Annotated in this window: 418 protein-coding genes, 11 tRNA genes, 1 other RNA gene, 14 pseudogenes and 1 riboswitch (2 of these 445 running past the window's edge); of the genes and pseudogenes, 232 read left to right on the plus strand and 212 right to left on the minus strand. The window is 32.9% G+C overall.

What is annotated here, in order from left to right; genetic code table 11:
• The 6 genes from AAGD39_RS00290 to AAGD39_RS00315 all read left to right on the plus strand — a co-directional run.
• Positions 1 to 1613 carry the 3' portion of a WH2 domain-containing protein gene (locus tag AAGD39_RS00290; RefSeq protein WP_341756677.1) on the plus strand. 748 nt of this gene lie to the left of the window's left edge, so only the last 1613 of its 2361 coding nucleotides appear in the window; its start codon lies off the left edge, out of view; its stop codon occupies positions 1611 to 1613.
• A 377-nt stretch (positions 1614 to 1990) separates the two neighbouring features.
• Positions 1991 to 2161 carry a 50S ribosomal protein L33 gene (gene rpmG, locus AAGD39_RS00295; protein WP_094649033.1) on the plus strand — a complete coding sequence of 57 codons (171 nt, stop codon included), beginning with the start codon at positions 1991 to 1993 and terminating at the stop codon, positions 2159 to 2161.
• Between the two features lie 16 nt (positions 2162 to 2177).
• Entirely contained in the window at positions 2178 to 2513 is a 336-nt protein-coding gene (gene rpsP / locus AAGD39_RS00300) for a 30S ribosomal protein S16 (protein WP_341756678.1), read from the plus strand.
• 104 nt (positions 2514 to 2617) lie between these two features.
• A tRNA-Thr gene (locus AAGD39_RS00305) sits at positions 2618 to 2692 on the plus strand.
• A gap of 15 nt (positions 2693 to 2707) precedes the next feature.
• Positions 2708 to 4462, plus strand: coding sequence for an ABC transporter ATP-binding protein (locus AAGD39_RS00310; RefSeq protein ID WP_341756679.1), 1755 nt, complete (start codon positions 2708 to 2710; stop codon positions 4460 to 4462).
• Positions 4463 to 4711: 249 nt separating this feature from the next.
• Entirely contained in the window at positions 4712 to 5218 is a 507-nt protein-coding gene (locus AAGD39_RS00315) for a DNA-3-methyladenine glycosylase (protein ID WP_341756680.1), read from the plus strand.
• On the opposite strand, the gene AAGD39_RS00320 is transcribed toward AAGD39_RS00315, so the two are convergent.
• From AAGD39_RS00320 to AAGD39_RS00365, 10 genes are all read right to left on the minus strand, one after another.
• Positions 5207 to 6670, minus strand: coding sequence for a hypothetical protein (locus AAGD39_RS00320; RefSeq protein WP_341756681.1), 1464 nt, complete (start codon positions 6668 to 6670; stop codon positions 5207 to 5209). The two genes, AAGD39_RS00315 and AAGD39_RS00320, sit on opposite strands and share 12 nt — an antisense overlap.
• Positions 6671 to 6758: 88 nt before the next feature.
• Positions 6759 to 8312, minus strand: coding sequence for a protein translocase subunit SecD (gene secD / locus AAGD39_RS00325; RefSeq protein ID WP_341756682.1), 1554 nt, complete (start codon positions 8310 to 8312; stop codon positions 6759 to 6761).
• Between the two features lie 2 nt (positions 8313 to 8314).
• Positions 8315 to 8722: a preprotein translocase subunit YajC gene (gene yajC, locus AAGD39_RS00330; protein ID WP_341756683.1), complete on the minus strand. Its 408-nt coding sequence runs from the start codon at positions 8720 to 8722 to the stop codon at positions 8315 to 8317.
• A 275-nt stretch (positions 8723 to 8997) separates the two neighbouring features.
• Positions 8998 to 9393: an ATP synthase F1 subunit epsilon gene (atpC, locus tag AAGD39_RS00335; RefSeq protein WP_341756684.1), complete on the minus strand. Its 396-nt coding sequence runs from the start codon at positions 9391 to 9393 to the stop codon at positions 8998 to 9000.
• 13 nt (positions 9394 to 9406) lie between these two features.
• Entirely contained in the window at positions 9407 to 10840 is a 1434-nt protein-coding gene (gene atpD / locus AAGD39_RS00340; RefSeq protein WP_341757270.1) for a F0F1 ATP synthase subunit beta, read from the minus strand.
• Positions 10841 to 11190: 350 nt separating this feature from the next.
• Positions 11191 to 12072, minus strand: coding sequence for an ATP synthase F1 subunit gamma (atpG, locus tag AAGD39_RS00345; protein ID WP_341756685.1), 882 nt, complete (start codon positions 12070 to 12072; stop codon positions 11191 to 11193).
• A 2-nt stretch (positions 12073 to 12074) separates the two neighbouring features.
• Positions 12075 to 13634: a F0F1 ATP synthase subunit alpha gene (gene atpA / locus AAGD39_RS00350; RefSeq protein ID WP_341757271.1), complete on the minus strand. Its 1560-nt coding sequence runs from the start codon at positions 13632 to 13634 to the stop codon at positions 12075 to 12077.
• A gap of 137 nt (positions 13635 to 13771) precedes the next feature.
• Positions 13772 to 14416, minus strand: coding sequence for an ATP synthase F1 subunit delta (gene atpH / locus AAGD39_RS00355; protein WP_341756686.1), 645 nt, complete (start codon positions 14414 to 14416; stop codon positions 13772 to 13774).
• Positions 14417 to 14821: 405 nt separating this feature from the next.
• Entirely contained in the window at positions 14822 to 16222 is a 1401-nt protein-coding gene (gene lpdA / locus AAGD39_RS00360; RefSeq protein WP_341757272.1) for a dihydrolipoyl dehydrogenase, read from the minus strand.
• A gap of 181 nt (positions 16223 to 16403) precedes the next feature.
• Positions 16404 to 16832 (minus strand): helix-turn-helix domain-containing protein, encoded by a 429-nt coding sequence (locus AAGD39_RS00365; protein ID WP_341756687.1) that lies wholly within the window; start codon positions 16830 to 16832, stop codon positions 16404 to 16406.
• Positions 16833 to 17317: 485 nt separating this feature from the next.
• Between AAGD39_RS00365 and AAGD39_RS00370 the strand changes: the two genes are divergently transcribed.
• The 6 genes and pseudogenes from AAGD39_RS00370 (at position 17318) to AAGD39_RS00395 (ending at position 22647) form a co-directional block, all read left to right on the plus strand.
• Positions 17318 to 17599, plus strand: coding sequence for a hypothetical protein (locus AAGD39_RS00370; protein WP_341756688.1), 282 nt, complete (start codon positions 17318 to 17320; stop codon positions 17597 to 17599).
• An 811-nt stretch (positions 17600 to 18410) separates the two neighbouring features.
• A complete protein-coding gene (locus AAGD39_RS00375) occupies positions 18411 to 18686 on the plus strand; it encodes a hypothetical protein (protein ID WP_341756689.1) in 276 nt (91 codons plus the stop codon).
• A gap of 553 nt (positions 18687 to 19239) precedes the next feature.
• Positions 19240 to 19869, plus strand: a complete 630-nt coding sequence (locus AAGD39_RS00380; RefSeq protein ID WP_341756690.1) for a BON domain-containing protein — start codon at positions 19240 to 19242, stop codon at positions 19867 to 19869.
• A gap of 4 nt (positions 19870 to 19873) precedes the next feature.
• Positions 19874 to 20494 (plus strand): annotated as a pseudogene (locus AAGD39_RS00385) (septal ring lytic transglycosylase RlpA family protein); the annotation flags it as partial.
• Positions 20495 to 20677: 183 nt separating this feature from the next.
• The gene (pdhA, locus tag AAGD39_RS00390; protein ID WP_341756691.1) at positions 20678 to 21655 is read left to right on the plus strand and encodes a pyruvate dehydrogenase (acetyl-transferring) E1 component subunit alpha; all 978 of its coding nucleotides are present in this window, start codon (positions 20678 to 20680) and stop codon (positions 21653 to 21655) included.
• Positions 21656 to 21666: 11 nt separating this feature from the next.
• Complete coding sequence (locus tag AAGD39_RS00395) at positions 21667 to 22647, plus strand: pyruvate dehydrogenase complex E1 component subunit beta (RefSeq protein WP_341756692.1); 981 nt, start codon at positions 21667 to 21669, stop codon at positions 22645 to 22647.
• A gap of 274 nt (positions 22648 to 22921) precedes the next feature.
• Here AAGD39_RS00395 and AAGD39_RS00400 read toward each other — a convergent pair whose 3' ends face one another.
• Positions 22922 to 23497 (minus strand): ankyrin repeat domain-containing protein, encoded by a 576-nt coding sequence (locus tag AAGD39_RS00400; RefSeq protein ID WP_341756693.1) that lies wholly within the window; start codon positions 23495 to 23497, stop codon positions 22922 to 22924.
• A 664-nt stretch (positions 23498 to 24161) separates the two neighbouring features.
• Here AAGD39_RS00400 and AAGD39_RS00405 point away from each other — a divergent pair.
• The 15 genes and pseudogenes from AAGD39_RS00405 to AAGD39_RS00475 all read left to right on the plus strand — a co-directional run bounded on the left by AAGD39_RS00405 (position 24162) and on the right by AAGD39_RS00475 (position 34531).
• A complete protein-coding gene (locus AAGD39_RS00405; RefSeq protein ID WP_341756694.1) occupies positions 24162 to 25688 on the plus strand; it encodes a phage major capsid protein in 1527 nt (508 codons plus the stop codon).
• Between the two features lie 45 nt (positions 25689 to 25733).
• Positions 25734 to 26270: a head-tail connector protein gene (locus AAGD39_RS00410; RefSeq protein WP_341756695.1), complete on the plus strand. Its 537-nt coding sequence runs from the start codon at positions 25734 to 25736 to the stop codon at positions 26268 to 26270.
• Positions 26271 to 26457: 187 nt separating this feature from the next.
• Positions 26458 to 26796, plus strand: a complete 339-nt coding sequence (locus AAGD39_RS00415; RefSeq protein ID WP_341756696.1) for a phage head closure protein — start codon at positions 26458 to 26460, stop codon at positions 26794 to 26796.
• A complete protein-coding gene (locus AAGD39_RS00420; protein ID WP_341756697.1) occupies positions 26786 to 27235 on the plus strand; it encodes a hypothetical protein in 450 nt (149 codons plus the stop codon). Before AAGD39_RS00415 ends, AAGD39_RS00420 begins: the two co-directional genes overlap by 11 nt.
• A gap of 47 nt (positions 27236 to 27282) precedes the next feature.
• Positions 27283 to 27525: a type II toxin-antitoxin system Phd/YefM family antitoxin gene (locus AAGD39_RS00425; RefSeq protein WP_341756698.1), complete on the plus strand. Its 243-nt coding sequence runs from the start codon at positions 27283 to 27285 to the stop codon at positions 27523 to 27525.
• Between the two features lie 5 nt (positions 27526 to 27530).
• Positions 27531 to 27797: a Txe/YoeB family addiction module toxin gene (locus AAGD39_RS00430; protein ID WP_341756699.1), complete on the plus strand. Its 267-nt coding sequence runs from the start codon at positions 27531 to 27533 to the stop codon at positions 27795 to 27797.
• 128 nt (positions 27798 to 27925) lie between these two features.
• Positions 27926 to 28321 carry an HI0074 family nucleotidyltransferase substrate-binding subunit gene (locus tag AAGD39_RS00435; protein ID WP_341756700.1) on the plus strand — a complete coding sequence of 132 codons (396 nt, stop codon included), beginning with the start codon at positions 27926 to 27928 and terminating at the stop codon, positions 28319 to 28321.
• Positions 28308 to 28478, plus strand: a complete 171-nt coding sequence (locus AAGD39_RS00440) for a nucleotidyltransferase domain-containing protein (protein WP_341756701.1) — start codon at positions 28308 to 28310, stop codon at positions 28476 to 28478. The genes AAGD39_RS00435 and AAGD39_RS00440 overlap by 14 nt, the downstream gene beginning before the upstream one ends.
• A gap of 370 nt (positions 28479 to 28848) precedes the next feature.
• Positions 28849 to 29439: a TIGR02217 family protein gene (locus AAGD39_RS00445; RefSeq protein WP_341756702.1), complete on the plus strand. Its 591-nt coding sequence runs from the start codon at positions 28849 to 28851 to the stop codon at positions 29437 to 29439.
• The gene (locus tag AAGD39_RS00450) at positions 29436 to 30215 is read left to right on the plus strand and encodes a DUF2163 domain-containing protein (RefSeq protein WP_341756703.1); all 780 of its coding nucleotides are present in this window, start codon (positions 29436 to 29438) and stop codon (positions 30213 to 30215) included. Before AAGD39_RS00445 ends, AAGD39_RS00450 begins: the two co-directional genes overlap by 4 nt.
• A 189-nt stretch (positions 30216 to 30404) precedes the next feature.
• Positions 30405 to 30578 (plus strand): hypothetical protein, encoded by a 174-nt coding sequence (locus tag AAGD39_RS00455; protein ID WP_341756704.1) that lies wholly within the window; start codon positions 30405 to 30407, stop codon positions 30576 to 30578.
• Positions 30565 to 30876 (plus strand): annotated as a pseudogene (locus AAGD39_RS00460) (DUF2335 domain-containing protein); the annotation flags it as partial. The gene AAGD39_RS00455 and the pseudogene AAGD39_RS00460, both read left to right, overlap by 14 nt.
• Before the next feature lie 277 nt (positions 30877 to 31153).
• Positions 31154 to 33037, plus strand: a complete 1884-nt coding sequence (locus tag AAGD39_RS00465; RefSeq protein WP_341756705.1) for a patatin-like phospholipase family protein — start codon at positions 31154 to 31156, stop codon at positions 33035 to 33037.
• Positions 33038 to 33566: 529 nt separating this feature from the next.
• Complete coding sequence (locus tag AAGD39_RS00470) at positions 33567 to 34124, plus strand: MepB family protein (RefSeq protein WP_341756706.1); 558 nt, start codon at positions 33567 to 33569, stop codon at positions 34122 to 34124.
• A gap of 83 nt (positions 34125 to 34207) precedes the next feature.
• The gene (locus AAGD39_RS00475) at positions 34208 to 34531 is read left to right on the plus strand and encodes a hypothetical protein (protein WP_341756707.1); all 324 of its coding nucleotides are present in this window, start codon (positions 34208 to 34210) and stop codon (positions 34529 to 34531) included.
• On the opposite strand, the gene AAGD39_RS00480 is transcribed toward AAGD39_RS00475, so the two are convergent.
• Entirely contained in the window at positions 34515 to 35267 is a 753-nt protein-coding gene (locus tag AAGD39_RS00480) for an IS5 family transposase (protein ID WP_341756107.1), read from the minus strand. The genes AAGD39_RS00475 and AAGD39_RS00480 overlap by 17 nt on opposite strands.
• 17 nt (positions 35268 to 35284) lie before the next feature.
• Between AAGD39_RS00480 and AAGD39_RS00485 the strand changes: the two genes are divergently transcribed.
• Complete coding sequence (locus AAGD39_RS00485) at positions 35285 to 35959, plus strand: hypothetical protein (protein WP_341756708.1); 675 nt, start codon at positions 35285 to 35287, stop codon at positions 35957 to 35959.
• A 41-nt stretch (positions 35960 to 36000) separates the two neighbouring features.
• On the plus strand, positions 36001 to 37308 hold the full coding sequence (locus tag AAGD39_RS00490) for a tetratricopeptide repeat protein (RefSeq protein WP_341756709.1): 1308 nt from the start codon (positions 36001 to 36003) through the stop codon (positions 37306 to 37308).
• Positions 37309 to 37347: 39 nt separating this feature from the next.
• Here the strand turns inward: AAGD39_RS00490 and AAGD39_RS00495 are convergent, their stop codons facing one another.
• From AAGD39_RS00495 to uvrA, 10 genes are all read right to left on the minus strand, one after another.
• The gene (locus tag AAGD39_RS00495; protein WP_341756710.1) at positions 37348 to 38625 is read right to left on the minus strand and encodes a ComEC/Rec2 family competence protein; all 1278 of its coding nucleotides are present in this window, start codon (positions 38623 to 38625) and stop codon (positions 37348 to 37350) included.
• Between the two features lie 203 nt (positions 38626 to 38828).
• Complete coding sequence (locus tag AAGD39_RS00500) at positions 38829 to 39080, minus strand: hypothetical protein (protein ID WP_341756711.1); 252 nt, start codon at positions 39078 to 39080, stop codon at positions 38829 to 38831.
• Positions 39081 to 39409: 329 nt separating this feature from the next.
• A complete protein-coding gene (locus AAGD39_RS00505) occupies positions 39410 to 41560 on the minus strand; it encodes an LTA synthase family protein (protein ID WP_341756712.1) in 2151 nt (716 codons plus the stop codon).
• A gap of 118 nt (positions 41561 to 41678) precedes the next feature.
• Complete coding sequence (locus tag AAGD39_RS00510) at positions 41679 to 42359, minus strand: thiamine diphosphokinase (RefSeq protein ID WP_341756713.1); 681 nt, start codon at positions 42357 to 42359, stop codon at positions 41679 to 41681.
• Complete coding sequence (locus AAGD39_RS00515; RefSeq protein WP_341756714.1) at positions 42346 to 42609, minus strand: SemiSWEET family sugar transporter; 264 nt, start codon at positions 42607 to 42609, stop codon at positions 42346 to 42348. Before AAGD39_RS00515 ends, AAGD39_RS00510 begins: the two co-directional genes overlap by 14 nt.
• A riboswitch (TPP riboswitch) is annotated at positions 42596 to 42690 on the minus strand. Its footprint overlaps the gene before it by 14 nt.
• Before the next feature lie 17 nt (positions 42691 to 42707).
• A complete protein-coding gene (locus AAGD39_RS00520) occupies positions 42708 to 43658 on the minus strand; it encodes an IS481 family transposase (RefSeq protein WP_341756715.1) in 951 nt (316 codons plus the stop codon).
• 263 nt (positions 43659 to 43921) lie between these two features.
• On the minus strand, positions 43922 to 44872 hold the full coding sequence (locus AAGD39_RS00525; protein WP_341756716.1) for a transposase: 951 nt from the start codon (positions 44870 to 44872) through the stop codon (positions 43922 to 43924).
• 500 nt (positions 44873 to 45372) lie between these two features.
• A complete protein-coding gene (locus tag AAGD39_RS00530; protein WP_341756717.1) occupies positions 45373 to 45921 on the minus strand; it encodes a GNAT family N-acetyltransferase in 549 nt (182 codons plus the stop codon).
• On the minus strand, positions 45914 to 46615 hold the full coding sequence (gene queC / locus AAGD39_RS00535) for a 7-cyano-7-deazaguanine synthase QueC (protein WP_341756718.1): 702 nt from the start codon (positions 46613 to 46615) through the stop codon (positions 45914 to 45916). Before queC ends, AAGD39_RS00530 begins: the two co-directional genes overlap by 8 nt.
• A gap of 197 nt (positions 46616 to 46812) precedes the next feature.
• Positions 46813 to 49671, minus strand: a complete 2859-nt coding sequence (uvrA, locus tag AAGD39_RS00540) for an excinuclease ABC subunit UvrA (protein WP_341757189.1) — start codon at positions 49669 to 49671, stop codon at positions 46813 to 46815.
• A gap of 117 nt (positions 49672 to 49788) precedes the next feature.
• Between uvrA and ssb the strand changes: the two genes are divergently transcribed.
• The gene (gene ssb / locus AAGD39_RS00545; protein ID WP_341756719.1) at positions 49789 to 50232 is read left to right on the plus strand and encodes a single-stranded DNA-binding protein; all 444 of its coding nucleotides are present in this window, start codon (positions 49789 to 49791) and stop codon (positions 50230 to 50232) included.
• A complete protein-coding gene (locus AAGD39_RS00550) occupies positions 50216 to 51112 on the plus strand; it encodes an alpha/beta hydrolase (protein ID WP_375359846.1) in 897 nt (298 codons plus the stop codon). The genes ssb and AAGD39_RS00550 overlap by 17 nt, the downstream gene beginning before the upstream one ends.
• A gap of 412 nt (positions 51113 to 51524) precedes the next feature.
• On the opposite strand, the pseudogene AAGD39_RS00555 reads toward AAGD39_RS00550, so the two are convergent.
• Together AAGD39_RS00555 and AAGD39_RS00560 are read right to left on the minus strand one after the other, a co-directional pair.
• Positions 51525 to 51812: pseudogene (locus AAGD39_RS00555) on the minus strand (DNA polymerase III subunit chi); the annotation flags it as partial.
• 63 nt (positions 51813 to 51875) lie between these two features.
• On the minus strand, positions 51876 to 52391 hold the full coding sequence (locus AAGD39_RS00560; protein ID WP_341756721.1) for a hypothetical protein: 516 nt from the start codon (positions 52389 to 52391) through the stop codon (positions 51876 to 51878).
• A gap of 405 nt (positions 52392 to 52796) precedes the next feature.
• On the opposite strand from AAGD39_RS00560, the gene AAGD39_RS00565 reads away from it, so the two are divergent.
• From AAGD39_RS00565 to AAGD39_RS00600, 8 genes are all read left to right on the plus strand, one after another.
• A complete protein-coding gene (locus tag AAGD39_RS00565; RefSeq protein ID WP_341757190.1) occupies positions 52797 to 53072 on the plus strand; it encodes an HU family DNA-binding protein in 276 nt (91 codons plus the stop codon).
• 235 nt (positions 53073 to 53307) lie between these two features.
• Complete coding sequence (locus tag AAGD39_RS00570) at positions 53308 to 54300, plus strand: aminoglycoside phosphotransferase family protein (RefSeq protein WP_341756722.1); 993 nt, start codon at positions 53308 to 53310, stop codon at positions 54298 to 54300.
• Positions 54301 to 54328: 28 nt separating this feature from the next.
• Positions 54329 to 55129 carry a DNA polymerase III subunit delta' gene (locus AAGD39_RS00575; RefSeq protein ID WP_341757191.1) on the plus strand — a complete coding sequence of 267 codons (801 nt, stop codon included), beginning with the start codon at positions 54329 to 54331 and terminating at the stop codon, positions 55127 to 55129.
• 436 nt (positions 55130 to 55565) lie between these two features.
• Positions 55566 to 56066: a Fe-S protein assembly co-chaperone HscB gene (gene hscB / locus AAGD39_RS00580; protein WP_341756723.1), complete on the plus strand. Its 501-nt coding sequence runs from the start codon at positions 55566 to 55568 to the stop codon at positions 56064 to 56066.
• Positions 56057 to 57985 (plus strand): Fe-S protein assembly chaperone HscA, encoded by a 1929-nt coding sequence (hscA, locus tag AAGD39_RS00585; protein ID WP_341756724.1) that lies wholly within the window; start codon positions 56057 to 56059, stop codon positions 57983 to 57985. The genes hscB and hscA overlap by 10 nt, the downstream gene beginning before the upstream one ends.
• A gap of 194 nt (positions 57986 to 58179) precedes the next feature.
• Positions 58180 to 58512, plus strand: coding sequence for a ferredoxin family 2Fe-2S iron-sulfur cluster binding protein (locus tag AAGD39_RS00590; RefSeq protein WP_341756725.1), 333 nt, complete (start codon positions 58180 to 58182; stop codon positions 58510 to 58512).
• A 14-nt stretch (positions 58513 to 58526) separates the two neighbouring features.
• Entirely contained in the window at positions 58527 to 59585 is a 1059-nt protein-coding gene (locus AAGD39_RS00595) for a hypothetical protein (protein WP_341756726.1), read from the plus strand.
• Positions 59586 to 59597: 12 nt separating this feature from the next.
• A complete protein-coding gene (locus tag AAGD39_RS00600) occupies positions 59598 to 59726 on the plus strand; it encodes a hypothetical protein (RefSeq protein WP_341756727.1) in 129 nt (42 codons plus the stop codon).
• 362 nt (positions 59727 to 60088) lie between these two features.
• Here AAGD39_RS00600 and AAGD39_RS00605 read toward each other — a convergent pair whose 3' ends face one another.
• From AAGD39_RS00605 to AAGD39_RS00635, 7 genes are all read right to left on the minus strand, one after another.
• The gene (locus tag AAGD39_RS00605) at positions 60089 to 60343 is read right to left on the minus strand and encodes a Txe/YoeB family addiction module toxin (RefSeq protein ID WP_341756728.1); all 255 of its coding nucleotides are present in this window, start codon (positions 60341 to 60343) and stop codon (positions 60089 to 60091) included.
• On the minus strand, positions 60343 to 60615 hold the full coding sequence (locus AAGD39_RS00610) for a type II toxin-antitoxin system Phd/YefM family antitoxin (RefSeq protein WP_341756729.1): 273 nt from the start codon (positions 60613 to 60615) through the stop codon (positions 60343 to 60345). The genes AAGD39_RS00605 and AAGD39_RS00610 overlap by 1 nt, the downstream gene beginning before the upstream one ends.
• Positions 60616 to 60839: 224 nt before the next feature.
• The gene (locus AAGD39_RS00615; RefSeq protein WP_341756730.1) at positions 60840 to 61130 is read right to left on the minus strand and encodes a hypothetical protein; all 291 of its coding nucleotides are present in this window, start codon (positions 61128 to 61130) and stop codon (positions 60840 to 60842) included.
• A gap of 308 nt (positions 61131 to 61438) precedes the next feature.
• The gene (locus tag AAGD39_RS00620; RefSeq protein ID WP_341756731.1) at positions 61439 to 62269 is read right to left on the minus strand and encodes an SDR family oxidoreductase; all 831 of its coding nucleotides are present in this window, start codon (positions 62267 to 62269) and stop codon (positions 61439 to 61441) included.
• Positions 62270 to 62469: 200 nt separating this feature from the next.
• Positions 62470 to 63735: an ATP-dependent Clp protease ATP-binding subunit ClpX gene (clpX, locus tag AAGD39_RS00625; protein ID WP_341756732.1), complete on the minus strand. Its 1266-nt coding sequence runs from the start codon at positions 63733 to 63735 to the stop codon at positions 62470 to 62472.
• A 359-nt stretch (positions 63736 to 64094) separates the two neighbouring features.
• Positions 64095 to 65486, minus strand: coding sequence for a chromosomal replication initiator protein DnaA (gene dnaA, locus AAGD39_RS00630; protein ID WP_375319508.1), 1392 nt, complete (start codon positions 65484 to 65486; stop codon positions 64095 to 64097).
• Positions 65487 to 65497: 11 nt separating this feature from the next.
• The gene (locus AAGD39_RS00635) at positions 65498 to 65881 is read right to left on the minus strand and encodes a rhodanese-like domain-containing protein (RefSeq protein ID WP_341756734.1); all 384 of its coding nucleotides are present in this window, start codon (positions 65879 to 65881) and stop codon (positions 65498 to 65500) included.
• Positions 65882 to 66042: 161 nt separating this feature from the next.
• On the opposite strand from AAGD39_RS00635, the gene AAGD39_RS00640 reads away from it, so the two are divergent.
• Genes AAGD39_RS00640 through radA form a run of 3 tightly spaced genes read left to right on the plus strand, consistent with a single transcriptional unit; the run spans position 66043 to position 71073 of the window.
• Positions 66043 to 66318 carry a succinate dehydrogenase assembly factor 2 gene (locus tag AAGD39_RS00640; RefSeq protein ID WP_341756735.1) on the plus strand — a complete coding sequence of 92 codons (276 nt, stop codon included), beginning with the start codon at positions 66043 to 66045 and terminating at the stop codon, positions 66316 to 66318.
• A gap of 3 nt (positions 66319 to 66321) precedes the next feature.
• Complete coding sequence (mfd, locus tag AAGD39_RS00645) at positions 66322 to 69711, plus strand: transcription-repair coupling factor (RefSeq protein WP_341756736.1); 3390 nt, start codon at positions 66322 to 66324, stop codon at positions 69709 to 69711.
• 27 nt (positions 69712 to 69738) lie between these two features.
• Positions 69739 to 71073 carry a DNA repair protein RadA gene (gene radA, locus AAGD39_RS00650; RefSeq protein WP_341756737.1) on the plus strand — a complete coding sequence of 445 codons (1335 nt, stop codon included), beginning with the start codon at positions 69739 to 69741 and terminating at the stop codon, positions 71071 to 71073.
• Between the two features lie 252 nt (positions 71074 to 71325).
• Here the strand turns inward: radA and AAGD39_RS00655 are convergent, their stop codons facing one another.
• The 12 genes from AAGD39_RS00655 to recA all read right to left on the minus strand — a co-directional run bounded on the left by AAGD39_RS00655 (position 71326) and on the right by recA (position 81245).
• Positions 71326 to 72078, minus strand: a complete 753-nt coding sequence (locus tag AAGD39_RS00655; RefSeq protein ID WP_341756107.1) for an IS5 family transposase — start codon at positions 72076 to 72078, stop codon at positions 71326 to 71328.
• Positions 72079 to 72145: 67 nt separating this feature from the next.
• Positions 72146 to 72664: a hypothetical protein gene (locus AAGD39_RS00660; protein ID WP_341756738.1), complete on the minus strand. Its 519-nt coding sequence runs from the start codon at positions 72662 to 72664 to the stop codon at positions 72146 to 72148.
• Positions 72665 to 72674: 10 nt separating this feature from the next.
• Positions 72675 to 73142, minus strand: coding sequence for an NfeD family protein (locus AAGD39_RS00665; RefSeq protein ID WP_341756739.1), 468 nt, complete (start codon positions 73140 to 73142; stop codon positions 72675 to 72677).
• A 62-nt stretch (positions 73143 to 73204) separates the two neighbouring features.
• Positions 73205 to 74695 (minus strand): replicative DNA helicase, encoded by a 1491-nt coding sequence (locus AAGD39_RS00670; RefSeq protein WP_341756740.1) that lies wholly within the window; start codon positions 74693 to 74695, stop codon positions 73205 to 73207.
• Between the two features lie 25 nt (positions 74696 to 74720).
• Positions 74721 to 75653: a thioredoxin-disulfide reductase gene (gene trxB / locus AAGD39_RS00675; RefSeq protein WP_341756741.1), complete on the minus strand. Its 933-nt coding sequence runs from the start codon at positions 75651 to 75653 to the stop codon at positions 74721 to 74723.
• A gap of 21 nt (positions 75654 to 75674) precedes the next feature.
• Entirely contained in the window at positions 75675 to 76553 is an 879-nt protein-coding gene (locus tag AAGD39_RS00680) for an alpha/beta fold hydrolase (RefSeq protein WP_341756742.1), read from the minus strand.
• Positions 76554 to 76566: 13 nt separating this feature from the next.
• Positions 76567 to 77496, minus strand: coding sequence for an AEC family transporter (locus AAGD39_RS00685; RefSeq protein WP_341756743.1), 930 nt, complete (start codon positions 77494 to 77496; stop codon positions 76567 to 76569).
• 91 nt (positions 77497 to 77587) lie between these two features.
• On the minus strand, positions 77588 to 78448 hold the full coding sequence (locus tag AAGD39_RS00690) for a ribonuclease D (RefSeq protein WP_341757192.1): 861 nt from the start codon (positions 78446 to 78448) through the stop codon (positions 77588 to 77590).
• Positions 78449 to 78568: 120 nt separating this feature from the next.
• Entirely contained in the window at positions 78569 to 78973 is a 405-nt protein-coding gene (locus tag AAGD39_RS00695; RefSeq protein WP_341756744.1) for an HI0074 family nucleotidyltransferase substrate-binding subunit, read from the minus strand.
• A complete protein-coding gene (locus AAGD39_RS00700; protein ID WP_341756745.1) occupies positions 78960 to 79253 on the minus strand; it encodes a nucleotidyltransferase domain-containing protein in 294 nt (97 codons plus the stop codon). Before AAGD39_RS00700 ends, AAGD39_RS00695 begins: the two co-directional genes overlap by 14 nt.
• Before the next feature lie 187 nt (positions 79254 to 79440).
• Complete coding sequence (gene fabG / locus AAGD39_RS00705) at positions 79441 to 80166, minus strand: 3-oxoacyl-ACP reductase FabG (RefSeq protein WP_341756746.1); 726 nt, start codon at positions 80164 to 80166, stop codon at positions 79441 to 79443.
• 38 nt (positions 80167 to 80204) lie between these two features.
• Positions 80205 to 81245, minus strand: coding sequence for a recombinase RecA (gene recA / locus AAGD39_RS00710; protein ID WP_341756747.1), 1041 nt, complete (start codon positions 81243 to 81245; stop codon positions 80205 to 80207).
• 232 nt (positions 81246 to 81477) lie between these two features.
• Between recA and AAGD39_RS00715 the strand changes: the two genes are divergently transcribed.
• The 4 genes and pseudogenes from AAGD39_RS00715 to AAGD39_RS00730 all read left to right on the plus strand — a co-directional run bounded on the left by AAGD39_RS00715 (position 81478) and on the right by AAGD39_RS00730 (position 83570).
• Positions 81478 to 82269 (plus strand): pseudouridine synthase, encoded by a 792-nt coding sequence (locus AAGD39_RS00715; protein WP_341756748.1) that lies wholly within the window; start codon positions 81478 to 81480, stop codon positions 82267 to 82269.
• Positions 82266 to 82800 (plus strand): annotated as a pseudogene (locus AAGD39_RS00720) (RsmD family RNA methyltransferase). The gene AAGD39_RS00715 and the pseudogene AAGD39_RS00720 overlap by 4 nt, the downstream one beginning before the upstream one ends.
• Positions 82801 to 82931: 131 nt before the next feature.
• The gene (locus AAGD39_RS00725) at positions 82932 to 83219 is read left to right on the plus strand and encodes a hypothetical protein (RefSeq protein WP_341756749.1); all 288 of its coding nucleotides are present in this window, start codon (positions 82932 to 82934) and stop codon (positions 83217 to 83219) included.
• 105 nt (positions 83220 to 83324) lie between these two features.
• Positions 83325 to 83570: a hypothetical protein gene (locus AAGD39_RS00730; protein ID WP_341756750.1), complete on the plus strand. Its 246-nt coding sequence runs from the start codon at positions 83325 to 83327 to the stop codon at positions 83568 to 83570.
• Here the strand turns inward: AAGD39_RS00730 and AAGD39_RS00735 are convergent.
• From AAGD39_RS00735 to AAGD39_RS00745, 3 genes are all read right to left on the minus strand, one after another.
• Positions 83556 to 84902: a class I SAM-dependent methyltransferase gene (locus AAGD39_RS00735; RefSeq protein WP_341756751.1), complete on the minus strand. Its 1347-nt coding sequence runs from the start codon at positions 84900 to 84902 to the stop codon at positions 83556 to 83558. The genes AAGD39_RS00730 and AAGD39_RS00735 overlap by 15 nt on opposite strands.
• Before the next feature lie 116 nt (positions 84903 to 85018).
• Positions 85019 to 86851, minus strand: a complete 1833-nt coding sequence (gene recJ / locus AAGD39_RS00740) for a single-stranded-DNA-specific exonuclease RecJ (RefSeq protein ID WP_341756752.1) — start codon at positions 86849 to 86851, stop codon at positions 85019 to 85021.
• Positions 86852 to 86861: 10 nt separating this feature from the next.
• Entirely contained in the window at positions 86862 to 87815 is a 954-nt protein-coding gene (locus AAGD39_RS00745; protein ID WP_341756753.1) for an Rpn family recombination-promoting nuclease/putative transposase, read from the minus strand.
• Between the two features lie 124 nt (positions 87816 to 87939).
• Here AAGD39_RS00745 and AAGD39_RS00750 point away from each other — a divergent pair, with 124 nt between their 5' ends.
• Positions 87940 to 88125, plus strand: a complete 186-nt coding sequence (locus AAGD39_RS00750; protein WP_341756754.1) for a hypothetical protein — start codon at positions 87940 to 87942, stop codon at positions 88123 to 88125.
• Between the two features lie 148 nt (positions 88126 to 88273).
• On the opposite strand, the gene AAGD39_RS00755 is transcribed toward AAGD39_RS00750, so the two are convergent.
• The 10 genes from AAGD39_RS00755 to AAGD39_RS00800 all read right to left on the minus strand — a co-directional run bounded on the left by AAGD39_RS00755 (position 88274) and on the right by AAGD39_RS00800 (position 97471).
• A complete protein-coding gene (locus tag AAGD39_RS00755) occupies positions 88274 to 89206 on the minus strand; it encodes an Rpn family recombination-promoting nuclease/putative transposase (protein ID WP_341756755.1) in 933 nt (310 codons plus the stop codon).
• Between the two features lie 172 nt (positions 89207 to 89378).
• Positions 89379 to 89510, minus strand: coding sequence for a type II toxin-antitoxin system RelE family toxin (locus AAGD39_RS00760; protein WP_341756756.1), 132 nt, complete (start codon positions 89508 to 89510; stop codon positions 89379 to 89381).
• A 49-nt stretch (positions 89511 to 89559) separates the two neighbouring features.
• Positions 89560 to 92229, minus strand: coding sequence for a DNA mismatch repair protein MutS (gene mutS / locus AAGD39_RS00765; RefSeq protein WP_341756757.1), 2670 nt, complete (start codon positions 92227 to 92229; stop codon positions 89560 to 89562).
• 95 nt (positions 92230 to 92324) lie between these two features.
• A complete protein-coding gene (locus AAGD39_RS00770) occupies positions 92325 to 93227 on the minus strand; it encodes an Rpn family recombination-promoting nuclease/putative transposase (protein ID WP_341756758.1) in 903 nt (300 codons plus the stop codon).
• Positions 93228 to 93315: 88 nt separating this feature from the next.
• Positions 93316 to 93570, minus strand: a complete 255-nt coding sequence (locus tag AAGD39_RS00775; protein ID WP_341756759.1) for an HU family DNA-binding protein — start codon at positions 93568 to 93570, stop codon at positions 93316 to 93318.
• A gap of 3 nt (positions 93571 to 93573) precedes the next feature.
• Entirely contained in the window at positions 93574 to 94488 is a 915-nt protein-coding gene (gene sppA, locus AAGD39_RS00780) for a signal peptide peptidase SppA (RefSeq protein ID WP_341756760.1), read from the minus strand.
• Positions 94489 to 94495: 7 nt separating this feature from the next.
• A complete protein-coding gene (locus AAGD39_RS00785; RefSeq protein WP_341756761.1) occupies positions 94496 to 94978 on the minus strand; it encodes a hypothetical protein in 483 nt (160 codons plus the stop codon).
• A gap of 114 nt (positions 94979 to 95092) precedes the next feature.
• Complete coding sequence (gene smpB / locus AAGD39_RS00790) at positions 95093 to 95554, minus strand: SsrA-binding protein SmpB (RefSeq protein ID WP_250311469.1); 462 nt, start codon at positions 95552 to 95554, stop codon at positions 95093 to 95095.
• A complete protein-coding gene (dapA, locus tag AAGD39_RS00795; protein WP_341756762.1) occupies positions 95541 to 96419 on the minus strand; it encodes a 4-hydroxy-tetrahydrodipicolinate synthase in 879 nt (292 codons plus the stop codon). Before dapA ends, smpB begins: the two co-directional genes overlap by 14 nt.
• A gap of 149 nt (positions 96420 to 96568) precedes the next feature.
• Positions 96569 to 97471, minus strand: coding sequence for a branched-chain amino acid transaminase (locus AAGD39_RS00800; protein WP_341756763.1), 903 nt, complete (start codon positions 97469 to 97471; stop codon positions 96569 to 96571).
• A 52-nt stretch (positions 97472 to 97523) separates the two neighbouring features.
• Between AAGD39_RS00800 and AAGD39_RS00805 the strand changes: the two genes are divergently transcribed.
• From AAGD39_RS00805 to AAGD39_RS00835, 7 genes are all read left to right on the plus strand, one after another.
• Positions 97524 to 98204, plus strand: coding sequence for a response regulator transcription factor (locus AAGD39_RS00805; RefSeq protein ID WP_341756764.1), 681 nt, complete (start codon positions 97524 to 97526; stop codon positions 98202 to 98204).
• A complete protein-coding gene (locus AAGD39_RS00810) occupies positions 98188 to 99486 on the plus strand; it encodes a sensor histidine kinase (RefSeq protein WP_341756765.1) in 1299 nt (432 codons plus the stop codon). Before AAGD39_RS00805 ends, AAGD39_RS00810 begins: the two co-directional genes overlap by 17 nt.
• 485 nt (positions 99487 to 99971) lie before the next feature.
• Positions 99972 to 100661, plus strand: a complete 690-nt coding sequence (gene uppS, locus AAGD39_RS00815; RefSeq protein WP_341756766.1) for a polyprenyl diphosphate synthase — start codon at positions 99972 to 99974, stop codon at positions 100659 to 100661.
• A complete protein-coding gene (locus AAGD39_RS00820) occupies positions 100621 to 101331 on the plus strand; it encodes a phosphatidate cytidylyltransferase (RefSeq protein ID WP_341756767.1) in 711 nt (236 codons plus the stop codon). Before uppS ends, AAGD39_RS00820 begins: the two co-directional genes overlap by 41 nt.
• Positions 101309 to 101626: an FtsB family cell division protein gene (locus AAGD39_RS00825; RefSeq protein ID WP_341756768.1), complete on the plus strand. Its 318-nt coding sequence runs from the start codon at positions 101309 to 101311 to the stop codon at positions 101624 to 101626. Before AAGD39_RS00820 ends, AAGD39_RS00825 begins: the two co-directional genes overlap by 23 nt.
• Positions 101627 to 101743: 117 nt before the next feature.
• Positions 101744 to 102277, plus strand: coding sequence for a ribonuclease D (locus AAGD39_RS00830; protein WP_375359847.1), 534 nt, complete (start codon positions 101744 to 101746; stop codon positions 102275 to 102277).
• A 320-nt stretch (positions 102278 to 102597) separates the two neighbouring features.
• The gene (locus AAGD39_RS00835; RefSeq protein WP_341756769.1) at positions 102598 to 104673 is read left to right on the plus strand and encodes an ATP-dependent DNA helicase RecG; all 2076 of its coding nucleotides are present in this window, start codon (positions 102598 to 102600) and stop codon (positions 104671 to 104673) included.
• 419 nt (positions 104674 to 105092) lie between these two features.
• Here AAGD39_RS00835 and AAGD39_RS00840 read toward each other — a convergent pair whose 3' ends face one another.
• The 4 genes from AAGD39_RS00840 to AAGD39_RS00855 all read right to left on the minus strand — a co-directional run bounded on the left by AAGD39_RS00840 (position 105093) and on the right by AAGD39_RS00855 (position 109914).
• Positions 105093 to 106622, minus strand: a complete 1530-nt coding sequence (locus tag AAGD39_RS00840; protein ID WP_341756770.1) for an HlyD family type I secretion periplasmic adaptor subunit — start codon at positions 106620 to 106622, stop codon at positions 105093 to 105095.
• Between the two features lie 11 nt (positions 106623 to 106633).
• A complete protein-coding gene (locus AAGD39_RS00845; protein WP_341756771.1) occupies positions 106634 to 108391 on the minus strand; it encodes a type I secretion system permease/ATPase in 1758 nt (585 codons plus the stop codon).
• A gap of 320 nt (positions 108392 to 108711) precedes the next feature.
• Positions 108712 to 109182 carry a thioredoxin-dependent thiol peroxidase gene (gene bcp, locus AAGD39_RS00850; protein ID WP_341756772.1) on the minus strand — a complete coding sequence of 157 codons (471 nt, stop codon included), beginning with the start codon at positions 109180 to 109182 and terminating at the stop codon, positions 108712 to 108714.
• 21 nt (positions 109183 to 109203) lie between these two features.
• The gene (locus AAGD39_RS00855) at positions 109204 to 109914 is read right to left on the minus strand and encodes an SURF1 family protein (protein ID WP_341756773.1); all 711 of its coding nucleotides are present in this window, start codon (positions 109912 to 109914) and stop codon (positions 109204 to 109206) included.
• 782 nt (positions 109915 to 110696) lie between these two features.
• Between AAGD39_RS00855 and ctrA the strand changes: the two genes are divergently transcribed.
• The 4 genes from ctrA to recF all read left to right on the plus strand — a co-directional run bounded on the left by ctrA (position 110697) and on the right by recF (position 113958).
• On the plus strand, positions 110697 to 111401 hold the full coding sequence (gene ctrA, locus AAGD39_RS00860; RefSeq protein ID WP_341756774.1) for a response regulator transcription factor CtrA: 705 nt from the start codon (positions 110697 to 110699) through the stop codon (positions 111399 to 111401).
• 238 nt (positions 111402 to 111639) lie between these two features.
• Positions 111640 to 111990, plus strand: a complete 351-nt coding sequence (locus AAGD39_RS00865; RefSeq protein ID WP_341756775.1) for a hypothetical protein — start codon at positions 111640 to 111642, stop codon at positions 111988 to 111990.
• A 217-nt stretch (positions 111991 to 112207) separates the two neighbouring features.
• Positions 112208 to 112876, plus strand: coding sequence for a DUF5394 family protein (locus tag AAGD39_RS00870; protein WP_341756776.1), 669 nt, complete (start codon positions 112208 to 112210; stop codon positions 112874 to 112876).
• Positions 112876 to 113958 carry a DNA replication/repair protein RecF gene (gene recF, locus AAGD39_RS00875; protein ID WP_341757194.1) on the plus strand — a complete coding sequence of 361 codons (1083 nt, stop codon included), beginning with the start codon at positions 112876 to 112878 and terminating at the stop codon, positions 113956 to 113958. The genes AAGD39_RS00870 and recF overlap by 1 nt, the downstream gene beginning before the upstream one ends.
• Before the next feature lie 18 nt (positions 113959 to 113976).
• Here recF and AAGD39_RS00880 read toward each other — a convergent pair whose 3' ends face one another.
• The 12 genes from AAGD39_RS00880 to tsaB all read right to left on the minus strand — a co-directional run bounded on the left by AAGD39_RS00880 (position 113977) and on the right by tsaB (position 123692).
• Positions 113977 to 115014: a hypothetical protein gene (locus tag AAGD39_RS00880; protein WP_341756777.1), complete on the minus strand. Its 1038-nt coding sequence runs from the start codon at positions 115012 to 115014 to the stop codon at positions 113977 to 113979.
• Positions 115015 to 115447: 433 nt separating this feature from the next.
• A complete protein-coding gene (dut, locus tag AAGD39_RS00885) occupies positions 115448 to 115888 on the minus strand; it encodes a dUTP diphosphatase (protein WP_341756778.1) in 441 nt (146 codons plus the stop codon).
• Between the two features lie 223 nt (positions 115889 to 116111).
• A complete protein-coding gene (yidD, locus tag AAGD39_RS00890; RefSeq protein WP_341756779.1) occupies positions 116112 to 116351 on the minus strand; it encodes a membrane protein insertion efficiency factor YidD in 240 nt (79 codons plus the stop codon).
• A gap of 107 nt (positions 116352 to 116458) precedes the next feature.
• Positions 116459 to 117070 (minus strand): NADH-quinone oxidoreductase subunit C, encoded by a 612-nt coding sequence (locus tag AAGD39_RS00895; protein ID WP_375359790.1) that lies wholly within the window; start codon positions 117068 to 117070, stop codon positions 116459 to 116461.
• 1 nt (position 117071) lies between these two features.
• Positions 117072 to 117593, minus strand: coding sequence for a NuoB/complex I 20 kDa subunit family protein (locus tag AAGD39_RS00900; RefSeq protein ID WP_341756780.1), 522 nt, complete (start codon positions 117591 to 117593; stop codon positions 117072 to 117074).
• Positions 117594 to 117597: 4 nt separating this feature from the next.
• Positions 117598 to 117972: an NADH-quinone oxidoreductase subunit A gene (locus AAGD39_RS00905; protein WP_341756781.1), complete on the minus strand. Its 375-nt coding sequence runs from the start codon at positions 117970 to 117972 to the stop codon at positions 117598 to 117600.
• A 28-nt stretch (positions 117973 to 118000) separates the two neighbouring features.
• Entirely contained in the window at positions 118001 to 119290 is a 1290-nt protein-coding gene (locus tag AAGD39_RS00910; protein ID WP_341756782.1) for an O-antigen ligase family protein, read from the minus strand.
• 12 nt (positions 119291 to 119302) lie between these two features.
• Positions 119303 to 119755, minus strand: a complete 453-nt coding sequence (locus AAGD39_RS00915; RefSeq protein ID WP_375359848.1) for a DUF2155 domain-containing protein — start codon at positions 119753 to 119755, stop codon at positions 119303 to 119305.
• A 198-nt stretch (positions 119756 to 119953) separates the two neighbouring features.
• The gene (locus AAGD39_RS00920; protein WP_341756716.1) at positions 119954 to 120904 is read right to left on the minus strand and encodes a transposase; all 951 of its coding nucleotides are present in this window, start codon (positions 120902 to 120904) and stop codon (positions 119954 to 119956) included.
• A 792-nt stretch (positions 120905 to 121696) separates the two neighbouring features.
• Positions 121697 to 122572 (minus strand): MFS transporter, encoded by an 876-nt coding sequence (locus AAGD39_RS00925; RefSeq protein ID WP_341756784.1) that lies wholly within the window; start codon positions 122570 to 122572, stop codon positions 121697 to 121699.
• Between the two features lie 42 nt (positions 122573 to 122614).
• Positions 122615 to 123004, minus strand: a complete 390-nt coding sequence (locus AAGD39_RS00930) for an MFS transporter (protein ID WP_341756785.1) — start codon at positions 123002 to 123004, stop codon at positions 122615 to 122617.
• Between the two features lies 1 nt (position 123005).
• A complete protein-coding gene (gene tsaB, locus AAGD39_RS00935) occupies positions 123006 to 123692 on the minus strand; it encodes a tRNA (adenosine(37)-N6)-threonylcarbamoyltransferase complex dimerization subunit type 1 TsaB (protein ID WP_341756786.1) in 687 nt (228 codons plus the stop codon).
• Positions 123693 to 123742: 50 nt separating this feature from the next.
• Between tsaB and AAGD39_RS00940 the strand changes: the two genes are divergently transcribed.
• The 3 genes from AAGD39_RS00940 (at position 123743) to cydB (ending at position 127721) form a co-directional block, all read left to right on the plus strand.
• Positions 123743 to 125155 carry a phosphomannomutase/phosphoglucomutase gene (locus AAGD39_RS00940; protein ID WP_341757195.1) on the plus strand — a complete coding sequence of 471 codons (1413 nt, stop codon included), beginning with the start codon at positions 123743 to 123745 and terminating at the stop codon, positions 125153 to 125155.
• A 171-nt stretch (positions 125156 to 125326) separates the two neighbouring features.
• Positions 125327 to 126709 carry a cytochrome ubiquinol oxidase subunit I gene (locus tag AAGD39_RS00945; RefSeq protein WP_341756787.1) on the plus strand — a complete coding sequence of 461 codons (1383 nt, stop codon included), beginning with the start codon at positions 125327 to 125329 and terminating at the stop codon, positions 126707 to 126709.
• Positions 126702 to 127721, plus strand: a complete 1020-nt coding sequence (gene cydB / locus AAGD39_RS00950; protein WP_341756788.1) for a cytochrome d ubiquinol oxidase subunit II — start codon at positions 126702 to 126704, stop codon at positions 127719 to 127721. The genes AAGD39_RS00945 and cydB overlap by 8 nt, the downstream gene beginning before the upstream one ends.
• Positions 127722 to 127865: 144 nt before the next feature.
• Here cydB and nuoL read toward each other — a convergent pair whose 3' ends face one another.
• On the minus strand, positions 127866 to 129785 hold the full coding sequence (gene nuoL, locus AAGD39_RS00955) for an NADH-quinone oxidoreductase subunit L (protein WP_341756789.1): 1920 nt from the start codon (positions 129783 to 129785) through the stop codon (positions 127866 to 127868).
• Positions 129786 to 130286: 501 nt separating this feature from the next.
• Between nuoL and AAGD39_RS00960 the strand changes: the two are divergent.
• The 4 genes and pseudogenes from AAGD39_RS00960 (at position 130287) to AAGD39_RS00975 (ending at position 134228) form a co-directional block, all read left to right on the plus strand.
• Positions 130287 to 131453: pseudogene (locus AAGD39_RS00960) on the plus strand (phage portal protein).
• A complete protein-coding gene (locus tag AAGD39_RS00965; protein ID WP_341756790.1) occupies positions 131450 to 131713 on the plus strand; it encodes a hypothetical protein in 264 nt (87 codons plus the stop codon). Before AAGD39_RS00960 ends, AAGD39_RS00965 begins: the two are co-directional and overlap by 4 nt.
• On the plus strand, positions 131710 to 133113 hold the full coding sequence (gene terL, locus AAGD39_RS00970; RefSeq protein WP_341756791.1) for a phage terminase large subunit: 1404 nt from the start codon (positions 131710 to 131712) through the stop codon (positions 133111 to 133113). The genes AAGD39_RS00965 and terL overlap by 4 nt, the downstream gene beginning before the upstream one ends.
• Before the next feature lie 107 nt (positions 133114 to 133220).
• A complete protein-coding gene (locus AAGD39_RS00975) occupies positions 133221 to 134228 on the plus strand; it encodes an N-acetylmuramoyl-L-alanine amidase (RefSeq protein WP_341756792.1) in 1008 nt (335 codons plus the stop codon).
• Here the strand turns inward: AAGD39_RS00975 and cysS are convergent, their stop codons facing one another.
• Positions 134229 to 135620, minus strand: a complete 1392-nt coding sequence (cysS, locus tag AAGD39_RS00980) for a cysteine--tRNA ligase (protein WP_341756793.1) — start codon at positions 135618 to 135620, stop codon at positions 134229 to 134231.
• Positions 135621 to 135673: 53 nt separating this feature from the next.
• Here cysS and rodA point away from each other — a divergent pair, with 53 nt between their 5' ends.
• The 6 genes from rodA (at position 135674) to AAGD39_RS01010 (ending at position 139456) form a co-directional block, all read left to right on the plus strand.
• Positions 135674 to 136771, plus strand: coding sequence for a rod shape-determining protein RodA (gene rodA, locus AAGD39_RS00985; RefSeq protein WP_341757196.1), 1098 nt, complete (start codon positions 135674 to 135676; stop codon positions 136769 to 136771).
• A 246-nt stretch (positions 136772 to 137017) separates the two neighbouring features.
• A tRNA-Asn gene (locus AAGD39_RS00990) sits at positions 137018 to 137092 on the plus strand.
• A gap of 27 nt (positions 137093 to 137119) precedes the next feature.
• A complete protein-coding gene (gene infA, locus AAGD39_RS00995; RefSeq protein ID WP_341756794.1) occupies positions 137120 to 137335 on the plus strand; it encodes a translation initiation factor IF-1 in 216 nt (71 codons plus the stop codon).
• A gap of 15 nt (positions 137336 to 137350) precedes the next feature.
• Positions 137351 to 137971 carry a Maf family protein gene (locus AAGD39_RS01000; RefSeq protein WP_341756795.1) on the plus strand — a complete coding sequence of 207 codons (621 nt, stop codon included), beginning with the start codon at positions 137351 to 137353 and terminating at the stop codon, positions 137969 to 137971.
• A gap of 254 nt (positions 137972 to 138225) precedes the next feature.
• Complete coding sequence (locus tag AAGD39_RS01005) at positions 138226 to 139059, plus strand: glycoside hydrolase family 3 N-terminal domain-containing protein (protein WP_341756796.1); 834 nt, start codon at positions 138226 to 138228, stop codon at positions 139057 to 139059.
• Positions 139060 to 139066: 7 nt separating this feature from the next.
• Complete coding sequence (locus tag AAGD39_RS01010) at positions 139067 to 139456, plus strand: hypothetical protein (protein ID WP_341756797.1); 390 nt, start codon at positions 139067 to 139069, stop codon at positions 139454 to 139456.
• An 80-nt stretch (positions 139457 to 139536) separates the two neighbouring features.
• On the opposite strand, the gene AAGD39_RS01015 is transcribed toward AAGD39_RS01010, so the two are convergent.
• Positions 139537 to 139818: a hypothetical protein gene (locus AAGD39_RS01015; protein WP_375319403.1), complete on the minus strand. Its 282-nt coding sequence runs from the start codon at positions 139816 to 139818 to the stop codon at positions 139537 to 139539.
• Between the two features lie 129 nt (positions 139819 to 139947).
• On the opposite strand from AAGD39_RS01015, the gene AAGD39_RS01020 reads away from it, so the two are divergent.
• A complete protein-coding gene (locus AAGD39_RS01020; protein ID WP_341756799.1) occupies positions 139948 to 140343 on the plus strand; it encodes a hypothetical protein in 396 nt (131 codons plus the stop codon).
• Positions 140344 to 140355: 12 nt separating this feature from the next.
• Here the strand turns inward: AAGD39_RS01020 and queA are convergent, their stop codons facing one another.
• The 6 genes from queA to rnpB all read right to left on the minus strand — a co-directional run bounded on the left by queA (position 140356) and on the right by rnpB (position 148206).
• Positions 140356 to 141396: a tRNA preQ1(34) S-adenosylmethionine ribosyltransferase-isomerase QueA gene (queA, locus tag AAGD39_RS01025; protein WP_341756800.1), complete on the minus strand. Its 1041-nt coding sequence runs from the start codon at positions 141394 to 141396 to the stop codon at positions 140356 to 140358.
• 10 nt (positions 141397 to 141406) lie between these two features.
• Entirely contained in the window at positions 141407 to 141562 is a 156-nt protein-coding gene (locus tag AAGD39_RS01030) for a palindromic element RPE1 domain-containing protein (RefSeq protein WP_341756801.1), read from the minus strand.
• Entirely contained in the window at positions 141540 to 144206 is a 2667-nt protein-coding gene (gene gyrA / locus AAGD39_RS01035; protein WP_375359849.1) for a DNA topoisomerase (ATP-hydrolyzing) subunit A, read from the minus strand. Before gyrA ends, AAGD39_RS01030 begins: the two co-directional genes overlap by 23 nt.
• A gap of 327 nt (positions 144207 to 144533) precedes the next feature.
• On the minus strand, positions 144534 to 146027 hold the full coding sequence (locus AAGD39_RS01040) for a hypothetical protein (RefSeq protein ID WP_341756803.1): 1494 nt from the start codon (positions 146025 to 146027) through the stop codon (positions 144534 to 144536).
• A 181-nt stretch (positions 146028 to 146208) separates the two neighbouring features.
• Entirely contained in the window at positions 146209 to 147561 is a 1353-nt protein-coding gene (locus AAGD39_RS01045; RefSeq protein ID WP_341756804.1) for a hypothetical protein, read from the minus strand.
• A 246-nt stretch (positions 147562 to 147807) separates the two neighbouring features.
• Positions 147808 to 148206, minus strand: an RNA gene (rnpB, locus tag AAGD39_RS01050) — RNase P RNA component class A.
• Between the two features lie 113 nt (positions 148207 to 148319).
• Between rnpB and AAGD39_RS01055 the strand changes: the two genes are divergently transcribed.
• The 3 genes from AAGD39_RS01055 (at position 148320) to dnaJ (ending at position 152340) form a co-directional block, all read left to right on the plus strand.
• Positions 148320 to 148979, plus strand: coding sequence for a hypothetical protein (locus tag AAGD39_RS01055; protein WP_341756805.1), 660 nt, complete (start codon positions 148320 to 148322; stop codon positions 148977 to 148979).
• Between the two features lie 67 nt (positions 148980 to 149046).
• On the plus strand, positions 149047 to 150936 hold the full coding sequence (gene dnaK, locus AAGD39_RS01060) for a molecular chaperone DnaK (protein ID WP_341756806.1): 1890 nt from the start codon (positions 149047 to 149049) through the stop codon (positions 150934 to 150936).
• Positions 150937 to 151203: 267 nt separating this feature from the next.
• Positions 151204 to 152340: a molecular chaperone DnaJ gene (gene dnaJ / locus AAGD39_RS01065; RefSeq protein WP_341756807.1), complete on the plus strand. Its 1137-nt coding sequence runs from the start codon at positions 151204 to 151206 to the stop codon at positions 152338 to 152340.
• A 404-nt stretch (positions 152341 to 152744) separates the two neighbouring features.
• Here the strand turns inward: dnaJ and AAGD39_RS07015 are convergent, their stop codons facing one another.
• The 4 genes from AAGD39_RS07015 to nuoG form a co-directional block, all read right to left on the minus strand.
• Positions 152745 to 152993 carry an IS3 family transposase gene (locus AAGD39_RS07015; protein ID WP_375319515.1) on the minus strand — a complete coding sequence of 83 codons (249 nt, stop codon included), beginning with the start codon at positions 152991 to 152993 and terminating at the stop codon, positions 152745 to 152747.
• A gap of 42 nt (positions 152994 to 153035) precedes the next feature.
• Positions 153036 to 154376, minus strand: a complete 1341-nt coding sequence (locus tag AAGD39_RS01075; RefSeq protein WP_341756808.1) for an MFS transporter — start codon at positions 154374 to 154376, stop codon at positions 153036 to 153038.
• Between the two features lie 561 nt (positions 154377 to 154937).
• Entirely contained in the window at positions 154938 to 155954 is a 1017-nt protein-coding gene (gene nuoH / locus AAGD39_RS01080) for an NADH-quinone oxidoreductase subunit NuoH (protein WP_341756809.1), read from the minus strand.
• Positions 155951 to 158125, minus strand: a complete 2175-nt coding sequence (gene nuoG / locus AAGD39_RS01085) for an NADH-quinone oxidoreductase subunit NuoG (RefSeq protein WP_375359792.1) — start codon at positions 158123 to 158125, stop codon at positions 155951 to 155953. Before nuoG ends, nuoH begins: the two co-directional genes overlap by 4 nt.
• An 885-nt stretch (positions 158126 to 159010) precedes the next feature.
• Between nuoG and AAGD39_RS01090 the strand changes: the two genes are divergently transcribed.
• The 3 genes from AAGD39_RS01090 to tsaD all read left to right on the plus strand — a co-directional run bounded on the left by AAGD39_RS01090 (position 159011) and on the right by tsaD (position 164532).
• On the plus strand, positions 159011 to 161221 hold the full coding sequence (locus tag AAGD39_RS01090; protein WP_341756810.1) for a hypothetical protein: 2211 nt from the start codon (positions 159011 to 159013) through the stop codon (positions 161219 to 161221).
• Positions 161222 to 162052: 831 nt separating this feature from the next.
• Positions 162053 to 163501, plus strand: a complete 1449-nt coding sequence (gatB, locus tag AAGD39_RS01095) for an Asp-tRNA(Asn)/Glu-tRNA(Gln) amidotransferase subunit GatB (RefSeq protein ID WP_341756811.1) — start codon at positions 162053 to 162055, stop codon at positions 163499 to 163501.
• A complete protein-coding gene (gene tsaD / locus AAGD39_RS01100) occupies positions 163498 to 164532 on the plus strand; it encodes a tRNA (adenosine(37)-N6)-threonylcarbamoyltransferase complex transferase subunit TsaD (RefSeq protein WP_341757197.1) in 1035 nt (344 codons plus the stop codon). The genes gatB and tsaD overlap by 4 nt, the downstream gene beginning before the upstream one ends.
• Before the next feature lie 283 nt (positions 164533 to 164815).
• Here the strand turns inward: tsaD and AAGD39_RS01105 are convergent, their stop codons facing one another.
• From AAGD39_RS01105 to AAGD39_RS01115, 3 genes are all read right to left on the minus strand, one after another.
• Positions 164816 to 165367: a hypothetical protein gene (locus AAGD39_RS01105; RefSeq protein ID WP_341756812.1), complete on the minus strand. Its 552-nt coding sequence runs from the start codon at positions 165365 to 165367 to the stop codon at positions 164816 to 164818.
• Between the two features lie 359 nt (positions 165368 to 165726).
• Positions 165727 to 165802 (minus strand) — tRNA-Val (locus AAGD39_RS01110).
• Between the two features lie 274 nt (positions 165803 to 166076).
• Complete coding sequence (locus AAGD39_RS01115) at positions 166077 to 166259, minus strand: isocitrate lyase/phosphoenolpyruvate mutase family protein (protein ID WP_341756813.1); 183 nt, start codon at positions 166257 to 166259, stop codon at positions 166077 to 166079.
• An 11-nt stretch (positions 166260 to 166270) separates the two neighbouring features.
• Between AAGD39_RS01115 and AAGD39_RS07020 the strand changes: the two genes are divergently transcribed.
• Positions 166271 to 166471, plus strand: a complete 201-nt coding sequence (locus tag AAGD39_RS07020) for an RNA methyltransferase PUA domain-containing protein (RefSeq protein ID WP_410520858.1) — start codon at positions 166271 to 166273, stop codon at positions 166469 to 166471.
• Positions 166472 to 166481: 10 nt separating this feature from the next.
• Here AAGD39_RS07020 and AAGD39_RS01120 read toward each other — a convergent pair whose 3' ends face one another.
• The gene (locus AAGD39_RS01120; RefSeq protein WP_341757198.1) at positions 166482 to 167249 is read right to left on the minus strand and encodes an NAD kinase; all 768 of its coding nucleotides are present in this window, start codon (positions 167247 to 167249) and stop codon (positions 166482 to 166484) included.
• Positions 167240 to 167908, minus strand: a complete 669-nt coding sequence (locus AAGD39_RS01125; RefSeq protein ID WP_341756814.1) for a phosphatase PAP2 family protein — start codon at positions 167906 to 167908, stop codon at positions 167240 to 167242. The genes AAGD39_RS01120 and AAGD39_RS01125 overlap by 10 nt, the downstream gene beginning before the upstream one ends.
• A 63-nt stretch (positions 167909 to 167971) precedes the next feature.
• On the opposite strand from AAGD39_RS01125, the gene AAGD39_RS01130 reads away from it, so the two are divergent.
• The 3 genes from AAGD39_RS01130 to AAGD39_RS01140 all read left to right on the plus strand — a co-directional run bounded on the left by AAGD39_RS01130 (position 167972) and on the right by AAGD39_RS01140 (position 172184).
• A complete protein-coding gene (locus tag AAGD39_RS01130; protein WP_341756815.1) occupies positions 167972 to 169645 on the plus strand; it encodes a ribonuclease J in 1674 nt (557 codons plus the stop codon).
• Positions 169646 to 170162: 517 nt separating this feature from the next.
• Positions 170163 to 171371 (plus strand): ankyrin repeat domain-containing protein, encoded by a 1209-nt coding sequence (locus tag AAGD39_RS01135; protein WP_341756816.1) that lies wholly within the window; start codon positions 170163 to 170165, stop codon positions 171369 to 171371.
• Between the two features lie 96 nt (positions 171372 to 171467).
• Positions 171468 to 172184, plus strand: a complete 717-nt coding sequence (locus AAGD39_RS01140; RefSeq protein WP_341756817.1) for a hypothetical protein — start codon at positions 171468 to 171470, stop codon at positions 172182 to 172184.
• Here AAGD39_RS01140 and AAGD39_RS01145 read toward each other — a convergent pair.
• Positions 172168 to 172920, minus strand: coding sequence for an IS5 family transposase (locus AAGD39_RS01145; RefSeq protein WP_341756107.1), 753 nt, complete (start codon positions 172918 to 172920; stop codon positions 172168 to 172170). The two genes, AAGD39_RS01140 and AAGD39_RS01145, sit on opposite strands and share 17 nt — an antisense overlap.
• 17 nt (positions 172921 to 172937) lie before the next feature.
• Between AAGD39_RS01145 and AAGD39_RS01150 the strand changes: the two genes are divergently transcribed.
• From AAGD39_RS01150 to AAGD39_RS01165, 4 genes are all read left to right on the plus strand, one after another.
• A complete protein-coding gene (locus AAGD39_RS01150; RefSeq protein WP_341756818.1) occupies positions 172938 to 173738 on the plus strand; it encodes a hypothetical protein in 801 nt (266 codons plus the stop codon).
• A 14-nt stretch (positions 173739 to 173752) separates the two neighbouring features.
• The gene (locus tag AAGD39_RS01155; protein ID WP_341756819.1) at positions 173753 to 174904 is read left to right on the plus strand and encodes an ankyrin repeat domain-containing protein; all 1152 of its coding nucleotides are present in this window, start codon (positions 173753 to 173755) and stop codon (positions 174902 to 174904) included.
• A gap of 127 nt (positions 174905 to 175031) precedes the next feature.
• A complete protein-coding gene (gene pgsA / locus AAGD39_RS01160) occupies positions 175032 to 175580 on the plus strand; it encodes a CDP-diacylglycerol--glycerol-3-phosphate 3-phosphatidyltransferase (protein WP_341756820.1) in 549 nt (182 codons plus the stop codon).
• Between the two features lie 247 nt (positions 175581 to 175827).
• Positions 175828 to 177234, plus strand: coding sequence for a hypothetical protein (locus AAGD39_RS01165; protein ID WP_341756821.1), 1407 nt, complete (start codon positions 175828 to 175830; stop codon positions 177232 to 177234).
• An 11-nt stretch (positions 177235 to 177245) separates the two neighbouring features.
• Here the strand turns inward: AAGD39_RS01165 and AAGD39_RS01170 are convergent, their stop codons facing one another.
• Positions 177246 to 178196, minus strand: coding sequence for an IS481 family transposase (locus AAGD39_RS01170; RefSeq protein ID WP_341756822.1), 951 nt, complete (start codon positions 178194 to 178196; stop codon positions 177246 to 177248).
• Between the two features lie 79 nt (positions 178197 to 178275).
• Positions 178276 to 179028 carry an IS5 family transposase gene (locus AAGD39_RS01175; RefSeq protein WP_341756107.1) on the minus strand — a complete coding sequence of 251 codons (753 nt, stop codon included), beginning with the start codon at positions 179026 to 179028 and terminating at the stop codon, positions 178276 to 178278.
• A 318-nt stretch (positions 179029 to 179346) separates the two neighbouring features.
• Here AAGD39_RS01175 and AAGD39_RS01180 point away from each other — a divergent pair, with 318 nt between their 5' ends.
• On the plus strand, positions 179347 to 179832 hold the full coding sequence (locus AAGD39_RS01180) for a transposase (protein WP_341756823.1): 486 nt from the start codon (positions 179347 to 179349) through the stop codon (positions 179830 to 179832).
• Between the two features lie 47 nt (positions 179833 to 179879).
• Here the strand turns inward: AAGD39_RS01180 and AAGD39_RS01185 are convergent, their stop codons facing one another.
• The 13 genes from AAGD39_RS01185 to AAGD39_RS07025 form a co-directional block, all read right to left on the minus strand.
• The gene (locus AAGD39_RS01185) at positions 179880 to 180830 is read right to left on the minus strand and encodes a transposase (protein WP_341756716.1); all 951 of its coding nucleotides are present in this window, start codon (positions 180828 to 180830) and stop codon (positions 179880 to 179882) included.
• A gap of 405 nt (positions 180831 to 181235) precedes the next feature.
• Positions 181236 to 182093, minus strand: a complete 858-nt coding sequence (locus AAGD39_RS01190) for an RsmE family RNA methyltransferase (protein ID WP_341756824.1) — start codon at positions 182091 to 182093, stop codon at positions 181236 to 181238.
• Positions 182094 to 182668: 575 nt separating this feature from the next.
• Positions 182669 to 182745 (minus strand) — tRNA-Met (locus tag AAGD39_RS01195).
• A 66-nt stretch (positions 182746 to 182811) separates the two neighbouring features.
• Positions 182812 to 183288: a 30S ribosomal protein S9 gene (gene rpsI / locus AAGD39_RS01200; protein ID WP_341756825.1), complete on the minus strand. Its 477-nt coding sequence runs from the start codon at positions 183286 to 183288 to the stop codon at positions 182812 to 182814.
• A gap of 6 nt (positions 183289 to 183294) precedes the next feature.
• Positions 183295 to 183762 carry a 50S ribosomal protein L13 gene (gene rplM, locus AAGD39_RS01205; protein ID WP_341756826.1) on the minus strand — a complete coding sequence of 156 codons (468 nt, stop codon included), beginning with the start codon at positions 183760 to 183762 and terminating at the stop codon, positions 183295 to 183297.
• 155 nt (positions 183763 to 183917) lie between these two features.
• On the minus strand, positions 183918 to 184220 hold the full coding sequence (locus tag AAGD39_RS01210) for a hypothetical protein (protein WP_341756827.1): 303 nt from the start codon (positions 184218 to 184220) through the stop codon (positions 183918 to 183920).
• A 392-nt stretch (positions 184221 to 184612) separates the two neighbouring features.
• A complete protein-coding gene (gene hemF, locus AAGD39_RS01215; RefSeq protein ID WP_341756828.1) occupies positions 184613 to 185446 on the minus strand; it encodes an oxygen-dependent coproporphyrinogen oxidase in 834 nt (277 codons plus the stop codon).
• Positions 185447 to 185514: 68 nt separating this feature from the next.
• Complete coding sequence (locus AAGD39_RS01220) at positions 185515 to 186849, minus strand: hypothetical protein (protein ID WP_341756829.1); 1335 nt, start codon at positions 186847 to 186849, stop codon at positions 185515 to 185517.
• 65 nt (positions 186850 to 186914) lie between these two features.
• Positions 186915 to 188195, minus strand: coding sequence for an MFS transporter (locus AAGD39_RS01225; RefSeq protein ID WP_341756830.1), 1281 nt, complete (start codon positions 188193 to 188195; stop codon positions 186915 to 186917).
• A 227-nt stretch (positions 188196 to 188422) separates the two neighbouring features.
• Positions 188423 to 189199: an ABC transporter permease gene (locus AAGD39_RS01230; protein WP_341756831.1), complete on the minus strand. Its 777-nt coding sequence runs from the start codon at positions 189197 to 189199 to the stop codon at positions 188423 to 188425.
• Complete coding sequence (locus tag AAGD39_RS01235) at positions 189199 to 189936, minus strand: ABC transporter ATP-binding protein (RefSeq protein WP_341756832.1); 738 nt, start codon at positions 189934 to 189936, stop codon at positions 189199 to 189201. Before AAGD39_RS01235 ends, AAGD39_RS01230 begins: the two co-directional genes overlap by 1 nt.
• A gap of 302 nt (positions 189937 to 190238) precedes the next feature.
• Positions 190239 to 190580 (minus strand): thioredoxin, encoded by a 342-nt coding sequence (gene trxA, locus AAGD39_RS01240; RefSeq protein WP_341756833.1) that lies wholly within the window; start codon positions 190578 to 190580, stop codon positions 190239 to 190241.
• A gap of 567 nt (positions 190581 to 191147) precedes the next feature.
• Entirely contained in the window at positions 191148 to 191534 is a 387-nt protein-coding gene (locus tag AAGD39_RS07025) for an RDD family protein (protein ID WP_375359794.1), read from the minus strand.
• A gap of 65 nt (positions 191535 to 191599) precedes the next feature.
• Here AAGD39_RS07025 and AAGD39_RS01245 point away from each other — a divergent pair, with 65 nt between their 5' ends.
• On the plus strand, positions 191600 to 192550 hold the full coding sequence (locus AAGD39_RS01245) for an IS481 family transposase (RefSeq protein ID WP_341756834.1): 951 nt from the start codon (positions 191600 to 191602) through the stop codon (positions 192548 to 192550).
• Between the two features lie 95 nt (positions 192551 to 192645).
• Here AAGD39_RS01245 and ctaD read toward each other — a convergent pair whose 3' ends face one another.
• The 5 genes from ctaD to lepA form a co-directional block, all read right to left on the minus strand.
• Complete coding sequence (gene ctaD, locus AAGD39_RS01250; protein ID WP_341756835.1) at positions 192646 to 194223, minus strand: cytochrome c oxidase subunit I; 1578 nt, start codon at positions 194221 to 194223, stop codon at positions 192646 to 192648.
• Between the two features lie 60 nt (positions 194224 to 194283).
• Positions 194284 to 195156: an Rpn family recombination-promoting nuclease/putative transposase gene (locus AAGD39_RS01255; protein WP_341756836.1), complete on the minus strand. Its 873-nt coding sequence runs from the start codon at positions 195154 to 195156 to the stop codon at positions 194284 to 194286.
• Positions 195157 to 195347: 191 nt separating this feature from the next.
• The gene (locus AAGD39_RS01260; RefSeq protein ID WP_341756837.1) at positions 195348 to 196079 is read right to left on the minus strand and encodes a lysophospholipid acyltransferase family protein; all 732 of its coding nucleotides are present in this window, start codon (positions 196077 to 196079) and stop codon (positions 195348 to 195350) included.
• 467 nt (positions 196080 to 196546) lie between these two features.
• Positions 196547 to 198523, minus strand: coding sequence for a UvrD-helicase domain-containing protein (locus AAGD39_RS01265; RefSeq protein WP_341756838.1), 1977 nt, complete (start codon positions 198521 to 198523; stop codon positions 196547 to 196549).
• A gap of 233 nt (positions 198524 to 198756) precedes the next feature.
• Positions 198757 to 200565 (minus strand): translation elongation factor 4, encoded by a 1809-nt coding sequence (gene lepA, locus AAGD39_RS01270; protein WP_341756839.1) that lies wholly within the window; start codon positions 200563 to 200565, stop codon positions 198757 to 198759.
• A gap of 310 nt (positions 200566 to 200875) precedes the next feature.
• Between lepA and prfB the strand changes: the two genes are divergently transcribed.
• Positions 200876 to 201989, plus strand: a protein-coding gene (gene prfB / locus AAGD39_RS01275; RefSeq protein WP_375359795.1) for a peptide chain release factor 2 whose coding sequence is annotated in 2 segments (ribosomal slippage) — positions 200876 to 200938 and positions 200940 to 201989 — 1113 coding nt in all. Because the reading frame shifts where the segments join, the coding sequence is not laid out codon by codon here.
• A gap of 31 nt (positions 201990 to 202020) precedes the next feature.
• Positions 202021 to 202446: a nucleoside triphosphate pyrophosphohydrolase gene (locus AAGD39_RS01280; RefSeq protein ID WP_341756841.1), complete on the plus strand. Its 426-nt coding sequence runs from the start codon at positions 202021 to 202023 to the stop codon at positions 202444 to 202446.
• Between the two features lie 602 nt (positions 202447 to 203048).
• Here the strand turns inward: AAGD39_RS01280 and AAGD39_RS01285 are convergent.
• Positions 203049 to 203306, minus strand: a complete 258-nt coding sequence (locus AAGD39_RS01285; RefSeq protein WP_341756842.1) for a hypothetical protein — start codon at positions 203304 to 203306, stop codon at positions 203049 to 203051.
• 593 nt (positions 203307 to 203899) lie between these two features.
• Here AAGD39_RS01285 and AAGD39_RS01290 point away from each other — a divergent pair.
• From AAGD39_RS01290 to AAGD39_RS01315, 6 genes are all read left to right on the plus strand, one after another.
• Positions 203900 to 205066, plus strand: coding sequence for a mechanosensitive ion channel family protein (locus tag AAGD39_RS01290; protein WP_341756843.1), 1167 nt, complete (start codon positions 203900 to 203902; stop codon positions 205064 to 205066).
• A gap of 16 nt (positions 205067 to 205082) precedes the next feature.
• Positions 205083 to 205793, plus strand: coding sequence for a class II aldolase/adducin family protein (locus tag AAGD39_RS01295; RefSeq protein WP_341756844.1), 711 nt, complete (start codon positions 205083 to 205085; stop codon positions 205791 to 205793).
• Complete coding sequence (locus AAGD39_RS01300) at positions 205790 to 206611, plus strand: DUF2608 domain-containing protein (RefSeq protein ID WP_341756845.1); 822 nt, start codon at positions 205790 to 205792, stop codon at positions 206609 to 206611. Before AAGD39_RS01295 ends, AAGD39_RS01300 begins: the two co-directional genes overlap by 4 nt.
• Positions 206612 to 206790: 179 nt before the next feature.
• The gene (locus AAGD39_RS01305; RefSeq protein WP_341756846.1) at positions 206791 to 207585 is read left to right on the plus strand and encodes a GNAT family N-acetyltransferase; all 795 of its coding nucleotides are present in this window, start codon (positions 206791 to 206793) and stop codon (positions 207583 to 207585) included.
• Positions 207586 to 207689: 104 nt separating this feature from the next.
• Positions 207690 to 207815, plus strand: a complete 126-nt coding sequence (locus tag AAGD39_RS01310; RefSeq protein WP_341756847.1) for a hypothetical protein — start codon at positions 207690 to 207692, stop codon at positions 207813 to 207815.
• A 233-nt stretch (positions 207816 to 208048) separates the two neighbouring features.
• Complete coding sequence (locus AAGD39_RS01315; RefSeq protein WP_341756848.1) at positions 208049 to 209581, plus strand: hypothetical protein; 1533 nt, start codon at positions 208049 to 208051, stop codon at positions 209579 to 209581.
• Here AAGD39_RS01315 and AAGD39_RS01320 read toward each other — a convergent pair.
• The 6 genes from AAGD39_RS01320 to nuoF form a co-directional block, all read right to left on the minus strand.
• Entirely contained in the window at positions 209533 to 210225 is a 693-nt protein-coding gene (locus tag AAGD39_RS01320; protein ID WP_341756849.1) for a TraX family protein, read from the minus strand. The two genes, AAGD39_RS01315 and AAGD39_RS01320, sit on opposite strands and share 49 nt — an antisense overlap.
• Positions 210212 to 211756, minus strand: coding sequence for a murein biosynthesis integral membrane protein MurJ (murJ, locus tag AAGD39_RS01325; RefSeq protein ID WP_341756850.1), 1545 nt, complete (start codon positions 211754 to 211756; stop codon positions 210212 to 210214). The genes AAGD39_RS01320 and murJ overlap by 14 nt, the downstream gene beginning before the upstream one ends.
• Positions 211757 to 211804: 48 nt before the next feature.
• Positions 211805 to 212329, minus strand: coding sequence for an inorganic diphosphatase (ppa, locus tag AAGD39_RS01330; protein ID WP_341756851.1), 525 nt, complete (start codon positions 212327 to 212329; stop codon positions 211805 to 211807).
• A 4-nt stretch (positions 212330 to 212333) separates the two neighbouring features.
• Positions 212334 to 213956: a class I SAM-dependent methyltransferase gene (locus AAGD39_RS01335; RefSeq protein WP_341756852.1), complete on the minus strand. Its 1623-nt coding sequence runs from the start codon at positions 213954 to 213956 to the stop codon at positions 212334 to 212336.
• A 263-nt stretch (positions 213957 to 214219) separates the two neighbouring features.
• Positions 214220 to 214570: a DNA methyltransferase gene (locus tag AAGD39_RS01340; RefSeq protein ID WP_341756853.1), complete on the minus strand. Its 351-nt coding sequence runs from the start codon at positions 214568 to 214570 to the stop codon at positions 214220 to 214222.
• Positions 214571 to 215223: 653 nt separating this feature from the next.
• Positions 215224 to 216486 carry an NADH-quinone oxidoreductase subunit NuoF gene (nuoF, locus tag AAGD39_RS01345; protein ID WP_341756854.1) on the minus strand — a complete coding sequence of 421 codons (1263 nt, stop codon included), beginning with the start codon at positions 216484 to 216486 and terminating at the stop codon, positions 215224 to 215226.
• Between the two features lie 147 nt (positions 216487 to 216633).
• On the opposite strand from nuoF, the gene AAGD39_RS01350 reads away from it, so the two are divergent.
• The 4 genes and pseudogenes from AAGD39_RS01350 to AAGD39_RS01365 all read left to right on the plus strand — a co-directional run bounded on the left by AAGD39_RS01350 (position 216634) and on the right by AAGD39_RS01365 (position 222155).
• Positions 216634 to 217173, plus strand: a complete 540-nt coding sequence (locus AAGD39_RS01350; protein WP_341756855.1) for a demethoxyubiquinone hydroxylase family protein — start codon at positions 216634 to 216636, stop codon at positions 217171 to 217173.
• 144 nt (positions 217174 to 217317) lie between these two features.
• Entirely contained in the window at positions 217318 to 219324 is a 2007-nt protein-coding gene (locus AAGD39_RS01355) for a tetratricopeptide repeat protein (RefSeq protein WP_341756856.1), read from the plus strand.
• A 559-nt stretch (positions 219325 to 219883) separates the two neighbouring features.
• Positions 219884 to 221239, plus strand: a pseudogene (gene nuoN, locus AAGD39_RS01360) (NADH-quinone oxidoreductase subunit NuoN); the annotation flags it as partial.
• A gap of 181 nt (positions 221240 to 221420) precedes the next feature.
• Entirely contained in the window at positions 221421 to 222155 is a 735-nt protein-coding gene (locus tag AAGD39_RS01365; protein WP_341756857.1) for a biotin--[acetyl-CoA-carboxylase] ligase, read from the plus strand.
• Positions 222156 to 222466: 311 nt separating this feature from the next.
• On the opposite strand, the gene AAGD39_RS01370 is transcribed toward AAGD39_RS01365, so the two are convergent.
• Complete coding sequence (locus AAGD39_RS01370) at positions 222467 to 223201, minus strand: 3-deoxy-manno-octulosonate cytidylyltransferase (protein WP_341756858.1); 735 nt, start codon at positions 223199 to 223201, stop codon at positions 222467 to 222469.
• Between the two features lie 122 nt (positions 223202 to 223323).
• Between AAGD39_RS01370 and AAGD39_RS01375 the strand changes: the two genes are divergently transcribed.
• From AAGD39_RS01375 to AAGD39_RS01400, 6 genes are all read left to right on the plus strand, one after another.
• Positions 223324 to 223399, plus strand: a tRNA-Lys gene (locus tag AAGD39_RS01375).
• Positions 223400 to 223456: 57 nt separating this feature from the next.
• Positions 223457 to 223533, plus strand: a tRNA-Ile gene (locus tag AAGD39_RS01380).
• Positions 223534 to 223674: 141 nt separating this feature from the next.
• Complete coding sequence (locus AAGD39_RS01385) at positions 223675 to 225084, plus strand: hypothetical protein (protein ID WP_341756859.1); 1410 nt, start codon at positions 223675 to 223677, stop codon at positions 225082 to 225084.
• A gap of 17 nt (positions 225085 to 225101) precedes the next feature.
• Entirely contained in the window at positions 225102 to 225680 is a 579-nt protein-coding gene (folE, locus tag AAGD39_RS01390) for a GTP cyclohydrolase I FolE (protein WP_341756860.1), read from the plus strand.
• 503 nt (positions 225681 to 226183) lie between these two features.
• Complete coding sequence (proS, locus tag AAGD39_RS01395; protein WP_341757199.1) at positions 226184 to 227494, plus strand: proline--tRNA ligase; 1311 nt, start codon at positions 226184 to 226186, stop codon at positions 227492 to 227494.
• Between the two features lie 760 nt (positions 227495 to 228254).
• The gene (locus AAGD39_RS01400) at positions 228255 to 236282 is read left to right on the plus strand and encodes an autotransporter outer membrane beta-barrel domain-containing protein (RefSeq protein ID WP_341756861.1); all 8028 of its coding nucleotides are present in this window, start codon (positions 228255 to 228257) and stop codon (positions 236280 to 236282) included.
• 159 nt (positions 236283 to 236441) lie between these two features.
• Here the strand turns inward: AAGD39_RS01400 and AAGD39_RS01405 are convergent, their stop codons facing one another.
• Positions 236442 to 237173, minus strand: a complete 732-nt coding sequence (locus AAGD39_RS01405; protein WP_341756862.1) for a ComF family protein — start codon at positions 237171 to 237173, stop codon at positions 236442 to 236444.
• Between the two features lie 15 nt (positions 237174 to 237188).
• Positions 237189 to 237356: a DUF2706 domain-containing protein gene (locus AAGD39_RS01410; protein WP_341756863.1), complete on the minus strand. Its 168-nt coding sequence runs from the start codon at positions 237354 to 237356 to the stop codon at positions 237189 to 237191.
• A 287-nt stretch (positions 237357 to 237643) separates the two neighbouring features.
• Here AAGD39_RS01410 and AAGD39_RS01415 point away from each other — a divergent pair, with 287 nt between their 5' ends.
• From AAGD39_RS01415 to AAGD39_RS01495, 17 genes and pseudogenes are all read left to right on the plus strand, one after another.
• Positions 237644 to 238933, plus strand: coding sequence for an MFS transporter (locus AAGD39_RS01415; protein ID WP_375319552.1), 1290 nt, complete (start codon positions 237644 to 237646; stop codon positions 238931 to 238933).
• An 89-nt stretch (positions 238934 to 239022) separates the two neighbouring features.
• On the plus strand, positions 239023 to 239445 hold the full coding sequence (gene ndk / locus AAGD39_RS01420; protein ID WP_341756865.1) for a nucleoside-diphosphate kinase: 423 nt from the start codon (positions 239023 to 239025) through the stop codon (positions 239443 to 239445).
• Between the two features lie 11 nt (positions 239446 to 239456).
• On the plus strand, positions 239457 to 241304 hold the full coding sequence (gene mnmG, locus AAGD39_RS01425; protein ID WP_341756866.1) for a tRNA uridine-5-carboxymethylaminomethyl(34) synthesis enzyme MnmG: 1848 nt from the start codon (positions 239457 to 239459) through the stop codon (positions 241302 to 241304).
• The gene (gene rsmG, locus AAGD39_RS01430) at positions 241304 to 241903 is read left to right on the plus strand and encodes a 16S rRNA (guanine(527)-N(7))-methyltransferase RsmG (RefSeq protein ID WP_341756867.1); all 600 of its coding nucleotides are present in this window, start codon (positions 241304 to 241306) and stop codon (positions 241901 to 241903) included. The genes mnmG and rsmG overlap by 1 nt, the downstream gene beginning before the upstream one ends.
• Positions 241878 to 242642: an AAA family ATPase gene (locus tag AAGD39_RS01435; protein WP_341748380.1), complete on the plus strand. Its 765-nt coding sequence runs from the start codon at positions 241878 to 241880 to the stop codon at positions 242640 to 242642. The genes rsmG and AAGD39_RS01435 overlap by 26 nt, the downstream gene beginning before the upstream one ends.
• Complete coding sequence (locus tag AAGD39_RS01440; protein ID WP_341756868.1) at positions 242639 to 243511, plus strand: ParB/RepB/Spo0J family partition protein; 873 nt, start codon at positions 242639 to 242641, stop codon at positions 243509 to 243511. The genes AAGD39_RS01435 and AAGD39_RS01440 overlap by 4 nt, the downstream gene beginning before the upstream one ends.
• Complete coding sequence (gene fsa, locus AAGD39_RS01445; protein ID WP_341756869.1) at positions 243512 to 244162, plus strand: fructose-6-phosphate aldolase; 651 nt, start codon at positions 243512 to 243514, stop codon at positions 244160 to 244162.
• A gap of 135 nt (positions 244163 to 244297) precedes the next feature.
• Positions 244298 to 245200 carry a DNA adenine methylase gene (locus AAGD39_RS01450; RefSeq protein ID WP_341756870.1) on the plus strand — a complete coding sequence of 301 codons (903 nt, stop codon included), beginning with the start codon at positions 244298 to 244300 and terminating at the stop codon, positions 245198 to 245200.
• Entirely contained in the window at positions 245193 to 245660 is a 468-nt protein-coding gene (locus AAGD39_RS01455; protein ID WP_341756871.1) for a PD-(D/E)XK nuclease superfamily protein, read from the plus strand. The genes AAGD39_RS01450 and AAGD39_RS01455 overlap by 8 nt, the downstream gene beginning before the upstream one ends.
• 99 nt (positions 245661 to 245759) lie before the next feature.
• The gene (gene ettA, locus AAGD39_RS01460) at positions 245760 to 247427 is read left to right on the plus strand and encodes an energy-dependent translational throttle protein EttA (RefSeq protein WP_341756872.1); all 1668 of its coding nucleotides are present in this window, start codon (positions 245760 to 245762) and stop codon (positions 247425 to 247427) included.
• 3 nt (positions 247428 to 247430) lie between these two features.
• Positions 247431 to 247775: a DUF2672 domain-containing protein gene (locus AAGD39_RS01465; protein WP_341756873.1), complete on the plus strand. Its 345-nt coding sequence runs from the start codon at positions 247431 to 247433 to the stop codon at positions 247773 to 247775.
• A gap of 49 nt (positions 247776 to 247824) precedes the next feature.
• A complete protein-coding gene (locus AAGD39_RS01470) occupies positions 247825 to 247923 on the plus strand; it encodes a type II toxin-antitoxin system YoeB family toxin (protein WP_341757200.1) in 99 nt (32 codons plus the stop codon).
• Between the two features lie 48 nt (positions 247924 to 247971).
• Positions 247972 to 248736, plus strand: a complete 765-nt coding sequence (gene ubiE / locus AAGD39_RS01475) for a bifunctional demethylmenaquinone methyltransferase/2-methoxy-6-polyprenyl-1,4-benzoquinol methylase UbiE (protein WP_341756874.1) — start codon at positions 247972 to 247974, stop codon at positions 248734 to 248736.
• On the plus strand, positions 248733 to 250118 hold the full coding sequence (gene ubiB, locus AAGD39_RS01480; RefSeq protein WP_341756875.1) for a 2-polyprenylphenol 6-hydroxylase: 1386 nt from the start codon (positions 248733 to 248735) through the stop codon (positions 250116 to 250118). The genes ubiE and ubiB overlap by 4 nt, the downstream gene beginning before the upstream one ends.
• Positions 250119 to 250432: 314 nt before the next feature.
• Positions 250433 to 250528: pseudogene (locus AAGD39_RS01485) on the plus strand (IS481 family transposase); the annotation flags it as partial.
• 74 nt (positions 250529 to 250602) lie between these two features.
• Complete coding sequence (locus AAGD39_RS01490; protein WP_341756876.1) at positions 250603 to 250860, plus strand: hypothetical protein; 258 nt, start codon at positions 250603 to 250605, stop codon at positions 250858 to 250860.
• Positions 250861 to 251058: 198 nt separating this feature from the next.
• Entirely contained in the window at positions 251059 to 251187 is a 129-nt protein-coding gene (locus AAGD39_RS01495) for a hypothetical protein (protein WP_341756877.1), read from the plus strand.
• A gap of 4 nt (positions 251188 to 251191) precedes the next feature.
• On the opposite strand, the gene AAGD39_RS01500 is transcribed toward AAGD39_RS01495, so the two are convergent.
• The 10 genes from AAGD39_RS01500 to map all read right to left on the minus strand — a co-directional run bounded on the left by AAGD39_RS01500 (position 251192) and on the right by map (position 259880).
• The gene (locus tag AAGD39_RS01500; RefSeq protein ID WP_341756878.1) at positions 251192 to 252691 is read right to left on the minus strand and encodes an Npt1/Npt2 family nucleotide transporter; all 1500 of its coding nucleotides are present in this window, start codon (positions 252689 to 252691) and stop codon (positions 251192 to 251194) included.
• Between the two features lie 246 nt (positions 252692 to 252937).
• A complete protein-coding gene (tmk, locus tag AAGD39_RS01505; protein WP_341756879.1) occupies positions 252938 to 253573 on the minus strand; it encodes a dTMP kinase in 636 nt (211 codons plus the stop codon).
• Positions 253563 to 254594 carry a cell division protein ZapE gene (zapE, locus tag AAGD39_RS01510; protein WP_341756880.1) on the minus strand — a complete coding sequence of 344 codons (1032 nt, stop codon included), beginning with the start codon at positions 254592 to 254594 and terminating at the stop codon, positions 253563 to 253565. Before zapE ends, tmk begins: the two co-directional genes overlap by 11 nt.
• A 287-nt stretch (positions 254595 to 254881) precedes the next feature.
• Complete coding sequence (locus tag AAGD39_RS01515) at positions 254882 to 255832, minus strand: transposase (RefSeq protein WP_341756716.1); 951 nt, start codon at positions 255830 to 255832, stop codon at positions 254882 to 254884.
• Between the two features lie 413 nt (positions 255833 to 256245).
• Positions 256246 to 256557 (minus strand): DUF721 domain-containing protein, encoded by a 312-nt coding sequence (locus tag AAGD39_RS01520; protein WP_341756881.1) that lies wholly within the window; start codon positions 256555 to 256557, stop codon positions 256246 to 256248.
• Positions 256538 to 257557, minus strand: a complete 1020-nt coding sequence (locus AAGD39_RS01525; RefSeq protein WP_341756882.1) for an MraY family glycosyltransferase — start codon at positions 257555 to 257557, stop codon at positions 256538 to 256540. The genes AAGD39_RS01520 and AAGD39_RS01525 overlap by 20 nt, the downstream gene beginning before the upstream one ends.
• The gene (locus tag AAGD39_RS01530; RefSeq protein ID WP_341756883.1) at positions 257554 to 257991 is read right to left on the minus strand and encodes a RadC family protein; all 438 of its coding nucleotides are present in this window, start codon (positions 257989 to 257991) and stop codon (positions 257554 to 257556) included. The genes AAGD39_RS01525 and AAGD39_RS01530 overlap by 4 nt, the downstream gene beginning before the upstream one ends.
• Positions 257979 to 258731, minus strand: coding sequence for an IS5 family transposase (locus AAGD39_RS01535; protein ID WP_341756107.1), 753 nt, complete (start codon positions 258729 to 258731; stop codon positions 257979 to 257981). Before AAGD39_RS01535 ends, AAGD39_RS01530 begins: the two co-directional genes overlap by 13 nt.
• 67 nt (positions 258732 to 258798) lie before the next feature.
• Positions 258799 to 259092: a UPF0758 domain-containing protein gene (locus tag AAGD39_RS01540; RefSeq protein WP_341756884.1), complete on the minus strand. Its 294-nt coding sequence runs from the start codon at positions 259090 to 259092 to the stop codon at positions 258799 to 258801.
• Entirely contained in the window at positions 259089 to 259880 is a 792-nt protein-coding gene (gene map / locus AAGD39_RS01545; protein WP_341756885.1) for a type I methionyl aminopeptidase, read from the minus strand. The genes AAGD39_RS01540 and map overlap by 4 nt, the downstream gene beginning before the upstream one ends.
• Positions 259881 to 259954: 74 nt before the next feature.
• Between map and AAGD39_RS01550 the strand changes: the two genes are divergently transcribed.
• Positions 259955 to 260101 (plus strand): hypothetical protein, encoded by a 147-nt coding sequence (locus tag AAGD39_RS01550; protein ID WP_341756886.1) that lies wholly within the window; start codon positions 259955 to 259957, stop codon positions 260099 to 260101.
• A 56-nt stretch (positions 260102 to 260157) separates the two neighbouring features.
• Here AAGD39_RS01550 and AAGD39_RS01555 read toward each other — a convergent pair whose 3' ends face one another.
• Together AAGD39_RS01555 and AAGD39_RS01560 are read right to left on the minus strand one after the other, a co-directional pair.
• A complete protein-coding gene (locus AAGD39_RS01555) occupies positions 260158 to 260364 on the minus strand; it encodes a hypothetical protein (RefSeq protein WP_341756887.1) in 207 nt (68 codons plus the stop codon).
• Positions 260365 to 260462: 98 nt separating this feature from the next.
• Complete coding sequence (locus AAGD39_RS01560) at positions 260463 to 261023, minus strand: cytochrome c oxidase assembly protein (protein WP_341756888.1); 561 nt, start codon at positions 261021 to 261023, stop codon at positions 260463 to 260465.
• 518 nt (positions 261024 to 261541) lie between these two features.
• On the opposite strand from AAGD39_RS01560, the gene rpoH reads away from it, so the two are divergent.
• Positions 261542 to 262423 carry an RNA polymerase sigma factor RpoH gene (gene rpoH, locus AAGD39_RS01565; RefSeq protein ID WP_341756889.1) on the plus strand — a complete coding sequence of 294 codons (882 nt, stop codon included), beginning with the start codon at positions 261542 to 261544 and terminating at the stop codon, positions 262421 to 262423.
• A 94-nt stretch (positions 262424 to 262517) separates the two neighbouring features.
• Here the strand turns inward: rpoH and lpxB are convergent, their stop codons facing one another.
• Together lpxB and AAGD39_RS01575 are read right to left on the minus strand one after the other, a co-directional pair.
• Entirely contained in the window at positions 262518 to 263690 is a 1173-nt protein-coding gene (lpxB, locus tag AAGD39_RS01570; protein ID WP_341756890.1) for a lipid-A-disaccharide synthase, read from the minus strand.
• Positions 263683 to 265260, minus strand: a complete 1578-nt coding sequence (locus tag AAGD39_RS01575) for a phosphoethanolamine transferase (RefSeq protein ID WP_341756891.1) — start codon at positions 265258 to 265260, stop codon at positions 263683 to 263685. Before AAGD39_RS01575 ends, lpxB begins: the two co-directional genes overlap by 8 nt.
• 46 nt (positions 265261 to 265306) lie before the next feature.
• Here AAGD39_RS01575 and ruvX point away from each other — a divergent pair, with 46 nt between their 5' ends.
• Both ruvX and AAGD39_RS01585 read left to right on the plus strand, forming a co-directional pair.
• The gene (gene ruvX, locus AAGD39_RS01580) at positions 265307 to 265774 is read left to right on the plus strand and encodes a Holliday junction resolvase RuvX (protein WP_341756892.1); all 468 of its coding nucleotides are present in this window, start codon (positions 265307 to 265309) and stop codon (positions 265772 to 265774) included.
• 315 nt (positions 265775 to 266089) lie between these two features.
• Complete coding sequence (locus AAGD39_RS01585) at positions 266090 to 266386, plus strand: helix-turn-helix domain-containing protein (RefSeq protein ID WP_341756893.1); 297 nt, start codon at positions 266090 to 266092, stop codon at positions 266384 to 266386.
• A gap of 469 nt (positions 266387 to 266855) precedes the next feature.
• Here the strand turns inward: AAGD39_RS01585 and AAGD39_RS01590 are convergent, their stop codons facing one another.
• The 6 genes and pseudogenes from AAGD39_RS01590 to hemE form a co-directional block, all read right to left on the minus strand.
• Positions 266856 to 267806, minus strand: coding sequence for an IS481 family transposase (locus tag AAGD39_RS01590; RefSeq protein WP_341756043.1), 951 nt, complete (start codon positions 267804 to 267806; stop codon positions 266856 to 266858).
• A gap of 93 nt (positions 267807 to 267899) precedes the next feature.
• Positions 267900 to 268001: pseudogene (locus tag AAGD39_RS01595) on the minus strand (IS110 family transposase); the annotation flags it as partial.
• A gap of 217 nt (positions 268002 to 268218) precedes the next feature.
• Entirely contained in the window at positions 268219 to 270171 is a 1953-nt protein-coding gene (locus AAGD39_RS01600; RefSeq protein WP_341756894.1) for a primosomal protein N', read from the minus strand.
• A 79-nt stretch (positions 270172 to 270250) separates the two neighbouring features.
• Positions 270251 to 270688 carry a protoporphyrinogen oxidase HemJ gene (gene hemJ / locus AAGD39_RS01605; RefSeq protein ID WP_341756895.1) on the minus strand — a complete coding sequence of 146 codons (438 nt, stop codon included), beginning with the start codon at positions 270686 to 270688 and terminating at the stop codon, positions 270251 to 270253.
• 20 nt (positions 270689 to 270708) lie between these two features.
• Positions 270709 to 271800 carry a ferrochelatase gene (hemH, locus tag AAGD39_RS01610; RefSeq protein WP_341756896.1) on the minus strand — a complete coding sequence of 364 codons (1092 nt, stop codon included), beginning with the start codon at positions 271798 to 271800 and terminating at the stop codon, positions 270709 to 270711.
• A complete protein-coding gene (hemE, locus tag AAGD39_RS01615; RefSeq protein WP_341756897.1) occupies positions 271778 to 272797 on the minus strand; it encodes a uroporphyrinogen decarboxylase in 1020 nt (339 codons plus the stop codon). The genes hemH and hemE overlap by 23 nt, the downstream gene beginning before the upstream one ends.
• Before the next feature lie 393 nt (positions 272798 to 273190).
• Between hemE and AAGD39_RS01620 the strand changes: the two genes are divergently transcribed.
• Complete coding sequence (locus AAGD39_RS01620) at positions 273191 to 274009, plus strand: pyruvate, water dikinase regulatory protein (protein ID WP_341756898.1); 819 nt, start codon at positions 273191 to 273193, stop codon at positions 274007 to 274009.
• Between the two features lie 159 nt (positions 274010 to 274168).
• Entirely contained in the window at positions 274169 to 275197 is a 1029-nt protein-coding gene (locus AAGD39_RS01625; RefSeq protein ID WP_341756899.1) for a zinc-dependent alcohol dehydrogenase family protein, read from the plus strand.
• A 95-nt stretch (positions 275198 to 275292) separates the two neighbouring features.
• Here the strand turns inward: AAGD39_RS01625 and AAGD39_RS01630 are convergent, their stop codons facing one another.
• The 3 genes from AAGD39_RS01630 to rsfS all read right to left on the minus strand — a co-directional run bounded on the left by AAGD39_RS01630 (position 275293) and on the right by rsfS (position 277948).
• On the minus strand, positions 275293 to 275772 hold the full coding sequence (locus AAGD39_RS01630) for an SH3 domain-containing protein (RefSeq protein WP_341756900.1): 480 nt from the start codon (positions 275770 to 275772) through the stop codon (positions 275293 to 275295).
• An 11-nt stretch (positions 275773 to 275783) separates the two neighbouring features.
• A complete protein-coding gene (locus AAGD39_RS01635; protein ID WP_341756901.1) occupies positions 275784 to 277523 on the minus strand; it encodes a cation:proton antiporter in 1740 nt (579 codons plus the stop codon).
• 83 nt (positions 277524 to 277606) lie between these two features.
• Complete coding sequence (rsfS, locus tag AAGD39_RS01640; protein WP_375318865.1) at positions 277607 to 277948, minus strand: ribosome silencing factor; 342 nt, start codon at positions 277946 to 277948, stop codon at positions 277607 to 277609.
• A gap of 109 nt (positions 277949 to 278057) precedes the next feature.
• Here rsfS and AAGD39_RS01645 point away from each other — a divergent pair, with 109 nt between their 5' ends.
• Complete coding sequence (locus AAGD39_RS01645) at positions 278058 to 278303, plus strand: BolA/IbaG family iron-sulfur metabolism protein (protein ID WP_341756902.1); 246 nt, start codon at positions 278058 to 278060, stop codon at positions 278301 to 278303.
• A 185-nt stretch (positions 278304 to 278488) separates the two neighbouring features.
• Here the strand turns inward: AAGD39_RS01645 and AAGD39_RS01650 are convergent, their stop codons facing one another.
• The gene (locus tag AAGD39_RS01650; RefSeq protein ID WP_341756903.1) at positions 278489 to 279358 is read right to left on the minus strand and encodes a TIGR01459 family HAD-type hydrolase; all 870 of its coding nucleotides are present in this window, start codon (positions 279356 to 279358) and stop codon (positions 278489 to 278491) included.
• 348 nt (positions 279359 to 279706) lie between these two features.
• Here AAGD39_RS01650 and gyrB point away from each other — a divergent pair, with 348 nt between their 5' ends.
• Positions 279707 to 282136, plus strand: coding sequence for a DNA topoisomerase (ATP-hydrolyzing) subunit B (gyrB, locus tag AAGD39_RS01655; RefSeq protein WP_341756904.1), 2430 nt, complete (start codon positions 279707 to 279709; stop codon positions 282134 to 282136).
• Between the two features lie 134 nt (positions 282137 to 282270).
• On the opposite strand, the gene AAGD39_RS01660 is transcribed toward gyrB, so the two are convergent.
• Genes AAGD39_RS01660 through AAGD39_RS01680 form a run of 5 tightly spaced genes read right to left on the minus strand, consistent with a single transcriptional unit; the run spans position 282271 to position 287386 of the window.
• Positions 282271 to 282945, minus strand: coding sequence for a GNAT family N-acetyltransferase (locus AAGD39_RS01660; RefSeq protein ID WP_341756905.1), 675 nt, complete (start codon positions 282943 to 282945; stop codon positions 282271 to 282273).
• Positions 282946 to 282970: 25 nt separating this feature from the next.
• A complete protein-coding gene (locus AAGD39_RS01665) occupies positions 282971 to 283756 on the minus strand; it encodes a succinate dehydrogenase iron-sulfur subunit (RefSeq protein ID WP_341756906.1) in 786 nt (261 codons plus the stop codon).
• Between the two features lie 14 nt (positions 283757 to 283770).
• On the minus strand, positions 283771 to 285657 hold the full coding sequence (ftsH, locus tag AAGD39_RS01670; protein ID WP_341756907.1) for an ATP-dependent zinc metalloprotease FtsH: 1887 nt from the start codon (positions 285655 to 285657) through the stop codon (positions 283771 to 283773).
• Between the two features lie 11 nt (positions 285658 to 285668).
• Complete coding sequence (tilS, locus tag AAGD39_RS01675) at positions 285669 to 286982, minus strand: tRNA lysidine(34) synthetase TilS (RefSeq protein WP_341756908.1); 1314 nt, start codon at positions 286980 to 286982, stop codon at positions 285669 to 285671.
• Positions 286982 to 287386, minus strand: a complete 405-nt coding sequence (locus AAGD39_RS01680) for a hypothetical protein (RefSeq protein ID WP_341756909.1) — start codon at positions 287384 to 287386, stop codon at positions 286982 to 286984. The genes tilS and AAGD39_RS01680 overlap by 1 nt, the downstream gene beginning before the upstream one ends.
• 390 nt (positions 287387 to 287776) lie before the next feature.
• Here AAGD39_RS01680 and AAGD39_RS01685 point away from each other — a divergent pair, with 390 nt between their 5' ends.
• A complete protein-coding gene (locus AAGD39_RS01685) occupies positions 287777 to 289279 on the plus strand; it encodes an Npt1/Npt2 family nucleotide transporter (protein WP_341756910.1) in 1503 nt (500 codons plus the stop codon).
• Positions 289280 to 289296: 17 nt separating this feature from the next.
• Here AAGD39_RS01685 and AAGD39_RS01690 read toward each other — a convergent pair.
• Positions 289297 to 290151 (minus strand): annotated as a pseudogene (locus tag AAGD39_RS01690) (IS481 family transposase); the annotation flags it as partial.
• A gap of 621 nt (positions 290152 to 290772) precedes the next feature.
• Between AAGD39_RS01690 and AAGD39_RS01695 the strand changes: the two are divergent.
• The 5 genes and pseudogenes from AAGD39_RS01695 (at position 290773) to AAGD39_RS01715 (ending at position 294009) form a co-directional block, all read left to right on the plus strand.
• Positions 290773 to 290849, plus strand: a tRNA-Asp gene (locus AAGD39_RS01695).
• 585 nt (positions 290850 to 291434) lie between these two features.
• Entirely contained in the window at positions 291435 to 291836 is a 402-nt protein-coding gene (locus AAGD39_RS01700) for a hypothetical protein (protein WP_341756911.1), read from the plus strand.
• Positions 291758 to 292642 (plus strand): annotated as a pseudogene (locus AAGD39_RS01705) (IS481 family transposase); the annotation flags it as partial. The gene AAGD39_RS01700 and the pseudogene AAGD39_RS01705, both read left to right, overlap by 79 nt.
• 185 nt (positions 292643 to 292827) lie before the next feature.
• Complete coding sequence (locus AAGD39_RS01710) at positions 292828 to 293187, plus strand: hypothetical protein (RefSeq protein WP_341756912.1); 360 nt, start codon at positions 292828 to 292830, stop codon at positions 293185 to 293187.
• A gap of 99 nt (positions 293188 to 293286) precedes the next feature.
• Positions 293287 to 294009, plus strand: coding sequence for an HD domain-containing protein (locus tag AAGD39_RS01715; protein WP_341756913.1), 723 nt, complete (start codon positions 293287 to 293289; stop codon positions 294007 to 294009).
• Here AAGD39_RS01715 and AAGD39_RS01720 read toward each other — a convergent pair.
• Positions 293900 to 295246 carry an MFS transporter gene (locus tag AAGD39_RS01720; RefSeq protein ID WP_341756142.1) on the minus strand — a complete coding sequence of 449 codons (1347 nt, stop codon included), beginning with the start codon at positions 295244 to 295246 and terminating at the stop codon, positions 293900 to 293902. The genes AAGD39_RS01715 and AAGD39_RS01720 overlap by 110 nt on opposite strands.
• Positions 295247 to 295583: 337 nt before the next feature.
• Positions 295584 to 295850 (minus strand): BolA family protein, encoded by a 267-nt coding sequence (locus tag AAGD39_RS01725; protein ID WP_341757203.1) that lies wholly within the window; start codon positions 295848 to 295850, stop codon positions 295584 to 295586.
• Positions 295851 to 295927: 77 nt separating this feature from the next.
• Here AAGD39_RS01725 and AAGD39_RS01730 point away from each other — a divergent pair, with 77 nt between their 5' ends.
• Both AAGD39_RS01730 and AAGD39_RS01735 read left to right on the plus strand, forming a co-directional pair.
• Positions 295928 to 297160, plus strand: a complete 1233-nt coding sequence (locus AAGD39_RS01730) for an EAL domain-containing protein (RefSeq protein WP_341756914.1) — start codon at positions 295928 to 295930, stop codon at positions 297158 to 297160.
• 356 nt (positions 297161 to 297516) lie between these two features.
• Positions 297517 to 297837 (plus strand): annotated as a pseudogene (locus AAGD39_RS01735) (transposase).
• A gap of 171 nt (positions 297838 to 298008) precedes the next feature.
• Here the strand turns inward: AAGD39_RS01735 and AAGD39_RS01740 are convergent.
• Positions 298009 to 298134 carry a hypothetical protein gene (locus tag AAGD39_RS01740; protein ID WP_341756915.1) on the minus strand — a complete coding sequence of 42 codons (126 nt, stop codon included), beginning with the start codon at positions 298132 to 298134 and terminating at the stop codon, positions 298009 to 298011.
• A gap of 90 nt (positions 298135 to 298224) precedes the next feature.
• Here AAGD39_RS01740 and AAGD39_RS01745 point away from each other — a divergent pair, with 90 nt between their 5' ends.
• The gene (locus AAGD39_RS01745; RefSeq protein WP_341756916.1) at positions 298225 to 299175 is read left to right on the plus strand and encodes an IS481 family transposase; all 951 of its coding nucleotides are present in this window, start codon (positions 298225 to 298227) and stop codon (positions 299173 to 299175) included.
• Here the strand turns inward: AAGD39_RS01745 and AAGD39_RS01750 are convergent.
• From AAGD39_RS01750 to AAGD39_RS01765, 4 genes are all read right to left on the minus strand, one after another.
• Positions 299172 to 299693 carry a transposase gene (locus tag AAGD39_RS01750; RefSeq protein WP_341756917.1) on the minus strand — a complete coding sequence of 174 codons (522 nt, stop codon included), beginning with the start codon at positions 299691 to 299693 and terminating at the stop codon, positions 299172 to 299174. The genes AAGD39_RS01745 and AAGD39_RS01750 overlap by 4 nt on opposite strands.
• A gap of 345 nt (positions 299694 to 300038) precedes the next feature.
• Complete coding sequence (locus AAGD39_RS01755; RefSeq protein ID WP_341756918.1) at positions 300039 to 301472, minus strand: tetratricopeptide repeat protein; 1434 nt, start codon at positions 301470 to 301472, stop codon at positions 300039 to 300041.
• A gap of 44 nt (positions 301473 to 301516) precedes the next feature.
• The gene (locus AAGD39_RS01760; protein WP_341756919.1) at positions 301517 to 302302 is read right to left on the minus strand and encodes a hypothetical protein; all 786 of its coding nucleotides are present in this window, start codon (positions 302300 to 302302) and stop codon (positions 301517 to 301519) included.
• Between the two features lie 444 nt (positions 302303 to 302746).
• On the minus strand, positions 302747 to 303697 hold the full coding sequence (locus tag AAGD39_RS01765) for a transposase (protein WP_341756716.1): 951 nt from the start codon (positions 303695 to 303697) through the stop codon (positions 302747 to 302749).
• Between the two features lie 402 nt (positions 303698 to 304099).
• On the opposite strand from AAGD39_RS01765, the gene AAGD39_RS01770 reads away from it, so the two are divergent.
• From AAGD39_RS01770 to AAGD39_RS01810, 9 genes are all read left to right on the plus strand, one after another.
• Entirely contained in the window at positions 304100 to 304546 is a 447-nt protein-coding gene (locus AAGD39_RS01770) for a hypothetical protein (protein ID WP_341756920.1), read from the plus strand.
• A gap of 229 nt (positions 304547 to 304775) precedes the next feature.
• Positions 304776 to 306128 carry a M23 family metallopeptidase gene (locus tag AAGD39_RS01775; RefSeq protein ID WP_341756921.1) on the plus strand — a complete coding sequence of 451 codons (1353 nt, stop codon included), beginning with the start codon at positions 304776 to 304778 and terminating at the stop codon, positions 306126 to 306128.
• Positions 306129 to 306699: 571 nt separating this feature from the next.
• Positions 306700 to 307167, plus strand: a complete 468-nt coding sequence (locus tag AAGD39_RS01780) for a hypothetical protein (protein ID WP_341756922.1) — start codon at positions 306700 to 306702, stop codon at positions 307165 to 307167.
• 20 nt (positions 307168 to 307187) lie between these two features.
• Positions 307188 to 307793 carry a signal peptidase II gene (gene lspA, locus AAGD39_RS01785; RefSeq protein WP_341756923.1) on the plus strand — a complete coding sequence of 202 codons (606 nt, stop codon included), beginning with the start codon at positions 307188 to 307190 and terminating at the stop codon, positions 307791 to 307793.
• On the plus strand, positions 307794 to 308045 hold the full coding sequence (locus AAGD39_RS01790; protein ID WP_341756924.1) for a DUF3035 domain-containing protein: 252 nt from the start codon (positions 307794 to 307796) through the stop codon (positions 308043 to 308045).
• 341 nt (positions 308046 to 308386) lie between these two features.
• A complete protein-coding gene (gene nuoD, locus AAGD39_RS01795; RefSeq protein WP_341756925.1) occupies positions 308387 to 309562 on the plus strand; it encodes an NADH dehydrogenase (quinone) subunit D in 1176 nt (391 codons plus the stop codon).
• Positions 309559 to 310056 (plus strand): NADH-quinone oxidoreductase subunit NuoE, encoded by a 498-nt coding sequence (gene nuoE, locus AAGD39_RS01800; protein WP_341756926.1) that lies wholly within the window; start codon positions 309559 to 309561, stop codon positions 310054 to 310056. Before nuoD ends, nuoE begins: the two co-directional genes overlap by 4 nt.
• A 26-nt stretch (positions 310057 to 310082) precedes the next feature.
• Complete coding sequence (locus tag AAGD39_RS01805; RefSeq protein ID WP_341756927.1) at positions 310083 to 311147, plus strand: beta-N-acetylglucosaminidase domain-containing protein; 1065 nt, start codon at positions 310083 to 310085, stop codon at positions 311145 to 311147.
• Between the two features lie 347 nt (positions 311148 to 311494).
• Positions 311495 to 312421: an Rpn family recombination-promoting nuclease/putative transposase gene (locus tag AAGD39_RS01810; RefSeq protein WP_341756928.1), complete on the plus strand. Its 927-nt coding sequence runs from the start codon at positions 311495 to 311497 to the stop codon at positions 312419 to 312421.
• Between the two features lie 244 nt (positions 312422 to 312665).
• On the opposite strand, the gene AAGD39_RS01815 is transcribed toward AAGD39_RS01810, so the two are convergent.
• Positions 312666 to 313271, minus strand: coding sequence for a carbonic anhydrase (locus AAGD39_RS01815; RefSeq protein WP_341756929.1), 606 nt, complete (start codon positions 313269 to 313271; stop codon positions 312666 to 312668).
• 381 nt (positions 313272 to 313652) lie between these two features.
• Positions 313653 to 314066: a helix-turn-helix transcriptional regulator gene (locus AAGD39_RS01820; RefSeq protein WP_341756930.1), complete on the minus strand. Its 414-nt coding sequence runs from the start codon at positions 314064 to 314066 to the stop codon at positions 313653 to 313655.
• Between the two features lie 281 nt (positions 314067 to 314347).
• Between AAGD39_RS01820 and AAGD39_RS01825 the strand changes: the two are divergent.
• From AAGD39_RS01825 to AAGD39_RS01850, 6 genes and pseudogenes are all read left to right on the plus strand, one after another.
• Positions 314348 to 315289, plus strand: a pseudogene (locus AAGD39_RS01825) (TAXI family TRAP transporter solute-binding subunit).
• A 332-nt stretch (positions 315290 to 315621) separates the two neighbouring features.
• On the plus strand, positions 315622 to 316050 hold the full coding sequence (locus tag AAGD39_RS01830) for a universal stress protein (RefSeq protein WP_341756931.1): 429 nt from the start codon (positions 315622 to 315624) through the stop codon (positions 316048 to 316050).
• A gap of 21 nt (positions 316051 to 316071) precedes the next feature.
• Positions 316072 to 317226 carry a succinyl-diaminopimelate desuccinylase gene (gene dapE, locus AAGD39_RS01835; RefSeq protein ID WP_341756932.1) on the plus strand — a complete coding sequence of 385 codons (1155 nt, stop codon included), beginning with the start codon at positions 316072 to 316074 and terminating at the stop codon, positions 317224 to 317226.
• A 192-nt stretch (positions 317227 to 317418) separates the two neighbouring features.
• A tRNA-Leu gene (locus AAGD39_RS01840) sits at positions 317419 to 317503 on the plus strand.
• A gap of 89 nt (positions 317504 to 317592) precedes the next feature.
• Entirely contained in the window at positions 317593 to 318924 is a 1332-nt protein-coding gene (gene tig / locus AAGD39_RS01845; protein ID WP_341756933.1) for a trigger factor, read from the plus strand.
• Positions 318925 to 319091: 167 nt separating this feature from the next.
• Positions 319092 to 319859 (plus strand): N-acetylmuramoyl-L-alanine amidase, encoded by a 768-nt coding sequence (locus AAGD39_RS01850; protein WP_341756934.1) that lies wholly within the window; start codon positions 319092 to 319094, stop codon positions 319857 to 319859.
• Positions 319860 to 320184: 325 nt separating this feature from the next.
• Here AAGD39_RS01850 and AAGD39_RS01855 read toward each other — a convergent pair whose 3' ends face one another.
• Complete coding sequence (locus AAGD39_RS01855) at positions 320185 to 322869, minus strand: glycoside hydrolase TIM-barrel-like domain-containing protein (protein WP_341756935.1); 2685 nt, start codon at positions 322867 to 322869, stop codon at positions 320185 to 320187.
• Between the two features lie 251 nt (positions 322870 to 323120).
• Here AAGD39_RS01855 and AAGD39_RS01860 point away from each other — a divergent pair, with 251 nt between their 5' ends.
• A complete protein-coding gene (locus AAGD39_RS01860) occupies positions 323121 to 325436 on the plus strand; it encodes a hypothetical protein (protein ID WP_341756936.1) in 2316 nt (771 codons plus the stop codon).
• Between the two features lie 285 nt (positions 325437 to 325721).
• Here AAGD39_RS01860 and grxC read toward each other — a convergent pair whose 3' ends face one another.
• Positions 325722 to 325994, minus strand: a complete 273-nt coding sequence (gene grxC / locus AAGD39_RS01870) for a glutaredoxin 3 (protein ID WP_341756937.1) — start codon at positions 325992 to 325994, stop codon at positions 325722 to 325724.
• Positions 325995 to 326069: 75 nt separating this feature from the next.
• Between grxC and uvrB the strand changes: the two genes are divergently transcribed.
• The 5 genes from uvrB (at position 326070) to recO (ending at position 331645) form a co-directional block, all read left to right on the plus strand.
• Entirely contained in the window at positions 326070 to 328058 is a 1989-nt protein-coding gene (uvrB, locus tag AAGD39_RS01875; RefSeq protein WP_341757205.1) for an excinuclease ABC subunit UvrB, read from the plus strand.
• A 348-nt stretch (positions 328059 to 328406) separates the two neighbouring features.
• A complete protein-coding gene (gene lepB, locus AAGD39_RS01880) occupies positions 328407 to 329210 on the plus strand; it encodes a signal peptidase I (protein WP_341756938.1) in 804 nt (267 codons plus the stop codon).
• Positions 329197 to 329928, plus strand: coding sequence for a ribonuclease III (gene rnc / locus AAGD39_RS01885; RefSeq protein ID WP_341756939.1), 732 nt, complete (start codon positions 329197 to 329199; stop codon positions 329926 to 329928). Before lepB ends, rnc begins: the two co-directional genes overlap by 14 nt.
• Before the next feature lie 26 nt (positions 329929 to 329954).
• The gene (gene era / locus AAGD39_RS01890) at positions 329955 to 330845 is read left to right on the plus strand and encodes a GTPase Era (protein ID WP_341756940.1); all 891 of its coding nucleotides are present in this window, start codon (positions 329955 to 329957) and stop codon (positions 330843 to 330845) included.
• A gap of 74 nt (positions 330846 to 330919) precedes the next feature.
• Positions 330920 to 331645 carry a DNA repair protein RecO gene (recO, locus tag AAGD39_RS01895; protein WP_341756941.1) on the plus strand — a complete coding sequence of 242 codons (726 nt, stop codon included), beginning with the start codon at positions 330920 to 330922 and terminating at the stop codon, positions 331643 to 331645.
• Between the two features lie 75 nt (positions 331646 to 331720).
• Here the strand turns inward: recO and AAGD39_RS01900 are convergent.
• The 4 genes and pseudogenes from AAGD39_RS01900 to lpxK all read right to left on the minus strand — a co-directional run.
• Positions 331721 to 331881: pseudogene (locus tag AAGD39_RS01900) on the minus strand (IS66 family transposase); the annotation flags it as partial.
• A 21-nt stretch (positions 331882 to 331902) separates the two neighbouring features.
• On the minus strand, positions 331903 to 332127 hold the full coding sequence (locus tag AAGD39_RS01905) for a DUF2674 domain-containing protein (RefSeq protein WP_341756942.1): 225 nt from the start codon (positions 332125 to 332127) through the stop codon (positions 331903 to 331905).
• 143 nt (positions 332128 to 332270) lie between these two features.
• The gene (locus tag AAGD39_RS01910) at positions 332271 to 333218 is read right to left on the minus strand and encodes a lipid A biosynthesis lauroyl acyltransferase (protein WP_341756943.1); all 948 of its coding nucleotides are present in this window, start codon (positions 333216 to 333218) and stop codon (positions 332271 to 332273) included.
• Complete coding sequence (gene lpxK / locus AAGD39_RS01915; protein ID WP_341756944.1) at positions 333202 to 334164, minus strand: tetraacyldisaccharide 4'-kinase; 963 nt, start codon at positions 334162 to 334164, stop codon at positions 333202 to 333204. The genes AAGD39_RS01910 and lpxK overlap by 17 nt, the downstream gene beginning before the upstream one ends.
• Positions 334165 to 334213: 49 nt before the next feature.
• Here lpxK and AAGD39_RS01920 point away from each other — a divergent pair, with 49 nt between their 5' ends.
• Complete coding sequence (locus AAGD39_RS01920) at positions 334214 to 334336, plus strand: hypothetical protein (RefSeq protein ID WP_341756945.1); 123 nt, start codon at positions 334214 to 334216, stop codon at positions 334334 to 334336.
• A gap of 360 nt (positions 334337 to 334696) precedes the next feature.
• On the opposite strand, the gene AAGD39_RS01925 is transcribed toward AAGD39_RS01920, so the two are convergent.
• From AAGD39_RS01925 to AAGD39_RS01940, 4 genes are all read right to left on the minus strand, one after another.
• Positions 334697 to 335053: a DMT family transporter gene (locus AAGD39_RS01925; protein ID WP_341756946.1), complete on the minus strand. Its 357-nt coding sequence runs from the start codon at positions 335051 to 335053 to the stop codon at positions 334697 to 334699.
• The gene (locus AAGD39_RS01930; RefSeq protein ID WP_341756947.1) at positions 335019 to 336038 is read right to left on the minus strand and encodes an RP853 family protein; all 1020 of its coding nucleotides are present in this window, start codon (positions 336036 to 336038) and stop codon (positions 335019 to 335021) included. The genes AAGD39_RS01925 and AAGD39_RS01930 overlap by 35 nt, the downstream gene beginning before the upstream one ends.
• 4 nt (positions 336039 to 336042) lie before the next feature.
• Complete coding sequence (locus AAGD39_RS01935; RefSeq protein ID WP_341756948.1) at positions 336043 to 336684, minus strand: hypothetical protein; 642 nt, start codon at positions 336682 to 336684, stop codon at positions 336043 to 336045.
• 108 nt (positions 336685 to 336792) lie between these two features.
• Positions 336793 to 337011 carry a hypothetical protein gene (locus AAGD39_RS01940; RefSeq protein WP_341756949.1) on the minus strand — a complete coding sequence of 73 codons (219 nt, stop codon included), beginning with the start codon at positions 337009 to 337011 and terminating at the stop codon, positions 336793 to 336795.
• Here AAGD39_RS01940 and AAGD39_RS01945 point away from each other — a divergent pair.
• The 7 genes from AAGD39_RS01945 to acpS all read left to right on the plus strand — a co-directional run bounded on the left by AAGD39_RS01945 (position 336920) and on the right by acpS (position 344300).
• The gene (locus tag AAGD39_RS01945; RefSeq protein WP_375359800.1) at positions 336920 to 338461 is read left to right on the plus strand and encodes an Npt1/Npt2 family nucleotide transporter; all 1542 of its coding nucleotides are present in this window, start codon (positions 336920 to 336922) and stop codon (positions 338459 to 338461) included. The two genes, AAGD39_RS01940 and AAGD39_RS01945, sit on opposite strands and share 92 nt — an antisense overlap.
• A gap of 27 nt (positions 338462 to 338488) precedes the next feature.
• Complete coding sequence (blaOXA, locus tag AAGD39_RS01950; RefSeq protein ID WP_341756951.1) at positions 338489 to 339286, plus strand: class D beta-lactamase; 798 nt, start codon at positions 338489 to 338491, stop codon at positions 339284 to 339286.
• A gap of 623 nt (positions 339287 to 339909) precedes the next feature.
• On the plus strand, positions 339910 to 341298 hold the full coding sequence (locus tag AAGD39_RS01955; RefSeq protein ID WP_341756952.1) for an amino acid permease: 1389 nt from the start codon (positions 339910 to 339912) through the stop codon (positions 341296 to 341298).
• Between the two features lie 11 nt (positions 341299 to 341309).
• A complete protein-coding gene (gene hisS, locus AAGD39_RS01960) occupies positions 341310 to 342557 on the plus strand; it encodes a histidine--tRNA ligase (RefSeq protein ID WP_341756953.1) in 1248 nt (415 codons plus the stop codon).
• A 163-nt stretch (positions 342558 to 342720) separates the two neighbouring features.
• Complete coding sequence (locus tag AAGD39_RS01965; protein ID WP_341756954.1) at positions 342721 to 342987, plus strand: transposase; 267 nt, start codon at positions 342721 to 342723, stop codon at positions 342985 to 342987.
• A 531-nt stretch (positions 342988 to 343518) separates the two neighbouring features.
• Positions 343519 to 343911 carry a DNA-directed RNA polymerase subunit omega gene (gene rpoZ, locus AAGD39_RS01970; protein ID WP_341756955.1) on the plus strand — a complete coding sequence of 131 codons (393 nt, stop codon included), beginning with the start codon at positions 343519 to 343521 and terminating at the stop codon, positions 343909 to 343911.
• Positions 343908 to 344300 (plus strand): holo-ACP synthase, encoded by a 393-nt coding sequence (gene acpS / locus AAGD39_RS01975; protein ID WP_341756956.1) that lies wholly within the window; start codon positions 343908 to 343910, stop codon positions 344298 to 344300. Before rpoZ ends, acpS begins: the two co-directional genes overlap by 4 nt.
• Positions 344301 to 344427: 127 nt before the next feature.
• Here the strand turns inward: acpS and AAGD39_RS01980 are convergent, their stop codons facing one another.
• From AAGD39_RS01980 to pal, 11 genes are all read right to left on the minus strand, one after another.
• Positions 344428 to 345696: an MFS transporter gene (locus AAGD39_RS01980; protein ID WP_341756957.1), complete on the minus strand. Its 1269-nt coding sequence runs from the start codon at positions 345694 to 345696 to the stop codon at positions 344428 to 344430.
• Positions 345697 to 345708: 12 nt separating this feature from the next.
• A complete protein-coding gene (aspS, locus tag AAGD39_RS01985) occupies positions 345709 to 347523 on the minus strand; it encodes an aspartate--tRNA ligase (protein WP_341757206.1) in 1815 nt (604 codons plus the stop codon).
• A 153-nt stretch (positions 347524 to 347676) separates the two neighbouring features.
• Positions 347677 to 348948, minus strand: coding sequence for a hypothetical protein (locus tag AAGD39_RS01990; RefSeq protein WP_341756958.1), 1272 nt, complete (start codon positions 348946 to 348948; stop codon positions 347677 to 347679).
• Between the two features lie 99 nt (positions 348949 to 349047).
• The gene (locus AAGD39_RS01995; RefSeq protein WP_341756959.1) at positions 349048 to 349437 is read right to left on the minus strand and encodes a hypothetical protein; all 390 of its coding nucleotides are present in this window, start codon (positions 349435 to 349437) and stop codon (positions 349048 to 349050) included.
• Between the two features lie 66 nt (positions 349438 to 349503).
• On the minus strand, positions 349504 to 350142 hold the full coding sequence (locus AAGD39_RS02000; protein ID WP_341756960.1) for a bifunctional (p)ppGpp synthetase/guanosine-3',5'-bis(diphosphate) 3'-pyrophosphohydrolase: 639 nt from the start codon (positions 350140 to 350142) through the stop codon (positions 349504 to 349506).
• Between the two features lie 206 nt (positions 350143 to 350348).
• On the minus strand, positions 350349 to 352142 hold the full coding sequence (locus AAGD39_RS02005) for a glycosyltransferase family 2 protein (RefSeq protein ID WP_341756961.1): 1794 nt from the start codon (positions 352140 to 352142) through the stop codon (positions 350349 to 350351).
• A gap of 66 nt (positions 352143 to 352208) precedes the next feature.
• Positions 352209 to 353120, minus strand: coding sequence for a glycosyltransferase family 2 protein (locus AAGD39_RS02010; RefSeq protein WP_341756962.1), 912 nt, complete (start codon positions 353118 to 353120; stop codon positions 352209 to 352211).
• Between the two features lie 80 nt (positions 353121 to 353200).
• On the minus strand, positions 353201 to 354328 hold the full coding sequence (gene wecB / locus AAGD39_RS02015; protein ID WP_341756963.1) for a non-hydrolyzing UDP-N-acetylglucosamine 2-epimerase: 1128 nt from the start codon (positions 354326 to 354328) through the stop codon (positions 353201 to 353203).
• Positions 354321 to 355331: a polysaccharide biosynthesis protein gene (locus AAGD39_RS02020; protein ID WP_341756964.1), complete on the minus strand. Its 1011-nt coding sequence runs from the start codon at positions 355329 to 355331 to the stop codon at positions 354321 to 354323. Before AAGD39_RS02020 ends, wecB begins: the two co-directional genes overlap by 8 nt.
• Positions 355332 to 355342: 11 nt before the next feature.
• The gene (locus tag AAGD39_RS02025; RefSeq protein WP_341756965.1) at positions 355343 to 356197 is read right to left on the minus strand and encodes a dTDP-4-dehydrorhamnose reductase family protein; all 855 of its coding nucleotides are present in this window, start codon (positions 356195 to 356197) and stop codon (positions 355343 to 355345) included.
• Between the two features lie 729 nt (positions 356198 to 356926).
• Complete coding sequence (pal, locus tag AAGD39_RS02030) at positions 356927 to 357394, minus strand: peptidoglycan-associated lipoprotein Pal (protein WP_341757207.1); 468 nt, start codon at positions 357392 to 357394, stop codon at positions 356927 to 356929.
• 538 nt (positions 357395 to 357932) lie between these two features.
• Between pal and thrS the strand changes: the two genes are divergently transcribed.
• From thrS to prfA, 4 genes are all read left to right on the plus strand, one after another.
• Complete coding sequence (gene thrS / locus AAGD39_RS02035; protein WP_341756966.1) at positions 357933 to 359843, plus strand: threonine--tRNA ligase; 1911 nt, start codon at positions 357933 to 357935, stop codon at positions 359841 to 359843.
• Positions 359844 to 360206: 363 nt separating this feature from the next.
• Complete coding sequence (gene infC, locus AAGD39_RS02040) at positions 360207 to 360710, plus strand: translation initiation factor IF-3 (RefSeq protein WP_341756967.1); 504 nt, start codon at positions 360207 to 360209, stop codon at positions 360708 to 360710.
• Positions 360711 to 360724: 14 nt separating this feature from the next.
• Positions 360725 to 361966: a pyruvate dehydrogenase complex dihydrolipoamide acetyltransferase gene (locus AAGD39_RS02045; RefSeq protein ID WP_341756968.1), complete on the plus strand. Its 1242-nt coding sequence runs from the start codon at positions 360725 to 360727 to the stop codon at positions 361964 to 361966.
• 57 nt (positions 361967 to 362023) lie between these two features.
• The gene (gene prfA, locus AAGD39_RS02050; protein ID WP_341756969.1) at positions 362024 to 363091 is read left to right on the plus strand and encodes a peptide chain release factor 1; all 1068 of its coding nucleotides are present in this window, start codon (positions 362024 to 362026) and stop codon (positions 363089 to 363091) included.
• Between the two features lie 117 nt (positions 363092 to 363208).
• On the opposite strand, the gene AAGD39_RS02055 is transcribed toward prfA, so the two are convergent.
• Together AAGD39_RS02055 and AAGD39_RS02060 are read right to left on the minus strand one after the other, a co-directional pair.
• Positions 363209 to 363796, minus strand: a complete 588-nt coding sequence (locus tag AAGD39_RS02055; RefSeq protein ID WP_341756970.1) for an NgoBV family restriction endonuclease — start codon at positions 363794 to 363796, stop codon at positions 363209 to 363211.
• Entirely contained in the window at positions 363793 to 363960 is a 168-nt protein-coding gene (locus AAGD39_RS02060) for a DNA cytosine methyltransferase (RefSeq protein WP_341756971.1), read from the minus strand. Before AAGD39_RS02060 ends, AAGD39_RS02055 begins: the two co-directional genes overlap by 4 nt.
• 246 nt (positions 363961 to 364206) lie before the next feature.
• On the opposite strand from AAGD39_RS02060, the gene AAGD39_RS02065 reads away from it, so the two are divergent.
• Entirely contained in the window at positions 364207 to 365157 is a 951-nt protein-coding gene (locus AAGD39_RS02065) for an IS481 family transposase (RefSeq protein ID WP_341756043.1), read from the plus strand.
• Here the strand turns inward: AAGD39_RS02065 and AAGD39_RS02070 are convergent.
• Positions 365154 to 365672, minus strand: coding sequence for a transposase (locus tag AAGD39_RS02070; protein WP_341756972.1), 519 nt, complete (start codon positions 365670 to 365672; stop codon positions 365154 to 365156). The genes AAGD39_RS02065 and AAGD39_RS02070 overlap by 4 nt on opposite strands.
• A gap of 1129 nt (positions 365673 to 366801) precedes the next feature.
• Here AAGD39_RS02070 and AAGD39_RS02075 point away from each other — a divergent pair.
• Positions 366802 to 367620 carry an SPOR domain-containing protein gene (locus AAGD39_RS02075; RefSeq protein WP_341756973.1) on the plus strand — a complete coding sequence of 273 codons (819 nt, stop codon included), beginning with the start codon at positions 366802 to 366804 and terminating at the stop codon, positions 367618 to 367620.
• Between the two features lie 21 nt (positions 367621 to 367641).
• On the opposite strand, the gene AAGD39_RS02080 is transcribed toward AAGD39_RS02075, so the two are convergent.
• Positions 367642 to 368055: a helix-turn-helix domain-containing protein gene (locus AAGD39_RS02080; protein ID WP_341756974.1), complete on the minus strand. Its 414-nt coding sequence runs from the start codon at positions 368053 to 368055 to the stop codon at positions 367642 to 367644.
• 122 nt (positions 368056 to 368177) lie between these two features.
• Positions 368178 to 368966, minus strand: a complete 789-nt coding sequence (locus tag AAGD39_RS02085) for a metal ABC transporter permease (RefSeq protein WP_341756975.1) — start codon at positions 368964 to 368966, stop codon at positions 368178 to 368180.
• Positions 368967 to 369220: 254 nt separating this feature from the next.
• Between AAGD39_RS02085 and AAGD39_RS02090 the strand changes: the two genes are divergently transcribed.
• From AAGD39_RS02090 to AAGD39_RS02105, 4 genes are read left to right on the plus strand one after another with little or no spacing between them, the layout of a single operon-like run.
• Entirely contained in the window at positions 369221 to 369388 is a 168-nt protein-coding gene (locus AAGD39_RS02090; RefSeq protein WP_341756976.1) for a hypothetical protein, read from the plus strand.
• Positions 369389 to 369416: 28 nt separating this feature from the next.
• Positions 369417 to 370157 carry a bifunctional 2-polyprenyl-6-hydroxyphenol methylase/3-demethylubiquinol 3-O-methyltransferase UbiG gene (ubiG, locus tag AAGD39_RS02095; RefSeq protein WP_341756977.1) on the plus strand — a complete coding sequence of 247 codons (741 nt, stop codon included), beginning with the start codon at positions 369417 to 369419 and terminating at the stop codon, positions 370155 to 370157.
• A 12-nt stretch (positions 370158 to 370169) separates the two neighbouring features.
• Positions 370170 to 371570, plus strand: coding sequence for a glutamate--tRNA ligase (gene gltX / locus AAGD39_RS02100; RefSeq protein WP_341756978.1), 1401 nt, complete (start codon positions 370170 to 370172; stop codon positions 371568 to 371570).
• Positions 371552 to 372085, plus strand: coding sequence for a DUF6314 family protein (locus tag AAGD39_RS02105; protein WP_341756979.1), 534 nt, complete (start codon positions 371552 to 371554; stop codon positions 372083 to 372085). Before gltX ends, AAGD39_RS02105 begins: the two co-directional genes overlap by 19 nt.
• 30 nt (positions 372086 to 372115) lie before the next feature.
• On the opposite strand, the gene AAGD39_RS02110 is transcribed toward AAGD39_RS02105, so the two are convergent.
• Positions 372116 to 372850, minus strand: a complete 735-nt coding sequence (locus AAGD39_RS02110; RefSeq protein WP_341756980.1) for a Bax inhibitor-1/YccA family protein — start codon at positions 372848 to 372850, stop codon at positions 372116 to 372118.
• Positions 372851 to 373085: 235 nt separating this feature from the next.
• Here AAGD39_RS02110 and AAGD39_RS02115 point away from each other — a divergent pair.
• A tRNA-Arg gene (locus AAGD39_RS02115) sits at positions 373086 to 373162 on the plus strand.
• Here the strand turns inward: AAGD39_RS02115 and AAGD39_RS02120 are convergent.
• The 3 genes from AAGD39_RS02120 to AAGD39_RS02130 form a co-directional block, all read right to left on the minus strand.
• Complete coding sequence (locus AAGD39_RS02120; RefSeq protein ID WP_341757208.1) at positions 373118 to 374677, minus strand: recombinase family protein; 1560 nt, start codon at positions 374675 to 374677, stop codon at positions 373118 to 373120. The two genes, AAGD39_RS02115 and AAGD39_RS02120, sit on opposite strands and share 45 nt — an antisense overlap.
• Positions 374678 to 374692: 15 nt before the next feature.
• On the minus strand, positions 374693 to 375157 hold the full coding sequence (locus AAGD39_RS02125) for a hypothetical protein (RefSeq protein ID WP_341756981.1): 465 nt from the start codon (positions 375155 to 375157) through the stop codon (positions 374693 to 374695).
• 318 nt (positions 375158 to 375475) lie between these two features.
• A complete protein-coding gene (locus AAGD39_RS02130) occupies positions 375476 to 375676 on the minus strand; it encodes a hypothetical protein (RefSeq protein WP_341756982.1) in 201 nt (66 codons plus the stop codon).
• Positions 375677 to 375948: 272 nt separating this feature from the next.
• On the opposite strand from AAGD39_RS02130, the gene AAGD39_RS02135 reads away from it, so the two are divergent.
• The 19 genes from AAGD39_RS02135 to AAGD39_RS02220 all read left to right on the plus strand — a co-directional run bounded on the left by AAGD39_RS02135 (position 375949) and on the right by AAGD39_RS02220 (position 393942).
• Entirely contained in the window at positions 375949 to 376191 is a 243-nt protein-coding gene (locus AAGD39_RS02135; protein WP_341756983.1) for a hypothetical protein, read from the plus strand.
• A gap of 521 nt (positions 376192 to 376712) precedes the next feature.
• Positions 376713 to 377465 carry a DUF1376 domain-containing protein gene (locus AAGD39_RS02140; RefSeq protein WP_341756984.1) on the plus strand — a complete coding sequence of 251 codons (753 nt, stop codon included), beginning with the start codon at positions 376713 to 376715 and terminating at the stop codon, positions 377463 to 377465.
• A gap of 285 nt (positions 377466 to 377750) precedes the next feature.
• Entirely contained in the window at positions 377751 to 378059 is a 309-nt protein-coding gene (locus AAGD39_RS02145; RefSeq protein WP_341756985.1) for a hypothetical protein, read from the plus strand.
• The gene (locus AAGD39_RS02150) at positions 378056 to 378604 is read left to right on the plus strand and encodes a TraE/TraK family type IV conjugative transfer system protein (protein ID WP_341756986.1); all 549 of its coding nucleotides are present in this window, start codon (positions 378056 to 378058) and stop codon (positions 378602 to 378604) included. The genes AAGD39_RS02145 and AAGD39_RS02150 overlap by 4 nt, the downstream gene beginning before the upstream one ends.
• Positions 378601 to 379023 carry a hypothetical protein gene (locus tag AAGD39_RS02155; RefSeq protein ID WP_341756987.1) on the plus strand — a complete coding sequence of 141 codons (423 nt, stop codon included), beginning with the start codon at positions 378601 to 378603 and terminating at the stop codon, positions 379021 to 379023. The genes AAGD39_RS02150 and AAGD39_RS02155 overlap by 4 nt, the downstream gene beginning before the upstream one ends.
• Positions 378995 to 379348 carry a hypothetical protein gene (locus tag AAGD39_RS02160; RefSeq protein WP_341756988.1) on the plus strand — a complete coding sequence of 118 codons (354 nt, stop codon included), beginning with the start codon at positions 378995 to 378997 and terminating at the stop codon, positions 379346 to 379348. Before AAGD39_RS02155 ends, AAGD39_RS02160 begins: the two co-directional genes overlap by 29 nt.
• A gap of 30 nt (positions 379349 to 379378) precedes the next feature.
• Complete coding sequence (locus AAGD39_RS02165; protein ID WP_341756989.1) at positions 379379 to 380851, plus strand: TraB/VirB10 family protein; 1473 nt, start codon at positions 379379 to 379381, stop codon at positions 380849 to 380851.
• Complete coding sequence (locus AAGD39_RS02170; protein WP_341756990.1) at positions 380851 to 381087, plus strand: conjugal transfer protein TraV; 237 nt, start codon at positions 380851 to 380853, stop codon at positions 381085 to 381087. The genes AAGD39_RS02165 and AAGD39_RS02170 overlap by 1 nt, the downstream gene beginning before the upstream one ends.
• On the plus strand, positions 381081 to 383573 hold the full coding sequence (locus tag AAGD39_RS02175; RefSeq protein ID WP_341756991.1) for a TraC family protein: 2493 nt from the start codon (positions 381081 to 381083) through the stop codon (positions 383571 to 383573). The genes AAGD39_RS02170 and AAGD39_RS02175 overlap by 7 nt, the downstream gene beginning before the upstream one ends.
• Positions 383573 to 384271 carry a type-F conjugative transfer system protein TraW gene (gene traW, locus AAGD39_RS02180; protein WP_341756992.1) on the plus strand — a complete coding sequence of 233 codons (699 nt, stop codon included), beginning with the start codon at positions 383573 to 383575 and terminating at the stop codon, positions 384269 to 384271. Before AAGD39_RS02175 ends, traW begins: the two co-directional genes overlap by 1 nt.
• Before the next feature lie 30 nt (positions 384272 to 384301).
• Positions 384302 to 385288, plus strand: a complete 987-nt coding sequence (gene traU / locus AAGD39_RS02185) for a conjugal transfer pilus assembly protein TraU (protein ID WP_341756993.1) — start codon at positions 384302 to 384304, stop codon at positions 385286 to 385288.
• A gap of 326 nt (positions 385289 to 385614) precedes the next feature.
• Positions 385615 to 385713 (plus strand): HNH endonuclease, encoded by a 99-nt coding sequence (locus AAGD39_RS07030; protein ID WP_375359834.1) that lies wholly within the window; start codon positions 385615 to 385617, stop codon positions 385711 to 385713.
• A 143-nt stretch (positions 385714 to 385856) separates the two neighbouring features.
• Entirely contained in the window at positions 385857 to 386249 is a 393-nt protein-coding gene (trbC, locus tag AAGD39_RS02190; protein ID WP_341756994.1) for a type-F conjugative transfer system pilin assembly protein TrbC, read from the plus strand.
• 106 nt (positions 386250 to 386355) lie between these two features.
• Positions 386356 to 388146, plus strand: a complete 1791-nt coding sequence (locus AAGD39_RS02195; RefSeq protein WP_341756995.1) for a conjugal transfer protein TraN — start codon at positions 386356 to 386358, stop codon at positions 388144 to 388146.
• 10 nt (positions 388147 to 388156) lie between these two features.
• On the plus strand, positions 388157 to 388996 hold the full coding sequence (locus AAGD39_RS02200) for a conjugal transfer protein TraF (protein WP_341756996.1): 840 nt from the start codon (positions 388157 to 388159) through the stop codon (positions 388994 to 388996).
• Positions 388989 to 390302, plus strand: coding sequence for a conjugal transfer protein TraH (locus AAGD39_RS02205; RefSeq protein ID WP_341756997.1), 1314 nt, complete (start codon positions 388989 to 388991; stop codon positions 390300 to 390302). The genes AAGD39_RS02200 and AAGD39_RS02205 overlap by 8 nt, the downstream gene beginning before the upstream one ends.
• Positions 390303 to 390423: 121 nt before the next feature.
• Complete coding sequence (locus tag AAGD39_RS02210) at positions 390424 to 393105, plus strand: conjugal transfer protein TraG N-terminal domain-containing protein (protein WP_341756998.1); 2682 nt, start codon at positions 390424 to 390426, stop codon at positions 393103 to 393105.
• A 48-nt stretch (positions 393106 to 393153) separates the two neighbouring features.
• The gene (locus AAGD39_RS02215; protein ID WP_341756999.1) at positions 393154 to 393594 is read left to right on the plus strand and encodes a hypothetical protein; all 441 of its coding nucleotides are present in this window, start codon (positions 393154 to 393156) and stop codon (positions 393592 to 393594) included.
• A 123-nt stretch (positions 393595 to 393717) separates the two neighbouring features.
• Positions 393718 to 393942, plus strand: a complete 225-nt coding sequence (locus AAGD39_RS02220) for a DUF1016 N-terminal domain-containing protein (RefSeq protein WP_341757000.1) — start codon at positions 393718 to 393720, stop codon at positions 393940 to 393942.
• On the opposite strand, the gene AAGD39_RS02225 is transcribed toward AAGD39_RS02220, so the two are convergent.
• A complete protein-coding gene (locus AAGD39_RS02225; protein ID WP_341756623.1) occupies positions 393931 to 394881 on the minus strand; it encodes an IS481 family transposase in 951 nt (316 codons plus the stop codon). The two genes, AAGD39_RS02220 and AAGD39_RS02225, sit on opposite strands and share 12 nt — an antisense overlap.
• A 102-nt stretch (positions 394882 to 394983) precedes the next feature.
• Here AAGD39_RS02225 and AAGD39_RS02230 point away from each other — a divergent pair, with 102 nt between their 5' ends.
• The gene (locus AAGD39_RS02230) at positions 394984 to 395532 is read left to right on the plus strand and encodes a YhcG family protein (RefSeq protein ID WP_341757001.1); all 549 of its coding nucleotides are present in this window, start codon (positions 394984 to 394986) and stop codon (positions 395530 to 395532) included.
• 109 nt (positions 395533 to 395641) lie between these two features.
• On the opposite strand, the gene AAGD39_RS02235 is transcribed toward AAGD39_RS02230, so the two are convergent.
• The 3 genes from AAGD39_RS02235 to AAGD39_RS02245 are packed head-to-tail and all read right to left on the minus strand — an operon-like array spanning position 395642 to position 399209.
• Positions 395642 to 396652 (minus strand): tyrosine-type recombinase/integrase, encoded by a 1011-nt coding sequence (locus AAGD39_RS02235; RefSeq protein ID WP_341757002.1) that lies wholly within the window; start codon positions 396650 to 396652, stop codon positions 395642 to 395644.
• Positions 396649 to 397593 (minus strand): tyrosine-type recombinase/integrase, encoded by a 945-nt coding sequence (locus AAGD39_RS02240; protein WP_341757003.1) that lies wholly within the window; start codon positions 397591 to 397593, stop codon positions 396649 to 396651. Before AAGD39_RS02240 ends, AAGD39_RS02235 begins: the two co-directional genes overlap by 4 nt.
• The gene (locus AAGD39_RS02245) at positions 397590 to 399209 is read right to left on the minus strand and encodes a tyrosine-type recombinase/integrase (protein WP_341757004.1); all 1620 of its coding nucleotides are present in this window, start codon (positions 399207 to 399209) and stop codon (positions 397590 to 397592) included. Before AAGD39_RS02245 ends, AAGD39_RS02240 begins: the two co-directional genes overlap by 4 nt.
• Before the next feature lie 121 nt (positions 399210 to 399330).
• Between AAGD39_RS02245 and AAGD39_RS02250 the strand changes: the two genes are divergently transcribed.
• From AAGD39_RS02250 to AAGD39_RS02305, 12 genes are all read left to right on the plus strand, one after another.
• Entirely contained in the window at positions 399331 to 399666 is a 336-nt protein-coding gene (locus AAGD39_RS02250) for a PDDEXK nuclease domain-containing protein (RefSeq protein ID WP_341757005.1), read from the plus strand.
• A 44-nt stretch (positions 399667 to 399710) separates the two neighbouring features.
• The gene (locus tag AAGD39_RS02255; RefSeq protein ID WP_341757006.1) at positions 399711 to 401402 is read left to right on the plus strand and encodes a type IV secretion system DNA-binding domain-containing protein; all 1692 of its coding nucleotides are present in this window, start codon (positions 399711 to 399713) and stop codon (positions 401400 to 401402) included.
• A 39-nt stretch (positions 401403 to 401441) separates the two neighbouring features.
• Positions 401442 to 402143 (plus strand): hypothetical protein, encoded by a 702-nt coding sequence (locus AAGD39_RS02260; RefSeq protein WP_341757007.1) that lies wholly within the window; start codon positions 401442 to 401444, stop codon positions 402141 to 402143.
• Between the two features lie 476 nt (positions 402144 to 402619).
• Positions 402620 to 405100, plus strand: a complete 2481-nt coding sequence (locus AAGD39_RS02265) for a hypothetical protein (RefSeq protein WP_341757008.1) — start codon at positions 402620 to 402622, stop codon at positions 405098 to 405100.
• A complete protein-coding gene (locus AAGD39_RS02270) occupies positions 405088 to 407637 on the plus strand; it encodes a S16 family serine protease (protein WP_341757209.1) in 2550 nt (849 codons plus the stop codon). The genes AAGD39_RS02265 and AAGD39_RS02270 overlap by 13 nt, the downstream gene beginning before the upstream one ends.
• Positions 407638 to 407740: 103 nt before the next feature.
• Complete coding sequence (locus AAGD39_RS02275) at positions 407741 to 408919, plus strand: hypothetical protein (protein WP_341757009.1); 1179 nt, start codon at positions 407741 to 407743, stop codon at positions 408917 to 408919.
• Between the two features lie 7 nt (positions 408920 to 408926).
• Positions 408927 to 409577 carry a hypothetical protein gene (locus tag AAGD39_RS02280; protein ID WP_341757010.1) on the plus strand — a complete coding sequence of 217 codons (651 nt, stop codon included), beginning with the start codon at positions 408927 to 408929 and terminating at the stop codon, positions 409575 to 409577.
• Between the two features lie 16 nt (positions 409578 to 409593).
• Positions 409594 to 410232: a hypothetical protein gene (locus tag AAGD39_RS02285; protein WP_341757011.1), complete on the plus strand. Its 639-nt coding sequence runs from the start codon at positions 409594 to 409596 to the stop codon at positions 410230 to 410232.
• Positions 410233 to 411221: 989 nt separating this feature from the next.
• A complete protein-coding gene (locus tag AAGD39_RS02290; RefSeq protein WP_341757012.1) occupies positions 411222 to 412595 on the plus strand; it encodes an MFS transporter in 1374 nt (457 codons plus the stop codon).
• Between the two features lie 2 nt (positions 412596 to 412597).
• Positions 412598 to 413068, plus strand: coding sequence for an MFS transporter (locus AAGD39_RS02295; protein ID WP_341757013.1), 471 nt, complete (start codon positions 412598 to 412600; stop codon positions 413066 to 413068).
• 68 nt (positions 413069 to 413136) lie between these two features.
• Positions 413137 to 413991 (plus strand): MFS transporter, encoded by an 855-nt coding sequence (locus tag AAGD39_RS02300; RefSeq protein WP_341757014.1) that lies wholly within the window; start codon positions 413137 to 413139, stop codon positions 413989 to 413991.
• Between the two features lie 29 nt (positions 413992 to 414020).
• Positions 414021 to 415325, plus strand: coding sequence for an MFS transporter (locus AAGD39_RS02305; RefSeq protein ID WP_341757015.1), 1305 nt, complete (start codon positions 414021 to 414023; stop codon positions 415323 to 415325).
• Here AAGD39_RS02305 and AAGD39_RS02310 read toward each other — a convergent pair.
• Positions 415286 to 415993 carry an HD domain-containing protein gene (locus AAGD39_RS02310; RefSeq protein WP_341757016.1) on the minus strand — a complete coding sequence of 236 codons (708 nt, stop codon included), beginning with the start codon at positions 415991 to 415993 and terminating at the stop codon, positions 415286 to 415288. The genes AAGD39_RS02305 and AAGD39_RS02310 overlap by 40 nt on opposite strands.
• A 623-nt stretch (positions 415994 to 416616) precedes the next feature.
• Between AAGD39_RS02310 and AAGD39_RS02315 the strand changes: the two genes are divergently transcribed.
• The 4 genes from AAGD39_RS02315 (at position 416617) to AAGD39_RS02330 (ending at position 421346) form a co-directional block, all read left to right on the plus strand.
• On the plus strand, positions 416617 to 417243 hold the full coding sequence (locus AAGD39_RS02315) for a hypothetical protein (RefSeq protein WP_341757017.1): 627 nt from the start codon (positions 416617 to 416619) through the stop codon (positions 417241 to 417243).
• Between the two features lie 159 nt (positions 417244 to 417402).
• The gene (locus AAGD39_RS02320) at positions 417403 to 419496 is read left to right on the plus strand and encodes a UvrD-helicase domain-containing protein (RefSeq protein ID WP_341757018.1); all 2094 of its coding nucleotides are present in this window, start codon (positions 417403 to 417405) and stop codon (positions 419494 to 419496) included.
• Between the two features lie 67 nt (positions 419497 to 419563).
• Positions 419564 to 420316 (plus strand): IS5 family transposase, encoded by a 753-nt coding sequence (locus AAGD39_RS02325; protein ID WP_341756107.1) that lies wholly within the window; start codon positions 419564 to 419566, stop codon positions 420314 to 420316.
• Positions 420317 to 420395: 79 nt separating this feature from the next.
• On the plus strand, positions 420396 to 421346 hold the full coding sequence (locus AAGD39_RS02330; RefSeq protein ID WP_341757019.1) for an IS481 family transposase: 951 nt from the start codon (positions 420396 to 420398) through the stop codon (positions 421344 to 421346).
• 291 nt (positions 421347 to 421637) lie between these two features.
• Here AAGD39_RS02330 and AAGD39_RS02335 read toward each other — a convergent pair whose 3' ends face one another.
• The 4 genes from AAGD39_RS02335 to AAGD39_RS02355 form a co-directional block, all read right to left on the minus strand.
• Positions 421638 to 422009 carry a transposase gene (locus AAGD39_RS02335; protein ID WP_341757020.1) on the minus strand — a complete coding sequence of 124 codons (372 nt, stop codon included), beginning with the start codon at positions 422007 to 422009 and terminating at the stop codon, positions 421638 to 421640.
• 263 nt (positions 422010 to 422272) lie between these two features.
• Entirely contained in the window at positions 422273 to 423805 is a 1533-nt protein-coding gene (locus AAGD39_RS02340) for an N-acetylmuramoyl-L-alanine amidase (RefSeq protein WP_341757021.1), read from the minus strand.
• Positions 423806 to 424574: 769 nt separating this feature from the next.
• On the minus strand, positions 424575 to 425903 hold the full coding sequence (locus AAGD39_RS02350) for a reverse transcriptase domain-containing protein (RefSeq protein WP_341756048.1): 1329 nt from the start codon (positions 425901 to 425903) through the stop codon (positions 424575 to 424577).
• Positions 425904 to 426717: 814 nt separating this feature from the next.
• Complete coding sequence (locus tag AAGD39_RS02355) at positions 426718 to 427668, minus strand: IS481 family transposase (protein ID WP_341756087.1); 951 nt, start codon at positions 427666 to 427668, stop codon at positions 426718 to 426720.
• Between the two features lie 13 nt (positions 427669 to 427681).
• Here AAGD39_RS02355 and AAGD39_RS02360 point away from each other — a divergent pair.
• The 5 genes from AAGD39_RS02360 to AAGD39_RS02380 all read left to right on the plus strand — a co-directional run bounded on the left by AAGD39_RS02360 (position 427682) and on the right by AAGD39_RS02380 (position 431651).
• Positions 427682 to 428457, plus strand: a protein-coding gene (locus AAGD39_RS02360) for an IS5 family transposase (RefSeq protein WP_341757022.1) whose coding sequence is annotated in 2 segments (ribosomal slippage) — positions 427682 to 428026 and positions 428029 to 428457 — 774 coding nt in all. Because the reading frame shifts where the segments join, the coding sequence is not laid out codon by codon here.
• Positions 428457 to 428975 (plus strand): IS3 family transposase, encoded by a 519-nt coding sequence (locus tag AAGD39_RS02365; protein WP_341757023.1) that lies wholly within the window; start codon positions 428457 to 428459, stop codon positions 428973 to 428975. The genes AAGD39_RS02360 and AAGD39_RS02365 overlap by 1 nt, the downstream gene beginning before the upstream one ends.
• 498 nt (positions 428976 to 429473) lie before the next feature.
• A complete protein-coding gene (gene ltrA, locus AAGD39_RS02370) occupies positions 429474 to 430736 on the plus strand; it encodes a group II intron reverse transcriptase/maturase (RefSeq protein WP_341756533.1) in 1263 nt (420 codons plus the stop codon).
• A 44-nt stretch (positions 430737 to 430780) separates the two neighbouring features.
• On the plus strand, positions 430781 to 431257 hold the full coding sequence (locus tag AAGD39_RS02375) for a DDE-type integrase/transposase/recombinase (RefSeq protein ID WP_341756534.1): 477 nt from the start codon (positions 430781 to 430783) through the stop codon (positions 431255 to 431257).
• Between the two features lie 52 nt (positions 431258 to 431309).
• On the plus strand, positions 431310 to 431651 hold the full coding sequence (locus AAGD39_RS02380) for a recombinase RecB (RefSeq protein WP_341757024.1): 342 nt from the start codon (positions 431310 to 431312) through the stop codon (positions 431649 to 431651).
• Here AAGD39_RS02380 and AAGD39_RS02385 read toward each other — a convergent pair.
• A tRNA-Arg gene (locus AAGD39_RS02385) sits at positions 431622 to 431698 on the minus strand. The two genes, AAGD39_RS02380 and AAGD39_RS02385, sit on opposite strands and share 30 nt — an antisense overlap.
• 697 nt (positions 431699 to 432395) lie before the next feature.
• Between AAGD39_RS02385 and AAGD39_RS02390 the strand changes: the two genes are divergently transcribed.
• The 9 genes and pseudogenes from AAGD39_RS02390 (at position 432396) to AAGD39_RS02430 (ending at position 445322) form a co-directional block, all read left to right on the plus strand.
• Entirely contained in the window at positions 432396 to 433346 is a 951-nt protein-coding gene (locus AAGD39_RS02390) for an IS481 family transposase (RefSeq protein ID WP_341757025.1), read from the plus strand.
• Between the two features lie 328 nt (positions 433347 to 433674).
• Entirely contained in the window at positions 433675 to 434595 is a 921-nt protein-coding gene (locus AAGD39_RS02395; protein ID WP_341757026.1) for an Rpn family recombination-promoting nuclease/putative transposase, read from the plus strand.
• 180 nt (positions 434596 to 434775) lie between these two features.
• A pseudogene (locus AAGD39_RS02400) lies at positions 434776 to 435012 on the plus strand (helix-turn-helix domain-containing protein); the annotation flags it as partial.
• Between the two features lie 315 nt (positions 435013 to 435327).
• Positions 435328 to 436680: a signal recognition particle protein gene (ffh, locus tag AAGD39_RS02405; RefSeq protein WP_341757027.1), complete on the plus strand. Its 1353-nt coding sequence runs from the start codon at positions 435328 to 435330 to the stop codon at positions 436678 to 436680.
• 596 nt (positions 436681 to 437276) lie between these two features.
• Complete coding sequence (locus AAGD39_RS02410; protein ID WP_341757028.1) at positions 437277 to 442115, plus strand: autotransporter outer membrane beta-barrel domain-containing protein; 4839 nt, start codon at positions 437277 to 437279, stop codon at positions 442113 to 442115.
• 441 nt (positions 442116 to 442556) lie between these two features.
• Positions 442557 to 443183: a dioxygenase gene (locus AAGD39_RS02415; RefSeq protein WP_341757029.1), complete on the plus strand. Its 627-nt coding sequence runs from the start codon at positions 442557 to 442559 to the stop codon at positions 443181 to 443183.
• 138 nt (positions 443184 to 443321) lie between these two features.
• Entirely contained in the window at positions 443322 to 444056 is a 735-nt protein-coding gene (locus tag AAGD39_RS02420) for a TlpA disulfide reductase family protein (RefSeq protein WP_341757210.1), read from the plus strand.
• 3 nt (positions 444057 to 444059) lie between these two features.
• Positions 444060 to 444986, plus strand: coding sequence for a S49 family peptidase (locus tag AAGD39_RS02425; RefSeq protein WP_341757030.1), 927 nt, complete (start codon positions 444060 to 444062; stop codon positions 444984 to 444986).
• A gap of 246 nt (positions 444987 to 445232) precedes the next feature.
• Positions 445233 to 445322, plus strand: a tRNA-Ser gene (locus AAGD39_RS02430).
• Between the two features lie 183 nt (positions 445323 to 445505).
• Here AAGD39_RS02430 and istB read toward each other — a convergent pair.
• The 4 genes from istB to AAGD39_RS02450 all read right to left on the minus strand — a co-directional run bounded on the left by istB (position 445506) and on the right by AAGD39_RS02450 (position 448711).
• Entirely contained in the window at positions 445506 to 446207 is a 702-nt protein-coding gene (gene istB / locus AAGD39_RS02435; protein WP_341757031.1) for an IS21-like element helper ATPase IstB, read from the minus strand.
• 610 nt (positions 446208 to 446817) lie between these two features.
• Entirely contained in the window at positions 446818 to 447645 is an 828-nt protein-coding gene (gene kdsA, locus AAGD39_RS02440; RefSeq protein WP_341757032.1) for a 3-deoxy-8-phosphooctulonate synthase, read from the minus strand.
• A gap of 23 nt (positions 447646 to 447668) precedes the next feature.
• Positions 447669 to 447974 carry a preprotein translocase subunit SecG gene (gene secG / locus AAGD39_RS02445; protein ID WP_341757033.1) on the minus strand — a complete coding sequence of 102 codons (306 nt, stop codon included), beginning with the start codon at positions 447972 to 447974 and terminating at the stop codon, positions 447669 to 447671.
• A complete protein-coding gene (locus tag AAGD39_RS02450; protein ID WP_341757034.1) occupies positions 447971 to 448711 on the minus strand; it encodes a triose-phosphate isomerase in 741 nt (246 codons plus the stop codon). Before AAGD39_RS02450 ends, secG begins: the two co-directional genes overlap by 4 nt.
• Before the next feature lie 77 nt (positions 448712 to 448788).
• Here AAGD39_RS02450 and AAGD39_RS02455 point away from each other — a divergent pair, with 77 nt between their 5' ends.
• Positions 448789 to 450354 (plus strand): peptidylprolyl isomerase, encoded by a 1566-nt coding sequence (locus AAGD39_RS02455; protein WP_341757035.1) that lies wholly within the window; start codon positions 448789 to 448791, stop codon positions 450352 to 450354.
• A 37-nt stretch (positions 450355 to 450391) separates the two neighbouring features.
• Here the strand turns inward: AAGD39_RS02455 and AAGD39_RS02460 are convergent, their stop codons facing one another.
• The 5 genes from AAGD39_RS02460 to AAGD39_RS02480 all read right to left on the minus strand — a co-directional run bounded on the left by AAGD39_RS02460 (position 450392) and on the right by AAGD39_RS02480 (position 454353).
• On the minus strand, positions 450392 to 450619 hold the full coding sequence (locus AAGD39_RS02460; RefSeq protein WP_341757036.1) for a DUF6356 family protein: 228 nt from the start codon (positions 450617 to 450619) through the stop codon (positions 450392 to 450394).
• Positions 450616 to 450786, minus strand: coding sequence for a hypothetical protein (locus AAGD39_RS02465; protein WP_341757037.1), 171 nt, complete (start codon positions 450784 to 450786; stop codon positions 450616 to 450618). Before AAGD39_RS02465 ends, AAGD39_RS02460 begins: the two co-directional genes overlap by 4 nt.
• A 30-nt stretch (positions 450787 to 450816) precedes the next feature.
• Positions 450817 to 452418, minus strand: coding sequence for an ankyrin repeat domain-containing protein (locus tag AAGD39_RS02470; protein ID WP_341757038.1), 1602 nt, complete (start codon positions 452416 to 452418; stop codon positions 450817 to 450819).
• A gap of 118 nt (positions 452419 to 452536) precedes the next feature.
• Positions 452537 to 452995, minus strand: a complete 459-nt coding sequence (locus tag AAGD39_RS02475) for a DUF2497 domain-containing protein (protein ID WP_341757039.1) — start codon at positions 452993 to 452995, stop codon at positions 452537 to 452539.
• 2 nt (positions 452996 to 452997) lie between these two features.
• Complete coding sequence (locus tag AAGD39_RS02480; RefSeq protein WP_341757040.1) at positions 452998 to 454353, minus strand: TolC family protein; 1356 nt, start codon at positions 454351 to 454353, stop codon at positions 452998 to 453000.
• Positions 454354 to 454592: 239 nt separating this feature from the next.
• Between AAGD39_RS02480 and AAGD39_RS02485 the strand changes: the two genes are divergently transcribed.
• Complete coding sequence (locus AAGD39_RS02485; RefSeq protein WP_341757041.1) at positions 454593 to 455852, plus strand: hypothetical protein; 1260 nt, start codon at positions 454593 to 454595, stop codon at positions 455850 to 455852.
• A gap of 321 nt (positions 455853 to 456173) precedes the next feature.
• On the opposite strand, the gene AAGD39_RS02490 is transcribed toward AAGD39_RS02485, so the two are convergent.
• From AAGD39_RS02490 to AAGD39_RS02500, 3 genes are all read right to left on the minus strand, one after another.
• Entirely contained in the window at positions 456174 to 458228 is a 2055-nt protein-coding gene (locus AAGD39_RS02490; RefSeq protein WP_341757042.1) for a S9 family peptidase, read from the minus strand.
• 7 nt (positions 458229 to 458235) lie between these two features.
• Entirely contained in the window at positions 458236 to 459897 is a 1662-nt protein-coding gene (locus tag AAGD39_RS02495; RefSeq protein WP_341757043.1) for a proton-conducting transporter membrane subunit, read from the minus strand.
• A 173-nt stretch (positions 459898 to 460070) separates the two neighbouring features.
• Positions 460071 to 461373, minus strand: partial view of a type IV secretion system protein gene (locus tag AAGD39_RS02500; RefSeq protein ID WP_341757044.1) — the 3' end only. Its footprint extends 1928 nt past the window's final position; the window shows 1303 of its 3231 coding nt (coding positions 1929–3231); the start codon falls outside the window, past its right edge — the gene reads right to left on this strand; the stop codon is at positions 460071 to 460073.

The following is a 461373-nucleotide window of genomic DNA, read 5'->3' on the forward strand; positions in this document are numbered from 1 at the left end:
TAAAAAATGTTGATAGTGCTTTAAAATTCACTGGTAAGAACATAGAAGAGTCAACATTAGCTAGAAAAAATAAGTTACATAAAGAATTAGAGAATTTAAAAGGAAGGAAGCTATCAGAAGAGCAATTAGACGCAGCAAACGCTTTAAGCAGTAAAATTGATTTGACTTTTTCCAAAGCAATTTCTGCTTCAGAACCATTACTTACTATGATTGGTCAAGAACCGGTTCAGTCTCAAGCCATCCACTCATCAATGCCTAATCCACGTCCAGTACCTCCACCACCTCCTTTAGCTAATGCGTCGTTACCGAACCAAGCTGCTCAGCAGCAACAAGAGGTTACAACGTCAATACCTCCAGCACCACCGCTTCCTTCCGGTGGTCTACACGGTACTCAGCAAGCAGAGGCGGGTTCTATACAACCACGACCAACACGTGAAGCACCTCCCCCCCCACCAACACGTACTACGTCGTTGCCGGATATAAACGTTCTGCAACCAGAGGAAAATACTAGACGAGCATCTATGTCGTCACCGGTAAAACGTAAGGCTCCAGCAACACCTGCTGCAGCAATGCAGAATCCAAACACCCCGCAACCAGAGGTTGTAGCAGCAGTAGCACCTCCACTACCACCTATACAGGCACCGGGTTTACAACAAGGGGTTCATCAAATAGAGGGATTTTCTTCTGTAGTAGCACCTCCACCATTACAACCTGCAGCAGATATTAATATACCAGCAGTTCCAGCGGCTCCACCACCACCTCCTCCGCCACCACCGCCATCATCACACACACCTGGCGAGAAGCAAGCTGAAGTCGCTCCACCGCCTCCTCCTCCGCCACTACCACCTGGTCAAGCTCAGAACCAAACAGAAGAGCAAGGGAATCGTCAGGCATTAGATTTAGAGGCAATTGCTGCAGGAGTGACGCTAAAGAAAGTAGCACCTGAAGAAAAACAACCAGTAACATCTGAGAATACAAAAACAGTAGATAAAAGTGATCTATTTGCTGAAATTAGGGGGGGTGGATTCAAACTAAAGTCAGCACAGGATAGAACACTAAAGCAACAAGTAAAGGACGAAGGAGATAAAGGAGCAGGGTCAACGGCTGAAGTACTGAAGAAAGCAATGGCTAATATATATCGAGCAACACACGGAGAAGATGATGATGACGATGAACAACAGCAAGATAATATGAGGCTTATTAAAGAGGATATTGTGAAGTTTATTGGCAATGCAAAGGTCGATGGAGATAGTCTTATTAATGAACTTCATAATAAATTTCCGGATGCTAAGAATATTAATAGCAAAGAAGAGCTAGTTGCATTTGTTAATAAAGATATTGATGAATGGGACGATGAGGTTGAGTTTAACAAACAAGGAAAAATCATCGAAAAGTTAGAGAAAATTAAAGAGAAGCATGACGCAGGTACCCTTGACTTATCAACCAAACCTGCTGTCGATGCACTAAAGGGAGAAATCCATACAGATGTGGTAGAAAAAGCAAAAGTTATTGGACAAAATATCCAGAAGACTGAGACTGTTGCAGGACAAACCAAACCACCGCTTCCTCCAGCTCCTCCCCCTAAAACTCGACCTGCAGGAAGTCAGCGTTAAGGGGTTACAACCACAACTGTCGAAAGTTATAAGAGGAAACGGTTTTAAGTAGGGTAACGTCATTGCGAGAAGACCGAAGGTCGACGAAGCAATCCATAAAAGTAACCATAAGTGGATTGCTTCGTCGGCTTACGCCTTCTCGCAATGATGGCATGGATTCCGTCCAAACCTATCAATGGACTTCGTCCATATATGACGCCTGGGGCTTGTGTACTATTCACAATAATGAGCTTGTACTTGTCTACAATTTTTAAATTGCTAAGGGTTAAGTGTAAGGTAATAATATAACCAAGAGGGCTATTTTGCTCTTGACTATTTGTTGACTTACTTTTATTATAATCGACAATTTGTAAATAATACAAAAAGGTTTGATAGTCGTGGCTAAAAAAAATAAGAATGTTTTGGTAAGGCTTGTTAGTACAGCTGGTACAGGGTATTTTCTAGTAAAGAAACGTAACCCTAAAACCCAAACTGAGAAGTTAGCATTTAAGAAATATGATCCGGTAGTTAGGAAACATGTTCCTTTTAAAGAAGAAAAGATTAAGTAGTGAAATAGTAGGGTATATGGCAACAAAAATTCGTTTGGCAAGAGGTGGAGCAAAGAAACGTCCTCATTATAGAGTGGTTGTAGCAAATGCAACGGCTCCTAGAGATGGTGACTTTTTGGAAAAGGTAGGTACTTATAATCCTATGCTTGTCAAAGGTGATGTAAATCGTGTAATTCTAAAATCTGATCGTATAGAGTATTGGTTAAGTACTGGTGCTCAACCTACAGATCGTGTTGCTAGATTTATTGAAGAAGCTGGTATAGCACTCCCAGCATCGATCAAAAAGAAAATGGAAATAAAAATTAAGAATCGTAAAATAAAACCTCCTAAGAAAGAGTCAAAAAAAGCTTAAGTAACATGCCGTCATTGCGAGAAGCCACTTTAGTGGCTACGAAGCAATCCACGAAAATTAATATAAGTAATGACATTAAAAGTCACACGAGTTTTTTCTTATTTGCCGGATTAGCTCAGTGGTAGAGCAACCGCCTTGTAAGCGGTAGGTCGTCAGTTCAAATCCGACATCCGGCACCAGCAAATAACAAAATTATGTTTGTAATACATAAGACAGTTCCTTGTAGATTTATCAACTACTTAAAGTTCTATAAATTAGATCTGGCAATTGTCATGTTGGCATTATTATGTGTGTCAATTTCATTGCTAGCAATAGGTGGGGCTTTCAGGCAGTTAATCGATAGCGGTTTAAAAGAAGATTATCTGCAATCAATCGATCAATCAATATCATATATTAGTGTTTTAATATTAGTTTTTAGTTTAGGCAGTTTTTTTCGTTCCTATTTCATCAATAATATTGCTGAAAAAATCGTGAGTACAATTAGGCAAGAAGCTTACAGTAATATAATTAATTTTGATATTGCTTGTTTTGAGGAACTTAAAATTGGTGATATTATCTCTCGCCTGAATGTAGATATAGAGCTTATCTCTAAGTTGATTGTCAATTTTCTCTCGTTTTTTGTTCGTAACTCAATAATGTTAATTGGTGGAATTATCTTAATGTTCTATCAGAGTCCTAAACTCGCTGCGATTGTCATTATTATTATACCATTATTATTGCTACCACTAATAAGATTTGGCAAATATGTACGAAATTTATCAAAAAATGTTCTCAAATCACAAGCCAATATTACCGCTAATTTAGAAGAGAGTGTATCAAATATTCGTGCAATACAAGCTTTTAATCAGCAGACAAATAAAATAGCAGCTTTCAATCAGCAAATTTCTGATTATTCACAACATGCGGCAAATCGATTAAAAATCCGTTCGGCATTTTTTGCTTTGGCTATTTCAGTTATATTATTCTCTATCACTATAGTTATATGGATAGGTAGCAGAGATATAGTGCAGGGTCATTTATCATCAGGTCAGATGATATCATTTATTTATTATGCTATCATTGCTGGTGTAAGTAGTGGAGGTATTTTTGAGCTTCTAAGTGAAGTACACTCATCTCTTGTAGCCTCGGAAAGGGTTTTTGCTCTTATAGATTATAGTGGCAAAAATCAACGTACAAATATTCCAATGAATGGTTATAAACTTCTTCCAGATCATTTGAGTATAGAGTTTGAGAATGTGAGCTTTGCCTACCCATCAAGGTTAAATAATTTAGTTATAGATGATCTTTTATTTAAGATAGAGCAAGGTAAGTTTATTGGTATAGTTGGCAGATCGGGTGCTGGAAAAAGTACCATTATGCAATTAATGTTAAAATTTTATTTTCCTGAGAAAGGAATAATTAGAATTGCTGGTCAAGATATATCAAAGACTCAAGATCATCAGATAAGACGTAAGATTGCCCATGTTCCACAAGATTCAAGTATTTTTTCTGGTACGATTAGGTCAAATATCACCTTTGCTAAACCTGATGCAAGTATAGAAGAAATAATAGAAGCAGCGAATAACGTTGGAATAATGGATTTTGTCCAAAATCTTAAAGAAGGACTAGATACTGAAATTGGTGAGAAGGGGATCAGATTATCTGGAGGACAAAAACAACGAATAGCTATCAGTAGGGCAATTCTATATAACCCAGAAATTTTACTCTTAGATGAAGCAATGAGTGCTTTAGATAGCGAGAATGAACAAAAATTACTGAATAAATTGCAAGAAATAATGAAAGGTAAAACTATATTATCGATTGCCCATCGTATTTCAAGTATAGAACAGGCTGATGAAATTCTGCTAATTGACCATGGAAAACTAATTGCCCGCGATACTCATGCTAGATTGCTAGAAAAATGTGAAATTTATAAAATAATTTGCCAAGAACAATCAATAAATTTGTAGAGATATAGATAACCCTTAGGGTATCCTGAGTCAATTAGAAAGGTAATTTATACAACTAATTCAGTTAAAAATTAACTATGTGACCAAAAAATGGACTATGCCCATTCCAAACTGGAATAAAGCTATGGTTCATTTGATGATTAAATTTGAGGATAGGCTTATCATAATTTAAAGATATAAGTGTCTAGTTAATCTCAATAAAAAATGTTATAATAGCCAATCTCTTATATCTTTTTACAATAGGCTAAGATGTCTACAATACTTCCAAAAACATTTTATGAAAGAAATACGCTTATTGTATCACAGGAACTACTTGGAAAGGTTCTGTGTTTTGGTAATATAGAAGCACGAATTATTGAAACAGAAGCTTATGTTGGAGAAGATGATCCCGCTTGTCATGCAGCCAAGGGGATAACGCCTCGTACAAGGCTTATGTATGGTCCTGCTGGTAATGCCTATATATATTTAATTTATGGTATGTATTATTGTTTAAATATAGTAACAGAAAAACTAGGGTTTCCAGCTGCTGTATTAATTAGAGGAGTGCATCAATATAAACCTTCACAAGTTTTACTTGATGGACCAGGTAAATTATGTCGTACCCTTGGAATTAATAAAACCCAAAATGGTCAAGATATGACTAGTAACAAATCCTTTTGTATTATTGACGTAGGTAAAACTCCTCAATTTATTACTACCCCTAGAATCGGCATTAGCAAAGGTACCGACAAACTTTGGCGTTATTTAGTAATCTAATTGATCAAACATATCCTGAACCCATTGCACTATTCCTCCAATTATCCCTATATCCTCTTCTTTTTTGATTTCTGGCATTGGAGGTATTAGTTCGGGGTATTTGCGAGTTTGAAACAATAATTGTTCAATAGAATACCCAGCTTCATTAGAACCTAGTAGATTTTGACTTTTCCATAATTCTGCTAGCAAGCACGCCATTTCAGAATGAATAGTTGGGACATCCTGTTTGGAACTAAAACCTACTCCTTCGATTTTAATATGATAACCTTGTTTATCTAATCCATATTCTTGTAATATGTTATTAACTTCTCTTTGAGTAGCAATTGTTTGGCGTTGAATATAAGGATTATTGCTGACAAATAAAATAACAAAATCTTTTTCTTCACCAAGCTCCCCGTTTAAAATCTTATTGACAAGAATCACTGCAGCGTCATAAGCAGTCGTAGCAGTATTAGGTCTTTCGTTATTCTTGCCCATTTCGGTATTTATTACTTTAGCAGAGCTTCTCTGATCCTTATTAAGGAAGTTATTTAATAAATCCTCACTCATCATGCTTTCTGTAAGTATCTTTTGGCCTGTATTCGCATAATTAGGATAGATTCTTCCAGGGAAGAGACCTTTGGGACATTTTTCTTTTGTTGTATATTGAATGAAGGGATTTGTTATATCTAAGGCAATATTATAACTTTTAGCAAGTGATTCAAGATATGTTTTTCCTTCCTCTGTGCGAGCTGAATCTTCTCCAACTAATAAAGAAGCATCTAATTTATGGATATCTCCTTTATCTTGCCATATTTTTAGCAATTTAGCATATGTATCAGGGTTAATGCCATCAATATTAGCCCATAATGGTCTTGCTCCGGCTAATACTAACACTGGTCCATTAACTTTAATTTGTTCTATTATTTTATTGTAATAAATTATCCGTGCCAATAAACCAATTCTAGATGCTCCAGCAATCCAGCTTTCAGCATATTCCTGATGCTGAGGCGATATTTCATCAATAAGCCCTAATTGTCTAGCCGCTTCAATATATTCGGATGCATATTTAGTCATCCAATCTTCACTGGTTAGTTCATTACGTTCCTGACCAACCTTACGATTAAATGCATTCTGTGCAACATATAGTAACCAATCTTCAACATATCGTATGTTTAGCTCATTAGTAGCTTTAAATAAATTCTTACGCAATAATTTAGCATCGAATTTGTCAGGATTAGTTTGATCAGCCCCAGATTTAATCAAATTTTTATAAATTGAAACAAATATTTTTTCTGGATGCCCAGTTCTGTCAAAACATACTAGATCATGCCATAATTTTTCTGGTTTTAAATATCCGGCTAGATGAAAAATCTTTAATAGAGCTCTTTGCTGAGCTGGGGCAGTAAAACCTAACTCCCTTAGCAGCCACTTCGAATTTAGAAGGTTCCGACGAACGTTTATAACCTTCATATGTAACACCAGTAATCATACCTGTTGCTATAACAGGCAGTACTATTCTGTTAAATAGTTTAGACATATCGTAAATCCCTTAGTTTAATTATAATCCTAGACTTTTTGGATTTTGGTACTTAATCCAAAGATCAATCAATAATTTAGTAATAATAATCGCAGAAAACATCGATGATATTATACCAATAGTTAGTGTTACTGCAAAGCCTTTTATAGCACCAACACCAAATATGAAAAGTAAAAATGCTGCTATCAAAGTTGTAACATTTGAATCAAGGATTGTCGCAAAAGCTGATTCAAACCCTGTCCTTATAGCATACAGGTTAGATGCACCTTTTTTAAGCTCTTCTCTTATTCTTTCATAAATGAGTACATTGGCATCAACTGCCATGCCAATCGTCAATATTATACCAGCAATTCCTGGTAAAGTCAATGTAGCTTGGAAAAGTGACAATAAAGCTAGAATATAGAGTAACGCTAGACTTAATGCTATATTAGCAAAAATTCCAAGAATTCCGTATGACCAAACCATGAATATCACCACACTAGCAAAACCAATCAAACCGGCTTTCTTCCCAGCCTCTATCGAGTCTGCTCCAAGATTTGGTCCGATGGTTCGTTCCTCTATTATTTTTAAAGGAGCTGGTAACGAACCGGCTCTAAGTAATAAGGCTAATTCATTAGCTGATTCAACAGTAAAATTACCTGAAATTATACCACTGCCTCCAAGAATTGGTTCATTAATTACTGGAGCACTCAATAATTTGTTATCAAGCACGATAGCAAGCCTCTTGCCAGAATTATTTTTGGTTATTTCTGCAAATAATTTGCTACCAAGATTATTAAAGGAAAAAGCAACAGCCGGTTGGGTATTTTGATTAAAAGAAGCTTGGGCAGTTATCAGTTGCTCACCACTAACAATAATTTTTTTCTTAACAACTACGTAATATTCTTTTTTATCTGAATTTTCTCCTTTAACCAAGATTGAGCCAGAAGGTAACCGTCCATTTACTGCTTCTTGTATGTTGGCAGTTTCATCAACTAAATGGAAGGTTAGTTTTGCCGTTTTACCAAGAATATTTTTCAGTTGTTGTGGATTTTCCTCACCTGGTACTTGGAGTAATATATGTTTATCACCTTGCCTTTGGATGTTAGGTTCTTTGGTACCTGTACTATCCACTCTCATTCTAATTATTTCAATTGATTGGGCAATTACCTTCTGTCTTAATTCGGCAAGTTTAAAATCACTATAACTAAGCTTAATATTAGCATTGTCGTTTTCTACAGTAATTTCTCGGTCGATTTTGCTTAAGATATTTTTTACTGTTTTGTAATCTTCTATATTTCTCAATTCAAACTGTACTTTGTGATCTTTAGCAATGAGGTTTCTATAGCCTACTTTATCTTCCCGTAAATATTTCCGTAAATGGTCGGTCAAATTTTCCATTGAATCATTTAAATAGGTATCAAAATCTACATCTAGTAATAGATGAGCCCCACCTCTTAAATCAAGACCAAGATTTACCTTATAGTTTGGCAATATTTTAGAATCTATAGTTGCAAAATTAGGTAAAGCACAAATGAATGCCCCCAACGTACACAAAATAGACAGGAATATTTTCCATTTAGCAATATTCTGCACCGTTACTTTCCTTTGTCTTTTTTACTTTTGTTAGCAGCCACAACTTCTTTTTTATGACGACTCGTAATATCAAGTATCGCAGATTTCAAAACTTTGATTCGTATATTTTCAGATATTTCAAGATCTATTGTGTTATCAGCATCGTTAATCTTGCTGACTATCCCAAAAATTCCGCTATTAGTTACTACTTCTTCTCCTTTTTTTACGCTACTCACCACACTTTCTTTCTTCCGACGACGCTTTTCTTGTGGTCTAATTAGAAAAAAGTAAAATACAATGAAAATTAATACCATCGGCACCATGCTAGTTAATACTGATTGCATAGATGATTCAGGGGCTGCTGGAACTACTTCTTCAGTTTCTTTGATTGATATTGTATCATCATCTGCATAAGCATTTTCTATAAACATAATTTATCTCCTGATATTTTTCTTATTATAATAAAAACAGTTATATTAACTGAATAGTGTGGTTAGTATCTTGGCATCATTGCGAGGAAAACTATAGGTTAACGAAGCAATTCAAAGAGTGATCAGAAATGGATTGCCACGACCACTCACGTGGTCTCGCAATGACAAGTTATAAAAGCCCATGTCATTGCGAGCTACGTAGTAGTCGTGGCAATCCATTTGTTCACTCTTTGAATTGCTTCGTAGCTGCCAAAGTAGCTCCTCGCAATGACGAGTTATAAACAAGTTAGCAAAGACTCGTACCTAGCTATATCTAATTTAATAATATCCTTTTTTGTATGGTCATTTTCTCCATTTATTTCTTTTTTTAACAATGTTATCTTTTCAACTATTTCATGAACTTGCAAGTTACTAGTATCAACAGCAAATTCAGTTACTATATTTACATTTGTTCCAGTAACTTCAGCTAACCCAGAATAGACGAAATACTTGAATACAGAATTACCTACTGTTATTTTTATCAAGCCAGCTTTTAGAGTGGCAATCAATAACTCATGACCAGGCAAGATACCAAACTCTCCTAGCTCTCCGGGCATTATCACCATATGAGATTCTTGGTCAAATACAATATTTGCCGGTGTTACAATTTTAACCCTAATTATTTTATCCACTCATGCCACCTAATTATGCTACTTTGGCTTTAAGTATTTCTGCTTTCTCTACTGCTTCGTCAATACTACCTATCATATAAAAAGCTGCTTCTGGTAAATGATCATATTTGCCAGAAACCAAATCATGAAATCCTTCAATAGTATCAGCTAAACTGACAAGTTTCCCAGCCATGCCTGTAAAGACTTCGGCAACATGGAAAGGTTGGGATAAAAATCGTTGAATTTTCCTCGCCCTGCTAACAGTTAATTTATCTGCTTCCGACAACTCATCCATTCCTAAAATAGCAATTATGTCTTGTAACGACTTATAGGTTTGTAAAACTTTTTGTACCTCACGAGCAACGGAGTAGTGCCTTTCTCCAACAATCGCTGGACTTAGCAATTGTGAACCGCTATCGAGCGGATCTACTGCCGGATAAATACCAAGCTCAGCAATTTGCCGACTAAGTACAGTTGTTGCATCCAAATGAGTAAAAGAAGCAGCTGGAGCGGGGTCAGTCAGATCATCTGCTGGCACATAAATAGCCTGTACTGAGGTAATTGATCCAAATTTTGTTGAAGTAATACGCTCTTGTAACTCCCCCATGTCAGTTGCGAGTGTTGGTTGATAGCCAACTGCCGAAGGTATTCTGCCTAAAAGAGCTGATACTTCGGAACCGGCTTGGGTAAATCGAAAAATATTATCAACAAAAAACAAGACATCATGTCCTTCATCTAAATCCCTAAAACTTTCGGCTATAGTCAGCCCAGTTAAAGCAACTCTAGCTCTCGCCCCAGGTGGTTCGTTCATTTGTCCATAAACCAGAGCTACCTTAGACTTTTTTGGATTCTTTAGATCAATTACATTGGAAGCAATCATTTCGTGATATAAATCATTACCTTCTCTCGTCCTTTCTCCAACCCCAGCGAAAACAGTATATCCTCCATGAGCTTTGGCGATATTATTAATAAGTTCCATAATTAATACTGTTTTTCCTACCCCAGCACCACCAAATAACCCAATTTTTCCTCCCTTTGAATAAGGAGCTAACAGATCAATGACCTTAATTCCTGTAACCAAAATATTTTTTTCAGTTGATTGGTCAACAAAATCAGGGGCTACCCGGTAAATTGAATCGTATTTAGTCGAATTAATTTTACCTCTTCCATCAATTGGCGTACCAATTACGTTCATTATACGCCCAAGGGTCTCCGTCCCAACAGGTACCTTAATGGTATCTCCGGTATCTACCACCTCTTGCCCTCTTACCAATCCTTCTGTTGGATTCATAGATATGCATCGAACAATATCATCTCCTATATGCTGTGATACTTCTAATACCACCTTTTCTCCATTATTATAGCACTCAAGTGCATTGAGAATCTTTGGCAATTTACCATCACTACTAAACTGCACATCGACTACAGCTGAGATAATCTGCACAATCTTGCCGATAGTCTTAGCAATAATTTCCGTCATATTTTACCTTATATATATTGTCTATCCTAAGTATTATAGTTCGTCTTTTTTAGATTGCCACGCTCACATACGTTCGCTCGCAATGACGTATATGTCTGCGATTCGTCATTGCGAGAAAGACCGTAGGTCGACGAAGCAATCCAATCCATATTTTTATTATTTTTTAGATTGCCACGCTCACATATGTTCGCTCGCAATGACGTATATGTCTGCGATTCGTCATTGCGAGAAAGACCGTAGGTCGACGAAGCAATCCAATCCATATTTTTATTGTTTTTAGATTGCCACGCTCACATATGTTCGCTCGCAATGACTAGCTATTCACCAACCTAATTAATTTATATAGCTTCTGCCCCTGCAATAATTTCAATCAAATCCCTAGTAATTAAATCTTGCCTAGATCTATTAAGTGTTAATGTTAACTTATTAATAAGCTCATTGGCATTTTTTGTTGCATTATCCATCGCTGTCATTCTAGCCCCCTCTTCACTAACTCTACTTTGTAGTAAAGCATAATTAATTTGTGCCGTTACATAAAGATTAATCATATTCAAGATAAGCCCTTCACCTTCGTATTGATAGCTTAAATATTGCTCATTTGCAGATAGCTGTTTTTCAATTGGTAATATTTGTTGTTTGGTTGCAATCTGGGTCATAGCATTTTTACATTTATTAAAATATATCTGACAACTGCTAATTTTAGAGCTATCTACCATCTCCATTATTTTATCTTTAATCTGAAATGCCAAATTATTATTATGATATTTGGGAAAATCAAAATAATTTTCAATATAATGGGAATATTGCCATTTGAACAGATCATAGCCCTTTTTGCCAATAATAATAAGCCTCACTTGTTTACCAGCATTTTCCAAATTTGCAATATCAAATTTCACCTGTTTGGATACTGAAAAATTAAAAGAACCACACAAACCGCGTTCCGAGGTAATTACCACCAGCAAATGTGGTCTATTCACCTCACTTGAATATAATTCTTCAGAAAAGAATTTTCTCTCTTCTTCAGTCATATTCTGCAAATTATTCCTAGAGGCTACATTAGACATTGTATTCCGTAAAATCTCAATATAATCTTCTGAATCCTTAATTTGGTTTTTAGCTTTAGTAAATTTGGTAGCCGAGACTATTTGCATAGCCTTAGTAATTTTTTGCGTTGATTTAACACTCTTAATACGAGACCTTAATTGTTTTAAACCTGACATAGCTACCTAACTTTACTGTCAGCAAGAAAACTCTGCACAAATTGTTCTAAGAAAGATTTTAATTTTTCTTCGGTTTCTTTAGTGATTTGTCCCTGATTTTTAATAGATAGTAAAATATCGTTTTCTTTAAGTTTCATTTCTTGGAGCAATTTATGCTCAAATTCTTTTACTAATTCAACAGGAATATTATTGAGATAATTTTTTACCCCAGCATAAAGACTAACTACCTGTTCTTCAACAGAGAAGGGGGCATATTGATCCTGCTTCAATATCTCGCTTAATCTTGTACCATGTGCGATAAGTTGTTTAGTTGAACTGTCTAAATCTGAACTAAACTGAGCAAAAGATGCTAGTTCCCTAAATTGTGCTAGCTCAAGTTTGACACTTCCTGCTACTTGTTTCATGGATTTTACTTGAGCGGCTGATCCTACCCTACTTACTGATATACCAATGTTCACTGCCGGTCTGACGCCCTTATAAAATAGTTCATTCTCTAAAAAGATTTGCCCATCAGTAATCGATATAACATTGGTTGGGATATATGCAGACACATCACCTGCCTGGGTCTCAATAATTGGCAAAGCCGTAAGAGAACCCCCACCATCTTTATCCGACATATTTGCTGCTCGTTCCAGTAACCTAGAATGTAGATAAAATATATCTCCCGGGTAAGCTTCACGCCCCGGTGGTCTTCTAAGTAATAGTGAGATTTGTCTATAAGCAACAGCATGCTTACTTAAATCATCGTAAATGACTAATGCATGCATACCATTATCACGGAAATACTCACCAATACTACAGCCAGTATAAGGTGCTACATATTGTAAAGCAACGGGATCAGAGGCAGTGGCTGCAACAACTACCGTATATTCCATGGCTCCTGAATCTTCTAATTTTTTTACTACTTGGGCGATAGTCGACCTTTTTTGACCAATAGCAACATAGATACAATAAATCTTATTTTTCTCGTCACCGTTGAGATGAGCTTGCCTTTGGTTAATAATCGTATCAATAGCAATAGCCGTTTTTCCTACTTGCCTGTCACCAATAATTAACTCCCTCTGACCTCTACCAATAGGAATTAGGGAATCAATCACTTTAATGCCCGTTTGCACCGGATCTGCAACACTTTTTCGAGCAATGATCCCCGGAGCATTTTCCTCTATATTTCTATAGCTATCGGTTATAATCTCACCTTTACCATCAATAGGATTTGCCATACCATCAACGACTCTACCAAGCAATGCTTTACCGACTGGTACTTGTATAATCTTGCCAGTTCTTTTTACCGAATCCCCTTGTTTTACTTCTCGATCATCGCCAATCAATATGACACTTACAGAGTCTGTTTCAAGGTTAAGAGCAAGGCCCTTCACCCCTGAGGCAAATTCAACTACCTCACCAGCTTCTACATTATCAATGCCATATACTTTAGCTATACCATCTCCAACGGTTATAACCTGTCCTACTTCCCGTAAATCACTAAATTGTTCAATATTAGCAATTTCTTTTTTTAGTACTTCAGCAAGTTCAACAGCCTTTAATTTTTGGGTAGAACCCATAAACATTTCCCTCGTAAAATTTATTTTATAACTTATCTACAGCTAACCCGATTACTATTTGTTCGTCATTGCGAGACCACGTAAGTGTAGTGGCAATCCAAATAACCACTTTCCTAGATTGGATTGCTTCGTCACCACTAAAGTGGTTTCTCGCAATGACGTTTTGTAGCCTTTAAGGTTTTTGTTACCTTTTCTAACATTCCATCAATAGAGTAATCCCTAACCATACTGTCATATTGTATAATAATTCCACCAATAACTGACTGATTTTGATTAAATTTTATCGCAACTTTTTGCTGAAAATCATCTTCTAAATATTTTGTTAACCATTGCTTTTCTTTACTATGCAGAATTTTAGCAGAAGTTATTGTTACCATCTTAATATTTTTGCTTTTATTAAGTAATTGTTGGTATAACACCACTATGCTTGATAAAATAGGCATACGTGAATGCTTTAGCAATATTAACAAAAACTGCTTAACTATAGACTCAACATTAAAATTTCTGATAATTAATTCAATTACTTTCCATTTATCAACATCCTTTACTATAGGAGAAAATATCGCAGACTTGATTTGTGGATTATCATTGATCATTTGATCAATAATCGTAATCTGCTCAAATATCTTATCTTCCAAAGCATTAGCTAGTGCATTATCAAATAATGCAGAAGTATAATTTTGTATTAATTTATTGTTGCTCATATATCCAAAAATTCTAACTAAACCAAACAATAATAAACCACGTAAAGCCAAGACAGCAAACCATGTAAGATTGCCCATAACACAGAGTGGTTGACGTTAAATGAAATAACCATAGCCAGTGCCGAACCAAATGACACACCATGTCGCATAACAATATTTATTCGCCGCTTTCGTGGAAAAGTTTCGTAATCCTCAGTATTCATCTTACTCATTGCCTTTACCTTATATCTATATTTTTGTCACTTTTTTGGATTGCTTCGTTGCCGCAAAGTAACTCCTAGCTATACTTATAACACAATCTATCCTTACCACTAAGTATATTTAGAAAAAATTATTTAATATATTTAGGCTAGCATTACACCCAATTCACAGACGTCATTGCAAGAAACCACTTTAGTGGCTACGAAGCAATCCAAAAAGTGATTAGAAATGGATTGCTTCGACCACTCCCCGTGGTCTCGCAATGACGAAAGTTTACTATGGCTAAATCTGGTTAGCTATATGAATAGCTCTACCATAAGCATGCAATACTGACTCACTCATCATTTCAGATAAAGTTGGATGAGGGAAAATAGTATTGATTAAATCAAGCTCTGTACCTTCCATAGTTTTAGCAATTACATAACCTTGAATTAGTTCGGTAACCTCTTTACCTATCAGATGGGCTCCTAGCAATTCACCAGTCTTTACATCAAAAATTGTTTTAATCATCCCTTCAGTACAACCATCAACCAGGGCTTTACCATTAGCAATAGATGGGAATCTACCAATTTTTACTTGGTAACCAGCTTTTTTCGCTTGTTCTTCGGTGAGTCCTACGCTAGCAATCTGTGGTGAAGAATAAGTGCAGCCTGGAATATTGCGTTTCTCTATAGGATGAGCTTTAAGCCCGGAAATAGTTTCTACAGCAATAATACCTTCATGACTTGCTTTGTGTGCAAGCCATGGGGCTGATGTGACATCGCCTATTGCATAAATTCCTTGTTCATCAGTCTGCATAAACTGATTGGTCACAATATGACCTCTATCTATTTTGATATTAGTTTTTTCTAGATTAAGGTTTTCAGTATTGCCAACTATACCAACTGCCATAAGTAAAGTTTCAGCTTGTATCTTGTGGTTCTTGCCTTCTATCTCAACTTCAATCGTGACATGATCTTGTGTTTTGCTATGATTTAACAATTTGCTATTAGTATGAATTTTTATACCCTTTTTTTCAAAAGTTTTTCGTGCCATTAAAGAAATTTCTTCATCTTCAGCCTGTAAAATCCTATTTTGTACTTCAAGTATGGTGACGTTTGTTCCTAAGGAGTTATAAAATGAGGCAAATTCTATACCAATCGCTCCTGAGCCAACTATAATCATAGATTTTGGTAATTTATCCAAAATCATCGCTTCCTTAGAGGTAATAATTTGCTTACCATCTGGTTTAAATCCATCTAAGATTCTAGACCTTGCTCCCGTGGCAATTATGATATCTTTTGCTTTAATCGAAATTTTTTGACCGTTACTATCGATATTTATCACTTTGCCGGTTCCAAGTACAGCAGTACCATCAATACTAGTAACCTTATTCTTCTTTAGTAAGGACTTAATGCCAGATGTTAACTGGGCAGATATATCTCTAGAACGTTGTACTATTTTTTTTAAATCAAAGCTTGGTTCACTGACTATAATGCCATAATCCTGAGCATGCCTAATTTCCTGAAATAATTCAGCTGATTTAAGCAGTGCTTTCGTTGGTATGCATCCCCAATTTAAACAAACCCCTCCTAGATGCTCTTTCTCAATCAACACAACTTTTTTATTTAGTTGTGCTGCCCTAATTGCAGCGACGTAACCACCAGGTCCACCCCCAATAATTGCTATATCATAATTTTCCATTAAGCTATTCATTGCTTTGTTAATATATATACTCAGCCTACTATAACTATACTAATAAAAATGGCTACTGAAATTTTAAATAAGTTGATTTTTATAGCTTCTATAGCTAACCCGAATAGCGTTTGTCCTAAAATCTTTGAGGATTTTTTTGACTTATGCAGGAAGTCTAATATTTCTAATTTTAGTTAGGTGGAGTTTTATACATTTTTTGTATAGTGAATTTAATATAATTTTCATCTGCTTGTTCAAGCCCTAACTGCACTGAATATTCGTACATTTTTTTGATAAGAGAAAAAATATTACTATATTTTACTTTGATAGGGTGTTCTATTAATTCAAGTTCTTTTATAATTTTATTACATGTATCATGAAGTAATAGTATATTAAGCACAGAATCATCGCTATTGTGTTCTAATAGTAGCTCTTGAATTTCTACATCAAAGGCTTTTGCTATAGATTGTAGCACTTCAATTGTAGGATTTTTTGAACTTCCTCTTAATATATTGGTTACAGATCTTGTATCACCCAATTTTTTTTCTAGATTCGCAACTTTCCAGTCTTTTTCTTTGAGTAATCTGCTAATATTTTGTTTTATTATTAAATATGACATTATAAAATATATAGTTCTTTATAAATATGAGTTGACAGACTCGGTAATTGTGTTTTAATATACAAACTTAATGAAGTAATCATTTGAAATGGATTTGTATGGATTATACACTACCGTAATAATATAATTAACAAGGAAGCAGATATAGTATTTATCCTTTCGGAAAAGGATAAATACTAATATCTGCTAGATCAATTAAGCAACCTAAAAGTTAGCTTTAGGGATGCCATATTAAGTGAGTTATAACTATGTTTATAACACAAAACCGTTGTGGCTGCAACAGTACAAGGAAGGTAATTGTTAATATTTCTCAATTAACTGGTAATATAGTACCAAGTAACGGGCAACATCGATTATTACATTCGTGCAAAAAGCCTGATACTACAGGTGTTTTTATTCTATCGGCACTAGTTTTTCTGTATCGACATAATGGTAACAGTGAGTTTCAGTTAAATTGAAGTTATTTCAAAGATAAAGTCAATTTTGTGAGCTTGCAAATAAAGGATGCCATTATTCGTCTAGAACAAACAAAGCTAGTCTTAAGTAGCTTTAGAGCTGTTGTGGCATATGGTAGAAAATTCACTAATGAGCTGTTTCTAATCTTGCATGTTGGTAATGTCTTAAAATTAACCAATAGACTTCTTTCGAAACTCGTTTGTGTTGATGGATTTGAAGTAGGCGCTTCGCTTCGAACTGCAGTGTCTAATGTATGTGAGGAGCAGAGCGATCAGTATCACGTACAAATCATCAGTAGAAGTAGAATTTAAAAAGAGGTCTAGGAGACTGCCTTAAAATAACTAACCCGGATATTGCATGAAGGTATCAATATTTATCTCTGAGCCCCTTGTAATATAAGGAGTTTGGAAGAATTGCACAAAAATACAAATTGTATATTTAAAATTTTATATATTTTAGCCTGTAGCCCTCATGAGACAAGGGCTAGCACAATTGGTTCATTTCTATCATGCAATATCCGGGCTAAAGTAATTCTATATTTGGCTCTTTTTGGCTACTAATAAACAGGATTTTCTTGAAATAGGTACATATCCTATCAAAAATCCTGTTTTATTCTCGCCTAAAAATAGTTCAAAATATAATTAATTAGTTATCTCCGACAGTCTCTTAAACACTTAACAAAGCTTACTTTGGAATAATAACTTGCCTTACGCATGGCATTTAAAAGTTACAGCGAAAACAGCCTAGCGTCATTGCGAGGAGCTACTTTAGTAGCGACGAAGCAATGAATGTGGATTGCCACAACCACTATGTGGTTTCGCTAATAGCGTCTTGTACTTTTTTGCAATTTTTAAATTGTCATGGGGGTATGCGTAAGATATAATAATATATTAAAAGTTTAAAGGCTTTAACCAGTCTATTTCAGATGAAATGGTTGATGGTAAGGCTTTACAGAGTTTTATCCATTAAGCTAAGCTGATACTGAGATTTTGCAAGCAAGAACAGAGAAATCATTCTGATTGCTCCAACAAACTTTATTAAAGTGTATATTTAGCAAAATTATTAACATTCCATCATACAATGTTGTGTTGATGGAAATTATCAATTAGAGGAGATAATATTATGACAGCAACTAAACTTTGCCACAATAATAACAACAATGGTAGTAGTAATGACTCATATACATGTACTAAATTGTTACAAGAGATAAAAGGCAAATTATTGGCATTATCAGGAAGAATAGTAATTTTTACTCATGAAACATTTCATACTAATAAGAGGGTGGAGAGTAGTTTAAGGGCATTAACCAAACAGCTCTACGATATGCAGCAGAATGTAGATTTCATTCGCTCTTATATTGAAGTAGGTAGAGAGAGGGATGAGGAAGATGACTTTTAGTTACTAAACAGTTTATATTTTGTTGAGGTAATGTACGTATCTAAACATAGAATAATCTTGTTATTATTTGTTCAATTAATTGTATGCTTGTAAACCTCTCGAAAAAGTAATTTCCTATTACTCGATTATCAAGTTTTACATTTCAATTCTTCAAATCATTTGAGTTGTACTTCTTGCAAAGACACTCATTAGAATTTAGAGCAATTTAGAAATCGTAGCTAACAATAGAAAACCCTACTTTTCTTAAGTGCATATTCGTCTATTAGTGAGGAGCTGCTTCACTACGACATGGCAAGAAAATTACAACGATAAAAATAAAACAACAAGCTGTTTTTTGGATCACCACGCCACTATCGTTGTTTGCGATATGGCTATTTGTTTCTATAATCTAGTATTTTATATCATTAATTGTGACTTTTAAATTACCCTGAGAATTTTTGGGCAAAAATTAGTTGTGTTTACTATAAGATTTACTATAATAAACTATTTAAAAAGGCTTTATCTTAAAGGGTTAATATTGCCGACTTTATGTTAGTAATATTTGAGGAGGGTTATGTATAGAATTAACTTTGTTATTATAATCTTATCTTTCATGCTTACAGGTTGTTGTCTTCCAGCTATTTTTACTGTAGCAAGTACTTCTACTATTGCAGCGGCAAAAGATCAATCAATTTCCGAAACAATTGATGACGTAAAAATATCGACAAAGATCAAAGCTTCTTTTATAAAAAATAATTTCAGAGAATTATATACTAAGATTAAGGTTGAGGTAGAACAGGGGAGGGTACTACTGACTGGGAGCATAGACAAAAAAGAAGATGCATTAAAAGCTGTAGAACTTGTCTGGGATATAACAGGAGTCCGTGAAGTTATTAATGAACTGATAATAGATAAAAAAAGTGATCATTTTGACTTAGTGCAATATACTAAAGATGCTATGATTACTAGTCAGATTAAAGCTAAGACTTTTGTTAAGCGAGATATAAAGTGGATAAATTACACCATTGTTACAGTTAATAATATAGTATATATATTTGGTTTAGCAAGGTCTGAAGAAGAATTAGAAATGGTCACTTCTATTGCTTCCCAAATCAATGGTGTAGAAAGAGTTATCTGTCACGTTAAAATAAAGGAAACTGAAAAGATTGATAATAAACATGATATAAATGAAAGTGAAGTTTAGACCTATTCTTTTGTTGCTAGTTTATTGTATGGGACTTAGCTCTTGTTCTAATTCACCAAAGGCTACCCTATATAGCAAATTATCGCGGGAAGATTCTAAAAATGTTCATTATAAGGGACATTATAAGATAGGCAAAAAATATACTATCAAAGGCAAAACTTATAAGCCTAAGGAAGATATTAATTATGAGCAAGTAGGTGTGGCATCTTGGTATGGTTTCAAGGATAATTGCCATGGGAAGAAAACAGCAAATGGTGATACCTACAATAAACATATGTTAAGTGCAGCTCATCGTAGTTTACCGTTGCCTAGTTTGGTTAAAGTTACTAACTTAAGTAATAATAAGTCCTTGATTCTCATGGTTAATGATCGTGGACCTTTTAAAAAAAACCGTATCATAGATGTTTCAGAAAAATCTGCTGAAATTTTAGGTTTTAAAAGACGTGGTATAGCAAAGGTTAGAGTACGATATATGCGGGAGGAAACTGAAAAATTTTTGAAGAATATTGCCTTAAGACCTAAGCAAAATTGTATTGCACAAAAAAAAGTAGCCAATCCTAAATGTAGTATTAATTGTCATATAAAATTAGTAAATTTAAAACATAAATTGGCAGTTAATCCCTGATAATTTAGGGATGGTATAGCTAACTAGATTAGTATTTAGCCATATTAAACGGATGTCATTGCGAGACCACGTAGTGGTTGAGGCAATCCATTTTTAATCACTTTTATGGATTGCTTCGTCGCTACTAAAGTAGTTCCTCGCAATGACGTTTGATAAATAGTTGAGAGTATATAGGAGTTATAGATGATTGTTCCTGGGAAATATAAGCTAAATAGTACTCAATATCTCGAGTCTTATAGAAAGATATTGTTACTTAGAAGATTTGAAGAAAAATGTGGACAATTGTACGGTATGGGTCTAATAGGTGGGTTCTGTCACTTATATATTGGACAGGAAGCGATAATTACTGCTATAGATTTAGTGAAACAGGCTGGCGATAATACTATTACCAGTTATAGGGATCATGCTCATATTATTTCAGCAGGGACTGAAGCCAAATATGTATTGGCAGAATTGATGGGTAAAGAAACTGGTTGTTCGAAGGGCAAGGGTGGCTCAATGCATATGTTCGACGTAGAAAACAAATTTTATGGTGGGCATGGTGTTGTAGGAGCTCAGGTGCCAATAGGCACTGGTCTTGCTTTTGCTGAAAAATATCGAAATACTGATAATGTGTGTTTTACTTTTTTAGGAGATGGAGCAGTTAATCAGGGGCAAGTATATGAAGCTTTTAATATGGCGGCATTATGGCATTTACCGGTAGTTTACATTATTGAAAATAATCAATATTCTATGGGTACTTCAGTAGCTCGTTCTACCTTTATGACTGACCTTTACAAGAAAGGAGAGTCATGTGGTATTACCGGATTTAGAGTAAATGCTATGTCGTTAGAATCAGTTTATGATTATGCTCGGCAGGCTACAGAATTTACAAGAAATGGTGGTGGACCAATAATATTAGAAATGGATTGTTATCGTTATAGAGGGCATTCAATGTCTGATCCAGCCAAATATCGTAGTAAGGAAGAAGTGGAGAACTATAAAGAACAAGATCCTTTATCGCAAATAAAGGAAATAATCCTAGAGCATAAATATGCTAGTGAAGAGAAGTTGAAGGAGATTGACAAAGAGGTCAAAGATATTATTGCAGAAGCAGTTGAATTTTCAGAGAACTCAAGCCTACCGGACGAGAGAGAGCTATATACTAATATTTACGTTTAATGAGTAGGAAGATGTCACAAATAACGGTACGGGAAGCTTTGCGTCAGGCAATGCAAGAAGAAATGTTGAAGGATGATAGCATCTTTATTATGGGAGAGGAAGTTGCTGAGTACCAAGGAGCATATAAGGTAACCCAAGGATTGTTAGATCAGTTTGGGGCAAAAAGAGTAATTGATACGCCAATAACAGAACATGGCTTTACTGGGGTGGCTATTGGGGCAGCTTTTGCGGGATTACGTCCGATTGTTGAATTTATGACATTTAATTTTGCCATGCAAGCAATGGATCAAATAGTTAACTCTGCAGCTAAGACCCATTATATGTCTGGTGGAACCATTAAATGTCCGATAGTATTTCGTGGACCAAATGGGGCAGCGAGTCGAGTTGCCGCTCAACATAGCCAAAATTATGCAGCTTGTTATGGTCACATTCCGGGGTTAAAGGTAGTAGCTCCCTATAGTGCAGAAGATCACAAAGGGCTGTTAATGACGGCTATTCGTGATGACAACCCCGTTATTTTTTTAGAGAATGAAATTCTCTATGGTCATAGTTTTGAGATTCCAGAAATAATTGAGCCTATTCCTTTTGGGCAAGCTAAGAAACTTACTGAGGGTGATGATGTTACCATAGTAGCATTTTCCTTACAAGTTAAGTTGGCTTTAGATGCGGCAAATAGTTTACAGGATAATGGCATTAACTGCGAGGTAATTGACCTTAGAACGATCAAGCCTTTGGATATAGAAACTATATTACAGTCAGTCAAAAAGACTAATCGGTTAGTTGTGATAGAAGAAGGTTGGTTTTTTGCCGGGATTGGAGCAACTATAGCTAGTATGATAATGAGTCAAGCATTTGATTATCTAGATGCTCCCATAGAAATTATCTCGGGTAAGGATGTTCCTCTACCATATGCAGTTAATTTAGAGAAATTAGCCTTACCGACTATTGAAGATGTTATTAGTGCCGTGAAGAAAGTGTGTTATGTTCTATAGACTACCTATGGTCTGTGAACAAAGTTTAAATTACTATATTTTGTTCACAGACTTTAGTGTAAATCAATCTAACTAATCAGATTCATGGCAGTTTAAAAGTCGTAATTAGTAGACTTACTGCATAAGTCAATTTAGTTGGTGATTTTGTTGTCGAAACTCGCCTCCGCTCCTCACGTACGTCTTTGTACGCTGCGGTGCTCGGCTTCGTTTCTCCTAAAAATCCCTCAACTATTTTGATTTATGCAGCAAGTCTAGTGGTAGGAAAATCTATTAATTATTCCTCGGTTACTCCTAATAACGGAGCGACATTATTATCCATATCAGCCACATTACAGTATAAAGGGCTATCTATATCATGTTTAAACAAGTGATCTTTTATTACTTGACGAAAGAAATTTACATTGCTATCTAATTTCTTTAGATTGCTACTCATATTAGGGGATAAATGTACTTGTTGGTTAGTTAATAGAGTATGTAGATTATATATATTATTACCCCGCATTGCATAATATAAATCTGCATTTGTTATCTTGGCATTATTCTCTAATAATAACTTCATACAATCAGAATCGTTTTGTATAGTAGAAATAGTTAATGGTGCCATACCGTTATTATTAGCTATATTTGTATCTGCTCCCCATTCTAATAATATTTTAGCAATAGAAAGGCGATTATATTTTACTGCATAGTGTAAAGCAGTATTGCCATTTTCATCTTGATTATTTACATTAGCTTTAGTAAGTAAATGATCTGTTGAATGCATATTACCTGTTTTTACAGCTTTAAATAAGGCATTTTTATTAAATAAACCCCCATAGCGAACTTTGGAAATAAGTTGTCTAAATAGCATTAGTTACTCCTTGAATAATTGTTCTATATCCAAATAAACCGTATTAAACGGTTTATTTGGATATAGGCACTATATACTAAATTTTTACCTTATACAAGCAGTTATTTTAGAATTTATTATCAGGGCGATTTAAAAATCTCAATTAATGATAGAAAAATTTGTTTTAGAAAATGCATAAACGTCATTGTGAGGAGTCGCAAAGCGACGACGTGGCAATCCAGAAGTTGCAGCGGCAAAAAATAAAGCTAGCCAGCTGTTTATTTGGATCGCCACGCCACTTCGTGGCTCGCGATGACAATCATTCGTTTCTGTAATTTAGCACCTTCTATCGTTAGTTGCGACTTTTAAATCGTCCTGTTTATTATCTCCTAGGAGACTGTCGGAGATAACTAATAATTATATTTTGCGCTATTTTTAGGCGATAATAAATAGGAGTTTTAAAGGAATAGTGTACCTATTTCAAGAAAATCTTATAATTTGCAGCAAAAAAGACTTTATTCACCAATTAAATAAGCTTTGTTAAGTGTCTAATATATGGAGGTATTGCTAATCGGATTAGCTATACTAAAAATTTTTGATAAAAATCAATAATTTTTTTCCAAAATACTTAGTGCTAAAGATTTTTAGTATATATTACCTATAGTAATTGCAATTATGGGGTAATATGTATACTGCAAACTTACATCAAAATCAAACGATTCAAAATTTAGTCATAAAATCTGTTACAGATAATAGCGTAGTTATTTCAGGTTATGCTAGTGTTTATAATATTTCTGATCAGCAGAATGATCTAATTGCTAAAGGGGCCTTTGCCTCAGCCGATCATTCGTCCATCAAATTTCTTTGGCAGCATGATTGGCAACAGCCAATAGGGGTAATTAAGTCTTTAACAGAGGATGATTATGGTCTAAAAGTCGAAGCTATAATTAATAATAAAATCGAGAAAGGTAAAGAGGCTATAGAACTTGTCCGCCAAGGGGCAGTTGATAGTCTTTCTGTTGGTTTTAATATAAAGCAAGCAAATTACAATAACTTAAATCAAAGAATTATCACAGAAGCTGAGTTAATTGAGGTTAGTATAGTGACTTTCCCAGCCAATTACCATGCTAAGATTTCGCATATCACCAAACAAATAGATTCAATTTTAATGGAGAATACCATGGATACAGAATTAATGACAAAACAAAATAGTAATGAAATGAAACTCAATGAGTTACAGAAGAAAGTTTATAATCTAGAAAATTTTCTATCTCGTCCAGAAATAGGGGGGATGCAAGATATTGAGCATAAAGCTGCTTTTAATAATTATATTCGCAAAGGTAGCCAAAGTGAGTTAATTGAAAAATCTCTAAATAGTGGGGCTGAGGAAGGTGGGGTATTATTAGTCCCAGCTTTATATAATAGTATCATCACTGAGATTAACGCTAGATCACCTATGCGGCAATTAGCATCAATTGAGACAATTTCTAGTAATGCTCTTGATATAGTAATTGAAGAGGGGAGTTTTGCTAGTGGTTGGGTTGGAGATTTGCAGGCAAGAGAAGAAACGGCTGCTTCTAAGCTAAAGCAACAGAGAATTTTTGTACATGAGCTTTATGCTCAGCCAAAAGCTAGCCAGACTTTGATAGATGACTCAGCTATTAGAATAGAGAACTGGTTAACAGAGCGTTTAAGAGATAGTTTTGTCAAAGCAGAAAATGATGCGTTTATTAATGGTGACGGTAAGAAGAGACCAAAGGGTATTTTACCAAAAGATCATGATAAAATACAACAATTTGATATGGGCAACCGAGTTACTGCAGAAAAATTATTAGATTTCATTAATTTGCTTGATGAAGAATATTTGGCAAATGCTACTTTTTTAATGAATCGTACTACTTTATCAGAAATCCAAAAACTGCAAGATAATAATGGTCGTTTTATTTGGCAACAATCGCTGTCTGACTCTTTAAAGCAAACAATTTTTGGTATATCTGTGCTTTGCTGTTCTGAGATGCCGCCTATAAAGGAAGGTAATATGGCAATTGCTATAGGTGATTTTAAATCGGCCTATAAGATCATAGATCGTGGTGGTATTAATATAATGAGAGATCCTTATACCGACAAGCCGTTTGTTAAATTTTACGCAGTTAAAAGGGTAGGGGGTGATGTAGTGAATCAGAGTGCGATTAAGCTTGCTATGTTTAGTTGATTCAAACAAGTTCAGGTTATTTTGTAACATTTGTGAAGTAGATATATGCATAAAAAAAATACCTTTAGGATTATTGAGTTAATCCCTCAGACTATTTGGAGTTTAGCAGAAGTTAAAAATTATATGAGAATAGAAGGAAATTATGATGATGAGTTAATTAGTGGCTTAATAGATGCAGCAATTACGGCTGCTGAGAATTTTACCAAACTTACGATAATAACAAGGCGGGTAGAGTTTGTTTGTAATATTAAAAATCAACAAAATTTTCAATTAAAATATCAACCAATAAAGAAGTTAGTAAAAATTACTTTAACAAATAGTAGTGAATTGATTGAACTGCAATCTGATCAATATTATCTAGATCAGGATCGATCATTATTATGTTTGAATAAAAAGTTAGAAAACTATCGATTAATAGTTGAATATATTATTGGATATGATAAAATTAATATTCCAGCTTCAATAAAGTATGGCATATTAATGCATATAGCAGAAATGTATGATAGGGAAAGGCAAAATGCTACTTCTTTGTCAACAGAAATTAAGAATCTGTATCTGGCATACAGACAATTTAAAATATAGTAAGTTATGTAGCTAACACGTTTAACATTACTCCGTCATTGCGAGGAGTTACTATAGTAGCGACGAAGCAATCCAAAAGGTGACTAAAAATGGATTCTTCATCGGCTTACGCCTTCTCGCAATGACGTAATTTTACTAAAAAAACTAATCGGGTTAGCTATACTCAAATTATTTTGGAAAGGTAAGAATGAAAAAATCAGTAGCACGTACTCTACAACATCAGGTGAGAATTCTGGAGAATTTTTCTACAAGTGAGATAGAACTAGAGAAATGGCAAGAGAAATTTTCTACTTATGCTGAAATAAAACCTATTTCTGATAATCGATTTGCTTCGATAGAACACTTGAATTTTGGTCATATTATGACCGAAGGGTTTTATGTGTTTAAAATGAGATTTATTACAGGTATTACCACCAAGATGCGTATATCATTTAGAGATAGGCAATTTGAAATTAAGCGGGTTATTAACGTTGAAGAAAAAAGTAAATTCTTGAATATCATAGGGCTAGAAATATATGTCTGTTAATTTTATTCATGATTTTCACATGACTCTATATAACTTATTATCAGGTGACCCAGATATTAGGCTTAGTGTTGATCGGATTTATATATCGGTAGTCCAAGATGCAAAATATCCGTTCTTACTAATAAATATTTTGAAAGTTGAAAATATTTCAAGATTAGGTCAGGATATTTACCAGGTAGAATTTGAGATAAGTGTTTTTGCTAGGGATAAAAACCAGGGGCTTTTGACTTTATTGGCTGAGAAAATTACTAATAAATTAACAGCTAATTCGTGTATTCTTCAAGATTACATTGTTGCTGGTATGAAAGCTTGTAATATAAATTTTCAACGTAGTTCTGACCTTATTACTACTAAGCTTACCATAGATTACAAAGCCTTATTAAAAGGAAGCAAAATTGGCAAGAAGTCTATAGTAAAAGAGATAAAAGATATTGATTAACAGTACCATATATAGTACTATTAATTAACATTTTAAAAGGAGCAATTATGACATATTTAATAGCTAGTGAAGCTAGAAAGAACTTATATAAATTGATAGATTTGGTAGCAGAGAATCATGAGCCAACAATAATAAAAGGTAAAAGAAATGCAGCAGTTTTAATTTCAGAGCAGGACTGGGAAGATATTCAAGAGACATTATTTGTAGCAACAAATAATGAATTAAGCCAATCCATAATTAAAGGTCTTGCTACTGATTTTAAAGATTGTAAGACAAAACTGGTAGATTAGCTTAGATGTATAGTTTGTATTTTACTAGCGATGCTTGTAAAGATTTTAAAAAGATTAAAAAATCACCTTTGCAGAAGCAAATATACAAGTTATTAGAAATTATAGGTAATGATCCATTTCAAAATCCGCCGCCCTTTAAAAAGTTAAGAGGTATGTATTTGGGGGCTTATTCAAGAAGGATTAATTTGCAACATAGATTATTTTATGAAGTAGATATGCTAGATAAGAGGATAAAGATACTAAGTATGTGGAGTCATTATGGGGATAATTAAGAACTATAGCTAACCAGTTAAAGTTCTAGACACCTTATATCTTTAAATTATGATATAAGTGTCTAGATAGCCTCTACGTCATTGCGAGGAGTCACTTCAATTAGAACTAAATAATTTTAAGGTAAAAAATGGTGTATTTGATTGACAATATTGATATTAGTAATTTACTAAAGGCGCATAATAAGTTTGAGGAGTTTCGTCTTAATTTAGATACTGAACAAAATAAAGCCGGGGCAATTCAAGCATTTGAATATTGCTATGAGTTAACTTGGAAAACAATGAAGCGATTGTTAGAGGTCCAAGGGAAAAATGCTTATACCCCACGTGAAGTGTTTCGTGAGGCTGCTGCTGCCGGGTTAATTTCAGATCCTGCTGCTTGGTTTGATTTTATTAAGATTAGAAATCTCACAGTACATACTTATGATATCAAGAATGTAGAGCAAGTTATTGCAACTTTTGATAGTTTCTCTGGCATGTTACGCGAGTTTTTAAAAAATTTGGAGAGATTAGATGATCAATCTTGAGCAAAAAGACTTTTTGTTATTAAAATCTATCTTAAAGAAATATCCGTATACATTTCAAGCATACGGTTCTCGTGTAAAAGGTAGTCACAGGAAGTTTTCTGATCTTGATCTTTGTATTATGGAAGTAGTAGATGATCAACAATTGTTTGAGTTATAAGAAGAATTGGAAGAATCTGATTTGCCAATTAAAGTGGATGTAAAAAGATGGCTTGTTGATATGGATGAGGATTTTAGGTCGCTAATAGAGAATGACCTTATAGCATTGGAATGATAAGAAAATCGAACATAAACAACAAGGGGGTATACATAACAAAGAGGTATAGCTGTCGAAAGTTAGAAGAGGAAGGGGTTTTAGATAACTCGTCATTGCGAGAAAGACCATAGGTCGACGAAGCAATCCAAAAAAGTGACCAGGAATGGATTGCCACGACCACTCGCGTGGTCTCGCAATGACACTGTGCTATTTTCCGTATGTCTTTCAAACTCTATGTGTAAGGTAAGTGAATTATTAAATATTAGGAGAAATTATGAATTTTCATGATATACGTATGCCGGAATTTATTGAAACTTTTGCTGTTGGTAAACCGGAATTTGCTACTTCTTGTGCTGCGACATTGTCAGGTAGAGAAGTAAGAAGTTTAGATAGAGAATATGCTAGACAAAAATATTTGATTAAAAATTGTCGTCTGAGTAGTCTTGAATTTGAGCAATTTAGTGCTTTTTTTCGAGCAAGAAGGGGCGGAAATTTTGCCTTTCGCTTCAGGGATAATGTCGATTATCAAGTATCGGGGCAATTTATTGCTGAAGGGGATGGGAAATTAACTCAATGTCAATTGGTTAAATTATATGAGGATTCAATTTTGCCATATGCTAGAACAATTAATAAACCGGTATCTGGTAGCGAAGAATTCTATGTTAATGGTGTCAATTTGAAAGTTGAAGTTGATTATAATAGTGGATTAGTAACCCTACCAAGCCCTTTAGATAAAGGTCAAATTTTGACAGGTAACTTTATTTTTGATGTAGCTGTGCGATTTACTAATTATAGCTTTGAATATTCTTATTCTTCTGATGGATCAATAGAATTATCACAAATAGAGTTAATGGAGGTTATATGACCGAATATATTGATAATTCCATAACAGAATTACAAAATTTTACTTATTGTTTTCATATCACGTTACAAGATGGTTTTGAATTGTACCTTACTGAATCTGATAAATCTTTATCGATTTATGACATGACATTTATTCCAAATTCTGGAATGAGTTTAAAAGAAGGAAAATTTAATGATTCTGCTAAGAATTACATTATCTTAGAAGGGGTTTTTGAGATTAATGGAGTAGAACAGCATTACGATTTGACACAAGCTATGGTCAAAATATATGTTTGTTGTGATAACTATTGTAAGCATTTTGTTACTTATCACTGTACTAGTTATACTAAAAGGGATTTAGATTTTACTTTGCATTTAGAACCCAATATAGAACTATATAACCAGTCGTTACTGCAATCTTTTAGTAAGAAATGTCGTGCTAATTTTGGTGATTTGAAATGCAAAATAGATAAAACAGTTTATAGTCATATCTATAATATTAAGGAAATGTTTGGTAGAACTATGGTTATCTCAAATCTTGATAAAGAAAATGGTTATTTTAATTACGGAGATGCTATTTTGGCTAATGGTCAATTTTGCAGTAAGATCATTAGTCATTCTGGAAATGTAGTCACATTGGATCAATTAATTCCTGATAGTGTGAAACATAATCAGACTGTACAGCTCATTGCTGGTTGTGATAAAAATTTTATGACTTGTTGCAATAAATTCAACAATGCAGTAAATTTCAGAGGAGAACCATTTATTCCTGATGATAACTTTATAAAAGTGATCTAGAGGGATTTAAGAATGATGACATTCTGAACTTGTTTCAGTTATGAGGAGTCATCCTGAATTTATACGAATGTCATCCTGAACTTGTTTCAGGATCTAAAATATACAAAAAATGATCCTGAAATAAATTCAGGATGACATCCCATAAATTCAAGATGACATTTTAGGAAAGGTATTAAAGAGTAAGAAAAAATGAATAAAGACTTTATAAGGCATTTCCTAACAGGTTTTTTTAGTATATTTAGAATATCTAAAACGACGATAAGAAAAAAGCCAGAGATAAATCTGCTTGAGTATTTTATTAAAATAGAAAAAGATATTAATTTAACATTTCGAGAAATAAAAAAAGAATATGAAAGAGAGTAAAAGTTTTTTTGCTAATAATAATAGGTTGAATAAAGGATATTCAAAAGTTAATAATAATCCTAGAGAAACAGATAATAGCTTTTATCGTAAGAAGTTAGAGCATGTTCTGCCGCCTATAGATTTAATGGAAGAATATGAAAATCTTTATCCAGGAACTTTGGCAAAATTAATGGTCATGGCAGAAAAAGAACAAACACATAGACACCAAATGGATATTAAAAGTATTGAGGTTTATGAAAGCATAACAAAAAAAGGTAGAATTAGTGCTGTTATATTTATGATAATGGTCTGTATTACTACTTTAGTTTTATCGGTGCTTGGACATTTTATGATTGCTAGTATTTTTCCCGTTTCAGTATTTTTAGTTATCGGGACAGGATTCTTCTTATCTTCTACCAAATTTACTAGGCAGAAAGATTATAATAGAAGATGAAAAATTGTTATCATTAGAGTGAGGTTATGGTTCTTTTTTTTGGGATTGTTTTGTCGCTACTGAAGTAGATTTTCGTAATGATACTAGAGATTTCAAGAACCTTGTCAGGTTAGCTATATAAATTAAATGTTGAGTGAAATTTATGAGTAAGTTACAAAAAGAAATGCAGGAAAGGCAGGAAACTCCTGTTGAATATTTGGTTTTTAGTGGCGGTGGAGCTAAGGGAGCAATATATTCTGGTGTTTATGCAGCTTTGGCAGAATCTAGGGTAGTTGGAGCGATCAAAGCGGTTGCCGGCTCATCTGCTGGTGCGATAAGTGCTGCAATGGTTGCATGCGGTATAGCTCCTGAAGAATTTGAAAAAATTTCAAAAGAGACCCACCTAAAAGGTTTACTTGGCACACAAGGATTCTCAGCTGGTCCGGTGCAGATTGGCAAGGATGGTATGCCCTTATATGATCTTTTAGATAAGACTATAAGGAAAGGTGTATCTAATTTTTTAAAGGGCAAGAACTTTGTAGAGCTCTGTCAAGTGGGGCATGATAGGATATCACATTCGTTAGAAAAATTAGAGAAAAAAAAGCAAGATTTTTTAAACTCAATTGAACAATTAAAACAACAAGATGGTGATAATAGTAAGCAGATTACTGATATAAATGAAAATATTCAAGGGTTGGAGTTTCAAAAACAAGAGCTAAATAAGCAATTTGATAAAATTCAAACTATAATAGATTCCAATGGTAAAGATTTCAGTGAATTAATGGAAAAATGTCAAAGTGGTGGGAAAATTCTTTTTAAGGATTTAGCTCTTTTAAGGCTTGTCGATTCAGATCAATTTAAAGATTTATTAATTACTGCAGTAAGGCGAGATAATGGTACGTTGCAAATTTTTAGTGCGGAAAATAGCCCTGATGTTGAAATTGCTTTAGCCTGTCGTGCCTCAGCTTCAATTCCCATAGTTTTTCAACCTGTAACAATTGATGGAGCTGAATATGTTGATGGGGGATATAGAGACAATGTACCTATGGGGTACTTTCCTGAAAATGAGAGTAAAGTGAATGCTGAAGAATTAGATGGTTTTGAAGATGTCACTTTAGCAAAAAAGCGAGGTAGGATTTTGGCTCTTGCTTTTGGTAGTGGTATGGATGATCCAATAAATGTAGCTATCTATAGTGCCAAGCCTTTTGACAGTCCAAGTGCTTTAGTAAAATTTTTAATGGATGTAGTATACAAAGCTTTGGCTCGGGTCGGTGGGTATTTTCAATATACAAAAACTAATGAAGACACTCTTGATGAGGTACGTGAAAATGCGTTATACATGGTGCCATTAAATACTAAAGGTATAGGCACTCTTGATTTTGACGATGCTCAAAGATGTGCAGATTATTTGCATATTAAAGGTCGTTTTCAGACTTTGGAATATTTAGATAATTATGAACTAGGTAAAGGGGTAGATAATTATGAACTAGGCGAAGGGGTAGATAAAACATTTGAACATCAGAAATTTCTTCTAAACGTCTATGAGGTTTATGATAATGAAAATTTGAATAAAACATTCTTTCAGAAAATGTTAGGCTATGTAATCCCGCCGCCTAAAACTGAGAAAAGTTGGCAGGATCGTGATGCTACTCGGAGTCATGACGTAAAAGCTGATGCACTTTTATCTTTTTGTACTTCAAAACGTTGGGAAGGTAAAGATAATAAGAGAGTCTTAAAGGATTATGTAATACTTGCAGCAACTAACCGCAGTAAAGAAGTCAGAAATGATACTAAGGCATTAGAATCACTAATCAAGACCTTAAATGCTCCAACAACATCAAGTAAAATTAAAGAAGATTTTATAGAATTATTAGCTATTGATAAAAAACAAGATAAAAGATTGGATACGGGAAAAAGTCCAGCAAAGAATATTGCGGAGTTTAAATTCACAAAAGAAGATTTTAATGGTTTTTTAAGCAAAAATAAAAGTGAAGCTTTTCGTATTAGTAGCCAAGGGAAGGGAGTCGGAGCAGCTAAGGGTGGATGACCATAAATAGTTGAGTTGTCAGATATCTAGAAATACCAACTACCAATAGAAACCTTCACATCCTAGTTGCTTATGTAACTATAAGGATGTTAATGTAGCAGCACGTATTTTTACAACAAACTTACCTAGTACTACAGTGGTAGATTATAAAAACTGGGAATTATCTAGACTAAAACTATGATACAGTTGTACATTTATATCTAATCCGTTAGAGTTTTAGATAGTCTCCGTCTATTAGCGAGACCACGAGAGTGATCGTGGCAATCCATTTCTAATAACTTTTGGATTGCTTTGTAGCTACTAAAGTAGCTCCTCGCAATGACAAAGGAATTATATAGAACTTATTCTAGTTAGCTATAGCGGCAATTGTAAGTAAAATACTCAAATTTATTCAATCTACAACTGTAGTACTAGCATAAGTTGTAAATTTTGTTCATGATACCCTTTTGTTGAATAACTGGATATTTATAAGAAAAGGTGACTCATTCAAGTGTTAGTCCGAATTTTTAACAAATCTATAGAGTATTGTGTGAATAATCTTATTTGTAATTCTACCAGCAAACCTTGGAGTACTAATGGTTCAATCCACTCAGAGCTTATTGCATCTAGAGAGCTAATATATAATCCATGTCAGTTTAGATGCTCTGAACCAGTAATGGAAAAGGAAAGTATTGAATATGGAGCCTACATATTCAAATTAAATTCCATGAATGTTAGATTTCGTGTTGCTAAGATTACTCCTACAAAGATTGGTCAGTTTGTAACACTATGGAAGAGAATTGGAGATGGACCAATTCAGCCATATGACATTGCAGATTCAATTGATCTTTTTATTGTGACAACAAGTAAAGGAGATAAGTTTGGTCAATTTATATTTCCACAATCTGCTTTGTATAAACATGATATAATCTCTCATAATAACCAAGGTGGTAAGCGAGCGATAAGGGTATACCCACCTTGGGACATTGTTGTAAACAAGCAAGCTAAAAGAACTCAAGCATGGCAATTAGAATATTTTTTAGAAATTCCAAGAAATAAACCAATTAACTACGCAAGAACACAAATGCTTTATAATCAAGTTAACTAGTTAGTACTAATTTTGGTTCAAGGCAATAGATCAGGTTAGGTATAATAATGTAATTTTTTGAAACCAATTAACTAGCAAAAGAAATGAATAAACATTTAATATTATTAATAATATTAATAATGCCTCCTAATTCATTCGCTCAACAACAAATATCTAATTTTGTTACACCAGTTACTTATTTTGTCAATCATGTCAAACAACTAAATCTACTCAAGAACAACTTAATTAAGTATCGGCAAGCAAGTATTATAGGTATCAGTGGTATGGGGAAAACCCAACTTGCTAGAATGTATTGTTATGAGAATAAAAATGATTATAAACTTATTTGGTTTATTGATTGTAATTTAGATATTAATGCAGAATTTCTAAAACTAGGTTCTGTGAAGTTTTCTAACGAAGCCATATAAAAGCTCCAACAAATTGCAAAAAAGACAAGAAAGCAGTAGCAGTTTTATCAAATCTCGAAAAAATTCGTCTAAAATGTTTAATTTTACCAAAAAAACATTCGATCGAATGACGTTCTTTATAGATATGTTTATCGTACTCCCTTTGCTGTTTTCGGTTCTTTTTTGATGGAATAACAGCTATACAATTTTGCTCTTCAAGCTGCTCAATAAAAGCATTGCTATCATATGCCTTATCGGCAAGGAGCATAGTATTTTTAATATCTTTAACCAATGAGTTGGCTTGTGTAATGTCATGTCTTTGACCTGCAGTTAAAATAAACTTTAAAGGATTACCAAGAGCGTCAACTAAGGCATGGATTTTAGTAGTAAAACCTCCTTTACTACGCCCTAAAGCTTCTTGATCTTGGCTATCTTTTTTATAACCTGCTGAGCATGCATGGGCACGAACTATAGTAGCGTCAATCATTGTTGATTCCATGTCAGGATTAGCTTGTACTTGCTCAAACAAATCGGTCCATATTCCTTTATTAGACCAAGTTTTAAACCTCATATGCACTGCTCGCCATGAACCATAAACACTCGGTAACAACCGCCATTGGCATCCTGAACGTGTTATGTACCATATTGCTTCAATAAATCGTCTAAGCTTATCCTCATTTCTTGTTTTTATATCTTTTCTTTTTCTTAATATTTCAATAATTTGTTGCCATTCTCTGATTTTTATATGATAATTCATTCCGGTAGTGTTTTTGATTGTCTAAAATAGAAAATACACTACCTCTCCTTCTTTTTAATTTATTTTTTTACAAAACTTCACAGAACCTAGCAAAAGCTATTAATGCTACTTCTAAATCTGATCTAATATCAGAAGATATAAAATTAATACGAAAAGAAGTAATGAGTTATTTATCGAATCAAGATAAATGGCTAATAATATTTGATAATCTAAAGATAGGTGGAAATAAAAAAGTTCAAGAATTCGTTGATTGGGAACATAACGGGCATGTTATATTCTGCTCCCAAGATAGTGAAATATTACCAACCATAGTTAAAATGACTGTCTTTGGAAAAAGTGATGTCAATATCCTTGCTAGCAATATTCTAGAAAATAACGATCCAAAATTAGCAGAATTCTTGGGCGAAGAATTTGCTGGTTATCCTATCCTGATAGTACAAGGTGTGCAATTGCTAAATAATGTACAAGGTCTAGATAGAGAAGGATATAAGAACAAAATCCAACAATCATCAGATCAAATTAAATTGAACATTATAGTAGCTATCAATGAATTAGAGCCAAGTGCTAAAAATTTACTAAATAAGATAGCCCTGATAAATAATCAAAGCTTCTCGAAAGAATTACTAAGTTGTATTACTGACGATAAAAGTACATTGAAGACGATATTTACCAACTCTCTAAATTTTCCTTAATATCTAATATTGATTCTAACGACACTAATCCTATCTTTGAAATGCACGATGTTATCGCCCAGAAAATAGCTGAGATTAATGGTAGCTGTGATAATAAAGCTTATTTAGAGGATATTATTAGCAAATTAATGAATTATATACCACATAACATAGTAAAAGCTCGTATTTTTATAAAAACTAAAACTATGCAAGAAAATTTTGAAATAATTTTAAGAAATTCAGAAAGATATAATGCAAATATCTATAAGATTATGGAACTTAATTATCACATAATGATCCAACATAGCAATTCTTTGAATGTTTCTATTGCAGAAAAGAAGATTAACTGGTTTAATAAAGTTGATCAGGAAGGAAAATTTAAGTTATGGTTAATGAATAATAAGGAAAAATATGTATATTTAAAGTATATGCAAACAATAGGTAATTATTATAGGAGTTATTCTAATTATAGAATGGCAATGAAGTATTTTATAAGATCACAAGAAATGTTTGAGGATGTCAAAGGTTATGAATCTGACAAATGGACTCTATTTTATAGTTTAGCAAGGTGTAATATTGTATTTGGAGAGGTGCAAGAAGCTGAGAAAAACATTCTAATGATAGAACAAATGCTCAATGACGGTTTAATAGATCAAAGTGACCTAGCCCATATACATTTTATTAAAGCACAGTTATTATTTATACAAGGGAAAACTGAATCATTAGAGGAAATTAATAAAACTATAGAAATATGTATTAAAAATGGGCTAAGTCCTGATGATCTATTTCTCATATCTCCTTATATATTTAAAATAGAAATATTAAATTATCTTGAAGAATACCAAAAAGCATATGAGCAAGCTAAGAAATTATATAATTTATGTGAACATTGCAAAACTCCTGAAATACTTGGTGAAATCTATCGTATAATGGCAAGAAGTGAGTTAGGATTAGGTATGCTAGACCAAGCTTTAGAACATATTAAGCAGACTATCTCTATATTTTTAGCCTGTAAGCGTATGGCTTCCAAAGAAACGGATTCTTTGGAAATTCCAGAGCTAGCAATAAGCTACGTAGTGCAAGGTGATATTCTATTTGCCCAAGATAATATGAAAGCAGCAATAGAATCCTATAATAAAGCTTATAGCATATATTATTATTTATATAGAGGTAATCGTAAGAATGTAGCTCAAGTTAGCTACTTATATAGTCAGGGAGCAAAAGCTGCATGTAAAGCAAAAAACTTATTTAGTTATAAGTTTTTTGGTAAACCGCAAGTCAAGGAATTTGGGATAAAGCATCCTAATACTGTATCTATGTTTGAATATTGTAAACAATATAATATGGACTTATGGGTGAAAGAAAACTAGATTAGGTCAGTATTATGGGTTAGTACAGTAGAAAATTTACTAAAAACTAAATCTTTTGTTATTATTGGTTTTAATAGTACATTGATGTTGATTACAAAATATCATTATTACTTCAAATTCTTTTAAAAATTCTCTAGTAATAGTAATTTTGTTGCCTTTACATTGGTTCTCACTGGATGCATTAATATATATATCGACATTTTCACATATTTCATTCGAAGCAAATTGGTTGTAATTTATCAAAATTGTGTAACCATTGGAAGTAAAAATATTTTTTTCTAGGGGAAATATTTTAGCATCTTTTTGACCAAACCAGTTAGCCCAATATAAACGCTTAAACTCTGGCATCTCATTGATACTCTTCTGCTTTGAGTAAACATAAATTTCAAGTTCATCCTTGTTATTTTTGATACCAACAGCATTTAAATTTATATCAAATATGACGTTAGGTTTAGGAGAATTCAGCATTAAAATTACTGATATAATAATTACAAGCAAACCAAGAAAATGCCATTTTGTTCTCCATAAACAAATCCATAAAAAGCCAAATAAGAAAGTAATTAAGCTAATTTTGCTTATATAACCAAAATACCATACTGATAATGGTAACGTGTTAGTAAATTTCACTGCTTCAATAATTATGTTAATGAAAAAGCCTATTAATTTTAGGCAATATTGGTCTATACCAAAGATCATTAGAAATACGGAGATAATAGATAATGGCATCAAGAAAAAAGACATTATCGGTATAGCAATAAGGTTCATCGGAATAGAGTAGGTAGGAAATGTATAAAATTGGTTTATTACAACAGGAGCCGTGACTATAGCGGCAAGGAAGCTTGAATAAATATTAGAGGCAATATAAAATTTTATTGCAGAAAAGATTCCTTTGCTTTCTCCTAATATCCATTGATTTTTTATATAAAATTCATAGCCAGCAGTTAGTGACAATACTGCAACAAAAGATAATTGGAAGCTTGGATGAAATATATATTCCGGATTCATTGATAATATTATAAATGCTGCAATCGCTAATGATCTTAGAGGGTAAGGCTTGCGTCCTATCATAATTGCATAAATAAAGATTGCTGTCATAATGAAGGCTCTGGTGGCAGCAATTTGCATGCCACTTAGTTGCAAATAACCATAACTCCCGATTAAAGAACAAATTGCTGCTATTGATTTTATATCATAATTATAAGCAATATAATTTGATAGGTTTAATAAGAATCTGGTGGATATGAAAAACAGCATTGCTACCAATGATAAATGTAGACCGGAAACGCAAAGTATATGAGATATACCGCTCTGTCTCATTTCCTTCATTAATTTTCGATCGATGGCTTTGCTTTCACCGAGTAATATTGCTGCGGCGAAATTGCCTTTAATAGGACCAAGTATTTGGAGCAGGCGGTTGTAAATATTTTTTTTAATTTTATAGACAAAACTATTAGTGTAGAGATCGCTATGTGCTATAATTTGAGGGGGGGACAGTGCATAGCCAGTAGCATTAATATCCGCTAAATATGCATAAAAGTTTGCGGTTTATAAAGCCTCGCCACTAGGCTAATATTATCGTTAATATTAACTTCTTGAGCATATTTTGCCGGCATACTTATCCTGACTTTTTGCAAAATTTGCTCAAGCTTTTGAATTTTCACCTGATATAATACAACTTGCATACCATGAGTAGTCGGTTTCATAGATTCCACGATGCCGCTTATTCTAGAAATTACTGGTTTTTTAATAGTAGCAATATGTAAATTTGACACACGATATTTGCCAACTATCATACCACACGAAAAAGCGATAATTATCCCCGCAATAAATAGCCCGAATATGTTATTTTTGAAAATTAGTAGCGATAAGGAAATTACGAAAATGACCAGTATAGATATAAAGGAAGGTTCGCTACTTAAAGTAAAATAAGTACCAATACCGCAAATGAAACTAACAAAATACCAAAGGCTAAGATGGTGATATTCTTGTTCTAGAACGCTTGTGAAAAGATTAAAAATTAATTTATAATTTCTCAGGATCATTGCATATAATAGCAGATTTACTGCTAAGATATTCTATTATTAGATGCAAATCAAGCAATCTATTCTCTCATCTCACCGCGAATATATAAATCATAAGCTACCTGATAAAAACTAATAGCTTCTTCCACTAAACTAGGAATATTCTCAACCTCTATTTTATCTTCAGCAATTAATTTATAAGTTTTTGCTTGCTCCTGTGGTCGTAAGACAACTAAGTGATTATCCTTCATGAAGCCAAGCAATTGATAAGTGCTGATAAAAGCTCTGTTTGCTGGCATGTTTAATATATCTTGACCAAAAAACTTACTATTATACGAAAAATTTAATAATCCCAAAATAGTAGGCGCAATATCAATTTGACTGGCTAAATTATCAACTATCTGTGGTTTTAATATATTGGGAGCATATATTAATAGAGGTATGTGATATTTATTAACCGGTAAATCAGTTTTACCAGCACTTGATGCACAATGATCAGCCGTAATAACAAAGATAGTATTATCAAACCAAGGGTGAGTTTTAGCTAATGCAAGAAACTTACCAATAGCATAGTCAGTGTATTTAACAGCTGCACTACGTCCACTACCAGGTGGCAGATCAATTCTACCTTCGGTGAAAGTATAAGGACGATGGTTAGAGACAGTCATAATTAATGAGAAAAAGGCTTTGCCTTGCTTATAATTTTGATCAGCTAACTCCAGTGATTTTATTAGTATATCCTCATCAGCTACTCCCCAAATGTTAGAAAAACTTATTTCGTGGGATTTTAGATTGCCTTGATCAACTATATTATAGCCATTACCATGAAAATAATTTTGCAAATTATCAAAGTAGCTATAGCCACCGAATAGGAAGTTAATAGCATAGCCTTGATTCTTAAAAATAGTAGCTATATTAAATAGTGACTGATTATCAGGACGACGGATAATGGAAGAACCAGGAGTTGGCGGCACTGATAAAGTAATAGCCTCTAAACCTCTTACTGTCCTAGTTCCTACTGCATATAGATTGGTAAAAAATATGCTTTGCTCAGCTAATCTATCTAAATTTGGCGTAATATTTTGTTGATTGCCAAATTTACCCATAAATTCGCTACTCAGACTCTCGACGGTAATAAAAATAACATTATATTTCTTACTATTATGGCTAACCTGATTAGTATTTGTCCATAGCAAATTGTTGTCATTGCGAGGAGGCGTGAGCTGACGAAGCAATCCATTTTTAGTCACTTGTGACGTTTGCGAATTGAGAGTAATGTTAGTTGGGTTAGCTATAGAAGGATTCGCTCTGATATTGCGCTCTATAGTACTATCATTCGAGTATATTGATTCATCTTGTGATAAATTGCTGCGAACGATATTTAAAGCTTGGTTTTTATCAATTACTGGATAAAAATTATTATAATCCAAGCTATTATTAAAATAGGCAGAGAAAAACTGATAATAACCGTTTCTAGCAAGCTCAATGGCATATTTATTAGAACTTACATCGATTTTATTTGGGTTATAAAAATTAAAAGCAACTAGGCTAAACAAAAATAGCGTTAGTGCATAAAGAAAACATTTCTTGCCATATGGCAAACTAACGTCATTGCGAGAAGGCATAAGCCGACGAAGCAATCCAGATATAATCACTTTCTTGGATTGCTTCGTCGCTACTAAAGTATCTCCTCGCAATGACGCTTGTAAATTGGAGGTAATGTTAGTCAGGTTAGCTATATTAGCTTGATTAATTATATATTTTCTCAAGAAAAAACTAATCAACAGTGCAACAATTATAATAGCTAGTAATATTTCTCTATAGGGCATAGATTCCTTTACAGTACCAATAATTTCATGGGTATAAATTAAATAATCTACCGCAATAAAATTGAATCTAACACCGAATTCATCCCAAAAAGTAATCTCGGCAATTGTAATAAATGTTAATAGAGCAACGGTACAGAAATAACCAACAAAGCAACAACTTAAATATAAAAATTTATACCGAGCCAATAATTTGTAAAAGCCAATAATTAGCAACAAAATTACTGGTAAAAAATAACAAAGAGATATTAGATCATTGAAGATGCCAATAACAAAAATTGATGCTAGATCAGAGATGGTTATTTGTTGTTGCCATAAAGCGTATGAGCTTAATATGATGCGGGTAATAAACTGAAATATTAGATAAATTCTAATAATAGGAAAATTGAACAATGTTTTTATCATCTAGCAAGTTTTTTTATTATCAAAGATAATATCTTAACAGCAATTGCTAGGCAATTAGTAATTATAGTTAGGAGTAATAAATAATATAGCTAATCTGCTCCGATAGACTCCTATAATATTAACTGGTTAGTTTAATACCACTTCCGTGATCCTTCATTCTTTCTAAATAAATCATTACCAATGATAGACCACTATGTACCTCTATAGAAACAGTTTGGCAAACAGTTCTATTAAAAGAAGAATTAGTACCCGGAAATGACATCTGATAACACTCTAATTCCCACTTCAAGCCTTTAGTAGAAATTTGTGCCGATGGAAATCCAAGTAATGAGATTTTTGTATCTACAGACAATGTAAAAACCCTAGTCTCACCAGCTTTAATTACGTACCCTACAATAGACGTGGCATAAAAAATGCTGCCATTCTTAAGAAAAATACTCATATTATTTAATATATGATCAATATATCCCCCACTTATTCCTACAATTATAGTCGGTAACAGATTCTTGCTTTTAAGATATTCTAGAGACTTTTCAAAATCACAGCTATTTTGATCTGATACACGAATTACTTTAGTACTGTACAATAAATCAACTTTTGCAGAATCTAGATCACCAATCACAACTTTTGGTACTATACCAATCTCATACAAAGAATTTATTGCTCCATCAGCAGCTATAATAGGCAAGCCAATGTCAAAAAATGACTTATCAGGCAATTCACCATTTAAAGCTAATATAGAATGGTATAGACTGATATCTATATGCTCATAAAAAGCTCTATATCTACCTTGCATCATAGTAACATTTTTGAATAATAGATATCATGCTTATCACCAACCCAGCAATATTGCTAAGAACGACAAATATTGAACCTTGGTAATAGCCATGAGCAATCCATGCAACTGAGCAAATAAGGTAATTTATTAGCATCAGCATAGATATATCATGTGTGGATTTTGTTATATATGCTTTATATACCTGCGGCAATAGACCTATCAGAGACGTAATTAAGGCGATATAGCCAAAAAATTCTTCAATATTGTACACATTTCCCTCCGTTTGTATTAACAATATCAGGTTCAAAGGGTTGTACTTACGTACTCTCAGCTTTAGACACTTATATCTTTAAATTATGATATAAGTGTCTAGATGTTTAGTCCCAGGATGTGGTGGTTAGGGTTAATAATAAATTTATTTGGATCAGATGTCCATGTTTTTATGATAAATTCATAAGGAGTTAAACCTTTAAGAGCTTTAAGTCTTTTTGCGAAATTGTAGGCATTGATAAAATCATATAAATGTTGTTTAAGTTGCTGATGATTGTCATAATAAAAACGTTTAACAGTTGCCTCTTTAATAGTACGATTCATACGTTCTACCTGTCCATTAGTCCATGGATGATTAACTTTTGTTAGCCTGTGTTCAATATTGTATTCATAGCAAATACGATCAAAAATATGCATCCAAGCATGCTTATCTACTGTTCTGTTAGTAAATTGAATACCATTATCTGTCAAAATAGTATGAATTTTATAAGGTATAGCTTTAATTAAATTACGAAGAAATTGTGCTGTTTCTGTCTTGGTACATCTTGGTAAAAGTTCTACATACACAAACTTTGAAGTGCGATCAATAGCAACAAATAGATAGAGTTTACCTTCTTCTGTTTTGACTTCAGCAATATCTATATGGAAATAACCAATTGGATAAAGTTTAAACTTCTTCTTGGTTTTGTTATTTCCTTTTACTTCCGGTAACCTACTAACATTATGGCGTTGAAGAAGTCTATGTAAAGAAGATCTAGTAAGCTTGGGAATACTGACTTGTAAAGCATATAAGCAATCATCTAAAGATAATAAAGTGTGTTTACGAAATGCTATACACATAGCTTCTTCTTCAGAAGTTAATACTGTAGAAGATGGTTCTTTGGGACCCATACAAGTATCTTGTAATGTAGTTCGTTTCTTCCACTTAGCAACTGTTTTAGGATTAATAGAATATTTTCTTGCTAAAGTCTTTAAGCTCTCTTGACTATTTTGGATTGCGAAACGTATTGCCTCTGTCGTTTTGGCACAGCCGTGTAATATTTGTCCCATAATTCCTCTCTTGATGGTAATTCTTTATAATATACAACATTACACCCTGGGACTAAACATCTAGACACTGTTAACAAAGCTTATTTAATTGGTAAATAAAGTCTTTTTTGCTGCAAATTATAAGATTTTTTTGAAATAGCTATACTATTCCGGCAAAAATCTTATTAATTTTCGCTAAAAAATCCATTAATTCATCAATCAAATAAGCTTTGTTAACAGCAATTATCTTTTATCTAAATTTTCAAAAAAATAAAAATATTTATCTAAATAACAAAACAACGTTTTTGTTGAATAAGTTTATGGCATACTTCAAGTAGTTTACGCATGCATGCAACTATAGCAACCTTTTTAGGTTTAAAATTGTTAACAAGCCTATCATATAAAGCTTTCAAATATTGAAAACCATTTTTGACACCGTTTTTACCAGCCAATACCGCCATATATAAAGCATATCGTGGTATTTTTCTGCCACCTCTAATAAATCTTCGTCCTTGCTTATTACCACTATCACGGGCATAAGGAGCTATCCCTACAATTGCTGACAATTCATTACTACTATAATTTTTATTCCCTAATTCAGGTAAAAAACTAATTAGTTTTTTAGCTACGCATTTACCAATACCAGGCACACTCTCTAATATTTTTACCTTCTCTTTCAACTCTTCTGACTCATCTATTACTTCACTTAATTTTTTATCAAGCTCAGCTATTTCATTCTGTAAAAATTTAATGAGCTTTTCTATACTCTTTTTATCAATACCATCAATACTATGATGTAGCCTCTTCTTTTCATTGCTAAGCATTAATACTAAATCTTCTCGCCTTTGCTGATATCTCTTCAAAGTATCGGATTCAACTTGATATAAATAATTAGCTGAAAGCTGCATCTTATCGCCATAATATGCTAATTTAAATGCGTCCTTCTTATCAGTTTTACACAAATTCACCGATTTACTAAATGAATTAAAGCTATATGTATTGACTTTATGTACCTGTTGTTTATTATTATACAATTTTTGGCAAATATCCGCTTCATAACCTCCAGTAGGTTCACATACTATTAGCTTAATTTCTTGTTCTTTTGTTAATTTTATCAGTTCTTCATGCCCTAACTTATCGTTGGAAAAACGATTATATATCGGTTTATTGTTAGACTCATATAAACATATATCTAACCATTTTTTACTTACATCTAGACCTATTATTTTACTCATGATATAATCTCCTTCATCTTATTGTGCAAGGCTGCTGTTTCCAGCACCTTCTGCAATTTGTTCAAAGCAAACTTTGTAAGAGGGTACTTATTCTGTTTACGACTATTTCAGTCCAGTGTCTATCAAGTCACCCTCTTACAATTACTTATATCATAATTTAAAGATATAAGTGTCTAGCACCCCTAATGTGAGCAGGATTGTATATTTAAGGCGATTAGTTGTCAAGATGTTTACAACAGGGGCATTTGCAGGGCAATTTAAAAATTACAACTAATGATAAAAAACACTAAGTTACAGAGATAAATAGTTGTCATCGCGAACCACAAAGTGGCGTGGCGATCCAAATAAACAGCTGGCTAGTTTTATTTTTTGTCGCTGCAACTTCTGGATTGCCACGTCGTCGCTTTGCGACTTCTCGCAATGACATTTATGCATTTTCTAAAACAAATTTTTCTACCATTAATTGCGACTTTTAAATCGCCCTGTTAGCTATAAAGAACCTATAGCACTCTAGCGTAAATATAATAGTCTCTATGTACTCCTTGTACAATCTCATATTTCTTGAGTACCCCCTCTTTAACAAAATTACACCGTTCTAAAACATTAATTGAGCGAATATTGTCAGTTATGACAGTTGCTTGAGTTCTCACAATTCCAGCATATTCTATAAATTTTAAGATAGCTTTAATAGATTTTAGCATAATGCCTTTACCCCAAAATGCAGGATCTAGATCGTAGCTTATTTCCGCTTTGAGGTGCATTGCCGAGACGCTATTAAACCCAGCTGTCCCTATAAGTTTATTAGTATCTTTGAGGGAAATAGCCCAGTAAAATCCCCGATGGTTACGAAATAAGCTGGACCAATATCTTACCTCATCAGTAGCTTGTGCAATATCCGATGGACAATTTTGGTCTGTCAGGAATGGTAGCATTTCTGGCTTACTCATATAGGCAAAATAGTCCTCTGAATCATCATTAGTTAATTCTCTAAGCACTATATCACCTAGGTCTAATACAGGGAATTGATGATATATAGATTGGTTAAGCATATTTGTGATAATTTATATAATTAATAGGGTCGGTTACATTATTTTCTTCAAAAGCTTTAAGTCTGATTAAGCACGAAAGGCATGTTCCACAAGATAGCCCATCATCTGATGGATCATAACAAGAAATCGTTTTGGAATAATCTACCCCTAGTTCTAGACCAGCCTTGATAATCTGTCCTTTTGACATATTTATTAAGGGGGCGTGAATGGTAATTTGTTTGCCCGATACTCCTGCAGCAGTTGCAAGATTCGCCAGATTGTTAAAAGCTGCTAAATATTCTAAGCGACAATCTGGATAATTAGCAGAATCAGTTGCGTGTATTCCCATAAAAATATCAAATGCTCCTATTATTTCACTAAATCCTAAAGCATAACTTAAAAATATGGTATTACGTGCTGGCACGTAAGTAATCGGTATATTATCTTGTAACTCACCATAATCTTTATATTTAGGAACTTCTATACCATTTTCAGTGAGAGCCGATCCACCAAAGTTACGTAAATCGATATTTACAATTTTATGCTGTTTGATGTTATAGTTTTTAACTAGCTGCTTAACCTTCTCTAGCTCAACATTATTACGTTGTGAATAGTTAAAGCTCATGGCATGAATTTCGTAATTCATCTTTTCCACCATTGCCAGTACTGTAGCTGAGTCTGCCCCACCACTCACTAAAGCTACTGCCTTTTTCATAATAACCCTATACTTATTATATCATTTTTTATTTAATTGAGGTAAACAGGTCATCCTGAACTTGTTCAGTTAGAGGTCATCCTGAACTTGTTTCAGGATCTATATACATTCAACAAGATCCTGAAATAAATTCAGGATGACTATTTTTTATCCAATTGAGGTTAGTATATACCAAAATTTCTGCCCACTAAGTATAATTATAGATAATTTTTTAAATATCTTCCAGTGTGGCTTTCACTACAACGAGCAATATCCTTTGGAGTTCCAATAGCTACTATACTACCACCTTTATCTCCTCCCTCAGGCCCAACATCTATAACGTAATCTGCTGTTTTGATAACATCTAGATTATGCTCAATAACTACCACAGTATTACCCATATCAACTAATTTATGCAATACTTTAAGCAATTTATTAATATCATCTATGTGTAAACCTGTTGTTGGTTCATCAAGTATGTATAAAGTTTTACCAGTTGAGCGTTTTGATAATTCTTTAGCTAATTTGACCCTTTGGGCTTCACCCCCAGACAAAGTAGTAGCAGATTGTCCAATCTTTATATAACCAAGTCCTACTTCATTTAAAGTAACAAGTTTTTCATAAATTAGTGGTACTTTCTCAAAGAAACTCATTGCATCATCAACTGTCATTCTAAGAACGTCAGATATAGATTTATCCTTATATTTAATTTCAAGAGTCTCTCTGTTATATCTGTCTCCATTACAAACATCACATTTTACATAGATATCAGGTAAAAAATGCATTTCTATTTTAATCAGACCATCGCCTTGACATGATTCACACCTTCCACCTTTAACATTGAATGAAAACCTACCAACTTTATAACCTCGTGTTTTTGCAGCTGGTAGCTCAGCAAACCAATCTCTAATATGGGTAAATGCCCCTGTATAAGTTGCTGGGTTTGACCTTGGTGTGCGACCTATTGGTGATTGGTTGATATCAATAACCTTATCAATATATTCAAGACCGGTAATTGATTTGTACTCTCCTGGGAAGATTTTTGAGGATGGTTCTAAAAACTTTAAAGCTGCTTTATATAAAGTGTGAATTATTAAACTTGATTTTCCGCTACCGGACACTCCGGTTATTGCTGCAAAACTACTCAGAGGGATTATAATATTAACATCTCGTAAATTATTAGACACAGCTCCAGTTAAGGCTATTACCTTACCGGAAGATGATACTCGGGTATTGGTTGGTACTTTAATAAATTGTTTACCACTTAAATAACTACCAGTTATACTATCTGCACATTGTTTAATCTCTTCAATCGTTCCTTGGGCTACTATATGTCCACCATGAATACCGGCACCTGGCCCGACATCAATAATGTGATCCGCTTCATACATTGTTTCTTCATCATGCTCAACAACCAGCACTGTATTACCAAGGTCTCGAAGATTTTTAAGAGTTTCTATTAATCGTGCATTATCACGCTGATGTAAACCAATTGACGGCTCATCAAGTACATATAACACCCCACTGAGTCCCGAACCAATTTGTGATGCCAAGCGAATACGTTGGCTTTCTCCACCAGATAAAGTGCCTGACTCTCTAGATAAAGCAAGATATTCAAGACCAACATTCATAAGAAATTGTAATCTTTCTTTAATTTCCTTTAATATACGTTCGGCAATAGCCATTTGTCTTTTATTGAGCTGTTTATTTAATTGATTAAACCATTGTTGTAGTTGCAAAATACTCATAGCAGATACTTGCCCAATATGCATGTCAGCAATTTTAACGCAAAGAGACTCCGTTTTTAGTCTATAACCTGTACAAGATGTACATTTATGTTCTGCTTTGTATTTTAATAATTCTTCCTTTACTAAAGAAGAATCAGCCTTACGCTCCTTTTCTTGTAAGCTAGGTATTATTCCGGCAAAAGGCTGCAGGATAGTTTGAGATTTAGAACCATCATGATATTGGAAATTTATAATTTCCTCACCCGAACCATGGAGCAATACTTGCTGGATATCCTTTGGTAGTTCTACAAAAGGAGTGTCTAATGAAAAGTTATAATGAGTTGCTAAGGCTTTTAATGTTTCTAAAAAGAACTTGGAGGATATTTTACCCCAAGGAGCTATAGCCCCATCTTTAATACTAATTCTGCCATCTGGAATAATTAATTCTTTATCAAGAAATAATTCTTTGCCAAGCCCCTCACATTTAGGACAAGCACCAAATGGACTATTAAAGGAAAATATCCTTGGTTCTATCTCCGTAATCTGAAAACCAGAAACTGGACAAGAATATTTTTCTGAGAAAATGATTTTCGAACCTTTAGTAATGTCAGTCTCTACTCCGTTTGGCAAGTCAACAATTTCAACATATACTATGCCATCTGCTAGTTTAAGAGCCGCTTCTAAACTATCTGCTAACCTATTGCCTAAATCCCCTTCTAGAGAAATCCTATCAACAACCACTTCAATATTATGTTTTTTATTTTTATCAAATTTTGGCAGATTATCAATCTCATAAATTTCATTGTTAATTACCAATCTGCCAAAACCCTGTTTTCTAAGATCAAGGATTTCACGTCTGAACTCACCTTTCTGCCCTCTTATAATAGGGGCTAAAATGTATAATTTACTTCCCTTAGGAAGATCATGAATAGCATCTATCATCTCCGATATAGTCTGATTCTTTATAGGTAGACCTGTTGCTGGAGAATATGGCACTCCTACCCTTGCATATAGTAATCTCAAATAATCATAAATCTCAGTTATAGTACCCACTGTAGAACGTGGATTTTTAGATGTAGTTTTTTGATCAATAGCTATTGCCGGCGACAACCCGGAGACTGACTCAACATCAGGCTTATCCTGAAGATGCAAGAACTGCCTAGCATAGGAAGATAGACTTTCAACATATCTGCGTTGTCCTTCAGCATAAATAGTATCAAAAGCTAGTGAAGATTTACCAGAACCACTAAGCCCTGTAATGACAACAAACTTATTTCTGGGAATATCAACATTTACATTTTTTAAATTATGCTCCTTAGCACCACGAACTTTAATATATTCTTGCATAATAATTTATTATAAATTTTTAAGGAACTTTCAAGAAATTTTAAAAAAACTTGTAGCATTATAGGTGGTTTTGGATTACTATTGCAATAATAAATTTTTAAATAAATTAGGTAATGATTTGTGGCTGGTAGTTTAAATAAAGCAATATTAATAGGTAATTTAGGGCGTGATCCAGAAATCAGGCACACGGCTGATGGTAAAGAGATAGCAAGTTTCAGTGTTGCTACTTCTGAGACGTGGAAAGATCGGGCTACTGGGGAGAAGAAAGAAAAAACTGAATGGCATAGAGTAGTAATATTTAATGAGGGGTTGGTATCTGTTGTAAAAAATTATGCCAAAAAAGGAACTAAAGTTTACTTGGAAGGTAATTTGCAAACTAGAAAGTGGGTAGATAATCTTGGTCATGAAAAATATACGACAGAAATAGTGCTACAGAATTTTAACTCACAATTTATATTGTTGGATTCTAAAGGGGGTGGTACTCAAGCACTAGATTCTGTTTCACCAAAAAATATTGTTACTAATTTTGACCATAGTGATCTAGATGATGAAATACCTTTCTAGAATCGCTCTATTTTTTATCCTTTTTCTGCTTTCTTCTTGTGTTTCATCTATAGAAACAAGGGTTGAGGAGGCAGAAAAGGTAGCCTCAATAAACAAGTTCGAGAAGAAACTTGTTAAGGCGGGGGATTTTGTCATTACAACTTACCAACGTGTTTCAGATAAAGATAGTCCTTATGTGTTTTATATTGAAGGTGATGGGAGTATTAGTATAGGACACTATGCCATTGCAGACAATCCAACTCCTTCTAAGGTTATGTTATTTAAGCTTGCTACCCTTGATACTAGACCTAATATAGTTTATATAGCTCGTCCATGCCAATATACACCAGTGGAGCTTAATCCCAACTGTAATCAAGCTTATTGGACAGACAAAAGAATGGCTGAAGAGGTGATAGAATCAACAAATATAGTAATAAACAATATAAATAATGGTAAACCAGCTAGTTTGGTTGGTTTTTCTGGTGGTGGTGGAGTTGCTATCTTGGTGGCAGCAAGAAATAAGCATATTAAGGATATAATAACTGTAGCGGGTAATCTTGATATTGAGAATTTCAGTAAACATCATGGAATATATGCATTAAAGAAGTCGTTAAATCCCATAGATTATGCCATAAAAATCAATAATATTCCGCAATTGCATATTTCGGGAAGCAAGGATAAAATAGTGCCGAGTAAAATTATGCATGGCTATGTAAAAGCTAGTTCTTCAAATTGTGTACAGCAAAAAATTTTCTCTGATATTACTCATACCAAAGGCTGGGATAAGGTGTGGCAGGAGGTGCTAAAAATTAATCTTACCTGTGAAGCATTTCAGTTAAATAAAGGTCTGTCCCTACTATTTCACCCAAATAAGATATACCTTGAACAACCAGACAGGTAATAGCTACCAAGGTGCTACACCTCCTATTTGTTCGTAAGTAGGCAGAATAGTACCAATTGTGTTCCTTACTTCTCACAAATGACAGAGTAATACTATCCCTAGTTAGCCATATTTAAATCTTACTCCACGTTCCAATTGGATTCTGTTTATAACAATCAATTACCGGTGTTGCAATATTTAGTTCATTTATTGTTTTAATTATTAAACTTAAATTATCTAAAACATCGTATATTATAATTATTCTCTGAAAATGTGCGATATAATGTTTGTTAGTAAGAACTCCTTGTATACTCAAATGCTTTGAAGAATTGGTGTCGCAAAACTGTGAGGTATTCACATGTTCACGTGCGTTTTGTACGCTCTGCTTGCTCGCCCCTTGTTTTACGTTCCAATTCTTCAGATCATTTGAGTATATATCAAATGGCGCAATAACCATTAGGATTGTAGATTGATTAGGATTCTCTAACTGATGAGTAATATAGACTGGTTGTTTTTCTGGTAATGGATCAAGTTTACTACCATGCGGAATAAACTGTTTTCTAGAATAAGTCCATATCATCTTGTTTAGTGATTCTTGTACCTCAATATCTGGAACTAAAACCACAATTCTCAAATTACTATGATAAGATTTTTCTATTAAAAGACAGGTTGTTTTATATAGCAATCCCTCTGCAGTGTGATAAAGACTAAATTGTTGCATAATTATTCTATTTATAAATTAAAATATCAAGTTTTAAATCAGTATTTTAGTTCTTAATTGGTATTATAGCAATTCTTTATCTCTTATCTTTTTCAACATTTCTTCTTCTTTTTGTTTACCTTTAAATTTTGTTAGAAATTCATCTGTTATGTATATAATGCTCATACTGAAGCTGAGGTGGGGGGCATCTAACATTATAGTACAATCACTATCTGCAAATCTAATCTCCTTATTACCTATCCTAGGATTCTGATTATATACAAGTTTATATTTCTCAGAAAGCAATTGATAAAACTCTGTAAAATTATCCTTATTTATTGTTAGTATTACTGCTTGGATAATATTACCATCATTACATATTATTAATAGTTCCATAAGCCCCTCTAATTTAACATCTCTAACATTTACATAATAATTATATCCTTCCCAATGATTCTTTTCTTTTTTGGTGATATGATATACTTTCTCTACGTCTGAGATAGTTGCTTTATTTAATTCAAAACCCAAGGGAGTTGGATTAGCATTAACATTTAAGTTGAAAATTAAAATAAATAATATGTAGAATAGCCTAGTGATCATAAAAGTTACCTGTATTATATAAATAAGAACATTATAATATACAATCTATTTAGATTTTCAACTATTCATTTCATTTGAGTAAACATATAAATGTACTAGGTTCACAGCCTAGCAACTAACCTCAGAAATTATTTTTGACTAGTTTTGCAGTTTATTTGCTATATAGACTAACTAAACTGCCTGCTGAATTACAAGATAAGACACTAATTTGATGTAAAATAGATACAATTTTTTGCAATTAGACTATAAAATAATTATATTCAAAAATTCTAAAGAAGTCTCAGTTGCAGTCAGTTTAGTGTTTGATATAATCTACGCAACGAGATTAATAAATCTTGCTGGCATCTTGGTATAATAAATACATTAATGTCTGAAATATTAACAATCTATTTGGAGAGCTATAATATGAATAAAGGAGAATTAGTCGCATTAATGGCTGAAGCAGGTCATTCAAAAACTGATGCAGAAAAAGCCCTAACTTGGGTTGTAGATAGTGTACTTAAAGCTCTTAGTCGTGGTGAGGACGTTAACCTAGTGGGTTTTGGTTCTTTTCATATACAAAGTAGAGCTGCACGTGAAGGTCGCAATCCAAAAACTGGTGAAAAAATGCATATTTCTGCTTATAAACAACCAGTATTTAGAGCCGGTAAGAAAATGAAGGAAGCTTGTAATAATTCTTAAGTTGCTCTTTCTTGAAGCTTTTCCTGTAAAATTGTAATGTTTTATAATTTTTATTTTGAAATCATGCATATAGCTAACCCAATTAGTATTTAGCCACAGTAAATTGGTGTTATTACTAGACACTTATATCTTAAAAATGTGATATAAGTGTCTAGTGGACAGAGTAATGTTAGTTGGGTCAGCTATACTTATATAATACAGTATATATGAGATAGACTTTATTAGAAGAATATGTATGGAGAAATTGTTAAAATGGGAACGCCGGAATAAATTTTTTGAACTTAAATTCGAAGAAATTAAAAATTTGTGTAAGAAATTTTTAATTAGAGAAGATAAATTTATTGTTACTAAAGCAGAACATGGTCTTGCGAATACAAATTATATCATTGAATTCGAGAATGGAGATAAATTTATATTACGCATTAATGTTCGGGATATAGAGTTAGGTGAAAAAGAATTTAAACTTTCATATTTGCTCAATAATGAACCTTTAGTTCCTAAATTTCTAAGTTTTAATCCTATAAATGAAATAACAAACTATTCTTGTAGTTTTGTAGAATATCATGAAGGTAATTTATTATCAGATTTTTTAACTGAATATTCGTTTTTAGATTCAATACTAGTAATATATAGCAAACTTGGTGAATTTCTAGGACGTTTGAGTTCCTATAAGTTCCAAGAAAGTGGTTTACTCACTGCAAATTTATCAATCAGCAAAATTACTACCGAACATAATGAATATAATTTATTTATAAATTATATTTTAGATAACATAACTAAACCCAGAGTAAAAGTTAAGTTAGGCGAACAACTTTTTCATAGTTTAAAAAATAAAATTATTTCATATGAAAAATATTTTCCTAAGGAAGACAATAATCAATTGGTGCATGGTGATTTTAAACCTTCTAATATTTTAGTAAAAAATATGGACGGAACATTAATTTTATCAGGAATATTAGATTGGGAGTTTGCTTATTCCGGTTCAGTATATGGTGATATTGCAACTTTATTTAGGTTTAAACATTTATTCGATAAGCAGTTAAAAGATAGTTTTGTTTCTGGATACTCAAAAATGTCAAAGTTGCTAGACTCAAACTGGGAAAAAAAAGCAAAATTATTTGATTTAGTAAATTTATGTAATTTGTTAGATTCTGAAGGTGAAAGACCTAATATGTATAGTAACATAATAGAGTTAATCACTGATACTTTAGATTTTATTGATTCTTAGAGACAATTAATAAGTGAAGTTAAATAGAATGATCAAAGAATATCTTGAAGATAGATTTAAACAAGGCAGACTTTATAATAGTTGGCTGATTGACGTTGATGATACGGCAAAAGCTTTAGAGAATTTACTAATATTTATAGAAAGCAGTTTGTTTGTAGGTAAAGTTCCATTAAAAAATCATCCAGATTATCGGTTAGTAGTAAGGGATAATTCTGGTATCACTAATGTCAAAGACATATCTATTGATCAAATTAGAGATTTACAGCAATTTTTTTATAAAACACCTTCGATATCTAAATATAGGGTAGCTGTTATTTATCAAGCTGATCTAATGAATCTTAATGCAGCAAATTCCTGCCTTAAACTTTTAGAAGATACTCCAAAGGATAGTTTTATTTTCTTAATTACCTCAAGAGCTGCTGGCATAATCAGCACTATAAGATCTAGATGTGCAAAAATTAATATAAAATCACAAAATCGCTTAGTGGGAAGTGAAATATATGTTAAATTTATTACATATATTGCTAATTGTTCAGACCCTAAAGTGAGGCTAAATATTATTGAAGAATTTACCAGTAAAAATAAAGAATTATGGGGAGATTTTGCTTGTAGCATGCTATATCTAGTGAATAGAATCACTAAGAAATCACTCAATATCAATATTGAGTTCAATGAATTAGAGGATAAAATATTTAATCAATTACCTTCCAATTCACCTGATTGCTTGGTAACAAAATTTGCCAATATTAAGCGAATAATAAATAATACTATAGATTATGACTTAGACTTAAGAACTAGTACTATAGAATTAATAGAAGAATTGACTTAAATAAGCATGAGTTATCAATTTGCAAATTGCCTGATATTTTTTCTCTAACATTTCAGTATTTTCTAGTATATAATATAGCTAATCCGTATAAGTTCTTGATATCCTAGGTGTCATTGTGGAGGAGGCGTAATCCAACGAAGCAATCCAAAAAGTGGGTAAAAATGGATTGCCACGACCACTGTGTGGTCTCGCAATGACGGAGAAGTTATCTAAAACTTTAACGGACTAGCTGTATTAGACACTGTTAACAAAGCTTATTTGATTGATGAATTAATGGATTTTTTAGCAAAAATTAATAAGATTTTTGCCGGAATAGTATACCTATTTCAAAAAAATCTTATAATTTGTAGCAAAAAAGACTTTATTCACCAATTAAATAAGCTTTGTTAACAGTGTCTAGTCACGTGGTTTGACAATTAATCCACTAACAGTGATTATGAACAATTATTTTGAGTTATTAGGCATAGAGAAAAAATATGATATTGACTTGCCCATCTTGGATCGTCAATATTTTGCTATGCAGCTAAAATATCATCCAGATAGAATTAATTCTAACAGCGAAAAGCAAAAAAATTTATCGCTCTCTATTGATATCAATAAGGCTTACGCAACGCTTAAAGACGATTTGGCCCGAGCTGAGTATCTTCTCTCGTTAAACAATATAGTCTTGGATGACATAACAATTAGGCATAGTATCTCAAAGGAGAAACTAAGTGTTATATGGAATGAATTAGAGCTTGTTGAAACTACTCAACAATTAACTAAGTTACAATCCATGCTAAATAACAAAATTATTGAAAAACAACAACTTATTAAATCTCTAACTACTGCGTTCCAAAATCGCAATATGCAAGATGCTATTGATAGTACTATAAGATTTAAATATCTTGAAAACTTAATTAATAATATTCAGCTAAAAATCAAATCATGCAAATAATAGAAATTAGTGAGGCTGGTGCTTCCCAGCATAAAAAAAATGATAATGATATAGCAGTTGGCATAGATTTTGGTACAACAAACTCATTAATTGCTTGGTCAAATCAACAAATGGTACAAATTATTACAGATACTCAAAACCTAGAACTTATCCCCTCAGTTATAGCTTTTCAGGATAAAAACTTTATTGTCGGTGATAATGATGTAGCCAATAATTTGCGTTCTATTAAAAGGCTTTTCGGTAAAAAACTATCTGATATACAAAATAACCCGACACTTTTTGCTTTAGTGCAAGATTATATTGACTTAAATAGCGAAACCTTACGGTTACGATTTGCTGAAAAAATGATGACCGTTCCAGAAGTTGCCGCACAAATATTCCTATATTTAAAGCAACAAGCTACTGAAAAATTAAATTCAGAAGTTAAAAAAGCAGTAATAACTGTGCCAGCACATTTTAACGATGCCGCTAGAGGAGAAGTAATGCTGGCAGCAAAAATTGCTGGCTTTGAGGTGCTAAGGTTAATTGCCGAGCCAACAGCAGCAGCTTATGCATATGGTCTAAATAAAAATATACCCGATATATTTCAAGAGTTGGCTAGGAGAGCAAGTGGCGAGCAAGCGGAGTGTAGTCAAACCTACATGAGCATGCGTAGTCCCGAAGCTCGACAACGCCAACACTTGAAAGATAAAGGGTATAGAGGGTGTTATTTAGTGTATGACTTAGGTGGTGGGACTTTTGATGTATCAATTCTTAATATGCAAACCGGTGTGCTTCAGGTTATTGCTACTGGCGGAGATAATATTTTAGGTGGAGATGATATTGATCACTTAGTGATGAAGTATTTTTGTGATAAGTATAAGTTAGTAGAATCCAATGAATTAATAAAATTAGCAAAAAAAACTAAAGAAACACTTAGTGTACAAAATAAATGTAGTATTATATATGAAGAGAAGATATCAGAACTGAATATGGAGGATTTTGAAAGCTTAATATCACCATTGGTAGAACGTACCATAGCTATTACTAAAGATACTCTAGAACAGGCAAATAACCCTGATATTTCAGGTATTATCTTGGTTGGTGGCTCAACTCGCATACCGTTAATTAGTAAAAGCTTAAGGCAAACGTTTAATACTACTATCTTTTCAGATATTAATCCGGATAAGGCAGTAGTATGGGGGGCAGCTCTGCAAGCAGAGAACCTAACTTCGGCAAATATTAATTCCTTATTAATTGATGTAGTGCCTTTGTCACTTGGTATCGAACTAAATGGTGGAATTACTGAAAAAATTATTCTGCGTAATAGTCCTATACCGATATCGGTTACTAAGGAGTTTACCAATTATGTAGATAACCAAACTTCTATGAAGTTGTATGTGGTACAAGGAGAAAGGGAAATGGTAGAAGATTGTCGGTCGCTTGCAAAATTTGAACTAAAATTGCCACTAATGAAAGCAGGTGGAGTGAGAATAGAAGTAACATTTTCTATTGATGCAGATGGTATTTTGTCAGTATCAGCTCTAGAAAAAAATAGTAATATATCACATAATATTGAAATAAAACCAAGTTATGGTTTAAATGAAAGTGAAATTACCGAGATTCTAGAAAATGCTTATCAAAATGCGGCTAGTGATCATAATAAGAAATTGTTGCAGGAAACAATTATTGATACAAAATCTTTGATTTATAATATAAAAAATGCTATTAGGGAGATGCCAAATCTTCTTGCAAATAATGAAATGGAAAAAATTGATATGGCAATTAAAACTTTAGAAGAAGCAATAGACTCAAATGATCGTGATTACATTATAGAATGTAGCAAGAATTTTGAGAATATAACAGAGCATTTTCTTGCTGAAAGATTAAATAAGGCCACTCTGAGCTTACTTAAAGGTAAGCATATTGATAAAATATAGCTAACTCGATTAGTATTTAGCCATAGTAAACTTTTGTCATTGCGAGACCACGTGAGTGGTCGTGGCAATCCATTTTTAATCACTTTTATGGATTGCTTCGTCGCGACTAAAGTAGCTCCTCGCAATGACGTTTGTGAATTTAGCGTAATGCTAATATGCTATAAGATAACAGTTCTAAAAAGGAATGATAATTAATGCCTAAAGTAATTTTTATCATAGATAAAGATGGTACGGAAAAAATAGTGGATGCCCCTATAGGGCTGTCTATTTTGGAAATTGCCCATCAAAACGACATTGATCTTGAAGGTGCATGCGAAGGATCGCTAGCATGTGCCACTTGCCATGTTATTGTGGATGAGGAATTTTATCACAAATTAAAAAATCCTTCCGAGGCAGAAGAAGATATGCTTGACTTAGCATTTGGTCTTACTCATACTTCAAGACTTGGTTGTCAGATTATTGTTAGTGAAAACCTTGACGGTATAAGGGTTCGCTTACCATCTGCTACCCGTAATATTAATTTATAATTGAGTATAATAAAGTGATACGTAAAATTTTACTTTTTATTTGTTTAACTTACACCATAATATGGTTTGCCATTGCTTATACTATCAAAAGCAATGTGGTAAGTACTATAAATAATTCAGAAACAGATAATATTAAGATATCTTATAGCCAAATCAAAATTTTTGGTTTTCCTTCTCGCTTACAGATTAGTTTAATCGAGCCAAAAATAAAATTTATCGATCATGTTAATTTTAAAGAACTATCTGCTGAGAAAATGACGTTTTTATTCGATTTTAGTTTTAAAAAAGCTAACTTGATTTTAGGGCAAAAAATAAAACAGCAAGAAAATTTTGCTGGTAAGTTGACTGAATATAGTGTTCAGTCGAAGGAAGATATTGCCGTACTAGTTAAATTTAATAAACCTATATATAAATTGTCTAGTGGAGATAATTTAAAATCTATCGTGAAGTTTCTGCAAGTTAACAATAAATCATTCTCTGTTATTCGTGAAGATAAGGAATTCTTTAATATTAGTGAGTTGGTTTTCTTAATCAATAAAGCAAAATCCCAAGATGTCGAAGATATAGCTTTACAATTACGTTTGTCATACGCTGCTGCGGAGGAAGATTTCTTGAATTTCAAAACAGCCCAGCTTGATTTAGCCACACTGATAAATATCACTACTGATCAAGGTAAAGATACTAATTATATCAAAAATTTAAATATTGATCGGTTAGTTTTTTCTTGTGATGATAATACTCAAATAGCTTTGATAGGGGGCTTACAATTCTTCGATAGTAACTTACCGAAAGGCAAATTATCTTTTGAATTAACTAATTATAATGATATCATCGATAAATTGATTCCTAATAATTTGTTATTACCTAAAAAAATGCTCAGAGCTATCATTGAGAGAGCTGCTAATTCTTCTGTATCTGAGGTTAAGACCGATGATAATGAAGTAGCAACTTGTGAAAAGGTAAAGTTTGATATTGAGTTTTCTGACAATGGTATACATATCGGTTCGATTGATTTGCTTGAGTTTAAACTAGATGATACTGATGCTATGCGAGAAGAAATACCGGGAAATTAAGGAGTACCAACTATGAGAAATGTTAAAGAAGTGTTTTTAGATAGAACATGCTATAAGTTTTTGGATAAGCCGGTTGATAAAATTTTATTGGAGGAAATTTATAATATAGCAAAGTTTGGTCCTACCTCAGCTAATTGCTGACCTTTAAGAATTGTTTTTGTTCAGAGTCCAACTGAAAAAGATAAGTTGTATAAGTGCTTGGCTTCCAGTAATGTTGAAAAAGTTAAGTCAGCACCTATTACAGCCATTTTTGCCTTTGATATAAAGATTATTTTTCTTCTTCTTAGCAGATTGCTTTAGGTATTGCATTTCACAACTCATCATTGCAAGCTGCTTATTTCATGATTGCGGCGAGGAGTAAAGGGCTGGCTTGTGGTCCTATGTCAGGGTTTAATAAAGAGGCTGTTAATAGTACATTCTTTAAATAGAATTACACGTTCATTACAAAATAAAAATTGTAGGGTATGACTACTGATACACATTTATTATTTTGTGAAAGTGCATTAATAATGGTATTTGCATTGTAGTATATAGATAGTATTATCTTTAATTGTATATACTAATCTATGTTCTTGATTTATTCTCCGTGACCAAAAACCAGATAAGCTATGTTTTAAAGGCTCTGGTTTAACAATTCCTGAAAAAGATGAACGAGATATATCTCGAATTATCTTATTTATTTTCTCTGAAGTTTTTATATCATTTTCTTGAAAATACTGATAATCATTCCAAGCATCAGTATGAAATAATACGTACATTATAATGACATTTTTTTAAAATTCTTACCTTCTTTAAAGTCATTAATTGCCCGGTTTAATCTTTCAACATTTTTAGGGCTTTTTAACAGGTATACTGTTTCTTCCAAAGAATTGTAATCATCAAGAGAAATAACAACTACAGACTGTTGTTTTTGTCTAGTGATTATTATGGGGGAATGATCATCACACACTTTATTCATAAGGCTAGAAAACTCACTACGAGCTTTAGTATAAGAGATTGCTTCCATGATATGAGCATATTTTAAGTACATGTATTAATATTAGTACATGTACTATAATAAGTCAATAAAATTATATTTAGGTAATTGCTAATAAATTTTATAAACTCAATTTAACAAATATACAAACATCCAAGATGCATTATTATGCCCTTCGGTATTCCCAGTTATTTCAATCAGATCATTTATTTGGCTACCTGGTAGTTGTAACTTCAGAAGCTGTAGAAACAGCTTCTGAAATAGTGTGTGGGTGGTTTCTACTCTGTAAGTTGTTGTTCTTCGTTGCCTAGCATAGGGGTGTGTTCATCATGCTTCGCTACATTATTGTCGTCCGCAGATAGCTTAAAAAGTTCACTAAATGGATAGAGGTTATTATCCTTCTGTATTTGAGTTTCTACTATTTTAGCTTCTGCCATTTTAGTTTTTATTATTCTTATAGTTTCTTCTACTTTAACTTCTAATTCAGCTTTTGCCATTTTAGCTTCTAATTCAGCTTTTGCCATTTCAACTTCTGCCACTGTAGAAGTGATCTTTTTGTTTGATAGCATATAAATCTCCTGTTAATTATTAATCGGCAGATACCATTATACCCAAAATTAGTTAATAAATCTATAAATAGTTTAACCAAAGAACAATGTTTGTCATCCCTGCGAACGCAGGGATATAAAACAACGCTTAAAAACCCTAAGGTATTATAGATTCCCGTCTACGCGGGAATGACATTTTTTGTATTTAAATATAGTAGATGTTATATTCTAGACTTTTGACGGAGCGACTATTTCTTTGACAAACAACAATCACTATCTGCCCAAAGTAGTTAGGCACGAGATAGTTTTATAGAATGTATGCTAAGAACCTAATAAGAATTAGATTCACCGCCATCTAGTAGAATATTTGAGCCATTTATATGACTAGACTTATTTGAGAGCAAAAATACTACTAAATTTCCGAGATCTTCAGTTTCACCATAAGATTTCAAAGGTATAGAAGAGGTATCTTTTAATAATTGCTCCTCATATGAAATGTTATTTAAACTAGCCTTTTCTGTTATCATATTCTTATGATGTTGCGTTAAAATTGGTCCTGGAGAAATAGCGTTAACACGAATTTTACGTGTAGCAAACAAATGCATCAGATTTTTTATTTCTCCACTCCAAGCAAGTCGTACAACATTGGTATTAGGGTAGGCTGGTAGAAAATTCTTAGAACTACTACCTGAAATTACAACAATGCTACCATTATTATGAATTTTAGGGGCAAAAAAACGTACCACCTCAAGTGGAGCAATAAAAGTTTCTGCAAATACTTTAGTCCATTCGTCTTTACTAGGAATGTCATTTTTATTCAAGGATGGTCTTGGACCAATAAGCACAATTCCTTCGATAGAGGAAAGAGTAATTTTACTTGCCGCATTTTCTATAGTTTTAGTATCTGAAAAATCAATTATCAAGTTTCTAACTGTAATATTAGGGTATTTTTTTTGTAAATCCTTTTGCAAATTAGTCAGTTTATTATTGTTCCTACCAGATACTAGTAGATTATACCCTTCTGATGCTAGCACATCGCATATAGTTGAACCTAATGCACCGGTTGCTGCAGTAACAAGTATAGTACCATTTTGTTTGTGATCACTAGCATTACTGGAGAAATAAAATAGTAGGGTGAAAATAGTAATTAGAAGTTTCATATCAACAATCCTTTAATTTTGATAATAGATTATTTTTTAGTCCAGTTCTAGATGAATTATAACTCTTCTCTTCTAAACCATATTTATAGAACATTTTTACAATAACAAATATATTAATGTTATTAATAATAAGAAATCCTAACATGAACTTCAATATCTATATTAATGATCAGCTATATCAGAAATTAGAATACCTAGTACTAAACCGCCATACGCTTTTTAGTAGGTTTTACATAGTTTTTTGGAGTAACTACTGGCTGAGCCGTACCATCTATCACATCTTTGGAAATATGCACCTGCATTTTCTTCAGAGTGGTAACATTATACATACTGTCAAGTAGAAGTGTTTCGATTATGGAACGGAGTCCCCTAGCTCCTGTTTTCCGTGCCAATGCTTTTTCGGCTATTGCTTCTAAAGCGTCGTTATCAATTGATAATTCAACATCATCTAACTCAAATAATTTATGATATTGTTTGATAACAGCATTCTTTGGTTTAGTTAAAATTGCCACTAAAGATGCCTTATCTAAGTCATCTAAAGTTGCTATTACTGGAAGTCTACCAATGAATTCAGGAATTAACCCAAACTTTACTAAATCTTCAATTTCTAATGATTTGAGTGTTTCGCTATGGTTTCTTTCTTGTTTTGACTGAACATTTGCTGCAAAACCAATTGAACTTTGAGCAGTACGAGCATTAATGATAGTATCTATCCCCATGAAAGCCCCACCACATATGAACAAAATATTGGAAGTATCCACTTGCACAAAATCTTGTTGCGGGTGTTTTCTTCCCCCTTGTGGCGGTACAGATGCAACAGTTCCTTCCATGATTTTAAGTAACGCTTGTTGTACCCCTTCTCCTGACACATCTCTTGTTATGGAGGGGTTTTCGGATTTTCTAGCGATTTTATCTACTTCATCTATATAAACAATACCTCGTTGGGCTTTAGCTATATTAAAGTCTGCTGCTTGTAATAATCTTAGCAAGATATTTTCAACATCTTCACCAACATAGCCGGCTTCAGTTAAGGAAGTGGCATCTGCCATAGTAAAAGGTACATCAAGAATTTTTGCTAAGGTTTGTGCCAAAAGAGTTTTCCCTGAACCAGTAGAGCCAATAATTAGGATATTTGATTTATTTAATTCAACATCATTATTACCTGACTCGATATATTCTAATCGTTTATAGTGATTATATACCGCAACTGATAAGATTTTTTTTGCTTGATCTTGACCAATTACGTAATCATTAAGAGTAGAAAAAATCTTTTGTGGCGTTGGGATTGAAGAGGAAATTTGCTTAAGTGATACCTTAGTTTCTTCTTTTATAATATCAAGGCAAAGTTCAATACATTCATTACAAATGAATACCGTTGGTCCAGCGATTAATTTTATTACTTCATATTGATTTTTACCACAAAAAGAACAATTTAACTCTTTTCTTTCGACTTCACCACTTGCCATAATTTTGCTTTTTTAATTTGTGATTTTAATATTGTCCATATATAGCTAACCTGACTAGTATTACTTTGTCGTTGCGAGGCGGCGTAAGCCAACGAAACAATCCATTTCTAATTGTTTTTTTGGATTGCTTCATAGCTACTAAAGTAGCTTTTCGCAATGACGTTGGAATAACAAGTACTTCTGTCTATTAGCAAGACCACGTGAATGTAGAGGGATTGGTAGCATTCTACTCCTCGTTAATAGACGTCTGTAAACTTGGTTTCAGTTTAATGTTAGTTGTATTATTATATCTCTAAATATAGATAAGTTATTTGGGTAAGTCTAATATATTTTTAATGTTATCTGATATTATAAAAAATCTAATTTTGCAGTATCTTCATTAACAAACTAAGCTCCTCTCGGAATTCTGTATCAATCTCACATAATTCTTCTACCTTTTTGATAGCATGCATTATTGTAGTATGATCTTTTTTACCAAATTTTTTACCGATATCAGTAAGGCTTTTTGGCGTTAATGTTTTGCTTAAATACATAGCTACTTGTCTTGGCCTAGCTATTGAGCGAATACGTCTAGGAGAAGACATATCGGAGAATTTAATATTATAACGATCAGCTACTTTTCTTTGAATATCTTCAATTGTGATAATTTTCTCATTGGAACGTAGTAGGTCACGCAAGATATTTTGGGTATTTTCTAAAGTTATTTCCCTACCAACTAAGGTAGAATGAGCGATAACTTTATTAAGAGCTCCTTCTAACTCTCTGACATTTGATGTTATTTTAGCTGCTAAAAATTCTACAACATTCTTAGGTATATGGATATTCATTTGCTCAAGTTTAGATTCTAAAATTCCCAATCTTAGTTCATAAGTAGTACTGTGAACATCTGCAACCAATCCCCAACCAAGCCGGGATTTAATTCGATCTTCGATATTATCTAAATCTGATGGTGAGCGGTCACACGATATAACCATCTGACGATTATTATCAATCAAAGCATTGAAAGTATGAAAAAACTCCTCTTGGGTGCTGTCTTTACCTGATATGAATTGAATATCATCGATCATTAATACGTCAACCGAACGAAACTCTTCTTTAAAAGACATAACATCTTTATTACGTAAGGCCTTGATAAATTGGTACATAAACTTTTCTGCCGACATGTAAATTACCTTACGAGTCGGATTATTATGTTTTATATACCAAGCAATGGCATGCATTAAGTGGGTTTTACCAAGACCGACCCCTCCATATAAAAATAAGGGGTTAGATTCAGCTACTGCCCCTTCCGATTCAGCTACTGCCCTAGATGCTGCGTAGGCTAATTCATTTGGTCCACCCACCACAAAATTTTCAAAAGTAAATCGTAAGTCTAATGCTGAAAAAATACCTTCGGAATTGATATCCATTCCTTCTTTTATTGATGGAGCTTTTGCCAAATACTCAGGTATATTTGATTCAACTATATTTGGGTTTTGTTCTGATAATTCTTTAGTAATGATCTCAATTGACTTGATGTCTTTGTCATAGGACTGCCAAGATTGCAATATAGCACGTGTATATCTAGATCTTATCCAATCTCGAATAAAATTTGTTGGCGTAGAAAGTATAATAGTGCTAGTAGTCGCTTCTAGAAAGTTAATCTTACTAAACCAACTTTTATATAAGGCATTGCCGTAATGTTTATTTAGGTCAGAACAAACTTGTTGCCAAATATCTCTATGATAAGTCACTTCCTTTGCTATAGCCATATGGTTAGTATTCACAGAATTTGCCATGGTAAATTATTTTGTTTCCAACCAGCTCCATTAGTTCCTCCTTCAAAACCATCAATTATATTGTAACAGTCTTTATAACCTAAAGTACTAGCAAATTGTGCTGCTTCACGAGATCTACCACCTGAACGACAGAGGAATAATAGCTTATGGTTATTACTGACTTTTGACATTAGCTGGTTCTTAAATTCGTTATTTAATGACATATTAGGCAATAAGCACCAACTAACAAAAACTATCTTATCTTTATCAACTTTTGGAATGCCTATTTTCTGCCATTCTTCAGTAGTTCTAACATCAATTATCATGCTGTTATTATCTATTTCTAGCAACTTATAAGTGTTTAAGGAAGATATATTTTTGATGCTCATAAAGTTTTAGCGTTTCTTTGATATATTAAATATTATTGAATAAGGAAGATTTGGAGCAATTAATTCTAGCACTATTTTATACAGCTTACATTTTATTTTATATTTGTTAATTGTCAAACTATCTGAATTATATTATGATGTTTTTTTATAAGATTGTAAATATGGATTATTTTAACACAACATCTTTAACCAAAAAATTGTTATACCAAAGCAAAAATCGCGGTTGCAAAGAAATTGGGTTAATATTAGGTAATTTTGCTGAAAAATTTCTTGCTAACATGGATGGAGCTAGTTTAGTAGATTTTGCTTTAATACTTAACCAAAATGATCTAGACATTTATGATTGGATTACCAATAGAACTGTTCCTCCCTCTCACTTAAATTCAAAAGTGATGCTACAGATACTTAGTTTTGATATTAACCACCTAGAAGCTTAGTAAATGATACAACAACCACTGCCACTCAGTGCAAAAAGTTTTTTTGCTAGTGAGTATTTTTTAAATAAATCCACCAAGAATATTTTACTTATTTTTGCTAGTGAAGAAGATGCAATAAATAGCCATAAACAATTATTGTTTATGGCACAAAATGTCAAAACTAGCAATATATTATATTTTCCTAGTCTTGATACTATCCCATACGATCGTATTTCACCGCAGTCTAACATTTTATCAGAAAGAGCTAATACACTAAGTTATTTAGCAACTAATAATGAAAAAAAATTGGTAGTTACTAATGCTGTGAATTTACTGAGCAAATTACCTCCTCCAGAGTTACTAGTTAAGTCTTTTTTAAGATTACATAATAAAATGAACTTCTCCGCCAATAAACTAGCGGAATTCTTAGTACATAATAGTTTTACTAGGAGTAGTAGTAGCATTGATAGTGGTGAATTTTCTATAAGAGGAGAGATAGTAGATATAGTTTTACCTGGTTCTAAAGCTTATCGTATTAATTTTAGTTGGGATCACATAGAATCAATCAAGGAATTTGATATTGACAGCCAGATTTCTACCAATAATTGTACAGAGCTAATACTTAATTCTGCTAGTGAGGTGATATTAAACCCGGAAACAATAAAGAATTTTAGAGATAATTACCTAAAAGCTTTTGGTGTTAATTACGTGAATAGCCCTTTATATGAATCAGTGATTGAAGGGAAAAATTTCCAAGGATATGAGCATTTATCTCCTTTATTCTATAATTCTTTCAGTAGCCTAATTAATTACTTAGATAATCCTATTATTATTTATGATAATTTGTCGTTACAATCAATTATTGAGCAGGAGAATAATTATACAGATCTTTACAGATCGCGGATTGAGTCTAACAAAATAAAATTAAATACCTTTTATCCTGCCTTGCCTCCTGAACAAGCGTACTTTACCAGCCAGGAAATACAAAAATTCCTAGAACATGATAATAATATTTTAATTAGTCCAGAAGATTCGCCTTATGCACATTCATTAGAAAAAATTACGGTAACTAGTTTTATAGAGGATAAGACAGTTTTTAATAAGCTGTTTGAGATTATAGAAAATAATAAGAGTAAAATACCAATTATTTTTTGTCACTCTAAAAGTAATTTGGAAAGATTTAAAAGCCTAATAGATAGCTATTCCCGCAAATATATCGAAATAGACAATTTACAACAGGCAAAAACTGGAATTATAAATCTTGCCTATGTTCAGCTTAGCCAAGGGTTTTATAGTGATAAATATTTGTTTATTGCTGCTCATGATATTCTCGGAAAAAGTGCGGTGAATTTTCGTCAGCAAGGTGCTAAACGTAAGCTTAAAAATCTTTTAATGGAATTGGATAATTTAAGTGAAGGAGAGTTAGTTGTTCATAAGGATCATGGTATTGGGCAATTTCTTAATGTTGAAACACTAGATGTTAAAGGTAAAGCTCATGATTTCCTAAAAATTCTGTATGAGAATAATGATAAATTATATATTCCCGTTGAAAATATAGAGCTAATTAAAAAATATGGTAGTAGTGAAGCACAGCTTGCCAAATTGGTTAGCAGTAGCTGGCAAAGAAGTAAAGCCAAACTTAAAAACCGTATTACAGAAATTGCTGAACAATTATTAGAAATAGCTGCTAAGAGAAAATTAGCTGTAACAAGTCCAATAGAATTTGATCATGCAGAGTATGAGCAATTTTGTCATAGATTTAAATATACCGAAACTGAAGATCAATTAAATGCCATAAACGATATTAGAAAAGATTTCGACTCAGGTCTTTTAATGGATAGATTAGTTTGTGGAGATGTTGGTTTTGGCAAGACTGAAGTAGCTATACGAGCAACTTTTATGGTAGCAAAATCAAGTTGTGGTGATATTGATAAAACTCCTCAAGTAGCTATTATAGTACCAACTACTATTCTGGGTAAGCAGCATTATTTAAGATTTCTTAAAAGATTTAAGGATTTTGGCTTGAATATAGTACAACTATCCAGTTTAGTTACTAATAGCGATGCTAGAATTATTAAAGAACAAATCAAAAATGGTACAGCTAATATAATAATTGGCACGCATGCTTTATTGAGTAAAAATATAGAATTTAGTAATCTCAGATTATTAGTAATTGATGAAGAACAACATTTTGGTGTTGCTCAAAAAGAATATTTAAAGAAACTCAAAACTACAATGCATGTTCTGTCTCTTTCAGCAACACCAATTCCTCGTACAATGCAAATGTCAATGGTTGGGCTTAAAGACCTTAGTATCATTGCCACACCGCCAATGGATAGGTTAGAAGTTCGGACAACAGTGATGCCATTTGATCAAGTAATTATCAGAGATGCTTTACTTAGAGAACGTTTTCGTGGTGGTAGAAGTTTTTATGTAGTGCCTAGAATTAAGGATATACCAGATATAGAGAGATACTTGCAAACAATTGTGCCAGAATTGAAATATAAAGTGGCTCATGGTCAGATGCCAGCTGCCAAAGTGGATGAGATTATGGGTGAATTTTGTGATGGTAAATTTGATATACTCGTTTCCACCACAATAATTGAGTCTGGTATAGATATTGCAGAAGCTAATACGATGATTATTCATAAATCTGATACTCTTGGTCTGAGTCAGTTATATCAGCTCAGGGGTAGAATAGGGCGGAGTAAGTTCAGAGGCTATGCCTACCTAACCTTAGCAAATTATAAGAAAATGACTGCCCATTCAATAAAACGTCTAGAAATAATGCAGAGTAGCTGCTCTCTTGGTTCTGGTTTTACTATTGCTAGCCATGATATGGATTTACGTGGTTTTGGTAATTTAGTAGGAGAAGAGCAGTCAGGTCAGATTAAAGAAGTAGGGGTAGAGCTTTATCAGGAGATGTTAGATGAGCAAATAGCAATTTTTAAGGGTGAAGTCATTGAAAATCCAAAATCTTTTGTTCCGATAATTAATTTGGGATTACCTGTTTTCATTTCCGATAATTATATTGCAGATTCTTCTCTTAAACTAAGTCTGTATAGGAGAATTGGTAATTTAACTGACGATACAGATATTGAAAATTTCAAAGATGAAATGGTTGATCGTTTTGGTCCTATCCCATTAGAGTTTAATAATCTACTTGATATAGTAAAAATAAAGCATAAATGCAGTCAGCTTAATATTGAAAATTTAGACTCTGGTGAACGAGGGTTTGTTTTAAAGTTCTATAAAGAAGAGGATATAGCTGATAAGGTTAGGAATTTTGTTATAAAATATCCTCAGCAAACTAAAATAAAACCAGATACTAAATTAGTATTTAGCAAAATATTGGTAGGGAAAGATATTATAAAAGAGACTAATAGTTTACTAGAACAATTATTAGCATCCTAACTAACTCTATAGTAAAAAATTAAGAAAGTGAGCAAAGTAAAAAAACAATATATATGTACAAATTGTGGTAATAGTACAGCAAAGTGGGCTGGGCAATGTTTTGATTGTGGCTTGTGGGGAGGGATTGAAGAAGAGATAATTAGTCAAGGGCAAGTTAAATTAGGCAATAAACAAGAAATACAAAAGCTGGATGGTGTTGTCGTAGATTCATTACGTATTCCTACGCCTATAGAGGAATTAAATAGGGTGCTGGGAGGTGGGTTGGTTTGCTCTTCCGCAATTTTAATTGGTGGTGATCCTGGAATTGGAAAATCAACTTTATTATTACACTTAGTGGCAAGCTCGTCTTGTGTTACAATGAAGTGCTGCCTGTATGTAACTGGAGAGGAATCTATTGACCAAATAAAACTAAGAGCCTTAAGATTAGGACTTAGCAATAAAACAGCATCCATCTTAGCCGCAACAAATATTGAAGATATTATCTCAACTATTGATGCTGATAAGAGCAATATTGATTTGGTAGTTATCGATTCAATTCAAACAATGGTAACTCGCACATTATCATCTCCACCTGGTACTATTTCCCAGATTCGTGCCTGTGCTAATGAATTAATTAGCTACGCTAAGCAGAATAATATTATTATTTTGCTTAGTTGTCACGTAACAAAAGATGGGCAATTAGCTGGCCCTAAGTTGCTTGAACATCTCGTTGATACCGTACTATATTTTGAGGGCGATCATAATAGCCACTTCCGTATTTTACGGTCTATTAAAAATAGGTTTGGTGGAGTAGGGGAAATTGGTGTTTTTGAGATGACTGCTAGCGGTCTTATAGAAGTTTCTAGCCCTTCTGAACTATTTCTGATGAAAAGAGATAAAAATGTTAGCGGGACAACAGTATTTGCTGGAATCGAAGGATCAAGACCTTTGTTAATCGAAATTCAAGCATTAATTGCCCCGTCAAATATGCCAATGCCAAGACGTTCAGTTGTAGGTTGGGATTTGAATAGGTTATCAATGATCATAGCCGTATTGAACGTACGATTTGGTCTTAATTTATCTTCTCATGAAGTATATTTGAGCGTTGCTGGCGGACTTAAAATCTCGGAACCAGCTTCAGACTTAGCTGTTGCAGCTGCTTTAATTTCTGCCGCAAGCAATAAAGCTGTACCAGAACATAGTATTTTCTTCGGAGAAATTGGTTTATCTGGTGAAATAAGGAAAGTAACGGCCGCAGAAGTGAGAATAAAAGAAGCAACAAAGTTAGGATTCAATAAATTAATTTGCTCTAAACTTGAAAAGCCTAATAGTAAACTAATTTGTCCTATTAGTAATCTAAAGGAATTAAGAGAGTTAATATAATTAACCTCAATTCGATATAAGAATTAATAATTCTTATATCGAATTGGCTTTGTTATAAGGAAAAATGCATTCTTGAAGCGATTCTTCGAATGCATTTTAACTGATTTACAATCAGGCGTCAAACCGCTTTAAGCCTGATTGTTTCTATATACAGCCCTGAATTCTATGTAACTTGTTACATAGAATTCAGGGTATAAAACTGAACATGCTGTAAAATTTTTCTTGCAGCTTCACTAGGTTCTGTGAAGTTTTCTAACGAAGCCATATAAAAGCTCCAACAAATTGCAAAAAAGACAAGAAAGCAGTAGCAGTTTTATCAAATCTCGAAAAAATTCGTCTAAAATGTTTAATTTTACCAAAAAAACATTCGATCGAATGACGTTCTTTATAGATATGTTTATCGTACTCCCTTTGCTGTTTTCGGTTCTTTTTTGATGGAATAACAGCTATACAATTTTGCTCTTCAAGCTGCTCAATAAAAGCATTGCTATCATATGCCTTATCGGCAAGGAGCATAGTATTTTTAATATCTTTAACCAATGAGTTGGCTTGTGTAATGTCATGTCTTTGACCTGCAGTTAAAATAAACTTTAAAGGATTACCAAGAGCGTCAACTAAGGCATGGATTTTAGTAGTAAAACCTCCTTTACTACGCCCTAAAGCTTCTTGATCTTGGCTATCTTTTTTATAACCTGCTGAGCATGCATGGGCACGAACTATAGTAGCGTCAATCATTGTTGATTCCATGTCAGGATTAGCTTGTACTTGCTCAAACAAATCGGTCCATATTCCTTTATTAGACCAAGTTTTAAACCTCATATGCACTGCTCGCCATGAACCATAAACACTCGGTAACAACCGCCATTGGCATCCTGAACGTGTTATGTACCATATTGCTTCAATAAATCGTCTAAGCTTATCCTCATTTCTTGTTTTTATATCTTTTCTTTTTCTTAATATTTCAATAATTTGTTGCCATTCTCTGATTTTTATATGATAATTCATTCCGGTAGTGTTTTTGATTGTCTAAAATAGAAAATACACTACCTCTCCTTCTTTTTAATTTATTTTTTTACAAAACTTCACAGAACCTAGCAAAGAGATTTGTAACATCAAGCTCAAATAAATTAGGATGAGAGATTTGAATTAAAGGATATTCTGGATAAACATCTTGTACATCGATTGATTTATAACGAGGCAGCCTGTCTAAATGTTGAATTCGCTTAATATTTTCTTCTGCTGAAATCAGTAGTTTTATAGGAATAAACACTGATTTACGATTTGCTGCTAGCTGTTGTACTTGGTTAAAAAGCTTACGATCACCATCAACTTCATAGAGACAGTTGGTAAGAACATAATTATTACTAATTTCTTGGCTTAAAAAATTAAAGATACCCTCTCGTATAAGCCCAATTGCATCCCAAGCAAATTCTGGAATAGGAGTCAATCCATCATAATTTAGCAGTGCGAAAATAGGATTATTGATATGTTGGTTGTCACATATGCTATAGCCAGCCTTTGCTATTTCTTTTGCTATAGTATACTTTCCGGTGCCTGGTTTTCCTATTAGGTAAATAATAGTAGTAGTCACTTCGTTAATCTCACTTCTTCAAATTTCCTGCAGTGCATATAAGAACATTACCATCAATCTGTACTATGCGGAGCGTGTCTCCTTTATATGCTGATTTTACAGAATCCTTGCTGAGTTTAGCATTCATAATCGTTCCTGACCACAATACCTGCCCCTTTTCTCCTACTAGGAGTTCATTACTATATAGCTGCACTTCCTGACCTAACATGTCGGAATACTCGTGCTTGCCATACTTCTTGCCAACGTAGAATTTTAGTGGATACCACAAAATAACCAACCATATAAAAGAAGCAAAACCAAAAATTATATACTGGTATTTTAAAAGGTTTAGATAATTATTTAATATTATTGCGTTAGATATTCCCCCTAAACCCAAAAATAAAAAGCCAACATTTGGAATGTTAGAAAATTCTATAATTAGACAAATAATGCTAGCGATCAGCCACAATTCTACTATTGAAATATTAAAGATGCTCATATGATGCCTTTTGCGTTTAAACATAGTTGTTGTTTTTTAACTTTTAACAGGGAAACTTCTTATTAAACACTTTGATAATTTTTCTGTAAATTACCAAATTTTGAATATTGATTATCATAATGAAGCTGAACATTGCCAACGGGACCATTACGATGTTTCGCTACTATAATATCTGCAACATTATATACTTGATTTATCTTATTTACCCACTCTGAGTGTTTTTCACTACCCGCTGAAGGTTCTTTACGGGTTAAGTAATATTCTTCTCGATAGATAAACATCACTATATCAGAATCTTGTTCAATAGACCCAGATTCCCGTAAGTCTGATAACATCGGCTTTTTGTCTTCTCTAAGCTCGACAGCCCTAGATAATTGTGATAAAGCAATTACTGGGATATTTAATTCTTTGGCTATAGCTTTTAATCCTTGAGTAATTTCTGAAATTTCATTTACCCTATTATCTGACTTGTTTATTCCTCTAATTAACTGAAGATAATCTATAAATAATATACCAAGATTATGCTTACGCTTCATTTTTCTAGCCCTAGTACGAATGGCAGCAATGGATAAAGCTGGTGTATCATCAATAAAAAATGGTAGTTCAGAAAGAGCGATAACCTCTTTACGCAATCGATTATAATTCTCTTCCGTCACATGACCTGACTGAAGGGATGATGAATCAATTTCAGTATGCATTGAAAGAATACGAGTAGCGAGCTGCTCAGATGACATTTCAAGAGAGAAAAACCCCACTGATTGGCTTTCTTTCTCTTGTCCATTATTTTTCAGTTGCATAGCTTTACAACTATTCACTGCAAGATTTATAGCAAAAGCTGTTTTCCCCATTGATGGACGCCCAGCAATGATAATTAAGTCTGAGTTCTGAAAACCGGATAATTTTTTATCCAAATCAATTAAGCCGGTAGAAATACCTATTACATGACTGGAATTTTTCATCGCCCTGTTAATACTGGCTAGAGACTCTGAAAGAGACACAGCAACTTTAACAAAACTCTTCTCATTAACTCCTTCACTAGCAAGGTGATAAAGCTTACCTTCTGCATGTTCTATTTGTTGACTTGAATCATACTCTAAAGAAGAATTATAAGCATTGTTAACTACCTCTTCCCCTATCTGAATTAAATTGCGCCTTATTGCCAAATCATAGATTATTTTTCCATAATCTAGAGGGTTAATCACCATCATTGACAAAGTGACCAGCTTATTTAGATAGTCACCACCACCTAATTCCTGAAATAATTCATCTCGTTCTAACATGCTTCTAAGCGTTACTGGAGTAGCAATTAGGCCTTTTTCTGTAATAACTTCAATAGCATTATAGATCTTTTGATGTAGTGGCTCAAAAAAATGGTTTGGTCTTAGGAATTCTGAAACAGTATTATAGTAATCATGGTTAACTAAAATTGCTCCTATTAACATTTGTTCAGCTTGAACATTTTCCGGTAAAGTTCGAGCGACAGGCATGACCACACCTGACTCATTTGAGCCAGTTAATTTATCTGTTTTATCAATCGCTTTACTACGAGCCATAATTACTACAAGCTATATTTTAAATTTAATGGTTTAAAAACTTCTCTGCTTCTAAAGCTGCCATACATCCAGTACCAGCAGCAGTAACTGCTTGTCTAAAAATCTTATCTTGTACATCTCCAGCGGCAAAAACACCTTTAACACTGGTTTCCGTTGAATTTGGTTTAGTAATAATATAATTATCACTATCTATATCTAATTGTCCCTTGAACAAAGCAGTATTCGGCATATGACCAATTGCTACGAATATACCAGTACAATTAATTAAACTAAGCTCACCTGTTTGAGTGTTTTCCAGCTTAGCTGAGGTAACTGATTTAGGATTATCAGTACCAACAACTTCTATCAGCTTATGATTCCAAATAACAGATATTTTAGGATTTTTAAATAGTCTCTCTTGCAAAATTTTCTCAGCTCTAAAACTATCCCGACGATGTACAATAGTCACCTGACTTGCATGGTTAGTTAAATATAATGCCTCTTCAACAGCACTATTTCCTCCGCCCACGACCAATACGTGCTGATTCTTGAAAAAGAAACCATCACAAGTAGCACAAGCTGAGATACCATATCCTTTGAATTGTGCTTCGGAAGTAATATTAAGCCATTTTGCTTCTGCCCCAGTACATATTATAAGACTGTCCGCCCAGTAAATTATACCAGATCCAGTGGTCACCACTAAGGGTTTTTTTGACAAATCTACTTTTTCTACATAATCATAAATAATTTCTGCCCCAACATTTTTTGCCTGCTGAGTCATCTGTTCCATTAGCCAAGGTCCTTGAACAGGATCAGCAAAACCTGGATAATTCTCAACATCTGTCGTAATGGTCAGCTGCCCACCCGGCTGCATACCATGTAATAATATCGGATTTAGTGCTGCCCTAGCTGTATAGATTGCTGCACTTAGACCAGCAGGACCTGAACCTATAATAAGTACTTTAGTAGAAATAGTCATAATTAATATCCTTGTCAAAAATCATCTAGTCAAACCATTTATCCAATATTTTATATAGTTAATTTGATCACTGGTCATTAACGAAGGTACATGACCAGCATAATCGACGACGAAAAGATCAAATTCTTTGTTCTTTTTCATTTCTTCGATAGTAGATTGTTGTAAAATGTCAGACTTAGCTCCATGAATAACCAGTAATTTGCAAATAATTTTATTCCATATAGCCCACATATCAACATTTTTTTGCTTACTGGCATTAGTACTCATACCATGTACTATACCAGGATCATAATTCATTTTATATCTTCCGTCTTGAGTCTTTATAAAACTATATTTGGTAAGATGATCCCAATCTTCTTCACTACTAATACCAAATTGACTATATATTAGCTTTAAATGTTGTTTGGCACTAGCTAAATCAACAAAATAGAGAGTTTGACCTGCATATTGACCAATTTTAACTACAGGGGATGAAGGAATAAAAGGACCTATATCATTTATAATCATTGCTTTGATAAGTTTGTTATACTTGCTAGCTAGAACCATACCAATTATCCCGCCCATGGAACTACCAAGCCAAATACAGTTCTTAATAGCTAACTTCCTTAAAAAAAGGACTGTATCTTTTATATATACTGGATAATTATAATGTTCTTTCTTTTTAAAAATATCGCTACTTCCACGTCCTGGATAATCTATAGCAATTACTCGAAAATTATCACTTAATGCCATAGCTATTTTATCAAAATCATGATCATTCCTAGTTAAGCCATGGGCACAGACTATTACATTTTTATTATTAGGATCACCAAACTCAAGATAAGCTAGCTTATGAGCTGGGATATATTGTGAGCCAAACCAATTAATGTAAGGTCCAACTTGGATAAATTTTTGTATCATCTATTCTGAATAATTAATTCAAATCACTTAAGAATATACTTACCATAATTGGTATATATATTACACTAAAAATTAGGGAAAGAAATACCGTAGTAGCAACTTTTTCTGGATAGAATTTTTGTAAACTGGCTATAACAATCACATTTGCTGCCATAGGAGCAGTTGCAAGAAGCCTGAAAGCATTGTAATAATTTTCATCATACCATCCTAAAACAAATTTATCTAAAAGGATAAATATGTTAACTCCTACTGGGTAAAATAGGAACTTTGCCAGAAAAGTGGCAAGAGTGAACTTTATATCTATTTCAAATTTTTGCAAGGCTGAAAGAGCCAAACCAACCATAACCATACCAAGTATAGAAAATGCCCCTCGCATATTATATATAAAATCATCCAGAAAATCAGGTAAAGTGAAACCAGCGAAACTAAATAAACAACCAAGTAAAAAAGCATTTAAAATTGGTAACTTCACAACTTTCAAGATACTTTCACTACTATTGGCAAAACTCCTAGCACAAATATAAAAACCTACGGAGGATTCAAAAATATTTACACCTATGACTGCCATCATATAGATACTTAAAACATAATCATCAAAGAGAGCGGCGGCTATTGGCAGCATAAAATAACCACCATTAGCGGTGCCGGCAGATAATGCTATAATGTTTCGTGTATGATCAAACCAATATCGTCCAAAAAAATAGTAAGAAAATATTGATAACAAGCTGGCAATGAAAAAAACAACTACAGTAACACTTAAAGATGATAAAGTTAAAGTAGTGCTAGCGGGAATAGCAAAAAAAACAATAGGAGAGATAAAATAGAATAACAACGAAGCTATGCTATCTCTCTCAACTTTGGAGTATCTTCCTGCTAAAAAACCAATTACTACGCTCAGTAATACAGAAATGGTTTTAAAAAAAACTAAACTAAACATTGCCATGCAATAAAGCCAGAGGATATAAGATTCCTGTTTTAGTCAACCTTTGAGAAAATAGCAATTTTATTTTACAACTAACATAAATAAAGTGCAATTATTCACCTAATTCTTGTATTGCAAGACACAGATTTGCTAATTGAGTTCTATATTTTTGCTTACTAAGATATCGACCATTTAATTTAAGACTTTCAAAATCTTGGTTACTGGTAGGTAAATATTGACAAATCTTTACTAACTCTTCATCGCTAATAAAATGTCTCCTTGGTAGATCTATAGTACTTGCTTGTTCTTCCCGATAAGCTGCCATAATTTTCATCTTATTAATAAAAAACTCTGAATGATTATGGAATTTGACTTTTTGCCAAGCCTTCTGGGCATTAACAATATAATTTTCAATATTAAGCAAAGATTTTATTTGCTCGTCATATTCATTTTGCAGGTTATTATCTTGGATTATTGGTTGCAATATGCTATAAATCGGTTCTAAATATTCAACATCTTTAATAGCATACTCTAACATATTAGCACTAATAGGACGTTTTAACCAATCAGACCTTTGATAAGTTTTATCAATATGAACAAAGCAAATTTTGCTACATATATCCGAATAACTTAAATGTTTACCAAAATCACAAATACCAGCAGCGATTTGTATGTCAAAAACGTTTCTTGGCAATTTCTTAAATAAATGATAGAATATCTCAAAATCCTCTCTAGGGGCGTGAAATATTTTAAGAACCTTCTCATTCAAAAATATTTCGTTAAGAGGAAAAAGATCCAAATCGCACAAAGTGTCAATTATCACTTTATGACTACTGGTCATAATTTGAATTATGCTAAGCTGAGCGAAGTAGGTATTCTTACGCAAAAACTCAGTATCAACACTTATAGTCTTACAATCTAACAATTGTTGGCAGAATTCATTTAATATTTTTTGATTATCAATAATCAGTATTTTTGAAGTATTAGTAATTAAAATTGCTCCTAGTCTAACGAATTTACCTATTCACGTAATTTGGTGCTGTTCCATACTTGCTCGTGCTTTATAATAACTTAACAGTTTTATAGCACTTTGTCAAATGATGGAATCCTTAATAAAATTCAGCCTATCAAATGTACTTCTTAATATAGGAATGTAGGATTTAATATTATTATAAATTCTATCTGCTAGCTGCTCATCATAAGTGTGCGAAGTAACATTTCTATCTAGAAGCATTTTTAGCCATTCTTGTTCATGATCAATAAGATGTCCTTTAAACGCCTCTCTCAAAACATCTTTGGGGTATTGTACTGCTACTCCTTTGCTCTCAAGAATCACCCTTAATAATTTCCAAAATAGTTCTATAGTAAACTCAAATCTTTGAATGCTAGCGTCTATATTACTCCGATCTTCTTGCTGAGGCTTAAATGCAATATCTTCTAAAGAGATTAAAGCTCTACTTAATTTTAAGAACCCTAACTCTATTTTAGGATCTTTCATATAATTTCACTCCTTCTCGTATTATAGATAATTTTAAGTTTGATGAATCATCTAATTCGTCAAGTCTTATACAATCTATCTTTAAAAGTGTGTCAGCATTATCAATAATCTCTTGCAATTTTAACCAATCATTAATGGTAGCATTAGGACATACTATAGCTAAATCAATATCTGCTCTATCCTGATTATCATTCCTTGCTCTAGAACCAAATAGCCAAATTTCTTCAACCACAGCCTGTGATATTAAATCATTATAAAATTTATAGCATTGTAGTTTCATGGTAGTTTAAAAGTTGCAGGAAAATAACCGGCGTCATTGCGAAGAGGCATGAGCCGACGAAGCAATTCATTTTTCGTCGACCTACGTCTTTCTTGTAATGACGTTGACCACATACGACTTTTAAAATGCCTTGCCTAAACCCGATTCCTCTTCTAACTTTCGACAGCTGTGATAGCAAGCTATCATATTATACCAGTACCAATCCACCATTAACATGGATAGTTTGACCAGTAATATAGGAAGCTTTGTCACTTGCTAGGAAAGCTACCACATTTGCAACATCCTCTGGTGTTCCAAGAGTTCTCAGAGGAATTTTTTGCAGTATCGCTTCTTTTTGAGTTTCGTTTAATTTATCAGTCATGTTTGATTTAATAAAACCAGGAGCAACAGCATTAATTGTGATCCCCCTACTTGCCACCTCAAGTGCTAGAGATTTTGTCATACCTATCATCCCAGCTTTGGAAGCACAATAATTCGCTTGTCCCGGATTACCAGAAACTGCCACCACAGATGATATGTTAATTATTCTACCATAACGAGCTTTCATCATTTTTTTTATCGCTTCACGATTGAGAATAAAACTAGCTTTTAAGTTGATGTTTATAACTTGCTCAAATATTTCATCAGACATTTTTATTGCTAGCATATCGTTAGTGATTCCAGCGTTACAAACTAAAATATCTATATGCTCAAGATTAGCCACTAAGTTAGTGCATTCATCGATATTGGTAAGATCACATGGAGCTATGGTATAATTATTTTTTAAGTTATTGCCAAGTTCTTGCAGTTTTTCTTGGTTACTACCACTAATTACTACATGGCTACCAAGAGAATGTAATAGCTTAGCAATACTACCACCAATTGATCCAGATGCTCCAGTAATTAGAGCTTTTTTATCAGTCAAATCTATCATTTTAACTCCAACTTCTAATTATATAATACTATTATTTGTCATTCATCATCTTCCATAATTATCGCTTCACTATCAAAGGTAATATTAGCATTATGAGAAGATTTTTGACGAATTAATTGTTCTATCTCACAGCAGATATCCGGATGTTCCTTTAGGTAATGTTTAACATTCTCTCTGCCTTGCCCTATACGAGTATCCTTATAGGAAAACCAAGAACCAGACTTTTCTACTATTTCAAGCTTAACGCCAAGGTCAATTATCTCACTTTCTTTAGAAATACCGCTGCCATACATTATGTCAAATTCTGCAGTTTTGAATGGTGGCGAGACTTTATTCTTAACAACTTTGACCTTAGTTTGACTACCTACTACTTCCTCTTTATCCTTGATTGATGAAATTCTTCTGATATCTAGCCTTACTGAGGCATAAAATTTCAAAGCATTACCACCTGTAGTAGTCTCTGGGCTGCCAAACATGACGCCTATTTTCATTCTAATTTGATTAATGAAAATAATTATGCAATTAGTTCTGGAAATGGATGCGGTAAGTTTCCTAAGCGCTTGACTCATTAATCTAGCCTGTAACCCCATATGGGAGTCACCCATTTCTCCTTCAATCTCGGCTTTAGGTACAAGAGCAGCAACACTATCAATAACGACCATATCAATAGCCCCAGAACGTACTAGAGTATCAGTTATTTCAAGAGCCTGTTCACCAGTATCTGGTTGGGAAATAATAAGCTCATCAATATTTACTCCAAGTTTTTTGGCATATGCTGGATCTAAGGCATGTTCTGCGTCAATAAAAGCACAAGTACCACCCTTCTTCTGTGCCTCAGCAATTACATGTAGAGTTAAAGTGGTCTTTCCTGAACTCTCCGGTCCAAAAATTTCAATAATCCTTCCTTTAGGCAACCCGCCTATACCAAGTGCTATATCAAGCCCTAGCGATCCTGTTGGTATTGCCTCAACATCTACAGCTCGACGTTGACCAAGTTTCATGACCGACCCTTTACCGTAACTTTTTTCGATTTGGCTAAGTGCGGCAAGTAGTACTCTTTCTTTGTCTATAACATTCATTTTTAGAATCTGCTAAATAAAATCTAGTTAAATTTATAAAGTAACATATGTGAGAAATCTAGTAAAATAATTATATTATGTGATGATTCTAACATATACATAGCTGCATTACAAGGATTCCTATGGAAATATTTGCAAAACGTAGGATTATTGTATACACTTGTTTATCACTTACCATCTAATAATGGTTTTAAGGCTTTAAAAGCGATTATTAAAAAATCTAATTAAAACAATGGATAGTACACAAAGGCTGGCAAAAGCGATTAGTAACGCAGGGATATGTTCAAGGCGTGATGCAGAACTACTTATCAAGAATAGTGAAGTAAAGGTAAATGGCGTGGTTATCGATTCACCTGCCACCCTAGTTGATAATACTAGCCTTATTGAGGTATCAGGAAAAGTAATAAATCAACAGCAAACCCCACGTTTATGGACATATTATAAGCCTGTCGGCTTAATTACTTCGCATAAAGATAATTATGGTAGAAAAACTGTATTTGAAAGTCTTGCGTCAAATCAGAACGGTTCTCAAGCTGATATGTACTCAAATGAGCTTGCAAAAGGGAAGGGCGGGTCGGCCGTACAAAAAGCCCGCACACAGGGTATTCCTAGGGTAATCTCAATCGGACGACTAGATATCAATAGTGAAGGATTGCTATTACTTACCAATAATGGTGACTTAGCAAGGAAGTTTGAGTTACCATCAAGTAAGCTTGAACGTGTATATAAAGTCAGAGCGCATGGTAACCCAAACCTGTTGCTTAAAAATTATCAAAATATAGAGATTGATCAAATACGTTATGACCCTAAATCAATTAAATTAACAAAATCAGGCAAAACTAATTGTTGGTTTGAAGTAATTTTGACTGAAGGCAAGAATCGTGAAATTAGGAAGATATTTGAACATTTTGGTCTAAGTGTTAATCGGTTAATTAGAATTAGTTATGGAGGGTTTTTATTAGATGATTTGCAACCAAATCAATATAAAGAACTGCCACTTGAAAAATTTAAGAAATTTTTATGATACGAATTATTGCCGGTAAACATAGGAATCGGATCGTACCTACCTTAAAGAACGCTAATTATCGTCCTTCCACAGGCAAAATCCGAGAGGCGATTTTTAGCATACTAACTTCAGGAGAATTTAGTGATGGCAGGTTATTTACCCAAGAGTCTAAAATCCTCGATTTATTTGCCGGTACTGGTAGCTTAGCTTACGCTAATCGATATAAATAGTGATTATTTGCGGGTAGCAAAAGAATTTGCCAGTAAAATAGGCGAAGCGGATAAAATGACTTTCCTAAATATCAATGCTACAGCTTTGCCAAAATGTAAAAACAGCTTTGATTTAATTTTCATCGATCCGCCATACGGTCATAATCTTGTCCCAAAAGCAGTAAATACTTTGAAAAAAGGTCAATGGTTAAAAGAGGAAGAAACCATTATTGTAATTGAATCTGCCAAAAATGAAGATTTTGCTGATGATTGTTTAGAGATAATTAAAGAAAAAATATATGGTGATAGTAGGTTGCTTATTGCTCGAAGTGTTCTATAATATATATTATGGAAAATAAGAGCAAAATCAATTTTCTTGAATTATAAAGTTCACTAATTAATTAGAATTAATTTTGTATTTTTTGATAAATAGTATATGATTTCTCTTTAACAATTAATGGAGATTTATATATGAGAAATAACCACAACAATTTTCCCTTTCCAAATCATGTTAATCAAGCAACGTTTCTGGCACTATGTATTAGGGCTAATAATATTAATGGCTTGCGTCCCATACCTACTGTTAATAATAATTTGGATATTCCAAATCCTAATACATCTGTTGTTAATAATCCTAATACATCTGTTGTTAATAACGATTTGAACGTTCTAACCACTGATACGTCCGTTGTTATCTTGGATAATAGCTCTGATGTTCACCCTGCACTATTAGGAGTAGAACAACCACCTACAGAGTAATCCAATCTCATAACTTTAAGAGCTTGTTTTTACAGCTTTTGAAGTTATAGCTAACCCGATTTTTTGTAATACCTACTTATTTTAACAATTAATAGGAGATTATGTATGAGTAAAGAGAAAGATTCACCCTTTCAAGAGAAAGATTTACCATCTGCTAACGCTGGTAATACTATGGTAACTTCAAATACTACATTCACACCATCATTACTACTGCACAGCACTGCAGATATGCTCGCTAATAGTAATGCTATTACTATTATTAGTGAGAACAATACCCAGACCATGAAAGGGTTGGAGACCATAAAAGTGCTGGGTGAAGAAGCCCCTCCTCATAATCTAGAGAGTTACTGATTTGTTATGAAGCAACATAATTCCTACAGTAAAAAATGGGGTGAATATAGTCTTTACTTCATGCAACAATGCTTCGTTACTAATTTCTTGTTGCAATTCTTCTCTAATTAAATCAAAGATTTCCTGCAGACTTTTACCACCATCTATCATTTGTTTAAAAACATATTTGGTATAATTAGAAACTGGTATAGTAATATTGATATTTTTTAACAACGAATTATTTAACGTAAAATTAATGACATTGCCAGCTATCAAAGCACTAGCTTCTATATGATCATAAATTTGTTTGGCGATCCCTGCAATACCGTAAAAATATGGTACATTATCCAAATTATCAAGAGTAGCAATGGTATCTTTGGCATTAGAGGCAAAAAAACTATGTTTAATGATATTGCCAACCATTAATTCACAAATTGCTTGCTGAGTTATTATATCCATCCTCTTAATTTTCTGCAAAAGAGAAAAATCCTTAATATAATTCTCTATTCTTAGAGCTAATTTTTCGCTAACATCAGAAAATTCGACAAAATTTAAACCTGCATTATCAATAAATTCGTATAATTCGGGAATAGAATAAGCCCTATCTTGTTTATGCAAGAACATATCATATAAACCTACATCACCAAAAGTAATATGGTCTGCTAATAGTTCTTGCCCACGTATATACCAATTAGTTGTAGGAAAGCCAGCTATAACAGCCTTGGCATTCATTATTTCCTCTACCCTATTGCTAACACCTTGGTTTACCATTTTCATAATATCTTGCACCTGATATACTCCAGTACGACCATATTTGGCATAAACCATTACCCCAATTGCTCCATTGGTAGTTAGAGAATCTTTTAAAATCTTTAAACCATCAGGAGGGCTTTGTAAATGGTGCAATACTCCTGAACAATTAATATAATCAAACTTACCTAAATTAATCTTTGGAATATTTAAGATAGAATCATATACCCATTTAATATTGGTAAGACCGCGTTTCTCGGCACGTTTTTGAGCGATCTCCATGCTTGGCTTACTAAAATCTAAATATACCACTTCGGCATTTTTATTTTTTAGCTGTTCTGCCATGTATATAGCAGAATCACCAGTACCACCACCGGCAATTAATACTCGAAAACCCGAATTAAAGTCCTTTTTACCTTGATATAAATAATGATTTAATTCACCCAAGGATTCACCGCTAATTGCCAATAATCTTTTTGTTTCTTCCTCAGGATCTCTATAAGGATAGGGATAATCTTGATAATGTTCTTGAACTATGGCAAGATCGTTTGTTGTGCCAATAGAAACATTAGTCTGTGCTTTTAGTTGTTTAGGTGTTGACATAAAAAACTTATATATAACGGTTAAGTACAGTGCCATCCCTGTAAACGCAGGGATATAGATTCCCGTCTACGCGGGAATGACAACGATATCGAATAAACTCATACTAATAGAAAAATTTATATTATCAAGTCCTTTATTTGTAGTTGGATAGTATGACGTTCTTGCCAACTATTTATTTTTAATGAACCAATTACAGAAATATTATGTGACTTAATATTAAGTAAAATATTCTCTATAGGACCAGATACAGCATTAAAAGCAACAGCAGGAAGTGTTTTAGAGCCAAAAACTTCTTTAGAAGGAGCAAGCAAACATTTTATATGTTTTCCTCCAACTATGTCGGCTCTCAAGACAAAAAGATTAGAGAATTTAAATATTGGCTCGGGATTCCCTTGACCAAACGGTTCAAGTCTACTTAGCTCATCCATTAGCGGCAAGTTTACACTATTTGTAGTAAGTTCTGCATCATATTTTTCACAAATATGGTCACTCTGATTACTCATATCACTCTTAAATGAATGATTTAAGAATTCTTGCAATTCTGATAATTTTTCTTCTAGTACTGTAAATCCAGCAGCCATTGCATGTCCACCACCAACTACAATTAACCCTTTAGTCTTGGCATTGATGATTTTACTACCAAAATCAACATTTTTGATGGAACGACAAGAAGCCTTACCTATCCCATCATTTAAAGCTATAACTGACACCGGTTTATTAAACTTTTCTTTTAATCTTCCAGCAACAATACCGATCACACCTGGATGCCAGCCTTTACCAACGATAAATAATGAGCTATCATTTTCTTGGGTTAAAGCTATTTGGGTGGCTTCTTCTATCATTATTAGTTCTATTACTTTTCGCTCATTATTGTGTTTTTCCAATTCCTGTGCTAATTTATTTGCTTCTATGCTACACTCGGTAGATAAAAGACTAGCCCCCAAGGATGATTTACCAACTCTTCCACCAGCATTAATCCTAGGTCCTAAGACAAATCCCAAATGATAACAGTTTGGTTTTTCCTTTAAACCAGCAATATCGCATAAGGTTGTCATCCCCAAATTCTTTCTTTGTTGGAGAACTTTTAATCCTTGAGCAACAAAAGCTCTATTTAAGCCGATAAGCTGCATTACATCACATACTGTACCAAGTGCAACTAAATCTAAATATTGCATTAAGTTGGGTATAGTACGTTCATTTTTCTGGATTGCTTCATCGCAGCTAACCTGCTTCTCGCAGTGACTATTGGCAAAGAAATTTTGTTTTTTTAAATCAGATAATAAGGCAGTAGCAAATAAAAATGATACTCCTACAGCAGCCAAGTATTTATAGCTGCTCGTTTCATCAATACGATTCGGATTAACAACAGCCACGGCCTCAGGTAATATATCGCTACTAATATGATGATCGATTACTATCACCTCAAGTCCCACTGATGATGCATATTTTAGAGCATCATGTGCCATTGCTCCACAATCTACGGTAATAAGCAACTTAGTTGCATTATCCTTAATTTTCTGCATAGCAGCTGGGGTTGGTCCATATCCTTCAGCAATTCGGTCTGGAACGTAAATATCAACCTCTTGCCCCAAATTCCTAAATAGATTTTTAAGCAATGATGAAGAAGTAGCACCATCAACGTCATAATCAGCAAATATGCAGATTTTTTGTTTATTTACAATAGCTTCTATAGTCCTATCTACTGCCTTTTGCATATCAAGTAAATGAAAAGGATCTGGTAATAAGTTCTTAAGTTTAGGTGAAAAAAAATCAGAAGCTTGCACCAGATTTTTCAGACGAGGAGATAGAACCCTAGCTAGAAAATCACTAATTCCTATAGAACGACAAAGCTCTAAAACATTATCCTCGTTGGCTAATCGCTGCTGCCAAATTTTGCCATTTACTGAAAATTTTGGTTCTAAATTCTTAGATTCTAGTGCTATTGACATGTAGAGCCACCTATTTAAGAGTTGAAGTCATTGGAGTTTTGCAAAAGTCTACGTCTATTTTTAACTTTTTTACTTCTTTAATAGTTAATTTTGTATATTTAACTATTTTTTCTACTGGCTCATTATTAATTAACATTTCTTTTGCTAATGATATTTTTTCTTCAGCTTTACCTTTAGCTTCACCTTCAGCTTTACCTCTAGCTTCAGCATCTTCAATTTTTTGCTGTTCTACCGCTAAATTATCAAGACGAGCTTTGGTCATTTGTTCATAGGTGTTAAGCTCTGACTCTGACCAGCTAGCTTGGTCTACCGCTTCAAAGGCTCTTCTAATAATTTCATCTTTACCTATTAACTGCTCTATTTCTGTTAATGTTAATGTACTATCTCCAGCATGCTTAAAAAAGTACATCCACTTCTCTTCAATACTCTTTAGCTCATCTATAGTTTTTTTAAATTTCTCGAGTTCTAAAAATACAAAGTAAAAATCTTTTAAATCATGGGCATAGCTCTCCGTATCTAAAAGACGATGTTCTGATTTCCAATGTTTTTTATCTTCAAACATCACAAAATCTGCTATTGCTAAAAATATTACTCCTTTTAATTTGGCGTATACTGCCAATTTCTTATGCTTCTCATCTTCCTCAACTCTTTGCTGAGAATATGCTTTAGCAGCATAAAATTGAGCTCTTTTTTCAAACCCTGGGTGTTTGCTTACCTGCATCTCCACTATGAATTGATTACCGTGTTGATCTTTACATAACACATCAACAATAGACTTTCTATAAATAGCAATATCAGGGTCTTGGATAGTGGGTAAAAACGTCACCTCAATTATTTTCTCATTTCCTTTACACTTAAGAACATCATTTAAAAAATGTACAAGTATATCCTTGTTCTTTTCAGTACCAAAGATTTTACGAAAACAAAAATCATTTTTAGGATCAAGAAACTTTGATAAAAACATATAATTTATTAATTATTGGCTACATCTACAATATAGCAGATTTTTATGAGCCACTAATAGCAATTATCATTATTTTTGTATTTTTTTATCATGCATCTATACAGAAGAGTATAAAGACTGTTTGATGCTGGGGTTACGTAAAGCACTAATTGGAGTAGAAATTACCAATGTAGCACATATTCATGATAAAAGAATATTTGCCATTCCATCCTTAATATCAGATGACGCAAAAATTATTTATAAAACAATGAATTTACCCATTAGCTCTGTGCCTTATTTAATATCATCAGGATCACAGAAGACTGGATAAAATTAATAATTATTATTAGGTATTTTTTTAATTTTTATTATTTAAATAAATAACTTGTTGTGCCTGGAAATTTTATCACTTCCTTATCCGGCAGCCATTTCTAGACACAACAACACTGAAGTCGGGTGCTATTGACATGTAGAGCCGCCTATTTAAGAGTTGAAGTCATTGGAGTTTTGCAAAAGTCTACGTCTATTTTTAACTTTTCTACTTCTTTAATAGTTAATTTTGTATATTTAACTATTTTTTCTACTGGCTCATTATTAATTAACATTTCTTTTGCTAATGATATTTTTTCTTCAGCTTTACCTCTAGCTTCAGCATCTTCAATCTTCTGCTGCTCTACCGCTAAATTATCAAGACGAGCTTTGGTCATTTGTTCATAGGTGTTAAGCTCTGCCTCTGACCAGCTAGCTTGGTCTACCGCTTCAAAGGCTCTTCTAATAATTTCATCTTTACCTATTAAATGCTCTATTTCTGTTAATGTTAATTTACTATCTCCGGCATGCTTAAAAAAGTACATCCACTTTTCTTCTATAGTCTTCAACTCATCTACAGCTTTGTTGAACTTTGCTAACTCTAAAAATACAAAGTAAAAATCTTTTAAATCATGGGCATAGCTCTCCTCCGTATCTAAAAGACGATGTTCTGATTTCCAATGTTTTTTATCTTCAAACATCACAAAATCTGCTATTGCTAAAAATATTACTCCTTTTAATTTGGCGTATACTGCCAATTTCTTATGCTTCTCATCTTCCTCAACTCTTTGCTGAGAATATGCTTTAGCAGCATAAAACTGCGCTCTTTTCTCAAATCCTGGATGCTTACTTATCTGCATCTCTACTATAAATTGATTACCATGTTGATCTTTACATAACACATCAACAATAGACTTTCTGTAAGCAGCAATATCAGGGTCTTGGATAGTTGGTAAAAATGTTACCTCAATTATTTGCTCATTTCCTTCACACCTAAGAACATCATTTAAAAAATGCACAAGTATATCTTTGTTCTTTTCAGTACCAAAGATTTTACGAAAACAAAAATCATTTTTAGGATCAAGAAACTTTGATAAAAACATATAATTTATTAATTATTGGCTACATCTACAATATAGCAGATTTTTATGAGTCACTAATAGCAATTATCATTATTTTTGTATTTTTTTATCATGCATCTATACAGAAGAGTATAAAGACTATTTGATGCTGGTTGTAGTACTTAAGCAAGCAGAGGAATTGCATAACCAAATTTCATTGAGTATAAACCTCATCCCTTATCGCTATTCTTAAAACAAGTACTATTAACAGCTCTTCTTCTATGCTACAAATTATTCTATACTTCCCTACCCTATATCTCCATAATCCAACGTAATCATATTTCATTGGCTTACCTAAATCTTTAGGATGCGTATTTATTACAAAAGATTAAAAATTATTTAACCACAATCAGCTCCTTTAACTTATAGACCAACTCTAAGGCTTGTTTAGGGGAGAGTTGATCGGGATCGATTTTATTAATTTCTGCTTCTAACTTATTGAATTTTATCTCTTTTTTGCTTTCTATTGGTAAGTTAAATAAACTTAAATTGTTTGATTCGGTATTTAAGATATTCTTATTTTTGTACGTTGCGGTTTTTTCTAATTTTGTTAAAATGTCGTTCGCCCTAATTATAACAGATTTTGGTAGCCCCGCTAAGTAGGCTACGTGAATTCCATAAGATTTATCAGCCGCCCCTTCGATTATATTATGCAAAAATAATATTTCTTTTCCTAATTCCTCAATCGCAACTGTATAATTTTGCAAGGCTGGCAAAAAATTACTCATGCTAGTTAATTCATGATAATGCGTGGCAAATAAACATCGGCATTTGAGATTATCATGAATATGCTCAAGCACTGACCAAGCAATTGACACACCATCATATGTTGAAGTTCCCCGACCAACCTCATCTAGTATCACTAAGGAATTCTTAGTAGATTGAGCTAAAATAGCTGAGGTCTCTAACATTTCCACCATAAAAGTTGACTGCCCTGCTTGCAAATCGTCCCCCGCCCCTATTCTACTAAATATCTTATCTACCACCCCTACCCTAGCAGTTGTGGCTGGTACAAAACTACCAATTTGAGCTAATATGGCTATTAGGGCATTTTGCCGCAAAAAAGTACTTTTACCAGACATATTAGGGCCAGTAATTAACCAAATTCTATTAGCTTCTGATAAAGTACAGTTATTGTCAATAAAGCTTTTTTTATCATTTAACAAACTTTGCTCGACAACCGGATGACGCCCCTTGATAATTTCAAAAGTTAAATCATTAGTTAAAACTGGTCTGACATAATTATATTCATCGGCAATATAGGCAAAATTACAGAATACGTCAAGCTGGCTCAAAGAACAGCTAAGCGATCGTAGAAATAGAGCATTATCCATAACTTGCTTACATATTTTATTATATAATTCCAGTTCAAGACTAACCGCTAAACTTCTGCTATTCACCATATCGCTTTCTAATTGCTGCAATTCAATAGTAGTATATCGACTAGCGTTAGAGGTTGTTTGTCGGTGAATAAATTTGGGGTCTACCATCTTATCACTGTGTCTTAGAGTAATTTCAATAAACAACCCAAGTACATTATTATGCGATATTTTGAGAGTTTCAATGCCAGTATCAAGGCGATATAGATTTTTTAGTTTCTCAATATGTGATTTGCCATTATTAATTAAATCATATAATTCTTGTAGTTTAGGATGATAATGATGATTTATTATACCACCTTCATTGGTATTATTTGGGGCATCTTCCCTAATTGCTTGGTCTATTAAGGAATATAGCTGTTCATTGCCAGATAATGGTTTGATTAAATCTTCTATATAGTCTGGCAGATTTAGTCCGTAATGAGCGACAAATTCGCCTTTTATTTCTAGGGCAGCATTTAACGTATATTTAATATTTAGCAAATCTCGTCCGCAGCCGCGATTCATCATAATTCTAGACAAGCAACGTTCTAAATCTCCAGTTTTTTTGAGTAACTTTTTAATATTTCCTACTATTGCAATATTTGTATAAAAAAACTCTGTTATATTTTGTCGTGAATTTATTTCATCAATATCTATTAGTGGGGTTGATAAAAAGTGGTATAATAGACGGCTGGCAGCTTTAGTAACGGTATGATCAATAGTAGCAAGGACGCTCCCCTTGGTTTTCCCTAATAAATTACTAGTAATTTCCAAATTCCGCCGAGTCGCCGAATCAATAATCATAAAATTATGGTAATTAATCAACCGAGGCAAAGGCAAAGAAGGTATATTTTGCTTTTGGGTCAAAGATAAATATTCTAAGACACTACCAATACTACTTATTTGACATTCAGATACTTCGCCTATAGCTTTTAAATCGTTAATTTTATAAAAATCTAAAATAATTTTATGGCATTTCTTACTAGCAAAAAAACTATCAACTTGATACGAGATACGAAAATGTAATTGATTCTGAATATTGTTAGCTAATTGCTGACCTCTCAAATTTTCACTAAGTAAAATCTCTTTGGGTTTAATACGTGACAGTTCGTTGATAATCTCGTTCTGCGGAATCTCGATAACCGAAATCTCCGAAGTAGAGATATCTACATAACAAATTGATGCTCTGTTTTTTAGTAAAACTAAACTTACCAAATAATTAGGTTCACAAACATCAATTAAAGATTCCTCAATAATCGTACCTGGGGTGATGATACGCGTTACATCTCTATTTACTACAGCTTTATAGCCACCACGTTTTTTTGCTTCTTCTGGGGTCTCTAATTGATCGCAAATAGCAACTTTGTAATTTTCTTCAATTAATTTATTTAAATAGGTTTCAAGAGCATGATGAGGGACACCACACATAGCGATCTCACCATCACCATTAGAGCCTCTTTTGGTGAGAGCAATACCTAAAACTTGACTAGCAAGAACTGCATCATCAAAGAACATTTCATAAAAATCACCCATCCTAAATAATAAAAGACAATCAAGATTAGCAAATTTGATGTCTAAATATTGTTGCATCATCTTGGTTGATAGGTCATAATTATATTTTTGGCGAAATTCTTCTAAAGTCATAATTCACTAAAATAATAAAGGCGGATAGGGTATCATTAGTCATTGAGGTAGGGCTAGTTTCATAGTCATGGGCAATTAACTTTTTGCTTAGTCGTTTATTTTTCTTTCAGCTTGCCTATTTCTTCAATGATTAGTCCGGTTAATTTACTTATAGTTTCTATAGGATAGTCTTCTTTTAGCATTCTCTTTGCTATGACCATAGCGTTTTCTTTAATACCTCTAGCTTCACCTCTAGCCTCAGCATCTTCAATCTTCTGCTGCTCTACCGGTAAATTATCAAGACGAGCTTTGGTCATTTGCTCATAGGTGTTAAGTTCTGCTTCTGACCAACTAGCTTGGTCTACCGCTTCAAAGGCTCTTCTAATAATTTCATCTTTACCTATTAACTGCTCTATTTCTGTTAATGTTAATGTACTATCTCCAGCATGCTTAAAAAAGTACATCCACTTCTCTTCAATACTCTTTAGCTCATCTATAGTTTTTTTAAATTTCTCGAGTTCTAAAAATACAAAGTAAAAATCTTTTAAATCATGGGCATAGCTCTCCGTATCTAAAAGATGATGTTCTGATTTCCAATGTTTTTTATCTTCAAACATCACAAAATCTGCTATTGCTAAAAATATTACTCCTTTTAATTTGGCGTATACTGCCAATTTCTTATGCTTCTCATCTTCCTCAACTCTTTGCTGAGAATATGCTTTAGCAGCATAAAATTGAGCTCTTTTTTCAAACCCTGGGTGTTTGCTTACCTGCATCTCCACTATGAATTGATTACCGTGTTGATCTTTACATAACACATCAACAATAGACTTTCTATAAATAGCAATATCAGGGTCTTGGATAGTGGGTAAAAACGTCACCTCAATTATTTTCTCATTTCCTTTACACTTAAGAACATCATTTAAAAAATGTACAAGTATATCCTTGTTCTTTTCAGTACCAAAGATTTTACGAAAACAAAAATCATTTTTAGGATCAAGAAATTTTGATAAAAACATGTAATACAACCTTAATTGCTATTATTTATAGCTAACACTATTTTACCATCTTCTCCACCAAAAATCAATGAGGAGTGAATTTAAGACCCTATATTTTCTTCACGAGATTGCCACAATTTTTGGGCATACGATAATAGACGGTCTTATATGATTGCTTACTATTTGGAAATTTCCGTTCCCTAATAGAAAAACTACCAAAACCTCTAATTTCAATACGATGCTGCTGTACTAAACTAGATTGCAAATAATCCAAAACCAAATCTACAGAATCTTTTATATCCGCCTTAGAAAGATATTTAAGATTCTCCGATATTTTATTTACTAGATCAGACTTTTTTGCCATAAATCAAAAAATTGCCCCCAATCCTTGAAATTTATTTTTGAAGAAGCTTGGTAAAATACCATCAAAATCCTCCATAATAATTTCAAGGAATTTTGGTTTCGGTTTTATTCTAAATTCCTTTACCTTCAAATCCTTATCAATCTTTTTTACGTCTTGTAACCATTTAACCGCATCATCCTGCGAACCCACAGCATCAACAAGTTTTAGTTTTAAAGCTTGCCGACCAGAATATATCCGACCATCTGCTATTTCTCTAACTTTTTCAATTGGTATATTCCTTCTTAAAGCAACTAATTCAATAAAATAATCATAAGTATCCAATATATTGGACATTATAGCTTGGCGAACAGCTTCTGTGACTTTTTCAGTAGGATTAGGAGCTGCCTTTAATTCTCCAGATTTAAAATTATTAAAGGTAATACCTAAAGTTCTTGCTAAATCTGTGACTTCTAGAGTTTGAAAAATCACACCAATTGACCCGGTAATCGTCCCATTATGACTAATTATGTAATCACTTCCTAGGGAAATCAAGTATCCTCCACTGGCTGCTAGTGTACCCATAACAACTACCACCGGTTTTTTTGCTGATATTTTTCTGAGTATATTATAGATTTTCTCTGAGCCAACAACAGTTCCGCCAGGAGAATTGACGTTAACCACTAGAGCACTAATTTGATCATCATCAATGATTTTCTCTAATCTTGTATCACGTTTTGCATCTTCAAGAATGATACCTTCTATTGAAACCTCAGCTATATATTTACTATTAGTAGGTACATATTCATAACCAGTCAAATCAAATCGCTTAATTATACCTACAATTAATACTATAAACATAAAAATTGCTGCTAGCTTCCAAAGCATTAATTTTGATTTATTTTGCTTTCTTTCAATTAGGTAATCAGGAGTTATTGTCATTGTAAGATTATATTTTATACACTATTATGGATGGATCATCTCCAGTTAGGGTAACATCAGAACTTCCTTCTTCTGCCGTTACATCGGGAACAAGAGGTAAGGAATTTGATATAACAGCACTATTTGTTGGTTCATTAATACCACGTGAGATAATTGCTTCTTTAATTGCATTAATAGTTTCTGGGTTTTGTACTGGCTTCAAAGAAACGGCGGTACTTTTATCACCCCCCCGAAACATTTTCCAGCAATCAAATGATTGTAATGCACTAAATAATTCTTCCAAACCTGTTTTTGGTGGTTTCATATCAACCATCCGTTCAACAAGAACACCTGCATCAATTATTCCATCATCTAATTGTTGAAATAGAACACTGTATTTTGTAAGAGCCTCTTCAGCTTTCTTTTTTTTAGCAATATCTTTAGACCATACAGCTGAAATTTTTACATCTTCATCACCTACAACTGCTATTACTGGATCAAAAACTCTCATAATTTACCTACCTTAATATATTTAGTTACTACAAAATTTTACTTTATCATAGGTAAATGATTCTATAAATAATAATTTACCTTACGCACTTCTCGCAATAACGGATTATGCGGGTTAACACTTCACTCGCATAATCCGACCTTGATCCCTTTTCCAATCTTGTTCTTTAATTGTCTGCCTCTTATCATGTAATTTCTTACCTTTTGCTATGCCTAACTCAACTTTTACTTTATTTTTCTTATTAAAATATAAAGAAAGAGCAACAAGAGTATAACCTTTCAGGCGAATCTTACCAATTATTTTTTTTATCTCACTCGAATTAAGAAGCAACTTACGAGTTCTTCTGGTCGAATGATTAAACCTGTTAGCTTTTTCATATTCCGCAATATGACAATTATACAAAAACACTTCATTTGCCGAATTTTCGGCATGACTATCTTCTATACTGGCTTTTCCTTGACGCAACGATTTAACTTCACTACCAGTCAATATTATGCCAGCTTCAATTTTTTCTTCAATAAAGTAATTGAAATATGCCTTCTTATTTTGAGCTATTACTTTTTTATATTCCGACATAGTCCATAGCTTTATTTATTTTTTCCTCAGTGACTTTGCCAGCTGAAGTTAAAGGAAGTCGTAACTCATTAGAACATAACCCTAATCTTGCCACAGCATATTTTACCGGTATTGGATTGGATTCTGCAAATAATGCCTTATATATAGGCAATAATTGCTGTTGAATTTGCAGAGCTTCTTGGTAATTACCATCACGACAATTATCCTGTAACTTCTTGCACAAGCTAGGCGTAACATTAGATGCAACAGAAACGCACCCTACTCCCGAATGAACATTATAAGATAACGCTAATTCATCATTACCACACAATAAATTAAAATCTTTAACCATAGCCCTAATTCGTAAAGGACGCTCTAAATCGTTACCAGCATCTTTAAGAGCTATAATACGCGGTAGTTTACTGAGTCTAACTATCGTGTCATCAGAGAAATCTGCTACAGCTCTACTAGGTACTGAATATAGCATTATTGGTAAATTACTTGCATTATGAATAGTTTCAAAATGCAAATAGATTCCCTCTTGAGTTGGCTTTACGTAAGAAGGAATACTACACATAAACCCATCAACTGAAATTTTTGTGCATATTTGTATCATATCTACAGCAGTGCTGGTAGTCATAGCTGAACAACCAGCTATGACTGGCATACGCTTATTAGTAATTTCTATAACCGCTTGTAATAAAGACTGATATTCCTGTAAAGTTAAGCTAGGCCCTTCACCAGTAGAGCCAGCAACCACTATCCCATCAACTTTATTAGCAATTTGATAGTTAACTATCTTCTCCACAGCAGTAAAATCTAACTTATTATCCTTAAAAGGAGTGATCATTGCTGTAATAAGCCCTTTGAATATATTATTTTTCATAAATCATTTCTTTAAAATATGTCATCCTGAACTTGTTTCAGGAACTTGCAACATCCTATGTCTAGATCCTGAAACAAGTTCAGGATGACCTCGCGTCCTTCAGGATGACTCTAATGCCTAAGTTCTGTAAACCTAGATTATATCATTATTTATTTGTACACTAAGTCTTTATATTCTTTTTTTAGCAAATTAGTAATTTTATTATCTTCAAAGATAATATTTTGATCACCAAGGTTAATCGATTTAATCCCCTTAACTTCAGCAGCTGTACCAGTCATAAAACATTCATTGAACTCCCCTACCCTTTCTAAAGTTATATGCTCTTCTGTAACTTTAAGATTTAACTCCTTAGCAAGTTTAATAATTGTTTGACGTGTTATGCCATTTAAGAAACTATCAGCTATCGGTGTAAATAATTGCTCACCTTTAACAAAAAAGATATTTGTCGTAGTACATTCAGCAATATACCCCCGCCAATCTAATAAAACTGCATCATCGTAACCCAAAAACTTGGCTTCTTTCTGACATACTATCATCATATTATAATGTCCTGATGATTTACATTGTGGTGGCAACGAGTTTGGATGACATTTCCGCCAACGAGCAATATGGACATTTAAATCACTAGAATATCTAGGAGTTGATGGAACAGCAGCAATTAATAAATTAACCGATAAATTTGTATTAGTCAGATTAAGAGATTCACTACCAAACCAAATTAATGGACGAATATAAGCATCTTTAATATTATTCTTTGTTATAAGTAGCTGGTGAGCTTTTATAATATCTTCAAAACTATATGGTACTTCTATACTTAAAGCTCTTGCCGACTCTATCAAACGTTGGGTATGTTCTTCTAATTTGAAAATTTTGCCATCATAGGCTTTTTCTCCTTCAAAAACTCCACCAGAATAATGTAAACTATGAGTAAGAGCGTGTATTTTAGATTCCTGCCAATCAATAAATCGACCATTAATCCAAATATAACCTGATAGTTGATTAAGATTTTTAAACGGCTTTTCAGTTAATATATTTTCTTGTATTATTGTCATTGTCAATGGTCCGTTATTAAACTATAGTAATTTTATCACCGAAATTTTATTTATGCAAAGCTCGAAACCTCACATTCTTGTAGTTGATGATGATACTAGAATACAAAAACTTTTAAAACAGTTTTTGCATAAAAATGGCTTTTTAGTATCAACAACGCATTCTGTCGAGGGAGCTGAGGAATTATTAAAATCTTCTATTTATGACTTAATTATTTTAGATGTCATGTTACCCAATGTTACAGGACTTGATTTTGCTAAAACTATCAGAGCTACTAAAGACCTTGTACCAATTGTTATGCTAACTGCCTTGTCAGAACCAAATGATCGCATCAAGGGCTTAGAAGCTGGAGCCTCAGATTATCTAACTAAACCTTTCGAACCAAAAGAATTATTACTAAGAATCAATAATTTATTAAATAGCTACAACAATTATAAAAAACAAGATAAAATCAAACGATTAGGTAATAATTATTATAATTTCGAGTCAAAGGAATTTATAAAAAATAATCAACTTGTACCATTAAGCTCTACAGAACAAAAATTGCTAGAAGTATTATTAAAAAACATTGGGCAAGAAATGAAACGTGATGAGTTATCAAAAATAATGGGGGGTCTTAGCCCTCGTTCCATCGACGTACAAATTGTCAGAATAAGAAGTAAGATTGAAGATGATCCTAAAGAACCCAAATATCTAAAAACCATTAGGAATAGCGGATATGCTATCTATACATAAATTGATACCACAAACATTACTGGCTAGATTTGTACTCATTATCATCGTTCCGACATTAATAGGACAAATTCTAGCAGTATTTTTGTTCTATGATCGTCACTGGTATAATGTTTCTTACTATACTAGTAATATTATTGCTAATGAGATTATTTCCCTTCTTGAAAAAGACGATAATAATCTATTAGAAAAAAATACTGTAGCAACAAATTATTTAAATTTATCATATCAGTTTTATCAAGAATTAAGCTTACCACCCACACAACCTAGGATTAGTGAAGAATTAGAGATTTTTAAAAATATTATTAACGTAAAAATTAATAAAAATAATATAGTAAAACTTAATGATACAGGAAAAATTGAAGTACTATTCCAATTAACCGATGGTTTAATAAAAATAACTTTCCCAGCAAAATTGTTGATGAATCCAACGGCTTATATTTTTGTCTTATGGTTAATTTTTTTAACTATTTTGCTACTATCTGTTTCCTTAATCTTCTCTAAAAACCAAATTAAATCTATTTTAATTCTGGCAGATGCTGCCGATCAATTTGGGCAAGGGATCACCAAATTACAAACATTCAAACCTTCTGGGGCAAAAGAAATAAAAAAGGCTGGCATTGCTTTTCTTAAAATGAAAGAACGAATTGAAAAACAAATTAGCAAAAGAACTAGAATGCTTGCTATGATTTCGCATGATTTATGTACTCCCTTGACTAGAATGAAGTTACAGTTAGAGTTAATGAAAGAATCTGAGGAAACAGAAGGGCTTAGAGAGGATATAGTTGCTATACAACAAATGATAAAATCATATCTCGACTTTGCTAGAGGGGAAAATGGAGAAGAAGCTCAAATAATCGAATTATCTTCTTGGATATCAAATATCATAAATAAATGGTCTATGACCAATATTGAACTTATTGCAACAGAGCTAGTAGAAGCAGAAATTAAACCTATCAACTTTGAACGTGCAATATCTAACATAATAAATAATGCGATAAAATATTCCACAAAAACAAAAATTACTATATGTTCCAGCTCTACTAATGTCATAATAAAGATTGAAGATAATGGTATTGGCATAAAGGATGAAGAGAAGTTATTAGTATTTAAAGCATTTTATCGTTCAGATAAGTCACGTTCGCTTAATAATTCAGGGAATGTTGGACTTGGTCTTGCTATTACTAAAGAAATAATTATTGATCATGGTGGTACAATATCTTTGCAGGATAGTAAAACTTTAGGCGGTTTATTGGTTAGAATTTCACTACCTATAGCTAACTAGAAAGGATTTTAGCTAGATAATGTTTGTTGTTAAGTCGGCACTGTCATCCTGAATTTATTTCAGGATCTAGAAAACCAAGGTCATCTTGAACTGGTTTCAGTATCTGTATACACTTAACAAGATCCTGAAATAAATTCAGGATGACTTCTGACTGAAGCGAGTTCAGGATGACTTAAATAACTCACCTTACGCACGGTATTTAAAAGTCATAGGAAAAACAGTCCGGCGTCATTGCGAGGAGCTACTTTAGTAGCGACGAAGCAATCTAAATGAAGTGGATTGCCACGACCACTCCCGTGGTTTCGCAATGACGAAAAGGTTGTTACCCAAACGTCATTGCGAGGAGGCGTGAGCCGACGAAGTAATAAAAGCAACCAAAAATGGATTGATTCGTTGCCACTAAAGTGACTCCTCGCAATGACATTTAGGAACTTATAACAATATTAAAAACTTATTCGGACTAGCTATATAATACAAAAGTAAATATGAGTACAATCAACAAAGTAAATCATTTAGCTATCATCATGGACGGTAATGCTAGGTGGAGATTAGAGAAAGGCTTACCTAGATTTGAAGGACATAGAGTAGGTGCTGATAGAGTAAAAAAATTATTACCAGATTTTATAGAACTTAATATACCTTACGTTACACTTTATACTTTTTCATCAGAGAATTGGCGTAGATCAAAGACTGAAATCACATTTTTACTAAAATTACTACGTTATTACCTAAAAAATGAAACTGCATCACTACACAAGAACGGAGTCAAAATAAAAATTATTGGTAGATTGGATATGTTAGACACTACGTTACAAAAACAAATTCATGATGCTGTGGAATTAACAAAACATAATAATAAAATAACTCTTTGTTTTGCTTTTAGCTATGGCGGACGGGCGGAGATTGTTGATGCATGCCAAAAAATCATCAATTCTGGTAAAACAGAAATTAGCGAGCATGAGTTTACTAACTATCTGTACGATCCGGAAATGCCTGATGTAGATTTGTTAATTCGTACTGGGAAGACATATAGGATTAGTAATTTTTTACTATGGCAAGCTGCATATGCTGAACTATATTTTTTACCTAAATATTGGCCTGACTTTGACAAACAAGATCTATTGGACGTATTAGATGATTACTCTAAAAGGAAGAGGAATTTTGGTGGTAGGTAAAAAAAAGTCTAATATAGCGATTAGGATATTATCAGCCTTAGTAATAGGACCAGTATTTATTATAGCGATAATGTTTATTAAGTCGTTATTTTACATACTGATGATATTAATTGCCATAGGTATGTCATATGAATGGTATCAAATGACCAAATCGTCTTTTTTTTATGGATTACTTGGCTTTATTATTATTCCCATTCCTATTATATCTTTAGTAATAATTGCTACTGAGGATAAAAATCGGTGGCTATTATTACTCTATTTTACTATAATATGGTCAGTTGATGTATTTGCGATGATTGGCGGGAAAAATATAGGAGGAACTAAACTTGCTCCTAAGATTAGTCCTAACAAAACTTGCAGCGGCTTGATCACAGGAGTATTAGCTAGCGGGATTACGGCATTTTTATTAAGTTTGATGCCAGGGTTTGACTTGCCAACTTACTATTTGTTAAACAAACGGTACTTAATTATAGCAGCTTTTTGTTTTTCACTAATAGCACAAATGAGCGATTTATTTATTTCATATTTCAAACGCAAATTTGCTATAAAAGATACTGGCACTATAATACCAGGCCATGGTGGCGTTTTAGACCGATTCGACAGCCTAATTCTCACCGCCCCAATATTATTTTTATTATTAAAATATTATGAATTATCAATATTTTGTTGATGTAGTTAAAAGATTCAAAATTATAATATTTAATGTATTGCTTTCTTTATTATTAGCTTATTTTATTTTCCACTCTATTTATGGTAATAGGGGAATTATTGCTTATTTTACATTAAATCAACGACTAGAGAAAACTTACAGTGAACTAGAAACCTTAAGGGCAGAACGTGTTGAACTTGAACATAAAGTAAAACTACTTAGACCAGAATCTCTAGATAAAGATATGCTTGACCAAGAGGCAAGAAGAGTTTTAGGGGTAGCTTCCTCAACAGAACAAGTTTTTACCATAAAATAGTACGGTAAACAAACCTATACAAGAAATTAGGAGGTTATTATTAGCATTATAGTTTTTCACAATGATCTTCCAGAAAATTTTAATATTGTGGGAGACCTAGCAATTGATACAGAAACGATGGGATTAAAAGTACACAGGGATAGGTTATGCCTTCTGCAAATGAGCAATGGTGATGGTAATGCTTACTTAGTAAACTTTATTGACAAGAACTACGCAGCCCCTAATTTAAAGAAATTGTTACTTGATAAAAATCGCTGTAAAATATTTCACTATGCTCGATTTGATTTAGCAGCAATAAAGAAATATCTTGAAATTGATTTAGAGAATATCTTCTGCACCAAAATATCTTCTAAACTGGTCAGAACCTATACTGATTCCCACGGTTTAAAAGATTTATGCCGTGAACTACTCTCAGTACAGATTTCTAAACAACAACAATCTTCCTATTGGGGAAGAAATGAGCTGACAGAAGAACAAAAAGAATATGCCGCCAAAGATGTTCTTTATTTACATCAACTTCGTGCTATCTTACAAGAGAGATTAGTCGTCGAGAATAGATTAGACATTGCAGAGCAAATTTTTAAATTCTTACCTACTAGGGCTAATTTGGATATGATCGGTTGGAACGATATCGATATTTTTATGCACTAATCTCTAGGTTGTTGTGTACGGAAGGTATAACTAACCTAATTAGCATTTAGCCAAATTCACAGATGTCATGCGAGGAGCTACTTTAGTAGCGACGAAGCAATCTAGGAAAGTGATGATATTTGAATTGCTTTGTTTGGGCTTCTCGTACCTCCTTGCAATGACCAATTGTATGCACATACATCATTGCAAAACCACGTGAGTGTAGTGGCAATCCATTACTCATTAGATTGGATTGCTTCGTAGTTCTTATGCACTACTCGCAATGACATTAGTTTGCTGTGAATAAATACTAATCGGATTAGCTATATAGTAATACTAATATGTTAACTATCAGTAAGTTTTTGTTCTTACCAATTAAATCACATATCAACGTTAGTGATAATATAATTAATGGACTTAAAAGATTGGGGATAGTCAATTTAAGAGATTTGCTATTTTACCGCCCTACTTCTTACCAAGTTAAAACAATTTCACCTAATTTATCTTTACTGAAAAATGGACAATTAATTCAAACTGAAATAACAATTGAAGAAGTTCTTGTTCCTAAGAGTAGAAGGCAACCTTTGAAAATCCTAGGATATAATGAAACTGGTTCTATTTTGCTGGTATTTTTTAATAAACCACCTTATTTTCTGCTAAATAAACTTACAATAGGCAGTAAGCATATAGTTGAAGGCAAGGTACAAGTATTTTCTAGCTTAGCTCAAATAGCCCACCCAATATTTATTTTTGATAAAAAACTTACCAACTCCATAGAACCAATTTATCCTTTGACTTATGGAATAATTAATAAGCAGCTTTATTCCTATATAATAAAGGGGCTTGATTTGTTTGAGAAAGAGTGTGACAACATCCCTGAAAATTTTCAAGAAGTAAAGGAGTATACTAAATCATTATTAAAAGATTTAAAAACCATCCATTTATATCAGGGGGACTCAAGAGATTTAGAAGAATTACAAACTCAAGCCTTAAGACGATTAGCAGAAAAAGAGCTGTTTGCTAATCAGCTCTCATTGCAACATCTCCGCCAACAAACAAAATTAAAACAAGGTAATTCATTTACGGGGTCCAGTCATCTACAACAATCAATAGTTAAGACATTAGGATTTGAGCTGACATATGACCAAAAAAAAGTAATAGAAGAAATTGAAAAGGATCAATTATCCCCTACAGAAATGATGCGTTTACTGCAAGGTGATGTGGGGTCTGGTAAAACCTTGGTCGCTTTATTAACAATGGTCAATGTAGTATACCATAAATTTCAAGCCGCACTAATGGCCCCTACCGATTTATTAGCAAACCAGCATTACCAATTCTTCGTTAAAGCCTTAAGTGAAACCGGAATAAGACTTGGTTTACTTACCGGAAAAATATCTAGCAAAGAACGTAACAAACTGTTATCAGAGCTAGAAAACGGAGATATTGATATATTAATTGGCACTCATGCCTTATTTCAAGAAAAAGTAAATTTTAAAAATTTAGGTTATGTCGTCATTGATGAGCAACATAAATTTGGTGTACAACAACGACTAGATTTAATTAACAAAGCCTCGCATCCAGATGTTTTAGTAATGACAGCCACCCCTATTCCTAGAAGCCTTACTTTGACCATGTTTGGAGATATGGATATTTCTAAACTTGCCAATAAGCCAAAAAATCGACTACCCATTATTACTAGCATCTTACCAAAGACAAAACTAAATAATGTAATATCAGTTCTGGATAAAAAGCTGACATCTGAAGAAAAAATTTACTGGATATGCCCCCTTATCGATCAAAATGATGAAGAGCTAATAACACAAACAAAAAATACTGAGCTAACCGACATCAATACCAGACTTATTACCATTGAAAATGCCTATCCTAACATGGCAGGCATTATACATGGTAAAATGAAAAATGAACAAAAAGATATGATTATGCAACAATTTAAGAATGGTAATATTAAAATCTTGGTTGCTACAACTGTAATCGAAGTGGGTATCGATGTACCAGATGCAACCTTAATAGTAATTGAAAATGCCGAACAGTTTGGTTTAGCTCAGTTGCATCAGATAAGAGGTAGAGTTGGACGTGGAATGTTGCAATCTCATTGTATCCTTCTATATGATCCTCAAAAATTAAGTATATTTGCAAAATCTAGATTTGAAGTAATGAGAAATAGTAATGATGGTTTTTATATAGCTGAGCAAGACCTACTGTTAAGAGGTAGTGGAGAAATATTAGGCACAAAGCAAAGTGGTGAAATAAGATTCTTTTTTGCCGATTTATCTAGAGACTTAGACCTTTTGACTAAAGCTAATAAATTAGCAGAAGAAAGTTCAAACAATCATTCAGAATTTTCTCCACTTCAAATAAAATTATTTACTAAAGTAGAATTTAATGAATTAAACTAAAGAATCAAAAAGTGTGTATAAAGAACCATATATTTTTTATTTTGTAGTGAAAGTGTAATTCGACATAATATACCAATTTAAGGAAAAAAAACTGATTTTTAAGTGTCATTACGAGGAATCGCTTTAGGCGAAGAAGCAAACCAAAAGACCAGAAGTTGATTGCTTCGTCATGCTTACACATTTCTCGCAATGACCCTTGTGTAGCATAATACCTTATAATTTTTTGCTATTTTTGCGATAGAGTAAAAAACGTAGGGTATTATGCAACTTATGTTCCGTGGTTATGCTACAAAAACTTTGGAAAACCATAAGGTTTTTGACAAAATAAGGTAAAAATCTTATGGATTTTGATGTAATTTTTGATCACGAACATGTATCATCTCTTATGTCTATAGCCTTTTTGACGGAGCGACTAATTATCATTTTTCTTTAAACGCTCTGAACATACTATCAGTAATAGGATCAAGTAAATATCTTAGAAGAGTTCTTGTGCCAGTGACAATTTGAACTTCCACCTGCATACCAGGATGTAGTTCTAATTTTCTAGCTTTTGCAATCTTATTAAATTCATCCATATCAATCTCAATTATAGCAATGTAAAAAGTCTCTGGACCTTGTTGCATTTGGTTTCTGTCTTGTACAGTATCAGGAGATATTCTAACTACTTTACCGGTAAATAATGGCGTTGTTCTAGACTTAAAAGCACTAAAACGAATTTTTGCTAACAAACCTTCATGCACAGAATCTATGTTCTTCTGTGGAACTCTTGCCTCTATTATCAAAGTATCATTAGTTGGAGAAATTTCTACAATCGGAACACCTGGAGCAATTACTCCGCCTATTGTATGAAAGTTCAATACATTTATAATACCATCAACTGGGGATTTAACAACTGTACGACTCAAGGAGTCTTTATAAGCGGTAAACTGCTCTTTTAGATGAGATACTTGCCCCTGTGCTTCTTTTAGTTCAGTCAGTGTTTTCTCTGTATATTTATTCTGTAAGTTAATAATACTAATTTCACTTTCTGTGATTGCATGCTTAGTACCAGCAATTTCAGTGTCTGTCATAGCTATTTCACTTTTAAAATTTGCTTCCCTAGATTCAAGTTCCAATAGAGCAGCTTTTTGAGCAAAGCCCTTCTCATGCAAAGTATGCATTGCTTTTAAACGATCCTTAGCAACTTCTAAACTTTTCATATAAGCAATTTTTTTAGCTTGCAGTCCTTCTATTTTTTTATTTAATTGTTCGATCCTTTGATGCAAAGCATTTTTCTCACTTTTATACACTTCTTTTTTGGAGTAAAATAAACTTTCTTGAGTATGTATAACCCTTGCTACTTCAGGTAGATTTATGGCTTCTGTTAATAATTTTGGAAACTCAATCTTATCTTGATTATCTCTCTCAGCAATCAAACGACTTTCTGTTGCCAAAGCGTGCCTATATTGGCTTAAAGTAATTTCGTACTGCGATTTGATCTTTGTATCTTCTAACTCTATTAATTTATCGCCTATCTTAACTTTATCGCCTTGTTTAATAAAAATATTAGCTATAATTCCACCCTCTTGGTGGTTAATTATCTTCTTATTACTATATGTTACCAATACACCTGATGCTCCAGCCGCACTATCAAGAGGGGCACAACTCCCCCATATTCCTCCAACTAAAACAAAGAAGATTATTATATATATCCCAAAAAGAATTGGAGTTCTAGCAGTCTGTACTACATCATTGCGATCAACATCATTATTTTTGGTAACAAAATTGATAAAACGATCAAGATAATACAATGTATTTTGAATTGTCTTAGAAAGACTTACTATTATCTTTTGTGATAAAATACCTCCTTTTGTTTTTTTCGTGGATACCAAATCATTTTGTAACGACAACAGTTGTTTAAGTTGCTCCGCGGTAAATGTTGGTTTATTATTATTTGGCTTTTCTTCCATATGTTTAAAACTTATTCGTTAATGTGAATTACACCGCTTTGTAACAATTTAATTCGATTTTGCATTTCTTCTTGAGTACCATAAAGAGCTACTGCCCCATCTTGTAATACCAAAATCTTATCTACCACTGATAGTACAGAAGGTCTATGAGATATAACAACTACAGCAATCCCCCTAGATTTTGCTTGCTTTAAAGAGTTTGATAGAGCTATTTCACCTGCCTCATCAAGATTAGCATTAGGTTCATCTAAAATAATTAGTTTAGGGTTACCGTAAAATGCTCTAGCAAGACCAACACGTTGCCTTTGTCCACCAGAGAGATTAGAGCCAGCTGTTCCAATATCTGAATCGTAACCATCTGGTAGTCTTAATACCATTTCATGAGCTCCAGCAATTTTAGCAGCCTCAATTACTTTTTCTGGATCAGCATTTTCAGCCATCCTAGCTATATTCTGCTTTATACTACCACTAAATAATTCTATCCCTTGTGGCAAATATCCTACATGATTACCAAAATTTTCTCTATTCCAAGAATAAACTTCACCACTGTCAAGTCTAACAGTTCCTGACGATGCTTTCCATACACCGACTAGTATTTTAGCTAAGGTTGACTTGCCTGCAGCAGAAGGCCCTATAATTGCTAATATTTCACTAGGCTGAACGGCAAAGGACACTCCCTTTAAAATATATCTTGGTACAGGTGGTTGTGGCATATATGGAGGGACTGGAAGTAAATAATAAATATTTTCTACAGTTAAATGTCCTTCAACATTTGGAATTGGCATCGCTTCTTCTCTTGATTTATATGAAGCAAATAACTGATTGATATTTTTATAAGATTTTATAGAACTACTCATACTCTTCCATAGCTCAATAGCATTATCGAAAGGAGCTAAAGCTCTGCCAACTATAATAGAACTCATAATCATACCACCAGTAGTCATCTCTCTTCCTGAAGTACTAACAACAACATATGCACCAATGCCAGTTACAAGCATTTGCATAATATTACGAATAAATCTAGAAAAATTAGAGATAGCACCATTGCGATAGCTGGCAACTGATTGCTTTTCCAAAGCAGCAATATTAAATTGGTGCCAATTCGCCGTAACGTTTTTCATCATGCCCATAGCTTCTACAACTTCTGAATTCCTATTGGCAATGTCAGCTTGAGTCATACCCTTTATGGAGAATTCAGTAGCTTCACCAAGAGTTCTATTAGTTGCAGCAGCATTAAAAAAAGCAGTAGATACGATAATAATAGCACCAGCTAATGTTAAAATTCCAATATATGGGTGAATTAAGAAAATCACTATTATATAGATAACACTCCAAGGAGCATCAAATAAAGTATTAATACCGGTACTAGTTACAAAAGTTTTTATTGTTTGGAAATCACGAAGTAATTGACTAGCACCAGTATTAGTACGGGTTGCAGCAGCTGAAATAGAGTGACCAAAAATTACAGGAGCAACTGTTTTATCCAACCACTCACCAACTTTAATTAAGGTGAACGATCTTGCAATTTGTAATAACCCATAAATAAAATAGATTGTACCGATAATAATGGATAACCACATTAATGTCCATGTGTTACCACTTCCTATAACTCGATCAAGAACTTGTAAGGAATAAAGAGGCGTTATCAACATTAACAAGTTAATAACAAACGCAAAACCAAAAACTATCCAAAAAGCAATTTTACACTTTTCAAGAGCATTATTTAGAGGGTTTGCTACTTGAGTTGCTAATGCACTATTATTTTTCATATTACCATTATTATATTAATATTATTTTACTACATGAGTTAGTAAAAATTATATTATTTGCAATATTTTCTAAATTCGGAATTATATATGCAATAAATATATATATCAACTTCTTTATTAGATTTAAAGTACGGAAGTAATAATAAATAAATTATTCCTATCTAAAAATTTGTTGTTTTAGTAGCAATAAAACAGCCAAACACTTTCACCAGAAGACAGTAGGAGATAACTGATTAATTAGTTATCTCCTACTGTCTCCTAAGTTCTGTGAACAAAATTTTAATTGTTTATTGATAAACTCGTATTCAGCATGCAAAAAATCATGGTTGGTGAGCCTTCACCTGATTTAATACATCTTCAGCATGTCTAGCCACCTGCACTTTTGACCAAATATGAACTATCTTACCTTTTTTGTCTATTAAAAAAGTAGTTCGCTCAACCCCCATATATTTCTTACCAAACATCGATTTTTCCACCCAAACTCCATATTTCTCGCAAGTATCAGAATTAGAGTCTGATGCAAGATCAAAATCCAAACAATATTTCTTCTTAAATTTATCATGAGAGTCTAAGTTGTCTTTTGATACACCAACAATGATAGCATTCATCTTTTCAAATTCTGCCTTTAATTTATTAAAATCACCTGCTTCAATAGTACAGCCTGGTGTATCATCTTTCGGATAAAAATATAACACAACAAACTTGCCTGATAAATCTGACAAATTCATTTTAATATCTTCACCTATTGACATGGTGAAATTTGGTGCAATATCGCCTACTTTTAATATCATAACAACCCCTTTATTTAATTTTTAATTTCTTTTAGGCAAATGATAAATCACAAACATTACTGCTAATGAAATTGCTAATGTAAACCAAGTAATAGCATATTCTAAATGATTATTTCTAACATTCAACAGATTGTTAATTGACAAGCTTTGAAGAATATCAGATCGGTTATTGTTACCTTCCATAATTAAATAAAAATTCTCTAATGTCAAACCAAGAATATCAGACGCTTGAATTAAATCCAAGGTAAACCAAACATTATTTTTAACATCATTACCTAAGACAAACAGCTTGGTTTTCTCACTAGGGAGAATTACACCAGTAATTTCTGTAGAATCATTCACTACATTATCAATATTTTTCTTATACTTCCCAGCAAACCATCCTTGTGCCACTAAGATTATCTTATTACCATCGGTTTGAAAAGGGCTAATTAAATAATAGCCATCTTTTTCAGTAGACATTGATTTGCGTCCATAAAGATGCAAATTCTTACCAGCCAAAAAATGCCCTTTCATTTTCACTTTAGCATATAATTTATCTACACTAAGTGTTTTTATATCAATAGGAGGATTATTAAGGTTATTTTTTATTGAATTTAAAAATAATTCTTTTTCCTGCAATCTAACAATTTGCCAAAACCCCAGTGATAAGAGGATTATAAACGCTAATATAATAAGCAATAAAGGTAATAACTGCACTTGGCACTTAGAAATTTTTAGAGTTTTGGACACTATAACTTCTTCATTATTTCTAGTAGTGATTCTATAGTAGCCGGTTATCCCTGTCTATTGCCAAATAGCGACATATTTTGGATTGCCTCGTCACTACTATAAGTAGTTTATAGTTAATAGACGCCAAGCTGTTTTCTCTATAACTTTTAAATTTCATGCGTAAATAGTAAATAATTTATATAAAATCCTTACGTCATTATTTATGATTATAACAATAATCTACAATTGTCTATACTAAATTTTAATAAAATTACAACTAACGTGATTGCAAAAATCATAACAAACGTCTACAATGAAATGATCGTTTAAACTTACTATTTATAATGTAATACTTTATTATTTTTAGTTTATCTACTTTAGGTTATATGGAGGTTTCTAATTAAAATTATAGTTTGTTTAAGAAAAACTATAATTCATGATAAATTTAATGATAAACTTTGCTTATTTAACAATCTCTACTGATTTGTGAGATATTCAAGAACAAAAATTTATTATAATGGAAAAAGTTAGTAATAACGATCTTATTGTAGTATCTAATATTTTAACTGCTTTCTAGGTCAGTTCTATGGCTAAAACCTTCTTGGAAGAAGTGTAAGTAATATTTTATTTAATTAGGTGCTATGAACATTTATCTTTGAATATATGCAAATTTAGGATAATTTAAGTTATCCTAAATTCTGTTATTCTAATAAAATTACTTGCTCTTATAAAGATAAAATGAGAACATAGCGTGTAATAAAAAGTAAGTTAATAAAGAAAAATTTATTAAGGAGAAAGATGTAATGAGGGTGCTGTTAGTAGAAGATAATAGTGACATAGCTAGCTCTATTGAATTAACGTTAGCTTCAGAAGGAATTATTTGTGAAGTGGTAGAGTTTGGTGCAGAGGGGATAGAAATAGCTAAAGTTTACAATTATGATTTAATTATTTTAGACCTTATGCTGCCAGATATTAGCGGATTTGAGGTCCTGCTGAGATTACGTTCCGCTAAAGTAAAAACACCTATATTGATTTTATCGGGTCTTACTACAGTTGATCAAAAAATTAAAGGTCTTACATGTGGGGCAGATGATTATATCACAAAACCATTTAACCGCGAAGAGTTAATTGCTCGTATTTATGCAATTGTTCGTCGTTCTAAAGGACACTCTGAGTCAGTGGTTAGGTTTGACAAGGTAAGTATTCATCTTGATACCAGAATTGTAGAAGTTGATGGCAAAAAGGTCCATTTAACAAACAAGGAATATGCTATTTTAGAATTGTTGGTATTGCGTAGGGGAACGGTATTGAATAAGGAGATGTTCTTAGATCATCTGTATAGTAGTGTTGATGAACCAGAGATTAAAATTATAGACGTATTTGTCTGCAAATTACGCAAGAAGTTGGCTGATGCTGCTGGTGGTACAAACTACATTGATACAGTATGGGGACGTGGTTACATGTTAAAAGAATATGATGAACAAGAACCAATATTGCATCATTTTTAAGGAGAAGTTATAGCTACCTGAATAACATTAAGCCAAATTTACGGTCATTGCGAGGAGCTACTTTAGTAGCGACGAAGCAATCTAATGAATATGGGTTGCCACAACCACTACGTGGTTTCGCTAATAGCGTCTTGTACTTTTCTGCAGTTTTTAAATTGTTATGGGGGTTATGCGTAAGGTGAGATACTAATCTGGTTAGCTGTATTAGACTTCCTGTATAAGTCAAAGATAGAATATTATGATACCTAGCACTATAGAATTAACCGGTAAAGTTTATATTAAATATGTTGATTCGATAACGAAGTTAAAAGTCGGGGATATTAAGCTTTTGTTGAATGATGACGCATTAAGTGTTAATAAAGGAGATTATGGGAATTTAAAGTCAAGTGGTTATATTAAAGCCAAAATTTTTGATGGACTTGTTTGGCAGAACATTAGTATAAGTGAATTATGTACAGAAAAAGAATATAAATTCACCAAAAGACAAAAAGCTATTGATACAGCCTTATTATGCAAAACTATAATTGAAGAGCGTCAAGGAGTCATGTTGTATAGAACTTATAGAGGACACTTTACTACTCAAGAATAGGCGTGGTATAGGCTAGATGATGCACACAAAATTCTTCAACGTTATTAAGAGGAAACCGTAAGGCGACGAAGCAGTCCACAAAAAGTATAGTTATAATTAAGTAATTTGGATTGCCGTGTCACCACTAAAGTAGCTCCTCGCAATGATGTTTAACTAAAAGATGTATGCATCTCACTAATTACTATGTGCATCGTCTAGGTAAATAGGAGGCTAATAAATGGAAGAAGACAACAAAAAACCAAAGGACTCTAGAAAGTTAGCAGACCAAATTAAGGATGCGTTAGTAGGTATCACTAATGAGGATGAACTTAGCTCCGATGAGGCGATGGAAATTTTCAATGAGTTAAGTGCAAACGATGCTTTCGAACAAGAGATAGAACAAATATTAGCTTGTCTTAATGAGCAAACAATGGATCTGACAAAATTACAGACACAGATTATCATATTAATACAAAAATATTTGGGCAAACTCAATAATAAGAAATTAAATCTTAAAATTGATGAAAAACTTATCAGTAAGAATATTGCTGAAGTAAGTAGTTACTTGATGCAACAACATTCGCTATTGGTAAAAGAAGCTAACCGAGGGTTGATAAAATCAAAAGATAATTTACAAGGTATAAGCAAGCAATCTAGATTGGAAGCAAGACGTTTAGTTAAAAATTTTGCTTTATATCAAGTTTATAAGTTTATGAATCCTAAAAGAATAGCTGGAGAAACAAAAAAAGAAAATTTTGCTTATAATATGATTAAAGGCGGGATAGATTTAGCCAAACAATATGAAGGCGGATCAAAAAGTGATGTCAAATCATATTCTCCAGAATTTATCAAAAAATTAAACCAGGCTCATCAGAAATTTAAGAGTGGTGGGAAGACAATTTATTGATTAATAACATTTACTTACAAAAATTAAAACTACTAAATTACCGTAATTTTCAGGATTTAGAGATTAACACTGGTAATAACCCTATTATATTAATAGGAGAAAATGGTAGTGGCAAAACTAACATTCTAGAATCAATATCACTATTTTCACCTGGTAGAGGTTTAAGATCAGCCAAATTAGATGATATTTGTCAAAGAGGGGTAGATCATTGTTCGGTTTATGGGCTATTGCATAGTAAACTTGGCTTAGCTGAAATTTTAACAAATGTAAAACGTCAATCTAATAGGCGATTTACAGAGTTTAACGGTGTTAAAATACAAAATAATGAACTGAGCAAGTTTTCTGCTATGGTTTGGCTTACTCCCCAAATGGATGGTATTTTTTCTTCCGGTATTAGTGATAGACGTAAATTCTTTGACAGGATTGTTTATAATTTTAACCCATCTCATGCAGAAATAGTTACTAAATATGAATATTATATGCATGAACGCAGTAAAATCCTATTACAAGAGCAAGTTGATACAAATTGGCTTGGAGTAATTGAGGAAAAAATGGCAGAATTATCGGTTGAGATCGCTATTAACAGGTTGAAAATTTTAGAACATATTCAAAAAACTATTGATGATTTGGATAATGAGTTCCCTAAAGCTATTTTATCAATTAATGGAGTTGTAGAAGAAAAAATATCAAAAAATTATGCTATAGATATTGATTTTATAAAAAAAGAATTAGTGGGATGTCGTATTCGTGATAGAATGTCTAATCGTACTAATTTTGGAGTTCATAAAAGTGATTTTATAGTTATTCATAAAGAAAAAAATGCCCTAACTAAACACTGTTCTACCGGTGAACAGAAGGCTGTGCTCATTGCAATAATACTTGCCCAAGTTAATTATGCTATTAAAGAAAATATCGCTATGCCTATTTTACTGTTAGATGAGGTTTTTGTCCATCTTGATAAAAAAAGGAGAGAATATTTGATTGATCTTTTTCTAGAATTAGGATTACAACTATGGGTAACTGCCACTGACTTAAATGGTATAGAGTCTTTAACAAAAAAAGCAGAGTTAATAAAATTATAGAGTATAATTAAATTTTTCTTATTTAATTTTTAGGCAATGCTTTAAAATTTGATCGCGGCGTTCTAATATAGCATTGAGATAAGAATTATTTAAAAAATCAGAACCTTTCGCTGCTATAAAAATTTTCCTAAGAGTAGGTAAGTCTAAATTTTTTATAGCTTTTATAGTGTCGTTATAACATTGCTTTGGATAAGATATTATAAAACTTTTATCAAATGCATGATACTGACGCCATATGCTATTTTGATAAATAACAAATCTAAGAGGTTGGTTATAAGACTTAAAGCTTTTATAAAACGTATAAGGTACTTGATTTTTTAATCTTTGTTTTAGATTTTCTTCATTAGGTATATCAATGGTCTCGGCTTTATCAAAAGGAAATGGTTTATCATAATCATTGGTATTTAGCTTGTCACTATATAACACTCTAACAAAAGGTAGCTCTCCAAGTTTAACGTGTTGGCGATTACGAATACCAGAATTATCTATTGCAATAAAATATGTTTTCTTAGGATCCTTAAATATCAACAAATTATGTGGTCCAGAATCCCATTGTCCGAAAATGAAGTAAAAAGTTTGTAGGTTATTTTGATCGAGTATGGAAACCTCTTGCAGAGCTTTTTCATACTCTCCAGGTGCTAAAGGATCAATTTCAGTATCAATGTATAGTTGCAAGGAGCCTGTCATACCATTGATTTTACGCATCACTGTTGGAGGAACATAAGGAAAGCCTAAAACTAGAGAAGCTTGATAGGCTGCTACTTCAGATTGGGCATCTCCCAAATCATCTGCTGGTAAATTTTTAAAGACAGCTTTTACCTGATTGTCTAAAGTAACTAAATAAACTTCTCCACCAAATTCTATTTTCTTGCCTTCTTCCATGAGAAATTCTTGCATAGGTTTGATATGGTGTACTTTAGATGTTTTAAGCAATTTTGAAATTTCGACTTTTCTCCATGTTTCCGGATGGTTAAATGGGCTGGCATATACAAAATGTGTAGTTAACAATGATAGAATTAAATAATAGCTGAGCAAGAATATTCTAAAAACTTTCATAATTTTATTATTTTAAACCTCAATTCGATATAAGAATTAATAATTTTTATATCGAATTGGCTTTGTTATAAGGAAAAATGCATTTTTGAAACGATTCTTCGAATGTATTTTAACTGATTTACGGTAATAATCTTATTTTTATATAGTATAAAAATAAGATTATTATCAAACTAATATTTAACAATGAGGGGGCAAACCGCTTTAATCCTGATTGTTTCTATTGTGGCTCGCGATGACAGTTGTTCGTTCTTATAACCTAGACACTTATATCTTTAAATTATGATATAAGTGTCTAGCACTACAGTTATAGACTGAATAAATTATAGAAAATTTGAGGGTTTTCTTTACAATATGGTTTCTAGTTTTTGAAATCTACAACTGTAGTGTTAGGTTCATTGCTACAGCATAATTTCCTATACTGAAAAAGCATAACTTAAAATTTTCCAGTCGAACCAAATCCACCAAACCCTCTAGGTGTTTCATCTAACACATCCACCTCATCCCATAATATCTGTTCATATCTAGCAACAACCATCTGAGCAATTTTCATGCCACGTTCAATTACAAAATCTTTCTTAGCATGATTAATTAAAATTACCTTTATCTCTCCACGATAGTCAGCATCAATTGTACCAGGCGAGTTTAGTACGGTAATATAATGCTTTAGTGCTAAACCTGATCTTGGTCTGATTTGAGCTTCTAAATGACTAGGCAATGCTATACAAATTCCCGTGGGTACCAAATTTGCTTCTTGTGGTTTTATAGTTATTGGAGCAATATTTGCTGCTATTAGATCCATACCAGAACTATGCTGGGTAGCATAACTAGGCAACATATCTACAGAATGTTCTAATCTTTTAACTTTAATGTTCATAAATATGATATTTTTTTAATTATATTGATCAGGTTGATTAATTAAACTTCAGCTTTACTTAACTATAACACTTTAGAAACATTAACAGAACCTACCATTGGTGTTATAAATTTTGATATTTGATAGTATAGAAGATTGTATTATTTGTCAATTTACAAAATAAATATATACTAACCATGGCGATTAGAGAGTAGACGTAATAGTTACCACTTAGGTCTACTCTCTAATCGTCCTGTTCTATCTGATTAGGCACATGGTCACATCCCCCATGACAAAAAGGATTACACCTTATTATTCTCTTAATAAACAACCATAATCCTTTAATATTGCCATGTATCATTATTGCCGACTTAGCATATTCTGAACATGATGGATAAAAACGGCAATTGACACCAAGTAGGGGAGAGATAAAAAATTGATAAAACCAAATAAATATAAGTAATAAATTAAAGCGATGTTTCATTTTGATTATGTTTACCTAAAAATATGTTATAGCTAAAAACTCCTTGGCAATTATTTGATTATCCATAGATTTACGAAATATTTTATCATGTTTTGGTCTGTCTGAAATCATATATGTTTATTTGCTTTCTCATCCCCAGGTAATACATAATTCGGCCCTTTCCAACCTGATGAAAAATCAAATTCTCTATATGGCTGATCAAGTTTAACTGGCTCATATACTACTTTTGCCAGAGTATCATCATATTTAACTTGCACGTAACCAGTTAATGGAAAATCTTTTCTAAGAGGGTGTCCAACAAAATCATAATCTGTTAGAATACGACGAATATCATGACTCCCAGCAAAATTCACTCCAAACATATCATATGCTTCACGTTCATACCAGCAAGCAGCACTAAAGATTTTGGTAACTGAAGGAATTATATCATTTTCTCCAACCTCAACTTTAACTAATATACGTTTATTTAATTTAAGACTTAGTAAATTATATACCACTTCAAACCGTCTAGAACGGTTCAAGAAATCGGCAGCAAACAAATCTGTCAACACAGTAAAACGTAAATCCTCAGATTGCTTAATTAACGATAAAAATGATACCAGACTTTCTATAGTAGATTTATATGCAGAAAAATGTATATTTGAACCATTTAACTGTACAGGTAATACAGTTATCTCAAGTCCTTGATTTTTTATTAAATTATCAATAATCGCTTCCATATTATACACTAATATTCTTAAATCTAGTAGTCCTTCTAATTTTCCTTTGTAGCTGCATTAAACCATAAATCAAAGCTTCAGCGGTCGGAGGGCAACCTGGTACATATACGTCTACCGGAACAATCTGATCACAGCCACGCACTACCGAGTAGGAATAGTGGTAATAACCACCACCATTGGCACAACTTCCCATTGACAGAACCCATTTAGGCTCAGTCATTTGGTCATAAACTTTTCTAAGAGCCGGAGCCATCTTATTGGTTAAGGTTCCTGCAACTATCATTAGATCAGATTGACGTGGACTAGGTCTAAATAACATACCAAAACGATCCATATCGTAACGGCTAGAAGCAGCTTGCATCATTTCTACTGCACAGCAAGCAAGACCAAAACTCATAGGCCAAAGCGAATTAGATCTAGCCCAGCCTAGCAAATCATCAAGTTTAGTTATCAAGAAGCCCCGATTTGAGATTTCTTCTGCAAGTAGCTTATCTTGATCATATAAATCTATTTCTGCTTTCATGTCATTATTCCCAATCTAAGGCTCCTTTTTTCCATTCATATATAAAACCAACAGTAAGTACGAATAAGAAAAACATCATTGAAAAAAAACCAAATTTACCAATTTTTCCAAGAGTAATAGCCCATGGCATCAAAAAGGCTACTTCTAAGTCAAAAATAATAAATAAAATAGCTACTAGATAAAAACGTACGTCAAATTTACTTCTAGCATCGCTAAAAGGTTCAAACCCGCATTCGTAACTATCCAACTTAGCTTTATTATATTTTCGAGGACTCAATAGTCTCGGTAATGTAACTATTATCAACGACAAAACTACTGCTATAGCAAAAAATACCGCTATAGGCAAATATTCCTGTAATATATGTGATGTTTCCAACATTAGTAATTACCTTATAATATAGGTGCTGTTATCTATTTGTCGTTGCTCGACGTAATAGTAATTTAAGCAAAATAACTGCCCCAAAAGCACTGCAAACCCACCATATTTGCCAAATATTAAATGAAATCATACCTATTATATAATAATTTATAAAGCAAGCATAGGCAACAGACTTGTAATTTAACGTATCTATATCCATCTCCTCACCAGTTAAATTCATCTTAGCACTTTTATGAGACTGCACTAAGCTTATATTACTAATTTTTTGAATATATTTATAAATTAAAGATAAAAATAGTATAAAACCTATTAAGCCCGTCTCAAATAAAATTTGCATTATATTATTATGTGGATGTAGAGGAAAGGGTGACCAAGTCCATTGGTGATAGCTAACCATTTGTTCTTTATCAACTTTAAAATTTCTTGAAGAAGCAAATCCATGACCTAAAATTGGTTTTTTGATAATTTGCTTGGCAACAAAATGCCAAATAAACACACGATGCTTGGCAGAATCTGGTAAAAACTTAGCATAATGCTCTGATGCATAATATGGTTGTATTTTATAGGAAATTATCGGCATCATTATTGAACCGGTAAGCATAGCCAAGGTAAATAATTTCAAAAAAATAGATTGTAGAGATTTGGATGCTAACAATCTATTTGTTAAAAATACTAACCCACCTATGGCAAATGCTAAAAAGCTTGCCAAACTATCAGAGATAGATAATAAATAAAAAATTAATAGATAATATATTAGTGCTAATAGATATTTATGATATAGTATCAATATAGCAATAAGTAGCCAGGAAAGAACCGATAATAAAGAACAGCCACGATCAAGAAGGAATAAAAAGAACTTACCGGAAGATTTTGGCTGGAAAGTAGTGCGGAAAGCTTCTGTTATAATACCATGAGAAGAGTATTCTACAAAGAATAGAGCAATTGCCAGCATTATTCCTATAATAAAATATATTTTTATTTTGGTTACATTGATAGGTAATTTGTCAATATGGCTATTTACGATAAATCCTATTAAAGCAATCAAAAAAACTTGTAGATAATTAAGTAAAGAAGAGGGATAGTTGAGTGAATAAAAATTTGTTATAAGACACCAAAGACAAAATAGTAATTCCAATTTCCAATTGGATAGCAAAGTTTTTTTAATAGTGGCATATTGCAAATTAATAAATATTTTATCTGATAAAGCAATTAATATAGTTAATAACCAAATAGGAACTATCACTGCCGCAGAAAAACCAGCAATTAATCCAACTGCTGGAAATAGCGTTACTAAAATATAAAACAGAGATTGTATCATTCTTAAATATCCTTATAAACAATCTTTAGCAAAAATTTCATAAATTGGGTGTTCAAAGGTGGAGACTGAAATGCTTGATAAGATAAGCCATCCTTGAAAAATTAACATAGGGTCTTCATCAATCTTATGCTCTATAATGGTTAATAGCATATAATTATCGCCATTGTAAGGATCAAGGTTTTTTATGCATTTATGAAGTTTAATTTGAATATTACCAAAATATTGTGGTTCATTAGGCTTTAATAACATCTCCTTTGATGTTGCGGTAATTTTATTTAAAGCAATAATCTTAGCTAAAGTGCAAGTTTTTAATTCTGAATTTTCAGCATTATTTGGTATACTGGATAAGTTGTTGTCTTTAATTTCTAACTTGTTACTATCTTCATCGGTAGTATCAAAAAATTCTATATTTTGGACAGTATCTTCGGCTTGTCCATAAGGAGAAAGAACGCATAAAAACCCCATTATACTGGAAAATATGAGGTGTTTCATCAATTTCTGTAGCATTCGAAAATAATAATTCTTTAAGTTATAACTTGGAACATACAGCTAACTAGATTAGACACTGTTAACAAAGCTTATTTGATTGATGAATTAATCAAATAAGCTTTGTTAACAGCAATTATCTTTTATCTAAATTTTCAAAAAAATAAAAATATTTATCTAAATAACAAAACAACGTTTTTGTTGAATAAGTTTATGGCATACTTCAAGTAGTTTACGCATGCATGCAACTATAGCAACCTTTTTAGGTTTAAAATTGTTAACAAGCCTATCATATAAAGCTTTCAAATATTGAAAACCATTTTTGACACCGTTTTTACCAGCCAATACCGCCATATATAAAGCATATCGTGGTATTTTTCTGCCACCTCTAATAAATCTTCGTCCTTGCTTATTACCACTATCACGGGCATAAGGAGCTATCCCTACAATTGCTGACAATTCATTACTACTATAATTTTTATTCCCTAATTCAGGTAAAAAACTAATTAGTTTTTTAGCTACGCATTTACCAATACCAGGCACACTCTCTAATATTTTTACCTTCTCTTTCAACTCTTCTGACTCATCTATTACTTCACTTAATTTTTTATCAAGCTCAGCTATTTCATTCTGTAAAAATTTAATGAGCTTTTCTATACTCTTTTTATCAATACCATCAATACTATGATGTAGCCTCTTCTTTTCATTGCTAAGCATTAATACTAAATCTTCTCGCCTTTGCTGATATCTCTTCAAAGTATCGGATTCAACTTGATATAAATAATTAGCTGAAAGCTGCATCTTATCGCCATAATATGCTAATTTAAATGCGTCCTTCTTATCAGTTTTACACAAATTCACCGATTTACTAAATGAATTAAAGCTATATGTATTGACTTTATGTACCTGTTGTTTATTATTATACAATTTTTGGCAAATATCCGCTTCATAACCTCCAGTAGGTTCACATACTATTAGCTTAATTTCTTGTTCTTTTGTTAATTTTATCAGTTCTTCATGCCCTAACTTATCGTTGGAAAAACGATTATATATCGGTTTATTGTTAGACTCATATAAACATATATCTAACCATTTTTTACTTACATCTAGACCTATTATTTTACTCATGATATAATCTCCTTCATCTTATTGTGCAAGGCTGCTGTTTCCAGCACCTTCTGCAATTTGTTCAAAGCAAACTTTGTAAGAGGGTACTTATTCTGTTTACGACTATTTCAGTCCAGTGTCTATCAAGTCACCCTCTTACAATTACTTATATCATAATTTAAAGATATAAGTGTCTAGGCTCTTGATATTGTTATAAGTTCCTAAATGTCATGTCATGTATTGATCTACCCAAAAATGCATTTATCTACGGCATGAAGATAAAAAATATTTTTTGCTAAATCTATTCCTATTATGTTATATTCTATTTTGGGCCTCCCTATTGTTGTTTTAATACATTAAATATTAAATCTAGAAGAATAACAACTGCTGTTCATTCTTTATATAGGGTATCTCCAAACATAATCATTTCCATGGATTACTTTGTTGCCACTAAAGTGCCTCTTCACTAATAGCGGAGAAGATATCTAGAACATATAACGGGTTAGTTATATTAATTATACTGGCATATAGCAAGATTGCATATATAAAACTTCGTGATATAATCAGGGCAGTTTAAAAGTCGTAAGTAATGATATAAAATACTAAATTACTCATCTTACGCATAACCCCCATGACAATTTTAAAATTGCAGAAAAGTACAAGACGCTATTAGGCACTGTTAACAAAGCTTATTTAGTTGGTGAATAAAGTCTTTTTTGCTGCAAATTATAAGATTTTTTTGAAATAGGTACACATCCTATCAAAAATCCTATTTATTCTCGCCTAAAAATAGCACAAAATATAATTAATTAGTTATCTCCGACAGCCTCCTAGCATTTCAAAATGACGTAAACCAAGTCCATATAACACTATGAATGGAACAAATAGCATTACTATTCCCCAATTACCAAAACAATCTATTAAATAAACTAATCCGAAAGACGTAACAACATACATTATTGCCCGCCCCACAGCGAATGAGATACTCACAGTTCTAAAACGTTTAAATACAGGGAATTGCTTATAAAATATTGGAGCCGCTGGCAGTGCTCCTGTTTTAAATAACAATATAAAAAACTGCAATAATAATAAATAAAAAGGCGATGGGGTATTAGTTAATAAATATGGTAAAAATACAATGGTACTAGCAAAAATTACTAATCTTATTTTTAAAATTTTCATAGGATATATTTTATAACTCAAATAAGTATATAAAATACCGCTAAATAGCTCTTCTATTGCAACAAACAAGTTATGTCCAATAATTTGTTCATAACTATAATTAAAGGTGGTTTTAAGTACAGTACCACAATGTATATATACCAAATAAAACCAAATTGGTCCAGTCGCTTCAATTGCTAAATAAGCTAATATAGTTTTTATATTAACTTTCTCATTTAACTTCTCATTTAACATTTTCTGATTAGTAATATCATTTTTCTCTATACCAAAATTTTTAAGTTTATTGAGTAGTCTTGTGGTTGCATCAGCAAATTCTGGAGTCTCTCTAAGGCGTGTTCTTGCCACAACTCCCACCATGGCAATCACTGCACCAAATAAAAACGCATATCGCCAACTAAAAGCATATGAAGTAACCAATGTCGCAACACCTAAAGCAAATACTCCACCTAGATTAGCAAATATAGTGATAAAACCAACAACAGGATATTGAATTGGTGGTTTTGTCATTTCCGTTAAATATAGTTCTGCCCCTATTGCTTCTCCTAAGGATTATATGCCTTGTACTATCCGACAAATAGTGATTAATACCGTAGCAGTAACACCAATTTGAACATAAGTAGGCAAAATAAACATCAGCAAACAAGAACATGACATCATGAAAGTTGTGACAACTACCGTAGCCTTGCGGCCTACTTTATCACCTATCCAACCAAATAGCGCAGCACCAACTGGTCTAAAAATAAAAGTAGAACAGATGGCAAAAGATGACATAATACTAGCATTATGCAGATCAGTTTGTGGAAAAAATAACTCATTAAGAAATACTGCCATATGTATATAGAGCATCAAATCAAAATACTCCAAAAATGTTCCCATAGACAGCAACCCAATCGCTTCTTTCTGTTCCTTGGTTAGATTATTTTGTTTTCCTTGATACACTCTATTTAACCTTCACATCAGCTAGTCTAATATATAACGGTTCTATAGAGTTAGAAAACTTATACTGTATAGCTATTTTATCAGCTATATATTGACATATATACAACGCCTTAACTCTAGTAAAACGCGGTAAAATTATTACGTTTTTTTTATCCCTAATTTTATCGTATATCATCCCTACCCCATTACCGGCACAGACCTTAATAGTATTATCTTCTATATTTAATAGTTGCACAGCTTGGTCATAACTTATCAGTAAAGGAATAGATACTTGTCCATCTTGGTCAAAAACTTGGCTATATAATTGCTCTCTATATGCATTAAAAAAAATAAAAAATTTAAGAACAACATTTTTATTATAGTTTTTTACTTGCCTAGTAGCTCTCCACCAAGAAAGCTCAAAATTAGATATAGTGCTACCTATTATATTTGTACTGAGCAAAATTCCTTTTGCCACTGATAATCCTATTCTAATACCAGTAAAACTACCGGGGCCGTTTGTAACGGCTAGATAATTTAAGTCATGGTAAGAAAGCTTTGCTATTCTCAAAGCTTCTTCAATCATTGGCACAATCTTTTCAGCCTGCATAGATGGTCTTAAATCCTCAATATATGCTAGAATAATTTTATCTTCAGAAATCGCAACAGATGCACTATTATTTACTGTATCAAATGCTAAAATTTTCATTTATAGTAATCAATTCTTTAAATCATTGAGTATAGTAAATTATAATGACAATGGAAATAAATAGAACAATTTTTAGGTTATACGACATTCGTGGAAGCAGTTTGCTGGATATTAATACAACTATTGCTTATAAAATTGGATTTTGTTTTACTAAAATGAATATATCTAAACAAGGGAACAAAATATTTGTAGGACGGGATGGTAGATTAAGCTCCCCTGCCCTTTACCATGCTTTGGTTAATGGCATTATCTCAGCTGGCGGACAGGTTATCTCCATAGGAGTCACTCCCTCCCCTATGCTATATTTTGCTGACAAAATATTTACGCCACAAGCTAGTATAATGATCACAGGATCACATAATCCTAAAGACGATAATGGTTTTAAGATGTTATCACAAGGTAAGTCCTTTTTCGACCAACAAATACAACATTTACTAAATAACATTCTAAGCACTGATTGGTCTAGTACCTATCACTTTAGTATGGTTGATAACTCTATGGCACTAGCTAATGTACAAGAATTGAATATCACGAGTGAATACATAGATAGTATCTTGCAAGAACTAACTATAGATCACAAAATAAAAGTAGCATGGGATCCTGCTAACGGTGCAGCTGGAAATATTACTGATTTATTAGCATTAAGGTTACCCAACAAAAATATCGTCATAAATTCAAAAATTGATGGTAATTTTCCTAATCATCATCCAGATCCTACTATTGCAAAAAATCTAGAACAATTAATAGAAGTAGTTAGAACTCAGGATTGTGATATTGGTATTGCATTTGATGGAGATGCAGATCGTATAGCTATTATAAGTAAGAAAGGACGAATAATTCTAGGTGACCAGATACTTTGTATATTGGCAAAAGATGTAATTGAGCAAAACCCACATGCAACTATTATCATGGATATTAAATCAAGTAGTGCCATATTTAATCAGATTAAATCATATGGAGGAAGACCAATAATGTGGAAAACAGGTCATTCCTTTATTAAAGATAAGATGCAAACAACTAAGGCATTACTTGGCGGTGAGACTAGTGGACATATATTTTTTGCTGATAAATATTATGGGTATGATGATGCCATTTATGCTGCTCTACGATTTCTTGATTTACTATCAAGATCAGAAAAAACCTTGGACGATATGATAGATGAGCTACCTAAATGTTATAGCTCCCCTGAAATTAGCATTCCAGTACCAGATGACCTCAAATTTGATATTATTCAGCAAATAAAAGAGGGGTTAATCAGCAAAAATATTGCTTTCAACGATATTGATGGGATAAGGATTGACTCAACAATAGACTATAATAGATGGTGGTTACTCCGAGCTTCTAACACCGAAGCCAAAATTATTGCTAGATATGAATCAGATAGCTTGGAAGGACTGAATAATATAAAATCCGAACTTTCCTCTTTACTAGCTAAATATGGGTTAACATTAGGTTATAGCTAACCCGACTAACATTATGCCAAATTTACAAAAATCATTGCAAGACCACATAAAGGTCATGACAATCTACTATTCATTGAATTGCTTAGTTTGGACTTAAGCTGTCGAAAGTTAGAACGTGACAATATCATACAAGTAGTATATGCTATCCTTACATACCTAGTCAGAAATAATATGGAATTCGATCCTAATCTACTATCTCGTATACAATTTGCTTTTACTGTAAGCTTTCATATAGTTTTCCCGTCCTTTACCATTGGCCTTGCTAGCTGGCTGGCTGTAGTAGAAGGGCTATGGCTCAAGACTGGCAATAATATTTACCAAGAACTATATAAATTTTGGATTAAGATTTTTGCTATTACCTTTGGTATGGGGGTAGTGTCCGGTGTTGTTCTGTCTTATCAATTTGGTACTAATTGGTCAGGTTTCTCGGATAAGGTAGGTAATGTCCTTGGACCAATTCTAGCTTTTGAAGTGCTTACTGCCTTTTTCTTGGAATCATCTTTTCTAGGAATTATGCTATTTGGCTGGGATAGAGTTAGTAAAAAGATGCATTTTGCCGCCACTTTAATCGTGGCAATTGGTACGATTATCTCTGCTTTTTGGATTCTGGCTGCTAATAGCTGGATGCAAACCCCTACTGGTTATGAAGTACGAGCCGATAATGTTTTATACCCAGTAAGTTGGTTGGAAATTACTTTTAATCCTTCATTTCCATATCGTTTTTGCCATATGATTGTTGCAGCGTACTTAACCACATCTTTTGTAATTGGCGGTGTTGCTGCTTGGTATCTTATACGTAACAAATTTGTTGCCCATGCTAAAATTATGTTTGGTATGGCAATGTTGATGGCAGTATTTGTTGCCCCAATACAGCTTTTTATTGGCGACCAACACGGGTTAAATACTTTAGAACATCAACCCGCAAAAGTTGCTGCTATGGAAGGTATTTGGGATACGGAGAAAGGAGCAGCTCTCAGACTCCTTGGCTGGCCCTCAGCACAAGAAGAGACAACAAAATATGCTATAGAAATACCCAAAATGGCTAGCTTAATACTGACCCATAGTTTAGATGGAGAAGTAAAAGGCTTAAAAGAATGGTCAAAAGAAGAGCGTCCTCCTGTATTAATAGTATTTTTATGTTTCCGAGTAATGGTGGGAATCGGTGTATTAATGATAATTACTGGGGCAATTGCTGTAGTCTTATATTTACGTAAAAGATTGTTTGATACTAAATGGTTTCAATATTGGTGTATGTTGATGACCCCAACTGGCTTTATAGCCGTGTTATCCGGATGGTTTGTTACAGAAGTTGGTAGACAGCCTTATATAGTATATAATCTAATTAGAACATCTGAAGCATCTTCACCAGTGCTAGGGCAACACATCTTTGCTTCATTAATAGCCTTTGTGATAGTTTATGTTTTTATATTTGGCAGTGCCACTTATTATATTATAAATTTAATAAAGAAAGGGCCTAATATAATAACAAAAGAAGAAACATACGGTTTCCACAGTTTAGGAAATCCAATAGAGGAGGACAACAACCATGCTTAATTTTGCTCCCTATATAGATTTACCTTTAGTTTGGGGTGGGTTAATTGTCATCGCAATCTTTCTTTATGTATTACTAGATGGTTTTGATCTAGGAGTTGGTATATTATTTCCATTTGCTCCTACTCAAGATTGCCGCAATAAAATGATGAACTCTGTAGCACCATTTTGGGATGGTAATGAAACCTGGCTAGTTTTAGGTGGCGGTGGATTATTTGCTGCATTCCCACTGGCTTACTCAATTTTGATGTCAGCCTTCTATATACCAATTATCGTAATGCTTTTGGGCTTAATTTTCCGCGGGGTGGCCTTTGAATTTAGATTCAAAGCCTCTCTAAAGGAACGTTATATATGGGATTATTCTTTCCATTTTGGCTCTGTCATTGCTACCTTATTTCAGGGGATTATGCTAGGAGCTTTCATCCAAGGTGTCAAGGTTGATGGCAGGGTATTTGCTGGTGATGCTTTTGATTGGCTGACCCCTTTTTCTCTGATGACGGGTGTTGCTTTAGTATTTGGCTATGCTTTGCTTGGTGCTACTTGGCTGATCATGAAAACTGACCAAGATACACAAATATGGGCTCGTAAATCTGCGGCATATGTATTAATTTATGTTATGTTATTTATGGGATTGGTAAGTTTATGGATACCATTTTTAAACGAGAGAATTCGTATATTCTGGTTTACTATGCCTAATTTTGCATATCTTTCACTCATTCCTATTTTAACTATTTGTACATTATTTATGTTATTCGCCTCTCTTTATAAAAATAAAGAATTCCAGCCTTTTTGTTACTCAATGTTGCTTTTTGCTTTAGGCTATTTAGGGCTAATCCTAAGTATTTGGCCTTTTACAGTACCATATCAAATTTCTTTATGGCAATCTGCAGCAATAGCCGAATCACAATCTCTAATGTTGGTAGGAGCTGTGTTACTTTTACCGGTAATATTAGGTTATACAATTTATTGTTATTATATATTCCGTGGAAAATCAACTCATCACCCAATGTATTAGTAAGTTGAGGAAAATTTTTATTTCTCAGAAATGCAAACAATGGCTTTGGTTTGTAATTTTATACTTAGTGGGGCTAATATTTGTGCTATCATTATCCTGTATAATTAAAGCTATCTTTTTTATATTTGGCTAAGAAGTTCTATTTTAATGAATTTGCTGTGAAACTATAAAAAAAGTAATATAAACAACTATAAATAAAACGATATACAGGGTGTAATTAAATATATAGCCTGTTTGCGATCTACTTACCAAAACCCCAAAGTAATTTACTGTTTTGGCAAAATTATTTGGACCAAATCTATCAATAATTTTCTGATCGATCAAGTTCAATAACCTACTTAAGCTAGAGACTAATTTTACTACCAGCAAGTCATATATTTCATCAAAATAATATTTATTTATCAACAATTTTTTGATAAATGTTATTTTTACTTTATCAAGAATGTTTCTATAAAAATAAATGCCTAAAATAATACCTACCAATCCCACAACCATTGGTAATAATTTTATGTAAAGAGGAGGATGATCTGCCAGTACTCGGTAAATGTGAATATTGAATATACTATCACGGAAATAACCATTTGGTTTGTCAAGAGCGAGAATATAATGACCTATCATCCCCGCAACAAGACTACCTATCGCTAAGAGATTAAGTGGCAGGTTCATAATATTAGGTGATTCGTGAACATGATTAAATTGATCAGTAGTTAATCTGGTTTTTCCATGAAATACTAATAAGATAATTTTCATAGAATAAATGGCAGTCAAAATTGCTGCAACAATTCCAAGAATAAACACTATACTACCTATTACACCACCACTACTATATGCTAGCTCTAAAATAGCATCTTTTGAATAAAATCCTGCTAAAGGATAAATACCTATCAGTGCCAGTGAACCAATTAAGAAATTACAGTAAGTAATTGGCATCTTATCTTTCAAACCACCCATCTTAAAAATATCTTGCTCATGACAAGCGTGAATCACACTACCAGCTGATAAAAATAATAAAGCTTTAAAAAATGCATGAGTAACTAAATGGAAAATACCAGCATTATAAGCTGACACACCGCAAGCAAGAAACATATAACCAAGCTGGCTACAAGTGGAATAGGCAATAATCTTTTTTATATCATTCTGAACTATGGCAATAGTTGCGGCAAATATACAGGTAATCCCACCAATAATGGCAATAAAGCTCAATACCCCTACGCTATATTCAAATAAATAAGAACACCTAGCTACTAAAAAGACCCCAGCTGTTACCATGGTTGCAGCGTGAATAAGAGCGGAAACTGGCGTTGGTCCTTCCATGGCATCTGGTAGCCATATATGCAAGCCAATTTGTGCCGACTTGCCCATACATCCTAAGAACAATAACAAACACACTACGTCAATTATTGATACTGTAAAACCCAATATACTTAATTGCATATTAGACAATAATTGTGCTTTATCAAATACACTAGCAAAATCAACTACCCCAAAATAAACAATAATGGTAATAATCCCCACTATAAAAGCAAAATCCCCTACCCTATTGACAATAAAGGCTTTAATTGCTGCTTTATTTGCCGTTTCTTTTTGATACCAAAAGCCAATTAATAAGTACGAACATAAACCAACTCCTTCCCAACCAAAAAATAATTGGACAAAATTATCTGCTGACACCAAAGCTAGCATAAAGAAGGTAAATAATGATAGAAATGATAGAAATTTAGGTAATCCATCATCATCTGCCATATAGCCAAGAGAATAAATATGTACTATAGCTGAAATCCAAGTAACCACTATGAACATAACAGCAGTCAGCTGATCGACATAAATTGCCCAATTTATGTTCATTTCACCAACTACTAGCCATTTTGCTAAAATTAGATGAATAATGACTTTGTTTATTGCCACATTATAAAATATAAAGCTAGCTAATATTGCCGATAAACTTATTGCAATAGTTGCAATAAAAGCTGCTTGCTTCTTGCTAAAACACTGACAAAACAAACCATTGATCATACCAGAGATCAACGGTAATATTACCGTTAATATTGCAGTCAAAGCTATCATACCAATTCCTAAAATTAAGTTAACCCGATTAACATTACTCCATCATTGCAAGAAAGACCGTAGGTAGACAAAGCAATTTAATGAATGTGGATTGCCACTACACTCACGTAGCCTTGCAATAACACCTTGTACTTATTTGGCAAATTTTAAATTGCCATGTGGATTATGTGTAAGGTAATTTAATTAATTAGTTATACTCATGTGAGGTATGTGATTCAATTAAAAATTTTGAATATTTGATAAAAATTTATGTATCAACACTTAGTGCAGCTATAAAATAATGTTATAAGTAAATATAGCTAACTTGAATAAGTTTTAGATAACTCCTTTGTCATTGCGAGGAGCTACTTTAGTAGTGACGAGGCAATCCAAGATATTGGCTTACCTATAGCTAATTTCTGGATTGCTTCGTCGATCTTATGATCTCCTCGCAATGACAAAGGAATTATCTAAAACTTATTCAAGTTAGCTATATTTACAAGAAATTTATTTTAGGTGAGTATGATAACAAAATATCTTAAAAAAGTCTTTAAAGCTAAGAGCTGTAAAGCACATACATTTATTGATTTTACTAATCTAGGGAATTCGGAATTTAGAGATGTAAGAGTTGGGATAGAAGCATATCGTCGAAATGTCATAGTTTATCGATGTGTGAATTTAATAGCCCAGTCGGCAAGTCATGTACCTTGGATAGTTAATAAAAATAATCGAGGAGCTTTGGAGAAAATACCAAATCATCCGGTTTATAATCTATTAAGAAAACCTAATCCAGAAAAAGCAGGGGCAGATTTCTTTGGTGAGGTGATAGCAAGCAAGCTGTTATATGGTAATGCTTATATTTTAGCAACATTAATACATAATCGTCCCCGAGAGATGTATTTATTACCTGCCAATTCAACTGAGTTAGTGCTAGAGAGGAATTCTCCAATAGCTTATAGATATATGAGTAGCAGTGGAGAACGAATTTATCCCATTTCGCCAATTGATCGAATGAGTAAGGTGTTACATTTAAAAAATTATCATCCTAGCAACTGTTATTATGGGCTATCTTGTCTTGATGCAGCTTCCTTGTCAATTGATTTGCATTCGCAAGCTACTAGTTGGAATAGTTCTTTACTGAGGAATGGGGCTCGTCCAAGTGGAGCGTTGATAGTCAAAGAAACGAATGGTTATCTTAGTGATGAACAGTTTGATAGGTTACATGAACAGCTTACCGAAAAATTTACCAGTAGTAACAATTCTGGTAAACCTCTTCTTTTGGAAGGTGGGCTTGATTGGCAGGAAATGAGTATTAATCCAAAAGATATGGATTTTATTGAAGCAAAAAATTCTGCTGCCAGGGAAATAGCTTTAGCTTTCGGCATTCCACCTCAATTGCTAGGTATTAATGGTGATAACACTTATAGTAATATGCAAGAAGCTAGGTTAGCTCTGTGGGAAGAGACGTTAATTCCGTTGCTTGATAAATTATCAGATGCTTTAGGTAATTGGTTATCACATTGGTATCAGTAGGAGATTATTATTGATTTTGATCGTGATAGTATTTCAGCATTGACCGAAAAACGTGAGAATTTATGGGCTAAAATATCCAATGCTAGTTTTATGACTTTGAACGAGAAAAGGTCTCTTGTTGGGCTTAAGCCTATAGATGGTGGAGATAGATTATGACAAACGACACAATTACCATATTACATAGTTTTGTTGCTAAGATAGTTTCTCTACTTGAAAATGAACTAGACGAGCTAGAATCAAGAAAATCCAAGGGGGAGATAATAATTAAAAAGAATATTACTGAAACATTGAATAAATTAGTTAATTTAATTATCCAGCTAAATAAGCTCAGTAAAGATGAGTATTTAAATGAAAATACCATAATGAAAGAAGAGGATAAAGAAATCATAGCTGAATTTTTGAGTAAATATCAATGACTTATCCAAAGAAGTTATTACATGCAATATTGAGACAAGATTTTAATAGTTTCATCAATAAAGTATTTAATACCATTAATCCTGGAATAGAATATCAAGCCAATTGGCATATTGAGCTAATTGCTGAATATTTACAGGCCGTACAAAATGGGGATATTAAGAGACTAATCATCAATATGCCGCCTAGATCTCTAAAATCGGTGTGTATTGGAGTAGCATGGCCAGCCTGGATATTAGGACATGATCCGTCAAAAAGGATTATGTCTGCCAGCTATTCCCAAGTATTGAGTGTAAAACATTCTTTGGATTGTCGTTTGATACTTACTTCTGACTGGTATCAGCAAATTTTTCCGAAGACTATTTTAAGTAAAAAACATAATCAGAAAAGTAAATTTTTGACAAATAATAATGGTTTTAGGTTTGCTACATCAGTTGGTGGTTCAGCAACAGGTGAAGGGGGCGATATACTTATTATTGATGACCCACATAACCCTACTCAAATTAACTCCCCCAAAATGCGAAAGAGGGTAGTTGAATGGTTTGAACAAACTTTCGTCACCAGACTTAACAACAAAAATACCGGAGCGATAGTATTAGTTATGCAAAGATTACATGAAGAAGATTTAAGCGGATATTTGTTGGCAAATTCCAATTGCTGGCATCATTTAAAAATTCCAGCTATGGCGAAACGAGATCAAATATTCTCAATTAACAACTATAAATATCAATATGTTATAGGTGATATTTTACATGGATTTCGTGATAATCCTGATTATCTTATTAAATTAGAACAAGAAATTGGTGTGCATAATTATGCTGCTCAATATTTGCAAGAACCAATATCTAATAATTGTATATTGTTAAATATCGAGGATCTTAGTTTTTATGAAACTATACCGAAAAAATTTGATTATTTTGTGCAAAGCTGGGATACTGCAATTAAAATTTCAGAAAATGCTGATTATAGTGTTTGTACATCGTGGGGCATTTTAGATAAGAAATATTATCTTGTATCGATGTTCAGGCAAAAAGTTACTTATCCAGAGTTAAAGGGGCAAGTAGAGAAATTAGCCAAGAAATATTGTCCTAGATATATATTAATCGAAGATAAAGCTAGCGGTCAGCAGGTTATACAAGATTTAAGATTAGATGGGGTCATTAATATAGTTGCCATAAAGCCTAAACTTGATAAAATTACTAGATTTTCTTCAGTTTTAGCTTTATTCCAATCTGCAGCCGTAGTTTTACCAAAACAATCGGCTTTTAATACTATATTACTTAGCGAGTTGTTAAGTTTTCCACATTGCAAAAATGATGACATAGTTGATTCAGTTAGTCAATTTTTGAATTTTATAAAGGAGCGATCGAATAAATCACTAGCAAGAATAAGGGGGTTTTAGTTGACAAGATAGATATATATAATTACAATGAATGGTGTTGTTAAACTATATAGCTTATGGGTCTTTGCAGCCGCTTTTCTAAGTCTATTTAATAGGAATATTAACGTATGAGAGATAACAATATTAATAATACTTATTTACGTACAAATTTTGAAATCCCACCTGATCCTCAAGAGAAACCTGAGGCAGGGAAATGTAATAATTATAATTTGAGAAAGAATAATGGTGTTGCTAAATGGATAGTGATGCATTATACAGCATGCGATCTTAATGAAACTATCAAAGTATTTACCAATAATACATCAAATGTTTCATCCCATTATGTGATAAATACTGATGGTATCGTTTATAGATTTGTGCCAGATCAGTATAGAGCATGGCATGCTGGTAGAGGGAAATTAGAACCAGATAGTGATCTTGATCCAGTTGATCCAACATTTATAAATTCAAGATTTTTTGGATCAGATGATAGAGCAAATAATTTAAAAGAAAATAGTATCCTTAACCCTCATATTGCAACTTCAATACTTGATAATGATATGAATAGCTGGTCTATTGGTATTGAACACGTTGCATTCGGCACAGAGCCTTTCACTGATCAGCAAATAAATGCCAGTATTGAACTAGTTAAAACATTAGTGTCTAAATATGCAATAAACCCAAAACTAATGATAGCTCATAGTGACTGGGCATCAAGTAGAAAAATAGATCCTGGTATATATTTTCCTTGGGATAAGTTTGCTAAGGCATCTTTTGGTTTTTATTCTTTTGTTTCAAGAAAAGAGAATCCTAAAATTATAATATCTTATAATGATAAAACAAAGCAGGATAAGAATAAGATTGAAGAAGTACAGAAACTACTTGAGAAATTTGGTTATCCGATTATAAAAGCAGATAACTCAAATCTAGGATTATTAGATGATGATACTATATCAGCTATGTTGGCTTTTAATATTCATTATACAGGAGACATTTTAAATAATAGTACTCTCAAAAAACAATGGGATATATTATGGAACAATTCTAGCAACAAGGACGCCCGAGGAATATTAGCTACTTGGAGCGAAAATAGTGAGAATGTACTAAATGATCTACTAGGAGGCTGTCGGAGATAACTAGCTTCTAGGAATACTTCTCCAATTAGTTGTTCCATTTGGTTGATCTTCTATAATAATGCCATCTTTTAATAAATCTTGACGAATTTGATCAGCTAATGACCAATCTTTTTGTAACTTTGCTTGTTGTCGTTTGGCAATTAGTTGGATAATTAGTTCATCATTCATTTCACAGTGAAACCACTCGCTAGCTGGTTTAGTCATTAGACCTATAAAATTGCTGCAAGAAAGTAAGTAAGATGCGTATGTGTATTTATCTTCTTCTTTGGTGCTGGCAAAAACCAGTTTGGCATAATCATTGATTATTTTAATGGCAAGAGGTGTATTCAGATCATCGAATAGGCTAGATAAGAATTCTTCTGAAACATTTTGAACATTAAGTTTATTAATATCTAAATTTTCTACTGCTCTATACCAATAATTCATGGTTTTTTTAGCATCTTCCAAAGCCTTATCGTTGTAATCTAATGGCTTCCGGTAATGGCTACTCATTAGCAATAATCTAACTACATCACCTGGAACTTTTTTATCCTTCAAGTCTTTTACCGTAATAAAATTATTGAGTGACTTACTCATTTTCTCACCATTACAGGTTAGGAATCCATTATGCACCCAATATTTAGCGAAGTGAGAATTCGGGAAAGCACATGTACTTTGTGCTATTTCATTAGTATGATGAGGAAAAATTAAATCTGCTCCACCGCCGTGAATATCAAAATTCTCTCCTAAATATTTATAGCTCATCGCTGAACATTCTATATGCCATCCTGGTCTACCTCTTCCCCAAGGGCTATCAAAATTTGTCAATATTTCTTCATCTTTATCGGCTGGTTTCCATAATACAAAATCATGTGGATGTTTTTTTGATGAATTATTTTCAATACGCACTCCTTCTAGCATTTCCTCAAGATTACGATTTGATAATTTGGTATAATCTGGGACAGTAGAAATATCAAAATAAACATGGTTATCTGCAATATAGGCATGATTTAGATCAAGTAATTTTTGAATAATCGCAATCATATCATCAAGATGCAGGGTGGCTTTTGGCTCAATATTTGGCGTCTGGCAACCTAGATATTGCATGTTACAGTGAAATTCTTCTGTAATTTTAACGGTTAAGTCAGAAATAGTTATTTTTAGTTCTTTGGCTCTATTTATTATCTTATCATCAATGTCGGTAATATTACGAACATATTTTATATGATTTTTTCCAAATATTTTACTTAGTATACGATATAAAATATCGTATACTACCACGGACCTAGCGTTACCAATATGGGGGTGATCGTAGACAGTTGGACCGCAAACATACATTCTTACTAGATTACTATTTAGCGGTACAAAAGCTTCTTTATTACGAGTTAGTGTGTTATGTAATAATAATTTCATGTTCTTTATCTTGTTTTATAGTTAATTTTTATGGATATCTACCTAAAATGTCAATTCAAAAAAATTATTTTGAAAAACTAAAAAAACTGCCGATTACTTTAATTATTCTTATTAGCGTAATTTGTAGCATTGGTTTTGTTGTACTATATTCCGCCTCTGATAGTAATATTCAACCTTGGGCGTATAAGCAAATGATGATTTTTTTCTTGTTCATACCAATTGTGATGATTATTACGATTATTGACATTAAATATATATTTAAATTTTCCTATATATTTTATATCGCGGTTATTATCTTATTAGTTAGTGTTGAGCTTTTTGGCTCTATCGCTATGGGAGCAAAGCGTTGGATAGATTTAGGAGTCATCCGCTTACAACCTTCTGAACCAACAAAATTAGCCATAATATTAATGTTAGCTAGGTATTTTCATCAACTAAAAACTGAGGATTTTACTAGGTTTCATAAGATTTTATTGCCTATAATAACTGTGATATTACCGGTTCTACTAATAATAAAAGAACCGGATTTAGGTACTGGAGTGATTACTATCATTATTGCTAGTATTATGTTTTTTGCTGTTGGTTTTAGAGTAAGAAATTTTATGATAATTGGTATTATCGTTGTTACTTGCGTACCAGCTATTTGGCAAGTGATGCATGATTATCAAAGAAAAAGAGTTATGGTTTTTGTGAATCCTGAGAAAGATCCACTTGGAGCTGGCTATAATATTATCCAATCAAAAATTGCTATTGGCTCTGGTGGATTATGGGGTAAGGGACTCACCAAAGGTAGTCAAAGCCATTTAAACTTTTTACCAGAACATCAGACTGATTTTATCTTTGCTACTTTTGCTGAAGAATTTGGTTTTGCTGGCAGTTTGTTTCTATTAATTATTTATTCAGCAATTATAGTGATTTCATTGATGATTGCTACTAATTGTCGAACAATATTTAGTAAGCTGATGGTAATAGGCATAACATCGATCCTATTTAGTCATGTATTTATCAATATAGCTATGGTGATGGGATTATTACCAGTAGTAGGCGTACCTTTACCATTTATATCTTATGGTGGTACAATGATGGCATCAATGCTTATTGGCTTTGGATTAGTAATGAATGCTCAGATACACCAGCATAGTAGTTTTTAATTTATTTTTTATAGAAAAAATAAGAAAACACTAGACCCTAGACAAAAGATTTGTTATAAGGAGTTTAGTCTATATATAGCTAACCCAATTAGCATTTATCCATAGTAAACTTACGTCATTGCGAGAAGCCACTTTAGTGGCGATGAAGCAATCTAGAAAAGTGATTAGATTTGGATTGCTTCATCGTAGCAATGCCACTTCCTCGCAATGACGGAGTAATGATTTGGTAGCTATAAAGGCGAATGTTCCTCGGTAGCTCAGCGGTAGAGCAAACGGCTGTTAACCGTTAGGTCGCTGGTTCGAATCCGGCCCGGGGAGCCATTTTAAATATAATTTAATTAAGTTGTAATGACCAAAGAAGAGCTAATTAATTTTGAAGGAATTGTCCTTGAGCTTTTACCTAACGCAACTTTTAGAGTAAAACTAGAAAATGGTCATTTTATTATCGCCCATACTTCTGGTAGGATGCGTAAAAATCGTATTAGGATACTTGTTGGGGATAAGATAACAGTGGAAATGACCCCTTACGACTTAACAAAAGGTCGTGTTATTCATCGTCATTAAAATTTTTTCATATTTATGTCAAATGTATACTCAAGTAATTTAGAACAACAGAGTATAAATATAATCCTAGCTTCACAATCGCCGGCAAGGCTTGAATTGCTAAAAAGAATCAAAGTATTGCCTACACAAATTATTCCTGCTGATATTAATGAAACAGAATATTTACGAGAGTTACCAAATCAATTGGCAACAAGATTGGCACAGGAAAAAGCAAAAGTTGTTGCCGAAAAAATAATTGGTGAAGCTATAATTATAGCCGCTGATACTGTTGTAGCTCGTGGTAGGAAAATATTACCCAAAGCTTTAACAAGTGAAGATATTAGATATTGTCTTAATATTTTATCTGGGAGACGTCATAGGGTTTATACAGGTGTTTGTATAATAAAAAAGACTTCCGAACAATTCCTAATACGACAAAAATTAGTGCAAACTATAGTCAAGTTTAAAAAACTAAGTCATCAAGAGATAGAATTCTATTGTAGCCTAGATGATGGGATCAATAAAGCAGGTGGCTGCATGATTCATGGCTATGCTGAAGCTTTTATTCCTAGCATATACGGCTCTTACTCAAATATTATGGGGTTACCACTAATGGAAACCATGCATATGCTTACTTCTTTGGGTTTTAAAAAATAGATCTATGAACCTCCTAATACCAATTTACGTTAGACACTTATATCTTTAAATTATGATATAAGTGTCTAATACATAAAGTTATATAATGGAAAATTAATATAGATTTAACTTGTATAACTTTATGCATTAACGTAAACTGGTATTATATTCAAAATTTAGCAATTTATAAGGAAAACTACATGAGAGCAAAATGGCTGAAATACAACCTTTTACATCTAGTATTGCTTGTACTATTGTTCCCAGGAGAAAAAGCGTTGTCTGAAATAAAATCTTCTGGTACTAGCTTGGCTTCGGAAGAAAAAACGTTATCTAAAATAAAACCTTTTATATTTGGTGTTGCTGGTACTAGTCTAACTCCAGAAGAAAAAGCGTTATTCTCAAAGAATCTAGTACATGGTTTTATTCTCTTTGGCAGAAATATTGACAATCCAGAGCAGTTAAAACAGTTAGTAAAAGGGTTAAGAAACTTATATGAGCATGATATATTGATTTTTATAGACCAAGAAGGGGGGCGAGTTGCAAGATTGAAGCCTCCTATGGTAGATCAAGAATACCCAGCTGCTGCTGAGTTTGGTAAAATATATGAAAAGAATGCGAAGGAAGCTAAGGAAAAAGTTTTTGAAAATTATTCAAACATAATGAAGGGATTAAACCGATATGGAATAAACTCACCATGTAGTCCTGATGCTGACTTGACTCACCCCTATACTAATGGAATTATTGGAAATCGTAGCTTTGGTAGCTCTGTTAACCAAGTAGTTGAATTGTGTACAAAAGCAATAGAAGCAATAAACTCTCAAAATGGCATTGCCATTATGAAACATATGCCAGGACATGGCAGTGCTGCTCTTGATAGCCATAATCAGTTGCCACGTGTTACCGCTTCACTTGCTGAATTAAATGACACAGATTTCGCTGTATTTAGACAATTATCTAAAATTTTTGAAAATAATAAAGCGGTGTGGGGAATGGTAGCTCACATTGTGTTTGATTCTATAGACCCTAAGTTACCAACTAGTGTATCATCTACTGCCATAAAGTTCATTAGAGAGAAGATTGGTTTCAAAGGTACCGCTAGTTTCAGATGATATTTGTATGGGTGCTTTGCATGCTAAAATTAGTGATGAATACTCTAAATGTTTGAAAATTGACTTAATACTTCGCAAATATCCAGTAACGGATGCGAAAGAGATGTTAAATACTATGAGTGATGAAGATTTAAAAGTGCTTATTGATGGTGGAATCGTTAAAGATAGGTATGATTATGTAGGGCTACAACGCTTTTTAACGCATTTTGCAAAAATAAGGGCAGAATGGATTAGAAGTTTAGTTGAAGTTGCTAAACAAATTATTACAGTTGATAATAATTATATAGTGTTACATTGTAGTGGTGATATAGAAGAAATGTCAGCTCTTTGTGATGTTGATATACCTACTGATATGGTTAGTTGTGTTGAGGAGATGTCGGAAACTAGAAAAAAATGAAATTTAAAATTTGTTCATAGGACTTAGTATTTTATATCATTAGTTGCAATTTTTAAATTACCCTAGTAGTATATATACTACTAATCCAAGATTTCTGATGATTCACTAGTGTAAACTATATTTTGGTAATTAAGTTTGATCGCGGTAAATAAAGCTGCATGATCATTTTCTACATTAACGATAACTTTTATGATTTGAGGAAATTCTTCGGTTAATTTTCTAAACATATAATCAAGTACTAACATACCGTAATATCTCGTACTACCAATTTCATTAGTTAAAATAATAGGATTACAAAATTTAGATAAAAACTTTCGTGTATCACTTAAATTTTCCATTGTGTAAGTTATTGGCTCTGGCATTTTATAAATCTATCTAAATTTATAGGGGTTAATCACTTTTTGGATGACGGCTGGAGAACAGCTTTTTCCTTAAATTGCTACATTATGTCGTATTATACTTTCACTACAAAATAAAAATTGTATGGTATTATGATTAAAAAATATATAGCAATAATATTTACGGTTTGTATAGGTGAGCTTATTTTGCTTCACTATGGTGCTAAATCTTCCCCTATTTTTCAGGGGCTTAGTATATTACTAACTATTTGTTCGTTTATATTATTGGTTTTGGCTAATGAATATTATCTTAAAAGTAAGAGTGGCAAAATCTATATTATTTTAGATTTCCTGATTATAAGCACTTTCGCATTATGTAGCTGGCTAGGAATAACAATTATATTTATTGTCGTAGATATTTATGATAACAAACCTTTAATCAGTTGGTCTGAATATTGCTATATGAATAGAAAAGCGGCATATTTTGTATTTTTACCATGGATATTTCTTAATGCTTTTAAACTTTGTAAGAAAGATAAGAATTATTAATTCTTATCTTTCTTATAGCTTTTCATAAAGCAGAGTCGCATCACCATAACTAAAGAACCGCATTTTTTTATCTATAGCGTATTTGTAGATATCCTTTATTTCCTGATAACCAGCAAACGCACAAACTAGCATAAATAATGTTGATTTTGGTAAATGGAAGTTGGTAATTAGCATATCAACCATTTGAAACTTAAATCCTGGCCTAATGAAAATGTCTGTTTCAAATTCACCACTTGTTATTTGCCCATTAAGAGAATTGGCAATGGCGTTACCTTCTAATGCTCGTAAGCTGGTAGTTCCGACGGCTATTATTCGTCTATTTTCTTTTTTCGCTTTATTAATCACATCCTCAGTTTTTTTATCTATATGATAATATTCTGAATGCATTTGATGTTGATTAATATCGTCCGTTTTAACCGGCAAAAATGTCCCTGCCCCAACATGCAAAGTAATAAATGCGATTTCAATATTTCTTGCTTTAATTAATGCCAATAATTCATCAGAAAAATGTAGCCCAGCAGTTGGAGCTGCTACTGCCCCAAGGTTCTTACTATAAATTGTTTGATATCTATTATTATCCTCTACTAAACTCCTATCCCTTTTGATGTAAGGCGGTAGCGGGATTTCGCCATATTTCTCTAAAAATTCAAAAACTGAAATATTATCTAGAACAAATGTTACCTCAACTTGTCCCATCCCGAGTTTTTTACTTATAATAATCTTATTACCAGCAAAATCAAACTGATCTTCAATATCAAGCCTTTTTGACGGCTTGGCAAAGCCGTGCCAATAATTATCACTTATTGCCTTGTTTAGGTATAATTCGATTTTTTTGCCGGCTTTGTCTAGTAGCAATTTGGCTTTAATAACTTTAGTATCATTAAACACCATTAAATCACCAGGGCATAGATAGTCAATTATATCACGAAACTTGGTCTGCACTAAGTGATTATTTGGTGCAACTACCAACAAATTAGACTCATCTCGTTTTTTTTCTGGTTTTTGGGCTATTAATTCACTCGGTAAGGTGAAATCAAAATCAGATAATTTCATTAGACCTCTTTCAAAACTCTACTTCTGCTGGTAATTTGTACGTCGATGCGGTACTCGAATCCTCACGTACACTAGAGTACGCTGTGGTTCGAGGTGAAGCGTCTCCTTCAAATTCCCCAGCATAAGCGAGTTTTGCAAGAGGTCTATTCAGGCGATACTTCCCCATCACTACTATCATCTTGCATATTTTCTTCATCTGTTTCAGGACTCTCAGCAATTAATGCAGCAGAAACTACTTTTTCTTCTTGCTCAGTTTTAAATAATATTACACCACTAGTATTACGACCAGTGATACGTACCGATTCAAGTTTACACCTAATTAGTTTGCCGTTATTAGTAATTAGCATCAACTCATCAGACATATTAACCGGCATTACGCCAACAACCAAGCCAGTTTTGTTAGACACATCCATGTTAACGACACCGCTACCACCACGATTAGTAATCCTATACTCATATGCTGAACTTCTCTTACCAAAACCATTCTCCGTAACAGTAAGGATAAATTCCTCAGAAAGTGCCATTTCTAGAATCTGTTCTTTAGTTAAATTTACGCCATATTCTTCTGGAGTAAATTCTTTACCATCGGCTATTAACAACCTTTCCTCTATAGGAATTGATCGATATGTTTCTCTTTCATCCATAGTGCATGATATGCCTTTTAATATGGTCATAGAGATAACGTAATCGCCTGAGGCAAGTCTCATCCCTCTTACCCCGTCAGAAGTACGGCTTTTAAATACCCTAACTGAACTAGCTGGGAATCTTATAGCCTTCCCAGCTTTTGTTGCCAGTAATACATGGTCTTCATCTTTACAAACTTTTACATCTATTAAATGGTCATTATCATCAAGCCTGATAGCAATTTTACCATTTGATTGAATACGTTTAAAGTCTGATAAATCATTTCTTCTAATGTTACCTTGACTGGTAGCAAAAATAATATTTAAATTATCCCACTCATCCTGATTTTCAGGTAGTGGCATAATATTACTGATACGCTCTCCTTCTTTTAAAGGTAGAATATTGACTATTGGTCTGCCCTTACTCTGAGGATTGCCAAGCGGTAATTTATATAATTTTAAGCTATATACCTGACCTGTATCAGAGAAGAACAACATTGGCGTGTGAGTACTACCAACAAATATTTGAGTAGTAATATCCTCGTCTCTCATTGACAGACCTGACCTGCCCTTCCCTCCCCGGTTCTGGGCTCTGTAGGTAGCAAGAGGTACACGTTTGATATACCCGCCTAATGTTACGGTCACCACCATTTCTTCTCTTTGGATAAGATCCTCTATATCCTGATCGAAATCACCAAATTCAATGCTAGTAAGGCGAGGTGTAGCGAATTCGTCTTTAATTCTAATTAGCTCGCTTTTTAAAATCTCTAAAAGTTTCTCACGTGATGATAAAATAGCAGTATAACCTGTAATTTCCTGTGCAAGTTCTGCCAAATCGCTTTCTAACTTATTTTTCTCCATAGCAGTTAGACGCTGTAACCGCATTTCAAGAATAGCTTTTGTCTGTGTTTCAGTAAAATAACAGTTACCGTCATCTGTTATCACAGCTCTATCATCAACAAGTTTTACTAAATCTATTATAGTTGATGCATTCCAAGTTTTCTGCATTAGTTGCTCTTTAGCACTTGCAGGATCGTTTGAAGATTTAATAATTCTAATAACTTCATCAATATTACCAACCGCAATAATTAGCCCTAATATAATATGAGCTTTATCCCGAGCTTTATTTAATAAATATATAGTCCTACGAGTAATTACTATCTCCCTAAAATTAACAAAAGCCGCTATCACTTCTTTTAGGTTCATAACTTCTGGCATTCCATCTTTTAAAGCTAACATAATCACTCCAAAACTGGTTTGTAACTGAGTATAAGAATATATTTGGTTCAGCACCACTTCTGTTACCACATCTTTCTTTATTTCAATTACTACTCGAATACCATCCTTATTTGATTCATCTCTAAGATCACTGATACCCTCAATACGTTTTTCCTTAACTAATTCAGCAATTTTCTCAACCAATTTGGCTTTATTAACCATATATGGTATTTCTGTAATAATAATAGCCTGTCTATTATTAGCAATCTCTTCAATTTCTGTGCGTCCTCTAGTTAGAATACTCCCCCTGCCCGTTAAATAAGCTGACCTAATGCCGCTTGTACCAAGTACAATACCAGCAGTCGGAAAGTCAGGGCCTTTAACCACTGACATAAGTTCTAATATTTCTATATCATTATTATCAACATATAGGCAGCAAGCATCAATAATTTCTCCAAGATTATGAGGAGGAATATTGGTAGCCATACCCACAGCAATACCATTAGTACCATTCACTAAGAGGTTTGGAATCATTGACGGCAATACCTTAGGCTCTCTCTCAGAACCATCATAATTTGGTGCAAAATCAACGGTTTCTTTGTCAATATCTTCAAGCAATGTATGAGTAACTTTTGCCATCCTTGACTCTGTATACCTCATAGCAGCGGCTGCATCGCCATCTCTCGAGCCAAAATTACCCTGCCCATCAACGAGCGGTAATCTTAAAGAGAAATCCTGTGCCATTCTCACTAATGAGTCATAAATTGCGTCATTACCATGTGGATGATATTTACCCATTACATCACCGACAGTTCTTGCTGACTTACGATAAGGTTTATTAAAGTAATTAGAAGCTTCATACATTGCATAAAGGATTCTGCGATGTACTGGCTTTAAACCATCGCATACATCTGGAATTGCCCTACTGACGATTACACTCATTGCATAATCTAAGTATGAGCCTTTCATCTCATCTTCAATGTTAACAGATATTAAGTTTTGATGATCTATGTTAGTCACAGTTAGAACCTACATTTATTAAAGTAATATTCGAATAGTTTAAGTATATTACATATTCGGAAGAAAATCTATTGCTGAATGAGTATAGATTAGCTGGAAAAGCTATTTTTTCACTTTATAACCCGACTAATATGCTCCGTCATTGCTACTTATAGTAGCGACGAAGCAATCCAAAAAAGTAAACAGAAATACATTGCTTCGTCGGCTTACGCCTCCTCGCAATGACATATCAAGCTTTTAAACCATTTTTTCCACGGCTTTGAAACTGTCATGTTTTCATGAATATCTAAACTTCAGATAAACTGGCAAGCTAAATAATGTTAAAACTCTTATGACGTAGTAGTAACGATAATCACATGCCATAGTAGCGAAAAATAGTACCACCGAGAATACAAAACCTATCACAACGATATAAGTTAGAATAATTTTCTCGGGATTATTGGATTGTTTATTTTTTAAAATAGCTGTTAAATAAACAAGTATTAGTATAAAGCTAATAAGGTTTATTGTTAAAATTCGAGGGTATGTTTTTAAATATTTTACTATCACCTTTTTAAAACGATTATTCTTAATATCTATATTATGCTTTTGATCTTCGTTAGGATCAATAAATAAATCGTCACTACAGTACCCAGAACTTTTCATTAACAAAATGAAATTCCTCATGCGATGTTTAAGAAAAGCTAGTGGATAATGGGTTACAGCTTTTATATAGCTAGACTCCAGTTCTTGTAGTTTTACGGGGTCTGATGTAGAATTATAAATCCTATTATCACCAAAAACTAAATAATTAACTAGCGTAGGAGTATAGAGAGTTTTAAGTTTTTCAAAACTATATAAATTTTTATCTTCCTTAACATAGTTTGGTAGTAAATCATCATTATCTATTGCAACACTCACCCCTGCTATGTCAAATAATTGGCGTAATTGGTTTGCATGACTATCCGTAGAAAAATGCTTAGCAAGCTGATTATTACCATATATTATTGCTAAAGAAAGAACAGCACTAACTAGTATCCTAATAAACCAGTTATAGCTAACCAGAGAAGATTTTAACCATAGCATATTGACATTCATCATTGCGAGGAGGAGCGGAGTACGACGAAGCAATCTCTTTCTGGCCATTTTTGTGGATTGCTTCGTCGCTACTAAAGTAGCTTCTTGCAATGACACCTGTGAACTTGACGTAATGTTAGTCGGATTATCTATAGCTTTAAGAGAAACTGATACTACAAACAAAACTAAAATTGGTACGATAAATTGTGCTTGAAATTTAACACCGACAACATAGAAAAGAATTAATAATAGTCCCATAACTACCAAACAAGATGGTCGTTTTTGACGATAGCTATAAAAAACACAACTAGATACTACAAAAAAACTACCCAAGCCAAATCCTATATCTTTCCAAATTATGCTAGATTGAGCCAATATATTTGGCAAAAATGGTATTACAAAATAAAGATATCTATATTTGTTTTGTGGATCAGCATAAAAAAGCAATAATACCCCACCCCATAAAAACGCTAAATGCAATAATAGCATTATCTGTGGACCTTGATAGATATAATTAAGTAGTGACCATACCATTGACATTAAAGGTGGATGATGAGAAAAATAATTTCCACTAATACTTTGTTCATATTGAGAAAAGCTATCAATCGTCATTCCACCAGGATAGGCTGATAAGAAATGTAAAAACATTAAGACAAAACACAAAATTACGGGATAATATTTACGGTAAAATTCTGTGCAAAAAATATTTTTCATAATTTAAAAAATTCTCGATATATTATGGATTTTCATCTATAGCTAACCCGAATAAGTTCTAGATAATTCCTTTGTCATTGCGAGGAGCTGCTTTAGTAGCGACGAAGCAATCCAAAAAAGTAAACAGAAATAGATTGCTTCGTTCGGGCTTTGCGCCTCCTCGCAATGACGTATCAAGCTTTTAAACCATTTTTTCCACGGCTTTGAAACTGTCATGTTTTTCAGAATATCTAAACTTCAGATAAATTGGCAAGCTAAATAACGTTAAAACTCTTATGACATAGTAGTAACGATAGTCAGATGCCATGGTAGCAAAAAATAATACTACCGAAAACACAAAACCCACTGCGACGATGTAAGTTAAAATAACTTTCTCAGTACTATTAGATTGTTTATTTTTTAGAATAGCTGTTAAATAAACAAATATTAGTATAAAGCTAATAAAGTTCATTGCTAGAACCACTGGATATGCTTTTAAGTATTTTACTACCACCTTTTTTAAACAATTATTCTTAATATCTATATTATGCTTTTGAGCTTCGTTAGAATCAATAAAGGCATAGTGATAGAACCCTGTGTTTGTCATTAAAAAAGTAAAATTAACTATACGATGTTTTAAAAAAGCTAGGGGGTGATGCATTATGGCTTTTATATAAGCAGACTCCATGTTCTGCAATTTTATTGAGTCTGATGTCGAATTATAAATCCTATTATCACCAAATATTAATGTATCAACCCATCTTGCAGTATATTGGGTTCTTAGCTTTTCAAAACTATATAAATTTTTATCTTCTTTAACATAGTCTGGTAATAAATCATCATTATCTATTGCAACACTCACTCCAGCAACGTCAAAAAATTGGCGTAATTGCTCTGAATGAGTCTCGGCAGAAAAATATTTAGCAAGTGTAATATTGCCATATATGATTATTACGGAAATAAAACTAGTAGCTATTATTCTTATCAAGAGGTTGGTTTTAAGATAAACTGACAGTATAAATAAAATCAAAATTGGTGCTATAAATTTAGCTTGAAATTTAACACCGACAATACAAAAACAAATCAATAATAATCCAACAATTACCCATAAAGGAGCTGTTTTTTGCCGATAAGTAAAAAAAATACAAGTAGCTACACATAAGAAAGTACCTAAGGCAAAAACTACATCTTTCCAAATTGTTGTGGATTGAGACAATATATTAGGCAGAAATGCAATTAATAAATATAGATATCTATATTTATTTTGTGGGTCTGCATACAGAAGTAGTAATATTCCACCCCATAAAAATGCTAAATTTAGTAATAGCATCAATTGTGGACCTTGATGGATATGATTGAGTAACGACCATACCATTGACATTAAAGATGGGTGATGAGAATTATAATTTCCACTAATACTTTGCTGATATTGATCAAAACTGTCAGATGACATCCCACCAGGATAGGCTGACAAGAAATGTAAAACCATTAATACAAAACACAAAATTACAGGATAATATTTACGGTAAAATTCTATATAAAAAATATTCTTCATAATTAAAAAAAGTAAGTGGTGGGCTTATAATTACTGTCGTTGAGAGAAGGCGTAAGCCGACGAAGCAATCCGCTTATGATTACTTTTATGGATTGCTTAGTCGACCTATGGTCTTTTTTGCAATGACGTTACCCTACTTAAAATAGCTTCCTCTTCTAACTTTCAACAGCCGTGGCTTCACACTTCTTCGCAATGATGAAGTAACACTAGTCAAATTAGCCATAAAAAGCATGGCTTTAACTATATAAACAATGATGGTCTGTAAGCCGGATTTTGTATAGATAATATTTCTATTATCTATTGCAGTTATTTATCTAGGATAAATGTTACCATTTACCTCAAGCGATCTACCCGCACTACTACTAGCCAGAGATGCCTAGGAACATGTAAGTTCTGTAGTGCCTATTTGATCTTGCTCTTGGTGGGGTTTACCATGCGTAGCTTGTTACCAACCTACCGGTACGCTCTTACCGCACCATTTCACCCTTACCAAACTATGTTGTAATTTGGCGGTATATTTTCTGTGGCACTTTCCCTAAAAGATTACTCTCCCGCTGGATGTTAACCAGCACCATATCTCTGTAGAGTCCGGACTTTCCTCGTAAATTCCAGTATAGATTTTTACGCAACTGCACGACCATCGAGGTGATTATGTTTTAATATATTTGCCTAGTCAATGACTTTTTTTCACTAGAACACTTAGTGCTAGCTAAAAACATGCTATTATCAATTTTTTCAAGATAATAATAGTTATAATTATGGTAGTAAGTATAAAATTTGCCGCTGAGTTACGGGATAAATTACATGGCTTAAATCTTTTAAATCCGCAACATCTACAATTTTACCAAGAAATGGCATTTACTTTTATTAAAGGTAATGAAAATGAAATATTACAGATATATAAAGATATTAAGGGCAATAAGACTATAGGGATAGGCTTTAATATGGATAATCCAAAAGCAAAAATTGTTTGGCAGAAAATATTTCAGGGGGAACTGTCGTTTGACAAAGTTTATAATGGTCAGCAAACTATTACAACAAAACAATCTCGAATAATATACGACTATAAGAGTGCTGTTAATCGCATCGAATTAAAAGATATTTATGGCAAGTCTTGGGATAAGCTAAAACCTAACGAGATGCTGATGATTGAGGATTTATATTGGAATGGTGGTAATAAGCTAGTGGGTAGATTTACAAAGTTTTTTAAGCATATGGTTCTTTATGCTGAAAGTTCTAAGTTAAAATATCTAGCACAAGGATTAATCGAAGTAAGAGAAGGTTATAATAAAGAAAAAGTTAGGGGAATTCAAAATCGTAGAAATGTACAAAGTGAAATAGGTGACTCGTCCAAATGCCCTACCCTATTCTCATATAGTGGATATTTTCATGATTTTTTTCACAGCCACCTCTTGTAAAATAGACTATAAGTCACTATATCAGAACTTATTAAGTTGATTTGTTTAATTGGAATTAGGAGTGTATATGACAAAGATTGTAGGTATAGATTTAGGAACAACAAATTCCTGCGTTGCAGTAATGGAAGGCAAAGAACCGAAAGTTATAGCAAATGCCGAAGGGATTAGAACAACCCCCTCAATGGTAGGATTTGCCAGCGGTGGCGAGAAATTAATTGGCGAACCAGCAAAAAGGCAAGCTGTAACCAATCCAAAGAATACTTTATATGGTATTAAAAGATTGATAGGTAGAAATTTCTCTGATCCTATGGTCAGGAAAGATCAAGACCTTGTACCATACCAAATAGTAAAAGCTGCTAATGGTGATGCTTGGGTTGAAGTTAACGGAGAGAAATATTCACCTAGTCAAATTAGTGCTTATATTCTCCAGAAAATGAAAGAAACAGCTGAAAATTATCTTGGTGAAAAGGTAACTCAAGCAGTTATTACTGTCCCAGCATATTTTAACGATGCACAGCGTCAAGCAACCAAAGATGCTGGAAAAATTGCTGGTTTGGACGTATTACGAATTATCAACGAACCAACAGCAGCCGCCTTAGCATATGGTTTTGATAAAGCTGAAAGCAAAATAATTGCCGTTTATGATCTTGGGGGTGGTACATTCGACGTATCAATTTTAGAAATAGGTAATGGAGTATTTGAGGTTAAGTCTACCAATGGTAATACTTTCCTTGGTGGGGAAGATTTTGATTCGAGAATTCTAGATTATTTAATTGACGAGTTTAAGAAAGAAAGTGGTATGGATTTACGCAAAGATCCTTTAGCTTTACAACGTCTGAAGGAAGCTGCGGAAAAAGCTAAAAAAGAATTATCATCTGTAGCACAAACTGATGTTAATTTACCATATATTACGGCTGATAGTTCAGGTCCTAAACATTTAAATATAAAATTTACTAGGGCAAAATTAGAATCCTTAGTGGCAACATTAATTGATGATACAATAGAACCATGTAGGAAAGCATTAAAAGATGCTGGGCTAAAAGCTTCAGATATTCAGGAAGTAGTGCTTGTTGGCGGTATGACTAGAATGCCAAAAGTTATTGACAAGGTAAAAGAATTTTTTGGTCGCGAACCACATAGAGGGGTTAATCCTGATGAGGTTGTAGCTTTAGGCGCGGCTATTCAAGGTGGGGTATTAAACAAAGAAGTTACGGATATATTATTACTAGATGTTACCCCTTTATCTTTAGGTATTGAAACTCTTGGCGGGGTATTCACTAGGCTGATCGATCGTAATACGACCATTCCTACCAAGAAAAGTCAAACATTCTCTACAGCTGAGGATAACCAACATGCTGTAACGATTAGAGTTTTCCAAGGTGAGCGGGAAATGGCATCTGCTAATAAACTGCTTGGGCAATTTAATCTTGATGGTATACCACCTGCAGCACGAGGAACGCCTCAAATTGAAGTAACATTTGATATAGACGTTAATGGTATAGTTCATGTTTCTGCCAAGGATAAAGCTAGTGGTAAGGAACAAAAAGTGACTATCCAGGCTTCTGGTGGTCTTAGTGATGCAGAAATTGAACAAATGGTAAAAGATGCTGAGAAAAATGCTGAGGATGATAAAAAGCGTCGTGAATTAATTGAAGCTAAAAATAGTGCTGACAGCTTAATTTATTCAACAGAAAAAACTCTGAAAGAATATGACAGTAAAATATCAGCTGATGATAAACAACAAGCAGAAAATGCTATAACAGAGTTAAAGGCAGCTTTAGAGTCAGATAATCCTGAAGAAATTAAAGCAAAGACCGACACTCTGATGACAGCAAGTATGAAGCTTGGAGAAGCTATGTATAAATCTCCGTCAGGTGATGATAGTAATGCAGGGTCTGAGGCGGGTAATGACGATAAAGTGGTTGATGCTAACTATGAAGATGTAAGTAACAAGTAGGACTTTTTGGATGTCATCCCACAACTGTTGAAAGTTAAAAGATCGTCATTGCAAAGGCCTATTGCAAGGCTTAAACCGTCATTGCGAGCGAGCATACGTGAGCGTGGCAATCCCCATAAAGCTTGTCATATAGATTGCTTCGTCGCCGCTAAAGTGGCTTCTCGCAATGACGATCTTTTAACTTTCAACAGTTGTGGACATCATCACTTATGGTGATGATGTTAAAAAGGATAATTTAAACTAAATTTAAAATAAGATATACTTATTATGTCGACAAAAGATTATTACCAAATACTTGGAGTTAATAAATCTGCTAGCCAAGCAGAAATAAAAAAGGCTTACCATAAATTGGCCATGCAGTATCATCCTGATCGCAACTCACAGGATCAGCAAGCAGAAAAAAAGTTCAAGGAAATAAGTAGTGCTTATGATGTACTAAAAGATGAACAGAAAAGAGCTGCCTATGATCGTTTTGGACATGAAGCTTTTCATAATTCAGGAGGAGCATCGTCAGCCGGAAGACATTCTGGTGGAAGAGCAAATCCTGATTTAAATGACATATTTGGTGATTTTTTTAATGATTTTATGGGCGGTGGGGCAAGGAGGCAACGCCAATCAACTAGTGTTAGGGGTTCCGATCTAAAATATGATATTACAGTTACTTTGCCAGAAGCATTTCGTGGTATCGACAAAAATATTAGTTTTACTAGCGAAGTGAAATGTTCACCATGTAATGGTAGCGGATCAGAAAATAATAATACTGGTATGAGCAAATGTGATGCTTGTGGAGGACAAGGGGCTACGAGAATACAGCAGGGCTTCTTTACTTTAGAACAAACTTGTGTAAAATGCCAAGGGGCAGGACAAATAATTAAAAATCCATGCAAAAAATGTCATGGTCAAGGACGTTATTCACAACATAGGAATTTATTGGTAAATATTCCAGCCGGTATTGAAGAAGGCACAAGGATAAGACTGACTGGTGAAGGAGATGCCGGAATGCGAGGAGGCAGTAGCGGAGATTTGTATATTTTTGTTACTATTAAACCGCATGACTTGTATAAAGTCGATGGAATTAATTTGCATTGTAGACTGCCTATTAGTTTCATTAAAGCTATTTTAGGCGGAGAAGTAGAAGTACCAGATATAGAAGGTGGTAAGGTAAAGTTAAAGATACCAGCCGGCACACAAAATGGTGAACAACTTAGGTTAAAAGGCAAAGGTATGTCTAAGGTTAGGTCAACCATTAGGGGAGATATGTTTGCTCACATACATATTGAAATACCAAAGAACCTTACTAAAAAACAAAAAGAATTACTAGAGATGCTAGATAAAGAATTGACAAGCGACAAAGATGAGGATGATGCTAGTTTTTTTAATAAAATGAAAAATTTATGGTCATAAAATTTGATTTATAGCTGGCCTGATTAACATTTAGCAACAGTTGATCTAAGCTAGTGTTTGTCACCCCTACAAAAGCATGGATATAAAGTGGTAAGCAGAAAGCCATGAGATACTATAGATTCCCGACTACGCAGGAATAATGGTATGGAGCTACCTTATATACAGAATGAATATCAGATGTTATTCTTCTAGTACTACAGTTGTAGTTTAGTATTAGTTTGGTAGTGACATAAACGAGCTAGATATTGGTGTTTGCGTCGCCAAAAGGAGGAAGCCAGTATAAATTCTTTCGTTAGTGTATGCTACAATGTAACGGCTATATAAATCAATTATGGCAATGAAATACATAAATCTATCTGGTAATTTTATGTAGGTGATATCAGTAGTACAAACTTGATTAATTCTTACAACCTCCATTCCTTCCAGTAAATATGGATAGATTTTATGTTCTTGCCTATCGTTGTTATACATTTCTTTTTTGGATAAAGCCCAGATAAGCCAAGCTCTTTCATTATTCTTTGTACTTTCTTTTTATTAATCTTAAACCCAATATCTATAAGCTCTGCGTATATTTTCCGATAACCATAACGACAATCAGATTTGCTATAAATCTCAACTATTATATTAGCAAATTCACTATCATCATTAATTATAGATTGATAGTAAAACTTTGATCTATGAACCTCTAATAACCTCTAGACTATACATTTTTTTGAGTAGGTAATTTTAGCTAGTTTTACCAGATTTTCAAAATGAGATAACCCATAAGAAAAACCAATAATTATAGGAATCATAATAAACCACATTCCCCAATTGCCAAAATATTCAGTCAGGTAAACAAAACCAAAAGAGCTAATAACATACATTAAAGCACGAGATACAGCAAATGTCATACTAGCACAGGTAAAACGTTTTAAGACAGGAAAGCTTTTTAAAAAAATGGGAGTAGCAGGGCTTATGCATTTCTTCCACAAAACTATAAAGAATTGAATCAAAAATAACTGATAAGGAGAATCAAGATTATTCAACAAATATGGACAAAATATCATAAAAATAGAAAATATTAGCAGTATAATTTTCATAATTAACAATGGATATATTTTTAAACTTAAATAACATAATATTAATGTGGTTAATAGCTCCATTAAACAGACAAGAAAATTATGCTGAATAACTTCGGATAGTGTGTAACCAAAACTAGTTTTTAAAATATTACCACAATATATATAAATAAAATAAACGCATACCGGTAAGGCACATTGTAATAAAAAAAAAGATATTAAAGTTTTTTTATTAACTTTTTCTTGCCAAATTGGATCGTGTTGTAAAATATTTATATCTGTATTAGTTATTTTAAAAACTCTTTTTAATCGACGTTTGGCATCGGCAAATTCTGGGGCTTCTCTAAGTTTTGTTCTTGCAACATAACCAACAAATGCAACTGCTGCACCCATCCAAAATGCTATACGCCAATTAATAGCATAGGAAATAACAAGTGAGACAATTCCCAAAGCCCCTAACGTTCCTAGGACAGCAAAACTTCCTATCAATCCAACACTTGCATATTGTATTGGGGGATGAAGCATTTCAGTTAAATAAAGTTCTGCCCCTACTATTTCGCCCATAGAAGACATACCTTGAACAGCCCGGCAAATAATCGCTACCCAAGTTGCTATGCTTCCTATTTGCTCGTAAGTAGGCAGATTAGCCATAACAATGCAAGCAGATGACATCATGAAAGTTGTAATGATAACTGTTGGCTTACGCCCTATATTATCACCTATCCATCCAAATATTAAAGCCCCTAATGGTCTAAGTATATAAGTTGCACAAAAAGCACCTGCAGAATACAAAGCAGTAGTGTGCGGATCAGTTGTGGGAAAAAATAATGCATTAAGAAATACCGCCATGTGAATATATATCATCAAATCAAAATATTCAAGGAAGGTTCCTATTGACAGTAATCCTATAGTTTCTTTTTGTTCCTTGTTTAAACTTTTTTGTTCTTGAGGGTATCCTATCACTTTTCTTATCATCAATAGCTTGGTTATTAATGATAACAAGAAAAAATAATATTAAAAGTGAAATAATAAATTTTAGTTAACAATATTACAGCAATCTTAATAAAGCCTAGACACTTATATCTTTAAATTATGATATAAGTGTCTAAATAATCTGGGAGAAATATCTTTGACATATTCACTATATATTTCAGGATAATCACCTTTAATCCTAAACTTCTGAGAATATTACGTAACAGAGATATTGAGGCAAGAAAAGAGTTTGCTAGATTTAGAATTAATTTCTGAAGTATGCCAATGATTTTTAATTTTTACTTTGAAAATACTAGCTTATCCTAATCAGCTTAATCAGTAATTTGAATTTCGATATTAAATCTTTTGCTGCCTTATCCTTGTGCTTTAATATCTAAAATTGACAATTTATCATCTTTGAATTATATGGATTAAGAAGTGTTACTTCTGTTACTTGTTCTTCCTGGGACACAATCGAATTGATTAGGGAAATAAGCAAATCCTTATTCTCTTAACACCGAAGATTTTTTTGAAGGCTATATCGACTCTAGGACTGATAGATGATCAGTTTGGTAAATTACCGGTAAACATTAAAACACTTGATATTAACACCACCCAAAATAAAGTAAAAGGTAAAAATACTTTCCAACCTAACCGCATTAACTGGTCGTAACGATATCTAGGTAATGTCGCTCTTATCCATAAGAAACAAAATAATAAAAAACCGACTTTTACTATAAACCAAATAAAACCCGGCACAAAATTTAGGAACTTAATACCAAAAGGCGGCAAATAGCCACCTAAGAAAAATGTTGTGGTCATACCGCTGGCTAAAATCATATTAGCATATTCGCCAAGAAAAAATAAGGCAAAACCCATAGAAGAATATTCAACATTATAACCAGCAACTAGCTCAGACTCAGCCTCCGATAAATCAAAAGGTAATCTATTAGTTTCGACAAGTACTGATATGAAGAATATTACTGCCATAGGTAACAACATCAAATCAACCCACCAAGGCAATAATTGTTGCTTTTCTATGATTTCTGAAAGATTAAGTGTCCCAGTTGTTAAAAGTACAGTAACAATCACCAACCCTATGGATACTTCATATGAAATCATCTGAGCTGACGAACGAATAGCTCCAAGGAAAGCATATTTCGAATTACTTGCCCAACCAGCTATGATTATACCATAAACTCCCAATGATGAGATTGCCATAATATATAAAACACCCACATTGATGTCAGCTAATACCAGCTTTTTATCAAAAGGTATCACTGCCCAACCAATTAAACTAAGCACAAAGGTAACCATAGGTGCTAAGGTGAATAATATTTTATCAGCTTGATTTGGTATAATTGTTTCTTTAAATAATAGTTTAACCGCATCAGCAATTGGTTGCAACAAGCCAAAATATCCAACTACATTTGGACCTTTTCTTAGTTGCATTAATCCTATTACTCTTCGCTCAGCATAGGTAAGATAGGCCACACACAGCAGAAGAGGAATAGTGATAGATAGGACTTTCAATGCCACAATAATTAATGGTAGTAGATATTGTTGGAATAACGATATCATGCAACTTTTTCCCTTTCTTTCTTCGATTCCAAGCACTTTGCCATAGTAATAGATGCCCTACTAATTGAATCTGTCATATAATAATTTATCGATTTAGTCATTATATCATCGTTAAGTAATTTATCTGTAGAGGTAAATTTTATAAACTCACCGCCCATTATCTTAGAAATATTGGCAAATATACCCTTCTGCTTTGAAGAATTGGCTTCGCAAAACTGCGGGGCATTCGCGTACTCACGTACTTCATGTACGCTCCGTTCGCTTACCCCTTGTTTTACGTTCCAATTCTCCAAATCATTTGAGTATGCCGGAAATTCAGCTGCCAACTTATTTCTTATTTCCATTAAATTGCTCATGCCAAGATTTAGTCCTAAATTATTGGCAAGATTATTTATAATAAGCCAAGCTTCTTTTGCCTGTCCTACCGGACTAGTTGCTGCCCTAGCATATTGTGGTCTTCCTTCAAAATTTACGTAAATAGCATCTTTTTCTGTATAGCTACTAGCAGAAAAAATGACATCTGCTGCATTTGCTCCATTATCACCGTGATGCCCTTGATATACTACAAAAGACGATCTGATTTTGCTCATATCAATTTCATCGCTACCTAGTAAATATACAAACTTAATTTCACCTATTTCTGCCTTCTGTAAAATTTCATAAACTCCATTACCGCCATTTTTAGGGCTAAAACCTATGTCCAAACTACCGACCATTGATGCATGATTATGTAATATATTAAAACCATTCCAATCATCTCTAACTATTTTATATTTATCCACCATCTGATGAATGAGTGCTAAAATAGCATAACCATCATCTCGAGAATATACCCCATCACCAATAATTATAACCGGATTTCTTGCAGCTGCCAACTCCTTAGAAAATTGATGTTCTCCTGATATTATTGCCTTAATTACCTTAGGGCTTGCCCCTAATTCATTGATCAAATAAGTTTGATCAATAATATTACCAATTCTAGCTACTTTTAGCTTTCCTTCTCTCTGCAACACGCCAATACGTGCATTAAGGACTGGGGCTATTTGTCTAATATTTGCACCAATTAACAAAGCTAGGTCAGCTTTTTTAAGTCCAGAAATTGTTGTGTTAAATAGATAGTTGCCCCTACTACTTCTGTCTATTTTGTAATTAAACTGGTTGCTGTCAAAATTATTACATCCTAGCTTCTGTAACAATGTTTTTAATAAAAACATTGATTCGGTGCATGCTAGCGTTCCAGCTATTGCCGCCATTTGATTACCGGCAAGAGACTTTAATTTTTGTGCTACTAGTGCCATAGCATCACTCCAAGAAGCTTCAACTAATTTACCATTTTGTCTTATATACGGAGAATCTAACCTTTGGTATTTCAAGCCATCATAAGCAAATCGTGCTTTATCTGATATCCATTCATCATTAATATCATCATTAACCCTAGGTAATATCCTCATTACTTCATTCCCCCTACTATCAATCCTTATATTACAACCTTGGGCATCCAATACATCTATTGACTCAGTTTTTTTTAGTTCCCAACTACGAGCTTTAAAAGAGTAAGGCTTTGAATTTAATGCACCAACTGGACAAACATCTATAATATTACCTGATAACTCTGATGCAAGACTACGTTCAAGATACGAGGTAACTTCCATATGTTCTCCTCTGTAGAGAGCTCCTATTTCTTCAATTCCAGCAATATCAGTGGCAAACCTTATACATCTTGTACATTGTATACATCTAGTCATCTGGGTCTTAATCAGAGGACCCATATATTTATCTTTGACTGTCCTTTTATTTTCCAAAAATCTAGAACGTGCTCCACCATATTTAAAGGCTTGATCTTGTAGATCGCATTCGCCTCCCTGGTCACAGATAGGACAATCTAGGGGATGATTGATCAATAAAAATTCCATTACCCCTTCACGAGCCTTTTTAACACCCGCAGTATTAGTGTGGATCACCATACCTGGAGTAACAGGCGTAGCACAAGAAGCAATAGGTTTTGGAGATTTTTCCATCTCTACCAAGCACATACGACAATTACCGGCAATTTTCAAACGTTCATGAAAACAGAAATGTGGGATTTCTATACCAAGTTTGCTGCAGGCACGAAATACGGTTGTACCTTCCTCTACTTCAACTTCAATACCATCTATAGTAAGTTTTATCATTGATATTTATATTATAGTTTTATATTAACCTCAGTTCGATATAAGAATTAATAATTCTTATATCGAACTGGCTTTGTTATATTTTAACAATCAGGTGTAGAATCGCTTCAAACCTGATTGTTTCTACTTTGAAGAATTGACACCTGCAAATACTTGCGAGGTTTCCACGTACTCACATACTCTTTGTACGCTGCACCTCTCAACCCTTGTTTATCGCCCCTATCCTTCGAGTCATTTGTGAGTATATCATATTATATCCTACCCACTAATCTAAATTTTTCAATTTTGCAAGAATAATTTCTTCTATAGCTAACTCACCTTACGCATGGCATTTAAAAGTCACAGGAAAAACAGCCCAGCGTCATTGCAAGGAGCTACTTTAGTAGTGACGAAGCAATCTAATGAATGTGATTGCCACAACCACTACGTGGTTTAGCTAATAGCGTCTTGTGTTTTTCTGCAATTTATTAAATTGTCATGGGGGTATGCGTAAGGTAAGAATTTAATTACTTGCTCCTCTTAGTAGCAAAAATTTTTGATATATACTGTAGAAAATTGAAAATTTATCCCGAAGAATTTTAGAGTTTGTAAAAATATCATAAATTACAAAAAAGTTACTATTTATTGTAAATATTAAAAATAATTAGTTGATATTTCTTGATTATTAACTGTAAATCTGTCTTAATTATAAGTAATAGGTTTCTTGTATAGCTTTATTGTATAGAGAAATTTGAAGAAAAGAATTAAGCAAAGAACTCAACTAATAAAATATTTAATACGATTTCCTGCTTAATTTTGACAACAAAATTAACCTTACAATTAATATTAAGTTATGCGTAGAGTCTGTTACTAATAATTAATTAAATGAATATATGAGAGGGTATTATGGCAAAATTAAAAGGTGTGTTTGGAATTAGAAAACCATCACCTGAAAAACTCGAAGCACAGAACAAACTGTTAGAGATACAGATAGATGCATTATTCCAAGAGCAGTGTGATATAACTAAAATTACTGATGCATTAGGTATAATAGATTATCAAGCAATTAAGGAGAGAGGTGAGAGTCTCAGTAAACAAACAGCAGATATTCAATTATCTTTTAAGTTAAACCAGTATCAAGCTATTATTGCTTTCCGTGCAGGTAAGGACTCATCTCAATACTTAAAAGCGTGTGCAGCACCTGTTGATAGTAGAAATGAGTTTATGATAAAACTGGAAAAGAAAATAGCAGAACTAGGAAGAGAGACAGGAGAAGAGACAGTAAGAAACAATATTAATAAAAACCTATACAAACCTTTGCTTCAGGTGGTTCAGCAGAAGGTAGAAAATCTTATTAAAGCTAAAAAATATGATGAAGCTATTGCTCAGACAAATGGTTTAATTAATGATACCACCGTTCCCGCTGTAATAGAGCTCTACGTTGATTGTGTTATAAAGAAATTTGATTCTTCGAATGATCCAAAATTACTTGCGAAAGCTGCGAAAGCTGCGAAAGTTGGGGATAATTCAAAAGTACTCGAGGAAGCTTCGAATGATAAAAAAGCACTCGTGACAGCTCTTAACCTTTGTAAAAGCAAATTCGAAAAAACAGACACCAAAATGTTAACTATTTATCAAACCTTTCAATCCTTAAAAGATGCATTTGACAGAGCTAAGGATAGCCCCCATGCTGCAGAAGCTGCTAACTTGGCTCTACGTTATAATCCTGAACCTTCAACGGAAGACAAACAGAGACTAGAACTAGAACAGGAGATTCAACAAAAAAAGAAGGAACTTGCTGAAAGCATAAAAAAGCAAAATATGTATGAGGCTAAGATTAAAGCAGATAAAAGGGCAGGAGAAATTGACGCTGACTCTGTTCTGAAAAAGATGCAGGTAGTAGAAAAGGCTAATAATGATCTTGTTGCTAAAAATACTATGTTAATGCAACAGTTAACAGCTCTAGCATCAGCAAATCAAGCCAGCAATTCTACCCCTTCAGCCCCACCTCCGTATTCTACGGCTGTCGTTACTGATTCACTCTATCCGGATATTTCTAAAGAGCGTGCTGAAATGCTTGTTACTTCACCACTTTCAACAAGTACTAAAGCTCAAGCCTCTTCTGAACTTAAGTCTGAGGAGCCTACAACGACTATCAATGATATTGCTCAACAAGCGCTAACTGAAATAACTACGATACTTAATTCAGACAAACCAAACATGGTACGAGTTAAAGTACTTTGGCAGAAGGCTATTGAAAAACAGGATAATCTATATAATTTCGTTGATGAACCTAAATTATTGGTGAGTTTAGCTTCTCACTATTTATTGTTAGGTAAGGATACAGAAGCAAAAGCAACCTGTGATAAAATTTATAATCAGCTTCCGAATGCGTATGAACATATTGATGATCCGAAAGTTTTGGATTTGTTAAATAAGGTATATGAGGTAGAAGGATTGGTTCAAGAGTATGTTAACTCTTGTAAAAAATTATTTCAGCTAACCAAGACACCTTGTAGAGAAAAATATACCACCTTAAAACAATTCGGAGAAGAAACAAAGGATACAGATCATGAACTTGCTATGGACGCCTTTAAAGCTGCTAAAGATCAAACAACCAACGATGTAGAGAAAGCTAAACTATGTATGAGTATAGCTAATATTTACCAAGATTTAAGCAAGAAAACGAAAGATGCTACTAAAAAACAAGAATATGATGTATCTACTAAAAAACAGTATAAAGAAGCTGTTACGCTTTATAAAGATGTACAAAAACTTACTAATGATCTTGAAGAGCTACAATCCTTAAGTGAAATAAGTGTTCGATCAGAATATAAATTCTTATCTAAGAAATACGAATCTAATCTCTGTGCAGGTCTTAATGAATTCAAAAAATTTGGTCTAAAACACTTAAGAGATGAGCCAGAAGTAGCGACGACAAGTTTGATGAAAATCTTTCGTTTTGTTTCTACAGATATTGATGTATTTGGAGGTATTTGTGATACTTTATCCAACTCTAATCCGGAGTATTATTTACGTCTACCATCAGGTGATCCGGCCGGAATAGAGGCGTGCTTTGCCAAACTTGTTGGGGAAATTGATGCTAATATTCTATAGAAAAAAATAGTTCACTATATTTAAGATCATTTCCGCTTAAGCGGAAATGATCTTCCTCTTTTTAGGATTGAGCAATATAGCTAATCTGTTAAAAGTTATGGATAATCTCTTTGCTATTGTGACTCACCTCAGGGCGATTTAAAAGTCGCAACTAATGATAGAAAAATTTGTTTTAGAAAATGCATAAACGTCATTGCGAGCAGTCGCAAAGCGACGACGTGGCAATCCAAAAGTTGTAGCGGCAAAAAATAAAACTAGACACTGTTAACAAAGCTTATTTGATTGATGAATTAATGGATTTTTTAGCGAAAATTAATAAGATTTTTGCTGGAATAGTGTACCTATTTCAAAAAAATCTTATAATTTGCAGCAAAAAAGACTTTATTCACCAACTAAATAAGCTTTGTTAACAGTGTCTAGCCAGCTGTTTATTTGGATCACCACGCCACTTCGTGGCTCGCGATGATAACCATTCGTTTCTACAATCTATCGTTTTCTACCATTAATTGTGACTTCTAAATCGCCCTGCGTTAACCTCCAGAAAATAAAAAACTTCAATTTTTATTGAAAATATGATAAGTACTTAATGTATAGCTAACCCGTTAATGTTTTAAATAGCCTCTCCGTCATTGCGAGGAGGCATAAGCCGACGAAGCAATCCATAAAAGTGATTAAAATGGATTGCTTCGTCGCTACTAGAGCAGCTCCTCGCAATGACAAAGGAATTATCCAGAACCTATTCTGGTTGGCTATATTTACTTTAAATCCAAAAACGTGAGAATTGTTCGATCAGTTCTTGATATTTTAATAGTAAACTTAAAGAGATTTTAAATGGCTTATATTATTGGTAATACAGGTAAATGGCAATATACGATAGGTGTAGAGATACATGCCCAAATTTCTTCAAAATCTAAACTTTTCTCTGGTAGTTCTACCGAATTTGCTGCTCCTCCTAACTCACAAGTATCTTTGATTGATGCAGCAATGCCTGGAATGTTACCAATGTTAAATGAGTATTGTGTTCATCAGGCAATTAAAACTGGTCTTGGACTTAATGCGAAAATTAATCTTAATTCAAGATTTGATCGTAAAAATTACTTTTATCCTGATCTACCTCAGGGCTATCAAATTTCACAATTCTATCATCCTATTGTTCAAGATGGCTATTTGGATATAGTAACTGAACAAAGAACAACCAAAAGAATCAGGATTAATCGTTTGCATTTAGAGCAAGATGCAGGCAAGTCCATCCATGATCAGTCTCCTCATTATAGCTTCATTGATTTAAACCGCTCTGGTATAGGATTAATGGAAATTGTTACTGAACCAGACCTTGATTCGCCAGAAGATACGGCTGAATTCGTTCGTAAACTCAGGACTTTGCTCCGATATATAGAAAGTTGTGATGGTGACATGGAAAAAGGATCATTACGTTGCGATGCTAATATTTCAGTTAGACTTCCTGGAGAGCCACTTGGTGTAAGGTGCGAGATCAAAAATATCAATTCGATTCGTAATATCATGCGGGCAATAGAGTTTGAAGCAAATAGGCAAGTAAACTTAATTGAGGATGGTCAGACAATAATCCAAGAGACTAGGTTATTTGATGCTGATACTGGTGAAACTAGAACGATGCGTTTAAAAGAAGAAGCTCATGATTATCGATATTTCCCCGATCCAGATTTATTGCCAATAGTTATATCTGAAGAGCTAATAGACCAATTAGCTCGAGAATTGCCAGAATTACCGGATGCAAAAATTCAAAGATATATAGCCGAATATAGCTTAAATGTGTATGATGCTGAGGTTTTGGTAGTTGATGAACAGGTGGCAGGTTATTTCGAGGCAGCAGTTAGTTTATGTAATCCCAAAATACTTGCTAATTGGATTATTAGCGAGTTATTTGGTCAGCTTAATAAAAATTCTATTAGCTTAAGTGACTGTAAAATTACCCCGACAATGCTTGCTCAAATGGTAAAATTAATAGAAGATGGGGTGATTTCAGGAAAGATTGCCAAAGTAGTTTTTGAAACTATGTTTGAAACGGGGCAAGAACCGGAAAAAATTATTAAAGAAAAAGACTTAGTGCAAGTGTCAGATAGTGATATACTAACTGCTATAATTGACGAAGTGTTGTCAGAAAACCCTGACTCTGTTGACGCCTATAGAAGCGGTAAGGATAAATTATTTGGTTTCTTCGTTGGGCAGGTAATGAAAAAAACTGAAGGAAAAGCCAACCCTAACTTAGTGAATGATTTATTAAAGGAGAAATTACAATAATTAGAGTATTAGGTATTGAATCAAGTTGCGATGATACTGGCGTAGCAATAGTTACCTCAGATAAAGAGGTTTTATCAAATATTGTTATTTCCCAGCACCAAGAACATAAGGTTTTTCAAGGGGTAGTGCCGGAAATTGCCGCTAGATCGCATTTGCAAAATTTAGAAAAAGCAGTTAGATATGTTTTAGATGAAACTCGTCTTGAATTATCCAATATAGATGGAATCGCAGCTACTTCTGGTCCTGGCTTGATAGGTGGGGTGATAGTTGGCTCAATGTTTGGTAGAGTAGTTGCTAGCGTCTTAAAAAAGCCCTTTATTGCAGTTAACCATTTAGAAGGCCATTTACTTACTGCTAGATTAACCAACAAGGCTGAATACCCTTATTTATTTCTATTAGTTTCAGGGGGACACTGTCAATTTGTTGCTGTCCAAGCATTGGGTAAATATAAAATTCTAGGACGAACTATCGATGACTCGGTGGGAGAATGTTTTGATAAAGTAGCTAAAATGCTGAATTTGCCTTTTCCTGGGGGCGTAGAAATTGAGAGAAGAGCAAAATTTGGCAATCCATCTAAGTATATTTTACCAAAACCGATTATTCATCAAACTGGTTGTGATATGTCCTTTTCAGGTTTGAAGACAGCAGTACGCATATTAATATCCAAATTACAGCCTATAGGTGAGCAGGAAATTAATGATATAGCTGCCAGCTTTCAATATGTAGTTGGAGAAATCTTGTCAATAAAAATGTTTAATAGTTTTGCAATGTATGAGGAATTTATTGGTAAATCGGCACTACCACAAAAAACCTGCGTGCTTGCCGGTGGAGTTGCTGCTAATACTTATTTGAAAACTATACTTAAGCATCAAGCAGAAAAACAAGGCTATGTACTTTTAGTGCCGCCAGCACATTTATGTACTGATAATGCTGCTATGATCGCTTATGCTGGACTAGAACGCTTGCAAAATAATCTTACTAACTCATTCAATTTCTGCCCTAGAGCAAAATGGAGCTTAGAGGATTTATAGCCACAAATTATAGTACTCCCTATTGTCAAACCAAAAAAAATAAGTTAATCCGTTTTTAACTATTTACCCTGGATATTGCATGATAGAAATGAACCAATTGTGCTAGCCCTTGTCTCATGAGGGCTACAGGCTAAAATATATAAAATTTTAAATATACAATTTGTATTTTCCTGACTTCAGTGTTGTTGTGTCTAGAAATGGTTGCCTGATAAGGAAGTGATAAAATTTCCAGGCACAACAAATTATTGGTTTAAATAATAAAAATACCTAATAATTATTAATTTTATCCAGTCTTCTGTGATCCTGATGATATTAAATACGGCACAGAGCTAATGGGTAAATTCATTGTTTTATAAATAATTTTTGCGTCATCTGATATTAAGGATGGAATGGCAAATATTCTTTTATCATGAATGTGTGCTACATTGGTAATTTCTACTCCAATTAGCGCTTTACGTAACCTTTCAGGTGATAGTTTAGTTGATTGTAAATTTACCCGGTATTCTAAATGTCTGATACAGACTAGCGCCATAAAACATAACGCAATATGTGCCTTGATTCTATCGGGACTCCAATGATAGATTGGGCGAATCTTGATATCGTGTTTACTAATCCTGAAAGTCTCTTCAATCTGCCATAATCCCTTATAACGCCCTAATATATAAGGTATATCAACATTTTCTAAATTACTGATAACTCCGTGAAGACCATCCCACTTACTATCTTCCGCTATTTTCTGCTGATTTACCTCAAACTTATCATTACCATTAATTACTAAATATTTCTTATAGCCACTTGCGTTAATTAACGATTTAACCCCTTTGCTTTTATTCATTTTCTTAGTTAATTTTTTTAACGCCAATTCTCTATCTTGAGCATCTTTATAAGCTCCTGACTTCGGAAATAAAATAGCAAAGATAGAAGTTGACGAGAAGTCTTACTTAATTGTTTGCCACAATTATTGGTAAGGTTTCGCCACTCAGGCGGGACAAAATTACCGACTATGTTATAAAAGATAATATCCTAATTTTCAACTAGAGGGTTGGAAAAAGTTAATGATTCTGTCATATTTTTCTCCCTTGTAACAGGGTTAAAAATAGATTTTTTTGTAGGTCAAATTTTAAGATTTTCACATATGAATCACATACGAAATTCTTAGAAAAAGTTAGAAAATCCTGGAAGCCTTGATGTAAATGGTGGGCGATGAGAGACTTGAACTCCCGACATTCTCGGTGTAAACGAGATGCTCTACCAACTGAGCTAATCGCCCATTCCCTTAATTTAAAGCGGATAATGCCCTATCTTTCCAAAAAAATCAAGTTATTTCTGAAATTATTTAATTTCTTCTAAGCCTGAGGCAAAAAAAACATCCGCTCCAACTTCTGCATAAACTTTGCTTCATTCGATAGCTTCTTTTAAGCCTTGCTCATTATGCCCAGATATATCTTTTTGAATGAAGATGTCCATTCTAGCATTAATAGACATATTAGGCAATGATTCCTTTACAGTTTCTTTAATTGTTTTAATTCGTTTACATTGTTCTTTTATAGAGTATCTTGCTTTTTCTTTCCCATAATTTGATCTTTAAAATTTATACCCATTGCCCCTGTTTTAATTACTTGACCAACATTTTCTATTAAACCATTTTGCTTCAATGCAAAGCCTGATTCAAAATCAAAACTTACAGGCAGTTTGACTTTTTCAATAATATTCTTTAAATTCTGCAAGGATAATTTAAGTGGAAATTTCTCACCGTCTTCATAGAAGATACAGCAATATCAAACTAATTGAAAATTATTTGTTAAACCTTACAGAAGATTACAATTACTATCTCAAAACATTATTAAGACTAAAAATTGGCAATCATTTTAGAATTTTTAACGGTATAGATGGTGAGTTTATAGCACTAATTAACGATATAACAAAAAATAATTTATAAACTAACCCTGTTACTCATTAAATTGCTCCTTGATAATACGATTCTCAAGGGTATTTCTTTTATCAAATAGTAATTTGATCATCTTGTTTTTTGCTGACTTAATTAATACTGATTTAACATCATAAAACTCTTGGAAATCTGCAGCTGCATTTACTGGTCTTTTATTACTTTCTAAAATTTCAAATTTTATAGTAGTGGAAAATGGTAATAATGCACCGTGCCAACGTCTTGGGCGAAAAGGACAAATTGGTGTTAGGCATAATACATTTGATTCAAGTGGCAAAATAGGCCCCCCGGCAGATAGGTTATAAGCACTACTACCAGCTGGGGTTGCAACCATTGCCCCATCAGCCACTAATTCGCTCATACGTTCAATTCGATCAATTTCAATCCTAAATTTAGCAGCTTGGTTGGTTTTACGAAATATTGAGACTTCATTAATAGCTAAAGCAGTGTAGGTGTTACTATCTACAGTTTCTACTTGCATTTCTAAAGGATATAAATGAGAAACTATCGATTCTTGTAAATTATCTATTAATTTTTCAACAATAATTGGATTCATTAAAAATCCAATATTGCCAGAATTAATACCATAAAAAGGAATGTTCAGGTGCATATAACGATGTATTGCATGTAATAATTCTCCATCTCCGCCAACTACAATAATTATTTCTGCTTCTTCCACTTTACAAAACTTATAAAATAGTTCAAGCTGATTAACTAATTCTAACGATTTCGTGGAATTGTTATAACTAATTGCAATTTTATTTACATCAATTTTAGCTTTTGCCAACATAAATACAATATATGGTTAATTATTAATACAACAAAACAAGAAGCTAATACATCACTTAAAAAATGTCCTCCCATTAATATACGACTTAACCCAATTAATGAACCAAAAATCAAGGCAATACTGTAGATTCTTGAAAAATATATAAAAGGAGCAATATAAGCAAGACTGGTTAAACTATAGCCCATAGCCGCATGTCCTGATGAAAATGAGCAATTATGTACACATTCATTAGAGATTGAAAAAGCCCGAGTAAAATTCTTTGTACCATTAAAATTTTTAATTTGTACAGGACGAGCCCTGCCAAAATGTTCTTTAAATATATGATTTACCAATAATCCAGGGCCTATTGCTGTAGATAAGATTATATAAAATCCTCCAGAAATAATAAGCCTATTAAAAGTTTTGTGCTTAACAATTAAGTAAAGTAGATATAATAATGTTACTATAAATAGTAATTTAGTTAATATCGGAATAACTTCAAACAACAATAAGACAATATTATTGTTACGGTAAATAAATCCATCCTTACTATCGTAGAATAAATTTGAGAAATCTATATCAAAATTAGGAAATAATATGATCAATAGTAAGACTATACCAAAGACAAATATGTTAGTATAAACTAAATTAGTATTAATCATAGACTAAAAGCCAAAAATAAGTTATAAATGCATACTCAAACCATACATAATATAGAAGTTAACATGTCATTCAACATTAAAAATCATAAAAATGATTTACTATTCTTACCACTTGGCGGAGCAAATGAAATAGGCATAAATGTCAATCTATATCATTATAAGGGAAAGTGGTTGATGGTTGACTGCGGCAGCGGTTTTGCCGATAACTATTTACCAGGTGTTGATATGATAATTGCTGATATTAGCTTTATCGAACAATATAAAAAAGATTTATTGGCTTTAGTCCTAACTCACGCACATGAAGACCATTTGGGAGCAGTCCAATATTTGTGGAGCAGTCTAAAATGCCCAATATATGCCACTACCTTTACAGCAAATTTTCTAAAACTTAGATTAGCAGAATATGATTTTGCTAAAACTATAAAAATTCATGAAGTAAAACCTTCGGCAAAAATAAATCTTGATCCATTCCAATTAGAAATGGTACCTCTCACCCATTCAGCTCCAGAAATGCAGGCAATTATGATACGCACAGAAGCTGGCAATATTTTTCATACTGGAGATTGGAAATTTGATCCTGATCCTTTACTCGGTAAGAAAGCTGATGAAGCTCTACTAAAATCCTATGGAGATGAAGGGGTTTTAGCTTTAGTTTGTGATTCAACTAATGTATTTAATTCAGGAAATTCTGGTTCGGAGGGAGAAGTACGTAAAAGTTTAATAGATATTATAGCAGGTTGTCCCCAGATGATTGTGGTCACAACTTTTGCTTCAAATTTGGCACGTCTTGAAACTATAATTCATGCAGGTCAGATGGCAGGAAGAAAAGTAGTGCTATCGGGAAGAAGTTTGCATAGAATTCTACTTGCAGCCCAGGAAAGTGGTTATATGAAAGATATTGCCCCTTTAATTGATGAGCGGGATGTAGCAAGATTTAAAAGGCAAGAACTTTTAATTATTGCTACTGGCTGTCAAGGTGAACCTCTAGCAGCTACTGCCAAAATGGCAAATAATAGTCACCCTAGTATCAAGTTAGCTCCTAAAGATACAGTTATATTTTCTTCAAAAATTATTCCTGGTAATGAAAAGAAAATTTTCCGTATGTTTAATATTTTTGTAAGAGCAGGAATTGAAGTAGTAACTGAACGAGATCATTTTGTCCATGTTTCTGGACATCCATCAATTGACGAACTCAAGCAAATGTATGCCTTAATTAGACCGCAAATTTGCGTACCAGTACATGGTGAGCCGGTACATATACATGAGCAAGCAAAATTAGCTCGTAAAAATGGTATAAAGCATGCTGTTGAAGTTGAAAATGGTAGCTTAGTATTACTTGATCCTCATAATCCTCGTATTTTAACTAAGGTAACAGCAGGTTATTTAGCTGTTGACGGCAATTATCTTTTGCCAGCTGAATCATCAATTTTTAGAACTCGCAGACGTATGCGTGATGATGGTATAGTAGTTGCTTCTCTGATAATAAATAAGAAAGGTGAACTTACTTGTCGACCTATTTTATCTATGCCAGGACTTCTTGACTCTGATGATGATGCACAGTTAATTAATGTAATCAAAGATGATATCGCTGAAACAATAGAAATTCAGAGAAAATCAAAAGGCAACCTCCTCAATGACCAAATCGAAAATGCTGTAAGGTCGGCTATTCGCAAAATATTAAAACATGAAATGAATAAATCGCCTCTTATCATAGTTAATGTGGAGAAAGCTATTTGAAAATTAAACTAGCGTTTCAGGGCGATTTAAAAGTTGCAATTAATGATAGAAAATTTATTTTAGAAAATGCATAAACATCATTGCGAGGAGCGGCAAAGCTGCGACGTGGCAATCCAGAAGTTGCATCGGCAAAAAATAAAACTAGCCAGCTGTTTTTTTGGATCGCCACGCCACTTAGTGGCTCGCGATGGCAACCATTCGTTTCTGTAATTTAGTGCTTTCTATCATTATTGCAACTTTTAAATCGCCCTGATATATGTACACTTAAACAAGTTCTTGAAATAAATTCAGGATGACTCTTAACTGAAACAAGTTCATGACATAACCAACCATACTAACATTACATCAAATTCACAAATGTCATTGCAAGGAGCTACTTTAGTAGCGACAAAGCAACCTATCTAGGAGTAATGCTGGGTTAATATACTCAAATAATTTTCTAAAAAAATATCTTTTGTTATTAGTGGCACTAAATTTTAGTGATATATTACTTATGTAATTAATGTAAAGGGTTTTTATGGGAAGAGTTGTAATAACAAAAGAAGAATTGGATTTTTGTAAATCGAATAAAGTTTTTCTACATGATGCTTTTTTAGCATCCGTTAGAACTCAGGACGTTACGACACTTGAATTATTATTTAAGTCAACTGACTTAAAGTCTTGTCTTGATATAAAACGGGAGAACTTATTTCAAGAAGGTTTATTTGGTGAATTGTTACTTGAATTAGTTATAGATGATAAAAATGCAGATATATTAAAATTAATAGTTGGTGAATTGCAAGTTAAGTTACAACAACAAAAAATTTCAGTAACTCAAGAGACTTTGCTTGATATAGCTGCCCGGTATGGAGCCCAAGACATTGTGGCTTTTCTCCTTACAGTAGGACTTGATCCTAATAATAAAGACAATAACGGACAAACTTCCTTACATAAGGCAGTAATGGCTGAGAATGAAGGTGTTATTTCTCTACTCCTTAATAAGGGAGCAGAAGTAAATGTTAGAGACGAGACAGGTGGCAATACTCCACTTCACTTAGCAACTGTATTAAAGCTACCCAAAATAGTACAGCAATTAAAATTCCATGGAGCACAAGAACACATAAAGAATAAAGCAGGGTACAATTATTCCACTCTTCATAAATTAGTGGTAACAGGAAAGGCAAAACTTGATATAAAAGCACCACCACCATCTGAGATAGACGAAGATTTAGAATTTTATAAAGGAATAACAAGTTTTTATAGAGCTGTTTTATCAGAGGGAAATAAAGAAGAATATTTTGCGAGTGCTATCGATGATATAAAAAGCTTCATTAACCAATTACCCAACTCTCCTAAAAAAATAGAACCTATCAATAGAAGCTTAGAGTTGTTAGTTAAATTATATCAGTATTATAAATATGAAGGTAGTGTTGAATTGCAAAAATATATAATAGATAAAGCTGCGGTCTGCGAGTTACCTACTATCTCAATAGTATTATATAATATAATGTGTGTAGAGTATTTAGAAGTAGCAGATTACCCTAATGCTATTAAATATGCGGAATATGCCCATAATTCTTTGCTTAATAGTTCCGAAAAATTACAAACTGAGACCTATAAGGGATCGTTATATGAAATCTTATTTAATTTAGGATTAGCATGGAAACATCTTGATACAACAAAGTCTTTAGATTATTTTGCCCAAGCAGAGGAAACAAAGCCAAGTGATCAGGACGCAATAATATAGCAATTAAAACATTATCTTACTCTTGTTGATATTGACAATGCTTCAAAGCAAATAGAGAAAATTAAAGATGATGATCTTAGAGATTTATATGAAATAATGCTTAATATTGTTAAATTTACTCCAGATGCCCTCAGTGTAGCATCATTAACAAATCATGCACAAAATATAACAGGTCCAATACTTAAAGAGTTTTCTAATATAATGCTTGAATTTGCATCTAAACCAGATGCTTCCCTCTCGCAATTATTAAGTACGTTCTTCCAGCACAATACGCCTAAAGGTCTTAAATCTTATCTAGAGATTTATAAAGAAATATGGGTAAGATTCTTTCTACAAAAGAAGGAATTTGATAAAGCCATTGAGTGTTGCGATGAAATCAATATTTGTATGGAGGAACATAATGTACCAACTCAGCTATTTAAAATATTGGAAATTTGTAAAAAAGCTGGATTTTGGGATAGAGGGTTAAAATTTATTGAAGAGAAGTACCAGAAACATAACGAAATTTTACAACATCATGGTTTCCTTCCTCTTAAATATCTAGAATTTGTATTTTATAAACAACATGGGATGGAAGAAGAATCTGAAACCTGCTTAAATTTTCTAAAAACTAATGCTCATTTAGGCGACAAGCCAGCTCTATTACTGTCTTATGCTAATGAGTTTGCTTTTTATATAGATGTAGAAAAAGGCAATTTTGACAAAGCGCTTTCTTATTTACAGAATTCAACTAGTTTAGATCCGTCAACTATAGAGATATCAAAGATACTTATTTTACTAGGTTCTGTGAAGTTTTCTAACGAAGCCATATAAAAGCTCCAACAAATTGCAAAAAAGACAAGAAAGCAGTAGCAGTTTTATCAAATCTCGAAAAAATTCGTCTAAAATGTTTAATTTTACCAAAAAAACATTCGATCGAATGACGTTCTTTATAGATATGTTTATCGTACTCCCTTTGCTGTTTTCGGTTCTTTTTTGATGGAATAACAGCTATACAATTTTGCTCTTCAAGCTGCTCAATAAAAGCATTGCTATCATATGCCTTATCGGCAAGGAGCATAGTATTTTTAATATCTTTAACCAATGAGTTGGCTTGTGTAATGTCATGTCTTTGACCTGCAGTTAAAATAAACTTTAAAGGATTACCAAGAGCGTCAACTAAGGCATGGATTTTAGTAGTAAAACCTCCTTTACTACGCCCTAAAGCTTCTTGATCTTGGCTATCTTTTTTATAACCTGCTGAGCATGCATGGGCACGAACTATAGTAGCGTCAATCATTGTTGATTCCATGTCAGGATTAGCTTGTACTTGCTCAAACAAATCGGTCCATATTCCTTTATTAGACCAAGTTTTAAACCTCATATGCACTGCTCGCCATGAACCATAAACACTCGGTAACAACCGCCATTGGCATCCTGAACGTGTTATGTACCATATTGCTTCAATAAATCGTCTAAGCTTATCCTCATTTCTTGTTTTTATATCTTTTCTTTTTCTTAATATTTCAATAATTTGTTGCCATTCTCTGATTTTTATATGATAATTCATTCCGGTAGTGTTTTTGATTGTCTAAAATAGAAAATACACTACCTCTCCTTCTTTTTAATTTATTTTTTTACAAAACTTCACAGAACCTAATAGAAAGGCTTCAAGCGAAGCAAAAAGAAATACTCCTAGTCCAGTCTGCTATCGCAGACACTACAGAAGAAGGTAATATTGTTTCAATCGATTTGATAAAAGAGCCTGCAGAGTTAAATGATTTTATTGCTAATCTCGATCCAAAGGCGATTCATGCCTATTTCCAACAACAGAAACAAGCTTTACTTAAAAAGTCAGTAGATACTGCTGTTAAAGAGCAACCATCTATTTGGTGTATAGGTAAAGATATTTATACCTCTAATCAACAAGATGTTTATTCTATAGAAGGTAAACCAAATTTTTATGCAAAGATCGATCAAAATTTGCTGAATAAGTTGGACCATCAACTGCTCAAACAATTTGAAAATGCATTATCAAAAGGGTTAATTGATAAAGATCATAAGAGTAATGGGATAAAAATTATACCTAACAAATTGATAGAACTTAAAACTCCTGAAGATTATAGGTTATATACATATCAGATATATAAAAATTCTCAAGGTAAATACTTAATTTATTTTAACAAACAAGGTGATCATAATGATATAAAGAAAGCGGTAAGATCAAGCAAAGGTTTAGAAATTATTGAAATAGATGAAACATCTTATGTAGCTTCTCTTCCTAAAGAGCCTGAGTGTAGTGCTAGTCAAGAGTTAGATTTTTCAGCATTGAGCTTACAAGAAGAGAAGGTGCAGCCATTAGGAGATAATGATGATATAAGCTGTTAATTAATAGGGGTTTTATGGCAAAAGTTGAAATAACGGAAAAAGAGAGAAATAGCTACATATCAAATAAATCATTTTTGGAACATGTTTTTATACATGCTATTAGAGCTGGAGATAGCAAAACGCTTGAATTGTTAACTAGTAGGTGTCCTAATTATTCTATTAAAATTAGACCAGAAGATTTATTTAAAGAATTAATCCCCTTAGTCACAAATGATAAACATGAAAAGATAGTAAAATTAATAATTAACCAATGCGATGTTGATTTAAGCCAACAAAGAGATTCAGAAGATGCAACTTTACTTGATCAGGCTGCTTGCTATGGAGCTACAAAAATTGTAAGAATCTTACTTGCAAAAGGATTTGATCCTAATAATCAAAATTCTTATGGACAAACTTCGTTACATAGGGCTGTAACTGTCAATAGTCTAGAAATTGTTAATCTACTTATAAAACATTATAAAATAAACTCAAATAAACACCCTGAAACAGACTTATTAAATATTCCAGATCAGGATGGCAATACTCCGCTTCACTTAGCAATTTTTCATAAGGATTATTCAATATTGACAGCATTACAAAATGCAGGGGCAAAGCAAAATATAGCGAATAAAAGAGGATATAATTGTTTAGAACTCTATAAGGCATTGACGAAGGGAAGCGCAAAAGTTACGATGCCAAACTTACAACCACCTGAGGAACAAGAAAACTCAAAATTCTATGCAGGGATGACAAGTTTTTATAAGGGTATTTTATCGGATATAAATCAAGTAGAGTTCTTTGCGAGAGCTATCAATAGTATAAAAACCTTCCTTGATGAATTATCAATATTTTCTGGCACAAAAGATTTTGCTTATGAAGGTTTATGGGCATTAGCTAAATTATATGAGTATTATAAATACAAAGATAGTAAAGATAATAATAAATTACAAAAATATATAATAGATAAAGCAAAAGCTTGGGGGGACATACTTCAATTTGAATCTGATCTCCCTTATCCTCTTGCAGAATTATTAAAAAATTGGGATTCTGCTCACTTAGCTTCTCTTCATAAAGATCCTGAGTGTAGGGCTAGTACACAAGAGTTAGATTTGATTTTAGCAATGAGTTTACAAAAAGGTGCGATGAAAGCATTGGGCGTTTCTGATAATGATGAACCTGATGTTTAAGTTTTGGCAAGCTAGAATAGTTTTTTTGAGTTATTTTATAAAAAATAGTTCCTATTTTCTTATATTTAGATCATAATCCGTCGCTGTTGTTTGTAGAAAAAGATCAAGAAGTAAAAATTTATAATAAATGACTATTGACAAAAATATACCAAATTATCTGACGGTAGCTCGTATAGTGGTTATTCCAGTTATTGTAATGACCTTTTATTTAGATAGTTCTAAACTCGCTCATAGAATTGCAGCGATATTATTTATTTTGGCTAGTATTACTGATTTTTTTGACGGTTATCTTGCTAGGAAGTTTGATTTAGTATCAGGATTTGGTAAAATGTTTGATCCAATAGCTGATAAATTGTTGGTAGGTTGTGTAATTATAATGTTGGTAAAAAAAGGGGTTGCAGGGGAGATACCATGCTTATTAATTTTGGCTCGTGAATTTTTAGTGGCTGGGTTACGTGAATTTTTAGCTTTAATTCAAGTAAGTATTCCTGTATCTAGATTAGCTAAGATTAAAACATTTACCCAAATGTTTGCTTTGTCAGTATTAATTCTTGGTTCTAAAGGTTCTGGTATAATTTACATGGATTTAATAGGGCAAATAGCTTTATGGATTGCTGCATTTCTGACTATCATAACAGGATACTCGTATTTGCAGGCTTGTAGTAAATATTTTTAGACAAGTATAGGTTGCTGTGAACAAATTAACTCCTAGAAAATGGTGCTGTGAGTTTGTTTTTTTCCTTCTTGGAACAATTATTTACTATAATGGAAAAAATTAAATTTATTGACATAAAAGTAACTTAGCATAGCATAAAAAGTATGATATATAACTAAGCATAGGTGTTAATGAACCTAGATGTTTTAGACATTATACAGAACCTAGGGAGGTTTTGTGTAATTTTCAACTATTAGTTTATTAGTTTATGAAAGGGCAAGATTCACCATATCTAGATAAGTTAAGAAAAAATTTATTCAAGATATTTACCTTAATTTTTGGAGTTTATAGCACAATTATAATTTTATTATATCAATATTATAATAATAAAGTTGAGATGGAAAAAACACAAATTCTACAAACCTACTATGATAAAATAGTGGGGCTAAGTATGAATAAATTTTCTTCTTTAGCACATTACTTATCTAGCAATATTCAGGAAAAAAACATTTCAATCAACAATAATAGTAGTGAGATTGAGATATGTAATGAAGCACTAAACTGTAAATATTATAATATTTTTCATTTTGGAGAGTTATTAAATCGTGATATTCCGGAATTTATTCATTATAAGATAGAACTCAATAAAAATTTTCTTTATTCAAATATTGAAATGGAAAATTATCAAGTAGATAAAATATATCATATTAACGATTCTCACCAACTTAACGTTAGTTTGGCAATTAATAGTGTATTTTGGCATAAAGTAGAAACAGATATCAAAAAATCTTTTTGGATATTAACTGCATTTATTACAACTAATATGGCATTGTTATATGTTCTATTAAAAATATCATTTAACAACTTCAATAAATCCTATGCATTACATTATCAAGACCAACATACTGCAGAATTAGAACAACTCAAGTTTGATCATCAGCTAGAATTAAAAAATTGTGAAACCTGCCTAATGAAAAAGATTTGGAATAATGATTTTAATAAACAAAAAGATTTGGAAATTAATTGTCTATTTGCTCAGGAAGCTAATCAAATATCGTTGTTTGATAATAATTCCAATAATCAAGAAGATATGATCAAGGATTATAGGTTAAAAAACTTTGGTGATAAAGTACCTTGCTCTATAGTGTTGTATCAAGAAAATAAAATAGAAGAAATTGATACCTCTAAATTAGTTACTCTATTTATTGATAGATTTAATCAGGAAGACGAGAATATATCGTTTGAAATTTCTAGTAAAGCAAAAATATTATATTTTTCTTCTAACGCAGCATTGTATCAAATCATTTATAGTGTTATTAGCTATATATTCTTTTTGTTAAAAAAACAGCCTTTTGTTATCAAACATAATATTAGGTTAACTATTAATAGTATAAAACAAAAGATAGTACTACATTTTGAATATGATGGTTATCCCATAATGACAGCACAAGAATTGCTAAAAACGTCAAATAATTTTTTCAAAACCCATGCTAACCCTTTTTTACTCAATCTAAGTCAAGTATTTAATATATTACAAGCGAATGGTTATAACTATCAAGTAAGTCATAACCAAAACAATGTTATAGAAATTTACTCAAATGAGTTGAAGAATTGGGATAACAAACAAGAAGAAAACGTCATTCTACTAAACTCTTTAATTAAAAGAAAAAAATAAATATTCTTTAACTAGGTGTTTAGTCCCAGGATGTGGTGGTTAGGGTTAATAATAAATTTATTTGGATCAGATGTCCATGTTTTTATGATAAATTCATAAGGAGTTAAACCTTTAAGAGCTTTAAGTCTTTTTGCGAAATTGTAGGCATTGATAAAATCATATAAATGTTGTTTAAGTTGCTGATGATTGTCATAATAAAAACGTTTAACAGTTGCCTCTTTAATAGTACGATTCATACGTTCTACCTGTCCATTAGTCCATGGATGATTAACTTTTGTTAGCCTGTGTTCAATATTGTATTCATAGCAAATACGATCAAAAATATGCATCCAAGCATTCTTATCTACTGTTCTGTTAGTAAATTGAATACCATTATCTGTCAAAATAGTATGAATTTTATAAGGTATAGCTTTAATTAAATTACGAAGAAATTGTGCTGTTTCTGTCTTGGTACATCTTGGTAAAAGTTCTACATACACAAACTTTGAAGTGCGATCAATAGCAACAAATAGATAGAGTTTACCTTCTTCTGTTTTGACTTCAGCAATATCTATATGGAAATAACCAATTGGATAAAGTTTAAACTTCTTCTTGGTTTTGTTATTTCCTTTTACTTCCGGTAACCTACTAACATTATGGCGTTGAAGAAGTCTATGTAAAGAAGATCTAGTAAGCTTGGGAATACTAACTTGTAAAGCATATAAGCAATCATCTAAAGATAATAAAGTGTGTTTACGAAATGCTATACACATAGCTTCTTCTTCAGAAGTTAATACTGTAGAAGATGGTTCTTTGGGACCCATACAAGTATCTTGTAATGTAGTTCGTTTCTTCCACTTAGCAACTGTTTTAGGATTAATAGAATATTTTCTTGCTAAAGTCTTTAAGCTCTCTTGACTATTTTGGATTGCGAAACGTATTGCCTCTGTCGTTTTGGCACAGCCGTGTAATATTTGTCCCATAATTCCTCTCTTGATGGTAATTCTTTATAATATACAACATTACACCCTGGGACTAAACATCTAGGTTCTGTGAAGTTTTCTAACGAAGCCATATAAAAGCTCCAACAAATTGCAAAAAAGACAAGAAAGCAGTAGCAGTTTTATCAAATCTCGAAAAAATTCGTCTAAAATGTTTAATTTTACCAAAAAAACATTCGATCGAATGACGTTCTTTATAGATATGTTTATCGTACTCCCTTTGCTGTTTTCGGTTCTTTTTTGATGGAATAACAGCTATACAATTTTGCTCTTCAAGCTGCTCAATAAAAGCATTGCTATCATATGCCTTATCGGCAAGGAGCATAGTATTTTTAATATCTTTAACCAATGAGTTGGCTTGTGTAATGTCATGTCTTTGACCTGCAGTTAAAATAAACTTTAAAGGATTACCAAGAGCGTCAACTAAGGCATGGATTTTAGTAGTAAAACCTCCTTTACTACGCCCTAAAGCTTCTTGATCTTGGCTATCTTTTTTATAACCTGCTGAGCATGCATGGGCACGAACTATAGTAGCGTCAATCATTGTTGATTCCATGTCAGGATTAGCTTGTACTTGCTCAAACAAATCGGTCCATATTCCTTTATTAGACCAAGTTTTAAACCTCATATGCACTGCTCGCCATGAACCATAAACACTCGGTAACAACCGCCATTGGCATCCTGAACGTGTTATGTACCATATTGCTTCAATAAATCGTCTAAGCTTATCCTCATTTCTTGTTTTTATATCTTTTCTTTTTCTTAATATTTCAATAATTTGTTGCCATTCTCTGATTTTTATATGATAATTCATTCCGGTAGTGTTTTTGATTGTCTAAAATAGAAAATACACTACCTCTCCTTCTTTTTAATTTATTTTTTTACAAAACTTCACAGAACCTAGCTTCGATTTGTGATACCCTGCATTGTCGCATATTAGGCTCTGTGCAAAAAACTGTGTAAATTTCTAGACACTATTAACAAAGCTTATTTGATTGATGAATTAATGGATTTTTTAGCGAAAATTAATAAGATTTTTGCTGGAATAGTGTACCTATTTCAAAAAAATCTTGTAATTTGCAGCAAAAAAGACTTTATTCACCAACTAAATAAGCTTTGTTAACAATGTCTAATGAATATAGTAATTACTGATAGCACAACCTTTAAGCTACACCGACATAGTGGTGGTTTAAAAGGGGGATGCCAAAGCAAAGGAAAAAGTAAAGGGGGAATGAGTACAAAGCTACATCTCGCCATAACTACAGCAGGGCATATAGTAGAAGGTTTTTTAACTGGTGGTAACAGGAATGATATTGCTGTAGCAGAGGAATTAACTGCAGATATTGTTGGATGTTATGTTCTACAAGTTCGAGGTTGTGATAGTAATAAGAATAGACAGAGCCTTGAATCTCAGAATAATATTGCTGTTATCCCTGGTAGAAGAAATAGAAAAATAGAAATTGTTTATGATAAAGAAAAATACAAGCTTAGAGGAGCTATTGAAAGATTTTTTGGGAAAATAAAAGAAAATCGCAGGCTTGCTGTTCGATATAAAAAAGATGATCTTTCTTTCCTCTCTTTTATTGCTCTGGCTGCTATTAAATTACACCTTTGTTAACAGTAATTATCTTTTATCTAAATTTTCAAAAAAATAAAAATATTTATCTAAATAACAAAACAACGTTTTTGTTGAATAAGTTTATGGCATACTTCAAGTAGTTTACGCATGCATGCAACTATAGCAACCTTTTTAGGTTTAAAATTGTTAACAAGCCTATCATATAAAGCTTTCAAATATTGAAAACCATTTTTGACACCGTTTTTACCAGCCAATACCGCCATATATAAAGCATATCGTGGTATTTTTCTGCCACCTCTAATAAATCTTCGTCCTTGCTTATTACCACTATCACGGGCATAAGGAGCTATCCCTACAATTGCTGACAATTCATTACTACTATAATTTTTATTCCCTAATTCAGGTAAAAAACTAATTAGTTTTTTAGCTACGCATTTACCAATACCAGGCACACTCTCTAATATTTTTACCTTCTCTTTCAACTCTTCTGACTCATCTATTACTTCACTTAATTTTTTATCAAGCTCAGCTATTTCATTCTGTAAAAATTTAATGAGCTTTTCTATACTCTTTTTATCAATACCATCAATACTATGATGTAGCCTCTTCTTTTCATTGCTAAGCATTAATACTAAATCTTCTCGCCTTTGCTGATATCTCTTCAAAGTATCGGATTCAACTTGATATAAATAATTAGCTGAAAGCTGCATCTTATCGCCATAATATGCTAATTTAAATGCGTCCTTCTTATCAGTTTTACACAAATTCACCGATTTACTAAATGAATTAAAGCTATATGTATTGACTTTATGTACCTGTTGTTTATTATTATACAATTTTTGGCAAATATCCGCTTCATAACCTCCAGTAGGTTCACATACTATTAGCTTAATTTCTTGTTCTTTTGTTAATTTTATCAGTTCTTCATGCCCTAACTTATCGTTGGAAAAACGATTATATATCGGTTTATTGTTAGACTCATATAAACATATATCTAACCATTTTTTACTTACATCTAGACCTATTATTTTACTCATGATATAATCTCCTTCATCTTATTGTGCAAGGCTGCTGTTTCCAGCACCTTCTGCAATTTGTTCAAAGCAAACTTTGTAAGAGGGTACTTATTCTGTTTACGACTATTTCAGTCCAGTGTCTATCAAGTCACCCTCTTACAATTACTTATATCATAATTTAAAGATATAAGTGTCTAGTTAGTTCCTTATGCATTTTATCTTGATTTAAATATGTTCTTTGTAAATAATCAAGTCCATATCTGAAAATTGACATTGCTTTTCTACCGTAGGCTTTCAATTTTATAGGTTTAATGGAATGTCTTCATTTGATGCTAATGAAATTGACATGTTTATTAAACCATTAATTCCCAGATTGCCCATTATTATATCATGTTAATCTTTTTGTCATGTACTGAGAACACACCATTAACTATTAGTTGTAAGTAACTTAATTTGAGCTAGACACGTTGCCACGGCAGTCTCAGTTCGTAGAACATTCGCTCCTAGACTTATTGATAAACTATTAGGTCTCAATGAAAGCATCTTAAGCTCATTTGGTGAAAAACCGCCTTCTGGCCCTACAATAACTGAAATATTTGAGTGTATACTCTTCTGCTTTGAAGAATTGGCTTCTGTAAATACTTGCGGGGCATATGTGTGCTCACGTATTAGCTGTACGCCTAGCATGCTCGCCCCTTGTTTATTGTCCTCATTCTTCAAGTCATTTGAGTATAATATAGGCATGATTTTTAATAATGTATTATTTTCATCTTCATTTTCATTAGCATATATTATGGAATTATCTATGTTCTGCTTGAGGAAAAGACTAAGTGATGTTAATGGCATAAGAATGGGTGGTATTAAACGTTCGGATTGTTCTGTAGATTCGATAATACATTTTATCAATCTTTGATTATTAAAATTATGGAATTGAGATCTTTCTGTGACTAATGGAATAATTTTTGTCACCCCAAGTTGTACAGCCATATCTATGGCATATAACATTCTATCACTTTTAATAATCGATATCCCTAAAGTAAGGTCAGGTTCGATTATTACTTTTCTTAAAATGTTAGTAAGGTCAACACGTAAATTATTTTTTGTTATATCGGTAATTTGTGCTATAAATTCACCATCTATACCGTTAAAAATTCTAAAATGATCGCCAATTTTTAGTCTTAATACTGTTTTAAGGTAGTGACTATGATCTTCTGCAAGATTTAACGAATAATTTTCAATTAGTTTGATATTACTATATATTCTATGCAGACGAGAAATTTTCATAATTTTAACTTTTTCATTTACTTCAAAATATTATTGTAATAATTAAAACTATGTTTTGAGTAAAAATATATTATTAAAGAAAAAACAACAATAAAAAAAACTGACTCAAACAGAAGACTTACAAAAATAGAAGATAGTTTGTTTAAAACACTTCACAAAAAAGGTAATCCTTTAGGTTGCTGTGAACAAATTGCAGAAGGGGCTGGAAGCAGCAGCCTTGCAAAATAAAACGGAGGAGATTATATCATGAGTAAAATAATAGGTCTAATGTAAGTAAAAAATGGTTAGATATATGTTTATATGAGTCCAACAATAAACCGATATATAATCGTTTTTCCAACGATAAGTTAGGGCATGAAGAATTAATTTTTTTACAACCTCTACAGTCTGCGATAATGTATGACCATCATACGGATTGCCATGAAAAGACTTTGACGCTAATATTATGCGTAAGGTGAATTAGTAATTAACGTTGTATTTTAATCTTAAACTACTATTTCTGAATTTATAATTGCTGCTAATATATTTATTAGACAGAGAACTTTGAACTACAGTTTGTAATCCTTAAAGTTAGTTGGTAGCGAGGGAGGGATTTGAACCCCCGACACGCGGATTATGATTCCGCTGCTCTAACCAACTGAGCTACCCCGCCATGATGGAAAGAGCCTCAGGAAGATAAGCTCTATTAAAATTTTGTTAATAGAGCTATAGAAAAACTTTAACGTTTAGAGAACTGAGTACTTTTTCTAGCCTTATGCTTACCATATTTTTTCCGTTCCACAACTCTTGAGTCTCTAGTTAAGAAACCAGATTTACGTAAAATACTGTGAAATTCTGGAGCAATTTTATCAAGGGCTCTAGCAACACCATGTAATACAGCCCCCATTTGCCCTGACATTCCGCCACCTTTAACAGTACATATTATATCATATTGTCCAGAAGTTTTCGTTACAACAAATGGCTGTAAGAGAGATTTGGTATGAGCTTCACGAGTGAAATATTGCTCAACATTTTTGTTGTTAACAATTACCCTACCACTACCACTTTTTAACCAAACTCGGGCAATTGCGTTTTTTCTTCTACCAGTACCATAAACTTTATTATCACTGTTTTCTACAGACGTTTTTTGCTTAACTAACTTACTATGAACTGTAGCGTTTTTGGTGTTTTCGCTTTGAAGCTTTAATGTTGTCATAATTCACTATTTTTTATTCTTTGTATTTTTGCTTGCAAAATCATAAAACTCTGGTTGTTGGGCTTCATGTGGGTGTTCATTTTCTGCATAGATATATAGGTTACTCATCTGCTTTGATCCCAGAACATTTCTTGTAATCATTCTTTTTACAGAGAGTTTAACGACACGCTCAGGATACTTACCAGCCAAAATTTTTCCAGCAGTTGTATCTTTTATTCCACCCGGGAAACCAGTATGACGATAATAAATTTTACCATCTTTAAGAGATGATTTTTTACCTGTTAAACAAATATGTTTGGCATTAGTTATTATTACATAATCCCCACAATCTAAATGAGGGGTAAAGGAAGGCTTATGTTTACCACGTAAGATTTTGGCTACTTCACTAGCAAGCCTACCTAATACAAGACCTTTAGCATCTATAACCCACCACTTCTTTTGAATTTGCGATGGTTTTGCAGAATAAGTTTTCACGTTATATATCTTTATTAATTACAATTATACTTGGAAATAGCACAAGAATTACTGTTGCCATTTCCCAATCTGAGCTATATTAAATAGCATTATAACTAGTGTTTTGTCAAGATAAATGTACAATATATTAAATTAGGGCGATTTAAAAGTCACGATTAATGGTAGAATAAGCAGTTCAATGTAATAATGCCATTTATAGTGCAGATGAAGCTTTTAAAACGTAAACTATCCTTTAAATCTTTTTTGTTAAGTTTTCCTGCAAAATACTGATTTAACTTGTTCTTTTGTACTTCATCTAATAATTTTGTATCTTTTGTTGTATATTGCTTTAAATAGCTATGATTAACAAATAATTTTATAACTTGACTTCTTATCTCCTCTTCTATTTCTTGGTAACTACTACCTTTTACATCTTTAAGATTTAGCAAAATCACAGGAAATTGACCTTGACGCTTCATTGCACTTGCATTACTTGCAATTTTTAAGGATTTTAGCTCTTTAGTTTCGTCAAAACCTAAATCTACTTCACCCCCGATAAATAACTTGTTATTTACTCTACCCTCTTCGGGTAAAGGTATACCTCTTTCATCTACTTCTATCTTAAAGAATTTCTAGAGCATACTCATATTCAAACCCTTACCCCACCGTCCTGGTCTAGTGATAAGGATTACTTCTCCACTATCTTCTAATAATTCTTTAATCAATTGTCATGTTAATTTCATTATGTTAGAAACATATTATAAACTTTATTAAGGAATAATAGCACAAACAAACTGGCCTAGCGAGTATATTTATATAAAATAAATTTCTTAAATCACAATGATACCATACAAGACTAAAGGATTATAAGCTACCAGCGTACTTCTGGGGGCAGAGACATTAATATTGCTTCAACATTACCGTCTGTCATTAAGCCAAATAATGTCCCACGGTCGTATAATAAGTTAAACTCAACATATCTGCCACGACGCACTAATTGATAATCTTTTTGCTCTTTGCTCCAAGGTAGAAACATTTTTGTTCTAACAATTTCAGGATATATTGTTAAAAATGCTTGTCCTACATCTTTAGTAAAAGAAAAATCATTATTAAAATTTCCAGTATTTAAATAATCATAAAATATACCTCCTACTCCTCTTGGTTCATTTCTATGTTTTAAGTAAAAATATTCATCGCATTGTTTTGCAAATTTAGGATAATAATTCGGATCATGTTTATTACAAGCTTGTTTAAAAGCAGTATGAAATTTTGCCGTCTCATTTTCATCCGGATAAAATGGCGTCAGGTCACCACCACCGCCAAACCAACGATTAGCAGTTTCAATATAGCGAGTGTTGAAATGGGCTGCCGGCACTAGTGGAGAAGTAAGGTGAGCTACGATAGAAATACCAGTAGCAAAAAATTTCCTACTATTCTCCGTACCAGGTATATTTTTACTAAATTCTGGAGATAATTCTCCAAAAACTGTAGAAATATTCACCCCAACTTTCTCAAATAAGTTACCACGCATTACAGACATCACTCCACCACCACCGCTTTTTCTATCCCAGGGTGTTCGTATGAATTTTGCAGGTACTAAACCTTTCATCTCACTATATTCAAGCTCTATTTTCTCTAATTCGCTACATACTTGATCGCGTAAATTACTGAACCATGTTATCGCCCTTTCTTTATTAGTTATCATATTTTTTTAGCCATTTATAGTATACTCCAAAATTTTCTTCCACTAAGACTTTTTAAAAAATAATTTTTTTATATTGAATGTCTATATTCTGTCTTATGTTTTGCTTGTTGAACTCTAGGTAGAGAAGCGTCCTTATTGTTACCGTTATTATGTTGCTGACGACATATAATATTTCCTATATCTTTTACGGTATCTTTCTGCTTCATTAGCTGTAATGCTTGCGTATAAATGTCCTTCTCCGGTGATTTTGCTATAATTTTCTCTAATTTTGCTTCAACTCTTTCTCTTATTTGTTGTTTATCTTGATCAGTTGCCTGTTTGCCAATTTTATCAACGGTCAATTGATCAATGAATTTATCCATCTCATTATTAAACGATATTATATCTTTATTGTTAGTTAAAATATCTTTTGTCGATTGCATTATTTTATATTTATCAGCTTTTGTCAGTTCCTGAGCAGGCTTTGGGTCAAAAATAATACCACCCATTCTCTCGGCAATTACTTTTCGAACCATTTGCTCCCTGCCTTTTTTATATATTTCATCAAGCTCATCCCTAGCTGATTTAAGATATTTTAGAGTCTTGTAATCAATAGCACGGTTTTGTTTTTTTCTTGTAATTGCCCCTGTATCTTGTTCTGCAACTTCAACCGTTATTGAATAATCTTCTACATGCTGTTCAAGGGTTTTGTTTTTACTAACTATGATTGTTTTATTCTCTTCGTTAGTAAGATTATCTCTTATTGCTTTGCTACTCTGAGCATTTTTAACAAAACGTGGGTGGAGGTTTGGTATTTTCCCTTTATTAGATGCTGGTAACAAATGTTGTTCCAAATTCTTAGGATCAAGATTTGACATAGTATTTAAATCCTGAATACTAAAAGTAGCACAGCCAAATTTAGATGTTTGTATACCACCATCAAAGTATATATTAGTATCAATCTTAACTGATTCAGCGATATCTAATATACCCCAAAAATGATACAGATGATTTTTCAGACCAGCAGCATCGGTACAAAATAATTTTATAGTATCACCATCAGAATCTATCTGAAGAGGTGTGCTATGATGTCCTTTTGTTTGCAGAATAAGGTCATAGTGACATGGTTGTTTAGAGTCGTATTTTTGTTGCACTACGGCTTTAAGCTTGTTTAGACTATCTTGATTCGTAATTAATACAGGTTGGTAATTTATGCCATGTTCTGCCCGGGCATTGGATTTTGCTTGAAGTGCTAAAGCAATTTCTTCTGGATGCATTTGATCTCCAGGCTTTAACAGTTCCATTTGCTCTGTAGTAGCGTGTTTATCCTTGTTGATTCTCAAATCGTCTATAATAGCAATTTTTTTTTCTACCAATGCTATCTTTGCATCTAAACTCTCCTTTAATTCTCTATAACTTGGCATATATAATTCCCCCATAGTGTTGTTAAACGTAGAAAATGACGGGCAGATCACTAAAATCTTAACGGTTAGTTTACTTCTCTCATATAGCTATTATTTTTAATTAATCGCCTTATTTCATTTCTCATAAAATAAATGATAACTAAAAATATACTAGAAGTGGTCATAATATAAAAAGCGGGAGCATAAAACAAGGCTGTTTCTTCAACAAGCCAACGTGAAATAACAGCAGAAGTACCGCCAAACATGGCAATACCCAGATTGTAACTAAAAGCTACCCCAGAAAATTTCTGTTCAGGAGAAAATAGCACTATAATGACACTATAGGCTGTTCCAGCTATTGCTCCACCAAGAATACCCAAGATAGTTAGAGCTAAAATTTGTTGCCATATTAACGGTGCTGACATAGAGAATAGGGTAGGTAGAACTAATATTAAGATCACTATACTTACCAAAACCAGCACTTTAAATTTTCCAATAATATCAGTTAATCCACCAAATAATGGCATAGATATCATCATTATGAAATTGGCATATAATGAATAAACAAGGGCAGTTGTATTATCAAAATGCATAACATCACAGTAATATACATAGGTATAAGTTTTTATTAAATATACTACACTACTGGCAAATGCCCCAATACAAAATGTTAAAAACATTGCTTTCCAAGCTGTTTTAACTACGTTGATAAAAGGAGCTTTTAAAGTTTTTTTCTGTTCGGTTAACATTTTAAAAATGGGGGTCTCTGATACACGAAGACGTAAATAAAAGCCAACCAACCCCAGAACCCCACCTAATAAAAATGCAAAACGCCAAGCAAAATCAAGATGATGAAAATATTGCTCAATAATAATTCCTACAAGAATAGCAATTAACGTACCAGCAATATTTGAACCATTCACTAAACCAGCCGTAAAACCTGGACGTAAATTTTGATGATGCTCTAGAATGAAAATAGCCGCTCCAGCTCCTTCTCCACTAATGCACAAGCCTTGTAACAGACGCATTATGAGCAATATTACTGGTGCACAAATTCCTATACTAGAATAAGAAGGGATTAACCCCATAGTGAATGTTGGTATAGTCATACCAAGCATAGAAATAATCAAGGAGATACGCCGACCATATTTATCTGCAACATAACCAAAAAATATACCGCCTATTGGTCTAGTAACAAACCCTACCGCGAATACACAAAGACTTAACATTATTTGTATAAATTCTGACTTTCCAGGAAAAAATGTGCGACCAATAACTGATGAAAATACAGAGTATACTGTAAAATCGTAATATTCTAGTATATTTCCTGAGATTGCTGATAAAAAAACGGACTTAGGTTTACTCATCTATATCTTATCAAATAAATTTAATTAAATCGGATTATAGACAACTTAACCAACTTATAAAGCGTAAAATAATTTTATTTTCTGTAATCATTTCTTTTAAAAAAATCAACACAACCAATTATAGATAACCCGAATAAGTTCTTGACATTATTATAGAGGCCTCTATGTAATTGCGAGGAGTGTGTAAGCACTACTAAGCAATCCACTTCTAGTCTTTTGGATTGCTGTCATATATAATAGATAACATTTTTAGCAAAAAACCTATAGCCAAGATAACTGAAAAATGCACAAATGACAGCTACAATAACAGACTTGATAATCATAAATGTATCAGGTAGTACTCCCTCTGTTATTAAGAATTGAACTGGTCTTATGACCAGAAAAACAGGGTTAATTTCAAAAAATATTCTTTTTGATTCTGGCACCATAGAATATGGATACACTATTGGTATAGTCCAATATACAACACTCAAAATTAGATTCAACATTTGCGGAACATCACGTATATATGGGGTTAAAAATGCAAAGGCAATAGAACTACTACATACAGAAATAATCAGCGGGAAGACAAGAATTGGTACAAACAATATATTTATACTAAATCTTTCAGGATATAAGATGATAAAAGCTACATACATAGCTCCAAACGAGTAAATTAGGTTATAAACTTGTACTAAACTATCCGATATAGGAAAAATAGTTCTAGAAATTATTATCTTTTTTATAATTCCACTACGGCTAGTTAATGAATTTGATGATATATTTAAGCTAGTAACAATAAATGTCCATAGTGGTATAGCTCCAACTAAATTCACAACCATTGTTTCTCTTGGTAGTTTAAGTAAAAATCCAAAAAAAAATGAAATGATTATTATATGGACAAAAGGTTGAATTAGCCCCCATAACGAACCCAAAAAAGAATCTTTATTTTGACGAGATATAGAAGCCTGGGTTAATAACATTATTGACAACCAGTATTTTTTGGAAAAAAAATACTTTATCATTAGTAATCCCCACTATTATAAAGTTTTATTATTTCATCTGGATGACCATCTGCAACAATACTACCTTCTTTTAATAATACACATCTATTACAATTCTCCTTAATAATAGTTTCTTGATGACTTACTAATATTAAAATTGGTATATTTTGTAACTTGTTTTTCATAAAATTGGTCGACTTTTCAACAAAATGACTATCACCAGCAGCAAATACTTCATCTAGCAAGAGAATATCTGCATCTTGAAAAGCAGATACAGAAAAAGCTAACCTTGATAACATACCAGAACTATAATTTTTTACTGGTAAATCTATTTTACTCCCTAGCTCAGAAAAAATTATAATCTCTTGCTCTAATTCTTTGCTATAACGACTTAACATATTATTATAAAGCATAAGCATTTTGATATTTTCTCTACCAGTTTGCTCTAACTCAAATCCTACTCCCGTCTCAATAATAGCAGCAAAATTGCCATGAACTTTAATTTTTCCAAACTTTAATGGATAAATTCCAGCAATTACCTTAAGTAAAGAGCTTTTACCTGAACCATTGCTACCAATAAAGGCAATTTTTTCACCCATTTGACAAGAAAAATTTATATTATTCAAGATAGGAATTGATGAAGGGAAAAGCTTGCCTCCTTTAATAAAAAAACGCCTTAAGCTTTCTACTCGTTGTTGATTATTAACTCCTTCAACAAAACCATCAAATATCTCTATAGATACTAGTTTAGACGTCATATATAGCTAATCCGAGAAGGTTTTGTCCATAGTAAACACATCATTGCTAGAAGGTATGAGCCGACGAAGCAATTGTAAATTAAGATTCCTGCGTAGGCGGAAAGCTTTAGTAAAAAAACATGATTTATGTTTTTATCTTACCTTACGCATAACCCCCATGACAATTTAAAAATTGCAGGAAAGTACAAGACGCTATTAGCGAGACCACATGAGTGTAGTGGCAATCCACATTCATTGGATTGCTTCGTCGTCACACCAAGGTGGCTTCTCGCAATGACGCCGGACTGTTTTCCCTGTGATTTTTAAATGCCATGCGTAAGGTGAGTATTTATTGAAGAATTAATCCATTCTTCAATAGTACTTTTGGGGAATAATCCAGTCTTAGTAGCTAGTTGTTTACCATCTTTGAATAAAATCATCGTAGGTATAGCACGAATACCTAAACTTGAAGGTATATTAGGATTTTGTTCTATGTTCATTTTAACAATTTTTACCTTGCCTACCAATGTCTTGCTCAATTCTTCAAGAATAGGTGTCAACATTTTACATGGTCCGCACCATTCAGCCCAAAAATCAACTAATACAGGTGTAGTAGATTCTAAAACTTCTTGGTCAAAAGAATCATCTGTTATATTACTTGCCATAATTTCTTAATTTTTAGTTATTAAACTACTATAGATAACCCGATTATTATTTATCCATTTGTCCTATTTAGACAAAAAAGATGTCATCTCCGCGTAGGAACACTAGTACTCTAGTTAAGCTGGTTACCAAACTACGCCATTGCGAGGAGACATAAGGTCGTCGAAGTAACCCTATTTTGTGCCATTCCTGCGAACACATGGTTCTATAAATTCCTATCTTCACAGGAATAACAACTTACAATTACTTCGTCGCCACTAAAGTGGATTCTCGCAATGACGTTGAAGAATTCTGTATATATAACCAGCCCTGACGTAGCTAGGGATGACAAAATTATCCGGATAAAGACTAATCGGGTTATCTAACATACCATAATTCTTATGATACAATAGTTCCTCTACATTAGCAATAACTTCTCTAAGAGAAAATTATTACTTTGTCATAAAAGAGTCGATATCACTAACGAAAGAATTTATACTGGCTTCCTCCTTTTGGCGACGCAAACACCAATATCTAGATCGTTTATGTCACTACCAAACTAATACTAAACTACAACTGTAGTACTAACTTTATCGCCGTATCATTCTAGTTCCAAAAACCCAATCATGTATAAACATTTTCTCATCAGTAAGCATTATACACAAAATATTTCCAATTCCAAATAAGATGAACGTAAAGATAGATAGACACGCTAAATTTGTTGATATTACTCTAGAAAAAGATTTAAAATAGCCTATTCGCCTACCATTTTTATTTATGATTTTCATACCAAAGAGATAGCAGCCGGGAGTTGCTTGCATTGAAGATGACTCGAATATTGGAGTATAGAAGACGATTGGTAAGAAGATAACCAACATGTTAAGATCATTAAATATATTATCAATCAAGGAATTATCACCAAATACAGATGTATCAAATAATAATATTGCTATTATTATCACCGCTAAAGAGAGCATGATAGCTGTTTAGTCCCAGGGTGTAATGGTGTATATTATAAAGAATTACCATCAAGAGAGGAATTATGGGACAAATATTACACGGCTGTGCCAAAACGACAGAGGCAATACGTTTCGCAATCCAAAATAGTCAAGAGAGCTTAAAGACTTTAGCAAGAAAATATTCTATTAATCCTAAAACAGTTGCTAAGTGGAAGAAACGAACTACATTACAAGATACTTGTATGGGTCCCAAAGAACCATCTTCTACAGTATTAACTTCTGAAGAAGAAGCTATGTGTATAGCATTTCGTAAACACACTTTATTATCTTTAGATGATTGCTTATATGCTTTACAAGTCAGTATTCCCAAGCTTACTAGATCTTCTTTACATAGACTTCTTCAACGCCATAATGTTAGTAGGTTACCGGAAGTAAAAGGAAATAACAAAACCAAGAAGAAGTTTAAACTTTATCCAATTGGTTATTTCCATATAGATATTGCTGAAGTCAAAACAGAAGAAGGTAAACTCTATCTATTTGTTGCTATTGATCGCACTTCAAAGTTTGTGTATGTAGAACTTTTACCAAGATGTACCAAGACAGAAACAGCACAATTTCTTCGTAATTTAATTAAAGCTATACCTTATAAAATTCATACTATTTTGACAGATAATGGTATTCAATTTACTAACAGAACAGTAGATAAGCATGCTTGGATGCATATTTTTGATCGTATTTGCTATGAATACAATATTGAACACAGGCTAACAAAAGTTAATCATCCATGGACTAATGGACAGGTAGAACGTATGAATCGTACTATTAAAGAGGCAACTGTTAAACGTTTTTATTATGACAATCATCAGCAACTTAAACAACATTTATATGATTTTATCAATGCCTACAATTTCGCAAAAAGACTTAAAGCTCTTAAAGGTTTAACTCCTTATGAATTTATCATAAAAACATGGACATCTGATCCAAATAAATTTATTATTAACCCTAACCACCACATCCTGGGACTAAACAGATAGCAAGTAATATCAAGATAATCCCATCAACCAAATAAGCTAAGATTCTTCGCCAGAAGCCACAATATATATGTTCACTCATAAAATTACTTCCTATATTAAATTTTAGAAGGCTCTTCAAAAGTATGGAATGGTGGGGGAGAGGAAACTGTCCATTCAAGAGTATCCGCTCCATCACCCCAAGGATTATTCGGGCATTTTTTGCCATATTTCATAGTATAAATAACCATGAATACAAAATAAAGAGCTGCGATAAAGGAAATCACTGCTCCGATAGATGATACCATATTCCAGCCAGCAAAAGCATCCGGATAATCCGGTATCCTCCTTGGCATTCCAGCCAATCCTAGAAAATGTTGAGGAAAGAAGGTCATATTAACGCCAATAAAAGTAATCCAAAAATGAATTTTACCCATCATTTCAGGATATTGTCGTCCTGACATTTTACCAAACCAATAATAGAACCCAGCAAATGCGGTAAACAAAGCCCCCAGCGACATGGTATAATGAAAATGCGCTACCACATAGTATGTATCGTGTAGAATTCTATCGATTGCCGAATTTGATAATATTATACCGGTAACTCCACCAATAGTAAATAGCAAGATAAACCCTATGGAAAATAACATAGGAGTTTCAAAAGTAATTGATCCTCCCCACATTGTAGCAATCCAGCTAAATATTTTAATGCCAGTAGGCACAGCAATAATCATCGTACCAGCAGTAAAATAGATTAATGCATTATATGAAAGACCAACAGTAAACATATGATGAGCCCAAACTATAAAACCGACAAACCCTATAATTACCATAGCTATCACCATACCTAAATAACCGAATATCGGTTTACGGGAGAAAGTAGAAATGATCTGACTGACTATACCAAACCCCGGTAATATTACGATATATACTTCTGGATGACCAAAGAACCAAAATAAATGCTGAAATAATACTGGATCTCCGCCCCCCTCAGGTTTAAAGAAAGTAGTACCAAAATTCCGGTCAGTTAATAACATGGTTATTGCACCGCCTAGTACTGGGATTGCCAGTATCAGCAAGAAAGCAGTGACCAGAATTGACCAAATGAATAGAGGCATTTCAAACAACCCCATACCATCAGTTCTCATATTAAAGATAGTGACAATCATATTAATTGAGCCAAGAATAGAAGATAGTCCCGTAATATGTAAACTTAAAATAGCCATATCGACAGCCGCTCCAGGATGCCCTACTAAATTGCTCAAAGGCGGGTAAAGTGTCCAGCCAGTACCTGCACCACCATCAACAAAAGCTGAAAGCATTAACAACATAAAAGCAGGGATAAGTAGCCAAAAACTTATATTATTTAGCCTTGGAAAAGCCATGTCTGGTGCACCTATTAAAATTGGCACGAAGTAATTACCAAACCCACCAAATAAAGCTGGCATAATCATGAAAAATACCATAATTATTGCATGAGCAGTAATTAATACATTATATAATTGATAGTTAGCTCCCAGTATATGTCCGCCGGGCATTGCTAATTCTAGCCGAAAAATAACAGAAAATAATCCCCCAACGATCCCAGCAAATATGGCGAATATAATATACATCAAACCAATATCTTTATGATTGGTAGAGAAAATCCATCTTTGTATACCTTTAGGCGTGTTGTGATGATTTGTTGTTTGGTTCATAAATTATCCTTTTATATCATGTCGGTTAGTTGTTTTTAGATAGCTAACCTCATTAGCATCTTACTGTACTTTCAGTAATTCATTAATCTTAGCAGTAGATAATCCCGTCATTCTAGCCACTTCTTCAATAGAGTTACCATTATTTATCATTATTTTTATTAATTTAGCTTCCCCTCTAGCTTCTCCTATTGCTTCAGCAGTTCTTAGTTCATCTCTATCAGTATAAATCTGTTTCTGGTAATAGAAATAGCTTGCCCTTTCCTCAGAGGTCATTCTTAGAATACTAAGCTTTTCTGCTACTTGCGTCATATAAGGCGAATGATAATTTTTTGGCACTTCATCATATTTCATGACATGCAGCCAATCATCGATCTCTTTTTCTAGACGATCATTAAACAGTGGCACTGATATATAGAAATATTCCGGTAAAATATTGGTAGCATCAAAAATCTCATCAGTTTCTTTATTTTTAATATGAACAGTTAAACGTTCATTAGTCTCTATTTCGTGAATGATAGTTTTACCATGGTAAATAGTGCCAGTGCCGTTACCTATAGGAAAATAAAGCAGAGAAATATGAAATATTTTGATAATTTGTGTATAGTCCGCTCCTTGTGCAAGGTTATCCACGATAAGTCTTGAAGTATTAAAACAAGCTTTATGGATAAATGATTCCTGAACATTACGCTCGATTTCAATAATATATTTATGGCGTTCGTCATCTTCAACGATTAAATCAGCTAGGCTTCTTTTGCTTTTACTATCTTCTTTGTTACTTTCACTTTCAAGAAGAGATATTATTTTAACATCTTTATACCCCTTAGTTTTAAGAAGAGCAGAGATAAAGCCTTCTACTATACTATAACCCCCTTTATCTTTTAGAAGATATTTGATAGCATAATCAAAACTAACTAATGGTTTACCATTATTCATATGATTACTGTTTATAATGAGCTTATTATAGCAGAAAAGTAAAATAAAGTACCATAATTTATGAAATAATCGCTTCGTCACTAATAAACGTTCGTAAATTAGGGGAATATAGCTAACCTGAGAAGTCTTCCAAATTGGAATGAAACTATGGCTCATTTGATGATTAAATTTGAAGGCATGATTAACAAAATTTAAGTTTGTTCAAATAATATTCGCTTTTCTGTATTAATCACCTGTTCTATCTTTTCAGTAAGGTTTCGAACATCAGATTGTTCTATTTCCTCTACAGAGATAACATCAATTATATTTACTTGAATTACACCTGGCTTTTCAATCCAAAAACCCTTTGGCCAATATACACCTGCATTGTGAGCCATCATCACTATTGGCACTTTTGCCAATGAGGCTAATTTCACTGCACTAGGTTTAAATTTAGCATTTTGTTCTGGTTTGAATCTAGTAGATTCAGGGAAAATAACCAACCATAAACCACTTTTTATCTTTTCTTGCCCTTCTCTTAAAATTTGACCAACTGAGATATTGGCATTACGGTCTACGGCAATTGGTTTAACCATTTCCAATCCCCAACCAAATAATGGGATATTAAATAACTCTTTTTTTAATACCCAAGAATGTTCAGGTATAATTAATTGTACAAATATTTGTTCCCAGCATGATTGGTGATTAGACAATACTATAGAAGGGGATGTAGGCAATTTGTCTAGACCAAAAACTTGGTATTTTAAACCACAAAAGATTCTAGCCAGCCAAATAAATACATGGGAAAAAATAAACCCTATCTTGTATCTTATATAATAGTTGACATTAAAAAATGTTACGGGTATGTAACATATAAGGAAGAATGTAATGGTAAATATAGCAAGTAATGCATAAAATATTAATACTCTTAAACGCCAAAACATAGTTGGTTAACTCACTTGTTAATAATGAATGGATATAATAGCATAATATTACTGCTATCCATAGATATAATTGTCATTGCTATAATAGCTCCCTTCTGTTAAAAAAACCATAGACATTATCTTTATGTGGCAACACTTGTATTGATTGCCTTGGACTGTTTGGTTTTTTTACAACGTATGTACATAATAGGTAATAATATTATTTATAGCATAACAAAAATCAACAATAAAATACTTACTAGGCACAACAAACTTCTTTGAAAAATTATCCCTCAGCTCCATGACTTATTCATATCTTCTTTTTCCATCTTTCTACACTTTCTTGTGAAAGTCGGAAAGAACCGATTTAGCGACAACAAAACATCTAGATTTATACTAATTTTATGCTTCTTTAACCTACAGTCTTTCTTGCTAATAGACATCTATTTACTATGGTTCAAATACTAATCAAGTTAGCTATGTAAAGGTTAAAAAGAAAACTTGTGTTTTGTACCTAGATAATTAAGCTGTTTGGTTGAAGAAGTTCTAACACAAACATCATTGGGTATTTCCCTAAGAAATCTAGAAGGGGAAGATCTTATTACTTCATGAAACATAAAACGACTTTCTGCATAAGTAATATACAGATCTCTCTTGGCTCTAGTAATACCAACATAAGCAATTCTTCTCTCTTCTTCTAAACCTTTCTCTCCCTCTTCATTTAGTGATCTTTGATGTGGGAAAACTCCCTCTTCCCAACCTGGCAGAAAAACTAAATCAAATTCAAGACCTTTAGCAGAATGCAGAGTCATAATACTAATAGAACCGCCAAAATTTGATTCTAATGCCTCATTTTCCATTACCAAACTAGAATGTTCGATAAAGTCTTGAATATTATCAAATTCTGCGATTGCTCTCAGCATTTCATTAATATTTTCAATTCTACCAAGTGCCTCATCTGTCTTTTCTTCTTGTAACATTGGCAGATACCCTGATTCTTCTAATAAAGCTTTTGTCACACTAAGTGCTGGCTCGTCTTGATATCGTAAATTCCAATTATCTATGTTAGTGATTAACTGATTTAAACTATCTTTAACTTTATTTTTAACAACCCCTTCTTGTAACATTTGACGAATAGCAACAATAATGGGAATGTTATGTTCGGTTGCATAATCCTTTATTTGTTTTAATGTAGTATTGCCAATAGCCCTCTTTGGAACATTTATTATACGCTCAAGAGCAAGATTGTCACTATGATTTAAAGTGATACGTATGTAGGCAAGTAAGTCACGTATTTCCATTCTTTCATAAAACTTAAGACCACCGATTATTTTATATGGTAATGCATTACTAATAAGAACCTCTTCAAACGCTCTGGTTTGAAAACCAGCTCTAACTAATATCGCAACCAACCCAGCATTATACTTACCTTCTGTAACTAATTTGTCAATTTCAGATACAACAAATCTTGCCTCTTCTTTATCATTCCAACAAGATATAATTTTAATTTTCTGTCCGTCATTTTTATCGGTCCACAAGGTTTTACCGTGACGATTCTTATTATTGTCAATTACACTGGATGCAGCTGATAAAATTTCTGAACTAGACCTATAATTTTGTTCTAATTTTATTACTGTAGCATTTGGGAAATCCTTTTCAAAACGTAATATATTACCAATTTCTGCACCACGCCAACCATATATAGATTGATCATCATCGCCAACGCAACAGATATTTTTGGTATTACTCGCAAGCATCCTAGCCCAAAGATATTGGACAGCATTGGTATCTTGATATTCATCAATTAGAATATATTGATATCGTTCCTGATAATACTTTAATATTGTAGGATTTTTTATAAACAACTCATTATTGTATAGTAGCAAATCTCCAAAATCCACTACGTTCGATGCTAATAAATTTTGCTGATACTCGTCATAGACAAATTTTGTCACTTTATGAATTGGTAGTTTAATGTCAGATTCCGAAAGTTTATGCGGCAATAATCCTTGATCCTTCCAACGCGAGATAATAATATGCAACACTTTAGGGGCATATTTCTTGGGATCTATATTTCTTTGCTTAATTATGTCTTTAACCAATTTAAGCTGATCATCATGGCTAATAATAGTAAATCTACTGTTTAAGCTAAAATTCAAATGCTCTGCTTGCTGGCGTAGAATCTTGGCTGCTATAGAATGAAAGGTACCTATGTTTAGCCCATAACAATCAATCATTTTACTGATTCGATCTTGCATTTCTCTAGCAGCTTTATTGGTAAAAGTAACTGCTAAAATATTGTTAGGTGAAGCTAAACCCTGATTAATTATGTTGGCTATTCTCGTTGTTAATACTTTAGTTTTACCAGTTCCTGCTCCAGCCAGCACAAGAAGAGGTCCATGCACGTGTAAAGCCGCTGCTAATTGTTGATGATTTAATGAATCTAGAAAGCTTTGTTGCGTCATTATCTAATGCCAATGAAAAATGGAAATGTTAATATCAGCAGGTAATGGACAGGTTAATCCACAGGAATACTCTAGCACATTAATCGTATAACATCAAATATTAACATTTTTTATACCTTATAACTAACCCGACTAACATTTATTCATAGCAAACTGATGCCTATCAGCAAGGAAACACTTGTTGACTCACGCCTCCTCGATAATAGACGAGAAAGCCATCACGGTAGCTATATCTACTCATCTCCTATTCTAAGAGCAGCTATAAAGGCTGATTGTGGAATCTCAACATTACCAATATTACGCATACGTTTTTTGCCAGCTTTTTGTTTTTCCAATAATTTACGCTTACGAGTTATATCCCCACCATAGCATTTAGATAAAACATCTTTACGCATTGCTTTGACGGTTTCTCTAGCAATTATTCTGCCGCCAATAGCAGCTTGAATAGCGATCTGAAATAATTGCCTTGGAATTAAATCGCTAAGACGTTTACACAACTCCCGCCCCCGATATTCTGATCTTGAGCGATGTACTATAGTAGATAAAGCATCAACTGGCTCACTATTAACCAAAATAGATAATTTTACTAAATCACTTTCCTCATAACCATCTATTTCCCAATCAAAGCTAGCATAACCTTTTGTGTAACTTTTTAACTTATCGTAAAAATCGAATACTATCTCATTTAACGGTAATCGGTAAATTACCATAGCCCGACCACCTACATAAGTTAATTCAATTTGTACTCCTCTTTTGTCAGTACACAAAGATAAAACACTACCTAAAAACTCATCTGGTACTAATATTGTTGCCTTAACCCAAGGTTCTAACATTGATTCTATATTTTGAGTAACAGGCAAATCAGCCGGATTATGTATTTCTAACTGTTGTCCATCACGCATATTAATCTTATAAACCACACTAGGAGCAGTAGTTATCATATCAAGATCAAATTCACGCTCTAATCTTTCTTGCACTATTTCAATATGCAACAACCCCAAGAAACCACAACGAAATCCCAAGCCTAAGGCAGTTGAACTTTCTGCTTCAAATTCAAAACTAGCATCATTAAGCCTTAATTTAGCTAAAGAATCTTTTAAATGCTCAAATTGCGAAGCATCTGAAGGATATAACCCACAAAATACTACCGGTAAATGCGGCTTAAAACCAGGTAAAGGTTCCTTGCAAGGTCTTTTCTCCTCAGTTATTGTATCACCAACTTTACAGTCAACAACTTGCTTGATTGAAGCGGTAAAAAAACCTATTTCTCCTGGATATAAAATATCTGATATATGCTTCTTAGGAGTAAAATACCCAACATTCTCAACATTATAATTAGAATTGCTAGCCATCATCTTAATACGCATATTTTTGCGTAAAGTTCCATCGATAACTCTAACCAAAATTACCACTCCTAGGTAAGAATCATACCAACTATCAACCAATAATGCCTTTAAAATATCTGTTTGATTTTGATTAATTGTAGGGCAGGGTAGCCTATTAACAATTGCTTCAAGTACTTCCTCTATCCCTATACCACTTTTTGCTGAAATTAGTAATGCGTCGCTTGCATCTATGCCAATTACGTCTTCTATCTGTTGCTTAACTTTATCACGATCGGCAGCTGGTAGGTCTATTTTATTAAGTATTGGAATAATTTCATGCTTATTATCAATTGCTTGATAAACATTTGCTAGAGTTTGTGCCTCAACACCTTGGCTACTATCTACCACTAACAAAGAGCCTTCACAAGCAGCGAGTGACCTGCTCACTTCATAAGAAAAATCCACATGACCGGGAGTATCCATTAGGTTTAGATAATAGGTATTGCCATCTTTGGCTTGGTAAATTAATCTAACAGTCTGTGCTTTGATAGTAATTCCCCGTTCTTTTTCTATGTCCATTGAGTCAAGTACCTGATGGCTCATTTCCCGAGCTACCAATCCTCCACAATATTCAATTAACCTATCTGCTAAAGTAGACTTACCATGATCAATATGAGCGATGATTGAAAAATTTCTGATAAACTTTTGATTATTCATTGTATATGCGATATAATGTTAAAATTAGAAAAGTTAACCCGACTCATCGTTGCAAGGAATGCGTAAGTACAATGAGGCAATCCAAAAAAGTGATTATATTTGGATTGCTTCGTCGACCTATGGTCTCCTCGCAATGACGCTTGGGTAAAAAAGTACCTTAGTCATTGCGAGACCACATAGTGGCCTTGGCAATCCACTAATTCATTAGATTGGACTGCTTTATTACCACTAAAATGGCTCCTCGCTAACAGATGTCGGTTTATCTTATCTTTATATAATAAAATTCCATTTTATAGTAGGAAATTTAATAGTGCGTGCTGAAATTGAACATTATGTAAAAAAAATTGAACAGTCTTTAGAACTGCTCAGGAGGTCACTTTGATTTTGATAATGCAACCAAAAGGCTTGTAGAGCTAGAAAATATATCAGAAGATCCAGCTTTGTGGAATAATCAGGAGAAGGCTCAAAATATTCTGAGAGAAAAAAGACTTCTAGAAACTAGGCTTAACTCGTTTAAACAACTTCAATCTCATCTCACGGAATGTTTAGAACTTGAGGAGTTGGCATTTAGCGAGAATGACCAACAAGTTTTGCAGCAGGTTCAAGAAGATTTAGGGAAGCTTTCTATTATTGCCGGAAAATTTGAGACTGAATGCTTATTTTCTGGAGATTTTGACAGTAATAATTGTTTTCTAGAAATCAATGCTGGAGCTGGGGGGACAGAGAGCCACGACTGGGCATCAATTATGATGCGTATGTATTTACGCTTCGCGGAAAGACAGGGATTTAAAAGCGAGATTATTCATCTTATTAATGGTGAAGAAGCAGGAATCAAATCATGTACTATTAAAATTAATGGCTACCAAGCATATGGTTGGTTTAGAACAGAATCTGGTGTGCATAGATTAGTTAGGATATCACCTTTTAATGCTGCGGGCAAAAGGATGACTAGTTTTGCTAGTAGTTGGGTATACCCAGAAATTGATGATAGTATTGCAATTGTAATAGACGAAAAGGATCTTAGAATAGATACTTACCGCTCTTCTGGTGCTGGGGGACAACACGTAAATACTACTGATTCTGCAGTAAGGATTACCCACTTACCTACCAATATCGTAACACAATGTCAAAATGATAGGTCACAGCATAAGAACAAAGCACAGGCTATGAAGATGCTTAAAGCAAGGCTTTATGAAGTAGAGTTAAAGAAACGTACTGATGATATTAATGAACAGAATGCATCCAAAACTGAAAATGGCTGGGGAAATCAAATAAGATCTTATGTATTGCAACCTTATCAGATGGTTAAGGATTTACGTACCAACCACGAAACTTCTGATACTAAGGGTGTACTTGACGGAGATTTAGAAAAATTTGTTTCAGCTAGTCTATCAATGAGTGTTGGTAATATTATCAGTTATTAGCCATAGAAGATAGGTATAATTATAGGAAATTATGATGAGAAAATATTGTTTCAAAATTGATAAACTGATTCGTGATTTAGTCCCGGGAATTATGCGGTCGCGTGGCATTTCGGTATTTGAACGCAGTATGAAAAAAGATGAATATATCCAGCGTCTTAAAGATAAATTGTTTGAAGAAGCGCAGGAAGTGATTGATGCAAAAACATCAGATGAAATTTCTGAAGAACTAGCTGATTTGCTTGAAGTGATTTATGCATTAGGCAAAGAATGCAACTTATCAATGGAACAAATTGAAGCAAAGCGTCTTGTGAAGAAACAGAAAGATGGTAGCTTTGATAACCGTATTTATGGCTCTTATATAGAAATGCACTCTGATAACAAAGATATTGGTTATTTTTTAGCTAAACCAGAAAAATACCCTGAAATAAAACTGGACTCTGTAAACATTTCTCTTTAATGATTATTTTGATGGAGTGCTTCGTTGACCTACTGCCTTTCTAGCAATGACATTGACCACATACGACTTTTAAAGTGTCATGCCTAAAATCGCTTCCTCTTTTAACTCTCAACATCTGCGGTAAAAGCCCTTCCACATGGCGATTTAAAAGTCGCAATTAATGGTAGAAATTTGTTTTAGAAAATGCATAAACGTCATTGCGAGGAGTCGCAAAGCAACGACGTGGCAATCCAGAAGTTGCAGCGGCAAAAAATAAAACTAGCCAACTGTTTATTGGGATCACCACGCCACTTCGTGGCTCGCGATGACAATCATTCGTTTCTGCAATTTAGCGCTTTCTATCATTAGTTGCGACTTTTAAATCGCCCTAGCCCTTTCATCGTTGCGATACCACGTAGTGGTCGTGGCAATTCACATTCAAAATGCTAGCTGGGTTAACTATATAACTACAACATAGTCTTAATTTTGATAATATAACATTTATTAAGTATTTTGTCTAATGTAACATAGTACCCTTTTACAAAACTATTTGTGGGTAATAATAGGCTAATAGACAGCATAATGCTGATCGGATTAGCCTATAGTATTATAAAACAGTTCAATTATTTTCTTTCTTTAGTCTCTTGACTATTATTGATAATTGATTGTTGTTGATTCCTCAGTTTGTTCTTTTCTTCTATTGAGTTAAGGAAAAAATAAGTAAATGTTAGGAATCCAATTAGCATAGGAATAAAAACAAATATAATGGCATTGCGTTTTCTGACAGATTCTTCACGATCTAAACGACTCTCCTGTTCTTCATATGTTTCTCCTAATTCATTACGCCATATATCTTCTTGATCTGAATTATTTTCTAGCATTTGATACCTTCCATTTTCTAGCTTATAATAATACGTTTACAATGATTTAGTAGTTAAACTACTAAACAAATTATATACAAATTTAATTTAAATTAATATTTAATATTTAATCATATTAATTTAAATTGAATCTATTGTAAAGATTATAAAATTCAATATATAGATATTAACGGATTAGCTATATTATTTGCTATAAATAACATTAGATATAAAATATGAATAATCAGCAACAATTAGCACCAAATTTTATTATTTTAGATAAGCTAGGTCATGATATTGACGGTCCAATAAGATGTAGCTGTTAACAAATAATACTTTCATTTATCTAAAGTGACCCATTGCAATGACGCCAAGTTTTATGTTCTTTAACTTTAAATATAATATTTTTTATAAAATATTCATAATAATGCTTAGTGTACATTATAATTATTATATACTACATGAATTGGGTAGGAGAAATAATTATTCTCTTCTCGAATTAATGTTATAGCTAACCCGTTAATGTTTTAGATAGCCTCCTCGCAATGACTAAGGAATTAACTAGAACCTATTTGGGTTAGCTATATCTATCTTTAACAAAAAGGTTGGTTTATATGACAGTACAACATTTATTAGCTCTTTATCATAAATATGATCAAGAAATTTTAATGTTAATCATTATGATAGCTTCGATCATTCCATTTATTATTTTTATTAAAAAAATAATAAATGGAATGATCAAAAAATATATTGACCAGTGGCATCATGATTATGAAAAAACATTTAAAAAATATTCTATATACACCCATTTATTACATACATTACTAGCTTTATACATTATATTCTGGGGCAATATCTTACAGCCATTTCCTACTTTATCTTGGATAATTAGCATCAAGAATATTGCGATAATCCTCTATACAGGCGGTTTCGTTACAATGCTAATCTTGTCTCTTATCGATGCTTTTGCAGATATTTATCGCAACAGATTGACCATTTCTATCCAATCTTATTTAAGTTTATACACTCAAATATTGAAGATATTTATTATCTCTATTGCTACCATTATAATTATTTCCAGTATTCTAAATGTTTCCCTTAGTGCATTTTTTACTAGCTTGGGAGCAGCAGCAGCGTTGTTAACCTTTCTATTTAAGGATACTGTTGTGGCGTTGCTAGCAAGCTTACAACTAATTTCGCAGGATGTAATACGAATTGGCGATTTTGTTAGTATTAGCCAGTATAATGTTGAAGGTACTGTAGAGAAAATTACTATTACATCCGTTAAAATTAAAAATGCTGATCAAACCATTTCAACGATACCTACATCTAGTCTTTTAACAACTAATGTAGTAAACTCGCGCGGTATAACTGACTCAATGGCAAAAAAAATTCAGGGACCAATCTGTATTGACATAAATACTATTCTATTGGTTTCGACTGTATCTTTTATACAAGAATTGAAAAAATCACCATATTTGACAAAAGAAGCAATGGATAAAGTGAGTTTGGAACAGCTAGGTGATTATGTAACAAATATCAAAATATTTAGACTGTATGTAAAAGAATATTTGAGAAATCACCCGATGATATATCAACAAGATTTTACATTTCTAGTACGTCAGCTGCCTGCAACTCCTAATGGTTTACCAATAGAGTTATATGTCTTTACTCATGAAATAAGGAAGGGTATATATGAAGATATTCAATCAGATATTTTTGATCATTTGTTTGCAGTGCTACCTGAATTCAAATTAAAAATATTTCAAAATAGTAATTAACTAAAATGATATAATAATGACTTTAGAGACCAAACTTAATTTAGCTTCTGCCTACCAAATTCTTGCAATTTTAGGCTTAGACGATCATACATATACTCATCTATCGGCAAGGCCTAAAGGAGCTGATTTTTACTATATTTATCCTTTTGGCTTAAGGTTTGAGGAAGTAACTAGCGATAATTTACTGCAAGTTAGTTTGGATGGAACAGTTTTAGAGGGTAGCGAATATAGTTACAATGAAACCGGTTACGTCACTCACGGTAACATCTATAAAGCAAGAGAGGATATTTCATCTATCTTTCATTTGCATACTCCTGCAACTGTTGCTGTATCATCTATGCGAGTAGGATTGATGCCAATAAGTCAGTGGGCACTGCATTTTTATGAAAGACTATCTTATCATGAATATAACTCTCTTATAGTTACGTCTAATCATGCTAATAAAATACTTGATGATCTTGGGTCAAATTATGTTATGTTTCTACGTAATCACGGAATATTAGCATGTGGTAGGACAATACATGAAGCTATGTTTTATACTTATCATTTAGAGCAAGCATGTAAAACCCAATGTTTAGCATGTTCCACAAATCAGGAGTTAATCATACCATTTCAAGAAACTTGTAGAAAATCGGTGCAAGATTTATTATCATTTGAAGAAGATTTAGGTAAACGTGACTGGATAGCTTGGCTTAATTTACTCAAGACGGTTTATGGTGAGCAATGAAAAAATTTTTAGTAATAGTAATTTTACAATGTATAGCAATGGAAGCACTATCGAACATTGAGAGAATAAAGTTACACTCTTTCGATGACTTAACTAAGAAAATTAGAGGTAAAGATACACTAGTTGTATTTGATATTGATGGGGTTATTCTTGCCGCTAAAGACTCTTATTTAAGCCATGATAATCGGGAAATGCGTCATAAATTTCTTGATGACATTGAAAAATCACATGGTTTAGTTCAGAAAAAGAATATATATGGACTCATTATTGCTCAGATGGAGTATAAGTTAATTGAACCAGTATTAGTAAAGCATTTTTGGTTTTTAAAATTTAATGGTGCTGATATTATTGCTTTAACATCAATGGGACCAAATAATCCATATTTCGATCAAGAGCAAGATCGTGTTGATGTGTTGAAAGATAAAGGATTAATTTTTGATGGAAGATATCAAGGTTTAATAAAAATTGACGAACAAAACCGACCTCAACCAGAAGTCATTGAAGGAGTTATTTTTGCTAGAGGTTATGAAAAAGGATTAGTGCTTAAAGCATATCTCGATCAACAACGAGCTAATTATAGCAAGATAGTGATGATAGACGATATGTCTCAAAATTTGGATTCTGTTGAAAGATACCTTAAAAATCAGGTTGATAGTATAGTTCTAATAGAATATAGCTACGATAAGTTAGCAGAGCAAAAATCTATAAAAACTCTCTCCACTTTGCAGCAAGATTTTGTTAAAACTCAATCTATTTGGTTAAGCGATAAACAAGCCTCTGTTTTGTTACAAATAATAAATAAAGATAAAATTGAATGATAAAAAGTAAAAGAGACAAAATAGTAAATCATTGTTTCGCACACGACTCACCGAAGTTTTGTGAAACCAATTTTTCAAAGGAGAAGAATATATTCATCACAGCAGGTGATAATCTCTTGTGTTCCTATTGATAGAATTAACGGTAAAGATATACTAATTATATTTGATATTGGTTGAAAATGATTCAAGAAATTAAGACTATCAACAATCTTAACTTAATATCAGAGTTAAAGAAGTTCCCGAATCAAGCTGTACTTTGGGAAATTATAGAGAAAAACCAATCTGGAAAAATATTTGAGCTACTAGGTGGAGCTATATTAATTATAGAAAATGGTCACGATTCATCTGTTTTCATTGCAGGGTCATTAACAGATGAGGAGGTTAAGGATACAATCTCCCTTGTTGGTGATTTAGAATTTCCAATGATTTACTGCCATCCCAAATATTGCCCTTTGTTTTTACGGCTTGGATGGAATTTCCACTTACGTATTGAACTTTCGCTCAAAAATCTAAAAGATACTGGAGTGCCAAAACAACATGTAGATATTGAACCAATTAAAACACTGGATATCTTTAAAAAATGCCTACGATACAAAAAACAATCTCAACTATATGGTTCAGATGAGAATTTTTTAATGTATGGTACTGGATATGCATTACTCCTTGGTTCACAAGTTGTGAGTGAAGTCTATGCTAGTATTGGTGGCGGGTACGCTGACATAGGTATTATCACCCATCCTGATTATCGTGGTAAAGGATACGGTACACAAATTGCCTCTCATTTAATTAAGCAATGTCTCCATACAAAAATAACCCCTAAATGGAGTTGCAACGTTGATAATAGAGCTTCATTACATACAGCTCTGAAACTAGGCTTTGAGATAAGCCGTTATTATACATTACTTGTCCCTAATTACGGTAACGTTCTTTGCCCTAACTTGGCAAATTGGCTGAGAAACAATCCTTATCCGTGAGAGTATAGCTAGACACTTATATCATAATTTAAAGATATAAGTGTCTAGAAACCATATTGTAAAGAAAACCCTCAAATTTTCTATGATTTCAGTCTATAACTGTAGTGCTAGGTTATAAGAACGAACAACCGTCATCGCGAGCCACGAAGTGGCGTGGCGATCCAAATAAACAGTGTGCTGTTGCAACTTTTGCTTCGTCGCCTAAAGTGACTCCTCGCAATAATGGTTAGAGATCAGCTTTTTTCCTTAAATTGGTACATTATGTCGAATTACCCTTTCACTACAAAATAAAAATTGTATATTAAAAAAATGCTAAATACACTTAGTGGAAGGATTACCACATGCTATAATACACTTTTCACCTAACTAAATATAAGTTAAGTACTAATTTATGGTTAATATATTCAATCGACTAAAAATGCAAGTTTTTATAAAAATGTTGCACAAACTTATAGCATATTTTTTGTACAAAAAAAATATTATTATCCTAATAGGAGATAAAGGTACATTTCTTTGTGCTTTGGTTCACGATAAAATTGTAGGTAGTTTGTTTATATCTGCTGAAAAGCAAAATGAATTGGACTCCTATAAAGAATTTTTTGCTAAATTCAAGAAACATTATATTTTCTTCTTATTAAGTGGTTCTGAATGTCAGTTACGCCATGAACTAGTACCTGTACTACATTCAATAGTAAAAACCAATCCTGTGAAGAAGTTTATTGAAGAGTATTTTTCCGCAAATTATGTGGTTGGTTACACTGTCTATAATATCAATACTAGCCCTAGTGAAACGTGGAATACTCTGATTGTATCTAATCCTTATACACCTCCTTTAAGTAAAATACTTGAAAATCTGCTGATAAATAATAGCCAAAAGTTTGGAGGGATTTATTTTTTATCTTTAGAGTTGCAAACAATTATCGATAAAATTGTAAGAAATGTTGAGAATAATAAATATAGTGAATATTTACAAATTTTTGTATGTATTTTAAATAGCAGTGGTATTAAACTTGTTGTTAAACACCAAGGTAATATAATCTCAAAACAAACGTTTGACTACCCATCTGATAAGTCAGACTTATATATTCAGGGTGTAATCGAACAAGAAGTGGAAGATTGTTTGATATCTTGTAAAAATTATATTGATAGTATAACCCTTAAAGTTTGTATAATTCTTATAGTAGACCAAAATTTAAAGTTGCTGTTAGAACAATCCAGTTTTGGTGGACATCCAGTAATATTTAAGTCTAATGACATATTAGGTAGGAATAATAAATTTTCAGATGGGATGATCGTCAAATTATTTAATGAACAAAAAAGCTTTCTAGCCTCTAACCAATATTTAGAATCCATAGCTAAACTCAATATTATCAGTTCTTTAGTTTTTAAACCACTTATCACTATCATAATAATATTGATATTTGCTGCATCTATTATCAAAGTTAAAACCGTAGCAAATTATAAAAAATTGGATATTTTAAATTCACATTATTTTAGTACTGAACAAGATTATTATAACGTTAAGCAGACCTATCCATATCTTCAAAACGCCACTAATTTAGCTGATTTATATGTCTTTGAATCATTATTGCAAATTCTTACACCAACACCTTTTGATCCGTTAGAGAAGTTGTTAACAACTTTACCACCCAATCTATACCTAGAAGAGATTAAATGGCAAAGACTTGATCTAGATAATACATTATTATCATCATCTAATCAGTATATACAAATCGAGATGTCATTAAAATTTATTGCTAATGATATGCTAGTTGAAGAGGCTACTAAGCTTTTGGAACAAAAAATTGCAAATTTTAGTGAAATATTTAGTAATATGGACATTAGGATTAGCATATTTACTGATCAAATATTAGAACTACCTAATAGAGTGATAATACCAGCATCTGTTATTATTGGGAGTAATTCTAATAGGGCTAGCTATAGAACTTATAAAAACAAAAATAATAAATATAAAATTGCTGGATGTATAGCATAGATATATAAAGTATTACGGCTTATGAACCGCAAATTTATAGCAACTTTTTGTTCAAAATTTCTTGCAACCATGAATATATATTCTAAAACTCCGAATATAATTACTATAAACACATAGATATACGAGAATTGGAAAACAGCTATACTATGCATTACAGACAAAATCATAGATATTGCAATGGTAAGCCTAAAATTATTTAGATCATGCTTAGCTATATAACCAAGTAGCATGATAGCTATAGATATGGTGCCGTAATCAATAAGAAACCAACTACAGGACCAAAAAGTTCCAAGGAAAACAACATGACAATAGCCCTTATAGAAGAAATTATTTAGGCTATTATGAAAATAATAAATATAGCACTGCCCTAAAAAAATCGAGATAAGTATATTAGTTTCAATAAATTCCTTAAAAAATATGATAGTAACTACATATAGTAGAACTCCGACTACAAGAATTTTAACACTTGGTTTCTTATGAAAATTATAGCCAGCAAAAAAGCAAAAAATTGGCATAGCAGTGCGACCAATAACTCGCATTATTTCGTATTCAGGAAAAAGCACTAACCCCGCATGATCTATCACCATGGTTATTACAGCTATAGTCTTTAAAAAATCTTGATAATTAGATTCAGTTTTTGTCATTGATAAATTTCTTCGGATAAAGCTTAAAATAAAAAACCATTAGAAAAAACGTTGCAGCCCCAACTAAAATAGTTGTTGCTAGCATAAAAGTTTTTACTAACAAAAATTCGGTATAATAATATTCAACATAATAATGTTTAATTAACCAGATTACTAGTATCATTATTACGCAGCTTAATAAAATTTTGCCACAAAAAGAATATAATTTTGAATCAATAAAAGAAAGACCATATTTCTTTGTATGTGCATATAACAACCAAACATTATACCAAGCAGTAATAGAACAGGCAAGAGCAATACCAAAATGACCAAATTGCCTCATCATAACAATATTTAATATAGTATTTACAGCAAGGGAATATAATGTTATTTTTAAAGGAGTTTTCGTATCATGATTAGCATAAAAAATCGGTGTCAAAATTTTGGCAAGTATAAAGGCTGGTAAACCAATGGCAAAAGCAGAAATAGCCTCAGCAGTTTTAATTGTATCATCATAAGTAAATGCTCCACGCTGATATATTATATGAATGATTGGTTCTGATAACATAATAATACCAAAGGCAGCTGGCAAAGATAATAACAGCCCCACTTTAATAGCATTATTTTGGATATTTGCTGCTTTCTCTAAATCATTCATTTGGTAGGTTTTTGATAATTCTGGTAATAATATAGTACCAAAAGTTACCCCTATTATCGATAAAGGAAATTGATATATTCTATCTGCATAAGATAATATTGAAATCGTCCCTTCGATAAAGCTAGCTATTGATTGCGAGATGAATATGTTAAGTTGCTGAAATCCCGAACTAACAACTGCTGGTCCCATATTAAACAAAAACTTTTTTACATCTTTATTAGATGGATCAAAAACTATTGGAAATGATAAACCAACTCTAACTACACAATAAAACATAAAGATGATTTGTAATAAGCCAGCAATCACCAGAGATAAACTAATCGATATAGGAGCAGATATACGCTCTTGTAATATTATCGTTGTAATGATTACAATAATATTTAAAATAATTGGAGAAAAGGCAAAAGCTGCGAACTTCTTTACTGAATTTAGAATTCCCCCAAGCATTGCCGCTATCGAGATAAAAACCAAATATGGCATAGTGATGCGACACAGAGCAATTGTTAAATTAAATTTCTCCGCATCTTCATGAAACCCAGGAGCAATAATAAACATTAAGGCAGGCATCATAAGCTGCATTAGTACTACTATCACTATTAAAGTAATTAGTAAAATAGTAAATATAACGCCGGTAAAATGGCGTGCTGCCTTACGAGATTCTATGATTTTTGTATTAAAAATAGGAACAAAAACGACTGATAAAGCCCCTTCACCAAAAATACGCCTAAATAGGTTGGGTAATTTAAAAGCAACATTAACGCTATCAGCAATACTACTAGCTCCAAATAGTGAAGCAACGAATAATTCTCTAGCAAGACCAGATATACGGGAAATTAAGGTAAAGAAAGCTATTATAATTCCAGAACGAAATAATGTATGTCCTTCGCCTTTCATTTGTTGTTCCAATTATTCACACCATTTAAGTATACCACTATATTAAAATTAACTCTTTGCCCTTGATATGCCTTCATCAATCAACTCTTTGGCTTTTTGAGCGTTTTTCCAGCCAACTATCTTTACCCATTTACCTTTCTCTAGATCTTTGTAATGTTCAAAGAAATGTACTATTCGTTGTCTTAGCATTGGGCAAAGGCCGTCTAAATCTTTTATTGAATCAAAAGTAATATCTAGCTTAGAAACTGGAACAGCAATAATTTTTTCATCCAATCCAGATTCATCTTCCATCATTAAAACACCAATGGGGCGTGACCTAATCACACAACCAGGTGCGACAGGATAATGTGATATGACCAATACATCTACTGGATCACCATCTTTTGACAGAGTATGTGGAATAAACCCATAATTACCAGGGTAAAACATAGCAGTCTGCATGAATCTATCAACAAATATCGCTCCTGACTCCTTATCCATCTCGTATTTCACGGGATTACTTTCCATTGGAATTTCAATAATTACATTTATCTCCTCATGCCCAGCTTGGGTTTTAATTTTTTCAACTAACATTATTTTATCCAATTAATAAATAATTCCTTTTGAGTTTTTGTAAGCAACTATCCACACAGTGAGTAATATATGACTTCAAAAGCTGTTCGTCACTTACTATACCATTTTCATTAGACGCCACTAATAGTCCAGAAGTAAATTTTTCAAATATTTTTTCTTCAATCTGTTCAATAGAATTTGTCCCATCTAATAGTTCAATAATATATTTTTCATGTAATTGCAATGAAATCGCAGCATTAACTCGATTCATTACAAACAAATTAGTTTTTTCTAATTTTTGAGCCTGATATCTTACTAACTCACTCACTTCTGGTTTTGATGATATTTTATATACTGAGTTCGGTTTTGTTGCAAATATTTGTACGTACCCTTGTAACACTAGTTTGGCAATTACAGAATCTACTTCTTCTCTAAAATCTTTAAGCTGCAATTTTTCTAACTTTTTCATAGCCAATTTAGTAATTTGCTCTAAAGTCAAAGGATTACCAATATTATCGGCATAAACATAGAAGACTGCTTTCATTACAGGGGAAGATGTTGAAATATCAGGAGTTCCTGAATTTCTATAGTAAAATCCCAAACTGTCTACTGCATTACTGATATCCACCTCACTTTCTGGCGTAACTGGTCTGATATTAAGAGTAGTATAGAAGCCAGCTAATTTACTTGGTTCAATTGTCCTATTGATCATGACATTATCGTGACATAACAAAGTAGTTCTAAATTTACGATTAGTAATAAAGTCCATATATTGTTCAGTTCTTACAATATCATTTATTGATTGTAACTTTTTTGCAGCTTTTACAGGCAAATTATCGACAAACATAGCGGAAAGTGAAATGTCTCCAAGATAATTTAAATTATGTTTTCTAGCGTTACTTATAAATTCTTGGAAGTAAAAAGCTGTATTTTCTTCTCCAAGATATTCGTGTAACAAATATGAGTTCTGTAAACCCTTAAGAATATTAGCTTCGTATTGTAAGAACTTAGAATAAGGGGAGTCCGATCCCTCTAGAGACTCATTAACAAAATCTAATAATAATTTAGCTTGTTGTAGTTTATCATGGTTATCAGTAAAAATAGCACTATGAAACATCATCATATCTCTAATAGTTTTTTGCATATTCCAGCCTGGCAGAGTATTGTAGCTGATAAAGGCAACGCCGTTAGGACTTAATAATTTACTAGATATGGCAAAAATCTTTTCACGAACCTCATCTAATACCCAAGAGATTACCCCATGACAGATTATATAATCAAATTTACCAAATGATTCATCAATATCCAATATCGATAAATGTTTTAGGTCTATATTTTTTAGACCTAAACTTTTTATTATTTCCATTCCATTAGTAATTTGTACTTTTGACAAATCAATTCCTAAAGAATAAGAACTTGGGTAACTTTCAGCAAAATTGACCATATTACCACCTTCACCGCAACCAATATCAAGTATCCTAGCATTCTCTACCATAGGAGGTTGTATGCCAAATACCATAGCTATAGTTCTTAAATGCTCCGGTCTTGTATAAGTAAAAGGAAAACTTTCATAAGGAAAATCATCATAACTAATATTATTTGTTTGTTTCTTTGACAAACCATCATTAGGATTGTTTTTTTGACCCATAAATTGTTCCAAATAATTAATATTAAAGTAATGATTTTTAGTTGATTTAGCGCTTTTAAGCAAGATATTTTTATATTATTTTTAGGTAATTATATATTTATTTCCCCTATATCAACCAAAATTACATAGACAGGAACAGAAGGAAAATGTCTTTTTAATCGTTCAATATCGTAACAAATTGCTCTCCATAAGAGACACCTGTTGACATTTGTTGTTGTAAATTATGATATGGTACTATTTCTATTCCTACATCAGCCTTATTTTCATTGAAAAAATACCGCTCCATTTTCTACATAATGACCGACCTGCCAACAAATGTGTCCATCATCTTTTAATACTCTATAACACTCATTGATGACTTCTTTCTGCCAATTATAATATTTATTAATATCTGATTTTTTTTCGTATTCCTTACCTATATTATATGGTGGTGATGTTATTATTAAGTTTATACTATTATCTGGAATTTGTTTTAATAATTTCATGCAATCACCTTCAAATAGAGTCGCTTGATTATTCAAATCAAAACTATTTTTTAAGATATTATGTTCTTGTTTTTGACAAGACAATTTATTCACAAGTATTTCAGGTATTCTAATTGCTTCTTGTGCCATATTCTAGAAAATCAAAGTTTTATAATGTAGTGACTCATGTATGTATAATCCTATATGCAGAATGAATAGCAGTTGTTATTCTTCTAGATTTAATAATTTAATGTATACTCAAATGATTTAAAGAATTGTTTTTTGAAAATATCATGGATTCGCATGCGTAACTATACTATATGTACGCTCCGCTTGCTCACCATTCATTTTCAAATCCAATTCTTCAAATCATTTGAGTATATTAAAAAAACAATAGGGAGACCCAAAATGAAATATAACATAATAGGAGTAGATTTAGCAAAAAATATTTTTAAGAAAAAATTAACAAGAGAAAAGTTTTTAGATTTTATGTCTAACTAACTCACCTTACGCATAACCCCATGAAAATTTTAAAATTGCAGAAAAGTACAAGACGCTATTAGCGAAACCACGTAGTGGTTGTGGCAATCCACATTCATTAGATTGCTTCGTCGCTACTAACCCGGATATTGCATGAAGGTATCAATATTTATCTCTGAACCCCTTGTAATATAAGGAGTTTGGAAGAATTGCACAAAAGTAGTTGTTGTGCTATAATAGTCTAATTTGAATAACAATAAGGGATATTATATCGTTGTAAAAAAATGGAACTTACACAAAATAAAGGCTTGGCTCAAAAATCTTCACATTTCTTTGGATAGCCTATCTTCAATCTCATGGCGAAAATGACGAACTAAACCTTGAATAGGCCAAGCAGCAGCATCCCCAAGAGCACAAATAGTACGCCCCTCGATCATTTTGGTAACGTCCAGCAATTGATCTATTTCCTCTATTTTTGCCTGACCGCGTACTAATCGCATCATAATTCGCCACATCCAACCTGTACCTTCTCGGCATGGACTACACTGACCACAAGACTCATGCATGTAGAATTTACTAAGTCTTGCAATAGCATAAATAATATCCGTAGAATTATCCATAACAATAATTCCACCAGTCCCAAGAGCTGATCCAACTGACTTTAAACTATCAAAGTCCATTGCCAAATCTTCACATAGTGACTTTGGTAATAATGGTACTGATGAACCACCTGGAATAATAGCTTTCAGATTGTCCCAGCCACCACGTACCCCTCCAGCATATTTTTCAATCAACTCCTTTAAAGATACCCCCATAGCTTCTTCAACATTACATGGTTTATTTACGTGACCAGAAATACAGAAAATCTTCGTGCCGGTATTGTTGGGCTTACCGATTGAAGCAAACCAATCACCCCCACGTCTAAGTATAGTAGGTACAACGGCAATTGACTCAACATTATTAATAGTTGTTGGACAACCATATAAGCCAAAATTAGCTGGGAATGGTGGTTTTAGTCTAGGAAATCCCTTGTTACCTTCTAAACTTTCGAGTAGAGCTGTTTCTTCACCGCAAATATACGCCCCAGCTCCTCTATGTAAATGAATATCAAGATTGTAGCCAGTACCACAAGCGTTATTGCCTATAAAACCAGCATCATAAGCCTCATCTATAGCACGCTGTACATTGGACGATTCGTTATAAAATTCACCACGAATATATATATAACAAGTATGTGCGTTGATAGCAAAGCTGGCAAGCAAACAGCCTTCAATTAGCTTATGCGGCTCATACCTTAAAATATCACGATCCTTGCATGTACCAGGCTCTGATTCATCAGCATTAACCACTAGATAGCTAGGCTTTGGATGATCTTTAGGCATGAACGACCATTTGATGCCAGTTGGAAATCCAGCACCACCTAGTCCCCGCAAACCTGATTTTTTTATTTCCTCAATTATCCATTCTCTACCTTTAATAATAAAATCTTTTGTATTATCCCAATCTCCACGTTGCTTACTGCCTATTATATCATATTTTTTCTGCCCACTAAGATTAGAAAAAATTTTATCGCTAATTTGTAACATAATTTACTCTTAGAATATCTGCAAATAGGAGTATAGATGAAGGTAAATAATTGTGAAGAATAAATTTTAGGTATAAACTTGCTAAATAACAGGAATTCACGTAACTTGTTATATCGAAGTAAAAATATTATTTAAATCATTATGCATATGGCAAGACCCGATTTTACCAATTCAGAAAATAGCATAAAAGAAATTATTAGAGTGAACTACGCCGGGGAATACGGTGCTAAACGAATTTATGAAGGACAATTAAATTATTGCAAAAACCGTGAAGCCTACTCTACAATAAAGCATATGATGCAGCAAGAAGAAGTACATTTAAATTACTTTACTAACTCGTTATTACAACGTAATGTTAGGCCAACTTTTTTAATACCATTTTGGCATATTATTGGCTATATAGTTGGTAGTGGGTCGATATTGGTAGGAACAAAAACTGCCATGCTACTAACGCAAAGTGTAGAAGAGGTGATTGAACAACATTATCAGAAGCAAATAGATTATCTTGAAGGATATAATGTAGAAAAAGAATTGTTAGACAATATCAAGCAATTTCAGTTTGATGAAACGGAACACAAAGATACTGCTTTAGTGTTAGGTAGTAGTGAAGTAGCATTTGCTTCCTTAATCAATAAAATTGTTAAGTTAATGTGTAATATCGCTATTAATATAAGTAAAAAAGTTTAGTTAAAAGGCAGAGATTTAGAATCTACGGTATAAGAATGTAATTCTGATTGTATATATATCGTAGTCAATTAATCATATTAGCAGAAAGACTAAAATCAATATCAATTAATACACCTTCTTGAAACCTTTCATTAGGAGCAAAAAATGAATAAATATTTTATGTTATTAATAATATTAATTATGCCCTATAATTCATTCGCTCAACAACAAATATCTATATCTAATTTTGTTGCACCAGTTACTTATTTTGTCAAAAATGTCAAACAACTAAATTTACTCAAGAATAATTTAATTAAACATAGACAAGTAAGTATCATAGGAACCAGTGGAATGGGGAAAACCCAACTTGCTAGAATGTATTCTTATGAGAATCAAAATAATTATAAACTTATTTGGTTTATTGACTGTAATTTAGATATTAATCAAGAATTATTAAAACTAGCAAAAGTGATTAATAGTACTGCTAAATCTAATTTAATATCAGAAGATATAAAATTAATACGAAAAGAAGTAATGGACTATTTATCGAATCAAGAAAAATGGTTGCTGATATTTGACAATCTGAAGGTAGGTGAAAATAAAAAAGTTCAAGAATTCGTTGATTGGGAACATAACGGGCATATTATATTTTGCTCCCAAGATAGTGAAATATTACCTAATATAATCAAAATGACTGTTTTTAGGAAAACTGATGTTATTACTCTTGCTAATAATATTCTAGAAAATAGTAATCCTCTATTAGCAGAATTTTTGCACGAAGAATTTGCTGGTTACCCAATCATGATAGTACAAGGCACACAATTGTTAAATAATGCACAAGATTTAGATAGAGAAAAATATAAGAAAGAAATCCAAGTATCAACAGATAAAATTAAATTGAATATTGTATTAGCTATCAATGAATTAAAGCCAAGTGCTAAAAATTTACTAAATAAAATAGCCTTAATAAATAATCAAAGTTTCTCGAGAGAACTACTCAGTTATATTACTGACGATAAAAGTACCTTGAATGATGATATTTACCAACTCTCTAAATTTTCCTTAATATCTAACATTGATCCCAATGATACTAACCCTGTCTTTGAAATGCATGATGTCATTGCTGAAAAAATAGCTGAGATTAATTGTGGTGAGGATAATAAAGCTTATTTAGAGGATATTATTACTAAATTAGTTGGATGTGTGCCAAAGAGTTTGATAAAAGCCCAGCTTTTTAGGAAAGCGAAAACTATGCATGAAAATTTTGAGATACTTAGTAGAAATGCTGAGAAATATAATGCTAATATATATAAAATTATGCAACTGAACAGACAACTAATATCAGCATATCTTATCTCTTACGATTACCATAATACGGAAAGACTCATTAATTGGTTTAATAAAAATGATCAACAGGGGGATGGTAAGTTTAAATTATGGTTAATGAATAATGATGAGAAATATACATATGCAAGTTACCTACGAGCAATAGGCGTGTATTATAGAATTTGTTCTAATCATAGAACAGCAATAAATTATTGTATAAGAACGAAAGAAATACTAGATAATGTACAAGGTTATGAATCTTTTAAATGGGTTGTACTGTTTACCTTAGCAACATCGAATATTGCATTAGGGCAGGTTCAAGAAGCAGAAGAAAACATTAAAATTATAGAACAAATTGTTAATAAAGGTTTAATGGATGAAAGTGACATATTTTATATACATGATGCTAAAGCGCTTCTATTCTTCATACAAGGGAAATATACTGAATCATTAGAACAAGTTAATAAAAGCATAGAAATAGCCATTAAAAATGGGACAAGTCCTGATGACCCATGGCTTATAAATTCCTATAATATTAAAGTAGAAGTATTAAATTATCTTAAAAAGCACCAGGAAGCGTATGCCATAGCCAAGCAAGTATATGACATGTGTAAATCCTTTAAGAAAGAAGATGATGAAGTATTTGGTTGCACTTTTGTCGAAATGGCAAGAAGTGAGTTAGGACTGGGGAAGCTAGACCAAGCCTCAGAGCATGTTAATAATGCTATTTCCATATTCTTAACCAATGAACTTAGAAACCCTAAAAATACAGATTATTCAGAAGATACAGATCTAGCAGCGAGCTATGTAGTGCAAGGTGATATTCTATTGCCCAAGATCATATAAAAGAAGCTATAAAATCCTATAATAAAGCTTATAGCATATATTATTATTTATATAGAGGTAATCGTAAGAATGTAGCTCAAGTTAGTTACTTATATACTCAAGGAGCCAAAGCTGCATGTAAAGCAAAAAACTTATTTAGTTATAAATTTTTTGGTAAACCGCAAGTCAAGGAGTTTGGAATAAACCACCCTAATACTGTATCTATGTTCGAGTATTGTAAACAATATAACATGGACTTATGGGCAAAGGGAAAATAGGTTATGGTGTGTATACAAGTGATTTGCAGAATTGGCATCGCAAAACTTCGGATCATTCGCATCACAGATATCGGAAGTTAGAAATTATATAATTCATGCAATAATTAAAATATTTTTTACTATTCTACTTAGTGCTAGCAATCTTATAGTATATATTATGTATAACTAACCCGACTAAAATTACTCCATTATTGTGAGGAAACGTAAGCCGACGAAGTAATACGTTTCTAATTACTTTTTGGATTGCTTAGTCGGGTTAGCTAAACACATTAAATTATATACTTATTTAAGAACTTAAAATTATGATAAACCCAATTTTAGAACAATTTATAGTTATTTTGCCTGAAATAATGCTGACCTTATTGGCATTACTTACTCAGCTATCTGCTGTATTATTTAGTAAAAAAACTAGAATCATCACTAATATTACAATATTACTGTCGGTTGTACTTTTTATTGTTTGTGGTCAGAGTGAGGCAATAGTTTTTAATAATTCCTTTGCCACTAATAATTTTACTGGTGCTTGTAAGTCTCTTGTTTTACTTTTTTCAATGATGACTATGATAATGTATAACGATTATTGTAAAATCACTAATGAAAAATTTAAGACAGAGTTTATAACTTTAGTGCTACTTTCGACTGTTGGTATTTTTGTTACTATATCAGCTCGTAATTTTTTATTGTTATTTGTGGCTATGGAATTGCAAGCACTAGGAGCGTATGTACTAGCTGGCTTTAGTTTGCATAATATTAAATCATCAGAAGGGGCATTAAAATATTTTATTTTAGGTAGTTTGATCAGTTGTCTGGCATTGTTCGGGATATCCTTTATTTACGGATTTGGTGGTAGTTTAGATTATAGTAATATTCTGCAAAAATTAAATCAATCACCACAGCCAAATATTGGCTTAATAATTGGTTTAGTACTTTTTTTAAGTGGTATTTTCTTTAAATTATCTAGCGTTCCTTTGCATGTTTGGACGCCAGATGTATATGAGGGGTCACCAATTCCTTCAGTTAGCTATTTTGCTGCTGCCACAAAATTTGGCAATGTAGTGGTGTTATTAAATATAATGACGATGGTAGTTGGTGATTATAAGCAAATTTCAGTTGATTTAATCAAAATAACAGCAATTTTGTCGATGTTGGTTGGGGTCGGTGGGGCTATTAGACAAACCTCCCTCAAAAGGTTAATGGGATATAGTACTATTCTAAATATAGGATATGTCTTGATGGGAGTTGCTTTGCATAGTGATCAAGGTAGTATTGCTGCATTAGTATATATGTTTATTTATGCCGCTTCTGTCATCGGCTTTTTTGCTTGCCTAATTGCTCTGTTGGGGAAAAAAGCCGATACGGCAAATTTTGATGATATTAAAGGTCTTGCTTCTAGTCGGAAGGCTTTAGCTGGTGGGATTACGATTATCATGTTCTCAATGATTGGTATTCCTCCGTTGGCAGGATTTTTTGGTAAATATTTCGTTTTTTATCAGGCTATTATAGAGGGACAATTTACTTTAGCATTCATAGCTATTGGTACTAATATTATAGCAGCTTATTATTACTTAAAAATAGTTAGGTCTATGTACTTTTTTGAGGCAAGTAAAAGTTTGCAGCCAGACTTGACATACTCAAATGATTTGGAGAATTGGAACGTAAAACAAGGGGTGAGTGAGCGGAGCGTACAGCTAGTACGTGAGCACGCGAATACCCCGAAGTTTTGCGAAGCCAATTCTTCAAAGCAGCAGAGTATACCAACATATCAAGGTTTAAGGTTTGTCAGCTGCCTTGTTATAGGATTTCTTTTGTTTTATTCTCTATTGATTCGATGAGGTAGTTATGTCTTGGCAGGAAAAATATAATCTACTAATTTTTGATGAGATAGATAGTACTAGTTCTGAAGCTATTAGAATGGCTAAGACTTGTCCTGATAAAAATTATGTAATATTGGCAAAAAATCAGACAAAATCGCGTGGAAGAAATAGTAGAATTTGGCATTCTAGTTTAGGGAATTTGCATGTTAGTATATTATTAAATCATCAGATTAATCTTGCTTATGTTCCGCAATTATCTTTTGTTATGGCTATTGTTGTCTATAAAACCATTAATTCTTTGACTACTAGCTCAAGAAATTCTATCAAATTAAAATGGCCTAATGATATTTTAATAAACGATAAGAAAGTATCGGGTATATTGCTTGAATCTATTAGTATCAATAACAATAATTATCTTATTATAGGTATTGGTATTAATATCAAGAAGAGTCCTGTAAATATTGATCAATTGGCAACTAATTTATCTTATGAAAATATAGAAGTAAAAGATACAGAATATTTATTAGATATATTGATGATTAATTTTGAAAAATATTTTAGTAGATGGAAGGAACAAGGATTTAGCAAAATAAGACAATATTGGCTTAAACATGCCTACAAATTGGGTAAAATGGTTAGCGTAAATGATGGAAACGCAAAAATCTCAGGAATTTTTAAAGATATAGATGAATATGGTGGTATAAGAATTCAACTTGAAGATGGCAAGGTAGTTACCTTACTTAGTCCTGAGATATCGTAGATTCTTGCTTATGTACTCATCTTACGCGGGACGTTTAAAAGCCATAGGGGAAACAGCCGAGTGTCATTGCGAGGAGTCGCTTTAGTGACGACGTGGCAATCTAAATAAATGTGGATTGCTACGACCACTATGTGGTCTCGCAATGACGGAAGTACTTTTACCTAAATGTCATTGCGAGAAGCTACTTTAGTAGCGACGAAGCAATCCAAAAAAAGTGATTAAAAATGGATTGCTTCGTCGGCTTATGCCTCCTCGCAATGACAAAGGAATTATCTAAAACTTATTCGGGTTAGCTATATGCGTAAGATGAGTTATGTAGTAACATTATGTTGTTGATAAAATTTGATAGCTTTGTTTAAATCTTCTACTGTATCAACAGAAATAGGGATATTGTTAACATAACATACCCCTATGGACATATTATTTTGTAATGCTCTTAATTGTTCGAGTTTCTCGTTTAATTCTAAAATTGAGGCTGGTAAGTTTATGAATTTAGTTAATGCTTCTTTGCGAAACCCATACATTCCTACATGATATAGAAATTCTTCCGCACCGTGTGGTATAAGACTACGAGAAAAATACAAAGCCCTATCGTTATGGTCAGCAATAACCTTGACATTACTATGACCATTTACGGCGTCTATACCGACTTTTACTACTGGGGTCATAATATCATGGCTACTGGACTTTAGGTTTTCAATAACTTTAATAATTGATTCTGGTTCAATAAAAGGCATATCACCCTGTACATTCAGGATATAATTAATATGCTGATTATTTGGTATGGCTTGAAACGCTTGGTATACACGTTCGGTACCAGTTTGGCATTCTGGGCTTGTCATAATGAATTGTCCACCACAATCAGTAACTTTTTTAGCTATAATTTCTGAATCAGTTGCCACATAAATATTTTTTAGTTTGGTTGAATATACTTGCCTAAGAACACGCTCAATTATTGAGATTCCTCCTACAAGTTGTAGAGGTTTCTTAGGAAGTCTTACCGAATCAAGTCTTGAAGGGATAATAATTGCAACATCAGAATGCATAAGCTACCATATTAAAGATATTTATTAAAATAACTGTTGACATAATAGGCTTTTTAAACGATAAAGTAAAGCTTATTAGACATGGTTCTTAAGACACAATCTGTCTTTAAGTAGTGTTTTTAGGGCTCGTAGCTCAGCAGGTAGAGCACTTGACTTTTAATCAGGTTGTCCCGGGTTCGAATCCCGGCGAGCCCACCATTTCAGGGTACTTAGCCCCCCTTAATCGTACCTGAACAGCCAATATAAAGGTATTAAGGGTTTGTAGCTCAGCTGGTTAGAGCACACGCCTGATAAGCGTGAGGTCGGAAGTTCAAGTCTTCTCAAACCCACCATTCGTAAGTATACGCAAATGATTTGAAGAATTGGATTTGAAAATGAGGGGTGAGTACACGCAGCGTACATAAGGTACGTGAGTATGCGAGTCCCTGATATTTTCAAAAAACAATTCTTCAAATCAGAAGAGTATATTCTTTATGAATCTTGAGAATAGTATAATTGATCAATTAAGCCATAATAAGTTAGCTATGTACTGGCTTAGAAATGGTGTAATCTCGCTTGCTCTTGCTGGGGTATATTCAATAATATTGGTAATGCTTCGCACTCCGATGTTAGTTAACCTGTTTCCCAATACAGAAATTTTTAAATCAGCTTTGGTTGTTCATGTTAATTTATCAATCCTAGTTTGGTTGATATCTGTTACAGCCTGTATTTGGAGTTATAATTTACAGCCGACTACTTCCATTATAACATATGTAATATTAGCATTTTTTGGCACTGCACTAATAGCTTTGTCACCACTTTGTGGACAAAATTTTCCTGTAATGAATAATTACATACCAATGCTGGAGAATATAATGTTTATTCTCGGAATTAGTTTATTTGGTGTGTCGGTATTATTATTTTCATCGAATGTCATCCTAATCGGGATAAAAAACCTAAAAAATCATAAATTGATTAATTTTACTATCTTCTCTACCGCAATAATATGGGTGTTAGTATGGATATGTTTTATTTGCTCTTATTGTCAACTACAGCAAGTTATTAAACTTGTGCCAGTCGATATAGACTTTTACTATGAATTGCTTTTTTGGAGTGGGGGGCATTTATTGCAATTTCTTTACACACAAATTCTGATATTAGTGATGATACTATTATGCCAGGCTTGGATAGGAAAAGAATTAAGATTTAACAAGCTGTATCTAGGGCTATTATATTTAAATTTTGTGATAAGTATTGCCGCTATTTGGGGGCATTTATCCTATGATATTATAGATGCTGAATTCAAAGAATATTACACTAAACAAATGAAATATGGTGGGGGGATAGTACCAACTTTGTCTTTGGTAATAATGTTTTATGAGCTAGCTACAGCTAATTTGAATAACATTACTCCGTCATTGCTTCGTTGGCTTACGCTTCCTCGCAATGACACTAGTTTGCTACGAGTAAATAGTAATCAGGTTAGCTATATAAAGACAAGCATAATTTGTTCTAGCATGTTATTTTTGTCTGGGGGATTTATTGGCGTGTTAATTACCGGTATGAATGTTACTATTCCTGCCCACTACCATGGTTCAATTGTTGGAATAAGTGTGGCATTTATGGGTTTTAGCTTTCTTTTGTGTGACAATGTATGTGACAATAAACAAAGGAAAAATTCATATTTTTCTGCAGCAATTATTACTTTAACTACCGGGCAAATGTTACATATTATAGCTCTTCTTTTGGCTGGTGGGTACGGAGTGCTGAGAAAAACACCAGGGGCAGAAATGACTATTGGCAGTAAATTATTAATGGGTATAATGGGAGGAGGGGGGCTTATTGCTATTGTTGGTGGCTTGATGTTTGTTGTTATTTGTGGTAGAAAGATATTTTTAAAATAATTAGCATAATAAAAGTAATGACCCTGAAAAAACCTACTACAGAAGAAGCCAAAGAGGCAGTTAAAACTTTATTACGATTTATTGGTGAAGATCCAAATAGAGAAGGGTTACTAAAAACCCCTGATAGAGTAATAAAAACTTACCAAGAAATGTTTTGTGGGTATGATAAAAATATAGAAGAAATATTATCTACTAAGTTTTATGAGACTGGTAACTTTCAGGACTTTATTTTATTAAAAGACATAAAGTTTAACTCTTTTTGCGAACATCATTTATTGCCAATAAATGGTACGGTTGATATAGCTTATATACCAGATAATTGTATAATAGGTATCAGTAAATTTGCCAGAATAGTTGATGTTTTTGCAAAAAGACTGCAGATTCAAGAGAAAATGACAGTACAAATTGCTGAAACATTACAGGAATATATTAAGCCTATGGGTGTTGCGGTCAGGATTTCTGCACTACATAGTTGTATGACTCTTAGAGGCGTTATGCAAAATGATAGTATTATGAATACTATGCATTATACTGGTATATATTTAGAGCAGCAGAAATATCGCCACGAGTTTTTAAATATTATTGCTAAGAAATAATCACCTGAATGGGTTCTTGATATTGATAAGTTCCTAAATGTCATTGCAAGGAGTCACTTCAGTGGCGACGAGGCAATCCATAAAAGCGATTAGAAGTGGATTGCCACAACCACTAAGTGGTTTCGCAATGACATATGTACCTATAACTCGTCATTGCGAGGAGGCGTAAGCCTACGAAGCAATCCACTTCTGATCACTTTTTTGGATTGCTTCGTTGCCACTAAAGTGGCTCTTCGCAATGACGAAGAAATTATTCAGAACTCATTCGGGTTAGTTATATAGCTAGCATTTTTTCAAATAATTTGCATATATCTATTAGTGTAGTTAATTTTTATGATATATTGCTTATATACTCAAATGATTTGAAGAATTAGATTTGAAAATGAGGGGCGAGCACACGCAGCGTACTATAGTACGTGAGTATGCGAGTCCCTGATATTTTCAAAAAACAATTCTTTAAAGCATTTGAGTATACTAATTCTTTAATTCATTTGAGTCTATTCATGTTATTATCAAAATATTTTTTACCAGTGCTAAAGGAAGAGCCAGTAGAGGCACAAGTAGTTTCTCACAAGCTGATGCTTAGAAGCGGTATGATAAGACAGCAATCTGCTGGGATTTATAGCTGGTTACCTATGGGGTTAAAAGCCTTGAAAAATGTTGAGAATATTGTTCGTCTTAATATGAATAAAGTAGATGCCATTGAGATATTAATGCCTTGTATTCAACCAGCATCTTTGTGGATGGAATCTGGAAGATTTGAAAATTATGGTAAGGAAATGTTAAAGTTTCAGGATCGCCATGATAATACTTTATTATTTGGACCTACTAATGAGGATATGGTTACTGATATTTTTAGGAATAATATTCAGTCCTATAAAGATTTGCCAAAGAACTTATATCATATCCAGTGGAAGTTTAGGGATGAAATTAGACCTCGCTTTGGAGTAATGCGTGGTAGAGAGTTTTTAATGAAAGATGCATATTCTTTTGATATAGATCAAATAAGTGCAATAAGGACTTATAATCAAATGTATTTGGCATATATACAAACTTTCCGTGACATGGGACTCCGGGTGATTCCAGTACTTGCTGATAATGGTCAAATAGGTGGGGATTTAAGCCATGAGTTCCATATTCTTGCTGATAATGGTGAGAGTACTATTTTTTATGACAAAAAGTTTTTATCTTTAACAGATCAGGAAAGTTTAGATATTGAAAAATTACAATCCTTATATGCGGCAGCAGAAGAAAAACATGAACATGATAAATGTTTGTTAACAGAAGAGAATCTTGCTAGTAGTAAAGCCATAGAGGTTGGTCATATTTTTTATCTTGGTACAAAATATTCTAAGACAATGAAGGCTCTAGTAAATACTAGTGATGGTAGTCTTGTGCCAGTAGAAATGAGCTCTTATGGTATAGGTATTTCAAGACTTCTAGCTGCCATAATCGAATCAAGTCATGATGAAAAAGGGATTATATGGCCGCCAAATATTGCTCCTTTTATGGTATCAATATTAAATTTGAACGTACTTGATGGTAAATGCAATGAACTCTCGCAAAATCTATATGACAAACTCGTAGCCAATAAAATAGCAACATTATACGATGATACAAATGAGAGAGCTGGTAAAAAATTTGCCACTCATGATCTTATCGGTTCGCCATATCAAATAATTATTGGTTCGAAGAACTCTGCCAATGACGTGGTTGAATTAAAAGATCGTAGGACAGGCAAAATAGAAGAATTAGCTGTGAGTAATGTGGTTGATAGTATCCTAGACCATAGCAATTGTAAGAGGGTGACTTGATAGACACTGGACTGAAATAGTCGTGAACAGAATAAGTACCCTCTTAGTTGGTTTACCTTGAACAAATTGCAGAAGGGGTTGAAAGCAGCAGCCTTGCACAATAAGACGAAGGAGATTATATCATGAGTAAAATAATAGGTCTAGATGTAAGTAAAAATGGTTAGATATATGTTTATATGAGTCTAACAATAAACCGATATATAATCGTTTTTCTAATGATAAGTTAGGACATGAAGAGTTTATAAAATTAACAAAAGAGCAAGAAATTAAGCTAATAGTATGTGAGCCTACTGGAGGTTATGAAGCGGATATTTGCCAAAAATTGCGATTTTTAAATCGCCCTGAAAATAAATCTATGTACCTATTTGACACAACCTAATAACTATGATACATTATTATACAATTAAAAATATTGCATTAAATATTGATGCATAATAGATTAGATTTTATAGTATTTTGTTTGATACAATGGTTATTCCTAAGGTATGATACCCACAACTGTCGAAAGTTAGAAAAGGAAGATGATTTAGAGGTTATTAGGGTAACTTAAAAATTGTGAAAAAATAACCGAGGTCATTGCGAGGAGGCATGAGCCGGCGAAATAATCCATTTTTAGTTGCTTTTGTGAATTGCTTCATCGACCTAAGGCCTTCCTCGCAATGACATTGCCATGCCTAAAACTGCTTCCTTTTACAACTTTCAACAACTATGAGATGGCCCTTTGGGAATAACGAATTATTTTTTATAAGAGTGGAAATATATGGCTAAAAAACAAAAATTCTTTAAAAATTTGCTGACTAGCGTGTCAGTTGCCTCTATTGTCGCAAGCATAGGGGGAAGTGGCTCGGCTTTTGGTGCTACAGTTGATACTAGTGCTGGTGGTCCTGGTGGTGCTGTTGATCTTAGTACTATTATTCCTGCTATTCCTCCTATTGCTGTTGATAATTGGGTACGATTTAGTGCTGCTGATACACTTACAATTGATGCAGGAGCCGTTGGTCAAATAGCTGGAATTGATGTAGCAAATACTCCAGGCGGGCCTACCATAGTAAATAGAGATTTTATTACAGGACCTATCGTAGGTGTTGCTGGCCCTATGCATGTTACCATTAACGACAAAGAACTAACATTAAACGGAGCTGCTGATCCTAAGGATGTAAATAAATATGATAAATTAGGGAATATAGAGTTCACTAATGCAGCCTCAACTCTTGTAGTTCATCCTGATGGTGTTGCTGGAAACATAGTACTCCCTGGTAATATCACTACGACTGCTCCTAATCAAGGCATATTAACCTTCGAAGGAGCTGGTACAGTAGAGGGGACAATCGGTACTAAAGTTGATAATTTAGCCGAGATTAATATTGGCGATGGAAACGTTGAGCTTAAAAAAGATGTTTTTACTCAAATACTTAAATTTGGTGGTGCTAATAACAAAATTGTAACAATTGGTAGTGATTTTACAGGTGAAGTTGATTTTGGTGCAGCTAATGGAGGAACGCTAACTTTCAATAACGCTGCTAATACAACATTCGAGTCAACAATAGTTAATGGTGCAAATGGTACTTTAAATGTTCAGACTAACATCACAGCTACCAATGCAGACATTGGCAATATTAATACTATAAATATTGGTACTGATGATGGTGCTGGTACGACTACAGCTGGTATCTTAGCAATACAAGCTCCAGCTGGTGGGGTTAATCTCCTTGATGTAACAGCTGCAGGTGCAGGTGCAAATGCAAAAATTAACTTCTTGGATAAAAAATCGACATTGAAATTGTATATAGATGCAGCTGCAGGTGCTGATAGTACCATAACCTTTCATCAGGATTTACTAGGAATGCTTGGTAATGGTGGAATCGTGTTGCTAGAGGGGACAAATGCTAATACTTTAACTGTACAATCTAATGATGGTACAAGAGCTCTTGGAACAAATGCTGCAAAGCTAGATAAGTTGCAAGTTCGTGGTAAGGTGACTGTTGCAGGAGATAATACTGCTAATAGACTTGATGTCAGTAATGTCAATATATTGAACATTACTAAGGATGCAGTATTTACTGACGAGAGTGCCACCTCATCCCAGATTGCTGAGATACACATTGGAGCAGATGGTGGTGCTGGTGCTGGCAAAGCAAACTATATACTGGATGCAGACTATGGTGATTTTAATATTCTGAAGGATAGTGCAATTGCTTTTAATGCTGCAGATGCTCAGTTAACATTACGGAATAGTAGTGCTTTACATGACAGAATTATAACCTTTCATGAGAGCTTACCAGGAATGGCTGGTGGTGGTGGTATCGTATCGTTGGAGGCTAATAAGGGTGGGAGTTTATCTGTACAATCTTCAGATGGGATAAAAACTCTTGGGGCAGTTGGTGCAAGGCTAGATGAATTGCAGGTGCGTGGTAAGGTGAATATCTTAGGAAAGTCCGATAAGCCGCAAATTGATTTCAGTAATGTAGATAAGTTGAGTGTTATTAATGGGGCAACATTTATTGATAGAATTGCCTCCTCAGCCCAAGTTGCTGAGATTCATATTGGTGCTGCTGATGCTGCTGTTCCTGTTGTTGCTGGTCCAGCAACCTACATAATTGATGCAAAATATGGTAGTTTTAGTATTTTAAAGACTAAGACTGTTGGGGGCGGTAATAAAAGAATTATTTTTGATGCTGCAAATGCTCAGTTAACATTACGGAATAGTAGTACTTTACATGACAGAACTATAACCTTTCATGAGAGCTTACCAGGATTTAATGATCCTGCTCATCCTGGCGGTGCTATTGATCATGGTGGAATCGTATCGTTGGAGGGTACAGATGCTCATAGTTTAATTTTAAAATCTGATGATGGTGCAAGAACTCTTGGAACTGATGCTAACAAGCTAAATGAATTGCAGGTGCGTGGTAATGTAACTATCAGAGGAAAGGATAATAGACTTGATGTCAGTAATGCCAAGGTGCTGAACGTTATTAAGGGGGCAGTATTTACTGACGAGAGTACCACCTCATCCCAAGTTGCTGAGATTCATATTGGTGCAGATGGTGGTGGTCTTCCTGCTGTTGCTGGTGTAGGTCGAGCAACCTACATAATTGATGCAAGATATAATGATATTGACATTTTAGCGCCTAAGGCTGGTGGGGGCGGTAATAACAGAATTATTTTTGATGATGCAGATGCTCAGTTAACATTACGAAATACGAGTGCTAAAAGAGATGGAACTGTAACCTTTCATGAGAGCTTACCAGGATTTCTTGGTGCCGTTAATGGTGGTATCGTATCGTTGGAGGGTACAGATGCTTATAGTTTAATTTTAAAATCTGATAATGGTGCAAGAACTCTTGGAACTAATGCTAACACGTTAAATGAATTGCAGGTGCGTGGTAATGTAACTATCAGAGGAGATAACACTGATCCTGTTGCTGTTAACCGTAATAGACTTGATGTCAGTAATGCCAAGGTGCTGAACGTTATTAAGGGGGCAGTATTTACTGACGAGAGTACCACCTCATCCCAGATTGCTGAGATACATATTGGAGCAGATGGTGGTGGTCTTCCTGCTGTTGCTGGTGTAGGTCCAGCAACCTACATAATTGATGCAAAATATAATGATTTTAATATTTTGAATGGTAATACAATTACTTTTAAGGCTGCAGGTGCTCAGTTAACATTACGAAATAGTGGAACTGCTGACAAAGAGATAATTTTTCATGAGAGCTTACCAGGATTTAATGATCTTGCTCATCCTGGTGGTGCTATTGATCATGGTGGAATCGTATCGTTGGAGGGTGGGAATACAAATACTCATCGTTTAATTTTAAAATCTGATGATGGTACAAGAACTCTTGGAACAGGTGCTGGTGGTCACAAGATAGAACAATTGCAAGTGCATGGTCACGTGACTATCAGAGGAATGGATGTTGCTACAGCGGGGGCACTTGGCGGTGGGGCTGTTCCCGATAGACTTGATGTCAGTAATGCCTTGACATTGAACCTTGCTAAGGATGCATTATTTACTGACGAGAGTGCCACCTCATCTCAGATTCCTAAGATTCATATTGGTGGTGATGCTCATAGTCAAGCAACTTACGTACTAGATGCCAAATATGGTGATTTTAATATTTTAACTGCTGCTGATCAATTTCATTTCGCGCATGAAGATTCTAGTTTAACATTACAGAATAGTGGTACAACGGATAGAGTGATAACTTTAGACAATAGTTTAGACCCAGGTGTAGCTGATCAAGGTAGAGTTATACTCAACTCTACTACAAATAAATTAAAGATTGATGGAGGAGCAGGTAAAAGTTTAGGTACTGCTCATTTATTAGCAATACTAGAGTTTAGAGGCAATGGAAATCTTGAGGTAGTTCCAGACATATATGCTAAAGGGATATTTTTAGGGGCAGCTGAAGTAACAACCAACAATATTACTGCTGATACTATTGAATTTGTGAAAGGTATTAAGTTTAATGCTAATGGTAACATAGGTAATGTGGATTTCCATAATAAAGCAGGTGAAATTATTCTAGCAAATAATAAGAGTATTGGTACTGTAACAGGAGCTAATGCTGGTACATTAACCTTTGCAGGAAATGGTGAAGCTGGTGCTATTAATGGTATAGCAACAGTAAACTTCAATGGAGCTGGTATTGTAGAGTTAGATGAAGCTAGTGCTACGAATTTTAATATTAAAAATGTTGGTGCTAATATTAGCACTACTGGTCCATTGAATGGTAATGTGAAGTTTGAGGCTGCTGGTAAACTAACTGCTGGTGCAGATGTTGCAGGTAATGTTAATTTTGATAGCACAGCTGGTGAATTAACATTTAACCGTGCTGCAACATTCTCCTCAACAATAGCTAATGCTGCAAATGCTATTTTAAATGTTCAGACTAACCTTATAGCTAACAATGCACAGATTGGAACGATTAAGATCATAAATATTGGTGTTCCTGGTGTTGCTCCTATTGATAAGGTTCTAAAAATAAATGCCTCAGCCGCTAATGTTAATCTTCTTAGTGCTGCTAATGCAGAAATCAATTTCTTACATGCAGATTCAAGATTGGAATTGTATAGTAACGTTGCTGGTAAATCCATAACTTTTGATAATAACTTACTAGGAGGAGTAGCAGGAGCTGGTAATGGTGGAGTCGTATCGATACATGGTGATGGTCGTATTTTAACTCTAAAATCTGCAGGTGGAAATAAAACCCTTGGAGGACCTGTTAACAAGCTAAGTACATTATATGTTAATGGTCAAGTTACCGTCGCAGGGGGAAATGATGCACTTAATGTCGCTAATACGCTGGTATTAAATATTACTAATGGAGCAGAATTTATCGATGAGAGCGGTACTTCAGCCCAGATTGCTCAGATCAATATTGGTGAGGTTGCTGGCCCAGCAACTTACGTACTGGATGCCAAACATGGTGATTTTCATATTTTAGCTACTAACAACATTACTTTTTCGCATGCAGATGCTCAGTTAACATTACGTAATAGTAATACTGTACAGCTTGAAAGGATTATAACTTTGGACAATGCTCTAGACCCCGGTACTGATAATAAAGGTATAGTTAAGTTCGATTCTGTTGTTGCTGACAAAACATTAAAGATTGCCGGGAAAACTCAAAGTTTAGGTACTAATGACCATAGACTAAATGGAATAATATTTTCTGGTGCGGGTAAATTTACCATTGAACCTCGTATTTATACTACAGATATAGAATTAGATGTACCTGAGATAGAGCTGAATGATGTTAATAGTAATATTAAATTTCTCCGAGATACTAAATTCAAAGCTAGTGGTACTATCACAGGTAATGTGGATTTCAATAATCAGAGCGGTACGCTTGCACTAGAAAATAATCAAAACATCACTGGCTATGTAACTAGCAGCAATGGTGTCAATGGAACTTTAAAGTTCGTGGGTAGTGGTTCCGTAGGTGGTGTAATTACTAATTTAAAAACGTTAGAAGCAGGTGCCGGTGATGTGACATTAGCTACTGGTGATCATACCATAGAGGAAATCCAGGGTAATGGTACGCAAAACTTAACTTTTGCTAGTGGTTTTAATTTAACAGGTGATATTAACCCAAATGGCGGAGATAAAGTTGGTTTAATATTCCAAGGTAGTGGCAGTATTACTGGGGTTGTCGGGACTAACAATAATCCGGTTGGTAATATCCAAGTTCAAGCTTATACTGTGGCATTTGGTGATCTAATTCATGCTCAAGAGATAACTATATCAGGTACTGCTGAGATTGCTGCCAATGTCACCGCCACTAATATTACTGGCGCTCAAGGTACGGTTAGATTTAATAACCAACAAGATATTGAGGTTAATAGCGCGATAGGCATCGGGAATGTAGAAATAGCCGGAAGTAATGTGAAAGCCAACAAGGTAGTTTCAGCGAGTAGTGTTAATTTCACTAGTTCTCAAGAGGCAACTTTGACCTTAAACGAACAGAGTACTATAAGTAACATTACAACAACTGGTAATCAGGTGCATAGTTTAGCATTACATGAGGATCTTACTATTGCAGGTAATGTTGGAACAGGAAGTAACAGATTCAAAGAGATTGAATTACAAGGTGATCATACAGTTAGCATTACTAACAGTAATCTCTATGCTGCTGTGTTAACCACAACTAATAATAGCGGTAAAGTAATATTTAACTCGAGTGGTAGCATCGCTTATGGTAATTTAGGAGCGGATAAGCTTAGATTATCTGATGTAACTTTTGATAGTAACTCTACGGTGAAAGGTGATGTTTACTCCAAGAAAATAACCATTAATGCTGATAAAACGGCAATTTTTGCTGGTATCGAGAAAAGAACTATGGCTATCCCAGGGGTAAATGTAGACAGGGCTATTTTACCAAGACTAATTGAGCAATTTACCTATTACACACAAATTGATTCGGACAATATATACGCTAATCAATCGTCTAAGATGAAGTTTGATAATGCAGCATTAGTTAAGGCTTCAATTAATGGTGGACAGGTAATATTAGCAGGTGATGTATGGTTTAAAGACAAAGTAGAATCAACCGCTCATGTAACCTTTGAACCAAATAAATATGTAATATTAGAAAACGATATTACATTTGCTAGCATTGAAGCCAATCAAGCCAAGATAATTATGTTACCTGAAAAGGGAACTATAGCTATGACTGGTGATTTAACGGCTGAAAATTTAATCATGGATCTTGGAACTGGGCAATTAAAATATGCTGGTAATGCAAAGCTAAAAACTCTAGAACTGCATACTTTCTATGACACCTCAAAAATGGCAGGTGGTAATATAGAGATTCAGAAGGATAGTAAACTGGATATATCACAACTAGACAAACTGAAAATAAAAGTAATAGCACGATCTGATATTAACAAAATTTCTGAAGATACTACATATACTCTGATTTCATCAGTTAATAAAGATGGTATTATTGGAAAAGATAAAATTGATATTGACCTTAATACAGATGCTGAACAAAACCGCTTTGTCAAATGGAGCATTGATCATGATACTCTGACCCTACGTGCAAAGGATGTTTCGAAGGAAGAGTTAGGGAAATTCAAGGAAAAGTTAGAGGAGAAATTAAAGGAAAATTCAGATGGTAAATCAGATGATGGTTCTGATAGCTTATCAGAACAACTGAAACTTGTTGAAATGTTTATGCATGCTGAACAAGGTAGTGATGCTGCTAATTGTAACAACCATATTGGTAACATGAATGAAGATAAGGTTGGAGAGTTATTTAAGAGATTATTACCTGGTAAAAAAGCTTCAATAGAACAAAGTCCAATGAATGTAATATCTGAAGTAATGACATTAACGAGTTTAGCTGTTAATAATCAAATTGCTGTAAGAATAGATGGACAGAAACCTATAGCAGCTATAGGAGCTGGTGATGATGATAAAAAAATGTATGGAGTATGGGCTAGCCCGTTCTATGGTACTGCTAACCAAAAAATACAACAAGGAGTTAGTGGTTATAACATGAAATCGGCGGGCTTAATTGTCGGTTTTGATGGATTAGTACATGATAACTTGTTACTTGGTGCAGCTTATAGCTTAATTGATACAAAAATGTCTCATAAGAATCAAAAAAATGGTGATAAAACTAATGGTACAACTAATATCTTCTCTTTATATGGTTTATATCAATTTGCCGGTAATTGGTTTGCTGAAGCGATAGCATCATATGGTATAACTAAGGTTAAAAACTTAGAAGGGCGTGTAATTTCAACTAATTTGAGAAGTGTCACTGCTCTAGATACAGCTGTTGCTAAATATAAATCTATTTCTTACGGCGGGCAACTACTTGCTGGATATAATTATCAACCTTCTGAAAAGTTAACGATCACGCCAACTATTGGGGTCAGATATACACAATTTAAGGATTCTGGTTATACGGAAACTGGTAGATCATACCAAAATCTAGCTGTTAAAAAGAGAACGTACAATAAAGTTGAAGGTATTTTAGGTTTAAGCACTGCGACAAACATACAGTTAGACCAATTGCTGTTAACACCAGAAGTGCATGGTTATGTTAATTATGACTTCAAAGGAAAAGCACCAGTAATTGATGCAAGATTAGATGGAATAGATAAGCCATTACCAACCAAGTTAGTTAAACCTTCTAGGCTATTCTTTACTGTTGGTACTAGCTTGACTGCAAAACACAATATGATGGAATATGGTGTTGCCTATAATGCCCACATTGCTAAAAAATATATTGGCCACCAAGGTAGTTTAAAGCTTAAAGTAAATTTCTAGATACCTTTACGTCTTACGTCTTCTTGCAGTGACAGTTTTAACTTTACACAACGTCATTGCGAGGAGATACTTTTAAGTAGCGACGAAGTAATCCAAGGAAGTGACTAAAAATGCGTTGCTTCGTTGGCTCACGCCTTCTTGCAATAACAATGAGAGTGTTTAGGTCATGGCAATTGTCATAACATAAACATTCTCAGCTCCGGACTCTTTCAAGATTTTCGTGCATTTGTTAATCGTAGTTCCGGTGGTCAGCAAGTCATCTACTAATAATATTCTTTGACCTGTAATTTGATATTTTTTATTCAATATAAGGCTATTTGATAAGTTTTTTTCTCGTTCTTTTTTGGATAAAAATGTTTGGGATTTGGTCCATCTTGACTTAATTAATACGTCCGGACTTAGTGGTCTTTTGAGTAACTTGCTGATTTCTATAGCCAAAACCAAAGCAGGGTTATACATCCTAAACAGTCTTTTGAACCTATTCATCGGAACTGGAATTATTAAGTCAACCTCTTGAATCTCATTATAATATTGTCTATAGAATAATTTACTAAAAGTTTTGGCAAGAATGGTTTTGTCTTGATATTTAAAAGTATGAATTATTTTCTTGCTATTCTCGTTAAATTTTATTAAACTACGGGATATGTTATAATGTGGTTTGTGTTGAAAGCATTTTGTACAACACATATCATCTAGAATTGATATATCTAATCTACAGCCACAAACAATACAGTAGGGTTTTGTAATAAAATCAAGTTTCTTCCAACAATCTTGGCAAAAATCCTCCTTAGTATCAGTCACTTCAGCACAAGACAAACATCTTGCTGGTAAAATATAATCTATGAGATAATTATAAAATCTACTGACATAAGATTTATTGACTTTGTACACTATTAAAGCAAACCTTTAAGCGATATCGATGGTTAAATTTACCGGCCTACGAACACATGGATTTCTAATACTAGACTCAATGGATACACAAGGGCTTTTAATTTCATAAGGAGGACCAGAAGTGCATGATAATAATTGCAAAAGCATAACAAAAGGTAGAAAAAATCTTAATAACTTTGTCATAATTGTCATTTAAAACTAATAATTTGTTACCTTGACCTTAGGTTAGGTTAACATAATTCACGATATAACTCAAACACTTTTAATAAAAAAATAAGTTTTAGATGTAAAATACATAATAGTTTGTGGTATTTTCTTAACAACCAATATATAATGTATACTCAAAAATTGATTTACTTCTAAGCTTTGTGAACAAAATTTTAATTGCTTATATTGTGTCAACAAAACCTAGCATCGGAACAAGAATTATAATTTTTAAATATTTGCAAGTAATATAAACCAAGAAAATGATGCTAAACACACCCTTTAAAGAAAGACCTCCTTATGCTAAAAAGTATAATAGTTGGCGTATTAGAATTTTATATTCGATAATTATTGGATATTCAACATTCATACTTTGTCGTCAGAATTTTAATATTGTAATGCCTGCTTTAATGGATCATTTTGATGTAACCAAAACTCAACTTGGCTGGATTTTAACAACCGCTTCTATATTTTATGGTGTAGGAAAGTTGTATAATGGATTCCTCAGCGATAGATCAAATGCTCGTATATTTATGGTGGTTGGTCTTGTCTGTGTGGGTATTATAACATTATTATCAGGGTTTGTTTCCAGTATAACATCGCTTGGTCTTTTGTGGATTCTGAATAATTGGTTTCAATCTATGGGCTGGCCACCTGCAACACGTATGCTAACTTATTGGTATGCTTCTAAGGAATTAGGAACAAAATGGTCTTTGGGAGCTACTTCTAATCAAATTGGTGGAGCAATTACTATGATAGTATGTGGTTATTTAATAGATGTTTATGGTTGGGAGTCAGCATTTATAATTCCTGGAATAGCGGCATTATTAATATCATTATTTTTATTTAATAGATTACGTAATTCTCCTAATGAGGTTAATTTACCTATAGTGGAAAAGTATAAAGAATGTGATATTACTTCCAGTAATGAGAGTGATAATTTATTAACAAGTCGTCAATTAATAAAAATTGTATTTTGTAATAGATTAATGTGGTATGTGTGTTTTGCCAACATGTTTGTTTATATTGTACGTTCAGGTATAATTTTCTGGGCGCCTGTATTTTTGTGCGAACTAAAAAACATTACTATTGCTCAAGCTGGTTGGCAAGTTGCTTCTTATGATATTTTAAGTTTAGTTGGTGGTATTGTTGCTGGGTGGATGTCAGATAAAATATTTCAGGGACGACGTGGTCCAGTTGGTTCAGTATTTATGTTTACTTTAGCTTTTACTATCATTTTATTTTGGCAAATGCCAAATGAATATGAAATATTTAGTGTTAGTATTCTTGCTTTGGTTGGTTTTTTTGTATCTGGACCACAAGTCTTAATAGGTATTGCTACAGCAGATTTTACTAATAAACAAGCTGTTGGTACGGCTAATGGTCTTTCAGGTTTATTTGGTTACCTTGGTGCTGCACTTGCTGGTGTATGTGTTGGTTGGATTTCTGATAATTTAGGTTGGAATGGTGTTTTTTTATTTTTTAGCCTTTCTGCTTTCTTGGGGGCAATACTTTTTTCTTTAACTTGGAACTATAGTTCTAGAAAAATTGCATAACATGTTACTTTACCTGTGCTGTTATAATTTACTTGCCAAAAATATATAAATTTATATAAATATTAATAATAAATTAATAAAGGTTTACTGTGACTCAAGAATATACATTTTCAATGATTAAACCAGATGCTACGAGAAGAAATCTAATTGGTAAAATCAATTCTTACTTAGAAAATAATGGGCTAAAAATAGTAGCTCAAAAAATGGCTATTTTAACTAAAGATCAAGCAGAGTACTTTTATGCAGAACATAGATCAAGAGCATTTTTTAATAGTTTAATAGAGGGTATTATTTCTGGTCCTGTTGTTTTGCAGGTGCTTAAAGGGGAAAACGCTATCTTACAAAATCGTAAAATAATGGGAGCCACTAACCCAGAAAATGCTGAACTAGGTACAATTCGGAGAGATTTTGCAGAAAATATTGAGGCTAATAGCATCCACGGTTCTGATACTTTAGAAAGTGCTGAAAGAGAAATAAAAATTTTCTTTACTGAAAAAGAAATTGTGGAATAATTATAGTCTATATGGGATACGGTGTTGTAGTTATTGGTGGTGGTCATGCTGGTTGCGAGGCAGCTTCGGCTTCTGCACGTTTAGGTATAGATACTCTTTTAATTACTCTAAAGCTAGATAACCTTGGTGAAATGTCATGTAATCCTGCAATAGGTGGGGTAGCAAAAGGTACTTTAGTAAAAGAGATAGATGCACTTGATGGACTCATGGGTAAAATTATAGATCAAGCCGGTATTCATTATAAGATGCTCAATGAAAGTAAAGGTCCAGCCGTTTGGGGACCAAGAGCTCAAGCTGATAGAAAGCTTTATAAGAAAGCTATGCATAATGTCTTAATAAATCACCCAAATTTGACAATTTTATGTGCGTCGGTAGAAGATATTGATATCCACGACTCTAAAGTAAAGGCATTGACCTTAGATAATGGTACACGTATTGAGTGTCAAAAAATTGTGTTAACCACAGGTACTTTTTTATCCGGACTCATTCACATAGGAACTAAAAAAATCCCATCGGGTAGAATAGGTGAAAAACCGTCATACGGTTTATCTAACACTTTAAAATCTTTTGGTTTTTCTCTTGGTAGATTAAAAACTGGTACTCCTCCAAGAATAGATGGAAGAACAATTGATTATAACGAAGTAGAAGTGCAGGCTGGAGATACCGTGCCACGTCCTTTTTCCGAACTTACAAATTCTGTTAAGATAAAGCAAATAAATTGTTTCGTTACTAGAACAACTGAACAAACCCACGAAATTATTAGGAATAATTTAGATAAATCAGCTATGTATTCTGGACAAATCAAGGGTATAGGACCAAGATATTGTCCATCTATTGAAGATAAGGTTACTAGATTCTCTAAAGCAAGTCATCAAATATTTTTAGAACCTGAAGGCTTGGACGACCATACTATATACCCAAATGGTATATCTACATCGTTGCCTGAAGATATACAATTAGCATTGCTAAAAACAATTCCTGGTCTTAAAAATGCCACTATGTTAAAACCAGGATATGCAATAGAATATGATTATGTCGATCCGAGAGAATTAAAAGTAACGTTAGAAACAAAAAAAATTAAAGGTTTGTATTTTGCTGGTCAAATTAATGGCACCACTGGCTATGAAGAAGCTGCAGGGCAAGGAATTATGGCTGGCATTAATGCAGCCTTATCGATAAAAAATCAATCAGATTTTATTTTGACTAGAGCAGATGCTTATATTGGTGTTATGATTGATGATTTAATTACCTTTGGTACAGTGGAACCTTATAGAATGTTCACTTCCAGATCTGAATATAGACTTTCTGTTAGGGCTGATAATGCAGATTTAAGGCTAACTCAAATGGCCATAGATATTGGTGTTATATCCAATTTACGCAAAGAGATTTTTAGTAAGAAATGTGACGATATTCATAAGGTAGAAAATATTGTAAAAACTATTTCTTTAACAACTACTAAGTTAGCTAACTTGGGTGTGTCTATCGCACAAGATGGTTCATATAAAACAGCCTTTGATTTACTAGGACTACCAAATTTTGGTGTTGATAAAACAATAGAGATATTTCCAGAACTTATTTCATTAAATAAAAAAATTCTTCATTATCTTTGTATTGAATCAAGATATTCTTCTTATTTGATTAGACAAAATGCAGATATTCAATTATTTAAAGAAGAAGAGTTGGAATTATTAGATGAGAATATTGATTACTTTAAAATACCAAGCTTGTCTACAGAAGTAAGAGAAAAACTCCACTATCATAAACCAGCTACTATTGGAGCGGCTAGAAGAATATCTGGAGTTACTCCAGCTGCTTTAATAGCAATTATAATTTATATAAAAACAAGATATAAACATTAATGTATGACTGTCGTAATGTTCCACGTGAAATATTAGATGCTCTTAAAAAGTATCAATCATTGACATTAAAATGGAATAAAACTATTAATCTCGTTTCTTGTAATACCGAGCGTGAGTTTTGGGTAAGACATATTTTAGATTCTTTACAGCTAATGAAGTATATAAATAACCAAAATATTCATTTAATAGATGTTGGTTCGGGTGGTGGATTTCCAGGGATAGTTTTGTCTATTGCTGGAATAAAAAATGTTACTTTAGTAGAATCTGATGTAAGAAAATCTATTTTTTTATTGCAAGCTTCTAAAATTTCTACTAATAAAGTCAATGTGGTTAATCAACGAATAGAAAATGTTAAATTAGATTGTGATATATTAACTTCTAGAGCCTGTGCTCAGTTAGAGAAAATATTTGTTTATACCCAACATATTAATGTAAGAAATAAGTATTTATTATTTAAAGGTGAGCAATATCAAAAAGAAATTGAAATTGCTAAAAAGAGATGGTCTTTTTGTCATTCTATGTATGATAGTGAGACTTCTAATAATAGTAAGATTCTAGAAATTAGTAACATATATGACAAAAATAGTTGCGATAGTTAATCAAAAAGGTGGAGTTGCTAAAACTACAACTACTGTAAATTTATCGACAGCTTTATCTGTAATGGATAAAAAAATCTTGGTTATAGATTTAGATCCTCAAGGAAATAGTAGTACTGGTTTTGGTATAAACCAACAAGATAGAAAAGTTACTATTTATCAGGTATTAATTGGTTTAAGAACGATTGAAGAAGCCATAATACAAACGAATATTCCAAATTTACAATTAATTACAGCTAACACTAATTTATCCGGTGCTGAATCGGATTTATTAAGTATAAAAAAGCGTGAATATTTATTATCAGATTTGTTAAATAAGTTGGTCAGTAAATATGATTATATTATTATAGATTGTCCTCCTGCTCTTAACCTACTAACAGTTAATGCGTTAGTAGCTTGTGATTATGTATTAATCCCTATGCAGTGTGATTTTTATTCATTAGAAGGATTAAGTCATTTACTAAAAACAATTGAAATTGTAGAAAAGAATTTAAATCCAAAAATAAAAATTGCCGGTATTTTATTTACTATGTATGATAAGCGCAATCGATTAACTGAGCAAGTAGAGGATGATGTTAGAAAATGCTTAGGAAGATTGGTATTTAAGACAGTTATTCCACGGAATGTAAAATTATCTGAGGCACCATCTTACGGTCAGCCAGCAATTATTTATGATCATAAATGTACTGGCTCTATTGCTTATATAGAACTTACAAAAGAGATTTTAGGTAGAAATATATGAAAAACAAAGGTTTAGGCAAAGGGTTATCGGCTTTGCTTGGAGAAGAGGTTTTTACTGTAGGAAAAGATGAGTTAGTAAAAATTATAGATATTGATAAAATTGAAGCTAGGAATAATCAACCAAGGAAAAAATTTGAATATGATAAAATAAAAGAATTAGCTGACTCCATAAGTAATAATGGTTTATTGCAACCAATCATTGTTAATTCAACCAGTGATGGAAAATATAAAATTATAGCTGGTGAGAGACGTTGGCGTGCTTGTAAGATAGCTAAGCTTAGCGATATTCCTGCTATTGTAAAAGATGTAGGGGATAAAGAAATTATAGAGATAGCACTAATTGAAAATATTCAAAGAGAGGAATTATCTGTTATAGAAGAATCAGAAGGATTTGAGCGGTTAATAAAAGAGTTTGGTTATACACAAGAGAAATTAGCAGAAAAACTTAGCAAGAGTCGTAGTCATGTAGCTAATTTATTAAGATTAAATCAATTACCACAATCTATCAAAGATAAAATAAATGAAGGGCTTTTAACTATGGGACATGCAAGATGCCTAATTAATCATCAGCAGGCCGAGGTAATAGCTAACCATATTATTGAAAATGATTTAAGCGTTCGACAAACTGAAGATATAGTAAAAAATTGGTCTAAAAATGAATATACAAAAATCCCAGAACATGATAGACATGTAGGGAAAAGATTTCTAAAAGAAAATAGTAAAGAGAATGATCTACAATTATTAGCTAAATCATTGTCAGAAAGATTTAATATAAAAGTAACTATTGAAGACTACCCAATTGGTGGAAAATTAATATTTCACTATAGCAATTTAGAAGAACTTGATTCAATTTTGTCGAGGTTAAATTAAATGCAAATTTTTTTAGATAGTGCTGATGTTAAAGAAATTGATGAGATTAATCAATTAGGTATAATTGATGGTATAACTACTAATCCCTCCTTAATGTCTAAGACAAAAGATGATTTTGTCTCAACTATTGCAGAAATATGTAAGATAATAACTTTCGATGTTAGTGTGGAAGTAGCTGCCAATGATGTTGATACTATGATTAGTCAAGGAAATAGAATTTTAGAAATATCCAGCAATATTGTTATTAAATTACCTATGACATGGAATGGTATTAAGGCGTGCCAATATTTTGCAAATAAAGAAAAAAAAGTGAACATGACCTTATGCTTTTCTGTGAATCAGGCTCTTATCGCTGCAAAAGCCGGAGCATATTATATATCGCCTTTTATCGGTAGACTTGATGATATAGGTCAAAATGGTATTAGTTTAATAAGTGATATAAGACAAGTATATGATAATTATCAGTATCAAACAAAAATCCTTGCTGCATCTATAAGAAACCCTAACCATGTTTATCAAGCTAGTATGTATGGGGCTGATGTTGCTACAATGTCTAGTAAAATTATCAAGCAATTATTAGATCATCCACTAACAGACTTCGGTTTAGAGATTTTTAATAAAGATTGGGATAAATCTGGATTAAAAATTTAATTATTAAAAAAGAATTAGATACTGCTTATTTCAGATAACAACAGGTGAAAGAGGAATCAGAAAATAGGTGGTATGTTTAATAACATTCTTGTAATGTCGAAAGATATTTGGCATATGAAATTTTGGTAAATTCTTATGCAAATTGAATCAGTAAACAATTTAAGAATATCGTTTAATGAAGCTTTATCAAGGATAGGAAGAAGTGTGCTAAAAAATGATGACATAATAATTGAAAATGACGATAAAGCAAAACCATTTGTAAAATGGGTAGGTGGAAAAAGAAGTTTAATAAAAGAATTATCCTCAAGAACACCGCAAACTTATAAAAGCTATTATGAACCATTTATAGGAGGAGGAGCACTTTTGTTTGCTCTTGCCCCATTTGGTGCGACTATATCAGACGTAAACCTAGATTTAGTTATTACATATGCCGTGATTAAAAATAAACCTCAAGAATTGATAAAGCTATTGGCAAAACATAAAGCCAATCATTGTGAAGAATATTACTATAAAATCCGGAAACAATTTATTAATGATAATGACATAGAAGTTGCTGGACGTTTTATATATCTTAATAAAACCTGTTATAATGGTTTGTATAGAGTTAATAACAAAGGTGAGTTTAATGTGCCTATGGGGAAATACAAAAATCCAGCAATAGTTGATAAGACAAATATACTAGCTTGTAATAAATTATTACAAAATGTTGATATAAAATATCAGGATTTCAGTAAGATTTCTCCAAATACAGGTGATTTTGTTTATATTGATCCCCCTTATCATCCTATAAATAATACATCGTTTACTAAATATACAAAACTTGATTTTACAGAAACAGATCAGATAAAACTTTATCAAAAATGTAAAGAATTAAACGATAAAGGTATATATTTTATGCTTTCAAATTCTAATATTCAGTTTATAAAGCATCTGTATAAAGATTTTTATATAGAGATTATCGAAGCACCACGTGCTATCAATTGTAAAGCTAATGAAAGAAAAAATACAGAAGAAGTTTTGATTAGAAATTATGGATAAAATACAAGGTGGATCAATTGCAAATAAAACAGGGAATGAACTTGAGGTATTTATAAATAATCGTCTTGTTAGGGAAGGTTACATTTTTGTTCCCAAGACTAGATTTATTGCTTCACAAGTATTAGCACAACCAATCTATACTAGACAATTTAATTTAAGAGAAACTATCTATAATACCGCTTGGCAATGCGATTTTATTCTATATCATCCTATAAAACATTCTAATTGTCTTGTTATTGAATCTAAGTGGCAACAATCAGGCGGTTCTGCAGATGAAAAATACCCTTATACAATATTAAATGTTAGAAAACAAAGTGTTTATAATGTTATTATCATTATAGATGGAGATGGTTACAAAAAAGGTGCTTTACAATGGTTAAAAGATCAAGTTTATGGAAACTTAAAAGGTATTTTTAGTATGTCTGAATTTACAACTTGGGCAAATAAACAAAATATTTAGGTTGTATATATATAGCTTCCTTAAAGAGTTAAGGTTAATCTGTTCTATTAACTATTTAAAAACTACAAATATAATTACAAAAATAAAGGATTAAGGATTATGTCGTATCAATATGTTTATGTTATGAATGGTCTAAGTAAGACCATCAACGGTAAACAAATTTTAAAGGAAACGTATTTGTCTTTCTTACCAGGGGCAAAAATTGGTATTATTGGTCCAAATGGTGCTGGTAAATCTACTCTTCTAAAAATTATGGCAGCTATTGACAAAGAATATGATGGGGAAGCTTTTGTGGCTAATGGGATTAGAGTTGGCTATTTAGCTCAGGAACCCCATCTTGATCATGCTCTGAATGTTTTTGATAATATTATGGAAAGTTTAAATGATAAGAAAGCCTTAATTGACGAATTTAATGAAATAAGCAATAAATTTGCTGAAGAAATGTCAGATGATAAAATGAATGAACTTCTGGAAAAACAAGCTGATCTACAGGAAAAAATAGATAGTTGTGATGCTTGGAGCTTAGAGCGAGAAATAGAGATTGCTATGTCTGCATTAAGGTGTCCAGATAAAGATGCTGATGTTACAAAAATTTCGGGTGGTGAGAAAAGGCGAGTTGCATTGTGTAAGCTTTTGCTAGAAAAGCCTGATATGTTATTACTTGATGAACCAACAAACCATTTAGATGCTGAATCAGTCTCTTGGCTAGAAAATTATTTAAAGAATTATAAAGGTACGGTAGTAGTTATCACCCATGATCGGTATTTTCTTGATAATGTAACGGATTGGATATTAGAAGTAGATCGAGGTAGATGTGTTCCATGGCATTCTAATTACACTACTTGGCTTGAACAAAAGCAAGCAAAATTAGAAAATGAAGATAAAGAAGAAGATGATAGGAGTAAACAATTAAAACGAGAACTTGAATGGATACGTCAATCACCAAAGGCAAGACAATCAAAAAGCAAGGCTAGAATTACTGCCTACCAAGATCTGTTGATCAAACAAAAAGAACAAAGAGCAAGCGTAGCGCAAATTATTATACCAAATGGTCCACGTCTAGGGGATTTAGTTATAGAAGCAGAACATATAGCAAAGAGATACGATGATAAGGTACTGTTATCAGATTTTAGTTTTAAGGTGGTTCCAGGGGCAATTGTTGGTATTATAGGTCCAAATGGTGCTGGTAAATCCACCTTATTTAATATTATCACTGGTAAAACTAAACCAGACCACGGCTCTATTAAATTAGGACAAACTGTTAAACTTGGTTATGTTGATCAATCAAGGGATACTCTAGATGATAATAACACTGTATGGAGTGAAATTTCTTCAGGTCTTGAAGATTTACAACTTGGTTCTAGATCAATGAAAAGTCGAGCTTATTGTGCAGCTTTTAATTTTAGGGGTGGCGACCAACAAAAGAAAGTAGGACAACTTTCTGGGGGTGAACGCAACAGGGTACATATAGCCAAATTACTAAAAGAGGGAGCTAACGTTATATTACTTGATGAACCATCTAATGATCTTGATGTTGACACATTACGAGCCTTAGAAGATGCTATTTTAGATTTTGCTGGATGTGTATTAGTAATAAGCCATGATCGTTGGTTTTTAGACAGAATAGCAACACATATTATTGCTTTTGATAAAGATGGAAATGCTACGTGGTTTGAAGGAAATTACCAAGATTATCATGATTATATGATTAATTTAACAGGTGAAAATATTATTAATCCTAAATATCGTCATAAAAAATTAGTATAAAATATGTCTCTAGGAGAAATATTAGTGGTTATGTTAGTAGCAATGATAGTAACAAAACCAGAAGATATTCCTATTATTATAAAGAAAATCCAAGAATTTAAATTATACTGTTCAGCTGTTAAAAATCAGCTCCTAGCCTATATTACAAAAGACTTAAAAATCGATAATGATATTGACATTTTAGAAAATGAGGCTGAGCAATTGAATTTTTATTTAGAAAAAATCATTAATATCCAAGGATATTATGATGGTAATTATTCCTTAGACGAACTTAAAACAAAATATGACAAACTTATAAAAATAAAAAGTACTGAGTACAAAAATATGATGGAAGAGCATAAAAAGTAATAAATTTCCCTATATGTTATCATTCCTACAAAACATTAGCACACTAGGTATGGATTTTTGGTCGCAGAGAATAAATCAAAAACATAGATTAGTATATACAATTAAAAATAATACTATCTACATACTACAATGCAGGTATCATTATTAACTTTACTAAATAAATCTAATTATTTACAATATAAACTCGTAGAAATATATGGACAATAATGACAGCTCCCTTGGTCAAGTAAATTTCGGCTTCTCAAAAGTATCGTTCGAACAGAAAAGAAATTTGGTTAGAAACATTTTTTCTAGCGTTGCTAATGAATATGATATAATGAATGACCTAATGAGCTTAGGAATACATCGTTTATGGAAAAATGAATTTGTTAGACAGATACCCAATTTAAAATCAAATATATTGGATATGGCAAGTGGCACGGGTGACATAGCTTTTAGAATAATAAAGCGAGCCAAAGAACAAAATATATTAGCCCAAGTTACTTTGTGTGATATAAATTTAGATATGCTAACAGTGGCACGTAATAAAGCTATTGATAATAATATATTACAAGGATTAGAGTATGTCGTTGCCGATGCAGAAAAATTACCTTTTCCTGATAATAGTTTCGATTATTATACTATAGCATTTGGTATTAGAAATGTATCAAAAATTGATAATGTCCTAAAAGAAGCTTATCGTGTATTAAAGCCCAAGGGTAAATTTCTGTGTTTAGAATTCTCTAAAATGGAATATGAATGCCTAAAGCAATTATACCAGTTTTATTCGTTTAATATTATTCCTAAGATTGGTAAAATGGTGGCAAATAACGAACCAGCCTATCAATATTTGGTGGAAAGTATCAGTTTATTCCCAGATCAGGAGAATTTTGCAATTATGTTAAAGGATGCTGGATTTAATGATGTTAGTTATAAGAATCTTAACCTAGGTATTGCCGCTATTCATAGTGGTTATAGATGATTAGCTTATTATTGAATTTTTTGTACATATTAAGAGTGGTAAGCAAGCAGCAAATTCTGACTTATCCAGATACCGTAAAATTACCATATAGGTTAAAATTTCTTGGCTGGATGATAACTATAGTATTTTATCCGATTGGTTTATTTAAACCACCAAAAGATGATTTTGGTATGAGATTAACTGATTGTTTTAAGAAGCTAGGTCCTGTTTATATAAAATTTGGACAAAATCTTTCCACCAGACCAGATCTTATAGGAGTCAAGATTACTAACTATTTGCAATCTTTACAGGATAAGCTGCCACCTTTTAGTAGTAATATAGCACGACAGATTATTGAAGAGTCTTTTGGACAAAGTGCCGATGAGCTATTTTCCACCTTTGAGGATATACCAGTTGCAGCGGCTTCAATTTCCCAAGTACACAGAGCTAGGCTGAAATCGGGGGAATTGGTTGCAGTAAAAATATTGCGTCCCAAAATTCATCATACATATAATAAGGACATTAAACTTTTATATATTCTGGCTAGGCTAATAGCGAGAATATTTACAAAATTAAAAAGATTGCGACTAGTAGCAGTAATGGACGTATTTAACGCTAGTATGAAGTTTGAGCTTGATCTACGTTTAGAAGCAGCTGCCGCCTCAGAACAGTTCGACAATTTTCAAAATGATGTTAATATATATATTCCTAAAGTTTATTGGCAACTGACACACGAACATATAATAACCACAGAATGGGTGGATGGAATATCAATTTATGCTCAAGATAAACTTATAGAACAGGGATTAGAACCAGCTAAAATAGCTCAAAAACTTGCTATAGTGTTTTTTAATCAAGTATATAGAGATGGTTTTTTCCATGCAGATTTGCACCCTGGCAATATTCTAGTTAGGTCAGATGGTAGTATAGTATTACTAGATTTTGGTATTATGGGTAGATTGTCTGATAAAGATAGAATGGCAATTGCTGAGAGCTTATTTGGTTTTATAAGTAAAAACTATAAGTTAGTAGCACTTGTCCATCTTAGAGCTGGTTATATACATCAAAATACCGATCTTGACCTTTTTGCCCAAGCATGTAGAGCAGTAAGCGAACCGATTATAGGATATACTATTAAAAATATTTCTATAGGCAAGTTGCTTGCCCAATTATTTAAAATTACCGAAGATTTTGGTATGGAGGTACAACCACAATTGTTACTATTACAAAAAACTATAGTAGTAGTTGAGGGGGTAGGACGGCAGCTCGATCCAGAAATTAACATGTGGCAACTTATAGAACCATGGATCAAGAAGTGGGCAGCAAAAAATCTTAGCCTAGAGGCAAAACTTCTTAGGGTTTTAAAACATTTAGTAACAGAGTCCCTGCAAAAGATCATTTAATAGGCAAATGCTTTCATGTATACTGAGTTACCGCGAAGAGTTGGTAAAATGGTCAAGAATAATGGGTATCTGTTCAAGGGGTTGGCTAATATTTAGCAACAACTCTCTTTTTAGATGACCGTTCACGGTTTTTCAGTTTATCATGATTTTAGTATAAATTCTTCATAGTAAAATCTACTATTGCTTGAAAATTTTGCAATTAAAAGATATAAAAACTATAAAAATAGTACCTAGTCGCTCCGTCAAAAGTCTAGTTGTTTAGTCCCAGGGTGTAATGTTGTATATTATAAAGAATTACCATCAAGAGAGGAATTATGGGACAAATATTACACGGCTGTGCCAAAACGACAGAGGCAATACGTTTCGCAATCCAAAATAGTCAAGAGAGCTTAAAGACTTTAGCAAGAAAGAAGATTAATCTAAACTAAATTTGTATATAATTTTTTTTACAGTTTAACTACAGCTAAAAAATTGAAGGTATTAAATGCTAGAAAATAATTCAGAACAAGAAGATATATGGCGTAATGAATTAGGAGAAACATATGAAGAGCAAGAGAGTCGTTTAGATCGTGAAGAATCTGTTAGAAAACGCAATGCAATTATATTCGTTTTTCTTCCTATGATAATTGGATTTTTAACATTTACTTATTTTTTTCTTAATTCAATAGAAGAAAAGAACAAACTGATGAATCAACAACAATCAACCATCAATAATAGTCAAAAGACTAAAGAAAATAATTGAATTGTTTTATAATACTATAGGCTAATCCGATCAGCATTATACTGTCTATTAGCGAACAGTAGCATTGTTACGACGAAGCAACCCACTAGATTGTCTCCCCGTCAGAAGTCTAGAGATATAATATCTAATATGTTTAGCGAGTAAAAAAAGATAGAAAATGCTATAATATTAGCATAAACCTTATGGATTAGTTGATTTATGCCGATAGAAAATATAGAAAAATCACAAAGACAAGGACAACTTTTTGGTTATAAATTGAGTACGCCACGAAGCGTAAATAAACTAGCTGTTGGAAGAACTAAGGTGGTGGTTTATCATTTGGGATAGGTAATTAGACTATTTTCTTATATTCAAAGTATATTTTTCTTACTGAGTAAATCCATGCAACGCAAACAACGATAAATACACCCATTAAAAATGGTGAAATAGAGCTAAAAGTTGCTGTTGGTACCAAGGTAAAAATAACTGACTGTATTAATCCACTCGAAGATTTACCAACTTTCGAGCTAATGACGTCAACAGCGGCTTTACCTTTGGTTTTTAATTCCCTATCAAGAGGGATATACAACATCTCTTTAGAGGTATCCCAAAGTGAATATTTAGTACCTTTTGCTAGAATATTTTGTAAAGCCCCAATTGATACTGCTAGAGCCAATGGAGTCATAAGAATAGCACTGTCAAATAGAGATAATATTTGATGGTCAAATACGATTAAGATAAAGAACAATGTCCCCGTAACCATAACGATAACTGGTGAAATTACGGCAGCAACAAACCAGCTATGACTACGCATTATATTATTGCCTATTATAGTCATTACCATAATAGTCACTCCAGTCCAAAGAATATAAAGGCTGTTGAATTCTGCATAACTATTAACAGTGGGGTATAATTCTTTAATTTTTGCTTTCCATACTGCTTCTACCAAATTTATTGATAAACCAAAGGCAGCAGAGCAAATTAGCATTAACCATAAATATTTTGATCTTATGATATATCTAAAACTTTCCACTAAGCCAATACCATCTTTAGTCGATCTACCGGCTTTAGCCTTTGCATAAAATGTTGGATTGGTAAAAACATTTTTGCTAATAAATCTTACAAGTAAATATGATATAATAGCTGCAACTATCACGAAACTTGTTGATACTTTTACCAATATAGTTTTATTGTCCGGTACGGTAAAAAAATATTTAGCAATGGTGTTAGCAGATGATAAGTTTAACATCAAAAAGCCAACGAAGATTAAAGCAGAATTACCAAATAATGAAAAAAGAGTATAAAATCTTTTTGCTTCTTCTGTTGTAGTAAGTTCATTAGCAAACTGCCAAAACAGTAAAACATAAAAGACATTCGGCCAAAGCTCAGATAATGTATAAAATACCACATAACTCCAGTTACCAATTAAAGCTATATACCATTTTAAATGAGGATAATTCCCCATAATTTGTTCTAGCGAATTTGGGTTAATATGAAAAATATGGACATTTGGATAAATGATAAAAGCAAAAAGAATAAAGAACCCAATAAAAAAAGTAATTAAATAGCCGTAAATCTTTTCAAAACTACAATGATTAAGCATCTTAGCATAGATTATAACGAATAGAGCTGCTGCAGGTGTTACACAATAAACTTTAGTGAAACTTACTACTTCAGCACTAATCTCTGAAATTAAAATGCTATCTTTTAAAATTCTTAATATATTTTGGTTAAATAAGACACAGAACATCAAACCACACATCGGTATGAATTTTCCAAGTTCATGATTATGGATAGGCCAAAAGATAGTTCTGAATTTGCTTCTAAATGAATTTGACTTTATAATAGTCATAACAAGGATTCCCTAAGACAAAAAAAAAACTCAATATATGTATCAACTTAAAAGAATGATCTTTTAATGAGTTGAAACTATTCAAGAGCTTTTCCTTAATTGCTTAAGGTTATCGTATAATATATAAGGTTAGAAACTTATATATTATTAAGCTTACCCTGTCAAGCTATTTAGATTTATATCGTATAAAAAATCAAAAATTTTCTTCTGTCTTCTTCACTCCTCTCCTTATATTTTGGAGCTTTTTTATTTTTTATTATCTAATTTACCAAGCTTTCGTATGAGCATCACAACAATTATATCATGAATTTCGTTTGCACTAAGATCTAAGGCGTTTATTTTTACTATTCTTTCTGGAAATTTATCTGATATATACTGAAACCTATTATAAACTTTTTGATGAAATTCAATATTTTTATTTTCAAATTTATTATTATTACCTCTTGCCCACGCCCTTTCTAAAGCAATATTTGGCTCTATATCAATAAAAAAGGTAATATCAGGCATCACAGGTGATATTAGAGACTTATGAAGGTCATACACTAAATCACTGCCTACATCTTGCCCCTGATAACAAGCCGTAGAATCTATAAACCTATCACAAATAACTGAAACCCCAGAGTTTAGTTTAGGAATAATCCTTTTATGCATATGTTCATAACGTGCTGCCATGACTTGCAGTAATTCTGACATAGGTAATAAATCCTGATAAACTAAAATGTCACGCATCTTTTCAGCCGCAATAGTTCCACCCACTTCACGTGTTAAATCAGCTAGAATATTTTGTGACAGTAAATACTTATATAACATATCGCTTTGGGTGGATTTACCGCACCCTTCTCCGCCTTCAAAGGTAATGAATTTACCACTTTTAATTGACATAACTACCACTATTCATTTCATGTAACCTTGAAATAGTTCTCTTAAATTCATTACTACGCAAACCATTCTGATATATTTTTATCGGCTCATCTTGTAAGGTCATAAATAATACCACTTTATAAAAATAAGCATTATCAACAAAATTGATAAACCTAACAGCTAAGTCTGTATTATCAGAGCTTATTATACGAATATTTTCTACCATTATAACAGAAAATTTTTGACAAATATGTACATAATCAACATAACCTAATTCTCTTACAAATAACTCTTCAAAATCTGTCACTAATATTTTCTCACCAGCCATTTTAAAAGATATTTTCCGTCCGAAAACAGTAATATCTTTAGGAATAAATTGGTTATTATGATTTAACTTGCTAATAAGCTCTTGCGTCTCCAATTTATTACTTTCATTAATTGGATAGATTATGCGTCTGCTAGCCGCTTGTATAACTTTATCTAATCGATAATCATGCTCACTATCTAAGTACATGACTTCAAACCTTTGATAAATCTCTTTAATTATTGGTAGAAAATAATTTCTTTGTAAACCATCTTTATACAAATCTTCTGGTTTGGTATTACTGGTAATAAAGATAAATACCTTACATTTTATCAGTTCAAGTAGTAGCTGTCCTATGATCATCGCATCAGTTATATCTTTAATCTCAAACTCATCAATACATATTACTTCTGCTTGTTTTGCATAATTTTCTGCAATGATTTTTATAATATTACTCTTAGATTTTAATTTGCCTTGTAACCGATAAATATCTTTATGTACTGATTGCATAAAGTTCTGGTAATGCATCATTAACTTCTTAATTTGCAATATTTGAAAAAAATGTTGCATTAATATAGTTTTGCCATTACCTACATTACCATATAAATAGATACCTTGTTTTGCTAATAAACTGCTATTAAAGAATCTAAAAAAGGATTTATTCTCAATTTGTTTAGCAAAATTCTTGATTCTACTAAGCAGAAACAACTGCTTTTCATCAAATTTTAATTCAGACAATCGATTATATTCCCATTAGTTTTATTGTTATATTATGTATTTCTACCCAAATAATTTCAAGAATTACCTATGTTATGAAGGTTTCTAGACACTGTTAACAAAGCTTATTTGATTGATGAATTAATGGATTTTTTAGCGAAAATTAATAAGATTTTTGCCGGAATAGTATACCTATTTCAAAAAAATCTTATAATTTGCAGCAAAAAAGACTTTATTCACCAATTAAATAAGCTTTGTTAACAGCAATTATCTTTTATCTAAATTTTCAAAAAAATAAAAATATTTATCTAAATAACAAAACAACGTTTTTGTTGAATAAGTTTATGGCATACTTCAAGTAGTTTACGCATGCATGCAACTATAGCAACCTTTTTAGGTTTAAAATTGTTAACAAGCCTATCATATAAAGCTTTCAAATATTGAAAACCATTTTTGACACCGTTTTTACCAGCCAATACCGCCATATATAAAGCATATCGTGGTATTTTTCTGCCACCTCTAATAAATCTTCGTCCTTGCTTATTACCACTATCACGGGCATAAGGAGCTATCCCTACAATTGCTGACAATTCATTACTACTATAATTTTTATTCCCTAATTCAGGTAAAAAACTAATTAGTTTTTTAGCTACGCATTTACCAATACCAGGCACACTCTCTAATATTTTTACCTTCTCTTTCAACTCTTCTGACTCATCTATTACTTCACTTAATTTTTTATCAAGCTCAGCTATTTCATTCTGTAAAAATTTAATGAGCTTTTCTATACTCTTTTTATCAATACCATCAATACTATGATGTAGCCTCTTCTTTTCATTGCTAAGCATTAATACTAAATCTTCTCGCCTTTGCTGATATCTCTTCAAAGTATCGGATTCAACTTGATATAAATAATTAGCTGAAAGCTGCATCTTATCGCCATAATATGCTAATTTAAATGCGTCCTTCTTATCAGTTTTACACAAATTCACCGATTTACTAAATGAATTAAAGCTATATGTATTGACTTTATGTACCTGTTGTTTATTATTATACAATTTTTGGCAAATATCCGCTTCATAACCTCCAGTAGGTTCACATACTATTAGCTTAATTTCTTGTTCTTTTGTTAATTTTATCAGTTCTTCATGCCCTAACTTATCGTTGGAAAAACGATTATATATCGGTTTATTGTTAGACTCATATAAACATATATCTAACCATTTTTTACTTACATCTAGACCTATTATTTTACTCATGATATAATCTCCTTCATCTTATTGTGCAAGGCTGCTGTTTCCAGCACCTTCTGCAATTTGTTCAAAGCAAACTTTGTAAGAGGGTACTTATTCTGTTTACGACTATTTCAGTCCAGTGTCTATCAAGTCACCCTCTTACAATTACTTATATCATAATTTAAAGATATAAGTGTCTAATTGATCTATTTTTTACTGAGCATAAATATATACTATTAAAATGGTTATGTGTATATTTTAACTTTTTTATATGTTAAAATTAAAGTTTGTAAAAACTTATTTTTTACGTTAATACTACAGTTGTAAGTGTCTAGGATTACCAACCAAGAGCAAGATGCAAAAATAGTCGATTTCACAGGGCTTAAAAGTCGTTTGGAGCAAAATTCTTTGCAGGAAAAATGATGATTAATTTTTTGTCACGGTATATAAATTGTAGTTTTTATGCTATGTATAGCCTTAAAACCCAGATAAACCGAAATACGCTCAATGATTATCTGTTGATAGTATGATATTTCTAAAGCAATACTCGAATTTTCTGCTTGTACATGTAAAATATTTATTAACTGTCCTTTCTCTTTAATTTTAGCTATTTTTAGAGGAATAGTTTTGCTACTAAATTTTGATCCAACAATCTTGCTCCAATTAATCATAATTTCTGCAAGCAATGGGTGCTGCTTGCAAAAGATTCGTCTAATAATTATGTTGATGTCATGGCTGAGTGGTTTCATGGGCAAAATTAATGATTGTAACCATTACTACTAATACAGCAAGAATAGTCGATACTAAAGGAAAATACAAAGAACTGATTGATAATACCATCAGTAATATATTGCATATTATAATTCTACACACTACTTCCCTATGAGTTTTACCATTTCTAACTGCTTTTTGAAAAAAATGCTTTAAATGAGGTTGCCAAATCTTTTCCTTATTAAGTAGTCTAATTAATATGGTTAATCCTCCATCGGTCATGTAATATAAACTAGCAATAGATGAAGCAATAAATAAATCAATACTAGAAGCTGAAATAAGTATTAAACATAAACCTAGTAAAAATCCTAAACTTATACTACCTACGTCTCCTATAAATATTTTAGCGGGATGCCAGTTAAATATCAAAAAACCTATAGAACACGCCAATATGATGACGTTAAGTACAATTATAAAATTTATGTTTATTATTATATCATGCTTTAAATAACAAATTATTAATATGGTAATAGATAAATGAATAGATTCAGCTCCACTAATACCATCTATCCCATCAAGAAAATTATAAATATTTAAAAAGGTAGTCAAGTATATTATAGATAACACAAAATCAACATATAATGGTAATTCATGATGAAACAATAATGCCGGAGATAAAAATATTATAATGCCTATTGTAGAACAAATTATGTGAATAATTAGTCTTATAAATACAGGAACAGAGATAAGATCATCTAAAAATGAAATTGTAGAAATGATCAATAATAAGGGTACAATCTTAATTGAGTTTATCAGCGTTTTTGTCGTAAAATATTCATAGGTGATAAGACCAATTATTAGCACTATTACTATAGCAAGCCCTCCTCCTCTTGGTGTAATTCTATTATGTGTTCTACGTGGATTCGGTATATCTACCATTCCAAAAGATGGAAGATTGAAAATCAATAGCCAAGTAAGAAAGCTTGTTGCTATAAAAGATAACAAAAATAAAAAACTATAATTAGTAAAATCACTCATAACAACATATTAGATTTAAAACTGAAATATTCATTAGCTGCAATAATCACGTGGTCGTGAACAGATATATTCACATTAGCACAAGTTTCTACTATTTTGTGTGTTAATTTAATATCAGTATTTGAAGGTTTACTAACACCACTTGGATGATTATGTACTAATATAATTGCCCCAGCTTCATTAAATAAAGCTCTTTTAATTATTTCTCTTGGATATATTGTTGCCTGATCTATAGTGCCTTGACTTAAAACTTCATCAGCAATCAGGACATTCTTTTTATTTAAAAATAAGATACGAAACTGTTCTGTCTTCATATTACCCATCGTTGCTTTTAGATAGTCTATTAGAATACTCCAAGAACTAATGACATTCTGATTTATTACTTTTTGTTTTAGTATCCTATTAGGTTCTGTGAAGTTTTCTAACGAAGCCATATAAAAGCTCCAACAAATTGCAAAAAAGACAAGAAAGCAGTAGCAGTTTTATCAAATCTCGAAAAAATTCGTCTAAAATGTTTAATTTTACCAAAAAAACATTCGATCGAATGACGTTCTTTATAGATATGTTTATCGTACTCCCTTTGCTGTTTTCGGTTCTTTTTTGATGGAATAACAGCTATACAATTTTGCTCTTCAAGCTGCTCAATAAAAGCATTGCTATCATATGCCTTATCGGCAAGGAGCATAGTATTTTTAATATCTTTAACCAATGAGTTGGCTTGTGTAATGTCATGTCTTTGACCTGCAGTTAAAATAAACTTTAAAGGATTACCAAGAGCGTCAACTAAGGCATGGATTTTAGTAGTAAAACCTCCTTTACTACGCCCTAAAGCTTCTTGATCTTGGCTATCTTTTTTATAACCTGCTGAGCATGCATGGGCACGAACTATAGTAGCGTCAATCATTGTTGATTCCATGTCAGGATTAGCTTGTACTTGCTCAAACAAATCGGTCCATATTCCTTTATTAGACCAAGTTTTAAACCTCATATGCACTGCTCGCCATGAACCATAAACACTCGGTAACAACCGCCATTGGCATCCTGAACGTGTTATGTACCATATTGCTTCAATAAATCGTCTAAGCTTATCCTCATTTCTTGTTTTTATATCTTTTCTTTTTCTTAATATTTCAATAATTTGTTGCCATTCTCTGATTTTTATATGATAATTCATTCCGGTAGTGTTTTTGATTGTCTAAAATAGAAAATACACTACCTCTCCTTCTTTTTAATTTATTTTTTTACAAAACTTCACAGAACCTAGTCAATTCACGCATAATAACAAAATTTATGTATAAATTATCATTAGTTCCTTTAATGTTAAGCAGTTTTTCTTTATCTGTATTTACTAAATCAGCGAGACTACCAAATCGTGTTAGTAATTCCTTCGCTAATGGTTTTACATCTTTTCTAGGTATTACAGAAAATAATATCATTTCAAGTAATTCATAATCTGCAAGATTCTCTGCAGAAACAATAATACGTTGCCTTAGACGTTGTCTATGCCCAATATAATGAGGAGTATTATCTTTCATAAATCTATTTTATAAGGTGGATATGTCAAGTGTTTTGGTGACAAAGTAAAAATGTCAAAACCATCTTTAGTTACACCTAAACTATGCTCAAACTGTGCTGATAATGATTTATCACTTGTGGTGACGGTCCAATCGTCTAATTTACTAAGATGGGTGGAGTGATGTCCAGCATTTACCATTGGTTCAATAGTAAAAAACATACCTTCCTCCAATACCAAGCCAGTGCCAGCTTTACCGTAATGTAGAATATTTGGCTCTGTATGAAATATACGCCCTATTCCGTGACCAGTATAATTTCTAACAACGGAATAATTATGCTTCTCAACATAATTTTGTATAGCATTTCCAATAGTTCCTAAATGTACTCCCGGTTTCACTAGTTCAATTCCTATCATCATAGCATCATAAGTAACTTGCACTAAGCGTTTTGCTTTAATTCCAACGTCACCAACGTAATACATTCTACTAGTATCTCCATGCCATCCATCAACAATTACGGTAACATCAATGTTTATTATATCACCATTTTTAATAGGTTTGTTATTTGGAATACCATGGCATACTACATGATTAACAGAAGTACAAATTGACTTCGGGAAGCCATTATAGTTTAAAGGGGCAGGAATTGCATTATTGGATACAATAAAGTCATGACAGAGATCATTTAAATAAATGGTACTCACTCCTGGTTTTACATAATTAGTAATGAAATCTAAGGTTTTTGCAGCCAGTTTGCCTGCAATATGCATTTTCTTAAACTCTTCTAGTGTATGGATGGTTATGGTCATAAAATAATTAACTTTTTTATTAAAATTATCTATAGCTAACCCGATTAGTATTTAGCCATAGTAAATTGTTGTCATTGCGAGAAGCCACTTTGGTGGCGACGAAGCAATCCAAGAAGACGATTGGATTTGGATTGCTTCGTCGTAGCAATGCTACTCCTCGCAATGATGGCATGGACTCCGTCCCACAACTGTCGAAAGTTAGAAGAGGAAGCTGTTTTTAGGCAAGGAAATGTCATTGCGAGGAGTGCGTAAGCACGACGAAGTAATCCATATTTAATCATTTTATGGATTGCTTCGTCGACCTTCGGTCTTCTCGCAATGACGTTACCCTATTTAAAACCCCCTCTTCTAACTTTCGACAGTTGTGAACTCCATCCAAACCCATCAATGGACTTCGTCCATATATGACGTTGGGTAAAAATATTCCAGTCATTGCGAGATCACGTGAGTGTAGTGGCAATCCACATTTATTAGATTGCTTCACCGTATTCGACTCCTCGTTAATAAACGTCAATTTACTGTAACTAAATGCTAATCGGGTTAGCTATACAAATATATACTAATTTTCTACTTTTTAAATTATTATTTGAATTTCATTAAATCTTTTTCAACAACTCTTACCTTATAAAAACTATAAGATAGGGTTATTGTATCAACATCATTCATTTCTTTATCTTCCTCAAAATCAGAATCTATAAAAAATGTTACGGGCATTAACATTTTGTCTCTTGCTTTTAATAGCTGTTCTTCAAAACAAAAACAATGTACTTTAACAAAATACTTACCGGCTTTATTAGGAGTAACATTATAAACGGAAGTTCCTATTATATCATCATTACTTAAATTTTCAGACTCATAAAAAATTAGCGTATTTTGTCCTGGGATAACTGTAGCCCTTCTTTGTTTAGGAATAAATCGCCAAGGTAAATTACTATCAACATTAGAGTCAAATTCTATAGTTATCACTCTAGTTCCCTTTTTAGGAGAATATATATTAAGCTCCTGTCTTGCCGTGGTACCGCCATAACCAGTGACTTTACAAAATAAATTGTAAATTGGTATCGATGCAAAGCTTAAAAAAACCATACTAAGTGCTAAGCTAACCAAGGCTAAGGCAAATTTCCTATTAGATTTTTGTAACACTATTCTGTTCTCTTAATTAATAGCTAGACACTGTTAACAAAGCTTATTTAATTGATGAATTAATGGATTTTTCAGCGAAAATTAATAAGATTTTTGCTGGAATAGTGTACCTATTTCAAAAAAATCTTATAATTTGCAGCAAAAAAGACTTTATTCACCAACTAAATAAGCTTTGTTAACAGTGTCTAACCCGATTAGCGTTACTTCGTTATTGCGAGACCACGTGAGTGTAGTGGCAATCCACTTCTGATTACTTTCTGGATTGCTTCGTCGCTACTAAAGCAGCTCCTCGCAATGACATTGTCCTATCTAAAAACTCTTCCTATTCTAACTTTCGACAGCTGTGACTAAAGTGGCTTCTCGCAATGACACCAGTTTACTATAGCTAAATGCGAATCAAGTTAGCTATACAAATTTCAATTTTTTATAAGAAGTCTATTTAAAACATCTTAAACTTATGATATTATAAACCGATTTAATTATATTGTAAGTAAAGCAATCTATTTTAAAGGTATTATATGACTAACAAAATCAGTGTGCCAGTAATTTCTGCAGAATCAGGGTTTTATCAATATTTGCAAAAAATTAATAAAATCCCATCACTTTCACAAGAAGAGGAGTTTTTACTTGCCAAAGCCTATCTTGAACAAAATGATCTAGAAGCTGCTCATAAGTTAGTAACTAGCCACTTGAAATTAGTAGCAAAAATTGCTATTAGATATAGAAACTATGGGTTACCTCTAAATGAACTTGTATCAGAAGGAAATTTAGGTCTGATGCAAGCAGTAAAGAAATATAATCCTGATTTAGGTTTTCGCTTGTCTACTTACGCCTTGTGGTGGGTTAAAGCTTCAATCCATGAATATGTCTTAAGGTCTTGGTCTTTGGTTAAAATGGGTACTACAGCAGCACAAAAAAAGCTATTCTTTAGTCTTGGTAAAATTAAGCATAAAATTGCTAATCTATATTCTAGGGCTGTCACAGATCAGGATTTTGTTCAAATTGCTCAAGAACTTGGAGTGACAAGCAATGAAGTTAGTGAAATGAATGCTAGGTTATCTGGTCCGGATTTATCATTGAACAATTTAGTAAATAGTGATGATGATGGTGGTAGCGAATTAATTGAATTTTTACCAGAAACTCGTCCAAGTCAAGAACTAAAATTAATTAGCCAAGAGGATTCTGCTAATAAACATAGTTTGTTAACTCAAGCGATGAAGATATTGAATGATCGAGAATTACATATTCTTACTGAGCGTAAATTAACAGATTCTCCGAAAACTCTGGATATTCTTAGTATGGAATATAAAATTTCTAAGGAAAGAATTAGACAGATTGAAAACACCGCATTTGAGAAAGTGAAAAACTTTATACTTCAACAAATGCCAAAACCTGTTTAAAAGTCTATATAGCGTTCGTTGAAATTCTAGACACTTATATCTTTAAATTATGATATGAGAGCATAGGACACTGTCGGGAATAACTAAAATAATTCTATGACAGTATCCTTAAACATTCTGACTTTATAATATGGGCTGCAACAGTTGATGGAGAACCATGCCCTTTTAAACCTAATTCTATTAAGATTTTTTGGCTTTCTCTTACTTGTTCAGCTGCTTTTTTTTTATCAACTAATAGTGATGTAAGCCTTGCTGCTATATTTGATTTAGTACAGTTAAATTGAATCAATTCTGGTAATATCTCCTTATTAGCGATAATGTTAATCAAAGAAATGTAAGGTATTTTTATTAATAATTTTATTATAAAAAAACTTACGATATTTAATTTATAAGCAACAACCATTGGAATATTACAAGCAGCAATTTCTAAAGTATTAGTACCAGATTTTGCTAAAGCAAGATCAGCTGTAGCAAAAATCTTAAGTCGATCAGTTGAGAATTGGTAGTTAAATACTGCATCTGATAAAAATAATTTAATTAAAGATTGATGACTAGGATCAGCCAAGACAAATATCACTTGAAGATTAGGGAATTGACTTGTTATCAGATTAATTGCCTCTATAAAGATAGGTGCATGCCTTATTATCTCACCTTTGCGGCTACCACAAGTAACACATAGTAATTTTGCAAGAATAGGTATCTTCAATTCCCACCTTAACCGATCTTTATTTTGATTGTCATAGAAATACTGTTCTAACATTGGATGACCAATATATCGACAATCTAGTCCCACTTTTTGGAAATATGGTGGTTCAAATGGCAGTAACGCTAACAAATAATCGTAAACTTGAGCGTATTTTATAGCCCGGGAAGGCTTATACGCCCAGACTGATGGAGCGACAATATGCATGATCTTTAAGTTAGGTCGTGCTTCTCGAACCTTCTTTACCACTCTATAAGTAAAGCCTGGTGAGTCTATGGTAATTAACAAATCTGGATTATGTTGAATAATATTGTCAATAGTTTGTTTAATTAACTTAGTGAGCCTAAAAATATGTGGTATAATTTCGACGAAGCCCATAAGATTTATTTGACTAATAGGGAAAAGGCTATGCTGCAATCCAGCCTCTTGCATCTTACTGCCACCAATACCGACAAACTCTAATTTCATTTCTTCCAATTCACAGATATCTTTTAGGCTTTGCATCAAACGACTTCCTATAAAATCTCCTGATATTTCACCAGCAATTAGATAAATCTTAGTCATTTGACTTCTTACCACATAGACTTAAATTTTTGTCAATCACTGTCGAACGAATGCCAACACAATCAAGAATTGAATGAAATACATAATCATGACTAATTTCAGTACCTAAATGATTGGCTATAGAACTCACCAAGTCAGGATGTTTTTTTTTAAATTCATCCGATACCCAAACTAAGAAAGGTACTGTAGTTTGTTCTGGGATCATTGGTCCACCATGACCGTAATAACCATGTTCTCCTAAAGATTCAGCGTGATCAGAAACATACATTAGAATGGCGTTACTATTTTTTAATAAATCTATCACGTTATATAAAAAAAAATCAGTATATAAAATAGTGTTATCGTAATCATTAATTAACTCTGCAAGATCACAAGTACTTTGATCTACCATAACAGTTGAATTACACTTAGGAGTAAATTTTTGGAATTCTTGAGGATATCTAGCAGAATATTTCCAATGACTACCGCTTGTATGAATAACTAAAACATCTTTAGTAGCAGAATCTACAATATTTTTAATATAAGGTAACATTTTCTCATCATGGTCAAGCCTTTTTAACAGAACAGAACCACCAGGGAGCATGCTAAACTTAACATGATCATAAATTGTATATGGGTTTTTACTCTTTAAATATTGTACCAAACTCTGAGTGCCAATCCAGTTAGTATTAAAGTCCAGCATGGTAAAAATTGATAAAAAACTTGTATCTTCTGTGATTTTGTCTAAATCCCTAGCAGAATGGCAAGACAGAAGAGATGGAACTGAGATACATGTATGATTAGACGAAGATTGTGCTTTAAATGAAAAAAGATTGTCAACAGTACCCAAATATGGTGTAGTATCCCTAGAATAACCGTTAATACCAAAATGATCAAACCGTGCTGATTCTCCTATAACAAGTACAGCTATAATATTTTGATCAGATTGATCGGTAAAAGAAAATTTCTTACTTATATCTTCACGTATGCTGTTTTTGTTGCTACTACTATTAGAGAAATATAAATATGTATTATGTAGATATTGCATAGGAAAATAACTGTTTAGCAATTTGAATTGCGGCGTAATAATATTATTAACAGCAATTAAAAGACAAACTGCTGATAGTAATTTTGTGACAAATAGTTTACTATCTAACATTGAGAAATGTTTTATTGTATAAAGACAGCTAAACAAACTAAAAGCCAACCATATAATTAGCCTGATGCTGACTATTTCGTATACTTCATTAAAGTCAGTGGAGAAAAAACTACTTATCATTTCTTTTGTAGGAGAAATTTTAAAGAAATATAGATAATAACTAGCAATTGCCCCCGTTATAAATAAAAATATTGCCCCAATTATAAAAACAAGCCGATGGATAGTTAAACCAAAAAAAATGATAAAACAAGTAAAATAAATATACAGAAAGTCTTTACTCAACTCCAATATAGCTTTCAAAAAAGTTATCTTGTAGTAATTGAATTTATAACAAGAAACTACTGAATTAAAAAATATGAAATAAATAAGGGCAAAAACTAAAGATAGTTTTATTAGTCTACTATCTAGGTGTTTTTGAATCAGATCTGACATAATTAAACGCATACTTTGTATAAATATAAATTATAATTTAGGTATCATGATAATAACAGCATTGCAAGAATTTTTTCAGCTTCTACAAGCTAATAGACCAATTATTGCCATAGATTATGGAACGCGGAAAACAGGCATCGCTATTTCAAATCAGGAACAAACTATCGCTATGCCAATAAAAACTATTTATGAAAAAATAGAAGAAAATAAGATTAAGTCAATATTAGATTTGGTCACAACTTATTCCATTTGTGGTATAGTCATAGGTTTGCCTGTTAGTATGAATGGTCAATCTAGTGAACAAACTACAATTGTATTAGAATTCAGCACAAAACTAAGTTGTGCAACAAATCTTCCTATATATCTACAAGACGAGAGAGTTACTTCCCTTGCTGCCAATAACTTATTAAAAGCTTTAGGGGTCAAAAGACGAGAACGTAACCAAAAAGATGATTCAATTGCAGCAAGTATGATTTTAGAAACTACTTTAGACTCTATCAAGAAGCTTCAATAGGATAGTAGATGGTCAGTTACAATAATCATACCCTTTTATTTTGTAGTGAAAGTGTAATTCGACATAATGTATCAATTTAAGGAAAAAAGCTGGTTTCTAAGTGTCATTACGAGAAATTACTTTTACAAAAAATTAGAATATGCTAATTCAGAAAATTTAAATCAATGGTATAAAAAATGTAATCTAAGTTCAGTTTTTCAATATTTTATAGCAAATAATAAATTTATTAATATCAATAAAAAATTACTTGATTAAGCTAAAATGCTATATTATTATTAGTTGCAATAGATATATAAATATTAAATTATTATTACCATGAATAAATCTACTAAGTCAAAAGAAAGAATAAACCTAATTATCGGTATGCGTTTAAGAAAACGTCGTGTAATGCTGGGTATAAGCCAACAAGAATTGAGTGAAGCTATTAATCTTAGTGTAAAACAGATACAAAAATATGAGGATGCTATCACCCCAATAGCTGGAAGTATATTGTATTTTTTTGCAAAATTGTTAAATTATGAGTCTCTATTGAGTATTTTATTAATACAACTGAAACTACTGATTCATCAGATGATTACCTATTTGATACACAAGATAATAATAGGTTTATAAATAACATTATTGCTGAGGATAAGGCAGAATATTTAGTACCTTTAAAATATGATACAGATGAAGTATCATATCTTGTTAAAGTATTTACCAAAATTCAAAATCCACAGATTAGGCAAAAAATAGTTGAACTTATTAGGTCAATAATAGCATCTCAAGGTGATCAGATTTGAAGCTAACTCGACTAATATTACTCATAAGAAACCAGGGCGATTTAAAAGTCGCAATTAATGATAGAAAATTTGTTTTAGAAAATACATAAACGTCATTGCGAGGAGTCGCAAAACGGCGACGTGGCAATCCAAAAGTTGCAGCGGTAAAAAATAAAATTAGCTAACTGTTTATTTGGATCGCCACGCCACTTCATGGCTCGCGATGATAACCATTCGTTTCTGTAATTTAGCATTTTCTATCACTAGTTGTGACTTTTAAATCGCCCTCATAAGAAATAACTACATAACATGTTGATTTTCTAGGTGTTTAGTCCCAGGGAGTGGAGATTAGGGTTAATAATAAATTTATTTGGATCAGATGTCCATGTTTTTATGATAAATTCATAAGGAGTTAAACCTTTAAGAGCTTTAAGTCTTTTTGCGAAATTGTAGGCATTGATAAAATCATATAAATGTTGTTTAAGTTGCTGATGATTGTCATAATAAAAACGTTTAACAGTTGCCTCTTTAATAGTACGATTCATACGTTCTACCTGTCCATTAGTCCATGGATGATTAACTTTTGTTAGCCTGTGTTCAATATTGTATTCATAGCAAATACGATCAAAAATATGCATCCAAGCATGCTTATCTACTGTTCTGTTAGTAAATTGAATACCATTATCTGTCAAAATAGTATGAATTTTATAAGGTATAGCTTTAATTAAATTACGAAGAAATTGTGCTGTTTCTGTCTTGGTACATCTTGGTAAAAGTTCTACATACACAAACTTTGAAGTGCGATCAATAGCAACAAATAGATAGAGTTTACCTTCTTCTGTTTTGACTTCAGCAATATCTATATGGAAATAACCAATTGGATAAAGTTTAAACTTCTTCTTGGTTTTGTTATTTCCTTTTACTTCCGGTAACCTACTAACATTATGGCGTTGAAGAAGTCTATGTAAAGAAGATCTAGTAAGCTTGGGAATACTAACTTGTAAAGCATATAAGCAATCATCTAAAGATAATAAAGTGTGTTTACGAAATGCTATACACATAGCTTCTTCTTCAGAAGTTAATACTGTAGAAGATGGTTCTTTGGGACCCATACAAGTATCTTGTAATGTAGTTCGTTTCTTCCACTTAGCAACTGTTTTAGGATTAATAGAATATTTTCTTGCTAAGGTCTTTAAGCTCTCTTGACTATTTTGGATTGCGAAACGTATTGCCTCTGTCGTTTTGGCACAGCCGTGTAATATTTGTCCCATAATTCCTCTCTTGATGGTAATTCTTTATAATATACAACATTACACCCTGGGACTAAACAACTAGCACCAAACTATATAATGTACCTACCGATTTATTGGTACAAATCTTATCGTAGGACGACCCACCGATTCACACATTGCTTCTACATCTTTAAAATCATTTTTATTGCTCTTAATATACAGTTTAACAAATTGTATAAACTTAGCCCGGATATTGCATGATAGAAATGAACCAATTGTGATAGCCCTTGTCTCATGAGGGCTACAGGCTAAAATATATAAAATTTTAAATATACAATTTGTATTTTTGTGCAATTCTTCTAAACTCTTTATATTACAATGGGTTCAGAGATAAATATTGATACCTTCATGCAATATCCGGGTTAGTAATATCAATATGGTTAGCTATATATTAATAAAAACTCTTAGGATCTATATCTATTTTCAAATGACAAAAAGAAGGAATTTTGATTAAACTTAACCATATTTGTAAAAATTTTTGTAGATTAAACTTCCTGTCTACTATGATCAGAATACGATAGCGAAATTTTCCTGCTAATTTAGACATTAATGAACTAGATGGTCCAAGTATTCGTGCCGAACTTTTTGGGGCAATTGCAACTAGATTTTTTGATATTTCAAATATTTTATGCTCATTTTTTCCAGACAAAATTATCGATGCCATTTTGGTAAAAGGTGGCATATTCTCTGCTTGTCTTGTTTTAAGCTCATATTGTAAAAATTGATCTCCTCCATTTTTTATATAACCAAATATAGCATTATCTGGATAATAAGTTTGCATTAATACTATACCTTTTTTATCTTCCCTTCCTGCCCTACCTCCAACTTGATGAAGTAATTGATAATTACGTTCACTTGATCGTAAATCTCCACTACCAACAGTTCCAAGATCAGCATCAATAACACATACCAAGGTAAGATAGGGAAAGTGATAACCTTTAGTAATCATCTGAGTACCAATCAAAATATCAATCTCTAAATGTTCCATCTTATGTAGTAATTCATGAATTATTTTAGGTTTCTGAGCATAGTCTTTGCTAATTACGGCAATTTTACTATCAGGAAACAAATATCTTGTTTCTTCTTCTATTCTTTCAATCCCTGGACCACAGATAGTTAAAGAATCTTTTTCCAAACAATCTGGACAAACAATATGAATCCTACTCTGATAGCCACAATGGTGACATTCAAGTTTTTTACTAGATTTGTGTACCACTAACCAAGCAGAACAAGAATTGCAAGTAAAACGATAACCACAAAGCTTGCATAGCATTAATGGAGCATATCCCCTACGATTTAGAAATAATAACACTTGCTCTTTGCTTGCCAGCTTTTCGCCAATTGACGCTATTAACTTTGTAGATAAGTAAGAATTCTTTGGTAATTTTTCCTTCTTCATATCTATTATTTGAATTTCTGGTAAAGTTGCTTCCTGATGACGGCTTGACAATTCAACTAATTGATATTTATCTGTATTTACATTATAAATTGTTTCAATAGAGGGGGTAGCTGAACATAATACTATTTTTATTTTAGATAAACTTCCTCGTAATATTGCCACGTCACGAGCATTATATAATATACCTTCATCTTGTTTATAAGAACTATCGTGTTCTTCATCAATAATAATTAATCCAAGACTATGATATGGTAGAAATAAACTACTTCTAGCACCAATTATAACTTTAATTTCATTGCTCAGCAAACCTCTTAAAATCATCTTTTTTCGAGCTTTAGTAACCGTAGAGTTCCATATTACTGGATTAAAACCGAATCGTTCTGCAAAACGATTTATAATTTGCTGACTTAAGGCAATTTCTGGTAACATTATCAATATTTGATTACCTTGCCTTAAATATTCAGCTAATAAATGAAAATATATTTCTGTTTTACCTGATCCAGTTACTCCTTTAACAATTGATGGTTTGTCAGATTGAATTAATAGAGAAAGTGCCTTTTGTTGTTCTATTGAGAGGGGTGGTAGAATAAAATCTTTATTTAACTCTTGATGTTTTATTTTTATAGGCTGTTCAGCAACGTCAATTGGCAAAACCAACTTGGCAACTGAACCAAGCTCCACCATGTAATAATTAGTAGCCCATTTAATTAGTGATAATATTTCATGATTAAGTCTAAATTCAAGTGGTACTTTCTGTTTAATATACTTGATTCTGTTATATTTCTCTGAACCCCCAACATCTAATTGCCAAACTATACCTGTCAATTCCTTATTTCTAAAAGGAACTATTACTAAGTCTCCTGTAGCTAATTCTAGTCCATTTGGAATTAAATAATCCAGTGGAAAAAGATTAGCTAGTGGCAGTAATATTTTAGCAACTTGCATTAAAATTCACTTTCATACCATTTTATCATACTAACTATACACTAATTTTTTGATGCACTAATAGGTAATTACATTAAAATTAATCAAATGGTTTAACAATAACCATAATAACAGCTATGATCATGAATAATGCCGGGACTTCATTAATAATACGATAAAATTTCTCAGAGTGATTATTTTTTCCATCAACAAAATCCTTTCTCCATCTAGCTAATAAGCCATGAAAAATAGTTATACCCAAAACTGCTGTCATTTTTATATAAAACCATGTTCCTAAAGCTACTAACCCATATATATAACTATTGATTATGCCTAAAGTATAAGTACTTATCATAGCAGGATTCATAATTATTCTGATTAACCTACTTTCCATTAACTGAAATGTCTTATCAGTTTCACTACCTACTATAACTCTAGAATGATAAACATATAATCTTGGTAAGTATAATATACCTATCATCCAAGAAATTGCTGATATAAGATGAAATGCTTTAAACCATAAATAATAACTAGCCATTAATATTACCTCATATTGACTTAACTTTTTAAATTACAAGGACACATAGTAAAATTATCAGGACATATTTTTTTGTTAATTGAACTACATATCAAATTTTTTGTTTCTTCACCGTAATCAACTAAATTTGATATCATTTTAGTTAGACTATTAATGAACAATTTATTTATTCCAAGAGCAGGAGTCCTAATATATTCTATTTTATATTTATCAGCGATTTTTCTATATTCAATATCTAATTCTACTAATGTTTCAACATGTTCTGACACAAACGCTATTGGAACAACTATAAGAGATTTATTTTCTTTACCAGCTACTTCAATCTCACCCTCTGTGTTAGGTTTTAGCCATTCTACCGGACCAACACGACTTTGATAAGTTACCTTATAATCTAAATTATCTATATTAAGATTAGACACTAATTTTTCTACAGTTCTTTCAACCTGCCACTGATAAGGATCTCCTGCTTTTATTATTTTTGTAGGCAACCCGTGAGCTGAAAATAATATACGAAAAATATTTTTGTTTTTCAACTTTTCTAATGATTCTTTTATTAATGATAAGTGAGCATTAATAAATTGATCATCAATAGGATAGCAACAAATAGTCTTAATTGGTATATTTGAATTTGAGTATGTATTTTGAAAAGAAGATAGGAAATCTTTAATTGAAGATCCAGTAGTAGTACTAGAAAAATGTGGGTATAATGGTAACAATATTATTTCTGAAGGGTTATACTCATTTATTCTTTTTATAGCTTCTTTGGAATTAGGGTAAAAGTGACGCATTGCTATGAAAATTTTAAAGTTATCATTTATAGTGCTTTTTAATTTTTCTGTAATAGCAAATCTTTGAGATTCCGTTTCTTGTAAAATAGGTGACTTATCACCTATTAGAGAGTATATTTTTTGAGATTTTTTATTTCTAGCAATTGATATTATTTTAGAAATAATAAATCTTAGGGGATTTGGTAGGTTAATGATTGCTCTATCATAGAATAAATTAAATAAAAAACGCTTGACGGAGCTTAAGCTATCCGGTCCACCAAGATTAAAAAGTACAATGGCTATATTTTTTTTTTGAGATATTTTAATATCTAAATTTTCTAACATAATTAACTAAAAATTCAACATTTTCAACTGGTGTATTTTGTAAAATACCATGTCCAAGATTAAATATAAAATTTCCTTCTTTAAAATTTGAAATTATTTTATTTACTTTTTCTGCGATAATTTCTTTATTAGTAAGCAATATAAAAGGGTCTAAATTACCTTGCACAACAACTTTTTCATTCCATAATTTCATAGTACTAACAGGTACGAATTGATCTACTCCAATAACATCCACTCCAGTATTACTAATGTATTTTTCATATAAAAGCCCTGATCCCCTTGGAAAACCTATAATAGGCAAATACGGAAATTGTTCTTTTAAAGTTACTACTATTTTTTTTGTCGGTTGTATAACAAACTGGTCATATTCCGTTTCTTCTAATATTCCCGCCCATGAATCGAATAATTGTACTAAATCCGCTCCAGCCTTTACTTGTCCTATTAAATGGATAATAGTCTTCTCGGTAATAAAGTCTAGTAGTTCTTGTGCTAAATTATTATTTTCATAAATAAATTTTTTACTTGTCTCAAAATTTTGTTTACCTCTTCCTTCCAACATATAAGTCATTACCGTCCACGGACCACCTGCAAAACCTATTAGTGCAGTATTAACTGGTAAATTTGCTTTGACTTTATTTATTATCTCATAAACTACATTTAACTTTCTACTATAATTTCCTTTAAGATATTTAAAATCCTCTTTTGATTGAAACTTACGTAATATTGGTCCTATATTTTCTTCAAATTTAACACCCCATCCCAATGCATCAGGCAAAACCAAAATATCAGAAAAAATTATAGCAGCATCAAAATTATATCTTCTTATTGGTTGCAAAGTAACTTCTACAGCCTTGTTAATATCATAACATAAATCTAGGAAACCACTAACAGTTTTTCTTATTTTTTGATATTCAGGTAAATATCTACCAGCCTGACGCATTAGCCAAATTGGTACAAAATTATTACTTTTCTTAAAAGTTTGTAAAATTTGGTTCATAAAATAATCCATATTAATCTATATATTTATATATTATTTTTTTAGTTGTTGTAGAGATTGTTTATATGTAGATATATTATATATACACGTAGTTATACTCATTTTTTATTGTTAAATCACTTAGTATAATATATTAGTTGTAATGATTACTCACATTATTTATATAATTATTTTTTTAGTGGATAATTATATTAATTTATGTGTTTAAAGTGAGAAAACGTGAGAGATATTGGATGTTTATCATTTTACACACAAAATTATCCACAAAATTATTATTTAAATTTTATAGGTTATTTATCTCTGTATAAACGATATATATGACTAATTTATGGTTATTTTTAATATAGACTATTGAAGTATGAAAAAAAATTATCCACAAAGACTAATAAATATATGAATAAGCTAATTGTTCACTTAGTTTCAGACTCTTCAATACAAACTGTTAAACATGCAGCTAATACTTCTTTGTTACAATTTAGTAAAATTGAGTCAAAATTATATCACTGGCCAATGTTGAGAAATGCGGAATTACTAAATGAGGTTTTGAGAAAAATAAAAATAAAGCCAGGCATAGTATTATACACTATTTCAGATTACCAACTAAGAAGAAATTTAACCAAATTTTGTTATGATTTGAAGTTTCCTTGTATTTCTGTTGTAGGTAGAATTGTAAAGGAGATTTCAGATTTTTTAGGTGTAGAAACAGAAGAAAGTTTAGTTTATGACTATAAATTTGATGAAAGTTATTTTGATAAGATTCACGCTATTGATTATACTTTTAGACATGATGATGGTCAGATGACTAGTGAATTAGATGAAGCTGATATTATTTTGGTTGGTCCTTCTAGAACATCAAAAACTCCAACTTCTGTATATTTAGCATATAATGGATTTAAGACAGCAAATGTACCTTATATACACGGTTATCCATTTTTAGACCTTTTAGGTAATGTAAAAGGGAAACTTATAATTGGTTTAGTTATTGATCCAGCTAGACTGATTGAAATAAGAGAAACTAGAATGCATTCTTTACAGATAAGTGATAATACTAGTTATACTAATTTTAAAGTAGTTCAGGAAGAATGTATGCAAGTAAAACAAATTTGTGAACAACAAGGATGGTCAGTAATTGATGTTTCAAGACGATCTATAGAAGAAACTGCTTCTGTAGTTATGAAGCTTTATTATGACCGTAACAAGTCAGTTTTATAGTTAACCAGATTGGCTTTAGTCGTAGTAAAATGATTTCATTGTGAGGATGTATAATCTAAAGAATCAATCCATTTATGTGGTCACTTATATAAAATGTAATAATTAGGTTGTACTAAGGAATTTTAAAAATGAATAAGTTTATTTAGGTGACTTGCAATTATGAAAAAATTCAACCTACCACAAACTTATAAAGCAGTTATGTATAATTTGTTTGGTAATCCGTCTGAGGTATTAAAAATTGTTAGATTAGAAATGCCAACACCTTTGGATAACGAGTTATTAGTTCAAATGCATGCATGTGCTATTAATCCTTCGGACTTACTAACTATTAGAGGAATATATCCTGACAGAGTAGAATTCCCTAAAATAGCTGGTTTTGAAGGAGTTGGAACTGTTCGTGTTGCTGGTGACTCCAATAATAATCACCTAGTTGGTAAAAGGGTACTGGCATTAAAAGGAAAAGGTACTTGGCAAGAATATAACATTATTCCAGCTCAAGAAGCTGTTTTAATACCTGATGAAATTGATAATAGAACAGCAGCACAATTATATATTAACCCTCTCACTTGCTGGTTAATGTTAGTTGATAAATTAAAAATTGATAAAAGTGGCATTCTTGTAATAAATGCTGGAAATTCAATTTGTGGACATATTATTGCTGGTTTTTCTAAAAGCTTGGGTTTTGATTTGATTTCAATTGTAAGGAGTGTTGAGAATAAAGTTAAACTGGAACAACTTGGTTTGAAGAAAGTGATTAACTCAAATGAAGAAGACCTCTCTAATGCTATTTTAAAATTTACAAATAACAGAGGGGTTGATTATGCTTTAGATGCAATTGGTGGTGATGCAGGAGCAACACTGCTAAAAGCAGTTAATCTTGGTGGTAAATTTTTGCAATATGGTCTAATGTCTAGACAACAGCTTCCAGCTTCTTTCTTTACTGATGCAACAGAAAAAAATGTACAATTTGAATTTTATCATTTGCGAGATTGGGTATATAGTAAACCAGTAGACTATAGACAGGAAATATTTAAACAAATGATAGAACATTTTGTTAGAGCAGATATAAAACTGCCTATAGATACTGAGTACAATATAGATCAAATTGCAGAAGCTGTTACTATGGCAGAATTCGAGGGAAGAAATGGTAAAATATTATTGAATTTTGTCAACAGAATAAGGTACTAATAAGTGCGTCCTTAAATAGAATATCTTTATAATTATGAAACAAAATACATAAATTGTAAATTTAATCTATTTTTTGGTCCTATTTTATGGGATTATTATACTCCCCATAATAGTTTCTTAGGCAGCCATCCAGTATAATTTTTACAACGTACTTGGCAATGATCTTTTCTGCATTTATTAAGTAAACAACGTACATGATTACTTACTTTTGCAACAACTTTATTTGGATCATCAGCTACTCTAGTAAGTGCTACCAAATCTGGGCTTACCACAATTACCGATCTTTTGCCGGATAATACGCTCGAATGTACCCAACCCCCTTCTCCTTTTATGTCACGAATTTGCCTCCATTGCTCATATTCTGCAATAATTTCTATTGGTTCTCCCTTTTTAATAAACACCCATTCTATAGGGGCTTTTATCGTAGGACCAACTCTAGCATTTACTTCATTAGCCTTTATTGAGGCAAATCTGGGTATAGGCAGTTTCTGATTATCAGCTTTCGTTAGCAATGGTACAGATGTCAAGATAAGTACAATCCAAATATACACCTTTTGCTGTAATTTGATTGGCATGAGTAACAAACCTAATATTTATCTGAATCGTTTTCTTCCAATTCATGCAATGCGTCGTCTCGTTTAGCTATTACATAATTACCTGATCTAAATTGTCCTTTGATACGATTTATTTCATATTCACTCAAACCAATAAATTTTAAAATTGTTCCACCAAGCTGCAATCCAGTCTCATAATTTTCCGGAATGATTGTGGTTGCTCCAGCATCATAAAACTCTCTAGCGTTTTGCAAATTTTTTAATCTTACAATAACTTCAAGATCCGGGAAATTACTTGAAATCGTTCGAAGAGATTTTTTGATAGTAACCTTATTATTCATTGTAAGTACTAGGGTTAAAATCCTTTCTGCTCCGACAGCTTTTAGCGTATCAATCTGTGATATATCTCCTCTAAACACTGGGAATCCATTAGCTGTTTCTTCTTTGACAATTTCGTCATTAACATCTAGTGCTATATAATTGATCCCTTCAGCTTCTAATACTAATGCTACCATCTTACCAACACTACCAAAACCAGCAATTATTATATGGTTTGTTAAATCTCTTGCCCCAAGTTCTATAATTTGTATAGGAGTTTTCCCGAGCTGCTTATCAAGTTTTTCAGCAAGTTTTCTGCCTAAAATTGCCAGTAATGGAGTTAGGGCCATAGTGCATGTTACCACTAATAAAAGCACATTGGCGGTATTCTCTTCAATGACCCCACTTTCTTTACCAAGACCGAATAAGATAAAAGCAAATTCTCCGCCTTGTGATAATAATAAACCAGCATGCAATGCTACCCCCCGATTAAAACCAAATAAGATACAAAAGGCAGTAATAATTAATGTTTTCACCATGATCAAGGCAACAGTGCAAGTTAGGATAGTTGATATTTGAGCATATATTTCTTGTGCATCAATATTCATACCAACGCTCATAAAAAATAGTCCTAACAATAAGCTTTTGAAAGGATATATACTTTCCTCAGCTTGCAATCGAAAATCTGTTTCTGCAACCAAAACACCCGCAACAAAAGCTCCTAAAGCAAGTGATAGACCAAAATAATCTGTTGCCCAAGCAGCAGATAGAACTACCAATAAAGTCATGGAAATTGGTAGCTCGTTTATATCACCATTTTCTGATGAAATGAACCCAAATAAAGGTCTTAGTAATACCCTGCCTACAATAAATATGGCAAGTAGAGCAATAATAGCCTTAAGCAGAGCTACCCCTAGAGCCGATACTAAAGAAGCTTTACTATCGCCAGCAAATAGCGGCACAATAACTAATAGTGGTACAACGGCTAAGTCCTGTAATAACAAAATAGCTAGGGATATGCGACCCAATTGGGTCGCTTGGCTGCGACTCTCCTCAATAACTTGCATGACAAGTGCAGTTGAAGATAAAGCAAGCCCCCCTCCAATAATAATTGCAGCCCCACTATTACCGCTAATTAGAGCAACAGCGGCAGCAATTATTATAGTAGTTGTTAATACTTGTAGTGAGCCAAGACCAAATACATATCGCCTCATTACCTTTAATCTTTCAAAAGATAATTCTAAGCCTATAGCAAAAAGCAAGAAAACTACTCCTAATTCTCCTAGTAATTTTGTTTGATCATAGGTTACAATCCTAAATCCATGATCACCAATTACTGCTCCGGCAATTAAATATCCCAAAACAGGACTTAGGTTAAGACGTTTCAGTATTGCTACAACAAATACAGCAGTTCCTATTAAAATTATAATATTGACAAGAATATGCTCTCCCATTTACACCTTTTCTTCAGAAGTATTTATACATTATTTTTTAACTACACTAAGTAGTTTTCAGTAAAAAATCTAAATTTTTTAATTTATTTTTTTCTCCACATATCTTCCAACTTAAAATGTTCTCTAACCTCTGGATAGAAAATATTAACTAATATATTTCCAACATCTATTAACACCCATTCAGATTGTTCAAGTCCTTCAATATTACTATTAACATTAGCTTGATGTTTTAACTCTAAAGATAAATGTTCAGCAATTGCCCCGACATTTTTAGTTGAACGTCCGCTTGCAAGAATAATATATTCAGCTAATGTGGTTTTTTGTCTTATATCTATTACCAGTATATCTTCTGCTTTTTTTTCTTCTAAACATTTAACCACAAACTCTTTTAATAGGTCAGTAGTTAGTTCAATATTTCCTATCATAATTATCCTTTTGTTTTGTTCAAATCTAAGATGATGACATTTTTGCAAAGAATTAATTGATTGCAGGCTATAAATTTTTACTGTATTTTGCATAAAAAATTTAAAAAAAATGGCAATATCTATTATAGAACTTGAAAAGATTATACTTTATAGTTTTCCAAATGCCAAAATAAAAATTGTTGATCTAGCTGGGGATCAGGATCATTATTCCTTAGAGATACAAGATGATGCTTTTCTTGGAATCAGTCTCGTTAATCAGCACAAGATGGTAAAAAAAGCTTTAGCAGAAATATTGGATAATAATAAATTACATGCTATCACTATCAAAACTATTAGCCCTCCGTCTAATAATTAACATATAGCTAACCTACGTGGGATCTTGCAATAACGGGTACTTTTACCACAGCTATCGAAAGTTAGAAAAATAAGTTGCTTTATATGTCATCATGGTAATTTAAAAGTTGCGGCGTGAAGCCCGAACGAAGCAATTGGCTCTTATATCTTTAAATTATGATATAAGAGCCTAATGAATTATTATAATCAATTTGTAGTCAATTGAATAACAAGACTTGGCATTACTCCCTGCTCAGTCGCAGCGATTTTCAAATGCTTTAATTTTTCTTCGATAGTATGATATTGGCTATGAAATATTGTCGCATTACCCGTTAATACTAAAGCCGAGTCAATTCCCATGTTATTTGCTCCTAAAATATCAGTAAAGAAAGTATCGCCTATCATCAGAACACGTTTCAATGAAATATTTGGTAACTGGTTTAATACTGCATGATATATTTCTAGACATGGTTTGCCGCTATAAATTATCTCACCACCAAATTGCTTTATTTTTGCCGCAAAATATCCAGAACAATATCTCCGTATACCTTGTTGCACAATTCCAAGATCTGGGTTGGCACATATAGTAATTATGTTTCTTTTTACTACATCTTTAAATAAATCATCAAATTCATCTAAATTTAAGTTTTCTCCTTCATCACGATGGATTGTTAACAGAAAAATATTAGCTTCCTCTATGTTTGTAGTAATAGGTGTTTGTAATTCATTCAGAAGGTCATTATCTTTTTGACCAAGATGATAAACCACCGGATTTTTTATACCAAATCTTTTACCACTGTCTAGTATCATGTCAATTGCTACTTCACCAGAACTAAAAACCATTTCTTCCGTTGCGTTAATACCCCAACTTTTAATTTTGTTAAATAAGAAAAATCTGCTACGTGGAGCGTTAGTAACAAAAAAAACCTTCTTTTGCTGTTTAATTATTTGGTTAATATTATCAACTACTCCGGGATAAACTTGATTGCCTTCTACTACAACCCCCCAAAGATCAAATAAAAAAACATCATAATCATCCATTACAGATGGAACATCTCTAAAAGTTAATTTTGTCATTGTTATGTACACTATATAAGTTTTTTATAAGAATATAGCTAACCAGATTAGCATTTGGTCATAGTTGATCTAGGGCAATGTTTGTCATTCCCGCGTAGGCGGGAATCTGTGATTGTTAAGGGATTTCTGAGCGTTATTTTAGATCCCCACCTACGCGGGAATGACAAACATTGCCCTAGATCAACTATGACCAAATGCTAATCTGGTTAGCTATAACTCAATGTTAGACTGATAATAAACAATAAATATCTTTAGTAAAAGATATTTGTTAATAAACTACTTGAAAACTATACACTTGCTGTAATTTTGCTGTATAGTTATCTTTTATCTTTTATTTAATGTTAGGATATGTCAAATAATCAACAAGAGTCAATAACAGAATTAGAATACGGTGCTGACTCCATCAAAGTTTTAAAAGGTCTTGAGGCAGTTAAGAAAAGACCAGGTATGTATATTGGTGATACTGACGATGGTTCAGGATTACATCATATGATTTACGAGGTAGTTGATAATGCCATCGATGAATCTTTGGCTGGTTATTGTAACTTAATTAAAGTAATACTGAATGCCAACGGATCTGTGACAGTGCGTGATAACGGGCGTGGGATACCTGTTGATATTCATGAAGGAGAAGGTATATCAGCAGCTGAGGTTATTATGACCCAATTACATGCTGGCGGTAAGTTTGATCAAAATTCTTATAAAATATCTGGTGGATTGCATGGTGTTGGTGTATCTGTGGTAAATGCTCTGTCAGAATGGTTAGAACTTAGAATTTGGCGGGATAATAAGGAATATTTTATAAAATTTAGAGATGGAGCGGCTGAAACGCAACTTGTACTAAAAGGAGACTCCGTAGAGAAAAAAGGCACGGAGATTACTTTCCTTCCATCCATTACCACTTTTAGCACAATTGAATTTAATTTTGCTACTGTAGAACATAGACTTAGAGAACTAGCCTTTTTGAATTCCGGTGTTAGGATATTACTAAAGGATCATCGTTTTGCTGAACAACAAGAAGTAGAGTTTTGTTTTACTGGTGGTGTAGAAGCTTATGTCAAATATATAGATAAAGCTAAAACTTCATTACATAAATGTATATCACTTAATACTAATAATCAGGCAACAGGGATTACTTTTGAATTGGCAATGAATTGGAATGATTCATATCATGAGAATATTTTATGTTTTACTAATAATATAAGACAACGTGATGGCGGTACGCACCTTATTGCCTTTAAGGCTGCTCTTACTAGAGTTATTACCACTTATACCGAGAATATTGGGCTTAATAAAAAAAGCAAAGTAAATTTTACTGGCGATGACACTAGAGAAGGGCTGTCATGTATTTTATCAGTGAAAGTACCAGACCCCAAATTCTCATCACAGACTAAAGATAAATTAGTCAGTTCTGAGGTTCGCCCTATCGTAGAAAATGCTGTATATACTAAGATTTTAGAATGGTTTGAAGAACATCCCAGTGATGCAAAAATAATTATTAATAAAATTATTGAAGCGGCAACTGCTAGAGAAGCAGCTAAAAGAGCAAGAGAGTTAACTCGTAGAAAGTCAGCTCTTGAAATTTCAAACTTACCTGGAAAACTTGCTGATTGTCAGGAAAAAGATCCGGCTCTTTCAGAGTTATTTATTGTCGAAGGAGATTCGGCTGGCGGTACAGCGAAGCAGGGAAGGGATAGAAAGTTTCAAGCAATTTTGCCACTACGAGGTAAAATATTAAATATTGAAAGAGCTAGATTCGATAAAATGTTAAATTCTGAGCAAGTAGGGACGCTAATAACTGCTCTTGGAACGGCTATTGGTAATGAAGATTTTTCATTGGATAAGCTAAGATATCATAAAATAATTATTATGACCGATGCTGATGTTGATGGTTCGCACATCAGAACCTTGTTACTTACCTTCTTTTACCGGCATATGCGGCAATTGATTGATAAAGGATATTTATATATCGCTCAGCCGCCTTTATATAAGGTGAAAAAAGGTAATAATGATTTTTATTTGAAAAATGATCAAGCTTTGCAAGATTATTTGGTAAAAAACACTATTAGTGATGCAACAATTATGTTGTATAATGGACGAGAGATCAGTGGTCATGATCTTGAGGATACGATCAAAAAGACTATCCGGTTTGTTGCATTACTTGATCAAGTTAGCAAAAAGTTTAACCGGCAAATTGCAGAATGTTTAGCTATCAAAGGTTTATTAGGTAATCAAATATTTGATGAAAATAAAACGAATGAAATAAATCAGGCTTTGAATATTTTAAATCTTGGAGATATATCACCTGATAAAACAGATTGGCAATTTGTAGTGAGTACAAATAAAATAGAATTTTTCCGTTTTGTTCGTGGGCAAAAAGAAAGTAAAGTTTTATCAACAGAACAACTTGAATCTTTTGAATTTACTCAACTTGCTAAATCATTTACTCCTCTTGTAGATTTATTTATTGAGCCAACAAAGTTACTAATTAAAAACCAAGAATATATTATTACACTGCCTAGTATGTTGCTAAATTATATATTAGAAAGCGGCAAGAAAGGTATAGCTATTCAACGTTTCAAAGGTCTTGGAGAAATGAATTCTGAGCAGTTAGGAGAGACAACATTAGATCCTAAAAGAAGGACTTTACTACAAGTTAAAGTACATGAACAAGATAGTGCCGAGATGATTTTTTCAACATTAATGGGAGATTTTGTTGAACCTAGAAGACAATTTATTCAAGCAAATGCCTTGAATGTAATTAATCTAGATGTTTAATCTAGATTGCGGATATGGAATAATAACACATGGCAGTTTAAAAGTAGCAGGAAAAATACCATCGTCATTGTGAGAAGCCACTTTGGTGGCGACCATGCCCTACATTTTTTATTCGTATCAAAAAAGAGCCGAAATTAGGTCACTTTAGAAATCTTTACAGAGTACATGCAATCAGAGCAATCATAAAAGTTTTGTAACCGTAATTTTGTATCCCACTCATCTTTAAGTATACTATAGTATACTGTATCTCGACGTCTGTCATCAGGCATGAGCGTGTGGCTTCGTAACACTCCTTCTTCAGTTGCACCAATTTTAACAAGCCCACCTTTAGCTCTTACATTAAGTGCATCTGTTTTAAACTCCACCCTTTCCATATTCAGGTAATCAAAAGCAAAATGCAATAAAAGAAACTTTGCATTTTTATTAATACCACTCCCTTGAAACAATGTTTCTATCCAACTCCAACCTATTTCTATCCTGCGGTCTTTTGGGGAATAATTGCCAAAAGCTGTTGATCCAACAATTTTTCCTGTTTTCTGCTCTTCAATAACAAAATGATATCGCAAACCCAACTTTCTTTGTTGTATGGCGTCATCAACGTAGTCGCTTATATCTTGTACTTGACTCATTTTGACAGCGAAATATTTCCAGACTGCGTAATCAGAAGTGAACTTAGCAAATGTAGACATATCATCTGCGTTTAATGGCCTTAATCTTACTAACTCATTATTGCAAATAATGTCATGGGCAAAAAAGCTACCATTATTCTTAGCTAACGCTAACTTAAAATTAGTAAGTATATTGTCCATATCTACCTAATAGAAAAGTTCTATTTTACACTCCATGGCGTTGTATTATTTGATTTTTTATCTCTGCAATAGCTTTAGCTGGATTTAAACCTTTCGGGCAAGTTTTGGTACAGTTCATAATTGTATGACAACGATATAGTTTAAACGGATCTTCCAAATCATCCAAACGCTCTCCAGTATATTCATCCCTAGAATCAGCAATCCACCGATAAGCTTGTAGTAAAATCGCAGGTCCTAAATATTTATCACCATTCCACCAATAGCTAGGACAAGAGGTGGAACAACACGCACATAATATGCATTCATACAGCCCATCTAATTTCTCTCTATCCTTAAGGGACTGCAATCTTTCACTATTGGAAGGAGGAGGAGTATCAGTTTTTAGCCAAGGTTCTATCGATTCATATTGAGCATAAAAATGCGACATATCAGGTACTAAATCTTTTACTACCTTCATATGTGGTAGGGGATATATCTTAATATCACCACAAATTTCTTCAATAGGCTTAATGCAGGCAAGTGTATTAGTTCCATCTATATTCATTGCACAACTACCACAAATCCCCTCACGACAAGAACGTCTGAAAGTCAAAGTAGCATCTATTTCATTTTTTATTTTAATTAAGGCATCTAGAACCATTGGGCCTGTCTTGCCTATATCCAACTCATAAATATCAATTCTAGGATTTTCATCAGAATCTGGGTTATATCTATAAATTCTAATGTTACGTAATTTATCGGCTTCCCCAGAATATTTATGTACTATCCCTTTATGGACTTTAGAATTAGGTGGTAATCTGAGTTCTGCCATATCTATTCCCTATCCTATAAGTCTTTTTTCCGAATTGGCTTCTTAATTTTTATAGTACCATTATCATCATTTTTTACTGGAAATGAATTTACCTCTTCTGAATTTATCGCTCTACCACTAAGCAAGTTTTTAATCTGCTGACCTGAAAGTGTTTCATGTTCAATTAATATTTTAGCTAATAGATGGAGTTCGTTAATATGCTCAGTTAGTATATTTTTTGCAAAATTATAGCCTTGTTCAATAATTTTTTTAACCTCTGCATCAATTAATTCTGCTGTATGTACAGAAGTATGACCTGCTCCTCTACCATTAGCATACAGATCCTCATTGCTCGAACCGTGATATACTGGTCCTATTGCATCACTTAGTCCCCAATCGGTTACCATAGCTTTAGCCATTTGGGTTGCCATTTTAATATCGGAAGAAGCACCAGAGGTAACTTTATCTTTACCAAAAATAAGTTCTTCAGCTACTCTGCCTGCCATTGCTACCGCTATGTCAGCTTCCATTTTATCACGTTGTATAGAAAAACGATCATTTTCCGGTAATCGCATTACCATACCAAGTGCTTTACCTCTTGGAATAATAGTTGCTTTATGAATTGGATCAGAAGCGGGACAGTAAAGCCCAACTAATGCATGCCCACCTTCATGATAGGCAGTCAGTTTTTTCTGCTCATCTGACATAATCATAGAACGTCTTTCCACGCCCATTAACACTTTATCTTTTGCCTCTTCCAACTCCAGCATATTAATTTCTTTCTTTCCTTTACGGGCAGCAATTAATGCTGATTCATTAACAAGATTAGCAAGTTCTGCTCCTGAAAATCCAGGAGTTCCTCTAGCTATGATTCTAGGTACTATATTCTTAGCACATTTTATCTTCTTCAAATGTACTTGTAAAATTTGTTCCCTACCGTCAATATCTGGATTAGGCACAGTTATTTGACGATCAAATCTTCCTGGTCTTAATAAGGCAGTATCAAGTACATCAGGTCTGTTGGTTGCGGCAATAATCACTACTCCTTCATTATCTTCAAACCCATCCATTTCAACTAACATCTGATTTAATGTTTGTTCACGCTCATCATTGCCCCCCCCCATACCAATACCTCTGTGGCGACCTACCGCATCTATTTCATCAATAAAGATTATACAAGGTGCATTACGCTTCCCTTGTTCAAACATGTCACGTACACGGCTTGCACCGACACCAACAAACATTTCAACAAAATCAGAGCCAGAAATACTAAAGAATGGAACGTTTGCTTCGCCTGCTATAGCTCTTGCTAATAGGGTTTTACCTGTTCCAGGTGAACCTATTAATAAACAGCCTTTGGGAATTTTACCACCAAGTTTTTGGAATTTGCTTGGGTCTCTAAGAAAGTCAACAATCTCAGTCAATTCTTCTTTAGCTTCGTCAATACCAGCTACGTCTTTAAAAGTAACTTTTGGACCTTTATCTGAAATTAGCTTGGCTTTAGATTTGCCAAAACCCATAGCTTTTCCGCCACCTTGCATTTGTCGCATGAAAAACACCCAGCCACCTATCAATAGAATCATTGGGAACCATGAAATGAATATGCTAAACAACAAGTTCATCTTGGTATCAGGGGGGACTACCTCAATATGTACGCCATTACTACTTAAGCGGTTTATTAAATCTGGATAGTCAGGAGCATAAGTTGAAAAAGGTGTGCCATCACTTAGGGTTCCATCAATTATTCTGCCCTGAATTTTAACAGAACTAACTGCTTTTTCATCAATTTTGGTTAAAAAATCTGAGAAAGAGATACTACTCTTTCCTCCCATAAAACCATCATTTTGAAATGCATGAAAGACAAGCACTATTAAAACAAAAATCGATACCCAAATTAGAACATTCTTACCTTGATTATTCATCTACGACTCACCTAACAGAAATGCGTAAAACGCGATATAAAATTGGGAGAGAAAGAAACATCAAGCCCTTCTCTCAAACCATTGCCATTATAGTATGATATATGGGGTATGGCTATAACTTTTTCAAGTATCTTGACTACTGGTAGAGTGAATAAAATAGCAACATGATTATTGAAACTGGTATTTTTCAGTATTGTTAAATCTAAATCTTGCTTTATTTTACTATAATTCTCGATCGTTAGGTTACTTATCAAATAGTCTGAATTATTTGTAAAACTTCCTGCAAAACGGAATCTACCATCCCACACATCTACATTATTAAGTTTAATATCCATCGGCAAACTCCTACCAAATTCCCGGTAAATTATCAGATTATTACTAGTTCTTTTTATTACACAGCCATGTAGTGTTTTAGTAAAATCCATTTGTTGTTGCAATAATACCATTATCCTGCTTACCCCGCTCGTTCTGCTACTACGATTCCTACCGCTAATAATGATAAGGACAAAACTGATTAACTGTAATATTATTTCGTTAGAGAATTCTATAACCTTTAATAAATTTATAGTAGCAAAACCGAATTGATAAATTTTTACTGATTCTGCGATACAGGCAATCAATTCAGGTTGCAATTTTTCTTCTACTAATTGGTTAATTGTAGATTGCTCAGAAATTATTTGATTTTTTACATATTCTCCTTGTTGAGATAATTTTTTTCTAATAATATTTCGTTGGTATTTGTCGGATTTATTCGATTCATCTTCAAACCATTTTATATTATTGGTAATTAAATATGTTACTAATTGTTGTTTTGGTATGTTAAACAATGGTCTCACTATTCTAACATTATTATACCAGTTAATATTGCTACCACTAAGTCCAAATATACTACTTTTTTTTTCTGATCTTAGACAATAATTCTCTATATAATCATCTAAGTGATGGGCCGTTAAAATTGTCAATATATCTAATTTTCTACATAAATCAGTCATTAATTGATAACGCCCTTCCCTTGCCCTTGCTTGTAAATTAGAAAAATTATTTTGGTGATCGAAATGCAGTAGGTGATAGGTATGTCCTAATTTATGGCTTAAATCTCGGACATACTCATGTTCCAGCTTAGATTGTTCCCGCAAATGATGATCAACTAACATCACAACTACGTTAATATTTTTATTAATACTATTAGTGCAGACCCATTTATGTGTTAACATTAAAAGGGCTATGGAATCAGAGCCACCTGAAACAGCTAAGGCAATAGACCTCACCCGAGGTCTATTGCCAATTAGTTTCTCAATATTCTGCTGAAATTGTTGATAAAGCATTATTTAGCTGAATCTTTTTTGACAGATTTATTTTCCGTAGATTTAGGATTTTCTTGATTTTTTCTTAGAGATGAAATCCTTTTTTTATATTCCCGCTCCTTACGAAAATACTCTTGAGCTTCTTGTGAGATTTTGTTATATAAGTCACGTTTTTGACCATTAAGTTTAGCAACTGCTATACGATATTCTTTTATTTCTTCTCTCAATTTTGCAGAAACTCCTGCAGCATAAGAAATGAACTCATCAATAATTTTTTGTAATTCATTATCGCTATTGACAGTAGCACTATTAATATTAGTTTGGTTGGCATTTGACTTTGTGGGTGGCGTAGTAGTTGCTATACTATTTGAGCTTAGTAATAATAATCCTAGCATAGTAATAATTAATCTCTTTTTTTTTATCATTTATACACTCCTAAAATATTTTTATATAACTTTTAATTGCTAAATGTGAAAACTAGCAGAAATAAATATACACTATAATAATTCTATATAGCTATTATCTTTTTTAATCCCAATCATATTTATATTGATTATAACTAACCCCTGTCATTGCGAGGAGGCATAAATCGGCGAAGCAATCCAAAAAGTGACCAAATTTGATTGCTTCGTCGACCTTAGGTCTCCTCGCAATGATGGCATGGACTCCGTCCAAACCCATCAATGGACTCCGTCCATGTATGACGGAGTGATGCTAATCGGGTTAACTATACGAAGAGAATTAATCATTTTATTTGACTTTTCTTGTATATATCTATATAAAGTGCACTGACTATATAATGATAATAAAACGGTATGGATAAGGTGAAAGATAATAGTTATTTCTCAGAAATAAGAAGAGTGGTTTGGCCAATTGAAGGGCATGAAAATAAAAAATTCTTGCCTATGGCGGCTATGATGTTTTGCATTTTGCTTAACTATTCTACTCTTAGATCAATAAAAGACGGGTTTGTAGTAACATCTATTGGTCCTGAATCAATAAGTTTTGTAAAAACTTATGTAGTTTTACCAATGGCAATACTACTTATGGTTGCTTATGTAAAGCTTTGTGATCTTTTAAAAGCAGAAAATGTTTTTTACACTGTGACCGGTTTTTTTCTAGCATATTTTGTGCTGTTTACTTTTGTATTATATCCATATCCAGAGTTGGTACATCCTAATCCTGAAACAATTGATGCATTAAGTATTGCATATCCAAATTTTAAGTGGTTTATTAGGGTGGTTGGTAAGTGGAGTTTTGCAATTTTTTATGCTATATCCGAACTTTGGGGAAGTATGATGCTTAGCTTATTATTCTGGCAATTTGCTAACCAAATTACTAAAACTGAAGAGGCGAAACGCTTTTATTCTATGTTTGGTATGTTAGCAAATTTATCTTTACCAGTTACTGCATTAATACTTGGTTATTTTTTAAGCAAAGAAACTCAAATAGTTTCAGAACATTTAAAATTTACCCCACTGCTTCTTATTATGATGTGTAGTGCTGTAGTTATCATGTTATTGTATAGATGGATGAATCGACATGTTTTAACCGATCCCACTTTATATGACCCAACAAGTAAAGCTAGTAATAAGAAAAGCAAGGTTAAGCTATCTCTTATGGAAAGCTTTAAAATGATTTTTAGCTCAAAATATTTAGGGCTTATTGCCTTACTAATTATATCTTATAGTGTGTCAGTAAATCTTGTAGAAGGTGTATGGAAGTCAAAAATTCAGCAACTATATCCAACTAAAGAAGAATATACTATGTATATGGGGCAGTTCCAGGCTTGGCAAGGTGTGACAGCTATATTGTTTATGATTGTTGGTTCTAACATTTTAAGAAGGGTTTCTTGGTTTACCGCCGCTATGATTACTCCTTTGATGATGTTAATTACTGGGGTTGCTTTTTTTGCTTTTATTTTCTTTGATAGCACTATTGCGATGTATGTTACTGGTCTATTTGCTTCTGGACCTTTGGCAGTAGCAGTGATGATTGGGATGATTCAAAATATTTTAAGCAAGGCAACAAAATACTCACTATTTGATGCTACCAAGAATATGGCATATATTCCTCTTGATAAGGATCTTAGAACAAAAGGGCAAGCGGCAGTAGAAGTTATAGGTGGTAGATTCGGTAAATCTGGAGGGGGTATCATCCAGTCAACATTCTTTATTTTGCTTCCTACTTTTACCTTTGTTGAGGCTACTCCTTATTTTGCTAGTATATTTTTTGTTATCGTAATATTGTGGCTATATGCAATTAAAGGACTTAATAAGGAATATCAAATTCAGATTCATAGCAAGTCTGGAAATTAATTAGTAGCTGTTATATTCTACGTGTTTAGTCCCAGGGAGTGGAGGTTAGGGTTAATAATAAATTTATTTGGATCAGATGTCCATGTTTTTATGATAAATTCATAAGGAGTTAAAGCTTTAAGAGCTTTAAGTCTTTTTGCGAAATTGTAGGCATTGATAAAATCATATAAATGTTGTTTAAGTTGCTGATGATTGTCATAATAAAAACGTTTAACAGTTGCCTCTTTAATAGTACGATTCATACGTTCTACCTGTCCATTAGTCCATGGATGATTAACTTTTGTTAGCCTGTGTTCAATATTGTATTCATAGCAAATACGATCAAAAATATGCATCCAAGCATGCTTATCTACTGTTCTGTTAGTAAATTGAATACCATTATCTGTCAAAATAGTATGAATTTTATAAGGTATAGCTTTAATTAAATTACGAAGAAATTGTGCTGTTTCTGTCTTGGTACATCTTGGTAAAAGTTCTACATACACAAACTTTGAAGTGCGATCAATAGCAACAAATAGATAGAGTTTACCTTCTTCTGTTTTGACTTCAGCAATATCTATATGGAAATAACCAATTGGATAAAGTTTAAACTTCTTCTTGGTTTTGTTATTTCCTTTTACTTCCGGTAACCTACTAACATTATGGCGTTGAAGAAGTCTATGTAAAGAAGATCTAGTAAGCTTGGGAATACTAACTTGTAAAGCATATAAGCAATCATCTAAAGATAATAAAGTGTGTTTACGAAATGCTATACACATAGCTTCTTCTTCAGAAGTTAATACTGTAGAAGATGGTTCTTTGGGACCCATACAAGTATCTTGTAATGTAGTTCGTTTCTTCCACTTAGCAACTGTTTTAGGATTAATAGAATATGATTATATTAATTTAAATTGAATCTGTTGTAAAGGTTATTGGATTTCTAATTGTTATAAAACTTATATATATCCATGATTTAACCGACTTATACCAAATTGCGTTAATAAATAGAGTTATATAATGCGAAATTACCCATAGATTTAATTTTGTTTTTATAGTTAAAAAGTGAAATTAGTGCTGCAGATAATTTGTTAATTACAGAATCAATTGAATTAAAAAGTTTATTCATACAATTCTTTATCTTTTACTTCATCCCAAATATGTTCTACCAGATTTAAATCTTACTTTTACCCACAAATATTTTATCAAAAAAACCTTAGGCATTAGTTTAGAGAAATAAAAGGAAAAATGCATTCTTGAAGCGATTCTTCGAATGCATTTTAACTGATTTACGATAATAATCTTATTTTTATATAGTATAAAAATAAGATTATTGTCAAACTAATGTTTAACAATTAGGTGTCAAATCGCTTTAAGCCTGATTGTTTCTATATACACCCCTGAGTTCGATGTAACAAGTTACATCGAACTCAGGCTATGTAGGAAGTCTACTACAAGTTCTTGACAGAAGAATTAACTTTATATATATTACGACTTGCCTATAAGGTATTGATAAAGGGGGTGTAGCTCAGTTGGTTAGAGCGTCTGCCTGTCACGCAGAAGGTCGTGGGTTCAAGTCCCATCACTCCCGCCAGTCCTTATCAGCCTTCCAGCGTTTTCTTATTTTACTAAAAATTTCATATGTGATTCATATGTAACTTCTCAGACAAAATTCCCCAATTTTGACCTACAAAATAGTTTGTTTTTAACCCTATTTTAGGGGGCATTATACTTCTTTTTTGAAGAATTGGAAGGTAACACAAGGGTGAACGAGCGGAATGTATAAAATTTGGTTTCGCAAATGCCCTGAAGTTTTACGAAACCAATTTTTTAAAGCAGAAGAAAGGTATACGATTCGTAGCAACGGAATTTTTACAACAACTGGTTACAATCTACAACTAATTATATAATCATTGCATAATTGTCACTAAAATAAACATCTCTCTAATTTGTTATAAAAAATACTTTACATACCAAAATATATTATATACCTTATAAAGCATATTGTTTTTTATGAACAAAGAAATTTAAACTTTGTATATTACAAAGTTTGTTCAGTTGCATTAATTATAGCTAACAAGACTAACATTATGCCAAGTTCACAAACGTCATTGCGAAAAGCTACTTTAGTAGCGACGAAGCAATCTAATAATTTAAGTAAAAAAACTAAAGAGGCTTTATGGCTAAAGAAAGATTACAAACATTAAAGAATAAATTCTCTAGTTTAAGTAATAATCCACTGATGGATATTGACGGAAATTTGAGTACCCTGCAGAGCAAATTGAGTAGCGAAACATCTTCTTACAATAGTTATGTATCGCAGAATAGTAGTTTATCTTCACAATTATCGCAAGCTCAAAATGATCTTGCTAATAAGCAAAGTACCCTTAGTAGTACTCAATATAGTCTTAGTAATATTCAATATACTCTCACTAGGTGTTTAGTCCCAGGGTCAGGGTGTAATGTTGTATATTATAAAGAATTACCATCAAGAGAGGAATTATGGGACAAATATTACACGGCTGTGCCAAAACGACAGAGGCAATACGTTTCGCAATCCAAAATAGTCAAGAGAGCTTAAAGACTTTAGCAAGAAAATATTCTATTAATCCTAAAACAGTTGCTAAGTGGAAGAAACGAACTACATTACAAGATACTTGTATGGGTCCCAAAGAACCATCTTCTACAGTATTAACTTCTGAAGAAGAAGCTATGTGTATAGCATTTCGTAAACACACTTTATTATCTTTAGATGATTGCTTATATGCTTTACAAGTCAGTATTCCCAAGCTTACTAGATCTTCTTTACATAGACTTCTTCAACGCCATAATGTTAGTAGGTTACCGGAAGTAAAAGGAAATAACAAAACCAAGAAGAAGTTTAAACTTTATCCAATTGGTTATTTCCATATAGATATTGCTGAAGTCAAAACAGAAGAAGGTAAACTCTATCTATTTGTTGCTATTGATCGCACTTCAAAGTTTGTGTATGTAGAACTTTTACCAAGATGTACCAAGACAGAAACAGCACAATTTCTTCGTAATTTAATTAAAGCTATACCTTATAAAATTCATACTATTTTGACAGATAATGGTATTCAATTTACTAACAGAACAGTAGATAAGCATGCTTGGATGCATATTTTTGATCGTATTTGCTATGAATACAATATTGAACACAGGCTAACAAAAGTTAATCATCCATGGACTAATGGACAGGTAGAACGTATGAATCGTACTATTAAAGAGGCAACTGTTAAACGTTTTTATTATGACAATCATCAGCAACTTAAACAACATTTATATGATTTTATCAATGCCTACAATTTCGCAAAAAGACTTAAAGCTCTTAAAGGTTTAACTCCTTATGAATTTATCATAAAAACATGAACATCTGATCCAAATAAATTTATTATTAACCCTAACCACCACACCTTGGGACTAAACACCTAGATGAATTTCTAGAAAATAATAAAACCATAAAGCAAATAGGTCTTAGAGGCAATGATATTGGTGATGAGGGAGCGGATATACTGGCAGACCTTCTAACAAATAATGAAATTATAAAGCAAGTGGATATTAGTAGCAATAATATTACTGACAATGGAGCAATCATACTAGCAAGACTTCTAAAGAAGAATAATACTATAAAGACAATATGTCTCAATAATAATATTATTAGTGATGTTGGGATTGTCCAGCTTGTTAAAGCTTTGGAAACTAATAGAACCATAAGCCAAATAAACCTTAGCTATAACAATATTACTGACAATGGAGCAATAACACTGATAGGACTTCTAGAGTTTAATAATAAAATTACAAGCAAAATAGTAATAGATTTCACAGATTTTGACAATGAAAATATTAGTTATCAAGTAGAAGAGCTGTTAATTGAAACTCTAGAAAGCCACAATAAAAAACTGTGGGTATAATTTTAAAAATATTTATCTTTTTTAAAAAAGTAAATGCTTGAAAGTAGTAGGATTTTAGTTTAATATAACTTATGATTAAAACAATGTGTTAGGTATTTTATGGAAGATCTTCATAATTGGCAGTCAAAATTTGAATCTTGTGAATATGTTGAGAGGTTACTCAATAAACTAACTCAGCTTAACCAGCAAGTAAAGCAACCAGTAGATATTGATGAAGTTAAAAAGGGTATCTATTACGCCAAAAAATATCATGGTGTGCAGAGGCGACAATCCGGAGAGCCGTATTACTCTCACCCGATAGAAGTAGCGTACATGGTGGCACAGCACACAGCATTAGAAATACCCCCATATTTCAGGACTGATATGATCGTTACCAGTTTACTGCATGATACTATTGAAGATACAGCTCTGACTAAAACTATGATTGATAATATCTTTGGTAGTCAGATTGCTAATCAGGTAGAAGACTTAACCAGAGTGAAGGTAGACAGAAAAATTAGTGCAGCAGAAACGGTAGAATTATTATGGGTACAAAAAAAATATGATGTCTTAATCATTAAGCTATTCGATAGAATTCATAATGTAGAAACTATTGGGGTAAAATCGCCAAAAAAAATTAAGAAGATAATAGAAGAAACTCTTAGCAGATTTATGAGTCTTAGTATCTACCTTGGAAGCCCAAAAATTGAGCAAATATTAGTAAGGTTATGTTTTAAGAATATGCAGATACAGAATGATCACCAAACTTTACATGATAATTTCCTGCTTCCTTCTCTAGTTTCACAAAGTAAAATACTCCAAATCCATAACCTATTGCCATAGATACTATAATCAAGGACACTCCCCATTGCCCAAAATATTTCTCACAATAGATAATTCCAAATGATGTAGTGATATGCATGATAGCACGAGATATAGCGTATATAAAGCCACCATAAGTAAAGCGTTTAAAAATGGGAATATGAGTATAAAAGACAGGGGTCGCTGGATTAGTGCTAAGTACAAATAACATAAAAAATGATTGAAGTGCAAATAGATGTAATGGACTGTTTATATGGCTTAGCAAGTAAGGACAAAGCAAAGCAACCGGACAGAATATAAACAGTTTTGCTTTCAATATCTTTAATGGATGTATTTTATAACTTAAATACATTAATAATATATAGCCAACTAAATTCACCATTGATACGATAAAATTTTGATTAATTACTTCTTCTGGTTTATAACCAAACTGATTTTTAAGAATATTTCCACAATAAATATATGTAAAATAAAAACATAGTGGCCATCCACACTGTATTAAAAATAAAGCTATAGTTGTTTTTTTACTTACTTTCTCATGCAATATAGGGTCACCTTGTAATTTAACCATACTTACACCTGATTTAGCTAAGATATTTTTTAACCGACGTGTTGCATCTGCAAAGTCCGTTGTTTCTTTTAGTGCTGTTCTTGCAATACCACCAACCATTGCAATTAGTGCTCCGAGCAAAAATGCAATACGCCAATTAAATTGATATTTAGTTGTAATGGATGCAACACCTAAAGCTACTGTTCCTCCTAAAATAGAAAAAATTGCAATTAACATTACAGCCGGATATTGTATAGGTGGTTTTACGAATTCAGTTAAATAAATCTCTGCACCTACTATTTCTCCCATAGATGACATACCCTGTAACATGCGGCACATGGTAACTAACCATGCGGCGACTATACCTATTTGTTCATATGTTGGAAGAGTAGCAATTATAATGCATGAAATAGACATAATAAAGGTTGTGATAATCACTATTGGTTTGCGACCAATTTTATCACCGATCCTACCGAAAATAAGTGCCCCTACAGGTCTTAAAACAAAAACTGAGCAAAATGCAAAAGCAGACTGCAATGAAGAGGTAAAAGGATCGCTTTTTGGGAAAAAAAGCTCATTTAGAAGAACCGCCATATGTACATATAGCATCAGATCAAAATACTCTAAAAACGTTCCAACTGAAAGTAACCCAACAGCTTCTTTCTGTTCCTTGGTTAAGCTCCTTTGTTCTTGCTGATGTCCTATCATTTTTCTACCTTACATTTTTATTCTAGTACTAATAAACATAGTGATGGTTTGGCTAATGATAGCAAGAAAAAATAGATGTAGGAAATTGAAATAATAAATTTTTGCTTGCAACAATATCACGGTACTCAAATAAAAGCCTAGACACTTATATCATAATTTAAAGATATAAGTGTCTAGCACTACAGTTGTAGACTGAATAAATTATAGAAAATTTGAGGGTTTTCTTTACAATATAGTTTCTAGTTTTTGAAATCTACAACTGTAGTGTTAGCTATAGCGGCAATTGTAAGTAAAATACTCAAATTTCTTATAATTTATTCAATCTACAACTGTAGTACTAATCTGTAGGATAGTTAGGTTTTTTCGTATCAATTGATAATGCATGTAACCCACTAGCTAGCTCATCTGATAAAAGATTGTTAATCATTTTATGTTGTTCTATCAAGCTTTTTCCTATAAAAGCTGTTGAAAAAATTTTAATTGTAAAATGACTCTCTGTAGCTCCACCAGTATGGCTAGAATGTTTGGAGCTTTCATCAATTATTTCACAATAATGTGGTTTTAACACATCTAATTTGCTTTTTATTCTATTTATTTTGCTCATAATTTTATAATATAAAACTTTTACTTGTATCATTCTACTAGGATTTTAGTATTTAGTAAATTTACATTAGTTGAGTTATGATAAAATTAGATACGGAAATTAAAAAATCGGTTAGAAATTTACAATTTGAGCTTGATAAAGTAGAGCATGGATATTGTATCTCTTTTAAGCTATTAAATTATGACGAATTGAATGCTATGATGGTAGGAAACATTAGCATAATTGACAAGCTTAATAAAATTATTTCTAAAGTTTGCACTGAATTAATTAGCACTTCTATCACATCAATTTATAAACACATTGAACATGATAAAATATTATTAGTTTTACCTATATCAGACCCAAATCTAGTCAAGCAAATCGTATTAAAAATACATTTATTATCCCAACTTTATGTTGACGAGCTGCTACCTACAATTTATATGAATTGCAGTATTGCTAGCATAGAATTTCCCAAATTTAGCAATAAAGCCGAAGAAATTTATAATTTATTAAACTGGCTAATTTCTTATCAAGGTGACCAGAATTATTATCGTGAGTACGACTATAAATATTATAATATAGAATGTATTAAAGAGTCTAATAAACAGCTTAATCTTTTAAGAAAAGCTCTCTCAAACAAAACAATAGTTTTTGCTTATCAGCCAGTTGTTGATCGTAAAACAATGAAAGCTCATTACTATGAATGTTTACTAAGGATTCCTGACACAGAAAACCATCTGTGTTCTGTAGGAGCAATAATCCCAGAAGCTGAAAAGAAAGGTTTAATTTTTATAGTAGATCAAGTAGTGCTAGAAATGGCAATCAAAGAATTAGATGCTAACCCAGACTTAATGTTGGCAGTTAATATCTCAAATATTGGTACATTAGATGCTCCTCTGTTGGTAATAGCAGAGAAATTATTACAAACATATGATGTCTCAGGAAGGTTAATTATCGAAATCACTGAAACTAGCCTTAATCAGCATTATCAACAAATAACATACTTTATGCACAGATTAAGAAAATATGGTTGTAAATTTGCTTTAGATGATTTTGGATCTGGGTTTACTTCATTTAAACAATTACAAAATCTGCCAATAGATATTATTAAAATTGATGGTAGCTATGTACGTAACATCACTAGCAATCTGCAAAGCCAAGACTTTATTAAAAGATTAATTAGTCTCTCTGAGGATTTGGGTATTCAAACTGTAGCAGAATTTGTTGAGAATGGCAAAATTGCCAAATTCTTAATCAATCTAAAAATTGATGCGATGCAAGGTGATTTCTTCTCATCTGCATTGGTTAATCAATTAATTAAAAAATGAATAATAAACTATAGTGACCCGAATTGTCAAACCAAAAAAAATAAGTTAATCCGTTTTTAACTATTTAGAAATTAACTATTTTTTATAATTAAAAAATACAGAAGCACCTACCTTTATGATCCATACTGATTTTAATATTATGCTCAATTAGACACTGTTAACAAAGCTTATTTAGTTGGTGAATAAAGTCTTTTTTGCTGCAAATTATAAGATTTTTTTGAAATAGGTACACTATTCCAGCAGAAATCTTATTAATTTTCGCTAAAAAATCCATTAATTCATCAATTAAATAAGCTTTGTTAACAGTGTCTAATCTATCAGGTAAGCTAGAAGATTTATATGATAAAATTTACTGTATGCGTGGAGATATGGAAAATCGTATAAAAGAGCAACAGTTAGAGCTGTTTGCCGATCGCACTTCATGCCATAAATAGTGGGCTAATCAACTCAGACTAATTTTATCGAGTCTTGCCTATACATTAGTAGAATATATACGTGACAAGTTTTTGCAGGGTACTGAATTAGCTAAAGCACAGGTAGGAACGATACGTTTGAAATTGTTCAAAATCGGAGCAGTAATTATTCGCAATAGCAGACGTATCAAGTTTCTGCTATCTTCTTCATATCCTTATCAACATATATGGAATGATATATTGCAGGTTTTAGCTCTAACCTGAATATTGCATGAGAAGAGGTTTATGGTATGGTTGTATGAATTTTGAAAATTAAAAATTAGCAAAGTAGAGAAAAGGGGGTAAAAATGCTCTAAAATCGATAATTTTCTGATTTTAGATAAAATCCCCCCTTACCCCATTTTATCTAAGCACCGGGAACAGTGCTAATTTAGCTCATTCTAGAGCTAAAACCTGCAATATATTATTCCATATATGCTGATAAGGATATGAAGAAGATAGCAGAAACTTGATACGTCTGCTATTGCGAATAATTACTGTTCCGATTTTGAACAATTTCAAACGTATCGTTCCTACCTGTGCTTTAGCTAGGTGTTTAGTCCCAGGGTGTAATGTTGTATATTATAAAGAATTACCATCAAGAGAGGAATTATGGGACAAATATTACACGGCTGTGCCAAAACGACAGAGGCAATACGTTTCGCAATCCAAAATAGTCAAGAGAGCTTAAAGACTTTAGCAAGAAAATATTCTATTAATCCTAAAACAGTTGCTAAGTGGAAGAAACGAACTACATTACAAGATACTTGTATGGGTCCCAAAGAACCATCTTCTACAGTATTAACTTCTGAAGAAGAAGCTATGTGTATAGCATTTCGTAAACACACTTTATTATCTTTAGATGATTGCTTATATGCTTTACAAGTTAGTATTCCCAAGCTTACTAGATCTTCTTTACATAGACTTCTTCAACGCCATAATGTTAGTAGGTTACCGGAAGTAAAAGGAAATAACAAAACCAAGAAGAAGTTTAAACTTTATCCAATTGGTTATTTCCATATAGATATTGCTGAAGTCAAAACAGAAGAAGGTAAACTCTATCTATTTGTTGCTATTGATCGCACTTCAAAGTTTGTGTATGTAGAACTTTTACTAAGATGTACCAAGACAGAAACAGCACAATTTCTTCGTAATTTAATTAAAGCTATACCTTATAAAATTCATACTATTTTGACAGATAATGGTATTCAATTTACTAACAGAACAGTAGATAAGCATGCTTGGATGCATATTTTTGATCGTATTTGCTATGAATACAATATTGAACACAGGCTAACAAAAGTTAATCATCCATGGACTAATGGACAGGTAGAACGTATGAATCGTACTATTAAAGAGGCAACTGTTAAACGTTTTTATTATGACAATCATCAGCAACTTAAACAACATTTATATGATTTTATCAATGCCTACAATTTCGCAAAAAGACTTAAAGCTCTTAAAGGTTTAACTCCTTATGAATTTATCATAAAAACATGGACATCTGATCCAAATAAATTTATTATTAACCCTAACCTCCACTCCCTGGGACTAAACACCTAGGTTTTGAGCTGGTTACAATAGAACCTTGCTAAAATACTTTTTAGCAGTTTCTTAGAAGAAGTAGCGTCAAAATCAAGTATCAACTGTTTTGGTGCAATTCTATGAGATTCGATAAACTTGTCAATCATCAGCTTGTGAGCTTTAAAAGCAAATTGACGCTCTGCTTTGTTTTCTAAACGACACAAAGTAGAGCTACTAGCCATATCATCAACTGTGTCTATACTTGTTTGCAAAGCTGGACACTTCCTTAAATTATCGTGATCATTTAAATCTTCATAACCAAGAGCAATCGAGTAAATACGCTGTTTTAGCATTGTGAGAATAGTATGAGTAATTTTATCAGAATCTCGCTTATCAGGAAAATTTTTAGCCAGTTCATTGGTTAGACCAAGCCTCTTATCTACTTCTCTTAGCAATAATACACCTCCATCACTGCTAATATTACCTCCTGTAAAATTTATTTCCATTTGACGATTTTTTACTTTCGATTGGTAATTTAATCCTGTACAATTTGTCATGACAAAACCTTCTGTATAATGTTCTTTTAACACCGATATTATACCATATTACGAGGGTTTTGTCTCCTGACTTTCATGCATTATTCAGGTTAACCTCAATTCGATATAAGAATTATTAATTCTTATATCGAATTGGCTTTGTTATAGGGCAAAATGCATTCTTGAAGCGATTCTTCGAATGCATTTTAACTGATTTACGATAATAATCTTATTTTTATATAGTATAAAAATAAGATTATTAGCAAACTAATGTTTAACAATTAGGTGTCAAACCGCTTTAAGCCTGATTGTTTCTATATACACCCCTGAGTCTTACTTCCATTTACCGTGAATTGCTGACCTAATCTAGTTTCCTTTCGCCCATAAGTCCATATTATATTGTTTACAATACTCAAACATAGATACAGTATTAGGGTGCTTTATCCCAAACTCCTTAACCTGCGGTTTACCAAAAAATTTATAACTAAATAAGTTTTTTGCTTTACATGCTGCTTTAGCTCCTTGACTATACAAATCACTAACTTGTGATACATTTTTACGATTATCTCTATATAAATAATAGTATATGTTATAAGCCTTATTATAGGATTTTATAGCTTCTTTTATATTATCTTGGGCAAATAGAATATCACCTTGCACTACATAACTAGCAGCTAAGTTGGGGTTTTCCGAATAATCTGCTCCTTTGTGATTCCTATGCTCATTGGCTAGAAATATGGAGATAGCCTGATTAACATGTTCTGAGGCTTGGTCTAGCTTACCCAACCCTAACGCACTTTTTGCCATTTGACTATAAATACGACCAAATATTTCGTGATCCTCTTTTTTAGAAGATTTATACAAATTATATAATTGTTCAAGTTGAACATATGATTCTTGGTATTCGTTAAGATAATTCAATATTTCTGCCTTACGAAGGTAAGGATTTATAAGAAATATATCATTGGGACTTCTTCCATTTTTTATGGATATTTCTATATTTTTATTAGTTTGCTCTAATGATTCACTATATTTACCTTGTATAAATAATAAGCTTGCCCTAGCACTATATATATAAGATATGTCACTTTTGTCCATTAAACCTTCATTAAGCATTTGCTCCATAACTTGAATGTTTTCTTCTGCTGCTTGTCCCCATCCTAATATAATATTATATGTTGCTAAACTAAAAAATACAGTCCATTTGAAAGATTCATAACCTTTAACATTATCTAATATTTCCTTCGCTCTTGTATAATAATCTATTACTATCCTATTATTAGAACAAATTCTATGATACCAACCTATAAGCTGTATATAACGTGCATATGCATATTTTTCATCATTATTCATCAACCATAATTTAAACTTGCCAGTACCATTTTGATCATTTCTATTGAACCAATTAACTAACTTTTCTGCATTAGGATAATCGAAATAATTGATAGATCGTACCATTAGTTGCATATTCAGTTGCATAAGTTTATATATATTAACATCATATTTCTTAGCATTTCTACTAAGTATCTCAAAATTTTCATGCATAGTTTTCGCTTTCCTAAAAAGCTGGGCTTTTATCAAACTATTTGGCACACATCCAACTAATTTAGTAATAATATCCTCTAAATAAGCTTTATTATACTTACCACAATTAATCTCGGCTATTTTCTCAGCAATAACATCATGCATTTCAAAAACAGGATTAGTATCATTGGGATCAATGTTAGATATTAAGGAAAATTTAGAAAGTTGGTAAATATCATCGTTTATGGTACTTTGATCATCAGTAATAAAACTCAATAATTCTTTTGAAAAGCCTTGATTATTTAATAATGCTATTTTATTTAATAATCTTTAGCATTTGGCTTTAATTGATCGATAGCTAATGTAATATTTGATTTAATTCTATCTGTTGATTGGTAAATTTTCTTCCTATACCCTTCTCTATCTAAACCTTGCACATTATTTAATAATTGTATACCTTGTACTATCAGGATAGGATAACCAGCAAATTCTTTGCTCAAGAATTCTGCTGATTTTGGGTCGTTATGTTCTAAAATATTGTTAACAAGAGTAATGACGTCACCTTTTTCAAATGCAGTCATTTTAACTATGTTTGGTAATATTTCACTATCTTGGGAGCAAAATATAACATGTCCGTTATGTTCCCAATCAACAAATTCTTGAACTTTTTCATTCCTCCCTATCTTTAGATTATCAAATACTATTAACCATTTATCTTGGCTCGATAAATAGTTCATTACTTCTTTTCGTATTGATTTTATATCTTCTGATACTAGATTAGATTTAGCAGTACTATTGATAGTTTTTGCTAGTTTTAACAATTCTTGATTAATATCTAAATTACAATCAATAAACCAAATAAGTTTATAATTATTTTGATTCTCATAAGAATACATTCTAGCAAGTTGGGTTTTCCCCATTCCACTGGTTCCTATGATACTTACTTGTCTATGTTTAATTAAATTATTCTTGAGTAAATTTAGTTGTCTGACATGATTAACAAAATAAGTAACCGGTGGAACAAAATTAGATATAGATATTTGTTGTTGAGCAAATGAATTAAAGGGCATTATAAATATCAGTAATAATATTAAGTATTTATTCATTTTTTGCTCCTAATGAACGGTTTCAAGAAAGTGTATTAATTCATATTAATTTTACCTACTAAATAAGATTAACATGACTAAGACATGCTTAGAAATCAAAATTATATTTTCACATCTAAAAGTTATAATTTTTAAATTACCATAATTATATAATTTATCGCTAGTAGTTCAAAATAACTCAGTACCTTACGCATAATTTACATGGCAATTTAAAAATTGCAGGATAAGTACAAGGCACTATTAGACACTGTTAACAAAGCTTATTTAGTTGGTGAATAAAGTCTTTTTTTGCTGCAAATTATAAGATTTTTTTGAAATAGGTACACTATTCCAGCAAAAATCTTATTAATTTTCGCTAAAAAATCCATTAATTCATCAATCAAATAAGCTTTGTTAACAGCAATTATCTTTTATCTAAATTTTCAAAAAAATAAAAATATTTATCTAAATAACAAAACAACGTTTTTGTTGAATAAGTTTATGGCATACTTCAAGTAGTTTACGCATGCATGCAACTATAGCAACCTTTTTAGGTTTAAAATTGTTAACAAGCCTATCATATAAAGCTTTCAAATATTGAAAACCATTTTTGACACCGTTTTTACCAGCCAATACCGCCATATATAAAGCATATCGTGGTATTTTTCTGCCACCTCTAATAAATCTTCGTCCTTGCTTATTACCACTATCACGGGCATAAGGAGCTATCCCTACAATTGCTGACAATTCATTACTACTATAATTTTTATTCCCTAATTCAGGTAAAAAACTAATTAGTTTTTTAGCTACGCATTTACCAATACCAGGCACACTCTCTAATATTTTTACCTTCTCTTTCAACTCTTCTGACTCATCTATTACTTCACTTAATTTTTTATCAAGCTCAGCTATTTCATTCTGTAAAAATTTAATGAGCTTTTCTATACTCTTTTTATCAATACCATCAATACTATGATGTAGCCTCTTCTTTTCATTGCTAAGCATTAATACTAAATCTTCTCGCCTTTGCTGATATCTCTTCAAAGTATCGGATTCAACTTGATATAAATAATTAGCTGAAAGCTGCATCTTATCGCCATAATATGCTAATTTAAATGCGTCCTTCTTATCAGTTTTACACAAATTCACCGATTTACTAAATGAATTAAAGCTATATGTATTGACTTTATGTACCTGTTGTTTATTATTATACAATTTTTGGCAAATATCCGCTTCATAACCTCCAGTAGGTTCACATACTATTAGCTTAATTTCTTGTTCTTTTGTTAATTTTATCAGTTCTTCATGCCCTAACTTATCGTTGGAAAAACGATTATATATCGGTTTATTGTTAGACTCATATAAACATATATCTAACCATTTTTTACTTACATCTAGACCTATTATTTTACTCATGATATAATCTCCTTCATCTTATTGTGCAAGGCTGCTGTTTCCAGCACCTTCTGCAATTTGTTCAAAGCAAACTTTGTAAGAGGGTACTTATTCTGTTTACGACTATTTCAGTCCAGTGTCTATCAAGTCACCCTCTTACAATTACTTATATCATAATTTAAAGATATAAGTGTCTAGCGAGACCACGTGGTGTAGGAGGGGCAATCCACATTCATTGCTTCGTCACCACACCAAGGTGACTTCTCGCTAATAGCGCTGTGCTTTTTTCCCTATGATTTTCAAACTCCATGCATGAGAAAATAAGTAAAAATTAGCAATTTTTTTATTGTAATTTATTTTTCTATGCTCCATATTGGTAGAGCGGCAAATAATAATTCGAATAAACCTTTTAAAGGTGACTTTATGCAAATTTTATTTTTTCTTATACTAATGCTTTTTGCTGAAAACTGTTACGCGGATTTCTCTCTTAATTCTTCTATACAATATGAAGTTGACAGTAATACAGGACATAAATACCTTAAAGGGTCTATACCTAAGGAGGCTGTAGAACCATACTTAAAGCATTTGAAAACCATTCTCTCACCAGAGGATTACAAAAAATACACGCAAAATCAACAAAAACGTGATGCGGGAAAATATCATATTACTATAATTAGACCTGATGAGTATAAAACCTTGAATACAGATTTTTCGAATTTTATAGGATATCCTATAAGTATTAGGTGTTTTGGTATCGGGAATATTCGAGAAGGAGATAACGAAACATATTTTCTAGTGTGTCAAAGTCAAAATGCTGCTAATTTAAGACAGTATTTTAAGTTACCTACACAGACTTGCATGTTACACTAGGATATAAAGAAACAGATATTTTTGATTGTCCAAAAGATAAATCTTCTTTAATTTCTCCTTATTCTCTTTTAGAGTAATAGGCGACAAGTTGTTGACTGTTTAAAACTCATCAGCCACTTGCTATTTTTAACTTAACAACTAACTAGATTGACTTTAGACGCTTATATCTTAAAAATGTGATATAAGTGTCTAGATAACTATACTGCAACTAATTACACGAGTAAGCCTAATGCAAGCTGTTATCCACCTTATATTAACAAATCCACAAATCAAATCTAAATTTAGAACTGGTTTTTCGTACTTTTCTATATTCATTTTTATGGGCTTTGCTACTTTTGTATCTTCATCGATCAATAAATTCATTAATGACACTATGTCAATTAGTATAGCCGAACTAGAAACAGTTGAGTCCTTAAAAGAACTATCGGATGAAATATCCCAAATTGTCACGGTCAAAAAAGGTGATACATTAAAGGCAATACTTTTGCATCAACAAATTCCAAGTAAAGAAATAACCCAAATTGTAAAAATAGCAAGAGACAAAAATATTGAATCTTCTCTGAAGATAGGACAGCAACTAGTTTTTGATTATGAAATAAAAATTATTGAACAAGATGATGAAGATCTTGCTTCTGAATCACGAACATTGAATAGAATAACTATAGCGTATGATAAAGTCAAATCTTTAGAAATTATTAGAGAAGGTGAAGATTTTATTGCAAGAGACGTAACCAAAGTTTTCAATAAGCTATTAACCAAATCGTCGGTAGTTATTAATTCAAACTTTATGTCAGCTTTAAAAGCGTTAGGGTTATCGAGTAATAGTATAATTGAAATGATCAACTCGTATAGTTATCAAATTGATTTTCAACGTCAAATTAAAAATGGTGACACTGTAACTGTTATAAACGAGAAATTTGTTACCAAGGATGGTAAATTTTCCCATCATGGTAAGGTTTTATATGTGTCACTTAATTTATCCGGCAAAGAATATAATATTTTTCGATATTCTCCAAATAATGCACAAAATAATCATGATTTCTTTTCTGAAGATGGTAAAAGTGTTAAAAGAAGTTTGCTTAGAACGCCTGTCAAATTAGTTAGAATTTCCTCACATTATGGTAATAGACATCATCCCACTTTAGGTTATACCAAAATGCATAAAGGGGTTGATTTTGCTGCTCCAACTGGTACGCCGATTTATGCAGCAGGCAATGGGGTGATAACCGAAATAGGATGGAAATCTGGTTACGGGAAATTTATACAGATCAAACATAGCCAAAATTTATCAACTGCTTATGCCCATGCTTCTAATTTTGCTAAAAATCTTAAACCAGGCAGTATAGTGAAACAAGGGCAAGTTATTGCGTATGTTGGTAGTACTGGTAGGACTACCGGAGCTCACTTACATTATGAAGTTAAAAGAAGTGGTAAGAACGTAAACCCTATGCATGTTAAATCTACTCCTGGCGTAGAACTTGCTGGCAAGCAATTGGCACAATTTAAACAATTTAAAAGTAAGATAAGATCTTTAAGTAGTGAACTTGATAATAAGTCAGAAATTGCTGAGACTGCCCTGTGAAAGCTTACAGGGCGACTTAAAAGTCGCAGTTAATGATAGAAAGCGCTAAATTACAGAAACAAATGGTTGTCATCGCGAGCCACGAAGTGGCGTGGCGATCCAAATAAACAGCGGGCTAGTTTTATTTTTTGTCGCTGCAACTTTTGGATTGCCACGTCGCCGCTTTGCGACTCCTCGTAATGACGTTTATGCATTTTCTAAAACAAATTTTTCTACCATTAATTGCGACTTTTAAATTGCCTGGAAAGCTTAGCCCGGATATTGCATGAAGGTATCAATATTTATCTCTGAACCCCTTGTAATATAAGGAGTTTGGAAGAATTGCACAAAAATACAAATTGTATATTTAAAATTTTATATATTTTAGCCTGTAACCCTCATGAGAGAAGGGCTAGCACAATTGATTCATTTCTATCATGCAATATTCGGGTTAGAAGTAAAACTTCTTTAAAGCCCAAGGAAAAGTCATATAATATACTTTTCGGCTTTGAAGAATTATTTTCTAAAAGCAAAAGATATACTTGAATAATTTACAAAATATTACAAACAAAAGGCTTTGGGTATCAACATTATGTTTAAGAAATTAACTAACTCAATTATAGTAGTTTTATGGATTGGTCTAGCATCAGTATATGCAAAAGATGCTCCAATTGTTAATGCAGATGAAGTAGATATATCAATAGAAATTCCCATGAGTCCTGTTAAATTTCCTTTATTTAAGGAAGATAAAAAAGATATAGACGCACTTATAAAAAAGCTTGATAGTAAGAGAAAACGAGAAATTGTTTTCTCAATATCTAGTGACAAATCTCAGTTAAAGAGATGGCAACCCTATTTGACTGAAACTAACCATTCGGATGTTCATACTCCTAGTGTTCCATATACTCCTAGTGTTCCATATATTCCTAAGCTCCCGTGCATTAACCCAATTGATAATTACAACCAGAACAGCATTGTAATTCTTGAAGATAATGAATATTTCTATATAAAAAAACATGCAACTGGTTCAGTAAGACGCTATAAGAAACCCTTGCGGTAAAAAATGGAATAGAAAACTAAATGCGTATACCATTAACATTAAAAAAGATATTATTAATTATTCGTCAGAATAGTCGTATAGTTATTAAACTGGTGATTATAGATCAATTAGTAAAATGGTGGTTTATAAATCATTTAAGGGGCAAGGTCGGCCTTACGCTAGAAGTGACAAGCTTTTTAGATATAGTTTATAGCTGGAATCATGGTATTAGTTTTGGACTGCTGAGAAACTATTATCAGTATAGTAACATGTTTTTTACAGTTGTTGCCTCTGCTCTTATAATATATTTATGGTATCTCTTATTAAAATGTAAGACAATGACAGGCTTTGTCGGTTATAGCTTTGTCATTGGTGGTGCTATCGGTAATTTGATCGATCGTTTTGTTAATGGGGCGGTATTTGATTTTATTTATTTTCATTATAAAGATTTTGGTTTTCCAGTATTTAATCTAGCAGATAGTTTCATTTCATTAGGTGCAATATTCTTGTTACATGATTATTATAAAACCAAGAAAATTATTGAACAACAACAAGATATTAAATATAATCACACTATGATACAAGCTGAAGCAGATAGGATTCGTGAGCTTGATTTTAAGGAAAATATAAATTTAAAAGGAGATTGAGTGCGTATAATTTTTTGGTTATTTGCTATTTTAATAGCATTGTCTGCCTGTAATAAAAAGGTAAAAGAAACAATAGGTATAGTGACGCCTGGTCCTGATGAATACAAGGTAGAACGTAATAAAACTTTAGAAATGCCACCCCACTATGACTTACCGACTATTGAAAAAAAAGATAAAGAAAGCCCTAAAGCCCACACTCCAAAAACTCTTAATGATGGTGAACAAGCTCTGATAGAGGAAATAGAGAAGTAAGACTAAATTATATAATTTTTTTACTTTTTCACTTAGTGGACAAAAATTTTGGTATATACTCAAAGATATAGAGCTAACTTATCATAGTAAATTGGCGTCTATTAGCGAGGAGACACTTTAGTGGCAACGAAGCAAAGTATCAACGTCATTGCGAGACGCTACTTCAGTGGGCGACGAAGTAATCCAAAAGACCAGAAGTGGATTGCTTCGTCGTGCTGACACACTCCTCGCAATGACGTTTGGGGAACTTTGCTTCGTAGCGCTTCATCGCTACATGGACCAAGTAATACTATTCTGGTTAGCTATATAGAGAAATAACAATTGCCGGAGTCTAAAACAAGGTGAGTGATAATAATAAAAGTGTTGTGTTAAATTTTGGTCCACAACATCCAGCTACCCATGGGGTTTTAAGATTGATCTTAGAAATGGACGGTGAGGTGATAAATAAGGCAGACCCACATATTGGTTTACTGCATCGTGGTACTGAAAAATTAATTGAGCATAAAACATATCTGCAAGCTATACCATACTTCGATCGATTAGATTATGTATCGCCAATGTGCCAAGAGCATGCCTTTGCCTTAGCCGTTGAAGGGTTGCTTGGCTGCCAAGTTCCAAGACGAGCGAAATTTATTCGAGTGCTATTCTCTGAACTTACCCGTATCCTTAATCACATAATGAATATAACAACCCAAGCCCTAGATGTTGGAGCTACTACTCCTCTATTATGGTTATTTGAGGAACGTGAAAAAATTATGGAATTTTATGAGCGTGTATCTGGTTCTAGAGTGCATGCAAATTATTTCAGACCTGGCGGCGTTGCCCAAGATTTACCAGATGGTATATTAGAAGATATCGATATTTTTATTCAACAATTCTCTAAAAAATTACAAGATGTTGAAACCTTATTAAATGATAATAGGATTTGGAAACAACGTCTAGTAGATATCGGAGTAGTAAGCCAAAAAGAAGCTATGGATTGGGGATTTTCTGGTCCAATGCTGCGAGGCTCAGGTATTGCCTGGGATCTCAGAAAAACCAATCCTTATGATGTATATGATGAACTAGATTTTGATATACCCATTGGCAAAAATGGTGATTGTTATGATCGATATTTGGTTCGTATTGAAGAAATGTACCAATCGCTTAAGATTATACAACAATGTCTTGAAAAAATGCCAAATGGTGCTATTAAAACCGATGATCCTAGAATTGCACCACCCTCAAGAGAAAAAATGAAAGAATCAATGGAAGCCATGATTAATCATTTTAAACTTTACACTGAAGGATATGATGTGCCAAAAGGCGAAATATATAAATTTGTTGAAGCACCAAAAGGCGAGTTTGGTGTGTATTTATACTCTGATGGAACAAACAGACCTTATAGATGCCGGATTAAAGCCCCTGGGTTTGCCCATCTCCAAGGTCTAGATTTCATGTCAAAAGGACATTTGATGGCAGATGTGGTAACCATTATTGCCAGTCTTGATATTGTTTTTGGAGAAATTGACCGATGAATGATGAACCACTAAATTTTAGTTTTAATGATGAAAATTTAAAAAAAGCTCAGAATCTTATTAAGAAATATCCTGAAAATAAACAAAAAAGTGCGATCCTACCACTGCTTGATCTTGCCCAGAGGCAAATGAATGGTTGGTTACCTAAAGCATCGATAGAATATGTAGCAAATTTTCTAAATATACCTTTCATCAGAGCATATGAAGTTGCAACATTCTATACCATGTTTAATCTACAACCAGTAGGGAGATATCATATACAAATTTGTGGTACTACCCCTTGTTGGCTAAGGGGTAGCGATAAAATTGCTACTATCTGTAAGAAGAAACTTGCTATTAATTTTGGTGAGCTAACCAGTGATAAAAAATTTAGTCTTACAGAAGTTGAATGTTTAGGAGCTTGTGTTAATGCCCCGGTTATCCAAATCAACGATGATTTTTTTGAGGACTTAGATGAAGAAGGCATGGCTAAGTTAATTGATAGCCTTACTTAATATTTATTTAATATAAAGGAGTTTATATGACGAATAATTTTTTAACAGACCGGTTTTCATACGGAATTATCATGGGTTATTATGGACCAATCTGGTCCAATGAAGCACTTAACGATTATGCTGATTTTTGTGTTCAGTATGGACATAAATATTTTATCTATGCCCCCAAAAAAGACCTATTATTACGAGACAATTGGGCTACGTCCTTTACTGACCAACAAATCCAACAGTTGAAACAACTTCGTGATAATTTTGAAAATCGTGGAGTTAAGTTTGGTATTGGCTTAAGTCCCTTTGGTCTTAATAGCTTGGACGGTGCAGGAAAAGCAAAATTAAAAGTAAAAATTGACCAAATTAATAGCATTAATCCGACTATCTTAGGAGTTTTCTTTGATGACATCGATAAATCATCAGTTTATCCAGCGATGGCAATTGTACAAGTAAAAATTGCTGAATATATCGCAACAATCAGTACCGCTAAATCCTTTATATCTGTACCGACTTACTACAGTAATGACCAAATTTTACAACGTGCTTTAGGTCCAACCCCTCCAACCTATTTTAGTGACTTTAGTAAAATAGATCAGAAATTTTCTATATTTTGGACTGGTGAGCATATTATCAGTAGCGGATATACGGAGAATGAACTTAATGCTATTTCTAATATATTCAAGCGTAAAGTAATATTGTGGGATAATTATCCGGTCAATGATCCATCATATCTAACGGATTATTTACGTATTTTTGCTCTAACAGCAAGACCTGCAAAGCTCTCTTCTTGGGTCTCTGGAATTGCCTTTAATCCTATGTTGCAAGCGTATATGTCTATGATTCCAATGGCAACAGCAAAAAGTTTATTTTCTTCACCAGAATATAATCCGCGTCAAGCATATTTACAAGTACTTAATGAATTGTGTGGAGCGAAGCTTGCTCGAGTAATAGACCAAAATCTGCCATATTTTTTATGGCGTGGAATAAAGAGAACGGAGCCAGTGAATATTGAACGCATGCTTGATTTATTTGAATTATTCACTGAGCAGCGAGAGCAGAAATTTACCTCTGAAATTATTCAGTTGCTGAAACATCCTTGATCGTTAACGGTTGTTGATGAATCAGGAATAAGGTAATTACCCCAACTTTATTACCTTTTCCCGACTTCCGCAATTTTTGAGAAAGAGCGAGGTTGGAAGGATTATGGATTATTAGGCACAACAAACCGCAATGCTGCAAATGTAAAAGGTATAAGGGTAAGAAGCAAATGAAACTATCATTAACTCATCCCCACCAAATTTACTAACAAAAGAGCAATTAAAATCAATTTATTGCAAGCTTTTTAGTGGAGAAGATGGTAAGATAGTATTAGAGGATTTAGCTCAAATGGGCTAATGAACTAGATAAATAAAGGCAACATTTAGTAATAATTAAGAGGTTGTATTATATGTTTTTATCAAAGTTTCTTGATCCTAAAAATGATTTTTGTTTTCATAAAATCTTTGGTACGGAAAAGAACAAAGATATACTTGTGCATTTTTTAAATGATGTTCTTAGGTGTGAAGGAAATGAGCAAATAATTGAGGTAACATTTTTACCAACTATCCAAGACCCTGATATTGCTGCTTACAGAAAGTCTATTGTTGATGTGTTATGTAAAGATCAACATGGTAATCAATTCATAGTAGAGATGCAGGTAAGCAAGCATCCAGGATTTGAGAAAAGAGCACAGTTTTATGCTGCCAAAGCATATTCTCAGCAAAGAATTGAGGAAGATGAAAAACATAAGAAACTGGCAGTATACGCTAAATTAAAGGGGGTGATATTTTTAGCAATAGCGGATTTTGTGATGTTTGAAGATAAAAAACATTGGAAATCAGAACATCGTCTTTTAGATACGGAGAGCTATGCCCATGATTTAAAAGATTTTTACTTTGTATTTTTAGAGTTAGCAAAGTTCAACAAAGCTGTAGATGAGTTGAAGACTATAGAAGAAAAGTGGATGTACTTTTTTAAGCATGCCGGAGATAGTAAATTAACATTAACAGAAATAGAGCATTTAATAGGTAAAGATGAAATTATTAGAAGAGCCTTTGAAGCGGTAGACCAAGCTAGCTGGTCAGAAGCAGAACTTAACACCTATGAGCAAATGACCAAAGCTCGTCTTGATAATTTAGCGGTAGAGCAGCAGAAGATTGAAGATGCTGAAGCTAGAGGTGAAGCTAGAGGCAAAGCTGAAGGTAAAGCTGAAGGTATTAAAGAAAATGCTATAGTTGTGGCAAAGAAAATGTTGGATAAAAGAAAGCCAATGGATGAAATCATTGAATTTACCGGGTTAACTATTGAAGAAATAGAACAGTTGAAAGAAGAATAAGCAGATAAGTAAATAATGTTGTGCCTAAAAATCTGTAACCATTATATCCATGCCCCTTCCAACCTTTGACCTTATCAAAAACTGCGGAAGTCGGGATAAGGTAATTACCCCGACTTTATTACCTTTTGAGGCATGTGGCATGCACTTCTAACGTCATGTGAAGAGCAGCGAGCAATGACGCTTGTGAATTTGATGTAATGTTGTTGGTTGGATTAGCAGATTCTTGTATCACGTGGGAATAACTTTAAGCAAAGGGTATATATGCCTGTTGTTTATCAGAATAAGTAAAAATTTGCCCTGTTTTTATATCAAAAAACCATAAGTGAATAATTAGTTCTTTTTTGCTCACTTGTTCATTAATCCATGGAAACATCATACAATTTTGATATGATTGTTTAAGTGCTAATTTTGTATAATCATCAGCATTATGTTGCCTAAAATTAGGTGTTTTTATTAGAGAAACCCAGTTGGTTATAAAATCATTTTGCTGTGAATCCTCACTATTTAATAATTTCTGAATTCCACCACATTGACTATGCCCTAATATAATTAAGTGTTCAACTCTCAAAAAACAAACTCCAAATTCTAAGGCAGCACTCGTACCATGATGATATACATCTTTTTCATAAGGGGGAACAATATTTGCTACATTACGAACAACAAATAAATCTCCTGGATCACACTGTAATATTAACGCTGGATCTACTCGTGAATCACAACAGGCAACTACCATAATCTTTGGTTGTTGACCATCACGGGATAGACTATGCATGATCGATTTATTACTATCAGCATATTTCTTTCTAAAGACTTGATAACCTTTTAGTATTTTGTCAAAACTTTGTTGCATATGTTAGTCCTCAAAACGTCACTAGGCTCTTCGTGGCTCGTAATGACGGCTATTTATTTCTATAACCTAGGAGACTGCCTGCAATAACTAAAGTAATTCTATATTTGGCTCTTTTTGGTTGCTAATAAACAGAATTTTCTTGAAATAGGTACACTATCCCTTCAAAAATCCTATTTATTCTCGCCGAAAAATAGTTCAAAATATAATTAATTAGTCATCTCCGACAGTCTCCTAGTATCTCACCCTACGCATAATCCACACGGCAATTTAAAAATTGTAGGAAAATACAAGGCGCTATTAGAGATAAGTGTCTAGCATTTATAAGCTCTGTAAAAGAGTAGTATACGTTAATTTACTATAGCTAAAACCTTTTCTAGGTAATTAAGGTTTGTGATACTTATCAATTATCCAATCTATAAATGTATGATCAACAAACTGCTTTTTTAGAGCATATTCGTACACTTCTTTTATTAGAGATATAAGATTAGCGGATGAAAAGCTTAAGTTTTTTTCAATTAATATATTAATTGTTAAACTAGTGGCTTTACTAAAGATCTTCATCTGATCAATAGTTAGTATCTCAGGGGTTGTTTCGTTATTAACAACAAGTTCCTCCAAACTAATATTTAAGGCTTTAGCAATTAATTGCAAATTACTAGCACTAGGGTTTTTTGAACTACCATACAAAATACTATAAACAGTATTTCTACTTAAGCCAGTTTTTTTCTCTATTTTTATAGCATTTATATTCTTTTGAAGCATTAATAAGCTAAGCTTGGTTCGTAAATTTACCATAAACAAGACTTTATATATAAAATTAGAGTCTCTAAATATTAAACTATCTTTATTAAAAAGTAAATAGCTAATAATTAATTGCTTTGTTTTGCAATAATTTCTATGAATTTGGTATAATGTTAGTCGGGTTGCTATAGAATAGGAATTTTTTACAGACAAACTGTAACAATTATCTTGATTATCGACAGTAGTAAGGGTACTTTGGTATAGAGAAGGTTATTTATTAATTATTTCTTTGAATAAGTATTAGTGGTCAATTAGTTATAGTGTATATTATATTTATGAACAATTTTAGAGTTTTATTGATAGTTTTTTGTCTGTTTTTTACTAATAATTGTGTTTTCGCTTCACAAAAAACAGTAAGAATTGGTTCTGGTTCCATTTTGAAAGGCTATTACTCTATCGGACTGGATTTGTGTAGAACCATGACCCTAGCTGATAAAAGTATAAATTGTGAAGTAGTTCCTACCAATGGAGGTGTTGAAAATTTAACTTTGCTAAGAGAAGGTAAGATAGATTTAGCTTTAGTGCAATCCAATATAGCATTGGAAGCGTTTGAAGCTGTTGGGCATTATGCCAATACAGAAAAAATGCATGAAATGCGTCAGGTGCTTAATTTATATGACGAGTTTTTTACTGTTTTGGTAAAAGACCAGGACAAGGATAAAATAAAGGGATTTTCAGATATTGATGGTAAGAGAATATCAAATGGTTTGTCATTATCTAGTAATACTATTACTTACAATGCTATCAGGAAGTTATATAATTTTACCAAAGAGCCAATAGATGCTGATTAGGTTAGCTATGAAGAATCAATAAAACAATTTTGTAATGGTAAAATTGATGTGATGATCATGACAGTAGGTCATCCTAATGCTCTAGTGGGCTTTACTGCTAATAGTTGTGGGATTGATTTTGTACCTATGGAAAATGATAAAATTGAACAATTAGTAGCCACTAATAAAGCTTTTCACAAAGGATTGCTGGATAAAAGATTATATCCTGGAGTCATTGCAGATCAGAATACAGTGGCAGTAACGGCAATTCTAGTTACTAATAGTAGCATGGATGCTAAATTATTGGATAAATTTATTGGAATGTTTCACAAAAATGTAAAACATTTTAAACATTCTAATTATATGTTATATAATATTGATATTAATCATTTTGCTGATACTAATAATTTTATTTTACCAAAACATTCAGCAGTGAGAAATAGATAATAAATCATCTTACGCATGGCGTTTAAAAGTCATATGGGAAACAGCCTATCGTCATTGCGAGGAGTGTATAAGCACAATGAAGCAAATCTAAATAAAGTGGATTGCCACGACCACTCACGTGGTCTCGCAATGACGCCTGAGTTTATAACTCGTCATTGCGAGAAGGCGTAGCCTACGAAGCAATCCAAATTCAACCGTTTCTTGGATTGCTTCGTCGCCACTAAAGTGCCTTCTCGCAATGACGTATTGTGCTTTTCTACAATTTTTAAATTGCCATGGGAGCTATGCGTAAGGTAAGTAATAAATATAATGCATTGGAGTAGTTGTTAGTTGTGTTTAAAAATATAATAATACCATTAGATTTGTCGGATAAACAATCAGTTAAGGTGATATTACCGAAGGCTTTAAGTTTTGCCACTATCTTTAGTGCCAAATTACATTTTCTTTATATCATCTCGGATTTTGGTATAAAAATGGTCGAGGATTATTTACCTAAAAGTTGGGCAAAAGAGCAAAAAGAAAAATATCGGGTGCAAGTAACAGAACTAATTAGACAATATGTACCGGAAGAAATAGAAGTTGAATTACATATTGGTCGAGGGGCAGTTTATGATGAAATAATACAATATGCCAATGAGGTGAAAGCTGATTTAATTATTATTTCAGCGGTACGACCACAGCTTAGAGATTATATGTTAGGTCCTAATGCGTCGAAGATTGTACGACATTCTGGGGTATCTGTTTTGGTTGTTCGAGAATAGAAGAGCAAGAAGAGTTGAAATATGTATATAAATATTCTTGAAAAATTAATTAGTTTTCAATCAGTGACTCCAAAAAGCAGTGGTTGTATTGAATATATTAGTAATTTATTAGAAGAAAATGGTTTTAAGACTGAAACCAAAATATTTGGCGAAGATGATTATAAAGTAACCAATCTTTATGCTGTTTATGGTACTGCCCGTCCCAATATTTGTTTTGCTGGGCATGTTGATGTCGTGCCAGCAGGTGATAGGGCATTATGGTCTAACGATCCTTTTATAGCAAATACCGTAGGTGACAAGATTTATGGTAGGGGAGCTGTGGATATGAAGGGGGCGATAGCATGCTTTCTGGCTGCTAGCTTACAGTTCATTAAGTATATTCAAGCCCCTAATGGTTCAATTAGTTTTCTAATTACTAGTGATGAGGAAGGAAGCGGTAAATATGGTACTGTAGAAATGCTAAAGCATTTGCATCGAGGTGGTAATAATTTGATTGATCTTGCCATTATAGGTGAGCCAACAAATGAGCATCAAGTAGGGGATACCGTAAAAATTGGTCGACGTGGGAGTATTAACTTTAATTTAGCTCTATATGGTACGGCTGGACATGTAGCATATCCATTACAAGCCAATAATCCAATCCCCTGTTTGATTCAAGTGCTTAATGAGTTGGTTAATTATCGACTGGATGAAGGGAGTGAATTTTTCCAACAGTCAAATTTAGAAATTACGTCTATTGATGTAGGTAATGATATCACTAATGTAATCCCTGGGAGAGTTACAACAAAATTTAATGTTCGTTTTAATGATCTGCATTCGTCATCTAGCATAACAGATTTGATAGATCAGATAGTTAACAAATATTGTACTAAATATCAATTTAAATATGAATTAAGTAGTGTAGCTTCAGCCGATTGTTTTATTCAGAAACCAACAGGGTTAATTGCTGATTTTGTGCAAGTAGTATCTGATACAACTCAAATATCTACAAAATTATCTACTAGTGGTGGTACTTCTGATGCGAGGTTTATTAAAAATTATTGTCCTGTTGTAGAATTTGGTTTATTGTTTGACACAGCACATAAAATTAATGAATATACAAAAATTAGCGATTTACAAAGCTTGTATCATGTGTATTATGATTGTCTGACAAAATTTTTAGCTGAGACTAGTTGATATAGCTAATCCGATTAGTATTTGTCCATAATAAGCTGACGTCATTGCGAGGAAGACCGTAGGTCAACAAGCAATCCATTTCTAATCAGTTTCCTGGATTGCTTTGTTGCTACTTAGAAGTAGCTCCTCGCAGTGACCTTGTGAATTGGGTGTAATGTTAGTTGGGTTAGCTATAAATAGTCAAATCACTATGCGGGTGTGACGGAATTGGCAGACGTACTAGATTTAGGTTCTAGCGCCGCAAGGCGTGGGGGTTCAAGTCCCTCCATCCGCACCACAAATAAATAACGCAAAAATTGGAGAAATTGTTTAGCAGTTCTTCAAATTTTCGCATAATGTTTTAATATTGCTAGTGAGTTTTTTAGTATGCAAGTCACAGAACTTAAAAATGAAGGTCTAGATTTTGAGGTGAAAGTAGTCCTTCCTTCTTCTAAAATTGCCAATAAGGTGCAGAAAGAGTTAGATAGTTTATCGAAAAAAGTTAAACTTAATGGATTCCGTACTGGTAAAGTGCCAATCAGCATTGTTAATCAAAAATATGGACAATCTGTTCGGTCTGATGTGGTAAATCATGAAATTAATCATGCAGCACAGCATATTATTAAAGATCATAAACTAAAAACAGTAGGAAATCCACAGTTAGAAAATATATGCGATCAAGAGAATAAGGATCTAGAATTTATCCTAAAATTTGAGCTACTGCCTAATATTGAATTACCAGATTTCAAAAAAATTAAAATCACTCATCCAAAATTAGTAATTCAAGAAGAGGAGATTAATAAGCAAATAGATAAGCTTGCATCTATGTCAAAAAATTATACTAAAGAAAATAAATGGCAAGTAGAAAAAGGACAGGAAGTTACTATTGATGCAATTGGTTATGTTAACAATGAGCCTTTTGAAGGTGGTAAGGTTACGGATTACAAGTTAGTAATTGGTAGCGGGGCTTTTATTGATGGGTTTGAGGATCAACTTATTGGTAGTAAAACTGGAGATGAGGTAGAGGTTAATGTTACATTTCCGAAAGAATATCATATGGAACAAGTTGCAGGTCAACCAGCTAAATTTATTGTTCAGGTGAAGGCGGTACATTCTGCTGATGAAGTAGTTGTTGATGATGAGTTTGCTAAGAAATTTAATTGCAAGACAGTTGAAGAGTTACGTAATAATATTTCCAAAAGTATGGCAAATGAATATAGTGATCCTATACGCACTGTAATGAAAATGAGCTTATTTGATCAATTAGAAAAGTTGTTAACGTTTAATGTTCCTAAATCTTTAACAACCCAGGAAATAAGTATTTTGAAATCTCAAACGGAGAAAAGTAGTGACTCAGATTCGATATTTAAAGATAAGTCAGAATCAGAAATTAATGAGTACTATAATAAGATAGCCTTGCGTCGTGTTAGAATAGGGTTGATGTTATCCGAATACATGCAAATTAAGAATTTACATATCGAGCAGAGTGATATTAAAAACGCTATTATGACTCAAGCAAGAAAATTTCCAGGTCAAGAAACATCAATATTAAAATTTTACCAAGAAAACCTTGGAGCTATTGAGCACTTAAAAGGTCCGTTATTAGAAGAAAAAACAGTACAACATATCTTTGACAATGAGGTAATATTAGAGGAGAAAAATTATACAAGAGAAGAACTTGAAGAATTCTTAACACAAGAAGAAGATCGTGTAGTATAGTAAAAGCGATTAAACTGGAGTATAATCAATACCTATCTTTATAATATAGCTAACCCGAATAGATTCTTGATATTGTTACAAGTTCCTAAATGTTATTGAACAAGGGTTAGTTATAGTACATACTTAACACATTTTAAGCAAACTAAAATTATTAAGAGGAGGATTAAATGAGTAAGCAAAATAATGGTATTAGCAATACTAATGATAGTAAGTTTTCTGCCCCTAGAGCAGAAGGGGTAAAACCAAGTTGTGTTGTGTTAACCTATTCCGTTAGTGAAACATTAAACCAAGCACTAGCTGCTTTACAAGAAAGAGGAGCAAGTGTACATTACATAATAGATAAAGACGGTAAACAATATCAATATCATAACGATTTAGAGTCAAAAACATTTTTTGCCGGTAACAGTAGTTGGAAAGGACAAGAGAAAGTTAATGACTTTGGCATATCTATTATGCTTATCAATGATTCAAAAGATAACTTTACACCTTCTCAAATAGGTAAATTAAAAGAATGTCTTGCAGATATTAAAGAGAGATATCAGGATTTAAATATTATGGATGATCTTGTAGGTCTTGGTGAAGTAGCTGAAAGGCATGTAGCACCTGGAAAATTATTTCCTTGGAAAGACCTTGCAGAAGCTGGTTTTGGTAAATTTATAGAGACTACGAAAGGCCAGCAAGAAAATATACTAATACACAGAGGTGATCAAGGAGAAAAAGTTTCTAATGTTCAATCGCAGTTAAAAACCCATGGTTATAATATTTCAGTTGACGGAAAATGTGGCAATAAAACTGTAAATTGGTTTGAGAAATTTAATGCACGTTATGTTCCAGAACACGAGTTATCAGATAGTTGGTCTGAGGCAGATCAATATGTTTTAGATAATCTTGGTGTTAATTTAGCAGGTAACTCTCCTGACATTGCAGGTATATAGTAAAGACAATAAACAAGGAAAGGCTTTGGTCATATACTAGGAGACTGCCGGAAATAACTAAAGTAACTCACCTTACGCATGACATTTAAAAGTCATAGGAAAAACAAGCCCGGCGTCATTGCGAGGAAGGCCGTGGGCCGACGAAGCAATCCATAAAAACAGCTAAGAATGGATTGCTTCGTCGGCTTATGCCTCCTCGCAATGACATTGGTTATTTTCTCGCAATTTTTAAGTTGTCCTAATAACTTCTAAACCAGCTCCTCTTATAATTTTCAACAGCTGTGCTGTTTGCCCTGTGACTTTTAAACGCTATGCGTAAGATGAGTTAATTATAGAAATTGCCATAACTTTCAACTTCATCAATAATTCCATGTATTTCAACTGTCAAACGAGATAATCTCATGGAGATAATCCTAATTTGATATTGATAATTTCGATAATATAATACGATAAAATCCCCGGGTCGGTATTTGATAAAACTTGCTGGCATGATAAATCTTAAAATTTTAGTTTCAGTAGCAGCGTTTTTTAGGATTAACTGCCCTAATCTTTCAGCTTCCAGATAAGATAATATAATAGGTAGCTTTAATACTGGAATAGCTCTGTGTGATAAATTTTCACTATTTATTTGACAGAAGCCATTATTATAATCATCATACCGATCAATAAAGTTTAGTTCTATTTTACCAATAATACTAGTTTTAGAAATCTCCATCTGTTCTAAATAACTATTGCTTGATAATTTAACCAATATTTTTGAGCTAATATTACAGATAGGAGAGTATCCACGCTTGATGAACTTAATTTGTTGCTGATCAGCTATGATATCAAAGAAATATATAATCCGCAGAAGGTTAATAATATCAATACAAGATAAAGCTTTATTTAATACCAAACCTTCTACAGCTTCATCAATAGTCGATATATCAATATTGTTTAATGGAATACCGCATTTATAAGACAATTCGAGAATTATTGCCGCTAAATTACAAGCCCCAAACTTATGATTAACCCAGTGTCCTTTTGCCCATAAGTTACCATCTCGCCAAATATTACTATGTGGCCAAGCTGGATAAGGTCTGGCATCCCAAGTCCATAAAAACATTTGTTCGATATATTCTTGTGTTTGCCAATATTCAATAAAACTTCGAATAGCTTTACGCTGAATAGAAAAATCAACTTCACCAGTAGAATATTTTGGTACTCCACCATCACTACATAAAGGATCAAAGAATATATTAGGCTGATTAGTCGCTTTATCAATGGAAGGAAAACCAAATTCCGTAAACCAAATTTTCTTCATTTTTGGCTGCCATTCTGTCGTTACGCCATCAGGATTACGATGATAATTCTCCCACCAATATCTTAAATTTTTCCAAGCATAATCTGCGGATAACTGATGTTGATTATCCTTCTCATCTACAAAGTAATCATACCCTTCGCCTGATTGCCAACCTTTAATAATTTCCTTCGACGAAATTCCGGAACTTACGGTTCTTGTTACGGGAAAATAAGCATCAATACCGACAAAATCTATATATTTTGAGGCAAATAGCTTATCTAAATTGTACCACCCATCTTTTGTATGGTGATATTCTGACCAATCAGCCGCATAAGTGACAAATACATTATTACCAACGATCTTTTTAACTAATTTTGCCAATTTTATCAATTCAATAACCGCTGGGAAATTATTATGTTGATCTCTGATACTAGTTAAACCTATTAACTCAGAACCGATTACAAAACTATCAATATGATCCTTAACTAGCTCAGCATAGTGCAGAATAAAATCATTATAACCTTCATCTTTATTAAAAAAGTCTATTACCGAATTTGCCGAACCTGTTAAATGGCCACGCCATGGTTTTTGCCATACATCCAAAAAAAACATTGGATAAAACATAATTTTAAAGTTTCTACGTTTTAATTCCTGTAAGTAGCGTATGATACTCACATCATTGACAGTACCGCCATATTTAGGGAAATTATCTGCATCTCGTGATACTAACCTTGCCGTATTACGTAAATATTTACCAACTTGCCATTGTTCTGAGTATTGGGTATTTGAGTCATTAAATTCTACAGCAGGTTTAATAGTACAATTTTTAATATCCAAACTATCGCCAAACCAGCATACAACTGGTGCTGCCCATTTGACGTTAGGACATATAATTTTCATTTGATCCAAACTATAAATACTATCAGCAATATTGTGATAATTATGGGAATTTATTGGTTTTTTACTAATTATAGCACCCAAGGAATTTGTAATAATTTTGTGATGCACTATAGTGTCATAGATAAATTCTCCTGATCCTGGGATGATATTAATCGCCTCAACCAAATCCTCCACGCTTTTGCTTTCTACGTAACTAGGAATATTAGCCTTTCTGGTTACTTCAAAGGAGAAATTTGGTATAGAATTATTAAAATCAGCTAATGGTAGTTCTTCAAATACTGCATAGCTTAATCCACGAAAGGCTGGTGCTTGACCTTGAGGCTCAGCCGCAGCAATTAAAGGATCGACCATTTGTTCCTCTGACCCTAAATAAAGCCTGTATTTATATTGTTCAAGATTGAGCAACTGATCATTAGCCCATACTCTAGCAATTTCAGCAATTTCACCCTCACATATGATAACTGCAAAGGATAAATAATATTCACATTCTGTTACATTATGTATGGTTGCAGCTTCTTGAGTATCTGATACACCACGTTGTGAAACGGTGGTAATTTGTACTTCCTTAATTTGACTTGCCCAAATTATTTTACCATTTACTCTTGCTGTACCAAAAACTAAGGCTATTGGATGCCCATAAACGGCTTTCGATAGGACAAAACTTTCCCTGATATTTTTAAAATGATAATATTCCTCGGGTTCATAATTTAAATGTTCTAAATAATCACCTAATGCCTTCCCTGCAAATCGTCCAATAGTGGATAATATACCGCCACCAAAAACACCGCCTATACTACTTCCTATGTTACCTAAAATCTGACCAAACATATTAATATCTTATATTTTCTAGTTAAGATAGCTAATCCTAATAAGTTATTGATATTCCAAACGTCATTGCAAGACCACGTGAGTATAATGGCAATCCGTTCTAATCACTTTTGGGATTGTCTAGTTGTGACTTTTAAACTACCCATGATCTGATAAAGGAGAGAATTTTATTGACAGTGATAATGATGATAAATAAGATAATTAGTCACCTCCGACAGGTTTCTAGAACCTAATTATTAGAGATTAAATTTATGTCTAAAGAGCAAGTTACCGAGGATTCCTTAGAAAAGCGATTATTTGAAGTCTTGCAAACTAATGATCAAGATAAGAATAATAAAATACTTGATGTATGCGGAATTATTGCAATATTTACAGTGAATCTTCCTCAGAATCCACCACTAGATAAGCTAAATTCATATAACGCTATCTATAAATATCAATTAAAGCAATTAGACCTAGATATTAAGGATTTACAAAAACTATCAGTGGTAATAAATGACTCATTTCCTAGCGATGAATATCAAGGATTAAGAAATGTTATAGATACCCATCTTGCAGAAGAACTAGCCAAAGAAGAAAATAGAATGCGGCAAGCCGAGTTAAAAGCCGAGTTAGCTGGTAAAAGAAAAGTTTTCAATGACAATCCAAAGTTCCAACTTGTCAAAGATTTGTTGCGTGATAAAGGGATGGCGGAACAGAAGGATTTTTTACAAAAAGGGGCTAAGCAAGCAGGTGTATCGGCTGGTTACATTGCTCAAGAAGAAGTTACCGGTAAGAGTTTCATTTTAAAGCAATTTTATAAAAGTCATACTGATTGTTTGGCTATAGACGATAAAAAGAAACGAATGCAAGCCTTGAATGATAGAAGAGACGGGGTACAAGAATTGATTGGTTCAAGTTTATATCAATTACTATTATATAATCGAGCTCCTAAAGAAGAGTTAGTAAAACCTGACGAGAACAATCCAAACTCACTTTTTGTTCGCTCCAAATTCTTTGACAATGTCGTGCAACTTACTGAATTTTCTAGCTCTTTACCTAATATAACGGAAGCAGATAGTAGAAAGTTACAAAAACTAGAAGGGTTTGAAAAAGTAATTGCTGCTTGTCATATGTTAGGGGAGCTAGATTATCATGCTGGTAATTTGATGGTACAAGATGGTAAAACTGTAACTAAAATTGATCACGGTCGATCTTTTATAGAGTTCCATCAAGATTTTCCTGCTATGATTCAGGCAACAGATAGACATTTTGCAAACTTTGGTTATGCTAAAGCTATTAGGCAAGATAACTTATCATTTAGTATAGAAAAATATAGTGAATCATTGAAGCAAATGATCACGCAACTTGATGAGAGGCAAATAGAAGATGTGGTGGATCAACGAATTGCTGAATTACAAAAAACTGACTTTAACCCCGAAGGTATTACTGCATTGGCTAGATTTCAGGGTGGTAATGCTAAAGCTACGCCTATTAATAATTTTGCTGATTTAAAGCAATTTTATAAGGAAAATATAAAAGAAAACCTAACTAACATGAAAGAGGTGGCAAAATCAGCAGAGATAGTGAGCAAATTTAGTAACGTCTCTCCTGCATTTAAACAAGGTCGGTGGGTAGAGGCTCTTGCTCTCTCAGGAACTCAAGATCCAGTAGCCTATGCTGCTAATTATGATATTAAGATTGAGGGGAAAAATGCTTTGCAATGGGCTCATGACAATGATTATCAAATAAAAGTTCCAGCTGCCCCAATTACGAAAATCGTTCAGGAGCAGCAATGGCAGAAAAACACAGCAGATGGTAAATGGCAAGAAACAGAAGTTTCGGTTGCTAAAATTCACAAAACTACAACAAGTCTAGATCCAGTAGAGTATATTATATCTGAAAAAGATAAGCGAAATAGACAACTATCAGGTTCTGAAAAAGAGTTTCTTAGTTCAGCGGTTGCTTTTGAATTAACAAATGCTTCAGGCAAAACTTATCAATCTATGGTGGAAAAATCAGTGATAGCACAATCCTCCTTAGATACAGAATTCGTGGAAAAAATGCACAATCAAGATCAAGCTGTTGGTGATAAATTAGTTCCTGTGATTGATAATTTTATTGGTAAAACACTAAATAAAGAAGTAACAGCAGAACGAGTAGAACAGTTTTATGATAAGTTACTTACCCATCTTAAAGTAGAAAATTATCTTACTGATAAGGATATTGCTGACATAAAGAAAGATCAGGATTATCAAAAAAATATTCAAGAGACAACCAAATTAATAAAAACAACGACACCTAATTTAACTGGTAGCGATAAGGTCTGTTATAAAGTGGCAAATTTTTGTCAAAGAATAGGATTATCTGATTTATCAAATTATTTTATGAAGAAAATCACTCCTGAAAAATTAGATAAGATTCATCAGATAGAGAGTGCGTTAACTGAAAGCATAAAAATTAATGAAATATTATTAAAACCTAGCGGTGGTAAAGAAGGGATACAAACAAAAAGACTTGAAGCAGTTAAAAAAGTTACTCAATCTGATTTAGAATCCAGAAAGTTAAAACAAAGAGGTCGAGAGTAATTTTCCATATCCTATATTTTTTATTTTGTAACAAAAGTGTAATACCAATTCCCGAAATTAATTTCTTCTGGTAATTTGTACGTCGATCCGGTACTCAAATCCTCACGTACGTCTTTGTACGCTGCGGTTTTGCGCTCCGTGTCTCCTTCAAATTCCTCAAAATAAATTAATTTCGGGAATTGGTATAATTCAACATATGTGCCAATTTAAGGAAAAAAGACGATCTCTAACTATCATTGTGAGGAAGATCATAGCGTAGGTCAACGAAGCAATAAAGATTTAGTATTATTTTACTAATTCATCTAGCTTACCTTCTTCGTCAAGTTCATAAAGAGCGTCACATCCACCAATATGCTTACCATTAATAAATATTTGTGGTAATGTACGTTGTCCATTAGCTTTGGTCTGTAGTTCTGATCTTTGCTCGTCATTATAATTGTCTACGATTATTTCTTGATAAGATATATTTTTTTGATCAAGTAGCTTTTTGGCCTTAGTGCAATAGGGACAATATGTTAATGTATAAATGATGACCGTATGTATAAGAATGCTTTTCATAAGAGTTATACTATTTAATTGGTTATAAAACTATTATCTACATATAATAACAAACTAGCAAGTTACAAATTAATGATAAATAATTTTTCGATAGTATCTAAATATAGTCCAGCTGGCGATCAGCCAAGAGCAATCAATGAGATCATTAAAGGGCTTGAGTCGGGATTACCTTCACAAATACTTTTTGGCATTACTGGTTCCGGTAAAACCTTTACTATGGCGAATATTATTGAGAGAACTGGTCGACCTTCACTTATTATGGCTCATAATAAAACGCTAGCTGCTCAAATTTATTCGGAAATGAAGGCAATTTTTCCAAATAATGCCGTTGAGTATTTTGTATCATATTATGATTATTTCCAACCTGAAGCATATATTGCAAGAACCGATACTTATATAGAAAAAGATTCTTCGATAAATGAGCAGATAGATTTATTAAGACATTCTGCCACTAGGTCTCTTTTAGAACGTCGGGATGTAATTGTTGTATCCTCCGTTTCTTGTATTTATGGTCTTGGTTCACCGAATCTTTATTATCAGATGACAATAACTGCTAAGTCTGGGGAAGTTTATGCTAGAGAAAAATTGCTTAATGACTTGGTAAGCTTACAATATAAGCGTAATGATGTGGGGTTTGAGCGTGGTACGTTTAGGGTAAAAGGTGATAATATTGATATATTCCCAGTACATTATAACGACAAAGCCTGGCGATTATCATTTTTTGACAATAAACTAGAATATATAAGCGAGTTCGATCCGCTTACAGGTGAAAAATTAGCTAAATTGGATCAAGCTGTGATTTATGCTAAATCTCACTTTGTAACACCTAAAGAAGTAGTACAAAATGCTATATCACAAATTGAAGAGGAATTACAACGACGTTTAGAATTTCTTAATACACATGGTAAATTAGTAGAGGCTCAAAGATTAAATCAACGTACCCAATATGATATGGAAATGATGATGGAAACTGGTAGCTGTAAAGGTATTGAAAACTACTCTAGGTTTCTGACTGGTAAAGCAAACGGACAGCCCCCACCAACTTTGTTTGAATATTTACCTAAGGATGCTTTATTATTTGTTGATGAAAGTCACGTATCTGTTCCACAAATTAGAGCAATGTATAATGGTGATAGAGCTAGAAAAGAAGTATTAGTGGAACACGGATTTCGTCTTCCATCAGCCTTAGATAATAGACCATTAAAATTTGAGGAATGGCAAGATTTTAGACCTCAAACGGTTTTTGTTTCGGCTACACCGGGGTCTTTCGAATTGGAAGAAACAGCAGGAGTTACGGTTGAGCAAATTATTAGACCAACAGGGCTACTTGACCCAGAATGTATTATAAAACCAGCAACCAACCAAGTTGAAGATTTGCTAAACGAAATTCAATCTACGATAAATGCAGGATTCCGTGTTTTAGTGACAACATTAACTAAAAAAATGTCAGAAGATTTAACAAATTATCTGCAAGAACTAGGCTATAAAGTATCATATTTGCATTCTAATGTGCATACTCTTGAGCGTATTGAAATCATCAGAGATTTACGCCAAGGTATTATAGATATTATTGTTGGTATTAATTTATTACGAGAAGGTTTAGATATTCCAGAATGTGGGCTTGTTGCCATACTCGATGCTGATAAAGAAGGTTTCTTGCGTTCTGAAGTTTCGTTAATTCAAACTATTGGCAGGGCTGCAAGGAATAGTCAGGGAAGGGTGATACTTTATGCAGATCGTATCACCAACTCTATTGATAAGGCAGTAAGCGAGACATATAGGAGAAGAAAAATTCAAGAGGAATATAATAGACAACATTCTATCATACCCCAGACAATTAATAATCATATCCATGCACTAACCAAATTGGAAAAATTGGATGATAAATTAGACAATAAAAAACAAGCTCATATATTATTGGACAATCCGGTAAAATTAAAATCTCATATCAATAAATTAAAAAAAGAAATGTACTCAAAAGCTAGTAATTTAGAATTTGAACAGGCAGCAAAAATACGAGATCAAATTAATGTACTAGAAGAAGCCGCATTAGAGCTAACTTAATTTATACCCTTTCTGTTTCCAATGGTTTATTTAATTAGATTATACTTATGTTTGACGTAAGCAATTAATATATTAACGAATTCAAGATAAGGGTATTGTAAACATTTAGATTAAATGACATTAGACACTTATATCATAATTTAAAGATATAAGTGTCTAAGGTTGGATTTATGGATTATATGATAAAGAACATAAAAGAAGATTTTGTACTAACACTTTTTACAGAAGCTAAAAATTTAAGATTTAGGTTTACTCTTTTAATAGAACGATGCAAAAAATTGCTGGATTTAAACTTAGTGATGGGCTATTATCAGCTGAATTTCAATCATCATCAAATAATTATTATACATGCAAACGACAGGTAAGGTTACTAACAAAAAAACACCAATTCAGGAATTTTCATCTTTTATCTTTGTAATATTTTTGGCACTGATGATAAGATTTTTTGTAATGGAGAATTTTACTGTACCAACAGGTTCGATGAAAGCAACAATACTAGAGAATGACTATATTTTTTCAACAAAATATTCTTACGGATATAGTAATTATTCTTTTCCTTTCAGCCCTAATATTTTAAATAATAGAATATTTGCATCACAACCACAAAGAGGGGATATAATAGTTTTTCGTCCACCAAATAATATGGATATTCGATATGTAAAAAGATTAATTGGGCTACCTGGAGATAAAATACAATTAATCAATGACGTAGTATATATAAATGACAAAGCTATAGAACGTATTGAAATTGGGATATATACAAGTGAACAAGGAAAAAATTATATAAGATATAAGGAAATATTACCTAATGGCGTAAAATATTTTTCTTATAAATTAAAACAAAATGATCACTTGTTAGTAAATAAATATGGTAATACAGAAATATTTTATGTACCAGAAGGAAAATATTTCTTTCTTGGCGATAACAGAGATGAATCAAATGATAGTAGGATAGATTTAGGATTTGTACCCTTTAAAAACTTTATTGCCAAAGGACAATTTATTTATTTTTCTACAAAAGAACAATTATGGCAAAGCGATATCGGAATAATTAATCAAATATTCCGTGTTGGTACTTGGCTGGCGTCTATTAGATTTAACAGACTATTTACCTCTCTTTATACAGATAAAATACAAGATGAACACAAGTAAAGAATCATCACTCTCTGCTCCAGAAAAACTTGAGCAAGATATAGGATATAGTTTTAAAAATAAAGATTTCTTACTTGAATCGTTAAGCCATCCTTCCCTTAAGCAGAATGTCATTAAGCAAGATGTTCTTAAGCATGGAGTTCCAAAAAACTATGAACGTTTAGAATTATTTGGTGATGCAATAATTAATTTTGTCATTACTGAAATTCTGTTTAAAAATTTCTCTACTTATGATGAGGGAAAATTAGCAAAAATTAGAGCTTATCTAGTCTGTAAAGAATTACTTTGTAAAGTAGCTGCCAAAATCAATCTGTCAGACTATATTATTATGACTTACGGTGAGGAATTATTAGGAGGAAGACATAATCCTAATAATATCGAGAATACTATGGAGGCATTAATTGCTGCCATTTATCTTGATAGTAATATTGATACCACAAAAAAAATAATATATGATTTGTGGTATGAGTTTATAGATATTATTGATTTAGCTGATTATGATCCTAAAAGTACTCTTCAAGAATTAGCGCAGAAAAAAGGAACTGCAAAACCTGTATATCAAGTTATTAAAAGAGAAGGAGTACCACATGCATACACCTTCACTGTATTAGTCCAAATGGATGAATATCAACAAACTGGTACTGGTCATTCAGTTAAGGAAGCAGAAAAAGTCGCTGCCCGTAAATTAATGAACTATCTCAACAATTTAAAGTTGTAAAGTTTAGTCCGTGGAAATATACTCAAATGCAAAAGACAATTTCTCTATGTATCATTGGTAAACCAAATGCTGGTAAATCATCATTATTAAACAAACTTATAGGACAAAAAATATCGATAGTCACCCCTAAAGTGCAAACTACTCGCTCTATTATAACCGGAATAGTTACTATAAAAGATACCCAGCTGATAATATTAGATACGCCAGGTATATTCGAGCCAAATAAGCAGCTGGAGAAAGCAATGGTAAGGTGTGCATGGTCAAGTTTACATGGCATAGACTTAGTATTATTGATAATAGATAGTACGAAATCTATTGATCAATTTACTTTACAAATACTTAAAAAGTTGCAAACTCTTAAAATAAATTTGATATTCTTGTTAAACAAGATTGATAGCTCTTCTAAATATCTAGAAGAAATAGAAAATACTCTAAGAACTCAGTTTATAGATAATTATATATTAAGAATATCCGTTTTATCCGGCAAAAATATCAATAAATTACTCAATTATATCCAAAGCCAAGCTAAAGAATCACCTTGGCTGTATGAAGAGGATGATGTTACTAATTTGCCTATGCGGTTTCTGGCAGCTGAGATAACTAGGGAACAATTATTCTTGAATCTTCACCAAGAATTGCCTTATAATTTGACTGTCCAAACTGAAATGTGGCAGGAGAATAACGATAAATCTATTAAAATTCATCAGGTAATAGTTGTTTCAAGAGATTCTTATAAGACTATTATTTTAGGAAAAAATGGTTGTAAAATTAAAGAAATAGGCTCTAAAACAAGAATGGAAATGCAGATAGCCTTTGATTGTAAAATTCATCTTTTTCTTTTTGTAAAAGTACGTGAACTTTGGCAAGATGATCCTAACTCATACAGCCATATGCGGTTGCAACAATCTCAAATATAGAGCTAACCAGTTCATTATTGTGTCATTGTGAGGTTCAGGAACTTATAACAATATCAAAAACCTATTTAGGTCATATGAATTTTAAAGATATAGGAATAATAATTGCCAAAAAACCATTAAAAGAAAACTCGTCTATTATTACAGTTTTTACTGAGAATTATGGCTTATACTCTGGGGTGATACGAGAAACATCTAGAAAATCTGGCTCTATAAATCAGCAAGGTAATATAGTTGATTTTTTTTGGCAAGCTAGATTACATGAGCATATAGGAATGGCTAAATGCGAGTTAATAAAATCTTACGCTGGTCTTTTAATAACTAATAAAATTAAGCTATATGCCTTTAATTCAATTATTAGCCTTATTAAAATAGCATTTCATGAGAGAGAAAATCACAATAATTTCTTCCCAATTTTTGTAAAATATTTGAGTAGCTTAGCAAATAATTTTACTTTTGAAGAATATGTTAGATTGGAATTAGCCATACTCCAAGAATCGGGATATGGTCTTGAGCTGGATAAATGTGCATTAACAGGTAGCCAAGAAAATCTAAAATATGTCTCACCAAAATCTGGGAAAGCTGTCTGTTTATCAGCAGGGCTGGCATATCAAGACAGGCTTCTAATCTTACCACAATTCCTAACCGCCACTAAGTGTGAAATTACTAATAATGATAAAAAACACGCATTTGAGTTGACTAGCTATTTTTTTAATCGATATTTTTTTGACAAACAACAACCACTATATGCCCAAAATAGTCAGGCCCGAGATAGTTTTATAGAATGTATGCTAAGAATCTAGTAGGTTAATAAGAATTAGATTGTATCTGTTCAAGTGGTTGGCTTGAATTAAGCCGTTATAAGAGTGTGGAGAAGTTTGTAAAGGATTTTCATTTTTCTGTTTACAGGTAGATATAAAGAAATTATTCTTTCCAAAAGCCTATTCCCACGCTCTGATTGGCTAAAATATGAATTTTTACAATAGGTCACATAGTGCCTTATTTGCCGTTCTGCATGATTATTGGTTAGATAATAGTTTAAAATAAAGTGGGAAAAAGCTCAAGTAAAAATGATTTTTTTTCTTGGGGGGATGTAAACAGTTCGATCTTGATCATTTATAGTGGTGTTATAATTCATTTTTTCCATGACCCCAATAAAATAATTACCATAAGGCATTAACTTTACTATTGCCCAACCGTCCATAATAAATTGAGTAATTTTATCTACATCAGATTTATTCTCAGCGAAAGATATAATTTTTTGTGGAGGTGTTACCCTTGTCATAGATTATTCTTTTATTAATTTATTTTATAAAAATGCATATTTAATTGTAAAACAAGAATGCGTAGGCGAATATCCTCACAGGTATATTTGCAAAATCAATTCTTCAAAGCAGGAGAGTATACATATTTATTAAGCAATTGCAATTACTTAATCGTTGAATATTTATCTTTAGAATATTTATTATTATTCTTCTTCCATCTATTATGAAACCAGAACCATTGGCCTGGGTTTTCTTTAACCCAATTACCTAAAATTTGGTTAATGGTAACCATTATGTTATAACAATCTGTTTTATTATTATTAGTTTTTTGTAATTCTATTGGGGGATGAATAATAGCTTTAAAATAACTGGTTTTACTATTAGTGCGAACCACTTGTAATGGTATAATTGGGTAGCTGAACTGTAATGCAATTTTAGCAATTGCATGAGCAGTCATGGCGGGCTGCCCTAAAAATGGCACTTCAATACCATTATTCATTTTTTGATCTACCAGCATGCCAATGGCATATCCTGATTTGATAGCAGATATTAGCTCTCTTGCCCCCTTTGCTCCTTTGGGAATTAGTTTTATATCACCACTTGTACGCATATCGTTAATTAGTTTGTCAACATAAGGGTTATTTAATCTACGGTAAATAATAGCAAATTTAGGATAAAATTTATTGATAATTTTAAGTGCAAAATCCCAATTAGCAAAATGTCCGGTAAATAATAAGAATGGTTGATGTAGTTTCTGGAATTCTATTATATTCTCAAGCCCACTTATCTCTATCCGCCTAGATAATTCTTCCTCTGACATCCTACTAACATATGGAAATTCTCCTATAAAACTGCCAAAATTATCCCATACTTGATTAATGATTGCTTCGGAATTTATACACCCTGCATTTGTGTATATGGTCTTACCTAAAATATTTTGGATATTTTCTTTTGCAACTTTATTGACTGGTAATAAGGGTCCTATCTTCCTTGCTAAATATCGACAAATATTTACAGACTTGTCGATACCCAATGCTCTTAGTATCTTCACTATTATTAAAACAAGAAAATACTCTAATAGGTATTTAATATTATTAAATAATTTTTTCATATATTAAATCTACTAATAATTGTTGATTATTTAATAATAAATGTACATCGCAACATATTACAGACAAGTCAGTATCACATATTCTTACGTAATCTTTTCTAGTGGTTATTAGCAGAGAGTTAGATTTTTTTGATTGCTCTTTTAAATATTCTAAATCTTCTGCAGAATATTGATGATGATCCGGGAAAACTTTATGACCAACTAATTGTAGTCCATAATTTTCTAATGTAGAGAGAAACCTTTCAGGATTTCCTATACCACTAAATGCAAAATAGTTCTTTGTCTTGTCTATGTTTATAGATGGCACTATTTGAGCTTGAAAAGATAGGCATTCCTTAAATAAGGGGAAAGAATCAATATTAGTGGAATCCACTGAAATAACTATATCAGCTTTGTCAATAGCTTGTTTGGGATATTGACGTAGAGGACCAGCTGGAATTAAAAATTCATTGCCAAATAACCTATTAGCATCAATTGACAGAATAATAATATCCTTATGAAAGTTAGGATTCTGCATTGAATCGTCTACTATAATCACCTTTGGCTTAATCCGTTCTATAAAAGGCTTTATATCTTGAATTTTCTTTGCGGCAATAACTTTACCATATTTTAATAACATTACTGATTCATCCCCAACATCTGCTACTGTATGGTGTTCTTCAACTAGCAATGCCGTTTTAAGTTTACTGCCATAACCTTTACTGATAATTATAAAATCAATGTTAATAGCTTTTAATAGCTGAGCAAGGAAGAGCACTATTTGAGTTTTACCAGTACCCCCAATGGTTATATTACCGACGCAAATTACTTTGCAAGGAAATATTATTGGACGAGCTGTAATCCTTCTTAAATAACTAGCAAAGAAATATAGCCAGCTTAACGGTAATAATAAATAGGCAATAATATTTTTGGTCTGCCAAAATTTAGGGTAAATAAGCCTGATCATAGTTATTTATAAGTAATGTTATTAGACACTGTTATAGCGCTTAACATATATGTTCATATTAGTGCTAGGTTATAAGAACGAACAACCGTCATCGCGAGCCACGAAGTGGTGTGGCGATCCAAATGAACAGCGTGCTGTTGCAACTTTTGGATTGCTTCGTCGCCTAAAGTGACTCCTCGCAATGACGGCATGGACTCCGTCCAAACCCATCAATGGACTTCGTCCACATATGACGGTTGTTCGTTCTTATAACCTAGCACTAATATGAACATATATGTTAAGTGCTATAACAAAGTTTATTCAATTGGTGAATAAAGTCTTTTTAGCTGCAAATTATAAGATTTTTTTGAAATAGGTATACTATTCCGGCAAAAATCTTATTAATTTTCGCTAAAAAATCCATTAATTCATCAATCAAATAAGCTTTGTTAACAGTGTCTAGTCATCTTGAACGAGGTGAAGGATTCAGATTACACACGCTTAACAGATACTGAAATAAATTCAGGATGACGTACTTCACATATATTTAAAGTCATGATAACTTCAAACCTATCATGGAAATTATCATAGTGGTAATAAAGAAAACTCGCATGGCAGAGTATGGCTCATTAAAATACATTATTCCTACTATTACTGTTCCTACAGCTCCGATACCAGTCCACAGAAGATAAGCAGTACCAAGAGGTATCTTATCTAGAGTTTTACTGAGACAAACAAAACTTAATATTGAAAAAACAACAAAAGCTATAATAGGTTTTATTTTGGTAAAACCATCTGACAATTTCAACGATATAGAAAACCCTATTTCAAATAATCCGGCAAATATAAGGAGAATCCAAGTTGCTAGCATATTGTTACCTTTGTTTAACTTGTCCTGAGGATTTACCATTTTGCGGAGATCTTTTACTAGGTAAGTTAGATTGTACCTGAGTCTTTATTATATCTAATTTGTTATATTTTTGATTAATTACAGACTTTACCTCGCTATTTAATAGATGTTCTTTAGCGGCATTATACTCTACTGATTGCTGTTTAGTCAAAAATTCCTTATTATTTTTTGACAAATTAGTTTTTAGAGTAGTAATTTTCTGTTCTTGCTCGCTCATGGAGTTATCAGCGCTGAGAATCATTCCACCAATCTTCTCGCCTATTTTGGGAGCATATTCTATTGCTAGAATAGAAGCCGGTACTACCATAAAAGCAAATGTGGCTCCAGCTGTTGCAACACTAATAGCCCCAACTGCTAAAACACTAATAGCAGTGATAATTTTGCTGGTTGCTTGTTTAAATATTTCCATTTTCTTATTATGTTTTGCTGCAACAGTTACTATTCTATTCATTTCCAATCGAACATTATCACTTACCTCTTTGGGGTTTTGATATTTTTTTACCGCATGCATTACCGTTGTACGAAATATTTCTGGTTCAACTTGGATAAAATTTGTTAATTCATAACTATTTTTTGCTGCAAACAAATCTTTTACCACTTGTTTTATTACTCCCCTCTCTTCAGACTTTACCTCACCAAAATTTGTATTTATTATTGTATCAATTACTATATCTTCTGATTTGTTTAGAATATTATCTCTATCCTGATAGTCGACTGTACTCGGAGAGATTGCTACCGAAAACAACATTAGAACTGTTGAAAAACTATCATCTGTAATAACTTTCTGACCCAAAAAAGTTCGTAATTTACCAATACAATTACCTATATGAACCTTAATTTCAGGTATTGATTTAAGTCTAATTTCGTAATCAATAGCTATTATATTAGCAAGTGTTAAACATGCTTGTTTTGTTATATTGTTAATTAACTCTTCACATATGCTTTTTTTGCATATAGAAATATTTGTACTGTTGAAGATATCCATAATCTTATTTATTTACCGTTATTTCTCTTATACGCATGTTAAGTTTTGTAAAGATCATATCAGGGATTCTTTCGGTTGATAGTTTATAAATAACCTTGGGTTCTAATACAGATTCTTTTTTGACGTCTATAGATAGTACAATAGTATTTTCCGGCATACAAGAGTATATTTCTTTTATAATCGTCAAAAAGGTTGTAAAATCTTTAGTAGCGAATCTTATGTAAACATCATAGTTTTTTATTCTTATAGTATTTTGACTTGTTCCTATCTCTGCTCTGATACCACTTAAGAATTCTTGTTTAATTGATATAGTAATTGGCTCATTTAGGTTATATTTCTTTGATAAACTATCAATTTTTGTTATTAACCTTGCTCGCTCTAAACAACTTTGTCTAGTAGAAATAGATAATAATTTCGAATATCTTGCGTATGTTTCTAGTATTTTATGTTTTGAATTGATTATAGAGTATAATTTTAACGTTTCTTGAGCTAGAGATTCTTCAATATTACGATTCTTGATAATCGACTCTATATAATCTGTATTCAGACTTTGCAGTAACCATAAAATGATAAAAATACACAGGCAACATATAACAAACTTAAAAAATATAACATTTTTTAAATGAATAACAAAACTTTTAAGCATCTATTTATCCTTTTTCTTACAGAGTATGCAGTTCTTTTAAAGAAGAGATAATTAAATCTACCTAGCACATATTAAGTCGGGGAGTGAATTATGACAAGTAAAGAATTATTATATAAGCAAAATTAATAAGGAGAGAAAATCTATTCTGACGATTACTACATATTTTTCTTGACTATCAAGACAGAAAGCTTTAATATGTGGTTCTAGCCAAGTAATAAGTAGGTTAGAGCCATATATGGCAGTCATTTCTAGAATCGTTTCGTATCTTTCTATAACTAGCAACACATCCCCCACCTCAAAACTAACAAATAGATTATCAGAATACATGTTTCCTATCGGAAGGAGTGAATTATCTAAGTTTCTAAGTGTAACATTGTTGATGTTTTGTATTTTATTTATACAAAACATTATCAGAGCCTTAAAAGACAGTCTTATTAATACTATGATTGGTACTGAAACTGTATCGTTTCTTAAATTTTGGGGGGTTCTACCTTCGGCATTTCTGATGTCGATAATTTATGTAAAATTAGTAAACAAGATGAAGGGTGAATATATATTCTACCTTATATTGTCAGTTTTTTTACTATTTTTTGCCTTATTTGCCTTTTATATTTTTCCCAATCATCTCGCATTCCATTTGAGTAAAGAGCATGCTGGGATTTTAATAAAGTCTTATCCCAATTTGAAATGGTTTATATTGCTTTTATCTAATTGGAGTTTTTCCATGTTTTATATTATAGCAGAATTATGGCCGAGCGTGATATTTGCGTTACTTTTTTGGCAATTTGTTAATAATATAACCTCGGTGGAACAATCGAAAAGATTCTATCCTTTATTTGGACTTTTTGCTCAAACAGGACTTTATATATCAGGGAAATTTCTAGAAAATTTAGCTTATTTAAATCAATCTTTAATTAAAACGTTTGACCTACAACATACAGAAACTGAACTTTCAGTACAAATTATATTAGGCTGTGTACTGGTATTAGGCGTAATAGCGTTAGCAACTTTCTGGACGTTGAACCATAAAATATTGGATAAAGCTCAGGTAGAAAAACTACAATTTTCTGTCAAGAAACAGTCGCTAACTCTTATAGAAAGTTTTAAAATGGTTGTTTCTTCAAGATATATTAGATTAATTGCTACATTACTTGTTTGTTATGGTATAGCTATAAATTTAGTCGAAGGACCTTGGAAAGCGTCAGCTTCAAAGATTTATAAAACACCAACGGAATTTGCTGCTTTTGTTGGCAGTTATCTAAGTATTACTGGCATATTTACTATTTTATTTGTTATTCTCGGCTCTAACATTGTAAGAAGGTTGGGCTGGTTTACAGCAGCAAGTATAACACCAATAATGGTATTTATAACAGGCATGTTATTTTTCTTAGCATCTAATTTTGATGGGTTTTCTGCAATAATTGTGGTTAGCTTTATGCTAACTGATACTTCTTTGATTGCTATTACCATGGGACTAGTAAACAATGTTCTAAGTAAATCGAGTAAATATACTTTATTTGACTCTACAAAAGAAATGTCATATGTTCCTTTAGATACCGAACTTAAGACAAAAGGTAAAGCAGCTGCTGACGTAATTGGGACTAAGCTTGGAAAGTCAGCCAGTGCCCTTCTCCAGTCTTTAATATTTATTATTTTGCCTTGTGCAACTTATCAATCTATTTCTATATACTTAATGATAATATTTGGTATAATCTGTATTATATGGATGTGGGTAATTAGAGAATTGAATAAGGAATATACTGGTATAATATCCTGAACTGTACATAAAAGATTTTGAGGTCTAATGAAAAAGTTAACTTTATTGTTAAATATGGTGTTATTGTTTAGTACGTCAGCATTGGCAGATACAAGATGCTTTTTGGTTAAAGAAAATAATAAAGTCATCAAGCAACAAGGTGATTGCAAATCACGTTACGCTCCTTGTTCTACATTCAAAATTGCCATTAGTCTGATGGGATACAATGAAGGGCTGCTTGTGGATGAAACTCATCCCGAGTTGCCATTTAAAGAAGGTTATGTAGATTGGCTTGATAGATGGAAACAATCTCATAATCCAAGTCTTTGGATGAAGAATAGTTGTGTATGGTACTCGCAAGTTTTAACGCAAAAGCTTGGGATGAGTAAATTCCAAGAATATGTTACAAAATTTAACTATGGAAACCAGGATGTTTCAGGGGATAAAGGTAAAAATAATGGATTAATAAACTCGTGGCTATCCAGTTCATTGGAGATTTCACCTGAAGAGCAGATCGTATTTTTACAAAATCTTCTTGATAACAAGCTACCAGTAAATCTAAAATCTCATGAAATGACAAAAAATATCCTTTTTGTGGAAGAGCTACCAAGTGGCTGGAAGCTCTATGGCAAAACCGGCAATGGTTTCCAGCTTAGCAAAGACAGAATGCAGAAATTAGACCTCCAACAAGGGTGGTTTGTTGGCTGGATACAGAAAGGTAGTCGTGTTATTGCATTTGTCAATCATATTACAGATGACAGTAAGCAAGATGTTTATGCCAGCCTACGTGCTAAAGAAGAGACAAAAGAAAAATTGATGGAAATAGTTCAAGATGCCATTAAGTGAGTATAAATCATACCCTACATTTTTATTAGAATTCCTGCATAAGTCAAAATAGTAGTTGAGAGATTCTTAGGAAAAACGAAGCTTAGTACCGCAGTATACATATAGTCACACTACTGGACAATAAGCCCACTGCTGCACCGTTGCTAGGTAATGTTACACCGAATGCAGTAAAAACACGGTCTATCTTGCAGTATAGCAAATTAATATCTTTGTCCTTTTAGGAATTATTGTGTAATAATTTAATACACTTTGTTAGACATTATTTTTCCAGTTTCTGACAAATTCTTAGTTCTTTCTAGGTTTTGTTGACAAAATCTAGAAAAAGAATAGCTTTTTTGCAATTCTTGTGTATAATTTTATCTATCAGTTTTCATACAAGAGGCTATCAGAGATAGAGGTTGACGGAAAGTTTTACTTAGCTCACCTTACTCGTAGCATTTACAAGTCGCATGGGAAACAGCAAAACGCTATAGCTATGGTCACTTCGGTAGCGACAAAGCAATCCAAAAAGTGGGTAGAAATGATTGCCAATACACTCACGTGGTCTCGCTAATAATACCTGAGATATAAGTAACTTATCCGGTAGCTATAGTTATTTTCTATTATTAAAATTGGAGAGATAAATGAGTTTTCTAACAAAAAAAAGTTTTGAATCAATAAAAGAACTAGGTAAGACCAGTGGTCTTAGCAAAACCCTAGGAGCATTTGACCTAATATTATTAGGGCTTGGTGCTATAATAGGTACGGGTGTATTTGTGGTAACAGGTATGGTCGCTGCTAAATATTCTGGTCCTGCAGTTATGCTATCCTATGCTATTGCTGGTGGAACATGTATTTTTGTTGCCTTTGCTTATACAGAATTGGCTACAATGCTACCTACTTCTGGTAGTGTATATACTTACTCTTATGTAGCTTTTGGCGAAGTATTTGCTTGGTTAATTGGTAGCGTTATTATACTAGAACTCGGTTTTGCTGCTGGTGCAGTTGCGGCTGGTTGGTCAGGATATGCTCAGGGTATATTGTCAGCAGGTGGGGTACATTTACCTACAGCTTTAACTACAGTACCTAGCAATGGTGGAATAATAAATTTACCAGCTTTTCTTATTGTAGTATTTGTCTCTTTTATTTTATATTTAGGAACAAAAGATAGTAAAAAGCTAAATGCTCTGTTAGTATTTTTAAAAATGGCAGCTATATTTGCTTTTATCGTATCTGCTACCCCACATTTTGATGTTACAAATTGGCAGAATTTTCTACCTTTTGGCTTTAATAATATGGTAGTTGGGGCATCTATCCTATTTTTTGCTATGACAGGCTTTGGCACTATAGCTTCTACGGCTGAAGAATGCAAAAATCCAAACCGTGATTTAATGATCGGTATTATTGGCTCACTAGTAATTTCAACTATAGTATACGTTATAGTAGCTGGACTAGCCACTGGTATAGCCCCTTTTGGTCAACTTAATAACGATCAACCACTTGCTTACGCTCTTAGCTTAAATAATAGTAACATTGGTTCTGCCATTGTTGCTACTGGAGCAGTATGTGGTATGGCTACGGTACTGATGATGAATATTTATGGTACGTCTCGTATCTTTTACGTAATTGCCCGAGATGGGTTATTGCCAAAAAGTTTTGCAAAACTGCATGCAAAATATGATAGTCCTTATATCACTATCTTAATATTTTCTGTACTTGCTGCATTATTAGGTGGATTCTGCCCATCTGAAATTCTTTTTCAGTTATCATCTATGGGAGCCCTAATCGATTACTCAGTAGTTGCTATAATAGTCATGTTGTTCAGGATAAAGATGCCAAATGCTACACGACCCTTTAAATGTCCTGCCGCATTTATCATTACACCATTTGTTTTAGTAGCCTGCCTATATCTACTATCTATACAAATGTTTGATAGTAATTTTAATCTGATGGTTGCAGGTCAATTGCTAATATACTGGTTTGCACTCATGTTTGTTCTATATATTATTAGATTGTTCTTTATGAAACGGTAAGTTTAATTTGTATGAATAATGCACTACAACCATTACGTGGTACTAAAGATCTGCTACCTGAGGATTATATAATTCACGATTATATAATTAACATAGCAAAACATATAGGTGTACTTTATGGTTATCAAGCCATGAGTACGCCGATAATTGAATATAGTAAAGTATTCGATCGTACACTTGGAGAAACTTCTGATGTAATAAGTAAGGAAATGTATAGTTTTCTTGATAAGAGTGACAATAATATTTCTCTTAGACCTGAGTTTACAGCTGGCATTATTAGGGCTTTTATATCTAATAACCTGCAACAAACACTACCTGTTAAGTTCTTTTCAAGTGGTCCAGTATTTCGTTATGACCGACCACAAGCTGGTAGACAAAGGCAATTCCATCAAATAAACTTTGAATATATTGGTGGAGAAGAAGGAGCTAGTAACGATGCTGAAACAATTAAGCTTGCATTAGATATTCTTCAAGCTTTAGAAATAGATAAAGATACAACTTTAGAAATAAACTCCATTGGTTGCACCGCAACTCGTACTCTCTACCAACAGAAATTGGTAGAGTATTTCAATGATTATAAGTTAGAACTATCAGAAGATAGCCAAAAGCGACTGATCAAAAATCCGATGCGTATCTTAGATTCAAAAGATGAAAATGATAAAAAAATAGTTGCAAATAGTCCTCTAATGTCTCAATATTATAACAGCGAGACTGCAAGATATTTTGATGATGTGCTAAAATATTTAGATTTACTTAATGTAAAATATATCATTAATCCAAGGTTGGTAAGGGGGCTTGATTATTACTGCCATACAACTTTTGAGTTTACTACTACCAAACTTGGTAGTCAATCAACAATTCTTGCTGGTGGGAGATATGATGGGTTGAGCAAAATTATGGGGGGCTCGGAAACGAGAGCCATTGGCTTTGCTGCTGGAATTGAAAGACTTGCCTTAATGAGAGAATACAACATACCTAAAGCAAGGCCAGTATTTATCTTCCCTATTAGCGACAATAATTTAGAATATTGTTTAATTTTAGCGAATCAATTACGCCAAAAAAATATTTCTGTTACCTTAGATGCTAAAGGAAAAATAGCCAAAAGAATGACCCGAGCTAATCTACAAAAAGCTAAATATGCCATTTTTGTTGGCGATGATGAACAAATGAGCAATAGTCTCAAATTAAAAGATCTTGATAAAGAACAAGAATATTTATTGCAATTTGAACAAGTTGTAGAGTTATTAGTTAATGTATAGCTACCACAGTTGTCGAAAGTTAGAAGAGGAAGAAGTATTTAGTATACCCTACATATTATACAATACCATGGTTAGGTTTAATAACTGCAACGGCATTAACAGCCTTAATTAGCAGTGCAACAAATTTTGAAAATGGTAGAAATTACCAGCATGGCTTGATTTAGTGCCAAAACAGCACTCAACTGGTGGGAAAGAAAGGTTGCTAGGAATTAGTAAAAGAGGCGATGTATATTTACGTAATTTATTAATCCATGGAGTCCGGTCTGTTTTTATAACTAGAGTATTAAGAACTAAAAAATTGGATAAAGTAACAGATGATAAGAGCCAATTCACTAATTGGCTGCTCAAACTACAGGAGAGACGAAGTTATAATACCAGTGTAGTGGCGGTGGTAAATAAATTAGCAAGAGTAGTATTTTTGCGGTACTGAGAAATGATGAGACATATAGTGAAACAAAAGTATGTTATTAAAAGTTTAAATAAATAAGGTTTAAATTTTAAAAAATCAGCGTTTTATAACAAAAAATTTACTCCAAAAATTAAATCCCCAATTTTATGCAAAAATTTTTTGTTAAGGTTTTAATTTTTTGATTTATTCTTAATTCTTAGCATTCCTGACGGAAAGACTAATTACTATATTATTTTTTGAGCTAGCACATTTTCCTTATAATTCAGCTAAGATAGTATTAGCACTACAGTTGTAGATTCTAAAAACTAGAAATTATCATGACTAAAACTATGATACAGTTGTATATTTATACCTAAATTTTAGCAACAAATTGTAAATAAAACACTCAAATTTCCTATAATTTATTCAATCTACCACTGTAGTATTAGGATCAGATTATATTTTTATCCCGATATAGCAGCAGGTATGAAGTAAAAATTCTATTCTTGAAATCTACTAATTATACTCTATACTAGCTCATTGTTGAATTTTGTAAATAATAAAGGGAGTGTTATGGCTAGGATAACGATTGAAGATTGCGTTGGAAAAATTCACGATAGGTTTGAGTTGGTAGCTCTAGCCGCTCAAAGAGCAAATGATATAAACTCTGGTAGTACAATGACTATTAGTAACGTTAAAGATGATAAGGCGACTGTGCTGGCGTTACGCGAAATAGCTGCTGGTCATGTGACAATTTCGACCATAAAGACCCAGTTATTAAAACGCCTTCGAACAAAAAATAGAATCGATCCTATTGATGAAGAAAATACAGGTTCTTCTACTGATACTACTACAGAAGACTTTGATTATTTACCAAGTGGTTCAGATATCTGTGTTACAGAAGACTATTCTGATTTAGATGATCAAATATTTGATGATAACATTAGTGGTAACGAGCAAAAATGATTATTAGTATTGGTACAGATATAGTACAAATTCCAAGAATAGAGAGGATATTAAACCTATATGGTCAATGTTTTATAGACAGAATTCTTTCTAAAAAGGAAGTACAAAAGCTAACTTCTATAAGCAAAGACCAACATGGTTGTTTTTTGGCAAAAAGGTTTGCTGCGAAAGAAGCAGTTAGCAAAGCCCTTGGTGTTGGAATTGGCAGAAATTTACAATTTAAAGACATCTCTATATTAAATGATGATCTAGGAAAGCCATTTGTTTTGGGTTGTTATCCTGAAAACCTAAACAAATTTGGACGAAACCTTGAGCAAGTTAAAGTCCACTTGTCTATTTCAGACGATTACCCAATTGCTATAGCTTTTGTAATCGTTACCTCATTATAGCTAACCTGACTAACATTATTATAGTGTGCCCAATAATAAGACAGAACGAGACGGACGGATACTTGAATATCCTACGAATTGGATTAAAAATTAAATAGCGAGCAGAAGAAGCCTGTATAAGGCATTATTACAAGATATCAGGCTGCAACTTGGTTTTTCTTTTATAATCTTTCTCAAAATGCCTTACCATCAAATATGCTAATATTACAAAGAAAACAAGATATATGATGGGGAATAATTTAAAGTTTAGATATTTCATTAATACTAGACATACATAATTTGCAGTACCAGACATCAACATTCCTCCAATAGTATGACCAAAACTTATTGCCCGGTAGCGATCACTGATAGCAAAAGATCTTACCACAACACCATGGGCAAGAGCATTGAAAGGTGCGACAAAACATGCAAGCATTAAACAAGAACACAAAGCCAGATTAACCATTTGGTAATTAATCGAAATAATAAATAATAGACTAGCTACAAGCGTGCCAAATAAACTAATCTTAAACACTTTCATTTGATTAAATCGATCGGCAAGTAAGCCAGAAATAGGCATAGCAATTGCAAAACACATAATTATCATAACCGAAAAAGCACTCATAATGAAGCTGGTTTGCGGCAGGATCATAGGTAAATATTGCCTCATAAAGATAATGGATATTTGATAAGTTGCACCAAATCCACCAGCAAGAAATACTACCATCAAAATGGTTTGCCATTGTTTGTGAACCAAAACAACCAAACTTTTTATTTTTATATTATTTTCTTGATTTTTCTTAAATTCTGGTGTTTCATCAAGTTTCCGACGGAAATATAGCGTAATTAAAGCTAAAGGTAAACTAACTAAAAAAGGAATACGCCAGCCCCAGTCTGGAAAAATATGAGCACTAAAAAAATTAGTTGCCCCTATTCCTAGTAACAAACCTAAAACTCCAGTACAACGAGTTATCGCTGAAGCTGTATATCGATATTTCTCCCCTAAATGTTCAATAACGTAAATAGCTGCTCCGTCATATTCCCCAGCTACAAAAATACCCTGCATAATGCGACATAAAACCAAAATTACTGTACTCCAAACACCAATAGACGAATATTCTGGCAGCAAACCTATAATCATAGTAGGTATAACAATACCTATTATTGTTATACTTAATGCCGTCTTACGCCCATAAATATCCCCGATACGTCCAAAAATCAGTGACCCCATAGGCTTCGATAAATATGCTAACGCATAAACAGCAAAAACATTTATTAGACTAGTTATATAATCAGCATTTGGGAAGAATTTAATAGCAATAATTCCGGCAGAAAAACCGTATAAACTATAGTCGTAATACTCAACGATTGTCCCTAAAAATGCTCCTATAATTTTATTTTTTGTCTTTTCTTTCATTTGTCATCTTATTTAAGCCCCTTCAGTTAGTAATCTATTTCTGACTGAAGGTGATAAGTTAAGATTAAGCTCTTTTAAAGCTTTTTCCTCAATATAATCGGGAGCATTCATCAATAAATCTTCCGCCTGTTGATTTAATGGGAAAGCTATTACCTCTCTAATATTTGTTGAATCAGTTAATAACATAACAATCCTATCTATGCCGGGGGCTATCCCTCCATGTGGCGGAGCACCAAATTTAAATGCTCTGATCATTCCACCAAATCTTTTATCAACAATTTCCGGGGGGTATCCAGCAATCTCAAAAGCTTTATACATTATTTCCGGTTTATGATTTCTAATTGCTCCACTAGATAACTCAATACCATTACAAACAATATCATATTGATATGCTTTGATGGCTAGTAAATCATCTACTGTTTTGGCTGATTCTAGCACTCCCATGCCACCTTGTGGCATAGAAAACGGATTATGACTAAAATCTATTTTGTTAGTTTGCTCATTTAATTCATAAAATGGGAAATCTGTTATCCAACAAAACTCAAAACAATCTTTTTTAAGTAAAGCTAAATCTTCAGCTAATTTAGTTCGGAGTTTACCAGCAAGTTTAGAGGCTTTATCCACTTTATCACTAGTAAAAAAGACAGTATCGCCATTTTGTAAATTTGCTAAAGACTTTAAATTCAATAATTGTTCCTCTGTTAGAAATTTAACAATAGGTCCTTTAACTTGCCCATTTTCTAGAAACTGGATATAACCAAGCCCACTTGCTCCCTCGGAAGTTGCAAATTCTGCCATTTTATCAAAGAAGCTTCTTGGTAAAGTAGAAGTTTTAGGAGCTGGCACTGCTCTTACAATAGAACCATTCTTTATATTCTCTTTAAAAATAGCAAAATTAGATTCTCTAAATAATTCAGTAACGTCAGCAATTATTAGCGGATTTCTAAGGTCTGGCTTGTCAGTGCCATATTTTAGCATTGCTTCTTCATATGGAATTTGAACAAAAGGAATACTCGATACTTTCTTATCAGAAAATTTGCTAAATATTTCATACATCACCGGTTCAATAGTATTAAATATATCTTCTTGCGTAACAAAAGACATCTCTATATCCAATTGATAGAATTCACCTGGCGACCTATCAGCTCTTGCATCCTCATCTCTAAAACAAGGAGCTATCTGAAAATAACGATCAAATCCTGATACCATAAGCAATTGTTTGAATTGCTGCGGAGCTTGCGGTAAAGCATAAAATTTTCCAGGATGCAATCGGCTGGGTACTAAGAAATCCCTAGCCCCTTCTGGAGAACTGGCAGTTAGGATTGGCGTTTGAAACTCAGTAAAGCCGCCCTGCATCATAAGATGACGTAAATGAGCAATAACTTGCGATCTTAGCATAATGTTATTATGCAGCTTTTCACGCCTAAGATCTAAGAAACGATATTTTAACCTAGTTTCTTCGGGAGAAATTTGTTCAGAATTAACCATTAATGGTAAAGATTCTGCATTAGACTCAATTATAAACTCACTTACCAATATTTCAATTTTACCAGTCATTAACGAGTCATTTATTGTGTCATCGAGCCTTGCTACCACTTCGCCAACAATAGTTATAACCGATTCGTACCTTAACCGACTAGCAGCATCCATCAAACTTGGATTTTGATCAGTAAACACCAATTGGCTGACACCAAAATGATCCCTAAGATCAATAAAGACCAAATTACCGTGATCCCTTCTTCTATGTACCCAGCCAGATAATTTTACCTTTTTCCCAACATCACTTAATCGCAATTCATTACAATTATGCGTTCTATATTTATGCATCTTACTCAACATATTTATTTTGTTTGTATAGATATATAAAAAATATCCATATTAGGCAATAGACTTCTTGTTAAATTCTATACCTTCCTAATAGACAATATATCATAAAAATTAACTACACTAATAGATATATGCAAATTATTTGACATAAATTTAACGAACAATATTAGAACCTTTCTTTTTAACAGGTAAGGCGGGGGTTGCAGAAGGTTTTATGCCTTTATTATATGCTGGAAGTCTCTTTATGATAGGCTTAGGTTCTGTAGTTGGAAATAGTGTTTTATCAAATGATTCTGGGTTTATTTTTCTAAGCTCTACTAGTTGTTGGTTTGTAATACTCTTTATATCATCAGGTTTTAGTTTTATTTCAGCATTATTCTCAGCTAGAAACTCGGATAATTTTGTTGTCAGAACACTGTTAGGCATTACGTGAGAAGAAATGGATAGTTTAATTTTTTCTTCAACAAATTTATTGCTTTTCCTTTCTTCAACTCTTTTTACTTCCATAGAAAGTTTTTCTAGTTTGCTACTGTCAATAGTAAAATTCTTATTCCACAAACTAGTATTACCCTTGTTCGCAAGATGGTTTGTAAGCTCTTTTGTTAAACTATTTTTATGGCTTTTTAGATATTCAGGATCAAGATCAGACAAAGCAGGCAATAACTTATTTTTAATTTCCGCCAACTGTTCAGGTTTTATTTTAGCATTTTTTTCTTTTAAAACCGCATCAATTGCCTTGGAAATTATCGGCAAGCTTATTTCTGTGTTAATTTTTTTTTCTGGTCGTCCTTCTGATATTTTTTCTGAAGAAATAATTGATGCCGCCTTTGTTAACGGCTCACTTTTTTTGCCATGTTTCTCAATTAGCTGATTGGAAATATTCTGTAGTGACTCAGTAGAAATAGTCAATTCTTTGGTAAGACTTGAACCAAGAGTCTTACGCTTTACAATATCTTTTGTAACCTCTGATATTATGTCTCCCTTGTTATTTCGTAGATCATCAGGGTCAAGTTTGGTCAATGCCTGGGATATTTGGTAAGTAATTTTTTCTTTCTGCTTATCTGGAATATCTATTTCTTTTTTAATGTTTTGGAGAACTTCTTGTACGGTTTGTTCTACTTGTAATACCGCCACTTTGCTATTCACCTCTTCGAGAATGCTGTTAATAGAGTTAGCAAATTGCTTGACATTTTCTGGTGTAATTTTCTTATCATCTAACACACCCCATTGCTTTGTATCACCATCTATTGCAAAAATTTTAAGAGTTTCTTTATTAATCAAACTCATTAATTGTGAAAGATTTTGCTCTGACAACATGGCTTTCTCCAATTCAGACGGAATATCCTTGATGTAAGGAGTAATCTGAGAAAAAAAAGCTTTTCTCTTTTCAGGATCAATAGCCTTAGGATTTCCATTGCTGTCCATTCCCATAATCTTAACGTCTGTAAACAGTTGACCAACCAACCTCTTGTTTACAAGAGCTCTAATTCCATCATTGGTTGACAATGCTTCGGCTATTTTGCTTCAGTAATCATCTACTTCATGCTTAAAATCAGCAAAATATTTCGAACCAATACCTTCTTTCTCCATTTTTGCAATTTTTTTATCTATTGCTTTTAGAGATGCTAGCAAACTCTTAACATCTCTAGCTTTATTTTTTGCATCATCTGGATCTTCTTCTAAGAAGGTTTTGCGTGCTGTAAGAAAATCCTGATGCGTAATATCAATAATTCCTTTATTAGACTTTGCTATACTTACAAGTGTACCAGCAAAAAAACTTTCGCTACTTTTTAATTCATTCCGCAAGTCTGTAATAGTATCATTAACTCTTTTTAATATGGTACTTTCTTTGCCTGTAACAATGTCTTCACCTTCACTTTCGTAACCAGAATCATTACCACCATTATCTTGCATAAATATCTCCTATCGTTTGTTAAAGATACGTTGTTATTTTATCAAATAAGATAAGTAAACTTAATCTTATTCCTCTACTGATTGTTCACGTATTACCTGCAAGTTATTTTGACAATTATGCCAAAGGTTCTTGATTTCTTGTTCGTAAGCAATCAACTCAAGCATAGTCCAATTAAATTGTTCAAAAAGTTTATATGCACTATTTATTCCTCTATGAATAGCATCTATATCAAACAATTTTGCAGAAAATAATTCTTCTATCCTTGCTTCTTGTGCTTTTTTATATTCATTATGATTAGCAACACCAAATTCTGCTACATCATGCATCTGACTGGTCCGCACCTGTATTTCTACATTACGTTTAGGAGTACCAATGGCAGCTACGATATGTAGAGAACTATAACCATTTGCCTTAGGATTAACAATATAATCTTTATATTTCTCAAGGTTATTATGGTATAAATCATTAATAATGTCCAATACTGTGTAACAGTCTTCTTGCTTGTCAACTATGATTCTAAAAGCAATTAGGTCAGTTAATTGATGAAAATCAATGTTTTTTCTTAGCAGTTTCTTTAAGATAGAATAAGGATCTTTTAATCTATAGGATATCTTATCTACTATGGACCTTTCGTGTAACTTATTACCAATAGTACGTGCGATCTTGTGTAAATTATCAATATCTTTATATAGCATGAACTTCATATTGTTACTTATAACTATTTTGGCTATTATATATCTTACGAATATTAATAAAAATTACTGCTCCCTGTCAACGGTTAAATTCTTAATTTATTGAATAAGTGTTATTTCGAAAGTATATGCAAATGATTTGGAAAATTGGAGCATAAAAAGAAGGATGCCTGAAGTTTTATATGAAACCGATGCTTCAAATCATTTGCGTATACAATTCATTGCTTGTTGTGAAGTACCCAACTTATAACCCTCCTTACACCTCCATGTATTCTCCTATAAATTTTGTTCCACGTAATCCTAGGACCATCTATACGCAATGACCTAATTAATTGTATTATTACATTAGGTTTACGATTATTAAATGACATAGTAGGTACGTCATTAAATTTTATTAATTTATCTAATGGTAGCTCAAAGATTTTCGTTGTAAATAAAATCAAAGAATCAACTTGCTTATCAAATTGACTTAAATATTGATGGTTAATAACAAATGAGGAAATATTTATTAACCTCATTGTCATTTTTTTACTGTTAAAACAGTTACTAGTTCCATAATCAACTCTAACCTGTGATAAAGCTAGGTCAATTGCTCCTATATCATGTTTACTTGCTATAGAGATATACAAACATACGTCTTCGCCAATCTTTATATTTTCAGGGAATTCATTTGACACAAAAAGAGAAGCTTTCCCCATCACAGTAGAGATTGTTATAGGACATTTTTCAATAATTTTAGGAAAAATATGTCCACTAAAAGTGCCAGAGTGAATATATTTAATCAGATTTCCATTCCAATCCATTCTATGGTAAGAACTATGTGAAAATAATAAACTATTCTCTTCCATAAACTTCAATTGAGTTTCAAGTTTATTATCATAAAACAAATCATCAGAATCAATGAATGCTATATACTGCCCAGATGCCTGTTTAATAGCTAGGTTACGTGCTGCTGCTGGTCCAGCATTTTCTTTACGAATATATTTAATCCTACTATCCTTATTGCATTCTTTAATCAATGCAGAGACGTCATCTTCAGAGCCATCATCCACTAAAATCAGTTCCAAGTTTTGATGAGTTTGCGCAATGACACTCCTAATTGACTCTATTGACAAATTGACTCTATTATAAATTGGCATAATTACACTAATCTTAATACCAGATAAGAAGTCCTTTGCCATTGATTCAGCTAGCTTAGATGCTTGATTATAATGAGCATTTGCAAGAAAAATATTAGTACGATGTAAGAATAAGTAAGGTGAGCCTTCCATTATAGTCATTTCTTCTGAAGTTAGCCTTCTGAGGAATCCGGACCACAACTCATTACATTCATCGATATGGCTAGTGATTTTATGTGTTCCTCGATCCGGATGAACACGACTTTTAATTAGAATGCGAGCATCAAAATGAGTAGGTGCTACCCTTAAAAATTCAAACCACAGCGCATAATCTTGGGTAGTCAATAATGTTTCATCAAAAACACCAATTTCATGGAAATATTTTATAGGTATTAAGAGAACACATCCGTGAATTAATCCCCGCATAAGAATAAATAACGGGATATTACATTTCTCAATGGTGAATATTTTATCTAGTCTTTCAAAACACAATGACCTAGATTTATGGTCTATAACTTCGTACCCGCCGTAAATAATTGTATTACGATTAGCAAGATTACTTAGTATATTAATTTGATGTTCAATTTTTTCAGGGGTATAGAGATCATCATGACTTAGCCACGAAAAATATTCTCCTGTCATTTCCCTAATTGCCAAATTTAATGCTGAAGCTACTCCACCATTTGCTTTAGAAAAATAACGAATCTTGTCACCATAACTCAAAGCTATGCGCTCTGTTTCACCATTATCGTTTGATCCATCATTAACAACTATAATTTCCAAATTTTTGTAAGTCTGAGCTACTGCGCTATCTATTGCTTGACGCATATAATTAGCACCATTATACACTGGAATAACAATTGAAACTTTAGGGTAAAATGTGGTGTTAGTCATTAAAGATTCTGAATTAGTTAAAACATATAATGATTGCTTAATATTATCTAATATAGTTCCTTGTAGTTACAAAAACTTATTAATTATTTTTCTATAAATTTTATAACATGTTTTTATTATACCATCAGTATATAATGACTTAAATAATCGTACTATTTTTGTATTAGGAAAAGTCTTATCTTCCAGCTGTATAACTTGTGGTTGTATAATTTGTGGATTAACAATATTAGCAGCAGCTAATATTAATTTACTAGTTTCTATATTAAATTTACTTAAATACTCATCATGCATAACGAAAGAAGCAATATTTAACAATCCTATGGATAATTTTTTAGGATTATAAGCATGAGTAGTAGTATAATCAATTCTAACTTTTGATAAAATAAGATCTATACCTGCTATCTTATGTTTGCTAGCTATAGAAATCCATAAACAAACATCCTCACCAATTCTTAGATTTTCAGAAAAAAAATAGTTTTTTAAAAGAGAAGCCCTTACCATTACAGTAGACGGTGCTATTACACACTGAGAAATAATTTGAGGAAAAACATTGCCATGAAAAGTACCTGAATTAACATATTTTAGATGTTGTCCTTTAAAATTTATTTCTTGATAAGAAGTATGCGAGAATAAAAAATTATTCTCCTCCATAAATTTTAGTTGGGTTTCTAACTTATTCTTATAGAATAAATCATCTGAATCAATAAGTGCGATATATTTACCTGTGGCATTTTCTATAGCTACATTGCGTGCTGCTGCTGCTCCTAAATTTTCTTCTTTACGAATATATTTTATTCTGGGGTCTTTTTTGCTTTCAGCAATTAAGGCTGAAATATCATCACTAGAAGCATCATCTACTAAAATTAATTCCAGGTTTTTATGAGTTTGAGCAATAACACTTTTAATTGACTCAATTGCTACATTAACTCTATTATAAATTGGCATGATTACACTAATCTTAATGTCAGTATTTGTCATTAAAAATCCTATTATCTAACTGTTCTTAAAGGTATCAAGTACTCTAGGTTAATCTTTTACAAAATTACTACCTTTCTTTCTCATTTAAACCACACAACCCTATTAATATAATCTACATAACTCAAAACAATACGGAGTATTTTTTGTGATACTAGTCCAGTATTATAGTCAGAAGCGATTGTTTGTAAATGTCTATATTTACTATGTTGTTTGGTTACAACACGTACAGCATCTAGAACCTTTTCTACTTCAAGACCACTCATTATTAGAACACCTTCATCCATACCTTCTGGTCTTTCGTGAGTATCACGAATAGTAATTGCTGGTAAATTGAGTAGCGAGGCTTCCTCGGTAATTGTACCGCTATCAGATAGAATACAAAAAGACTGCATTTGCAGTTTGATGTAATCCAAAAAACCAAATGGCTTTAAAAAACGAATTTGTTTATCCAAATCTTTGATTCCTAGCTTTTCCAATATCTGACGGGTACGAGGATGGGTTGATACAATCACCGGCATATCATATTCTTTAACCAGTGTCTGTAAACTATTCAGTAAGTTCTGCAGATTGCTTGACATATCTACGTTTTCTTGACGATGCACACTGACCAAGAAATAGCAGTGATCTTGAAGTTCTAGCCTATCCAGTATATTTGATTGCTGTATCCTAGGCATAAAATAATTCAACACTTCTTGCATATGCGAACCAGATTTGATAATTCGCTCTAGCGGTATTCCCTCAGCAATAAGGTAACGCCTAGCATGTTCAGTCAAAACTATATTTATATCACTTAAGTGATCGACTACCTTACGGTTTAGTTCTTCTGGTACTCTTTGATCAAAGCAACGATTGCCGGCTTCCATATGAAAAACTGGTATCTTTCGCCTCTTGGCTGCGATAACCGAGAGGCAAGAATTTGTATCTCCATACAGCAATAATGCATTTGGTTGTTCTTTTTCTAACACCTCATCAGCTTTCTCAATAATACGTGCAATGCTTTGTGCTGCATTACCGCTAACAGCAGCTTCTAAAAAATAATCTGGTTTACAAATATTAAGCTCATCAAAGAAAATCTGATTAAGTTCATAATCAAAATTTTGCCCAGTATGAACCAAAATATGGTTAGTATGCTCGTCAAACTCAGATATTACCCTAGACATTTTAATAAGCTCTGGACGGGTACCAATAATGGTCATTACTTTAAGCATTGAGTTGCTCTGTAATAAAGTCAAGTGTTAGTAAAAGCTTTTTAACTTGTTCTATATTCAATATTTCTGTATTGGCTGATGTATAGTCGTTTAGAGTAGCATTGTTTAAATCTCCTTCTACATAAAATTTTGAATAATTGAGATCACGATTATCAGCAGGAATCCTGTAATAATTTCCTAAATCTTGAGCTTTAATCATTTCTTCACAACCAACCAAAGATTCATAGATTTTTTCTCCATGACGTATACCAATCAAACGAATTTCATTATTAGCACTAAATAATTCTTTTATAGCATGAGCTAATACTTCAATTGTTGAAGCTGGAGCTTTTTGTACAAAAATATCACCTTGTTGTCCATGTTCAAAAGCATATAACACTAAATTTACAGAATCTTCAAGTGACATTAAAAAACGGGTCATATTTGGGTTGGTAATAGTCAGAGGCTTTCCTTCTTTAATTTGATTAACAAAAAGAGGTATTACTGAGCCACGGGAAGCCATTACATTGCCATAACGAGTGCAACACAGAACTGTCTCTTCTTTAGAACTCATTCGAGCTTTAGCTATCACCAGTTTTTCCATCATCGCTTTTGATAAACCCATGGCATTGATAGGATATACTGCCTTATCAGTACTAAGTACTACAACTCGTTGAACACCATTAGCAATAGCTGCATTCATCATATTTTCAGCCCCCAATACATTAGTTCGTATTGCTTCCATCGGATAAAATTCACATGATGGTACTTGCTTCAAGGCTGCAGCATGGAAAACATAATTAACATTTTTCATAGCATAGTAAATACTGTCATAATTTCTTACATCTCCAATATAAAATTTAAGCTTAGGATTATTGAAAGCGATCCTCATATCCTCTTGTTTTTTTTCATCTCGACTGAAAATACGAATTTCTTTAATATTAGTTTCTAGTAATCGCTTCATTACTGTATTACCAAATGACCCTGTACCTCCGGTAATCATTAGAATTTTATCATCAAACATTCTTATACCTATTATTTAAATTTATACATATATTGAATTAACTCTGACCATTCAGGCGGTACATACCCCGTTGCTTTATTGAAAAGTTCAGCATTAAGTGAACGATCAATGACCAGTTCATTGGATGGAATTATTTCAATTGTTTTATCATAGGTACTTGCCACAAGTTTTAACAGATCAAACTTGTTAATTGGTTTTGCTGCTACATGATAAAGTCCATTCATATCAAATCGCGGTATGACGATATCGCGAACTATCCTAGCTAATTCAACAGTTGGAACTCCAGAGAAAATGGCACGGACATACCCTTTGACTGCTGTGTGTTGCGCAAGAAACCAACCAACTAGACTCTTAGCTCCTGACAACTCATGCCCAATAATGGAAGTGCGAAGTGTTATAGTGTTAGGATAATGTACTTCTCCTAAAAACTTTGAACGACCATAGAGATCATTAGCATCTGCAAAATCCCTTTCTATATAGTTACCCTTAGATCCAGAGAATACACAATCAGTACTAATATGGATAAAACGACTCCCCGTTGCTTGACATATTACACTAAGCCTATGAGGAAGCAAAGCATTGATTGACAGTGCTTGTAGGGGATTATTTGCATCATCCAGTTGTTTAATTAGCCCAATACAGTTTACCACTATATCAGGTTTAATTGTTGCGAATAGTTTAATAAGAGAATCATGATTTTCTATATTTACTGGAGTAATAAGTTTTTTGGATAACTCCTCAGGGAAGTAACGACAAGCACCATTATTTCTAGCTGTTCCATAAACAGTAAGGTTACGATCCTCAGATATAAACCTAAACATGGCGTTTCCAAGCATTCCTGTCGCACCAAAGATTAATATTTTCATACAATACTCTTTTCTTTAAACTTTTATTCAATTATTGGTGCGATTTATCAATCTATCGTGAATTCGCATAACATATTAGACTTATATCACGTTTTTAAGATATAAGTGTCTAGGTAACCTGACTAGCGTTACTACATCATTGTGAGGAGTAATGCTAATAGGGTTATCTGTATAATATAACAGATTTTTATGATCCACTAACTAGTTGTTTTCATTATTTTTATGATATTTTTAATTTTTTCTATATATAGCTAATTGATTAAGGTTCTAGGAGGTTGTCGGAGATAACTAATTAATTATATTTTGTGCTATTTTTAGGCGAGAATAAATAGGATTTTTGATATGATGTGTACCTATTTCAAGAAAATCCTGTTTATTAGTAGCCAAAAAGAGCCAAATATAGAATTACTTTAGTTATTTTAAGGCAGTCTCCTAGATAGCTTCTATGCCATTACGAGAAAGTAGCTTTGCGGCAACGAATCAATCTATAAGAATAGTGGATTACCACAACCACTACGTGGTCTCGTTAATAGGCGAATTATAGGGTTTCTCACAATGACGTCGTTTGACACATCAACTCAGCCCGAACACTAGTGCTATACTATACAGGAAATGATACTGAAATAAATAAAGGGTCAGCGAAGAAGATACGCCAACCCTATTATACTTTCAGGTTTAAAGAATTGCCCCTATTTATGTTGTAATCCTTTAAATTATTGGAACATAACTTTATTTTATAGAAGTTACAGCCCTACGGTTTTGTGCCCAAGCCTCTTCGTTATCACCATCAACAGCTGGTCTCTCTTTACCATAAGAGATACTATCAAGCCTATTCTCCGCAATTCCTAGATTAATTAAATATTTTCGAACAGTATTTGATCTTCTTTCACCAAGGCCTAGGTTATATTCTCTTGTGCCTCTATCATCACAATGTCCTTCAATAGTTGCTACCGTAGTAGGATGTGCTTTTAACCAAACAGCTTGTTTATTTAGCTGTTCTTTTGCTTGAGGCGAAATGTCTGATTTATTAAAAGCAAAAAACACCCTATCACCAGCACGTCTTTCGAAATCAGAAGCTAAGGAATTTTCTTCAACCTTATGAGTCATACCTGTATCTACTGTTGATTTTTTCTTCGTAGAACCGCACCCAGAAAGCACAAATAGTGCTAGAAAAGCTATTGTAGTTTTTTTTAGTATCATAATGAACTCCTTGATTTTATAATAAGCTATTAAATTATATGTGCTTAACAAAAAATTGTCAAACTCCCATTTCCTGTATTATACACTATCATATCAATACTTAAAAGCATAAAATTATTCTAACACTAAACTCTAACCTCTTGAGTACATGTAGCAAAAATATCATATATGGTTAGTGAAAATATTTCATGAAGGTAACATGAATTACCTTCCAAATCCCTTGTATACTCGATGAAAATCAAGAATTGCGTTGTCGTTATTCAAGATTTGCGGCGTTCACGTACTAAATGTACGCTCTGCTCCTCGACTTGAATACTCCTAGACACTTATATCTTTAAATTATGATATAATAGACTATTGAAGCCAATCCATTCCTGATAGCTTTTTTGGATTGATTCGTTGCCACTGAAGTAGCTCCTCACAGTGACAGAAAGGTTATCTATAGCCTAAATAGGATTAGCTGTCTTAAAAAATTAAGTTGAATATAAACTACTAACAATATAGTATGTAAGGTGTTGAAATTAGATAAGATAAAATGATTAATGTTACTTTTCCAGATGGATCACAAAAGCAATTTACAAAAAATATCACAGGGTTAGAGATAGCTAGTCAAGTTTCTGCTTCTCTAGCAAAGAATGCTTTGGTTGTTGAAGTAAACAACGAGCTAAAGGACCTAAGTCTACCCATAGAATCTGATTGTAATTTGAGGATTTTAACCTACAAAGATTCTGAATGCTTAGAGGTAATACGTCATGATGCTGCTCATATAACGGCGGAAGCAGTTAAAGAATTATTTCCAAATGTCCAAGTGACCATAGGTCCAGCTATAGAAAATGGCTTTTTTTATGATTTCGCTAAAGATAAACCGTTTGCCCCGGAAGATTTAGTGATGATAGAAGCAAAAATGCATGAGATTGTTAAAAGAAATGAGAAAATCACTAGAGAAGTATGGAATCGTGATCAAGCCATAGAATTCTTTAAATCAATTGGTGAATATTATAAAGCCGAGATAATTTCAGAAATCCCGGCAAGTGAGGATATTACATTATATAGGCAAGGTGATTTTATTGATCTGTGCCGTGGTCCGCATGCTCCATCAACTGGCTTCATTAAACATTTTAAATTAATGAAAGTAGCAGGAGCATATTGGCGAGGTGATAGCAAAAATCCTATGCTACAAAGAATCTATGGTACAGCTTGGGCAACAAAAGAGCAGTTAGACAGTTATCTTTACATGCTTGAAGAGGCAGAGAAGCGTGATCATAGGAAATTAGGTCGGGAACTTGATTTGTTTCACTTGCAGGAAGAAGCTCAAGGTATGGTATTCTGGCATGATAAGGGCTGGAGTATATATCGTACTATTGAACAATATGTTAGAAATAAAATCAGAAAAATGGGATATATTGAGGTAAAAACTCCTGTGCTTGTTGATAAAAGTTTATGGGAAACTTCTGGTCATTGGGAGAAGTTTAGAGAAGACATGTTTGCTCTAAATCTTGCTGATGATAAAACACTAGCCATGAAGCCGATGAATTGCCCATGTCATGTACAGATTTTTAAGCAGGGTATCAAAAGTTATCGAGACTTACCATTACGTATGTCTGAATTTGGCTTATGCCATAGAAATGAAGCATCTGGTGCGTTGCACGGCCTGATGAGAGTAAGGGCTTTTCAGCAAGATGATGCCCATATTTTTTGCACTGAAGACCAAATTAATAGTGAGACAGTAAAATTTTGTGGTCTCTTAACCGAGATTTATAAAGATTTTGGTTTTTCTGATATTAAAATCAAATTTTCAGATCGTCCTAAAGTACGGGCTGGTAGTGATGAAGTTTGGGATAAAGCTGAAAATTCTCTAAAAAATGCCGTAAAAGAAGCTGGTTATTCTTATATATTAAACCCTGGTGATGGTGCATTTTATGGACCAAAACTAGATTTTTGTCTTAAGGATTCAATAGGTAGAGAGTGGCAATGTGGTACTCTGCAAGTTGATTTTGTCTTACCAGAACGTCTTGATGCTTACTATATTGCAACAAACGGTGAGAAAAAAAGACCAGTAATGTTGCATAGGGCTGCCCTTGGTTCTTTTGAACGGTTCATTGGAATATTAATTGAAGAATATGCAGGACGCTTCCCTTTATGGCTGGCCCCTGTACAAGTAGCTATTGCTACCATCACTAGCGATTTAAATGATTATGCAGTTGGGGTACATAAATTATTGGTTAGTGAAGGCATAAGGTCAGATATTGATATTTCACCTGAAAAAATTAATTATAAAATACGTTGTTTTTCTAACAATAAAGTACCTATAATAGCTGTTGTGGGTAAACAGGAGATGGCAAATAATACTGTGACTATAAGACAACTGGGATATGAACAACAAGAAATTATTTCTTTACAAAATCTAGTAAAGCTTGTGAAAGATCAGAATACCCGCTATTTATAGCTAATTTAGCCATAGTAAATTGACGTTATTGCGAGACCACGTGAGTGTAGTGGCAGTGCGTTTTTGGTTACTTTTATGGATTGCTTCGTCGGCTTACGCCTACTCGCAATGACGTGTGTACTATATCTATAACTTGTCATTGCGAGGAGTAGCTTTGCTACGACGAAGCAATCTAGGAAAGTGATCATAAGTGGATTGCTTCGTCGGCTTATGCCTACTTGCAATGACGGAAAAGCTATCTAGAACCTTAACGGGTTAGCTATATACTCAAATAATTTGAGTAATAATACAATTTTATTTAAACAATAATTATGGAGAAGTTTTATTTCTGGAGTTAAGAATAGTAATTTCCCGAAGGCTAATATGGAAATTAGTGCTAGTCAAGTTCGTTTAGTCGGTGAAAATGGTGAGATGCTTGGCATCGTCAGTATCAAGAAAGCTTTGGAGTACGCCGAAAAGGTTGCTTTAGATTTGGTAGAAATCTCACCAAATGCTGAACCTCCTGTTTGTAAAGTTTTGAATTTTGGCAAGTTTAAATATGACAGTAAAAAACGTATTCAGGACTCTAGGAAAAAACAAAAAGTTGTTGTTCTTAAAGAGATGAAATTTAAACCAAACATTAGCCAGGGTGATTTTGATGTGAAAGTTCGCAAAATCAAAAACTTTTTGAAGGAAGGCGACAAAGTAAAAGTCTCCTTATGGTTCAAAGGTAGAGAAATTGTCCATAATGATATTGGTATGAAGTTGTTTGACCGCATATTGTTAGAACTAGAGGATTTAGCTAAGATTGATTCTGCTCCTAAAATGGAAGGTAAACAGATAATTATGTTAGTCAGTCCCAATACAACCAAAATACCAACGAACTAATTAGAACTAATATTATGCCAATTAAGATTCTCATGCCTGCTCTATCTCCAACTATGACTGAAGGGAATATAGCCAAATGGTTAAAAAAAGAAGGAGATAAGGTTGTCCCAGGAGATGTTATAGCAGAAATAGAGACAGATAAAGCTACTATGGAAGTTGAGGCTGTAGAAGAAGGAATTTTTGCTAAAATAATTGTACCACAAGGTACAGAGAATGTAGCCGTCAATTCACTTATTGCTGTATTACTTGAAGATGGTGAAGATATGAGCTTATTGGATAGTTTTATAGCAAGTAGTGATAATGCTTCTAAATTAGCTGAAAAACCGGCAATGCTGATAGAAGAAAGTAAATCAGTTAATATAAGTCAGGAAAGCAAAGTAACAAAAGATCCTGCTAGAGTATATGCCTCGCCTTTGGTTAAAAGGTTGGCAGCCATTGAGCGTATTGATTTGTCAAATATTCAAGGTAGCGGACCACATGGCAGAATAATTAAAAAAGATGTATTATCCTACTTAGTGCAACCAACAAATAGTGGTAAGATTAGGGCGGTGAACAGAAATCACCAGGAGTACAGATCAGTCCCCAATAATAATATCCGTAAAATCATCGCTAAACGTTTGCTTGAATCTAAACAAACCATCCCACATTTCTATCTCTCAATAGAATGTAACATGGATAAGTTATTGGACATTAGAGAGGATATCAATAAATCGCTTATAGAAGAGAGTAAAATTAAAATTACGGTTAATGATTTTGTTATTTTAGCAGTAGCAAAAGCTTTAAAAGCCGTCCCAGAAGCAAATGTTAGCTGGGACGAGTCTGCTACTCGGTATTATAATAATATTGATGTATCAGTTGCTGTAGCAATCGATAATGGTCTTATAACCCCTGTCGTCAGAAATGCTGATCAAAAAGATTTGGTGACATTATCACGCGAATTGCAAGCTCTTATAAAAAAAGCTCGGGATAATAAATTAACTCCTGAAGAATTTCAAGGAGGAGGGTTTTCCGTCTCTAACCTAGGTATGTACGGTGTTAAAAACTTTAATGCTATAATAAATCCACCCCAAAGCTGTATCCTAGCAATAGGAGCTAGCTCAAAACGTCCAATAGTTGGCAATGATCAGATAAAAGTGGCTACTATGATGGATGTTACTCTTTCTTCTGATCACAGAGTTGTTGATGGTGCTGTAGGGGCTAAATTTTTAGCTTCATTCAAAAAATTTATAGAAAGCCCTGCATTGATGCTTATATAACATCTGATTTGCACTCTGTTCTCACCATAACTTAAAACTTAAATCATAGAATAAATTATGAGCTTTTCTGATAATCTAGCCAAAATCTTGAATAAATATGAGGAATTATCGAAAAAACTAACTACTGGTTTAGTTGGAGAAGAATTTATAAAAGCCTCAAAGGAATATGCTGGGCTAGAGCCAATTGTTCAAACAATTAATGAATATAATAAATCTGTATCCGAGTTACGCGATATCAAAGAAATGGCACAAGAATCGAATTTAGACTCTGATACACAATCGATGATATATGATGAAATACATCGTTTAGAAGCCCTGATGCCTAAACTAGAAAGGGCAGTAAAACTCTCTTTGTTACCAAAAGATGAAGCTGATACAAAAAATGCTATTATCGAGGTAAGAGCTGGTAGTGGTGGAGAAGAAGCAGCGTTATTTGCTGCAACTTTATTTAATATGTATCACAGATACGCCGAATTAAAAAGTTGGCGTTTTGAAATATTATCAATCTCAGACACTGGTATTGGTGGATATAAAGAAGCATCCGCACTAATTCAAGGACGAGATGTGTTTTCTAAACTTAAATTCGAATCAGGTGTACACCGAGTGCAAAGAGTTCCTGAGACTGAGTCAAGTGGTAGGATACATACTTCTGCAGCTACCGTTGCTGTCTTGCCTGAAGCAGAAGATGTAGATATTAAGATCGATGACAAAGATTTACGAATTGATACATATCGGGCATCGGGTGCTGGCGGACAACATGTCAATACCACCGAATCAGCAGTAAGGATTACCCATCTACCAACTGGTATTGTCGTTGCCCTACAAGATGAAAAATCACAGCATAAAAATAAAGCTAAGGCTATGAAAATTCTTCGTTCTAGGGTTTATGAAGCAGAGCGATATAAAAAAGATATGGAAAGAGCCGAAGTGCGTAAAGGACAGGTTGGTTCTGGTGATAGATCAGAAAGAATTCGTACCTATAACTTTCCACAAGGTAGAGTCTCTGACCATAGAATTAACCTAACTCTCTATAAAATAGAATATGTTGTAAAAAACGGGCAGTTAGATGAATTTATTGAAGCTTTAATATCGGCTGATGAGGCAAGAAAACTTTCAGAAGTTTAAAGTATGTGTATTTATTATTTGGTTACTTAATTTTTGACTATATTTACAAATCATCCCCTGTTTGCTTTTTGTACAAGTTACAAATATTCTGAAACCATTTATTACGCCATTCACCCTCTACCGGGTGAGTATTAAGAATTTTTTTAGTGCAGTTACGAATTCAAGACGACTATTAAAAGGTGTATATGATGGATTTTTTGCATACCAAGTTGCTGGTCTGATATTAAATATTTGATTTTGTTTCCATTGGATTCTTAACGCTGCTCTTTCTGATGGGCAGCAAATTCCCCATACTTTCTTTAACCAAATATTCTTTATCATAATATCTGACTTTAATACTGCATATTCAAAAATCAAATAATCAGCATTAAGTCTATACGGGTAGAATGCAATTGATCTACAATATGCAACAAAGTTTGCGATATCAAAATTTGGTGATTTTGTAAAACATTTAACTTCCAATAGATTTATGTCATTTCTATGCTCGTCCATATAAAAATCAGGGAACTCTTGGTTATTATCAGGTAGACGATAAGTGATATTATGTTCATTCATAAAGGATTTTAGCCATTCCTGTATTACATTGCCAATAATACTATTATCTCTAACAATAGTTTTAATATTATGTAATTCAAAATATACATTACCTTTTGCTCCACAGATTCCAGTATTTTGTAAGGTATCAAGTAGTAATTTAGCACTCATGATAATATTCTTACAACGATTTCTTTTATTACTGGTGGCATCACAGTATTTCCTATTAAATCAAATGCTTTATAATAATCTAATTCGTCTAAACTGTAAGTTTCAGGATATCCTGAAAGTCTTAAGCCTTCACGAACAGTAAAACCTCTAATGCCCTTTCCCACCGGAATTGCTAACTTACCAATTTCAGTTGCAACAATAGTTGGAACGTAGCCTTTTGGATCAATAATCTTTGAGATTGGAAATGAAAGTTTGCCAGCGACAATATTATAGCCTTTTTCTTTAGTGGTATCGTATTCACGAACTTTGATTCCTCCATTTTTAATAAAAAGATTTTTAGGATGTTCTACGTGTTTAGTCCCAGGGTGTAATGTTGTATATTATAAAGAATTACCATCAAGAGAGGAATTATGGGACAAATATTACACGGCTGTGCCAAAACGACAGAGGCAATACGTTTCGCAATCCAAAATAGTCAAGAGAGCTTAAAGACCTTAGCAAGAAAATATTCTATTAATCCTAAAACAGTTGCTAAGTGGAAGAAACGAACTACATTACAAGATACTTGTATGGGTCCCAAAGAACCATCTTCTACAGTATTAACTTCTGAAGAAGAAGCTATGTGTATAGCATTTCGTAAACACACTTTATTATCTTTAGATGATTGCTTATATGCTTTACAAGTTAGTATTCCCAAGCTTACTAGATCTTCTTTACATAGACTTCTTCAACGCCATAATGTTAGTAGGTTACCGGAAGTAAAAGGAAATAACAAAACCAAGAAGAAGTTTAAACTTTATCCAATTGGTTATTTCCATATAGATATTGCTGAAGTCAAAACAGAAGAAGGTAAACTCTATCTATTTGTTGCTATTGATCGCACTTCAAAGTTTGTGTATGTAGAACTTTTACCAAGATGTACCAAGACAGAAACAGCACAATTTCTTCGTAATTTAATTAAAGCTATACCTTATAAAATTCATACTATTTTGACAGATAATGGTATTCAATTTACTAACAGAACAGTAGATAAGCATGCTTGGATGCATATTTTTGATCGTATTTGCTATGAATACAATATTGAACACAGGCTAACAAAAGTTAATCATCCATGGACTAATGGACAGGTAGAACGTATGAATCGTACTATTAAAGAGGCAACTGTTAAACGTTTTTATTATGACAATCATCAGCAACTTAAACAACATTTATATGATTTTATCAATGCCTACAATTTCGCAAAAAGACTTAAAGCTCTTAAAGGTTTAACTCCTTATGAATTTATCATAAAAACATGGACATCTGATCCAAATAAATTTATTATTAACCCTAACCTCCACTCCCTGGGACTAAACACCTAGGTTTTGAGCTGGTTACAATAGAACCTTGCTAAAATACTTTTTAGCAGTTTCTTAGAAGTGGCGTCAAAATCAAGTATCAACTGTTTTGGTGCAATTTTATAAGATTCGATAAATTTATCAATCATCAGCTTGTGAGCTTTAAAAGCAAATTGACGATCTGCTTTGTTTTCTAAACGACACAAAGTAGAGCTACTAGCCATATCATCGACTGTGTCTATACTTGTTTGCAAAGCTGGACACTTCCTTAAATTATCGTGATCATTTAAATCTTCATAACCAAGAGCAATCGAGTAAATACGTTGTTTTAGCATTGTGAGAATAGTATGAGTAATTTTATCAGAATCTCGCTTATCAGGAAAATTTTTAGCCAGTTCATTGGTTAGACCAAGCCTCTTATCTGCTTCTCTTAGCAATAATACACCTCCATCACTGCTAATATTACCTCCTGTAAAATTTATTTCCATTTGACGATTTTTTACTTTCGATTGGTAATTTAATCCTGTACAATTTGTCATGACAAAACCTTCTGTATAATGTTCTTTTAACACCGATATTATACTATATTACGAGGGTTTTGTCTCCTGACTTTCATGCATTATTCAGGTTAAGCTTATCCTCATTTCTTGCTTTTCTTTTTCTTAATATTTCAATAATTTGTTTCCATTCTCTGATTTTTATATGATAATTCATTCCGGTAGTATTTTTGATTGTCTAAAATAGAAAATACACTACCTCTCCTTCTTTTTAATTTATTTTTTTACAAAACTTCACAGAACCTAGTATTTTTTACTGTATATTAAGTGTTTTTTTATTGATTTTTAATATAGGAGGGCATAGAGTGAAAGCCTGTTTTTTGTTTTGCGAAAAATAGACACTGAGGTTAGATTGTAATTTGATGGATTGTCTTCTAACCTCGGTGCTTGACACTACACCACGTAGTATCGTCTTGCATAAATACAATTATTTTTCCGCAGAGTAAAGGGAATTTTTTAAGTTTTTTAGAATAGTGCTAATCTAGTAACAGTTGCTAAAATTGTTATTATAGTTTTCGATGATTAACATTGTTGCTGTTCTGAGCTTTCAATTGGCTATCTTTGGTTATTGTATTTTTAGGGAGATGAGATGAACTGGTGTCATATATCTAGCTAAACTAAATTTGTTACATAATGATTTAAAAATATATAAAAGTTGGTTAGATATTTGGTTTAATATTGATGTAATTTTAAATTGGTTATCGTTAATAGAAATGAACTTATAATAACTGGGTATTTCTTAAAAAATTAACCTATTTTTGTTGAATGTTATAATAATAATTCAACTAAGAATATGGTTGTAAAAATAGTGTTTTTGTAGTGTTTTTTTATTAGGTTTTCAAGGATTTCCCCAATTTTTATGATAAATTGATCAGCATATTAGTTGAAATAATTTTTAAAATTTTAATTAAAATTAGAGGAGCAAAGCTTATGAGTACTAAAGTTTTAAGACTACAACACAATAAATGGGATAGTATCGTTGTGAGACACAAATTTTTACCGATACTCCTTGCAATGACGTCGGTTGTTTCCCTGTGATTTTTAAACTGCCCTAGTAACATTTGGGTAATAAGGATGACCGTGAAGCTCAAGGAATATATTTATAAAAAATATGGTTAATCGCATTTTGCTTAGAATTATTATTTTTCTCTCAATATTTAGTGTCATTACATATTTAGTGTATACTAATTACCACCAAGATAGTGGGCAGGTAGTGACGATTTACCACGATCAATCTCCGACAAAAATTAAGCCACAAGATAGTGGGGGAATAGTAATACCAAATGCCAATAATATAATTTACGAGAATTTACAACAAAAAAAGGTTAGTAAAGCTATAACATTACAACCTGAACCGGAAAAACCATTAAATATCACTAAACAAAAATCAGTACAAAGTGATGAAGATATTGATTCTATAGATACAATTTTATTTGGTATAATAGAAACTGATCAGGTTAAGTATGAGAAACATAAACTAAGTAACAATGAAGAAGGAACGGAAATAATTTTACCTAATATAATAAAAAACGAGCCAGTACAAAAAGAGAATTTAATAGAACAACAGACTGTTCCAGTAGCCCAACAACCTAATTCAAATAAGGTCGGTTTAAATATAATAAAAGTTACTGAATCACGTCGTAAGATCGATGATAGACAGTTATTAAATAAGTCAAATCAAGGAGGATATAAAATTCAGATAGCTTCGGTAAAATCTGAATCAGAGGCTAACCAAGAAATGGAAAGACTGAAAAAAAAATATGGTAAAACCTTTAATAATATCATTATAAATATCAAGAAGGTACAATCTGATAAAGGAAATTTTTTCTATTTAGTATTAGTAGGTAATTATCCAAATATAAACCAAGCTAAAGCGATCTGTAAAAAACTCTCTGACAATCAGCAAGGTTGCATAATTACTAATCATTGATGGGTTTTCAACAAATAAAACTCAAGGTTTATGATATTTATCGATCATCCAATCTATAAACGTACTGTCAACAGACTGCTTTTTCAAAGCATATTCATATACTTCATTTATTAGAGCTGTAAGATTGATAAATGAAAAATTTAAATTTTTTTCAATTAACATATTAATTGTTGAACTAGTGGCTTTACTAAAGATTTTCATCTGATCAACAGTTAGTACCTCAAAGTTTATTTCACTATTAACAACAAGAGCCTCTAAACTAATATCTAAGGCTTTGGCAATTAATTGTAAATTATTAGCACTAGGATTTTTTGAACTACCATATAAAATACTATAAACAGTATTTCTACTTAAGCCAGTTTTCTTCTCTATATCTACAGCGTTCATATTTTTTTGCGTCATTAATGAGCTAAGTTTGGTCTGTAAGTTTGCCATATATAATACTTTGTATATAAATTCAATATTCCTAAATATTAAGGTATCTTAATCATAAAGTAAACAACTAATAACTAATTATGGATTATTATCTCTGGACTTGGGGTATTATAATTCTTAAATTACCATGATCTAGAAAATCCTACCTTAGTTACTCGTGAAACTATGTAGAATAAACAATAAATTATGGTATTTATTACAGTAATTATTGGTGTAATTGGTACGTCAAGATATAATGATGCCGTTAAACCAAGGAAGTTTACAATTAAAGCTATGATAACTGAATTAATAATCATTTGGGCAGGATTATTAGAAATCATCCTAGCTGTCATTGCTGGAATTAGCAAAATACTAGTGACAAGCAATGCTCCAACAATTTTAATAGTCGAGAATACTGATAAAGATAACAGTAACAAAAATGCCAATTCAATTGTTTTTACTTTTATTCCTTTAATTTGAGCAATATCTCTATTAATTACAATTAGAATAATTTGACGGTAGAAATAGCAAATAAAAAAAACAACCGACATAAATATGGCTGATAAAATTAATATATCATTTAAAGAGGCAGATAATATATCACCAAATAATAGACTAGTAATCTTGATCTGTAGTGGGTACATGTAACTCACTACCAAAGCCAAAGATAACATAAAGTTTGATACTAAAATTACCACACTACTGCTACCTGATCTATTTTTTAGGGTGAATACTAAGATAGCAAAAATAATAGCGACAACTAATCCCGAATAAACAACAGGCAAATGGATGAGAATGCTAATACTTCCAGCAAGTAAACTAGCATGCGATAGACCATCACCAAAATAAATATATTTTTTCCATAAACTTAAACAACCAAGAGGAGCAAAAATTAAACTGATTAGAATTATAGTTAATATTATTAGAGTCATTTAATACGATTTTTAATAAATAAGTTAAGAATAGCACTTAGTGCTTAATTATTTTTGTGGTATATATTATTAGTAATTCACATTACGCATGGTATTAAAAGTCATAGGGGAAGCAGCCTAGCGTCATTGCGAGAAGTGTGTGAAGCACGACAAAGCAATCCAATTATAAGTTTTCTGGATTGCTTAGTCACCACCAAAGTGGCTTCTCGCAATGACGTCTTGTACTTTTCTGCAATTTTTAAATTGCTATGGTTATGCGTAAGGTAATAGACTTGCTGCATAAATCAAAGATAGTTGAGGGATTTTTAGGAGAAACGAAGCCGGCTACCTTCGCGTACACAGACGTACGTGAGGAGCGGAGGCGAGTTTCGACGACAAAATCACCAACTAGATTGACTTATGCAGTAAGTCTAATGAATTAGTAACCAATTTTATAATTAGTAAGGGACTATGTCTATAAAATCTTCTATTAATCAAGTAGAACTAGAAAAATTTAGTAAGATTTCTAGTCAATGGTGGCAGGAAGATGGGGAATTTAAAATTCTTCATCAAATAAATCCAATTCGTATTGGTTACATATTAGATAAGATAAAAGAGCATTTTAACGTGCAGGATGACATATTACCTTGTTCAAATTTAGAAATTATAGATGTAGGATGTGGGGGGGGATTAATTACCTCTCCTCTCTGTAAACTAAATGCTATAGTCACGGGTATAGATGCATTGCAAAGTAATATCGATATTGCGACACAATATGCCTCATCCCAAAATCTGAATATACAATATCTTAAATCAACTGTTGAGGAGTTAGTATCTTTAAATGATTTAAATAAAAAACAATATGATGTGGTACTCTGTTTAGAAGTCATAGAACATATTGATAATCCTAGTGATTTTGTAAAAAACCTAGCTAGTTTAGTAAAACCAGATGGCATGATTATAATTTCAACTATTAATCGTACGATAAAATCCTATATGCTAGCTATTTTGATGGCAGAATATGTACTTAATTGGGTATCCAAAAATACCCACGATCATAGTAAATTTCTTAAACCATCGGAAATTTACTCGATGTTTAATGATAATAATATAGAGCTTAAAGAACTCAAGGGCTTAACCTATAATATCGTCAATAGACGTTGGCAGTTAAGTGATGATATAGATGTAAATTATTTTGCTTACTTAACCTAAATAAAGGAAAATATGACTGTAATTACTAGATTTGCCCCATCCCCTACTGGTTTTCTACATATTGGTGGGGCAAGGACGGCATTGTTTAATTATTTATTTGCTAAACACCATAATGGCAAGTTTTTGCTACGAATTGAGGATACTGATCAAGCGAGATCAACCGAAGATGCTGTAGATGCTATATTTTCCGGCTTGAGATGGCTTGGTTTAGATTGGGATGGTGAAGTGCTTTTTCAGTCGAAAAGAAATGATTTATACAAACAAGCTGCTCTGAGATTAGTCGATGAGGGGAAAGCTTATTATTGCTTTACCTCTCAAGAGGAAATAGATAGGCAGCGAGATAATGCCATAGCTAATAAACAACATTTCTTGTTCAAAAGCCCTTGGCGGGATGTATTGCCTTCTAGTTCACAGGAGCAGAAGAGTAGACCAGTTATCCGCTTGAAAACTCCAAGAGTTGGTCATACCATTATTCATGATGCTTTACAAGGAGATGTGGCTATTGAAAACTCGCACCTTGATGATATGGTATTGTTACGTAGCGACGGTACTGCTACCTATATGTTAGCGGTAGTGTTGGATGATCACGATATGCAGATTAGCCATATTATCAGGGGGGATGACCATTTAACTAATGCTGCTCGTCAAATTTTACTTTATCAAGCCTTTGGTTGGTCTGTACCAAATATGGTACATATACCGTTAATACACGGAGCTGATGGGGCGAAATTATCTAAAAGACACGGGGCTCTTGGAGTAGAATCTTACCAAGATATGGGGTATTTGCCTGAGAGCTTATGTAATTATTTATTAAGATTAGGATGGAGTCACAAGGATGATGAGATTATTTCAAGATCACAAGCTATAGAATGGTTTGATCTTGATGGGCTAGGTAAGTCACCAGCTTGTCTTGATTTTGCCAAAATGGATAGTTTAAATTCTCATTATTTACGTCAGCTTGACGATCAGACATTAACGAAGATGATTTGTCAGAGCTTGCAAGAAAATTATCAAGTTAATACGAAAGAAAAGGAATATATTCAGCAAGCAATGCCAAGTTTGAAAATAAGAAGTACTAATTTAGTTGAATTAGCAGAACTAGCTAGGATTTATTTGATTAATGTTCCTATTATCTATTCTGAGGATGCTAAAAAACTAATCAATAATTGTGATAAAAATTTGTTGGGTCAAGTTATAAAGGAATTAGAGAATTTACCAAATTTTGATAAAGACTCAATTCAAATAAAATTTAAAGAAATAGCCAAGAATAATAACATGAAACTCGCAGATATCATGCAGTCTGTTAGAGCTTTAATGACAGGTATGACTACTTCTCCAAGTGTCTTTGAAATTATTGCCATAATTGGTAAAGAAAATGCTATTGCTAGGTTGCAATGTACCCAAATAATTTAACAGCTAGTCAATATCGACAGCAACTCTTGAAAGGCAGCGAAGAGTATATATTTTACAACCTAGTTGGAACATATACTATTACGAGAGTTCTAGGCAATTATGGTACAGCCAAAGGAGTTGCTTATTTTATAGAGGATAAAGAGCATTTATACTCAAAGCATCCGTGCATATTATATCGAGAGGAGCTTGATGTTAACTATCACGGTAATAGCTCTAAGGTAAGAGCCCTTAAGGAATATCTATATTCTCTAGAGCAAAACAAAATTGTTAAATATTTTGTTAATGAGAATAACCATACTTTATTTTACCAAATACATTTTATCTCTAATACTCCTTGCCAGGCTGAAGCCACCCACCAATGTAACCTGGATATTTATCAAGCTAGTTACATATTTTTGAATGAAGATTACTTTGAGCTAAGTTATAAAATTTCAGGACCCAGTAAGGACTATACAATAAAAACTAGTTTTACTAGAATTGTAGAGAATATATCACCCATCTACTTTAAAGGATAACCAATCCTTTAAAGTAGAAAAGAGCAAGAACTAGTTTCTTCTATTGCCAAAGAATCTTAGAAGATATAGGAACAAGTTGATAAAATCTAAATATAAGCTAAAAGCAGCCATTATAGACATTTTTTGTCCTAATTCTCCACCACCAGACATAAAATACATAGACTTAATTTTCTGAGTATCCCATGCAATAAGCCCCATAAATACAGCAACTCCGATTAGAGATGTTGCGAAATATATAGCAGAACTTTGTAAGAACATATTAACCAACGATACAATGATGAGACCAAATAATCCCATAACAAGAAATGAACCGATCGAGGTCAAATCCCTATTGGTACTGTATCCATAAAGACTCATTGCCCCAAAGACAGATGAACAAATGAAGAAAGTCCGAGCAATTGATTCTCCTGTATAGATAAACCCAAGAGATGCTAGAGACATACCTGTTAAAGCAGCGTAAACCCAAAATAACACTTTAGTAGTATCTAAGCTCATCTTGCCAAAGCCCATAAAGAAGTACAAAGCAATCCCCACCGGAGAAATCATTACCAACGTTCCCAAACCAGTATTACCCATAAATTGTCCATTTGGTCCAATCTGAAATAAAAGTCTGGCTAACGGCTCAAATGATATAGTAGCAATGGCTGTTACTCCAGTTAATACCAAAGCCAAAGCCATATAATTATAGACTTTCAGCATGTATTCTCTCAGTCCTGCATCATATGTTTTCTGAGTGGCAGTAAAAGTTTTTGTATAATCAACCATAAGAAACCCCATGAATATGTCGTTATTTATACCGTAATATACAGTATAAGCTTCAAGCCTTTTGTTTTCAAGAAGAAAATTCTAAATATGCTGATAAATGGTATATGATGTTGACATAACAGGAGATTAAGGATATATTGTGCTTTTTCTAAAGATTTCACCACTTTCTTTTAAGAGTGTTTTATCAAAATAAGCACACAATGGCATCCTGTATCCAGTACAAGGCAGATATAAGGCACCCGTAGCTCAATTGGATAGAGTATATGACTACGGATCATAAGGCTGGGGGTTCGACTCCCTCCGGGTGCACCACTCTCCAATTTTGGTACATTTTATGAATAGATCAAACGGTGGACGCAAGGTATAGTATAGCTTACAGCCATTCAGTTCTAGGTTCGCAAACACACAATTTAACAATTTACGTTTTTCTGTAGCAGTCGAACCTTTAAACGTTTCTAGGCTTCCGGAAGCCATTTCTACTAAGCTTATCAGGTGCTGTGAGAATTTGTTATCTGCCATTTCGTGGTTTTCTATTTCTATAGCAATTTCTGCTCGTTTTTGTACTAATTCTTTACGTTTTTTTTCATGGTCTCCTTTTGTAATATCACCGTCTAAAAATAGATCAGTGAGTCTGTTCATACGTGTTGTTATTTTTGTTTGTTCAGTATATAACTCACCTATTCTCCTCTTATGAAAATCTTGCTCAATTTTTGCTGAGCTTTTAATATAAGAAATTACTTCAGATAATAATCCAGAATCTAAACGAAGCATTGCTAATATTTGTTCTACTTCTTTTAATACTTGTTCTTCTTGTACGTAGATTCTTTTATTAGTATTACCATGTTTCCAAACTCGTAAATATGTCCACTCTGTTGTTTTACCATTAACATAGGTTTTCCTTTTGGTTTCAGCAGTAACAACTCGACCAGTAGCAGCACATTTTATCAACCCTCTAAATATATACTCTTTTTCTCCATGTTTAAACGGTTTTTTATTCCAGCTAAGACGCACTCTTTGGCAAGCATCAAATAGTTCCTTACTAATTATAGGAGGATATATATGCGAATATTGTTTGCCAGTTTTTAGTAATCTCATTACCCCGTAATAAAACGGATTTTGAATAATTTTGTATATATGAGAACAACATAAATAGCCTTGGTTACCATGAGAATTACGTAAACCCCATTCTCGAGTTTTTCTCAATATTTCTAATAATGTATAATTACCGGTAGCATAAGTTTCAAATATTTTCTTCACAAGCGGTGCACGGTCAGGATCAACGATGATTTGTCCTTTGCCACGTTCTGACTCTTTACCTGTCACATGCAGATAACCGATAGGGGCAGTACTAACCCACTCACCTAGACGTAATTTTTGCTCTATACTACGATTAATATTATCTCTCAAACTATCAACATAAGACTGAGCCATCATCACAAAAATGTTCCACATCATCCTGTCTTGTGAAGTAGAGTTTTTATGAATAATGCAATTTTCTGTATAAAAATGCAGTTCTATTTTGCCTTTCTCAATTAAATCGTTTAATAATGGTGTCTCCTTATAACTACGTTGCAACCGATCAACTTTATCAGTTACAATTGCAACTAATTCTTTCTGTTTCCTAGCAAAATCTATAGCTTCCATAAATTTTTTGCGATTACCAATAGTAGACGACTCAGAAAATTCAAAGATTTTTAAAATCTCTAAACCTTTACGAGTACAATATTCTTGTAAACGATATTTTTGGGCTTCAATAGAATAACCGTCTTCTTGTTCTTTGGAAGAAACTCTAGCTAATATTATTGCTTTTTTAACTTCCTCTGTCATAAATTTTTTCCTATTTTAATTAATAAATTTATTTATATTTAAATTTGATTTTTTACTACCAAATGTATGGTATCTCTTACAATAAGTAGAAGCAACGTATAAAAAATAATCATCTTTTATATCTATCTTTTGCAAAAGTACTTTTTCATAAAACCTTGTGTAAGTATTAACGGTGATTAGGTTATCAGATGATAAAGTACCAAGTACAGACCAAAGTAACGTATTAATTGGTGTATATAGCAGATCCTCGTCAATTAGAATGATGACAGATTTATCACTACAAATCAGTACTCGACGAATTAACTTGCCAAGAGTAGAATAATCATAAGGTCCTGTAGATTCAATGATTTCTACTATTGTTAGTCCTTCTTGTTGGCTGGTAGTAATGACATCATCTCTAAGTTTCAAGTCCTTAGGGTGGTCATAAGTCGGATTAAAAAAGATGATGACTTCAGAAGGCAAAGTTGTTGTGTATGTCATAGCAGTATCCCCTTTGTGATTAAACTTAAAGTTATTAAGTTTTAATCACCAAAGAATCTTGAGAGATTACTTTGGCGATCGGGGAGTTCGAAAAACCGCCGCTAGACAGCTACGTTAGCCTTTAGGCTTAAGATTCCCACCTTAAGCCTTGAACATAGCTAACATCTCCCCGACCATAAAAATCGAGGATTTATCATTTAATGGCTGATGCTTACCACTAACGGACTACAGGTTTCGACACCCCAAAGTAACTTTACAGTTACTTCATTTTTAATTTTAAACTATACTCCCCTAAAGTCAATAACAGTTTTTTTACTGTTAATTGTTATTTTCGTTGTCTTCCTTTTCTTTCTTTTTCATCTTGTAATTAATAATTTCTTGGCAGAAGCTAATTAAGTTTCTCGCAGCTTCATGAGCTTCCGAGTCAGTGATTTGGTTATGGTACATTACTTTTATCCTAAAGACTATGCTAGCATAGATTTCTTCCTTGGTACGTTCATTACATTCTTTTATAGGCATAATTATTTTCAGCTCTTTTTATTTTTATAATTTTAGCATTCAACATAATTTTATATTACACAACTGTAAGTTCATGATATGTAACAGAAAATAATTTGTTTTATAAAACCAGTTGCCTTTAACTTGAGCTTTATAAGCGATATAGTTTTGTAAAATATTTAGTAATTAGTTCATTACATGAACTAATTACTAAATATTTTGGAGTATTCAGCAAACGATGCTTTGCTAAATGAAGATATCTGTAATTTATAGGTTAATTATTTTAAGGCTATATGAGATTAGAAAAGTGGTTAGAGCTGAAACAAATGCAAATTCATATATTTGCTAAGAAAATAGGTAAGAATAGAAGTCAAGTACATAAATATATCCATGAAAATGTTATGCCAAAGCATGATGTCATTGTTAAAATTTATATTGCAACTTTAGGAGCAGTTTCAGCTAATGATTTCCATAGGCTTTCTGATAAATTATTTGAGAAAGAAACATTACATGCTAATTCTTTTCGTGATAATTAGTATATCAATCGTAATTAACATATCAAAATCCAATCAATAACTCTTATGTATCAGATAATAATTTCCATATTTCTGATGTTTTAAACATATTAAACAACCATGAAGAGCTGGTGATATAAGACAGTACAATAATTCATATATCTGTTTACAGGATATTTGGTTGTCCAATCTTTTATGATCATTTTAAGTTTTAATCATTACCTAATATTCTCTTAATAATTTAGCATTATTTTTTTACATAAGTAATTTTTACAACATTATTGACTACAAAATACTACTAAACAACCAATTAATGGTATTAAAATTACCCACAAATATTGTGTATAATTCTGTGGAAAACACGTGGGTAAGTTTTTAAAGACTATAAAAACTATAAAATTAGTAGGAAATTTTTTAGAAAATCTAAAGAAAATTAGAACTTTTTTCCAATTTTTTAAAGATTTTTTTTGGTTTCATAGAATGAACTATTTTTTTAGCCTCGATATTTTACTAATTTATATTAATTAACAAGGACATTAATTATGACAGAATTCTACCGTAAACTCTTTTATCCATCAACTATTATTAAGGATGCAGAGTTACTAAAACATGATGAATATGGTGTTTATATTCGTCTATTGGAACATATGTGGATAAGTGGTGGAAAACTACCACATGATGATACAAAAATTGCTCATTATTTACGCATTACACCAAAAAAATGGCAAAATTACAAAAAAATTTTACAAAATTTTTTCATTTTTTCTGACAAAACATTTACTCATACTGAACTCAAAAAAGAATACCAAAAAACTATTTTAATATCACAACAAAATTCTCTGAAAGCCGGGAAGAGATGGGGTAAACAGAGTTGCAATATCGATGATAAAATAATTGAAAATATTGTATCAATAGGAAGAAAAAATTGTAAATTAAATGATGCTACAGCATATGCAACTGCAGTACCACAGCATATGCAATTGCAATGCTACGCACGTGCGTCTAAAAAGAAAGATATTGATTTAAGATTAGATGATATAGATAGGTCTGTGGATAACTCAAAACAATTAACCGTTTATCACGAATTATATAATAAACTGCAATTACTCTTTAGTGAACATAGTATGCTTTTCCCCAAGGATCAATTTTTGCTAGTTGAATGGATAAAAGCTGGTATTAGTATCGATTCTATCTATCAAAAAATTGCTCTAATACTCCAGCGTATTAGCAAGCAAAATCTAGAACATCCAAAATCTTTTGCTTATTTCACTGCTGAAATACAACGATGTTTTTAAACCTTGTATCACCACATGAACTAATTCTAGTTATTTTTCAGCTTCTCTTCAATGTTATAGGATAAATTATCGTTTCCTGCCATGAACATCCTATTGCACAAGGTAAAAATCTTTCATAGTATCGCAATAGTAATTGCTATCGATGGTTTATTAAGGTGAGAAGATAGAGGAAGAAGTGAAGTAAAGAACCAAGATAGCAATTACGCCTAGCTATTAAAAAAATTAGAAACTAAGAAAATATGACCTTACCAACTTCAAGTGAAAAATCATCTAACGGTAGTAAAGATGCACAATAATAATCTTAACCAAACGTTATATTGGTCATTATCAAGACCGTTAAAATATATGGGGCTGACGATAGATGAATGGGGAGTACTACTGCTTGGTGGTATTCCGGGTTTAATTTTCTTGAATAGTGCTAATGCTACACTTGGGCTTAGTTTCATAATAATTGGCATCATACTTTGTTATGGATTCAAGAAGTTTAAAAAACTCTCTGAATATTTTCTGCTGAAGAGTTATTTGGTAGCAAAAGGTATTCTGCCAGCCCCTAAGGGCTATCCTGCTTTACTGAACAAAAGAATAGGCAAATGAATCATTTATTTAAGCAACAATCAATCCAAAGCTTGGTTAAGTATAACCAACATTTGCTGATCATCACATTAACTCTATCAGTTACTACGTTAATTAGTGTCGTCTCGCTAATTAATAGGGAGGAAAAATGGTTATTAATTCCAGCAATTGAGAGTGACCGAAGAATGAGTGTGTCGTCTAGCATTTACCATGAAACTTATTTAAAAGAGTGGGCTGAGTTTGTCATGAGAGAATTATTTTATACTTCTCCTGAAAGGGTAGAAAGTCAAATAGCTAATATTAAAATTATTTCTTCCTCCAACCTTCAGCTAGATAAGTTTTTTAAAGAACATTTACAGTTTGTTAAAGGTTCAAATGTTAGTAGTACATTTTTTCTAAAAACTCCAAAAGTAGTTGACAGTGGTGTGTTGATTACCGGTACATTTCATTATTGGTTTGGTGGTTCTGACAAGCAGGTAGCTGAAGAAAAGACCTATCTACTAGGTTATAAAAGAGGGGTGAGAGGGGTTTTGTTATTAACCAGCGTAGAGGAACAAATCAGGTGAAAAAACTTCAGAAATTATACTTAACATTCATGCTAATGTTGAGCTTATTTGCCAGCGAAGCTAGAGCCATTGGTTATCCAATGATTGAAGATGCGATACTAGAGCTACAAATTGCTAAGTCAGGACCTACTCGCATTACTATCGTTGGTGAAAAGATCCTTGATATTTTTGTGCATCCACAGGAAGCAGTAGAGGCAGTAATTCATTCTTCGGGATGTCTAGTTGTTTTGCCTCAAGCAGGAGCAGAGGGAGTGTTTATCACTATATTTGGTGACAATGAAACCGTACAGGATTTATCTCTGCGTTTTACCGAGAAAAGTCCAAGTCCTGTGCGGCTAATAAAATTTAATTTGGACAATGAATTAAGCAATACTAAAGAAAGGATAAACAATGAGAAAAAATTACCAAATAACCAATAACTATAACAAATCACTGCTGCTAGATAATCAAGTAGCACTATCAAAAACAGTAGAATTTACTGCTTTGGTAGCATTCTTTCTTCTGTGTTACATTTGTTTATTGCCTGAAATTACTTTTGCTGCTTCGCTTGAAAACCAGTTAGATAAAGCTGGGGGATTAGCTAATGGTAAAGTTAAGACTATTGGTTTGTCAGCAGCAACTGTTTTATCATCTATTTGGTCAGTGGTACGTGGTAATATCAAGTTAGCTGGCGTGATAGTTGCTATTGGGGTAATCCTTGGTTTCTATCTTGAGTGGATAGCAGGTGGCATGAAAGTGACCTGATAACCAATAGGAGATACGCGAGTAGATTGCATGGGTAGAGAAGAGAACAAAGGAAGCATAAGAGGCTTTATCGGGCAATTAAAGATTGCCGCCTTATCTTTTAAGGATTTTAGGGATAAAGGAGTAAACTGGTTAAAATTAGCAAGAACCAAACCTACTCATCTATTGGGTTTGGGCGGGATAACCATATTATTTTTGTTTTGGTTCTTTGGTGGGCAAAAGCCTGTTATATCGGAAGTTGAAAGTATGCAGGTATACGATGAGCAGCGTCCTGAGATATCAGGAGTAGCTAAGGCAGTCGATCCTAGGGCAAAGTGGACATCTGAGGTGACTAATGATATTAAAGTGATGAAATCCGATATTGAAGTTTTACTCAAAAAACAATCAGAAGAAACTAAAGAGCAAATTGAAATATTAAACTCAAAAATAGAGCTACTAAACCAACAACAAGGAGGTGGTGAGCTTGAACTAGAAGATGAGAATATGGGTATTCGGGTTCTTGGTAATCCTAAATCCCAATCCCTTCTACAAACTTCACCTTCTTTGCCGCCAGCATCACCACCAGCAAGGAAGAAACTAGGTTATATTAAAAGAGTAGGTGGCATCCTAAAGAAGGATGTTAAGGATTATATTACTACTGGTAGTTTTGCAAGAGCGGTGTTACTAACTGGAATGGTGGTAGGTACTGGGACATCTGCCGCTGACACGCCTGAACCAATTGTGCTAAGGTTAGTAGATCATGCGATATTCTCGAAAGGCTACTTGACTCAACAAATTAAGGAAGCAATAGCTATCGGCTCTTGTACTGGTAATATCTCATCTGAGAGAGCAAGATGTCGTCTTGAATCTGTATCATTAGTCAATCGTAATAATCAGATTATAGAAAAACATCAAGTTGAAGGGTGGTTAATTGGTGAAGATGGTAGAAACGGTATTAAGGGAGTAGTAGTGGATAAATCCTCAGATGTGGCTCGCATGGCAGTACTGAGCGGTATGCTTAGCGGTATCTCACAGTTTTTCCAAAACCAAGCAACTAATAGCGTTTTCCCTATATCACCAATTACCGGACAACAACACGCCTTGAAAGCAAAAGATTCGTTAAAGGCTGGAACATTTGCTGGAGTTGGTAATGCATTAGAGAAATTTGCTGATTATGCTATTAAGCGAGCTGATCAAATGAGTCCGGTAATTGTCGTTGGTAGTGGTAGAGTTGTTGATGTGGTGTTTAAGAAAGGTTTTGGACTAAAACTGCAGGATAATAGTACTTCTCAGGGCAAACTAATCAAACCACCTACCGGTATTGATTATTCAGATGTTAATGAGGAGCAATATTATTCTGAAGATTCTTCTGTTTCTCAAGCTTCTCAAGGTTTTCATACTTCTCGTAACTTAGATGCCGATAGAGGACAAACAGCAATAAGTGCTATGCAACAAAAATTTATTGATGTGGAGGATTGGAACAATGACCAACCTTTATCTCCATCTAAACAAAGAGGCTATTAATGAGCAGACTTTTGTTATTTTTTCTTTTAGCTATCAGTGTTAGTAGCTGTAAAATTTGGCCCTACAGAAGTGATTTTGATTGCAAGATTCCGGATGGTGAGCATTGTAAATCTCTATATGAAATTAACAAAATGGCTGATCAAGGCAAATTTGATCCAAATAGCCCTAGTTTCAAGTATAATGATGCAATTTGTTCTCAGAAATGTATGAAAAAAAATAAGGAAAAAAAATGCTAGCTAAAGTGCATCAAGATTTTGCAAGAGAGCGATTATCACCGCATTTTGTTTATGAATCATATGACGAAGACACAGGATTTTTCTTTAATAGAGGTTCTATTGGTTTTGTTTTAATGGGCAATCCTTTGGTAGGAACAAGCGTGCAGGCACAAGGAGAGATTGCTGAATTCTTAAAAGATGAAGAAAATTTGCCCAGTGGGAGCTCATTGCAAGTATTAATGATTGGTAGTGATCAGATTAATCATTTTTTAGATAACTGGCAGTTTTATCGCCGGGAGGAAATATTTTACAATCTTGCAAAAAGAAGAACTGATTTCTTTCGTCTTAAAGCAAAAGAAGGAATAGTTAAAGATGTAGTGTTACTAATTTCGGTAACTATTCCAGCAATGCAAGTTGATCTTGATGCAATGGAAAGAAGAAGAGAAATTTTAAAGAATACATTTCGTAGTATTGGTCTTTATACGGAAAATGTTGACGCAACTATTTTTCTCAAATTTGTTAGAACTATTTTTGGTTGGCGGGATAAAGAGGAACAGCCTGTACTAAACCCGTATGAGATATTATCAGAGCAAATATTGCCTAGTGATTTCTCAGCTTTTGTCAAAGAAGATATGGTGTTACTAGGGTATGAGGAAGCTTTTATTACTTTAGAAGTGGTCAAAAGACCGACTGACTGGCGATTAGCATTAATGGACCTATTTATTGGTAATGAATTGCGTAGACAGGATTATATTAAATCTAATTATCTAATTCATTTAGGTGTTCAAATATTAACCAACCAAGCAGTAGCAAAAGCCGGAGCAATTACTAAAAGGGAAGCACTGGAACGAAATATAGCGGCAGGTATGGGTAAGTTGTTTCCTGACATCGAACATGAAGCAAAGGATTTAAATGCAGCGGTTAAATCACTGCAAGGCGGTGATAGGATGATAACTCTGCATATGAATGTCATTGTTAGTTGTAGTCCTAAAAAAGTTAAAGATGTAGCAGCCAGTTATTGCTCCATGATGAGACGTAATGGTTTTTATTTTGTGCCGTGTAATAATGATCATTTAGCAGTTATGTTAGCATCATTACCCATGCAGCTAGTTTCAGCAGAGAAAGGGATAATTGCTGACAATATTGGTGGAATGGGTGTAGCATTACGTAACCTTGGTCGTGGTATTAAAACAGTATCAAGTGAGACTAAGGCATTACTGCCTATTATTGGTGAATGGAAGGGTGATCTAACTTCTCCCGGTATGTTGCTAAGTGGTAGAAGGGGGCAAATAATGTATTGGTCACCGTTTGGTAGTAGCTTGATGCCGCATATCAAGCAACATGGTAGTGGTAGCATGGAAGCTGCAGAAAATTATAATGTTTGTGTAGCAGGCGTTTCAGGAAGCGGTAAATCGGTATTTTTGCAGGAACTAATGTGGTCAACGCTTGGAGTGGGAGGCAAGGTATTTGTCCTTGATTATGGTCGAAGCTTTAAACATAGCTGTCTTTTGTTAAAGGGCAATTATATTGAATTTGATACTAGATACCCAATTTCCATTAATCCTTTCTCTGAAATTCCTGAAGGTAACGATCCTAAGTCATCTGAGGCACGTGCTGATTTTTTAGGAAGTTTCCCGCTAGTATTAGCGACAATGGCTGCTCCGCAATACGGTACAAATGATTTACAGCAACCGATGCTACAACAAGCCTTAATTGAAGTATGGAAAACAAATGGGGCTAAAGCAGAAATAACTGATATTGCTGACTGGCTAATGGCTAAAGAAGAATCATATGCTAAGGAGCTTGGCAATATGTTATTTCCTTTTACACGAGAAGGTCAATATGGCAAGTTCTTTAGTGGCAAGGCGGAATTGTCATTAAATTCAAGAGTGGTAGTAATAGAGACTGACAACTTGCGGAACTTTCCGGAATTAATGACAGTAGTAACTCAAATGATGATGGTTCATATTAATCGTACTATGGCAAAGAGTAATCGTGATATTCCATCGCTCATTATCATTGATGAGATGAAAAAGACTATCAAGAGTAAGAAAGCCGGAGAATTTGTTGATGAATCAAGTCGGATAGTCAGAAAGTATAATACGGCCATTGTAGTGGCAACGCAGCACTTAACTGATTTTTTCCCTTTAGAAGGTGGTCCATTTGAGAAAATTTTCGCAGGAAGTAGCCATAAGGTGATTCTAAAACAAAACCCTGAGTCGTTAACTGCTATGCGTTCAATTTCTCAGCTTGCTCATTTTGTTAAAGAAGATTGGAAGCTTAATCTTATGCAGTCCATTCATTCTGTAAAGCACCATTATAGTGAAGCAGCAATATTCGGTCCTAATATTCAGGGGATTGTTGGACGGCTAATGATTGATCCATTTAATTTGTTGCTATTATCAACTGATGCTAACGAATATCAACAGGTCGAACAACGTATGGAAAGAGGTATGAACTTAACAGCGTCCATTGAAGATATTCTTAAAGAGAGAGGAGTGCATTAATGGCAAGCCTAAAACTCACAGTTTTTTTATCTGCCTTATTAGCTATGGTACAAATTGCTTTAGGATCAATTGAAGATGCAGTTAAGGCAAGTAAGGTGGAAAAGAAGAATAAAGACATAAAAGAGTCAAAGGAAATAATAAGGATAAAAGATTACGGCGTACATGGTCATGTATTTCCAATAATTGAACAATCACTACTTGAAGTAATTGCTGAGAAATTGGCTAAAGCTAGTAAGGATGGTAAATTACAGGCAATGCAACAACAATTTAAAGAGCGGGCAATTAACAAAATAATGCGTCCAAGTACTGTACTAGGCTTAAAACGAGCAAGTCAAAATAGAAGTTGGACGTATAATCCTAGCATAACCCAAATAGAGCCGATAACTGACCATCATGGTAAAATTATAGTAGCAGCTGGCACTAAAGTGAATCCTATTGATAGTATTAGTTGGGGGCAGTCACTGATTTTCATTGATGGTGACGATCAACAGCAGATAGATTGGGCAATTAGTCAAAAAGGCAAGATTGTTCTTACCAATGGTTCTCCAATTGAATTGTCGGAAAAATTAGCAAGACCTATTTATTTTGACCAAGGCGGGTTACTAACTGAGCGTTTTAACATAGAGGCAATTCCGGCAATAATATGGCAGGAGGAGAAGATGCTAAAGATTAAGGAAGTTTACATTACAAAAAAGTAAAAATAACTCTAAACAGGTAAATTTTAAAGGATGAGAATAGTAACTTTTCTAACATTAACCATAGCCGTACTAGCAAGCACAAGATCTTATGGAGCAGTTGGTTGTACAGGGAGATTTGTCAATCCTATTACTGATGTTTGCTGGAAATGTTTATTTCCAATAACTATTGCTGGGATCAAGATTGCAGGAAGTTCAATGCCTGATACTGACTCGCCTAGGGATATATTATGTGTTTGCCCACGTCCAGGGATTCCTGTACCTGTTCCCGGTATTCCTGTTGGTCTTTGGGAACCGGTTAGGTTAGCTGATGTGACTAAATCACCAATGTGTATGGTTAGTTTAGGGGGGATTTTGCTAGGTAACTCACATCAAAAGGGCATGCGGGATGATACAGAAGGAACGAGTTTTTATCACGTGCATTGGTATATATATCCAGTTATTTACTGGTTAGAAATCTTACTTGATTTTGTTTGCCTAGAAATGATGGCTGTTGATGTTGCTTATTTAACAGAATTTGATCCGCTATGGGGTGATGATGCAAAATCAACTATCTTAAATCCGGAAGCTTTATTTTTTGCTGCCACTGCTATCATAGCAAACTCAGCTTGTATAGCTGATTGTTTAGCTTCTAGCACTGGTTTATCTGTTGATCGTATATTTTGGTGTGCTGGTTGTCAGGGGGCGCTTTATCCATTTACTGGTACAACAGCTCACCACAACGGCGGGGTTGCTACATCCCTACTATTAGTATCAAAATTTATGGCCAAGTTGCATAGGCAATTAACTCTATGGGGCTATTACGGTAAGCGAGGAATGTGCGGTAAATATCCAATGCCCATTATTAAGAAAAGTCAGTATCGGTTGCAAATGACTTACCCGATCCCTGAGACTAGTTCTTGTAAACGCATTGGTCAGACAGAAGTGTTATGGCAAGGCGGGCGGGAATTTCCGATCACAGGTGAAGATTGGGGGTATCTAATTTGGCGAAAAAGGGACTGCTGCTTATGGGCGATGTGAGGTTATATATATGATTGTTTAACTATGAAAATTGATTAAACCTGTTGTTCTACCAACAGTAGCCTACTGGTACAGGCACTGAAGTAATTCTTTGTTTGAAGCTACCAGGACAATGTACTCGGCTTTTAAAGAGAATCTAAGCTGTGAGGTAAAGATTAAACTGCAAGCATCCTGTGGTTAGAGGCTAGGCTTAGATGGTATGGTTAACATATGTGAACTACTGATAAATGTCGTTACAGTCGTAAAGAGCTAAAGATGCTGATAAGCTCTGTCCGAATTGTAAGCAAGTAATAACTCTAGAAACTGACTGGGATATACATCATATCATTCCAAAGTCTAAAGGTGGAGATAATAGGAATTCTAATTTAATGATGCTTCACATTAATTGTCATAAACAAGTTCATAATCCGAGATTCAAATGTTGAAGCTGGTTCTAAAGAAATTGGGCTTAAAGAGGCTTGAGCCGTATGATGCGAAAGTATCCTGTACGGTTCTTAGGGGATGGGAGAAAGGTAACTTTCTTTCATTACCCGACTTTAAAACTAGTGCTAAAAAATAAAGGAAAAAAATGAAAAGTTTACAACAGCTATTAGTGGTGAGTCTAATTTGTGTTATCTTTAGTCCAGCTATAGCTAAGCCTAAGCAAATTGTGATCTTTGTTTCTTTTTCGATGGCAGATTCAGCACTGCAAGACTACTACCATGAAGCTAAAAAACTCGGAGCTAAATTGGTTATGCGGGGTTTAAGAAATAATTCTTTCAAAGACACCCAAGTAAAAATGCAAGAGCTAAGAATTAGTGTTGATATAGACCCTACTTTGTTTGAGCAGTATCAGGTTACCGCAGTACCAACCATAATATGGGTAAATGATCAGGGATATGCAAAGAAAATAACCGGTAATCTAACACTTAGTAGTAGTTTGGAGATTATGGAGAAGGATAATACCCATGCCGAAAATTAATTATTACGTCGTCGTGCTTCGGGACTTCGCGTACTCACGTAGTTTATCTACGCTCCGTTCGCTCGCCACTCGCACTCCTAGTACTAATTTAATTTTGGGCATGGGTATGATAATATCTACAATCCATAAAATCATAAAGATTAGTTTGTTGCTAGGCTGCTCAAATATAGCAGTAGCCAGTAATATGCAACAAGCTTTTGAGCAAAGAGATGTTTACCGTGATAAAGTCCAATTAGGCAATCCAGCTGATGGTAACAAAGTGTTTTTTGATAAAGATGCAGATGTTTCTTCTTTAAGTAATCTGAGCGACCAAGATTTAACTAGTAAGGGTAGGAGGGAACTTAGCAGCTCAGAAAATAGTAAATTATTGCAAACATCCGAAGAAGCAAAGATAAATGCGATGCAGGAACATAAAATTAATTCAGAAAATCCTATGTTAAAAAATTCTTTAAAAATTGAGTCTGATCCTTTTAAAGAGACTGGAGGCGATAATTATGTTTCTAGTGAATCAACATTTAAAGTAAAAATTAATAAGAGTTGTTTGGAAGGTGTTGATTTTGAAGTAGATGTTGTCAAACAGTTGGTATTTGAAAGTGAATATATAGATCAATGGGGAGAATGGCATGATCGGAGCTTAGAGATAGGACTTAAGGATATTAACCTTGATTGGACAGAGATGGCAAGCAAAGAATATTATTATGATAAGGATAACTGGTGGAGGACAGAATACCGTAAAATACGAGAAGAAGACCCCTTTGTGCAAGTACAACTTAAGGCTAAAGTAGCAGAGATATTGAGTCTTGATAAGGAGCAGATAGGAAATAGTATAACAGTTGGTTATCGTGAAGAAAAGACAAGTAAACTCATTTTTTACATAATATCATTACCTAAAATTTCTACATTGCATTATAAATACCGCGAGAAATTTAAACAGTTTAAAGAGAAGGGTGAATATTGGCAAGTAATTAATGAAGGCTCAGAACTACTAGCAGACACCCATGAGTGTCATGAGATTAGCCGCAAATGTCTTGAAAGTGGCAATAAAGTGTTCTTTGAGAAATTTACCATAACCCGCCCATGTTGGAAAGAGCAGATTACCTATACTTGTAAGAGTGAACCAGTCAATGGCTGCAAGTACCTAACTGACCAAGGTTGTTTATTGGATAGTAGTAGTTGCAACAGATATGTTGGTAGCATTTGTCTACAATGGTTAAGAAATTACCAATGTTTTGCTGAGAAGAAAGAGCTTCGCAGTTCAATGAAAAATGCTCCTGTTTTCTGTTTAGGAGGTGATTGCCATACTTCAACCATTGAGCAAAATCACGATATGCATAATGTTGCGTATTTAGCGGTGCTGGATGAGATGCGGAAAGATATGCAGGTAAACCCCATTAGAATCTTTAAAGGTGAAACTAATCATTGTGATAAATGTATTGTGAGTTTCATTAATTGTTGTAGTTCAATGAAAGGCTGGGGGAAGAATCTAGGTTTAAGTAGGTGTAGCGGTGAAGAAAAGGCACTTGCTTTAAAAAGAGATAAAGGTCTTTGCCATTATGTCGGCACATATTGTTCTAAAAGAGATCCCATATTTCGAGCATGTTTAACTAAAAAATCGACATATTGTTGTTTTAATTCAAAGCTAGCTAGGATTTTTCAGCAGCAGGGGAAAGTGCAATTAGGTATGAGTTTTGGCGGGGCAGAATCTGCTAATTGTCAAGGTTTTACCGTAGAGGAATTACAGCGGATAGATTTTTCTAAATTTAACTTAGAAGAATTATTTGCTGATCTTCTCATTAAAGCTAAAAGCAAAATGTTAAAAAGCTTTCCAAAACAAATGAATAATCAAATGCCAACTCTACAGAAGCAAAATAATTCTAATCCAAGTCAATCTTATTGAGTAAATGGTAATGCTATTAGAGTTTTTAGTAAATATTAGACAGATAATTATTTTAACAATAGGTGCTTTAGTGCTAATTAATATTTGCCAACAACAATGCTTTGCCATTTCAGAAGAGCCAAAAGGCTTCTTGTGGTACAATGAGGAAACTAAAGGCATCACTAAAACTAAAGAGCTGAAAGAAGTAATCGGTCAGCCTGAAACATCACTAAATCAGAAAAAGCTAACGTCGTATGATCAAAGGATTGAATTTTTAAAGCAGAGTTTTAATAATGCTCAACGTCAAGCACTAGATAATCCAACGCTTGCTAATGTGATCATAGCCCAAAGACTGCAAAAACAAATAATAGATAAATCAGCCCGCTTTGCTTCTATGTGGCAATTAGCTGCTTTGATTGACTATAAATTAAACAATTTACAAGAGCCTAGTAATAGTTTGCACAAGAAAATCCAAGAGCAAAGCTTAGAGCAAGAGAATACCATAAAATTAAAACAACTAGCTAAAAGTTGGGGGATTATTTTACAAATTTCACCAGCTTGTCCCTATTGTCATTCTTTTGCTCCAATAGTTAAAGAGTTTGCTAAGAAATATGGGTTTCAGTTATTAGCAGTATCTAACAGTGGACAAGATTTTGCAGGAATTGAAGGAACTAAGGATGTAGGTTTTTTATTATTGTCAGGTTTAAATCCGCAGCAAATAGTACCAGTTCTTTACTTAGTCTTAAATACAGGTGATACAATATACCCAATTGCTAGAGGCATAGCGACCGAGAATAAAATTATTGAAAATATCATGATGATTGATAAGCATTATCAAAAAATTGTTAAGTTAGAGGTAAGAAATGAATAATAAAATTATTATTCATACTATTAGTGCTCGCTTATATTTATGTATAATAATGTATATGCCAATTTCTTTGGCATGGAATATTAAAGATGTGTTTCAGGGTATGAGTACTAATGTTACCAAGGCGGGGAGCTATCAAGATCAGGCAGCAGGATATTATTCAGGTGGGGGAATGTCTATGCGAACTAGCAGGACATCTTTTAATCCGATAAGTGTTACTCCACCATCTTTAACCATGAGCTGTAGTGGTATAGATGCTTATATGGGAAGCTTTTCAATTATGTCAGGTGGGGAATTAGTTAGTTTAGCCAAAAATATTGGCTCGCAAGCTCCAGCTTATGCTTTTCAGCTAGGGTTGAAGACTTATGCGCCTCAGATAGAAAATGCCTTAAAAGACCTACGGAATCTAGCCATGATGTTAAACCAGTCTGCTAAGGCTGATTGTGAGGTAACCAAAGCTCTTTTTGCCGCTGGATTACCTAAAGATTCAGCTATGCGAGAAAATGTTTGCAAAGATATGCAATCGCAATCGGGTCATGATTATTTCTCTGCTGGTAAGAATTGTCGGAACGATTTAGCACAAAAAGAGGCTTTGCAAAAAGCACAAAGCAAAGATCAAGACTTGCTACTTGATGATTATAATATATTCAGCAAGGCAGCTGACAAAATAGGTATTCCTGAGGATATGCGGGAATCTATTATGTCAATGACTGGTACTATTGTAATGAATAATCAGAAAATTTATTTTTTTGATTCATTGGTTAAGGATCATAAAAGTTGGGTGAGTCACTTAAAAGGTGGTGAATCAGCTTCACTTTATCACTGTAACAATAGAGCATGTTTGGATATCACTGTGAGCAAAAACATGATGATTCTACCGGAGAATTCTTACCAAGGAAAAGCTAAAGCCAAACTTGAGCTACTTAAAGTTAAGTTTATTGGTAATACTGAATTTGATGCTAACGATATTGGCTTTCTTACCTCAATAGGTGAGACATTTCCTATCTATGACTACATAACTTTAGAAGCAATTTCAGGTATTAGTATTTTAGATTCTTCTTCTGAGTTGGTAGCAACCTATTTGTTAGTAGCTCATTTAAAAGAAGTGACAGGAGAGATCAGAAAAGCTGTAACCCAACTAAAGGGTAAACAAATAGATGATCATCATGTAGTCGAATATCTAAAATCCCTTGATCGGGTACAGATGTTTGCTAGCGAAAAGCAATCAGAATTAATGACCAATAGTGATCGCGTTGCTAAAAGAGCACGACTGATTGAACAGCATCTAATAGCTAGAGATAGGAGTTAGTATAATGGATTACATGGTACATAGTTTTGGAGGTGGTGATACTTTAGTACATGTGTTCAATGCGGTTGGCAGAATTTTTGCCTAGGATAGTGAGTATTTTACGCCGGTGGGCAAGTTTGCTATGACTATTGAGGCATTATGGGCAGGTATGCGGGCAATTTTTAAGGGTAATATTGCTGATTTTGGTATGGATTGGTTGTTCCCATCATTTTTTGCTTTTGTTTTTTTATTTGCCCCAAAAGCTAGTATATGGGTAAAAGATGAGGTAAGTATGTCTTCCCCGGTTAAAATAGACAATATTCCTATTGGTATTGCATTTTTCAGTTCTATCTCTTCAGGCATTAGTTATAGTTTGTCAGAGATGTTAGAGAAGCATTTGTTGCCTCCTGATAGTGGTCTAGCCAGTAGAAAGACGGGTATTATGTTTGGTGCAAAAGCTGCTGGTAAAATCAGAGATATACAAATACAAAACCCTATTACTCTTAGGAATACCAAAGAATATATGCGACAATGTTTTACCAAACCTTATATTATTGGTGATATTTTGGGTAAAAAGGGTGCTGCTCAGGTGGCAGATGATATTATGGATTTTCTTGAGAAAAATCCGCCTAATAATTTTGGTATTTATTATCGTGATCCTGAAAGCTCAATTACATCATTTAAAACTTGCAAGCAGGCAACTCCTTTAATTAAACTAGCTTTATCAAAAGAGTTGCATGATGGTTTACTAACTAAGTTTGCTGCTAGCATCGGCTTGCAATCAGATCAACTAGAACAGCTAAAAACTAGATTAAAAGTGATGACCAATGATACTTTAAAATATCTGAAGAAAGATCAAACTGATATTTACACATGGATGAAGCAAGCGATGTTACTAAATGCTAATCGTGAATCATATGATGATTGGCGAGAAAAATACTCACTTAATCGAATATATCCTGAACTAGTGGCAATGTCGGCTACTAGAGGTATGTTCCAACAATCTTTTGGTTGGCTAACTGCTGGAGAGATGGCAGCTAATATGATGCCAGTTCTGCAATCAGCTTTTTTTGCTGTTATCGTTTGTTTGATCTTTATGGTCTTCCCAATGTCTTTATTACCCGGAGGTATTGGTATATTAAAAACTTGGATTGTGCTAATGATATGGGTTAATAGCTGGCCAGTATTTTTTACTATCATTCATTGTTTGGGGATGATTAGTTTGGCTGGCAAGCAGGCTGGACTTGGTGGTGGCATGAATATACTCTCGCAAGGTGGATTCTCAGAGGTAACACTTAATAGTTATGCTACGTATCAGATGTTTGCTGCATCAGTGCCGATGCTAGCTTACGCGGTACTCAAGGGTTGTACTCATGCCACTACTGCCCTAGCTGGAGCTTTTGCTCCTAGTAGCACAGCGGTGAGTATAGGCAGTAATATGGCTGATAATAACCTTAATATCGATACTATCAGCCATGGAGGCAGGAATATTGGTCAAGAACAATATGCTGCAAGCTTGCATATGGGAGGCGGAGTAATTGATGATGGTGGTATGCGAGTAGTCTCACCTGATTTTGGTGGTGGACAAATTGTTACTCAACCAATAGATAGTTTGCCTACTAATTATCGGGCTTCGCAAATGTATTCAGATAGTCTTCAAACACAACTTACTGATACTCAAAGCAAGATAGGAGCATTAACTAATAGGTCAGCGGAGTTAACATCAGCGGAAAACAGGCAAATGCTCGATTTAGCTCACAAAATAGCTAGAGGTGAGGCAAGTATTGAAGGTATGTCAGTGAGTGAGCAAGAAAGTTTGCGAGAGACTTTATCGCAAGGATTTACTTCTAGTAAAGGAAATAGTAGTAAAACCACTATGGACACTGCTACAAACACCAGTGCCAGTGTTGGTTTCAAAATAGCTGGTACTGGTGCTAGTACCGGAGTTAGTAGCAGCAATAGTGAAAGCATCTCAAGAGAGATGTCGACCAGCGAGCAAAGAGCCTATAATGCAGCGATGGAAAAAGTTAAAAATGCTGCCAAGACTAATAGTATTACTGGTACTAGTGATGATGTTAAGTCTTTAACTACAGGCTTGAGCCAAACAATGAGTGAACAACAATCAATAGGTAGAGAAATAGCTAGGACTGCTCAAACCATGCAATCTCTACAATCTCAGAAGAGTTATGTTGCCCAAAACTCAGCAACTATTGATCGCAATGTTAATGATGCTGTTTTGCAGAGAATTATCGATACTCATCCTGAGATTACCAGCAAAGAGCAGGCAGCTAGGTGGATGATGTCGCATCCAGTTGAAACTGATCAGCTGGCTAAACAGGTAATGAGCATTGATAATCCTCTTCCTAACAAAAATTGGGATAAAGTAACCGCAGCTATTAAAGGACGGGAATTATCAAACATAGATTCCTATATTAATAACACAGCAATTAAAACCACAGAGCAACTAAAAACTGAAGCTGCTGAATCAACTGAAAAATTACGTAATCAGGCAACTGTCAAAGATGCCACAGGTGGTGAAATATCACTGAGCCAAAAAGTAGAAAATGATCTACACTTTGCTAAACAATCATATAATAAAGATACAAGACACGTGCTTAATGATAATTTATCTGTAGGAGAAAAAATAATAGTACAGGATATACAAACCGTGCCATTAAAAGTGGTAAAAGATCAGGTGGATTTAGAGCATAAGTTTAATGATACTTCGGACTCTACGATAATAAGAGTTGGAGAGAAAATAGGTGATAATACAGGTCTTGGAGATAAGGCTATTAAGGCTAAAAATATATATTTACCTAAATAATAAGTGCTACAAATTTTTTGAATTTTAACTTTTATTAAAGTGAAAGTGATGAACAAGATAATAACTAACATACTGAAATTTTTTGAAAAAGAAATAAACCCTCAAAAACTTATAGCTGATTTTTCTAATTATCGTAGGGAAAATGTTCAATATAATTTAGGTGCAGACAGGATGTCTAAACATATAAGAACCTTACAAAATACTTATAATCATCAGGATAATTTCATAAATTTTGGTGGTAATAATACATCTTCTGTAAATCAGAGTATTTTTGATAATGGAGGATATTCTTCAGACTATTTTACTGATGTTAGATATAGCCACATGCCTCAAAATATTCATCATTCCAACAGTGTAATGAATTCTTGTGATAATAGCATGTATTCTTCTAGTTCTTTTGGTAGCAACTCAACTTTTACCGATTACACAACAGATCCGATCTATAGTCAGATGCCAGGTAATATTAGCAATATAAATAATAACAACTGAAAGGGGATGGAGTAATTTGCTAATGAATATACAAATTTTGTTAATTCTCCAGTAACTAGCTGGAGAATCGTATGATTTTACTAAGTAGTACTTAAAAAATAAATATATTAATAGGAGAAATAAATGAATCAAATAATGACCAATGATCATAATTCTTTGATAAATGATATCAAGCTTCTGATCTCACAAGCCAAGAACCGAGTAGCAAGAGTAGCAAACTCTGAAATGACTATGGTATATTGGCATATAGGCAAGAGAATTAACGAAGAAATCTTAAAAGATCAAAGAGCAGAGTATGGAAAGCAAGTTGTCCAATTTTTAGCACAACACTTATCTCTAGGTGTTTAGTCCCAGGGAGTGGAGGTTAGGGTTAATAATAAATTTATTTGGATCAGATGTCCATGTTTTTATGATAAATTCATAAGGAGTTAAAGCTTTAAGAGCTTTAAGTCTTTTTGCGAAATTGTAGGCATTGATAAAATCATATAAATGTTGTTTAAGTTGCTGATGATTGTCATAATAAAAACGTTTAACAGTTGCCTCTTTAATAGTACGATTCATACGTTCTACCTGTCCATTAGTCCATGGATGATTAACTTTTGTTAGCCTGTGTTCAATATTGTATTCATAGCAAATACGATCAAAAATATGCATCCAAGCATGCTTATCTACTGTTCTGTTAGTAAATTGAATACCATTATCTGTCAAAATAGTATGAATTTTATAAGGTATAGCTTTAATTAAATTACGAAGAAATTGTGCTGTTTCTGTCTTGGTACATCTTGGTAAAAGTTCTACATACACAAACTTTGAAGTGCGATCAATAGCAACAAATAGATAGAGTTTACCTTCTTCTGTTTTGACTTCAGCAATATCTATATGGAAATAACCAATTGGATAAAGTTTAAACTTCTTCTTGGTTTTGTTATTTCCTTTTACTTCCGGTAACCTACTAACATTATGGCGTTGAAGAAGTCTATGTAAAGAAGATCTAGTAAGCTTGGGAATACTAACTTGTAAAGCATATAAGCAATCATCTAAAGATAATAAAGTGTGTTTACGAAATGCTATACACATAGCTTCTTCTTCAGAAGTTAATACTGTAGAAGATGGTTCTTTGGGACCCATACAAGTATCTTGTAATGTAGTTCGTTTCTTCCACTTAGCAACTGTTTTAGGATTAATAGAATATTTTCTTGCTAAAGTCTTTAAGCTCTCTTGACTATTTTGGATTGCGAAACGTATTGCCTCTGTCGTTTTGGCACAGCCGTGTAATATTTGTCCCATAATTCCTCTCTTGATGGTAATTCTTTATAATATACAACATTACACCCTGGGACTAAACAACTAGAGTATGGTAAAAGTTTTTCTCGTATATCACTTGTAAGAATGATCCAATTTTACGATCATTTTTCAAATATAGAGATTAGTTCGACACTGTCGAACCAATTGAGCTGGAGTCATATAATAGAGTTATTGCCATTGAAAGAACAAAACCAAAGAGAATTCTATGCATATATGTGTATACAAGGTAATTGGAGTGTACGGCAACTTCGCACTAGCATCCATAAAATGACTTATGAAAGAAGTGAGCTATCCAAGAAATCTGAAAAACATAGTGAACAAATCCTGTCATTATTAAAATCAAATAATGAATTAGTTCCAGAGTTAGTGCTAAAAGACCCATACATATTAGAATTTTTAAATTTGCCTGATGCACCTTATGAAAGTGATTTAGAAAGTGCTATTTTGCAGCAAATTGAACAATTTATTTTAGAGCTTGGTACAGGATTTTCATTTGTTACGCGTCAGAAACGAATGACCATAGATAATGAGCATTTTTACTTAGATTTACTTATGTATAACCGAAAACTCAAAAGGTTAGTAGCGATTGAACTTTTATGTGGTACACCACATAAAAGTTCATATGTTGTGTAGTTAGTTATGTGGTGTCTAGTCATTATTTACTATTCTTAGCCAATTTTATTAATATAAAAATAACATAATTAATGCCTATGCCCAACACCATGTTTAATTTTTAGATGCATTAAATAGCATTCAAAAAACTCATTAGGTTTTTATTGTTACGCCAATGTGTTGGTTGTTTGTCTTCTATAATTTCGCAACAAGCTAATGCTCTAGCCTTCATTTCTAAATCCACCTCTGCATAAATATTAGTTGTATTGATAGATACATGTCCAAGCCAAGCTCTGATTGTATTGATATCTACACCAGCATGCAACAAATGGGTAGCGGTTGTATGACGTATGGTATGAGGACTAACTCGCTTTCTTTCTAAAGATGGTAGTTGTTTGCTAATTTTTTTAACATAGCGTTTAACCATAGTATGAAGACCAAACCTTGTTAAAGGTTGTTTACATCTATTTAAAAATACATGCTCATTCTGCTCTCGATTCAATATTAATACACATAATTCATTAGTTGTTTGTTGCCATAGTGGACAACGTCTTAATTTGTTACCCTTACCTCTAATTACTACTGTAGATAAATCTCTTTTTTTAGCATGTGCCATATTTAAATCAGCTATTGTTAGCTGTGTAGCTTCATCAGCACGTACCCCCGTATTATAAAGAAATAATAATAAAGCATAGTCTCGTTTACCTTGATCAGTATACTTATTTGGCGCATTCAGTAATGCATCCATCTCAGACTTGTTAAGATAAGTTATCAAAGAATGTTCTGCTTTCTTAAATGGGATAATTTGTATTTGTCGACACCATTCTACATGCTCCGGACTATTAAATCCAACAAACTTTGCAAAATCATGAATTGCTGCCAATCGTTGATTACATGTAGATAATGAACAATGACGATTATTTTCTAAATGTAAAAGACCAGCCCTAATAGTATCAGAACTCATGTCATCAACTAGTAATTGGTCAATTGATTTTTTGACCTTGTTAGCTATAAATGGCAATAATAATTTAAAGGTATCACGATAACTTTGTTGCGTATTTTTTGATAAATTCCTTATATTAATTAAATATTCCAATAGGAATCGTTTTATCCATGAGCTTAAATAGTTAGTATTTTTCATATTTGTCCTCCTGTTGCGTATTGTTCAAAACGCATACTTGCTTCTTGGAGAAGATCATCTGTCATAGTCAGATAGATTGTCGTATGAGCAAGATAAGTATGCCCTAGATAGGTTGAGAGTATTGGCAGAAGTTGTTGTACATTCTTATTTTCCTTATACCAACTAGTTAATCTATTAACAGCAAAGGTATGTCTCAGATCATGCATTCTTGGTTGATAATTTGCATTATCTACTCGCTTTATGTTAGCTTTCTTACGTATCCTTACAAAGATACCTCGCATGGTTTCTATATTAAAAGGACGGTTATTTTTTCCTATAAATGCAAAAGCATTGGCATCTTGAAAGCATTTTTGGTGCGTTCTCCAATCTAAATATTCTACAATAACAGACGTTAACTGTGTGCTAAATGGTACTAAACGGCTTTTATAAAATTTTGTTTCTCTGATTGTTATAACATGATGCGTCATGTCAATATCTTCTAGCTTGATTGAGAGCGTTTCATGAATACGCAGACCTAGTGCGTAAGTAAGTATTAGAATAGTACGAACTAGATAGGGTTCTACATAACTTTTATTTTTTTGATAGGTCAGTGCCGTATCAAACAAACGTTTTAACTCCTCTTTGGAATAAATGTAAGGCACGAAGGATTGCGGTCGCTTAGGCAAAGTTTGTGGTAAAGGTATTTTAGTAATATAGTTACGTGTTAATGCATATCGATAAAACCCAAGTAATGCAGTATGTTTAATAAACCATCCTGACGTTATTACCTGTAAACTACTATAAAGAAAGTTATTGACCATATCTTCAGAAATAGAATCAATATTTATTGATGGTTCTATCGATTTACAAAAAGCTTTTAGATATTTTTCATTTGTTTTAAACTTCTCACCTAGTGATTTCCTATAATTGATATATTCAGTAATAAGTTGTTCGAGTTTCATAATAAATCTCCTAAATCAAATTCAGCAACCTTATACAAATTTACAAGATCAACCTTAGTATAAATTCGTGTGGTTTCTAATCCCGTATGCCCAAGATGATCACTTATTTCTTTAAGTGATACGCCCTCATTGATTAAATGAGTTGCACAAGCATGGCGTAAAGCATGAGGACCATGATGTTTAATTTTTAGATCAAGCGGTCTTAGTCTCCTACTAACAAGCTGATAAACAGCTGCAGCTTTTAAAGGTCGATATGGTGACCGCATGCATAAGAATATTGTTCTCAGCAAACAGTTATTCGGTCTTACCTCTTGTAAGTAACGTAATATTGCACTCCCCACAATTTTGGATAGAGGAAAGATTTGTGGTTTTGATCGCTTTGCTCGTCTTAAATAAAGTAGCTCATTCTCCCAATCAAGATCTTCTAACTGTAAATTAATAACTTCACTACATCTCATACCATATACAGAAAGCAGCATTAAGATTGCATAATCTCTAATATCAATAGAATGATCAGATTTGCTGTTAGCTAGAAGTTTTTTTACATCATCCCAGCTTGGAGAGTAAGGTAGTGATTCGTGCCGGTATACACGTGGTATTTTGATTGAATTAGCTATACCGCTTTGACACCAAGCTTGATTTTCAGCATATTTTAAGAAGCTTCGAATCACTGATGCATAAGACTGAATACTTCGTCTAGAATAACCGTTTACATTATATTTTATTGTTAAAGCTTCATCTATAATGGATGGTGTAAGTTGTATCAAATTTTTCCTTTTTTCGTTAATCTTTATAAGAAAATCTTGAAGTTGGTAAAATCTATTTTTAATCGTATTTTCAGATAGTCCTTGTTCATGACGCATGTAAACAATATAAAGATTTAAGTATTCTTCAAAGGGGAAAGGAGACTTGGGTTCTTGTTTAAGACAACCAAGCATTTTAAACCAGTTTGAAGCAAAGAGAATAAACCGTGCTTTTGCAAATTTTGAATAATTGCCTTTTCTTTTAGAGTTTCTACTATCTTTTGCCCATTCTTCTGCAACTTTCTCAATTTCGATTAATGACACTGTTCTTAGTTCATAAAAACTGAGATAGTTTATAATAACTAACAGATACTGGGCAATATTTCGCAGGCTACTTTTTACCGCTCCATTATCATCCCAGTATTGTAAGTATCGTAAACGTTCCTCTACTAACGGCATACTTGCGTGACGTTGCAAAGCATTGTGCCGTTCAAATATTTTATTAAATAGAGGAATTGTTTCTTCGGGTAGCAGTTCTAAACGATTTAACTTTCTGAGCCAATCTGTTGCATACCAAATAAAACGTTCCTTTCCATGTTTTGAAAAAGCCACTTTTTTCTGAGGGTGATTATATTGATAGCAAGCCCAAACATTTGCAGCCAGTTCAATCTTCTTTCTGCTAACAACTACATCGTTAGTTTCTAAGTTAAGATAATCAATAATTCTCAAAAGATATTGTGCTGTTGATTGTATAGTACTTCGAGACCTACCTAATGTATCCCAATATTGTAGGTATTGTAGTCGTTCCTCTAACAATGGTGCATTAATATGCTTTCTAATTGTAGAAGCTTTTTTAAATATTTTATTAAACATACTATTACCTCCCGCCTGCCTTATTGATATAATTATAAATAATTAGTGCCAGTATAGATTAAATCATGATAATATTATGTTGATTTAAAAAGAAGTAAAAAAACTAAAAAATAAGAAAATTATGATTCTACACCACATAACTAACTACACAACATATGAACTCAAAACTGGCAAATTTAAGGCAGAATATAAAGGGCAAATGGAGCTTTATATAAATTGGCTTAAGAAGTATGAGACATTTGAAGGAGAAAAGCCACCAATTGGCATTATTCTTTGTACTGAAAAATCACATGCTCAAATTGAGCTTTTGGATGTATCAGCAAGTGGCATAAATGTAGCAGAATATTGGACCGAATTGCCACCTATTAAGGTCTTTGAGAAAAAAATTCAGGAAATAGTCTTACAAGCAAAAAATCGATATGAGCAAAGAATAGTAGAACTAGACAAACATCAGTAAATTATGAATGTTATTAAACAAAAGGAAATTTAAGTACTAACCCTATGCAAATACAGAATCAGGGTAGTTTTACTCGTGGGTCTCAACTCTATGCCCATAAACTCCGTATGTTTGGGCAGGGTACTAAAAATTCAGTCATAGTTGGTTTAGTGTGTGCTATCGGTTGGCTGTTATGGCGTATGTATCAACATTTAAGCCTTGTCAGTGTATATTATTTAGTGATTGAGCGTTATGTGCAACTAAAGTTAGCAATTGGTAGGCATTTTTATCCTCTATCTAAAATAGGTATTGAGTTTTATCATTTTGAGAAGAAAGATTTTATGTATAGTTCGGCTAAGGAATTCATTTATCATTTTTGGCATGTTATGCCTTACGGTTCTAGCATTACTAGTTTTTGGCATTGGTGTATTTACTCGGCTTTATTAGAGCTTTCTGTGGTATTTATCATAGGAGTATTGGTTACAACAATATTCTTTATTCAAAGGGGAAAACAGATAATTGGTGTTGCAAAAATAAGGGGTGGTGATCTAGTAGAGACAAAAGTTCTAGCTCGCATGTTACGTAAGGTAAAGATGGCTTCCAACATAGTTATCTCAGGTCTACCTTTAGTCAAGGACAGCGAAACACAACATATATTACTAACTGGTACTACTGGCAGTGGTAAAACTAATATGTTAAATGAGCTATTGCCTCAGATCAGAAAGCAAAATGATAGAGCGATTATTTTTGATTTAACAGGATCATTTGTTGACAGATTCTTTGATGATAAGACAGATATATTACTGAACCCTTTTGAAGAAAACACTGAAAATTGGTTACCATGGAATGATTGTCGGGAAGATTTTGAGTTTGATGCTTTGGCTAGTGCTTTCATTGATGGCGAAGGTTTTTCTGATAAATATTGGGAAGAAGCAGCTCAAAAGGTATTATCGGAAGCTTTAAACAAACAAAAAGATAGCAAAGACTTAACTGCTTTACTTAATATTCTCACTAAAGTTAGTTTAACCGAATTTTGTAAATATTTTGAGGGAACTTCTGCTGCTGGATTAGTATCTAAAGAAGGGGAAAAAGGAACTGCATCGGTGCGGGCTACCTTGATTAATAAAATTGCTAGACTAAAATATCTAAAAGATGGCGGCAAGTTCAGTATCAAATATTGGATCAATAATGGACAAGGTTGGCTATTCATCACTGCTCCACCCAATCAAAGAGATACTTTGCGTCCTTTGGTATCTGCTTGGATTGATATCGCTATCAAAGGCTTAATGGAGAGAACACCGGAAGCTATAAATCAGAAAATGTGGTTTATATTAGATGAACTACCAGCTTTACAAAAAATATCGTCACTAAAAAGAGGACTGGCAGAAGGAAGGAAATATGGTGGTTGTTTTGTTGCTGGCATTCAAAATATCTTCCAAATTGAAGAAATATATGGACATGCCGGTGCTTTATCGCTTCTTGACATGTTCAATACTCGTTTTTTGTTTAAAGTAGGAGATAGTCGTACTGCTGAATATGCATCAAAGACTTTAGGTGAAAAAGAAATATCTGAGACTAAAGAAAGTTTGTCGTACGGTGCAGATAGCATGCGAGATGGAGTTAATATTAATACAATAGAACATACTAAACCTTTAGTGATACCAACTGAAATACTAAGTCTACCAACGAGAACTTGTTATGTCAAGCTGGCTGGCAACTATCCAATAACAAGACTTAGCATGAAGTTGCAAATTTAAGATTTTAAAAGAATCAATTAATAGTTTATTAGGTAAAATATGAAGGAAGAACAAAAAGAAGTAGCCGAAGATATAACAGCTGATAACCAAATAAGTAGAATAGTTAGTAACTCACAAAAAATAAGTGATGAGCTGGAATATAATACATGGGCTATCACTAGTGCATCTAATCATTTAGTTAGTACAGTCACTAAAGCTGAAGATCAAATTAACAAGATGGTAAGTAATCTTGAACAATGCGTGACTCAGCAAGAGAAAATCATTAGTGAGATTAATACTGAATCTCGAATGCTTGCAATGATTCCTGAGAAAATGCAGAACAGAATTAGCGAAATCGTCCCACAAATAGCTACTGAGGTAGAAAAAATTTATAATTCTAAAGTTGAAGAAATAAGACAACAATTTGAATTAATTGAAAAGACACTATTCAATACAGCTAAAAATACTTCAGCTATTTTAGAACAGAAGGTTGATCAGTTCACAAAAGATTTAATACAGGGCGCAACAACGGCAGCAACTAGTAATATGCATAAATTTTTAAAAAACCTAGCTTTAGTTGTAATGTTTTCGGGTATAGTGTCTAGTGTCACAGCCTATGTGGTAACTAATAACTTTCCTAGATATGTAAGAGTAGAAAACGTTAACGGCTTATCTGTACACAACAGCACTGTTAGTGTATGGAGGAAGATGTCGCAAAACGAGAGGAATACTAAAATTAAAACTGAAACAAAGAAAAATTAAGGCGGAGGAAGGGAAAGAATGAGTAAAACTCATGCCTAAAAATCACATTAATGTTAAATTGTATTAAGGTACATAATATAAAGATATAAAAAAGTATAAAAATAAATAAAATAGTGTAGCATTTTTTCTAAATTTACAAGGTTAGATTTTATTTGAAGTAACGATTTAACCTAGGAGGCTGTCGGAGATGACTAATTAATTATATTTTGAGCTATTTTTCGGCGATAATAAATAGGATTTTTGAAGGAATAGTGTATCTATTTCAAGAAAATCCTGCTTATTAGCAGTCAAAAAGAGCCAAATATGGAATTACTTTAGTTATTTCCGACAGCCTCCTAGGTAGGTTTTTATTGAAACAATGTGCTTGTATGTATAATAAATAGTTTAATCAATAGATTATTTACTACAAATATTACGAAAACACCAACAAGAAATGTCTATATATTGTAAATAACTATAGGAAGTAGTGGGCAAGAATGACGATTGTAACAGAAAGTAAAGAATCAAAAAAAGAATTACAGAATATATTATATTCTTCAGTAGATGCAGTGACAATTGTTCACGAGGCAAAAGAATCACTAACCATAACGTTTAATCAGCAAAATAACGAATTAATAGTGCTTCCTTATAGTAATACTAAGCATATTATTGGCAAATTAGAGGAAGAATTTTGGTATAAGCCTCAAGAAGAGGAATTTACAGATATAATACTAAAACCGGTCAAGGGTAACTTTGTGATAATATGCCCTAACTTTGAAAATAATAGAAATTTAGTGGGAATAAAGGCAAGGGTAGAATTGGTTGCAGAAAATTGTCAAAATAATTCACTGGCATTTAAGGTAAAAACTCTGCAAATAGTAAGGGTTTATAATGTTATTTCTCCTCATCATAAAGTCAAGATAGTAAAATTATCAGAGATTATAGAGGATAAAAATTATAAGTTTGAGGATTATAAAGAGGCAATAGAAGATTTAATCTTGGGTATAAAATACATTCAAGATAATAATATGATTGAACTCCCCCTATTTGATTCTACTAAAGAGTCTTTTTTACAATATTCTCATAATTTGTGTTTTTTTATTATCAATGCTATTAACCAATATATGGCAATAGATAATGCAGCATTTCTATTTGGTAACATCATTCAAAGGCTAAGAAAAGCAAGATATAAATTACTGAAATATTTAGAATTTAAAGCAGCAGAAGAACAGAAAAAACAAAAAAACGACCCAATATTTCATGATAAATTAATTACTGGCAAAATATTGCCATTGATTATACTAGAGAAACGGAATGAAAAAGCCCTAATTCCTTGTACAGTAAATAATCGCATCACTGTGCCTTTATCGGTTAAAGAACAATTAATAAAATATCGAAAAATATCCCGAGTAAGTGAGAAACATGTAGTGCTAATTGCTCAAACAGATATTCCTTCAGAGAAACTTTTTAATAAAAAGTATCTCGGGGTATTAGCACGTTTAACAACTATACATGCGGATTTAAGCTCAAGAGTATATGTTAAGAATTATGTTAATTTAGCAATAATACCTGAAAAGACGGTAGAGGTACATATTATCAAACAAGAAAAACTATCAGGAAATGAAGAAAGTAAACAAGATATGTTTTATTGTGAAGTAAATATTTTGGAATATGAAGTTAGTAACTGGGATAAACTCCAACAGCAAGTACAAGACTGTTTTGAATTAGTTAAGGAAATAAGAAAATATATTAGTTATTTTGGTTATTCTAGCAAACAGTTATTAGGATTTGATAAAAATTTAACAACTGACATTAATCATATAATTAATATCAGTTATTTTTATATAGAAATGCTTTATGGACATATAGATGTAAACACTATAAAATTCTTAGAAGCAACCAATTTAAACCAAAGATATAATCAGATAAAAGAGAGTTTAGCCAAGCTTTTGATTATTAAGCACAAACAACATGTAGAAGAAATTATGAGTAAATCTCATGAATCTACTACAGAAGTCAATGAAATTCCGGAAGGTTATGCAGTAATAATATTTGATAAAGCAATAGCTAAATTCTTACCATTATCAAGCAGATATAAGGAGCTTACACCAGATATATATATGTTTAATAGTCATATTTTAACAACTGAGCAAATTATTCAGAATCATTACAAAGGTAAGCAAACAATATTATTAATAAAAGAAGATTTTGAAAAACACAATCCAAATAAAAATACCATACCTTCTATCAAAGCTAAAGTCATTAATACTGTATGTCTTGAAGACAACACAGCTCACATACGTATCATTCCCGAATCAAGGGTACGGGTAACAGAAATTGTATTAAAAGATGGTGTATTTTATGGAAAAGCAGAAGAAATAGAGGAACTAGCTGTTAGTAATGAGGAGGAATTAAAGCTATTAAGGATTTTAATTGAGCAAGTAATTGTTGCGTATACTAACAAACCTGATTATGACTATTTGGGGCGATGGTATCCTGTATACGAGTCAAGTAAATTGAACATAGAAACATATGCAGCAAACTTAAGTTATTACCTAGCAAATGAGATTTTAGGATATGACTATGATACCTCCTCGGATACTAACCTTATGCAAGAATTTTGCAGTAAAACTACTATAGAAAAACTTCAGTACTTACTAGATACTATAAATGGTAAGAATTTTAATAAGACCGCAGCAACTCAGGGCAATAATAGTTCAACCCAAGAAATAGCTAATACAACCCAACAAGAAGCTGTTAGTAAAGAGACTAAGATTGATAGTAACGATGTAGTTAGTATTATTAAAAGTAATAATATCACTTCATCTACCCCTACTACCAGTAAGGAATGGATAGATTTAGGCGCACGTTACAGGCAAATAATAAAGAGCCAGAAAAAGCACTACAATCATTTAATAAAGCTCTTGAGATTGATCCAAATGATCAAACTGTTCTTGCGTGTAAAGTGGCAGTACTAACTTATGGTTTAAAACAATATCAAGCAGTCATAGATATTTGTAATCAACACCCGTGTATTTGTGACATATTACCTGTATGTTCAGGAGATGCTTATTATGGGCTAGAAAAGTATGATGAAGCTATTAATTATTATTCCAAAATTGAAATAGTAGACTCAAAGAAGTATATATATTCCCGTTACAACATAGGTTTAGCATATTACAAACTAGGGAATTATCTAGAATCAACTAAATCATTTGATGAAGTATTAAAATTAAATGAAGGAGCTGAGCAACGAATCCCTAATGTGCTAAATGAGAGTGTATTATATAAATTATCTTATGATGATTTTACAGATGTTCAAGAGAATCAACTTAAAAATATCGAAGACGTATTAATTATCAATCCTCAGAGTATCAGTGCTTTGCTAATAAAAATGCGTTTCCTAATTCAACTAGGTAAGTATGATGAAGCATTAAACGTTAACAGGAAATTATTGGCATTTTCTTCTGACAACCCAACACTTATTTACTATCAAGGAATAATTTTTCACAAACTAGAACGAAATGAAGAAGCTCTTGAATATATCGTTAAAGCTATTGCGTTAAATGAAAATCCACGTAAGGAATGGCTTAGAGATAAAGCTATAATCTTATTTCATTTAGAAAAATACCAAGAAGCCATAGTAGAATATGATAAAATACTCAGCCAAGAACCAAAGAACCATATCATTTTAGCATACAAAGCATCTGCTTTGGTAGAGGTAAAAAAATATGATGAGGCACTTAAGCTATTAGAAGATGTTTTAGATATGTATCCCACCTATATAGATGCTATTACTAGAAAGGGTTCTGTCTATTTTGAAATGGGAAATTACCAAGAAGCAGTTAAAAATTATGACAAAGCAATACAACTAGGTGAAAATAGTTCTAAAGTAATATACTTTAGAGAACTTGCAATAGAAGAATTACGAAAACTAGCTATAGAAGAAGATTTAGCTTACTTAATTGAAAATACTCCTCTTCCTCCTACGGTTAAGATTCAGGCTACTGTTAAGCTTAACAGTATAAAATCCCTTAACAATACTGATAATGAAAGAAATGATCATATAAGATATTTACAGAATGTACTTAAATTACCATGGGGCAAATATGATAACACCAATATCGATTTAACCAAAGCAAAAGAGGTATTAGAACAGGAGCATTATGGGCTTGAAGAAGTAAAAACCCGTATTATAGAAGCACTAGTATTTATGACTCGTTCCACTGATGCTAGACCTCCTATAATATGTTTAGTAGGTTCGCCGGGCGTCGGTAAAACCTCAATAGCCAATTCAGTAGCTGCTGCTTTACAAAGAAAAAGTGTAACCTTATCGCTGGCCGGGGCTCAAGATACTCACATAATTAGGGGATGTATGACTTTTTATCGAGGGGCAACTCCAGGGAAAGTTCTGACATTAATATCAGAAGCTGGTACTTGTAATCCAGTAATGGTTTTAGACGAAATCGATAAAATGGATTCATCTAGAGGAAATAATTTAGAAGGAGCATTGTTGCAGCTAATAGATCCTTCGCAAAATAGTCATTTTACTGATGATTACTTTAATTTTCCATTTGATCTGTCAAAAGTATTATTCATTATTACCGCTAATTCCTTAGACAGAATTTCCTACCCGTTGCTTAATCGTATGGAAGTAATAGAAATAAGTGGTTATACCGAGCAGGAAAAGTTGCAAATAGCCAACAACTATTTAATCCCTAAGCTACTGAATGAAGCAAATTTGCCAATTGAACAGTTTAAAATAGATGAGACTATTATAAACAAGCTGATAAAACATTATACCAAAGAATCAGGAGTTCGAGATATTGAGAGAATACTAAGAACTATAGTGCAAAAATATTTAGTAGATGAATTACAAGGCAATAAGCCGATGATCGATCTAGCATTAATCGAGCAATATTTAGGTACTGCAAAATATCAAGATACTAATCCAGATAAGACAGCAAAGGTTGGAATTGCGATAGGACTGGCTTATACAGCAAGCGGTGGTAGTACCATAACTGTAGAAACTGAGAAATTTCCTGGTGAGGGTAAGATAAAAGCAACCGGTAAACTTGGTGAAGTATTGAAAGAATCAATTGAGGCTGCACTGGCATATCTTAAGGCTAATGCCCAACAATTGGCTATTGAACAACAATTATTCAAGAAATATGATTTACATCTCCATCTACCAGAAGGGGCTATAGCAAAAGACGGGCCTTCTGCTGGCATAACCATCTTTGTTGCTCTTGCTTCATTGCTAAGTGGCAAGAAAGTTAGACAAGATATAGCAATGACTGGAGAGTTAACCTTAAAAGGCAGGATTTTGCCGATAGGTGGTTTAAAAGAGAAACTATCAGCGGCAGTTAGAGAGAACATTACCACGGTAATAATCCCCGAAGGTAATAAAAGAGATCTTGCTAAAATACCACATGAAATTAGGGGGATATTAGCCATCAAAACCATATCCCATGCCAGTGAATTATTGGATATTATATTTGTTAATAAAAAATAAATATATTTTAACATAAAATTAGTTGACTATTTAATCTAGGTTATATTTAATTAAAATTATAGCGACTTTGAACAGAACTTAAACATGGTGAGAATAGTAACGTATGGCTGATGATTTTGATGATGGTAAAGGGCGGAAAGATATGGCAGATTTTGCTCAGATAATGAATGTTGTTAATGATATCAAAGGTCGTGTAAAAGACTTAAATCCTGTTACTTTTGAAGCATTAAGGGCTGCTCTTGCTAATGTCCTTGATGCTCATCCGGAAGTTGCTGAGTTTGCTAATATTAAGGAAATATTTGAACAATTAGAGTTGGCTCTTAAAGAAGAACAACGTGTTAAAGCGGTGATTGCCGCTTTGATTAATGACGAGAATAGAGCTGCCGAAGCCAAAAGAATAGAAGAGGAAGCAGCAGAAAAAGCACGTGAAGAAATAGAAAGACGGGCAGAAGTAGCTGAGGTATATAAAGCTTTTGATTCTTTGCGTGATACACATGTCAAAGGACAGGATGAAGATGATAAGAATTTAGATGCTGCAATAAAAGCTCTTGAAGAAGGTAGAGAAATTGATGAAGAGACCAAAAGAAAATTAACCAAAACCCCTGAACAAATAGAGGCAGAGAAGCGGCGTTGGCAACATATTGACCAAACCGACAAAATAGCTGACAAGGAGAAGAAACTCCATTCGGATGCAATACAGAAAATCAAGAAGCTTGAAGAAAAGGTTGCCCATCTACCAGAAAATCACCCAGAAAGAGTCTCTTTAGCTAATAAAAGAAAATATCATGAACATCATAATTTTGTAGCTGACACTAAGAAAGCCGAATGTAAAGAGTGTTATGATAAGGAAAAGAAACAGGTTGAAAAATTTCGCTGTGGTTTAGCAATTGCCAAGGAGAAAGGACGTAAGGATTATAAAGCATTTTTTCAAGACCGATTAACAGACCTTCAAGAAATGCACGAGGTTGCTCCGAATAAGATATCTGAAAGATTAATCACAGAGGAAACACCTCAACAAACTTCCACTCTTCTTCCACCGTCAGAAAGCCAAATTGTAAAACTATCCCCACAAAAATTAGATACAACAGTAATAGCTTCCAATCTTGATGGAACAATGAACAAACAAGAGGAGCTTGCAGGTAGAATACAAAAAGTATTAAGTGGTGGCAAAGATATTAAGATGCAATTACAGGAAGTAGGGGCTGCTAACCCAACTCCTGATCCAACCCCGCCGGTTCTAAAAGCTAAAGACCCTAACAAAGGCAAAGGTGGAAGAGATTAATAGTATCATGGAAAAATCAAAATATCTAAATACAGCTGAAGAGTATCAAAGTTCTGGAGAAGAGCATTATAAGTTAGCTGTTGATATGGAAGACAGAGACGAATCACAGAAAAAAATAGATGCCTGTTGGAGGTTCGTTGCTAAAGATTTTTGGCAAGCTTTAACTTTAGGTAGTAAAAAAGCTCCTATTTGGTTATTTAAATGCTTTAGACAAGGTGTTGGTGTAGAAAAAGACCCTTATATAAGAGATATAATGTATGGTGCAGCATTAAAGCTTACTCCTCAAGACGCTAAGAATATTAAAGATGCAAATAAACCAGTAATCTCTAAATCTATGCAACCAAGAATAGATGTATTAGTAAAATTAGTAGAAGATACTCATGCTAAGATTCCTGCTGAAGGGGTAACTATGGAGAAACTCCTTGATCAGATGGATAAATTTAACCATGCTATCAAACTTCCATCTGGCAAGTTAATACAGAGCTGTTTTACTGAAAGAAATACCCAAGATGCTTCTAAAACAAAAGAGTTGAAATCCCAAGCATTGGAATTAACAAAGCATCTACCAAATCATAATAAAACAACAATGGCTACTAAAGATCATCATTCTAGAAAAACTAATAAAACTATATCTAGAAAAACTTTTGGTATTTTATAAATAGGAGGATAAAATTATGGCAAAATCACAAGACTTAAATACAGCTGTAGAGTATCAAAGTTCTGGAGAACATTATTATAACTTGGCTGCTGATATGGAAGATAGGGACGAACCGCAGAAAAAAATAGATGCATGTTGGAGGATTGCTGTTAAAGATTTTTGGCAAGCTCTAACTTTAGGTAGTGAAAAAGCTCCTATTTGGTTATTTAAATGTTTTAGACAAGGTGTTGGCGTGGAAGAAAATCCTTATATAAGAGATTTAATGTATGGTGCAGCATTAGAGCTTACTCCTCAAGATGCTAAGAATATTAAAGCTGCAAATATACCAGTAATCGATAAGTCTATGAAGCCGGCAATTAAGAATCTTACTAAATTAGTACAAAAGACTCATAAGAAGATTGCTGATAAAGAGATAACTACAAGTAAAATGCTCGATCAAATGGATGAATTTAATCATGCTATCAAACTGCCAGGCGGCAAGTTAATACAGAGCTGTTTCATTAGTAAAAGCTCTGCAGCAACTACTCATGATGAATATGGGGCATCTAGCTCTGCACATAACGCCTCTTATGAGACTTGTCCTGATACGTCGTTTGGATCAGATGATGTCGGTGCAATGGGTGGAGAGAGTCCTTATTATCCTCCTCATCATTAGTCTGTTGTTGGCTATATAGGAATCTAGAAACCGTCATTGCGAAAAGGTCTAAGCCCCCCCCGGCGTCATTGTGAGGAAGGCCGTAGGTCAACAAAGCAATACATTTTTGGTCACTTTTTGGGATTGCTTCGTCACCACTAAAGTGGTTTCTCGCAATGACTTGGGGGGCTGCATTGTTTTGTTGCCACGAAGCGGTTTCTTGCAATAACGAAGTAATGTTAGCCGGGTAAAGAATGTCATTGCGAGACGGCGTAAGCCGCACAACTGTCGAAAGTTAGAAGAGGAAGGTATTTTAGGCAAGGAAATGTCATTGCGAGAAGACCGAAGGTCGACGAAGCAATCTATAAAACCATAAGTGGATTGCTTCGTCGCCACTAAAGTGGTTTCTCGCAATGACTTGGGGGGCTGCATTGTTTTGTTGCCACGAAGCGGTTTCTTGCAATAACAAAGTAATGTTAGCCGGGTAAAGAATGTCATTGCGAGACGGCGTAAGCCGCACAACTGTCGAAAGTTAGAAGAGGAAGGTATTTTAGGCAAGGAAATGTCATTGCGAGAAGACCGAAGGTCGACGAAGCAATCTATAAAACCATAAGTGGATTACTTCGTCGCCACTAAAGTAGCTTCTCGCAATGACGGAGAGGCTATCTAAAACATTAACGGGTTAGCTATAATGCATTGAAGAATGAAAAAATAAGCAATTCTGCAAAAATAATGAGAACAGCTATTAGTGGAGAATAAAAATCTGTTATATTTATCGATATAACCTAATAAAAATAATAAAGCTAACCCGAATAAGTTATTGATATTCCAAGCGTCATTGCGAGACCACGTGAGTGTAGTGTCAATCCACATCTGTTGGATTGCTTCGTTGACCTACGGTCTTCCTCGCAATGACGTGGGGTCGAAATGACACAATAGATATTATGTTTAATAAAAAATAATCACTGGAGAAATATGAACTATCCGAAACTAACAACATTGAGTTAACTATGAGCGAAGCTGTTCAAGAAAATGCTAGGATTATCCCTAATCAGCAGACTAGTCTTACAAAAGAACAAAGAGAAGCTGTTGGATTGCTTTCAATTGGAACATTCCTTGAATATTTTGACTTGATGTTATATGTCCATATGGCAGGGGTTCTTAATGAGTTATTTTTTGAACCAACTGATCCTCACACAGCCTCATTAATGATGGCGTTTGCTTTTTGTGCTACCTTTGTTTTTCGACCTATTGGAGCAGTAATATTTGGTTGGTTGGGTGATACTATAGGACGTAAATCGACAGTGATCATCACGACTTTTATGATGGCTGCAACATGTATTGTCATGGCTAATCTGCCTACTTATGCCCAGATAGGAAGTATGGCAGCTTGGATACTGACCATCTGCCGTGCCGTGCAAGGTATATCTTCTATGGGAGAGATGACAGGGGCAGAACTTTATTTAACAGAAACAATTAAGCCACCAGTACAGTATGCAAGTATTGGATTGATGTGGGTTTTTGGTGCTCTAGGAGAGTTAGGAGCTTTAGGGGTTGCCTCACTTGTTACTTCACATGGTTTTAACTGGCGTTTGGCATTTTGGCTTGGGGCAGGGGTAGCATTGGTTGGTTCTGTAGCCAGAACAACCTTGCGAGAAACGCCAGAATTTGCTGATGCCAAACGTCGACTCAAAAGAATCTTTGAAAAAACTAATACCGATACAGCTAGCTTAACAAACCACCCCGCATGGCAAGAGAAAGTTAATAAAAAAACCATCATAGCTTTCTTTTTATTACAATGTGCGTCACCAGTATGTTTTTATTTTCTTTATATATATTGTGGTGATATTTTAAAAACTAGCTTTAATTATACAATGGCAGAAGTTATTCATCATAATTTTATTGTTTGTTTAGTGGAACTCCTAACCTTATCAATATTATCTTATTTAAGTTTAAAAATATATCCATTATTAACCATGAAAATTATACTGATCATATCTTCTGTTTGTATCATATTTTGCCCGTATTTATTGAATTATGTTAATACTCCTTGTCAGTTATTTATGATTCAACTCGTTGTAATTTTATTTGAAGAATGTTTAGGTCCTGCTGGTTCTATCTTTTATAAAAGTTTTCCTGTCTTTAAACGCTTTACCTGTGTTAGTATTACATTTGCTATATCTCGAGCTTTGATGTATATCGTTACCTCTTTTGGATTTATCTACCTTACTGATCATTTTGGTCATTGGGGATTATGGGTTATTATGATTCCTACAATTATTGGTTTTGCCTATGGGCTACGTCATTTTGAAAAATTGACAAAAGAGTGTGGGAATTATCCTATTGGTTGGTTAGCCGAAAAAAAAAACAATTACTTGAGTTAGCTATGAGTGAACCTGTTCAACTAAATGCTAGGATTATCCCTAATCGCCAGACTGGTCTTACGAGAGAACAAAAAGAAGTTGTTGGGTTGCTTTCGATTGGGACATTCCTAGAATATTTTGATCTGATGCTCTATGTTCATATGGCAGTATTACTAAATGAGTTGTTTTTCCCAAAAACCGATCCTCATACAGCTACCCTTCTTTCAGCTGCTGCTTTTTGTTCTACTTACTTGCTGAGACCTTTCGGAGCATTAATTTTTGGTTGGATAGGGGATAATATAGGACGAAAATCAACTGTCATTATTACAACTTTGATGATGGCATTATCTTGTTTGGTAATGGCTACTCTACCAACTTTTGCTCAGATAGGTATTACTGCAGCATGGTTGGTAACTATATGTCGTATAATGCAAGGTATGACTTCTATGGGAGAAATAACAGGAGCCCAATTATATTTAACAGAATATCTATAACACCACCAGGACGATACGTTTCTGTAGCTCTGATATCTCTTTGTGCATCTATTGGCGGTTTTGTTGCTTTGGGTATAGCTTTTCTTGTAACCATTTATGGTCTTAATTGGCGACTAGCTTTTTGGTTTGGAGCAGGTGTGGCAGTGGTTGGCATGGCTGCTAGGACAACTTTACGGGAAACACCTGAATTTGCTGACGCTAAACGTAGCGTCAGTAAAAGTTTGCATAAGTTAGACAATAATGAGCCTAACACGGACGTAGATTATATAACGCAATATTCCATGGAAGTGCGTGAACAAGTTAGTTGGAAAACAGTGATAAGTTTATTATTAGTAGATTGTATATGGCCAGTAACATTTTATTTTACTTTTGTACATTGTACTAATATTCTAAAGTACTCTTTTAACTACACAGCTGAACAAATTATTAATAATAATTTTATTGTTTCATTTATGGTGGTTGGTAATGATGCTTTTGTTCTGTATTTTAGCAGTAAGATACATCAACTAAGTATACTAAAGGTAAGATTAATCTTATCTTCTATATATTTTCTTGTGGTTCCATTTTTATTGAATAATGCAGAATCAGGGGTTCATATATTGATAGTTCAATCTTTGATATTAATTGTTGCCTGCGATGCTGCACCAGCTAATTCAGTATTCTTTAAGCATTTCCCAGTTTTCAAACGCTTTACTTACGCTAGTGTAATATATGCCACGTCAAGGGCTTTAGTGTATTTAATTACATCTGTTAGTCTTGTCTATTTAACAGAATGTTTTAGTCAATGGGGATTATATTTTATTACAATTCCAACAATTATTGGTTGTGCATATGGTTTATCATATTTTATTAAACTCGAGAAAAATACTGGGAATTTTTCTGGAAAGAAAATTGCTGTGGATTCTGTAATAAATATTGATTAGGTGAAATAGTAGTTATCAAAGAGGAATAAATGATAAAATACCAAAAAGAACAGAGCCTAACTAAAGAACAAAAATATGCTGTTGGGTTACTTTCAGTTGGCACCTTTCTTGAGTATTTTGACCTGATGCTATATGTACATATGGCTGTACTTCTTAATGAGCTATTTTTTCCACAAACTGATCCGCGTACAGCCTCTATTCTCACAGCTACTGCCTTTTGTTCTACTTTTGTTTTTCGACCCGTTGGAGCATTAATTTTTGGTTGGATTGGCGATAATATCGGACGAAAGATAACGGTCATTATTACAACGTTTATAATGGCTATTTCTTGTCTTATGATGGCTGTTCTGCCAACTTATGCTGAGATAGGAATCACTGCTACTATATTAATTACAATATGTCGCGTTCTTCAAGGTATATCATCTTTAGCAGAAGCAACTGGAGCCGAGTTGTATCTGACTGAGATAACAGAACCACCCTTACGATATCCAGTTGTTGCTTTAATTAATGTATTTTCTATTGTAGGTATAGTGTGTTCTTTAGGAACTGCATCGTTTATTATGTTATTTGGTATTAATTGGCGTTATGCTTTTTTGTTTGGTATGGTAGTTGCTTGTGTCGGTTCTATTGCTAGAACTACACTGCGTGAAACATCAGAATTTGCCGATGCAAAACGTAGAGTTAAAAATACTTTTAATGAAGCAAATGAGGATATAAAACCTTTAGAAGAGCATATAATTTGGAAAGAACAAATACCTTGGAAAACACCTTTGGCATATTTTCTAATACAATGCGGTTGGCCGGTAATTTTCTATTTTGTATATATTTACTGCACTAATATTCTTAAAAATTCCTTTCATTATAATGCTACACAAATTATTGTACATAACTTTATTATATCAATAGTTCATTTATTTGGTTCTCTCATGTTAGTGTATTTAAGTTATAGAATGTATCCTCTAAAACTTCTAAATAAAATATTCATGTTATTTGTTATCATAGCCTTAAGTTTACCACTTTTTTTATCAAACATAACTACTACTTTTCACTTATTTCTAATTCAAATATTGTGTGTTTGTTTTGGTCCAAAACAAACACCAGCTACACCAATTTTTATTAAGCATTTTCCTATTTTAAAACGTTTTACTTATACTAGTGTTTCATTTGCATTATCACGTGCTGTTATGTATGTTATTGTTTCCTTTGGGCTTGTTTATTTAATAGAGTCCTTTGGTAGTTACGGATTATTTTTTATTTTAGTTCCTGTTTGTATTGGATATAAATGGGGATTAAATCATTTTGAAAAATTAGATAAGGGAATAAAAGGAAGTTGAGATAACTTACTAGAATATTTGTGCTTAATAAGTTTATTAAATATACATGTTTCACGTAATGCTTTTTCTAATTCAGGGGTTTCAAAATACTGGGCAAAAAGAAAAAAAGATAGTAAAGTTTCTTTGACTATTTTTTGAATCTTCTCAGGAGATTTAGCACCAATAGTCTGCATATTATGAAGTCGGTCAAAGAGTTTTATTATTAAAATATCTTTCTTATTTTGAGAATATAATATATTCAATGTTTCTGCCGCACTAATTTTTCCGTAGGATTTCACTCTAGTCAAATCTACCACTTGGCTAGCAATTTGCTCGCTAAAAATCCTACTAATCATGTCTTTGGTAAGAGTTGTATCTTCAATAGTATCATGCAGTAAGCTGGTAATGATCATATCAGTCCTAAAATATTGTATCATTTTTAATGCCGTATATTCAGCAACCATGTATGCCACCTCTATCGGATGGGAGTAATAGGGATCGCCGGATTGTCGCATTTGACTGCCATGATATTTTTTGGCGTAATATATACCTTTTCTAATCTCATCAATATCTACCGGTCTAGTTACTTGCTGGTTCAGCTCAGCTAATTTATTAAGTAACCTCTCAGCATATTTGCAATTTGCATATCTTTCTTCCCAATCATGCTCTAAAGTATTAGAATCTTCCATATAACTCCTACTACATATATTTTAATTATACTAAACTAGAAGTTAAAATACTAGCAAATAATTTATTAAATGCTTCTTAAAATAATAAGTATTTTGTTATATTTATGTTATATTAAGATTCGTAATATTGTTACAACTAGATAAGTTGGTATTTCAACTTAAATCTATAATTATTTTTTTTATATCACTTAGTGAAACCATAAAGTATTATATACTAAGTATGTTAATGTAAAATAATCACAGCGATAATATGGATTATCCAGTGTCAACAACAATATTGAGTCAACTATGAGTAAACCTGTTCAAGAAAATACCAATTTGTCCAGTAACCTAGTAGCATATTGACAAAATGCATACTTTGGGTTGTTCCAATAATTAATATCTTCTTCCATAAAAACCATATTTTTTTGAAAAAGATGAATATTTTTGCATTTTATTGTTGTATAACATAGACATCTACTCCCTTTATATTCACATACCATATAAATCGTTGTGTAAACTGTAAGTGACTAGACAAAATTATATTACTATAGAACTCTTGCTAAAAAAAACTAGAATAATGTTTTAATGTGTAATATATAGTTGTCCGAATGTAAACTATATTAAGTTTGTAATTAACGATTATGAAAGAATTGCATAAATTTGAGTGGGTAGAGAAGCTAGCGATCTTAATAAAAAGTGAAGACCAAATTAAACAGCAGAATGAAAAATACAAATATTTTTATCAATATAAGTTTGACACTGATAAGCATTACGATGCAGTGTGTTATCATGATAAAAAATTGAAGACAGATAAAAAAGAGTTAGAAGAAAAACTTAAGAAAGAGCAGAGGAAGTCAAAAGAAGCCAAATCACTAGACGTACTTAAGATAATAGAGCAAAAATTAGAACATAAGAATAAGCAAATATTGGAAATCGCTCATACTGTAACAGAAGCTAAAGAACGTAAAGCTGAAGTAGATAAGACAATTGCCGCACTAGAAGAACACAAAAGAAGTGAAAAACAATGGAACGCAGTGGAGAAAATAGCTAATGAGTGTCAATACCTCGATCCTGATAAACATAAAGTATTGAAGATATTTGTTAGTTTGGCTAGGAATCAAGAAGCAGCTATTACTGGCAATGGAATAGTTAATGATACGATTCTGCGTAATAAAATTATAAACTTTATAAGAAAGGAGGGCAATAAAATGGGTGGTAGAAAAACAAAGATTCAGACGACAGAAAAGCAGCTAATTTTTCTAACTTAATACAAGCAGACACTTCAAATCGTGCATTTTCCTTATATTAGGGAATTTGGGATAAAAGTTATCCTAAATTCGTATAAATTGTTATATTTTATTATTTATTTCAGAGTACCTTTAGTTTATTCTCTAACTTTACCTATACAATCAATTTGAGAATAACTAGTGTACTCTATACTTTATTATAATAATCTCGATTATAGTGGTCTTGAGACAAAATTTAATAAGGTGATTAAATTTTTACAGGAAGGTGATTTTAAATCAGCAGAAGTTAGAAAGCTAAAACCTACCGATTATTTTAGAGCTAAACTGGATATAACTAATCGGGTGTTGTTTAAGCCTATAAAACATAAGAATCAGTATTGTTTACTTATTTTAGAAATAATTCGAAATCATGATTACAATAAATCGAGATTTTTAAAAGGCGGAGAAATAATTGAGGAAGATGTAGAATTTAAACCATTTGCAATAAATAACATTGAGTTATTAAATGGTAACTCTACCGCTACTTCGTCTGTTCACTTGTTAAACAAGTTTATTATTTTTGATAAGCAGCAAGAAGATATATTACACCTCAATTTGCCTTTGCTGATTATTGGTTCTGCTGGTAGTGGAAAAACCTCAGTAACTTTAGAAAAACTTAAAAGACTTGAAGGAAGAATCCTTTATACAAGTCTATCTAGCTATTTGGTACATCATTCACAAAAATTATATTTTTCTTGCAACTACAGTAATGATAAACAACAACTTGATTTTTTATCTTTTAAAGAATTTCTAGAAACTATAGAAATTCCTAAAGGAAGGCAAGTTAATGAAAATGTATTTTTACTATGGTTTAACAAGCAAAATTTTGTTAAATCTATAGGGGACGGGCGTAAGGTATTTGAAGAATTTATGGGTGTAATAGCTGGCTCTTCTGTTGATAAAGCTTATCTTACTAAAGAAGACTACCTCAATTTGGGAATCAAGCAGTCGATATTTTCACCCGAACAACGGAATGAAATATATAATCTTTTTCAAAAATACACTGAGTTTTTAGATAAAGAAAATTATTATGACAGTAATATTATTGCCTATACATATACTAATTTAGTTGAGTCTACTTATGACGCAATTCTTGTTGATGAAGTTCAGGATTTTACTAATAGCCAATTATCTCTAATATTCAAAAGTTTAAAAGATAGAAGTCAATTTTTGTTATGTGGAGACGCTAATCAAATAGTTCATCCTAACTTTTTCTCTTGGTCTCAACTAAAATCCTTTTTTTATAATGATGCAGACTTAAGTACACATAATATCACTAGGATTCTAGCAAGCAATTATCGTAATACCTTGGAAGTCACTGAGTTGGCTAATCGTGTACTCCGCTTTAAGAATTATCGTTTTGGCTCAATAGATAAAGAGAGTCATTATCTAATAGAAAGCACTTCTGAAAACCATGGTAGTGTTAGTTGTCTAGAAGCTACACCCAATATTATAAAAGAAGTAAATGCACGAACATCTAAGTCTATAAGTTACGCCATTTTAGTGTTACATGATCATTACAAGCAACAAGCAAGAGAATTTTTTAATACTCCACTTATATTCACCGTACAAGAAGCGAAAGGATTGGAATATGAGAATATAATTCTCTACAATTTTATATCCTCTGAACAAAGTTATACTACTATTAGCAAGGATATGGATAGGTCATTTCTTGACTCAGATTTTAAATATTCTCGAATGAAAGACAAATCAGACAAGTCTCTTGAAATATATAAATTTTATATAAATTCGCTGTATGTTGCAATTACTAGGTCTATTTGTAATGTTTATATAATAGAGTCTAATCCTACGCATAAGTTCTTGTGGCTATTAGATATTAATCAAATTAAGGAAGTAAATATTGAAGCCAAGGAATCTTCTAGAGAGGAGTGGCAAAAGGAAGCGAATAAATTAATAGTACAAGGTAAAGAAGAGCAGGCAAAAGCCATTGAAGACAACATATTGCAACATAAAGTAATTCCGTGGAAAATTATTGATAATCAACAATTGATTCAATTACAAACAGCTGTACTAGAACAAAAAACTGCTAACAAAAAGGATGTAATTAAACTGCTTAATTATGCAATAATCTATTCTGATTCTGCAATAATAAGAAAACTACAAGATATGGGAATAAAAGCTGCAAATAATATTGCAAAATGTGTTGCTTTAATGCAGGATGAATATTTTAGTGATTATACTTATAAAAATACTAGGTTCTGTGAAGTTTTGTAAAAAAATAAATTAAAAAGAAGGAGAGGTAGTGTATTTTCTATTTTAGACAATCAAAAACACTACCGGAATGAATTATCATATAAAAATCAGAGAATGGCAACAAATTATTGAAATATTAAGAAAAAGAAAAGATATAAAAACAAGAAATGAGGATAAGCTTAGACGATTTATTGAAGCAATATGGTACATAACACGTTCAGGATGCCAATGGCGGTTGTTACCGAGTGTTTATGGTTCATGGCGAGCAGTGCATATGAGGTTTAAAACTTGGTCTAATAAAGGAATATGGACCGATTTGTTTGAGCAAGTACAAGCTAATCCTGACATGGAATCAACAATGATTGACGCTACTATAGTTCGTGCCCATGCATGCTCAGCAGGTTATAAAAAAGATAGCCAAGATCAAGAAGCTTTAGGGCGTAGTAAAGGAGGTTTTACTACTAAAATCCATGCCTTAGTTGACGCTCTTGGTAATCCTTTAAAGTTTATTTTAACTGCAGGTCAAAGACATGACATTACACAAGCCAACTCATTGGTTAAAGATATTAAAAATACTATGCTCCTTGCCGATAAGGCATATGATAGCAATGCTTTTATTGAGCAGCTTGAAGAGCAAAATTGTATAGCTGTTATTCCATCAAAAAAGAACCGAAAACAGCAAAGGGAGTACGATAAACATATCTATAAAGAACGTCATTCGATCGAATGTTTTTTTGGTAAAATTAAACATTTTAGACGAATTTTTTCGAGATTTGATAAAACTGCTACTGCTTTCTTGTCTTTTTTGCAATTTGTTGGAGCTTTTATATGGCTTCGTTAGAAAACTTCACAGAACCTAGATGTTTAGTCCCAGGGTGTAATGTTGTATATTATAAAGAATTACCATCAAGAGAGGAATTATGGGACAAATATTACACGGCTGTGCCAAAACGACAGAGGCAATACGTTTCGCAATCCAAAATAGTCAAGAGAGCTTAAAGACTTTAGCAAGAAAATATTCTATTAATCCTAAAACAGTTGCTAAGTGGAAGAAACGAACTACATTACAAGATACTTGTATGGGTCCCAAAGAACCATCTTCTACAGTATTAACTTCTGAAGAAGAAGCTATGTGTATAGCATTTCGTAAACACACTTTATTATCTTTAGATGATTGCTTATATGCTTTACAAGTTAGTATTCCCAAGCTTACTAGATCTTCTTTACATAGACTTCTTCAACGCCATAATGTTAGTAGGTTACCGGAAGTAAAAGGAAATAACAAAACCAAGAAGAAGTTTAAACTTTATCCAATTGGTTATTTCCATATAGATATTGCTGAAGTCAAAACAGAAGAAGGTAAACTCTATCTATTTGTTGCTATTGATCGCACTTCAAAGTTTGTGTATGTAGAACTTTTACCAAGATGTACCAAGACAGAAACAGCACAATTTCTTCGTAATTTAATTAAAGCTATACCTTATAAAATTCATACTATTTTGACAGATAATGGTATTCAATTTACTAACAGAACAGTAGATAAGCATGCTTGGATGCATATTTTTGATCGTATTTGCTATGAATACAATATTGAACACAGGCTAACAAAAGTTAATCATCCATGGACTAATGGACAGGTAGAACGTATGAATCGTACTATTAAAGAGGCAACTGTTAAACGTTTTTATTATGACAATCATCAGCAACTTAAACAACATTTATATGATTTTATCAATGCCTACAATTTCGCAAAAAGACTTAAAGCTCTTAAAGGTTTAACTCCTTATGAATTTATCATAAAAACATGGACATCTGATCCAAATAAATTTATTATTAACCCTAACCACCACATCCTGGGACTAAACACCTAAGGAGCAAAATTGGACTTTAGACATACCCAAAAATACCCTATCTAATGGCGGGGGTGGTAGTATATCTTCATGTATGCATCTTGTGTTGGATTGATAGGAAGTTTTGCTGTCCTAGCCTGAATATTGCATGAGAAGAGGTTTATGGTATGGTTGTATGAATTTTGAAAATTAAAAATTAGCAAAGTAGAGAAAAGGGGGTAAAAATGCTCTAAAATCGATAATTTTCTGATTTTAGATAAAATCCCCCCTTACCCCATTTTATCTAAGCACCGGGAACAGTGCTAATTTAGCTCATTCTAGAGCTAAAACCTGCAATATATCATTCCATATATGTTGATAAGGATATGAAGAAGATAGCAGAAACTTGATACGTCTGCTATTGCGAATAATTACTGCTCCGATTTTGAACAATTTCAAACGTATCGTTCCTACCTGTGCTTTAGCTAATTCAGTACCCTGCAAAAACTTGTCACGTATATATTCTACTAATGTATAGGCAAGACTCGATAAAATTAGTTTGAGTTGATTAGCACACCATTTATGGCATGAAGTGCGATCGGCAAACAGCTCTAACTGTTGCTCTTTTATACGATTTTCCATATCTCCACGCATACAGTAAATTTTATCATATAAATCTTCTGGCTTACCTGATAGATTAGACACTTATATCTTTAAATTATGATATAAGTAATTGTAAGAGGGTGACTTGATAGACACTGGACTGAAATAGTCGTAAACAGAATAAGTACCCTCTTACAATTACTTATATCATAATTTAAAGATATAAGTGTCTAGCAATACACCGTAAGTTCAACCCTACAGCCGAAATTAACGTATTAATAATGTCTCCTATTACCCCTTTCAAGTAGTATTCTTACCAAAGAATAGCTCAAAATATAATTACTTTAGTTATCTCCGACAGTCTCCTAGTTCATCTCATTAACTTGTAATTTAGATTTCTCTAAGTATTTTAATATTTCTTCATGTAAGGCAGTCCATTTAACTTGTTTTTTCATGAGCGGTAGAAATTCTTCCTTCCATACTTTTATATATTTCTGAGAATGTTCTTTTTCGCATTTCTGAAATTCAGAAGAAATATTTGTTTTGAACATAGCTATTAAATTTGAAGCCTCAGTAATTTTATGACTATTTAAAGATTTCAAAGATAAAATGTCTTGTTGTAAAATATCTATTTTATTTAAAATATTGCTCTTAAAGGTATGATATAGCAAGCTTATATCATACCTTAAATCAGAATTATAATATATTTCCATTGTATCTATTAGACTATTGAACACTCCACGTGATACCTCTTGTTCATAACTTGTAAGGCAGGCTAATAAATATTTATAATCTTCTTCATTTAAATCACATGGTTTAACAAGCATATGAATTTTGGAATGCAAATTATTGAATGTACTATAAATACTATCTCGATACTTGCCTAAAAGCTTAGGAAATATATCTTGTTGCTCCAATGTCAAAGGTAAATCTTTCCTAATTTTTATTGGTAGATTATGTATTGAAAACTGATATACTACCCACATAAAACTATCATCAAATTCATTTGAGTAATTGATACGATCATCAGGTAAATTTATCTTACCTTTTTTATCACTCCAAGGGTGTATCTTATAAAGAAATCTATTCAGCCTTTCTTTTAATTTTAAAATAGCTACGTTTTTATCTCCCATTTTATATAAGACTTTATCCATTAAGTGTTTAGCCTTGTTATGGTCTATTCTATCATTTATATGCAATCCTATATTATTTCTTTCCAATAACTCCCAATCAAATAATTTATGTGGATCAACTTTACGCAGCATATAACTACCAAGTGCTTCATTGTACAATATTGTCCCTATTTCAGCATGACTAAATACCATATCTTTTCTTATTTTAAAACGTTTCATAAGATATAGGAGCAATTCTTTTACAGATTCCATTTGCTGTTGTGGAAACAACTCTCGTCCAGTATTAACTATCTCTATACCGATAGAATAATCATTTAAAGCTGTTAACTCTTCAAACTGCTCACCTATTTTAATTTTAGCATAACTAATACCAGCATGGTATGCTTTCTTTTCTAAAGGAACCGTTAGCGTAATACTACCATCTCTATCTACAATAAAATGAGCAGATAAACCTATTTTATTTAATAATTCTTTTGTATCTTTTAATGTTGATATAGCAGTGTGATGAACTATAACCATTGATACTTTTTTATTTTCTCTATCACCATAATTTGCAATTGGAGCAGGGGCTAGGAACAGTAAATTTTTCTTTTGTAATAAAGGAAGTTTTTTTTGTAGATGGTGAAAATCATTTTGAAAGATTACAATATCATGATGTGGTTTAGATAAAGTACGCCCTTCTTTATGGCAACACCCAGTATTTAACAATGCAACTATTATAACAAGATAATATCTTAAAAAAATATCAAGAGCTTTATTGGTCATACAAATATAAATATTTTGAGCAAAATGTGTTTAAAAATCAAGCATAGCTAACAATATTAACATTACGTTGTCCATTAGCTAGCAGTAGCTTTGCTGTATATATGCTTCGCCTATTTTTTTATTGAACACAATAAATTAGGTGTTGTTTCTCCATTGCTACAACCATTGCATTAATTATATCCCAAGGAATCAACCGTGATTGATTTCATGTGAGTATATCAGGCTGCGAGGAGACGTAAACCGAAAAAACAATCCAAATCTTAATATATTTATCCTTTTGGGATTGTTTCATTGCAGCAAGGTAGCTCCTTGCAATTTAGTACGTATGCGTACCATCTCTCTATTTTGTGTGCATTACCTAGTCTCGCTAATAGACGTCAATTTACCGTGACTAAATGTTAATCGGTTAGCTATACGTATTTATATTCTAGACTATATCAATGGTAAGTTCAAGAATTAATCAGGGCATCTTATCCTAACCTGAATATTGCATGAGAAGAGATTTAAGGTATGGTTGTATGAATTTTGAAAATTAAAAATTAGCAAAGTAGGGTATATCGTCATGAGATTTTAGCCCACATTAGTAACCCCCTTAGACAAAGAGCCGCCATGTATGATTTTGTATTTTTAGCATATCTTGTTGCTATACCACGCCATTCTTTAAATTTCTGAAATGTATTTTATAGAGTAGACGTAAGCGTTGCCACTTACGCCCCTCGTTAGAACCTCATCGTGCCCTATTAAGGCAATGGGCTCAAGATATCATCATTCACATACTGCCTTGCATTAAGGAGTGGTATATTCTTACCTTTGGTAATGGATTGCATTCGATAAACAGACAAAACTTCTCCCAACTGAATGATTCTCTTTGGCTGCGACGATTTAACCACTTAAACAATGTCTTCACTGATTGCCTTATGAAGCCATTCACTGCTTTAATATTAAAAGTCACACCATAATACTGTATATGCCCTCTCAACTTGCTACAAAAACTTCTCCATATGACATGCAGTTTATGCTTGTTTCTAATGTCCTTACACCAGTCATTGACCTTCTTCAGTTTGGCACTTATTCGTTTACTACAACTCTTTACCTTAGGTATTATTTTACCTTTCCTAGACTTACCAAAATAAAAGGTGAAACCCAAAAAATCAAAAGCCTCTTGCCTTTCGTTCTGAGAAAATTTTCTCTTTGAAAATCTAACCATTTTGGTCTTTTCTTCGTTGAGTTTAAGTTTGTACTTCTCAAGTCGTTTTGCTAAAGCTATTTTTATTCTCTTGGCGTCCTCCTCGTATCTACAACATATTACACCATCATCACAGTAGCGAAATAATGCTACTGTTCCTCTGCAATGTTGCTTTACCACTTCTTCAAACCATTCATCTAAAACATAGTGAGCAAAAATATTTGCAAGGATGGGACTAGCAATGTTTCCTTGAATCGTCCCTTCTTCTTGAACAATCAGTTCTCCTTCAGACAATATTCCAGCTTTAAACATGCGGATTATATATCTTATTAGCTTCTTGTCATGAATTTTCTCTTGCAGCATTTCTATCAATATCCTTCTATCAATAGTACCAAAGAAGTTAGCCAAATCTAGGTCTATTACGCTCTCTACCTCATTGCTATAAAGATGTTGCGTTAATCCTCTTATTGCATCATGACACCCTATTCCCGTTCTGAAACCATAGGAACATTCCAAGAATATTGGCTCATATATACTTTCAAGCACTTTGTGCATCATCTTCTGACATATTTTATCTTCAAAGTTGCTGATACCTAAAGTTCTAGTCTTGCCATTGCTTCCTTCTTTCGGTATTTTTACCTCTCGAATATTGCCCGGTATGTAAGCCATCCTCTTTAGTTTATCAGACAATTTTCCAATATTTTCTGTAAGTTTTAAGCCATAATTAGTTTTGTTTACTCCATCTACTCCAGTTGCTTTCTTAACATCCAGCTCATGATAGCAGACAGCAAGTGCGTTCTCACTAAACAAATGCATGAGGTTGTTAAATCTCTTACTTTTATCCAATGAAGATAACCATGCTATTCTCTTTAGTTTTGTTTCTGTTATTACTTGATAATCTGTTGTTATCATAACATTTCCCTCTAGAGATCGATTTTACCCACCAGCCTTCCCTCCATTGGCATTACCCAATTTCATCAGTACTATGCTGGATCTGACTTCCTATATTTCTTTTCAGCTTCCTCGCTTTTACACTTGTTAGCTAATACTCCTAATTCAGAGAAAATATAGGATATCCCACGTTTATAAATAAACTTTTATTACATGCCATGTTCTCAGACCCCGGAGATCCCATACATATCTGCCTATTTATGATATGTATGTTGTTGCATTCCTGTTTATTGACACAGTCTGCGATCTCAAAAGAAGACATTAACGAGGCTCAATTGCTTCAACCTTACGGCTTACGGCCTATAATATTTCTGTCTACGCTTAACTGACTTTGTTACCAAACTCAGCTCAAGACTCGATACATAGTGTGCTAGGTCAACACTTCTATGGCTGCTCTTGCAACAGCTAGCTTATTTACACTTCGTGGCGCACCAATAATGTGCCTTAGCCCTGATGGAATTCGCTACTAACTTACGAACTTTAACATTATCATTGCGACGGCTTCTATGAGCCTATGACGGTATCAGTTTTTTCGTAAGCTAAGGTTTGTCTTATTCACCATCAATATTATCATCTCTCGCATATTCCTTGGTAGGAATTCCTTACTTTAATTATTTTATTCCAACCGCTGATTTTTTAAAATTTAAACCTTAATTATTTAAATTTTTAAAAAATCAGCCACCATCATAAAAATAATTAATATTAAACTTTTAGTAACATACTTTTGTTTCACTATATGTCTAATCATTTCTCAGTACCGTAAATACTACTTTTGCTAGGTGTTTAGTCCCAGGGAGTGGAGGTTAGGGTTAATAATAAATTTATTTGGATCAGATGTCCATGTTTTTATGATAAATTCATAAGGAGTTAAACCTTTAAGAGCTTTAAGTCTTTTTGCGAAATTGTAGGCATTGATAAAATCATATAAATGTTGTTTAAGTTGCTGATGATTGTCATAATAAAAACGTTTAACAGTTGCCTCTTTAATAGTACGATTCATACGTTCTACCTGTCCATTAGTCCATGGATGATTAACTTTTGTTAGCCTGTGTTCAATATTGTATTCATAGCAAATACGATCAAAAATATGCATCCAAGCATTCTTATCTACTGTTCTGTTAGTAAATTGAATACCATTATCTGTCAAAATAGTATGAATTTTATAAGGTATAGCTTTAATTAAATTACGAAGAAATTGTGCTGTTTCTGTCTTGGTACATCTTGGTAAAAGTTCTACATACACAAACTTTGAAGTGCGATCAATAGCAACAAATAGATAGAGTTTACCTTCTTCTGTTTTGACTTCAGCAATATCTATATGGAAATAACCAATTGGATAAAGTTTAAACTTCTTCTTGGTTTTGTTATTTCCTTTTACTTCCGGTAACCTACTAACATTATGGCGTTGAAGAAGTCTATGTAAAGAAGATCTAGTAAGCTTGGGAATACTGACTTGTAAAGCATATAAGCAATCATCTAAAGATAATAAAGTGTGTTTACGAAATGCTATACACATAGCTTCTTCTTCAGAAGTTAATACTGTAGAAGATGGTTCTTTGGGACCCATACAAGTATCTTGTAATGTAGTTCGTTTCTTCCACTTAGCAACTGTTTTAGGATTAATAGAATATTTTCTTGCTAAAGTCTTTAAGCTCTCTTGACTATTTTGGATTGCGAAACGTATTGCCTCTGTCGTTTTGGCACAGCCGTGTAATATTTGTCCCATAATTCCTCTCTTGATGGTAATTCTTTATAATATACAACATTACACCCTGGGACTAAACAATCGGATTAAAGATACCCTACCTGGAAGGAAAGAGTCTGTTGGTGTAACAGCCAAGGATAATCGCCTATTTGTAGAAGCAGTTTTGTATCGATATAGGGCTGGCATACCTTGGAGAGACCTACCTGAACGTTTTGGAGATTTCCGAGTGATTCACCTACGTCATTCAAGGTGGAGCAAGACAGGTGTGTGGAAAAAGGTTTTTGAAATGTTAGCTGAAGATGCTGATAACGAGTATGCCATGATTGATTCAACCATTGTTAGGGCTCATCAATATAGTGCTGGTGCTAAAAAAAAGAGTTAAGTGATGACCAAGCAATTGGACGAGGTAAAGGAGGGCTGAGTACTAAAATCCATGCTACATGTGACTCTCTAGGGAATCCAACGGGATTCCATCTTACCCCGGGTCAAGCTCATGATTTGCAAGGATCTGATGTTTTGATGAATGAATTGACGAAAGCGGATGCCGTACTTGCTGATAAGGCTTATGATGCTGATGCACGTATGCGAGATAAGCTGAAAGATAAGGGGTGTATAGTTGTGATTCCCCCAAAGAAGAATCGTGTGAATCCAGCTAATTATGATAAGGATATCTATAAGGCTAGGCATTTGATTGAGAACTTTTTTGCAAAATTGAAGCAATATAGAGCTATTGCAACACGATATGACAAAACATCTCAGAACTTTTTGGGAGCTGTTTATATGGCTTCCATGGTAATTTGGTTCAATTGATGACACACCCTAAAACTCTTGGAAAAACAATAGTAGAGAGAGATTGGGCTGTGGGAAAGCTACAAAGCTTGGAGTTATCAAATAGAAAAGAACTTGTCGATTCCAAGCTAGCAATGTTACTAAAGACAAGGCAATATAAATTATTAAAGATTAATCGTTCTTCAATGTACTATAAAGTAAAACCATTTAGTGCGTATAACTTAAATATTTTAAATAAAATAGATGAAATATATACTGATAATCCTGAATTTGGTTATCGTTATATCCATAGACAATTATTAGAAGATGGCTTGGTTATTGGTAAGGATCGGGTTCTAAAATATATGAACATGATTGGCATAGAGGCTATTTATCCAAAGAGGAAAAAATTAACGTCTGAAAAAGATAAACAGCATAAAATTTATAGTTATTTGCTTGATAAATACTGGTCTAATTTAGGCACAAGTAAAACTGTAAATGTACCTAACAGTAACGAGGTTTGGAGTGGAGATATAAGTGTGCCGTGCCAAGCGGCTTGAGAGATGAAGGTAGGCCCTTCGCAGTCGATTTACAGGAATAGGCTGCAAACCACTGCATGCGGCAATTGTTTAAGGGCATTGTCGTGAGCGATGCAGAAAAGGCATCCTTGAGGTGTCAGGTATAGACTTAAGAAGACGAACAACAGTGAACCACCGTTCAAGTGTCGAAAGCGCTTCAGATGATGTCAAAACCAAGGAGGTTATGTTGCTTTGGGATAAATTTAGCGGGAACCTGTTTACTGGCTAGGTGGCATCCGGCATAGAGGTGGCGTGAGTTTAAGTCAAGGCTTTCAAGCTGAACACGGGAATCTGTGCAACGATGTTAAAGGAAAGGCACAAGCGGAAATAAAACCGTGAGGCTGATAGTACTGATGCGTATACACAGGGGCGGACAGACATGTAGTAATGATGAAGTTGCTGTAATGGCAATGGAGTGAAGGTGTCTGACCATTTTAGCTGTTCATCACAGTGTCAACTAAATTTATTTAGGAGGAGCTTATGAAGACAGTAAAGCCTTTTGAAATTTCTAAGCAACATGTATGGCAAGCATACCAATGTGTCAAGAATAATAAAGGTGCAGCAGGAGTTGAACAACAAACTATGGAAGAATTTGAGCGAAACTTAAAAGATAATTTGTATAATATATGGAATCGTATGTCCTCAGGCAGCTATTTTCCTCCTGCAGTAAAAGCTGTGCCTATTCCAAAGAAATCAGGTGGAGAACGAACCCTTGGGATTCCAACTATTTCAGATAGAATAGCACAAACTGTAGTGAAGATGGTACTTGAGCCATTAGTTGAGCCCATATTTGACGAAGATTCATATGGTTATCGCCCAAAGAAATCTGCACATGATGCCATAGCAGTTACAAGAGCAAGATGCTGGAAATATGACTTTGTTGTTGAATTTGATATCAAAGGTTTGTTTGATAATATCGATCACAAACTATTAATGAAAGCATTGGAGAAACATTGTAAGTGCAAATGGGTACTACTTTACGTACAAAGGTGGCTTAAAGCACCATTGCAAGATAAAGATGGAAATATTATTATGCGCGATAAGGGAACACCTCAAGGAGGAGTGATAAGTCCAATATTAGCAAATTTATTTTTACATTATGTATTTGATGCATGGGTAAGAAGAGAAATGCCAAGTGTAGCATTTTGTCGTTATGCTGATGATGGTTTACTCCATTGTCAGAGTCAAAAACAGGCAGAATATGTGTTACAAGTTATTAGACAACGATTCCAGGAATGTGGTCTTACGATACATCCTGATAAGTCAGGTATTATATATTGTAAGGACAATAATCGTCGTAATGAATATGAACGAATCAGCTTTGACTTTCTCGGATATAGTTTTAGACCAAGAAGATGTGTAAACAAACAAGGCATGGTTCATCCAAATTTCTTACCTGCGATAAGTAATAACTCTAAGAAAGCAATCATACAAACCATAAGGAGTTGGCACATTCAGCTTAAGAATGACAAGTCCTTATCTGAACTTTCGGAAATGTTTAAAGCTGAGTTAAGAGGTTGGTATAACTATTATGGGCAGTTTTATCCATCGGCAATGCACAACATATGGAAGCACCTGAATTGGTATTTGGTGCAGTGGGTTAGGAGAAAATATAAGAAACTTGCATGGCATAAAAGACGTGCAAGAGAATATCTAAATAGATTAGCAAATCATAATCCTGAAGCTTTTATACATTGGAAATTAGGAATATATCCAAAGGCTAAAATGGTGGGAGCGGTGTGAGCTGAGAGGTTTCACGCACCGTTCTGAGAGGGGCTGAAGCTGTAATGCTTCAGTCTACTCACCCTTATGTTCGAACTAATTCGGGATTTATGTACATGGCAGGAATTATCGATTGGCATAGCAGAGCTGTGTTGAGTTATAAATTATCAAATAGTATGGACGTAAATTTGGTAACTGAAGTATTGCAGGATGCACTTAACAAATACTCTGCACCGCAGATATTTAATAGTGAACAGGGCAGTCAATATACCAGTAATGAACACATTCAAATTTTACAAGAGCATAACATTAAAGTTTCGATGAATGGTAAAGGAAGAAGTATTGATAATATAATCATGGAGAGATTTTTTCGAACTTTAAAATATAATTGTATATTTATTAACGATTTTAAAGATGTTAAAGAACTTAGGAGAGGTATTGATGATTATATAAATCACTATAATTATAGAAGATTTCATTCAAGTATTGGTTACAAAAAACCTATGAATGTCTATCTAAATTCTATACAAAATTATGAATAAATTGCAGCTTGAAAAATGAAAAAATGGGAAACAAAATTATTATTTTTTTGTCTTGATTTTTCAGTCCAGTATAATTAGCAAGGAAGATCATGAAGGAAAACGTCAGCAATTAATACAAAAACGTGAAGATATCGTGAGAGAAATAGAAAGCCATAATAATGCTGATGATAAATTTTTAGAATGCTTGGTTAACCTAGTAGAACTGGCTTCCGGAGCGTTAGAAACCTTTAAAGGTTCGACTACGGAAGGAAAACGTAAATTGATGAATTTAGTATTTGCGAACCTAGAATTAAAAGACGGAAAGCTAGACTTTATGCTACGTTCACCGTTTGATGCATTCGTAAAATGCACTAAAATCGAAGAATGGCACACCCTAAAGGATTCGAACCTTTGACCTACGGATTAGAAATCCGTTGCTCTATCCATCTGAGCTAAGGGTGCGTATATTGCTCTGATCTTAAGAGTTGAATTACGAGTATACATTAAAATCCTCATAGGGGATACGAGTATGCGAATTTATGATAAAGAGAAAAAGCAATTTAGATATACAAAGCTGTTTGTTTTATATCAGCTAAGATTATCTTTTTCAAGTGCAAAATAGTAACTGTTAACAATTTTGATCGCAAAATAGGTCATGAATCTGTTAATTCTATAGTAGCTTTAGCTTATTAATAAAGTTTTCTGAGGCAAATCGTGCTTCCTGATCAATATTAAATATTTCTGGCATATACTCAAATGCTTTGAATAATTGATACCGCAAAACTGTGAGGCATTTGCATACTCACATACGTTTTGTCACACCTGGACAAAAGGTTAGTACTACAGTTGTAGATTGAATAAATTCTCTAACCATCATGTATGGAACTACCCAAAAATGCAAGAAAAAAAATAATACTTGACAGAAAAAAAGCAAATGCAGTCATGTATTCGACTTAACCCGGATATTGCATGAAGGTATCAATATTTATCTCTGAACCCCTTGTAATATAAGGAGTTTGGAAGAATTGCACAAAAATACAAATTGTATATTTAAAATTTTATATATTTTAGCCTGTAGCCCTCATGAGACAAGGGCTAGTTGTTTAGTCCCAGGGTGTAATGTTGTATATTATAAAGAATTACCATCAAGAGAGGAATTATGGGACAAATATTACACGGCTGTGCCAAAACGACAGAGGCAATACGTTTCGCAATCCAAAATAGTCAAGAGAGCTTAAAGACTTTAGCAAGAAAATATTCTATTAATCCTAAAACAGTTGCTAAGTGGAAGAAACGAACTACATTACAAGATACTTGTATGGGTCCCAAAGAACCATCTTCTACAGTATTAACTTCTGAAGAAGAAGCTATGTGTATAGCATTTCGTAAACACACTTTATTATCTTTAGATGATTGCTTATATGCTTTACAAGTTAGTATTCCCAAGCTTACTAGATCTTCTTTACATAGACTTCTTCAACGCCATAATGTTAGTAGGTTACCGGAAGTAAAAGGAAATAACAAAACCAAGAAGAAGTTTAAACTTTATCCAATTGGTTATTTCCATATAGATATTGCTGAAGTCAAAACAGAAGAAGGTAAACTCTATCTATTTGTTGCTATTGATCGCACTTCAAAGTTTGTGTATGTAGAACTTTTACCAAGATGTACCAAGACAGAAACAGCACAATTTCTTCGTAATTTAATTAAAGCTATACCTTATAAAATTCATACTATTTTGACAGATAATGGTATTCAATTTACTAACAGAACAGTAGATAAGCATGCTTGGATGCATATTTTTGATCGTATTTGCTATGAATACAATATTGAACACAGGCTAACAAAAGTTAATCATCCATGGACTAATGGACAGGTAGAACGTATGAATCGTACTATTAAAGAGGCAACTGTTAAACGTTTTTATTATGACAATCATCAGCAACTTAAACAACATTTATATGATTTTATCAATGTCTACAATTTCGCAAAAAGACTTAAAGCTCTTAAAGGTTTAACTCCTTATGAATTTATCATAAAAACATGGACATCTGATCCAAATAAATTTATTATTAACCCTAACCTCCACTCCCTGGGACTAAACACCTAGTAACTGAAGAATTTACCAACAATTTACTTGGCGATGCAGTTTTAAAATTTGATTTGTATTTATAAAAGATTGCAGAGCAGCTTTGTTGCAAATATACCAAACGACCTATGGTACTCCTTTCTACCGTTTATCTAGCCCGGATATTGCATGAAGATACCAAACTTTACCTCTGAACCCCTTGCAACATAAGGGTTTTGGAAGAATTGCACAAAAATACAAATTGTATAAGGGCTAGAACAGTTGATTCATTATCTATTATGCAATATATAAAATACTAAAGAAGAGCAGCCAACAGGTTTAAATAGAATATGAATGTGCCAGTAATAAAATGACAAAAAAACCAAAACATGACCAGTTATTTAAAAAAATAATGGGCAATGAAATAGCCGCCCAAGAATTCTTAGAATATTATCTACCGAAGGATTTTCAGGAAAAGATAGATTTGTCAAAGATCAAAGTAGAGAAGGAAAGCTATATTGAAGAAAGTCTAAGGCGAAAATATAGTGATATAGTTTATTCGGTAAAAACTAAAAATGATGATACGGCTTTCATCTATGTATTATTGGATCATCAATCAACGTCTGATTATTGGATGGCACTAAGACTCTATAAATACGCATTACTATTATGTGAAAGGCATAAAAAGAATGAGGATAAGCTGCCATTAATTTGTCCGATTATCATGTATAATGGTGTAGAAGAATATAATGTTCCAAAAAATTTGTGGGATTTGTTTACTAATCCTGAGCAAGCTAAAAAACTGATGACAGAGGATTATCAATTAGTGGACTTACAGAGCATGTCAGATGATGAGATAGTGAGAAAGAAACATTTAGGGATGATGGAGTATCTGATGAAGCATATCCATATGCGGGATATGATAAAATTATGGGAGCAGTTTTTAGAAAAGTTTAAGTTAGAGATATTAGTTGATAAAGAGAATGGTTATATTTACTTAAGATCGTTTTTATGGTATACTGATGCCAAGTTGCCTGAAGACAGGCAATCGGAATTAGAACAATTACTAACTAAGTATTTATCTGAAGAAGAAAAAGGTAGCATTATGAGAACCGTTGCACAAAAATATATAGAAGAGGGTACACAGTACGGGATTCAAATTGGTAAAGCCGAAGGTAAAGCTGAAGCGATGAAAGCGGTAGCAAGAACTATGCTAATTAAAAACAGACCGTTAAATGAAATTATTGAATTGACTGGCTTAACTAAAATACAAATTAATAAATTGAAATAGTATTAAGTAATTATATCACAATTGACTAATTGAGTATATAGGAAATAGCAAAAGACTATAGAATCTTTGAAATAGGAACGTAAGGTGGATTTTTAAACAATGAGTTAGATAGAACCTGCAGGTCGTTTCAAATAGAGATAATTAATCTGCCTAGAACATATTAAGCTAGAAGAGTTAATTATGGCAAGAAAGAATGATTATATAAGCAAAATTGATAAATTGATAGGACAAAAAATATATTCCCTAATACTTGCTAAAGGTTTATCACGCCAGCAACTTGCAAAAGCAATAGAGGTAACACATCAACAATTACAAAAATATGAGCTTGGTTTCAATAGAATTCCGATAGGTAGATTAATTCTTACTGCTAAAGCATTAGAGAAAAATATTGATTATTTTTATGAAGATTTAGAAGATATAAAGAATAACCTCAATTCGATATAAGCCTAAACATTGGTGCTACGCACCACGTAATAAAATGGAAGAAACTACCAAAATATGTGCAGTTTCTTAGAAGAAGAATTAATAATTCTTATATCGAATTGAGGTTATATTACTCTCGAATATACTGGTATAAAAAAAGAAAAGTAGCATAATAAATGGTTATCAGAAACTAAAAAACTAATTAATCTGCTGTTATAGTTTTTTATTCAAATTTTTTTTGATAATATGCTTAGCGCTTCTTGGCAACTATGCTACAATAGCAAAATCAACTAATTAAATTGCGTTTTTATGTTTCAAACATTAACTCAAAATTTGACAAAAATTTTTGATCGTATCAAAAGAAGTGGCACTTTATCGGAAGCTCAAATAAACGATACTATGCGTGATATTAGAATTGCCCTTCTTGAATCAGATGTTGCATTGCCGGTAGTTAAGGACTTTATTGCTGAAGTAAAATTAAAAGCTATGGGACAAGAAGTTATAAAATCAGTCTCCCCAGGACAGATGATAGTAAAAATTATCCATAATGAGTTAATTAATATATTATCCTCTTCTCCAGACGAGAGCATTTTGCATCTTAAATCCACACCGCCGGTAAATATTTTAATGGTAGGTTTGCAAGGTAGTGGTAAGACTACCGCTAGTGCCAAATTAGCCCTTAGGCTAAAAAACCAAAATAAAAAGGTACTTTTAGTTTCGCTTGATACTTACCGTCCTGCTGCTCAGGAACAGTTAACTATTCTTGGTAAATCGATAGAGGTAGATAGTTTAACTATTATCCCAGAGCATACTCCTATTGATATTACTAAAAGAGCTTTGCACGAATCGAAATTAGCTGCTTATGATGTTGTTATTTACGACACGGCAGGTAGGTTACAAATCGATGAACAAATGATGCAAGAAGCGGTAAATATAAGAAATTTAGTAGAACCAAAGGAAATAATTTTGGTAGTTGATGCAATGACAGGGCAAGATTCACTGCTTATAGCTAGCAATTTTGATCAGCAATTAGGAATTACCGGGGTAATTTTATCTCGTATTGATGGCGATGCTAAGGGTGGGGCAGCTTTGAGTATTAAGCATGTTACCAAGAAGCCTATTAAATTCCTAAGTACTGGTGAGAAATTGACAGATTTAGAACTATTTGACCCAGAACGTATTGCCTCAAGAATATTAGATATGGGAGATATAATCTCCTTTGTTGAAAAAGCGAGTAGCCTAATAGACCAGCAAGAGGCAGAAAAAGCAGCTGCTAGACTAAAAAAGGGTAAATTTGACTTAGAAGATTACCTAATGCAAATGAGGAGTATAAAAAAACTAGGTGGATTTGGTAGTATGATGAGTATGTTACCTGGCATGAATAAGATTATCGATAAGGTCGATCAATCGAAATTAAGCGGCAAGTTAATAGATCACCAAGAAGCGATAATTTTATCGATGACCAAAAAAGAACGAAGAAAGCCAGATTTACTAAATGCCTCACGTCGGAAACGTATTGCTGAAGGTTCTGGAACATCGGTTCAAAAAGTTAACGCTCTATTGAAACAATTTAAACAAATAAGTGATCTCATGAAAAAGGTAAGCAGTATGAATCCCAAAAGTCTAATGCGTAGTAGTATAAGCAATTTGTTTAAACTATAGTTAACCTGTTAACTCACCCCCGGCGTCATTGCGAGGGGTAGGTAAGTACCACAACTGTTGAAAGTTAGAAGAGGAAACTGTTTTTAGGCAAGGAAATGTCATTGCGAGGAGTGTGTAAGCACGACGAAGCAATCCAAATTTAATCATTTTATGGATTGCTTCGTCGACCTTCGGTCTTCTCGCAATGACGTCCCCCTGTTTAAAGCCCCCTCTTCTAACTTTCAACAGTTGTGGTACTTACCCCCCCTCGCAATGACGCTAGGCTGTTTTCCCTGTGACTTTATAAATGTCATGTATAAGGCGAGTTAATAATACTGTTTCAAATATAACACAAATAACAGGGAATTATAAAAAAAATAGTCTAAGTAGCTTGTAATTAATAATTTTTACATATATAGTACCTGCGTGTTTAGATATTCTAAAAAGGTTCTAACTAGAATTAGGTTAACGTCATACCTATGAATAAGGGTGTCATATATACCCGCTTCAGCATCGAATCTAGATTCTCGTCTAAGTGGGAATGGCATTAACGTTTTAGGGCTAATTGCCCCAAGAAACTGATTTAGAAAATAAATTAACTTAAATAGGAAAAAATTATGAATAACAAAAGAAAAGAAAGAAATGTTTTGAAGCATTTGCTAGCTACTGCTTCTGCTTTCTCGGTGATAGTTGCCGGAAGTAGTACAGCGTTTGGGTTTGCTGGTGCTGTTCCGCATGGTAAAATTACTGCTGATCATGATGTCAACGTTGATGCTATTGCTGCTGATAATAAGTGGCGTGAAGTTGATGCTGCTGGCGTTCCTAATGGTGCTGCTTTTGCTGACGGTCCAGCTGATGGATCTGCAATTACGTTTGGTCGTGCCAATGATATTTTGAATATTAATGCTCCTAGGAGAATTCAAGCATTGAATGTTGGTAATAAAGCTGGTACCGTTGTAAACCTTAACTCAGATTTTGTTCTTGGTTCTGTTGTTGGTGCTAATACAACAAACTTTGTGTTCGATGCAGTTAATGTTAATCCTCTTAGTTTCACCTTAAATGGTGCACCTACTATTGCTGCTGACCATGGTTTTGTTGCTAATGCTAACGATTATGCTGCTGTAGGAGAGATTGATTTTGCTGCTCCTGCTGGCACTCCTGCTGCTACTCGTACTTTGATTATTACTCCTGATGCTACGGCTGCTCCTGCTCACATCACGTTTGCTAACGCTAAAATAGCTAATGGTGAGAATGCGATAGTGAATGTTACTAGTTATAATGGTTTTAACGTAATATTTAATCAAGCCTCAATGTCGACAGCTAGAACAATCAATATCAGTAATAATAGTAATCTTGAATTTTATACGGGTGAGAGTGTTGTTAATGGTGGTACATTACATCTTCAGCACTTAGCTAATGATAGCATCAACTTTCTTGGGGATGATAGTAAATTGGTACTTACTTCTAGGGCTGCCGTTAATAAGGCTCATGACTTTAAAGTTATGACTGGATCGCTTGGTGGTGCTAATGACGGTCGTGGCATAATCAGTTTTAATACTGCTACTGTTGCTGGTATTCTTTCTAATGATGATGCTAATGGGAGTGTAATCGGTATTGATAGAAATCATAGAGCTAAGCAATTTTTAGTTACTACTAATGGTGCTAATGTTGCAACAATTGATGGAAAAGTATTTACTAAAGATCTACAATTAACAGGTGACTTAGCAAATGGAGGACATATCGTTTTCAATAAGGCAGTTTACGTAGGTAATGATGGTAAAACTGATATAAATACTGCAACACAGGTAAGTTTTAATGACCATGCTGATGTTGGTACGTTAGATTTCAAGAACATCGCTAGCGCAATCAATGTTGCTGCTAATAAAACACTTACAGGAAATTTTTTGGGTAATAGAGCTGTACCAGGTGGAGCTTCAGTAGGAGAAATACACTTTGCTGGTGCTGGGGAATTCAATGGTAGTGCAACTAAATTGGCTTTGATTGACATTACCGGTGCGGGTGTTTTGAAGTTTTCAAAAGGTGTGAATAGTGTTGCTCAAGTAAAAGCAATGGCAGCTGGAGCACATTTTGAATTTGCTGACGGGTATGAATTGACTGGTAATATTAACGGTAATGGTGCTGGTGCTCCGAATTTAGATTTCAAAGGTGATGCTAAGATCACTGGTGGTATTGGTAATACTGATGCAGTTGGTAATATCAGTATCGCAGCTGGTAAAACATTAACGGTAAATAGTGCTGTGATTAATGCTGCTAAGATATTTGGTACTGCTGCTGGTCAAGGAACATTAGCTTTAACCCACAGAGCTGCTGCTAATGTAATTATTACATCTAGAATAAGTGAAAATGGTGGTGGTACTATTGATGCAACTAACATGGCTGATAGGGGAGTCTTAACTATTGTTGGTAATATTGGAACTGATCCTGCTGTTGACAATGCTAAAGCTTTAGACAAAATATTACTGAAAAAGCAGAATCTTGCCTTAACTCCTACGAATTTTGCTAATATTGCTGCAGTTGATTTTAATAAAGAAGTATCGACAGTGACCTTTACTACTCTTGCTGTTAATTATGCCTTAGGAGAGTTGAGCAATGCAGAGAATGCTAAATTTAACATTGATCGTAATATCACATTATATAATACAAGAACTAATGGTGGAGAGAAGTTGCAGGAAATTAACTTTGTAACAGATGATACTTTAACTCTTGGTAAAGATAATAATATTGCTGCTGACGGGATAATAACTAAAACGCATAATACAGGTGCTTTAGTTTTTGCTGGGAATTCCACTTTGAAAGGTCAGATAGGAACAGAGCTTAAAAAACTTAAAGCAATTACAATAGGTGCTGGTGTTACTGCGACTACATCTGGTATAGCTTTTGTTGCAGGAGATGTAACCTTTACTGATGAGAAATCTGTGTTAGTTGTAGATGATAACTATACTGTTAATCAAGTTGTTGGTGGTGGTGCTCTTACTGGGGCTGGAACATTGAGATTTGTTAATAAAAATCTTGCAACATTAAAAACTACAAGTCCTGCTCCTGCTCCTGGTGTTTTTGTTCCTGCTCTTAATGCAGTAGAGGCATTAGAGTTGGCTGGTGGTGATGTGGAATTAGCTAATAACGGTCATGTGGGTATAGACTTCAAGAAAATTGTTTTCACTGATACAGCTTCTGCTTCAACTGTGAACGTTGCAACTGCTCCAACCTTAATTTTAGATAGAAAGCTTGATGGTATGGATGTTGAAAGTAGTTTTAATAGTACTACTGGCCGAAAACCTGTAATTAAGTTGGTAAAAGGAGCAGCTAATACTATTGATGCAGCTAACCATATTGGTACAGATAAAGAACATTTGATTAACCTACAATTTACTGGTGATGATTCTATAATCTTTAGAAATAAAAAACTCTTTGCTAGTGTGACCACTACAGTTAATAATACAGGTACTGCTGAGTTTGATGCTGATGCTAATGTGGTGTATGGTTTAGGTTCTAAGAATTTGAACTTAAAAGAGGTAAAATTCAATAAAAATACCAAAAACTTTGGTGATACCTATGTTAAAATGGGTGCTGTTCAGGATGGTGCGACTTACTCAGCTGGTGGAACAATAGCTGGTGGTGACATACAATTAGGTAATGCTAGAGGTAGTGCTAATGCTCACTTGGCTGATAATGTTATTCTGGAATCTAATATAACCAGTGTAGGAACAGATAACAGAGTTGGCTTTCAAGGTAATGCTGTAATTAAGGGTAAGATGGGTGCATCTGGCAATAACTTGAAAGAGATTACATTTATTGGTAATAAGGATCATATTGCAGAGTTATGTAATGATATGAATTCAGAAGTAGTTAATTTTGGTAGTGAAAATATTAAAATTGGTGCTGATAAGGTAGTAATTGCTGGTGGTGTTTCAAATTTTGATGGAAATATTAATCTGCAGTCCAATAAGTTGGTCTTAAAAAGTACTGGAACTTGGGGAGCTGATACTACTATTGACACTACATTCACTAAAGATGGTATACTTGGTTCTATTGAACTTGCTGAAGATACTGTTGTGACAAAAGACGTGGGTGTTACAGTTCATGTTATTGACGAAGCTTACTTAAACGAGCATAATGACCTCAAACATACATTCATTGCTGGTAATGACTACTTAAAGATGAGAAATGGTGAAGTCAAATCAACAATACTAGGTATAACATCAGATCAAGTATATGCTGAGTGGATTATGACAGTTGAAGATGGTAAACGAGTGTTTAGACGTAAGGACGTTTCATCCAAAGTGAGTGTAGATGACTTGAAGAAGGTTGATGGTGATGATATTGATAAGAAAAATTCTGAGCTAATTTTTGATGCAAAATATGGTGATGCACAAGAAGTCGCGAAAGATATTGGTCATATATTAGATCCAGAAAAGCGTGGTAACGCACTGAAAGACATCTCAAATGTTAATACAAATCCGCAAGTAACTGAAGTGATAGCTGATACTGCGAGTCATGTTAATAAAGTATTGACTGGAAGGATGGCTGCTATATCAGTTGCTGACCAAGCTCGTTCAATTGCTTCTGGTTCTGATGATGGTAGTGCTTCAATGGGTGCATGGGTTATGCCATATTATAGCCAAGCTACTCAGAAGAACAAAGGTGGTGTTGCTGGTTATACATCAAGGTCTGGTGGTGGAGTTTTTGGTTTCGATACTTTAGCTAATGAGAACCTAACAATCGGTGCTGCTGTTAGTATCGTTAAGACTAATATGAAACATAAAGGTTATAAAACTGGAAAAACCACAATTGATACTTTGATGGGTTCTATTTATGGATCACAACAACTTGCTAAAGATTTCTTTATACAAGCTGTGGCTTCTTTTGGTTCAAGTAAAATTAAAGGTACTGATCCAAGAATAGTTTCTAAACGTATTAATGCTAATGGTCAGGAAACTGCTAAATCTAGTTATGGTTCTATGTCTTATGGCGGAGAGGTATTATTTGGTTACAATGCTAAAGTAGCTGAGTCAGTATTGCTAACACCGATGGCTGGAATTAGTTATACAAAATTTAGCGATGAAAGTTATAAAGAAACTGGAACAACCCATAGAAACAGGCTTGTTAGTAAAAAAGCTAGCAGTAAAATTGAGGCTATAGTTGGGGCTAGAGTTTCATCTTCTATCGATGCCAATGGTATCGCAATGATTCCTGAAGCACATGCTTTTGTTTCGCAAAAGTTAGGTGGTAAGTCAGGAAAAGTTGACGCTAGATTAGATGGTATGACTAGTCCGTTTGTTACTAGAACTGACAAAGCTGCAAAAACATCATATAATGTTGGTGTAAGTGTTAGTGCTAAAGCCGGTACTATGGAGTATGGAGCTGGTTATGATGCATATTTAGCTAATAAATATGTTGGTCACCAAGGTACTTTAAAAGTTCGTGTAAATTTCTAAACTAATCTTGTAAGTTTAGTATCTCTTACTGCAAAAGGGCTTCCTTTTCCCAAAGGAAGTCCTTTTTGTGGTGAAAGGCCTCAGTGTCATTGTGAGAAATAGTTTTGTTATGGCGAAGAAAATCTAATGGTGTGCCAAGAAACGCATAAATTCCAATTGGTGTTAATAAATAGGGTTATATGGCTAACCCATCAATGTTCTAGGGTCTGTGAACAAAATTTTAATTTTCTATATTTTGAGTATTTTTAAGCAAAAATTAATAAGATTTTTGCCGGAATAATTGTTCCTATTTAAAAAAATCTTATAATTTGCAGCTAAAAAGAATCAAAATATAATTAATTAGTCATCTCTGATAGACTCCTAGAAGATTAGCATAAGCTTTTCATTCTGTATATAGAGTAGGTCCATACCATTAATCCAGATAACTAATGCAGGTAAAATATGAAAAAGTTATTATTTCTAATCTGTTTATGTTCTACTATTGCTATAGCAAGCGAATCTAACTATTATCCTAATCGCCTTAATTGTTGTAAGGTTACTAAGAACACAGTAAATGATTATGAACCGGAAGAATTCCAGCTATCTAATAACTTACTTAGAAGAACAGGGCAACCACCAATCTATCGTGGTACAAAAATCATAATAAAGGGTATATTGTTAGACCAAGATTGTGTTCCAGTATCAGATGCAAAAATATATTTATGGCAGGTTGGAAGTGACGGAAAATATCCATATATACCACTTCGTACTCGTATTAATAAAAAAATGCTAAACCTTGTAAATAAATCAAGTTTTACTGGAACTGGTACGGCTACTACCAATAATAAAGGGGAATTCTATTTTATTACTATACATCCTGGTAAAATTGGCCATGGAACTGCCAATGTAAATATTAGAGCCGAACATTTGGATATTGGACAATTACAAACCAAGTTATATTTATCTAATTCAACGGTTGATTTAGATAATTGCGGAGAAGTTGGTCATGTTCTAGCTAATGTTCATAGTGGCATCAGAACTTATGAGTTTAAGGTTGTGATGCCGGGACGAACATTCAAAAGATATTAATGTTCTCAGTTTTTGCATCCGCAGCAATCTTCTACAATTGGCTTTTCTAATGGTGGATTTTCTAATGGCTTTTTTAGTCCACAAGAAGTTAAGATTAAGCAGCTGAATAATATTAGAGGTAAAAAAATATTGTTTTTCATGATAATTAACAAGTTAGTTGGAAATAATTATATTGTTTATAGGTCTACTAAAAAATATAGTAAACTATTTTTTTTGATTGTAGCATACTTATTGTGCATCACTAATAGTTTTGCATTAGATTATAGTAAATCTGGCGTTAAAATGCTTGATTCATCTCCTGTTTCAGATACAGTATTTTTTTTTGATGATAAAGGTGAAAAATATTCTCTTGATAATTTTGAAGGAAAAACGATATTATTGGTATTTTGGGCAACATGGTGTGCCTCTTGTGTTAAGGAGATGCCGGATTTAGATATATTACAAAAAGATTTTAGAAAGCTGCCATTTTCCATAATTCCTATATCACAAGACTACCAAGGAATAGAGGTTATACAAAAATATTATAAAAATTATGATATAAGATATTTACCAATCTACCATGATTTTAGGAATCAATTATTTAAAGCTCTTTCAATAGTAGGGATACCAACTGCTATCCTAATTAGTCCAGATGGAAAAATGCTGGCAAGTTTTGTTGGTATTATTAATTGGTATGATGCAGAAATTCGGAATATTATTTTGTCAAATATTCCTGGGAATCATCCAGAACCCAAAAATAGTTACCGTGAACAAGCTATTAATCAACCGATTAATAAACAGTTAGAACCTAAAGAGCAGAAAAATAAAAAACTAGAAATACAACAAAATATACAGGAAGATCATAATGCTTCTGAAAAAACAAAAAAGGAGTAACTAATGCGTAAAGCACATAATAAAAATTCGATTGCCGAGGCAAAATTTGATCAGGTCATCGCTAAGCGTCAAGTAGGCAAGTTAGAGCAATTATTCTCCTTGCTACCTATAATAGGTTTCGGGGCATCAAAACCGGTGGTTGCGGTTCTTCGCCTTAGCGGAGTTATAGGTAAAGTAAGTTCAATAAAATCAGGACTAACTATTGAGTCGCTACATGAGTTAATTGACAAGGCTTTTGGAATCAAAAATCTTGAGGCTCTCTGTTTAAGTATAAATTCGCCAGGTGGCTCACCTGTGCAATCTGAGCTGATTAGCAAGCGTATAAGGTTATTAGCTCAAGAAAAGAAAATACCCGTTTATAGTTTTATAGAAGATGTTGCAGCGTCTGGCGGATATTGGCTTGCTTGCATTGGTGACCAAATATATGCATCTAGGAGTTCAATTATTGGTAGTATAGGAGTTGTTTCAGCTTCTTTCGGTTTTCCTGCTGCTATCAATAAGCTTGGTATAGAAAGGAGAGTATATACAGAAGGTAAAAATAAATCTATTCTTGATCCATTCCAGCCAGTGCAGGAGAGAGACGTTAAAATTATTAAGCAGCTACAAAAACAGATTCATGGACATTTTATAGATTATGTCAAAGAGCGTCGAATCGGTAAGTTAACTCAAGAAGATGATATTTTATTTAATGGAGAATTTTGGTCTGGGAAAACTGCTGCTGATTTTGGTTTAATTGATGGTATAGATGATATGTATAGTTTCATAAAAAAGAAATATGGAGATGTAACTATTAAATATATAGCTAATAAACAATCATGGCTTAAGAAAAAGCTTGGTATGGTCAAGCAGGATGTCATACAAGAATTTTCTGATAGTTTAATTGAATCGATAGATAATAAAATTACCTATGATAGATTTAATATACGGTAATGTCTCCACTGCGTTCTTTTTATCACTGATTAATTCTATAGCTAACTTAGTCTTAAATCTTGGCTCATATTGTTTCTTAATACTCATTTTTTTATTTCAATTTATTTGTTTTTTAACAAATTTACTCGGATTAATATATTTTTTTTGCTCCTATTTTTTTTGGGGGAGTTATAAAATAAAGGATTGATTCTATTTTCCTAATATTTATGCTTGAATTTTCTTACTCTATCTGATATGTATTACCTTGGATAGGTGTCCGAGTGGTTTAAGGATCTAGTCTTGAAAACTAGCGTGCGGGCAACCGTACCGTGGGTTCGAATCCCACCCTATCCGCCAAATGGGACAATTGGTTAATTTTGCTGTAAATTGTAATCATCTTTTGACCCCCTATTGTAATGAACTATTGCCCCCCTGAGCATATAAAAAAATTAGTTAATTTTGGCTAAAATTCAGATAGAATTTTCTAAAATCACTGGTAATTTTTAATCAATACAATAGTATATTATCTCAACCTTTAATCTACATCTTTCCCCCTCTAAAACTTTTATTACCCGTTTCTATAATTTGACAGTGATGGGTTATCCTATCAATAATTGCCTTTGTTGCCTTAGGATTACCAAATATATCACCCCATTCTTCAAATCTCAAATGGGTCGTTATAATGAGTGAAGATTGTTCATATAATTTAGCAAACAGCTCAAATAATAAGAATCTAGCTTCAGCTTTTATTGGTATATAGCCCAGTTCATCTATCACAACAACATTGAATCTCTTAACTGAATCGATGAATTTGAGTTCATAGTTATGCATTCTAGCATTGAGTAATTGGCTAGCTAATTCATTTAAAGTGTAGAACCTCACCCTGTAACCCTTTTCAACCGCAGTAAAAGCTAAACCAATTGCTAGATGAGTCTTAGCTGACCCAGAACCGCCTATTAACATTATATTTTGGTGATTATCAACAACTTTCTGTATATCAATATTGCCAACCAACTTAGCTTGGCTAGTGTCTGAAAGTAGCTTTATTGTAGGAAACCTAGCTAGCTGTAACCGATAATTCAATGAACGTGATTTTTTATACTGACATTCTGCTTCAAGAAGCCTTTTTAATGTTTCATACACTGCTCCCACAGACGATTCTTTTGCTAAATCCATCTCTGTTAACTGCATCTTCATTCCTACTAAACCCAACTTATCTAATAACAATATCAACTCTTTCATTTAATTTCCCTCCACTACTGAATGGACTGTTAAATGTATTTTGCTGTAGCTGCTACAATCAGCATCTGGAGGATTTTTTAACTGAATAAACTCATATTCATTAATGTCTTATTGCATAGATGGTTGTAAATATTGTTCAGCTAATTTAACACTACAGCCACCAATTGTAATTGCTAGATTACAGGCATTAGTCACCTTATCTAATCCATACTTATTAACAAACTACAGAATTGCTATAAATTGTTTATCACCGTCCTTGTAGTTTTCCAGTTTATTGCGTATCTTACTAAATATATCTAGCAATAAATTCATCAGCTCTTTAAAGGGTACACCATTACGCAAAGCTCCTGGTTTGCGTTCTAGACACTTATATCATAATTTAAAGATATAAGTGTCTAGGCGACGAAGCAATCCAAAAGTTGCAACAGCATGATGTTTTTTGGATCGCTAGGCCACTTCGTGGCTCGCGATGACGGTTGTTCGTTCTTATAACCTAGCACTACAGTTGTAGACTGAATAAATTATGGAAAATTTGAGAGCTTTCTTTATAATATATGGTTTCTAGTTTTTGAAATCTACAACTGTAGTGTTAGTCTTTGCGCTGGTATTGCTATGTAAGATTTTTAGTTATCTCATCATATCTCTTCAACCTAGCTAGTATAAGCTCTAAATCAGACAGCTTGATCATGCAAGATCCGTCACTTGGGGCATTATCTGGGTCTTGATGAACTTCCATAAAAATACCAGCTACTCCAACGCTAACAGCTGCCCTTGCCAGTATTTCGACATATTTTCTCTCACCACCACTGCTATTGCCTATACCACCTGGCTGCTGAACTGAATGGGTTGCGTCAAAAATTACTGGGACACCAGTTTCTGCCATAATTGGTAAACTACGCATATCTGATACTAATGTGTTATAACCGAAACATGCCCCACGCTCGGTAAGCATGATATTTTTAGCCCCAAATTTTTCCAGTTTAGCATGGACATTCTTCATGTCCCAAGGAGCAAGAAACTGTCCCTTTTTCACATTAACAACCTTATTGGTCATCGCTGCAGCACGTAGTAAATCTGTTTGTCTACATAAAAAAGCGGGAATTTGGATTATATCGACAATTTCAGCAACCCTGGCACATTGAGCTTCTGTATGCACATCCGTAAGAATATGACAATTAAAGGTTGATTTTACCTTATACAAAATTTCTAGCCCTTTGTCAAGCCCACTACCTCTAATGCCATTGATTGAAGTTCTATTTGCTTTGTCAAATGATGATTTATAAATAAATGGTATGTTAAGCTTAGCAGTAAGAGTCACAAGCTTATCTGCCACAAATAGCGCGTGATCTAGAGTTTCTATTTGGCAAGGTCCAGCAATCAAAATAAATGGTAGAGCATTGCCAATTTTGATATTATGTAAGTCAATTATTTTTTGCATAGGTAACACTTGATTCTTAAATTCTATTTAGCAATTGGCAAGCTAGAGTCTTGCTGCTTATCATCAACTTGCTCTATTTTCTTAATTATCCCAGGATTTTTCTTAGAAGACAAATTAGCCAGAATAATAGCATTGATTATAAACAATGTGGCAAGTACTACCGTAGTTCTAGTCAAGAAATTAACCACTGTCCGACCTGCTACAACCCCCATAGTCCCATTACCACCACCAATGCCACTCAACCCATCACTGCCAGTCTTTTGCATCAAAATTACGATGATTAGCAATATTGCTATCACAATATGAACAAAAAGTAATATATTCATCATTTTCTAAAAAACCTATAATTTAACATTTGAACTAATGTTTGATAATCAAGTGAAGATTTGCCAACCATAACCCCATCAATATTCTGTAAACTCAATATTTTCCCTATATTATCTAAATTTACAGACCCACCATACACTAAGCTGATATTATTTGCAACTTGGCTTTGCTTGAGATAATAATTAACAATTTCAAATATCTCTATTAATTCTTCTTTCCTAGGGATAATCCCTGTTCCTATGGCCCAAATTGGTTCATAGGCTACTATTAAATGTTGCTCACCTATCATATTATAATTTGGTAAAGATTCTTCTAATTGCTTTAATAAAAAATCTTTATAATTATTATTTTGTCGTATAGCTAGTTCTTCTCCAATACAAATAATAGGGGTGACCTGAGATTTTAAACAATTTTCTACTTTTTGTCTTATTAATTCACTAGATTCCTGAAAGAAATTTCTGCGTTCACTATGACCGATAATAGAGTAATTAATTCTACTCAGTTTTAGTAACAAGCTTGAATATTCTCCATTATAACTCCCCTGATCTGCAAATTGACTGACATTCTGTCCACAAAATTCTAAAGATTTGAATTTGTCAGATAGATAAGCAAGATAAGGGACAGGAGGAGCTATAATAAGTTGATTATTATATTGTTGTTCTGTAAGCTTAGTGCAAAATTTAAATGCATCATCTAAACTCATATGCATTTTCCAATTAACAATAATAAGTTTTTTCATAAAAATCGCTTGCAGATATTAGTGGACGAACTATTTTAGTGTATTGTAAAAACTTAAAGAAGGAAAATGTTATATTTATGTTAAATAATATTAGAAACGCTGCTGATAGTTTTGTAATGCGTGTTCTACTTGGCATGATTGCTTTTGCCTTTGTTGGATGGGGAATTAAAGATGTGTTACAGACTAGCAATAATTTTGATTTGATTACATTTTCTGATGCAAAGAATATTAGCCAAGAAGATTTCCTAAAAGAGAAAGCTGAGCAAATTCGTATTATTCAAAGACAAAGTGGCACAAATCTTAGTGAAGAGGATATAAAGCAGTTAAATATTGATAATTTTATTATTAAAAAACTTATCAATAACCGTATTATCAATTACTTAGTTCACTATTATAATTTAGATATAACTGATGATACTGTAATTCAGTTGATTAAAGAAAATCCTGATTTTAAGAATGAACAAGGTTTATTTGACATAGAGCGATTTAAAGGTTTTTTAAAAAATTCTTACATTAATGAAGAAGACTATTTATCAGACATTAAAGAACATACATTAAAAAATCTTCTAATTAGTATTTTTATAGAATCATTCCACACACCAAAAATAATGGTCAAAAATTTCATAGATTATATGGCAGAAACAAGAAATGTAGAGCTTGTACAGATTGATCTAAAACGTCAATCTAAAGACTTATCAATATCTTCTCCAACCATGATGCAGTTAGAAGAACTGTACAAAAATAACCTAACATTATTTGAAGTACCGGAAAAACGCAGCTTGTCTTATGTAAAAATATCGACTGAAATGTTATGTCAGAAAGTTCACAATAATGATGAGGAATTATTAAATTTTTATCATGACAATAAAGAAGAGTTTGCTAATAAAAAGTTTAGTGAGGTCAAAAAACAAGTTAATGAATTATTGCAACAACAAAAAACAGAAGAGCTGAAGCTATTAATGATCAAAAATTTAGAAGATGATGTTGCAGCTGGTTCAAGTTTAACAGAAATTGCTGGAAAATATGAACTACCCATACAAAATTTAGACTCTATAAGTTACAATGATTTAGCGATTAATAAAATTGATATTGCCCAAAATGCTGACAGTATTTTTGATCTTGCAGAAGGAGAATTATCATACCCTATAGAATTAACTGATAAAGGATCTTTTATATTGGTTGAGATTAAATCTATTCAACCAAGCAAAGTACAAGAATTCTCAGCAATCAAGGAGCAAGTGCAAAAACTATGGAATGAACAATATTTGAGAGAGCTAAATTTAAAAACCATAGAAACTATTGTTAAAGAATACACCCCAGCTAAGAGTAAAGAATTTCCGAAAGTTATTACCAGCCAATCTACAGCTTTTTCTAGGTCTGAAATTCATAATAATCAGCAACTACCAATAGAATTACTATCAGCAATTTTTCAGGCTAATATTGGCTTCAATACCCCAGTTTTCCAGTCAAAAGATAAGGCGTATTTTGCTTATGTAAAATCAAAAAAAATTGATAAGAAAAAAAGGCAAGAAATTCAGAAAAAAAATGAGAAAGATATTGCAAGTGCCATACAAAATAATGTTATCGATGAGCTGATTAGCTATGCCATCAAGAAAAACAAAATGAAACAAGTAGGGTCATGAACATTTTTAATTAATTTTCTACCTGAAGAAATTTGCACTATTTAAGCATTCCTTTTGTTGAACGATTTCGCCTCTTCACTAAATCCTTTGATAGTTTCTCAACCATATCACTGGTAGTTGTGACAAATAAAAAAGGAAACAAACCGTGAACGAAGGAAATAGCACTAATTTTTATCAAGGTATAACTAAGATAAAAAGAGTGTTTAAGATGCCTGTAGTAAGTTTCTTTTAACGATTTAGGGTGTTCTAAAAATAAATTCCTCATGTAACGTCCTTGGTGGTAATAGTAAATAGACTTACTGCATAAGTCAATCTAGTTGGTGATTTTGTCGTCGAAACTCGCCTCCGCTCCTCACGTACGTCTGTGTACGCTGCGGTACTCGACTTCGTTTCTCCTAAAAATCCCTCAACTATCTTTGATTTATGCAGCAAGTCTAATAATTAAAATTTTGTCAACAAACTCTAATTTGCTATTGCTTTCCTTATCAAGCAGCTAACATTATTATTTTGCTCATCAGAGATTTCCAATGCTGTTCTATAATGATAATCAGTAGCCTTAATGTTTACCCCACGCATAATCAAGAATTTTGCTATATAATAATTGCCAGTTTCTGCAGCTTCATGTAAAAGAGTATAATTATCATTCCCCCTTTTTTGAATTATTAAATAATTATCCAAAAGAGTCCTAAGAGCAAATAAATTATTCTTTCTAACCGCCTCAAACGCTCTATCTGTTGCACCATTTACTATACTACTAGTAATATGCATATTACTAGTATAATTATCAATAAACCTATCTATTATCTTTCTTTGATTTTCTCTACTCTCACTATCATAAATTGTCTTAAACATTTGAATAAATGCATACATCGCCATTTGATTTAGCCTTGCCTCTTCTGTAAGCTTTCCCAATACTATATCATCATCTGGCAAGAATAACATTTGCTTTTCATCTTCTATGAACAAGGCTATTTCCGGTGACATTTCTTTAATGGTACTAGCTACATTTTGGGTAATTGGAGTAACTTTATTCAGCTGCTTCTTATTTACTTTTCTCTCTTCCTTAACTACATTATTATCTTTCTCTTCAACAACATTACTAAATTGTTCGGGTTGCTTATCATCTTTTACGAATACTGGTACAGGCGTTTGAGTTTGTGGAGTTGCAGACACTGGGGAATCCTTAGGAATGATCGGTATAATATCAGGTTTAGTAGCTTTAGGTTCAGTATTTTCCTTAGGTAATACCGCTGGTATGATAGGGGGAGTTTCTTGAGATTCAGTAGGCTTTTTTTCTTGTGAAGAAGGTACTATATCTAAATTAGGCGTAATCACTCCTTTCTTATCTTCATTATCTACTTGCTGTGACTCTACAGAATTCTTCTCTTTATCTGGCATAGTTACAGGAGATACAGTAGGCTCAGTTACTTCAGGCTTAGCCTTGTTATCTATCTGCTCTCCAGCTATCTGAGGTTTAGGTAAAATAGGTACGTCAATAGGCTTAAGGGGTACAGTATCCTGACTCTCCGTATTTTGCTTTTCAGTTGGTGGCAAGGTAGAAGAATTATTGTCAATACCATTATTGTTTTTACTGGACTCTTCTGGCTCAATTTTCTGAGACGGGATTTTATCTAATTGCTCCAATTCTTTTGGGTTATTTATTTTTTTATGATCTAGAGTATTTTCTAGAATTGGTAATTTATTATTTCCTAAATCAATGAAAGAATCTGTCTCGCTTTCTTCCTTACTGATACCTTGTGGTGTAGATACTGGCTTTATTGGTTCTAGTACTTGGTCATCCGTTTTCTTGGAGGGCATAAACTGCTGTATTTCTTTCATCAAAGAATCTGTTTCTTCTGAAGTTTCTTTATGTTTATTCACTTTATCATTTTCTAATTGTGGCAATGCTGGAGGAAGAGGTGGTGGGGCAGAATAAGCCCTATCCATAAACAAAAAAATAGTTATTAGAAACACTACCAAGAATTTCTTATAACTTAACCTAGCTAATAATTTTAGAATGATGAAACTCCTACTCTCACTTCCAAGATCTCTATTAAAGTACATTAGAATTCTCACATTTTTTATATTATTAGTACAGCAAAAAAGACTTTATTCATCAGTTAAATAAGCTTTGTTAATAATGTCTAGCTATATACTAACATAATTTACTTTCTGCACTAAGTCATTTTTGATCATTTGGTAATAACTTTTGAATCTCTTTTTCTACTAACTGCTTTACTAATAAAGGCAAGTTTTTATCTAACCATTGACTTAATTGCGGTCGTATCATTGCAATAATTAGCTCCTCTAATGTTTTACCCTTAGAGTTAGAAGCATTTGCATTAATTTCTCGAGCTGTTTTCGAGAAATGTTGGAAAATCTTAGCAGTTTCTGTTGCAGATTTATCGGATATCAAGGATGCTTGCAATAGTTCTTCTGCTAATTGACCATGCCCATTGTCCTCTTCTAGCTTATCCTTTTCATGCCAAGATACCCTATCACCTACTATATTTGTCAATTCCAATATATCATCATCGTTAGATTGGCTAGCAGTACCACCACAATTATCAATCATTCCCTTAATTGATTTTAGTATCTCTTCAACTGACATATCTTGGTTCTTTTTATGCTCTTTACTCATAATTAAAAACCTATAATAAGTTTTTTCTTGAGTCCTTTAAACTCATCTTCAGGAATAAAGTATTTAACTTTTAATTTCAAGCTTTTTGCGGTTAATTCCCCTAGTAAAGATTTTATTTGGTAAGCCGCTAAAATAGAATCTTTGTATGCATCAACTTTTGATATCTTCGCATTATATAATTTTTCTTCAGCGGTTAAAACTTCTAAGATTGTTTTAGAACCAACAATTTCCTCCTGCATTGTTCCATCATAAGCTATTTGGGCAGCTTCTATTCCTTGTGAAGCGGCAATAATTCTAGATTTTGCTGCTTCAAATCCCTCCCAACTACCAATAGCACTTGCCCGTATTTGTTTCATTGTATCATCAAGCTGAATAGCTGCACTCCTAGAGCTATTCTTAGCTTTCCTAATTCTTGAATATTCGCTACCCCCATGAGAATAGATAGGTATGTTAACTGATAAACTTGATGTAGTACTTCTATGATTTATATTACTAGTCCCTAATATCTCTGGAGCATAGATGGTTTTACCAGATTCAACTCTAAAGTTTACCTTAGGTAAAAGTTCAGCTCTTGCCGCTATCTCGATAGCTTTTTGGCTTTTAACATTATGTCTTGTACTATCTATGCTAGGATTAACATTTATTGCTCTCTGTATTAAAGCCTCTAATGAATTAGGTAAGTTGTCGGGCATAGAAGGCATAGCAATATCATTCGCTTCTATACCAAACATGCGAATGAATGTTGCTTTTGTTGCCTGATAACTAGCATATAAGTTCAATCTATTAGTCTCAGCCGCTGCAAGAGCTGCTTTGGCACTAGCTAAATCTATTGATGTTGCTTCACCTAACTTTAGTTTTTCTTCGATGGTTTCTAAATTATGTTTGGTAGTTTTTAGACTAATTTCAGAAATCTCATATTTCTCCTTTGTTTCATAACAATCGATATAATTTTTTATTAAACTTAAAAGAACCCTCTGTTCTTCCGCATAATATTTAGCACGTGATGCCCTAAAAGATGACTGTGCAGCTTTCAAATTTGCAACACTACTACCACCACTAAATATAGGCTGTTCTACTATTAAAGTCCCTTGTTGTGTTCTTGTCTCTCTTCTAGAAGAATCAGCATATTGACTATTCGGTTTATTACTGGTAACGTTAGAATTAATATTATAAGATACATTAGGCATAAAACCTGAAAAAGCTGCAGAAAACTGCTCTATTTCACTTAAAAAATTCTGCCTAATGATTTGTAACTCACCATTATTATTATACGCACTAGATAAGGCATCAGGTAAGTCGACAGCAAAAACCGAATAGTTGAACAAAATGATAATGACAAAATGTGTAAATTTATACATAGTTGACTTTCTAAATATATTTATGTTAAAAATTTGCTAGCTTCTGCAATAAGTTCAAGGTATCATTGACCTAAAAATTAAGACCTATTGCATAAAGATAACATATAACATATCAAAAACTAACCTTGAGAGCAACATAACAGTGTTAAACTATATTTTTTATTTGTATTATACTTTTAAGTTATAAATGATAGATTACCGATTCAAAAATTTTAATGTAAATAAGTAAATAATTTATTATGCCTAATATATATTCTCTCCTTTCAGAAAGTGCTTTATCTAATATCTTATCAAACCCTTCTATTGCTGCTACTATCAAGCAGTTGAAACTTGAGTCTATGAACACATTCAAAATGTTTTCTAGTAACTTAAAAAATGTAAAAAAAAGAGCTAGCTACATATACGACATATTTATCGATTCAGATTCAAACGATCAACAACAAAACCGAGAAATAGCTGAAGCTTTCAAAGAAACAGTCGGTAACTCCTTAGATGAATTAGACAAATATCTTGACGAACAAGAACACACAAAGGAAGAAATGTTGTTTTTTGAAAGTACTTTCGTTGAGCAAATAATAAACATTCTTGAAAGTATTTTGCAGTTTCAAAACAAATTAAATGCCTCATATCCTGGAGCGTCAGAAAAGATCATCGATTTTTGCGGAAATTTATTAATTGCTTTAATATCTATACAAATGCCGGTAGTTGGTTTAATCCTCAAAGGAAGTGGCTTATTAGATTCGGTAAAATCTTTTCTTAGTACAGAAAATCTAACAAAGATAGTAGATAATTGGAAGGCAAAACTAGAAATAGTTGAGGAAAAATTAGTAAAAATAGAAAAACATTCAGACCTTAAAGAAAAATACTGTAAGGCCAAACAAATTTCTGAAATAGCAGAAACAACAGGAGCATCACCTGTAGCTATCGCAACATTAGGGTTAGATGTTGACTCTTTGAACAAAATTAATAAATTGGTTAGACAAGATCCACAAGAAAAAGATTCCTTTAAAAAACTTATTGACTTGTCTGAGAAAACCCCCTATAGTAAAAGTGATATAATTGAGGCTGTTGGTGCCATACGCGATGACACCAATAAAATCCTTGGACATATACCAAATAAAGAAAAATATCTAAAAAATTTAATCGAACCAGAATTATGTGGTATAAAAGAAAACCTCCTAGCTACATTAAATCCTAATAAAAGCGTAATTGATAAATTAGAGTGTTGTTATAAAGCAACAAAAAATATATTTACTATCACTTCTCAAATACAAGAAGCCGTCAAATTAATCCCTGACAGAGAAAAAATCGTCATATCTTTTGTAAATTTAGTTAAGGATAAAACACAAAATATTCTCCCTGCACACTTTTTACAAGATATTACGTCATTAAAGACTACTTTAAAACCACTATCCGCACTAGTGCAAATTGGCAATGCTATGAAAGTAGCTCTTGGAAATAGCAGTAGCAAAGCCCAAAGCGTAGTGAAGGAAAGGTGATAATCTAATGAATATGGATGCCACGACCACTACGTGACCTTGCTAATAGCATACCCTACACTTTTTATTTTGTAGCGAAAGTGTAATTCGACATATATGTACCAATTTAAGGAAAAAAGCTGATCCATAACTGTCATTGCGAGGAATCACTTTAGGTAACGAAGCAATCCAAAAAACCAGAAGTAGATTGCTTCGTCGTACTCACCCACTCCTTACAATGACGCTTGTGTAGCATAATATCCTTATAATTTTTTGCTATTTTTACGATAGAATAAAAATATAGGGTATGCGCTAATAGTCAGAGTAATGTTAATCAATATACTATCCGATTATACCAAAAACCTTAAATATAAATATTATATCATCAGCTGCTTCTTTTAGATAATCGAAACGACCAGAAGAACCTTTATGCCCTGAATCCATATTAGTTTTTAGCAATAATATATTATCGTCGAGTTTTGTCGCTCGAATCTTTGCTACCCATTTAGCCGCTTCCCAATAGCCAACTCTAGGGTCAGAGATTCCAGCAGTGATAAATAGACTTGGGTAATTTTGGGCTTTTATATTATCATACGGAGAATAAGACTTAATATAGTTAAAATATTCTAATTCTTTAGGATTCCCCCACTCTTTAAACTCACCGGGGGTTAACGGCAATTGTTCATCGAGCATAGTATTTAATACATCAACAAAAGGCACATGGGCAAGTGCCGCTTTAAATAATTCTGGCTGTTTATTAATGACCGCACCAATTAACATCCCCCCTACACTTCCACCACAAATTACTATATTACCCTGGCTAGTATATTTTTCTTTAATTAGCTCTTTACTAACCGCAATAAAGTCATCGAAAGTTCTTTTTTTATTGAGGAACTTGGCAGCCTCATACCAATCATGCCCGAGATCATCTCCCCCTCTAATATGGGCAAGAGCATAGACAAATCCACGATTTACAAGAGAAATAGCTGTATTCCGGAAAGATACTGGTATGCTAACACCATATGAACCATAACCATATAAATATAAAGGATTTTTCCCATCCTTGTTAAATAACGATTTTTTATATAATAAGGTAATTGGCACTTTTACCCCCTCATTATCAGCAAATATCCTTTCTACCATATATTCTTCAGGATTAAAGCCACTTGGGATTTCTTGCACTTTCAATATTGTCAGTTGGTCGCTATTAAAATCATAACTATAAGTGGTGTTCGGTCTAGCAAGTGAAGAATAATTTACTCGAATATCATCTTCATCAAAATTAGTAGACATGGCTGAGGCAGTAAAAGCAGCATCCGGGAAATGGATAATTTTTTCATCCTGTTCTTTAAGATGTTTTATTTTAATAACTGGTAATCCTTGATCACGATAATTAACTATCAAATAATTTCTAGTGATGGCAAAGCTTGACAAATATTTACCCGAGTCTTCCGGTATATAATCATTTTTCCATAAATCATTTTGAAAATTATGTACATTTACTAATACTATACGAAAGTTCTTTGCCCCCTCGTTGGTATTAATATAAAAATTATCACCATTATGCTTAACATTATAAAAAATCCCATCCTTTGCAGCTCTAATAAGTTTAGGCTGGAAGCTATGATCACGCATTTCTATAGCATATATTTCATTTTCATTATGACCAGAAATATCAATAAAAATATATTGTCGACTAGATGATTTGCCTGCATTCAACTGATATAATGGATTTGTTATATGATGTACTAACTTATCATTGGAAATTACATCACCTAAAGAGTGGAACATTAATTTATCACAACGAGAATTCTCATTAATCGGCATATAAAAGAATCCTTTCAAATCTTCATGCCAAATTATATTGCGACTAACATTATGTATTTCATCTGGTAAATATTGTTTGGTCTTTAAATTATAGATTTTAATTGTATATTTCTCATCACCGGTAAAATCAACACTATAAGCTAGTAACGTATGATCAGAAGAAACGGCTACTAGACCTACATCAGTAAATTTATTATCTTTGGCAAGAACATTGATATCTAATATAATTTCTTCTAGAGCATCCACTGACCCTATCTTTCGGCAATATATCGGATATTCGGTATTTTCTTCAGTTATAATATAATAATAATTATTATCTTTTTTTACATAAGTTGACTGATCAGCAAGCTTAATCCTGCCTTTTAATTCTTCAAAGATTTTATCTTTTTTTTCTTGTAACGGCTGAAAAAATTGCTCGGAATATTTATTTTCTGCCTGTAAATATTCTATGATTTCTTTATCGTCAACATTAGGCCATTTGATATCTCTAAGCCAGTTATATTCATCTGTAATTTTTTGACCGTGCAATGTAAAACTGTAATCGACCTTATTAGCTATGGGTGGCTGCATTTTATCCTCATCTAGTGCTGATTATTATAAAAGTAATTAATGATATCATTACTACTAATAGAGCTGTTGATTGATTATGCAAAGATTTCATCTTACGTAAAGTATTTTTTTCTACTCTCTTAAAAATAGGGTACTCCTCCCCTAGTCTATCATTAACCCCCTGCCCCACTAAGTGATATTTAGAATAAATACGACGAAAATTATTTTCAATAAACTGAAATAAATCTAAATTTATATTAGCCGTTGAATATCTAGAAATCTTTTTACCAAAAACCAAGGCAAGCAATATACCTATCACTATTATTACCAGTTGTTTTATTAAATCCAACCAATTTATATCAAACATTTCAACAGGATAAGATGACCATAGTAATTTCAATCCTTGCTCTAAAAAGAAGTTAGTTACCAACATAAACGATAACATGACAAATAAGCTGAGTCTGCTCAAAATATTTAAATTAGGATAAAAGTCATTGACCAAAGATTTGTATTTAACCATAGAAAATAAAGCTACACATGTTATAACCTTTAGTAGGAAAATAGCGTAATAATTAATATCCCTGTCCAAAGCGTTGGTTACAACAACTTTGCTAACAAAACTAGCAAGAGGCGGCAAGGCTATAATGAACAATACGCTAACTATTAAACTACTAAGCAATAAAGGACTTCTCCGTGAGTAAAGCCCTTTTATCTCAGAGCAATTTTCTATATTACTTTTATCTATTAATATAGCAACATATAGACCAAATAAAGCTTTATACAATATATGTACAGAAAGAAAAACTATGATTCCTAAATTTGCTTGTTGAGATTTTGTACCAATGGCAATCAGCATGAATCCAAGCTGAGAAACAGTAAGATAACATACGACCCTTTTGATGTTATCTTCTATACAAGCATAAATTCCACCATATATAATCATTGATAATCCAAAAAATTTAAGCAGCTCTAAGCCACTAAATAATTTAAGTAGTGTAATTATCGAGATTTTACTAGTAAAACTAATTAAGTATAACATCCCTGAAGTTGAGGCAAATGGATAACAATTAACAATCCATCCGGAAAAAGGTATAATCGCTACATTAATTAAACAGCCAGCAAGTATTAGAACATAAAAGATACAAGAGCTGTCCCTATTTTCTATCAATTGAGTAAGAGGAATAATCTGGGTGTTAGAACTGTTGGTAATTATATAACTAATCCCTATTAAGATAAGACTACCACTTATAAGATGCGTAAGAAAATACTGTCTTGCAGCCTTAATACTATTTTTACAATTGCCGTAAAAAATTAACAAAGCAGCACATATCATCATTACTTCTAGAGCGACAAACATCGAGATAAAATCCCCAGCAAATAAACAGCTCAAAGAAGCTGTTGAATATAGACTACCTACCAGTACCTCAAATTTTCTGTTTTGACCAATGGCATATAAGTTAGTCACCAACGTCACAACCATAAAAGCAAGTGCTATTAATTTATTCTCATGACTAAAATTAATAATAAAACTATTATTATATAGATTAATTACCACCTCATTATGGTTGTTAATTAATAATATGCCAGCAACTATTGGATAGATTATTGAGATAATATAAAATGCCTTTCTAAATTTAAAATAGAGAAACAAGATAAACAAAGGAATAAGTAAAGCAGGGTAGAAAAACATTATTAACTCTAATTATGGTTTTGTAGGGACTCTGTCCAAAAAAGTGTGTAAATTTCTAAAATAGGTCACTAAATAGGTATACTATTCCAGCAAAAATCTTATTAATTTTCGCTAAAAAATCCATTAATTCATCAGTTAAATAAGCTTTGTTAACAGTGTCTAATTACTCTGAGTCACTTTTCATATTTAGACATTTTCGCAGCTAAGCGATATTGATTAATTCCATCAACATGAGATTTAATTTCCCTTTTGATCAGCTCTTTTCTTTCTTCTATTTTCTTCAATACTGCTTTACTATACTCTAAAGATTTATTATCACCATTGTCTTCAGCTTTTTCACGCATAACATCATAATATTCTTGTCTACGTACATATCTATCATCATCGATCATTCTTTGTTCAATCTTATGGGCATTGTCAATCATTTCCCGAGTTTGAGTATCTGTTGCTTTCTCTCGCATAAATCTTTCCCCCATTAATACCGGATTTTCTCCATCATTTTCACCTTGAGCAAGTGCATCATATACTTGGAAGGCAAGATTTTTGTTGGTTAATTCCTCATAATAATCAACATCTGCTGTTCTCCCCTGTAATTCAAGTTTAGCTAGATATTCAGGAGATGATATATCTTCCTGAATAGCAATAGTTTCTTTATTGATTTGCGTCTTAAGTTTTTGATGTTCCAAAGCTCGTTGTTCATCCTTAAGTGATTCACTATGGGTTCTAAGTCTTGAATCATTATAATTAAAATCTTCCCACTCAGCTCCAGTCAGGTTACCCTCAAAAGCATCACGTAAATCTTTACCAACAATAGCAGTCAGAGCTTCTCGCTTTAATCCTTCATAACCAGCATATATTTTCTCTCCTATATTCCTACGTTTCCTATCACGTAATGCTCTTTTTTCATCAACACGCTTGTTCATCTCTTGCCAACTTCTGAGAGGCGCTATATTCTTACCAAATAACCCTACTCCTCTTTTTGACATTTCTTGATGCGAGTTCATATAAGCTTGCTGGAAATCTTTGGTAAACTTTGCATCACTGGCTAATTCTCGTAAAGTCTTACCATCTTTAGTTTTCATTAACTCATTAAGTTCTTTCTTTTGCTCTTCGCTAAGAGAATCATATTTCTTGCCTTCTCCAAATTTAAGAGCTGCTAAATGATCCCGAAGTTCTGCATAACTACTACCAGTAAATTCTTTAACTTGTCCATCAGGTTTAATAGTTTCCATAACCTCGCTAATAGCCCTTTGATAATCACTTCCAGCTTTAACATTAACGTCTTTATAATCTATACCATAGGTTCTTTTCACTTCACTTAAAACACTAGATTTTACTGCTTTTGGGTCAAGTGCCTCTTGGGCTACACCCCCCATCATCCAGCCTTCATACTTATCTGCAAAAAACATACTTGCCTTCTCAGTTACTTGATCTACCCTTTGCTTGACAGCCCCGAACGCATAGTTTGTAGGTCTC

The sequence above is a fragment of the Candidatus Tisiphia endosymbiont of Nemotelus nigrinus genome, assembly GCF_964026475.1.
In the GTDB taxonomy this organism is placed as follows: domain Bacteria; phylum Pseudomonadota; class Alphaproteobacteria; order Rickettsiales; family Rickettsiaceae; genus Tisiphia.

What these genes read in the sequence shown, in the direction of transcription:
- ubiG (WP_341756977.1), top strand. Translation starts at nt 369,417, where the DNA reads ATGTCTATAAAATCTTCTATTAATCAAGTAGAACTAGAAAAATTTAGT.
- tilS (WP_341756908.1), bottom strand. Translation starts at nt 286,982, where the DNA reads ATGCTTTATCAACAATTTCAGCAGAATATTGAGAAACTAATTGGCAAT.
- AAGD39_RS02310 (WP_341757016.1), bottom strand. Translation starts at nt 415,993, where the DNA reads ATGGAAGATTCTAATACTTTAGAGCATGATTGGGAAGAAAGATATGCA.
- fsa (WP_341756869.1), top strand. Translation starts at nt 243,512, where the DNA reads ATGCAAATTTTTTTAGATAGTGCTGATGTTAAAGAAATTGATGAGATT.
- AAGD39_RS01125 (WP_341756814.1), bottom strand. Translation starts at nt 167,908, where the DNA reads ATGATTAATACTAATTTAGTTTATACTAACATATTTGTCTTTGGTATA.
- hemF (WP_341756828.1), bottom strand. Translation starts at nt 185,446, where the DNA reads ATGATAACTAATAAAGAAAGGGCGATAACATGGTTCAGTAATTTACGC.
- AAGD39_RS02140 (WP_341756984.1), top strand. Translation starts at nt 376,713, where the DNA reads ATGACAGAATTCTACCGTAAACTCTTTTATCCATCAACTATTATTAAG.
- gltX (WP_341756978.1), top strand. Translation starts at nt 370,170, where the DNA reads ATGACTGTAATTACTAGATTTGCCCCATCCCCTACTGGTTTTCTACAT.
- AAGD39_RS00745 (WP_341756753.1), bottom strand. Translation starts at nt 87,815, where the DNA reads ATGTTTTTATCAAAGTTTCTTGATCCTAAAAATGATTTTTGTTTTCGT.
- AAGD39_RS01590 (WP_341756043.1), bottom strand. Translation starts at nt 267,806, where the DNA reads ATGGGACAAATATTACACGGCTGTGCCAAAACGACAGAGGCAATACGT.
- nuoL (WP_341756789.1), bottom strand. Translation starts at nt 129,785, where the DNA reads ATGATAGCTTTGACTGCAATATTAACGGTAATATTACCGTTGATCTCT.
- smpB (WP_250311469.1), bottom strand. Translation starts at nt 95,554, where the DNA reads ATGTCGGAATATAAAAAAGTAATAGCTCAAAATAAGAAGGCATATTTC.
- queC (WP_341756718.1), bottom strand. Translation starts at nt 46,615, where the DNA reads ATGAAAAAGGCAGTAGCTTTAGTGAGTGGTGGGGCAGACTCAGCTACA.
- AAGD39_RS01810 (WP_341756928.1), top strand. Translation starts at nt 311,495, where the DNA reads ATGTTTTTATCAAAGTTTCTTGATCCTAAAAATGATTTTTGTTTTCAT.
- rpoH (WP_341756889.1), top strand. Translation starts at nt 261,542, where the DNA reads ATGACTAACAAAATCAGTGTGCCAGTAATTTCTGCAGAATCAGGGTTT.
- hemJ (WP_341756895.1), bottom strand. Translation starts at nt 270,688, where the DNA reads ATGGCTAGTTATTATTTATGGTTTAAAGCATTTCATCTTATATCAGCA.
- AAGD39_RS00490 (WP_341756709.1), top strand. Translation starts at nt 36,001, where the DNA reads ATGCACGATGTTATCGCCCAGAAAATAGCTGAGATTAATGGTAGCTGT.
- dnaA (WP_375319508.1), bottom strand. Translation starts at nt 65,486, where the DNA reads ATGGCTATAGCAAAGGAAGTGACTTATCATAGAGATATTTGGCAACAA.
- AAGD39_RS00735 (WP_341756751.1), bottom strand. Translation starts at nt 84,902, where the DNA reads ATGTCAACACCTAAACAACTAAAAGCACAGACTAATGTTTCTATTGGC.
- AAGD39_RS00770 (WP_341756758.1), bottom strand. Translation starts at nt 93,227, where the DNA reads ATGTTTTTATCAAAATTTCTTGATCCTAAAAATGATTTTTGTTTTCGT.
- AAGD39_RS02245 (WP_341757004.1), bottom strand. Translation starts at nt 399,209, where the DNA reads ATGTTTAATAAAATATTTAAAAAAGCTTCTACAATTAGAAAGCATATT.
- recO (WP_341756941.1), top strand. Translation starts at nt 330,920, where the DNA reads ATGAATTTTAAAGATATAGGAATAATAATTGCCAAAAAACCATTAAAA.
- AAGD39_RS01515 (WP_341756716.1), bottom strand. Translation starts at nt 255,832, where the DNA reads ATGAGTAAAATAATAGGTCTAGATGTAAGTAAAAAATGGTTAGATATA.
- nuoH (WP_341756809.1), bottom strand. Translation starts at nt 155,954, where the DNA reads ATGATATCGTTATTCCAACAATATCTACTACCATTAATTATTGTGGCA.
- dapA (WP_341756762.1), bottom strand. Translation starts at nt 96,419, where the DNA reads ATGAAAAATAATATATTCAAAGGGCTTATTACAGCAATGATCACTCCT.
- AAGD39_RS01465 (WP_341756873.1), top strand. Translation starts at nt 247,431, where the DNA reads ATGTCTCTAGGAGAAATATTAGTGGTTATGTTAGTAGCAATGATAGTA.
- AAGD39_RS00880 (WP_341756777.1), bottom strand. Translation starts at nt 115,014, where the DNA reads ATGAAAGTTTTTAGAATATTCTTGCTCAGCTATTATTTAATTCTATCA.
- AAGD39_RS02265 (WP_341757008.1), top strand. Translation starts at nt 402,620, where the DNA reads ATGACGATTGTAACAGAAAGTAAAGAATCAAAAAAAGAATTACAGAAT.
- AAGD39_RS00405 (WP_341756694.1), top strand. Translation starts at nt 24,162, where the DNA reads ATGTATACTGCAAACTTACATCAAAATCAAACGATTCAAAATTTAGTC.
- AAGD39_RS01370 (WP_341756858.1), bottom strand. Translation starts at nt 223,201, where the DNA reads ATGCATTCTGATGTTGCAATTATTATCCCTTCAAGACTTGATTCGGTA.
- AAGD39_RS01500 (WP_341756878.1), bottom strand. Translation starts at nt 252,691, where the DNA reads ATGACTATTATAAAGTCAAATTCATTTAGAAGCAAATTCAGAACTATC.
- AAGD39_RS01490 (WP_341756876.1), top strand. Translation starts at nt 250,603, where the DNA reads ATGCTAGAAAATAATTCAGAACAAGAAGATATATGGCGTAATGAATTA.
- trxA (WP_341756833.1), bottom strand. Translation starts at nt 190,580, where the DNA reads ATGGCAAGTAATATAACAGATGATTCTTTTGACCAAGAAGTTTTAGAA.
- AAGD39_RS00615 (WP_341756730.1), bottom strand. Translation starts at nt 61,130, where the DNA reads ATGCTATCAAACAAAAAGATCACTTCTACAGTGGCAGAAGTTGAAATG.
- AAGD39_RS01930 (WP_341756947.1), bottom strand. Translation starts at nt 336,038, where the DNA reads ATGGATATCTTCAACAGTACAAATATTTCTATATGCAAAAAAAGCATA.
- AAGD39_RS02165 (WP_341756989.1), top strand. Translation starts at nt 379,379, where the DNA reads ATGGGTAGAGAAGAGAACAAAGGAAGCATAAGAGGCTTTATCGGGCAA.
- AAGD39_RS02135 (WP_341756983.1), top strand. Translation starts at nt 375,949, where the DNA reads ATGAGATTAGAAAAGTGGTTAGAGCTGAAACAAATGCAAATTCATATA.
- AAGD39_RS01180 (WP_341756823.1), top strand. Translation starts at nt 179,347, where the DNA reads ATGAATATAGTAATTACTGATAGCACAACCTTTAAGCTACACCGACAT.
- AAGD39_RS00440 (WP_341756701.1), top strand. Translation starts at nt 28,308, where the DNA reads ATGATCAATCTTGAGCAAAAAGACTTTTTGTTATTAAAATCTATCTTA.
- AAGD39_RS07025 (WP_375359794.1), bottom strand. Translation starts at nt 191,534, where the DNA reads ATGCTCTCTTTAGCGGTGATAATAATAGCAATATTATTATTTGATACA.
- ruvX (WP_341756892.1), top strand. Translation starts at nt 265,307, where the DNA reads ATGATAATAACAGCATTGCAAGAATTTTTTCAGCTTCTACAAGCTAAT.
- AAGD39_RS01350 (WP_341756855.1), top strand. Translation starts at nt 216,634, where the DNA reads ATGGCAAGACCCGATTTTACCAATTCAGAAAATAGCATAAAAGAAATT.
- AAGD39_RS00530 (WP_341756717.1), bottom strand. Translation starts at nt 45,921, where the DNA reads ATGCTTAACCAATCTATATATCATCAATTCCCTGTATTAGACCTAGGT.
- wecB (WP_341756963.1), bottom strand. Translation starts at nt 354,328, where the DNA reads ATGCTTAAAGTAATGACCATTATTGGTACCCGTCCAGAGCTTATTAAA.
- era (WP_341756940.1), top strand. Translation starts at nt 329,955, where the DNA reads ATGCAAAAGACAATTTCTCTATGTATCATTGGTAAACCAAATGCTGGT.
- AAGD39_RS00865 (WP_341756775.1), top strand. Translation starts at nt 111,640, where the DNA reads ATGATACCTAGCACTATAGAATTAACCGGTAAAGTTTATATTAAATAT.
- AAGD39_RS01980 (WP_341756957.1), bottom strand. Translation starts at nt 345,696, where the DNA reads ATGAAAGAAAAGACAAAAAATAAAATTATAGGAGCATTTTTAGGGACA.
- yidD (WP_341756779.1), bottom strand. Translation starts at nt 116,351, where the DNA reads ATGAAACATCGCTTTAATTTATTACTTATATTTATTTGGTTTTATCAA.
- atpG (WP_341756685.1), bottom strand. Translation starts at nt 12,072, where the DNA reads ATGTCAGGTTTAAAACAATTAAGGTCTCGTATTAAGAGTGTTAAATCA.
- AAGD39_RS01290 (WP_341756843.1), top strand. Translation starts at nt 203,900, where the DNA reads ATGACAGTACAACATTTATTAGCTCTTTATCATAAATATGATCAAGAA.
- AAGD39_RS02120 (WP_341757208.1), bottom strand. Translation starts at nt 374,677, where the DNA reads ATGACAGAGGAAGTTAAAAAAGCAATAATATTAGCTAGAGTTTCTTCC.
- AAGD39_RS01105 (WP_341756812.1), bottom strand. Translation starts at nt 165,367, where the DNA reads ATGAATAAAAGCAAAGGGGTTAAATCGTTAATTAACGCAAGTGGCTAT.
- AAGD39_RS01700 (WP_341756911.1), top strand. Translation starts at nt 291,435, where the DNA reads ATGGCTAAAGAAAGATTACAAACATTAAAGAATAAATTCTCTAGTTTA.
- AAGD39_RS01520 (WP_341756881.1), bottom strand. Translation starts at nt 256,557, where the DNA reads ATGAAACCACTCAGCCATGACATCAACATAATTATTAGACGAATCTTT.
- AAGD39_RS01525 (WP_341756882.1), bottom strand. Translation starts at nt 257,557, where the DNA reads ATGAGTGATTTTACTAATTATAGTTTTTTATTTTTGTTATCTTTTATA.
- mfd (WP_341756736.1), top strand. Translation starts at nt 66,322, where the DNA reads ATGATACAACAACCACTGCCACTCAGTGCAAAAAGTTTTTTTGCTAGT.
- AAGD39_RS01170 (WP_341756822.1), bottom strand. Translation starts at nt 178,196, where the DNA reads ATGGGACAAATATTACACGGCTGTGCCAAAACGACAGAGGCAATACGT.
- AAGD39_RS01775 (WP_341756921.1), top strand. Translation starts at nt 304,776, where the DNA reads ATGCAAGCTGTTATCCACCTTATATTAACAAATCCACAAATCAAATCT.
- AAGD39_RS01820 (WP_341756930.1), bottom strand. Translation starts at nt 314,066, where the DNA reads ATGGTAAATTTACGAACCAAGCTTAGCTTATTAATGCTTCAAAAGAAT.
- gyrA (WP_375359849.1), bottom strand. Translation starts at nt 144,206, where the DNA reads ATGAAAGGCTCATACTTAGATTATGCAATGAGTGTAATCGTCAGTAGG.
- trbC (WP_341756994.1), top strand. Translation starts at nt 385,857, where the DNA reads ATGAAAAGTTTACAACAGCTATTAGTGGTGAGTCTAATTTGTGTTATC.
- nuoF (WP_341756854.1), bottom strand. Translation starts at nt 216,486, where the DNA reads ATGTTACAAATTAGCGATAAAATTTTTTCTAATCTTAGTGGGCAGAAA.
- lepA (WP_341756839.1), bottom strand. Translation starts at nt 200,565, where the DNA reads ATGAATAATCAAAAGTTTATCAGAAATTTTTCAATCATCGCTCATATT.
- AAGD39_RS00910 (WP_341756782.1), bottom strand. Translation starts at nt 119,290, where the DNA reads ATGATACAATCTCTGTTTTATATTTTAGTAACGCTATTTCCAGCAGTT.
- queA (WP_341756800.1), bottom strand. Translation starts at nt 141,396, where the DNA reads ATGAAATTATCTGATTTTGATTTCACCTTACCGAGTGAATTAATAGCC.
- AAGD39_RS01355 (WP_341756856.1), top strand. Translation starts at nt 217,318, where the DNA reads ATGAATAAATATTTTATGTTATTAATAATATTAATTATGCCCTATAAT.
- AAGD39_RS00550 (WP_375359846.1), top strand. Translation starts at nt 50,216, where the DNA reads ATGAAATACCTTTCTAGAATCGCTCTATTTTTTATCCTTTTTCTGCTT.
- AAGD39_RS00465 (WP_341756705.1), top strand. Translation starts at nt 31,154, where the DNA reads ATGAGTAAGTTACAAAAAGAAATGCAGGAAAGGCAGGAAACTCCTGTT.
- AAGD39_RS00785 (WP_341756761.1), bottom strand. Translation starts at nt 94,978, where the DNA reads ATGAGAGTTTTTGATCCAGTAATAGCAGTTGTAGGTGATGAAGATGTA.
- AAGD39_RS01925 (WP_341756946.1), bottom strand. Translation starts at nt 335,053, where the DNA reads ATGGTAAATCCTCAGGACAAGTTAAACAAAGGTAACAATATGCTAGCA.
- AAGD39_RS01585 (WP_341756893.1), top strand. Translation starts at nt 266,090, where the DNA reads ATGAATAAATCTACTAAGTCAAAAGAAAGAATAAACCTAATTATCGGT.
- AAGD39_RS00905 (WP_341756781.1), bottom strand. Translation starts at nt 117,972, where the DNA reads ATGTTGGAAACATCACATATATTACAGGAATATTTGCCTATAGCGGTA.
- AAGD39_RS00870 (WP_341756776.1), top strand. Translation starts at nt 112,208, where the DNA reads ATGGAAGAAGACAACAAAAAACCAAAGGACTCTAGAAAGTTAGCAGAC.
- AAGD39_RS00750 (WP_341756754.1), top strand. Translation starts at nt 87,940, where the DNA reads ATGCTGGGGTTACGTAAAGCACTAATTGGAGTAGAAATTACCAATGTA.
- AAGD39_RS02205 (WP_341756997.1), top strand. Translation starts at nt 388,989, where the DNA reads ATGAATAATAAAATTATTATTCATACTATTAGTGCTCGCTTATATTTA.
- AAGD39_RS01340 (WP_341756853.1), bottom strand. Translation starts at nt 214,570, where the DNA reads ATGGCACAAGAAGCAATTAGAATACCTGAAATACTTGTGAATAAATTG.
- AAGD39_RS02425 (WP_341757030.1), top strand. Translation starts at nt 444,060, where the DNA reads ATGCGTAAAGCACATAATAAAAATTCGATTGCCGAGGCAAAATTTGAT.
- murJ (WP_341756850.1), bottom strand. Translation starts at nt 211,756, where the DNA reads ATGAAAGGCGAAGGACATACATTATTTCGTTCTGGAATTATAATAGCT.
- AAGD39_RS01630 (WP_341756900.1), bottom strand. Translation starts at nt 275,772, where the DNA reads ATGCCAATCAAATTACAGCAAAAGGTGTATATTTGGATTGTACTTATC.
- AAGD39_RS02105 (WP_341756979.1), top strand. Translation starts at nt 371,552, where the DNA reads ATGTACCCAAATAATTTAACAGCTAGTCAATATCGACAGCAACTCTTG.
- AAGD39_RS01190 (WP_341756824.1), bottom strand. Translation starts at nt 182,093, where the DNA reads ATGAAAATTTCTCGTCTGCATAGAATATATAGTAATATCAAACTAATT.
- AAGD39_RS01850 (WP_341756934.1), top strand. Translation starts at nt 319,092, where the DNA reads ATGAGTAAGCAAAATAATGGTATTAGCAATACTAATGATAGTAAGTTT.
- AAGD39_RS02395 (WP_341757026.1), top strand. Translation starts at nt 433,675, where the DNA reads ATGACAAAAAAACCAAAACATGACCAGTTATTTAAAAAAATAATGGGC.
- hscB (WP_341756723.1), top strand. Translation starts at nt 55,566, where the DNA reads ATGAACAATTATTTTGAGTTATTAGGCATAGAGAAAAAATATGATATT.
- AAGD39_RS00895 (WP_375359790.1), bottom strand. Translation starts at nt 117,070, where the DNA reads ATGGAAGCGATTATTGATAATTTAATAAAAAATCAAGGACTTGAGATA.
- lpxB (WP_341756890.1), bottom strand. Translation starts at nt 263,690, where the DNA reads ATGACTAAGATTTATCTAATTGCTGGTGAAATATCAGGAGATTTTATA.
- AAGD39_RS00940 (WP_341757195.1), top strand. Translation starts at nt 123,743, where the DNA reads ATGGAAATAAATAGAACAATTTTTAGGTTATACGACATTCGTGGAAGC.
- AAGD39_RS00775 (WP_341756759.1), bottom strand. Translation starts at nt 93,570, where the DNA reads ATGGCAAAAAAGTCTGATCTAGTAAATAAAATATCGGAGAATCTTAAA.
- AAGD39_RS00730 (WP_341756750.1), top strand. Translation starts at nt 83,325, where the DNA reads ATGAGTAAAGAGAAAGATTCACCCTTTCAAGAGAAAGATTTACCATCT.
- AAGD39_RS02355 (WP_341756087.1), bottom strand. Translation starts at nt 427,668, where the DNA reads ATGGGACAAATATTACACGGCTGTGCCAAAACGACAGAGGCAATACGT.
- AAGD39_RS01010 (WP_341756797.1), top strand. Translation starts at nt 139,067, where the DNA reads ATGGGTGCTTTGCATGCTAAAATTAGTGATGAATACTCTAAATGTTTG.
- AAGD39_RS00620 (WP_341756731.1), bottom strand. Translation starts at nt 62,269, where the DNA reads ATGAAACTTCTAATTACTATTTTCACCCTACTATTTTATTTCTCCAGT.
- AAGD39_RS01090 (WP_341756810.1), top strand. Translation starts at nt 159,011, where the DNA reads ATGGCAAAATTAAAAGGTGTGTTTGGAATTAGAAAACCATCACCTGAA.
- proS (WP_341757199.1), top strand. Translation starts at nt 226,184, where the DNA reads ATGTTATTATCAAAATATTTTTTACCAGTGCTAAAGGAAGAGCCAGTA.
- AAGD39_RS02365 (WP_341757023.1), top strand. Translation starts at nt 428,457, where the DNA reads ATGACACACCCTAAAACTCTTGGAAAAACAATAGTAGAGAGAGATTGG.
- AAGD39_RS02390 (WP_341757025.1), top strand. Translation starts at nt 432,396, where the DNA reads ATGGGACAAATATTACACGGCTGTGCCAAAACGACAGAGGCAATACGT.
- hscA (WP_341756724.1), top strand. Translation starts at nt 56,057, where the DNA reads ATGCAAATAATAGAAATTAGTGAGGCTGGTGCTTCCCAGCATAAAAAA.
- grxC (WP_341756937.1), bottom strand. Translation starts at nt 325,994, where the DNA reads ATGAAAAGCATTCTTATACATACGGTCATCATTTATACATTAACATAT.
- AAGD39_RS01945 (WP_375359800.1), top strand. Translation starts at nt 336,920, where the DNA reads ATGGCAGTCATTTCTAGAATCGTTTCGTATCTTTCTATAACTAGCAAC.
- terL (WP_341756791.1), top strand. Translation starts at nt 131,710, where the DNA reads ATGACTTATCCAAAGAAGTTATTACATGCAATATTGAGACAAGATTTT.
- AAGD39_RS00435 (WP_341756700.1), top strand. Translation starts at nt 27,926, where the DNA reads ATGGTGTATTTGATTGACAATATTGATATTAGTAATTTACTAAAGGCG.
- AAGD39_RS02460 (WP_341757036.1), bottom strand. Translation starts at nt 450,619, where the DNA reads ATGAGGAATTTATTTTTAGAACACCCTAAATCGTTAAAAGAAACTTAC.
- blaOXA (WP_341756951.1), top strand. Translation starts at nt 338,489, where the DNA reads ATGAAAAAGTTAACTTTATTGTTAAATATGGTGTTATTGTTTAGTACG.
- dnaK (WP_341756806.1), top strand. Translation starts at nt 149,047, where the DNA reads ATGACAAAGATTGTAGGTATAGATTTAGGAACAACAAATTCCTGCGTT.
- hemE (WP_341756897.1), bottom strand. Translation starts at nt 272,797, where the DNA reads ATGAACCAAATTTTACAAACTTTTAAGAAAAGTAATAATTTTGTACCA.
- AAGD39_RS00800 (WP_341756763.1), bottom strand. Translation starts at nt 97,471, where the DNA reads ATGACAATAATACAAGAAAATATATTAACTGAAAAGCCGTTTAAAAAT.
- ppa (WP_341756851.1), bottom strand. Translation starts at nt 212,329, where the DNA reads ATGTTAGTTGAAAAAATTAAAACCCAAGCTGGGCATGAGGAGATAAAT.
- AAGD39_RS00450 (WP_341756703.1), top strand. Translation starts at nt 29,436, where the DNA reads ATGACCGAATATATTGATAATTCCATAACAGAATTACAAAATTTTACT.
- gyrB (WP_341756904.1), top strand. Translation starts at nt 279,707, where the DNA reads ATGTCAAATAATCAACAAGAGTCAATAACAGAATTAGAATACGGTGCT.
- atpA (WP_341757271.1), bottom strand. Translation starts at nt 13,634, where the DNA reads ATGGGTTCTACCCAAAAATTAAAGGCTGTTGAACTTGCTGAAGTACTA.
- dnaJ (WP_341756807.1), top strand. Translation starts at nt 151,204, where the DNA reads ATGTCGACAAAAGATTATTACCAAATACTTGGAGTTAATAAATCTGCT.
- AAGD39_RS00670 (WP_341756740.1), bottom strand. Translation starts at nt 74,695, where the DNA reads ATGGCTCGTAGTAAAGCGATTGATAAAACAGATAAATTAACTGGCTCA.
- AAGD39_RS02150 (WP_341756986.1), top strand. Translation starts at nt 378,056, where the DNA reads ATGAATCATTTATTTAAGCAACAATCAATCCAAAGCTTGGTTAAGTAT.
- AAGD39_RS02070 (WP_341756972.1), bottom strand. Translation starts at nt 365,672, where the DNA reads ATGACAAATTGTACAGGATTAAATTACCAATCGAAAGTAAAAAATCGT.
- AAGD39_RS02215 (WP_341756999.1), top strand. Translation starts at nt 393,154, where the DNA reads ATGAACAAGATAATAACTAACATACTGAAATTTTTTGAAAAAGAAATA.
- AAGD39_RS01910 (WP_341756943.1), bottom strand. Translation starts at nt 333,218, where the DNA reads ATGAAAAAATTATTTAATAATATTAAATACCTATTAGAGTATTTTCTT.
- tmk (WP_341756879.1), bottom strand. Translation starts at nt 253,573, where the DNA reads ATGTCAATTAAAAGTGGTAAATTCATTACCTTTGAAGGCGGAGAAGGG.
- sppA (WP_341756760.1), bottom strand. Translation starts at nt 94,488, where the DNA reads ATGACAATAACTCCTGATTACCTAATTGAAAGAAAGCAAAATAAATCA.
- AAGD39_RS01955 (WP_341756952.1), top strand. Translation starts at nt 339,910, where the DNA reads ATGAGTTTTCTAACAAAAAAAAGTTTTGAATCAATAAAAGAACTAGGT.
- AAGD39_RS01635 (WP_341756901.1), bottom strand. Translation starts at nt 277,523, where the DNA reads ATGGGAGAGCATATTCTTGTCAATATTATAATTTTAATAGGAACTGCT.
- AAGD39_RS00610 (WP_341756729.1), bottom strand. Translation starts at nt 60,615, where the DNA reads ATGTACTTAAAATATGCTCATATCATGGAAGCAATCTCTTATACTAAA.
- kdsA (WP_341757032.1), bottom strand. Translation starts at nt 447,645, where the DNA reads ATGCAAAAAATAATTGACTTACATAATATCAAAATTGGCAATGCTCTA.
- dut (WP_341756778.1), bottom strand. Translation starts at nt 115,888, where the DNA reads ATGAACATTAAAGTTAAAAGATTAGAACATTCTGTAGATATGTTGCCT.
- AAGD39_RS01760 (WP_341756919.1), bottom strand. Translation starts at nt 302,302, where the DNA reads ATGAATAAATACTTAATATTATTACTGATATTTATAATGCCCTTTAAT.
- AAGD39_RS00475 (WP_341756707.1), top strand. Translation starts at nt 34,208, where the DNA reads ATGAATAAACATTTAATATTATTAATAATATTAATAATGCCTCCTAAT.
- AAGD39_RS02210 (WP_341756998.1), top strand. Translation starts at nt 390,424, where the DNA reads ATGACTATTGAGGCATTATGGGCAGGTATGCGGGCAATTTTTAAGGGT.
- AAGD39_RS00965 (WP_341756790.1), top strand. Translation starts at nt 131,450, where the DNA reads ATGACAAACGACACAATTACCATATTACATAGTTTTGTTGCTAAGATA.
- AAGD39_RS00410 (WP_341756695.1), top strand. Translation starts at nt 25,734, where the DNA reads ATGCATAAAAAAAATACCTTTAGGATTATTGAGTTAATCCCTCAGACT.
- AAGD39_RS01045 (WP_341756804.1), bottom strand. Translation starts at nt 147,561, where the DNA reads ATGAAGAATATTTTTTATATAGAATTTTACCGTAAATATTATCCTGTA.
- AAGD39_RS00520 (WP_341756715.1), bottom strand. Translation starts at nt 43,658, where the DNA reads ATGGGACAAATATTACACGGCTGTGCCAAAACGACAGAGGCAATACGT.
- AAGD39_RS01860 (WP_341756936.1), top strand. Translation starts at nt 323,121, where the DNA reads ATGTCTAAAGAGCAAGTTACCGAGGATTCCTTAGAAAAGCGATTATTT.
- AAGD39_RS02005 (WP_341756961.1), bottom strand. Translation starts at nt 352,142, where the DNA reads ATGACTAACACCACATTTTACCCTAAAGTTTCAATTGTTATTCCAGTG.
- AAGD39_RS01300 (WP_341756845.1), top strand. Translation starts at nt 205,790, where the DNA reads ATGAAAAAATTTTTAGTAATAGTAATTTTACAATGTATAGCAATGGAA.
- AAGD39_RS00505 (WP_341756712.1), bottom strand. Translation starts at nt 41,560, where the DNA reads ATGATAAAAACATTGTTCAATTTTCCTATTATTAGAATTTATCTAATA.
- infA (WP_341756794.1), top strand. Translation starts at nt 137,120, where the DNA reads ATGACCAAAGAAGAGCTAATTAATTTTGAAGGAATTGTCCTTGAGCTT.
- clpX (WP_341756732.1), bottom strand. Translation starts at nt 63,735, where the DNA reads ATGGCAAGTGGTGAAGTCGAAAGAAAAGAGTTAAATTGTTCTTTTTGT.
- AAGD39_RS02010 (WP_341756962.1), bottom strand. Translation starts at nt 353,120, where the DNA reads ATGACAAATACTGACATTAAGATTAGTGTAATCATGCCAATTTATAAT.
- lpxK (WP_341756944.1), bottom strand. Translation starts at nt 334,164, where the DNA reads ATGATCAGGCTTATTTACCCTAAATTTTGGCAGACCAAAAATATTATT.
- AAGD39_RS02065 (WP_341756043.1), top strand. Translation starts at nt 364,207, where the DNA reads ATGGGACAAATATTACACGGCTGTGCCAAAACGACAGAGGCAATACGT.
- secG (WP_341757033.1), bottom strand. Translation starts at nt 447,974, where the DNA reads ATGATGAATATATTACTTTTTGTTCATATTGTGATAGCAATATTGCTA.
- AAGD39_RS00375 (WP_341756689.1), top strand. Translation starts at nt 18,411, where the DNA reads ATGACAGCAACTAAACTTTGCCACAATAATAACAACAATGGTAGTAGT.
- map (WP_341756885.1), bottom strand. Translation starts at nt 259,880, where the DNA reads ATGACCATAACCATCCATACACTAGAAGAGTTTAAGAAAATGCATATT.
- AAGD39_RS01905 (WP_341756942.1), bottom strand. Translation starts at nt 332,127, where the DNA reads ATGACAAGGGTAACACCTCCACAAAAAATTATATCTTTCGCTGAGAAT.
- AAGD39_RS02285 (WP_341757011.1), top strand. Translation starts at nt 409,594, where the DNA reads ATGGCAAAATCACAAGACTTAAATACAGCTGTAGAGTATCAAAGTTCT.
- rsmG (WP_341756867.1), top strand. Translation starts at nt 241,304, where the DNA reads ATGTATGACTGTCGTAATGTTCCACGTGAAATATTAGATGCTCTTAAA.
- AAGD39_RS01030 (WP_341756801.1), bottom strand. Translation starts at nt 141,562, where the DNA reads ATGGGGAAGTATCGCCTGAATAGACCTCTTGCAAAACTCGCTTATGCT.
- AAGD39_RS00810 (WP_341756765.1), top strand. Translation starts at nt 98,188, where the DNA reads ATGCTATCTATACATAAATTGATACCACAAACATTACTGGCTAGATTT.
- hemH (WP_341756896.1), bottom strand. Translation starts at nt 271,800, where the DNA reads ATGTTAGAAAATTTAGATATTAAAATATCTCAAAAAAAAAATATAGCC.
- AAGD39_RS02200 (WP_341756996.1), top strand. Translation starts at nt 388,157, where the DNA reads ATGCTATTAGAGTTTTTAGTAAATATTAGACAGATAATTATTTTAACA.
- AAGD39_RS00395 (WP_341756692.1), top strand. Translation starts at nt 21,667, where the DNA reads ATGTCACAAATAACGGTACGGGAAGCTTTGCGTCAGGCAATGCAAGAA.
- AAGD39_RS00455 (WP_341756704.1), top strand. Translation starts at nt 30,405, where the DNA reads ATGAATAAAGACTTTATAAGGCATTTCCTAACAGGTTTTTTTAGTATA.
- AAGD39_RS02160 (WP_341756988.1), top strand. Translation starts at nt 378,995, where the DNA reads ATGAGAAAAAATTACCAAATAACCAATAACTATAACAAATCACTGCTG.
- AAGD39_RS01255 (WP_341756836.1), bottom strand. Translation starts at nt 195,156, where the DNA reads ATGAATAATGGTAAACCATTAGTTAGTTTTGATTATGCTATCAAATAT.
- AAGD39_RS02110 (WP_341756980.1), bottom strand. Translation starts at nt 372,850, where the DNA reads ATGGTTGATTATACAAAAACTTTTACTGCCACTCAGAAAACATATGAT.
- AAGD39_RS02290 (WP_341757012.1), top strand. Translation starts at nt 411,222, where the DNA reads ATGAGCGAAGCTGTTCAAGAAAATGCTAGGATTATCCCTAATCAGCAG.
- AAGD39_RS02305 (WP_341757015.1), top strand. Translation starts at nt 414,021, where the DNA reads ATGATAAAATACCAAAAAGAACAGAGCCTAACTAAAGAACAAAAATAT.
- AAGD39_RS01450 (WP_341756870.1), top strand. Translation starts at nt 244,298, where the DNA reads ATGCAAATTGAATCAGTAAACAATTTAAGAATATCGTTTAATGAAGCT.
- AAGD39_RS02240 (WP_341757003.1), bottom strand. Translation starts at nt 397,593, where the DNA reads ATGAAACTCGAACAACTTATTACTGAATATATCAATTATAGGAAATCA.
- prfA (WP_341756969.1), top strand. Translation starts at nt 362,024, where the DNA reads ATGAGCTTTTCTGATAATCTAGCCAAAATCTTGAATAAATATGAGGAA.
- ctrA (WP_341756774.1), top strand. Translation starts at nt 110,697, where the DNA reads ATGAGGGTGCTGTTAGTAGAAGATAATAGTGACATAGCTAGCTCTATT.
- AAGD39_RS01815 (WP_341756929.1), bottom strand. Translation starts at nt 313,271, where the DNA reads ATGCAACAAAGTTTTGACAAAATACTAAAAGGTTATCAAGTCTTTAGA.
- AAGD39_RS00760 (WP_341756756.1), bottom strand. Translation starts at nt 89,510, where the DNA reads ATGAAATATGATTACGTTGGATTATGGAGATATAGGGTAGGGAAGTAT.
- AAGD39_RS02470 (WP_341757038.1), bottom strand. Translation starts at nt 452,418, where the DNA reads ATGTACTTTAATAGAGATCTTGGAAGTGAGAGTAGGAGTTTCATCATT.
- AAGD39_RS01745 (WP_341756916.1), top strand. Translation starts at nt 298,225, where the DNA reads ATGGGACAAATATTACACGGCTGTGCCAAAACGACAGAGGCAATACGT.
- AAGD39_RS00570 (WP_341756722.1), top strand. Translation starts at nt 53,308, where the DNA reads ATGGAGAAATTGTTAAAATGGGAACGCCGGAATAAATTTTTTGAACTT.
- AAGD39_RS01995 (WP_341756959.1), bottom strand. Translation starts at nt 349,437, where the DNA reads ATGCAAGATAATGGTGGTAATGATTCTGGTTACGAAAGTGAAGGTGAA.
- AAGD39_RS00945 (WP_341756787.1), top strand. Translation starts at nt 125,327, where the DNA reads ATGGAATTCGATCCTAATCTACTATCTCGTATACAATTTGCTTTTACT.
- AAGD39_RS00315 (WP_341756680.1), top strand. Translation starts at nt 4,712, where the DNA reads ATGTCTACAATACTTCCAAAAACATTTTATGAAAGAAATACGCTTATT.
- AAGD39_RS01940 (WP_341756949.1), bottom strand. Translation starts at nt 337,011, where the DNA reads ATGTATTCTGATAATCTATTTGTTAGTTTTGAGGTGGGGGATGTGTTG.
- AAGD39_RS01245 (WP_341756834.1), top strand. Translation starts at nt 191,600, where the DNA reads ATGGGACAAATATTACACGGCTGTGCCAAAACGACAGAGGCAATACGT.
- AAGD39_RS01305 (WP_341756846.1), top strand. Translation starts at nt 206,791, where the DNA reads ATGATTCAAGAAATTAAGACTATCAACAATCTTAACTTAATATCAGAG.
- AAGD39_RS02045 (WP_341756968.1), top strand. Translation starts at nt 360,725, where the DNA reads ATGCCAATTAAGATTCTCATGCCTGCTCTATCTCCAACTATGACTGAA.
- AAGD39_RS02195 (WP_341756995.1), top strand. Translation starts at nt 386,356, where the DNA reads ATGATAATATCTACAATCCATAAAATCATAAAGATTAGTTTGTTGCTA.
- AAGD39_RS02125 (WP_341756981.1), bottom strand. Translation starts at nt 375,157, where the DNA reads ATGACATACACAACAACTTTGCCTTCTGAAGTCATCATCTTTTTTAAT.
- AAGD39_RS00400 (WP_341756693.1), bottom strand. Translation starts at nt 23,497, where the DNA reads ATGCTATTTAGACAACTTATTTCCAAAGTTCGCTATGGGGGTTTATTT.
- AAGD39_RS01495 (WP_341756877.1), top strand. Translation starts at nt 251,059, where the DNA reads ATGCCGATAGAAAATATAGAAAAATCACAAAGACAAGGACAACTTTTT.
- AAGD39_RS01665 (WP_341756906.1), bottom strand. Translation starts at nt 283,756, where the DNA reads ATGGCAGAACTCAGATTACCACCTAATTCTAAAGTCCATAAAGGGATA.
- AAGD39_RS01000 (WP_341756795.1), top strand. Translation starts at nt 137,351, where the DNA reads ATGTCAAATGTATACTCAAGTAATTTAGAACAACAGAGTATAAATATA.
- AAGD39_RS01920 (WP_341756945.1), top strand. Translation starts at nt 334,214, where the DNA reads ATGTTCATATTAGTGCTAGGTTATAAGAACGAACAACCGTCATCGCGA.
- AAGD39_RS01285 (WP_341756842.1), bottom strand. Translation starts at nt 203,306, where the DNA reads ATGCTAGAAAATAATTCAGATCAAGAAGATATATGGCGTAATGAATTA.
- AAGD39_RS01660 (WP_341756905.1), bottom strand. Translation starts at nt 282,945, where the DNA reads ATGGACAATATACTTACTAATTTTAAGTTAGCGTTAGCTAAGAATAAT.
- AAGD39_RS00920 (WP_341756716.1), bottom strand. Translation starts at nt 120,904, where the DNA reads ATGAGTAAAATAATAGGTCTAGATGTAAGTAAAAAATGGTTAGATATA.
- gatB (WP_341756811.1), top strand. Translation starts at nt 162,053, where the DNA reads ATGGCTTATATTATTGGTAATACAGGTAAATGGCAATATACGATAGGT.
- AAGD39_RS00320 (WP_341756681.1), bottom strand. Translation starts at nt 6,670, where the DNA reads ATGAAGGTTATAAACGTTCGTCGGAACCTTCTAAATTCGAAGTGGCTG.
- AAGD39_RS00755 (WP_341756755.1), bottom strand. Translation starts at nt 89,206, where the DNA reads ATGTTTTTATCAAAGTTTCTTGATCCTAAAAATGATTTTTGTTTTCGT.
- folE (WP_341756860.1), top strand. Translation starts at nt 225,102, where the DNA reads ATGACCCTGAAAAAACCTACTACAGAAGAAGCCAAAGAGGCAGTTAAA.
- AAGD39_RS00975 (WP_341756792.1), top strand. Translation starts at nt 133,221, where the DNA reads ATGAGAGATAACAATATTAATAATACTTATTTACGTACAAATTTTGAA.
- AAGD39_RS02275 (WP_341757009.1), top strand. Translation starts at nt 407,741, where the DNA reads ATGGCTGATGATTTTGATGATGGTAAAGGGCGGAAAGATATGGCAGAT.
- AAGD39_RS01415 (WP_375319552.1), top strand. Translation starts at nt 237,644, where the DNA reads ATGCTAAACACACCCTTTAAAGAAAGACCTCCTTATGCTAAAAAGTAT.
- AAGD39_RS01470 (WP_341757200.1), top strand. Translation starts at nt 247,825, where the DNA reads ATGGATTTTTGGTCGCAGAGAATAAATCAAAAACATAGATTAGTATAT.
- AAGD39_RS00725 (WP_341756749.1), top strand. Translation starts at nt 82,932, where the DNA reads ATGAGAAATAACCACAACAATTTTCCCTTTCCAAATCATGTTAATCAA.
- AAGD39_RS00915 (WP_375359848.1), bottom strand. Translation starts at nt 119,755, where the DNA reads ATGGGGTTTTTATGCGTTCTTTCTCCTTATGGACAAGCCGAAGATACT.
- AAGD39_RS02410 (WP_341757028.1), top strand. Translation starts at nt 437,277, where the DNA reads ATGAATAACAAAAGAAAAGAAAGAAATGTTTTGAAGCATTTGCTAGCT.
- istB (WP_341757031.1), bottom strand. Translation starts at nt 446,207, where the DNA reads ATGAAAGAGTTGATATTGTTATTAGATAAGTTGGGTTTAGTAGGAATG.
- AAGD39_RS00575 (WP_341757191.1), top strand. Translation starts at nt 54,329, where the DNA reads ATGATCAAAGAATATCTTGAAGATAGATTTAAACAAGGCAGACTTTAT.
- AAGD39_RS00845 (WP_341756771.1), bottom strand. Translation starts at nt 108,391, where the DNA reads ATGAAAAATAATAGTGCATTAGCAACTCAAGTAGCAAACCCTCTAAAT.
- AAGD39_RS01220 (WP_341756829.1), bottom strand. Translation starts at nt 186,849, where the DNA reads ATGCCAAGTTATAGAGAATTAAAGGAGAGTTTAGATGCAAAGATAGCA.
- AAGD39_RS02490 (WP_341757042.1), bottom strand. Translation starts at nt 458,228, where the DNA reads ATGCAGCCACCCATAGCTAATAAGGTCGATTACAGTTTTACATTGCAC.
- ubiB (WP_341756875.1), top strand. Translation starts at nt 248,733, where the DNA reads ATGATTAGCTTATTATTGAATTTTTTGTACATATTAAGAGTGGTAAGC.
- AAGD39_RS00600 (WP_341756727.1), top strand. Translation starts at nt 59,598, where the DNA reads ATGAGAAATGTTAAAGAAGTGTTTTTAGATAGAACATGCTATAAGTTT.
- AAGD39_RS01435 (WP_341748380.1), top strand. Translation starts at nt 241,878, where the DNA reads ATGACAAAAATAGTTGCGATAGTTAATCAAAAAGGTGGAGTTGCTAAA.
- hisS (WP_341756953.1), top strand. Translation starts at nt 341,310, where the DNA reads ATGAATAATGCACTACAACCATTACGTGGTACTAAAGATCTGCTACCT.
- AAGD39_RS02450 (WP_341757034.1), bottom strand. Translation starts at nt 448,711, where the DNA reads ATGAAAAAACTTATTATTGTTAATTGGAAAATGCATATGAGTTTAGAT.
- AAGD39_RS00680 (WP_341756742.1), bottom strand. Translation starts at nt 76,553, where the DNA reads ATGATACAAAAATTTATCCAAGTTGGACCTTACATTAATTGGTTTGGC.
- AAGD39_RS00590 (WP_341756725.1), top strand. Translation starts at nt 58,180, where the DNA reads ATGCCTAAAGTAATTTTTATCATAGATAAAGATGGTACGGAAAAAATA.
- AAGD39_RS01530 (WP_341756883.1), bottom strand. Translation starts at nt 257,991, where the DNA reads ATGGCTTCGTTAGAAAACTTCACAGAACCTAATAGGATACTAAAACAA.
- AAGD39_RS00640 (WP_341756735.1), top strand. Translation starts at nt 66,043, where the DNA reads ATGGATTATTTTAACACAACATCTTTAACCAAAAAATTGTTATACCAA.
- yajC (WP_341756683.1), bottom strand. Translation starts at nt 8,722, where the DNA reads ATGTTTATAGAAAATGCTTATGCAGATGATGATACAATATCAATCAAA.
- AAGD39_RS00480 (WP_341756107.1), bottom strand. Translation starts at nt 35,267, where the DNA reads ATGAATTATCATATAAAAATCAGAGAATGGCAACAAATTATTGAAATA.
- AAGD39_RS02170 (WP_341756990.1), top strand. Translation starts at nt 380,851, where the DNA reads ATGAGCAGACTTTTGTTATTTTTTCTTTTAGCTATCAGTGTTAGTAGC.
- ettA (WP_341756872.1), top strand. Translation starts at nt 245,760, where the DNA reads ATGTCGTATCAATATGTTTATGTTATGAATGGTCTAAGTAAGACCATC.
- tig (WP_341756933.1), top strand. Translation starts at nt 317,593, where the DNA reads ATGCAAGTCACAGAACTTAAAAATGAAGGTCTAGATTTTGAGGTGAAA.
- AAGD39_RS01385 (WP_341756859.1), top strand. Translation starts at nt 223,675, where the DNA reads ATGAATCTTGAGAATAGTATAATTGATCAATTAAGCCATAATAAGTTA.
- AAGD39_RS02480 (WP_341757040.1), bottom strand. Translation starts at nt 454,353, where the DNA reads ATGTATAAATTTACACATTTTGTCATTATCATTTTGTTCAACTATTCG.
- AAGD39_RS01750 (WP_341756917.1), bottom strand. Translation starts at nt 299,693, where the DNA reads ATGACAAATTGTACAGGATTAAATTACCAATCGAAAGTAAAAAATCGT.
- AAGD39_RS01650 (WP_341756903.1), bottom strand. Translation starts at nt 279,358, where the DNA reads ATGACAAAATTAACTTTTAGAGATGTTCCATCTGTAATGGATGATTAT.
- AAGD39_RS01175 (WP_341756107.1), bottom strand. Translation starts at nt 179,028, where the DNA reads ATGAATTATCATATAAAAATCAGAGAATGGCAACAAATTATTGAAATA.
- AAGD39_RS01730 (WP_341756914.1), top strand. Translation starts at nt 295,928, where the DNA reads ATGATAAAATTAGATACGGAAATTAAAAAATCGGTTAGAAATTTACAA.
- AAGD39_RS01455 (WP_341756871.1), top strand. Translation starts at nt 245,193, where the DNA reads ATGGATAAAATACAAGGTGGATCAATTGCAAATAAAACAGGGAATGAA.
- AAGD39_RS01230 (WP_341756831.1), bottom strand. Translation starts at nt 189,199, where the DNA reads ATGATAAAGTATTTTTTTTCCAAAAAATACTGGTTGTCAATAATGTTA.
- AAGD39_RS01365 (WP_341756857.1), top strand. Translation starts at nt 221,421, where the DNA reads ATGTCTTGGCAGGAAAAATATAATCTACTAATTTTTGATGAGATAGAT.
- fabG (WP_341756746.1), bottom strand. Translation starts at nt 80,166, where the DNA reads ATGATAGATTTGACTGATAAAAAAGCTCTAATTACTGGAGCATCTGGA.
- AAGD39_RS01935 (WP_341756948.1), bottom strand. Translation starts at nt 336,684, where the DNA reads ATGCTTAAAAGTTTTGTTATTCATTTAAAAAATGTTATATTTTTTAAG.
- AAGD39_RS01055 (WP_341756805.1), top strand. Translation starts at nt 148,320, where the DNA reads ATGGTAGTAAGTATAAAATTTGCCGCTGAGTTACGGGATAAATTACAT.
- AAGD39_RS01540 (WP_341756884.1), bottom strand. Translation starts at nt 259,092, where the DNA reads ATGAAAGATAATACTCCTCATTATATTGGGCATAGACAACGTCTAAGG.
- AAGD39_RS00820 (WP_341756767.1), top strand. Translation starts at nt 100,621, where the DNA reads ATGATTACTCTAAAAGGAAGAGGAATTTTGGTGGTAGGTAAAAAAAAG.
- AAGD39_RS02250 (WP_341757005.1), top strand. Translation starts at nt 399,331, where the DNA reads ATGATTCTACACCACATAACTAACTACACAACATATGAACTCAAAACT.
- AAGD39_RS02220 (WP_341757000.1), top strand. Translation starts at nt 393,718, where the DNA reads ATGAATCAAATAATGACCAATGATCATAATTCTTTGATAAATGATATC.
- thrS (WP_341756966.1), top strand. Translation starts at nt 357,933, where the DNA reads ATGATTAATGTTACTTTTCCAGATGGATCACAAAAGCAATTTACAAAA.
- AAGD39_RS00825 (WP_341756768.1), top strand. Translation starts at nt 101,309, where the DNA reads ATGAATTATCAATATTTTGTTGATGTAGTTAAAAGATTCAAAATTATA.
- AAGD39_RS00380 (WP_341756690.1), top strand. Translation starts at nt 19,240, where the DNA reads ATGTATAGAATTAACTTTGTTATTATAATCTTATCTTTCATGCTTACA.
- AAGD39_RS00495 (WP_341756710.1), bottom strand. Translation starts at nt 38,625, where the DNA reads ATGAGACAGAGCGGTATATCTCATATACTTTGCGTTTCCGGTCTACAT.
- AAGD39_RS02025 (WP_341756965.1), bottom strand. Translation starts at nt 356,197, where the DNA reads ATGAAAATATTAATCTTTGGTGCGACAGGAATGCTTGGAAACGCCATG.
- AAGD39_RS02280 (WP_341757010.1), top strand. Translation starts at nt 408,927, where the DNA reads ATGGAAAAATCAAAATATCTAAATACAGCTGAAGAGTATCAAAGTTCT.
- AAGD39_RS01715 (WP_341756913.1), top strand. Translation starts at nt 293,287, where the DNA reads ATGGAAGATCTTCATAATTGGCAGTCAAAATTTGAATCTTGTGAATAT.
- AAGD39_RS02075 (WP_341756973.1), top strand. Translation starts at nt 366,802, where the DNA reads ATGGTTAATCGCATTTTGCTTAGAATTATTATTTTTCTCTCAATATTT.
- AAGD39_RS01135 (WP_341756816.1), top strand. Translation starts at nt 170,163, where the DNA reads ATGGGAAGAGTTGTAATAACAAAAGAAGAATTGGATTTTTGTAAATCG.
- AAGD39_RS02375 (WP_341756534.1), top strand. Translation starts at nt 430,781, where the DNA reads ATGCTTCAGTCTACTCACCCTTATGTTCGAACTAATTCGGGATTTATG.
- AAGD39_RS00420 (WP_341756697.1), top strand. Translation starts at nt 26,786, where the DNA reads ATGTCTGTTAATTTTATTCATGATTTTCACATGACTCTATATAACTTA.
- AAGD39_RS02145 (WP_341756985.1), top strand. Translation starts at nt 377,751, where the DNA reads ATGCACAATAATAATCTTAACCAAACGTTATATTGGTCATTATCAAGA.
- acpS (WP_341756956.1), top strand. Translation starts at nt 343,908, where the DNA reads ATGATTATTAGTATTGGTACAGATATAGTACAAATTCCAAGAATAGAG.
- AAGD39_RS01685 (WP_341756910.1), top strand. Translation starts at nt 287,777, where the DNA reads ATGGATAAGGTGAAAGATAATAGTTATTTCTCAGAAATAAGAAGAGTG.
- AAGD39_RS02055 (WP_341756970.1), bottom strand. Translation starts at nt 363,796, where the DNA reads ATGAGTGCTAAATTACTACTTGATACCTTACAAAATACTGGAATCTGT.
- AAGD39_RS00835 (WP_341756769.1), top strand. Translation starts at nt 102,598, where the DNA reads ATGTTAACTATCAGTAAGTTTTTGTTCTTACCAATTAAATCACATATC.
- tsaB (WP_341756786.1), bottom strand. Translation starts at nt 123,692, where the DNA reads ATGAAAATTTTAGCATTTGATACAGTAAATAATAGTGCATCTGTTGCG.
- AAGD39_RS01225 (WP_341756830.1), bottom strand. Translation starts at nt 188,195, where the DNA reads ATGAGTAAACCTAAGTCCGTTTTTTTATCAGCAATCTCAGGAAATATA.
- bcp (WP_341756772.1), bottom strand. Translation starts at nt 109,182, where the DNA reads ATGATATTAAAAGTAGGCGATATTGCACCAAATTTCACCATGTCAATA.
- AAGD39_RS01990 (WP_341756958.1), bottom strand. Translation starts at nt 348,948, where the DNA reads ATGGACAGCAATGGAAATCCTAAGGCTATTGATCCTGAAAAGAGAAAA.
- AAGD39_RS02315 (WP_341757017.1), top strand. Translation starts at nt 416,617, where the DNA reads ATGAAAGAATTGCATAAATTTGAGTGGGTAGAGAAGCTAGCGATCTTA.
- AAGD39_RS01140 (WP_341756817.1), top strand. Translation starts at nt 171,468, where the DNA reads ATGCTTAATATTGTTAAATTTACTCCAGATGCCCTCAGTGTAGCATCA.
- AAGD39_RS02420 (WP_341757210.1), top strand. Translation starts at nt 443,322, where the DNA reads ATGATAATTAACAAGTTAGTTGGAAATAATTATATTGTTTATAGGTCT.
- mutS (WP_341756757.1), bottom strand. Translation starts at nt 92,229, where the DNA reads ATGACTTTAGAAGAATTTCGCCAAAAATATAATTATGACCTATCAACC.
- AAGD39_RS01145 (WP_341756107.1), bottom strand. Translation starts at nt 172,920, where the DNA reads ATGAATTATCATATAAAAATCAGAGAATGGCAACAAATTATTGAAATA.
- AAGD39_RS00605 (WP_341756728.1), bottom strand. Translation starts at nt 60,343, where the DNA reads ATGTACGTATTATTTCATACTGATGCTTGGAATGATTATCAGTATTTT.
- AAGD39_RS01165 (WP_341756821.1), top strand. Translation starts at nt 175,828, where the DNA reads ATGAAAGGGCAAGATTCACCATATCTAGATAAGTTAAGAAAAAATTTA.
- ctaD (WP_341756835.1), bottom strand. Translation starts at nt 194,223, where the DNA reads ATGAACCAAACAACAAATCATCACAACACGCCTAAAGGTATACAAAGA.
- AAGD39_RS00715 (WP_341756748.1), top strand. Translation starts at nt 81,478, where the DNA reads ATGGATAGTACACAAAGGCTGGCAAAAGCGATTAGTAACGCAGGGATA.
- rsfS (WP_375318865.1), bottom strand. Translation starts at nt 277,948, where the DNA reads ATGATAGGAAATATTGAACTAACTACTGACCTATTAAAAGAGTTTGTG.
- AAGD39_RS01600 (WP_341756894.1), bottom strand. Translation starts at nt 270,171, where the DNA reads ATGCAAGTTGCTAAAATATTACTGCCACTAGCTAATCTTTTTCCACTG.
- AAGD39_RS00430 (WP_341756699.1), top strand. Translation starts at nt 27,531, where the DNA reads ATGTATAGTTTGTATTTTACTAGCGATGCTTGTAAAGATTTTAAAAAG.
- AAGD39_RS02415 (WP_341757029.1), top strand. Translation starts at nt 442,557, where the DNA reads ATGAAAAAGTTATTATTTCTAATCTGTTTATGTTCTACTATTGCTATA.
- AAGD39_RS01130 (WP_341756815.1), top strand. Translation starts at nt 167,972, where the DNA reads ATGTCATTCAACATTAAAAATCATAAAAATGATTTACTATTCTTACCA.
- rpsI (WP_341756825.1), bottom strand. Translation starts at nt 183,288, where the DNA reads ATGACAACATTAAAGCTTCAAAGCGAAAACACCAAAAACGCTACAGTT.
- aspS (WP_341757206.1), bottom strand. Translation starts at nt 347,523, where the DNA reads ATGCATAAATATAGAACGCATAATTGTAATGAATTGCGATTAAGTGAT.
- AAGD39_RS02000 (WP_341756960.1), bottom strand. Translation starts at nt 350,142, where the DNA reads ATGAAGTTCATGCTATATAAAGATATTGATAATTTACACAAGATCGCA.
- AAGD39_RS01765 (WP_341756716.1), bottom strand. Translation starts at nt 303,697, where the DNA reads ATGAGTAAAATAATAGGTCTAGATGTAAGTAAAAAATGGTTAGATATA.
- trxB (WP_341756741.1), bottom strand. Translation starts at nt 75,653, where the DNA reads ATGACTATTTCTACTAAAGTACTTATTATAGGTTCAGGTCCTGCTGGT.
- AAGD39_RS00805 (WP_341756764.1), top strand. Translation starts at nt 97,524, where the DNA reads ATGCAAAGCTCGAAACCTCACATTCTTGTAGTTGATGATGATACTAGA.
- AAGD39_RS02130 (WP_341756982.1), bottom strand. Translation starts at nt 375,676, where the DNA reads ATGCCTATAAAAGAATGTAATGAACGTACCAAGGAAGAAATCTATGCT.
- AAGD39_RS01625 (WP_341756899.1), top strand. Translation starts at nt 274,169, where the DNA reads ATGAAAAAATTCAACCTACCACAAACTTATAAAGCAGTTATGTATAAT.
- AAGD39_RS01805 (WP_341756927.1), top strand. Translation starts at nt 310,083, where the DNA reads ATGACGAATAATTTTTTAACAGACCGGTTTTCATACGGAATTATCATG.
- AAGD39_RS01400 (WP_341756861.1), top strand. Translation starts at nt 228,255, where the DNA reads ATGGCTAAAAAACAAAAATTCTTTAAAAATTTGCTGACTAGCGTGTCA.
- AAGD39_RS00830 (WP_375359847.1), top strand. Translation starts at nt 101,744, where the DNA reads ATGGGATTAAAAGTACACAGGGATAGGTTATGCCTTCTGCAAATGAGC.
- AAGD39_RS01185 (WP_341756716.1), bottom strand. Translation starts at nt 180,830, where the DNA reads ATGAGTAAAATAATAGGTCTAGATGTAAGTAAAAAATGGTTAGATATA.
- AAGD39_RS01335 (WP_341756852.1), bottom strand. Translation starts at nt 213,956, where the DNA reads ATGGGTCAAAAAAACAATCCTAATGATGGTTTGTCAAAGAAACAAACA.
- infC (WP_341756967.1), top strand. Translation starts at nt 360,207, where the DNA reads ATGGAAATTAGTGCTAGTCAAGTTCGTTTAGTCGGTGAAAATGGTGAG.
- AAGD39_RS01040 (WP_341756803.1), bottom strand. Translation starts at nt 146,027, where the DNA reads ATGAAAAATATTTTTTGCACAGAATTTTACCGTAAATATTATCCCGTA.
- traU (WP_341756993.1), top strand. Translation starts at nt 384,302, where the DNA reads ATGAGAATAGTAACTTTTCTAACATTAACCATAGCCGTACTAGCAAGC.
- AAGD39_RS02020 (WP_341756964.1), bottom strand. Translation starts at nt 355,331, where the DNA reads ATGTTTGATGATAAAATTCTAATGATTACCGGAGGTACAGGGTCATTT.
- AAGD39_RS00665 (WP_341756739.1), bottom strand. Translation starts at nt 73,142, where the DNA reads ATGAGCATCTTTAATATTTCAATAGTAGAATTGTGGCTGATCGCTAGC.
- cydB (WP_341756788.1), top strand. Translation starts at nt 126,702, where the DNA reads ATGCTTAATTTTGCTCCCTATATAGATTTACCTTTAGTTTGGGGTGGG.
- AAGD39_RS02485 (WP_341757041.1), top strand. Translation starts at nt 454,593, where the DNA reads ATGCCTAATATATATTCTCTCCTTTCAGAAAGTGCTTTATCTAATATC.
- AAGD39_RS00510 (WP_341756713.1), bottom strand. Translation starts at nt 42,359, where the DNA reads ATGATGCAAGGTAGATATAGAGCTTTTTATGAGCATATAGATATCAGT.
- recA (WP_341756747.1), bottom strand. Translation starts at nt 81,245, where the DNA reads ATGAATGTTATAGACAAAGAAAGAGTACTACTTGCCGCACTTAGCCAA.
- uppS (WP_341756766.1), top strand. Translation starts at nt 99,972, where the DNA reads ATGAGTACAATCAACAAAGTAAATCATTTAGCTATCATCATGGACGGT.
- AAGD39_RS00700 (WP_341756745.1), bottom strand. Translation starts at nt 79,253, where the DNA reads ATGAAACTACAATGCTATAAATTTTATAATGATTTAATATCACAGGCT.
- AAGD39_RS02090 (WP_341756976.1), top strand. Translation starts at nt 369,221, where the DNA reads ATGCGTAAGGTAATAGACTTGCTGCATAAATCAAAGATAGTTGAGGGA.
- AAGD39_RS01280 (WP_341756841.1), top strand. Translation starts at nt 202,021, where the DNA reads ATGATGAGAAAATATTGTTTCAAAATTGATAAACTGATTCGTGATTTA.
- AAGD39_RS02260 (WP_341757007.1), top strand. Translation starts at nt 401,442, where the DNA reads ATGAAGGAAGAACAAAAAGAAGTAGCCGAAGATATAACAGCTGATAAC.
- AAGD39_RS02080 (WP_341756974.1), bottom strand. Translation starts at nt 368,055, where the DNA reads ATGGCAAACTTACAGACCAAACTTAGCTCATTAATGACGCAAAAAAAT.
- AAGD39_RS00415 (WP_341756696.1), top strand. Translation starts at nt 26,458, where the DNA reads ATGAAAAAATCAGTAGCACGTACTCTACAACATCAGGTGAGAATTCTG.
- AAGD39_RS01620 (WP_341756898.1), top strand. Translation starts at nt 273,191, where the DNA reads ATGAATAAGCTAATTGTTCACTTAGTTTCAGACTCTTCAATACAAACT.
- ftsH (WP_341756907.1), bottom strand. Translation starts at nt 285,657, where the DNA reads ATGAATAATCAAGGTAAGAATGTTCTAATTTGGGTATCGATTTTTGTT.
- AAGD39_RS02085 (WP_341756975.1), bottom strand. Translation starts at nt 368,966, where the DNA reads ATGACTCTAATAATATTAACTATAATTCTAATCAGTTTAATTTTTGCT.
- rpoZ (WP_341756955.1), top strand. Translation starts at nt 343,519, where the DNA reads ATGGCTAGGATAACGATTGAAGATTGCGTTGGAAAAATTCACGATAGG.
- AAGD39_RS00425 (WP_341756698.1), top strand. Translation starts at nt 27,283, where the DNA reads ATGACATATTTAATAGCTAGTGAAGCTAGAAAGAACTTATATAAATTG.
- lpdA (WP_341757272.1), bottom strand. Translation starts at nt 16,222, where the DNA reads ATGGAAAATTATGATATAGCAATTATTGGGGGTGGACCTGGTGGTTAC.
- AAGD39_RS01410 (WP_341756863.1), bottom strand. Translation starts at nt 237,356, where the DNA reads ATGACAAAGTTATTAAGATTTTTTCTACCTTTTGTTATGCTTTTGCAA.
- dapE (WP_341756932.1), top strand. Translation starts at nt 316,072, where the DNA reads ATGTATATAAATATTCTTGAAAAATTAATTAGTTTTCAATCAGTGACT.
- AAGD39_RS01780 (WP_341756922.1), top strand. Translation starts at nt 306,700, where the DNA reads ATGTTTAAGAAATTAACTAACTCAATTATAGTAGTTTTATGGATTGGT.
- AAGD39_RS01855 (WP_341756935.1), bottom strand. Translation starts at nt 322,869, where the DNA reads ATGTTTGGTCAGATTTTAGGTAACATAGGAAGTAGTATAGGCGGTGTT.
- AAGD39_RS01235 (WP_341756832.1), bottom strand. Translation starts at nt 189,936, where the DNA reads ATGACGTCTAAACTAGTATCTATAGAGATATTTGATGGTTTTGTTGAA.
- rpsP (WP_341756678.1), top strand. Translation starts at nt 2,178, where the DNA reads ATGGCAACAAAAATTCGTTTGGCAAGAGGTGGAGCAAAGAAACGTCCT.
- AAGD39_RS02225 (WP_341756623.1), bottom strand. Translation starts at nt 394,881, where the DNA reads ATGGGACAAATATTACACGGCTGTGCCAAAACGACAGAGGCAATACGT.
- atpH (WP_341756686.1), bottom strand. Translation starts at nt 14,416, where the DNA reads ATGGGCAATCTTACATGGTTTGCTGTCTTGGCTTTACGTGGTTTATTA.
- AAGD39_RS02235 (WP_341757002.1), bottom strand. Translation starts at nt 396,652, where the DNA reads ATGAAAAATACTAACTATTTAAGCTCATGGATAAAACGATTCCTATTG.
- AAGD39_RS00310 (WP_341756679.1), top strand. Translation starts at nt 2,708, where the DNA reads ATGTTTGTAATACATAAGACAGTTCCTTGTAGATTTATCAACTACTTA.
- AAGD39_RS01440 (WP_341756868.1), top strand. Translation starts at nt 242,639, where the DNA reads ATGAAAAACAAAGGTTTAGGCAAAGGGTTATCGGCTTTGCTTGGAGAA.
- AAGD39_RS02295 (WP_341757013.1), top strand. Translation starts at nt 412,598, where the DNA reads ATGAGTGAACCTGTTCAACTAAATGCTAGGATTATCCCTAATCGCCAG.
- AAGD39_RS00840 (WP_341756770.1), bottom strand. Translation starts at nt 106,622, where the DNA reads ATGGAAGAAAAGCCAAATAATAATAAACCAACATTTACCGCGGAGCAA.
- AAGD39_RS01320 (WP_341756849.1), bottom strand. Translation starts at nt 210,225, where the DNA reads ATGACAAAAACTGAATCTAATTATCAAGATTTTTTAAAGACTATAGCT.
- AAGD39_RS01725 (WP_341757203.1), bottom strand. Translation starts at nt 295,850, where the DNA reads ATGAGCAAAATAAATAGAATAAAAAGCAAATTAGATGTGTTAAAACCA.
- AAGD39_RS00655 (WP_341756107.1), bottom strand. Translation starts at nt 72,078, where the DNA reads ATGAATTATCATATAAAAATCAGAGAATGGCAACAAATTATTGAAATA.
- AAGD39_RS02340 (WP_341757021.1), bottom strand. Translation starts at nt 423,805, where the DNA reads ATGACCAATAAAGCTCTTGATATTTTTTTAAGATATTATCTTGTTATA.
- rnc (WP_341756939.1), top strand. Translation starts at nt 329,197, where the DNA reads ATGAACACAAGTAAAGAATCATCACTCTCTGCTCCAGAAAAACTTGAG.
- AAGD39_RS00365 (WP_341756687.1), bottom strand. Translation starts at nt 16,832, where the DNA reads ATGTCATATTTAATAATAAAACAAAATATTAGCAGATTACTCAAAGAA.
- pgsA (WP_341756820.1), top strand. Translation starts at nt 175,032, where the DNA reads ATGACTATTGACAAAAATATACCAAATTATCTGACGGTAGCTCGTATA.
- AAGD39_RS01535 (WP_341756107.1), bottom strand. Translation starts at nt 258,731, where the DNA reads ATGAATTATCATATAAAAATCAGAGAATGGCAACAAATTATTGAAATA.
- AAGD39_RS01770 (WP_341756920.1), top strand. Translation starts at nt 304,100, where the DNA reads ATGCAAATTTTATTTTTTCTTATACTAATGCTTTTTGCTGAAAACTGT.
- AAGD39_RS00685 (WP_341756743.1), bottom strand. Translation starts at nt 77,496, where the DNA reads ATGGCAATGTTTAGTTTAGTTTTTTTTAAAACCATTTCTGTATTACTG.
- AAGD39_RS00445 (WP_341756702.1), top strand. Translation starts at nt 28,849, where the DNA reads ATGAATTTTCATGATATACGTATGCCGGAATTTATTGAAACTTTTGCT.
- AAGD39_RS01720 (WP_341756142.1), bottom strand. Translation starts at nt 295,246, where the DNA reads ATGATAGGACATCAGCAAGAACAAAGGAGCTTAACCAAGGAACAGAAA.
- AAGD39_RS00900 (WP_341756780.1), bottom strand. Translation starts at nt 117,593, where the DNA reads ATGAAAGCAGAAATAGATTTATATGATCAAGATAAGCTACTTGCAGAA.
- AAGD39_RS02230 (WP_341757001.1), top strand. Translation starts at nt 394,984, where the DNA reads ATGATCCAATTTTACGATCATTTTTCAAATATAGAGATTAGTTCGACA.
- mnmG (WP_341756866.1), top strand. Translation starts at nt 239,457, where the DNA reads ATGGGATACGGTGTTGTAGTTATTGGTGGTGGTCATGCTGGTTGCGAG.
- AAGD39_RS01645 (WP_341756902.1), top strand. Translation starts at nt 278,058, where the DNA reads ATGGCAATATCTATTATAGAACTTGAAAAGATTATACTTTATAGTTTT.
- AAGD39_RS02330 (WP_341757019.1), top strand. Translation starts at nt 420,396, where the DNA reads ATGGGACAAATATTACACGGCTGTGCCAAAACGACAGAGGCAATACGT.
- AAGD39_RS02350 (WP_341756048.1), bottom strand. Translation starts at nt 425,903, where the DNA reads ATGATAACAACAGATTATCAAGTAATAACAGAAACAAAACTAAAGAGA.
- pdhA (WP_341756691.1), top strand. Translation starts at nt 20,678, where the DNA reads ATGATTGTTCCTGGGAAATATAAGCTAAATAGTACTCAATATCTCGAG.
- AAGD39_RS01575 (WP_341756891.1), bottom strand. Translation starts at nt 265,260, where the DNA reads ATGTCAGATCTGATTCAAAAACACCTAGATAGTAGACTAATAAAACTA.
- AAGD39_RS00560 (WP_341756721.1), bottom strand. Translation starts at nt 52,391, where the DNA reads ATGATCACTAGGCTATTCTACATATTATTTATTTTAATTTTCAACTTA.
- AAGD39_RS00525 (WP_341756716.1), bottom strand. Translation starts at nt 44,872, where the DNA reads ATGAGTAAAATAATAGGTCTAGATGTAAGTAAAAAATGGTTAGATATA.
- AAGD39_RS00925 (WP_341756784.1), bottom strand. Translation starts at nt 122,572, where the DNA reads ATGACAAAACCACCAATTCAATATCCTGTTGTTGGTTTTATCACTATA.
- AAGD39_RS01020 (WP_341756799.1), top strand. Translation starts at nt 139,948, where the DNA reads ATGATTAAAAAATATATAGCAATAATATTTACGGTTTGTATAGGTGAG.
- AAGD39_RS02325 (WP_341756107.1), top strand. Translation starts at nt 419,564, where the DNA reads ATGAATTATCATATAAAAATCAGAGAATGGCAACAAATTATTGAAATA.
- nuoE (WP_341756926.1), top strand. Translation starts at nt 309,559, where the DNA reads ATGAATGATGAACCACTAAATTTTAGTTTTAATGATGAAAATTTAAAA.
- traW (WP_341756992.1), top strand. Translation starts at nt 383,573, where the DNA reads ATGGCAAGCCTAAAACTCACAGTTTTTTTATCTGCCTTATTAGCTATG.
- AAGD39_RS01015 (WP_375319403.1), bottom strand. Translation starts at nt 139,818, where the DNA reads ATGCCAGAGCCAATAACTTACACAATGGAAAATTTAAGTGATACACGA.
- AAGD39_RS01155 (WP_341756819.1), top strand. Translation starts at nt 173,753, where the DNA reads ATGGCAAAAGTTGAAATAACGGAAAAAGAGAGAAATAGCTACATATCA.
- cysS (WP_341756793.1), bottom strand. Translation starts at nt 135,620, where the DNA reads ATGAAATTATTATTACATAACACACTAACTCGTAATAAAGAAGCTTTT.
- AAGD39_RS02455 (WP_341757035.1), top strand. Translation starts at nt 448,789, where the DNA reads ATGTTAAATAATATTAGAAACGCTGCTGATAGTTTTGTAATGCGTGTT.
- AAGD39_RS01260 (WP_341756837.1), bottom strand. Translation starts at nt 196,079, where the DNA reads ATGTTTTGGCGTTTAAGAGTATTAATATTTTATGCATTACTTGCTATA.
- AAGD39_RS02175 (WP_341756991.1), top strand. Translation starts at nt 381,081, where the DNA reads ATGCTAGCTAAAGTGCATCAAGATTTTGCAAGAGAGCGATTATCACCG.
- AAGD39_RS01680 (WP_341756909.1), bottom strand. Translation starts at nt 287,386, where the DNA reads ATGATAAAAAAAAAGAGATTAATTATTACTATGCTAGGATTATTATTA.
- lepB (WP_341756938.1), top strand. Translation starts at nt 328,407, where the DNA reads ATGCAAACGACAGGTAAGGTTACTAACAAAAAAACACCAATTCAGGAA.
- AAGD39_RS01295 (WP_341756844.1), top strand. Translation starts at nt 205,083, where the DNA reads ATGACTTTAGAGACCAAACTTAATTTAGCTTCTGCCTACCAAATTCTT.
- AAGD39_RS02255 (WP_341757006.1), top strand. Translation starts at nt 399,711, where the DNA reads ATGCAAATACAGAATCAGGGTAGTTTTACTCGTGGGTCTCAACTCTAT.
- AAGD39_RS01075 (WP_341756808.1), bottom strand. Translation starts at nt 154,376, where the DNA reads ATGATAAGAAAAGTGATAGGATACCCTCAAGAACAAAAAAGTTTAAAC.
- AAGD39_RS00695 (WP_341756744.1), bottom strand. Translation starts at nt 78,973, where the DNA reads ATGAAAGATCCTAAAATAGAGTTAGGGTTCTTAAAATTAAGTAGAGCT.
- ffh (WP_341757027.1), top strand. Translation starts at nt 435,328, where the DNA reads ATGTTTCAAACATTAACTCAAAATTTGACAAAAATTTTTGATCGTATC.
- ubiE (WP_341756874.1), top strand. Translation starts at nt 247,972, where the DNA reads ATGGACAATAATGACAGCTCCCTTGGTCAAGTAAATTTCGGCTTCTCA.
- AAGD39_RS00635 (WP_341756734.1), bottom strand. Translation starts at nt 65,881, where the DNA reads ATGAGCATCAAAAATATATCTTCCTTAAACACTTATAAGTTGCTAGAA.
- AAGD39_RS00565 (WP_341757190.1), top strand. Translation starts at nt 52,797, where the DNA reads ATGAATAAAGGAGAATTAGTCGCATTAATGGCTGAAGCAGGTCATTCA.
- ltrA (WP_341756533.1), top strand. Translation starts at nt 429,474, where the DNA reads ATGAAGACAGTAAAGCCTTTTGAAATTTCTAAGCAACATGTATGGCAA.
- recJ (WP_341756752.1), bottom strand. Translation starts at nt 86,851, where the DNA reads ATGTCAATAGCACTAGAATCTAAGAATTTAGAACCAAAATTTTCAGTA.
- AAGD39_RS02475 (WP_341757039.1), bottom strand. Translation starts at nt 452,995, where the DNA reads ATGAGTAAAGAGCATAAAAAGAACCAAGATATGTCAGTTGAAGAGATA.
- nuoG (WP_375359792.1), bottom strand. Translation starts at nt 158,125, where the DNA reads ATGATAAAACTTACTATAGATGGTATTGAAGTTGAAGTAGAGGAAGGT.
- AAGD39_RS01210 (WP_341756827.1), bottom strand. Translation starts at nt 184,220, where the DNA reads ATGAAGCGTCAAGGTCAATTTCCTGTGATTTTGCTAAATCTTAAAGAT.
- AAGD39_RS02495 (WP_341757043.1), bottom strand. Translation starts at nt 459,897, where the DNA reads ATGTTTTTCTACCCTGCTTTACTTATTCCTTTGTTTATCTTGTTTCTC.
- lspA (WP_341756923.1), top strand. Translation starts at nt 307,188, where the DNA reads ATGCGTATACCATTAACATTAAAAAAGATATTATTAATTATTCGTCAG.
- AAGD39_RS01265 (WP_341756838.1), bottom strand. Translation starts at nt 198,523, where the DNA reads ATGACGCAACAAAGCTTTCTAGATTCATTAAATCATCAACAATTAGCA.